Origin of the sequence: Sphingomonas sp. ASV193 (assembly GCF_040203355.1) — a bacterium.
Lineage (GTDB): Bacteria > Pseudomonadota > Alphaproteobacteria > Sphingomonadales > Sphingomonadaceae > Sphingomicrobium.
This window is the reverse complement of record NZ_JBEHBW010000001.1, coordinates 218,201-668,442: the sequence shown is the minus strand read 5'-3', so window position 1 is coordinate 668,442 and position 450,242 is coordinate 218,201. Positions and strand designations below refer to the sequence as shown.

Genomic DNA, 450,242 nt, shown 5'->3' with positions numbered 1-450,242 from the left:
AAACGAAGCGCCGACAGCGTGTAGCGAAGCTCCCAGTTGCGGTCGTCGGTGGTGACGATGGTGCCGGTGCGAAGCCGGGTCTTGAGCTGCTCCTCGGCCTCGCCGGTGACGCTCAGCGCCGCCGCGAACATCGCGGTCTGCACCTCGGCGATCGCCGGGATCGGAATCTCGACCGGAAGCACGTCGTCGAGCACATGATCGTCGCGAAGGTAAGCGTGGGCGAGCACGTAATCGCCGATCGCCTGGCTCGGGCGCAGCCCTCCGCAATGGCCGATCATCAGCCACGCCTCGGGCCGAAGCACCGCGATATGGTCGCAGATCGTCTTGGCGTTCGACGGGCCGACGCCGATGTTGACCAGCGTGATGCCGTCGCCCTCGGGGGTCATCAGGTGATACGCCGGCATCTGGTGCCGCCGCCACACCCCGCCCGCGATCTGCGCCTCGGCATCGTCGAGGTTGCGCTGGTCGTAGACCCCGCCCGGCACCGACAGGCCGGTGAAGCGGCTTGCCTCGTCCTTCAGCGCCTCGACCCCGAACCGCACGAACTCGTCGACGTAGCGGACATAGTTGGTGAACAGCACGTAGCGCTGGAAATGCTGCGAAGGGGTGCCGGTATAGTGGCGCAGCCGCGCGAGGCTGAAGTCGGTGCGCGGCGCGTCGAACAGCGCCAGCGGGCGGACCGGCTCGAGCGCGAGGTCCCACCCGCCGTCCGAGATCTCGTCGCCGATCTCGACCAGCTCGGTCGAGGGAAACCAGCGTCCGACCTCGGCGCTCGCCATCCCGCCCAGCCCGAGATCGGCGCCGTCGAGGACGTAGGGGTAGGGGATCTCGCTCGCCGACGCGCCGACGCTGACCCGCACCGGATAGTCGCGGACGAGATGCTCGAGCTGCTCGGCGAGATAGTGGCGGAACTGCTTCGGCCGGGTGACCGAGGTCGCGTAGATCCCCGGCTGGTTCAGCCGCGCGAACGCCCGCGCCGGGGTCGGCGGGGGGGTGTCGGGATCATATTCGATCCGGAGCTCGGGATAGGCGAAGGCGCCCCCGTCGCGCGCCTTGAGGTCGGGGCGAGTGCCGTCGCGAAGGAACGCCGACAGCGCCTCGCGAAGCCGGTTCGCCGATGCGTCGAAGCGCGCCTCCAGCTCGTCGAGCAGGGCGGGGATCTGGTCCGATGTCGTCATGAGCCGTCCGCTTGGCGGGGAAAGATGACGAGCGCAAGACCCCGGTTGATTTAATAAGCGCGCTTATTATATGGCAACTCGCGATGCGAGAATTGGCCTGGAACATCAGTGAAACCGCGCACGCGCTCCGGCGTTTGTACGGTCGGCGCGCGCAGGAGCATGGCATCACGCGCGCCCAGTGGGGCGTCTTGAAGAACCTCGCTTTGTCGCCGGGCCTCAAGCAGGTCGAACTGGCCGAGCGGCTCGACGTCGAGCCGATCACCTTGTGCCGGATGGTCGACCGGATGGAAGAATCGGGCCTCGTCGCGCGGCAGCGCGACCCGGCGGACCGGCGGGCGTGGCGGCTGGCGCTGACCGACAAGGCGCAGCCGCTGCTCGCCGAATTGCGGGCCATGTCCGAGGGGCTGGCCGAGGCGGCGTTCGACGGGCTGACGGGCGAGGAAGTGACCCAGTTGCAGGCGATGCTCGCGCGGATCCGCGCCAACGTCGCCGGGATTGAAGAAAGCGGACGGAAGAGCGCATGACCAAGATGTCGAAAATCGACGGCGACACCGCGACCGAGGTTCCCCTCGAAGAGGAAAGCGTCGTCGTCGCGCCGAAGCGCCGGATCAACCGAAAGGCGATCATGGCCGCGGTACCGCTGCTGGTGGTCGCGGTCGGCCTCTACATGTGGCTGACCTCGGGCCACACCGTCTCGACCGACAACGCCTACGTCAAGCAGGACATCGTCGGCGTCTCGACCCAGATCAGCGGCCCGGTGGTCAAGGTGTTCGTGCGCGAGAACCAGCTCGTCCACGCCGGCGACCCGCTGTTCCAGATCGACCCCGCGCCGACCCAGGTCAGCCTGCTCAATGCCCAGGCCCAGCTCGCCACGGCCGAGCTCCAGACCCGCCAGCTCAAGACCACCGCCGCGGGCACCGGCGGCGACATCGTCGGCGCGCGCGCCAACCTCGCGATCCAGCAGCAGGCGCTCGCCCGACAGTCGGCGCTCCTGAAGCAGGGGTTCACCACCAAGGCGAGCTACGACGACGCGGTCAACGAGGTCGCCAAGGCGCGCGCCCAGCTCGCCGACGCCCAGGCCGCCGCCGCCAATGCCAGCGCCGCGGTCGCCCCCGACGGGCAGCAGCCGCAGGTCGCGCTCGCCGAGGCGGCGATCGCCAAGGCCCAGCTCGACCTGCGCCACGGGCTCGTCCGCGCCCCGGTCACCGGCTACGTGTCGCAGTCCGAACGGCTGCTTCCCGGCCAGACCGCGATCACCGGGGTCAACCAGCTGTCGATCGTCCGCGACCAGAACGGCTGGGTCGAGGCCAATTTCAAGGAAGGCGACCTCGCCAGGATGGCGGTCGGCCAGCCCGCGATCGTGACCTTCGACGCCTATCCGGGGCTCAAGGTGAAGAGCCATGTCTGCGGCATCGGCTCGGGCACCGGCAGCCAGTTCTCGGTGCTCCCGGCGCAGAACGCCAACGGCAACTGGGTCAAGGTGACCCAGCGCGTGCCGGTCCGCGTGTGCTTCGATTCCGCCCCGGCCCGCAAGATGATCGCGGGGCTGAGCGCCAACGTCGACGTGCGGATCGACGGCAAAGCCGACTGAGGCCGGCGCCGGTGGAACAGTCGCACGTCCTGCCGCCGGGCGAGCGGATGCTCGTCACCGTCGCGGTGATGCTCGCGGTGCTGCTGCAGGTGCTCGACACGACCATCGCCAACGTCGCGCTGCCGCATATGCGCGCCGCGCTCGGCGCGACCCCCGAGAGCATCAACTGGGTGCTGACCAGTTACATCGTCGCCTCGGCGATCGCGATCCCGATCAGCGGCTGGCTGAGCGACCGCGTCGGGCGCAAGCGGCTGCTGATCGTCGCGGTGATCGGCTTCACCTTTTCCAGCTTCCTGTGCGCGATCGCCCAGTCGCTGACCGAGATGGTGCTGTTCCGCGCGCTCCAGGGGATCAGCGGCGCCTTCCTCGTCCCGCTCGCGCAGGCGACCTTGTTCGACATCAACCCCAAGGAAAAGCACGCACAGGCGATGTCGCTGTTCGGCGGCGGGATCATGATCGGGCCGATCCTGGGGCCGGTACTCGGCGGCTGGCTGACCGACAGCTACGACTGGCGCTGGGTGTTCCTCGTCAACGTGCCGGTCGGCGCGATCGCGACGCTGATGCTCATTCGGTACATGCCCGCGGTCGGATCCGCGCGGCGCAAGTTCGACCTGTTCGGCTTCGCGATGCTCGGCCTCGCGCTCGGCTCGCTCCAGCTGCTGCTCGACCGCGGGCAGCAGCTCGACTGGTACGACAGCTGGGAAATCTGGATCGAAACCGGCGTCTGCCTCTCGGCCGCGTGGCTGTTCGTCACCCATACGCTCACTGCGCGCGACCCGCTGTTCGAACGCGGCATGTTCATGGACCGCAACTTCTCGCTCGGGCTGCTGTTCATGTTCGTCACCGGCATCCTGCTGCTCGCCGGGCTCGCGCTGCTGCCGCCGCTGCTCCAGCAGCTCTACGGCTACAGCGTGCTCCAGTCGGGCATCCTCACCAGCCCGCGCGGGGTCGGCACGCTGATCTCGATGCTCGCCGCCGGCCGGCTGGTGGGCAAGGTCGACCAGCGCATCCTCGTCGCCACCGGCATGGCGCTGATGAGCTGGTCGCTGCACATGATGAGCGGCTTCGCGATCGACATGGGCAACCGCCCGATCATCCTGTCGGGGGTCGTCCAGGGGCTCGGCCTCGGCCTGATCTTCGTTCCGATGCAAAGCCTCGCCTTCGCCACGCTCGGCCCGCGGCTGCGCACCCACGCCGCCAGCCTGCTCAACCTGATGCGCAACATCGGCGGCTCGGTCGGGATCAGCGTCGTCACCGCGCTGCTCGCGCGCAATCTCCAGGTCTCGCACGCCGACATGGCCTCGAAGGTCCCCGATGGCGTGCTCCCCTCGGCCAGCTCGGCGGTCGTCGCCCAGCTCGGCATCCCCGGGCAGAGCGTCGTCGCGCTGGTCGATGCCGAGATCAACCGCCAGGCCGCGTTCATCGCCTACATCGACGATTTCTACCTGATGATGTTCGTGACGATGGCGGCCATCCCGCTCGTCCTCCTGCTCCGCAAGCCGGCCCCGCCCAAGCCCGGCGACGCGCCGCAGATGGCGATGGCCGACTAGGACGTCCGCCCGCCCTCGAACCGCGTCAGCTTGTCGATCAGGCTCCGCCGCATCTGGCTCAGCTGCGAATCGCTGTCCGCCGCCAGGATCGCGCGCGCGGCCTCGGGCAGGTGCGCCCCGGCCGGTCCGTCGGTCTGGAACACGTAGCGGTCGAACATCGCCCGCCATGCGCGCCGTTGCTGCGGCGGCAACTGGCGAAGCGCGATCAGCCCCAGCATCATCGCGTCCCACGGCGACCCGCCCGCCGCCGGCGCGTCGTTCCACCAATAGTTGACCAGCATCGCCAGCGACCCGCGCGATTCGACATGGTGATACCAGTGATAGGGGATGTAGATCGCGTCCCCCGGTTCGAGGTCGAAGGTCAGCGCCGAGTCCATCGCCGCCCGGAATCGCGGGAACCGCTCGAAGTCGGGCGCGGTGACGTGCGCCATGCTGACCTGCGCCCCCGCCGGGGTCGGGGCGAACGGCCCCATGTAAAGGTTCGCCACCTGCTCGGGCGCGAACAGCGTGAACCGCCGCCGCCCGGCGACCACGCAGGCGAGGTTCTCGAACGAATCATGGTGCGTCGCGACCTTGGCCGAATTCCCGATCCACGCGCGCGGCGCGACCGCCGGGTCGAGCAGCGGCATCGGGTTCTCGGCCTCGATCCGCGGCATCGCCGCGCGAAGGTCGATCCCCTGCGCCGCGATCGACGGCGGCTCATCGAGCGCCGACACCTCCGCCAGCCGGTCGAGCAGCGCCGCGACCCGGCTCTCGCGCCGCGCGAAGTTCAGCCCGCGCAGCGCGTCGTCGTAATGGAACCGCCCCTCGATCGCCGCCGGCCCCTCGATCACCCCGATCGGCGCCTCGCCCGCCCGCGCGCGCAGATAGTCGCCCAGCGACGCCTCGCCGCGTCGCGCCGCCGCGACCAGCGGCCAGTCGGCGACCAGTCCCTCGAGCAGCACCGGCTCGCCCGCCTCGCGGATCGCGGCGAAGGCTTCGCGGCCCAGCGTCACCGCCGCCGCACCACGCTGCCGCCCTTCATCACGAAGTCGACCTTCTGGGCCGCCGCCGCCGCATCGCGCGCGGGGTCGCCCGGCACCGCGACCAGGTCGGCGAGCAGCCCCGGCGCGATCCGCCCGCGGTCGGTCAGGTGAAGGATCGCCGCATTGCCGCTGGTCGCCGCGCGAAGCACCGCGATCGGCGCCATCCCGCCGCGCTGCATCGCCGCCATCTCGCGCCAGTTCTCGCCGTGGGTGAACACGCCGACGTCGCCGCCCATGCAGATCGGCACCCCGGCCTTCACCGCCAGCCGCAGCGCGCGCCGCCCTTCCTCGACGCTCGCCGGCGCGGGCTCGGCCCCGTTCCACCCCTCGAAATAGCGGGCATAGGCCTCGCTCGCCCCAAGCGTCGGGCAATAGCCGACGTGGCGCTTCGCCATCAGCGCGAACAGCTCGGCGGTCCCGCCATAGCCATGCTCGATCGTGTCTGCCCCCGCCATCACCGCGCGGCGCATCCCCTCGGGCGTCGTCGCGTGGACCGCCACCAGCCGCCCCGCGTCGTGCGCGGCGGCGACCCCGGCGTCGAGCTCGGCCTGGCTCAGCGTCGGTCGGCTCGGCTCACCCTTGCCCCAGTGATAGTCGGCGTAGAATTTCACCAGCCCCGCGCCGCCGCCGACCTGGTCGCGCACCGCGCGCACCGTCTCGTCGACCCCGGCGACTTCCTGCGCGCCCTGCGGCACCGCGACCCCCGGCTCGAACCCCTTCGGCCCATAGGCCCCGCGCGCGACGATCGCGCGGGTCGCGACGATCAGCCGCGGCCCCGCCACGATCCCCTGGTCGATCGCCGCCTTCAGCCCGACGTCGGCGTAGCCCGCCCCCTCGGTGCCGAGGTCGCGCTCGGTGGTGAAACCGGCCTCGAGCGTCCGCCGCGCCGACACCACCGCGCGCGCGGTGCGCAGCGCCAGCGGCTCGTGGAGCACCTGGTCGTCCCACTTCGCCTCGTCGTAGGGGTGGAGGAACAGGTGCGAATGCCCCTCGATCAGCCCGGGCATCAGCGTCTCGCCCGGCAAGTCGATCACGTCCGCCCCCGCCGGCGCACTCAGCCCCGGTCCCGCTGCGACGATCCGCTCGCCGTCGACCAGCACCTGCCAGCCGGGGTGGACCGCGCTCCCGTCGAATACCGCCGCGGGGCGGATCAGCGTCGGGGCGGCGGCAGCCGGGGCGGCAGCGGCGCACCCCAGCAACGCGGCGAGGATCGGGGTGCGAATGGGGGCAGGGCGGCTCATGGCGCAGAGGCTAACCGTCTTGCCTGCACGACGAAAGGCCGCACCCTTTCCCCGCCTTCCGCGTTTCAATTCGCAACGCATCGAAGGAGCTTCCCATGACCGTCGCCACCCGCACCCTCGGCACCAACGGCCCCACCGTCTCGGCGATCGGGCTCGGCTGCATGGGAATGAGCGAATTTTACGGCCACGGCGACGACGCCGAATCGGTCAGGGTCATTCACCAGGCGATCGACGAGGGCGTCTTCTTCCTCGACACCGCCGACATGTACGGCGTCGGCAGGAACGAGGAGCTGGTCGGCAGGGCGATCGCCGACCGCCGCGACAAGGTTTTCCTCGCCACCAAGTTCGGCAACGTCCGCGGCCCCAACGGCGAGTTCCAGGGCGTCAAGGGCGACCCCGCCTACGTCCGCTCGGCGTGCGAGGCCAGCCTGAAGCGGCTCGGGGTCGACACCATCGACCTCTACTACCAGCACCGGGTCGACCCCAAGACCCCGATCGAGGACACGGTCGGCGAAATGGCCCGGCTGAAGGAGGAGGGGAAAGTCCGCTTCCTCGGCCTGTCGGAAGCCGCGCCGCAGACGATCCGCAAGGCGCACGCCGTCCACCCGATCACCGCGCTCCAGACCGAGCTGTCGCTGTGGAGCCGCGATGCCGAGGAAGAGATTTTGCCGACGGTGCGCGAACTCGGCATCGGCTTCGTCGCTTACTCGCCGCTCGGGCGCGGCTTCCTCACCGGCCAGTTCAAGTCGCCCGACGATTTCCCCGACGGCGACTATCGCCAGCACCACCCGCGCTTCTCGGGCGAGAATTTTCAGAAGAACCTCAAGCTGGTCGAGCGGGTCGAACAGCTCGCCGCCGACAAGGGCGTCACCGCCGCCCAGCTCGCGCTCGCCTGGGTGCTCGCGCAAGGGCAGGACATCGTTCCCATCCCCGGCACCAAGCACGCGAAGTATCTCGCCCAGAACATCGGCGCGCTCGACGTCCGGCTGACCGCGGACGAACTGGCCGAACTCGACCGCATCCTCCCCCCCGGCGCCGCCAGCGGCGACCGCTACCAGCCCCAGGCGATGGCGGCGCTGAACCGATAGGGCGCGACGTCCGCTTTTGACCCATTGCGGACCCTAGCTAACGCGCAGCTCTAACGGACGTGAGGGGCGACTTTGAACAACCTCGCCAGCTGCGCTTCACCATCCCAGCCAGAAGGCTTCTCAGCCTCGCGTCCATTCCATATTGGCCGACTTCCCCACCGCGCTCGATAGGCACGCAGCGACGCCAAAACGGTGCCCTTCGCGGCCGCGGAAGCGGAGGGAACATCGTCGAATCCTGGCTCCCAATAGCAACATGGACAGATAGTCATGCCCACCAACCCGCCACGTTCATCGTAGGCAGATTCATAGGCGTAGTCAGGGAAGCCGCAAGCTGGACAAAGGAGCCGTCCGTCGGCGTCGATAATATTGAACTGATGAGCGTCTATCACGAACCGAAACTAACTCAGCGAATGGCAGCTTTCCACCCAAAGCTGACGATCCTCATTTTGCGCTGTCCTATTGCCGGCATCCTGTGAGAGATTGCGCGCGGCTCTTTGCATCCGGTTGGATTCGCGGCCGCCGTTCGGACGCCGCGCCGGCCCCGCCGCGAGAATCTGCCACCACCGCCCTCGCTTAAGGTCACGAAAATGTCCGGGGTGACGCTGGCTTTAGCGACGTTAAGAGGGTCGCCCCGTCGGTAACCATTTCACAAGCTGTCGGGCGCATATCCTTCCCCCCGACTAGCGAGGGAAGGGCAGGGCATGGGCAGCGTCACCGTCTTCGAACGGGCGCGCGAGAGCGTCGCGGACAGCCTCGCCCGGCGCGGACACCATATCGTCTACCGCACCAACAGCGACAACCGCTGCCCCGGCTGCGGCCGCGCCAACTGGTACATCGGCCGGGTGAGCGCCGAGTGCGGCTTCTGCGGCACCGCCGTCCCGCTCGCCGAGGCGCGCACCGATGGCGAGGCCGCGCGAGCGACCGTCACCGCCGCCGACCAGCGCCGCCACAAGCGGCTTCCGACCGGCAAGCGCCACCTCCACCTGCTGGTCGACGGCACCCCCGCCAGCTTCGCCATGCACAACATCTCCGCCGGCGGCGCGATGGGCGGCAGCGAGGCGCACCTCGCCGTCGGCGCGACCGTCGAGGTCCGCTTCGAAGGCGGCATCCTCATCCCCGCCACGGTCCGCTGGGCCGAGGACGGCCTCGTCGGCCTCGAATTCGGCGCCCCGATCAAGCTCGACGCGCGCAGGCAGTAGAGAAGGTTAGGCCGCCGGGCGCTGGCCAATCTCGCGCTCGAACGCGATCACCCTGTCGACGCCTTCCTCGGCGTGGATCTTCAGCTTGGTGAGGAAACCCATCATCGCCTGCGTCGACCGCGCGATCTCGACCTGCAATTCGGCTTCGCTCAACCCCGGCTGGTTCTGGATGATGTTCTTCGCGGTCAGCTTTGTCGCCCCGTCGCCGATCGGCTCGAGCGTATAGGCTTCGAACGACTGGATGCGCTTGCCGACCGGCGGCACGATCCGGGCGAAATAGGCGTAGGCCTCGCCCGGGATCGCGGTTTCGACCTGGAACAGGAAGTTGAGGTTCGGCGCTCGGTCAGACCAGGCGCGGAACTCGTCAGGGCTGCTTCCGATCTGCTTCACCGGATTGCCCCGCGCCTTCATGTGATGACGCTCGTCCGCGAAATCGAGCAGCGGATAGATGGCGGCGGGGTCGCGCTCGATTCGGATCGAGGTCTTGATCTCGATCGGCGCCTCCGGGTCGAGCCCGGGCGGATCGGCGGGTTTCTTCTTGAACAGGCCCAGCATGCTCGCCTCCTTGATGCTCATGATTGCGCTCAGACGGGTTTCCGTTACGTTACCGCTTCGCGCGGTCGCCGATACAAAAAGGGCGGCCCCAGCGGGACCGCCCTTCGTTGTTCGATCGTCGAACCGCTTAGCGCTTCGAGAACTGGAAGCTGCGGCGGGCCTTGGCCTTGCCGTACTTCTTGCGCTCGACCACGCGGCTGTCGCGGGTCAGGAAGCCCTCGCGCTTGACCGCGGTGCGGAGCACCGGCTCGTAGCGGCTGAGCGCCTGCGCGATGCCGTGCTTGACCGCGCCGGCCTGGCCGCTGAGTCCGCCGCCCTTGACGGTGGCGATGACGTCATACTGGCCGCTGCGCTCGGTCACGTCGAACGGCTGGTTGATCACCAGGCGAAGCGTCGGACGCGCGAAATAGACGGTCTGGTCGCGGCCGTTGACCTCGATCTTGCCACTGCCGGGCTTCAGCCAGACGCGGGCGACCGCGTCCTTGCGGCGGCCGGTGGCATAGGCGCGGCCATGCTTGTCGAGCTGCTGCTCGCGAAGCGGGGTCTCGGGCTGGGTCGCGACCGGCGCCGCCGGGGCTTCGTCAGCCGCGGCCGGGGTCTCGGCCGGGGCCGCGGCCTCGGTCTTCGCCGGGGCGGGGGCCGGGGCCTGGTTGGTCAGGTCGCCGAGATCGGCGAGGCTCTTCTTGTCGGCCATGTTATGCGCCCACCTTGTTCTTGCGGTTCATGCCAGCGACGTCGAGCACTTCGGGGCTCTGCCCGCCGTGCGGATGGTCGGTGCCGTTGTAGAGGTGCAGGGCCCGCATCTGGTCGCGGCCCAGCGGCCCGCGCGGGATCATCCGCTCGACCGCCTTTTCGAGCACGCGCTCGGGGAAGCGACCCTCGAGCACCTTGCCCGCGGTCGTTTCCTTGAGCCCGCCGGCATAGCCGGTGTGCTTGTAGTAGATCTTCTGCTTCAGCTTGTTGCCGGTGAAGCGCACCTTGTCGGCATTGATCACGACGACATGGTCGCCGCAATCGACGTGCGGGGTGAAGCTCGGCTTGTGCTTGCCGCGCAGAATGTTGGCGATGATCGTCGCCACGCGCCCGACGACGAGCCCTTCGGCGTCGATCAGGTGCCACTTCTTCTCCACCTCGGCCGGCTTGGCCGACTTGGTGGTCTTCATCAGCGCCTTCATGGCCTGACCCTTTCCAAAAATGCGAGAAGCGCGAAGCCTCAGCCCCGCGCCGTCGCCGGGCTATTCGCGGGAAAGGGGCGAGAAGTCAAGCAAAAGCAGGTGTTTCGCGGCGGGTAAAATATTACCCGACGCTGCTTTCGATCCATTCGCGATAGTCGTCGGGGGCGCGCTCGATCGGCCAGACCGCGAGCGCGGGGAGCGAATAGCTGTGCTGTTCGCGGATCCGCGCCATCAGCGCATCGGCGCGGGCGAGCGTCGTCTTGAACAAAGCGGGGACTTCGTTCGCGCTCTCGACCGCGCCTTCCCACCGATAGAAGCTGCGGCACGGCTGAAGGATGTTGACGCAGGCGGCGAGCCCGTCCTCGACCGCGCCGCGCCCGATCCGCTGTGCCTCGGCGAGGTCGGCGAATACCGCGAACAGGGTGCAGGCGCTCATGCGCGCCGCGCCTCGCCCAGCGAATGCGCGCCCCACACCGTCGCGGCGAGCAGCAACGCCCCGACCGCCTGGTGCGCGACCGCAAGGGGGAGGGCGATCCCGCTCATCACCGTCGCGATGCCGAGCAGGATCTGGGTGCCGAAGGCGATGTGGATCGCGCGCGTCGCCTTGCGGTCGACCGGCTTCACCCGCCGCGCGAACAGGACCAGCGCGATCACCACGCCCCACGCCCACCAGCGATGGACGAAGTGAAGCAGGAAGGGATCGTGGGTCAGCGCCCACAGCGTTCCGTGCGACCAGTCGATCCCGTCGGGCAAGAAGCGGTCGTTCATCAGCGGCCACGTGTTGGCGACATAGCCCGCGCGGAACCCCGCGACCCAGGCGCCGAGCATCAGCTGGACCGCGAGCAGCGCCAGCGTGATCGCCGCGGGGGCGGTCATCCGCGCCTTTTTCGCCGCCGGGTCGCGCGCGAGCGCGCGAAGGTCGAGCGCGGTCCAAAGCAGGGCGGAGAAGAGGAAAAGCGCCATCAGCAGGTGCGCCGACAGGCGATAGGGGCTGACCTCGGTCGCGCTTCCTTCGAGCCCCGAGACGACCATGAACCAGCCGATCGCGCCCTGCAGCCCGCCGAGGATGAACAGTCCGACCAGCCGCGCGGTATAGCCCTGCGGGATCGCGCGCTTCACGAACGCCCAGGCGAGCCCGACGAAGAATACCAGCCCGAGCAGCCGCCCGAGCAGCCGGTGCACCCACTCCCAGAAGAAGATGAACTGGAATTGCCCGAGCGTCATCCCCGCCGGGCCGCTGACCTGCCGATATTGCGGGGTCTGGCGGTAAAGCGCGAACGCGTGGTCCCACTGCGCCGCGGTGATCGGCGGGATCGTGCCCGAGATCGGCTTCCACTCGGTGATGCTCAGCCCGCTTTCGGTCAGCCGGGTGATCCCGCCGACGACGACCATCGCGAAAACCATCGCGACGCACAGCAGCAGCCAGTTCGACAGGGCGCGGGCCCGGGGAGCATCGGCACGCGGATTGGCAACGCGTTCAATCATTGCGCGCGCCTATGGCGGGTCGGACACGGATTGCCAAGAATCGATGCGGCGAGCCGCGATGTGATGTTGTAACTTCGCCTCCGCAGGCCTATGTGGCGGTCGTGCTGGCGATTTCCACATCCCGGATCGACCGCTGGGCCGTTGGCCTGTCGGGGCTATGCCTCGTGCATTGCCTTGGCACCGCGATCCTGTTCGCGCTGGTCGCGACGACCGGCGGGCTGCTAGGCAAGCCGGTCATCCACGAGGTCGGGCTGGCGTTCGCGATGCTGCTCGGGACGATCGCCTTGGGGCGCGGGATCGTCGAGCACGGCTATTCGATGCCGAGCATGGTCGGCGCGTTCGGGCTCGGGGTGATGGCCGGGGCGCTGAGCCTCCCCGAGGGCGGGATGGAGCCGGTCTATACCGTGCTCGGGGTGTCGATCCTGGCGCTCGGACACCGCTTAAACCATCTCGCCGCAGAATAGGCGGAACCCTGCCGCAATCGCCGCCGGCGCGGCTTGTGAGGCGCTGAAAACAGGCTTATCTGCCGCGCATGGGCGTACATCAGCAACACGACGAGCATCACCACGGGCACAAGGGGTCGTCGCTCCACGACGCGGCCGCCGCGCGAATGTCGGAGGAAGGCGAACAGTGGACCGGGATGCGCTCGGCGGTGTTCGACGCGCTGGCCGGGTTCGACAAGCCGGCGAGCGCTTACGATATCGCCGAGAAGGTCAGCGCCCAGCTCGGTCGCCGAGTCGCCGCGAACAGCGTCTACCGGATCCTCGACCTGTTCGTGACGACCAACCTGGCGATGCGCGTAGAGAGCGCCAACGCCTATGTCGCCAACAGCCACCCGGGCTGCCTCCACGACTGCATCTTCCTGATCTGCGACAATTGCGGCAACGCCCGCCATCTCGACGACGACCGGCTTTCGGGCGGGGTGCGCGAGGCCGCCGCCGCGGCGGGGTTCGAGGCGATCCGCCCGGTAATCGAGGTTCGCGGGCGGTGCGAGGACTGCGCCTGAGGCTGGCGCAAACGCCGAACGCGGCGTAGGACGGGCGCCATGAGTGAACGTCCCGCTACCCCGCTGCTCGACACGGTCCATTATCCCTCCGACATCCGCAAGCTCGACAAGAGCCAGCTCAAGCAATTGTGCGACGAGCTTCGTGCCGAGACGATCAGCGCGGTGTCGACCTCGGGCGGGCACCTCGGCTCGGGGCTTGGCGTGGTCGAGCTCACGGTCGCGATCCATTATGTGTTCGATACGCCGAACGACCGGCTGATCTGGGACGTCGGGCACCAATGTTACCCGCACAAAATCGTCACCGGGCGGCGGAGCCGGATCCGCACCATACGGCAGGGCGGGGGGCTGTCGGGGTTCACCAAGCGCGCGGAAAGCGAATATGACCCGTTCGGCGCGGCGCACAGTTCGACCTCGATCTCGGCCGCGCTCGGCTTCGCCATCGCCAACAAGCTCAGGGACCGGCCGGGCCGCGCGATCGCGGTGATCGGCGACGGCTCGATGAGCGCGGGCATGGCCTATGAGGCGATGAACAATGCCGAGGCCGCGGGCAACCGGCTGATCGTCATCCTCAACGACAACGACATGTCGATCGCGCCGCCGGTCGGGGGGCTGCGCAACTCGCTCGCGCGGCTGGTCAGCTCGAACAAATATCTCGCCCCGCGGCAGATCGCGGCGAAGGTCGCCTCGCGCATGCCCGAACCGTTGCAGAAGATCGCGCACCGCGCCGAGGAGCATCTGCGCGGCTGGGTGACCGGCGGGACGCTGTTCGAGGAACTGGGCTTCTATTACGTCGGCCCGGTCGACGGGCATAATATCGACGCGCTGGTCGAGGTGCTCGAAAATGTCCGCGACGCGGGCAAGGGGCCGATGCTGGTCCACGCGGTGACTCAGAAGGGCAAGGGCTATGGCCCGGCCGAAAACAGCGCCGACAAATATCACGGCGTGGTCAAGTTCGACGTCGTCAGCGGCAAGCAGGACAAGGGCCCCGGCGGCGGGCCGCCCGCCTACACCGCCGTCTTCGCCGACGCGCTGAAAGCCGAGATGACGCGCGATCCCGACGTCGTCGCGATCACCGCGGCGATGCCATCGGGCACCGGGCTCGACAAGGTCGAGGCGGCGTTCCCGACCCGCATGTTCGATGTCGGCATCGCCGAGCAGCACGCGGTGACTTTCGCGGCGGGGCTGGCGGCGCAGGGGATGCGGCCGTTCTGCGCGATCTACTCGACCTTCCTCCAGCGCGCCTACGACCAGGTGGTCCACGACGTCGCGATCCAGAATCTGCCGGTGCGCTTCGCGATGGACCGGGCCGGGCTGGTCGGGGCGGACGGCTGCACCCATGCGGGCAGCTTCGATCTCGCCTACCTTTGCACGCTGCCCAACCTGGTGGTGATGGCGGCGGCGGACGAGGTCGAGCTGACCAACATGGTCCACACCATGGCGCTGTACGACGACGGGCCGATCGCGGTGCGCTATCCGCGCGGCAACGGGCGTGGGCTGACCATTCCGGCGACCCCGCAGCGGCTCGAGATCGGCAAGGGGCGGGTCGTGCGCGAAGGCAAGACCGTCGCGATCCTCTCGCTCGGCACCCGGCTCGAGGAAGCCGAAAAGGCGGCCGAACTGCTCGAGGCCAAGGGGCTGTCGACCACCGTCGCCGACCTGCGCTTCGCCAAGCCGCTCGACGAGGCGCTGATCCGCCGGCTGCTGACAACCCACGAGGTCGCGGTGACGATCGAGGAGGCCGCGGTCGGGGGACTTGGCGCGCACGTGTTGACGCTGGCGAGCGACGAAGGGCTAACCGACGCGGGCCTCAAGATCCGCACGATGCGGCTGCCCGACACTTTCCAGGACCAGGATTCGCCGACGAAGCAGTATGACGAGGCGGGGCTCAACGCGCCGCACATCGTCGAGACGGTGCTCAAGGCGCTTCGCCGCAACGACCTCGCCGCCGACGCCGGGGCGATCGCCTGAACTCCGGGCTGGTCGAGCTGCTGCTGATGTTCGGGCTCGCGCTCGCGTTCGGCGTCTGGGAAATCCGGCGGACCAAGTGACGAGGGTGAGGGCCGACCAGCTGCTCGTCGCGCGGGGGCTGGCCGAGAGCCGGTCGCGCGCGCAGGCGCTGATCATGGCGGGCAAGCTGTTCGTCGGCGACCGGCGCGTCGCCAAGGCGGGGGACCTGATCGCCGAGGACGCCGAGCTGTCGCTCAAGGGCAAGGACCATCCGTGGGTCTCGCGCGGGGGGATCAAGCTCGATCACGGGCTGGCGCATTTCGGGTTCGACGTGACCGGCGCGGTGGCGCTCGACGTCGGCAGTTCGACCGGGGGCTTTACCGACGTGCTGCTGACCCGCGGCGCGGCACGGGTCTATGCGATCGACGTCGGCACCAACCAGCTCGCGTGGCGGCTCCGGCAGGACGAGCGCGTCGTCGTCCACGAGCAGACCAATGCCCGCGACCTGACCCGCGAGATCGTCCCCGAGCCGGTCGACGTCGTCGTGTGCGACGCCAGCTTCATTGCGCTCCACAAGGTGCTCGACGCCGCGCTCGACCTCGCGCGGCCGGGGGCGCGGCTGGTGGCGCTGGTCAAGCCGCAGTTCGAGGCGGGGCGCGCCGAGGTCGGCAAGGGCGGGGTGGTGCGCGATCCGGCGATCCACGCGCGCGTGTGCGGCGAGGCGGCGGCATGGGTCGAATCGAAGGGCTGGCGCGTAATAGGCGTCGAACGAAGCCCGATCACGGGCCCCGAAGGCAATGTCGAGTTCCTGCTCGGCGCGCAAAAGGAGGATTGAATGGCGACGATCGCCCCGCGCAGCGACCGCGGCATCTGGAAAAAGGCGCTGGTCACCGTCCCGGCGCTGGTCGTCGCCGGCAGCCTGTTCGCGTTCGTCGCGCGCTCGGGCTTCGACAACCCGTGGTACGCGGCGCTGAAAATGCCCTCGTTCCAACCGCCGGGCTGGGTGTTCGGAGCAGTGTGGACGACGCTCTACACGTTGATGGGGCTGTCGCTGGCGAGCCTGCTCAATGAGCCAAGTTCGAAGCAGCGCACCACCGCGCTGGCGCTGTTCGGCGTGCAAATGCTGCTCAACCTCGCCTGGTCGCCGGTGTTCTTCAGCGGCCATTACATCGACGCCGCCTTCCTCATCATCCTGGCGATGGACGTGCTGGTGACGATGACGATCGTCGCGGCGTATAAGGTTCGCCCACTGGCGGGCGCGCTGCTTCTTCCCTATCTGGCGTGGTTGTGCCTGGCGACCGCGCTCAATCACGAGACGGGGCGCCTCAATCCGGGCGCCGACGCGGCGCCGCTGGGGCTGACGAAGGGATAGGATATGCAGTCGCAGAACAAGCTGTTCGACGATCTGGTCAAGGTAATGAACGGGGTCGCGGGGACCGTCGCCGGCGCGGGCCGCGAGGCCGAGGGCGCGATGCGCGAGCGGATGCAGTCCTGGATCGGCGGGATGGACTTCGTCTCGCGCGACGAGTTCGAGGCGGTCAAGGCGATGGCCGCCGCCGCCCGCGACGAGAACGAGGCGCTGAGGAAGCGGCTCGACGCGCTTGAGGCGGCGCCGAAGCCCAAGGCGATGCCGAAGGCCAACCCGGGAGCCTGACCCTGACCGAGACAGTGCAAGGCGACGAGGAGCGCGACGACGGCGCGCCGATCGACGTGCTCGAACAATATTTCGAGGCGCGCGGCTGGGCCAGCGAGCGCGCCGGCGACGGCGAGATCATTGCCTCGGCGGGCGGGAGCTGGGCGCAGTACGAGCTGCGCGGCGTGTGGCGGCCCGACGACCAGGTGCTGCAGTTCCTCGCCTTTCCCGACATCAAGGTCGCGACCGACAAGCGCGCCGCAATCTACGAATCGCTCGGGCTCATCAACGAGCAGCTGTGGCTCGGTCATTTCGAGCTGTGGTCGAGCAGCGGGCTGGTGGTGTTCCGCCACGCCACGCTGGTCGGCGAGAACGACACGCTCGGCTTCGAGCAGGCCGAGGCGATCGCCGAGGCGGCGATCGAGGAGTGCGAGCGCTTCTACCCGGTGTTCCAGTTCGTGCTGTGGGGCGGCAAGTCGCCGTCCGAGGCGATCTCGGCGGCGCTGATCGACACGGTCGGCGAGGCGTGAGCGCGGCGTTTCCCGCGCCGGCGTGGCTGGTCGGCTGCGGCAACATGGCCGGGGCGATGGTCGCGGGCTGGCGCGCGGCGGGGATCGACCTTGGCGGCGTGACCGCGATCCGCCCGAGCGGGGCGCCGGTCGAGGGGCTTCGCGTGGTCACCGACCTGCCCGACGAGCGCCCGCGCTTCGTGATGCTGGGCATGAAGCCGCAGAAGCTCGACGAGGTCGCGCCCGCGCTGGCGCCGCATATCGGCGAGGACACGATCCTCGTCTCGATGCTTGCCGGGACCGGCGCCGCGAGTCTTGCCGCGCGGTTTCCGGCGGCGCGGAGCATCGTGAGGGTGATGCCCAACCTGCCGGTCGCCAGCCGCAACGGGGTCACCGCCATCTATTCGGACACGACGCGCAGCGGCGACCGCGCGACGGTCGACGCGCTGATGGGCGCGCTGGGGCTGGTCGTGCGCTGCGAGGACGAGGCGATGTTCGCCGCGATCGGCGCGGTCGCGGGGTCGGGTCCGGCCTATGTCGCGCGCTTCGTCGACGCGCTGGCGACGGGCGGGGAAGGGCTTGGGCTCGAACCGCACGTCGCGACCGCGGTGGCGGCGGCGACGCTGATCGGCACCGCCGCGATGGCCGCGACCGGCGAGCCGATGGCCGACATCGCGCGGCGAGTCGCAAGCCCGCGCGGGACGACCGAGCAGGGACTGGCGGTGCTCGACGCGCCGGGCGGGCTCGGCCCGCTGGTCGAGCGGATGCTCGCCGCCGCGATCGCGCGGGGCGAGCAACTGGCCAAGGACGCCGCCGCCGCCGGTTGACCCCCCCGGGCGCAGTCCCTAGGCCGCGCGGGCAAAGGGAGACGACATGGCGCAGACCTTCGACGATCGCGACGGCTGGATCTGGATGGACGGCAAGCTCGTTCCTTGGCGCGAGGCCGAGGTCCATGTGCTGACCCACGCGCTCCATTACGCCAGCAGCGTGTTCGAAGGGCAGCGCGCCTATGGCGGCACGATTTTCCGGCTGACCGACCACAGCACGCGGCTGCGGCGGAGCGCCGAGTTGCTGGGCTTCGACATTCCCTACAGCGTCGCCGAAATCGACGCGGCGTGCCAGGAAGTGCTTCGCGCCAACGACATGACCGACGCCTACATGCGCCCGGTCGCGTGGCGCGGGTCCGAATCGATGGGGGTCAACCCGGGCGGGACCGCGCCGCACCTCGCCATCGCCTGCTGGCACTGGGGCAAATATTTCGACGAGGAAAAGGCGGCCAGGGGCATCCGGCTCGACATCGCGCCGTGGCGGCGGCCCGCGCCCTACACCGCGCCGGTCCAGTCGAAGGCGGCGGGGCTGTACATGATCGCCTCGCTGTCGAAGCAGCATGCCGACGCGCGCGGTTTCGACGACGCGCTGATGTTCGACTGGCGCGGGCAAGTGGCCGAGGCGACCGGCGCGAACGCCTTTTTCGTGCGTGACGGCAAGCTCGTGACGCCGACCCCCGACTGCTTCCTCGACGGGATCACCCGGCGGACGGTGATGGACCTTGCCCGCAAGCGCGGGATCGAAGTCGAGGAACGGACGATCTGGCCCGAGGAGCTCGAAGGCTTCGAGCAGATGTTCCTCACCGGCTCGGCCGCCGAGGTCACGCTGGTGCAGTCGGCGGGGCCGTGGAACTTCGAGGTCGGCGAATTGTCGCGCCAGTTGCAGCGCGATTACGACGACCTGGTCAACGGGCGGCTCATCAACGCCTAGGGCCTAGGCAGGCGCGGCGGGACCGCTATAAGCCGCCGCTCGCGAGAGCTGCTGGGGCGTCGCCAAGCGGTAAGGCACCGGTTTTTGGTACCGGCATTCGCAGGTTCGAATCCTGCCGCCCCAGCCAGTCGCGGCGCGTTCGACGAACCTGCGCAATCATCGGCTCTGGATTCGAAGCCGAAGGCGATCGCTTGAGCGTGACGGTCGCCGGCCGCTCCTTTAGACCGAGACGATGAGCGCTCGAATCAAGCCGTGGCGGTTGACTGCGGGAATCCTGCTTCACTTCGTGATCCCGGCCTATTGCCTGTGGATCGGGGTCGCGCTGCTTCGACTCTGGAGCCGGGGGGCGACCGACGAGGCGCTGGCCGTCACCATCGTGCGCGACAGCCTCTGGTTCCTGGCAGTCTACGGACTGTCGGCGATCGTCGTCACCGCCTTTGTTCGCGCCATCGAGCCGATGCTGGCGATCCGACGCGCGAATCGCGGGCGCACCGCGCCGCCGTCGGCCGCCGAGCAATCGGGCGCACGCCTCGACCAGGCGCTGGCGATGGCACGGCGATGGACCGGCGTTCCGCCGCTGGTCGATCTCGTCGCCCGGCTCGAGGCCGACGAGTGGGACCATCGCGATCCGCGAACGCAAGGGCTCACCGCAGACCTGCTGAAAGTGATCACGGCGTTCGAAAAACCGCTCGTTTCGCCGAAAATCGATGCCGGCCTGGCCGACCTGGCGGCGAGCGCGCTGCGCCGGATCCACGAAACCGCCCAACTGATCGCGCAGGAGCGGCGCGACCTTGATGCCGACGATGCCCGCACGCTCGCGCGATACATCGAGCTTCGTTACCCGACCTCCGATTTGGCTGGAGGTTAGCCGGGCAAAGGCGTAATATTCGCGTCCCGCCCGTTCCAGGCGCGGGGCAGTTGGGGGTATTCAATGCTTACGCCGTTCGTCGTGACGTCCGCGCTGGTCGTGGTCGTGGTGCTGTTTGTGCTGTTCACCATTTCGCGGAGCGTCCGCTACGTCCGCAACAACCGTGTCGCGATTGTCGAGAAACTGTGGAGCGGGAACGGGTCGCTGCCGGGCGGTCTGATCGCGCTCAACGGCGAGGCGGGGTATCAGCCCGACGTGCTGCGCGGCGGGTACCACTTCTTCTTCCCCTTCCAGTACCGGATGCACAGCCAGCCGTTGGTGACCATTCCCCAAGGACAGGTCGGCTACGTCTTCGCGCGCGACGGGCAGGCGCTGGGGCCGACGCAAACGCTGGCGAGCAACGCCAAGGCGGCGGACTTCCTGAACGTTCGCCACTTCCTGACCGAGGGCGGGCAGAAGGGTCCGCAGCGAACCGTCCTTCGCGAGGGCACCTACGCGCTCAACCTCGCGCAGTTCGTCGTCGTGACCCGCGACAGCATCTACGGGTTGATGCTCGGCGCGAACGACGTCGACCTGTTCACCAACATGCAGACGGTCATCGCCGAACGGCGCGGGTTCGAGGCGGTGGTGATCAAGGATACCGACGATGCCGTCGGGATCGTCACGGTCCACGACGGGCCGGCGCTGACCGCCGACCAGATCATCGCGCCCGAGGTCGGCACCGACCAAGCCGAGACGCTTACCTTCCACAACAGCTTCCAGGATCCCGAGAAGTTCATCGCGGCGGGCGGCCGCCGCGGGCGGCAGCTCCAGGTGCTGGTCGAGGGCACCTATTTCATCAACCGCCTGTTCGCGACCGTCGAGCTGGTCCAGAAGACCGTCATCGAGGTCGGGCATGTCGGCGTGGTCATCTCCTATACCGGGGAGCACGGGGCCGACACGACCGGCGAGGAATATCGGCATGGCGAGCTCGTGCCGCGCGGCAACCGCGGCGTGTGGAGCGAGCCGCTGCTTCCGGGCAAATATGCGTTCAACATCTACGCCGGGAAGATCCTGATGGTCCCGACCACCAATTTCATCTTGAAGTGGGACCAGGACACGACCGGCCAGCATCGGCTCGACGAGAATCTCGCCGAAGTTTCGCTGATCACGAAGGACGCGTTCGAACCGACGCTTCCGCTCTCGGTGGTGGTGCACATCGACTATCGCAAGGCGCCGCTGGTCATCCAGCGGTTCGGGGATGTGAAGAAGCTGGTCGAACAGACGCTCGACCCGATGGTGTCGGCCTATTTCAAGAACGTCGCGCAGCGAAAAACGCTGATCGAGCTGCTCCAGGAGCGCAACGACATCCAGGAACAGGCCGGTTCGGAAATGCGCGCCAAATTCGGCGCCTACAACCTCGAACTCCAGGAGGTGCTGATCGGAACGCCGCGCGCGACGCAGGGCAACGACCAGATCGAAAAGGTGCTCCAGCAGCTGCGCGAACGGCAGGTCGCGACCGAGCGGGTCGCGACCTACGAGAAGCAGAAGGTCGCGGCCGAAGGCGAAAAGGCGCTTCGCGAAGCCGAGGCGCGCGCCAAGCAGCAGACGTCGATCACCGAATCCGAATTGTCGATCATCGTCCAAGAAAACGAGGGCAAGGCGAGCCTAAAGCGCGCCGCGCAGGAAGCCGAGCAGACCCGCACGATCGCCAAGGCCGAGGCCGACCGCATCCGCATCACCGGCGAGGGCGAGGCGGCGAAAGTCGTCGCGCTGGCCGGGGCGGACGCGGAGCGGATCACCAAGACCGGCCTCGCGACTGCCGAAACGATCGAGCGGCAGGCCGAGGCCTCGGGCGGTGCGCAGTTCCAGCTGACCCGCCAGATCGTCGAGCGGCTCGCCGAAGCCCTCGAGCGATCGGGCGTGGACATCGTTCCGCGGGTCCAGATCAGCTCGGGAGCGGACCGCGGGGTCGGCGAAGGCGGGCTGGTGCAGGCGCTGCTCGGGATGCTGGTGTCCGAGAAGGGATTTTCGCTGACGGCGAACGACGCCGCCGCCAGGCTGCCCAAGGCCAAGAGCCTTGCCGAGGAAACGACGCCGGCTTGATCCCGTTCGGCGCGTCGGTTCATCGCGGGCTTAGCTTCGGGGGCCTAGCAGCGGTCGGCGAAGGGTTTTTCCGACCCACCCGTTCAAGCCGGCGAGACGTGCCTAGTGGACGCCAGACTGTCGCCCTCCGTGCCCGATGCGGCCAGCGACGATGCGCTCATGCAGCGCGTCGGTCGCGGCGACGCGCTGGCGTTTCGCGCGCTGGTCGATCGTCACGCGGCGCGGCCCTACCGGGTCGCGTGGCGAATGCTGGGCGACTCGGGCGAGGCGGAGGATGTGGCGCAAGAAGCGATGCTGAGGTTGTGGCGCGATGGCGCGCGGTGGGACGGTCGCGGTGCCGGGGTCGGCGCGTGGCTGGCGTGCGTCGCCAGCCGCCTGAGCATCGACCGCCTTCGCCGACGCGGCCGGACCGAGCTCGGCGAGGTTCCCGAGCGCGCCGACGAGGCGCCCAGGGCCGACCGGCTGATCGTGGCGAGCGAGGAGAGCGAGCGGGTCCGCCGCGCGCTGGCGGCGTTGCCCGACCGGCAGCGCGCGGCGGTCGTGCTGACCTATTATGAAGAGCTTTCGAACGCCGCGGCGGCCGAGGCGATGGAGCTCAAGCTCAAGGCGTTCGAATCGATGCTCCACCGCGCCCGCGCGGCGCTGCGCACGATGCTGATCGAGGAGACGGTCGATGGCTGATGCTGGCGTTTCCGGCAGCGAACGGCGGCTCGACGCGCTGCTCGGCTCGGTGGCGCCGCCACCGCTTCCCGCCGGCTTTACCGACCGGGTGATCCGCGCCGCGCTGGCCGAAAGCGTCGCGCCGCCGCCGCGTCGCCGCCCGCGTCCGTGGATGCGAGGCGGGGCGGCGCTTGGCAGCATGCTGCTCGCCGGGCTGGTCAGCATGTCGGCTGCCGCCGCCGGCTATCTCGGCGAGCCGGCAAGCAGCGCGGTCCACACGTTGCCGCTGGTCGGGCCGCTGATCGAGCGGGTAATCCCGGTGCGTCGCCACCACGAACATCATCGTCACCCGGTCGCGGTCGCGAGTGCCGCCAAGCCGGTCGCCGCACCGCCGGAACACGTGCCGGCACCGGCGACGGTCGTGCAGCGGCGCGATGGCATGGGCTTCGCGCCGCCTGTTCCGCTTCCCGAGCGGGTCGTGCGCGACCGGTGGGCTGGCGGTGGATATTGGGCTCGCGACGGCCTTGTGTTTCGACCGAACGCGTGGCGGGTCGAGCGACGGCTGGCGATGGCGCGCCCGTTCGCAAACCATGCGTTCGCCGCGCGCCCGTTCGCTGCCGATCCGCTCTATCGTCCGCGCGTCGTCCCGCGCTTCGCGCCGATCGATTCCAGCGTCCGCGCCGAGATGCGCCGCGAGCGGATGGCGGCGCGCGGGGCGAGTAGCCTTCCTCCCGAGCGGGCGCTTGCCCCGCCGCCGGCGGGCGAGGCCGGTCCGGCTGCCGTCGCCACCAGCGGCGAGCGCAGTGTCGCCCCCGACTTCGCCGCGCGCGCCGAACAGCGCGCCGCGCGCCGTGCCCAGCGGCAGCAGCGGATTGCCCTGCGGCAACAGCGCATGGCCGAGCGCCGGGCGGATAATCTCGCCCATCCGCGCTGGCACGCGGGTGCCCGGTCGGGCTTCCGCCGCTTCTGACGCCTTGCATGGCAAAACGGCCCGCCATCGCTGGCGGGCCGTCCGGCGCTCGGCGAGGCGCGACGCTTACTTGCCGATCGAACGACTGTTGGCATTGAGCTCGCTGTTGAGCGTGCGCACCTGCGCGCGGGTCAGGTGGCCGTGATGACCGTCGGCGCGCGCGTCGGCGACTTCCTGCGCGCGGACCGACCGGTCCTCGAGACGCAGCGAGCGCGCCTGCGCGCGGGTGAGATCGCCTTCGCGGCGCTCTTCGCGGATTCGGCGATCCTGGTGGCGGATCCGCTCGTTGATCTCGGTCCGCGCGGGGTGGGTGCGGTTCCAGTGGCCGGCGCTCGCGGCGCCCGGAATGGCCACCGCGGCCAGCGCGGCGGCGAGGATCGTCTTGCTCGCAATCATGGTCGTGTCTCCTGTCGTCGAGGGGGTTCGACAGCAGGAGAAACGGCTGAGCGTGCCGAACCCTTCGCGCCCGACCCTTCGCACCCGGTCAGGCGGCGGAGCTGTCCTCGCGGACCCGCAACATCGCCAGCGCGGCGAGAACCAGCGTCCCCGCGGCGAACGCCATGGTGTAGATCGGCTGGTCTGGAAACAGCGCCTTCATGATCGAGCCCATCACCGTCGCGACGATCAGCTGCGGAACGACGACGAACACGTTGAACAGCCCCATATAGACCCCGAGCTTTCGCGGCGGCAGGTTCGAGGCGAGGATCGCATAGGGCATAGCGAGCAGCGAGGCCCAGGCGATTCCGACCCCGACTTCGGCGAGCAGCAGTGACTGCGCCGAATGAAGTACGAAGAAGCTCGCATAGCCCGCCGCGCCGCACAGCAGCCCGACGATGTGCGTCTTCACCGCGCCGATCCTGCGCGACAGCGCGGGCAGCAGGAACAGCGCGGCGAGGGCGGCGACGCCGTTGTAAACAGTGAACATCACCCCGACCCAGTTGCCTGCATCCTGGTAGGCACTGCTCTCGGCGTCGGTCGACCCGAAATAATATTGGGCGACCACCGGGGTGGTGTAGGTCCACATGATATAGAGCGCGGACCAGGTGAAGAACTGGACCAGCGCCAGCTTCTTCATGATCGCCGGCATCCCCGAAAAGTCGCCGACGATGTTCGCCAGCAGGCTGTTCTCGCGTCCCGACCGCGCCAGCGAAATCGCGATCATCGAGGCGACGCCGTAGGCGACCAGCAGCCCGGCGAGCAGGTAGACCTCTTTCTGGAGCCCCGCCTCGCGCGTGACAAAGGCGACCAGCGCGCCGGCGGCGATCCACGGCAGGCTCGACAGCGGGGTTCGCGCGGCGAGCAGCCGCATCGTCGGCGCCGCCTCACCGACCCCGTCCTCGTCGGCGAAGCGCGCCATCTCCTCGGGTGAATATTCGCGGGTCGAAAGGATCGTCCACAGCACCGAGGCGAGCAGCGCCAGCCCGCCGAACCAGAAGCTGTAGCGGACCGTCGCCGGGATGCTGCCCGCCGCGGCGTCGTTCGATACGCCCAGATGGTCGAGCAGGTAGGGAAAGATCGACCCGACCACCGCGCCCGCGCCGATGAACGCGGTCTGCACCGTGTAGCCCGGCGTATGTTGGTCGCGCGGCAGCATGTCGCCGACGAACGCGCGGAACGGCTCCATCGAGATGTTGAGGCTGGCGTCGAGCATCCACAGCAGCAGCGCCGCCGCGAGCAGCGCGCTGGGCCCGAGCGAGGGGGCGACCGGCATCAGCAGCATCGCCAGCGTCGCGAGCACCGCGCCGGTCAGGAAATAGGGCCGCCGCCGCCCGAACCGGCCGAGCCAGGTGCGGTCGCTCATGTGGCCGATGATCGGCTGGACGATCAGCCCGCTGAGCGGCGCCGCGACCCACAGCCAGGCAAGGTCGTCGATCTTCGCCCCGAAGGTCTGGAAGATCCGGCTCATGTTCGAATTCTGCAGCGCGAAGCCGATCTGGATGCCGAAGAAACCGAACGAGATGTTGAGCAGCCCCGCAAGGCTTTGCCGCGGCTTGGCGGTGGACGTCATGACCCTCTCCCCCGGGTCTGGAAACGCCCGGCTTTGACGGGAAGGCTGGCAGAGCGGGCGGGCGATGACAACGCCCGTGCATTCGTATGCAAGGGGCGGTTTAGCGTTCGAGCCAGCCGCCGGTGAACCCCGCGCGTTTGAGGCCGCGGCGGATGGTCGGCGAACGGCGCATCACCCGCCACACCGCGTCGCGCCGCCAGTTGGCGATCATCGCCAGGATCGGCCCCTGGTCGATGCCCAGATAATCGGTCGCGACCCAGCCGTGACGCGGGTCGATCGTTCCGGTCTCGAGCTTGAGAGATGGGTCGCGGACGCTGGGGTTGAAGCTGTCGGCGAAGCCGTAGCGGCGATAGACCCCGGGCCGCGCGACGAGCGCGCGCGCGGCGGGGATCACGATCTCGGGCGCGAAGGCGATCGAGCCGAGCGCGGCGGTCGGCGCGATCGTCCCGTCGTCGAGCCCGTCGGGCTGACCGACCGGCCCGCGCGCGGCATAGCCGTGGACTTCGCGGACGACTCCCCGCTGGCGGAGGCTGAAATTGCCCGGGCCGTCGCACGCGGTCAGCCCCCACAAATCCTTCGAATAGCCGTCCCAGCCCATCGGGTTGGCGAGGCAATAGGCGCGGTCGGCGTAGGTCGCGCGGCGGCTGTTCTCGAAATAATCGAACCCCGCCTTGCGCGTCACCGAATCGCGGATGCCGCGAAAGTCGATCCACGTATGGCTGTACTGGTGCCCGAACAGCGGGGCGAAGGCGATGTGGCGGGTCGGCCCTTCGCCGCGCCAGAAGGGCGGCAGCGTCGCCAGCCACGCCAGCCACGCCTCGTCGCCGACCGGGTGGCGAGTCGCGCCGAGCGCCATGATCGCCACCATCATGCCCTCGTTGTAGGCGGTCCAGCCGCGGTCGAGGAAACCCTTGTCGGGCTGCCAGCCCATCGACACGTCGCCGCGCCCGCGCTGGAACCAGCGCCAGTCGGCGCGCTCGACGATGTCGGTCGCGAGGCGGCGGATCTCGGCCTCGTCGGGATGGTCGGCGGCGAACCAGCCCGCGGCGAACAGCATGCCGAGGAATAGCAGGGTCGAATCGACGCTCGACAATTCGGTGTCGCGGTAGCGAAGCCCGGTATCGAGGTGGAGGAAGTGGTAGAAGAAGCCGTTGTGGCCCGCGACTCCGCTCGCCGCCGCGCCGTGCGGCAGCCGGTCGAAAAAGCGCAGCGTGGCGAGCGTCCGGGCGCGCGCCTGCGACCGGCTGATCCACCCGCGCTCGACCCCCAGCGGATAGGCGGTGAGCGCGAAGCCGACCGCGGCGATCGAGCAGAAGCTCGGCGTCGGCCAGCGGTCGGGAACCAGCCCGTTGTCGGGGCGACCGAGCTGCCAGAACCAGTCGAACGTCCGCCGCTCGATGTCGTCGATCAGCGCGGGCGCGGAGAAACGGGCAGGGCGGCCGAGCGCGGGGGTGGCGAGGGCGAGGGCGGGCGTGGCGGCAAGCAGGCTACGGCGGTCGAACTGGGTCATGAACACTCGCTACTGGCGCGCACCATCAGCGACGGCGCGAGCTTGATGAACCGAGGGGGAGGGGGGCGCTCGCCGAACGAGGCGACCAAGGCCTGCACCGCGCGTCGCCCGATATCGGCGACGTGGACCGCGACGGTGGTCAGGCCGAGATATTGCGCCAGCGGCACGTCGTCGAACCCGACCACGGCGACCTTGCCCGGCACATCGATCCCGCGCGCACGCAACTCCTGCATCGCGCCGATCGCCATCATGTCGTTGGCGGCGAAGATGCAGTCGAACGGGACGCCGCGATCGATCATCTCCCCGACCAGCCTCGCGCCCGAGGAATCGTCGAACGCCCCGGTGCATTCGACCGGTGTGATGCCTTGCGCGTGCAGGTGCTCGGCGAACGCCTCGCGCCGCTCGCTGGCATCGAAATTGCCGACCGGGCCGGCGATGTGGAGCGGGCGGCGGCGGCCGGCGGCGACGAGATGGTCGGCGACCGCGCGCGCGCCGGCGGCATTGTCGATGCCGATCGTCGTTCGCTGCGCATTTTCCGGGGTGTTGACCTGCACCGTCGCCATCCCCGCCGGCACCAGCCGGTCGAGCAGCGCCGGGGGCAGTTGCGGCGCCATCAGGATCAGCCCGTCAACCCGCCCGCGCATCGCATTGATCGCCTGTCCGGCGAGCGCCGGGTCGGCGTGCATCGTCGAGAGCAGCAGCAGATAGCCCGCCTCGCCCGCCGCCTCGTCCATCCCGCGAATCAGTTCGGAGAAGAATTCGCCGTGGAGATCGGGGACGACGACCCCGATCGAATGAGTCAGTGCGGTCGACAGGCTGCGCGCGGCGGCGTTGGGGACGTAGTGCAGCGCCTCGACCGCGGCCATGACTCTTTGGCGGGTTTCCGGGTGAACGTTCTCATGTCCGTTGAGCGCGCGCGACACCGAGGCCACCGACACCTTCGCGCGTGCCGCCACATCCCTTATCGTCGCCTGCCGCATCGTTGCCGACTCGCCCGTTTCGAGGTTTGCCTTTTCCCCGACGCTGGCCGATAGGTAAACGGTTACATTCGACAAAAACACGGCAGGAATGAGGATGGTGCAGATGGTCAAACGGGGAATGTCGCGTCGCGCGGTGCTGGCGGCGGGAAGCACCATCGTCGCGTGGCAGGCGTCCCCGCTGCGCGCCATGCTTCGTTCGGCCGATGCCGCCGCCGGGCCCGCGACCCGCGCCTCGATCGACGAGCTGATCGCGCGCATGACGATCGAGGAAAAGGCGGGGCAGCTGACGCTGATGCCCGCGGCGTGGGGCGGCGGGATCGCGACCGCGCTCAATCCGCCGGCGGGGAACAATAATTACCCGGTCCAGATCGCCGACGCGGTCGCGGGAAAGCTGACCGGCGTGTTCAACGGCAACGGCGCGCGAATGGCGCTGCAGATGCAGAAGGCGGTGATGGAAGGGTCGCGGCTCAAGATCCCGCTGATCTTCGCCGCCGACGTGATCCACGGCCACCGCACCATCTTCCCGGTCGGGGTCGGCGAGGCGGCGAGCTTCGAGCCGTCGCTGGCCGAGCGGACCGCGCGCGTGGCGGCGTTCGAGGCGACCGGCGCGGGGATCGACTGGACCTTCGCGCCGATGGTCGACATCGCGCGCGACCAGCGCTGGGGCCGGACGATGGAGGGCGCGGGCGAGGACGTGCTGGTCGGCCGCCTGTTCGCCGCCGCGCGGGTGCGCGGGTTCCAGGGCCGCAACCTCGCCGACGACGACTGCCTGATGGCCTGCGTCAAGCATTTCGCCGCCTATGGCGCGGCCGAGGCGGGGCTCGACTACAACAGCGTCGACATGTCGATCCAGCGGCTCGAGGAAATCTACCTGCGTCCCTACCAGGCGGGGGTCGATGCCGGCGCGGCAAGCGTGATGTCCTCCTTCAACGAGATCAACGGCGTGCCGTCGAACGGCAATCACTGGCTGATGACCGACGTGCTTCGCGACCGCTGGGGATTCAAGGGATTCGTCGTCAGCGACTATACCGGCGACGAAGAGATGATCGCCGCGGGCTTCGCCGCCGACCGGCGCGACGCGGCGCGGCTCGCGATCCTCGCCGGGGTCGACATGTCGATGTCGAGCGGCGTGTACCAGGAGCATCTTCCCGCGCTGGTGCGCGACGGGCAGGTGCCGCTCGCGATCGTCGACCAGTCGGTTCGCCGGGTGCTCGCCGCCAAGGCGCAGGTCGGGCTGTTCGACAATCCGTTCCGGCGGATCGACCTCAACCGCGAAGCGCAGCGTTCACGGCTCCCGGCGAGCCTCGCCCTGTCGCGCGAGGCGGGGCAGAAATCGATCGTCATGCTCAAGAACGAGGGCGGGCTCCTGCCGCTCAAGCCGGGCACGAAGATCGCGCTGATCGGCCCGTTCGCCGCCGAGGGGCGCGACATCAACGGGCCGTGGGTGGTCTATGGCGACAACGGGCAGGCGATCGATGTCGCGCGCGGGCTTCATGACGCGGGCGCGCGCTTCACCGTGACCAAGGGCAGCGACGTCGAGGCGTCGATCCCCGGCGGCATCGCCAAGGCGGTGGCGGCGGCGAAGGCGGCCGACGTCGTCCTGCTCGCGATCGGCGAGAGCGAGGCGATGTCGGGCGAGGCCAAGTCGCGCACCGAGATCGACGTCCCCGCGCCGCAGCAGGCGCTGGCCGAGGCGATCGCCAAGACCGGCAAGCCGGTCGTCGTCCTGCTTCGCAACGGGCGCGCGCTGGCGCTCGAGGGCGCGGTCCGCGATGCGCGGGCGATCCTCGTCACCTGGTTCCTCGGTTCCGAAAGCGGGCATGCGATCGCCGACGTGCTGTTCGGCAAGGTCTCGCCCTCGGGCCGCCTGCCGGTCAGCTTCCCGTTCGCCAGCGGGCAGGAGCCCTATTATTACGCGCACAAGAATACCGGGCGGCCGAACGGACCGGGGCCGCTCGCCGAATATAAGGCGCATTACCAGGGTGTGCCCAACTCGGCGCTGTTCCCGTTCGGGCACGGGCTGACCTATGGCGACATCGTCTATTCGGCGCTTCAGGTCGCGCCGCAGATGAGCGGGCCGATGCGCGTCGGCGCGACGATCACCAATCGCGGAAGCCGCGCGGCGGTCGAGACGGTCCAGCTCTATACCCACCAGAAGGTCGGCAGCCTGACCCGCCCGGTGCGCGAACTGAAAGGTTTCCAGAAAGTCGCGCTCGCGCCCGGCGAATCGAAGACGATCGGCTTCACGCTCACCCCCGACGACCTCAAGTTCGTCGGTGCCGACGGCAAGTGGCGGATCGAGCCGGGGCTGTTCGACCTGTGGATCGCGCCGTCGGCCGAGGCCGAGGGCGTCCACGGCAGCTTCACCTACCGCGCCGCGTAAGGATTTTCGGCATGCCCCGCTCGCTCCGCGTCGCGCTCGCCGCCCTCTCGCTTACCACCGCCACCGCCGCGCTCGCCGCCCCGGTCCCCGGCGGGGTCGAGCTGCGCGCGAGCGGGCAGGCGATTCGCGTCGTCGCACTCGCCGACGATGTCGTCCGGGTCGAACTCGCCGGGCGCGACGGGCGCTTCCCCGAGGCGGCCAGCTGGGCGGTGGTCGATGGTGCGCGCAACGCCCGTGCACCGGTCCGCGCCACCGCCGACGGCTTCACCGCCGGCGCGCTGAGCGTCTCGGTCGACCCGCGCACGCTTGGCGTCACCGTCCGGCGCGGCGGGAAGCTGCTGGTCGCCGACGCGCCCGGCGGCTACGCGCGCACCGGCGACGCCTTCCGCCTCGCCAAGGCGATGCCGCAAGGCCAGCACATCTACGCGCTCGGCGACAAGACCGGCGGGCTCGACCGCGCGGGCAAGAGTTTCACCATGTGGAACACCGACGCCTACGGTTTCAGCTCGAGCGACGACCCGATCTACAAGTCGATCCCCTTCTACATCGCGACCGGGCCGACCGGCACCTACGGGCTGCTGCTCGACAACACGTTCCGGACCAGTTTCGACTTCGGCCACAGCGAACCGGGGCGGATCGCGATCGGCGCCGACGGCGGCCCGGCACGCTACTACATCATCGCCGGCAATAGCGTCGGCGACGTGGTTCGCCGCTACGGCTGGCTGACCGGCATCTCGCCGCTCCAGTCGAAATGGGCGTTCGGCTACCAGCAGTCGCGCTACAGCTACATGAGCGAGGCCGAGGTCCGAACGCTGGTCGACCGCTTCGCCGCCGAACGCTTCCCGCTCGATGTGGTGTGGTTCGACATCGACTACCAGGATCGCAATCGACCGTTTACGGTCAACCGCACCACCTTCCCGACCTTCGAGAAGATGATCGGCGACCTCAAGGCGCGCGGCATCCATAGCGTGCCGATCGTCGACCTCCACGTCGCCGCCGCCGCGAACCAGGGCTATGCGCCCTACGACAGCGGGATGGCGCGCAACGCCTTCGTCCACCGCGCCGACGGGCAGGTCTATGTCGCGCCGGTGTGGCCGGGGCCGTCGGTCTTCCCCGACTTCACCGACGACAAGGTGCGCGCCTGGTGGGGGCCGCTGTTCAAGCCGTTCGTCGACGCGGGTGTCGGCGGGATCTGGAACGACATGAACGAGCCGGCGGTGTTCGACACCCCGACCAAGACGATGCCGCTCGACAATATCCACCGCATCGCCGGGGACGGCTTCGCCCCGCGCACCGCGACCCATGCCGAGATTCACAACGTGTTCGGGATGGAAAACACCCGCGCGACGACCGAGGGGCTGCTCGCCCTCGCACCGAACCTGCGCCCGTTCGTGATGACCCGCGCCAGCTATGCCGGCGGACAGCGCTACGCCGCCACCTGGACCGGCGACAACAGCTCGAGCTGGGATCATCTCAAGCTCGCGGTCGCCCAGACGCTCAACCTGGGGATGAGCGGCTTCGCCTACACCGCCAACGACGTCGGCGGTTTCACCGGCGGACCCTCGCCCGACCTGCTGACCAAATGGTTCGAATATGCGACCTTCATGCCGCTGTTCCGCGACCATAGCGCGAAGGACACGCCGCGCGCCGAGCCGTGGGTCGACGGGCCCGAGCAGCTCGCGATCCGCAAGCGCTTCGTCGAGGAGCGCTACCGGCTGCTGCCCTATTTCTACGCGGTCGCCGAGGAAGCGAGCCGCTCCGGCGACCCGATCATGCGGCCGCTGTTCTATGACAATGCGGCGGCGGCGGACCTGCCGTGCGAGCCGGCGATGAGCTTCACCGTCGGGCGCGACTTGCTGGTGTCGGGCGCGGCCAAGCCCGAGAGTCCGCAGCCCTACCGCGCCTGCCTGCCCGCGGGCGGCTGGTACGATTACTGGACCGGGCGCCCCGTCGCTTCGGGGGCGAACGCGCCGATGATCACCCCGCGGCTCGACCAGCTGCCGGTCTACGTCCGCGCCGGGGCGATCTTGCCGCGGCAGGCGGTGGTCCAGCATGTCGGCGACACGCCCGACGGGCCGCTGATGCTCGACGTCTACGAAGGTCCCGACTGTGCTGGGTCGCTCTACGACGACGATGGCGTGACCCGGAATGGTCCGTCGCGGCGGCAGGCGGTGGCGTGCGCGCGCGGGACCGACGGCGCGCTCGAAGTGCGCTTCGCGGCGGCGAGCGGCGGCTATCGTGCATGGTGGCGGCAGGTAGCGATCACCGCGCACCTCGCCGACGGCAGCATTCGCCGCGCGGTCGTGCCGGCGAGCGACGCCGCGACGACGGTGCGGCTCGCGCGCTGAGGGTGCGAAACTTCAGCGAATCGGCTTCACCGCGCTGAGCTTCGACACGCCGCTGGCATTGAACGCCTCGACCGCGACCCAATAGTTCACGCCGGCGTTGAGCGCGCGGATGTCGAGCGACGGTTGCGCCGCGTCGCCGAGCTGGTCGGCGAACTTCTGGTAGGTGAAGGTCAGCCGGTCGGGCCTGACCCCCCAGCGGACGTTGTAGCCGGTCGCCCCCGGCACCGCGCGCCAGGCGATATGCGCGTCGCGCGCGTCGGCGTCGCGCTGTTGGCGAAGCAGCGCGGGTCGGGCAGGGGCCGCGCCGCCGGCACTGCCGAAGATACGAAGCTCGGCGATCGCGAGGTGCGCGCCGCCGATATGGCCGTGGACGTAGCGGACGAAGCGCGCCTGCACCGGCTGGGGAAGCTGGAAATAGGCGTTGGGCCGGTCGCGGCGCGGGGGCTCGGTGCGCGCGATCTCGCGCCACGCCTGCCCGTCGTCGGACGCCTCGAGCCGGAACTCGGTGTAGATGTCGGGGGCGTCGCCGAACCGGCCCGCCTTGTAGTCGGCGAAATCGACCTGCACCGCGCGGATCGTCTGGCGACTGCCGAGATCGACGGTCAACGTCTTTGAGGGATCGGCGTCGGTGGCGACCCAGAAGCTCTGGTAATTCTCGTCGGTGACGCGCGACGGCGCGAACTCGCCCATCGTCGAGGAGGCGGTCACCGGCTTCCTGTAGCTCAGCAGCATCCAGCCGGTGAACAGGCTGTCGAGGTCGTCGACCTTCTTGTCCGGGATGTAATGGGGGAAATCGCCGAACCGGCTCGACGCCGCCATCTGCCCATCGGGATAAAAGCGCGTCGGGAACATCGCCACCCGCCGCTCGAAGGTCCAGTTATAGCCGATCCAAGGGGTCCCGGTGTTCCACCAGTTGCCGTGATTATCGGCGAAAGTCGACCCGTGGCCCGCGCCGATCACGAACCCGCCGGGCTTGTACGACACCGGGTTCCACGGCGCATATTTGTACTCGCCGAGCGGCTTGTCGGCGACGTAGGTGCCGTTGGCGTAGACGTTAAACTCGGTCCCCGGCGCTCCGTACTGAAGATAGTAGCGACCGCCCACCTTGGTCATCCACGCGCCCTCGACATAGGGCTTGGTCGGCTGGCCGGTGGCGAGCAGCCCGCTGTGGTCCTTGCCGAACCGCTCCCATCCGTGCGTTTCGGGGTGCAGCGTGAAAATCGGCTGCGGCTTGCCGATGTAATTGAAGCGGTTCCTCGGATCGATCTCGATGCCGTAGACCGGGAAGACGTTGCTGCTTCCCCAGTACAGGTACCAGCGGCCGTCATCGTCCTTGAACAGCGCCGGATCCCACGGGCCGGGGGGCACCTGGCCGGGCTTCATCTTGTCCTCGTCGCCCGACCGCACCATGCCGGGCAGGTCGAAGGTGCGGCGCTGGAAATAGTCGAGCTGTCCGGTCTCGGGATGGTCGGAGACATAGATCGGCCCCGGCTGGTCGAGCGCGGGCATCATGTACAGCCGCTCGCCATCGGACCAGGCGGCGGGCGCGACGACCCCGCGCGCGCGCCAGATCGACGGCTTGACGAAGGTCCAGCTCGCAAGGTCGTCGCTCATCCAATAGCCATCGGCGAGCGTCTCGAACAGGTAGAAGCGGCCCTTGTGATTGACCACCGCGGGGTCGGCCCCGGTGCGATAGCTGATGCCGTCGTTTTGCTGTTCCCAATTATAGCGATAGTCGATGTCGATCGGGTTGGCGTAGGTCCGCGTGCCCGGCGTCGGCGCGGCGAGGGCAGGAGCCGACAGCATTGCCGTCGCGAGCGCGCCCAGCATCGCGCCTTGCTTGGTTCGATCGATCGTCGGCATCACAGTCCCCTGACGAAAAAATTGGCGGTCAGTCGTCCCGTTGTCGGATCGCTGCTCAATGGCATGTTCGGCGGGATGAGGCCCGAGTGGAGCATGCTGCCCCGATAGACGATCATCCGGTCCGCGACCGCCTCGATCCGCCCGGTCTCTTCGAAATGCGGGTCCGACCCCTGGATATATCCGCCTTGCGGAGTTTCGCTTTCGGCGATGCGGTTGAAGGTCGCGACGTTGGCCGGCGTCACCTGCTCGATCCCGGTCGACCTCTGGCGGTAGAAAGCGGTGCCGCTCGGCACCGGGATACGCAGATAATGGAGCAGCGCGAACTGGTTGGGATCGGTGGAGTCGAAATGCGGCTTGCGCTGCTGCGCGCGAAGCCGGTCGGGCGCCGTCGTCACCATCGAGAAACTCGCCGACACCAGCTCGAGCCGGTTGAAGCCGAATAGCGGCGCCATGAACGGCGCGGCACGGCGGCAGCATATCATCAGATAGCCGAGCGCATCGTTATCGCCCTGGCCGAACAGACGTCGGACGCCCGGGTAATAAGTGTCGGTGACGGCGGGGAAGGGCGCCATCGCGTCGGCGATCGCGCAGGCCCGGCCGACGTCGCCGGTGAAATTGTCGAAGACGATGACCGGGTTCTGCTCGCGCCCGAAGCGGAGGATTTCGGGCGTCACTTCGCCATGGCCGGCGCCGCGCAGCAGCGCTGGAGGAAGGCGTCGTGGGCGGGCATCAGCCCGACATTGGCCTCGATCACCTTGCCGATATGATCGACGAAGGCGAGCGCGTCGGAATCGGCCACCCATTCGACCGCGGGATGATGCGCCCGGGGCACGATCCCCTGGCCGATCATCACCTGCACCCAGCTGGTCAGCCCGAACATCTCGGTCCCGTTGCGGAAGAACTGCCCGTTGGCGCGGAACAGGTCGATGTAGGCCTGAAGGGATGCCGGAATCTCCATCGTCCGGACATGGTCCCAGAACGGCGAATCGTCGCGTTCGGTCGCGTGGTAGTGGAGAATGATGAAGTCGCGGATCCGCTCATATTCGAACCGCGACTGCTCGTTGTAGGCATCCTGCAGCGGCTGCGCGAAACCGGCGTCGGGAAACAGCGCCATCAGCCGGTTGATGCCCGCCTGGATCAGGTAGATCGCGGTCGATTCGAGCGGTTCGATGAAGCCGCCGGCAAGTCCGATCGCGACGACGTTGCGGTGCCACAGCTTGTCGCGCACGCCGGTGGTGAAGCGGAGCGTGCGCGGATCCGCCAACGGCCTGCCGTCGAGGTTTTCGAGCAGGATCGCGCTCGCCTCGTCGTCGCTGATGAAGCCGCTCGAATAGACGTGGCCGTTGCCGGTGCGATGCTGCAGCGGGATGCGCCATTGCCACCCCGCCTTGCGCGCGGTCGAGCGGGTGTAGGGGGTCGGCGGTCCGACCTTTTCGCACGGCACCGCGACGGCGCGGTCGCACGGCAGCCACTGCGTCCAGTCCTCGAACCCGACGCCGAGCGCCTGCCCGATCAGCAGCGCGCGAAAGCCGGTGCAGTCGAGAAACAGGTCGGCCGCGACCTTCTCGCCGCTTTCGAGCGTGACATGGTCGACGAAGCCGGTTTCGCCATTCTGGGCGACCGATACGACCTTGCCTTCGACCCGCCGCGCACCCTGTCGTTCGGCGCGGCCGCGCAGGTAGCGCGCGTAGAGCCCGGCGTCGAAATGATAGGCGTAGGCGATGTCGGCGAGCGGCGAATTGGGCGGCGCGTCGACCGGCGAGGCCATGAACCGGTCCTGCGGCGCGGCGAGCGTGTTGAGCGAATAGGCGCCGATGTCGCGCGCCTTGCCCGCCGCGCGCGCCTTCAGCCAATATTGGTGGAACGGCATCAGCCCGAGGTCGCGGCCGATCGTGCCGAAACCGTGGATATAGCTGTCGCCGATCCGGCCCCAGTCGTTGAACTGGATGCCGAGCTTGAACGAGCCCTGCGTCTCGCGGACGAACTCGGCCTCGTCGATCCCGAGCAGGCGGTTGAACGCGGACAGGTGCGGAACGGTCGCCTCGCCGACCCCGATCGTCCCGATCTCGTCGGATTCGACCAGGGTGACCGCGATCTTCGACCCGAACGACTTGGTGATCGCGGCCGCGCACATCCACCCGGCGGTCCCCCCGCCGATGATCGCGATCGATCGGATTGGTGCTGCCTGTTCCATGCCTCACTCGTTGCGAGGGTCGGCGGCGCGGTCAAGGCCCGGGCCGGCACCGCGGTCATCGCGGAGCCGGCCTCCCGCGCCGAGGCGAGAGGCCGGCCCTCATGCGAGGATCAGAAACGCGCCCCGGCCGACAATCGGATCGTGAACGGCGAGCCGACGATCGGCCCGGTCTTGTTGTAATGCGCCGATGTCGGGACGTTGTTGACATAATCAACCTGGATCGCGCCCGGGTCGTAGTTGTGGAAGTTGAAGATGTTGATCGCGTCGACCCGCGCATAGGCCGTCACCTTGTTGAGGAAGGTGAAGTTCTTGGTCAGCTGGAGATCGAGGTCCTTGTAGCCGATCAGCTGGTGCGGGCTGACGGCGACATAGGAATAGGTCCCGCCGCCGAAGCGGTTGTAGACCTGGCAGGCGTTATTGAAGTCGCCGCAGCCGAAGTAGGCCGACGCCGGCTGGGTCGTCGCCAGCGTCAGCTTGCCCGCCAGCTGCATGTCCCACGGAAGATCGTAGGTGCCGGTCATGACCAGGCGATGGCGCGGCACCGCGCTCGACCGCACCCACGGATAGTCGTTCGCGTAGGGGAAGTCGAACAGGTACATGTTGCCGCCCGACCCGTAGGCGTAGGCGTTGTTCTGCTTCGCCGCCGAGAAGGTGTACGACACCGTCGCGCTCCACCCCGACACCTTCGAATAGGGCTTCTGCGCGCCCACCCCGAGCTGCCAGTTGCGATCCTTGAACCCATTGTCCCACAGGATCAGCGAGCCGAAGCCGGGGACGCCCGACGCCGACCACTGGTTGCCGTTCTGGTAGAAGGAGCCGTCGGCGTAGCGATTGCCCCAGTGGCCGTAGATGCCGTCATAGCTGGCGATGTACGACAGCGCCGCCTGCGCATTCCACTCACCCAGCCGGGTGCGCGCGCCGATGCTGAACTGGTCGGAATAAGGCGTCCTGATGTTGTTGTTGATCAGGTCGACCTCGTGCGACGAGGCATCGGTCTGCAATTGCGCGAGACCTTCGGGCGTCAGATATTTCGGATCGAACGCATAGCAGTGGAACGCCGGGTTGACGTCGGCCGCGGTCCGGCACGGATGCCCGCCGAAGCCCGGCGAGTTGGCATAGGGGAAATAGACTTCGGGGTTCGAGTTCAGCGCGACCTTGGTCGTTTCGAGCGCCAGCGTGCTGAACAGGTTGCGATTGTAGGCGCGCGCGTAGCCGCCGAAGATCACCAGCGAATTGTCGCCATGGACATCGTAGGAGAAGCCGAGGCGCGGCGAGAAATTGTTGCGCGCCTTGCGGTGGCCGTTGCTGATGTAGTCGCCGATATTGATCCCCGGGATGTTCTGCGACCCCAGCGCCAGCGTCTGGCCGTAGGTCAGCCCGGTGCCGCCCGGATAAGGCGAGTTGATCGCGTTCACCACGTCCTGCGGCGTCACGTAATTGAGATAGGCCGGCACTTCCTCGCGGTCCCAGCGCAGGCCGAGGTTGAGCTGCAGTTTCGGCGTGACGTCCCAATTGTCCTGGACGTAGGCCGAATATTGCTTGTCGCGCGTGGTGACGCTGGTCGCATAGCCCTTCGCGACGTTCGGGAACTGCACGAAGTAGGGCGTCGGCGACAGGCCGCCGGCATCGGTGATGCCGTAGAAATAGGTCGCATAGCGCAGGTCGTCGCTCGCGTTCTGCGTGGTGAGCTTGATCGACCCGAACGACGCGCCGAGCTTGAGCGTGTGGTTGCCGGCAAGATTGATGTTCGAAAAGGTGACGTCGTCGTTGAAGGTCCAGCCCTTCTGCCGGTTGATCACCCCGGCGCCCGCGCCCGGACCGCCGACATTGATGATTGAATAGTTGCGCGTCGGATCCTGAGTCCCGCCGAGCGGATAGGGGAAATATTTATAGTCGAACTGCGGCGCCGGAGTCGTCGGGAGGACCGCCGAGTTGGCGTCCTGGTACGACACCCGGAAGACGTTGACCCAATTGTTCCCGTCGTGCTGCCAGCGACCGTCGCCGCGCTTGACGTTGTTCCTGAACGGGGCCCGCGTCGACGCGGCATTCTGCCCGTTGCCGCCGGTGATGTTCTTCTCGAGCCGGACGTTGCCGGTCACCTCGAAGCGATCGTTCGAGGTCGGCTCGACATCGATCTTGCCGAAGAACAGGTTCTCGCGGAACGGGTTCGTCACCGACCCGAACTGCTGCGCGCTCGTCGGAAGCTGCGCCTTGATCGAATCGGGGACGTTGGGATCGGCCGAGACGACGCTGTAGTTCGCCAGGTCCTTATGTTCCCAGGTGAAGAAGAAATGGGCCATGTTCGTGACGATCGGGCCACCGATCGCGAGGCCATATTCCTTGCTCGGCTCGCGCGCCTTGGCCGTCCCCGAGGCGATTTCGTCGGGACGCTTCGCGCGCAGGTGCTGGTCGGTATAGGTGCCGAACACCTCGCCGTGGAACTGGTTGGTGCCCGACTTGGTCTGGGCGATGACGATTGCGCTCGCCGCGTCGCCATATTCGGCGGTGTAGTTCGAGCTGACGACCTTATATTCGCTGATCGCGAGCTGCGGGAAGGGGTTGCCCGGATCGCCGTTGCCGTCCGAGCCGCCGCTGCCGGTGAAGCCCGAGCCGCTGCCGCCGGTGCCGCCGCCGCTTCCGACCAGGTCCTTCTGGCTGACGCCGTCGATGTAGAGGTTGCCCGCCGAATTGACCTGCGCACCGCCGCGAAGCGACGTCTTGTGGCTCGAATCGACCGAGAACTGCATGCCGGGCACGGTGTCCGCGAACTCGAGGAAGTTGCGGGTCGTCTGCGGCAGCGCGGCGATGTCGTGAAGCGACACGAACTGGTTGACCTGCGAGGTCTTGGTCTCGGCGGTAGGGCGGCGACCGGTGACGGTCGCGGTGACCGGGCCCGAAGCGGTCGCGACGCTTTCGAAGTCGACTTCGGAGACCGAGGCGACCGGCACCACGACGTCCTGCGACTTACCGCCCGCGACGACGCGGTAGTTGCCCGGCTGGAGCCCGGCGATGGTATACTGGCCGTCCGCGCCGGCCTTGGCCCGGCGGACCGAACCGGTCGAGATCTCGGTCGCGACGACCTCGGTCCCGGCCGCGACATGACCGCGCAGGGTCGAGGTGCCCGCCTGCGCGAACGCCGCGTCGGGGGCGACGACCGCAGCGGTCGCCACCGCGATCGCGGTCAGCGAGGGACCGAGTTGAGCCAGCCGCAAGGCGGCCCACCGCTTGCCGGAAAATGTCGTCACATGCCTCTCCCTCGTTTGTACCGGTTGTAACCGGTTACATTCGCAAGCAGGTGTCCCCGCTCAATCGCTTACAGAAGCACGGCTTCGCGCCGCCGAGTCAATTGTCGCGCGTCGCTAACGTGACGGATTCTGCGCGGCTGTGGCGCGCGCGCAACGCCGGGGCAAAGCGCGTAAAATTAGGCTGTCACGCCCGCTCTTGCCCCCGACCTGAAAGCGTTTACACCCTGCCGTCCACTTCACGGCAAGGCAATTGCCGGACCAGCAGGGCAAGGAGACGGTGATGGCGGTAGTGATGACGAGCGGGGAGGGCGAGGCCAACTCGACACCGCTCAACGAACAGGACGGGGGCATCGACGCGCCGCAGCTGCGCTATTTCGTGATGGCGCTGTTCTTCATCTTCGGCGGCATCACCAGCCTCAACGACGTCATCATCCCCAAGCTCAAGGAGCTGTTCACGCTCAGCTTCTTCCAGGCCAGCCTCGTCCAGTTCTGCTTCTTCATCGCCTACGCCATCGTCGGCATCCCCGGCTCGCGGCTGGTCAAGCGGATCGGCTACATGCGCGGCGCGGTGGCGGGTCTCGTCACCATGCTGGTCGGCTGCCTGCTGTTCATCCCGGCCAGCCAGTCGGCGGCCTTCCCGGTGTTCCTGTTCGCCTATTTCATCCTCGCCACCGGGGTGGTGCTGGTGCAGATCGTCGCCAACCCGCTGATCAGCCTGCTCGGCCCGGCGCGCACGACCTCGAGCCGCCTGACGTTCGCGCAGGCGTTCAATTCGCTCGGGACGACGATCTTTCCCTATGTCGGCTCGATCCTCATCCTCGGCGGGCTCGCCAGCGTCACGGCGAAGGACCTGTCGGGCGCGGCGCTCGACGCCTATCGCACCAACGAGACGCAGGCGATCGTCCACGGCTATCTCGGCCTCGCGGTCGCGCTTGCAGTCGTCGCCGGCGTGGTGTGGATGTTCCGCAACAAGCTCAAGGGCGAACAGCACGACCACAGCAGCCTCGCCGACGGCCTCGCGCTGCTCAAGCGGACCCGATTCGGCTGGGGCGCGGCGTGCATCTTCCTCTACGTCGGTGCCGAGGTCGCAATCGGCAGCTTCATCGTCAGCTACTTGAAGCAGCCGCAGGTGCTTAACCTCACCGACCTCGAGGCGGGCAAGCTGATCCCCCTCTACTGGGGCGGGGCGATGGTCGGCCGGTTCATCGGCTCGGGCCTGCTGCGCGTCGCCAGCCCGGGCAAGGTGCTGGCGTTCAACGCGATCGGCGCGATCCTGCTGATTCTCATCAGCGCCAACACAAGCGGCAACGTCGCCGCCTATTCGCTGCTCGCGATCGGGCTGATGAACTCGATCATGTTCCCGACGATCTTCAGCCTCGCGTGCGAGAAGCTGGGGCCGCGCGCGGCCGACGGGTCGGGGATCATCAATGTCGCCATCGCCGGCGGCGCGATCGTACCGGCGGTCTATGGCGCGCTCGCCGACAAGGTCGGGCTCGCCGCCGCGCTGGCGCTGCCGGCGATCTGCTACGCGATCATCGCCGCCTTCGGCATCTACGCCCGCCGCCCGGCGGAGGGGCCGGTGATGGAAGCGCGCGCCTAGGCCGAGCCGCGAACGACGAGGCGCACCGGGAGCAGCACGCTCTCGGGCGCCTTGCCCTCGATCGTCGCGACCAGCGTCTCGACCAGCCGCTCGCCCGCCGCGCGCGTGTCCTGCGCGATGGTGGTCAGCGGCGGCTCGGCGAGCCGCGCCGCGCCGAGGTCGTCGAAGCCGACGATCGCGACGTCGGCGGGAATGCGCTTGCCCGCTTCGTGGAGCGCGTGCATCGCGCCGAGCGCGACGAAGTCGCTGGTCGCGAAAATCCCGTCGAAGGAAAGCCCGCTGGCCAGAAGCGCCGCCGCCGCCGCGCGGCCCGCCGCCTCGGTCGGGGGCGCGTCGACCTGCAGCCGCGGGTCGTGCTCGACCCCCGCTTCGGCGAGCGCGCGCAGGAAGCCGGTCCAGCGTTCGAAGAATTCGGGCGCCGACCGGTCGACCGTTCCGAAAAAGGCGATCGACCGGCAGCCGCGCTCGACCAGGTGCCGCCCGGCGAGATAGCCGCCCTGCTCGTTGTCCGACCCGACCGTGGCCCCGATCTGCCCTTCCTTCGCCGCGCCCCAGCGAACGAAATGGGTGCGCTGCCCGACCAGCTGTTCGAGCCGCGGCAGCGCCTCGAGATAATTGCCGTAGCCGAGCAGCATGATCCCGTCGGCCTTGCGGCTGTCCTCATAATCGACGTGCCAGTCGCCCGACAGCTGCTGGAAGCTGATCAGCAGGTCGTAGCCGCGCGTCGCGCAGGCCCGGGTGATCGGGCCGACCATCGCCAGGTAGAAGGGATTGATCAGCGTGTCGTCGGGGGTCGGGTCTTCGAAGAACAGCAGCGCGATGGTCCGCGACTGGCGGCGGCGAAGCCCCGAGGCATTCTTGTCGACGGTGTAATTGAGCTGGCGCGCGGCGGCGAGCACGCGATTGCGCGTCTCCTCGCTGACCGCCGGATTGCCCGACAGCGCACGGCTGACGGTCGGCTGCGACACGCCCGCCAGCGCGGCGATATCGAACGACGTCGGGCGGCGGTTACTCATCGGCGCGAGATGACAATTCCGTTGCATCGCAGCCACGGTCGTGTGGCAACCGTCACGCTAGGCCGGTTGAATACGTATGTATAGCCGCCCGCTCGACTAGCCAGCCGTTCCGGGGGCGAGATAAGCCTGAGCGCAGACGGACCGTGCGCCAAAATGGAAATGCCCGGCCTCAATTGGAGGGGATCATCTGATGACGAATCATGCTCGTTCGCTGTTCGCGACGACGACCAGCCGCTGCGCGCTCGGCGTCGCGCTGCTCGCGCTCGGCGCGACCTCGGCGGTGGCGCAAAGCGCCGGAACGCCCGGCGATACCGGGGCGCAGGCCAATGCGCCGGCGACCGCCGCCGACACCACCGCGAAGGACGACAACACCGTCGTCGTCACCGGCTTCCGCGCCTCACTGCGCAGCGCGACCAACCGCAAGAAGAAGAACGAGACGGTCGTCGAGTCGGTCACCTCGGAAGATATCGGCAAGCTTCCCGACAACTCGATCGCGGAATCGATCGCGCGCCTCCCGGGTCTCGCCGCGCAGCGTAGCCAGGGTCGCGCCACCATCATCTCGATTCGCGGCTTCGGCCCCGACTTTTCGTCGACCACGCTGAACGGCCGCCAGCAGACCACCACCAACGACAGCCGCGCGGTCGAATTCGACCAGTATCCGTCGGAGATTCTCGCGGGCGTCGACATCTACAAGACCGCCGAAGCCGATCATACCGCCGGCGGCCTTGTGGGCAGCATCGACCTTCGCACGATCCGCCCGCTGGACTACGGCAAGCGCATCATCGCGGTTGGCGTGCGCGGCGTCTATGTCGATCAGAAGCTGCTGCCGCATTCGAAGGACAAGGGTTACCGCGTCTTCGGCACCTACGTCGACCAGTTCGCTGACGGCAATGTCGGCGTCGCGCTGTCGGCTGCCTATACCGACGATCCCTACCAGACGAAGGACTGGAACGCTTGGGGTTATACGAATGGTAACGACCGGCACGACGCAATCAATCCGACCGCTCAGGGTATGTATGGCGTCAAGTCGTGGTTCGAGGCCGATCGCCTGAAGCGTCTCGGTACGACCGCGACGCTGCAGGCCAAGGTCAGCGATACGGTGTCGATGACCTTCGATGGCCTCTACTCGCATTACACCGACAAGACCGACCAGAAGGGCTTTGAAATGCCCTTTGCTTATGGTCAGGGATACGAAAATTACGTCGCTTCCACGGCGCAGAACGGCATTGTCACCGCCGCGACCATTGTCGGCACGCCGCTTATTGAAAACTATGCGACCGACCGGAAGGCTGATCAGTATTCGCTTGGCTGGAATACGCTATGGGACGGGCACAACGGTTGGAAGGGGTTGATTGACCTCAGCTGGTCGCGGACCAATCGTCGTGAGCATAATATCGAGACGACGGCGGGCCTCGCCTACGGGCGCACCCTCACCGGTCCGACCGCGACGGTGGGCTATGTCCTGACCGATCATGGCCCCGAATACACCAGCGATTATAACGGCGCGAACCCGAACCTCGTCCTTACCGACGTCGAGGGCTGGTCGGGTCCAGGCCAGGTCCAAGCCGGCTACGACAAAGTCCGCAGCAGCAAGGACGACCTCAAGGAAGCGCGCGGCGAGATTGAGCGCGAACTCGGCGGTTTCATCTCGTCGATCAAGGTTGGCGTCGACTACACCGATCGGCACAAGACGCTCGGCCAGGTCGAAGGCTTCCTGACCCCGCCGTATCAGAATGTCTGCACGGGCACGCCACAGGTCTGCGTCCAGGTGCGGGGCACCTCGGCCGCTATCCCGTCGAGCATCCTTCAAGGAACCTTCACCCTCGATCGCGGCCTCGGTCCGATCCTGGCGTGGGATCCGCGTGCGGTCGAAAGTCAGGGTATTCTCGACTTCGTCGACAATACGCAGCCGAACAGTGGCTACGACGTTAGCGAAAAGGTCTGGGCGCCGTACGTGATGGCGCCGATCAAGAGCCGCGTCAGCGACGCCGTCGAGCTGACCGGCAACGTTGGCCTCCAGGCTGTCCACTCCGACGTCACGTCGCGTGGCAGCATCTATCTCACCCAGAAGGATAAGTACTGGATGTGGCTGCCCAGCCTCAACCTTAACTTCCGCTGGGACAATGGACTGGTCCTGCGCTTCGCTGCGTCGAAGGAATATATGCGTCCGCGGCTCACCGACCTGTCGAACAACATCGGCTTCGGTTATGACAAGACGCTGCAGATCTATAACGGGGGTGGCGGTAACCCGCACCTGCGGCCGTTCCAGGCGAAGGCACTCGACTTCAATATCGAGAAATACTTCGGCTCGAAGGGCTACATTGCGCTGCAGACCTTTTACAAGCATATCGATACATACATCGCTGACGGTGTGATCACGAACTTCGATTATTCGCCGTTCCCGCCGCCGCCGAACGACCCGGTGCCGACCACGCCGATCGGGCGCTTCGGGACCAAGGTGAATACGCACGGCGGTTATATGTACGGTGCCGAGCTTGCCGGGACCCTGCCGTTCGACGTCTTTTCCTCGTCGCTTGATGGTTTCGGCCTGACCGGCGGCGTCGGCTATACCAAGACCCGCATCCGTGACTTCTACGGCAACTTGTCGGTTATCCCGGGCTACTCGAAGTGGGTCGCCAACCTGACCGCCTTCTACGAGAAGAACGGTCTGAGCGCGCGTGCCAGCATGCGCTATCGGTCGGGCTTCCAGGGCGATTTCGCGCTATTCAGCGGTGGTCTCGATCGCCAGCAGGTTCTCCCCGAGACCATCTACGACGCCCAGATCGGCTATGATTTCCAGCCGGGCTCGGCGCTCAACGGCCTCTCGGTCTATCTCCAGGCGCAGAACCTCACCAACGAACGGCAGGCGACCCTCGCCCGGGTCAACGGACAGGTCGTCGACAACGCATGGCTGAAGTACCAGACCTATGGCCGGCGGTTCCTGATCGGCGCGACCTACAAGTTCCAGGCCGCGCCTCCGCCTCCGCCGCCGCCGCCGCCGCCCCCGCCGCCGCCGCCGCCCCCGGCGACGCAGACCTGCCCCGACGGCACGGTGATCGACGCGACGGCGACCTGTCCGCCGCCCCCGCCGCCGCCGCCGCCTCCGCCCCCGCCGCCGGCCGGCGAGCGCGGCTAACCGCACAGGGAAGGGCCGGCCGGCGTCTTCGGCCGGCCCTTTCCAGGCGTTCGGACCATGGAGCCGGGCTCGCCCCTAGACATCGTGATTGCCGGTGGCGGAACGGCCGGGTGGATGGCCGCCGCGGTCCTCGCCCGCTTCATCGGCAATCGCGCCTCGATCACGCTGGTCGAATCCGAGGAGATCGGGATCGTCGGCGTGGGCGAGGCGACGATCCCGCAGATCCATAACCTGCTGATCGGCCTCGGCATCGACCAGGCCGACTTCCTCCGCCGCACCCACGCCAGCTTCAAGCTCGGGATCGAGTTCGTCGACTGGCTGCGGCGCGGCCAGTCCTACGTCCACAGTTTCGGCACCGTCGGGCGCGGGGTCGGGCTGATCCCGTTCCGTCAGCTCTGGCTCAAGGGCCGCGCGCTCGGCACCGCCGGCGATTACGGCGACTATAGCTACAACGTCGCCGCCGCCCGGCTCGGCCGGATGGGGCGCGAGGACGGCGGCAAGGGCGGCACCCCCAACCTCGCCTACGCCTATCATTTCGACGCCTCGCTGTTCGCGCCGATGCTGCGCGACTATGCCGAGGGCCTTGGCGCGAAGCGCGTCGAAGGCCGCATTTCTTCGGTCGAGTGCTCGGACGAGGGCGACATCGCCGCGCTCCGCCTCGACGGCGATCGCCGCGTCGCGGGCAATTTCTTCATCGACTGCACCGGCTTTCGAAGCCTGTTGCTCGGCGATGCGCTCGGCGTGCCGTTCGTCGACTGGACGAAGTGGCTGCCGTGCGACAGCGCGTTCGCCGTGCCCTGCGCCTCGAATCCGGTGTTCCGGCCCTTCACCCAGTCGATCGCGCGCGACGCGGGCTGGCAGTGGCGGATCCCGCTCCAGACCCGCACCGGCAACGGACACGTCTTTTGTTCGGGCTTCATCGGCGAGGACGCGGCGCGCGAGGCGCTGCTCGCCAACCTCGACGGCGAGGCGCAGGCCGAGCCGCGGCTGATCCGCTTCACCACCGGGCACCGCGCCGAATATTGGTCGCGCAACTGCGTCGCGCTCGGGCTCGCCGCGGGGTTCATGGAGCCGCTCGAATCGACCTCGATCCACCTCGTCCAGTCGGGGCTCGACCGGCTGCTCAAGCTGCTCGGCGGCGATCTCGCCAACCTCGACACTGCGCGCGCGACCTTCAACCGCCTGTCGACCATCGAGTGGGAGCGGGTGCGCGATTTCCTCGTCCTCCACTATGTCGCCAACCGGCGCGAGGGCGAGCCCTTCTGGGACCATTGCCGTGCGATCGACCTGCCGCCGACGCTGGCCGAAAAGATCGCGCTGTTCGAGGAAGCGGGCCTGTTCATCCGCGAGGAGGACGAGCTGTTCCTCGACGACAGCTGGGGGCAGGTGATGATCGGGCAGGGGATCATGCCCCGCGGCTGGTCGCCGCTCGCCGACAATGTCCCCGCCGACGACGTCGGACCCTACCTCGCCAGCCTCGCCAACGCCTATCGCACCAAGGCCGCGACCCTCCCGACCCATCGCCAGTTCGTCGAGGCGATGACCGGCAAAACCATGGAGCATGTCCATTGACCCAGTCGAAGTCGCCCGCGCGCAGCCTGTCCCGTTTTCTCGTCGGCGCCGCGCTCGCCGCCGCGATCGGCGTCTCGCTGGTCGCCAATGCGAAGGCCGCCGCCCCGGCACGCCCCGCAAGACCGAGTGCCGCCCCCTCGCTCGCCCCTTCCTCGCTCGCAACCGTCCGCGCGCGGCTGCCCGAGGACGAGGTGATTTATTTCCTGCTGCCCGACCGGTTCGACAATGCCGACCCCGCCAACGACCGTGGCGGCTACGGCCCCGACCGGCTCGCCAGCGGTTACGACCCGACCGCCAAGGGCTTCTACCACGGCGGCGACCTCAAGGGCGTAATCCGCCGGCTCGACTATATCCAGGGGCTTGGCGCGACCGCGATCTGGCTGACCCCGATCTTCGTCAACAAGCCGGTGCAGGGCCCCAGGGGTGACGAGAGCGCGGGTTACCACGGTTACTGGATCACCGACTTCACCCATGTCGACCCGCACCTCGGCACCGACGCCGATTTCAAGGCGCTGGTCGACGCGGCGCACGCGCGCGGGATGAAGGTCTACATGGACGTGATCGGCAACCACACCGCCGACGTCATCCAATATGCCGAATGCCAGCATGGCGAACGCTGCGACTATCGCAGCCGCGCCGACTATCCTTACCAGCGGCGCGGCGGCATCGGCGGCAAGCCGATCAACCCGGGCTTCGCAGGCGACCAGGTCATGACCGCGAGCAATTTCGCGAAGCTGACCGACCCCGATTACGCCTACACCGTGTTCGTCCCGCCGGCGGAGGCGCACGTCAAGAAGCCCGAGTGGCTTAACGATCCGATCTACTACCACAACCGCGGCAACAGCGCGTTCAAGGGCGAAAGCTCGACGATGGGCGACTTCTCGGGCCTCGACGACCTCGCCACCGAAAACCCGCGCGTCGTGCGCGGCATGATCGACATCTACGGCGCGTGGATCGACCGCTTCGGGATCGACGGGTTCCGGGTCGATACCGAACAGCACGTCAATCCCGAATTCTGGGCGCAATGGGCCCCGGCGATGGTCGCCCGCGCCAGGGCGCGCGGGATCCCCCACTTCACCATCTTCGGCGAGAATGCGACCGACCAGATGGACCCGGGCAAGACCGCGACCCGCAACAAGCTCGACAAGATGCCGAGCATCCTCGACTTCCCGTTCGGGGTCGCGGTGATCGACACCGTCGGCCGCGGCGCCCCGGCGAGCGAACTGGCGCGGCTGTTCTCGATGGACGCGCTCTACCAGGACGGCGAAGCGACCGCGCGCACCAACCCGACCTTCCTCGGCAACCACGACGCGGGCCGCTTCTCGATGTTCGTGACCCAGGGCTTGCCCAAGGCCGACGCCGACGAGCGGCTGGCGCGGGTCGAGCTCGGCTACGCGATGCTGCTGACGCTGCGCGGGGTGCCGACCATCTATTATGGCGACGAGCAGGGATTCGTCTCGGCTGGCGGCGACCAGGCCGCGCGCGAGGACATGTTCGGCTCCAGGACCAAGCTCTACAACGACGAGAAGCTGCTCGGCACCACCGCTACCACGGCGACCGCGCGGTTCGATCCCAACCACCCGCTCTACCGGCTGATCGGCGAACTCGCGCGGATCCGCGTCGCGACCCCCGCGCTCCGCCGCGGGCGGCAGGTCACCCGCTACGCCGAACAGGACAAGCCCGGGCTGTTCGCGGTGTCGCGGTTCGATCCGACCGACGGGCACGAGGTGCTGATGCTGTTCAACACCTCGACCGCGCCCATCACCGCCAATGTCGAGGTCGAGGTCGCCAGCCGCGCCTTCCGCCCGCTCGCCGGCCAGTGCGCGCCGACCGCGCAGGCCCCGGGCAGCGTGCGCGTCGCGCTCGCCCCGCTCGGCTTCGCGGTGTGCGAGGCGGCCAAGTGAACGAAGCGCTGTCGATCGAACGGACTGTGACCGACGCGGCGGCGAGCCCGTGGTGGAAGGGCGCGGTGATCTACCAGATCTACCCGCGCAGCTTCGCCGACTCGAACGGCGATGGGGTCGGCGATCTTCGCGGTATCATCGCCCATCTCGACCATGTCGCCGAGCTTGGCTGCGACGCGATCTGGATCTCGCCCTTCTTCACCTCGCCGATGGCCGACTTCGGCTACGACGTTGCCGACTATCGCGGGGTCGACCCGATCTTCGGCACGCTCGACGACTTCGACGCGCTGGTCGACCGCGCCCATGCGCTCGGGCTGCGCGTGCTGATCGACCAGGTTTATTCGCACAGCAGCGACCAGCATCCCTGGTTCGCCGAAAGCCGCATCTCGCGCGACAACCCGCGCGCCGACTGGTACGTCTGGGCCGACCCCAAGCCCGACGGCTCGCCGCCGAACAACTGGCAGTCGGTGTTCGGCGGCCCGTCGTGGACGTGGGACGCGCGCCGCGAGCAATATTACCACCACAGCTTCCTGAAAGAGCAGCCGCAACTCAACCTGCACAACCCGGCGGTCCAGCAGGCGGTGCTCGACGTCGCGCGCTTCTGGCTCGATCGCGGGGTCGACGGGTTTCGGATCGACGCGCTCAACTTCGCGATGCACGATCCCGCGCTGACCGATAACCCGCCGGTCGCCAACCCGGCCAAGCGGACCCGCCCGTTCGACCTTCAGCACCATGTCCACAACCAGAGTCACCCCGACCTCGCGACCTTCGCCCAGCGGCTCCGCGCGCTGACCGACGAATATGCGGCGGTGTTCACGGTCGCCGAGGTCGGCGGCGAGCAGGCGGCGGCCGAGATGAAGGCCTACACCGCGGGCGACGTCCGGCTGAACAGCGCCTACGGCTTCGACTTCCTCTACGCCGACGCGCTCACCCCCGACGTCGTTCGCCAGGCGATCCGCGACTGGCCGGGCGCGGACGGCGAGGGCTGGCCGAGCTGGGCGCTGTCGAACCACGACGCGCCGCGCTTCGCCTCGCGCTGGTGGGGCGAGGAGCATCGCGATGCCTTCGTCCGCGTCGCGCTGCTTCTGCTGATGGCGATGCGCGGGTCGGCGATCCTCTATCAGGGCGAGGAGCTCGGCCTGCCGCAGGCGCGGGTGCCGTTCGACCGGCTGAGGGATCCCGAGGCGATCGCCAACTGGCCGCAGACGCTCGGCCGCGACGGCGCGCGCACCCCGATGCCGTGGACCGACGATCCCGACGGCGGCTTCGGCAGCGGCAACCCGTGGCTGCCGATCGACCCGGTCCACCTCGACTATAACGTCGCCGGGCAGCGCGCCGACCCCGGCTCGATCCTCCACTGGTGCCGCCGCGCGGTCGCGCTCCGCCACACGCACGAAGCGCTTCGCGGCGGCGCGATCCGCCTGCTCGACGAGACCAGCGACGCGCTGGTCGCGTTCGAACGCGTCGCCGACGGCGAGCGGCTGGTGTGCGTGTTCAACCTGTCGGACCGCGAGGTGCCGTATCCGGCGCCGGGCGGCTCGGCGCTGCTCGCGTGCGGCGGGGCCAATCCCGTGGCCTCGACCTTGCCTCCAGCTTCGGGATATGTGGTGTCATGCTGAAACGACTCTTCCTCGCCTCCGCGCTGCTGCTCGCCAGCCCCGCGCTCGCCGACGCCGCCTCGAGTGCGACCGTCGCCTCGCCCGACGGCTCGATCAAGGTCAGCTTCGCGGTGCAGGGGGAGGGGGTCCCGACCTACCGGGTCGATCGCGGCGGCCGCCCGGTGGTCGCCGACAGCCAGCTTGGCTTCCTGTTCACCGACCAGCCGATGTTCCGCCGCAATTTCGAGCTGGTCGGCGCGCACCCGGGAAGCCACGACGAGACCTGGACCACGCCGTGGGGCGAGGACCGCAGCATCCGCGACCACTACAACTCGCTGGTCGTCGATTTCCGCGAAAAGAACGGGCTTCACCGCAGCTACTCGGTCGAGGTCCGCGCGTTCGATAACGGCATCGGCTTCCGTTACCGGCTCCCGGCGCGCGACGGCGGCAAGCCGTGGAAGATCGCCGAGGAGCTGACCCAGTTCGCGATCGCGCAGGACGGCAAGGCGTGGTGGGCGCCCGCGTTCGAATGGAACCGCGAGGAATATCTCTACCAGCAGACCCCGATCAGCGGCATCGGCACCGGCCAGACCCCGCTGACGATGGTGCTCAACGACGGCACCCACGTTTCGATTCACGAGGCGGCGCTGGTCGACTATTCGGGGATGAACCTCGCGCGTTCGATGGGCACCCAGCTCAAGGCGGTGCTGACCCCCTCGTCGACCGGCCCGAAGGTGGTCCGCACCGGCCCCTTCACCACCCCGTGGCGGACCATCCTGATCACCCCCGACGCCCCCTCGCTCTACGCCGCGCGCAACGTCATGCTCAACCTCAACGAGCCCAACAGGCTCGGCGACGTCAGCTGGGTCAAACCCCGCAAATATGTCGGCATCTGGTGGGCGATGCACCTCGACAAGGCGACGTGGAACAGCGGGCCCAAGCACGGCGCGACCACCGCCAATGCGCTGAAGATGATCGACTTCGCTGCCGCCAACCATATCCCCGGCGTGCTGATCGAAGGCTGGAACCAGGGCTGGGACGGCGACTGGTTCGGCACCGGCTGGGACTTCAGCTTCACCAAGCCCTATCCCGACTTCGATTTCCCGAAGATCGCCGCCTACGCCAAGGCCAAGGGCGTCCACATCATCGGCCACCACGAGACCGCGGGCAACATCGGCAATTACGAGGCGCAGCTGGGCGCCGGGCTCGACTATTATCGCGGGCTCGGGGTCGACGCGGTCAAGACCGGCTATGTCGCCGACGCGGGCGGGATCCAGGCGCGCGAGGGCGACGGCCAGGTCCATTTCGAATGGCACGAAGGCCAGGTGATGGTGAACCACGACCTCAAGGTCGTCACCGAGGCGGCAAAGCGCCACATCGCGGTCGACAGCCACGAGCCGGTCAAAGACACCGGGCTTCGCCGCACCTACCCCAACTGGGTCAGCCGCGAAGGCGAGCGGGGGATGGAGTACAACGCCTGGGGCGTTCCCAAGAACCCGCCCGGCTGGGAAAGCCAGATGTTCTACGGGCGCATGCTCGGCGGCCCGTTCGACTTCACCCCCGGCATCGTCAGCCTCAAGGGCAAGGACGACACCGACATCCTCTCGACGCTCGCCAAGCAGCTCGCGCTCTACGTCGTCATCTATTCGCCGATCGCGATGGCCGCCGACCTGCCCGAGAATTATGAAAAGGAACCCGCCGCCTTCGACTTCATCAAGACGGTGCCGACCGACTGGGATGAAACCCGCGTCCTGTCGGGCGAGGTCGGCCTGTGGGTCGTCGTCGCGCGCAAGGAGCGGAACGCCCCCAACTGGTACGTCGGCGCGGTCACCAACGAGGCGGCGCGCGACGTCACCGTCCCGCTCGACTTCCTGCCCGCGGGCAAGTCCTTCACCGCCACCGTCTACCGCGACGGGCCGAGCGCCGCGTTCGGCGCGAAGGGGCACGACATGGCGGTCGACCGGCGCACCGTGACCCGCGCCGACCGCCTGCCGATTCACCTCGCCCCCGGCGGCGGCTTCGCCATCCGGCTCGCCGCGCGCTGAGGCGCGTTGCGTGACCATTCCGAAGCGCATCGTCATCCTCGGCGGCGGCACCGCGGGCTGGATGGCGGCGTGCCTGATGCAGCAGCGCTGGGGCCCGCGCGGCACCGCGGTGACGCTGATCGAATCGAGCGACATCGGGATCATCGGGGTGGGGGAGGGCTCGACCCCGCAGCTCAAGCATTTCTTCGACCGGCTCGGGCTTGCCGAGACCGAGTGGATGCCGCGCTGCAACGCCACCTACAAGGTCGGCATCGGCTTCGAAGGCTGGTCGCACGCGCCCGGACACGAGCGCTACTTCCATCCCTTCACCAGCGATTTCGATCCGCACACGCTCGGCGACTTCTTTGCCAACGCCTATGCCCGGCGCAACGGCTTCGACGTCCCCGCACACCCCGACAGGTTCCTCGTCCCGGGCCGGCTCGCCGCCGACCGGCGCGGCCCCTTCGCCGACGAGGCGTTCCCGTTCGAGGTGTCGTATGGCTATCATTTCGACGCGGTGCTGCTCGGGCGCTATCTGCGCGAGGTCGCCACCGCGCGCGGAGTCACCCACGTCGACACGCGGATCGCGAGCGTCGATCTCGGCCCCGACGGCGACGTCGCCGCGCTGGTCGCCGACGACGGCACCCGTTTCGAGGCCGATCTGTTCGTCGACGCCAGCGGGTTTCGTGCGCTGGTCGTCGAGCAGGCGCTCGGCGAGCCGCACATCGGCTTCGGCGAAAACCTGTTCAACGACCGCGCGGTGGTCGCGCCGAGCCCGCTCCCGCCCGAAGGACCGGGCAGCGCGACCCGCGCCACTGCGCTGTCGGCGGGCTGGGCGTGGCACATCCCGCTCACCCACCGCGTCGGCAACGGCTATGTCTATTCCTCGCGCTTCATCGCCGACGAGGAGGCCGCCGCCGAGCTTCGCGCGCACGCCGGGCTCGCCCCCGACGCCGAGGTCCGCCACCTCACGATGCGCGTCGGCCGGCTCGAGCGGAGCTGGGTGCGCAACGCGCTCGCGATCGGCCTGTCGCAGGGCTTCGTCGAACCGCTCGAGGCGACCGCGCTGCACATCGTCCTCGCCACGGTCGAGGGCTTCATCGTCGCCGCCGAGAGCCCCGATGAACCGGCGGCGCGCGACGCGTTCAACGCCGCGATCGCCCGCCGATACGACGGCATCCGCGACTATATCGTCGCCCATTACCGCGCGGCGAAGCGCGCCGACACCGACTATTGGCGCGCGGTCACCGCCAACGACACGCTGTCGGACGAGCTGAAGGCGATGTTCACCGCCTGGTTCACCGGCGCCGACATCGCCGAGACGGTCGCGGCGCTCGGCATCGGCGGCTATTATTCGCCGATGAGCTGGCACTGCCTGTTCGGCGGCTACGGCAATTATCCGGGCCGGCTGCAGCCCCCGCCCGCGACCATGCCCCGCGCCGACATGGCGCGGATCGACCGCTTCGGCCGCGCCTGCGCCGGCCACTTCGCCCCGCACCGCGAGGCGCTCGCCCGACTGGAGTGTGCATGAAGCTGTTCGCCCTGCTAATCGCCGCGTTGCTCGCCGCCGCCGCGCCCGCCGCCGCCGACCCGACGCGCGACGTCCCGGTGCCGGGCAGCGGCCAGATCGTCGACCTCGGCGTGCTCACCCCGCGCACCGCGCTGCCGCGCCGCGTCGTCGTCTGGCTGCCGAGCGGCTACGATCCCAAGGGGCCTCCCTACGCGGTGCTCTACATGCACGACGGGCAGAACCTGTTCGACGACAAGACCGCCGGCTACGGCCACGAATGGATGGTCGACGAGACGCTCGACCGGCTGATCCGCGAGAAAAAGGTCCGCCCGACGATCGTCGTGGGCATCTGGAATACTCCCAAGCGGCTGCAGGACTATGTCCCCGCAAAGGCATTCGCCCGGCTCCCCAGGGCCTATATGGACCGGGTGCGCGGCCTCTACGGCGGCGACCCGCTGTCCGACGGCTATCTGAAGTTCATCGTCGACGAGCTTCGCCCCGCGATCGCCCGGCGCTTTAACGTCGCGACCGACCGCGACGACACGTTCGTCATGGGCTCGTCGATGGGCGGGCTGATCTCGCTCTACGCGATCGACGAATATCCGGCGGTGTTCGGCGGCGCGGGGATGCTTTCGACCCATTGGCCCTTGTTCCTTCCGCAGCACGAGGGCGACAAGCTGACCGAGGGCGAGTTCAAGGCGGTGTCGGGCGCGTTCACCGCCTATCTCGCGACCGGGCTCGCCGACCCGCGCCGCCACCGGCTCTATTTCGACCATGGCACCGAGACGCTCGACGCCGAATATGCCCGCTACCAGCAGCTCGTCGACCGGTCGGTCGCCGCGAAGGGCTATATCCAGGGCGATAACTGGCTGACGGTCGATTATCCGGGCGAGGCGCACAACGAGCAGAGCTGGGCGTCGCGGCTCGAAATCCCGCTTCGTTTCCTGCTTCGTCCGAAAGGGGTTCAACCGCTCGGGCTTAAACCCTAAGGCGGCGCTACATGACCAAGCTCGATTCCCGCATCGCCGCGATCACCGACCGGATCATCGAACGCTCGAAGCCGTCGCGCCGCCGCTATCTCGACCTGATGCGCGACCAGGCCGAGGTCGGCATGACCCGCCCGCGGCTGTCGTGCGGCAATTTCGCGCACGGCTTCGCCGCCGCGGGCGAGGACAAGGACGCGATCCGCCATTTGCGCGGCCCGAACCTCGGCATCGTCACCTCGTTCAACGACATGCTCTCGGCGCACCAGCCGTACGAGCGCTACCCCGCGCAGATGAAGCTGTTCGCGCGCGAGGTCGGCGCCACCGCGCAGGTCGCGGGCGGGGTCCCGGCGATGTGCGACGGGGTGACCCAGGGCCAGCCGGGGATGGACCTGTCGCTGTTCAGCCGCGACGTCATCGCGCTGTCGACCGCGATCAGCCTCTCGCACGGCATGTTCGACGGCATCGCGATGCTCGGCATCTGCGATAAGATCGTCCCCGGGCTGCTGATCGGCGCGCTCCGCTTCGGCCATCTTCCGGCGTTGCTGGTCCCCGGCGGCCCGATGCCCTCGGGCCTCGCCAACAAGGAAAAGCAGCGCGTCCGCCAGGCGTTCGCGAAGGGCGAGGCGACCAAGGCCGAGCTGCTCGAGGCCGAGGCGGCGAGCTACCATGGCGCGGGCACCTGCACCTTTTACGGCACCGCCAATTCGAACCAGATGATGATGGAGCTGATGGGACTCCACGTCCCCGGCGCCGCCTTCGCGCTGCCCGGCACCGGGCTTCGCCAGCAGCTGACTCGCGCCGCGGTCCACCGCCTCGCCGCGCTCGCCGTCGACAAGCGCCGCCCGCTGGCCGAGGCGGTCGACGAGCGCGCGATCGTCAATGCCGCCGTCGGCCTGCTCGCGACCGGCGGCTCGACCAATCACGCGATCCACATTCCCGCGATCGCCCGCGCCGCCGGAATTCGCATCGACTGGACCGACATCGACGAACTCAGCGCCGCCGTCCCGCTGATCGCACGGGTCTATCCCAACGGGGTCGGCGACGTGAACGACTTCCACGCCGCGGGCGGCATGGCGTTCGTGACCGATACGCTGCTCGAGGCGGGGCTGCTCCACGGCGATCTCGCCGCTCCCGGCGCCGACGATTTCGCCGCCTTCGCCACCAACCCCCGCCTCGACGGCGATGCGCTGGTGTGGGACGAGACCAAGGCGTCGAAGGACCTCGCGCTGCTTCGCCACGCGCACGACCCTTTCCTTCCCGACGGCGGAATGAAGCTGGTGTCGGGCAACCTTGGCCGCGCGATCTTCAAGCTCAGCGCGGTGGCGAAGGAACGCTGGACGATCGAGGCCCCCGCCGCGGTGTTCGAGGATCAGGACTCGGTGGTCACCGCGTTCAAGGAAGGCCGGCTCGACCGCGACGTCGTCGTCGTGGTCCGCTTCCAGGGCCCGCGCGCCAACGGCATGCCCGAGCTACACAAGCTCACCCCGCCCTTGGGCGTGCTCCAGGACAAGGGCTTCAACGTCGCGCTGGTCACCGACGGGCGGATGAGCGGGGCGAGCGGCAAGGTCCCCGCCGCGATACACTGCTGCCCCGAGGCGCTCAACGACGGCCCGCTGGCGCACGTCGTCGACGGCGACATCGTCCGCCTGTGCGGCCATTCGGGCGAGCTCGACGTCAAGGCCGACCTCGCGACCCGCCCGCGCGCCGCCGTGCCGCCGCCCGCGCTCGGCACCGGGCGCGAGCTGTTCGGCTTCATGCGCGCCACCGCCGACGATGCCGAACATGGCGGCTCGGCCATGCTTCACGCGATGGAGTCCGCGCTATGACCAGTACCACCGGAAGCCAACGCGTCGCCGTCGCCGACATCGGCGGCACCCATGCCCGCTTCGCGCTCGCCACGGTCGAAGGCGGCAAGGTGGTCGAACTCGGTGAGCCGGTCACCCTCAAGACGGCCGATCACGCCAGCCTGCAGACCGCGTGGCAGGAATTCGGCCGCACGATCGGCGAGCCGCTCCCCGATGCCGCCGGGATCGCGTTTGCCGGCCCGGTCGAGGGCGAGGTGCTCAAGCTCACCAACAACCCGTGGGTCATCCGCAAGGCGTTGATGAAGGACCGGCTGGGCGTCGAACGCTTCGTCATCGTCAACGATTTCGCCGCCGTCGCGCACGCCGTTGCGCAGCTCGATTACGACCAGTTCGAACATCTGTGCGGGCCCGACCAGCCGTTCACCACCGACGGGGTGCTGACCGTGCTCGGCCCCGGCACCGGGCTCGGGGTTGGGCAGGTGCTTCGCGAGAAGGGCAGCTACCACGTCATCCCGACCGAGGGCGGCCATGTCGATTTCGCGCCCCTCGACAGCCTCGAGGATCAGATCCTCGATTTCCTCCGCCGCTCGTTCCGCCGCGTGTCGATCGAGCGGGTCGCGTGCGGCCCCGGGCTCGCCAACCTCTACAACGCGATCGCCGCGATCGAGGACCAGCCGGTGCGCCAGGTCGACGACCGCACCATCTGGGACGCCGCGCTGGCCGGTGCCGACCCGCTCGCGGTCGCCGCGCTCGACCGCTTCTTCCTGATCCTCGGCGCGGTCGCGGGCGACCTCGCGCTGGTCCACGGCGCCAACGGCGTGGTCGTCGCGGGCGGGCTCGGCTACCGGCTGCGCGAGCGCTTCCGCCTGTCGGGCTTCGCCGACCGCTTCGCCGCCAAGGGCCGGTTCGAACGCCGGATGGAAGCGATCCCGGTCAAGCTCATCACCCACCCGCAGGCGGGGCTCTACGGCGCCGCCGCCGCCTTCGCGCAGGAGCATGCATGACGATCGAACGCGTGATGACCGCCGCCCCGGTGATCCCGGTGCTGGTGCTCGACGGAAGCCTCGACCCGGTCGCGCTCGCCGAGACGCTGGTCGAGGCGGGGCTGCCGGTGCTCGAGATCACGCTGCGCACCCCGCAAGCGCTCGAGGCGATCCGCGCCATGGCCAAGGTGCCGGGCACGATCGTCGGCGCGGGCACCGTGCTTAACGAGCGCCAGCTTGGGCAAGCGATCGACGCGGGCAGCGCGTTCATCGTCTCTCCCGGCCTGACCGAGCCGCTCGGCCGCGCCGCGATCGCCAGCGGCGTGCCGTTCCTTCCCGGCATCGCCAATTCGGGCGACATCATGCGCGGGCTCGACATGGGGCTCGACCGGTTCAAATTCTTCCCCGCCGAGGCCAATGGCGGGCTCAAGGCACTCGCCGCGCTCGCCGGCCCGTTCGGCGCGATCCGCTTCTGCCCGACGGGCGGCATCACCGAGGACAGCGCGCCCGGCTGGCTCGCGCACAACAGCGTGACCTGCGTCGGCGGAAGCTGGATCGTGAAGGCGGGCGACACCGACCTCGCCGAAGTCGCCGAACGCGCCCGCCGCGCCGCCGCGCTCCGGGGTTGAGCGAATGATCGCGCGCTCGCGGCGCGCGCCGCTATTCTGGCTCGCCACCGCCGCGATCGCGCTCGGCGTGCTGCTCCACCTGCCGATGCTCGCCGAGGCGCACCGGATGGGCAACCGGCTGGTCGGGATGCCGACCGACGCGACGATGTGGCTCGGCATGGCGCTGATCTTTTTGGGCGCCCCGCTCGCCATCTACGGCGCGCTCCCGCCGCGGATCGAGACCGCGAGCCTTCCCGACAAGCATTTCGAGGCGCGCGCCGACACCCCACTCGGTGCCTCGCACTTGGCGGTGATCCTCGTCCTCGTCCTCGGGCTCGTGATCGACGTGATGAAGCCCGCCACGCTCGGCTTCGTGCTGCCGGGGGTGAAGAGCGAATATGGGATTCCCAAGCCGGTCGCCGCGCTGCTCCCGCTCGTCGCGCTGATCGGAACGACCATCGGCTCCTACCTGTGGGGCTGGATGGCCGACCGCTATGGGCGGCGCGTGTCGATCCTGCTCTCGACCGTGCTGTTCATCTCGACCTCGATCTGCGGCGCGATGCCCGACTTCCGATTGAACCTGCTGATGTGCTTCGTGATGGGCATGTCGGCGGGCGGGATGCTGCCGGTGGTCTACACGCTGCTCGCCGAGATCATGCCGCCGCGCCACCGGAGCTGGGTGCTGGTCACCGTCGGCGGGATCGGGCTGGTCGGCGGCTACCTTGCCGCAAGCACCACCGCGCATCTGTTCGAGGACGAGTATGGCTGGCGCGCGCTGTGGCTGCAGGGCTTTCCGACCGGGCTGCTGCTTTTGCTGCTCGCGCGTCTCCTCCCCGAAAGCCCGCGCTTCCTCTACCTGCAACGCCGCGACGCCGAACTCGCCGACATGGAATGCCGCTTCGGGATCGTCGAGCGGCCCGCGCCCACCGACGATCACGGGCTCGTCGGCGCGCGGCGCGAGACCCGGCTGACGGTCGCGCTGGTGCTCGCCGCGCTGGCGTGGAGCTTCGTCAATTTCGGGCTGCTGCTGTGGCTCCCCAACGCGCTCCAGGAACGCGGCTTTTCGAACGCGGTCGCGACCGGGATCATCGCCAAGTCCTCGCTGCTCGCGCTGCCGACGATCGGCATCGGCGCGTGGCTCTATGCCAAATGGAGCAGCAAGGGCGCGCTGGTGGCGATGCTCGGCCTGCTCGTGATCGGCACCGCGGGCGCCGCGCTCCCCGCCGCGACGCTTGCCGCGCCGCTATTGCTCGGCAGCGTCATCGGCCTGCTCGTCCTCGGCACCAACGGCGCGATCGCGATGATGCTGCCCTACACCGCCGAGATCTTCCCGGTCGCCTCGCGCGGGCGCGGCACCGGGCTCGTGTCGGGCGCGAGCAAGGTCGGCGGCGCGGTGGTCCAGCTGTTCGCCATCGCCGGCCTGTCGCCCTCGCTCGGCCCGACCGCGCTGCTGCTAGTCGTCCCGCTCGCGCTGTCGACCGCGCTGGTCTGGGCGCTCGGGGTCGAGACCAGCGGCCGGGCCTTGGAACGCAAGAGCGCCGCGTGAATCCGCTTTACGAGACGATGGCGACCAGCGTGTTCGAGCGGATGAGCCTCGCCGCCGCGCGCCACGGCGCGGTCAACCTCGGGCAGGGCTTCCCAGACTTCGGCTGGCCGCCCGAGATCCTCGACGCTGCTGCGCGCGCGCTCACCGACGGCTCGAACCAATACGCCCCCTCGCGCGGCCTCCCCGCGCTGCGCGAGGCGGTCGCCGCCCATTACGCGCGCCACCACGGACTCGACCTCGACGCCAGCGGCATCTGCGTCACCTCGGGCGCGACCGAGGCGCTCGCCGCCGCGTTGCTCGCCACCCTCTCGCCGGGCGACGAGGCGATCGTCATGACCCCCGCTTACGACGCCTACGCGCCGCTGATCCGCCGCGCCGGCGCCACCGTCCGCGAAGTCGCGCTCCAGCCGCCCCACTGGCGGATCGAGCGCGCCGCGATCGAGGCGGCGATCACCCCGCGCACCCGTGCGATCGTCCTCAACAACCCGCACAACCCGACCGGCCGCCTGTTCGACGCAGACGAGCTGGCGACGGTCGCCGACCTCGCCATCGCGCACGACCTCGTCGTCGTCGCCGACGAGGTGTGGGAGCATCTGCTGATGGACGGCCAGTCGTTCGTGCCGATCGCCACGTTCCCCGGCATGGCGGCGCGCACCATCAAATGCGGCTCGGCGGGCAAGATATTTTCGCTCACCGGGTGGAAGATCGGCTGGATCGCCGCCGCCCCGCCGCTCGCCGACCTCGCCGCGCGCGCGCACCAGTTCCTGACCTTCGCCAGCGCGCCCAACCTGCAGGCCGCGGTCGCCTACGGCCTCGACGAGGGCGATGCGTGGCTCGCCCCGATGCGCAGCCGCTTCGCCCGGGCCCGCGACCGGATGAGCGCGATGCTCACCGAGGCGGGCTTCGCCGTGCTGCCCAGCGCCGCGACCTATCTCCTCGTGGTCGACCTCGCCGCCTCGGGCATCGCGCTCGACGACGAGGCGTTCGCCGCGCTCGCGGTCGAGCGGGCAGGGGTGGCGGTGGTGCCGATGTCGCCGTTCGCGGAAGTCGATCCGCCGCGCCACCTCGTCCGGCTGTGCTTCGCGAAAAGAGACGAGACGATCGACGCCGGGGTCGCCGCGCTCGCCCGGGCAAAGGCACTCGCGGCTAGCGGGTGACCTCGCGCGGGCGCGCCCGGTCGGCGACCCGCTTCTTGAGCAGCCCCGGCCAGCGTGCCTGCCACCCCTCGTACCAGCCCGCGACCGCGTCGGCGGCAAGCGGCTCGGCGACGAGATAGCCCTGCGCCACGTCGCAGCCGTAATCGCTGAGCAATTGCATCTGCTCGACCGTCTCGACCCCCTCGGCGGTGACCGTCAGCCCGAGCCCGTGAGCAAGGTCGATGATCGACCGGCAAATCAGCGCGCTGTCGGCCGCCTCGGGCGCGTCGCGGATGAAGAAGCGGTCGATCTTCAGCTCGGTGAACGGCAGCTGGCGAAGCTGCATCAGCGTCGAATAGCCGACCCCGAAATCGTCGATCGCCAGCCCGATCCCCTTGATCCGCATCCGCGTCAGCGTGTCGATCAGCTTGATCAGCGGCTGGGTCGCGCCCTCGGTCAGTTCGAGCACGAGCCGCCCCGTCGGCACGTCGAGCGCGCGGCACATCCGCTCGACCAGGTCGGGGAAATCGAGGTGGTCGAGGCTCAGCGCGCTGATGTTGAACGCAAGGTCGGTATCGAGCCCCTCGGCCTGCCACGCGATCCACTGGCGAAGGGTGGTGCGAAGCCCCCACTGGGTCAGCTCGTCGATCAGCCCATGTTCCTCGGCCAGCGGCACGAACCGCGACGGGGGGATGGTACCGAGGTCGGGGTCGGTCCAGCGCACCAGCGCCTCGACCCGCTTGAGGCTGCCGTCGGCCAGGCTGACCTTGGGCTGGTAGAGCATGTGCAGCCGCCCGTTGATCAGCGCCCGCTCGAACTTATCGAGCATCGCGACGTCGGCCCGCGCGATCATCCCGCCAGCCTCTCGCGGGTCTGCCCGAACACCCGCTCGAGCTCGTCGAGCCGCGCCGGCTTCTCGATCGGCCCGACCATGGCAAGCCCGAGCTCGCCGCCCAGCCGGACCGCGCTTTCAAGCACCCGCCGGTCGAACCCCGACACGATCATCACCGGTCCGCGAAACCGCTCGGCGGCGAGGAAGCGGAGCAGTTCGACCCCGTCCATTCCTGGCATGCCGAGGTCGAGCGCGACCATTGCCGGCGACAGCGCGGCGAACCGTTCGCGAAACGCCTCGTCGTTGCCGGTGATCACCGGATCGTAGCCCGACATTCGCGCCGCCTCGGCGACATAGGCGGCCAGCGCGGGCTCGTCGTCGATCAGCAGCAGGGTCGGCGTCTGGGCCACGTTCGTCGTCACATTCTCTTCCGTCACTGGCGACGGTGATGGGCAGTCTATCGGTAAAGGTCAAACGCCTGAAACGGCTTTTTAACCTAAAGGCGTTAGCTGTTCCGAATTGACGCGTTTTTCGGCCGTTTCGGCCCAGGGAAAGTCAGGGAGCGATGTTCTCAGCCCTAATCCGCCGCCGCAACGACCGGGCGCTGGTCAACGATGCCGAGGCGTTCGATTCGACCACCTTCACCCTCTCGACCGCGGTCCCGCGGCCGAGCGAGCGGCGCGAGGCGGAGCGGGTCATGCCGCTGCTGCGCGTCGCCAAGGCGACCGAGGAGAGCGGGCGCGAGCAGCTGGTGCGGGTGCGCAACGTGTCGGCGGGCGGGCTGATGGCCGAGGTCGGCCACCCGATGAGCGTCGGCACGCGCGTGTCGCTCGAACTGTCCTCGCAGCGGATTCCCGCCACCGTGGTGTGGGTGCGCGAAGGCACCGCCGGGTTCAAGTTCGACCAGGACCTCGACCTCGGCGAGCTGCTCGCGGGCAGGAAGCCGCGCCACGGCTTCCGCGCGCGCCCGCCGCGGCTCGACGTCGACTGCAAGGCGTCCCTGCGCATCGGCAAGACCTATTACACTGTCGACGTCCATGACATTTCGCTCGGCGGGCTCAAGGTCGAGCCGATCGAGGAATATTGCCTCGGCAAGCAGGTGGTGGTGGTGGTCGAAAGCCTCCGCCCGATCCGCGGCGAGGTGCGCTGGTTCTCCGACCGCAAGGCGGGCATCGTGTTCGACAAGCCGCTCCAGTTCGACGAGCTCGCCGAATGGGTCGGCAAGCGGCTCGAGATGGCGGCGCTGAAGCACCACATCAAGCGCCGCGGCTGACGCCTCTTCCGAAGCGCGCGCCCGCTTCCTATCTTCGTCGAAACGACGGAGATAAGGTGATGGGACACGAAACGGCGGTTCTGGCGGGCGGGTGCTTCTGGTGCACCGAGGCGGTGTTCCTCGACATCGCCGGGGTCGACAAGGTCGAAAGCGGCTATACCGGCGGCCAGACCGTCAACCCGACCTACAAGCAGGTGTGCGGCGGCGACACCGGCCATGCCGAGGCGATCCGCGTCACCTTCGACCCGGCGTTGGTCAGCTACGCCGACCTGCTCGACATCTTCTTCGCCACCCACGACCCGACCCAGCTCAACCGGCAGGGCAACGACATCGGCACCCAGTATCGAAGCGCGATCTTCCCGCAGGACGAGGCCCAGGAGGCCGAGGCGCGCGCGGCGATCGAGCGTGCCAACGCCGACTGGGGCGGCAACATCGTGACGACCATCGAGCCCAAGGCCGAATGGTATCCGGCCGAGGATTATCACCAGGACTATTGGGCGGGCGAGGGCCAGCGCAATCCCTATTGCATGGCGGTGATCCCGCCCAAGCTGGCGAAGCTTCGCAAGAGCTTCTCATCGAAGATTAGAGAGGCTGATCCTCAGCCCCTTTAATCGTCGATCACTCAAGACCGGGGCGCAGCAGCCCGCCTGAGCCGGTCGCGGATCGCCGCGGCCAGCCCGTCGCCCGGCACCGGCGCGACCGCGATCCGCGCCGCGTCGGCCTCGTCGGCGCAGTGGAGCAGGTCGAACAGCCGCGCCGCCGCCTCGACCGGGGTGTTCCCGAGGAACAGCTCCCCGCGCACCGCCCCGTAGCCGATCAGCAGCTCGCCCTCCGCCGCCTCGCGCGCATCGAGCCGGAGCGGCTTCGACGGCGCATAATGGCTCGCCATCATCCCCGGCGCCTCGATCGCGCCGCCCGCGACTTCGGCCGCGTCGACCTCGACCGGCCCGCGCCGCAATAGCCGCAGCGGGCCCCCGGTCGCCGCGACGATCGTCGATTCGATGCCCTCGCTGGTCGCCCCGCCGTCGATCACCAGCTTGATCCTACCGGCGAGGCTCTTGGCGACATGGCGTGCGCGCGTCGGCGAAATGCTCCCGCTCGCATTGGCCGACGGCGCCGCCAGCGGTCGCCCGGTCGCGCGCAGCAGCGCCTGCATCGCCGGGTGCGCGGGGACGCGAAGCGCGATGCTCGGCAGCCCCGCGGTCACGATCCCGGCGATCGCGCTGTCCTCGCGCAGCGGCACCACCAGCGTCAGCGGCCCCGGCCAATGCGCCTCGGCCAGCGCCCGCGCCGCTGCGTCGAATACCCCGATCCGCTCCGCCGCCGCGAGATCGGGGACATGGACGATCAGCGGGTTGAAGCTCGGCCGCCCCTTGGCCGCGTAGATCCGCGCCACCGCCTCGGCGTCGGTCGCGTCGGCGGCGAGCCCGTAGACCGTCTCGGTCGGCACCGCGACCGGCTGACCGGCCAGCACCAGCCGCGCCGCCTCGGCGATCGAGTCCTCGTCGAACGGCAGGATGGCTGGCCCGGTCATGACGCGGCGGCTATAGCGATTGTCCGCCACCAGCCAAGGACCGCCGATGAGTTTCACCGCCCCCGTCGCCGAACAGCGCGCCATCCTTCGCACCGTCGCCGACATCGCCGAGCTGACCGACGACCTCGACCTCGTCGACGCGGTAGTCGAGGCCGCGGGCCGGTTCGCCGAAGGCGAGTTCGCCCCGCTCGACCGCGTCGGCGACACGGTGGGCGCGACGTGGCGGGACGGCGTCGTCACCATGCCCGACGGTTTCAAGGCGGCCTATGACGCCTTCGTCGCGGGCGGCTGGATGGGGCTCGCCGCGCCCGAGGCCTGGGGCGGGCAGGGGCTTCCGCTGGTCCTGTCGGCGGCGCTGATGGACGACCTCAACGCCGCCAACGTCGGCTTCGCTTTGTGCCCGATGCTCTCGATCGGCGCGGTCGAGGCGCTCCACCACCACGGCGCGCCCGAGCTCCAGCGGGCCTACCTGCCGAAGATCGTCAGCGGCGAATGGCCCGCGACGATGAACCTCACCGAGCCGCAGGCGGGCAGCGACGTCGGCGCGCTCACCACCCGCGCCGACCCCGGCCCCGACGGCACGTGGAAGATCAAGGGCACCAAGATCTACATCACTTATGGCGAGCACGACCTTGCCGACCAGATCGTCCACCTCGTCCTCGCCCGCACCCCCGGTGCGCCCGCGGGGACGCGCGGCATCTCGCTGTTCCTCGTTCCCAAGATCCTCCCCGACGGCAGCCGCAACGACGTCGCGTGCGTGTCGATCGAGCATAAGCTCGGCATCCACGCCTCGCCGACCTGCGTGATGAGTTACGGCGAACAAGCCAACGAGAATGGGGGCGGCGCGACCGGCTGGCTGGTCGGGCCGGAGAACGGCGGGATGCGCGCGATGTTCACGATGATGAACAACGCCCGGCTCAACGTCGGCCTGCAGGGTGTCGGCATCGCCGAACGCGCCACCCAGCGCGCGGTCGCCTATGCGCTCGAGCGCCGCCAGTCGGGCAAGCCGATCGCCGAGCATCCCGACGTCCGCCGGATGCTGCTCAGGATGCGAAGCCTCACCACCGCCGCGCGCGCGCTGTGCTACTACGCCTTCGCCCAGCTCGACCGCGGCCGCCGCGGCGACCTCGCCGCCGAGCTTCGCGCCGAAGTGCTCACCCCGCTCGCCAAGGCGTGGGGCACCGACGTCGGCTGCGAAGTCGCCAGCCTCGGCATCCAGGTCCATGGCGGGATGGGCTATATCGAGGAAACCGGCGCCGCCCAGCACCTGCGCGACGCGCGCATCGCCCCGATCTACGAGGGCACCAACGGCATCCAGGCCGCCGACCTCGTCGGGCGCAAGCTCGGGCTCGACGGCGGGCTCGCGTTCGACGGGCTGGTCGCCGACGCCCGCGCCGAGGCGCGGCATTTGAGCCTGGTCGCGCTGATCGATGCGGTCGAAGTCGCCGCCGCCAGCCTGCGCGACGCCGGGCCCGAGGACCGGCAGGCGGGCAGCTTTCCGTTCCTCACCATGACCGCGGTGATGGTCGGCGGCTGGCTGGTCGAACGGCTCGCGCGCGATCCCGACGCGACCCCGCGCACGAAGGCGTCGGCCGATTATTTCCTCTCGTCGATCGTCACCGAGGCGCTCGGGCTCGGCGCGGGGGCGGCGCTCGGCGCGGCCCCGCTCTACGCGGTCCCTGCCGAGGCGCTGGCCTAGGCCCGCTCGGTCAGCTCGTCGATCGCGATCCCCAGCCGCTCCATCCGCGCGCGGATCCCCGGCCATTCCTCGCGCAGGAACAGGTCGCGCTCGCTTTCCATCAGCCGACCGCGCGCGCCCGCCGCGACGAACATCCCGACCCCGCGCCGGACCACCACCAGCCCCTCGTCCTGGAAGCCCTGGTAAGCCTTGGCCACGGTCAGCGGGTTGGCGCCCTGCTCGGCGGCCATCGCCCGGACCGAGGGGAGGGGATCGCCGTCGCCGAACCGCCCCGACAGGATGCCGTCGGCGATCACGTCGCGAAGGCGAACGAACACGGGCTTTTCGTGGCCAGCCCGAATGGCGGTGCGAAGCGTCATGCTGTCGTAATACAGCAGCGCGCCGCCAGATCAAGCCGCAAATTCAGGCGCTTGGCGGGCTCCACGCTCGCGCGACCGTGTCGGGCGAAGGCCGCGGCCGCTCCTCGAGCGGCACCCCCGGGCTGCCGAGGAACAGGAACCCGGCGATGCTCTCGCCCGGCGCGCAGAACGCCGCGCGCACCCGGGTCGACATCGCCGCCCAGCCGGTGATCCATCCCCCGACATAACCGAGCGCGTGCGCCGCCAGCAGCAGGTTCATCGCCGCCGCCCCGACGCTCAGCTCCTGCTCCCACACCGGGATTTTGTGCCCTTGGGTCGGCGCGGCGACCAGCACCACCAGCGCCGGCGCCTGGTGCGCGAACTCGCGCGCCTTGGCGAAGTGCGCGTCGCTGGCGTCGGCGACGCTCTCGGGCAGCGCGCGCTCGAGCAGCGCCGACAGCGCGTCGCGCTGGTCGTCGCCGACCACGACGAACCGCCACGGGGTCAGCTTGCCATGGTCGGGGGTGCGCGCCGCCACCGACAGGATCGTCGCCAGCTCGTCCGCGTCGGGCCCCGGCGCGACCATCTCGCGCGGGCGTCCCGACCGGCGAGTCTGGAGCAGGGCGAGGGCGGAGGAGCGGTCGTTGAGCATGGTGCGCGCCATGTAGGGGGCGCGCGCGAACTTTACACGCCCCGCGTTCGCGCTACTGTCCGCGCCCTATCGAGAGCGCCGCCGCCAGAGCCGCGCCGAATATCCGGGGAGTAATACAGCACATGGTCGACACGCCCACCGCGGACAACCCGCGCGAGCCCGACATCAGCCACGAGAATCCGGCGCAGAAAAAGGAGTGGTTCGGCCATCCCAACCAGCTCGCGCGGCTGTTCACCACCGAGATGTGGGAGCGGTTCGGCTATTACGGCATGCGCGCGCTGCTGACGCTCTACCTCACCAAGCATTTCGTGCTCGGCGACCGCGCCTCGACCGGTCTCTACGGCGGCTATACCGCGCTGGTCTACCTCACCCCGCTGGTCGGCGGGCTGATCGCCGACCAGTATCTCGGCTCGAAACGCAGCGTCCGCTTCGGCGCGATCATGATGGCGATCGGCTATCTCACCCTCGCCTTCGGCGGGCAGCCGTCGAAGCCGGTCGCGGTGATCGACGGGCAGCGCTACGCGGTGCAGGTCGACAATTTCAACGACAGCCCGACCAGCTCGCCCAACGAGGCGCGCTTCGTCGTCATGCCCTCGGGCGAGCGGCTCGCGATCCACGGCAACGACGACGGCAGCATCGATCTCCTCCGCGCCGACAAGTCGGTCGAACGGCACATCGCCAAGGGCGGGATGACCGACGACAGCGAAAAAAGCCCGCTGATGATCACGATCCTGCTGATCGCGCTGTCGACCATCTCGGTCGGCAACGGCTTCTTCAAGCCCAACATCTCGACCATGGTCGGCGCGCTCTACGCCGACGGCGACCGCCGCCGCGACGCGGGGTTCACCATCTTCTACATGGGCATCAACCTGGGCTCGATCCTGGGCCAGTTCTTCTGCCCGATCCTCGCCGACTGGCTCGGCTGGTGGGCAGGTTTCTCGCTCGCCGGGCTCGGCATGCTGGTCAGCTACGCGCTGATCACCTTCGACGGGGGCCGCCTCGCGGGCTACGGCGAGACACCAGAACGCGAAGGCGGCGACAAGGCGCTGGTCATCTACGGCGGCGCGATCCTCGCCATCCCGCTGTTCTACTTCCTGTTCACCAACCTGATGAACGCCCCCGAGCCCCCCGCCGGCTCGGGCTTCGTCGGGTACCTGATGAGCCTGTCGCTGATGGGCAAGCTGCTGTTCGGCACCTTCCTTCTCGGCGTCCCGGCGATCCTCGTCTGGTCCTACGCCAAGGGGTCGAAGCAGGAATTCCAGATGATGGTCGCGGCGATGGTGCTGATCACCTTCAACGTCGTCTTCTGGACGCTGTTCGAACAGGCGGGCAGCTCGCTCACCCTGTTCGCCGACCGCAACACCGACCTTCACGTCATCGGCAACTTCTCGCTGACCGCGCCGCAGACGCAGAATTTCAACCCGCTGGCGATCGTCGTCCTCGCGCCCTTGCTCTCGATCCTGTGGGGCGCGCTGGCGAAGCGGAATCTCGAACCCTCGATCCCGGTCAAGTTCGGGCTTGCGCTGATGGGCGTCGGCGCGGGCTTCCTGTTCCTCGTCTTCGGCAGCCAGTTCGCCGGCCCCGACTTCAAGGTCGCGGTGTGGTGGCTCGCCGGCCTCTACGTGATCCACTCGGTCGCCGAGCTGATGATCTCGCCGGTCGGGCTTTCGATGATCACCAAGCTGTCAATCGCGCGGATCGTCGGCATGATGATGGGCGTCTGGTTCCTGTCGATCTCGGTCGCGCAATATTTCGCCGGCGTGGTCGCGCAGTTCGCCTCGGTCGAGACCGTCGGCGGGCAGGTGACCAACCTCAAGGTCAGCCTTGAAACCTACACCGCGACCTTCACCACCATCGCGTGGGTGGCGATCGGCGCGGGCGTGCTCCTGCTTCTGCTCAGCTGGCCGCTCAAGAAGCTGATGCACGGGGTCAAATGAGCCCGTTTCCCGGCCTCGCGCTCGCCGCCGCGGCGTTCGTGGGAACGCATTTCGCGCTGTCCCACCCGCTCCGCGCGCCGCTCGTGGCGAGGCTCGGCGAGAAAGGCTTCATGGCGGTCTACGCGCTCGTCGCCTTCGCGACTCTCGGCCTGACCAGCCACGCCTACGGCCCGGCCAAGGCCGCGGCCCCCGCGCCGATGTGGGACGCGGGGGGGGCGGGATGGTGGCTCGCGACCGCGCTGATGTGGCTCGCCGCGGTGCTGTTCACAGGGTCGCTCCGCGGCAATCCCGCGCTGCCCGGCATGGCGCCCGACACGTTTCCGCCCCCGCGCGGGGTGTTCCGAATCACCCGCCACCCGATGAACTGGGCGTTCGCGATCTGGGCGTTCGTCCACGCGCTGGTCGTCGCCACCCCGGCGGCGGTGATCGTCAGCCTCGCCATCGCCACCCTCGCGCTGGTCGGCTCGCTGCTCCAGGACCGCAAGAAGGAAGCGCTGCTCGGCGACAAGTGGACCGGCTGGGAAGCGCGGACCAGCCTCGTCCCCTTCGCGCGCGGCTTCGCGCTGCCCGACGGCTTCGCGCTCGTCGTCGGCACGATCCTCTGGCTCGCGATCACCTGGGCGCATGGCGCGCTCGGCTACCAGCGCGCCGGAATCTTCCACTTTTTCGGTTAACCTCGCCGCGCTAAGGCCTTGCCCATGGCAAGGAAATTCTTCGGCACCGACGGGATTCGCGGTCGCACCAACGTCGCCCCGATGACCGCGGAGACCGCGCTTCGCGTCGGGCAGGCGGCGGGCGCCCACTTCCTGCGAGGGGTCCACCGCCACCGCGTGGTGATCGGCAAGGACACCCGCTTGTCGGGCTACATGATGGAATCGGCGATGGTCGCCGGCTTCACCAGCGTCGGCATGGACGTGGTGCTGCTGGGCCCGATGCCGACCCCGGCGGTGGCGATGCTCACCCGCGAAATGCGCGCCGATCTGGGCGTGATGATCAGCGCCAGCCACAACGCGTTCGAAGACAATGGCATCAAGCTGTTCGGCCCCGACGGCTATAAGCTCAGCGACGCCGACGAACTGGCGATCGAGGCGCTGCTCGATTCGACCCCGACGCTGGTCGCCTCGGACAAGATCGGCCGCGCCAAGCGGATCGACGACGCGCGCGGCCGCTACATCCACTTCGTCAAGGACACCTTTCCCCACGACCTCAGGCTCGACGGGCTCAAGGTGGTGATCGATTGCGCCAACGGCGCGGGCTACAGCGTCGCGCCCGAGGCGCTGTGGGAACTCGGCGCCGACATCGTGCCGCTCGGCACCCGTCCCGACGGCACCAACATCAACGCCGGCTGCGGCTCGACCGCGCCCGGCCTGCTCCAGGAAACCGTCGCCGCGTCGGGCGCGCACATCGGACTCGCGCTCGATGGCGATGCCGACCGGCTGATCGTGGTCGACGAGACCGGCGCGATCGTCGACGGCGACCAGCTGATGGCGCTGATCGCGATCGGCCAGGCGAAGTCGGGCATGCTCAGGGGCGGCGGCCTCGTCGCCACGGTGATGAGCAACCTCGGCCTCGAACGCCGCCTCGAAGGCGAAGGCCTCGCGCTCCACCGAAGCGCGGTCGGCGACCGCTACGTGCTCGAGATGATGCGCGACAAGGGCATCAACGTCGGCGGCGAACAGTCGGGCCACATCATCCTTGCCGACCACGCGACCACCGGCGACGGGCTCGTCGCGGGCCTCCAGATCCTCGCCGAGCTGGTCCGCTCGGGCCGCCCCGCCAGCGACCTGCTCCACCAGTTCGACCCCGTCCCGCAGCTCCTCCGGAACGTCCGCTACTCGGGCGGCGCCCCGCTCGACGACCCGGCGGTCAAGGCGGTGATCGCCGACGCCGAGGCCGCGCTTCACGGCAAGGGCCGCCTCGTCATCCGCAAGTCGGGGACCGAGCCGCTGATCCGCGTGATGGCCGAGGGCGACGACGGCGCGCAGGTCGAGGCGGTCGTCGCGCGCATCTGCGACGCGGTCGCGGCGAGCGCCTGATGCTCGAGATGCGGCCCGATTGCGAACGCTGCGGGACCGACCTTCCCGCGCACGCCCACGGCGCCTTCATCTGCTCGTACGAATGCACCTATTGCGCCGAGTGCGCCGACGCGCTCGACGACCGCTGCCCCAATTGCGGCGGCGACCTCGCCGATCGCCCGACCCGATCGAAGGCGCGGCAGATCGCCGACCCCGCCTCGACCGTCCGGCGGCATAAGCCGTGAAGACCCCGCGGATCCTCGTCATCGCCGGGTCGGACAGCGGCGGCGGCGCAGGGCTGCAGGCCGACGTCAAGACGATCACCATGCTCGGCGGCCACGCGACGACCGCGATCACCGCGGTGACCGCGCAGAACACGCTCGGGGTTCAGGCGGTCCACGCTGTCCCGACCGAGATCGTCATGGCGCAGATCGACAGCATCGTTTCCGACCTCGGCGTCGACGCGGTCAAGATCGGCATGGTCGGAAGCGCCTTCGCCGCGCTCCACATCGCCGCCCGGCTCGAAGCGCTCGACGTGCCGATCGTGTTCGACCCGGTGATGGTCGCGACCAGCGGGTCGAGCCTCGCCGACGATCCCACCGTCGCCGCCTTCGGCAAGCTGATGGACGTCGCCACGCTGGTCACCCCCAACCTGCCCGAATTGAAGCGCCTCACCGGCGAGGAAGACGAGGTCGGCGGCGCCCTGAAGCTGGTCGCCGCGCATCGCTGCGCGGTCCTCATCAAGGGCGGGCACGAGGAAGGCGATGCGCTCGCCGACGCGCTGGTCGAGGACGACAATATCACCAGCTGGCAAGGGCAGCGGATCGACACCGCCTCGACCCACGGCACCGGCTGCACGCTGGCCTCCGCGATCGCCTTCTACCTCGGCGCCGGGCTCGGCCTCGCCCCGGCGATCGAGCGCGCGCGGCTGTTCGTCCGCATGGCGCTCCATGCCGCGCCGGGGCTGGGGCAGGGGCACGGTCCGCTCGGCCAGCAGGCGGTGCGGCAGGACAGCGGGCTCGGGCTCCGCCTCAACCAGGTCACCGTCACCGGCAACGACTATGCCAAGATGGTCGCCTTCTACCGCCGTCTCGGGCTCACCCAGATCGTCGACAGCCAGGAAAACCAGTACGCCCGGTTCGAAACCGACGGCGGCACCACCATGTCGATCCAGATCGATCCCGATCTGAAGCCCGACGAGACCACCGCGCTCTATTTCGAGTGCGACGACCTCGACCAGCGGGTCGAGGCGCTCGCCCGTGCCGGCGTGCCGTTCGAACATGGCCCGCGCAACCAGCCATGGATGTGGCGCGAGGCGCGGCTGCGCGATCCCGCGGGCAACACCGTCTTCCTCTACAAGGCGGGCGAGGCGCGCCGCTATCCCCCGTGGCGGCTGGCATCGGAACCGGGGGCATGATCGCCGGGGTCGACGAGGCGGGCAGGGGGCCGCTCGCCGGGCCGGTGGTCGCCGCCGCCGTCATCCTGTGCGGCAAGGAAATCCGCGGCCTCGCCGACAGCAAGCTGCTCAACGCCGCGACCCGCGCCAAGCTCGCCGCGCGCATCGCCGAGCGCTGCCACGTCGGCATCGGCCTTGCCTCGGTCGAAGAGATCGACGCGCTCAACATCTTCCAGGCGACGATGCTGGCGATGGCGCGCGCCGCCGAGGCGCTGTGCGCGGGGATCGGCTGCGACCCGCTCGAGATCCTCGTCGACGGCAACCTCACACCCGCCGGACGCCGCCCCGAATGGCGCTGGCCCGCGCGCGCGATCGTCGGTGGCGACGCGAAGGAACGCTGCATCTCGGCCGCCTCGATCGTCGCCAAGGAGCATCGCGACGCGATCATGCGCGCCGAGGCCGAGCGCCATCCCGCCTACGGGTTCGACCGGCACAAGGGCTACGGCACGCCCGACCATCTCGCCGCGCTCCGCGCCCACGGCCCGACCCCGCTCCACCGCCGAAGCTTCGCCCCGGTGGCCCAGCTCGCGCTTTTCTGACGGCTGAGTCCTCGCCGCCACACCACCACCGATTGAGTCCGCTGCCCCCGCCCGGACTCAACATCTTGTGTCGGGCCACGCGCGGATTCCTTTTGTTCTCGCCCCTCCCTAGGCGCCCGCCCGCGCGCGCCGCTTGACCGCGAGTCCGCGCTGACTCACCACCGCAACCGAAGGGTAGGGGGACGTCAGCGTGAACTATATCGCACCAGTGACCGACAGCGGCCGGACGGCCCGGACGCGCGCCCTCCCGGCGAAGCGCCCGCTCCCGCTCGACACCATCCTCGAGGGCGACTGCATCGCCGAAATGGCGCGGCTCCCCGACAGGTCGGTCGACATGATCTTCGCCGACCCGCCCTACAATCTCCAGCTCGGCGGCGACCTCATCCGGCCCGAGGGCGGCAAGGTCGATGCCTGCGACGACGACTGGGACAAGTTCGACAGCCTCGCCGCCTACGACGACTTCACCCGCGAATGGCTCGAACAGGCGCGCCGCATCCTCAAGGACGACGGCACCATCTGGGTGATCGGCAGCTACCACAACATCTACCGCGTCGGCGCGCTGCTTCAGGACGCCGACTTCTGGATCCTGAACGACATCGTGTGGCGGAAAGCCAACCCGATGCCCAATTTCCGCGGCACCCGCTTCACCAACGCGCACGAGACTCTGCTGTGGTGCGCCAAGGACGAAAAGGCGCGCTACACCTTCAACTATCGCGCGATGAAGGCGCTCAACGACGACCTTCAGATGCGCAGCGACTGGGTGCTGCCGATCTGCGCCGGCGCCGAACGCTGCAAGACGCAAGCGGGCGAAAAGGCCCACCCGACGCAAAAGCCCGAAAGCCTGCTCTACCGGATCCTCCTCGCCTGCACCAAGCCGGGCGACGTCGTGCTCGACCCCTTCTTCGGCACCGGCACCACCGGCGCGGTCGCCCGCCGCCTCGGGCGCAAGTGGATCGGGATCGAACGCGAGCGCGCCTACATCAAGGTCGCCACCCAGCGCATCGAATCGACCCTCCCGCTCGACGAAAGCGCGATGCAGACCGTCCCCGACAAGCGCGGCGCCCCGCGCGTCGCCTTCGGCCTGCTGGTCGAAAGCGGGCTCGTCCCCGCCGGCTCGATCCTGACCGACGCGAAGCGCCGCTGGACCGCGCACGTCCGCGCCGACGGCTCGATCGAAGCATCCGGCATCGACGCGGGCTCGATCCACAAGGTCGGGGCGAAGCTCCAGGGCGCGCCGAGCTGCAACGGCTGGACCTTCTGGCACCTCGAACGGTCGGGCGCGCTCGTCGCGATCGACGCGCTCCGCCAGCAGCATCTCGCCGGCCTGTAAGGGGCGATGCGCACCCTCATCCGCCCGACCGGCTTCGTCGATTCGCCGTTCGGCCACGACGGCCAGGTCGCGCGCCTCGCCGGCGGCCTGTGCTGGTTCGCCTGCGTCGAGCTGATCCACCCCGACGGCCGCCGCGAGCTCGTCCCCGTCGAAGGCCTCGAATCTCGCTTCGACGAGGGCATGGCCGCCGACTGGGCGCGCCTTACCGCCCCGCGCGCCCCGCTCGTGCTCGGCAGCCGCACCGTCCGGCTCGATCAGCCGCAGCTGATGGGCATCCTCAATGTCACCCCCGACAGCTTCAGCGACGGCGGCGCCCACGCCTCGCCGCAGGCCGCCGCCGAGGCCGGCTTCGCGATGGCGCAGCAAGGCGCGGCGATCGTCGACGTCGGCGGCGAGTCGACGCGCCCCAAGGCCAAGCCGGTGTGGGAGCAGGACGAGATCGCCCGCGTCCAGCCGGTGATCGAACAGCTCGCGGCGGGCGGCACCGCGGTCAGCATCGACACCCGCAAGGCGGCCGTCATGGAAGCCGCGCTCGCCGCGGGTGCGACGATGGTCAACGACGTCTCGGCCCTCACGTGGGACGACCGCGCGCTCGCCGTCGCCGCCGCCAGCACCGCCCCCGTCGTCCTGATGCATGCGCAGGGCGACCCGCAGACGATGCAGGACGCGCCAAGCTACAAGGACGTCCTTGTCGAGGTCTTCCACTGGCTCGAAGCGCGCGTCGCCGCCTGCGAGGCGGCAGGGATCGATCGTGCGCGCATCCTCGTCGATCCGGGCATCGGCTTCGGCAAGAGCGTCGCGCACAACCTCGCGCTGCTGAACGGCCTGTCGCTGTTCCACGGCCTCGGCTGCGGAATCGTCCTCGGCGCCAGCCGCAAGCGCTTCATCGGCGCGCTCAGCAACGAAGCCCCGGCCGACCGCCGCCTCCCCGGCAGCCTCGCCGTCGCCGTCAAGGCCGCCGACCAGGGCGTCCAGCTGATCCGCGTCCACGACGTCGCCGACACGCTCCAGGCGCTCAAGCTCTGGCGCGGCCTTCGCGACCAGGCGCTCACCCCGCGGATCTGATCGCTCGCCCGGCTCGCCTCCCCGCGCAGCCCGGACATTTTACGGACTTTGAAGAAAACCGACGAAGGCATATAATCGTCCGGCTCGGCTGCTGTGGAGGTTGTCATGTTGCTCAGGCTATCGGGATTAATGGCGGCAATCGGCTGTTCTTCGGCTCTACTCGCTAATCCTGCCCCGCCACTTCGGCCGATCGATTCGTGGCATCTCGATTACGGCGACACGCAATGCAGCGCGACCCGCCAGTTCCAGGCCGCGTCGGGCCCGGTCACGCTCGGCCTCGCGCCGACGACCAGCGGCGACAGCTACCGGCTGCTGATCAGCGTGCCCCGCCGGGGCCCGGCCTATGCGCAGCGCGCGATGGGAACGATCGACTGGGGGAAGGGTCAGTCGCGCGTCGCGGGCCTCTACTTCGGGGCGAAGGCCGTTCCCGTCGGCGTCTACCAGTATCGCCTCTCGGCCGCCGATATCGAGCAGGCGCGGACGGCGAGCGCGGTCGTGATCGACGCCGACGGCTCGCAATCCTACCAGTTCGCGCTGTCGGACATGGCGCCGCTCCTCGCCGGGCTGGCCGATTGCACCCAGGCGCTCCAGCAGCAGTGGAACCTGCGTGGCGACGCCGCGCTGAACAGGCCCGCGGCCCCGGTCAACGACGTCAATTCGCTCGTCGGCCAGGTCGACGACCGCTGGGACCGTTCGCTCCGCCATCCGCTCAGCTCGGCGCGTTTCCAGCTGCTGGTCGATCCGCGCGGGCGGGTCGACGGGTGCGACGTGTCGATGTCGAGCGGCGACGCGCTCGTCGACGCCGGTGCCTGCGAAGCGCTCCGCGACCACGCCCGCTTCACGCCCGCCACCGATCGTCGCGGGCAGCCGACGCGCAGCGTCTGGACCAGCAACCCGGTGAGCTGGTCGCTCGCGTCCAACACTTTCGACGGTGGATGCACGAAGATGTCGAGCGACGGCCGCGCCATTCTAAACGGTTGCGAGCGCCCGATTATCCGCGGGCTTCAACAAATGCCGCCGCCGCCCCCCGCGTCGCCGCCGCCGCCGCCGTCGTCGAAGAGCTGATTCGGCAAGACACCGGATCGCGTCGCGGCCACTGAATCGACACGGGCGCCCGCCACCGGCCGGTGACGGGCGCCCGCGCGTGACCAGTCCTTCGCGGACCCGCGACCTACATCGACGGCAGCAGCACGTGGTCGATCACGTGGACGACGCCGTTCGACTGGTTGACGTCGGCCATCGTCACCGTCGCCATGCTTCCGCCCATGCCGCGGATCATCACCATCCCGTTGGCGGTGGTGAAGGTCAGCGGCTCGCCCTCGACGGTGGTGATCGTCGTGCTTCCGCCCCCGGCGTTGATCCGCGCCATCAGGTCGGCGGCGCTCAGTCGGCCGGGAATGACGTGATAGGTCAGCACTTTGACCAGCTGCGCCTTGTTTGCGGGCATCATCAGCGAATTGAGCGTCGCCGAGGGCACCATCGCGAAGGCGTCGTTGGTCGGCGCGAACACGGTGAACGGGCCCGGCCCGCTCAACGTATCGACCAGCCCGGCTTCCTTGACCGCCGACACCAGCGTGGTGAGGTTGGGGGCACTCGAGGCGTTCTGGACGATCGTCCGGGTGGGGTACATCGGCGCGCCGCCGACCATCGGGACCGACCCGTCGGCCATCGGCGCCATCGAATTGGTGGCACAGCCCGCCACCGCCAGCGCCATCGCCGCGACCGCCGCGCTCATTCGGATCGAGATAGTGCGTCGCTTCATTGTTGTTTCCTCTCCATGTTCAACGAACAAGAGTTACGAACGGCGTTCGCTCGCGGATGCAGAGGTGCAACGAGAGATCGGAGAGTGCGCTCAACGCGGCCAAAAGTGCGGCGAAAGGAAACGCGTGACGCGGCGGCCAAGGCCGTCCCATGATGGCGCGGCATGCCAATTCGGCGCTGAAGCTGCGAGGAGGAACGGCCGCTTTGGGTGGAAAGCGGACGTCTCATTCTCCGCCATCGAAGCTGTAAACCAAACGATTTGAGTGTCGTCCGTAGCAATACACGGGCTCGCTACCTACGGCGGGTTGAACCAACGCGAATGTCACGCATCTATCGCGGCCCGTGATTACCAGAATGACGCGGTCGCTGACGTTTTCTCCCCATCGCTTTTTCGCATCCGCGACAATAGCGTTGTCGCCTGGATAGATCGGTAGACTGCGTTGAATATCCGCAGCAGTGAGTTGGGCAAAAAGCATAGAAACGAAAAGCATAGCCAGCTCCGGTCAAGGACCTTGATTGGAGAGGCTATCACGATCCTGAAATCGGTGGAACCGGACGTCCGCTTTGGGTCGTTAGCGGACATGCCGCCGAAGTGTCACAACGAGTAACCGCCATCGCCGACCAGCACCGCCCCGGTGATCGTCGCCGCCGCCTCGCCCAGCAGGAACTCGGCCTGCGCCGCGATCTCGTCGGCGCTCGCGTAGCGGCCGAGCGGGGTTGCCCCGGCCATCGCCGCGATCGCCGCGTCGCGCCCGCCCGCCTCCTCGACCAGTCCGGCGAAGAAGGGCATCGAGTCCCACATCGGCGTGTCGACCCCGCCCGGGGCCAGCGCATTGACCCGCACCCCGCGCGCCGCCGCTTCCTTGGCCGCGACCTTGACCAGCTGGATCACCCCTGCCTTGGACGCGCCATAGGCGGCGGTGCCGGCCTCGGCCTTGATCCCGCTGACCGAGGCGAGCGCGACGATCGACCCGCCGTCGCGAACCGCGCCCAGCGCCGCCTTCAGCGACAGGAACATCCCGTCGAGGTTGACCGACAATACCCGCCGCCAGTCGTCGAAGCCGAACGCCGCGATCGTCCCCGCGCCGCTCACCCCCGCGCACAGCACCGCGCCGTCGAGCGCGGGCAGGGGGAGCGCCTGCCAAAAGGCGGGGTCGGCGACGTCGCCGCGGTGCGCCGCGTGCGGCCCGCCGATCGCGGCCCGGTCGACCAGCACCAGCCGATGCCCCGCCGCCGCCAGCCGCGCCGCGCACGCCGCCCCGATCCCGCTCGCCGCGCCGGTGACCAGATAGGTTTTCATGACGCTCCCGATTCGTTCGATGCCGATTTCGCTGTCCTACAGGCGGTTCGCCGTGTCACCTTCCGGCTGCTCGGCGAAGCCCCGCCGAGTCGAGCGCGCGTCGCGCCCCCGACCGGGCGAACCGCCCGCCGCCGCCCTCGCTAAAGGTCACGAAAATGTCCGGCCTGACGCTGGCTTTTGCGACCTTATGCCGCGGTGTCGATGCCCAGTTCGCCGAGCTTGCGGTAGAGCGTCGAGCGCCCGATCCCCAGCCGCCGCGCGACCTCGGTCATCCGCCCGCGATAATGGCCGATGGCGAGGCGGATGAGGTCGGCCTCGATCTCGTCGAGGCTGCGCAGGTGGCCGTCCTTGCGGTACAGCTCGACCTGCGGCGCCCCGCCCATCGCCGCCTGGCTCGGCATCGCGCCGATGTCGGGGGCGACGTCGCTCCGACGCTGGGTGAAGCGCGACTGGATCGCGATGTGAGGAAAATCCTCGGCGCCGAGCGAGCCGGTCGAGCTGCCCAGCGCGGCGCGGAACAGCACCCCGGCGAGCTGGCGGACGTTGCCCGGCCAGCCGTAACGCATCAGCACCGCCAGCGCGTCGTTGCCGATCCCCATCTCGCGCATCGCGCTGGTTTCGGCGAAGCGCGCGAGCAGGTGGCGCGACAGCGCGGGGATGTCGCCGCTGCGGTCGCGGAGCGGCGGGATGGTGACGGTGGTCGCCCCGATCCGTTCGCCCAGCGCGGTGTCGAATTCCTCGGGCAGCGGCCGGCTCGACGTGGCGATGATCCGCACGTCGACCGAGTTCGACCCGTTGCACCCGACCGGGCGAACTTCGCCGGTGGCGAGCACGCGATCGAGCTTGCGCTGCGTTTCGGGCGGCAGCGCGCCGATCTCGTCGAGCACCAGCGTCCCGCCGTCGGCACGGACCAGCAGCCCGACCTTTTCGGCGAACGCGCCCGGGAAAGCCCCCGGCACGTGGCCGAACAACTCGCTCTCGACGATATTCTCGGGCACCGCCTTGCAGTCGATCGCGAGCAGCGGGCCGCGCGCGCGAAGGCTGGCGGCGTGGATCGCCTGTGCGAAGGTTTCCTTGCCGGTCCCCGGCTCGCCGACGATCAGGATCGGCATCCGGTTGCGCGCCGCCTTCGCCGCGACCGCGAGCGCGGCGCGGAAATCGGGTGAGGCGCCGACCAGCTCGTCGAGCGGGAGCGGGTGGACCAGCTTCTCGGCGAGCGGGGTCAGTTCGCCCGCGGCGCGGCGGCGATCGGTCTGCGCCTTGAGCGCGTCGAGCAGCCGTTCGGGGGCGACCGGCTTGGCGAGGTAATCCGACGCGCCCGCGCGCATCGCCTCGACCGCCAGCCCGATCGAGCCGCCGTCGGCGAGCACGATCACGCTGATCCCGGGCGAGGCGCCCTTGAGCGCGGCGATGACCGCGGGGCCGCCGTCAGGGTCCCAGTTCGACAGGATCGCGGCGAGCACTTCGCGCCCGTGCGGGCCCTGGAGCAGCCCGACCGCGCTTTCCGCGCAGGCGGCACCGACCGTGCTCCATCCCGCGCGCGCGGCGATCGCCGACAGGTGCCGCCGCTCGTTGGCGTCGGCATCGACCAGCAGCAGCGATTTCAGCACTTCCTCGCGCACGCGCGGCGGCCTCCCGATCCCCTCACGAAACCGCGAGCCTAGCGCGCAGGAATGAAAAGCAGGTTAAGCCTTCAAGAAAGGGCTTGGGCGGGGGCGGCGCGCTTGATAAGACCCGCCGCAAACAGCCCACCAAGATCGAAGGACAGACTGACAATGGCGGCCAACGAGGCGAACCAGCCGGTGACCGAAATGGACTATCCGGCGCACGAGCGGAACTACACCGGCTTCCTCAAGCTGCTGAAGGTCGGCATCGTCGTCGTCGCGATCGTGACCGTCGTCGTCGTCATGATCATCGCCAACTGAGCCGCGATTGAAGGTCGCGATCCTCAAGGAAGCCGGTGACGAGACCCGCGTCGCCGCCATCCCCGAGACGGTGAAGAAATTCGCCGCGCTCGGAGCCGAGGTCGCTATCGAGCGCGGGGCGGGCGAACAGGCCGGGATCGCCGACACCGATTACGAAGGCGCGGGCGCCGCGACTGGCGCGCGCGCCGAGGCGCTGAAGGACGCCGACGTCATCCTGTGCGTGCAGGGGCCCGAGCCGGCGGCACTGGCCGGCGCGAAGTCGGGTGCGCTGCTGCTCGGCGCGCTCGACCCGCTCCGGCGGCGCGCGGCGATCGACGGCTATGCCGCGGCGACCATCGACGCGCTGGCGATGGAATGGATGCCGCGAAGCACGCGCGCCCAGTCGATGGACATCCTCTCGTCGCAGTCGAACCTCGCCGGTTACAAGGCGGTGGTCGACGCGGCCTCGGCCTACGGCCGCGCCTTTCCGATGATGATGACCGCCGCGGGCACGGTCAGCCCGGCCAAGCTGTTCGTGATGGGGGTCGGGGTCGCCGGGCTGCAGGCGATCGCCACCGCCAAGCGACTGGGCGCGCAGGTTAGCGCGACCGACGTCCGTGCCGCCACCCGCGAGCAGATCCAGTCGCTCGGTGCCAAGCCGATCTTCGTCGAGAATGTCGCCGGCATCGAAGGCGAGGGGACCGGCGGCTACGCCTCGGAAATGAGCCCCGAGTACCAGGCGGCGCAGGCCGAGCTGGTCAGCGGCCACCTCGCCAAGCAAGACCTCGTCATCACCACCGCGCTGATCCCCGGCAAGCCCGCGCCGCGGCTGATCAGCGACGCGCAACTGGCGACGATGAAGCCGGGCAGCGTGATCGTCGACCTCGCCGCCGAGGCGGGGGGCAATGTCGAAGGGACGGTCGCGGGCGAGCGGGTGACGAAGCACGGAGTCACCATTCTCGGGCCGGTGCAGCTCGCGCGCACGCTGGCGGCGGACAGCTCGGCGCTGTTCGCGCGCAACCTCTATAATTTCCTCGCCGCCTTCTGGGACAAGGAGGCGGGGCTGGCGCTTCCCGACGACGACGAGCTCGTCAAGGCGATCCGGCTGACGCGGGACGGGGCCGTCGTTAGTGAGCGGCTAGTCGCCGCTTCCTGACCTGCACACGTCGACCCAGCGGGTCGATACCAGCGCGGCGAGACGATCGACCGGGATTTCGACCGAGCTGTCGCGCGTCCCCGCGGCGGGGAAGACGGTGGCATAGGCCTTCAGGCTGATGTCGCAATAGACCGCGAGCGGCTCGGCGAGCCCGAACGGGCAGACCCCGCCGACAGGGTGACCGGTGCGCGCGAGCGTCTCCTCGGCATCCAGCATCCTCGGACGGGATCCGAATTCGTCCTTGAACTTGCGATTGTCGAGCCGCGCGTCGCCGCGCGTCACGAGGAGGATCACCGTCTCGCCCGCGCGGATCGCCAGAGTCTTGGCGATGCGCCCGGGCTCGACCCCGAGCGTCGCGGCGGCGTCGGCGACGGTCGCGGTGCTGCCATGGCCGTCGAGCTTGCGAAGATCGGGCGCATGATCCGTGAGCCAGGCGCGGACCGACTCGCCGCTCATTGCCCGATCAGCTGCAGCGCGATCTGGCGCGGGGAGGGGCGACGGCGATGTTCGAGGAGGAAGATGCCCTGCCAGGTACCGAGCGCGAGGCGCCCGCCGACGAGCGGGATCGACAGGCTGGTCGCGGTCACCGCGGCGCGCAGGTGCGCGGGCATGTCGTCGGGGCCTTCGAGGTCATGCTCGTAATCGCTGCCTTCAGGAGCGAGGCGCGCGAGCCAGCGCTCGAGATCGCGATGCGCGTCGGGCGAGGCGTTTTCCTGGATCAGCAGCGACGCCGAGGTGTGGCGACAGAAGATTGTCAGCAGCCCGTCCCTCGGCGACTGGCCGTCGAGCCATTGCGCCACGGCGCGGCTGATGTCGTGAAGACCCTGGCGCGGGGCGGTGACGGTGAGGAGGGTGGAGGCGATCTGCACGCGGCTTGGTTAGCCGCTCTTTGACCCGGAGACACTAGGCGCGTTCGAAGCGAGCGCGTTCGATGTGGGCCCGGTTCGAAATGAAATCATGGACGCCAGATACAGATCTGGCGGCCGACGCGCCTCCGCCGACCGCCAGAACTTGCTAACTCGTGCCGGCTCCGAGCCGCCGGCGGGCCAATTGGGTTAACCCTGCGAACCGCCGCCGGTATACCCACCGCCCATGAGCCAGTGCCAGAAGTCCCACTGCTTGGTGGGCTTGATGGTCTTTTTCATGGTCAACACTCCCTGTTCCCGCCCACGCGACTCGCGGGCGAACAGGGCATGTTAACCTTAATCGTTATGGTTTACAAACGATTCATCTATTCTAGGCCGCGCGCCCTTTCCGGAGAGAGGGCAGCCGGCGGATCAGTCCGTCGATACTGGTCGGGCGGCCTACGTGGAATCCCTGGCCGAAGTCGCACGACATGGCAGTGACCGCTTCGAGCGTGGCCGCGTTCTCGATCCCTTCGGCGACGACCTGGCGGCCGAGCGAATGCGCCAGCGCGATGGTCGACTGGACCATGATATAGTCGCTTCGATTGTCGTTCATCGCCTTGATGAAGCTCTGGTCGATCTTGATCTCCGACGCCGGCACCTTCTTCAGATAGTCGAGCGTCGAAAGACCCGTCCCGTAATCGTCGATCGAGATTTTCACGCCGAGCCGGCGCAGCGCCATCAGCGGGGCGAGGTCGGATCCGTCGCCCGCCAGCGCGGCGGTCTCGGTCAATTCGAGCGTCAGGAAACGCGCGTCGACCTGGTGCTCGGCGAGGATCGCCCGCACTTCGTCGGAGAGCGTTTGACGGGCGAGGGTCTTGGCCGAAAGGTTTACCGCCATCCGGATTTCGTGGCCGGCGGCATGACAGCGCGCCAGCGCGGCGACGGCACGATCGATCATGAACAGCGTCAGCCGGTCGATCCGCCCATGCTGTTCGGCCGCCGCCACGAACAGCGAGGGGCTGATCGGTCCCTTTTCCGGGTGGGTCCATCGCGCGAGCGCCTCGGCGCCGTGGATGCGACCGGTCGCCAGCTCGACCTGCGGCTGGTAGGCAACCCAGATCTCGCCATTGTCGATCGCCTGGTCGATCTGAGCGAGGAGCGACAGCCGCCATTCCTCGTCGCGAAACCGTTCCGGATCGTGGAGCTTCCACTTGAGCCCTTCGGCGGCCGCCTCGTCGGCGGCGACCAGCGCGCTGGCGAGCCGGTTGGCGGTCGACCGGCGGCTGCCGATCTCGACCCCGAACGCCAGCGCGAGGTCGTATTTCTGCTTGCCGATGCGGGCCGGGCTGCGGAAAAGCGCGTAGAGCGCCTCGACGTGATGACCGATCGCGGTGCCTTCCTCGGCGAACCAGGCGAAGACGCCTTCATCGCCCTGGTGGACCGCGACCGTCCGATTGCCGACGGCGAGGCGCGACACCACCTGCTTCACGAGCGCCACCTCATCCTTGTCGTTGAGGGTCGCAGCGAGCGCCGGATAGTTGATCAGTCGAGCGACAATCAGCGGGCGATCGCGCTTCGACTTGTCGAGCTTGAGCGCGTTGAGGTTGGGCAGGCCGGTCGACGCATTGATGAGACCTCGAGCCTTGTAGGTGCGGCGGCCGAGGATCGCGATGGTCACGACCAAGATCGCGAGCGCGGGCATGACCTGGACGAAGATCAAATGCTGCTCGAGGACATAGGGCGCGCCCAGCAGAACGCCGACCGAGACGCCGATGTAGGTCGCCCGCCACCGCACGGCGACGGCGTTGAGCGCGAGCGCAACCAGAAGTGCGACGAAAAGAAACGGCGCGATCCAGCCGATGTCGACCGGCGTGCCGCGCTTGAGCGTTTCCGCCGCGAGAGCATGGATGAACATCCCGCCGTGACGCGCGTCGCCGGGAATGAGAAACTGGTCGCCGATCGACGGACTGTTGGTCCCGATCAGGACGGTCCGGCCGGCCAGCTGCGCCGCGGCCTTGCCGTCGAGCACGTCGGCCGCGGAAATATAGGGGATCGAGCGGATGGTCGTTCGATAGTCGATCGGAAACGTGCCGGTAGACCGGCGGCTTTCCTGCCCGGCGAGGATCGATGAAAAGGAGGGGAAGTAGGATTGGCCGATCTGGTTGCCGTGCCACTCGCGCCAGACGATCGACTGGAAATTATAGTAGAATGAGATGTCGCCGGCCTTGGCGACCGCGAGGTAGCGGGCGAGCGGCAGCTTGGCCTCGAGCTGCGTGTCGCGGCCTTCGCGCGAGCGCATCGCGAGATACACGTTGGGCGACCGGCGCAGCACGTCGCCGAGGGCGCGGTCGTCGACCTCATCGGTCGGGAAGTCATATTCGAGGTCGACCGCGATCTTGCGTGCGCCCGCCTTGCTCACCTGATCGATCAGCTGCGCCTGGAGCGCGCGTTTCCACGGCCAGCTGCCGTATGTCTTCTGGCTCCGGTCATCGATCCCGACGACGACGATGTCGCGGCTCGCGGCAACCGGGTGCAGGCGGTTGCGCGCGGTGCGCATGACGTCGTCGCCGATCGTGCCGATGCCGAGCAGGCCGAAGATGAGGCCGAACAGCAGCACGGCCCACAGCGTCGCGCGCTGCGGGTGGAGTTTGGTCCACGTCCTGTCGGCCAGACGTCGCATCGGCCCTCTCTGTTGCCCGACCCTCGCCTATCCTTGGAAAAGGTTTACAAATCGGAAACCTAGCCGCGATTAACGCGGTCGCGGTCCGCCGCCACAGGCCCCTCGACAGCCGCGTGCGTGCTTGCCACAACGGGCGGCGCAAAGGGGGAGGGGAATGGACTTCATCTCGATCCTGTCGATTTTCGTGCTGGCCTGCTTCGTCGGCTATTACGTCGTCTGGTCCGTGACCCCGGCGCTCCACACCCCGCTGATGGCGGTGACCAACGCGATTTCGAGCGTGATCATCGTCGGCGCGCTGATCGCCGCGGCCGCGAGTGGAAGCGCGGCAAGCAAGTGGCTCGGGCTGGTCGCGGTGGCGCTGGCGAGCGTCAACATCTTCGGCGGCTTCGCGGTCACGCACCGGATGCTTGCGATGTACAAGAAAAAGGACCGCTGAGCCGATGAGCGAGGCCCACACCGACATGGTCGTCAGCGTCATGTCGCCCGAACTGGTCGCGGTCGCCTATCTGATCGCCGGGGTCTGCTTCATCCTCGCGCTGCGCGGCCTGTCGAGCCCGGAAAGCAGCCAGCGGGGCAACCGGCTCGGCATGATCGGCATGGGGATCGCGGTCGCAACGACGCTTCTCACCCACCACATCGCAAGCCTGCCCGAAATCGCCGCGGCGATGCTTGTCGGGGGCGGAATCGGTCTCGTTACCGCGCGGCGGATCCAGATGACGGCGATGCCGCAGCTGGTGGCGGCGTTCCACTCGCTGGTCGGGCTGGCGGCGGTGCTGGTCGGGGCGGCGGCGTTCCTCAACCCGGGCGCGTTCGGTATTCTCGGCGACGAGGGCATCCACCTCCAGAGCCGGATCGAGATGGGGCTCGGCGTCGCGATCGGCGCGATCACGTTCAGCGGCTCGGTGATCGCCTTCCTGAAGCTCAACGGCAACATGAGCGGGTCGCCGATCCTGCTGCCGCTGCGCCACGTCATCAACCTCGGCACGCTGGTCGCGATCCTCGGGCTGATCGCCTATTTCACGCAGGACCAGGCGCCGTGGGTGTTCTTCACCGTGATGGCGCTGAGCTTCGCGATCGGCTTCCTGCTGATCATCCCGATCGGCGGGGCGGACATGCCGGTGGTCGTGTCGATGCTCAACAGCTATTCCGGCTGGGCGGCGGCGGCGATGGGGTTCACGCTGCACAACACGGCGATGATCATCACCGGCGCCTTGGTCGGCAGTTCGGGCGCGATCCTCAGCTACATCATGTGCCGGGCGATGAACCGCAGCTTCCTCAGCGTCATCGCCGGGGGGTTCGGCGCGACCGCGAGCGCGGGCGGGGGCGAGGTCATCGACCGGCCCTACAAGCGTGGCTCGGCCGAGGACGCGGCCTTCCTGATGAGCCAGGCCGACAAGGTGATCATCGTCCCCGGCTACGGCATGGCGGTGGCGCAGGCGCAGCACGCGCTGCGCGAGATGGGCGACCTGCTCAAGAAGGAGGGGGTCGAGGTCAAATATGCGATCCACCCGGTCGCGGGGCGGATGCCGGGGCACATGAACGTGCTGCTCGCCGAGGCGAACGTGCCCTACGACGAGGTGTTCGAGCTCGAGGACATCAACAGCGAGTTCGCGCAGGCTGACGTCGCCTTCGTGATCGGCGCGAACGACGTCACCAACCCGGCGGCCAAGACCGACAAGAGCTCGCCGATCTACGGCATGCCGGTGCTCGACGTCGAAAAGGCGCGCACCGTGCTGTTCATCAAACGCAGCATGGGCGGCGTCGGCTATGCCGGGGTCGATAACGAGCTGTTCTACCGCGACAACACGATGATGCTGCTCGCCGACGCCAAGAAGATGGTCGAGGAGATCGTCAAGAGCCTGGGCTGACGTCCGGTCGGTCTTGCCGGGCGGCCACACCTTCGACGATTTTGCGTGCGCGGCATCGTTAAATCCTTGGGTTAATAGCCAAATCCTGCCAACTTCCGCCTTCGCCCGCGATTCCGGGCGATCGGGAGGGAAGACGCGTTGCGCAAGCTGGGGCTGATCGGGGGGACGAGCTGGCACTCGACCGTCACCTATTACGAGCTTCTGAACCAGGCGATCGCGAAGCGGCTCGGCGGGCTTCATAGCGCCCCGCTGGCGATCGAGAGCCTCGATTTCGCCGAGGTCGCGGTGCTGATGGCGGCGGGCCGGTGGGACGATGTCGCCGCGCTGCTGGTCAAGGCGGCCGAACGGCTGAAGGCGAGCGGCGCCGAGGGGCTGCTGATCGCGTCGAACACGCTTCACCGCGCGGTCGGCGCGGTCGCGGCGGCGACCGAGCTTCCGATCGTCGACATTCGCGAGGCCTCGGCGACGCGGGTCGCGAGCGACGGGCGCAAGCGGATCGCGCTGCTCGGCACGCGCGCGACGATGGTCGAGGATTATGCGCGGCGGCCCTACGAGAGCCTCGGGCTAGAGGTCCAGCCGCTGCCCGCCGACGCGGTGGCCGAGGTCGACCGGATCATCTTCGAGGAGCTGGCGCGCGGCCAGGTGCTTCGCGAGAGCCAGCGCAAGCTCAAGACGCTGCTGACCGAACTGGGCAAGCAGCGGGTCGAGGCGGTCGTGCTCGGCTGCACCGAGCTGGCAATGATCGTCGATGTGCGCGCCAACGTGCTGCCGGTCTACGACACCACCGCGATCCACGCCGCCGCGGCGGCCGAATGGATGCTCGGCGAGGCGCCTTCGCGCTCGGTCGCCGCGGCGGCCTAGTTGGTCCCAGCCACGCGGCGCGCGAAGGCGGTCGCGGCGACGCCCCGGAGCAAGCGCAGGCGGAAGCGAAACTCGGCACCGGCATCGAGCGGGTCGACGGTGGCGAGCGCCGCGGCGTCGGCGTCGAGCTGGTCGAGGTCGATGACCTCGCCGAGACCGGGCGTGCGGCGGGCGACGTCGAGCTCGGCGCGAATATCGGGAAGCGCGGCCACCATGCCTTCGGCCCAGTCCGCCGCCTGGTTGCCGCGGCGACGCTCGGCGAGCGTGGCGGCGGGCAGTCGATCGGAAAAGGCCCGGCGCGCGAGGTCGCGCGGGCGCGGACCGACGAGGAACTCGCCAGGCGGGATCGACAGGCACAGCCGGACGAGGCGAAGGTCGAGCAGCGGATCGCGTATGCTGATCCCGAATTCGGCCAGCATCCCCTTGTAATAATTGCCGCCGTCGGACCGGGTCAGCCCGTCGATCCGCGTACCGATCGGGTCGCGGCGGGGGGCATAGCTGGTGTCGAAACCGAGCTCGGCCGCGCGGTGTTCGATCCGGCCCGTCGCCGAGCCGGGCACGGCGGCGTAGCGCGACAGGTCGCGGCGAGTCCGGAAAAGGCGGCTGGCGAGGCGCCACGCGGAAGGGGGAAGCAGTGGAAAGGTCGCTGCCGCGAGCGCCGAGGCAAGGCTTCGCCCCTCGCCGCGAAGCGCACCGATCCCACGCCACGCGGAGACGAGGTTGCCGCGCGCCAGCCATTCGGGAAGCTGCTCGACCGCGCCGAATGTCAGGGTGAAATTGCCGCCGGCGCCGGTTAGCAGCACGTTGTGGCCGCGGCGCTTCGCCTCGCCGGCGATCGCCCGGCCCCAGACCGCGTTGCACGGATTGATCGTCGGTTGCTGCTGGAAATGAAAGTCGGCGGCCATCGTCGTCAGCGGCGACTGGCGGTCGGGGCGCACGATGACATGGTCGATGTTGGGCTCGCCCGCCGCGACCCGGGCGGCGAGGGCGGTCTCGTCGCCGAACCATCCGGGCGGTTCGTTGAGGACCGCGCCGACCCGCGGGCCGGCGGTGAAGGCGGTGACCTGCCCGTCGCCGATCATTCGCGCGGTGGTGGTGGTGACGATCGCGCTGTCGAGCCCCGCGCTCAGGTGGTTGGCGACCTTGCCCGCCGCGCCGCGCAGCTGGGCGCGGACGGCGACCTCGACCGCGTCGCGCAGCGCTTCCGACGCGACGGGTCCGCGCAGCCGGGGGTCGATGTCGACCTGCCAGTCGTAAAAGGCGCGATCGTCGATCGTCCCGTCGCCGACGGTGACGGCATGGCCGGGCTCGACCCGTTCGATCTCGGCGAACTGGGTTGCCCGGCCGCGCGTCGGCAGCTGAGCGTGATAGTGCGACAGCCATTCGAGATCGGGCCGCTGCGTGACCCCGGGCAGGCCGAGCAGGCCAGACGGCATCGAGGCGAAGGCGAGGAAGTCCGGCTTGCGCACGAAGAATAGCGGACGGAAACTGATCGGCCCGCGCGCCAAGGTCAGCGTCGCGTCGCGGCGGTCCCACCACGCCAGCGCATATTCGCCCGCGATCAGGTTGAGGCCGCCCACGCCGCGATCGCGCACCAGCTGGGCCGCCAGCGTCGAATCGCTCATCGTCGACTGCGTGGCGGGGGAGATGTCGAGCGCGCGGCAAAGCTCGTCGCGATTGTCGATCCGCACATCGCCGACGAGCAGGAGCGGGCCGTTGTCGACCGGCCCACGATCGAACCGATCCTCGGGCACCGTCGGATAGAGATTGCGCGACAGCGTCAGCCGATCGATCGACTGGCTGGCGAGCGACGTCCCGTAGCGGGCAAGCCCGCGCATCGCCGTCGCACAAAGGCTATCGCTGGGCGAACCGTCGAGCGACAAGACGCCGGCGATTGCCGTCAACTGCTATTCCCGATTTCAGCGAGCGCCGTCGGCGTCGCCGTCCTAGCTGTGGTGGTTGCCCGTGCTTCCGGCCGAGTCGTTCTTCAGGCCGTTGGCGACTTCGGCCGCACCGGCACGGAGGGTGCGGACAGTCGGGCGGACCCAGGGCTTGCGGCCGCTATTTCCGAGCTGGCCATTTTCCATCTTCGACAATGCGCTACTCCCGAGCAGGTGGCTGTTTGGCCGAAATTTAACGGTTCCTTACTCATAAATCGACAAAAGGCAAAGAGATCCCCATTTATTCGTCGTGACCACGGCCGACCGTCCCGATCATCCCAAGGCAAAAGAGCGCTTCAACGAGGAAGGCGCGACCTTTGCCGTGCGCGGCGCCGACAAGCCCGACCTCGACGCGGGCGTAGCGGCGATCCGTAATGTGTTGAAAACATTGCCCGCACGCCCCGGGGTCTACCGGATGCAGGACGCGCGCGGCGACGTGCTTTACGTCGGCAAGGCCAAGGTGCTCAAAAACCGGGTGACCAGCTACACCCAGGTCACCAAGCTGCCCAAGCGGCTGCAGCGGATGGTGTCGCAGACCCGGTCAATGACCATCGTCACCACCCGCACCGAGGCCGAGGCGCTGCTGCTCGAGGCGCAACTGATCAAGCGCTTTCGCCCCGCCTACAATGTGCTGCTTCGCGACGACAAGAGCTTCCCCTTCATCCTGCTTCGCGAGGACCATGCCTTTCCGCAGGTGCGCAAGCATCGCGGCGCGCGGCGATCGAAGGGCCAATATTACGGGCCTTTCGCAAGTGCCGGGTCAGTGACGAACACGCTTAATGCGCTGCAGAAGCTATTCCTGCTAAGATCCTGCACCGACAGCTTTTTCGCCAACCGCACGCGGCCTTGCCTGCTGTACCAGATCCGCCGCTGCTCGGCACCGTGCGTCGATCGGATCGGCAAGGAGGATTATGCCGAGCTGGTCGCCGACGCGAAGCTGTTCCTTGCCGGCAAGTCGACTGGGGTGCAGGCCAAGCTCGGCCAGCAGATGGCGGCGGCGGCGGAGAAGCAGGATTTCGAGCTGGCGGCGGTCTATCGCGACCGGCTGCGCGCGCTGACCTACATCCAAGGGTCGCAGACCGTCCATGCCGAGGGGCTTGGCGATGCCGACATCTTCGCGCTGGCGTGCACGGCGGGGCAGATCTGCATCCAGGCCTTTTTCATCCGCGGCGGGCAGAATTGGGGGCACCGCAGCTTCTTTCCCGCGCACACCGCCGACGTCCCCGAAGCCGAGGTACTGACCGGCTTCCTGATGCAATTCTACGAGGAGGTGCCCCCGCCGCGCCGCCTGCTGCTCGACCGCGACCTGCCCGAGGCGTCGCTGGTCGCCGAGGCGCTGACCGAGCGCGCGGGGCGCAAGGTCGAGATCGAGCGCCCCCAGCGCGGCGCGCGGCGCAAGCTGATGGAGCAGGCCAAGCGCAACGCCGAGGAAGCGCTCGACCGGCAGATGGCCGAATCGACCACCCAGGGACGATTGCTCAAGGAACTAACCGAGACCTTCGACCTGCCCGAGGTCCCGCAGCGGATCGAGGTTTACGACAACAGCCACATCATGGGGACCAATGCGACCGGGGCGATGATCGTCGCCGGGCCAGAGGGGTTCCGCAAGAACAGCTATCGCAAGTTCAACATCAAGTCGGCGCAGACCGACGACGACTTCGGCATGATGCGCGAGGTGCTGACCCGGCGGTTCGCGCGGCTTGGGAAGGAAGATCCCGACCGCGACCAGGGCGACTGGCCGGGACTGGTGTTGATCGACGGCGGGCGCGGGCAGCTCAACGCCGCGCTCGAGATCCTCGAGGAGCAGGGGATCGAGGACGTGCCGATCGTCGGGGTCGCCAAGGGGCCGCATCATGGCCGCGAGGGCCGGGAAGTGTTCCACCTGCCGGGCGGGCGCGAGCTGACCCTGCCGGTCAATTCGCCGCTGCTGTTCTACCTACAGCGGCTGCGCGACGAGGCGCACCGCTTCGCCATCGGCACCCACCGCGCCAAGCGGGCGAAGAGCCTGACCACCTCGAGCCTCGACGAGGTGCCGGGGATCGGACCGAGCCGCAAGCGTGCGCTGCTGATGCATTTCGGCACCGCGCGCGCGGTCAAGTCGGCGGCGCTCGAGGACCTTGAGCGCGCGCCGGGGATCAGCAGTGCGATGGCGCGCCAGCTCTACGACTATTTCCACCCGCGCGGATGAGGATCGAGACCCCCGGGCTGGTCGTCGCGGTCCGCCCGCACGGCGAACATGGCGCGATCGTCCGGCTGATGACCCCCGCGCACGGGCTCCAGGCGGGCTACGTCCGCGGCGCGCGCGGGCGGCGGCTCCGCCCGGTGCTGCTCCCCGGCAACGCGGTCGCGGCGGTGCTGTCGGCACGGACCGAGGCGCAGCTGGCGCAGGCGAGCGTCGAGCCGGTCCATAGCCGCGCGCCGCTGCTGGCCGAGCCGCTGCCCGCGGCGGCGATCGACTGGGTCTGCGCGCTGACGGCGACGGTGCTTCCCGAAGGCCAGCCCTATCCGCGGTTGTACGACGCGCTCGACGGGCTGCTCGCGGCGATCGAGGCGGCGCCGGCGGCGAGCGGGTGGGGGGCGGCGCTGGTCCGCTACGAGCTGCTGCTGCTGGCCGAGCTCGGCTTTGGGCTCGACCTCAGCGAATGCGCCGCGTCGGGGGCGACCGACGACCTCGTCGCGGTCAGCCCGCGTTCGGGTCGCGCGGTCAGCGCTGCCGAAGCCGCGCCCTATGCGGGCAGGCTGCTGCCGCTGCCCGGCTTCATTGCCGGGGGCGGCCCGGCGGGGTGGGGCGACATCATCGACGGGCTGTCGCTGTCGGGCCATTTCCTGCTTCGCGACCTCGTCACCGATCGCTCGGCGACGGTCGCCGAGGCGCGGGGGCGGCTCGTCGAGCGCTTGCGCCGGGCGGCGGGCGGGGCCTAGGGTCTGCCGATGATCGACGCGATGGCGCTGCTGTTCCCCAACGTCGCGAAGACCGGCGCGGTAACCGTGCGGGTCGCGGTCAGCTACCTGTCCGAACAGAGCGATCCCGGCGGCGGGCGCTGGTTCTGGTCCTACCATGTCCGGGTCGAGAACGACGGCGACGAGCCGCTTCAGCTGGTCGAGCGCGAATGGCGAATCGTCGATGCCGAGGGCCGCGCCTACGACGTGCGTGGCGAAGGCGTGGTCGGCGAAATGCCGCTGATCATGCCGGGGGAGAGCTTCGACTATGTCTCGGGCTGTCCGCTGGCGACTTCGCATGGTTCGATGAGCGGCAGTTACCGGCTGCTCGACAGCGAGGGGCGTGACATTCATGCCGCAATTCCCGCCTTTGATCTGGTCGGGCCGCCGGCAGAGGTTGAAAAATAGCTTCGTTATGGAGAGAAAGGCCGAAGCGTGCGTTTCGAAGGGACGCGGCCGGTGTGGCCGCATTCGCCCGCGTAGCAGGAGCCAGGTCATGGCGAAGCAAGTGCATATCGTGATGTTGGCCGGCGCGATGCTGGCCCTTCCCACCGTGGCCTCGGCGCAAAGCTGGGTCCCGGGCAGTGAAATCGTCGGCCAGCCGGTTACGGTGACCGCCAATGGCATCGCCGACACGGTGACGCTCAACGCCGACGGCACCGCGCGGGTCGTGACCCCGGGCGGCCGTGAAATCCCCGCGAGCTGGACCAATGCCGGCGGACAGCTTTGCGTCCGCACCGGGATGGCGAGCGAGTGCTGGACCCCGCAGGCGCCGCTCCAGGCCGGACAGCCGGTAACGTGGATGAGCAACTGCAATTCGGCGACCACTTGGCTGGCGAGCGCGGTCAACACGCCGCCGCCACCGCCGCCGCCGCCCGAGATCAAGGGCGAGCGCGGCTAAGCCGACCAGCCTTACATTTCATCGAAGAAAGCCGTCGGGACTTCCCGGCGGCTTTTCTTTTGCGACTCGAGGGATGCGACGACAGCCGGGGAGGGCCGGCGAGAGACCATCGCATCACGACAAAGAAAAGGCCGCCGGGAAAATCCCGACGACCTTCGCAGTGATTCGTCCGCTGAAATCAGGCCGGCGAAAGCGGCGTACGGATGTCGTTGTTGTTCTTGAACAGCGTCAACGCGGCGATGACCGCCGCACCCGCGACCCCAAGGAGGGCGACGAGGCCGAGCGGGAAGCCGGGGGCCGGCGCAACCGCAGCGGGCGCCATCGCGACCGGCGCAGGCGCTTCGGCAACCGGGAACAGGCAGGGGCCGGCGGCAACGCCCTGGCCCGAACCGTTCGCTGCCGCGGCGGCCGCTGCCGTACCCGCCGCATCGGCGGCGGCGGCGCTGCACAGCGCATTGCGCGACTGGTCGGACGCCAGCGCGCTAAGCGCGACCATCGGGGCTACCGGGCTGGCCGGGGCCGGCACGGCGGCGAGAACCGGGGTCGCGAGGAGCGACGCTGCCGCCGAAGCGGCAAGAACGCGGTACGAAAACTTGATGACGGCCATTGCTAACGATCCCTTGACGCACGCGGTCCGGCAAACTCAACCGGCGAGTGGGGGTATGCCTTCCCCCGAAGATTTAGACCAATCGAAATACGCTTGGCCCGTTGGTGGGTTCCATAGTGGACGATTGTTTATCCAATATGACGCTCGCAATGTCACGCGGTCAAGTTTAGCAGACGCAAGAATATGCCGCGCCGCATCATTTTCCTGGGCAACAGTGTCTATAATATCGCGCATTTCCGCGCTCCGTTGATTGATTCCTTCCTCGCCGAGGGCGATGAAGTGCATGTCGCTGGCCCCGACGACGCCTGGTCCGCCGCGCTCGCGGCGCGGGGAATTGCCGTCCATCCGGTGCCGATCGATCGTGGCGGAATGTCGCCGTGGGCCGATTCGCGGCTTTTTCTCGACTATCGTCGCCTGTTCGCGAAGGTGCGCCCCGACGCGGTGCTCGCCTTCACCGCCAAGCCGAACATCTACGGCAGCCTCGCCGCGCGGTCGCGGTCGATCCCGGTCATCAACAACATCTCCGGACTCGGCACCGCCTTCCTTTCGCACGGCTGGCTCGAACGGCTGGTCAGCGCGCTGTACCGGGTCGCACTGCGGCGTTCGCACACCGTCTTCTTCCAGAACGACGAGGACCGCGACCTGTTCGTCGAGCGGCGTCTCGTCGAACAGGCGCAGGCGCGGCTGGTCCCCGGCTCGGGCGTCGATCTAGACCGCTTTGCGCCGCGACCGTTCGCGCCGGGACCGGTCCCGACCTTCGTTTGCGTGGCGCGGATGCTTCGCGACAAGGGCATTCGTGAGATTGCCGAAGCGTCGGAGCAGCTCCGAAGCGAGGGATTTGCGGCGCGCTTCCGGCTGGTCGGCCCGATCGACCCCGACAATCGGAGCGCGCTCGCCGCCGACGAGATCGAATCCTGGGTCGCGGCCGGGCTCGTCGAATATGCGGGGCCGATGGACGATGTCAGGGACGCGATCGCCGGGGCCGACGCCGTCCTGCTCCCCTCCTATCGCGAAGGACTGCCGCGCACGCTGATCGAGGCGTCGGCGATGGGGCGCCCGGTGATCGCCACCGACGTGCCCGGTTGCCGGACGATCGTCGAGGACGGGGCGACGGGCCTGCTCTGCGCGCCGCGCTCGGGCGCGGCGCTCGCCGACGCGGTCCGACGCTTCCTTGCGATGAGCGGGGAGGAGCGGGCGGCGATGGGCCGCGCCGGGCGCGCCAAGGTCGAGCGCGAATATGACCAGCGGCTGGTGGTCGCCGCCTACAGGGCCGCGCTCGACTCGGCGGTCGGCACTAAGTCCGTTTGATCATGGCGCTTTTTGGCCCTAGAGGACGGCGCATGTCAGTGCTCGGTGTATTGCGTGGCGCTGGACGCCCTTCGGCTATGCCGTCCGGTTTGCGCGTATATGCAATCGGCGACATCCACGGTCGTTCCGACCTGCTCGACCAGCTGTTGAGCCGGATCCGCGACGACCTGCGCGAAGCGCCTCCGCGTCGGCACGCGCTCGTCTTCCTTGGCGACTATGTCGATCGCGGCCCCGACAGCGCCGGGGTGATCGAGCGTCTCGTCGCCCTGTCGCGCGACCATAAGGGCCAGGCGGTGTTCCTGATGGGCAACCACGAGGAAGTGGTGCAGCGGATCCTCGCCGGCGAGCCGCGCCTGTTCGAGGACTGGATGCGCTTCGGCGGTCGCGAATGCCTCGCAAGCTATGGCATCGCCCCCGAATCGCTGAGCGGGATGGGGCGCGAGACCCGCGCCGCGCTGATCCGCGAGGCCATCCCCGAAGGCCACCGGCGATTCCTCGACGAGCTGATCGATACGGTGCGTATCGGCGATTACCTGTTCGTCCATGCCGGGATCCGGCCGGGCATCGACCTCGGCGATCAGGTGCAGTCGGACCTGCGCTGGATCCGCGCACCGTTCCTTGACGACCAGGACACCGATCATGGCGCGGTCGTCGTCCACGGGCACACGGTGACCGAGGCGGTCGAGTGGCGCGGCAACCGGATCGGGATCGATACCGGCGCCTATGCCAGCGGGCGGCTGACCGCGCTCGTGCTCGAGGGGCGCGAACGTCGGCTGATCGACACGGGGCGCATGGCCGCCAATGTCGGTACGCGCTTGCCCGAATCGGTGCTATCGGCTGCTGTAGCCAATCATTCGCGGGGATATTGACATGCGTATCGGGTCACGTCGGACGGTTTTCGTCCAGAGCCTTCTTCTCGCCGGTGTCGCTGGCACGCTTGCCGCCTGCTCGGAGGGGCGCGGCGGGCCGATCGCCTACGATCCGGCGACCTTCGGCCGGCCCGACGCCCCCAAGCTCGCGACGATCGGCGACGATTACCGGATTGCGCCGCTCGATACGCTGGCGATCAAGGTGTTCAAGATGCCCGAGCTGAGCGGCGACTACCAGGTCGACCTCACCGGCAAGATCTCGATGCCGCTGATCGGCGAAGTCGCCGCCGCCGAGATGACCGCCGACCAGCTCGACGACCAGCTGAAGGCGAAATATGGCGCCAAATATCTCAACAACCCGGACATCAGCGTCGGCATCAAGGCCTCGACCCGGCGCGCGGTGACGGTCGACGGCTCGGTCAAGTCGACCGGGTCGTTCCCGGTCGCCTCGGACCTTACGCTGATGCAGGCGGTCGCGCTTGCCGGCGGCACCACCGAAGACGCCAATCCGCACCGGGTCGCGGTGTTCCGGACGATCGACGGGAAGCGGCAGGCGGCGGCGTTCGACCTTGCCGACATCCGCCACGGGACCGCCAAGGACCCGCCGATCTACCCGGGCGACATCATCGTCGTCGACGGGTCGCGCATCAAGGCGCTGCAGAAGCAGATCCTTTCCAATTTGCCGTTCCTCTCGGTGTTCAAGCCGTTCTGACGCGGCGCGATCGAGGGACCGGCCAAGGAGTTTTCGGTTGAACGACTATAGCAGCAACCTTCCCGCCCCGATGGGATCGAGCGCCGTCCCCGCGCCTTATCCGCCGCCGCAAGCGGCGAGTCCGCACATGGCGCAAGGTTCCGCTCCCGGGGGACTGGATATCGCGGCCCTGCTCAGGATCGTCCGCGAATGGCGCTGGCTGATTCTCGCAGCGACCGTTGCCGGACTTGCGCTGGGCGTCATCGCGTCGCTCCTGACCACGCCGCTGTACCGCGCGTTCGTTACGCTCGAGGTCAATCCGCCGACGGTCGAAGTGCTCGACGACAAGTCGGCGCAGCCCAATTCTAACACCGATTCCTACTCGTTCCTGATGACCCAGATCGGCCTGCTGTCGAGCCACAGCCTCGCCGAGCGGGTCGCACAGGATCTCAACTTGGCGTCCGACCCGTCGATTGCGGGCAAGGGCGGCAATCCCGCCAGCCGCCTGAAGGCGGCCGCCGACACGGTGGCCGGCGGAATCCATGTCGACGTCCCCGAGAACGGACAGCTGATCAAGTTCAGCTATGTCGCCAAGTCGCCCGAGAACGCGGCGCGGATCGCCAACGGGATCGCTGACGGTTTCATCGCCAGCGGACTGCAGCGGCGCTACGAGGCGTCGGACTATGCGCGCTCGTTCCTCGAAAAGCAGATCGGCAAGACCCGCAACGATCTCGAGAATTCAGAGCGCGCGCTGGCGGCCTACGCCCAGCAGGCGGGGATCATCGATGTCGGCAGCAAGGACCTTCTTGGCGGCGGGACCTTGCAGGGCCAGTCTCTGGTCGAACTCAATACCGCGCTCGGCGAAGCGACCGCCAAGCGGATCGCCGCCGAGGGCGCCTATCGCGCCGCGTCGCTCGCGGCGAGCGGCTCGGAAACCGTCACCGGCACCGCCGCGCTTCGCCAGCAGCGCGCGCTGCTCGTCGCCGACTACCAGCAGAAAAGCACGCTGCTGAAGCCCGACCATCCCGATATGGTCAGCCTCAAGTCGCAGATCGATTCGATCGACAAGGCGATCGCTCAGGAGCGCAGCCAGGTCGCCAGCGGCACGACCAACACGCTCGCCGCCGCCTACCGTTCGGCGCTGGCCGCCGAGAACGACCTTCGCGGAAAAGTCGCCGGGTTGAAGGATTCGGTGCTCGACATGCGCGGGCGGACGGTCCGTTACGGCACGCTCCAGCGCGACGTCGACACCAACCGCAGCCTCTACGACGCGCTTCTCCAGCGCTACAAGAATGTCGGGGTCGGCAGCGGTATCGGCAGCTCGGCGGTGACCATCGTCGATCGCGCAGATCCGCCTGGTGCGCCCTACAAGCCCGACTTCATGCGCAACCTCTTGATGGGGCTCGGGGTCGGACTGGCGTCGGGCCTGATCCTCGCTGTCTTGCTCGATATGCTGAGCGACACGATCAAGACCCGGGAGGATGTCCGGACCAAGCTTCATGTCGCTTGCCTTGGGGTCATTCCCAAATCGACCGCGAAGGTACCGATGCTGGAGGAGCTTGGCGACCAGACGTCGCAGGTGTCTGAATCCTACGCCGCCGTGGCGGCCGCGCTGCGCTTTAGCTCGGCCGACGGCGCGCCGAAACTGATCATGGTATCGAGCGCGCGGGCGGGCGAAGGCAAGTCGTCGTCGGCGCTCGCGCTGTCGCACAATTACGCGCGTCGCGGTGAGCGCGTCCTGTTGATCGATGCCGATCTTCGCCGCCCGGCGTTCGCCAACGTGTCCAAGTCGCTCGGCCTGATCAAGCTGCTCACGAGTCACGAGCCGATCCGGGCGCACGTCGCGAAGACGAATTTCGAAAATCTGTGGCTCCTGCCGGGCGGAGCAAGCGCGCCAAACCCGGCCGACCTGCTGTCGACCCCGCGGATGGGTGAGATCCTGGCCGAGGCGAGCCAATATTATGACCGGATCGTGGTCGACGGGCCGCCGTTGCTCGGGCTGGCCGACGCGACGCTTCTCGCGGCGGCGGTGCGCAACGTTATCCTGATCGTCGAATCGGGCAAGACGCGCACCCGCGCGGCGCGCGAAGCGATCGAGCGGCTGACCGTGACCGGGGCCCGGCTGGCGGGGGTGATCGTCACCAAGTCGCTCGCCGACGCCAGCCAGTATGGCTACGGCTACGGCTATTACACCCAGGCAATCGAGGACCGGCCCGACCAGATCCGGTTGGCCCAGTCGGTCGAGCCGGCGGAACCGTCGGCGGCCGAGGAGGTCTAGGCTGCCGCTCGTCGCAAGAAGGTTGGCGACGGTGATCGCGGCGATCGTCGCGGTCGTGCTGATCGCGCGCGAGATGGTGCTGTCGTTGCCAGCCGACGCGCGCCCGGCCGAATGGATCGCCTCGTGGCCCGCCAGCGCGCGGCTGGTCGGCGACCAGGCGATGCGCCGACTCGGCGCGGGCGCGGCCAGCGGGCAGGCGACCTCGCCCGCCACGCGCGAAGCGTTCGCGCGGCTGGCGCGGCTCGATCCGCTCAGTCCGCAGCCGCTGCTGTTCGACGGCGCGCTGACGTTGCAGGCGGGCAAGCCCAAGGACGCCGAACGGCAATTCGCCGCGGCCAAGGCGCTTGACCCGCGATCGGCCGCCGCGCGCTATTTCCTCGCGACCGTCCTGCTTGGCCAAGGGCAGGTCGGACCCGCGCTCGACGAGCTCGCAATGCTCAAGAAGGTGAGCGTCGGCGGCGGGAATTACGACGCGGCGTTCGCCGAATATGCGAAGAGCTCGGGCAATATCCCGGCGATCGAGGCATTCCTCGCCAAGCATCCCGAGCATCGTGCGCCGATGCTTGCGGCGCTCGCCAGCGATCCGGCGAATGCCGGCCTCGTGCTTCGACTGGCAGGGCCAATCGACCCTGCCGCGCCGCCGCCCGATCCCGACTGGCGCTCGACGCTGCTGCTGGGCTTCGTCAACCGCGGGCAGGCCGACGCCGCGCGGCTGGCGTGGCGCCAGATGGTCGGCGCGGCCGCGGCCGGCGACGGGCTGTACAATCCCCGCTTTCTTTCCTCGACCGCGCCGGCGCCGTTCAACTGGACGTTGACCTCGGGCGATGACGGGCTGGTCGAGCCCGACGGCACGGGCAAGCTCAACCTCGTCTATTACGGGCGCCACGATTCGCTGCTCGCGGCGCAGACGACGCTGCTGGCGCCGGGGCGCTATCGGCTGTCGCTCGACGTCGCGGCGACGACCGCGCACAGCGCGATGGCCTGGTCGATCCAGTGCCAGCCGGGGGGGCAACAGCTCGCCCAGCTGTCGCTCGATCGCGAAGGGGCGGGGCCGGTGGCGATCGAGTTCGCGGTCCCGGCGGGCTGCAACGCCCAGCGATTCGACCTGCGCGGCATGGCGGGCATGACCGAATCGACGAGCGAGATGACCATTTCCAACCTGTCGCTGGTGCGGCTGCCATGATCGCGCGCAAGATCGTCGGCTGGATCGCGCCGCTGTTCCTCGCCGCCTGCCTGCTGCTCGGGGGGAGCGTGCAATGGCCTTGGGCGACCGCGGCGCTGCGGCTGGCGGCGGTTGCGATCATCGTCGTCACCCTGCCGGGCGAACGCGAGGCGTCGTTCCGACAGCCGATGCGCCTCGCGCTGGCGTGCGGCGCGATCGCGCTGGTCCAGCTGGTCCCGCTGCCCGGGGGCCTGTGGGCGAGCCTACCCGGCCACGGCTTCTACGCCGATCATTACGCGCTGATGGGGATGGCGGTCCCCGCGCTGCCGCTGTCGCTCGATCCCGACGCCACGGTCGCGGCGATGCTCTCCCTCCTGGTACCGATCGCGGTGTTCACGACGATGAGCCTCAACGACGGGCCGCGGCCCGTCCGGGCGGTCGCCGCGATCCTCGCGGTCGCGCTCTTGGGCGCGGTCTACGGCATCGTCCAGTGGCGCAGCGGCAGCCAGCAGGCCTATCTTTACCCGATCAGCGACTGGTCGACCGCCCCCGGTTTCTTCGCCAATCCCAACCATATGGGGATCCTGCTGATCGCCGCGATCCCGCTGGCGACCGCGCTGGCGAGCGACCGCTGGCGCGCGCACCGGCGACGGTCGCGGCGGCTTCCCCCGCTGGTGGCGATCGCGGCGGTTCTGCTGGTGGCGATCATGGTGATCCCCCTCGAACAGTCGTTCGCGGCGCTGCTGTTGCTGCCGCCGGTGGTGATCGCCAGCGCCCTGATCCCAGAGTGGAAGAACCCGCGTTTCCGGAAAGTCGGCCTCGGCGCGATGGCCGTCCTTCTTCTGCTCGGGGCAACGGCGGGCGTCGTCCTGATCGGGCGCGACTCCCCGGCGGGCGAAACCAGCATCTCGATCCGCTCTGACATCTGGCAGCGCACGATCCGGGCCGCGGCCGATTTTGCCCCGCTCGGCAGCGGGTTCGGTTCGTTCGAACGGACCTTCCCGCGCTACGAAGACCCGGCCAAGGTCGACCTGACCTTCGTTAACCATGCGCACAACGACTATCTCGAAGCCGCGATGGAGGGCGGGATTCCGACGCTCGTCCTCGTGGCGCTGTTCCTGCTGTGGTGGGGGCGGCAGGTGCGGCGGGCGTGGGCAGCGGGGGCGGGCTCGCCGTTCGCGCGCGGCGCGTCGATCGCCGGGACCGCGATCCTGCTTCACTCGATCGTCGACTATCCGCTTCGCACCCCCGCGATCGCCGCCGTGTTCGCGGCCTGCGCGGCGATGGTCGTCGCCCCGCTCAAGATCACCGGCGCGACCAACGAGGGCGACCTACGCTCGACCCGCCACCGGGTGATCCGCTAGCTGCGACGGTGAAGCAGCGCGTCGCCGGTGCGGCGCAGCGCCTCGGCCCAGGCGCCGCGCGCGGTTCCCGGCATCGCGCACCCGGCGAGGTGGATCGGCGCGGTGCCGAAGCGGGTTTCGCCGGGCTCTACCAGCGATCGACGGCCAGTCAGCTGGTCGAGCGCGGCCCCGAGCATCCATCGGTCGATCCGGTCGCCGGCAGACCCCAGGCTGGGCGGGACGGGGGTCGCGAACAGCCGGTTCGAAACCGCGAGGGCGAGCCGGAGTGCCCGGCCTTCGCCAAGTCTGTCGGCCTCCCGCGCGACCGTTTCGAGCCGTGGTCCGAGGTGGTGCGCGAAGGCGGCAAAATCGACCGGCCATTTCAAGCGGAACCACAGGCTGCTCGCGCCATGCGCGGCGAGGTAGGCGAGCAGCGGTGCGTCGGCCAACGTCTCGAACCGGTGACCGGCGACGTCGACCGACTGGCGGGGCGAGCCGAGGCCGACCAATGGCAGCATCGACCGGCTCGGGGTGAGGCGGGTGTGCAGTTCGACGTGCAACCCGCTGCGGCGATGCGCCCAGACCGATTCGATCTTGCGGCGGTGCCACGAGGCCAGCGCGGCACGCGAGTCCGGCTCGACCAGGCGATAGTCGAGATGTTCGAGCAGGTTCGCGGCCTGGTCAAGCGACGCCTCGTCGACCAGGATGTCGATATCCCACCCGGCCTTGGCCATCGGCGCGTCGTAGCAAAGCGCGGCGAGCGTCAGCCCTTTGAGGAACAGCCGGTCGATCGCCGCGCCGGCGAAAGCCCGGTCGAGCCGCTTCATCTCGACCGCGATCAGCAGATTGTCGCGAGCGATGCGCGCGGCGTCGTCGCGCAGCGCCGCGGCCAGCGGGGTTGCGGCCATTCGTTCGAACCCCAGCCTCGCCAGTCCTTCGACCCGGTGACGACGCGCGTAGGCGACGATCCCGGATATATCGACTTCCTCGTCGCGGCCCACCGTTTCGGCGGCATCGGCATCGGCATCGAACGCGGCGCAGCAGGCGGCGACGACCAGCGCGGCCGATCCGCTCTCGCCATCGCGGATTCGCCGCTCGCCACTGTCCCGATCCTTCATTAGGAAGGCCTCATGCCACGCTTTGCGACCCGTGCGAACCGATGACGCCGACGCTCGTCAGCCGGTGGCGCGCGATCCCGCGGGCGCGGCGACGCCTGATCCGCGAGGCGGCGGCCGAGCTGGTGCGCGCGCGACTGTCGCTCCGCCTCCAGTCGTTCAGGACCATCATTGCCGGTGGGATTCGGCCGCTCGGGCAGATGGCGGACGCGGCGGCCAGCGGCGACATTGTCGAGGCGGTGCTTTCCGCGGCCCGGCACCTGCCGTGGACACCGGTCTGCTTCGATCTCGGGCTCGCCGTCCAGCGGATGCTTCGTCGCCGTGGGCACGATGCCGCCCTTCATTACGGGATCGCGATGGCCGAACCGGCGCTCAAGGCGCATGTCTGGATCAGTCTTGGCGGGACCGTGTTGATCGGCGGCGAGGAAGCGGGCGCGATGCGTGAGGTCGCGCGCTATCCGGCCGCCCGATGAGGCGCAGCTATCGCCTGTTCGGGCTTCGCCTTACCAGCGAGATCCCGCTGCCCGACCTGCACGAGGCGGACGGTGATACGCCCGCCGACGTCGAGGTGACGCTGGCTGCCCCGCGTCCGGTCGAGCGGTTCGAAACGGTGGCGACGCCAGGCGGCACGACGCTAGAGATTGCCGGGGTCGGACGGTTCACCGTAACCGACGGACGGCGGATCGCGGTCGCGCCCGACCCTGGTGCCGACGAAGGGGACGTCCGGCTCTACCTGCTCGGCTCGACCATGGGGTTGTTGCTTTACCAGCGCGGGCTGATGCCGCTGCACGCCAATGCGGTGGTGGTCGACGGGCACGCCTTCGCCTTCGCTGGGGCGAGCGGGGCGGGCAAGTCGACTCTCGCGGCGGGCTTCGTCCGGGAAGGCCTCCCGCTGTTATCCGATGATGTCTGCGCGATCGAACGCGATCAGGACGGACGTTGCCACGTGCTCCCTGGCCCGCGGCGCCTCCGTCTGTGGCGCGACGCGGTGGACGCGTTGGGGGAAGAGGCCGACGCGCTGCGGCGGTCGTTTCCGTCGGATCCTGCTTACGAGAAATATGACCTGCCGGTTCCCATCGAACGGGCGGCAACCGGTCCCGCCCCGCTCGAGGCGATCTACGTCCTTGGCGACGGCGACCGGCTCGGTTTCGAGCGATTGTCGGGGGTCGCCGCGACCGAATCCCTGTTCGACCATAGTTATCGCGGGGCCTATGCCAGCATCAGCGGGGCGACCGGCGCGCATTTCCAGGCCTGCGCCGCGATCGCGCGATCGATCCCGATCTTTCGACTGACACGGCCGCGGTCGCACGACATGCTCCAGTCCCAGGTGAGGCAAATCCTCGCGCAGGCGCGTACCCAGATCGCGCCGCTCGCCTCCTAGGCCGGCGCGACCAGCCCGTCGGCGATCATCGTCTCGATGCACGCGGCAACGTCGGCGCGGCAGGACGCGCGATCGACGTCGTAATCCTCGACCATCCGATCGACGAGCTGATCGAGCGTGCTCGGCTCGGCCAGGGCGCGCCAGATCGCGGTAGCACTGCTTGAAAAGCCGAAGCACAGCCCGCGCTGCTCGTCGAGGGCGACGAGTTCATCGCCGATATCGGCTTCCATCAATGATGCAGAGCGTCGATAGGCCGTCATGTGCTTGCTCCACTGATCCTGCGCACCCTTGTGGGATGGCGGCGAACGTTGCAAGGTTGGGCGGCCCCGTCATGAAATTCCCGTCCGCGTGATTCCCTACTGGATTTTGTTCGCCATCGTCGCGCTCGGTGCGCTGACGCAATTTGAACATGGCGTGCCGCGTCCCTCGCTCAACCGGGGGCTGGCGGTGGCGCTCGTCGCGATCGCGGTGATGGTGGGACTGCGCTACCAGGTCGGGGGCGACTGGCGAAGCTATTCGATGATGTTCGATTTCTACGCACAGGGAGGGTCGTGGGCTCATCTTGGTGATCCGGGCTACGCTTACGTGAACTATTTTGCGGCGCTGATCGGTGGCGGCATCTGGCTGGTCAATTTGATCTGCGGGCTGATCTTCGCGCTCGGTCTATTTCTGTTGTTGCGGACCCAGCCCAATCCGTGGCTCGGCCTGCTCGTCGCGATTCCCTATCTCGTGATCGTGGTGGGAATGGGCTACACACGTCAGGCGACGGCGATCGGGCTGGTGATGGGCGGGCTCGCGACCTTCGAGCGAAACCGGATCGGCCGTTTTTGTTTCTGGATCCTGCTGGCGGTGATGTTTCACAAGAGCGCCATCATCATCCTCCCGCTGACGCTGATCGCCGTCAGCTCGAACCGCTTCCTGACCTACGGCCTCGGCCTCATGCTGACCGCGGCGGCCTATTACGCCTTCGTCTCCGCCTCGTCGGACCGAATGGTCGGGAACTATGTTACCGTAAGAATGGATTCGTCGGGGGCAGTCATTCGTGAAAGCCTTGGCGCGATCGCGGCAATCCTGTTCCTGATGTACCGCAAAAACATGCGAATGAATGAGGATCAGAGCCGGGTCTGGCGAAACCTCGCCTACGCCTCGCTCGTCGCGCTGGTCGCCGTCGCCGCGGGCTTTCCCTCGACCGCGGTCGATCGGCTCGCGCTCTACCTGCTCCCGCTGCAGATCGTGGTCGTGACCCGCCTCGCCAGCTTCGTCATGAATGGCGAATCCTCGGCGCGCACAGCGGCGGTGCTGACCATCGCGCTCTACGGCCTCGTCCTGTTCGTCTGGTTGAATTACGGCGACTATTCGGTCTACTGGCAGCCCTACCGCTTCACCCCGTTCGCCTGATCGTCGAGCCAGGATTCGAGCATCAGCACGGCCCAAATCGCCTGGGTCGAGTCGCTTCGCCCGGACAAATGCGCGTTCCAGCGAGCGGTAACACGGGCTTCGTCGACCAGCCCCTGGCCGGCAAGCCGATCGGGACTGAGCAGGTCCGAGGCCCATTGCCGCAACGGTCCGCGCAGCCAGTTCCCGAGCGGAAGGGCAAAGCCGGCCTTTGGCCGCTCGAAAAGGTCGCGCGGCAGGTGCCGGTAAAGCAGTCGGCGCAGGGAGAGCTTGCCCTCGCCACCGGCAATGTTGAAGCGGACGGGAATGCGCGCCGCCACGTCGGCGACCCGATGATCGAGAAACGGGGCGCGGGTCTCGAGCGAGCAGGCCATCGACGCCCGGTCGACCTTGCAGAGGATGTCGTTGGGCAGGTAGGTCGTCGCGTCCATCAGCATGAGCCGGGTCTCGTCCGGCAGATTCCCCAAACGCTCGCGCTCGACGATGGGCGATGCCAGTCCGCCCCCTTCGCTGAGCGGAGGCTCGCCCGACTGCCATTCATCGAGGAAGGCGACGACGACATCGTCGAGCGACCGCGCCTTGCGCATCAAGCCCGCGAGTTTGTGGACCTTCGTGCCGAGATGCGGTTGATCGCTCTGTCCGGGCAGCATTCGGAGCACGCGGTTCCACAGGGTCGGGGGCAGCGACTGCAAGAGCATTCCGGCCGGCTGGCGAAGCGGCGCGGGCACGCGTTGAAGCGCGCGCCAGACCCTGGGCACGATCCGGTAGCGGTTGTAGCCGCCGAACAATTCGTCGCCGGCATCGCCCGACAGCGCCACCGTCACGTTGCGTCGCGCCATGCGGCTGACGAGATAGGTTGGGATCTGAGAGGAATCGGAGAATGGCTCGTCGTAGATCGTCGACAAGCTTGGAATGACGGCCATCGCGTCGTCGGGGGTGATAATCTCGACGCGATGGTCGGTGCCGAGCGCGTGCGCGACGGCCGCGGCATGCGACGATTCGTCGTAGGCCTTTTCGGCAAAGCCGATGGTAAAGGTTTTCACGCCCCCCGGGCGAACGTCGTTGTAGAGCGCGGTGACGAGCGAACTGTCGATCCCCCCCGACAGGAAGGCACCGACCGGCACGTCGGCCATCGCCTGCTGCGCGATCGACTGGCGCAGCACGCGTTCGAGCTCGGCGTCGGCTTCGGCCTGGTCGCGAAACGGATTCTGCACGCCCGCCCTCACGACCTCGGCATAATCCCAATAGGCCGTCATCCGCGCCGCGCCGCGCCACTCGCCGAGCGGGAATGGAGCCTCGAACGTCGGCAGCGTCTCCCCGAGCTTCACCTCGAGATGGTGGGCGGGGGGAATCTTCTGGATTCCGCGCCATATCGACCATGGCGCGCCGATCGCCCCGCGTGACAGCAGGTCGCCGAGCGCGCGGCGGTCGATCGGCAGGTCGAAGTCTGGATGCTGCCGGATCGCCTTCAACTCCGAGGCGAACACGAGGTCGCGCCCAACCCGGCCGACATAGAGCGGCTTTTCGCCGAAGCGGTCGCGGATCAGGTGAAGGCGGCGTTCGCGCCGGTCGTAGAGCGCGATCGCGAACATGCCGACCGACGCCGCGGTCGCGCGATCGATCCCCCAGCGGGCGACCGCCTCGACCAGCGTCTCGCTATCGCTATGCCCGCGCCAGCCGCCCACGCCCTCGCGCTCAAGCGCGGCGCGAAGCTCGAGGTGATTGTAGATCTCGCCATTGTAGCAGAGCATCCAGCGCCCGTCGGCCGAGGCCATCGGCTGCGCCCCGGCAGGCGACAGGTCGACGATCGCGAGCCGGCGATGCACGAAGGCGACGGGAGCATCTGTGTCCTGCCATAGGCCCTCACCGTCGGGACCGCGATGAGCGAGCGACCCCGCCATCCTGGAGGGCAATTCGAGTGACCGACTGCCCGGCCCGACCAATCCCGCAATTCCACACATGGATTTCGCCTTGGCCGAACCGGCCGTTCGAGGAAAGTCGTAACGATCGACCTAACGCGCCAGCTGCTCTATCCGCTCACCCCAGTGCATCCGGTGGGCCAGCCAAGTCGAGCCGAACACCGACAGATGCGTGTCGTCGCGATAGACCGGCTGGCCGTCGACGTCGAACCGGCATTCGCCTTGCCGGTCGCAGAGCCCTTGATCGAGTCGGATCACCGGAATACCGAGACCAACTTCGAAGCCGTCTAGCAAGGGGCGATAAGCCTGGATGGTGGCGGCCTGCGAATTTAGCGACGCGCGGCAGCGCGACCAGGATAGCGTCGGCCGACGCTCCTGTGCCCGTATCCAGCACTCCCCCAGGTCGGCATCGGCGGGGGGGGTCATCCCGATCACGACGACCCGCTTGCGCAACTTGTGAAGTCGGTCGACGAGCCGTTTCTGAGCGGCCAAGGTCGGGCCGACGCCGAGCGGCGCGCGACGTAATTGCTCGCCATTGCCGGCAAGGGCAAAAGCGCTGAACGGCGGAACCGTGCGGAAATATTGGGCCGACAGGACGACGACTTGGATCTCGGGATGCACCTCAAGGTAGCGCATCACGGCGCGGTTGAAGGTTAAGCACTGGCGAGCGAAATCGCGATCCTGCGGCCCGTCGAGGCCGACATAGTCGGTGAACGGCGAGCAATGTCCCGCGCTTGCCTCAATGAACGGACGGCGGGTCACGCTTGCAAGGCCTGGGGCGACGTGCGCCGAATAGCTGTCGCCCCACAACAACATGGTCGGCGTGCCAGGCGTGCGGCAGGTGGCGGTGAAGCGAAATTGCTGGTTGAAGCAGTCGTCAGCACCCAACCCCGCCACCGGCGCTATCGCCCTTGTGGTACTATGATAGGGCCAGAGCGACGACCCGGCGACCCCCAAACCGGCAAGCGCGGCCGTCGCGCAGAACACGGTCGCAGCAAGCCGCCACCCGCCGAGGCTGGACCCGCGCACCGGTTCCTCGACGAGCCGGTAGCTCAGTTCCGCAAGGACCAGCGACGCGATAATCAGCCCGAGCGCCCAGTTCAAAGGCAAATCGCGGGACAAGAATGCGACGCGCGCGAAAGCGAACAGGGGCCAATGGACGAGGTAAAGCGAAAAAGAGATGTCGCCGGCTCGGATCACCGGGGCCAGTACGCCGGCCCGGTCGACCGGTCGCCGGCCCAATATGACGATGGCGGTCAGCAGGCAGGTTAGCAGCGAGCCGAGTGCCGACGGCGGTCCGGGCGTCGGCACCAGCATCGCCGCCACGAGAAGTAAGACGGACGGGATGACAAGTCTGCGCATCCGCTCGGTCCAGGCATGGCCGGCGACGAGCGCTGCCATCGAGCCGATCGCCAGTTCCCAGGCCCGGAACGGGAGCCAGAAAAAGGCCACCGACGGCCTTGTGAACCATAGCCACGCCGCGCCCCCCAGGCTGGCGACGCCGGCAAGGCCAAGAAGGGTCAGCCACCAGCGTCGTGGGCTAAGGATCAGCAGGAGCGGGAAGAGCAGGTAATATTGCTCCTCGATCCCCAGCGACCACATGTGGAGGAGCGGTTCGAACTCCGAATCGGGATGGAAATAGCCGGTCTGCCCCCACAGTACATAGTTGGCCGAGAAGCCGAGCGAGCCCAACAGCGTCTTGAGAAAGATGGCGTATTGGCGCGAGCTGAGCAGGACGATCGCGGCGAGGGTGACGACCAGCAAGGTCACGAAAGTGGCAGGCAGGATGCGGCGGGCGCGCCGGATGTAGAAGCTGGCGAAGGAGAAGCGTCCCGCGTCAGCCTGCCGGGCGATTATCCCGGTAATGAGGAAGCCCGACACGACGAAGAACAGGTCGACGCCGAGATAGCCGGCGCGGGCGATGCCGAGGCCCGAATGATAGAGCAGCACCGCCAGCACCGCTAACCCGCGCAGCGCTTGGATGTCGCCGCGGTAAGTCGACTTGGCGGGGGCAACTGTGTTGTCTTGAACGACGCTACCTAAAGACAATGCATCCCTGCTCATGCGCTGACGCCATAGCACCGCCAGACATTCCGTCTATCTTTACGCCGTGGCAATCGCCACAGGTCCACGCAACGCACTGCGGCTTTGCCAGTACGATCGAGGGCTGGACTGTTTTGAAGAACTTTTGCTGATGCGTTCCATAATCGGCCCGATCCAGCGTGCACTGATCGAACATCCCGGCATAGCCTTGATGAAGGATGCCAACTTATATCCTTGGCAGGCCGAATCGCTTCTTTGGGCAAGGAAACGGAACCTTCTTAGTCCGGCGAAATCACTAGGGTACCTTGCACCAGACAATCCTCGCTTAATCGAAATCAAAAAGCGCTATGCTGCTTTCGACAGGTGGGTGACGAACGAACTGGTTTGGTCGCCGAAAATTTTCAGGGACTACCGCCAAACGGACGCTCGTCGCGCGGCAGCGGCCGTCGGAGTCGCCTGGAAAGCCAATGGCGGAGCGGTTCGTCATAGATTTTGAGGGCGAGCGCACTGACTGTGACCGCGACCAGCAGGTAGACCGGACCCGGCGCGAGCCACAGGCCAAGCAGACCGTAGATCGGGACGTGCAGGATATAAAGCGGGTAGGACAGGTTCCCGCTGACCTCCGCCAGCGGGAAAGGCCTCGCGCGCGCCGCGGCCGACAGGATGAATGGGAAGGTGGCGATGACGGCCAGCTGGAAGAATGGCGAAGGAATCGGCAGGAGCAACTCGACCAGTAGGATCAGCGCGAGTACCGGCCCCGGGCAGTCGATTCGGATCGGATGCCGAAACAGATAAGTCCCGACCGAGAAGCCGAAAAGGACGCGCACCAGGCCGTAATGAAATGCCGGGAGGGCCCAACCCGAATCGAGGGTCCCATTGTGGATGGCGGCGACGACCAACGCGACCGGCGTCAGGATGAGCAGCCCGATCGAGACGATCCGGAATCGTCGCCACAGCCCTACCGCCAGAAGCGCACTGCCGATGAATTCGAAGAGCAGTGACCACTGCGGACTGTTGAGCGGATAGAGCCTCGTTCCGACACGGGGGATCATGAATGCGCCCCAAAGCCACAAGGGTCGTAAGCTAATCGCGCCGATCAGCGTGCCTAATACGATGAGCGGCAGCAAGCGGACGCACCGGGCGAGCATGAACCGACCGATGCCGAACCCAGCGAACAGGCGTTCGCTATAGGCATACATGAGGACGAAGCCGGACAGCATGAAGAAGAAGTCCACTGCTAGGGTCGCGTTGCCCACCGGTCGAAAATGGGTGGTCGCCACGATGATCGCGGCGACTCCGCGGAGGCCATCGAGGGCGACGAAACGCCCGTGTTTCGCCGGACCCGCCTGTTCCGGTTTCCGGCCGTTTGAAGATCGCTCAACAACGGCGAGAGATCCGTCCTGCGTTGGTGGGCCGCGATCCGCTCTCAACCAATCCACGATTTTCACCAAGATGGACGCTCCGACACGGGGACTTACAGGCGCTGCCACGTCTGCGGGCAACGATCGTCGGCGTTGGAGGCCATGCCTACGAACCATGTCGCCGGGGCGATAACGGTTCGCCCACCCGGGTGATGTCGGTCGCCCAGCCAGGCGGCCCACCAGCTGAAGCTGCTGTTCGCAATGATCGCGTGGCGGCAGGCGGCCATCAGGAAAAGATCCTGCCACGCCTCGTCGCCCCGATTCCAGTCGACCACGGTCAGCCGATCCCCCCACGCCGCGAATGCCTGCCGGCACCAGTCGGGATCGTCCGAAAAGACGTAGATGCGTGTTTCCGGGTCGGTCGGAATCCTGCCGAGTGCCTCGTCATACCAGGCCGAGCCGATGACGCCGTGGACGGCGTGCTGGGCCGAGAGATAGTCGCCGCGGCGCACATGAACGGCAATGCTTTCGGCTGACCTTATGTCCCTGAGGAGCGCTTGGTTGCGGTCGGACAGCGGCGCGCGCGGCGCGAGCTCCGCCGCGATCTCGGCGGCCCGGTCGTCGAAATAGCGCCAGCTTTGCCAATAGCCCATCAGGTAGGCCTGATCGTCGGCGTCGATCACCCGCGGATCGAACGATAGGCTGTCCTCGCGCAGCGGCCTCCAGCCGCCGAGCCGGCGGAGCATTGGCTGCGGTCGGCGGGCAGCTATCAGCCGCAGCCGCTCGACCGGACCGGCGGGACGAGCGACGATTCGGAGCCGGTCGAGCTCGTAGAAGCGCTGAACCGCCGCGTCGCCGCCACTGCCAAAGGTCGAGTGATCGAGGAGCAGGCCGGTGCCCCGGCGAAGCGCAAGGGCGCGCCCGGCGGCGTACTGGAACATCTGGTTTCCCAGCCCGCCGATCAACATAGTCGCGATCACTGCCGCGGGCCATCTTCAGGTTTCGCAGGATTACGGAAACGTTGCGTCGACGGTTCAAGCATCGCCTTGGCCTAGCCAGCGGATTTCCTCAGGTCCAATTCTTCCTACATGACGCGAGTCGTTGCTACCCACTGGTCTTGCCTTTAGGAGCCAGCCATTCGCGAGAGAGCCTCGCCTGTAATTGCCTGGGAGGCGGTGACCGATGCAGAAATCCATGTTCCGAGCGGCGTTCGACTGCGCTTATCCATCGATGCTTCGTTTTGGCCTCGACCCGCTCAAAAAGCGGGACGTCAGAAATTTCCCTCGGTTCTGGCGCGAACGGCGACGATTCATCGAGCAGGGGGGCAGGGTCGACGAATCTTGGCCGATACTGGGCGACTACCGGGAGAACAGCGGGTCGCTCGACGCTCATTACTTTAATCAGGATTTGCTCGTCGCGACGATGATCCACGAGGCGGCGCCGGCCAATCATTGCGATGTCGGGTCGCGGATCGACGGGTTCGTCGCGCATGTCGCCACGTTCAGACCTATCGACGTGATCGATATTCGGCCCCCGCCGAATGTCGACCATCCCAACATCCGCTTTCACCAAGCGGACCTGATGAACCCACGGCAATCGCTCGCCGGCTCATTCGATTCCGTCTCGTGCCTGCACGCGCTCGAGCATTTCGGACTTGGCCGGTATATCGACCCGATCGATCCGGCTGGTCATCGAAAGGGTTTCGAGGCGATCCTGGCGCTCGTCGCGCCGGGGGGGACGGGCTTATGTAGGTCTTCCGGTCGGTCGGCGACGAACCGTGTTCAACGCTCATCGGGTTCTCGATCCACTGGACCTTGTCGAATGGAGCGCTGACGACGTGATGCTTTCGCGGTTCGACTTCATCGACGATTCGGGACGCCTGCATCGCGACACTACGCCCGGCGACGCGAAGAATACCGACTATACCTGCGGAATCTATACATTCGATCGTGCCGAAAGAGGGAAAAGCCTCCGTGACTAAGACTGCCTTGATTACCGGGGTGACCGGACAGGACGGCGCCTATCTTTCCCGGCTGCTCCTCGAAAAAGGCTATGTTGTCCACGGCATCAAGCGGCGGTCGTCGTCGTTCAATACGGCCCGGATCGACGACATCTACCAGGATCCGCACCTCGCCTATCGCGATTTCATCCTCCACTATGGCGATCTGACCGACGCGACCAACCTGATCCGCATCGTGCAGGAAGTGCAGCCAGACGAAATCTACAACCTCGGCGCGCAAAGCCATGTCGCGGTGAGTTTCGAAACGCCCGAATATACGGCAAATTCGGACGCGATCGGCACCCTGCGACTGCTCGAAGCGATCCGCATCCTCAAGCTCGAGGAAAAAACCCGTTTCTACCAGGCGTCGACCAGTGAACTATATGGCAAGGTCGTCGAGACTCCGCAGTCGGAGACGACTCCGTTCCACCCGAGGTCGCCTTACGCGGTCGCCAAGCTTTACGCCTACTGGATCGCGGTCAATTACCGCGAAGCCTATGGTCTCCACGCATCGAACGGCATTCTGTTCAATCACGAATCGCCGCTGCGGGGCGAGACGTTCGTGACCCGCAAGATCAGCCGTGCCGCCGCCGCGATTTCGCTCGGGCGGCAGGACTGTCTGTTTCTCGGCAACCTCCACGCGACTCGCGATTGGGGCCATGCCCGCGACTACGTCGAGGGGATGTGGCGGATCCTGCAACAGGACGTCCCCGATGATTATGTCTTGGCGACGGGCGTGACGACGTCGGTCCGTGACTTCGTCGACTGGTGCTTCGCCGACGTTGGAATGGCGATCGCGTGGGAAGGATCGGGTGTCGACGAAATCGGACGATGCCGGAAAACGGGAAAGACCGTCGTCGCGGTCGATCCGCGTTATTTTCGCCCGGCCGAGGTCGATACGCTCCACGGAAACCCGGCCAAGGCGCAGCGCGTGCTCGGCTGGCGACCGACCACCGACGCGCGTGCGCTGGCGCGCGAAATGGTCGAGGCCGACCTCGTGCTGATGCGCGACGCGCCGCTCGGGCTTTCGAACTGATGTTCTCGCTCGAAGGAAGACGGGTCTACGTCGCCGGGCATCGTGGAATGGTCGGGAGCGCGCTCGTCCGGCGATTGGCGCGCGAGAACGTAAAAATCGTGACGGCGACACGGCAGGAACTTGATCTTCGAAATCAAGCCGACGTTAGAGCCTTTTTCAGTGAGCAGCGACCCGACGTTGTAATCCTCGCCGCCGCGAAGGTCGGCGGCATCCTTGCCAACGATAGCTATCCTGCCGACTTCCTGTTCGATAACCTGTTGATCGAAACGAACATCATCGAGGCGGCGCACCGGGGGGATGTTGCCAAGCTGCTGTTCCTCGGGTCGAGCTGCATTTACCCCAAGCTTGCGCCGCAACCGATTGTCGAACAGGCGCTGCTGACCGGCCCGCTCGAGCCGACGAACGAATGGTACGCAATCGCCAAGATTGCGGGCATCAAGCTCGCGGAGGCATACCGGCGGCAGCATGGTCGCGACTTCATTTCGGCTATGCCGACCAATCTTTATGGACCCGGGGACAACTTCGACCTGGCGAGCAGCCATGTGATGCCGGCGCTGATCCGCAAGGCGCACGAAGCAAAGTTACGCGGCGACGAGGATCTTACAATCTGGGGCACTGGACGCCCACGACGCGAATTCCTTCACGTCGACGACTGTGCTGACGCCTGCGTGACACTACTGCTTCGCTATTCGGAGGCGGGGCACGTCAATGTCGGCTTCGGTGACGACGTGCCGATCCTCGAGCTTGCCCGCATGGTCGCGCAGGTCGTTGGGTTCGACGGAAGTATCGTCACCGATCCGTCCCAGCCCGACGGGACGCCGCGCAAGCTCCTCGACAGCGGGCTGTTGCGAAGTCTTGGCTGGGCGCCCCAGATCGGCTTGCGCGAAGGCATCGCGGCGACCTATCGCTGGTTCCTCGAAAACGAGAAGGATCAAGGCCGACGGGAAGCCAACAGGCTTAGTGCGGCCCGCGCCTGAGCGCGCCGCGCAACGCCAGGATCGCTCCGGTCATGCGCCCCGGTAGGAGAGCCAAGACTTGCTCCGAGCGCCCCGTCGCCGTGCCACGCCGGGCCGCCAGTGCGATGAGTCGTCGGGCACCCTCTCGATCGCCCGCGACAAGCCGCTGCCGGATCGCGTTTCGCCGCCACTGATCGCGAAGTGCGCGGATCGCCGCATGCCGGTCGGCGAGACCCGGATCGGCGAGCGCAGTGGCAAAGCGATCGAACACCGGTTGCTCCTGTTTGTCGACGGGACGGCAGCCGAGCTGGTCCATCTCGCCGCCGGTATCTTGTCGATAGTGAGCGGTGACCCGGTCGGATCGCGCAACATCGCCCTTCAGCGCCAGGCTGACCCATAGGTCGACGTCCTCGCCGGGGCAGAAGGCGCCGAAGCCCCCGATCGCTTCGAAAGCTGACCGCCGCACGGCGCAAGCCGAAGTCCACACCGGCTCGCCGACGCGCGCTTCCTGAAAATAGTTGATCTTTCGTGCCGCAACGGGGGAGCGATCCGTGGTGAGCGTCTGGCCGCCGCAAAAGCGTCGGTGGCCTGTCGCGATGAGGTCGGCGTCAGGGAAAGCGTACGCGACCTCGGCGAGAGTGGCGAGGTGATCGCGCGACCATTTGTCGTCGGCGTCGATGAAGGCGATCCAGTCGGCATCAGTTGCCGCCACGCCGCGGTTCCGGGCCGGGCCGGGGCCGGCATTGGGTTGGCGAAGGAGGCGGACCTGTTCGCCGAAGCGACGCTCTACCGCCTCGGGGCCGCCGTCGGTCGAGCCGTCGTCGACGATCACCACGTCGAGCGGGGCAAGCGTCTGCGCGAGGACGCTGTCGATCGCCTCGGCGGCATACTCGGCCTTGTCGAAAAGGGGCATGACGACGGCCACCCGGAACGGCGCGGCGGTCATGACCGGCGGGGAGGGTTCATCTCGGCATAGCTGCCGATCGCCTCGATCCGGCCGTTGGCGAGGCGGACGACCCGGTCGCACCCGCTCAGCGTCGTCAACCGGTGCGCGATCATCACGATGGTCAGGTCGCGACCGAGGCGCTCGACCGAGGCCATTACCGCGCGCTCGGTATCGTCGTCGAGCGCGCTGGTCGCCTCGTCGAGCACCAGCACGGTCGCCCTCTTGTACAGCGCCCGGGCGATACCGATGCGCTGGCGTTGCCCGCCGGACAGGCGCATCCCGCGCTCGCCGACGCGGGTGTCGAGCCCTTCGGCCAGCGCGTGAAGGAAATCGTCGAGGCCGGCGTCGGCGGCCGCACGGCGCACCTCGTCACGGTCGATTTCGGCGGCCGGCTGGCCGAAAGCGATGTTCGCGGCGACGCTGTCGTCGGCGAGGAAGATCGTCTGCGGCACATGCGCGATCTGCGCGCGCCAGTTGACCAGACCGGCAAGATCGAGCGGCTGGCCGTCGATCAACAGGCGGCCTTCGGTCGGCGATAGCAGGCCCATCAGTATGTCGACCAGCGTGCTCTTGCCGCTGCCGGTCTTGCCGACTAGGCCCATCCGCTCACCGCGGGCGATATCGAGATTGATGCTCTGAAGCGCGGGGCGACCAGTCGCATAGGAGAAGCTCAGCTCGTCGAAGCGGATCGAGCGGCGAAACGGCACGGGGTTGACGGCGGCAGCAAGCTGGTTGGCTTGGTCGACCGGTGTGTCTAGCAGCCGAAGGACGTTGTCAACGCTACCGCCGTAGAGCCCGAAGTTCGAAATGCCGACGTAGATCTGCTGGACCATCGGCAACATCCGCTGCGCTCCGAGGGCCATCGCGCCGAGGACCGGGAGCGCCCCAACGAGGCCGTTCGGCTGAAGGCTGAACCATAGCGCGAGCGCGGCGACGAGGACGATCGCGACACCCTCGACGAGCAGTCGGGGACCGATCTGGATCATGTTGCCGACGATGGTCATGCGCCGGAAATTGTCCTCGACCTCGAGAAGGCGACGCTCGAACACCGCCTCTGAACGGTCGAGGATGATGTCACGAATGCCGCCGACCGACTCTTGCAAGATCCGCACGCGTGCTTCGTAGGAGCCGCCGATCGCGCCGGAGATGGCCGCGACCTTTCGACGCGCAGCAAACGAGATGAGCGCGTAAGTCCCGCCGATCGTGACAATCGCGATCAGCGCGGCGCCTGGATTGAGCAGGAAGAGGAAGATTCCCATCGCCGCCGCCATCAGCGCTGACGTCGCGCTGAGCATCAGCGGGTTGAGCACGGTCGAAACGACCATCCGGATCTGGTCCTGGCCCGAGATCAGCGCGCTGCTGTTCTGTTTCAGATACCAGCCGTAGGGCTGGCGAAGCGTTCGGCCGAAAATGGTCAGCGCGAGATCCTGCTCGAGCCCGTAGACGAACTTGAAGCTGGCCCAGTTGAGCGCGAAACGAACGACCGTCGCCGCCACCGCCGCGATCGCCAGCAGCAGCGCGGCGGCCCCGACCGGCCCAAGCCCACTGACCGTTTCGATCACGCCGAGAATATCGCTCGCCATTCCGAGCCGGGTCGCGCGCGACGGGTCGGCGGCGAGCGCGAGCAGCGGCAACACCGCGCCGATCGTCACCAATTCGGCGATCGCGCCGAAAATGGTCAGGACGAACACCACCGCCACCTGGACGCGGCGGATCGGCGTCGCGGCGGCGAGCAGGCGCCGGCATTGCGAAACGATCAACATCATCGTTCGTCACCTACGCGCATTGCCCTGGGCTCTAAAAGCCGATCGTGAAGAGCCGCGAGTTCGAGCGCAAGCCTATCGTAATCGAATTGCTCGGCGCGGGCGCGGCCGTCGCCGGCGAGCGTCACGCGGACCGGAGCGTCGCCGACCAGGCGTTCGAGGCTCGCGGCGATCGTCTCCTCATCGGTGGGGTCGAACATCAGCGCCGCCTCGCCGACGATCTCGCGGAACACCGGCAGGTCGCTGATCGCCATCGGCGCGCCGCTCGCCATCGCTTCGAGGAGGGGAATGCCGAACCCCTCGAACAGCGACGGGAAGATGAAGCCGAGGCAGGTGGCGTAGAGTGCGCGGACCTCGGCGTCGTCGAGGCCGCTTTCGATGACGACCGAGTTGCCGAGCGACAGCCGCTCGATCAGCGCGTCGAGCGTCGCGCGCTCGCCGCTGTCGCGGCCGACGATCCGAAGCGCGAGATCGGGATGACGCGCACGCAATCGCGCGAAGGCGGCGATCAGGCGCGCGTAATTCTTGCGCGCCTCGAGATGGCCGACCGCTAGTAGGAAGGGGCGACGGGCGGCGGCGGGGGCGAGCGGCCATGCCGTGAGGTCGATCCCGTTGTGGATGCGCTCGACCCGCTGGCCGGGTACGCGCCGGCGAAGGGCGTCGGCGACCTGGTCGGACACGGCGAGCGCGACGTCGGCGCGGCGGACAAGCGGTGCGAACACCAGTCGCTCGACCCTGCGCTGGAGCGGGCCGCTGCGGTCGCTGTCGAAATCGTGCACCGTCATCACGGTCGGGCAGCGCGCCCCGAACGCGCCGGGCAGGTTAAACTGTTCGAACAAATCGAGCCGGTCCGTCGCGAGCGCGCCCTGCCAATAGGCGAGCCCGCCGAGGAAGCGCGGCCAGCGCCGGTCGGACGGGAGGGGGGTGGGCCGCGCCTCGACATTCGGCCGTTCGAACCAGCGGGCGACGCGGCAGTCGGCGGGCTCGTAGACGATGAAGCGATCGTCGGGCCGCCGCGCCATCAGCGCCGAATACAGGCCGATGAACCGCTGCCGGGCGCCCGACGGGCGATCGTTGAAGCAGGTGGCGTTGAGCCCGATGCGCCGAGGGGCGCTCACAGCCCGAGCAGCTCGAAATGGCGCGCGATCACGGTCGATTCCTCGAACGGGCGAACCGCTTCGGCGAGCATCTCCTTCGCGATCGGGGTGTCGAGCGCCCTTTCGATCGCGTCGGCGATCGAGGCGGAATCGCCGACCGTGGCGAGATAGCCGTAGCGGCCGTCGCCGAGCAGCTCGCGCGGGCCGGTCGGGCAATCGGTCGCCACCGGCGTGCAACCGGCGAGCATCGCCTCGACCAGCACGTTCGGCATCCCTTCGACGGTCGAGGACAGCACCGAGGCGTCGGCCCTGGCGAAATAGGCGAGCGGGTTCGCGCGGTGGCCGGGGAGGCGGATTCGGCCGCCTAGCCCGAGCGCGGCGACCCTTTCCTCGAGCTCGGCGCGCTGCGGGCCTTCGCCGAGGATGATCAAGCGCACCTCGCGGCCGCGCGTCCGGAGTATCGCGATCGCGTCGATCAGCGTCGCGAATCCCTTCCACGGCTGGAGACTGCCGACCGCGACGAGCACCGGGTGCGTTTTGTCGTTCAACCAGGGATCGTCGACCGGCTCGGCGATGCGCGCGCGCGACGCGGCGTCGTCGACGATGTTGTAGACCGCCTGGTGTTTAGGATCGCGGAACACGCGGCGATATTGCTCGACCATGTCCTTGCTGACACAGGTCAGCGCGTCGGCGCGCCACGCCACCGAGCGGGCGAGATGCTTCAACACCCACCGCTTGGTCAGCGGCTTATTCGAATAGGTATCGAACGGCGTGACCCGCGACGAGCCGCTGATCTTCGCCGTCGAGCGCGTCACCAGCGCGGCGAGCAGGACGAGCGTGTTGAGATGGTCCTCGGCCGAGAAGACGACGTCGGGCCGTTCCTTGCGCAGGTAGCGGGCGATGGGGCCGAACATCCCCACCGCGCGGCGGCGACCGACGACCACTGTCCGCACGCCCTTGAAATCTGGAAGCGCGAGCCCTTCGTCGACGTTGCCGATCATCAGTGTCACGCGGTGCCCGGCACGCGCCAGCGCGCGGGCGAAACGCTGCTGCGCGAGCGAGACGCCGGCGATGTTGAGACGCGGGGTCACGACGAGAATGTCGAGCGGCTTGCTCATGACTGGAGGATGATCCTCAAACGCTGCCGAAGGGCGGCGGGCGAATAGTCGCTCTCCCACCGCGCACGCAAGGCTGGATCGAACGGCGGCGGGGGCGCGGCGGCGACCGCGGCGATCGCGGCGACAAAATCGTCCGCCGTCTCGCAACATGGTTCGCCGAGCGATTCGTAGCCGGTGAACGCCTCGGCGGTGCCGATCACCCGCTTGCCGTGCATCAGCGCCTCGGCGACCTTGGTCTTCATCCCCGACCCGTCGAAGATCGGCGCGACCACCGCGGTCGCCCCGGCGTACCAGCCCGACAGATCGTCGACCGCGCCGACGATGGTCAGCCGCTCGCTGTCGAGCGCGCTGAGGTCGCCGAGCCCGCGCCCGACGACCATCGTGCGAAGCGCGGCGCGCGGCGCGACCTTGTCCGCGAACCACGCGATCCCGGCGCGATTGGCGTAGAAGCCGCCCCCGACGAACAGCAGATAGTCGTGTCCCGCAGGCTTTGCATCGGGCGCGTAACCGTCGGCGATCGCCATCGGCAAAACCGCCTCCGCGGCGCGCCCGTAGAGCCGCTCGAACTTGCCCGAATCGCGGCGGTTGATCGCGACCAGCGTGTCGCTGTGGCGGACCGCGGTGCGCTCGGCGGCGATGTTGGCGGCGAGCACGGCGAGTGCGCGCGCGCCCGGGGCGCGGCGAAGCGCGTCGGTGAAGAAGCGCCGCTCGACATTATGCGCGAAGCTGACGACCCGGGTCGATGGCGACACGCGCTTGATCGCCGCCGCCAGCCGCCCGAGGTTGGTCCCGTCGAGCCAGACCGTATCGACCTCGCGCGCCAGCGCGGCGATCCGCGTCTCGCTGGCGGCATCGATCCCGTCGATTCGCCCGCGCAGCGCGTCGAGGGTCGCGCGCACTCCCGACGGGGGCCGTCGTTCGAGCCGCTCGACCCGAAGCCCGTCGCCGACCAGGTCGCGCAGCGCCGCTTCGTGGAGCGCGCTTAGCTGCTCGCGACCGCCGACTGCGCCCGAAACGGGTGCCACGAACAGCAGGCGACGGGTCATGACGGGTCGCGAAAACGCGCGGCGAGGGCGTCGATCGACTCGTCGTGGGTCATGTCGAGGTGGAGCGGGGTGACCGAGACGAAGCCGTCGGCGATCACTTCGAGGTCGGTGCGGTGCCCGGGGGTCTCGACCGTCCGCCCGAGCCCGAACCAGAAATAGGGGAAACCGCGGGGGTCGGTCCGCTGGTCGACGTTGAGCCGGCCATAGTCGCGGCGACCCTGCCGGCAGACCCGCACCCCCCTGACCGCGTCGGGCGCGAGCGCGGGGAAGTTGACGTTGACCAGCGTGCCTCTGGCCATCGGCCCGGCGATGATCGCGCGGATCACCGGCTCGGCCCAGGTCTCGGCGGCGGCGAACGGGACGCTGTCGCCCATTCCCTGCCGCGCATAGGCCTGGCTGAGCGCGATCGACGGCACCCCGGCGAGCGCCCCCTCCATCGCCGCCGAGATGGTGCCCGAATAGGTCGCGTCCTCGGCGAGATTGGCGCCGCGGTTGATCCCAGACAGGATGAGGTCGGGCGGGCTGTCCTTCATCAGGTGGGCGAGCGCCATCATCACCGAATCGGTCGGCGTTCCGTTGACCGCGAAGCGCCGTTCGCCCAACGGACGTAGCCGGATCGGCCGGGTAAGCGTCAGCGAGTGGCCCGCGCCCGACCGCTCCTCGCTCGGCGCGACCGACCAGATATCGTCCGAAATTCGCGCCGCGACCCGTTCGAGCAGCGCGAAGCCGGGGGCATGGATCCCGTCGTCGTTGGTCAGGAGGATTCGCATTCGCGGCGACATGGCCGAGCCGGGACCCGCGCACAAGCAAATGCGCTTTTGATGCAACAGCTTGGGGCTAATCCGCGATGGCTACAGTCAGTCCTTGTTAAGTGACATAGGTTTAATTATTCCCCCGATTGAGAGTCCGGCTTCCATGGCTAAGTGCTTTGAAAGCCTTGTGATTCTCGCCCCGACGAAGCCGGCTCGCCGGTCCTCGCCGTGGGCGCGCCAGTACGGGGAGGGACGTGATGGCTACCGCGCTTAGCGATCTGCACGGGTCGGGCCGTGACCAATTCGATAAAATATTGCTCGCCGACGATTATCGGCCAAGTGACGATGAAGAATTCATGGGCGATGTTCATCGCGCCTATTTCCTGAAGAAGCTTCGTGACTGGAAGGAATCGATCATCGAGGAAAGCCGGGCGACGATGGCCCAGCTCCAGGTCGATTCGCTCCGCGAGCCCGACCTTGCCGACCGCGCGTCGAGCGAAACCGACTGGTCGATCGAGCTTCGCACCCGCGACCGGCAGCGCAAGCTGATCGCCAAGATCGATGCGGCGATCCGCCGGCTCTATGACGGCGAATATGGCTATTGCGAAGTGACCGGCGACCCGATTTCGCTCGGCCGGCTCGAGGCGCGGCCGATCGCGACGATGACGCTCGAGGCGCAGGAAAAGCATGAGCGGGTCGAGCGGGTCAGCCGCGACGACTGAGTGGGCGAAAGCCTAGCGGACATGAAAAGGGCCGGCATCTCGTGAGAGAGACCGGCCCTTTTTCAAATGCTGGCTGCCTAGTGGCCGACGATCAGGTCCTTCAGCCGCAGTTTTTCCTTCTTGAGCCGGTGGAGTGCGTCTTCGTCGGGGTTTACGCGATGCTCTTCGCTTTCGATGCGGTCGTGAAGAGCGGCGTGCTTTGATGCGAGGGCCTCGACATAGGCTTTGTCCATCGGTCAATTTCCTTTCGTTGGCTGACACGTGACGGTGAGGGGAATAAATCACGATTTGCCGGCGGTGTCGCGGACAATCCGCTCGGTTCGGCGGGCGCCCGGTTCGCCCCGCCGATGACGAAAGACGCGCTGACGGCGAGCCGTGAATCGGCTAGGGCAGGGCGATGAACGACGACGACCCGGCCGAAGTGCTCGCGCTGTTGCGGGCCGAACATCGCCGACTGGACATGGATATCGAGCTGATGCGGCGCGCCGCCGATTGCGACCAGCTCGAGCTGGCGCGGATGAAGAAGCGCAAGCTGCGGCTGAAGGACGAGATCGGGCTGCTTAGCGATCGGATTACTCCCGACATCATCGCCTGAGCCTGTTTCGTCCCGCGGCGGGACAGGGCATAGGGCGAACGAAGCGGGTGGGTGCGTCGGGCGTTCCTTCCCCCGCGATGACGTGGCACGTTGACCATATGATCGACGACTCGGCCGACAGCGCCCGGATCACCCCGCGGCTGATCGACTCGCTTTACACCGAGGCGATGCTGCTCGCCGACGAGGCGCGCGCCTATTTCGACGAGGAAGGTCGCGACGAGCGGCAGACGCTCGAACCGTTCGCGCGGGTCGGCTTCGCCTGCGAATCGCTCAAGGTCACCACCCGGATCATGCACATCGTCGCCTGGCTGCTGACCCAGAAAGCGGTCGAGACGGGCGAGATCAAGACGGCCGGGGGCGGACGGCCCGAACGGCGGCTCGGCAACGCCGCCGACAGCGACCCGGCGGTGGTCGACCAGATGCCGCCGAGCGCAAGGCGGCTGATCGGCGCGAGCGTCGACCTCTACGGGCGGGTCAAGCGGCTCGACGAGGGGCAGCTCGCCGCCGAACCGGCGCAGAGCCCGGCGCGGGCGCTGATGGGGCGGCTAGAGCGCGACCTATTGTGGAAGGGCGGGGCGTAGCGCGCTACGACGGCGTCATGACGTCGTTTTCCTTTCATCCCGGCCCGCGGCTGCTGAGCGGCCCCGGAAGCGCGGCGGCGCTGGCCGAGCAGCTGCCGCCCGTTCCGATTCTCCTCGTCACCGATCGCGACATGGTCCGGATGGGGCTGGTCGACGATAGCCGCGTCGCGCTCGAAGCCGGCGGGCGGGCGGTCACGCTGTTCGACACGGTCGAGGCCGATCCTTCGCGCGCGACGCTGATGGCGGCGGTCGCGGCGGGGCGGGCGGCGGGGGTCGGGCAGGTCGTCGGCTTCGGCGGCGGAAGCCCGATGGATGTCGCCAAGCTCGCCGCCTATTTGATCGGGTCGGGCGACGAGCTCGATTCGATCTGGGGGGTCGGGCTGGCGCGGGGGCGGCGGCTGCCACTCGCGCTGGTGCCGACCACCGCCGGGACCGGAAGCGAGGCGACCCCGGTCGCGATCATCACCTGCGAGGGCGACGAGAAGCGCGGGGTCAATTCGCCCGCGCTGATTGCCGACTGGGCCGCGCTCGACGCCGGCCTCACTTTCGGTAAGCCGCGCGCGCTGACCGCCGCGACCGGGATCGACGCGATGGTTCACGCGGTCGAGGCCTATACATCGGCGCGGCTCAAGAACCCGATGAGCGACCTTTACGCGCGCGAGGCGCTGCGGCTGTTGTCGGCGAATCTCGTTCGCGCGTGCGAGGCGCCCGACGACCTCGATGCGCGCTCGGCGATGCTCCTCGGGTCGCACCTCGCCGGGCTCGCCTTTGCCAACGCCCCGGTCGGTGGGGTCCATGCGCTCGCCTATCCGCTCGGCGGAATTCACCATCTGCCGCACGGGCTTACCAACGCGCTGATGTTGCGCCATGTGCTCCAGCACAATGCCGGGGCGGCGCGCGAGCATTATGCCGAGCTGGCGGAAATCCTCGCGCCCGATTGCGCGGGGCAGGGTAGCCAGGCGCGCTGCGCCCGGTTGATCGAGCGGCTCGGCGAGCTTGCGCGCGAGAGCGGGCTGGCGCTCCGTCTACGCGACCATGGCGTTCCCGCCGACGACATTCCCCGGCTCGCGCGCGAAGCGATGAAGCAGCAGCGGCTGCTGGTGAACAACCCGGCGCCGATCGACGAGGCCGACGCGCGGCGGCTCTACGAGGCGGCGTGGTGAGCGAGCGACCCGCGCCGCGCGGGCGCGACGCCTATCGCTGGTGGCACCGGGTCAGCCTGCGCTGGGGCGACAACGACGCCTACGGCCACGTCAACAACGCGATCCACTACCAGTGGATCGACAGCGCGGTGAATGCGTGGCTGGTCGAACAGGGGCTGCTCGACGTCGCGCTCGGCGACCCGATCGGGCTGGTGGTCGAAACCGGCTGCCGCTACTTCGCCTCGCTCGCCTACCCCGGGCATGTCGAGGTCGGCATCGCGCTCGAGCGGATCGGGTCGAGCAGCATCCGGTACCGGGTCGGAGTCTTTGGCGACGGGTTGGTCGAGCCCGCCGCCGAGGGGCATTTCGTCCACGTGCTGGTCGACCGGGCGAGACGAAGGCCGGTCGAGGTCCCGACGACTGGCGCGCGCGGTTGGCGAGCCTCGCCTAGAGCGCGAGGCGCGCGCGCGCGGCGCGATATTCGTCGATCATCCGCGCGACCAGCTCGCCCGCGGGCTGGACCCGGTCGATCGCGCCGATCCCCTGGCCCGACCCCCAGATGTCGCGCCACGCCTTGGCCCCGGTCGACGACTGGAAATTCATCGCTTCGGGCTCCGCCTCGGGGAGGTTGTCCGGGTCCATCCCCGACGCGACGATGCTGGCGCGCAGATAGTTGCCGTGGATCCCGGTGAACAGGTTCGAATAGACGATGTCGGCGGCACGGCCCTCGACGATGCCCTGCTTGTAGGCGTCTGCCGCGCGCGCTTCGGCGGTGGCGATGAACGGCGAGCCGATATAGCCAAAATCGGCACCCATCGCCTGCGCGGCGAGCACCGCGCCGCCGGTCGCGATCGCCCCCGATAGGGCGAGCGGCCCGTCGAACCAGGCGCGGATTTCCTGCACCAGCGCGAACGGGCTGAGCCGCCCCGCGTGCCCCCCGGCCCCCCACGCGACCGCGATCAGCCCGTCGGCCCCCTTTTCGACCGCCTTGCGCGCGAAGCGGTCGTCGATCACGTCGTGGAGCGTGATCCCGCCCCAGCCGTGGACCGCGGTGTTAAGCTCCTCGCGCGCGCCGAGCGAGGTGATGACGAGCGGCACCTTCCACTTTTCGCAGGTCGCGACGTCGGCCTCGAACCGGTCGTTGCTGCGGTAGACGATCTGGTTGACCGCGAATGGGGCGGCGGGGGTGTCGGGATGATCGCGGTCCCACGCGGCGAGCGCCTCGCTGATTTCGTGGAGCCATTCGTCGAGCTGACTTTGCGGGCGGGCGTTGAGCGCGGGGAAGCTGCCGACGATCCCCGCCTGGCACTGGGCGATGACCAACGCCGGGTTCGACACGATGAACAGGGGGGCGCCGATCACCGGAAGGCGAAGGCGGTCGAAGATCGGCGGCAGGCTCATCGAAACTCCCTCAATCGGTTCGCGACCCTGCTAGCGAAGCCAAGCGGCCGACGCGAGAGGCGTTGCGCTTGGGGGGCAGCACGTTAAGAGGCCGCGCACGTTCCAATCGCCCGGATACCCAGTGAGCAATCTCCTTCCTCGTATTCTCGCCGACCGTCTCCGCTCGAGCCCGCGCCGCTGGCTGGTGACCGGCGCCGCCGGATTTATCGGCTCGAACCTCGTCGAGGCGTTGCTCGAGGCCGGGCAGGAGGTCGTCGGGCTCGACAATTTCGCGACCGGGCACCAGCGCAATCTCGAGGAGGTCGAGGCCGCGACCGGCGCGGAGGGACGCGAGCGGTTCCGCTTCGTCGAGGCCGACATTCGCGACCGCGACGCGTGCCGCGCGGCGGTCGAGGGGGTCGACGTCGTGCTTCACCAGGCCGCGCTGGGATCGGTCCCGCGCTCGATGGCCGACCCGCTGACCAGCCACGAGGCCAATGTCGACGGCTTCCTCAACATGCTCGACGCGGCGCGGCAGGCGGGGGTGGGGCGGTTCGTTTACGCGGCGTCGAGTTCGACCTATGGCGACGACACCAGCCTGCCCAAGGTCGAGGAGGTTATCGGCAATCCGCTAAGCCCCTATGCGGTGACGAAGCTAGTCAACGAGCTTTATGCCGGGGTCTACGCCCGCTCCTACGGGTTCAAGACGATCGGGCTTCGCTATTTCAACGTGTTCGGCCCGCGCCAAGACCCCGACGGGGCCTATGCGCCGGTGATCCCGGCGTTCATTAAGGCGATGCTGACCGACAGCACGGTGACGATCAACGGCGACGGCGAGACCAGCCGCGACTTCTGCTACGTCGCCAACGCGGTGCAGGCCAACGTGCTGGCGGCGCTGGCATCCGACGCGGCGCAGGACCAAGTGTACAATGTCGCGGCGGGGGGGCGGACCAGCCTGAACCAGCTGTTCGCGCTGCTTCGCGACACGCTCCAGCAGCATCAAGTCGCCTATCATCGCGAACCGGTCCACGCCGACTTCCGCTTGGGCGACGTGCGCCATACTCAGGCCGACATCGGCAAGGCCGAGCGGATGCTGGGATTTAGTCCGTCGCACGACATAGAACAGGGCATTGTTGAGGCCATGCCTTGGTACCTCACCCATTTTGCGAGTGTGCTTCGCTTCGGCAGATAATGACGGGTAAGGGCGCGTCGGCCGTTTTCAGCGTTCAACCCTTGGAAGTTCGCGTGAGCGTCGGCTCCCTGAGTTGATAGCTTCAAATTTCTCTACGCTACCGGAGAATGCGCCATTACGAAGAGCGTAGACACGGGCAATCGCGATTCATCGGCCGGAGCGGATATTGCCTCCGACCAAAAAAATACTCGTCATCAAGCTTAGCTGTTGCTGACCAACCAAAATCCTCATTAAATCCGGAAATTGCAAGAAACGTCGGCCCGCCGCCTGCCACCACATTCGCAACTGAGCCTTTGTCTTCAAATGACCCGATCAAGCTCTTTGGGCAAGATCCTTACAGAAATTGGTTCATTCTTATTTGCTTCGAAGACGAGGCGAGTCTTCACAACCTTTCGTTCAAGACGATCTTTTAACGCAAGTGCCGCGGCTATCGGCCAACTCGACCAGTATGCAGCACCGCCGCCCCAGAGTCGCTTCGCCTCCAAGATACCGAGATCACCGTGTATCGCCCAACGCTGGAAATTGACGCAACGCCCACGCAGTTTTTCAGGCATCGAAGCTGATGCCATCGCTCTCCCCCGACAATATCTCATTTTGGGACTGTGCGAGATTGAGTGCGGCGAATTGTAGTTCTTAACAAGAATTGTCTTTCGTAGGACCGCCGCCGGCGCAATTCAGATTGCGTACCATTGCGCCTTCAGGATACAGCAAGTCGACTTCGGGAAACGGCGTTTCGCGCAAAAGGTCGGTACGGATCGCCAGCGTCATGTCGCTCGTTCCTTCGTCGGGACGATCTGCCAAGTCGCGCCAACTGGCTTCAATTTCGTCCTGATAGAATGGATCGAAAAGTGCCGTGCCGCCATCTTCGGTGGCCAAGCCAGTAACTCCGGATAGTCCCGGGCGCCAAGCGGCTATAACGGCTTCCACTGCGTCGCGGGTCAAATAATCGTCGCTGTCACAGAAGAGGACCAAATCGCCCTTTGCAGCTTTAATCATCGCATTGTCGATACGGCTTTTGCCGACATGCTTCCTGGCATCAACAAATGTAATCGGAAAATCGGATCGCAAAGCGAGACTCGTCGCAACATCTTCAACGTTATCTGTCGAACCATCATTACCGATGACCCACTCGAAGTCGCGGGAGGACTGGCTAACCAGCCCCTGCCAGACCCGTTCGAGGAGTTTTGCGCGATTGTGGCAGGACGTGACGATCGAAAGCTTCATTGCGCAACCCGAGTGAGGGATCGATCGGGGTCGAAAAGTTTGAAAGCGGCTGATTGCACGATCGGTCAGTGCCACCGCGATCTCGATATTTCTACATTTTTGAATCACTTCACAGGTGAACGGCGAGCTCTGACAACGGAAAGGAAGTGTGCTATTAGCCGCGAAAATCAGTGCCGGAGATGGCTTGATCGTTGGACTGGCGCAAACGCTGAAATATTCGCAAAACGTTACAGATGCAGAAAATCGACAAGTTTGTCGACCTTAAGATTTGCAATGATCCGCCGCCCTGCCCAATTGTCGGACGACAAGCGCGCGCTTTCGAACGCGCCCAATTCAAACGCAGGTCAATCGGCGGTAAATGACAAAGTGGAAGAGCCTTCCCTCCAAGCGAGCGTTCGCAGCATTTGATGGCATGCGCGGTGTCGCGGCTATTGCAGTCGTTTTTTTCCATATCGGCGCGACAATAGGTATCGCTCAGCTAGCTCCCTTCGGGTATCTCGCAGTCGATCTGTTTTTTATGTTGAGTGGGTTCGTCGTCGGCAACGCTTACGAATGCAAAATCTTGAGCGGGGAGTTGACTTGGCGACGCTTCATGCTGATCCGCATCGCACGCCTTTTTCCGGGTCTGTTCCTCGGGTGCCTAATCGCCTGGGTGATTAACCCCATGGCAAATATTGGCGACGCTCTGAGAGCCTTTGCTCTAATCCCGCAATTTGGGACGAACGTCCTTTTCCCTATCAACCCGGTGCTCTGGTCCTTATTCTTTGAGTTGCTTATCAACGCCATTCACGGCGCAGTCGCAAAGCGCCTTTCAACTCGGATATTGTTGATCTTTCTCGCAGTCGCTGGCGTCGCATATATCGCCGCGGCGTTATACTATCGTGGCCCTGGCTTAGGCTGGGGTAGATCAACGTTTTTAGCTGGTTTCGCTCGAATTTGTTGGGGATATGGAGTGGGCTTGGCAGTTTTTCGGTTCCGAGCCTTCCTTCCCGACTTCCATTCCAAGCCTGCGGTTTGTGTGACTGCCGTGGCTCTTGTGCTTTTCAGCCCCAATTTGGGCCTCACTGCACCTCAAGTTGCTGCTACGTTATTCGTAGTCTTCCCAGCATGCCTAGTCGTTGGATGCCTTTCAAACGCCGAGAAAAACTACCTTTTCGCTCTCTTGGGCGCCGCCTCGTACCCACTTTATGCTGTGCACTATCCACTTATCGTGCTGATCGAACGCCTCGGTCTCATAAAGCAACTATTACCTTGGCTACTCGCCGGATTGGGTATTATCGCTTTTGCCGTTGCTCTGGAGCGCTTTGTCGAACGTCCTATGCGAAACAAGATGCGGATTTTGATGGCGCCCGCAAGGGTCCCGTGAATGCGCAATGGTAAAGTAAGTGGCGTCTGTCTTTGAATCGATGCTTAGGAATTCGGAATCTTCCTGTCTAAGAAATGACGCTGGGTCGATACAACAACTCTTAGCCCGCCTTCGCTCTCCGCAGCAGAAATCCAGCAAGTCATACCGTCCACGCCGGGATATGCGGCTATTCATGCCCGCTTTCCGCCAAAGTGATTAGTAGACCGGGCGGTTGTCCATGTTGCCGGCGGGCGAATAGCGGCAGACGAGATAGTCGTTGCGGGCCGACGAGCGCACCGCGCAGCCGACCCGCGTGGTCGAGCGCCACACCATCTGCGAGTAATGGCCGATCGCTTCCCAGTCACCGCTGATGCTGACGTTAGGAAAGACACCGGGGCGGAAGTCGCGCCGCTCGGCAAGCCAGAGGTTGACCAGCACCGCGGGCGAGAAATAGCCGCGCGCGCCCATCGCGAGATTTTCGCCGATCCCGCGCCGCGCGTGGCGGTCGCTGTGATGGAAGGTCTCGGTCCGCGCCAGCTCGTCGGCCCAGACCGCCGCGCCGTCGGCCAGTGCCGGATCCCAGGCGAGCCCGGCGACCCCGAGGCGGGCGCGCTCTTCATTGTGGATCGACAGCACCGCGCTCTGCAACGAGGCGTCGCGATACCCCAGCCCGCCGCTGTCGGCGGCGACGCTGGTGCCCGCGCAGGCGCTGAGACCGGCGACGAGCAGGAAGGAAGTGAAGCGCATGTCCATCTCCGTCGAACTTATCGGACGGAGGATTATCGGCGCAATCGGTTAACGACGTGCTTCCACCCTGGCGAGATTGGACGCAGCGCGCGCGAACCAGGTGCCGTTGGCCTCGATCGCCTGCGCATAGGCGGCGCGGGCGCGGGCGGTGTCGCCGCGAAGCTCGGCCGCGACCCCGAAATCGTTGAGCCGACGCGCGAACGAATCGTCGCTCTCGCCCGCCGCGCGGACCGGCAGGTCGGCGGCGAGCGCGGTCCGTACCCAGTCGCGGTTGGCGGCGATCCGCGCCGATCGCGGGTCGAGCGCGGCGGCCTCGTCGAGCGCCTTGCCGGCGCTTGCCCATTCGCCGCGGAGCAGGTGCGACCAGCCGATATTGTTGAGCACCACCGCGCGGTCGCCCGCGAGGTCGAGCGCGCGCGCATAAGCGGCGTCGGCATCGTCGAAGCGTTGACCATCGTCGGCGAGGACCCCGAGGAGGTTCCACGTCCGCCAGCCGGCGCGAGGCGAGGCCTGCGCGATCGAGGCGGTGGCGGCGGCGCGCCCCTTGTCACCCGCCAGGTAAGCGGCAACTGCGGCACGCTCGACCATCGGCACGTCGGCCCGGAGCCGCGGCAGCAGTGCGGCGTAGCGCGCCGATGCATCGGCGTTGCGCCCTTCGGCGAAGGCGAGGTCGGCGAGGCACTTCTGGAGCGCGTCGCCGCTGTCGCCGGTCGCGACCAGCCTGCCGATCATGATCCGCGCCTGGTCGAACCGCTTGCCGTCGATCGCCGATTCGATGTCGGCCACGCCCGGAGTCGCCGGGCTCGCCCCGGCCAGCGCGAGCGCGAGCGCCAGCGCGATCATTCGCGGGCCAGGCCGAGCCGCGCCGTATCGCGCCCGAGCAGCACGGTGATCGCCCCGTCGTTCGTCGGCTCGAGCCGCGCCTTGCGGAAGGCGAGCGCGAGCATCACCGCCTTCGTCCGCTGCTGCGCGGGATAGCGGATGACGGTGTGGGCGAGCGTCCCGGGCGCGTCGCCGACCGTCAGTCGCCGCCAGCCGTAGGTGCCGAGGCGCTCGCGCGTCCGCGATGCCAGCCGATCGGCCCGCGCGGCGTTGAGCAGGCGGATGGGAAGCGCGGCGGGGTCGACGCGCCGCGTCTCCGCGACGGCGCGCGCGGGCTTCGCACGCGGCTCGACGCGGATCGCGACCAGCCGCTCGGGGCGCTGCGCGAACGGGCTGCTCGCCCCGGTCACCAGCGCGACCTCGCCGAGCGACATGCGCACCAGCCGCGGGCCGGGTGCGCGGTCCGCCGCGGCAGCGTCGGCGCGCGGCGGGGCGGCGACCATCTCCTGTCGCGCCTCGATCGTCTGCGCGCGCTGCTCGGCGGCCATTAGCGTCCTACTTCGCGGGGCGAGCGCGAGCGCCTGTTCCAGATAGCGGCGCGACAGGTCGATCCGCCCCATCCGCTCATAACTCGCGGCAAGGCCCTGCAACGGGCGCGGGTCGGTCGGATTGTCGCGCGCAGCGACCCGGAACCGCTCGAGCGCGAGGCCGACATTGCCGAGCGCGAGCTCGGCGCTGCCCTCGGCCAGTCGCGATTCGAGCGGCATCGCCACCGACGCCGCGGCGGGCTTGCCGACCGAGCGGATTTCAAGCTTGTGCGGGCCGGCGGTGGCGCAGGCGGTGAGCCCGGCGGCGAGCGCGACGACGACGACCTGTTTCATCCCCCAGCTCCTCAATGGCCGGCCATGGTCCGGACGATCCGGATCACCGCCGGCAGCATCAGCACCCCGATCATCGTCGGCAGCATGCAGGCGACCAGCGGGATCGAGATCAGCACCGGCAGGCGATGCGCCTTTTCCTCGGCCTTCATCCGCCGCTTCTCGCGCATTTCGGCGGCATAGACGCGCAGCGTCTGGCCGATCGAGGTGCCGAGCTTCGACGACTGGATCAGCAGCGTCGCAAAGGCGCGGATCTCGTCGGCGTCGGCGCGGTCGGCCATTCGCCGGAGCGCTTCCTCGCGGCTTCGTCCGGCGCGCAGCTCAAGCACGACGTTCGCAAAATGCTCGGCGATCATCGGGTGGCTGCGCACCATCTCCATGCCGACCCGGTTCATCGCCGACTCGAGCCCGAGCCCGGCCTCGACGCACACCAGCAGCAGGTCGAGCGCGTCGGGAAAGCCGTTGATCAGCTCGAGCTTGCGCCGGTCGGCCTTGGCGCGAACGTACAGCGTCGGCACGTAGAGCCCGAACAGCGCCGCGCCGACCAGCTGGAAATACATCTTGGTCACCGACGGGTTGCTGCCGCCCAGCCAGATCATCAGCAGGATCGCGATCGGCAGGACGATGACCAGCGTCATGCGCAGCAGCACGTAGGCGCGCGGGGCATAGGCCTGGGTGTAGCCCGCGGCGACGAGCAGCTTGCGCACCTTGTCGTCCCTGGTGTCGGCGAGCGACAGGCCCGAACGTTCGATCGCGCGGATCAGCCGAAGCCACGGCCCCTCGCGATCCTCCATCCGCAGCGTCGCCGGATCGCCGCGGACGAGCGGGCTCGGGCGCTGTCCGTCGGCCAGCCGCTCGCGGAACACGCGCTGCGTGTCGAGCGAGGAAACCAGCAGATAGGCGACCACCGCGACCACGATGAACAGCGCGGCCAGGATCGAGTAGCGAAGCCAGGGATTTTGCAGCAGCAGTTCGGTCATCGGGTCACACCTTCAAATCGATCAGTTTTCGGATCCAGAAGAAGCCGATGAAGTAGAGGGTGATGAGCATCGCGAAGCCGGGGATGAACATCCCGTCGTCGGCGACGTCGAGGAAGAATTCGGGGTTGAACACGAACAGCACGACGAACGTCAGCACCGGCAGGATGGTAAGGATCGCGGCGGTCATCCGCCCCTCGCTCGACAGTGCGCGAACCTTCATCATCATCGACGCGCGATCGCGGATCACGCGAGACAGGTTTTCGAGCACCTCGGCGAGATTGCCGCCGGTCTCGCTCTGCACCGACAGCGACACGACGAACATCCGGATGTCCTCCATGTCCCAGCGGTTCGCCATGTCCATCAGCGCGTCGCGCAGGTCGGCGCCGTAGGTGACCTCGTCGACGACGATTCCGAACTGCGAGCCGATCGGGTCGGGCATCTCATTGGTCAGCATGTCCAGCGCCCCGGCGATCGGGTGACCGGCGCGAAGCCCGCGGACGAACACGTCGAGCGCGACCGGGAACTGCTCCTCCATCTTGCGGCGGGTGCGGTTGGCGACGAAGCGGATCGCCATCACCGGCAGCGCGAGCCCGAGCGCGCCCGAAAAGGCGAGGATGATCACCAGCCGGCCGAAGCCGACCGTGCCGCCGAACAGGACGACCAGCGCGACCGTCGCCAGGAACAGCCCGATCGGCGCGAGCAGGATGATGGCGAACAGCCGCTGCGGCGCGATCGGCAGCTGCGCGCGGACGATCAGGCTTTCGAGCTTGAGGCCGAGCGGCTTCAACCGCTCGGGCAGGCGCATACTAAGGTCCGCCGGGGCGTCGCGAAGCAGCCGCAGCGTTTCCTCGCGGCTCTTGCCGCTGCCGATCAGTTGGAGCCGCTGGTTGATGGCGCTGCTGGCGGCCATCGTCCGGCCGACGTAGCGCACCAGCGTTTCGACCAGCAGGATGGTGCCGCCGAACACCAGCACCAGCACGGTGGCGTGGACGAGCGCGGGGGTCATGCGTCGATCCTCACGTCGGGGCGGAACAGCTCGGCATCGATGTCGATCCCGTGCGCGAGCAGCGCGTCGAGGAAGCGCGGGCGGATCCCGGTCGCCTCGAACTTGCCCTGAACCTGGCCGTCGGCGCTGAGGCCGCTCTGCCGGTAGCGGAAAATTTCCTGCATCGAGATGACGTCGCCTTCCATGCCGGTGATTTCCGACAGGCTCATCAGCTTGCGCCGCCCGTCCGACAGGCGGCTGATCTGGACGACGACGTTGAGCGCCGAGGCGACCTGCCCGCGGGCGGAGCGCGGCGGAATGTCGATCCCGCTCATCCCGATCATCTGTTCGAGCCGCGACAGCGAATCGCGCGCGGTGTTGGCGTGGATCGTGGTCATCGATCCTTCGTGGCCGGTGTTCATCGCCTGCAGCATGTCGAACGCCTCGCCGGCGCGGACTTCGCCGAGGATGATCCGGTCGGGCCGCATGCGGAGCGCGTTCTTGACCAGTTCGCGCTGGGTGATCTCGCCGCGCCCCTCGATGTTCGCGGGGCGGGTCTCGAGCCGCGCGACATGCGTCTGCTGGAGCTGGAGTTCGGCCGAATCCTCGATTGTCACGATCCGCTCGCGCGGGTCGATGCTCGCCGACATGGCGTTGAGCAAGGTCGTCTTGCCCGAACCGGTGCCGCCCGAGATGATGACGTTGCGCCGTCCCTTGACGATCGCGCGAAGCACGTCTGCGATCGGCGCGGCGATGCTGCCGATCTCGACCAGCCGCTCCATGCTGATCGGCACGCGAGCGAACTTGCGGATCGACAGCAGCGACCCGTCGAGCGCGAGCGGCGGGACGACCGCGTTGACGCGGCTTCCGTCGGCCAGCCGCGCGTCGACCATCGGCGAGCTCTCGTCGATCCGGCGACCTACGTTCGAGACGATCTTCTGGATGATCCGCAGCAGGTGGCGCTCGTCCTGGAAATGGACCGGGGTGAGCTCGAGGATGCCGTAGCGCTCGACGAACACCTGGTCGGGGCCGTTGACGAGGATGTCGGTGATCGTCGGATCCTTGAGCAGCGGCTCGAGCGGGCCGAGCCCGAGCAGTTCGTCGAGCACGTCCTCGGTCAGCTGGTTGCGCTCGGCATGGTTGAGCGGCTGCTTGAGCGCGGTCAGCTCCTGCGCGACGATGTCGCAGATCTCGCCGTGGATCTGCTCGCGAGTCATCTGGTCGAGCGCGTTGAGGTTGATCACGTCGAGCAGCCGCTGGTGAAGCTGGACCTTCAGCTCGGTCCGCTCGTCACGGTCGGCGAAGGCGCCGGCGTCGCCGACGGTCAGCAGCCGCGGGTCCTGCTCCGGCTGTGCCGGGGCGTCGACCGCGATCGGCGGCTCGGGCGCGGCGGGCGGTTCATCGGGTCGGCGAAACTGCCACATGGTCAACGCTCCAGTCCAAGCAGGGCGGCGACTCCGAGGTCGACCGCGTCGAGGTCGCGGGCAATGCCGCTCTTGCGCTTGATCTCGTCGAGCGGGACCCCGCGATCGATCGCCGCGCGCATCAGCGCGAAGTCGTTGGCGATTTCGAACGCCGGCTCGCGGCCGAGCGCGTCGCGGACCGCGCTAGACTTCGCGCCCTTCAGCAGCCCGCGCTCGTACCGGTTGACGATCACCCGCACCTCGAGGTCGCCGAGCTGCTGTTCGCCGAGCAGGTCGAGCTGGCGGCGCGCGCGATGGAGCGAGGCGACCGACAGCTCGGTGATCAGCAGCACGACGTCCGACCGCGCGAGGAGCGACAGCGACCAGTTGGTCCAGTTGGTCGGAAGATCGACGAACACCGTCCCGAAGTCGCGGCCGGCGAGCTCGACGATTTCAAGCACCTGGTCGCTCGACAGCGATTCGAGCGGCAGCATCGACTTTGGCGCGGCGATCATCTTGAGCCCGCTCGGATGCTGGGTGACGGTCGAGCGGAGCAGCTCGCCGTCGAGCCGCTTGCCCGCCTTGACGAGGTCGCCTAGCGACAGCGCCGGACTGAGCCCGAGCTGGAAGGCGGCGTCGCCGAACTGGACGTCGAAATCGATCAGGCAGGCGCCGCGACCGTGCGCGCGTTCGCGTGCGGCGAAGCGCAGCGCGAGCTGACCCGCGATCGCGGTCGCGCCGACCCCGCCGACCGCCTTGATCACGCTGACCAGCTTGCCGCGGCGAAGGTGGGTGTCGGTCCGGCTGGCGGCGATCTGTTGCGCGATCGGGCGGAGCGCGGTCTCGAGCTCGTGCGCATCGAGCGGCAGCGGGATGACGTCGTGCGCGCCCGCGCGGACCAGAGCGCGGACCAACGCCAGCGGCGGATCGTAGGCGGCGGCGACCAGCGCGACGCCTTTCGCCTTGGCCAGCGCCTCGAACCGCGCGAACGACGCCGGGTCGGCGACATCGACCTCGACCAGCGCAGCCCCGGCCCCCACGAGCCGGCTCGCGTCGATCGCGTCCGACGGGTTGACCGGGACAAGCTCGACCTCGAACCCGCCGATGTCGCGGCCGACCAGCGCGGCCGCCTCGCCACCCGGCTGGCCAAGGAACAGCCGCACGGCCGGCAGCGGACCGCGGTGGGTCCAGCCAATTGGCGCTTCACTGGGGTTCATGACGGACATCGCTTACGCCTCAATTCGACACGGTACCCCTCACGTCCTCCGCGCTCAGCGAGCTGCTGATCGTGGGGTAGGTGAGGGTTTTGAAAAGGAATCCCGACAGCGGCTGCCAGGTGATCCCGGTCAGCGTGACCTGGATTAGCGGAGAGATCTGCATCCCGTTGGGGTCGCCCGCATAACCGAGCCCCGAGCCCTTGTAGCTGACCGTAAGGTTCGCCGCCTTCGCCTCGGGCACCATCGTGCGGACGCGGGCAAGGACGTTGGGAAAGGCGGTGGTGCTGATCGTGCCAAGCGCTGGGCAGGGCGAGGTGGTGCACGCGCAGGCGACCGTGCCGGTCGAATTGGTGCAGTCGATCTGCCCGAGCGCCCCCGCCGGGATCCGGTCCCCCTGCGTGAGCGTCACGCCGCCGATCGTCTTGCCGACATAGTCGGCGCTGGCGAGGCCGCCCGGGATCGGATCGGTGACGACGGCATAGCGCGCGGCCCACTGGGTCGCCTTTTCCATCCGGTTGATGTTGTAGAGCAGCCGCCCGCCATCGATGGCGAGGAACATCAGGATCATGAGCAGCGGGAGGACGAGCGCGAATTCGGCGGCCGACCCGCCGCGCGCGTTCCTGCCGAGGCGCGCGAGGACCGTCATACGCCCGTCACCGCCGCCTGCTCGGAGGCATTCATGAAGTAGCCATTGAAGTTGACGCCGAGACCGTAGGCGGCCGACGATGCGTATGGCACATGCGCGGTGACGCGGACGAGGCGGGCGACCCCGCCGGTGTTGTTGTAGATGCCGCCCAGGCTGCCCGTCGCGGAATCGCACATCATCTCGACGTCAATGGTCATCCCCGTCCCGGTCCAGTTTAGCGCCGGCTGCTTGACGATGGCCTTGGTGTTGTCGACGATCTTCGTGCCGTCAGCCAGCGTGTTGTTGGGCACGGCGGACCAGCTCGCGGTGCAGGTGTTGAAGTTGCTGAAGTCCTGCCGCGCGATGTAGCGCGTGGCGTCGCGCACCGACTGCACCAGCTTGTGCTCGGACAGGAAATAATTGCCGACCTCGATCGAGCCCATGCCGAGGATGACCAGCAGCGGGACGAGCAGCGCCATTTCCGCCGCCGCATTTCCGCCGTCGCGGCGGATCGAGGCGCGCGACGCGGTCACTGGATCAAGTACGGCTTGTCGCGGCGGATGACGGTCGGGTTGACGTCGGCCGACGAGGCGGTGGTCTTGCCGATCTGTTCGACATAGACGTTCTTGTCGGAAAACAGCACGTTGTTGTCGCGCTTGCGGGTCATCGACGGCTGGACGAGGAAGACGTCCATCCACGTCGCCACCGGGACGCCGGTGCTCTTGCCGTGAAGCGTCAGCGCGTAGCAGTTGAGCACGGCGATCGCGATCACCCGGCGGTCGGCCTGCGAGCCCGACTGGCCGACTCCGGCATTGCCGGTCGAGGGCACGCCGAACGCGTAATCGTTGCCGGTATCGGCCTGCTTGATGTTGATGCCCTTGGTCCCGGTCCCGCTCGGATGCGCCAGTTCCCATTTGTAGACGGCGTAGCGGCTGGCGTAGTTGGACGCGGTCGGTGCGACGCTCGGCGACAGGCCGGTGGTCGATTGCCAGGTCGACGAATCCCAGCCGTAATTGACCCGGAAATAGGCGTCGCGATCCCAGCTGCCGTCGCCCGCGATGCCGCAAGCGTTGCTGGTCGGCGACATGTGACAATAGTCGGGCGGATAGCCCATGATCGTCGGGTCCTGCGACGCCGGTAGGGGCCCTGCCGTGTAGGTCGAGCAGGTCGTCTTGTTGCCCTGCGTCGTGCAATTGCTCGCGGGCAGGTCGTAAGGCTTGCTCGCCAGCGACCAGTTCGAATTGGCCGCGCAACCGGTGGCGTTGCCCGGCGAACTGCAGACGAGGTCCTTGCGAGTATTGAGCGCGGGCGAACAGGTGCCGCCGTCCTGCGCCGGGCAGGTGGTGTTGCCGTTCGCGTAGACGTCGAACCGGGTGTTGAGCGCATTGAGCACCGAGGCGTCCATCCCGGTCTGGGTCGTGACCCCGTCGGACGGCTGGCAATCGCCGATCGGCGTATTGTAGCCGAGTTGTTCGGCAAGGTTGTTCGCGCCCGGCCCGTTGTTCGATTGGAGCCAGCCGAAATTGCCCGGCACGGTCGCGCTGCCGGTAACGAGATTGAGCCCGACCCCCGGGACGACGTTGTAGGCGAGATTCTCGTTGCTGTTCCCGACCGGCTCGTTCGGGTTGCAGACCATTACCGGCGGGGTCTTGCAGATCGCCGACCCCATGCTCGCGACGGCGGTCGCCTTAAGATACGCGGGAAAAACTTTCACCACAGGGGTCAGCGTAAACGAGGCACTCTTAGTATTGACCGTTACGACAACCACTTTGGCATTAGAGTCGGACGTAGCAGCGGGTCCGGGCTGATCTTTGCCCGAGCTATAATCCCAGCTTTGATAGAATTTGACGTTCGGATTACCGCTGCACGCGCTTCCCGGCGCGGTGTTGTCGACCGAGATGGCGGGTCCGCCGCTGTTATTGGCGAATAGCGCGTTGTTGCTTAGCAAGCCCGAAGCAGCGGCAACCGCACGGGCGCATGCACCAGGATCCGTTCCGCTCGGCCCCTTCCCATCCAGCTGGCTCGCCGCGGCGAGCGCGGCCTGGTCGGCGGCGTCGAGCAATTCGGTGTGCATTCCCGCCATGCGCGCATAGTCGAACGCGATTCCGCCCACGGCTGTCAGCGCGATGATCGACAGTGCGACCAGCGGCGCGACCGAGCCGGTCGGATCAGGACAGAGGCGGCGTGCTCCCGTCATCGCGCATTCCTATTTTGACCCGCCGCCGCTGCCGCTCGAGCTTGTCTGGGTGCTCATCGCCTGCGGCTCCTTGACCGCGTCCTTGCGGTAGCGTTCGACCGCGCCGACGCCCTTTTCACCATGGTCGCCTGGCAGCGCGGCGCCGGGCGCGGGCGGGCCGGGATCGGGGTTCACCGTCTGCAACGCCTTGTCGAAGGCGAGCGCCTCGCCAAACGCGGGGTCGGTCGAGCCGCTGACCGGGTCGATCGTGTCGCACGCGCCGAGAAGGACCGTGCCGGCGGCGATCACAAGCAGAAGCTTAGAGGACATGGCCGTAATCCTTTTCGGTGCCCCCGGGCGCCGGATACGCGGCTCCGGGGGGCGGGACTGCCATCGCCGACCCCGGCATCGCCGGGGGTGGGGGAGGCGGCGCCACCGGCGCCGGCGATGGCTCCGGAGCCAGCGCACTGGGGCGAACCCCGGTGTCCGTCTGGCCCAGGAAGATGTTGTCCGCCTCGTTCGGCGGCTTCACCCGGTCGGTCGGATATTTCATCGCGTTGGCCGGCACCGGCCGCACCAGGCGCGGCGTCACCGTGATCACCAGCTCGGTTTCCTGGCGCTGGAAATTGTGGCTGCGGAACAGCGTGCCGATGATCGGGATCGACCCCAGCACCGGGAACTGCCGGATCGTGTTCTGGAAGTCGTTGCGGAGCAGCCCGGCGAGCGCGAAGCTTTCCCCGTCGCGAAGCTCGACCACCGTCTTCGCGCGCCGCGTCTGGAGGCCGGGGATGACGAGGTTGCCGATCGACACCGAGGCGCTCGAATCGATCGAGCTGACCTCGGGCTCGACGACGATGTTGATCACCCCGTCGGCAAGCACCGTCGGCGTGAAGGCGAGGCTGACCCCGAACGGCTTCCATTCGACGGTGATCGTCGCGTTGCCGCCGCTGGTGCCCGCGCCCTGCGAGACCGGCACCGGGAATTCGCCGCCGGCGAGGAAGCTGGCGGTCTGGCCCGACAGCGCGACCAGCGTCGGCTGGGCAAGCGTGGTGATCGCGCCCTTCTTTTCGAGCGCGTCGAGCGCGCCTTCGAAGTTCAGCCCGAACGCCCCGAACGTCTTGGTCAGCACGCCGAAACTGTCGACGATCGCGCCGAGCCCGAGCTTTCCGCCGGCGGCCGAGCCCGCGCCGGTCAGCGACGCGCCGCTGCCGATCGCGCCCTGGAAGCTGCCGCTGCCGTTGCTGACGAAGAAGCCCGCGCCGATCTGCTTGAGCGCCTGCCGGTTGACCTCGGAGAAGCGCACCTCGAGCATCACCTGCTGCGACGAGCCGAGCGACAGCATGTTGACGACCTTGCCCGGGGCATAGGTGTTGGCGATCTGCACCGCGCGATCGGCGGCGACCGCGTTGCTGACGATGCCTTCAAGAACGACCGAATCGTTCGCCATGCGCGCCGCGATCGGGGTGCCGGGCATCAGCTCGGACAGCTGACGCTTGAGCCCGACGACGTCGGGACCGACCGCGACGTCGACCACCGCGATCAGCCGCCCGGCGCGATCGTACAGCGTCAGGCTGGTGGTGCCGGCCTTCTTGCCGAGCACGTGAAGCGCGGTGTTCGACAGCGGCAGCACGTCGGCGATCTCGGGATTGGCGATCACCGCCTTGGCGTAGGGCCGGTCGCTGCGCAGCACCTGGCTCTTGTTCACCGGCACCTGCAGTTCGCCAGCGCCGAGGCCTTCGGCGATGCTGACCCCAGTCATCTGCGCGCTGGCGGTGGCGGGCAGCGCGGCGAGCACCAGCCCGGCGAACGCGAGCGCCGCGATCTTGCGTGATTTGCTGGTCATTTGGACCCCACTTGATAGCTGCTGCCCTGCGTCCCGCGGACAATTTCGACGCTGTCGCTCGGCGCGCGCGGCGCCGACGGCCGCGGCGCCGGTCGGCGATTGATCGACGAGACGACTCTGCGAACCGGCGCGGGCGCCGGGTTCTGGTAGGCGCCGACCCGCGCCGGCGCCGGATAACGCGCGCCGCCGTAAAGCGAGTAGCGAAGGTCGTTGAGCGACACCGTCTCGACCACCGGGTTGTCCTGCCCGGTGCCGGGCTTGCGAAGCACGAGGCTGAGCGAGCCGATCTGCGAGGCGAGCGCGAGCTTCTGCGCGTCGATCTGGTCGACCTCGAGCGTCGCCGTCCGGCCGACCACCGGCTTGCCGTCCTCGCCCTTATTGTCCTGGTCGATGGCGATGACCCGGACGTTCTGGAGCAGGACGTCGGTGATCTGCTGGCCAGAACCCTCGGCGCTGCGGGTGATTAATACGTCGACCGAATCGTTGGGCCGGACGAACCCGCCCACCGCCGAGACGTCGCTGACTCTTACCGCGGTAGCGCGCATCCCGTCGGGAAGCAGCGCGGCGATCGACGCATTCTGGCCGGCACCGCTGATCTTGCTGTCGAGGATCGGCTCGTTGGCCTGGATCGGCATCAGCGCAACCCGCTTCTTCCCCTCGGGGAGAAGATCGTTGATCTGGTGAAAACTGCCCGGCGGGATCGCCGCGGCGGGATAGTCGACGAAGCGGATGTTCGCCGGGGTGATGTCGACGCCGTAGGCGAGCGGGACCGCGGCGACCGCGACGCGGGTCGTACCCGACAGTTCGGCTTTTTTCTCGGCTCCGACCAAATAGGTGTTCGCGAGAAAGACTGCGAGCAGCCCAAGGACGACCGCCGCGGCCAGCCCGATAATTGTCTGTCGTCCCATGGTTCGCGCCCCCCAGCGCTAATTCAACCCCGAAAGGTGGGGCCGCCCGACTGGGCGACCCCGACCTAATTCGTCACGAGCAAGCCTGCGTGTTATTCAGGCAACTCGCGGTGTTGTTCATCCGCCCGCCAATCGCACTGCCCAGGTTGAGCGCGGCGATCGCGACGGCGCTGCCGACGATCGCCAGGATCAGCGCATATTCGGCCGCCGAGGCGCCCTTGTCGTTGCCGACCAGTTTGACGAATTTCTTCATTGCCCCATCCTTTCAGAATGTCGCTCTCGCCTTACTTGCAGGCTTGGGTGATCGCGGTCGCGCCGCTGGCGTTCAGGCAGCTGGCGGTGTTGTTCATCCGCCCGCCGATCGCGCTGCCCAGGTTGAGCGCGGCGATGGCGACGGCGCTGCCGACGATCGCAAGGATCAGCGCATATTCGGCCGCCGAGGCGCCCTTGTCGTTCTTGATGATACGAAGATGCTTTTTCATTGCCCCATCCCTCAAAAGGAGATCGCACCAACAGCGGTACGACTGCTCTGCCGTTGAGCGAGGCGAGAATCCGGATTGTTCAGCGAAAAAGCTACCAGCCGACCCCGGAGGTTTCCTGCCCCAAACCCCTCGACTGTTTACAAGCTGTTAAATCCTTAACGTAATGTCAACCAATTCCTATTAATCCGCATCAATATTCCCCGATGGTTTACGACGCTCGATGGCAGGAAAGCTGAGAAAACAGGCGTTCCCGTCGCCCGGGTTGGACTGGCGACGGGCGTCAACTGTTCCGAATTGATACGCTCCCGAGCGTCCGGACGACGGCCTAAGCCGATGATTTGTCGGGCGAATTGAGAAGAGGCGGCGCGAGTCGGCTGCGAATGATCGCCTAGGCGGAGACGCGCGAGCGATAGGTGACGTTAACCCGCTCGGACAGAAGCAGGTAGGGCGTCCAGATCGCCATGCCGATCAGGACTTTCTTGACGTTTCCCGCCAGCAGCCCGGTAAGTGCGGTCGCGACGTTGCCGGGCAGGCCGGGCTGGCGCGACACCATTTCGGCAATGCCGAGCTGCATGGCGAGATCGGCGAGCCAGATCGCCGCGAGAAGGCGCGGGAACAGCGGCACGCGGCGAAGCGCGGCGATGAAGGCGACCGTGTAGAGGCTCGAGAAGATCACGACGTCGAGCGTCATCATCGTCTTGAGCGTCACCAGCCAGTGCGGCGCATCGACCGGAATCGGCGGCATCGCCGCGAAATATTCGGCCGCGCGGACGGGCACGTTGAGTAGCATCCCGACCAGCAGCGAGACGATCATCCCCTGCGGCCCGTACAACGGATGCGCGGTCGCCTCGGCCCGGTCGACCGAGCGCCAACGCCCGACGATCGCCAGCCGGGTCGTCGGCTGGGCGAGACGATGGCCAACGGGAAACCATGACAGGGCGAGCAGCGCCGAGGCCACCGGCGCGAGGACGACCAGGAAATAGGGGACGACGCTGACGAACTCGATCCGCTCATGCGCCGCCGGGCCCATCGTGCACCGCGCGGTGGCGATCAGTCCCGCAACCAGCATCCAGCCCTTGAGGATCGTATCGAACCGCGTCTCAAGCGCGACCGCGACCGCGGCGGAGCGGCGGCTGAGCTTCTGGCTGACGGCGGCGATCATAAGGCGGGCTCATCTGGCTAAGGTCAGCCGCGACATAGCCCGGCGTATCTTACCACCGGGTAAAGCCTGTCGAGATTTAATGGTTCCGAAGTTTGCGCGCGCGCAATCGTTCTGGCTCAGCCCGGCAGTCGAAGCAGTTCGCGAAGCCGGTCGTGGAAGCGATGCAGCCCGTCGCCGGCCAGCGCGGTCTGCTGCTCCAGCCGAACGCCCATCGGGTTCACCGGGCGACCCGCGCGAAGCACCTCGAAATGGAGATGTGGCCCGGTCGAAAGCCCGGTCGAGCCGACGAAGCCGATCGTTGCCCCTCGGCGCACCTGCTCGCCGACGCGCGCGGCGATCCGGCTCATATGCCCGTAGCGCGTCTCGGTCCCGTTGGCGTGGGCGATCACCACCTGGTTGCCATAGCCGCCGTGCCAGCCCGCGCTGACCACCCGACCGTCGAGCGCCGCGGCGATCGGTGAGCCATAGGCGGCGGCGATGTCGACCCCCTTGTGAAACCGGACGGTGCCGAGGATCGGGTGCATCCGCCCGCCGAAGGCCGAGGTGATCCGGCCCGCGATCGGGAGCTTGAGACCGGCGGCGTCCTGCCCCTCGCCGTCGCCGTCGAGCCACTGGCTGTGCCGGCCGTCAGTCCATTTCATCAGCATCACGTCCGAGCGCGCGACCCGGTCAAGCCCGGCGAACAGCAGCTCGCCGCTCTCCTCGTCGACGACGAGGTCGAAGCGGTCGTCGACCGTCAATTGCATGTCGATCCGCCCGGCGAGCAGGCGGACATATTGGCGCGCGAGACCGGTCGGCACCCCGGCGCGGTCGAGCGCGGCGCTGAGGTCGTCGCCGACCTTGCCGGAGAAGCGGACGATCCCTGCCTCGTCGATATTCGGCGCGGTGTTCGCCGATGCGACAAGACGGCTCGGGACGAGCATCGCGGCCGTCGGCTTGGCTTTGGCCGCCGAAGCGCTTGCCGCCGGGACGACCGGCGCGCGCGCCACCATCGCGGCCGCCACCGAGGCGCCTGCGACGATCAGAGTCAGCCCCAGCACGCGCTGACGCACGCGGCGTCCTTCGATCGATTTGCCCCACGTCACGCCGTTTCCCCCGCGTGAAAAATGCCCGCTCTCTTAAATCTGCGTTAATAATCTGCCTCGCCGAGGCGCTCGTCAAGCCGGCATTTGCGCGTGTCCCCGCACGTATCACGCCGTTTGCAGGGACGGTCCCAGCCGCTAGTCTCGCCCAATGGCACAGGCATACATCGTCGAGGCGCTGCGGACCGCGGGCGGTCGCAGGGGCGGGGCGCTTCGCGACTGGCATCCGGCCGACGTAGGGGCGCGGGTCCTGAACGCGCTCGTCGAGCGCAGCGGGATCGACCCGGCAGCGGTCGAGGACGTCATCGTCGGCTGCGTCAGCCAGGTCGGCGAGCAGAGCTTCCACATCGGCCGCAACCTCGTGCTCGCGTCGCGACTTCCCGAGAGTGTCCCGGCGGTCAGCATCGATCGCCAGTGCGGAAGCTCGCAGCAGTCGATCCACTTCGCGGCGCAGGCGGTGATGAGCGGGACGCAGGACGTGGTCATCGCCGCCGGGGTCGAGAGCATGACCCGGGTGCCGATGGGCATGCCGACGATTCTCGCGATGCAGGCGGGGGTTGGGGTCGGCCCGTGGAGCGAGACGATCAAGCGCCGCTTCGGCGTCGACCAGTTCAGCCAGTTCACCGGCGCCGAGATGATCGCCGAGCGCTACGGGTTCACCCGCGAACAGCTCGACCGCTTCGCGCTCGACAGCCACCGCAAGGCGGCGGCGGCGACCGAGGCCGGCGCCTTCGAGCGCGAGATCGTCCCCCTCCTGGTGAACGACGAGGGCGGCGAACATTGGCACAAGAGAGACGAGGGCATCCGCTCAGATGCTTCGCTCGAAGGGCTCGGGGCCCTCAAGACCCTGACTCCCGGCGGAGTGGTCACCGCAGGGAATGCCAGCCAGATCTGCGACGGCTCGGCGGGGGTGCTGGTGGTCAGCGAGCGGGCGCTCAGGACGCACGGGCTTACCCCGCTGGCGCGGATCGACACGCTCGCGGTCACCGCCGGGGACCCGGTGATCATGCTGATGGAGCCGGTGCCCGCGACCGCGCGCGCGCTCGAACGGTCGGGGCGGCGGATCGACGAGATCGACCTGTTTGAGGTCAACGAGGCGTTCGCGCCGGTGCCGCTGGCGTGGCTGAAGGAAACCGGCGCCGATCTTGCCCGGCTCAACGTCAACGGCGGAGCGATTGCGCTCGGCCACCCGCTCGGCGCGACCGGCGCGAAGCTGATGGCGACGCTGGTCCATGCGCTCAACGCCCGCGGCAAGCGCTTCGGGCTGCAGACGATGTGCGAGGGCGGCGGAATCGCGAACGCGACGATCGTCGAGGCGCTCGGCGACCTGTCTTCGGCCGACTGAGCGATGCAGGCTGCACCGCCGGTCGAGGCCGTCGCGCCGATCGTCGTCACTGGCCACGGCCTGCGTGGATCGCGCGGCGACAAGGCGTTCGACGTCACGATCATCGACCGCCGGCGGATCGGCGATTCGGCGAGCGGGCGGCTCGAGGACGTGCTGCGCGGCGTGGCGGGCGAGCAGAGTTTCCGCCGCTCAGACTCGAGATCGAGCAACGCCACCAACCAGTCGATCAGTTTCCGCGGGCTCGGCGGCAACGCCAGCTCGCGCGGCCTGCTTGTGCTCGACGGGGTGCCGCAAACCGACCCGTTCGGCGGCTGGATCAGCTTTCCCGCCTTCGCGACCGACCAGCTGTCGAGCATCCGGGTGACCCGCGGCGGCGGCAGCTCGCTGTGGGGGCCGGGGGCGCTCGCCGGGACGGTCGAACTCGAAAGCGCCGGGCCGGGAGACGCGCCAAGCTTCAGCGCAAGCCTGCTCGGCGGCAGCCGCGCGGCGATCGACGCGCGAAGCCAACTGATCATCGGCAATCGCGACGGTTTCGTGTCGCTCGGGGCCAGCTACCAACGTGGCGACGGCTTCGTCCCGATCGTCGCCGAGGATCGCGGGCCGGTCGACCGCGCGGCGCCCTATCGGCAATGGTCGTTGAGCCTGCGCGGCGCGAAGAAGGTCGGACCCTCGACCGAACTGCAGGGGGCGCTGGCCTGGTTCGACGACCGGCGGGACCGCGGGCTCGCCTATTCGACCAATCGCGGGCGCGGGCGCGACATGTCGGTGCGGCTGGTGGGGAACGGCCCGACCGGCTGGTCGCTGCTCGCCTACGCGCAGAAGCGCCGCTTCGCGAACCAGTCGCCGGCGGTCGATGCCGCGCGCTCGACCAGCACGCTCAGCAACGACCAGTTCGCCATCCCCTCGACCGCGCTCGGCGCGCGCGCGGAAGTCATCCCGCTGCACGGGACCAGCGAGCTTCGGCTCGGCGCCGACGTCCGCCGCTCGATCGGCGAGAGCGACGAGAATTACCAATATGTCGCGGGCGCGCCGACCCGCTTCCGCGACTCGGGCGGGCGGATCCTCACCGCCGGGCTGTTCGCCGACGCGACGCGGGTGGCGGGGCGGCTGACCGCGACGCTGTCGGGACGGGTCGATCGCTGGTCGATCGGGCGCGGACGGCTGTTCCAGCGGCTAATCGGAGGCGCGGTGCTGACCGACCTGGCATATCCCGACCGGCACGGTACCCAGATCAGCGGGCGCGTCGGGCTGGCCTATGCCGTATCGCCGACGCTGACCTTTCGCGGCGCGGTTCATCGAGGGTGGCGTCCGCCGACGCTCAACGAGCTTTACCGGCCGTTCCGGCTCGGCGCGGACATCACCGCCGCCAACCCCGCGCTGAAACCCGAATCGAGCGTCGGCGCGGAAGTCGGGGGCGACTTTGCGCTCGGTCGCGGCTGGCGGACGCGCGCGACGCTTTTCTCCGCGCGGCTCGACGACACCATCGCCAATTTGACCGTCGCCGCCGGGCCCGGCAGCTTTCCCGAAGGCTTCGTTCCCGCCGGGGGAAGTTACCGCCGCCGTGCCAATCTCGATCACCTCGCGACTCGGGGACTCGAACTCGGGGTAAGTGGGCAGATGGGCGCGTTCGACCTCGACGCCGACTATGCGCTGGTCGACGCGCGGGTTCGGCCGCGTGCGGCCTCGCCCTTGGACGGGTTACGCCCGGCGCAGACCCCGATGCACAGCCTTTCGGCGACGATCGGCTGGTCGGCCCCGCGCGGATGGCGCGCGGCGCTGACCGCGCGGGCGACCTCGCGCCAGTATGACGACGATCTCAACCAGCGCGTGCTCCGCGCGGGCCTAACCTTCGACTCGCTCGTGAGCTTACCGGCTAGGCGAGGGTTGACGATTCAAATGCGTGGAGAAAATCTAACGAATGCAACTGTCGAAGTCGCGCGATCGTCTAATAGCATCATCGAACGTTCAACTCCTCGCACCGTCTGGCTCGGTTTCACGCTCAATAATTGATTTTGAATTTGAGGATTGATCGCTAAAAAATAAGGTTTTCGAATTCTTCGGACGGAAGGTAAAATTCAAATAGCGTCGAAAGAAATTTTAAAAGCTAAGAATGTCTTTTAGTATTTGTGTAAATTCGCGTGTGATTATCCGATATTTTGCATCATAGATTTTCGGTATAAGACGGGACATTTTGAAGGTCATCTGTAGGACTTAATACTTCAATGGCTGCAACGACGTGATCTGGAGCGACAGGCGCCTAAATTTTAGTGCCGGAGAGTATTTCATTCAAATTTACAGTTGCGATTGGCATATATCATAATTCTACTGTAGATCTAAGATTCTTCAGAGAATTCTATGGAAAGCATTGGCAAATTTATCTATAGTTTCTGTTAGTTCAATTCGGGCGACGCATGCGCCCAGCCAATGAGCTGCCGGGCAAGCCCGAAGATCATTCCCTGGTTGGTCAACTTACCCAACCAGCGATCGGGAATGGCCGGATAGCCGTACAGCGCCCCGGCCAGTTGTCCGGTGATCGCAGCGACGGTGTCAGCGTCATCGCCCAGGTTGGCGGCAAGCCGAACCGCTTCCTTAAAGGTGCCGGTCCGTCCGACACACCACATCGCTGCCTCGAGCGAGTGAGCGACATAACCCGATGACTTGATCTCGGTCCGCGCCTTGCCCCGCCAACTGCCCGCCATGATCCCGGCGATGGCCCCGGCGTAGAGCGTGTCGGTCCGCGACCGCAGCACCTCATCGCGCGGCTTGCCGGCGATGGCGTCGGTCAGCACATCGGCGAACGCCACACAGGCGTCGACCGCCTCGGCTGCGCCATGGGTCGTTTTGCTCTGGCGGGCCGCCGCGTCGCGGCGCGCCTGTTCGTCATCCCAGTAGCGGATGGCAATCGGGGCAAGTCGCATCAGGCTGCCGTTGCCCGCGCTCATCGGATCGGTCGAGCCGGCAAATGGGTTGTCGGTGGCCTTGAACCGATTGAGTGCACCGCGAACGGTGATGCCGATATCGAAGCAGCGACCGTTGGAGGAATAGGCGCCTTCATCCATCCAGCTGATGAACCGGCTCATCAAATCCCATTCGTCGAGACCATCACAGGCTAGCAGGCTGTCGGCCAGCGCCAGCGCCATGCTGGTGTCGTCGGTCCACTGGCCCGGCTCGAGCCGGAACGGGCCGCCCCCGACCAGTTCGGTCACCCGATCGCGCGTATCGCGCGTCGCAAACTCGAGCGTGGTCCCCAGCGCATCGCCAACTGCCAGCCCCAGCAGTGCGCCGATTGCCCGCTGCCTGATCGCCTTGACGGAGGTTTCGGGCTTCCGCTCCGGCACGACGATGCAGCCGTGAACAAAATCCTCCTGATCGTCGGTCTCAAGCGCGCCGGGGCGAACCTTGCGCACGGCGAGGATCGCTTCGCTCGGGCTCCAGCCAAGCTCGACCAGCAGGCGCGAGGCGATGGTCCCCGCCCGGCCAAGGCCGCCCATGCAGTGGACCAGAACGTTGAACCCCGAGCGCAGCCGGGCCCGCAGCTGCTCGCCCGCCTCGGTCCACGCCGCCTCGAACGCGGCGTCGGGAACTGAGCGATCGCGGATCGGCAGGTGCAACCAGTCGATGCTCCGCGCCTCGACCGCTGCTCCGAGCCCGGCGACTTTTAGCCGCTCGAGTTCGTCCGCCTCGACCAGGGTCACTACCACCGCGGCGTTCCAGTCGACGATGGCGTCGAGATCGAGTTTGAGATCGCGCGCCCAACAGCCAGTCAGGCCGGCAGCCTGATGCTTACCCGGGCATAGGGTCAGGCCGACCTTGCCCATGCCTGGGCCGGCCCGGACTTCGGCGATCTGGAGCGGGTCGGTAATGCTGGTGCGAGGCGTGCCGTTCTTCATTGACGGGTGTGGCACATACTAATGCGCCCTATGCGAATCTTATCTGCTCGCATCGGCCTTTCGACCTCACTCGTCAGACTGATCCTCAGGTATTGAATCCAACAGCGCGTCCATACGCGCATCAAAAGACCGCTGGCGGTTAAGCGCGATCTTTTGCTTGTACTGATAAACCGGGTCCTTGGCCCGGCGCTCCCTTTCCCTCTCGCGATCGAGTCGCTCTTTCTTTTTCCTCTTAGCCGCTCCGCTACGCCGCAAAAACTCGCAGAACGAAATGGTCTCCTCTTGGTCATCCTCGACAGGCTTGATCGATCCGGGAGCGGGCTCGAACCGAAACCCCTTCGGCCGTGCGCGCAGGTCCTTGTCCCACCAGGACGGCCATTTGACGGCTTTCGGAAAGCGCGCCGCAAGAAGCACCAGACGCTGCTCCTCTCGGGACAGGCGGCGTTCGCCCAGGCGTTCGAAGGCCTCGTTCAGGACCCAGCTTTCCAGCATCACGCGCGCTGTCGGGTGGCCAAGCTGGACCTTGGTGCCAAATCCGCAGACGTGCGCTGCGTCCTCGAGGCAATCCACGGCATCAGGATCACGGGGCGGAAAATGGACCATGTAGAGCTTAGAATCGTAATCGATTTTGTCCGCTGCCGCATCCACTCGCCGCTTCTGCTTCAATATGAAGCGCTGAAGGTCCTCCCCCTTCCTCTTCTGCTGTTTCGTGTCACTTCTATTCGCCTCACGCAGGGCGTAGTTAATGACGAATTGACGGCGCGTTACCGGTTTGCCGTTGAATGTCCCGACCTCATCGTCGAGAACCGATGACTGGGCTGGATCCGTTGTCTTCTTCGGACGACCCTTGGGATTGCCGCTAAATCCCGACGGGAAGCGGCTCCAAATCGGCGGGTCTTTGTAACCGACCATCACATCAATCCCAAGATTCAGGGAGCGGGGGCTTCTGGAGCCCGCCCTCAGACAGCCAGCAACGCACCGGCTCGAACGAACCCGGCTTGGAACGCTTTTCGATCTTGTCGAGAAACCAGTCATCGAAGCAGATGGTGGTTACACCCTGCTCGTTCGAGCCGAGCTTGATTAGGCCCAGCGCACTGAGCGCCGGGGCAAGAGGGGTCAGAACTTCGCTTGCGTCCACCGTGGCACTGCGGCGACGAGGGGCTTCCTTCAGCGCAGCAATATTCTCATCGGCAATCAAGATTAAGAGCCACTCGAGAGCTGCGTAAACCCCTTCGGTCATGGCCTTGAATTGTTTGAGGACCATCAGGTCGACGGCCGTAAAATTTCTTCCGTCACTTTGCGGGAAGCGGGGAGCATCGAGCGACGCAAAGCATGACGTTGCGATTGGCCGATCCTTGATCGCCCATCCCGGGATGTCGTCCTCACTGACCCTGACTCGCTTGGCCACTGAACTTCTCCTCGGCCGCCCAACCCAAGCGGCTTCCAAGGCGAATCATTTTGTCACGACTTAGATTTTGGAAGGGGGGCTCAAATATATCCGGAAACCTGTGGGCAGATCCGGGGAACTGCTATCGCTGCTCCGCAAAACTGCGTTCCCTGTTACCGGGAACTGCGTTCCCTGTTCTCGATGACCTTTTTTGTCGAAAGCATCAGCGGTTTTCCCAATTTTCTGGGATTTTATCATAGCGTGGCAGTGGTCTGAAGCCCGATTTACAAACAAATTTCGAGGGGAAGATGCAATATAGCTGGCTATTGCGCTCTCTCGCGACAAGAAGGTCACCAGCCATGGATTTTTTGCTTGGACTGAGACTGCGTTAGTTTTTTTCGCGGTCTCTGCTTTTTTCGAAGATACCGCCCGCAATGTTGCGGGCCTTCTCGGTGAAAGGACAATCATTGGGAAGGAAAGCGTGTGGAATTACAGAAGCGTCAACATCGTGAGCCGCTAACCGACGAGACCATCGCCGGAATACCGATCCCGGAAGAAGGATACGTCGAATTCAGTGACTGCAATGTGCCGGGGTTGCGCCTGCGCGTGAAATCCACTGGAATAAAAACATTCTCCATCCGTTTAAGAGAAGATCGAAGAGCATATTCCGTCGTCGTTGGCGAGTACGACGTAAATGAATTCCCTTTATCCAAAGCGCGGGCGTGCGCGCGTTCAATAGTCGATCGACGGAGAATGTCAGTCAGTTCTGCCAAAACAGGAATTAACAACGAAACCTTCAATTCTCTGCTGCCACGCTACTTGAACGCCAAACAGTCGCTACGCTCAATAGCAGAAATAGAACGATTGTTTTTCCACCATATTTTGCCCGTCTTCGGTCAACGCGTGCCTTGGGAAGTCAGGCGCAGCGAGATTACGGCGCTTTCAGACGGTATCGAATCCGTTAGAGTGTCGCGTGCAGTCATTGCCCAACTCAGCGCCTTCTACAGCTGGTTGCTACCGCGCTTTGACGAGCTAGCCGCTAATCCATGTATCGGGGCGGGAAAGCCTCCCGTCCCGAAGCCGCGAGACCGGGTACTAAGTGACGAGGAACTCGTCTGCCTATGGAGGGCTTCAGAACTTGACCAAGGAACGATAGCGCTTGGCGTCCGCCTGCTTATCCTCACTTTGCAACGACGAGGTGAGGTTTTTGGCGCTCTTCGGTCCGAGCTCAATTTGTCTGAGGCAACATGGACGCTGCCAAGCGAACGGACTAAAAACAAACGGGTTCATGAAGTTCCGCTCGCGAGCACGGCACAGACTTTGTTCGCGCAGCAGCTTGAGATCTCCGTTTCGGAACGCATTTTTCCTTCGCGTGGAAACGGTGAGCGGACAGTGAGTGGATTTTCCAAAGCCTGGCGGAGACTGTGTGAACGCACAGAGGGGTTACTCGGGCGCGCGGTCCCATCCTTCACGATTCATGATCTTCGCCGAACGGGAGCTACACGTCTGCAGCAACTCGGAGTAGCTCTTCCTGTGACTGAGGCTGTTCTCAACCATGTCAGCGGCAGTCGAGAGGGAATCGTCGGAGTTTATCAGCGTTATTCGTATAGCGCCGAAAAAAGAGAGGCGCTGAAACTTTGGGACGAAAAAGTGAGAAGTCTAATCGGCTGACGCTCGTCCCTAACGTGTCCCTAGGGCGTCCCTGCTGGATAGCGCGATCCACGAACTGCATCGAACTCCAGCATCCTGTGCGCAGAAATTTTTGAGTTCGGCGCCATAAGTCGCTGATCGATCCGTCGAAAAAAACGAACCCTTTCAAGGGCCTTTCGCAATCCTTCTCTCGCAAAGCTCGAGGTTCTTGAACGTTGCGTCGGTAGGAATGAAGGAGATGGGATGGTGGACGCACTAGGGCTCGAACCTAGGACCCGCTGATTAAGAGTCAGCTGCTCTACCAACTGAGCTATGCGTCCCCAATTATCTGGGTGCCTTATCGGCAGTGCGCGAACCCGCCGGAGCGGGGGGCGCGGCGCGGCCTCTAACAGCGATCCACCGGGGGCGCAACCGCCTTGCCCGACAAAAAATCAGCCGAGCCGCGAGGGCGACCGCTGCTGGCGCTCGAGACTCATCAGGATGCCGATGCAGATCATCACCGTCATCACCGCCGACCCGCCGAAACTGACGAGGGGGAGGGGGACGCCGACCACCGGCGCGAGCCCCATGACCATCATCAGGTTGATCGACACGTAGAAGAAGATTGTCGCGCTCAGCCCCGCGGCGGTGAGCTGGCCGAAGCGGGTCGGCGAGCGCTGGCCGACGCGCATCCCCCAGCGGATGACCATCGCGAAGGCGAGGATGATGAACACGCCGCCGACCATCCCCCATTCCTCGGCCATCGTCGCGAAGACGAAGTCGGTATGGCCCTCGGGGAGATATTGGAGGTGGCTCTGGCTGCCCTTGAGGAAGCCCTTGCCGAAGATACCGCCCGACCCGATCGCGATCTTCGACTGGCTGATGTGGTAGCCGGCGCCGAGCGGATCGCTCTCGGGATCGAGGAAGATGGTCACCCGCTTCTTCTGGTAACCGTGCATGAAGTGGAGCGCGATCGGCAGCGCCGCCGCGCCGATCGCCCCGGTGCCGAGGAAATACCATAGAGGCAGCCCGGCGAGGAACATCACCGTCACCCCGCACAGCGAGACCATGATGCAGGTGCCGAGGTCGGGCTGGACGAGAATCAACAGCGCGGGAACGCCGAGGAGCAGCAGCGCCGGCCATACCGCGCGCCAGCGCGTCAGCTCGCCAGCGGGAAGCAATTCGTAAAAGCGGGCGAGGGTCAGCACGATCGCGGGCTTCATGAACTCGGACGGCTGAAGCCGAATCGGGCCGATGTCGAGCCAGCGCTGCGCGCCCTTCTTGACCAGCCCGAGCCCCTCGACCCCGATCAGCATGACCACGATCACGCCGTAGACGGGGAAGGTCAGCGACTTGATCGTCGATTCCTTGATCCACGACATGCCGATCGCGATGGCGAGGAACAGCAGGAAGACGATCGCCTGCTTGTTCGCCCACGGGGAGGCATGGCCGCCAGCGGCCGAATAGAGCACCAGCAGGCCGAAGCCGGTGATCGCGCTTATCAGGAAGATCAGCCGCCACGGCAGCCGCGCGAGCGGCTGCGGCAGGATCGCCGAGCTGATCATGCGGTCCGGTCGGGGGCGAGGGGGGGCAGGCCGTTCGCCGAGCGCCACTTGGCAACCTTGGCCGCGGTGCGCTGCTCGAGCGTCCCGCCGAGGCTCTGCTCGAACGCGGCGAGCGCGGCCATCGCCTTTGGCCGGTCGTAGAGGAACAGCATGGTGTCGCGGATCAGCGGCGCGGCGACCGCGGCGCCGAACCCGCCATGCTCGACGATCGCGGCGGCGGCGTAGCGCGGGTTGTCGAACGGCGCGAAACCCATGAACAGGGAATGGTCTCGCTGCTTCCAGATCGCGGCGGTATAGTTGCCGCGCTCGCTGGCGCTGAGGTTGTGGGTCTGGGCGGTGCCGGTCTTGCCCGCCAGCTGGACGTTGGGCAGCGGCAACTTGGCGACCGTCGCGGTCCCTTGAAGCACCACCCCGGCCATCGCCTGGCGGATGAAGGTCAGATGGTCCTGGTCGACCGCCAGCTGTTCCTGCGGCGCGATCGGGGTGCTCGCCAGCAGTCGCGGGATGACCTTCTTGCCGGTCGCCAGCCGGCTTGCCATCACCGCCAGCTGCAGCGGGTTGATCAGCACCATGCCCTGGCCGATCGACATGTTGATCGTGTCGTACTGCTGCCACTGGCGATGGTATTTGCGCATCATCCAGTCGGGGTCGGGGACGGTCCCGAACCGCTGGCTGTCGAACGGCAGGTCGAACTTCTCGCCGAAGCCCATCGATCGGATCAGCGGCGACAGCTTCTCGGCCCCCACCCGGCGGCACATCTCGTAGAAATAAATGTCGCAGCTCTGCTCGATCGCGCGGGTCATGTTCACCGATCCGTGCCGCTTGTCGCAGTGGAACACGTGGTTGCCGAGCGGATAGCTGCCCGAACAGAAGACGTTGGCGTTGCGGTCGATCCCGGCGTTGAGCAGCGCCAGCGCCATCGACGGCTTGATCGTCGAGCCCGACGGGTAGAGGCTCTCCAGCGCCTTGTCGACGAGCGGCAGATGGTCGTCTTCCGACAGCATCTTATATTCGTTGCGGCTGATCCCGTCGGAGAAATTATTGGGATTGAAGCTGGGCATCGACGGCATCGCCAGGATGTCGCCGGTGGTCACGTCCATCACCACCGTCGAACAGCTCTGGTCGCCGATCCGCCGGGCGACATATTCGTGGAGGTCGGCGTCGATCGTCAGCTTGACCGTCTGGCCGCTCTTGTCGGGCTTGGCGGTGAGCTCGCGCACCAGCTTGCCGCGCGCGGTGACCTCGACCCGCTGGCCCCCGGGCTCGCCGCGAAGCTGCTGCTCGAGCGTCTTTTCGAGCCCTTCCTTGCCGATCTTGAAGCCCGGGATGTTGAGCAGCGGGTTCTTGTCCTCGGCCTCATATTCCTTGACGTTGGCGGTGCCGACATAGCCGACCAGCTGCCCGACCGCCTCGCCCGCCGGGTAAAAGCGGGCGAAGCCGCGCGACGGCGCGACGCCCGGCAGTTCGGGCAGCCGGACGGTCAGCGCGGCATATTGTTCGTAGCTGATGTTGTCGGCGACCGAGACCGGGCGGAAACCGTGCGCCGCCGCCAGCTCGCGGGTAATCCGTTCGACCTCGTCGGGCGACAGCTGGAGGATCTGGGTGAGCAGCGCGATCGCCTGCTGCGGCCGCTCGAGCTGCTGCGGGATGAGGTCGACGCGGAAGCTCGAGCGGTTGATCGCGATCGGCTTGTCGTTGCGGTCGACGATCCAGCCGCGGCGCGGCGGCACCGGGATCAGCTGGACCCGGTTGCTTTCGCTCATCAGCGTATATTTCTGGTTCTGCGTGACCGACAGGAAACCCATCCGCCCGATCAGCATCGCCCCGACCGCCGCCTGCGCCCCGCCGACGAACAGCATCCGGCGCGAGAACATGATCGACTGGTGCGCCCCGGTCAGCCGCTTGCCGCCGCCGACACCTGCCAGCTTGGTCCTCATCGCCCAAGCCTCATCCGGTCGAGCCGGGCGACGACCAGCCCGGCGATCGGGAAGCACAGCGCCGAGACGAGCGCCGAGGGCCACACCGCGTCGAAGCGAACCGGCGCGCCGCCCCACGCCGCGACCTGCCACTCGGCCGCCTCGGCCAGCGCGATGAACAGGCAGGCGACCAGCCATTCGACCCAATAGTCGCGCCACATCGTGCGCCGGTCGACGATGTCCATCGCCAGCATGAACAGCGTCCACAGCACGACCGCCAGCCCGAGCGGGCTGCCGCGCACGAGATCGTCGACGAAGCCGAGGACCCCCGCGCTCCACGCCGGCCACGGATCGGCGCGCATCAGCCGCCACGCGAGGAGCATCAGCAGCCCGAAATCGGGCCACCAGCCATGGTCGCTGACGATCGGCAGGGTGGAAAAGAGGATTCCTAACACGACGCTGATCGCGGGCACCCAGCGCCACGCCGGGATCGGGCCGCGGGTCATCTTGCCGCGGGTCATCCTGCCGCTGGGGCGGCCGAGGGCGGCGCGGGCCATGGTCAGGGACCGTCGTTGGCGGCGGCGGCGGCGACCGTTCCCGGCGCGGCCTGCGCGTCGGGCTCGAACGGCGGCTCGACCAGGGCGAAGCTGACCTGGGCGGGGTCGGCGAGCGGGAGGACGATCGCCCCGTCGTCGTCGAGGCGGACGACCTTCCCGATCGGTACCAGCGGCGGGTAAAGGCCGCCGGTCCCCGAGGTGACGATGATGTCGCCGCGCCTGAACGGGTTCTTGCCGACTTCGAGCGGGCGGACGTCGATCGTCCCGTCGCCGCGCCCGGTCGCGATCACCGGCTGCCCGCCGCGGAGGATCTTGGCCGGGACGATGCTCGACCGGTCGCTGACCAGCAGCACCCGGCTCGCGAAATGACCCGCGTCGAGCACCCGCCCGATCAGCCCGCTGGCGGCCCGCACCGGCATTCCTGGGGTGACTCCGTCGCCGCCGCCGACCGACAGGATCGCGAACCGGCGCGGGCTGTCGAACGACGAGCCGACGATCCGCCCGGTGGCGACCACGCGCCGCTCGTGCTCGCGCAGCATCAGCGCCTGCTTGAGCTCGGCATTTTCGAGAAGGATCGCCTTGGCCTCGACCATCCGCTGCATCATCGCCGCGTTGCGCTTCTTCAGCTCACCGTTCTGCCGCGCCGCGTTCCAGTAATTGCCCGCGCCGCTGACCAACCCGGTGACCGTGGTGGCGACGTCGGACAGCGCGTCGGTGACCGGCGCGGTCGCGTCGAGCGCGGCGCCGCGGATCGCCGCGTAGCGCGTCGGCGCGGCGATCGACAGGGCGAGCATAATTGCGCCGACGATCGCTATTCCCAGCGCTGCGAGGAACGAGAAGAACAGGCCATATTGCGCCCGCCTCGACCAGCCGGGGCGGGCTCCCGCTGGCGGCGCCATCGAATCGACCCTTACGCGGTCTGGAGGACGCCGCGGAACTGCTCTTCCTCGAGCGCCCGCCCAGTGCCCAACGCGACACAGGTCAGCGGATCCTCGGCGACCGTCACCGGCAGCCCGGTCTCGTCGCGGAGGACCTCGTCGAGGCCCTGCAGCAGTGCGCCGCCCCCGGTCAGCACGATGCCCTGGTCGCAAATGTCGGCGGCCAGCTCGGGCGCGGTATTCTCGAGCGCGATTCGGACGCCCTCGACGATCGTCCCGACCGGCTCGGACAGCGCCTCGGCGATCTGGCCCTGGTTGATGCTGATTTCCTTGGGAACGCCGTTGACGAGGTCGCGGCCCTTGATGTGGACGGTCGAGCCGATGCCGTCGACCGGCGGCTTGGCGATTCCGACTTCCTTCTTGATCCGCTCGGCGGTGGCTTCGCCGATCAGCAGGTTGTGGTTGCGGCGGACGTAGGAGGAGATCGCTTCGTCCATCTTGTCGCCGCCGACGCGGACCGAGGTAGTGTAGGCGAGGCCGCGAAGCGAAAGCACCGCGACCTCGGTGGTGCCGCCGCCGATGTCGACCACCATGCTGCCGACCGGCTCGGTCACCGGCATGTCGGCGCCGATCGCGGCGGCCATGGGCTCCTCGATCAGGTAGACCGCGCTGGCGCCGGCGTTGGAGGCCGCGTCGCGGATCGCGCGGCGCTCGACGCTGGTCGACCCCGACGGGACGCAGATCACGATCTCGGGGAAGCGGAAGGCGCGCATCTTGCCGCCGTGGACCTTGTGGATGAAGTGCTTGATCATCTGCTCGGCGACGTCGATGTCAGCGATGACCCCGTCGCGAAGCGGGCGGATCGCCTCGATCTGGTCGGGGGTCTTGCCCATCATCAGCTTGGCGTCGTCGCCGACCGCCTTGACCTTTTTCACCCCGTTGATGGTCTCGATCGCGACGACCGACGGTTCGTTGAGGACGATCCCGCGACCGCGGACGTAGACCAGCGTGTTGGCCGTCCCCAGGTCGATCGCCATGTCGTTCGACATCCACTTGAACCAGCGAGTCCAGAACATTCGCGTGCCGCCTTCGATGTTAAGAAACGGAGAGCCCCCGATTATGCCCCCGGTTCACTAAGATTTAAACCCTACCCATTGAAACAAAACTATATTTTCCGAGGAAAACAGTGCTTCGCGGGCCGGGCCGGATTGGGCTACGAGAGTTGACATGTCAATAAGAAGGCTACCCTCCGGATTAATCGACCAGATCGCCGCCGGCGAGGTGGTCGAACGGCCCGCCAGCGCCTTGAAGGAATTGGTCGAAAACGCGCTCGACGCGGGGGCGGGAAGCGTCGCGATTCGGCTGTCGGCGGGGGGGCTCGACCGGATCGAGGTCGCCGACGACGGGTCGGGGATGGACCCCGGCGAAATGGCGCTCGCGCTCGAGCGCCACGCGACCAGCAAGCTGCCCGACGACAGCATCGAGCGGATCGCCAGTTTCGGCTTTCGCGGCGAGGCGCTGCCCTCGATCGGCAGCGTCGCGCGCTTCACCATCGAAAGCCGGGTCCGCGGCAGCGACGGTTGGCGGATCGTGGTCGACCATGGCGAACGGGTCGAGGCGGGGCCGGCGGCGCTTCCCCCCGGCACGCGGGTTACGGTCGAAAACCTGTTCGGCAAGGTGCCTGCGCGGCGCAAGTTCCTGCGCAGCCCGCGTGCCGAATATTCCGCCTGCCTCGACGCGGTGCGGCGGCTGGCGATGGCGCGGCCTGACGTCGCCTTCTCGCTCGACCATGACGGGCGGCGGATCCTGTCGGTCCAGCCGAGCGACGGCCCGACCCGCGTCGCCGCGCTGCTCAGCCACGAGCTCGACCGCCACGGCATCGGCATCGACACGGTCCGCGACGGGCTGGCGCTGACCGGGGTGATCAGCCTGCCGACCTTCAACCGGGGAATGGCCGACCAGCAATATCTGTTCGTCAACCGCCGCCCGGTGAAGGACCGGCTGCTGGTCGGCGCGCTGCGCGCCGCCTACCGCGACCTGCTGGCGCGCGACCGCCATCCCGTCGCCGCCTTGTTCGTCGAGGTCCCCGCCGACGAGGTCGACGTCAACGTCCACCCGGCCAAGACCGAGGTCCGTTTCCGCGACCCCGCCGCGGTGCGCGGGCTGATCGTCGGCGGGCTCCGCGCCGCGCTCGACGAGGCGGGCCACCGCAGCGCCGCGCGCGACCAGTTCGCCGCCCCCGTGGCGTGGCAGGTCGAGCCGGTCGCCGCGCCGGCCCAGCCGGCAGCACCGGCGCTGTTCGCGGCGCCCGCCGCCCGCTGGACCGGGGGAGGGGCCGCGGTCGCCGACCTCGCGCGCGATTTCGCCCCCGCCGCGCGCGCCGAACCCGCCTACGCCCCGGTTCAGGCCTTTCCGCTCGGGGTCGCGCGCGGGCAGGTCGCGGCGACCTATATCGTCGCCGAGGCGGAGGACGGGCTGGTGATCGTCGACCAGCACGCGGCGCACGAGCGGCTGGTGCTCGAACGGATGCGCGCGGCAAGGGCCGGTGCTGAAAATGGCGGCGGCGAGGTCGCGCGGCAGGCGCTGCTGCTGCCCGAGGTGGTCGAGCTCGACGAACCCGAATGCGACCGGCTCGAAGGCGCGGCGCGCGACCTCGCCGCGCTGGGGCTCGAGATCGAGCGGTTCGGCCCGGCGGCGATGCTCGTTCGCGCGACCCCCGCGCCGCTCGGCAAGACCGACGTCGCCGGCTTGCTCGCCGACCTCGCTGCCGAGATCGCCGAACTCGGCGGGCCGCTCGCGCTGCGCGACCGGCTCGACGCGGTGGCGGGGACGATCGCCTGTCACGGCTCGGTTCGCGCCGGGCGAATCCTGTCGGTGGCCGAGATGAACGCGCTGCTGCGCGAGATGGAGGCGACCCCGCGTTCGGGGCAGTGCAACCACGGGCGGCCGACCTGGGTGAAGCTGGCCCACGGCGACATCGAAAAGCTGTTCGGCCGCCGCTGAGGCGGGGGTCAGTCGCCGATCGAGACGCGCGCCGCCTCGACCCCAAGCGAACGCGCGCGGGCACGGGCGCGGCGAAGCAGCGGGTAGTCGTCCGCTTTCTCGGCTTCCAGTTCGGCCGCGAATCGGCCCGAGCGCACCTCGGCGAGGATGTCGCGCATCCGCTGCCGCACCGATTCGTCGACGATTTTCGGCCCACCGAGCACCGCGCCCAGCTCGGCGGTATTGCTGATCGCTTCCCGCATCCCGGCGATCCCCCGTGCCTCGACCAGCTCGGCGAGCAGCTTCAGCTCGCCGACACATTCCATGTAGGCGATTTCGGGGGCGACCCCGCCCTCGACCAGCGTGTCGAACCCGGCGATCAACAGGTCGGGGACCGCGCCCCACACCACCGCCTGCTCGTTGAACAGGTCGGCTTCGCACTCTTCGGCGAAACTGGTCTCGACCATCCCTGCGCGCCCGCAGCCAAGCGCTCGGCCATAGGCGAGCGCCGTGTCGCGCGCGCCGCCGCTGGCGTCCTGCGCGACCGCGAACAGCGCGAGCATACCCTTTCCGTCGAGGTAGAGCGAGCGAAGCGCGGTGCCGGGCCCCTTGGGCGCGACCATGATGACGTCGAGGTCGGCGCGCGGGGCGACGAGCCCGAAGCGGATCGCCAGCCCGTGGGCGAAACCGAGCGTCGCGCCGCGCCGAAGATAGGGTTCGATCGCGCCGTAGGCGGCGCTCATCGCCTCGTCGGGGAGCAGCAGGAACACCGCGTCGGCGCCGTCGACCGCGACCCGGCGCGAGGCGGCGGCAAGTCCGTCGTCGACCGCGCGGGCGAAGCTGGGCGAGCCTTCGCGCAGGCCGACGACCACGTCGATCCCGCTGTCGCGCAGGTTCAGCGCCTGAGCGCGCCCCTGGTTGCCGTAGCCGACGATCGCGACCCGCTTGCCCGCGAGCGGGGCGGGGTCGATGGCGGGATCGAGGATGCGCTCCATCGCGTCGGACTAGCCCGCGGGATCGAGCAGCGCCAGCGCGCGGCCCATCGCGCCGGGCGAATCGAGCGGCGTGTCGAAGCGCGGCCAGTCGGCGGGGGGCTGGTGCGCGAACCAGGTATATTGCCGCTTGGCATAGCGCCGGGTCGCCTGGACCGCCGCGGCGATCGCCGCCTCGCGCGTCCCGCCTTCGCGATCGAGCGCGAGAAGCTCGCGGACCCCGATCGCGCGCATCACCGGCAGGCTGGGGTCGAGGTGGCGCGCCGCGAGCGCCCGCACCTCGTCGAGCGCGCCGGCGGCGATCATCGCCGCGAACCGGGCCTCGATCCGTTCGACCAGCCAGTCGCGCGGCGGAAGCAGGATGATCGGGCGCAGCGCGACACGCTCGGCGATGCCGCCCTCGCGCCTCGCCTGCCACTGGCCGATCGTCCGCCCGGTCGAGCGGACGACTTCGAGCGCACGAGCGATTCGCGCGCTGTCGCCCGGGGCCAGCCGCGCCGCCGAGACGGGATCGAGCCCGACCAGCAGCGCATGGTTCTCGGCGGTCGAGGCGCCGCGCACCTGGTCGCGAATCGCCGGGTCGATCGGGGGCACCGGCGCGATTCCGTCGAGCAGGGTGCGAATGTAGAGCCCGGTGCCGCCGACGAGGATCGGCAAGCGGCCGTCGCGATGGATCGCCTCGATCTCGGCGCGCGCGAGCTCGGCATAGGCGGCGGCGGAGCAGGGGAGGGCGCCGTCACGCGTGCCGAACAGCCGGTGGTCGGCGCGCCGCCGTTCGGACGGTTCGGGGGCGGCCGACAGGATCGGGATGTCGGCGTAAAGCTGACTGGCGTCGGCGTTGACGATCACCCCGCCGGTCCGCTCGGCCAGCGCCGTGCCAAGCGCGCTCTTGCCGCTCGCGGTCGGACCGGCGATGAGCACGAGAGGAGGACGCGAATTGGCCATTGCGACGGTGATAGCAGCCGGACGGCTCGATGACAGGCTGCTCGGCGCGGCGCTTGATGCCGTGCCCGGTGCGCGCTTCGACCGCTGGATCGACGAGGGCGACGCGGCCGATCTCGCCTGCGACGGCGAGCCGGCGGCGATCCGCGCCGCGCTGGCGGCGATCGCCGGGCTCGACGTCGCGATCCTGCCCGATCGGCGCCCGGCCTATCGGCTGTTCGTTGCCGACATGGATTCGACGATGATCGGGCAGGAATGCATCGACGAGCTCGCCGACTATGCCGGGGTCAAGCCGCAGGTCGCCGCGATCACCGAGCGGGCGATGCAGGGCGAGCTCGACTTTCGCGAGGCGCTGGCCGAGCGGGTCGCGCTGCTTCGTGGGCTCGATCGCGGGGTGATCGACCGCTGCCGCGACGAGCGGATCCGCCCCAATCCGGGAGCGGCGACGCTGGTCGCGACGCTGCGCGCACACGGGGTGAAGACCGCGCTGGTGTCGGGCGGGTTCACTGCCTTCGTCGAGCCGATCGCCGAAGAGCTCGGCTTCGATCGCTCGCGCGCCAACGTGCTCGGGATCGACGGCGTCCGGCTGACCGGGACGACGGTCGGCGAGATCGTCGACGGGTCGGCCAAGGAGCGATTCGCCCGCGACCTGGTCGAGGAGACCGGCGCGTCGGCGGCACAGCTGATCGCGGTGGGGGATGGGGCGAACGATTCGAAGATGGTCTCGCTCGCTGGGCTCGGGGTCGCCTACCGTGCCAAGCCGGCGCTCGATGCCGTCGCCGACGCGGCGATCCGCCACCACCCGTTGACCGCGCTGCTGTGGATGATCGGCATCCCGAAAGCCGCGTGGGTCAGGGTGCCTTGACCGGGAAGCAGGGCTGCGGGCGAAGCCGCGCGCAGGCCGCGGCGGCCTCCTGCTTCGAAAACGGACCGGCCTGCAGCCGGATCACCGCGCCGACCGGGATATAGTAAGCGCCGGCCCCGCCGAGTTTGCCCGCGAGATGGCCGTAGAGCGTCTCGGCCGCGTGGCGGCTCGAAAAGGCGCCGAGCTGGATTCGCCATCCGCCACCCGCTGCCGAGGCGACGGGCGTGGGCCGCGGTCTGGCTGTCGCGGGAGGCGGGGGGGGCGGCGCCGGCTTCGCGACTTGTGGTTTTGCCGAGGGGACCGCGACCGGCTTCGGCGGGACCGGGCGCGCCGCGACCGGCTTGGCGGCGGGCTCGGGCCGTCCTTTCGCCACCATCGCCTGCGCCATCGCCACGCCCTGTTTGCGGCGTTCGAGCGGCATCATCGAGTCCATGTCGGCAAGCGTCGCCTTGGCGGGTTCGAGCCCCCTGGCGGCGGCGCGGCTGACGTAGGCGTAGGCGAGCGTCGGGTCGGCCGCGACCCCGTCGCCGTTATAGAGCGCGGTACCGTAGAGCAGCATCGCGCGCGGCTCGCCCGCCTCGGCCGCGAGCTTGAGCCAGCGCATCGCGCCGACCTGGTTGCCGTTCTGGAACAGCAGGATGCCGAGGCTGGTCGCGGCATCGACATGGCCCTTGCGTGCGGCGACCTCGAACCATTTCTGCGCCTCGGCGAGGTTGGGCGACACCCCCTTGCCTAGCCGGTAGGCCTGGCCGAGGTTGAACGCCGCGTCGGCATCGCCGCGCACCGCGAGCGGCTTCCACGCCGTGACCGCGCCCGCATAATCCTGCTTTTGCCAGGCGCTGATCCCCGCCTTGACCGATTGCGCGCCCGCCGGTCCGGCCAGCGCGGCCCCGGCCGCCAGCAGCAACATGCTGAAACGCTTCATCTTCTTTCCCCGCTCATCCCGCTCCGTCGTGGGCCGAGCCTAACCGCTGTCGCCCGCCGCCAACAAGGTCGGAACGACATTAACCAGTTTTTAGGGGCTCGCGGCGCACATCGCAGTCCGAGCAAGCGCTTTTGGCGAGGGGAATGGAATGCGCGTTCTGGCTTTGGCATCGCAGAAGGGCGGGTCGGGTAAGACCACCCTGTCCGGACATCTGGCGGTGCAGGCACAGCTGGCCGGGGCCGGCCCCGTCTGCCTGATCGACATCGATCCGCAAGGTTCGCTGGCCGACTGGTGGAACGAGCGGCAGGACGACATGCCGGCCTTCGCCCAGACCACCGTCGCGCGCCTCGCGAGCGATCTCGAGGTGCTTCGCCAGCAGGGCTTCCGCCTTGCCGTCATCGACACCCCGCCGGCGATCACGATGGCGATCCAGAGCGTCATCGCGGTGGCCGAGCTGATCGTCATCCCGACTCGCCCGAGCCCGCATGACCTTCGCGCGGTCGGCGCCACCGTCGATCTATGCGACCGCGCCGGAAAGCCGCTGATCTTCGTCGTCAACGCGGCGACGCCCAAGGCCAAGATCACCTACGAGGCGGCGGTCGCGCTCTCGCAGCACGGCACCGTCGCCCCCGTCACCATCCACCACCGCACCGACTTCGCCGCCTCGATGATCGACGGCCGCACGGTGATGGAGGTCGATCCGCAGGGCCGCAGCGCCCGCGAGGTGACCGAGCTGTGGGACTATATCTCCGACCGGCTCGAAAAGAATTTCCGCCGTACCGTGTTCGCGGCCCCCGGCCAGGCACCGGGGATCGGCCAGGCGGCCTCGTCGCCGCGCCCGGTCGGCGGCTTCGGCCGCCGCGTGGTCGGCTGAGCGGGAGCGTAACCATGAACACCGAACCCAAAGTCTTCGCCTCGCTCTCCTCGGGTCTGCTGGCGCGCAAGGGCGCCGCGCGCCCGGCGATGCGGCCGCAGGGCTTCGGCGGGCAGACCGGCGCGGGGCTCGACGACCTCGGCTGGAACGACATGGGCTTCGAAGCCCCCCGCCCGGCGATCGCGCCGGTGCGCGATGAGCATCACGACGCGTTCGGCGAGGAAATCCAGCCCGCGCCGCTGCGCAGCCCGCTGGCCGGCCTGACCCCGGTCGCCTCCCCGGTCCACGACCAGCATGCCGAGCTCAAGGAAGTCTTTGGCCGCGACTACAGCGACGACGGCGAGGATTCGCCCGACGAGACCGCCGAGCCGTGGAACCCCGACGCCGATGGCGAGCCCGCCGCTTCACTGACCCCGACGGTGGCACGGGTCGCCCCCGCCGCGCCCGCACCGGTCGCCGCCCCGGTTCGCCGTCACCGACCGCGCGCCGCGCCGGGGAGCAAGGGCAAGGCGGCGTTCACGCTGCGCCTCGACGCCGACCGGCACCTGAAGCTCCGGCTGGCCTGCGCGGTCGGCGGGCGATCGGCCCAGCAGCTGGTCACCGAAGCACTCGACAAGCTCCTCGCCGACATGCCGGAGCTCGATACCATGGCTGAAAAGGCGCCGAAGAAGCGCACGGCCTGACCCTGGGAAGAAAGACGAAGGGAGTGGGGACGATGAGGAAGGTACATGGGGTGGGCGCGGCCCTGACCGCGGTCGGCCTGATCGGTTCGCTCAGCGCGTGCAGCAGCATGGGCTCGAAGCAGGCCTCGACCGGGGCGTTCGGCTCGAAGATCGACACGTCGAACATCGGCCTCGCCACCCGGGCGCAGCTCGCGCTCAAGTCGAACGACGTGCCGGGCGCGATCGCGCTCGCCGAACGGGCGGTGGCGAACAGCCCGCGCGACGCCGGTTTCCGCGCGCTGCTCGGCAATTGCTACCTCGCCGCCGGGCGGTTCACCTCGGCCGACCAGGCCTATAGCGACTCGCTCGCGCTCGTCGGCACCCAGCCGCAGGTCGTGCTCAAGCTCGCGCTGACCCGCATCGCCACCGGGCGCAGCGCCGACGCGGTCGCGCTGCTCCAGGATGCGCAATCCTTTCTCGATCCGTCCGACGTCGGGCTGGCGCTGGCGTTGGCCGGCAACAGCGATGCCGCGGTCCGCCTGCTCGAGGAGGCGGCGCGCGCGCCGGGCGCGGACGGGCGGATTCGCCAGAACCTCGCCTTCGCCGAGGCGCTCGGCGGTCACTGGGACGATGCCCGCGCGATCGCCGCGCAGGACCTCCCCGCCGACCAGGTCGAAGCGCGGGTCCAGCAGTGGCTCGCCTATTCGAAGCCCAGCAACGCGGCGGCCAAGGTCGCCAGCTTCATCGGCGTGACCCCGGCCGCCTCGGACGCCGGACAACCGGTCCGCCTCGCGCTCGATCCGAAGGCCGCCGGCGAAACCCGCCTCGCGGCCGCCACGCCGGTCGCGCCGGCCCCGGTCGCCGCGCCGGTCGTGGCTGCGGCTCCCGCGCCAGCCCCGGTCGAGGTCGCCACCGCCGCCGTCGTCCCGCCTCCCCCGCCGCCGCCCGCACTCCCCGCGCCGGTCGTCGCCGAGGCCGCCGCGCCGATCGAGGCGCCCGCGGTCGTCATTCCGCACGCCAAGCCCGCCCCGGCGCCCAAGCCGGTCCGGCTCGCGCAGGCACGCCCCGGCCTCACCGCCGGCGCCGCCCGCTTCAACCAGAGCGTGCCCGAGCTTCACAAGGCCGCGCTTCGCCTCAACGGCAAGGGCGGGTCGGTGGTTCAGCTCGGTGCCTATTCGTCGCGCGAGCGGGTCGCCGCCGCGTGGAGCAAGGCGAGCGGCCGCTTCAGCCAGCTCAAGGCTTACCAGCCGGTGACCGCCAGCTACGCCTCGCCGGTCGGCATGGTCTATCGCCTCTCGGTTCGCGGCTTCGCCTCGAACGGCGCGGCGAGCAGCCTGTGCGGCGCGATCAAGCGGTCGGGCGGGACCTGCTTCGTCCGGGCGGCGTGGAACGACGCGCCGGTCGCGGTCGTCTCGCGCTAATCTTCGTCAGTCGCGGCGGTCGGCGGTCAGGAGGTCGAGCACGGCCATCCGCACCGCCACCCCCATTTCGACCTGGCGGGTAATCAGCGAGCGCTCCGGATCGTCGGCGAGCGCGCCTTCGATCTCGACCCCGCGATTGATCGGTCCCGGGTGCATGATCACCGCTTGCGGCGCCGCGCTGGCGAACCGCGCGGCGGTCAGCCCGTAATTCTCGAGGAATTCGCCCGGCAGGTCGCCGAGGTCGTCGGCCAGCCGTTCGCGCTGGATCCGCAGCATCATCACCGCGTCGGCGCCCGCGACCGCCGAATCGATATCGGTCGCGTCGGCGTCTTCGGGCAGCAGCGACGGCGGCCCGGCGAGGCGCACCTCGGCCCCCAGCCGCTCAAGCAGCTTGCGGTTCGACCGCGCGACCCGGCTGTGCCGGATGTCGCCGCAGATCGCCACCTTCAGCCCCTCGATCCGCCCGAAATGCCGGCGCAGCGTCGCCGCGTCGAGGAGTGCCTGGGTCGGGTGCTCGCCCGTCCCGTCGCCGGCGTTGATCACCGGGCAGTCCATCAGCGCCGCGACCTCCGACGGCGTCCCGCCGGTGCCGTGGCGGATGACCAACGCGTCGGGGCGCATCGCGTTGAGCGTCCGCGCGGTGTCGTCGAGCGTCTCGCCCTTCTTGATCGAGCTATGTTCGACCTGCATCGTCACCACCTGCGCCCCGAGCCGGTTCGCGGCGATCTCGAAGCTAAGCAGGGTGCGCGTCGAATTCTCGAAAAAGGCATTGATCACCGTCAGCCCGTCGAGCCGGTGGTCATTGCGCCGCCGCTGGCGGTTATAGTCGAACCAGCGCAGCCCTTCGGAAAGGACGCGTTCGATCTGGTCGTCGCTGAGGCTGTCGATCGATGTAAGATGCATCGAAGCGGGGCTCTTAATCGTGCGAAGGCAGGTTGGCCAGCGCGTCGATCGCGCCTTGCAGGATATGCGCGGCAGCGTGGGCGTCGACCTTTTCCGCGCGCTTGGCGCGGCTCATGTCCTGGTCGATCATCGCCCGTTCGACCGCGAGCGTCGACCAGCGCTCGTCCCACAGCAGGATCGGCTTGGCGAGCGGGGCGAGGTTGCGCGCGAAGGCGCGGACCGACTGGGTGCGCGGCGAATCGCTGCCGTCCATGTTGAGCGGCAGGCCGACCACCAGCCCGGCAAGCGACGCGGCGAAAATGCGGAGCTGTTCGAGGTCGGCGGTGAACTTGGTCCGGCGAAGCGTCGCCTGCGCGGTCGCGAATCGCCATTCCGAATCGCAGGTCGCGAGCCCGATCGTCTTCGTCCCGACGTCGAGCCCGCCGAGCCGACCCCCGTCGACTCCGAGCGCCACGAATTCCGCGGGGGTGGTCGCGATCACGTCTTCTGCTCGAACTGCGCCAGCCGCCGGGCGACGTCCTGCCTGAGGTTCGCCCAGAACAGCGCATAGTCGAACACATGGTAGTTGTTGCCCGGCAGGACGTAGGGCCCCATCGCGGCGGTCGAGCCGTCGACCAGCAGCAGCCCGTCCGAGCAGGCCGCGCCGACCAGTCCGCGCTGGAGGCTGGCGTCGGTCATCGAAGCATTGGGGACGAGCGCGCCGAGGTTCGCCTCGGGCGCGCCCTGGCCGCCGGGGACCGGGTCGAGCGGGTTGACGCAGGCCATGTCGGCACGGGCGCGCGGGCCGCCGGTGAAGCCCTTCGAAGCCTGCCAGTCGTTGAGGATCAGCGACGGGTTCGCGGGCGAGCCGAAGCTCTGGTAGGAGACAACGCAGCCCGACTGCTCGGGCCGGGTGCAGGGCAGAACCCCCATCGCGGGCAGGTCGGATTTTACCGACAGCGGCCAGCCGATCAGGTAGGCGGCGACCAGCCTCCCGCGCAGCGCGTCCTTGCGATCGACCATCAGCCGCGAAAGGTGGAGCGAGCCCTGGCTGTGCCCGGCGAGGATGATCGGCTTGCCCGGATTGGCGGCGAGGAAGGCGTCGAACGCCTTGAGCACGTCCTTGTAGGCCAGGTCGAGCGCCGCGTCGGCATCGGGGGTGCGCAGGAGGAACGCGCCGAATGCTGCCTGGCGGTAGCGCGGCGCCCACACCGTCGACACGCCGTTGAACACGCTCGCCTGCGTCTTGGCGACAAGCTTGAGCTGATTCTCGGTCGCCGCGTCGGCGTGGAGCGGCGCGTTCCACCGGTCGGTATGAAGGTAGGTGGTCGGGTGGACGTAGAAGGTCGCGGCGGTCGCGACCTGGTCCTCGGCCTTGAACCCCTGCGGCAGCCACTGGACCAGCCCGTCGGTGATCGCCGGCTGCGCGAGCCACGCATCGGCACTGGCATAATCGGGGCCGGCATCGTCCTTGGGCGGCGGCTGGAAATGGCCGGTCGGGGTCGCGCCCGCGACAAGCGCCTTGCTGCCATATTCGAAGAACAGGAAAGCGCCGACGACCGCGAGCAGGATCAGGATCGTAAGGCAACCGAGGAAGCGACGGACCATCGCCGCCTGCTAGCCGCGCGCCTTGGCCTCGGCAACTCGCTTGAAGGGGCGGGGAGGTGCGGCTATCGCGCCCCCCATGTCCGTTTCCGAAAAAGAGGTGCGCCACGTCGCGAAACTCGCTCGCCTCGCGCTCAGCGAGGCCGAGATCGCGAAGATGGTGCCCGAGCTCAACAACATCCTCGGCTGGGTCGAACAGCTCGGCGAGGTCGACACCGACGGGGTCGAGCCGCTGACCGCGGTAATCGACAACAAGCTGCGGCTTCGCGACGACGTGATCGACGCCGACCCGCTTACCGGCGGGGGCGTGCGCGACAAGGTGCTCGCGAACGCGCCTGACGCACAGCATGGCTTCTTCGCCGTCCCCAAGGTGATCGAATAGTGAGCGGCCTGACCGACAAGACCATTGCCGAGCTTCGCGACGGGGTTCGCGGCGGCGACTTTTCCGCGCGCGAGGTCGCCGAGGCGTTCAATGCAGCAGTCGAGGCCGGCGGCCAGCTCAACGCCTGGACGGTGACGACGCCCGAGCTCGCGCTCGAGGCGGCCGACGCGGCCGACGCCGCGCGCGCCAGGGGCGAGCTCAAGCCGCTGTCGGGCGTCCCGCTCGGCATCAAGGACCTGTTCTGCACCGAGGGGGTCGACAGCACGACCGGTTCGAACATCCTCAAGGGATTCAAGCCGCCCTACGAGAGCACGGTCAGCGGCAAGCTCAAGGCCGACGGCGCGGGGATGCTTGGCAAGCTCAACATGGACGAGTTCGCGATGGGCTCGTCGAACGAGACCAGCGCCTACGGCCCGGTCATCTCGCCGTGGAAGCGCAAAGACGGCGGCAATGCCGCGCTGACCCCGGGCGGAAGTTCGGGCGGGTCGGCGGCGGCGGTCGCGGCGGGGATGGCGCCGGGAGTGACCGGCACCGACACCGGCGGCTCGATCCGCCAGCCCGCCGCTTTCACCGGCATCTGCGGGATCAAGCCGACCTACGGCCGTTGTTCGCGCTGGGGAATCGTCGCCTTCGCCAGCTCGCTCGACCAGGCCGGGCCGATGGCGCGGACCGTCAAGGACTGCGCGATCATGCTCGAAAGCATGGCCGGGTTCGATCCGAAGGACGCGACCAGCCTCGACCTGCCGGTGCCCAACTGGGAAGCCGGATTGTCGAGCGATCTAAAGGGCAAGCGCGTCGGAATTCCCAGGGAATATCGGATCGACGGAGTGCCCGACGAGATCAACGCGATCTGGGACCGCGGGATCGAGTGGCTCAAGGACGCGGGCGCCGAGGTTGTCGACATCTCGCTGCCGCACACCAGATACGCGCTGCCGACTTATTACATCATCGCGCCCGCCGAGGCGTCGTCGAACCTCGCCCGCTACGACGGGGTGCGCTACGGGCTGCGCGACGTGCCCGAGGGCGGCAACCTTGACGCGATGTACGCGACGACCCGCGACGACGGCTTCGGCGCCGAGGTCAAGCGGCGGATCATGATCGGCACCTATGTGCTGTCGGCGGGCTTCTACGACGCTTATTTCACCAAGGCGCAGAAGGTGCGCACGCTGATCAAGCGCGACTTTCGCGAGGCATTCGCCAAGTGCGACCTCATCCTCACCCCGACCGCGCCCTCGGCGGCGTTCGGGCTCGGCGAAAAAATGAGCGACCCGCTGGCGATGTATCTGAACGACGTCTTCGCGGTCCCGGCGAGCCTCGCCGGGCTGCCGGCGATGAGTGTTCCGGGCGGGGTCGACGGACAGGGGCTGCCGCTCGGGCTTCACCTTATCGGCAAGGAACTCGACGAACAGAGCGTGCTGAACGCGGGCCTCGCGATCGAGGAACGCAGCGGCTTCAAAGCACGGGCGGAGAAGTGGTGGTGAGCGACTATCGGATCCACGGCGAGACCGGCGAGTGGGAGGTCGTGATCGGCCTCGAAGTCCATGCGCAGGTCGTTAGCAACGCCAAGCTGTTCTCGGGCGCGGCGACCGCCTTCGGGGCCGAGCCGAACACGCAGGTCAGCCTGGTCGACGCGGCGATGCCGGGGATGCTCCCGGTGCCCAACCGCGAGTGCATCCGCCAGGCGGTGCGCACCGGCATGGCGATCGACGCCAAGATCAACAAATGGTCGCGGTTCGACCGGAAGAATTACTTCTACGCCGACCTTCCGCAGGGCTACCAGATTTCGCAGCTCTACCACCCGCTGGTGGGCGAGGGATCGGTCGAGGTCGAGCCTGAGGGCGGCAGCCCGCGCACCATCGGGGTCGAGCGGATCCACGTCGAGCAGGACGCGGGCAAGCTGATGCACGACCAGCACCCGACGATGAGCTACGTCGACCTCAACCGCTCGGGTGTCGCGCTGATGGAAATCGTCAGCAAGCCCGACATGCGTTCGCCCGCTGAAGCAGGGGCTTATCTCCGCAAGCTCAGGGCGATTCTCCGCTATGTCGGGTCGTGCGACGGCAACATGGAAGAAGGCTCGATGCGCGCCGACGTCAACGTCAGCGTGAGGAAGCCGGGCGATGAATTCGGCACCCGCACCGAAACCAAGAACGTCAACTCGGTCCGCTTCGTGATGAACGTGATCGAGCATGAGGCGCGGCGGCAGGTCGAGCTGATCGAGAGCGGCGGCACGGTCGCGCAGGAAACCCGGCTGTACGACCCCGACCGGAACGTCACCCGCACGCTCCGATCGAAGGAAGACGCGCACGACTATCGCTACTTCCCCGACCCGGACCTGCTGCCGCTCGAACTCGACGACGCTTTCCTCGAGGAATGCCGCAAGTCGATCCCCGAGCTGCCCGACGCCAAGCGCAAGCGCTACGAAATGCTCGGGATCAGCGCCTACAATGCCGGCGTCCTGACCGCCGAGGTGGAGACCGCCGGCTGGTTCGATGCCCTGCTGGCGACCGACGTCGACCCCAAGCAGGCGTCCAACTGGACGGTCGCCGAGCTGTTCGGCGCGCTCAATCGCACCGGCGCGACGATGGCGACCTGCCCGGTCTCGCCCGCTCATGCCGCCGAACTGCTCAAGCTGGTCGCCGATGGCACCATCTCGGGATCGATCGCCAAGACGGTGTTCGAAAAAATGCTCGAGAGCGGCGAGCCGGCGGGCACGATCGTCGAGCGCGAGGGGCTGAAGCAGACCAGCGACACCGGCGCGATCGACGCCGAGATCGACAAGATCCTGTCACAGAATGCCGACAAGGTCGCCGACTACAAGGCGGGCAAGCAGCAGCTGTTCGGCTTCTTCGTCGGCCAGACGATGAAGGCGATGGCGGGCAAGGCCAACCCGGGCGTGGTCAACGAACGGCTGCGCGCGAAACTGGGGTAGGCCTTGCACGAAACTTGGCGGGCGGCCAGCATCGCGCCCGCCGAATCGACGAGTTCGTTACTGGGGGAATCATGAAAAGACTGCTGTTCGCGGCCTCCGCCGCGACGTTCTGCGTGTCTGCGCCGGCGCTGGCACAGGCCGCCGATCCTGCGCCGACCGACCAAATCCCGGCCAAAGAGTCGGTGTCGATGCCGAAGCTCGACTTCGCGCCGTCACCGCAAGCCGAGCAGGATTTCGACAAATATTTCTATTTCCATCGCGACGATACCAGCTTCGAACAGGCCTATGCCGACATCCGCGAGTGCGATGCGCTCGCCAGCGGCAGCAGCATCTATCTGGGCGCGAGCGACGGTGCGGTCGCGGGGGCGATGGCGACCTACGGCGTCCTGGCGGGGGCTGCCGGCGGGATGATCGGCAGCCTTGTCGGCGACGCGATCTTCGGATCGGCCGCCCGGCGGCAGGCGCGGCGGATCAACCTGCGCAATTGCATGGGATTCAAGGGCTACCAGCGCTTCGGCCTCCCGCGCGAATTGTGGACCGCGTTCAATTTCGAGGAAGGCCTCGGCCGCAAGCGCGAACCGGTGCGGCTCAAGGCGCTGGCGACCCAGGCGCTGGTGGCGTCCGGGCCGGCGCCGACGACCAAGGCGCTCGGGCTGTGAGCGCGCTTCGCATGGCGGTTGCCGCCGCGCTCCTTTCGGTTCCGGCGATGGCCGGGGCCAAGCCGATCAGCGACAAGGACGTCATATCCGGCAAGGTCAGGCTCGACCAGACGCTCGGTTACATCCTGATCAGCGGCGACAACCGGCAGTCCGGAGTCTTCCTGCGGGTTCCCGATGCCGAGACTCGAAAGACTTACGAAGCCGACCGTCTCAAGGCATTCGCCAAGGCCCATCAGAAATATGTGCAGGCCATCCAGGCATCGTCGGCGACGCCCGTCGCGGAGGGGACGGACCTCGAGGAACCCAAGCTCGACAGCTTCACCATCGATCCGATCGAATTGCGCGACGCCGAGTCGTTCGGCCCGATGTTCGCCTATTCGAAAGACACGAGGCTGCACTACCTCCAGTCGGTCAAGCCCGGAACCTATATCTGGTACGGCCCGATCATGGTCGCGGGCGGCCCCGGGACCGGCTCGTGCAACTGCATGGGTTCGGTGCGGTTCGAGGTGAAGCCGGGCGTGGTGACCGACCTCGGCACCTCGCTTGTCGACCTACCGCGCTGGCAGGACGACAAGGACGTCGCTCGCCTGCAGCTCGACCAGACCAATGCGAAGCGCGTGGCGGCGGGCAAGGAGCCGCTCAAGGCGCCGTCGAGCGGGGAAGTGCATTACGGCCTGCCCGACAGCCTGGCGGCGTGGCCGTCGGTACGGCCGGCGTTCCAGGCGAGCGGCAAGATGAACAACTATTACGGGGCGACCGTCACGCGGCTGGCCCCCATTCCGGGTGTCCTCGCCTATCATCGCGATGTCGTGGTCGATGCCCGAACCGGGGTAGAAATCGCGAACGAGACCTTGGTAAGCAGGGCCAGGATCAAGAAATAGCGGAGGTGAGCGTGCGGGGAGCGTGGTTCGGGTTTGCAGCGCTTGCTGCCACGATGGTCACGCTCTCCGGATGCGCCACGGTCGGCCAGCGTACCGCCGTGTCGCGTCCGCCCAAGCTGGTGGTCGCGATCGCGGTCGACCAGTTCAGCGCCGACCTGTTCGACGAATATCAGCCGCGCTTCACCGGCGGGCTCGCCCGGCTGGCGCGGCGCGGGACGCTGTTCCACAACGGCTACCAGGCGCACGCCGCGACCGAGACGTGCCCCGGCCACTCGACCATCCTGACCGGCGACCACCCCGCGCACACCGGGATCGTCGCCAATAATTTCTACGACCCCGCGGGCAAGCGCTGGCCGGCGGCGGTCTATTGCGCCGAGGACGAGGACCGCGGCACCGCCGCCAACTATGTCGTCTCCCCGCGCCACCTCAAAGTGCCGGTGCTCGGCGAGCGGATGAAGCGCTTGTGGCCCGAGAGCCGCTCGGTGGCGATCGCCGGCAAGGACCGCGCGGCGGTGATGATGGGCGGACACACCCCCGACATTCGCTGGTATTATCGCGACGGCCGCTTCCAGACCGACCTCGATGCCAAGCCCGACGATGACGTCATGGCGGCGAACGCGAAGCTGAAGGCGCTCGTCGCCAGCCATGCGCCACCGCTGCTCGTCCCGGCCGACTGCCTCGCCCGCGCGAAGGGGGTGGCGACCGCGCCGAAGGGCCCCACGGTCGGGGCCGGCCGGTTCGAGCATGACCCGAGCGAACAACTGTTCCGCGCCTCGCCAGCGCTCGACGAGGCGGTGCTAAACCTCGCCGGCGACGAGATCGACCGCGACCAGCTCGGACGCCATGCCTCGCCCGACCTTCTCGCGATCAGCCTCAGCGCGACCGACTATGTCGGCCATGCCTTCGGCACCGAGGGGCAGGAAATGTGCATCCAGCTCCACCGGCTCGACGCGATCCTCGGCGCCTTCCTCGACGGGCTCGACCGGCGCGGGATCGATTATGCGCTGGTGCTGACCGCCGATCATGGCGGCACCGACATTCCCGAACGACTGAGCGACGGCAAGCGCTACGGCTTCCCGAGCGGCGCGATCGGCGAGGCGATCAAGGCGCAGCTCGGGCTGAAGGCCAACCCGCTGGTCGGCGGGGGCGACGTCTATCTCGACCCCGCGCTCGACCCCGCGACCCGCGACAGGGTCGTCGCGCTCGCGCTCGCCGCCTACCGCGCCGACCCCAACGTCGCCGCCGTCTTTACCAGGGCCGAGCTCGCCGCTTACCCGATCCCGACCGGCGACCCGGTCAACTGGAGGCTCGAGGACCGCGCGCGCGCCTCGTTCGACGCGAAGGTATCGGGCGACCTCACCGTCCTCCTGAAGCGCCACGTCGTGCCGATTCCCAAGCCGGCGGTCGGCTATGTCGCGACCCACGGCAGCGCGTGGGACAACGACCGGCGGGTGCCCATTCTCTTCTATCGCCCGCGCGCCCGCGCGGCCGAGCGGCGTGACGACATCATGACCGTCGACATCATGCCCACGCTCGCGGCGTGGCTCGGGCTTCCGGTCGAAGGCGCGATCGACGGCCATTGCGTCGCGGGCGCGGCTGGCGCAGTCTGCCCCGGCCGCTAGGCGCGCAGGAGCGCGGCTATCCGGCGTGTAGGGGAGGGTGCGATGCGTCGAACCGCCGCGCTGGTGCTGGCCGCGTCGAGCCTCGGCGGATGCGTCGCGACTCGCCAATATGCCGATGTGAACTTCGCCCCGCCGCAGGGTTCTTACCGCCTGCTGGTGATGCGCCCCGACGTAGAGGTCGGGTCAGTGACCGCCGGCGGCCTCACCGAACCGCGCGCCGACTGGACCGAGGCGGCGCGCAGGAACCTCATCGCTGCGCTGAGGGCGCAGCAGGCGGGGCGCGGCGGCGACGTCCTCGTGCTCGACCGACGCGACGGCCTGCCCGGGGTCGGGGCCGACGAGGTCGCCGAGTTCGAACGGCTCAACGGCGCGGTCGGCAACGCGATCGCGATCCACAAGTACATGGGCTATTCGCTTCCGACCAAGCGCGGGAAGGGGCTCGACTGGACGCTCGGCGATACCGCCACCGCGCTCGGGCGCAGGACCGGCTACGACTATGCGCTTTTCCTCTATGCCGAGGATAGTTTCGCGACTCGCGGGCGGGTCGGGCTCCAGATCCTCGGCATCGCCGGCTGCGCGATCGGCTTCTGCGCGCCGACGATCGGCGGCGGCGGCGAGTTCGCCTATGCCAGCCTGGTCGACCTGCGCACCGGCAAGGTCGCCTGGTTCAACATCCTCCAGACCGACGGGCAGGTCGCGGGGGTGAAGCTCGGCGATATCCGCACCCCCGAGGGCGCGGCGCAGATGGTCGAACGGCTGATCGGGCGGATGAAGCCGGGCCGGGCGATGCGCGCCAGATGACCGCGCCGCGGGTCGGTCGCCGCGCGCTGCTGGCGGGAGGCGGGGCGCTCGGCGCGGCGATGCTCACCGGGACCGCGAACGCGCGGGTGCTCCCCGCCCAGATGGTGCCGCTGGTTGGCGCGGGTTACCGCCCGGTCGATGCCGACGAGAAGGGCATGTGGGCGCAGATGGACCGCGTCGAGGAGGAGATCGCCGGGTCGAACCTCCTCGTCGAGGACCGGCAGGTGACCGCCTATCTGAAAGAGCTGATTGGTCGCGTCGGCGGACCGGCGGCGGCCGATTTCCGGATCTACCTCGCCCGCGTCCCCGACTTCAACGCGATGATGTTCCCGACCGGCTTCGCACTGGTCTACTCGGGGCTTCTGCTGAGGATGCGCGACGAGGCGCAGCTGGCCGGCGTGGTCGGGCACGAGGCAGCGCATTTCCTGAGGAAGCACCAGATCCGCGCGTGGCGCGACACGAAGAAGAAGACCGACGTCTACGCAGCCCTGTCGATGCTCGGCGGGATTGCGGGGGGCGCGGCGGGGGCGAACCTCGGCAATCTCCAGCAGCTCGCGCAGCTCGGCGCGGTGATGTCGCTGCTCAAGTACAGCCGCGACATGGAGTCCGAGGCCGACGCGCTCGGCATCCGCAACATCGCCGCCGCCGGCTACGACCCGATGGCGATGCCGCAGACGTGGCGCCAGCTGATCGGCGAGCTCCGCTATTCCAACTATTATCGCGGGCAGCGCTACGAACGCGACGTCTCGCTGTTCGCGACGCACCCGATCCCCGAACAGCGGCTGGCCGACCTGAGCGTTTCGGCCGCCGAAGTGCGCGAGCCGGGAAAGGTCTACAGCGCGCGGCGCGCCGAGTTTCGCGCCGCGATCGCCGGCATCCGGCCGATGCTGCTCGACGACCAGGTCAAGCTCAACGACCCCGGGGGCAGCCAATATATCGTCGAGACGCTGGCGCAGGATGGGTGGGACGGCCCGCTGCGCTTCGCCGAGGCCGAGATCTGGCGGCTGCGCAACCGTGATGGCGACACCCTGCGCGCGGCGCAGGGCTATGCCGCCGCGGTCACCTACGCCGATGCCCCCGCCGACGCGTGGCGCTGGCACGGGCTGATGCTGTCGAAGGCCGGGCGCAAGGCCGAGGCGCGGGTCGCGTTCGAACGCTACCTCGCGCTGGCACCCGCCGCGCCCGACGCGCCGTTCGTTCGCCAGATGATCGCCGACTGAAGGGATGGGGATGCGGTATTATTTAGGGCTGCTCCCGGTGGCGCTCGGCCTCCTCCTCGGCGGCTGCGAGGCGCTCGACGGGGCGGGAAATGTGGTCAACAGCGGCGCCTTCGCGCTCGTCCGCGCGCGGCCGACCGCGGTCGGGAATCGCTCGATGTGGGTGACGCCGCCGCGCGAGTGGAATCGGATCCGCCCGCGGCTGTTCCTCGACATCGGCGAGGTCGAGGACTGGACGCAGAACGGCTTCACCCTCGACGACATGACGTTCGTTACCGGGTTGAAGGACAAGCAGTTCATCGTTCGGCAGGACCGCAGCGAATATCGGCAGGTGCCGCGATTCCGCGCCGACATGACCCCGCCCGAGGTCGTGGCGATGCTCGAAAGCCTCTACCGGGTGACGGGCGGGGCGGCCGAGTTCCGGACGATCGCCCTGGTGCCCCGGCGCTTCCTCGGCGTTAACGGCTGGCAGCTCGATTACGAGCATCTCGACGGGGATGAGCTGTGGCGTCGGGGGCGCGTGGTTGGGGCAACGATCGACGGGCGGCTCTACCTCGTCATGCTCGATGCCGCGCGCGCGCATTATTTCGACGCCGACCTGCCCGATTTCGAGGCGCTCGTCGCCTCGGCCGAGCGGCGCTAGGCGGCGACCGGGTCGGCGGGCGGCGGCGGCTCGGGCTCGCCGGGAAGCGGCGGCGCCTCACCCGGCGGCAATTCGTCGGGGCCCGGCGGGCGGCTCGCCATCACACCGTCCCGGGCGACGGCGCGCCGGGAGCGGGAATGTCGACGTCGCCACCGGGCGCGGGCGCCTCGGCCGGGGGCGGGGTCGGGCTGGCCGGGGGCTCGGGGGTGACTGGCGGTTCGGGGGGCTGGGTCGCCATGGGACGGTCCTTTCGACAAATGCTCTGCCTTTCAAAACATTCGTCGCCCCTGACTGGTTGCTCGCCCCGCCGCTTGCGCCGCCGCCCTTGCCCCGCTGGCCAGCCTTGCTATAGGCGCGCCACTTCATCAGGCGTCCGCGCGGGCGTGGCGGAATTGGTAGACGCGCTGGATTTAGGTTCCAGTATCGCAAGATGTGGGGGTTCGAGTCCCTTCGCCCGCACCAATCCGCCCCGAAGCCAGTCCGGGGGACTGGCGGAGGCAGGATTCGGGCGCAGCCAGTCCGGGGGACTGGCGAGCACTGCGATCGCCGAGGCGACCCGCGTAGACGCATTATTGAGCAGGACGAGAAACGTGAGCATCAAGACGGTCGAGACGGAAAACAAGGGCCTCAAGCGGGCCTATACGGTGACCATCCCCGCCAAGGACATCGACGCGCGGGTCGACGGCGAGATCAAGAAGATGGCGCCGCAGGTCCGCATGCCCGGCTTCCGTCCCGGCAAGGTGCCGCCGAACCTCATCCGCAAGATGCACGGCGAGGCGCTGATGCGCGACGCGCTGCAGAGCGCAGTGCAGGACAGCGTCCAGCAACTGATCAGCGACAAGGCGCTCCGCCCGGCGATGCAGCCCGAGGTCGAGCTCGGCGACGACTATGAGGCGGGCAAGGACGCCGAGATCAAGGTCACGCTCGAAACGCTTCCCGAGGTGCCGAGCCCGAAGATCGACCAGATCAAGCTCGAGCGGCTGACTCTCGAGGCCGACGACGCCGCGGTCGACGAGCAGCTTAAGCAGCTCGCCTCGGGCCAGCAGCGGTTCGAAGCCGCCAAGAAGGGCCACAAGGCCAAGAGCGGCGACCAGGTCGTGATCGACACCGTCGGCAAGGTCGGCGGCAAGGCGTTCGATGGCGGCACGCTCGAGGCGATGCCGGTGACGATCGGCTCGGGCACCCTCATTCCCGGGTTCGAGGAGCAGCTGATCGGCGCGGCCGAGGGCGACGAGGTCACGGTCAACGTCACCTTCCCGAAGGACTACCAGGCCAAGGAATTGAAGGGCAAGGCGGCGACCTTCGACTGTGTGGTCAGGGAAGTGAAGGTCCCGGTTGAGGCGAAGGTCGACGACGACTTCGCCAAGTCGCTCGGCCTGACCGGGCTCGACCAGCTCCGCTCGATGCTCAAGGACCAGCAGCAGCAGGAGCTCAACGGGCTCACCCGGACCCACATGAAGCGCCGCCTGCTCGACCAGCTGGCGAGCGAGCATGACTTCGACGTTCCGCCGTCGATGGTCGATGCCGAGTTCGAGCAGATCATGTCCCAGCTTCGTCACGAGGCGAGCCATGAGGAGGACGCCGAGGCCGCGCTCAAGGAAATCGAGGGCGATTCGGCCGAGTATCGCAAGATCGCCGAGCGCCGCGTTCGCCTCGGGTTGCTGCTGAGCGAGATCGGCACCGCCAACGGGATCGACATCACCCAGCAGGAGATGAACCGGCTGATCGGCCAGGCGGCGGCGCAGTATCGCCCCGAGGACCGCGACCAGTTCATCCGCTTCGTCCAGGAAAACCCGATGGCGGCGGCGCAGCTTCGCGCACCGCTGTTCGAGGACAAGGTGGTCGACTTCCTGTTCGACAAGGCCGACGTGACCGAGCGCAGCGCGACCCGCGCCGAGATCGAGGCCGATCTCGAGAGCGAGGAAGGCCATGTCCACGGCCCCGGCTGCGGCCACGACCATGGCGAGGCCAAGCCGAAGAAGGCGGCCAAGGGCAAGGCCAAGGCCGACGACAAGCCGAAGGCCGCGGAAAAGGCTGCCGACGCCAAGCCGGCCAAGGGCGGGGACAAGCCCGCCAAGGCCAAGCCGGCCCCGAAGGCCGAGGCGACGAGCGAAGCCAAGCCTGCTGCCAAGAAGGCCCCCGCCAAGAAGCCCACGAAAAAATAATCTTTTTCTGCCATCCCGGTGACGACCGGGATGGCGAAACGGGGGGACGGGGTGAAACAGTCGGCGCGCGTGGCAGTGATCCTGCCCTGTTACAACGAGGAAGCCGCGATCGCCGAGACGATCGCCGGCTTCCGCGCCGCGCTGCCCGAGGCGGCGATCTACGTCTACGACAACAACAGCAAGGACCGGACCGGCGAGATTGCCCGCGCCGCCGGGGCGATCGTCCGCGTCGAGCGGATGCAGGGCAAGGGCCATGTCGTCCGCCGGATGTTCGCCGACGTCGATGCCGACATCTACATCATGGCCGACGGCGACCTGACCTACGATCCGAAGGCGGCGCCGGCGATGGTCGCGATGCTTGCCGAAGAGCAGCTCGACATGGTCGTCGGCACGCGCCAGCACGAGGCGGCGGAGGCCTATCGCGGCGGCCACGTGCTCGGCAACAAGCTGTTCACCGGGCTCCTCTCGGGCTTGTTCGGGCGCAGCTTCACCGATATCTTCTCGGGTTACAGGGTGTTCTCGCGGCGCTTCGTGAAGAGTTTCCCGGTGCTCAGCGCGGGGTTCGAAATCGAGACCGAGATCAGCGTCCACGCGCTCGAGCTGCGGATGCCCGTCGGCGAAATGGTCACCGCCTATGGCGCGCGGCCCGAGGGCTCGGCCTCGAAGCTGAGCACCTATCGCGACGGCTGGCGGATCCTCAAAACGATTGGCACCCTCTACCGGGTCGAGCGCCCGGCGCTGTTCTACGGCATGATCGCCTGGCTGCTGCTGCTCGCCGCGGTGGTGCTCGCCTTCCCCTTGCTGGTTACTTATCTTGATACCGGGCTCGTACCGCGGATGCCGACCGCAATCCTGGTCACCGGCATGGTGATCGTCGCGACACTCAGCCTGCTCGCCGGGCTGATCCTCGACACGGTGACCCGCGGTCGCCGCGAAGTCCGGCGGCTCGCCTACCTCGCCCAGCCGGCGCCGGGCGCGGAGTTGTTGCACTAGCGAAGGCGGTCGCGGTAGTCTGGCGCGATGACTCCGTCCCAGCTCGTTTCGAACGCGCAGTGCATTGCGATAAAGGTCGGCTCGTCGCTGCTCACCGGCGACCGGACGGCGTGGATGGGCTCGCTCGCGGCGGACATCGCCGCGCTTCGTGCCGAGGGCAAGACCGTCTTGCTCGTGTCGTCGGGCGCGGTGGCGCTCGGTCGGCAGCGGCTCGGCCTGCGCGGATCGCCCCGGCTCGCCGCCAAGCAGGCCGCGGCGGCGACCGGTCAGCCGCTGCTGATGGCGGCGTGGAACGCGGCGTTCGCGGCGCACGGGCTGACCGCCGCGCAACTGCTGCTGACGATCGGCGATACCGAAGCCCGGCGGCGCTGGCTCAACGCGCGCGCGACGATCGAGACCCTGCTCGGGCTCGGCGTAGTGCCGGTGGTCAACGAGAATGACAGCGTCGCGACCGAGGAGCTGCGCTACGGCGACAACGACCGGTTGTCGGCGCGGGTCGCGCAGCTGGCCGGGGCCGACGTGCTCGTCCTTCTGTCCGACGTCGACGGTTTTTACGAGCGCGACCCGGTCGCCGATCCGTCGGCGGCCCTGATCGACCGGCTCGAGGCGATTGGCACGGACGAGTTGGCGGCGGCGGGCGGCGCGGGAACCGCGGTCGGGACCGGGGGAATGCGGACCAAGCTCGAGGCGGCGAGGATCGCGCAGGGGTTCGGCTGCGCCACGCTGATTGCGTCGGGCGTTCACGACCACCCGCTCGCCCGGCTTCGCGCGGACGGTGCGCGCGCGACGCTCGTCCCGGCGCGCGGGTCGCCGGCTAGCGCCTACAAGCAGTGGATCGCGGGGACGCTCGCCCCGCTCGGCCAGCTCGGGATCGACCGGGGCGCGGCCGACGCGCTGGGGCGGGGGAGCAGCCTGCTGCCGTCGGGGGTGCGCTCGATCGAGGGCGAGTTCGTCCCCGGCGACTGCGTGCGGATCCTGTGCGACGGGCGCGAGCTCGGACGCGGGCTTGCCCGCTACGGCGCGCGCGAGGCGAGCGTCATCGCCGGGCTGCGCGCCACCGACATCGCCGGGCGCCTCGGCTACAGCCGGGGCGACGAACTCATCCATCGCGACGATCTGGTGCTGACATGAGCCTGCAAGACGAGATGCTGGCGATGGGCCGCCGCGCGCGCGAAGCGGCGGCGGCGCTGCGCGACTGTGCCGCCGACGAGCGGAGCGCGGCGATCCGATCGGTCGCCGATGCGATCCGCGCGCACGAAGAGGCGATCCTCGCCGCCAATGCCGAGGACATGGGCGAGGCGACCCAGCATCTCGACCGGTTGCGGCTCGATCCGGAGCGGCTCGCGGGAATTGCCGACGCGGTCGAGGCGATCGCCGGGCTGCCCGACCCGGTCGGCGCCGAGATGGCGCGGTGGAAGCGGCCCAACGGGCTCGACATCGCCCGCGTGCGGACCCCGATCGGGGTGATCGGCATGGTATTCGAAGCGCGGCCCAACGTCGCCGCCGACGCTGCCGCCATCTGCCTGCGGTCGGGCAATGCGGTGATCCTTCGCGCGGGCTCGGACGCGTTTCGCAGCGCGAGGGCGATCCACGCGGCGATCGTCGCCGGGCTCGAGGCGAGCGCAGTGCCCGCGGCGGCGGTCCAGCTGGTGCCGACGACCGACCGGGCGGCGGTCGGGCAGATGCTCGGCGGGCTCGACGGGACGATCGACCTGATGATCCCGCGCGGCGGGCGGGCGCTGGTCGAGCGGGTTCAGGCCGAGGCACGGGTGCCTGTGCTCGGCCACCTCGAAGGGGTCTGCCACACCTATGTCCACGCCGCTGCCGACCCGGCGATGGCGCCGCGGATCGTCCGCAACGCCAAGCTTCGCCGCGTGTCGGTGTGCGGATCGACCGAGACGCTGCTGATCGACCGCGACGCCGCGCCCGCGCTGCTCCCCGGCATCGTCGCGGCGCTCGGCGACTGCGAGCTTCGCGGCGACGAGGCGGCGCGGGCGATCGTGCCGATGGAGTCGGCGAGCGAGGACGACTGGCGCACCGAATATCTCGCCCCGATCCTCGCCGTCCGCACGGTCGGCGGGGTCGACGAGGCGATCGACCATATCGCCCGCTACGGCACCGGCCATACCGAGGCGATCGTCACCGAGGACGCGTTCGTCGCCGCCCGCTTTCTCGACCGGGTCGATAGCGCGATCGTGATGTGGAACGCGTCGACCCAGTTCGCCGACGGGGGTGAGTTCGGCTTCGGTGCGGAGATCGGCATCGCCACGGGGCGGCTCCATGCGCGCGGGCCGGTCGGGCCCGAACAGCTCACCAGTTTCAAATATGTCGTCCGGGGGCAGGGGCAGGTGCGTCCCTGACGCCGACGGGGTTGAACCTTTCCCCGCGCCCGCCGATGTAAGGGCGGCAACACGCAAAGGGACCAAGTTTTCTCATGGATCATCAGGACATCGTTTCCGGCCTCGTGCCGATCGTCATCGAGCAGTCGAACCGGGGCGAACGGTCGTTCGACATTTACTCGCGGCTGCTTCGCGAGCGGATCATCTTCGTCACCGGCGCGGTCGAGGACCACATGGCCTCGCTGATTACGGCCCAGCTGCTGTTCCTCGAGAGCGAGAACCCAAAGAAGGACATCTTCATGTACATCAACTCGCCGGGCGGTGTCGTCACGGCGGGTCTCGCGATCCACGACACGATGCAATACATCCGGCCCAAGGTCGGGACGGTGTGCATCGGCCAGGCCGCGTCGATGGGCAGCTTCCTGCTCGCCGCGGGCGAGCCGGGGATGCGCGTCGCGCTGTCGAACAGCCGGATCATGGTCCACCAGCCGTCGGGCGGGGCGCAGGGCATGGCCGCCGACATCGAGATCCAGGCGCGCGAAATCCTGCGGATGCGCAGCCGCCTCAACGCGCTCTATTCGAAGTACACCGGCCAATCGATCGAGGAGATCGAAAAGGCGATGGACCGCGACAAGTTCCTCGAGGCCGACGAGGCCAAGGCGTTCGGGCTGATCGACGAGGTATTCGACAAGCGCCCCGACGCGGGCGACGATGCCGGCACCGGCGCGGGCGACGTCACGCCCGCCTGAGTCGTCACAAAAGCGTCATTTTTCTTGCGGCCCGACAGGGTCACGACTAGGCCCGCCTCGCTTGAGGCGGGCCTTTTCGACTCCGCCGGTCCGGGGTTCGTTTATCCGCCAGATTGCCGCCTTGCCTTATCGAACGCTCGGCCGGTCGATCGATTCGCCGGTGTCGATCCTCCTGGTCACCAGCCGCGAGTCGAAGCGCTGGGTGATCCCGAAGGGCAATATCGGTGCCGAGACCGACCCGCATCATGCCGCCGCGATCGAGGCGCTCGAAGAGGCCGGGGTGCGCGGCAGCGTCTGCCCGACCCCGCTCGGCACGTACCGCTATCGCAAGCGGCGCGGCAGCGGGGCGTCGCTGATGGCCGATGTCGAAGTGTTCCCGCTGGCTGTCAGCGAGGTGCTCGACGACTGGAAGGAGCGGGCCGAGCGTGAACGCGCCTGGTTTTCGCTCAACGAAGCAGCCGACGCGGTCGAGGAGCACGACCTTCGCAACCTCATCCGCTCGTTCGGCTCGACCGAGTTCAACCGCGCCACCACCCGCACCGGCCTGATCGAGGCGGTCGCGAAGAAATCGAAGGTAGGTCCGATGTTCGCCTGGTTCCAACGCCTGCTGCCCAAGAGCGGCGGCTTTTTCGAGATGTTCGAGGCGCACGCGACCGCGCTGGTCGCCGCCGCCGATGCCACCGGCCGCCTGTTCCAGGGCGGCGACAAGGCCGCCGAGCATATCCGCGAGATCCATGAGCGCGAGCATGACGCCGACGAGGTCATCCGCGCGACGCTGAAAACGGTTCGCGAGACCTTTCTGACCCCGTTCGACCGGAGCGCGATCACCTCGTTGATCGGATCGATGGACGATGCGATCGACGAAATGCAGGCCGCGGCGAGCGCGGTCGACCTCTACAGCCTGCGCGATTTCTCGCCCGAGATGAAGGACATGGCCTCGATCGTCGTAGATTCGGCGCGGCTCGTGGCCGAGGCGATCCCGCTGCTCCGCGACGTCGGCAGGAACGGGTCGCGGCTCCACGAGCTGACCGAGCGGCTGGTGCGGATGGAGGGCCATGCCGACGAAATCCACGCCGCGGGACTGAAGCGCGCGTTCGAGAAGTATCGCAAGGGCGAGGCGATAGAGTTCACTGTCCGCCGCGAGATCTTCAAGCATCTCGAGCGGATCTGCGACGCGTTCGAGGACGTCGCCAACCAGATCGACGCCATCGTCATCGACCACGGCTGAGCGGGCAATGCACCAGCTCGCCCTGCCGTTGCTCGCCAGCCTCGTCGCGCTGGCGTTCGCGTTCGACTTCCTCAACGGTCTCCATGATGCGGCCAACTCGATCGCGACGGTCGTGGCCACGAAATTGCTGAGCCCGGTGCAGGCGGTGCTGTTCGCCGCCTTTTTCAACTTCGCGGCCTATTTCCTGACGCTCGCCTATCCGCAGCTGCACGCCGTCGCCGAGACCATCGGCAAGGGGCTGATCGACAAGGACCTGGTGACTCCAGCGGTCGTGTTCGGCGCGCTGGTCGGCGCGATGACGTGGAACGTGATCACCTGGCTGATGGGAATCCCATCGTCGTCGAGCCATGCGCTGGTCGGCGGGATCGTCGGGGCGGGGGTCGCGCACGCGGGGATCGGCGGGATTCAGTGGAGCGGCCTCAACAAGACCCTCATCGCCATCGTCGCCTCGCCTTTCCTCGGGATGGTGCTGGCGATGATCGTGATGCTGGTTACCAGCTGGTTCGCGGCGAAGGCGAAGGCGCATGCCGCCGACCGCAGCTTCAAGGCGCTGCACCTGGTGTCGTCGGCGGCCTATTCGCTCGGTCACGGCTTGAACGATGCCCAGAAGACGATGGGGATCATCACGGTGCTGCTTTATTCGACCGGCTATCTCCACGGGAAATTCGCGGTCCCCCATTGGGTGGCGATCGGCTGCTACATCGCGATGGGCCTGGGGACGATGGCGGGCGGCTGGCGGATCATCGAGACGATGGGCAGCCGGATCACCAAGCTCAGCCAGCAGCAGGGCTTCGCCGCGTCGACCGGCGGCTCGGTGATGCTGTTCGGGGCGAGCGCGCTCGGCATTCCCGTATCGACCACCCACACGATCACCGGGTCGATCATCGGGGCAGGGGTCGCCCGGCGCGCATCGGCGGTCCGCTGGGGCGTCGCCCGCAACATCGTCATCGCTTGGATCGTCACCATTCCCTGCTCGGCTGCCGTCGCGGCCTTTTTCTACTGGCTGACGCGCTTCTTCTGATCCGCTTGCAACCCTGTGGGGCGCCGCCCATATCGGGACAGTCGCGCCGGGACGGGGTAGCCATTAACGCCTCTAACAGTTTGATTGTGCGAAAAAGCGGTCTAGCATGACCGCGTCGGCCCCCGCGGGGGCAGCAAGGACAAGGAATTTATGACCAAGCTCACCGGCAGCGACAGCAAGAGCACGCTCTACTGCAGCTTCTGCGGCAAATCGCAGCATGAAGTGCGCAAGCTGATCGCCGGGCCGACTGTGTTCATCTGCGACGAATGCGTCGAGCTGTGCAACGACATCATCCGCGAGGAGACCAAGTCGTCGCTGGTCAAGAGCCGCGACGGGGTGCCGACCCCGGCCGAGATCTGCCAGGTGCTCGACGATTACGTCATCGGCCAGGCGCGCGCCAAGCGGGTGCTGTCGGTTGCGGTGCACAACCATTACAAGCGGCTCGCCCACGGCAGCAAGAACGCCAACGAGGTCGAGCTCGCCAAGTCGAACATCCTGCTGATCGGGCCGACCGGCTGCGGCAAGACGCTGCTCGCCCAGACGCTGGCGAGGATCCTCGACGTGCCGTTCACCATGGCCGACGCGACCACGCTGACCGAGGCGGGCTATGTCGGCGAAGACGTCGAGAACATCATCCTGAAGCTGCTGCAGGCATCCGACTACAACGTCGAAAAGGCGCAGCGCGGCATCGTCTACATCGACGAAATCGACAAGATCAGCCGCAAGTCGGACAACCCCTCGATCACGCGCGACGTGTCGGGCGAGGGCGTCCAGCAGGCGCTGCTGAAGCTGATGGAAGGCACCACCGCGAGCGTTCCGCCGCAGGGCGGGCGCAAGCATCCGCAGCAGGAATTCCTGCAGGTCGACACCACCAACATCCTGTTCATCTGCGGCGGCGCCTTCGCCGGGCTCGAACGGATCATCGGCGACCGGCTCGAGGGCAAGTCGATCGGTTTCGGCGCGCACGTCGCCGCGCCCGAGGAGAAGAAGACCGGGCAGGTGCTCAAGAATACCGAGCCCGAGGACCTGATGAAGTTCGGACTGATCCCCGAGTTCATCGGCCGTATGCCGGTGATTGCCACGCTCGAGGACCTCGACGAAACGGCGCTGGTCAAGATCCTGGTCGAGCCGAAGAACGCGCTGGTCAAGCAGTACCAGAAGCTGTTCGACATGGAGGAGGTCGAGCTCCAGTTCAGCGACGACGCGCTCCATTCGATCGCGCGCAAGGCGATCGATCGCAAGACCGGCGCGCGCGGGCTCCGCTCGATCCTCGAGGGCATTTTGCTCGACACCATGTTCGACCTGCCGGCGATGGACGGGGTCGACGAGGTCCATGTCGACAAGGAAGTCGTCACCGGGTCGAAGGAGCCGGTGCGGGTTTACGCGAAAAAGGACAAGGCGGCGGGCGGCGGCGACGCGGCCTAGTCGCGCTTGAGTGAAGGCACGCTTCCGGGCTGGCTTCCCGCGCCGCTGCGCGAGCCCACGAGCTGGTGGAAATCGGCGGGGCTAGGCTGGGCGCTCGCGTTCGGCGGGAGCCTGATCCTGTCCGCGCTGGTCAGCCGGCTCTTTCCCTCGCTCGGCACCCCGCGCTTCCCGGTCAGCGGCGCCTATGCCTTTTTCCTTCTGGTGATCTTCTCGCCGCTGGTCGAGACGCTGATCATGGGCGGGGCGCTGCTGTTGCTCCTGCGGTTCCTGCCCCCGGGCGCGGCAATCGTCGTCAGCGCGGTCGGCTGGGGAATCGCCCATTCGACCGCGGCGCCCGCCTGGGGCCTCATCATCTGGTGGCCGTTCCTGATCCTCTCGACGCTGTTCGTCGCGTGGCGTGAACGCGGGATCGGTGCGGCGATGGGAATCGCCGCGCTGACCCATGCATTACAGAACCTCGTCCCGGGGACCTTCGTCGCGCTCGGGCTGCCGGGCTAGAAGGTCCCGATCGGAACCTGCGCGTTGTAATAGCTCGCCAGCACCTTCTGGTCGCGATCGTAGGGATCGCCGCGGAAGGTGACCCCGTCGGTCGCCGACGGCACCGCGGTGAAATAGGTCATGTAGACCGGGATCGGGGTCGGCAGGTCGACCCGTTCCTCGGGCTTTCCGGTCTTGGGCGTCGGGACGTAGCCGAACAGGAACTTGGCGAGCTGCTTGGCCTGCGACAGGCGCACGCAGCCGTTTGAGATCCACAGGTTCGAATCGGCGAACTTCGCCTTTTCAGGATAGTCGTGGAGGTAGATGCCGAAGTCGTTGGGCAGCATGAACTTCATGTCGCCCATTGAATTGCCCGGGCTCGGCCCGCGCCGCATCCGCACTAGCAGCCGCCGATCGGCGACCGCCTGCCAGTCGACCTTCGCGGGGTCGAGCAGCGGCGCATTCTCCGACCAGTCGGCCATGATCTCGTAGTGGCGGTAGGTGAGGTAGCCCGGCCCTTCCTCGAGCACGTGCTTCGCCATGATCGTCTGGACGAGGTCGGGCGGGACGTTCCAGTAGGGGTTGAGGTTCACGTAGCGGATCATCGCCGCCATCATCGGCGTCGGGGTTTCCTTGGTCCCGACGATGACCTTCATCTTGCCGACCGTCTTGCCGCGATCGACCATCGAGAGCTCGCTGTCGCCCGCGTCGATCATCACATATTTCGGGAAGCGCTCGGGATCGGGCAGCCGCTTGGCGCGCTCGATATTCGCGGCGAGGCGAAGCTCATAGTCGCGCGGCGGCAGGCTGAGCGCGTTGAGCGTCTTGCCTGCGACCAGCCCGTCGACCTTGAGCCCGTGGACCCGCTGGAAATCGCGGACCTTCTTATCGACCGTGGCGTCGAAGCCGTTGCCCGGCGCGAGGCCGAGGCGATAGCGCAATTGGGCGACGCGCGGATCGGTCGAGCCCTTCTTCATCACCGGTCCGGCGGGAATGAACACCGCGGGGAGGCGGCCCCACTGCTGGTGATATTTGATCAGCCCGCGGCGAAGCTGGGTCACCATCGGGTTCATCGGCACGAACAGGTCCATCGGCTGCGCGGCCTGTTGTTCGGGGGTCTCGACCCGGCTCATCCCCAGCATCTCGATCGCCTTGTCGGTCGGCCGAAGCTCGGGATCGACATAGATCATGCTTACGCCCTGCTCGATCTGGGCAGGGACGGGGACGGGCTCGATCGGCTGCGGACGCGCGGCGCCGAGCGTGGCGGGAACGGCGAGCATGGTGGCCGCAAGCAGCATCTTGGTCTTCAATTGTCGCATAAGCCCCACCTATTCCCGCTAAGCTGAACCTCGCCCTAACCTCGTCTGGCGGGGCGTCGAGCCGCCGCCAACAGGCGTTGCGCCGGATTCACCCCGTGGCGCGATGAATTTCCGGCGCATCGGCGCGTTCGTTGCACCGCGGCGAGGGCGCGCCCATATAGTCGGCATGACTCGAACGCTTCCCGTCCTTCCCCTTCGCGACATCGTCGTCTTCCCACACCGCATCGTGCCGCTGTTCGTCGGCCGCGAAAAATCGGTCGCCGCGCTCGAAAAGGCGACCGCCGACAATCGCGAGGTGTTCCTCGTCGCGCAGCTCGATCCGAGTGAGGACGATCCCGACCGCGACCAGCTCTACGACCTCGGGGTGATCGCGACCGCGATGCAGCTGCTCAAGCTGCCCGACGGGACCGTCCGCGTCCTCGTCGAGGGCGCGCAGCGTGCCCGCCTGGTCGAGCTGGTCGACGTCGACAACCATGTCGAGGCGACGGTCGAGCTGGTCGACGAGGAGCCCGCCGACGGGACCGAGGCGCAGGCGCTGATGCGCTCGGTGCTCGACCAGTTCGAGAATTACGCCAAGCTCAACAAGCGGCTCCCCGCCGAGACCTCGATGCAGCTGAGCGAGATCGACGACCCCTCGATCCTCGCCGACGCGGTCGCCTCCAACCTGTCGGTCAAGGTGGCGGACAAGCAGGCGCTGCTCGGCGAACTCAACCCCGCGCGCCGGCTGGAGATGGTGTTCGCTTTCATGGAGGGCGAGCTCGGCGTGCTCCAGGTCGAGAAGAAGATCCGTAGCCGGGTTAAGCGGCAGATGGAGAAGACCCAGCGCGAATATTATCTCAACGAGCAGTTGAAGGCGATCCAGCGCGAGCTCGGCAACGAGGGTGAGGAAGGCGGGGACGAGCTCAACGAACTTGCCGCCCGAATCCGCAAGACCAAGCTCAGCAAGGAGGCGCGCAGCCGCGCCAATGCCGAGCTCAAGAAACTTCGGGCGATGGCACCAATGTCGGCCGAGGCGACGGTCGCGCGCAACTATCTCGACGTGTTGCTCGGTCTGCCGTGGGGTAAGAAGTCGAAGCTGAAGCGCGACATCGCCGAGGCGCAGGCGGTGCTCGACGAGGACCATTACGGCTTGGAGAAGGTCAAGGACCGGATCGTCGAATATCTGGCGGTGCAGGCGCGGACCAATCGGCTCAAGGGGCCGATCCTGTGCCTCGTCGGGCCGCCGGGCGTCGGCAAGACCTCGCTCGGCCGCTCGATCGCGCGCGCGACGGGGCGCGAGTTCGCGCGCCAGTCGCTCGGCGGGGTGCGCGACGAGGCCGAAATCCGCGGCCATCGCCGGACCTACATCGGCTCGCTGCCGGGCAAGATCATGGCCAACCTCAAGAAGGTCGGCACGTCGAACCCGCTGTTCCTGCTCGACGAGATCGACAAGCTCGGCCAGGACTTCCGCGGCGACCCGGCCTCGGCGCTGCTCGAGGTGCTCGACCCCGAGCAGAACAGCAAGTTCCAGGACCATTATCTCGAGATCGACTACGACCTGTCGGACATCATGTTCGTGACCACCGCGAACAGCCTCGACATGCCGCAGCCGCTGCTCGATCGGATGGAGATCATCCGGCTCGAAGGTTACACCGAGGACGAAAAGGTCGAGATCGCCAAGCGCCATCTGATCCCCAAGCAGATGGAGGCGCACGGCCTCAAGGACGGCGAACTGCTGTTCACCGACGAGGGGCTGCGCGACGCGATTCGTCACTACACGCGCGAGGCCGGCGTCCGGACGCTCGAGCGCGAGCTCGCCAAGGTCGCGCGCAAGTCGCTCCGCAGGATTCTCGAAGGCAAGGCCGAGACAATCGAGCTGGTTCCCGGCAACGTCCACGAATTCCTCGGCGTGCGCCGCTATCGCTACGGGGTCGGCGAGGAGGAGGACCAGATCGGCGCGGTGACCGGGCTGGCGTGGACCGAGGTCGGCGGCGAGCTGCTAACGATCGAGGCGGTGACGGTGCCCGGCAAGGGCCAAATCCGCACCACCGGCAAGCTCGGCGAGGTGATGCAGGAATCGATCCAGGCGGCGATGAGCTTCGTGAAGGCGCGTGCGCCCGCCTACGGGGTCAAGCCGTCGATCTTCGCGAAGAAGGACATTCACGTCCACCTGCCCGAGGGCGCGGTGCCCAAGGATGGCCCCTCGGCGGGCATCGGCATGGTCACCGCGATGGTCTCGACGCTGACCGGAATCCCGGTCCGGCGCGACGTCGCAATGACCGGCGAGGTCACGCTTCGCGGGCGCGTGCTGCCCATCGGCGGACTCAAGGAAAAGCTGCTCGCGGCGCTCCGCGGCGGGATCGGGACGGTGTTCATCCCGGCGGAGAATGAAAAGGACCTCGCCGACATCCCGGCCTCGATCCGCGAGAAACTGGCGATCGTCCCGGTCAGCCACGTCGACGAAGTGCTCGGCGCGGCGCTCGCTCGCCCGATCCAGCCGATCGAGTGGTCCGAAGCCGACGAACATGCGGTCGAGCCGCCGCCGTCAACCATTGGTGGCGAAGAGGCGGCAGTTCGTCATTAAGGACTTTGACTTACGCAGAAAGAGGCGTCTTAAGGCGCCTGACTACGGTCGCGAGTCTGTCGCGACGCAAGCGGAGACCTGGCTCATGAACAAGCAGGAACTGATCAGCCAGATCGCGGATCGGGCGGGACTGTCGCGCAACGACTCGAGCCGGGCGGTCGAGACGATGCTCGAACTTATCACCGGCGCCTTGAAGCGCGGCGACGAGGTCCGGCTGGTCGGCTTCGGCAATTTCTCGGTCACCCGGCGCAAGGCGTCGACCGGGCGCAACCCGCGCACCGGTGAGCCGATGCAGATCAAGGCGAGCTCGCAGCCCAAGTTCCGCCCGGGCAAGATCCTGAAGGACGCGGTCCAGTAATCGGGCAAGGAAAGTTTGGCCGGGCAGGCTGGACAGAGTGCGCCGCGCTCGCCTAAGGGCGGCGCTCACCGGGGATGCCCATTCGGGCGCGTAGCTCAGCGGTAGAGCACACCCTTCACACGGGTGGGGTCACAGGTTCAATCCCTGTCGCGCCCACCATCCCCGGGGCCGTCGATCGTCAGTTGAGATAGTTGGGCTGGAAGCTGGCGACCCGCTGGATTTCCGCCCAGTCCATGAAGTGAATCTCGCGGCCCTGGCGGCGGATCAACCCCTGCCGCTCCAGATCCGCGAACACCCGGTTGACGTTGACCGAGGTCTGCCCGGTGATGTCGGCGATCTGCTGCTGGGTAAAAGGATTGACCAGCGGCTCGTGGGTCGCGTCGACCCCTGCGCGCTGCGCCGTCTCGCACAGCAGGTGCGCGACCCGCGCAGTCGAATCGCGGCGTCCGCAATTGACCAGCCATTCGTAGCCGATCGACGTGTGGCGTTCGATCAGCTTCCAGAAGAAGCGGCTGAGCTCGGGATTGGCGGCGACGATCGGGTCGAAATCCTCGGCGCGCCCGACCATCACCTCGCTCTTGACGATCGCCTGCACGCCATAGTCGGCATCGCCCTCGCGCGGGAGGATGCCGTCGCCGGGAAAGCGCAAGGCGACGATCTGGCGGCGACCCGCGCCGTCGGTCTTATATTTCGACAAAAGGCCCGAGCGGACGAACATCACTTCGTCGCGCTTCACGCCGCGCTCGCGAAACGGGCGGCGCGGCTCGACGGTCACGATCTTGTGCGGCATGTCCTCGAGCAGCTTGGTCAGCCGCGGCTCGAGCCCCGCGCGGAGCAGGGTTTCCCCGAGACCTGCGCCATTTTTCATCAACCTGGTTTCACGATTCATCGTCGAAAAATTTCCTACGCGCCGACTCCTTACGGTCGTGTCGGCCGTCGTGTTCTACAGAAACGACATTAATATAGATCAACAGATCGGACATTGATACGGCACGGGCCCGATATTTTCCTCGCTGCAACAATTCGTGGCGAGAGGCAATCGACGAATAGCTATTCATGGCCTGTCATGGCTTGCTTGCCATTCGTCGCGTCCAATCCTAAGGGAGCGCCCGCGTCGGACGGCGCATTGTGGCGATCGTAGCTCAGTTGGTTAGAGCATCGGTTTGTGGTACCGAGGGTCGCGGGTTCAAGTCCCGTCGATCGCCCCATTCTTCCTTCGCGGCAGGGTCGCGAAATCACCTGGCGACAGCATCCATCGAGAGACGCTGCGCCGCGTTCATGGATGAGGATCCGCGATGCTGACCCCCTGGGGTTTTCCCGACTTCGACGCGCACGAAGCGCTTCATTTCGTCACCGACCGGGCGACCGGGCTGCGCGCGATCATCGCCGTCCACTCGACCCATCTCGGGCCCGCCGGCGGCGGCACCCGCTTCTGGCATTACGCCGACGATGCCGACGCGCTGACCGACGCGCTGCGGCTGTCGCGGGGGATGAGCTACAAGAACGCGATGGCGGGCCTGCCGCTAGGCGGCGGCAAGGCAGTGATCCTCGCCAACGCCGATCGCAGCAAGGACGAGGCGCTGGTCGCAGCGTTCGGTCGCGCCGTCGACTCGCTTGGCGGCCAATATGTCACCGCCGAGGATGTCGGGATGAGCGTCGCCGACATGATGACCATCGCCGGCCAGACCCGCTTCGTCGCGGGCCTCCCGGTCGAGGGCGGCGCGGTCGGCGGCGATCCGGGGCCGCACACCTCGCTCGGCGTCTTCCTTGGGATCAAGGCGGCGGTGCGCCGCGCGCTCGGCAAGGACAGCCTCGCCGGGCTTCACCTCGCGATCCAGGGCGCTGGAAGCGTCGCCGGCGGAGTCGCTAGGCTCGCCGCGGCCGAGGGCGCGCGCCTGTCGATCGCCGATGTCGACGCGGCGCGGGTCGAACGGCTCGCGGCCGAAACCGGCGCGACGATCGTCCCGGTCGACGCGCTGCTGTCGACCCCGGCCGACGTGGTCAGCCCGTGCGCGCTCGGCGCGATCCTGACCGAAGAAAGCATCGCCGCGCTCGACACGCCGATCGTCGCCGGCGGCGCCAACAACCAGCTCGCGACTCCCGAGGACGGCACCCGGCTGATGGAACGCGGAATCCTCTACGCCCCCGACTATGTCATCAACGCGGGCGGGATCATCAACGTGTCGACCGAATATGTGAAGGACGGCGGGCCCGAGCTGGTCCGCCAGCGGATCGAGGCGATCCCCGGGCGGCTCGAGCAGATCTGGTCGGAGAGCGCCGCCTCGGGCCGCGACCCGGCGGCGGTCGCCGATTCGATGGCCCAAGCGCTGATCGGTCGCTGATCGAAGCCCGATTGAAGGGGGCGATGCGGTCGGCTAGGCCTTGGTCCGTGCACGGCTACGCCAACCCCGCCCGCTTCCTCAAGATCGCGCGCCCGCTGACCCCCTGGCTGCTCTGGCCGGGGCTGCTGCTGGTGCTCGCCGGAAGCTATGGCGGGCTGTTCGTGACCCCGCCCGACTATCTGCAGGGCGATGCCGCGCGGATCCTCTACATCCACGTCCCGACCGCCTGGCTCGGCATGGCCGGGTGGGGCGGGATCGCGGCGGCCTCGCTGAGCCAGATCGTCTGGCGCCACCCGCTCGCCGCGGTCGCCGGCCGCGCGGTCGCCGCGCCGGGCGCGCTGTTTGCCGGCCTGTGCCTCGCCACCGGGTCGATCTGGGGGCGTCCGACCTGGGGGACGTGGTGGGAGTGGGACGGGCGGCTGACCTCGATGCTGATCCTCTTCTTCCTCTACCTCGCCTATATCGGGCTCGCCGCCGCCGAGCGCGAGCGCGGCGGCGACGGGCGGATGGCGGCGATTTTCGGACTCGTCGGCGCGGTCAACCTGCCGATCATCCATTATTCGGTGCTGTGGTGGCGAACGCTTCACCAGGGCCAGTCGATCAGCCTGAGCGGGGGGTCGGAGATCGCCTCGTCGATGATCTGGCCGCTGCCGATGACGCTCGGCGGGTTCACCCTGCTGTTCGCCGCGGCGGTGCTGATGCGGATGCGCGCCGAGCTGTCGCGGGCGCGGGTCGAGGCGCGGATGCGGCGGGCGGCGGCATGAATCCCTGGCCCTTTGTGATCGCCGCCTACGCGCTGGTGCTCGGCGGGACCGCGCTGCTGCTCGTCCGCTCGGCGCTGGCGATGCGCAAGGCCGAGGCCGACGCCGACGCGGCGCGCGGAGACCGGCGATGAAGCCCAAGCACCAGCGCCTCACCCTCGTCGCGGTCGCGGCGGTCGCGCTGCTCGGCGCGGCGTTGCTGGCGATGTGGGGGCTGAAGGACCGCGCCGCCTATTTCGCGACCCCGAGCGACATCGCCGCGGGCGAGCTCAAGCCCGGCGAGTCGGCGCGGCTCGGCGGGATGGTCGTCGCCGGCTCGCTCCAGCATCTGCCCGACGGGGTCACCATCCGCTTCATCGTTAGCGACCTCAAGAAGACCACCCCGGTGGTGTTCCGCGGCATTGCCCCCTCGCTGTTCCGCGAAGGCAGCGGGGTCGTCGCCGAAGGCAAGCTCGAGGGCGGGGGGCTGTTCGTCGCCGACAACCTGCTCGCCAAGCATGACGAGCGCTACATGCCGCCCCCGATCGCGAAGGCGATGGCCAGGAAGTGATCGCCGAACTCGGTCTTGCCGCGCTGTGGGTCGCCGCCGCGCTGTCGGCGCTGCAACTGGCGATGGCGTGCGGGCTGACCGGGCCCGACGGGCGCGGGCGCACCGCGATGCGCGCGGTCGCGCTGCCGCAGGCGCTGCTGACGCTCGCCGCCTTCGCCGCGCTGATCGCGGTGTTCGTGCGATCGGACATGAGCGTGCTGCTGGTTGCCGAGAACAGCAACAGCGCCAAGCCCTTGCTCTATCGCTTCGCGGGCACGTGGGGGAACCACGAAGGCTCGATGCTGATGTGGGTGACGATCCTGTCGATCGCCGGGCTCGCGGTCGCGCTGTTCGAACGGCGGCTCGACGCGCGCACGCTCAGCTTCACCATCGGCGCGCAGGCCGCGCTCGCGCTCGGCTTCTTCGCCTTTCTGCTGATCGCGTCGAACCCGTTCACCCGGCTCGATCCGGCGCCGGTCGACGGGCAAGGGCTCAATCCGCTGCTCCAGGACCCCGGCCTCGCCTTCCACCCGCCGACGCTCTACCTCGGCTATGTCGGGTTGTCGGTCGCGTTCAGCCTCGGCGTCGGCGCGCTGCTGTCGCGCGAAGTCGGGCCCGCGCTCGCCCGGGCGATGCGGCCGTGGGTGCTGGGCGCGTGGATCTTCCTGACGATCGGGATCACCGCGGGCAGCTACTGGGCCTATTACGAGCTTGGCTGGGGCGGCTGGTGGTTCTGGGACCCGGTCGAGAATGCCTCGCTGATGCCGTGGCTGGCGGCGACCGCGCTGCTCCACAGCCTCAACGTGCTCGCCGCGCGCAATTCGCTCAAGGCGTGGACGCTGATGCTGGCGCTGGTCGCCTTTTCGATGTCGATGGTCGGCACCTTCCTCGTGCGCTCGGGAATCCTCACCTCTGTCCACGCCTTCGCGGTCGATCCGCGGCGCGGAACCTTCATCCTCGGGCTGCTCGCGCTTTACGTCGGCGGGGCGATGGCGCTGTTCGCGGTGCGGATCGCGACGGTCAGCGAGGGCGCGCCGTTCAACCTCAAGAGCCGCGAGGGCGGGCTGGTCGCCAACAACCTGCTGCTCACCGTGATCCTCGGCATCGTCTTCGTCGGCACGCTCTATCCGCTGCTCGCCGAGGCGGCGACCGGCGAGAAGCTGTCGGTCGGACCGCCCTATTTCAATGCGGTCGCGGGACCGGTCGGGCTGATCCTCGTCGCGCTGCTGATGTTCGCGCCGCAGCTTAGCTGGAAGGTCGACCGCGGCGTGATCGGGCCGCGGCTCGCCCCCGGCGTTCTGGTCGCGCTCGTCGCGCTGGTCGCCAGCCTCATCCTTGCCCCGTCAATGACGATCCTCGAACGCGCGGGCCTCGCGCTCGGCGTCGGCCTCGTCCCCGCCTCGGTGCTTCCGCTGGTCGGCCGCTCGGTCAAGCGGATCCCGCTTCCGACATGGGGCATGGCGCTCGCCCACCTCGGGGTCGGGGTGGCGATCATCGGCATGGCGTGCAACGGCGCCTTCACCAGCGAAACGCTGGTCGCGATGAAGCCGGGCGACATCGCCAGCGTCGGGCCGTGGCAGGTCCAGCTGCGCAACATCACCCCGGCGGCGGGCAAGAATTACACCGCGCTGCAGGCAGACCTCGCCGCCTCGCGCGGCGACGGGCGGGTGCTGCTCGACCCCCAGACGCGCTTTTTCAGCAACCCGCAGCAGACCACCAGCGAGACCTCGATCGCGACGCGCTGGGACGGGCAGCTCTACACGGTGATCGGCGACCAGGCCGACGGCGGGCGCTGGCAGTTCCGGCTGTGGTGGAAGCCGTTCGTGACGCTAATCTGGCTTGGCGGCGCGCTCATCGCCGTCGGCGGGGTGCTCGCGCTGCTCGGCCGCGCCTGGGCGGGACGGCGCAAGCGGCTGCGCGGCGAGGACTGGGAGCTGTCGCGGTGAAGGGCGGGCTGCGCTTCATCCCGCTGCTGGTGATCCTCGCCTTCGTGGTCGCGGTCGGCTGGCGGCTGACCCGGCCCGAGGACAAGGAAGTGAGCTCGAAGCTGGTCGGCAAGCCCGCGCCCGCCCTCGCACTGCCGTCGGCGATCCCCGGACGCCCGGGGCTGACCCCCGCGAGCCTGCGTGACGGCAAGCCCCACCTCGTCAACTTCTTCGCCAGCTGGTGCGTCCCGTGCATCGGCGAGGTGCCGCTGCTCGGCCAGTTGCGCAAGGAAGGCGTCGACGTGATCGGCATCGCGGTGCGCGACAAGCCCGACGACCTCGCCGCCTTCCTCCGCCAGAATGGCGACCCCTACGGTCCGATCGGCGCCGATCTCGACAGCGGGGCGCAGCTGGCGTTCGGCTCGTCGGGGGTGCCCGAAAGCTTCATCGTCGACGGCAAAGGCGTGATCCGCCTCCAGCAGATCGGCGCGATCGACGACAGCGACCTCGACCGCGTGCGCGCGGCATGGAAGGCCGCCCAATGAAGCGCGGGCTGCTGCTCCTCGCGCTCGTCTCGGCGCCGCTGCTCGCCGACAGCAAGCTGCCCCCCGCGGCGTGGGCCAACCGCCAGCTTCCGGACGCGCGGCAGGAAGCGGCGGCGCAGTCGCTGATGGAAGAGGTGCGCTGCCTCGTCTGCCAGGGTCAGTCGATCGCCGACAGCAATGCCGAGCTTGCCGGCGACATGCGCTCGATGATTCGTCAGCGGATCGGGGCGGGGCAGCAGCCGGGCGAGGTGCGCGACTGGCTGATCGGTCGCTACGGTCCGTGGATCAGCCTTCGTCCCCCGGTCGAGCCGCTGACCTGGCCGCTGTGGGCGGTTCCGCTCGCGCTGCTGCTGGTCGGCGGATGGATCGCCGCGCGCCGCTTCCGGAGGCGCGCATGAGCTTCGTCCTGCTGGCGCTGATCGTCGCAATCGCGGCGGGGCTGATGTGGCTGCTCAGGCTGCGCGGGCCGATGCTGGTGTTCGGGCTCGCCGCGCTGCTGGTCGGCAGCGCGGGCTATGTCCTGCAGGGCCATCCGGGGCTCGACGGAGCGCCGCGCGAAGGCGTCGCGCCGCCGCCGCCGCTCCCGCTCGCGGGCGCGCGTGCCGCGTTGATGGACCAGTTCAGCTATGGCGCGCACTGGCTGGTGATGGCCGACGCGCTTGAATCCGAGGGCGAGACGCAGGACGCGGTCAACCTCATCGCCGCACAGATAAAGCGTCATCCCGACGACTACGACCTGTGGGTCGGGCTCGGCAACGCGCTGGTCGATCATGGCCACGGTCTCACCCCGGCGGCGCAGCAGGCGTTCGACCGGGCGCAGGCGATCGGCCCCGCCGCGCCCGCCGCGCCCTTTTTCCGCGGGCTGGCGATGGCGCGATCGGGCCAGGTTGACGAGGGCGTCGCGGTGTGGCGCGACCTGCTCGCGCATGCGCCCGCCAACGCCAGCTGGCGTCCGTTCATCGAGAATGCGATCTCGATGGTCAGCGGCGGCGGGCCACTTCCGGCCGCGCCGCCGCCCGCGACGAACCCCGCCCCGACTCAGCCTTAAATAGGCTCGAACGCCAGCCCGAGCGCCTCGGCGACCGCCTCGTGACGGATCTTGCCGTCGCTGACGTTGAGCCCGTTGGCGAGGTGCGGGTCCTCGGCCATCGCCCGGTCGGGGCCGAGATTGGCGAGCTTGAGCGCGAACGGCAGCGTCGCGTTGTTGAGCGCGAAGGTGCTGGTCCGCGCCACCGCGCCGGGCATGTTGGCCACGCAATAATGGATGACCCCGTCGATCTCGTAGACCGGGTCGTCGTGGGTGGTGGCGTGGCTGGTCTCGAAACAGCCGCCCTGGTCGATCGCGATGTCGACCAGCACACTGCCGCGCTTCATCGTCTTGAGCTGGTCCCGGGTGACCAGCTTGGGCGCGGCGGCGCCGGGGACCAGCACCGCGCCGATCACCACCTCGGCCTCGCGGATCGCGTCGGCGATCGCGGTCTTGCTGGCGAAGGCGGTCTTGATCGTCGTGCCGAAATGCATGTCGAGCTCGGCCAGCCGGTCGTTGTTGATGTCGTAGATGGTGACGTCGGCGCGCTGCCCGGTGGCAATCTGCGCGGCGTTGATGCCCGCGACCCCGCCGCCGAGGATGGCGACCTTGGCCGGCGCCACGCCGGGAACGCCGCCGAGCAGCACGCCGCGGCCGCCCTGTTCCTTTTCGAGGTAGTGGGCGCCGACCTGGACGCTCATCCGGCCCGCCACCTCGCTCATCGGCTTCAAGAGCGGCAGCGCCCCCGAGCGACTGGTCACCGTCTCGTAGGCGATGCAGGTCGCGCCGCTCTCGATCAGCCCCTTCGCCTGCTCGGGATCGGGCGCGAGGTGGAGGTAGGTGAAGAGCAGCTGGCCGGGGCGGAGCATCGCGATTTCCTGCCGCTGCGGCTCCTTGACCTTGACGATCATGTCGGCGGTGGCAAACACCTCCGCGGCGCTCGGCAGGATGGTCGCGCCGACCTTTTCATAGGCCTTGTCCGAAAAGTCGATGCCGGTCCCGGCGCTCTTTTCGACGAACACCTCGTGTCCGGCGGCGATCAGCTCGGCCACCGAGGCCGGGGTTAGCCCGACGCGATATTCGTGGTTCTTGATTTCCTTCGGCACACCGACGCGCATTTTTGTCTTGCTCCTGAATGGGATGGCGCGCCTATAGCCCCCGTCCCGGCCATTTGCAGCGACTTTTTGCGCTGCTAGCGTCGCGCCCGAGATGAGGATCGATCGATGAGTGAGGGCGAGTCGGCTGCGCCTGGCGGCCATGCCCATGGGCCGCTGTGGAAACTGTCGGTCGGCGCGGTCGGGATCGTGTTCGGCGACATCGGCACCTCGCCGATCTACGCGTTCCGCGAGACGTTTGCCGGGCACCACCGACTGACCCCCGACGCGTTCCACGTCTACGGCGTCCTGAGCCTGATCTTCTGGTCGATGATGATCATCGTCACGCTCAAATATGTGTCGATCATCATGAAGGCCGACAACAAGGGGGAGGGCGGAAGCTTCGCACTGCTCGCGCTGATCAACCGGTCGAGCGGCAGCGACAAGCGCAAGTGGACCACCGGCATCGTCCTGCTCGGGGTGTTCGCGACCTCGCTGTTCTACGGCGATTCGATGATCACCCCGGCGATCTCGGTGCTGTCGGCGGTCGAGGGGCTGACCACGGTCAACGCCTCGTTCCAGCCGTTCGTCATCCCCGGCGCGATCGTAATCCTGATCGGGCTGTTCATGATCCAGTCGCACGGCACCGCCAAGGTCGGGCTGCTGTTCGGGCCGGTGATGATCGTCTATTTCGTCGTGCTCGCGGTGCTCGGCGCGATCCATATCGCCGACCATCCGGCGACCATCTGGAATACGCTCAACCCGCTTCGCGCCGCGGCCTTTTTCGCGGCGAGCCCGTGGGGGGCGTTCGTCGCGATGGGCTCGGTCGTGCTCGCGGTGACCGGGGCCGAGGCGCTCTATTCGGACATGGGGCATTTCGGGCGCAACCCGATCCGGGTGAGCTGGATGTTCTTCGTCATGCCCGCGCTGGTAATCAACTATATGGGGCAGGGCTCGATGCTGCTTGCCCAGACCCCCGCGCAGGCGTTGGCGACGGTCCAGAACCCCTTCTTCTACCTCGCCAGCGACGCCTTCCGGCTGCCGCTGGTAATCCTCGCCACGCTGGCGACGATCATCGCCAGCCAGGCGGTAATCAGCGGCGCCTTTTCGGTCACCCAGCAGGCGATCCAGCTCGGCTTCATTCCGCGTCTGCACATCACCCATACCAGCGAGACCGCCGCGGGGCAGATCTATATTCCCGCGGTGAACTGGGCGCTGCTGGTGATGGTCCTGCTGCTGGTGCTCAATTTCCAGAGTTCGTCGAACCTCGCCGCCGCCTACGGCATCGCGGTGACCGGGGCGATGGCGATCGACACGTTGCTGATCGCGGTGGTGCTGTTCAGCCTGTGGAAGTGGAACAAGCTGCTGGCGGGCGCACTGGTCGGCGTCTTCGCGACGGTCGATTTCCTCTACTTCGGCGCAAACCTGCTCAAGGTGCCGGTGGGCGGCTGGTTCCCGCTGCTGATCGGGCTGATCGCCTTCACCATGCTGACCACCTGGGCGCGCGGCCGAGCGCTGATGATCGTGCGCATGGCCGAGGCGAGCCTGCCGATCGAACTGTTCATCAAGTCCGCGGCCGCGAGCGCCACCCGGGTCCCGGGCACCGCGGTGTTCCTCACCAGCTCGACCCACGGCGTGCCGCACGCGCTGCTCCACAATCTGAAGCATAACAAGGTGCTCCACGAACGCGTCTTCCTGCTGACCGTGCGCGTCGCCGACGTCCCCTATGTGAAGCCCGAGCGGCGCGCCGAGCAGGAGGATTACGGGCAGGGCTTCTACCGCGTCGTGCTCCACTACGGGTTCATGGAGGACATTCACGTGCCCGAGGCGCTCGCCGCGCTGAAGGAAGTCGGCGAGCCGTGCCGGATGATGGACACGAGTTTCTTCCTCGCCCGCCAGACGCTGATCGCCTCGTCGCGGCCGGGGATGGCGATCTGGCGCGAGAAGCTGTTCGCGTGGATGCTGCGCAACGCCGAAAGCGCGATGCTGTTCTTCAAGCTGCCGACCAACCGGGTGGTGGAACTGGGCAGCCAGGTGGAGATTTAGCCTTTCGCTTCGCGCGCGTAACGCCTACCCGCGCCGCCACTGCGAGGGAGCTGAGTCGCCGATGTCGGATGAACAGGGGAACGAGAGCTCCGGCGAGGCGCCGGGGAATCACGGCCCGCACGGCTCGACCGCGGCGCTGGCGATCGGGGCGAGCGGCGTCGTGTTCGGCGACATCGGCACCAGCCCGCTCTACGCGGTCAAGGAAATCTTCGTCGGACACCACCCGCTCGCGGTCGACCGGCTCCACATCTACGGGGCGATGAGCCTGATCTTCTGGTCGCTGATGATCGTGGTGACGATCAAATATGTGACCTTCATCCTGCGCGCCGACAATAAGGGGGAAGGGGGCAGCCTCGCGCTGCTCGCGCTGATCCAGCGGTCGAGCGGTCAGAAAAAATGGACCAAGGGGCTGACGATGCTCGGCATCGCCGCCACCGCGCTTTTTTTCGGCGACGCGATGATCACCCCGGCGGTGTCGGTGCTGTCGGCGGTCGAGGGGCTCGAGACGGTCGGCAAGGGGTTCGACGAATTCGTCATCCCGATCTCGATCGTCATCCTCGTCGGCCTGTTCGCGATCCAGTCGCGCGGGACCGAGACGGTCGGCCGGCTGTTCGGCCCGGTGATGACCTTCTACTTCGTGGTGATCGCGGTGCTCGGCGTGATCCAGATCTCGGCCAACCCGGCGATCCTGTGGGCGTTGAACCCGATGTGGGCGTTCAAGTTCATCGCGCACGACCTGAAGCTCGCCTTCCTCGCGCTCGGCTCGGTGGTGCTGGCGGTGACCGGGGCCGAGGCGCTCTATGCCGACATGGGGCATTTCGGGCGCCGGCCGATCCGGCTGGCGTGGCTGTTCCTCGTCTTCCCCGCGCTGCTGCTCAACTATTTCGGCCAGTCGGCGCTGATGCTCGCCCACCCGGCGGCGGCCGAGAATCCGTTCTACCTGATGGCAGGGGAGGCGTGGCGCCTGCCGCTGGTGATCCTCGCCACCGTCGCCACCGTCATCGCCAGCCAGGCGGTGATCACCGGGGCCTTCTCGGTCACCCAGCAGGCGATCCAGCTCGGGCTCATCCCGCGGCTTCGGATCGACCACACCAGCGAAAAGGCCGCGGGCCAGATTTACGTCAAGCTGACCAACTATGCGCTGATGGTGCTGGTGATCATCCTCGTCATCGGCTTCCGCTCGTCGAGCAACCTCGCCGCCGCTTACGGGATCGCGGTGACCGGCACGATGTTCATCACCGCGCTGATGCTCGGCGTGCTGGCGGTTCGGGTGTGGAACTGGCCGGTGCCGGCGGTCGCGGGGCTGGTCGGCGGCTTCATGCTGATCGACGGGATCTTCTTCGCGTCGAACCTCACCAAATTCTTCGACGGGGGCTGGTTTCCGCTGCTCATCGGGGCGATCGCCTTCACCTTCCTCACCACTTGGGCAGCGGGTCGCAAGCTGATGATCCAGCGGCTCAACGAGGCGTCGATGCCGATCGGGGTGTTCATCAAGTCCGCCGCCGCCAGCGCGCGTCGAATCCCGCTGACCGCGGTGTTCATGACCAGCGCGCGCGATGGCGTGCCCCCGGCGCTGCTCCACAACCTCAAGCATAACATGGTGCTCCACGAGCGCATTGTCCTGCTCACCGTCCGCATCGCCGACGTGCCGCGCGTGCGCGAGGAGCATCGCTCCGAGGTCCAGCCGCTCGGCGAGGGCTTTTACCGGATCATCCTCAACTATGGCTTCATGGACGAGATCGAGGTCCCAGCCGCGCTCGGCCGGCTCGAGACGTGCGGCGGCCGGTTCGAGCCGATGAAGACCAGCTATTTCCTGTCGCGCCAGACGCTGCTGGTCAGCGACCGGCCCGGCATGGCGATCTGGCGCGAGCACCTGTTCGCGTGGATGCTGCGCAACGCCGAAAGCGCGATGGAATTCTTTAAGCTGCCGACCAACCGGGTGGTCGAACTCGGCAGCCAGGTCGAAATCTGACCGGCGCGCTGATCGTCACCGCCGGGCTCGGCGCGAGCGATTTCGCCCGGCTCGACGCGCAGCGGCGGCGCTACTTCCCGCCCGAGCGCAACCTGCTGTCGGCGCACCTCACCATGTTTCACGCTCTGCCGCCCTCGGCGGAAGACGAGGCGAGGTCGCTGTTCGCGCGCCTCGCGGTCGCGCCTGCTCCGGCGGCGGAAATATCGGGGCTGATCAATCTCGGCCGCGGAGTCGCCTACGCCGTCCGCTCGCCGCGGCTGGAGGACATCCGCCGGCGGATCGCCGAGCATTTCCGCGGCCTGCTGACCGCGCAGGACGCCAACCGATGGCGGCCACACGTCACCGTGCAAAACAAGGTCGATCCGTCACGGTCGCGCGCCCTGCTCGCGGAGCTGTCGGCGTCGTTTCGCCCGCGCTCTCTGAGGATCGAGGGTATTGCGCTTCATCGCTATCTCGGCGGGCCTTGGGAGCCGCTCGGCAGCTGGCCGTTTCGCGGCTAGCTGAGGTCGCCGATCCCGTCGCAGCTGAGGTCGAACGCCGCCATCCCGGCTTCGAGCACCGAGGCGAGCATCGGCATTTCGAGCAGTTCGTCGACCGCGCCGCCGCTCGACACTTCGTCGGTCGCTTCCTCGATCGCTTCGTCCCAGTCGGCGGCCTCGTAGGTTCCCTGCCCGACCCAGCAGAAGGCGAGCACTTCGGCCTGCTGGTCCTCGGCGAGGTCGTCGAGCGAGGTCCTGAGCTCGTCCTCGACGCTGGTGTTGATCGAGTCCTGGAGTGCGGAAAGCGCCTCGCCGTCCTCGCCATCGACCTCGTCGGCGTCTTCGTCGTCGTCGTAATTGCCGGGCACCTGCGCTTCGTATTCGCGGGCGCGGAGGATGATTCGGCAAAGCGTGTCGAGGGGGGTGACCGGGTCCATCGTCTCTCTTCCAGGGCTGTGGACGGTGAACGAGGGCAGGGGAATCCGGTTCCCGGCTTTCAAATTGACGCGCCCGGCGCTCGACCCTATAGGCGCCGTCGTCGGAGCCACGGGGTCCGGCCGCGCCCTGGGGCGGAGTAGCTCAGCTGGTTAGAGCAGCGGAATCATAATCCGCGTGTCGGGGGTTCAAGTCCCTCCTCCGCTACCATCGAAATGCCATGACCGTCCGGGGGACGGTCATGGCATGTCGATCATCCCGCTCGGTCCGTGAGGTCGCCGTTCGGTTTCCCTTCGATCCGCTCACTGGGCAGACGCGAAACGCGGCTCGGCCGATCGAGCCTGCTTCTCGATATATTGTCGTGGAAAAAGCAAAGCGCCCGGACCGTGACGATCCGGGCGCCCTTGCGTGACGATTGCTCGTCAGCCCCCTAACCGGACGGAAGCCGTGCTCCCTGAAACCGGCATCCTCTCCTGATGGATCGAAGCGTTTGATCGCTCCGTGATCCGTGAGCGATGGATGCCGCCGGCGCGGGCCAAGCGCAATATGGAAAGCGCGTCGATACAACAGTTTGAATCAAACTGTGTTTTTCCGGGCACAGGAGGACTCGATTGCCTTCGCCCGAGGCGGCGGCTAGCAGGGCGGCGACCCGCCGACCGGAGGACATGAGCTTGCGCGTTTCCCGCTGTTTCCTGCCCGTGATGAAGGAAAGCCCGGCCGACGCGCAGATCGTCAGCCACAAGCTGATGCTCCGTGCCGGCCTGGTCCGCCAGACCGCGGCGGGGATCTACGCCTGGCTGCCGGTCGGCTGGCGGGTTCTCCAGAAGATCGAGCAGATCGTCCGCGAGGAGCAGGACAAGGCGGGCTCGGTCGAGCTGCTGATGCCGACGCTTCAGTCGGCCGACCTGTGGCGCCAGTCGGGACGCTACGACGCCTACGGTCCCGAGATGCTGCGGATCAAGGACCGGCACGAGCGTGAGATCCTCTACGGCCCGACCAACGAGGAAATGATCACCGCGCTGTTCCGCGACGAGGTGCGCAGCTACCGCGAGCTGCCGCGCACGCTCTACCATATCCAGTGGAAATTCCGCGACGAGGTCCGCCCGCGCTTCGGCGTGATGCGCGGGCGCGAGTTCCTGATGAAGGACGCCTATAGCTTCGACCTCGACGAAGGGGGCGCGCGCAACAGCTATTACACCCAGCTGCTCGCCTATCTGCGCACCTTCCAGCGGCTCGGGATCAAGGCGGTGCCGATGAAGGCCGCCTCGGGCCCGATCGGCGGAGACCTTAGCCACGAGTTCATCGTCCTCGCCCCGACCGGCGAGAGCGAGGTATTCTACGACGCCGCGTTCGAGGAATTCGACTGGAGCCAGGCCGACCTTCGCTACGACGATGCCGATGGGCTCAAAGCGCTGTTCGACCAGGTAAGCTCGACCTATTCGGCCACCGACGAGACCCATGACGAGGCGCGCTGGGCCGGCGTCGCCGCCGACCGCCAGCGCACCGGGCGCGGGATCGAGGTCGGGCACATCTTCTACTTCGGCACCAAGTACAGCGCGTCGATGGGGCTCAAGGTCAGCGGCCCCGACGGGTCGATGGTGACCCCCGAGATGGGCAGCTACGGCATCGGCGTCTCGCGCCTCGTCGGGGCGATCATCGAGGCGAGCCACGACGATGCCGGGATCGTCTGGCCCGAGGCGGTCGCGCCGTGGAAGGTCGGGATGGTGACGATGCGCGGCGACGATCCGGCGACGGTCGCCGCGGCCGACGACCTCTACGCGAAGCTCTCGGCGGCGAACGTCGAGACGCTCTACGACGACCGCGACGAGCGCGGCGGGGTCAAGCTCGGCTCGATGGACCTGATCGGCCTTCCGTGGCAGCTCGTGCTCGGCCCGCGCGGGGTCGCCGCGGGGACCGCCGAGCTCAAGAACCGCCGCACCGGCGAGAAGCAGGAACTGAGCCTCGAAAGCGCGCTGGCGAGGTTCACCGCGTGATCCTTTCGCCCTATGAGCGGATGATCGCCAAGCGCTACCTGCTGCCCAACAAGGGCGAGGGGTTCATTTTCGTCGTCGCCGGCTTCTCGGTCGGCGCGGTCGCGCTCGGGGTCGCGGCGCTGATCATCGTGATGAGCGTGATGAACGGCTTTCGCGCCGAGCTATTCGACAAGATCACCGGGCTCAACGGCCACGCGATCATCCAGGGCTATGACGGGGTGCTGGGCGACTGGCAGCCGATCGAGGCCGCGGCGCTCAAGACCCCTGGAGTGACCAAGGCGACCCCGCTGATCGAGCAACCGCTGATGGCGAGCGGCAACGGCCGGGTCGCGGGCGTGCTGGTGCGCGGGCAGACGATGGACGACATCCTCCACAACCCGACGCTCAGCAATCATGTCGTCCAGGGCGACCTCAAGTCGATCACCCCGGGCAGCGGGCGGGTCGCGATCGGCTCGGCGCTCGCGCAGCAGCTCGGCGCGAGCGTCGGCAGCGACATCACGCTGATCAGCCCCGACGGAAAGTCGACCCCGGTCGGCACCGTCCCGCGGATGGTTACCTATACCGTCGGCGCGATCTTCGAGGTCGGGGTCTACCAATATGACCAGGCCTATGTCGTCATGCCGATGCAGGACGCGCAGTCGTTGCTGATGCTTGGCGACGGGGTCGGCCAGATCGAGATCCAGACGACCAATCCCGACAAGGTCGGCGAGATCCTGGCGCCGCTCCAGCCCGTGGTTCACGACCGCGGCGTGATCATCGACTGGAAGCAGATGAACGCCGCGCTGTTCGAGGCGCTCGAGGTCGAACGGGTAGCGATGTTCGTGGTGCTGTGCATCATCATCCTCGTCGCCGCGTTCAACATCGCCAGCTCGCTGATCATGCTGGTTCGCGCCAAGACCCGCGACATCGCCATCCTGCGCACGATGGGCGCGAGCCGCCGGTCGATGACCAAGGTGTTCATGACCGTCGGCCTGACCATCGGCATGGTCGGGATCGTCAGCGGCGCGATCATCGGCGCGATCTTCCTGTTCTTCCGCCAGGACGTGGTCGACGGCATCCAGCGATTGACCGGGCAGGACCTGTGGGATCCCAAGATCCGCGTGCTCACCACGTTGCCGTCGAAGACCGACCCGGTCGAAGTCGGGGCGATCATCGCGGTGACGCTGGTGCTGACCTTCCTCGCCACCCTCTTCCCGGCGCGTCGCGCGGCAGCGACCGACCCGGTGCAGGTGCTTCGCTATGAGTGAGCCGGTCCTCGCATTGAGCGGCGTGCGCCGCAGCTTCATCCAGGGCGAGGTGACGATCCAGGTGCTTCGCGGCGTCGACCTCACCGTCATGCCGGGCGAGATCGTCGCGCTGCTAGGGCCCTCGGGGTCGGGCAAGTCGACGCTGCTCCAGGCGGTCGGGCTGCTCGAAGGCGGGTTCGACGGCTCGATCCGGATCATTGGCGAGGAGGCGGCGAGCCTTGACGACGACGCGCGCACCCGGCTCCGCCGCGACGCGCTCGGCTTCGTCTACCAGTTCCACCACCTGCTGCCCGAATTCGACGCGATAGAGAACGTCGTTCTGCCGCAACTCGTGAAAGGCACTGACGGCGTTGCGGCGCGCGACCGGGCGCGGGCGCTGCTGACAAAACTCGGGCTCGAGGCGCGGCTCGACCATCGCCCGGCCAAGCTATCGGGCGGCGAGCAGCAGCGCGTCGCGGTGGCGCGCGCTCTCGCCAACCAGCCCCCACTGATCCTCGCCGACGAGCCCACCGGCAACCTCGACGAGGCGACCAGCGAGCGGGTGCTCGGCGAATTCCTCAACCTCGTCCGGGGCGAGGGCAGCGCGGCGCTGGTGGCGACCCACAACGAGCGGCTGGCGGCGAAGATGGACCGGGTCGTCCGGCTTCGCGACGGGCGCCTCGTCTAGGCCAGAAAGCTGTGGAAAAGGCGGTGCCGGCGATTTGCGGCGCGCCGCCCGAGCGCCCATAACCGGGACCATGTCCGCCGCGCCGTTCGTCCCGCTTCGAGTCTTTTCGTCCTTCACCATGCTCGACGGCGCGATCGAGCCCAAGGCGATCGCCAAGCACGCGGCCAAGCTCGGATTCCCGGCGATCGCGGTGACCGACCGCAACGGTCTCTACGCGGCGATGGCGTTCGGCGACGCCTGCTTCGCCGAAGGGGTGCAGCCGATCATCGGCGCGACGCTGGCGGTGGCGCGCCCCGACGACATCGGGCCGCCGGGCGTCATCGACTGGCTCGTGCTGCTTGCGCAGGACGAGGCCGGCTACGACAATCTCACTCGTTTGGTCAGCCGTGCGCACCTTGACCGGCCGCTGAGCGAGGAGCCGCACGTCCCCTTCGCCGCGCTCGACGGCATGACCGGCGGGCTGATCGCGCTGACCGCGGGCGGGGAGGGGGCCGTCGCCCGCCTGTTCGCTGACGGTCAGGACGGCAAGGCGAAGGCCTATGCCACGCGGCTCGCGGCCCAGTTTCCCGACCGGCTCTACGTCGAGCTGAGCCGCCGCGGCGATGCGGTCGAGGAGGCCGCCGAGGCCCGGCTGGTCGACCTCGCCTATGTGATGGACCTCCCGCTGGTCGCGACCAACCCCGCGCAATATGCCGAGCCCTCGTTCCACCCCGCGCACGACGCGATGCTGTGCATCGCCGCCTCGGCCTATGTCGAAAGCAACGACCGCAAGACGAGCTCGGCCGAGGCGTGGCTCAAGCCCGCTTCGGCGATGGAGACGCTGTTCGCCGACCTGCCCGAGGCGCTCGCCAATACCGCCGTCATCGCCCGCCGCTGCGCGGTGGCCGCGCCTGCGCGCAGGCCGATCCTGCCGCGGCTCAGCGACGACGAGGACGAGATGCTCGTGCGCGAGGCCGGGGAGGGGCTCGACGCGCGGCTCGCCGGCGTCGCCGAGGAAGCGCGCGGCCCCTATCGCGAGCGGCTCGCCTACGAGCTCGACGTCATCCAGCGGATGGGCTTTTCGGGTTACTTCCTGATCGTCGCGGACTTCATCCAGTGGGCGAAGAACAACGACATCCCGGTCGGCCCGGGGCGCGGGTCGGGCGCGGGCAGCATGGTCGCGTGGGCGCTTCGGATCACCGACCTCGATCCGCTCGCGCTCGGGCTGCTGTTCGAACGCTTCCTCAACCCCGAGCGCGTGTCGATGCCCGACTTCGACATCGACTTCTGCGAAACCCACCGCGACAAGGTGATCGCCTACGTCCAGGGCAAGTACGGCCGCAACCGGGTCGCCCAGATCATCACCTTCGGGCGGCTGAAGGCGCGCGCCGTGCTCAAGGACACCGGGCGCGTGCTCCAGATGAGCTACGGCCAGGTCGACCGGCTCGCCAAGCTGGTCCCCAACCACCCGACCGACCCGTGGACGCTCGAGCGCGCGCTCAACGGGGTCAGCGAACTCGCCGCCGAGGTGCGCGGCGATGCCGACGTCAAGCGGCTGTTCGACCTCGCGATGAAGCTCGAAGGCTTGCCGCGCCACAGCTCGACCCACGCCGCCGGGGTGGTGATCGGCGACCGCCCGCTCGACCAGCTCGTCCCGCTCTACCGCGACCCGCGCTCGGACATGCCGGTGACCCAGTTCGACATGAAATATGTCGAGGCGGCGGGACTGGTGAAGTTCGACTTCCTCGGCCTCAAGACGCTGTCGGTGCTGAAGGAGGGCCAGCGCCTCCTCGCGCTGCGCGGGATCGAGGTCGATTATGCCGCGCTGCCGTGGGACGACCCGGCGGTGTACGAATTGCTCCAGCGCGGCGACACGGTCGGCGTGTTCCAGCTCGAATCCGAAGGCATGCGGCGGACGCTGGCGCAGGTCCGCCCGACCGCGTTCGGCGACATCATCGCGCTCGTCGCGCTCTATCGCCCGGGTCCGATGGACAACATCCCGCTGTTCGGCGACCGCAAGAACGGGCGGCAGGCGATCGCCTATCCGCACCCGCTACTCGAGGAGATCCTCGCCGAGACCTACGGGGTCATCGTCTACCAGGAACAGGTGATGCAGGCCGCGCAGGTGCTTGCCGGCTACAGCCTCGGCGATGCCGACCTGCTGCGCCGCGCGATGGGCAAGAAGATCAAGAGCGAGATGGACGCGCAGCGCGCGCGCTTCGTTTCGGGCGCGGCGGCGAACGACATCGGGCCAGCCAAGGCCAACGAGCTATTCGACTTGATCGACAAGTTTGCCGGCTACGGCTTCAACAAGAGCCACGCCGCCGCCTACGCGCTGGTCGCCTATCACACCGCCTGGCTGAAGGCGCATCACCCGGCCGAGTTCTTCGCCGCGTCGATGAGCTACGATATCCACCAGACCGACAAGCTGGCGATGTTCGTCGAGGACATGCGCCGCAGCGGGGTCGGCTGCCTGCCGCCCGACATCAACGCCGCCGAGGCCGCTTTCTCGGTCGAGGAGGGGCAGGACGGGCTCAGCGTCCGCTACGCGCTCGGCGCGCTCAAGGGGGTCGGCGAGAAAGCGATGGAGTCGCTGGTCGAGGAGCGGGCGGCCAACGGCCCGTTCACCTCGCTCGACGATTTCGCCGCGCGGATCGACCCGCGGCTGCTCAACCGCCGCCAGCTCGAAAGCCTCGCGGCCGCCGGGGCGTTCGACTCGCTCCACCCCGATCGCGCCGCGGTGTTCGCCGGGGCCGAGACGATCCTCGCCCATGCCGCCTCCGCCCACGACCAGCGGACCAGCGGGCAGCACGGGCTGTTCGGCGGGCCGAGCGAGGCGAGCCACGCCGCGATCCGGCTGCCCGCCGCGACCTGGTCGCTCGCCGAGCGGATGGCCGCCGAGCGCGAGGCGTTCGGCTTCTTCTTCTCGGCGCACCCGGTCGATGCGCAGCGCCACCTGCTCGCCGCGCACCGGGTGAAGAGCTTCGCCGAACTCGCCGCCGCGCCGGTGACGATGGAGGGCCGCTCGGGCGCGACGCTCGCCGCGCTGGTCGAGGGCGCGCGCTGGCGCGTGTCGCAGAAGGGGCGGCGCTTCCTGACGGCGACCCTGTCCGACGCCAGCGGACAATATGAGGCGACCGCGTTCGACGACGAGCCCGCCGCCGATCTCGAAGCCGCGGCAAAAAGCGGCGATTGCGGGCTGATGACCGTCGAGCTCGACCGCCGGCCCGGCGACGACATCCCGCGCGTCACGGTCAAGAGCTTTCAGCGGCTCGACAGCCTCGCGCGTCGCACCCGGCTCCAGCTCGAGCTGACGATCGACGATCCTTCGCGCGTCGCGGCCGTCGCCGACGAGCTTTCGAAATCGCGCGGCGGGAACGGGGTGGTGCGGGCGAGCGTCGGCTTGCCGGACGGGCGAGTTGCTGGCGTTACGCTCGGCCGCGATTACCTGCTCGATGCCGAACTCGCCGCCCGGCTCGTTCGCCTGCTTGGCGAGGGCGCGGTGCGACTGAGCGCGCAGGAGCCGCCGCGACTGGCGCTGGTCGGCTAGGGCTTGGAGCGTCACGCGCGCGAGGACCGGCGAATCGCCTATCTCCTGGCGGGGGTCGCGGGCCTCGTCGACGCGACCGGCTACCTCGAAAGTCACGGGCTGTTCGTTTCATTCATGACCGGCAATTCGACCAAGCTCGCGGTCCTGCTCGGGAGTGCCCCCACCGTCGCCCTGTTCGCCGCCTTGCTGATCAGCTGCTTCCTCTTTGGCGTGATCGTCGCGACCCTGGTCGAGCGGGTCGCGCGTCGAGCCGGGACCGCCCTGTTGCTCGTCGCGACCCTGTTGATCGCTGCGGGCGCGGCGCATGTCGCCGGGGCGTCCGGTGTCGCGGCGGCGCTGGCGGCGGTAGCGATGGGCGCGATCAACCTGACGTTCCGACGCGGCGGCGAAGCCTCGATCGCGATCGGCTATGTGACCGGCACGCTGGTTCGCTTCGGCCAGCGGCTCGCCGACGCCATCGCCGGCGCCCGGCCGTGGCGCGATTGCCTTCCCTATCTCGGCATGTGGTGCGCACTGATGGCAGGCGCGCTGCTCGGCGCTGCGCTCGCGCGGACCGACTGGACGGTGAACTATGCGCTGGCGGCGGCGGTGATCACCATCGTGGCGCTCGTGCTTCGCCGACGCGACCCGACCGGTCAGGGGACCGAGCCGGCCTGATTACGGTCGGGCGTCGTTTGGTCGGTCGGCGGCGCAGCGGTCGGCGAAGGCTCGGCTTCCGGAACCGAGGCGGGCGTTGCCGATGTCTCCGGCTCGCGCGGCTCGACCGCGTCGTCGACGCTTCCGGTCGCCGGCGGCGGCGGCGGACGATCGGTTTCGTAATCGGCCCCTGGCGTTGCCACCGGCTTGACGCTGATTTTCGGTTTCGCCGCGGGTTTCGGCGGCGCCGCGCCCCGATAGACGCAGGCGTCGAGCCCCTGGGCCGCGACGGCGGGAATGCGCGCGGCGATGATGTTGCCGTAGCGGCGGGTGAAGCCGGTCGGGGCGACCGCCTCGCGCGCCTTGGGTAACGGGAACACCGCCGCCAGCCGCGCCGCCTCGACCGCGGTCATCGCGCTCGCGTCATGGCCGAAATAGCGCAGCGACCCGGCGTTGGCGCCGTAGGTGCCGAGCCCGGTCTCGTCGATGTTGAGATAGACTTCCATGATCCGCCGCTTGGTCCACAGATGCTCGATCAGGAAGGTGAACCACGCTTCTACGCCCTTTCGCGCATAGCCGCCGCCCTGCCACAAAAAAGCGTTCTTCGCGGTCTGCTGGCTGATCGTCGATCCGCCACGGATCCGCCCGCCCGAGGCGTTGCGCTTCATCGCGTCCTCGATCGCGTCGACGTCGAAGCCGTGATGGCTGCAGAACTTGCTGTCCTCGGCGGCGATCGCGGCGCGGACCATGTCGCGGTCCATCACGTCGAGGCTCATCCACTGGCGGGTCGCGCCGCGCCCGGCGGCGATGTCGCCCAGCATCGTCGCGGTGATCGGCGGATTGACGAAGCGATAGGCCAGCACCCACAGGACCGAGAACAGCAGCAGCCCGAAGAGGAGCTTCACGAGGAAGCGGAACGGTCGGAAGCCGCGGGACGAGCCCGGGCGGCGCGGACGCTGGAAGCGGGGAACGGCGGAGGCGGGACGCTTGGCCATCGCGGCTTGCTAGCGAGGCACCGCCAAAAAGAAAGCCCCGCCTTCAAAGGGCGAAGCGGCGAGAAAGCCCAAAAACGCGAAAGCCCCGAGAACCGAAGTTCCCGGGGCTCCATGGTTTCGAACCGAAGTTCGCTACCACCCGATTGTTAGAGCATCTTTCGCGGCGACTCGCAAGGGCCAAATGCGCTCGCGCAAAAGAATTTGCGGCCCCGAATCGGGGACAAGGCGCGCGCGATTCGCGACCAGTCGAGCCGACGGAGCGCCCGGTTCATGCTGCGCCAAGCCCCGAAGCCTATGCTGGGGCGTTGATTTGAAACGATTTTGCATAACGACAAGGAGGTCATGCATGACCCGCAAACAAGTTCTTATCGCCGGCGTCGCCGGTATCGCGATGATCTCGCCGGCGATCGCCGGGCCGGGTCATGGTCGCGGCAACGGCGGCGACGGCGGCCCGCAGCAGCAGCGGCAGGCGCCTCAGCCGCAGCAGGCGCGGCCGCAGATGCAGCAGCGCGCCGAGCGCCCGCAGATTCAGATGCAGCGTCCGCAGATGCAGATGCGGCAGGAACGCCCGCAGATGCAGGCGCAGCGCTTCGAGCGCCCGCAGTTTCAGCAGCGGGCCGAACGTCCGCAGTTCCAGCAGCGGCAGGCGCAGCGTATGGAGCGCCCGCAGTTCCAGCAGCGGCAGGCGCAGCGTTTCGAGCGCCCGCAGTTCCAGCAGCGGCAGGCGCAGCGTTTCGAACGTCCGCAGTTCCAGCAGCGTCAGGCTCAGCGCATGGAGCGTCCGCAGTTCGAGCAGCGTCAGGCTCAGCGCATGGAGCGTCCGCAGTTCCAGCAGGGTCAGGCGCAGCGCATGGAACGTCCGCAGTTCCAGCAGCGATTCGAGCGTCAGGCGCTGGCTCGCCCGCAGCAGGTCGATCGTCGCGGCGGGTTCGACCGCCAGGCGATGATCGCCCAGCGCCAGCAGCAGATGATCGCCGCGCGCCAGCAGCCCCAGCCCTCGTTCGACCGCGGCCAGGCGTTTCAGCGCCGCGAGGCGATGCGCTCGGCGATGCTCGCCTCGCGCCCGCTCGACCAGGCCCAGCCGCGGATGGCGTTCGTCCCGCAGGGCGACCAGCGCCAGCAGATCGCCAATTTCGCCGCGCGTACCCGGCCGGGCGTCGACCTGTTCGCCTCGCGCCAGATGCGGCCGATGGCGGTCGACTATGGCAACCAGCAGATCGTCCGGATCGGCCAGCGGTTCGCGCCGCAGGCGATCCAGAACTATGCGCCGGTGCCGGTCTACTATCAGGCGCAATATGCCGACACGCCGAGCTATTATTACCGCTACGACGATAATCTCGGCTATCTCTACCGCATCAATCGCTACGACAATGCGGTGAGCGGGCTGATCCCGCTGTTCGGCGGCTATGGCATCGGTGACCCGTGGCCGGTCAATTACGCCAGCAGCTACGTGCCGCTCGGCTACCGTGACTATTATTACGACACGCCCGACTATTATTACCGCTACGACGGGTCGGGCATCTACCAGATCGACGCCCGCACCCAGTTGATCACCGCGCTCGTCGCGCTGCTCAGCGGCAACGGGCTCGGCCTCGGCGTCGGCTCGCTGATGCCCGCCAGTTACGGCGTCTACAACGTTCCGATGGCCTATCGGTCGAGCTATTACGACACGCCCGACCGCTGGTATCGCTACGGCGACGGCTACATCTACCAGGTCGACCCGGGCACGCGGCGGATTGCGGCGCGCTACCCGATCTACGGCGACCAGTATGACGTCGGCAGCCCGTGGCCCGCGGCCTACCCGGCCTACAACGTGCCGCTCGCCTACCAGTCGGTCTATGCCGACACGCCGCAGTGGCAGTATCGCTACGCCAACGGCGCGATCTACCAGGTCGACCCGCAGACGCAGGTCATCCAGGCGCTGGTCGCGCTGCTGAGCGGGCAGCGGTTCAATGTCGGCCAGCCGATGCCGGTCGCCTACAGCACCTACAATGTGCCGTTGGCGTATCGCGATCGCTATTACGACACGTCGAACGACTATTATCGCTACGCGGACGGCTACATCTACCAGGTCGACCCCGGCACCGGCCTGATCCAGCAGGCGATCCCGGCTTACGCCTGACGCCGGCCTGTAGGTGAAACGAGGGAGCGGTCGCGCGAGCGGCCGCTCCCTTGCCGCGTCGGGGCTTACCGCATATCTGCCGGGCCATGACGTCGACCAACGATATCCGCCGCGGCTTCCTCGACTATTTCAAGGCCAACGGCCACCAGGTCGTGCCCTCGGCCCCGCTCGTCCCGCACAACGACCCGACGCTGATGTTCGTCAACGCGGGGATGGTGCCGTTCAAGAATGTGTTCACCGGGCTCGAAACGCGGCCCTACACCACCGCGACCAGCTCGCAGAAGTGCGTCCGCGCGGGCGGCAAGCACAACGACCTCGACAACGTCGGCTATACCGCGCGTCACCACACTTTTTTCGAAATGCTCGGCAATTTCTCGTTCGGCGACTATTTCAAGGAACGCGCGATCGAACTGGCGTGGGGCCTGCTGACCAAGGAATGGGGACTCTCGCCCGACCGGCTGATCGCGACCGTCTATCACACCGACGACGAGGCATTCGACCTGTGGAAGCGGATCGCCGGGCTGCCCGACAGTCGGATCATCCGCATCCCGACCAAGGATAATTTCTGGGCGATGGGCCCCGACGGGCCGAGCGGGCCCTGTTCGGAGATCTTCTTCGACCATGGCGACCATATCCCCGGCGGCCCGCCGGGCAGTCCCGACGAGGACGGCGACCGCTTCGTCGAGATATGGAACCTCGTGTTCATGCAGCACCTGCAGGAAAACGACGTCATCGTCAGCGACCTGCCCAAGCCGCAGATCGACACCGGCATGGGGCTCGAGCGCGTCGCGGCGGTGCTCCAGGGCGTCACCGACAATTACGACACCGACACGTTCAAGGCGCTGATCGCGGCGAGCGAGGAGCTGACCCATACGAAGGCCGAGGGCGAGCGGATGGCGAGCCACCGGGTGATCGCCGACCACCTGCGCGCCTCGGGCTTCCTGATCGCCGACGGGGTGCTTCCGTCGAACGAGGGGCGCGGCTACGTGCTTCGGCGGATCATGCGCCGAGCGATGCGCCACGCGCATTTGCTCGGCGCCAAGGACCCGCTGATGTGGCGGCTGGTGCCGCAGCTGGTCGCCGAGATGGGGCAGGCGTTCACCGAGCTCCAGCGCGCCCAGCCGCTGATCGAGGCGACGCTGCTGCAGGAGGAGACCCGCTTCCGCCAGACGCTCGCCAACGGGCTTCGGCTGCTCGACGAGGCGACCGGCAGGATGGCCGCCGGCGGCACGCTCCCCGGCGAGACCGCGTTCCGGCTCTATGACACCTACGGCTTCCCCTACGACCTGACCGAGGACGCGCTTCGCCCCAAGGGCATCGCGGTCGACCGCGCCGGCTTCGACACGGCGATGGCCGAGCAGAAGGCACGCGCCCGCGCGGCGTGGAAGGGCAGCGGCGAAAAGGCCTCGGACGAGCTGTGGTACGACCTCGCAGAGGAAGTCGGCGCGACCGAGTTCACCGGCTACGTCGGGCATGACGGCGAGGGCGTGGTGCAGGCGATCGTCAAGGACGGCGCGCGCGTCGAAACGGCGGGAGAAGGCGAGACGGTCACCCTCGTGCTCAACCAGACGCCCTTTTACGGCGAGAGCGGCGGACAGGTCGGCGACGCCGGAAAACTGAGCTCGCTCAAGGGCTTCGAAGGCGTCGTCGAGGACACGTCGAAGCCGCTCGGCAAGCTCCACGCGCTCCGCACCCGCGTCGCCAGCGGCAGCGTCGCGGTCGGCGACACGCTCGCCCAGTCGGTCGATGCCGAGCGCCGCGCCGCGACCCGCGCCAACCACAGCGCCACCCATTTGCTCCACGCCGCGCTCCGCGACGTGCTCGGCGGCCATGTGACCCAGAAGGGCAGCCTCGTCGCGCCCGACCGGCTGCGCTTCGACTTTTCGCACCCCAAGGCGCTCAGCCTCGACGAAATCGCCCGCGTCGAGGCCGAGGTGAATGCCGAGATTCGCGCCAACGAGCCGGTCTCGACCCGGCTGATGACCCCCGACGACGCGGTCGCGGCGGGCGCGCTCGCGCTGTTCGGTGAGAAATATGGCGACGAGGTGCGCGTCCTGTCGATGGGCCGCGAGGGCGCCGACCGGCGCTATTCGGTCGAGCTGTGCGGCGGCACCCACGTCGATGCCACCGGCGACATCGCGCTGTTCAAGATCGTCGCCGAAAGCGCGGTAAGCTCGGGCGTCCGCCGGATCGAGGCGCTGACCGGGGCAGGCGCGCTCGCCTGGCTCAACGGCCGCGACCAGAAGCTGCGCGAGGCCGCGGCGAGCCTCAAGGCCTCGCCCGACGAGGTCCCCGCGCGGATCGCCGCGCTGGCCGACGCCAACCGCAAGCTCGAACGCGAGCTTGCCGAGGCGAAAAAGGCGCTGGCGATGGGCGGGGGCAGCATGGCCGACGCGACCGGGCCGGAGGATGTCGGCGGCACCGCCTTCCTCGGGCGGGTGGTCGAAGGCCTCGATCCCAAGGAACTTCGCTCGACCGTCGACGCGATGAAGAGCGAGGTCGGCTCGGGCGTAGCCGCGCTGGTCGCGATCAACGACGGCCGCGCCTCGGTCGCGGTCGGGGTCTCCGCCGACAAGGCGGGCAAGCCCTCGGCAGTCGACCTCGTCAAGGCGGCGGTCGCCGCGCTCGGCGGGCAGGGAGGCGGCGGACGCCCCGACATGGCGCAGGGCGGCGGTCCCGACGGGGCGAAGGCCGACGCGGCGCTGCAAGCGGTGCGCGACGCGCTCGCCACGGGCGGGGCGTGATCGACCCGCCATCGTCCGCGCCGCTGACGCTCGACGGCGCCTGCCACTGCGGCGCGGTCCGTTTCACCGCCTTCCTGCCCGAAGGCCTCGCCTCGGCGCGGCGGTGCAACTGCTCGATTTGCCGAATGCGCGGGGCGGTCGCGGTGACCTCGCGGATCGGGAACTTCAAGGTAACCGAGGGCGCCGACCAGCTCGCCACCTATCGCTTCAACAGCGGGGTCGCCGAGCATCATTTCTGCCGGGCCTGCGGCATCTACACCCACCACAAGCGCCGCTCGAACCCCGACGAATATGGGGTCAACGTCGCCTGCCTCGAGGGCCTGTCGCCGTTCGATTTTCCCGACATCGTCGTCAACGAAGGCCGAGTCCACCCCAATGACGCCGGGGCGAACTATCGCCCGATCGCCGGGTGGCTGCGCTACACGCCTGCCGAATGACCTTCCGCGCCACCGTCCTCACCCTCTATCCCGAGATGTTCCCGGGGCCTCTCGGCGTGTCGCTGGCGGGCCGGGCGCTGGGCGAGGGTACGTGGTCGCTGGAGGCGCGCAACATTCGCGATCATGCGATCGACAAGCACCGCACGGTCGACGACACGCCGGCCGGGGGCGGCGCGGGCATGGTGCTTCGCTGCGACGTGCTCGCGGCGGCGATCGACGCGGTGGCCGATGGACGCCCTATCCTTGCGATGACTCCCCGCGGCGCGCCGCTGACCCAGGCGCGGGTGCGCGAGCTGGCGAGCGGCGAGGGGGCGATCATCCTGTGCGGCCGGTTCGAGGGGTTCGACGAGCGGATCTTCGAGGCGCGCCCCATCGAGCCGGTCTCGATCGGCGACTATGTGCTGTCGGGCGGCGAGCTCGGCGCGCTGGTCCTGCTCGACGCTTGCGTTCGGCTGCTCCCCGGGGTAATGGGCGCGGCCTCCAGCGGTGAGGAGGAGAGCTTCGAAACGGGGCTTCTCGAATATCCGCACTACACCCGACCCGTGGAATGGGAAGGACGCACGATCCCCGAAGTGCTGCGATCGGGGGATCATGCGAAGATTGCCGCATGGCGCCACGCCAGGGCAATCGAGGATACACGGTCACGGCGACCGGACCTGATTGCACGCCATGGGGGCGGGCAGGGGTCGTCGCCCTCTGGCGCGCGGCGTGACGATTAGGAAACGAGAAGAGCAATGAACCTGATCCAGACCCTCGAGGCCGAAGCCGTCGAGGCCCTCACCGCCGATCGCGCGATCCCCGAGTTCCGCCCGGGCGACACGCTTCGCGTCGGCGTCAAGGTGGTCGAAGGCGAGCGCAGCCGCGTCCAGATGTACGAAGGCGTGTGCATCGCCCGCGCCAACAAGGGCGTGAATTCGAACTTCACCGTCCGCAAGATTTCGTTCGGCGAGGGCGTCGAGCGCGTCTTCCCGCTCTATTCGCCCAACGTCGATTCGATCGAGGTGGTGCGCAAGGGCGCCGTTCGCCGCGCCAAGCTCTATTATCTGCGCGGTCGCCGCGGCAAGTCGGCGCGCATCGCCGAGCGTCGCGACCCGAAGCGCGAGGAAGCCGCCAAGAAGGGCGAATAAGCTTTCGACGAACGGGGCTTCACAGCCCTTTCGTCACCGCTAGAGATAGGGGCGTCCGGGGGCTTTTCCGGGCGCCCTTTTCCTTGCCCGGAGTTTGCCGATGACTCTTACCCGCACTTCGCTCGCGCTTGGCGCCCTGCTGTCGGCCACCTCGGCGCTCGCCGGCCTGCCCGTCCCGCCCGGCGTGAGCGAGCAGCCGCTGACGCTCGACCGGGTGTTCGCCTCGCCCTCGCTGACCGGCCAGGCCCCGCGCGGGGTCAAGCTGTCCCCCAACGGCCGGATCCTGACCGAGCTTCGCAATCGCGCCGACGACCGCGAACGCTACGACCTGTGGGCGGTCGATACCTCGACCGGACAGGCGCGGATGCTGGTCGACAGCCAGAAGGTCGGCACCGGCGCCGCGCTCAGCGAGGCCGAGAAGATGCAGCTCGAGCGCAAGCGTCTGGGCGGGCTCAAGGGCATCCTCGACTATGGCTGGACACCCGATTCAAAGGCGATCCTCGTCCCGCTCGACGGCGACCTCTACCTCGCTTCGCTCGACGGCAAGGTCACCCGGCTGACCAACAGCAAGGACGGCGAGCTCAACCCCGCGATCAGCGAAAAGGGCAATTACGTCAGCTTCGTCAGCGGGCAGAAGCTGTGGGTCGGCAAGGTCGGCGCAAAACCCAAGGCGATCACGCCGGGCGGCGGGACGATCCACTATGGCGAGGCCGAATTCGTCGCGCAGGAAGAACTCGACCGCTTCACCGGCTATTGGTGGAACCCCGACGACACGCGGATCGCGGTCGAATGGTACGACGAATCGAACGTCAAGGTCGTCACCCGTACCTCGATCGGAGCCGAGGAGACGACCACCTTCGAACAGCGCTACCCGGCGGCGGGGACGCCCAACATCGTCCCCCATCTCGAGATCATCAGCCCCGACGGTGGCCGCAAGGTGGCCGCCGACCTCGGGCCCGACAAGGACATCTACCTCGCGCGGGTCGACTGGGCGAAGGACGGCAAGACCCTCTACGCCCAGATCCTCAACCGCGTGCAGGACCGGCTCGACATGCGTGCGATCGACCCGGTAACCGGCAAGAGCCGCGTGCTCTTTTCCGAACGTGCCGCCCCCGGCCACTGGATCAACCTCGCCGATTACAAATGGCTCGACGACGGCAGCCTGATCTGGGTGTCCGAACGCACCGGGCTCGCGCAGCTCTATCGCTTCGACCGCGGGCAGTGGACCAAGCTCACCAGTCTCGCCGGCCCGGTCGCGGGAATCGCCGGGGTCAACCAGGCGACGGGCAGCGTCTATTTCGAAAGCAATGCCGAGGATCCGCTCGCGCAGCAGGTCTATCGCACCAGCTATCGCACCGCGTCGCCGCCGGTCCGCCTGACCGACCCGGCGTTCGTCAATGGCGCGTCGATGGACAAGAAGGGGACGCGGCTCATCGTCGGGCGAAGCTCGGCGACCCAGCCGGCGCAATCCTACCTCGCTGACGGCGACGGCAAGCGGATCGCGTGGATCGCCGAGAACCGGCTCGACGCCAGCCACCCCTACGCCCCCTATCTCGCCGCGCACCAGCTCGCGCGCAACGGCTCGATCAAGGGGCCGGGCGGCGACACGCTCTATTACAAGCTCATCACCCCACCGAACATGAAGCCGGGCCAGCGCTACCCGGTGTTCTTCGAACATTACGGCGGTCCGCACAGCCAGACGGTGACCAAGGGGTTCGAAAACCCGCTGACCGAATATCTGGTCCAGCAGGGCTACGTCTATTTCGAGATCGACAATCGCGGTTCGGCCAATCGCGGGGTGGCGTTCGAAAAGCCGATCTACCACGCGATGGGCTCGGTCGAGGTCGCCGACCAGAAGGCGGGGGCGGACTTCGTCAAGACGCTGCCGTTCGTCGATCCCAGCCGGGTCGCGATCTACGGCTGGTCGTATGGCGGTTACATGACTCTCAAGATGCTCGAGACCAATCCCGGCACCTATGCGGCGGGTATCGCCGGGGCGCCGGTCACGCGCTGGGAACTGTACGACACTGCCTACACCGAGCGCTACATGGGCGACCCGCGCCAGGTGCCGCAGGCCTATGCCGCGTCCGACGCGGTCGAACAGTCGCTCGGCATCCGCGACCCGCTGTTCGTCATCCACGGGCTCAGCGACGACAACGTCGTCTTCCCCAATTCGAGCGCGCTGTTCGCCAAGATGCAGGGGGCGGCGGTGCCGTTCGAAATGGCGGTCTACCCGGGCTACACCCACCGCGTCGCCGGCCCGAAGGTCAGCGTCTCGGTCTGGCAGGGCATCCTGAACTTCCTCAAGCGCAACGGCGTCGGCCCCGGCCCGCGTTGACTTTGGGCGGAGCAGCCGTCACGGCGTGCTGCAACGCACAAGAAGGATGAAACGCCATGTCGGGCTATCGGGTCGCGGTCGTCGGGGCGACCGGCAATGTCGGTCGTGAACTGCTGAATATCCTCGCCGAACGGCACTTTCCACTCGCCGAAGTCGCCGCGGTCGCCAGCCCGCGCTCGACCGGCGACATCATCGACTTCGGCGACAGCGGCGAGGAACTGAAGGTCAAGAACCTCGAGCATTTCGACTTTTCGGGCTGGGACATGGCGCTGTTCAGCGCCGGCGGCGACATCAGCAAGAAATATGCGCCGATCGCGGCGGCGGCGGGCTGCACGGTGATCGACAACAGCTCGGCCTACCGCATGGACCCCGACGTTCCGCTGATCGTGCCCGAAGCGAACCCGGAAGCGATCGACGGCTACCGCGCCCGCAACATCATCGCCAATCCCAACTGCTCGACCGCGCAGATGGTGGTGGCGCTAAAGCCGCTGCACGACGCGGCGACGATCAAGCGGGTGGTCGTCTCGACCTACCAGTCGGTGTCGGGCGCGGGCAAGGCGGGGATGGACGAGCTGTTCGAGCAGTCGCGCAACATCTTCGTCGGCGATTCGAACGAGCCCAAGAAGTTCACCAAGCAGATCGCCTTCAACGTCATCCCGCACATCGACGTCTTCCTCGACGACGGCTCGACCAAGGAAGAATGGAAGATGGTGGTCGAGACCAAGAAGATCCTCGACCCGAAGATCAAGGTCACCGCGACCTGCGTCCGCGTGCCGGTGTTCGTTGGCCACAGCGAATCGATCAACATCGAGTTCGAGAACGAGCTCAGCGCCGCCGACGCGCAGGCGATCCTTCGCGAGGCCCCGGGCGTGATGCTGGTCGATAAGCGCGAGGATGGCGGCTACGTCACCCCGGTCGAATGCGTCGGCGACTATGCCACCTTCGTCAGCCGGGTGCGCGAGGACCCGACCGTCGACAACGGCCTGTCGCTGTGGTGCGTCAGCGACAATCTGCGCAAGGGCGCGGCGCTGAACGCCGTGCAGATCGCCGAACTGCTCGGCCGGCGGCACCTGCAAAAGGCGGACTAAGCCTCGCGAGGGCCGGAGGCCGGCGGGAACCCGGCGTCGGCGACGCGCTTTGTGTCGACACGGAACCCGCGTCGACGCGGGCAGCGAGAGGAGCGAACCATGCGAATCCAGGCCGCACTGGCGATCATGCTGCTGGCGGGCGCCTGCCAGAACGCCGGCCCGTCGGGCGCTTCGCCGGTGACCGATGCCGAGGCGCGGCAGGTCGCCGAGCAGGCCGAGGCGAGCTTCACCGGAGGCAACGTCGATGCGATCATGAGCCATTATGCCGACGGCGCGACGATGATCGACGGGTCCGACCCGACCCCGACCACCGACCGCAAGGTCCAGACCGGCTGGGCGAAGACCTTCGCGTCGATGAAGCCCGCCGACTACCGGGTCACCAATCGCCAGATCAACATCGTCGGCCCCGACGCGTTCGTCTCGTCGGGGATCGAGAGCTTCACCGTCCAGGCGGGTAATGCGCGGCCGCGGGTCAGCGCGCGCTTCACCGACGTCTTCCACCGCGGCAACGACAAGCAGTGGAAGATCGTCGCAGAGCATGTGTCGATGCCGCCGACCCCGACGGGCGCGCCGCAATGACGTCAATGACCGGCGGCTGCGCCTGCGGCCGGGTCAGGTTCGAGGCCGAGGTCGACAGCGACGAGGCCTATCTCTGCCATTGCCGCATGTGCCAGCGCGCCAGCGGCAGCGTCAGCCTCGCGATGATCGGCATCGCCCGCGACGCCGTGAGGTGGGGGCGGGAGCCCGACTGGTATGCCTCCTCGCCGATCGCCCGCCGGCCGTTCTGCGCGAGCTGCGGCACCAGCCTCGGCTTCGCGTTCAACGACAGCGACCAGATGGACCTCACGGTCGCCGCGTTCGACGAGCCGGCGCGCTTTCGGCCGATCGCCAATTACTGCAGCGACAGCATCAACCGTGCCTTCCTCGACGCGTCGCGCTTGCCCGAAAAACCGGTTGGCGAGATTGACAGCGTCACCAGCCGCTGGGCGTCGGCGGGATTGCCGACGCCATGAGCGAGGCGCTTCCGCCCGTTCAGCGCTGGACCGCGTCGGACGGGGTCGAGCTCGCCTATCGCGAGGTCGGCAGCGGTCGCCCGGTGGTGCTCGTCCACGGGCTTTTCTCCGACTCGGTGGTCAACTGGATCAAGTTCGGCACCGCTCAGGCGCTCGCCGCGCGAAATTTCCGCGTCGTCATGCCCGACCTCCGCGCGCACGGCGCCTCGTCGGCCCCGCATTCGGCCAGCGACTATCCCCCCGGCCGCCTTTCCGCCGACCTTAGAGAGCTGATCGCGCAGCTCCATCTGGTCGAGGGTACCTACGACCTCGGCGGCTTCTCGCTCGGCGCGCGGACGGTGGTTCAGTCAGTCGGCGAAGGGCTACGGCCGCGTCGCGCCATTCTCGGCGGGGCGGGGCTGGAAGGGTTGCTCGGCTGGATCCGGCGCAAGGACTTCTTCGTCGACACGATCCGCGATTTCGACACGATCGAGCGTGGCGACGAGCGCTGGTTCACGGTCCAGTTCATGAAGACGATGAAGATCGACCGGATCGCGGCAAGTCACCTGCTCGCGGCGTTCGAAAATGCGCGGCCCGAATGGCTCGACGCCTTCACCATGCCGACCGCGGTGATCTGCGGGACCGAGGATCATGACAATGGGTCGGCGGAAAGGCTGGCCGGGGCGCTTGTGCGCGCGCGCTACATCGCCATCCCCGGTACGCACATGTCGAGCGTGACCCGGCCGGAATTCGGCCGGGCCATCGCCGACTATCTGGACGAGCCGCTTTAGTAGGCGACCGCGCCCGCCTTGGTCTGTTCGTCGATCGTGTCGTCGACGATGTTCTTGGCCTTTGTCCCGGCGTCCTTCAGCGAACGCCCGGCGTCGGCCAGCTTGTCGGTCGGAGTCGCCGTCTCGAGCCCGAGCTTGTCGCCCAGCACGCGCGCGCGGCTTCCCGCCTCGGCGAGGCCGTCCTTCACGCGGGTCGAAATCTGCTCGCCGATCTCGCCGGCACTCTTGCCGCTCTTACGGAAGAAATAGGCGCCCGCGGCGATCGCCGCGACGGCGGTGATCGCGCCGGTGGCGATCCCCGCGCTGACGTAGGGGCGTGTCCGAACGGTGCGGACGGTGCGCGCCGGCAGGCTCGCGTTCGCCTTTTTCGGCGCGGACTTGCGGGTACGGGTGGTAGCCATCGAAAAACTCCTCACGCTGATGGTTGGATGTGAGGAGTGAACGAACGGCGGGGCGCCACGCTCCCCGCCGTCGTCGCAAAATTACGGCTTTTTGCCGAGTGAGCGGTTTTGCGCCTTACAGCTGGCCCAGCATCGTGTCGGCGCCCGACACCGCATATTCGCCCGGCTGCTCGACGTTGATCGACGCGACCTTGCCGTCGTCGACGATCATCGAATAGCGCTGGCTGCGCTGGCCCATGCCGAACTTCGACGCGTCCATGCCCAGCCCGAGCGCCTCGGCGAAATCGCCGTTGCCGTCGGCCAGCATGGTGATGTCCTCGCTGCCCTGGTCCTTGTTCCAAGCGCCGAGCACGAAGGCGTCGTTGACGCTGGTCGCGACGATTTCGTCGACGCCCTTGCCCTTCAGCTCGGAGGCCTTTTCGACATAGCTCGGCAGGTGCCTGGCCGAACAGGTCGGGGTATAGGCCCCCGGCACCGCGAACAGCGCCACCTTCTTGCCCTTGAAATAGTCGCCGGTGCGAACCGGGATCGGGCCTTCGGGGGTCGCGAGGGTTACCGGCACATCGGGGATCGTGTCGCCGACCTTGATCGTCATCGTTCATGCTCCTTGTAAGGGGTGAGCCGCAGATAGGCGCGGTCGGTGACGCTTCCAAGGCTTGCGCCGCGACGCCAACGCGGCTCATGCGTTGGGAATGGCGATGGACGACCCGCGCTACCTTACCGGCCAGCTGCTGCTCGCCATGCCCGGCATGGGCGACCCGCGCTTCGACCACGCGGTGATCGCGATCTGCGCGCACGACGAAAAGGGCGCGCTCGGCATCGGCATCGGCCACCAGCGGCAGGGGATTTCGCTTCGCGGATTGGTCAAGCAGCTCGGGCTCGAGCCGGGCGACGTGCCCGATTCGCCGGTGTTCCACGGCGGCCCGGTCGAACCCGGGCGCGGCTTCGTGATCCACAGCGACGACTGGGCGGGGCAGGACTCGATCGTCGTGCCGGGAATCGGTACGCTGACCGGCACGGTCGACGTCTTGAAGGCGATCGCGGCGGGAAAGGGACCGACCCGCTTTCTTGTCGCGCTCGGCTACGCCGGCTGGGGGGCAGGGCAGCTCGACGAGGAAATGACCCGCCACGGCTGGTTCGCCGCGCCCGCCGACCAGGCGATCCTGTTCGGCGAGCCCGCCGACGGCCGCTGGAACGCCAGTTTCAAGGCGATCGGGATCGATCCGCGCCTCCTTGTCGGGCAGACCGGCGCCGCCTAAGTTCGTCTCTCGCCTGAATTTGTAATTGCGGGGCCGCTCGGCTACGGGCGCGCCAACCCATTTTAGACCGGAGATAATTCGCCGTGGCCACCACCGCCGATACCCTGACCCGCGCCAATGCCGACGACTATGTCGTCAAGGACATCTCGCTCGCCGATTTCGGCCGCAAGGAAATCAATATCGCCGAGACCGAGATGCCCGGCCTGATGGCGCTGCGCGAGGAATATGGCGCGTCACAGCCGCTCAAGGGCGCGCGGATCACCGGCTCGCTGCACATGACGATCCAGACCGCGGTGCTGATCGAGACGCTGACCGCGCTCGGCGCCGACGTCCGCTGGGCGACCTGCAACATCTTTTCCACCCAGGACCATGCCGCCGCCGCGATCGCCGCGACCGGCACCCCGGTGTTCGCGGTGAAGGGCGAGAGCCTCGCCGATTACTGGGATTATGTCGGCCGCATCTTCGACTGGGAAAAGGACGGGGACGGCACCACCGCCAACCTGATCCTCGACGACGGCGGCGACGCGACCATGTTCGCGCTGTGGGGCGCGCGGATCGAGGCGGGCGAAACCATGCCCGAGGCCGCCAATGCCGAGGAAATCGAGTTCCAGCGCGCGCTCAAGGCGTTCGTCAAGGCCAAGCCCGGTTATCTCACCAGGAGCGTCGCCAACATCAAGGGCGTCAGCGAGGAAACCACTACCGGCGTCCACCGGCTCTACCAGATCGCCAAGGACGGGAAGCTCCCGTTCCCGGCGATCAACGTCAACGACAGCGTCACCAAGTCGAAGTTCGACAATCTCTACGGCTGCAAGGAATCGCTGGTCGACGCGATCCGCCGCGCGACCGACGTGATGCTCGCCGGCAAGATCGCCTGCGTCGCGGGCTTCGGCGATGTCGGCAAGGGCAGCGCCGCCTCGCTCCGCCAGGGCGGCGCGCGCGTGATGGTCACCGAAATCGACCCGATCTGCGCGCTCCAGGCGGCGATGGAAGGCTATGAGGTCGTGACGATGGAAGAGGCGGTCAAACGCTGCGACATCTTCGTCACCGCGACCGGCAACGAGGACGTCATCACCGCCGAGCACATGAAGGCGATGAAGCCGATGAGCATCGTCTGCAACATCGGCCACTTCGACAGCGAGATCCAGATCGCCGCGCTCGACAATTACAAGTGGACCGAGATCAAGGAAGGCACCGACCTCGTCGAATTCCCCGACGGCAAGCAGATCCTGATCCTCGCCAAGGGCCGCCTCGTGAACCTCGGCTGCGCCACCGGCCACCCGAGCTTCGTGATGAGCTCGAGCTTCACCAACCAGACGCTTGCGCAGATCGAGCTGTGGACCAAGTCGGACCAATATAAGAACGAGGTCTACGTCCTTCCCAAGCACCTCGACGAAAAGGTCGCGGCGCTCCACCTCGAAAAGCTCGGCGTCCACCTGACCAAGCTGTCGAAGAAGCAGGCCGACTATATCGGCGTGCCGACCGAAGGCCCGTTCAAGCCCGACCACTACCGCTACTGATCAGGCGTCGGCGAGCGGTCCCAGCGCATCGCGGAGTGGCCCCAGCCACTTCGCGTAGGGCCGCCACGCGCCGATCCCCGACCGGTTGATCGGCCGGCGCACCTGCTCGGCGCTCGGCGTCCGCACCGACCGATCGGAGCGGCGCGGGTCGAGTAGGCCATCGGCCCAATCGAGGCCCAGCTCCTCGAGCACGCGCCGGACCACGGGTTCGGGGCTGTCGACGAGCGCCTCGTAACGCACGCGCGTCATGAAGCGGGGCGAGGTGGCCGCGACATGGTCGGTGAACCGCGCATAGTCGCGATAATTCATCGCCTGGTGGACGAGGTCGAACGAGGCCGGGTGGGTCGAGGCGAAATGGTGGGTGTAGTTGGAAAAACAGCAGTCCATCGCGCCGCGGCGAATCTCGATGAAGCGGGCCTGCGGCAGGATCGCCCGGATGAACAACAGGTCGGGCCAGTTGGTCGGCATCTTGTCGATGAAAAAGGGCTTGTCGGTTCGCCGGTGCGCGCCCGCGCGGCGCAGATATTCCTCGCCCAGCGCGCTGCGCTCGCCCGCGTTCATCGCCTCGACCAGCCGCGGCGAATCGATCGGCCCGCGGGTCATCCTCATCTCCAGCGCCGAGCGAAGCAGCGCGAGCGTGTAGGGCAGCTCGCCGACCGCCTCGATCGCCGGATGGCGTCCCAATATCTGTTCGAGCAGGGTCGAGCCCGAACGCGGCTGGCTGACGAGGAAGATCGGCGTTGGACCCTCGCGCTCGACCGCCGGCGCCAGCCGCTCGGAATCGGCGAGCGCGATCAGCCGGTCGATGTCGCGGGTCAGCGTCGCGGGATCGTAGGCCAGCTCCTCGGCGCGCAGGCGATTGCCGGTCGAATAATGGCCGAACGCGGTCTCATGCTCGCCGCGGTCGTGATAGGCGCGGCCGAGCGCCATGTGCAGCGGGACGATGTTGCGAATATCGATCGCGCGTTCGAGCGCCGCTTTCATCGCCGCGACATCCTCGTCGGTCAGCACCCGCGCCTTGATGTCGGCGAGCGCCCACCACGCTTCGCCCCGCTCGGGGTCGCGCGCAAGGACGTCGCGATAGGCGGCGACCGCCCCCTCGGTATCCCCGGCGAAGCGGAGGCTGTGCCCGTAGGGTATCCGGAACCGGCTTTCCCCGGGGTCGGCCGCGACCGCCGCGCGATGGAGCGCCGCGGCCTCGTCGGCATTCCCCAGCCGCTCGACGATGGTCGCGCGAGTCGCCACCAGCCGGGGATCGTCGAACCGCTCGGCAAGCGCGGCGAAGGCCTCGTCGGCCTCGACCAGCCGTTCCTGCTGGCGCAGATTGTCGGCGAGCGCGAACAGCGTGTCGAAATCGCCGACGCCGAGCGCGATCGCCCGCCGAAGGAAGCGCTCGGACTGGAGCAGCGCGCCCGACTGGATCGCGATCCGCCCGAGTAGCGCCAGCCCGCGCGGCTCGTCGCGGTGCTTGCGAAGATGGTCGATCGCCAGCCGCGAGGCACCATCGACGTCGCCGCGCGCGAGGAGCCGCTCGGCATCCTGCAGGGTGGGGAAGGCGGAAACCTCTCCCGCGCGCTCAGACATAGCCGAGGATCGCGCGGAGCGACGGCGAGGCATAGTCGACCAGCTTGCGGTGCCGCTCGGGAAGGGTCGAGGGAACGCGCTGGATCGAGCCCGACAGGTTCTCGCGCGCCGTCCCGCTCTGCCGCCGGTCCGCACCGACCCGCACCCGCTCGCGCCAATTGCCCGGCACGTCGATCCCGCACGCCCCGAACAGGCCTCCGAAATAGGCCTCCGCCGCGTCGGATTCGAGGTCCTTCACCGCCGCGACCAGCTCCTCGTAGCGCACCAGGTGGACCGAGGGGGAGCCGAGCCAGGCGACGACGTTGAGGTCGTACATGTCGGCCATGCTCGGCGACTTGGTGTGGATGCCGAAGATCATCAGCGTCAGCAGCTCGTCGATCCCCAGCCGTCCTTCCTTGACGAAGTCGACATTCCCCTCGAACTCGTCGGACAGGAAGAAGCGGGCGCGCGCGAGCACCCAGTCGTAAGGGTCGCGGCACAGCAGGACGTGGCGGACCCCGGCAAGCTCGATCGCCGAGGAATCGGAAAAGAACAGGTGCCCGTGGCTGAACAGCCGCCGCGCCGGGTCGAGCGCGGCGAGGTGCTGCTGGAGATTGCCCCACTGGATGAACTGCGCGCGATATTGCTGGTCGAGCGGGACGAACATCCTGAGGATGTTCATCAACAGGTGGGTCCCGCTCTTGGGGATGCTGTTGAGGAACAGCGACTGGCGAAGCGGCGACGGCGCGAACCGCCGCGTCTCCTCGTCGAGCGTGTCGGCTTTCAGCGTGATCGTCGGCATGGATGACGGGCTAGCGCGGGACGCGTTGCGGGGGAAGGGCGGCGCACGCGCACCGCCCTTCCGTTTACCGTCAGAACTTCTTCGACACGTTCAGGAAGAACTGCCGCCCGAGGAAGTCGTATTGCGACGTCCCGACCACCGGCCCGATCAGCGTCGGCAGCCCGCCACCACCGATCGTGCTGACCCGCGGCGGCTTGGTGTCGAAGATGTTGCGCACGCCGAAGGTCAGCTCGGTCTGCGCGTTGGCCGGCCCGAAATCCTTGGTGATCGAGGCGTTGTGATAGACCGTCGTCGGCACCTTCAGCCGGACGCAATAATCGCCCCAGATGATCGAGCTTTGGCAGAGCGAACCGCCATGGCGGTCCTTGAACCGCTGCTCGTTCGACGCCGACCCGTAGATCTCCGCGCCCCAGAAGACCGACCAGCCGCCGCGTGGCTTCCACGTCGCGTTGAGGTTGGCGACGAACTTGGGATCGCCGATCGTGCCGTTGAAGTCGTCGACCGGGCTGGTCGGAAGCACCTGCTTCTTGTCCTTGAGCTGGCGGGTGGCGTTGCCGAGCAGCGTCAGCGAACCCCAGCGGCCGAGGTTCTGCGCGACGCGCAGGGTGAAATCCACCCCGGTGTTCGTCTGCGACGAAATGTTGATATATTTGTCGTAGATGTTGGTGATCGCCCGCTGGTCGGTGATCTCGGGCCCGCCGCGCGTAAACAGGCTGCACAATGGATCGGTCGGGAAATTGGGCGAATCGTAGCAGCCGAACACGATGTTGGCGGCGCCGAGCTGCGAGATCTCGCCCTTCACCTTGATGTTGAAATAATCGACCGCCAGGCTGACCGAGGTGCGCGGCAGCGCGGCGATGCGCGGGGTGAGGATGACGCTCGCGGTCCACGCCTTCGAGGTTTCCGGCCGCAGATTGCCGATGCCGCCCGACGAATGGGTCGTCGCGGTGATCGATCCGCCGCCATAATTGCCGGGGATGCCCGCCGCGGCGCAGTTGTCGGCGATCCGCTGGTCGATATTCCCCTGGCTGAGGTTGAAGGCGTAGTTGACGCACGGGTCGATCGCGCGCGCGCCGATGAACCCGGTCTCGTCGGCCTTGAACTCCTCAAACAGCGCGGGGGCGCGGAACGAGGTGCCGTAAGTGCCGCGGAACTGGAGGGTGTTGTTGACCGCCCAGTTGGCGCCCAGCTTGTAGGTCCAGTTGCCCTTGGTGGTCTCGCTGAATCCGTCGGAGCGGCGGGTCGCCTTGACGTTGGTCCAGCGCGCGTCGGCGTTGATCGACAGGTTCTTGAAGAAAGGCCGGTCCCTGAAGATCGGGATGCCGATTTCGCCGAACGCCTCGGTCGTCACTTCCTTGCCCGCGGTGATCCCGCCCGAGCTCGCGCCCCAGGCGTTGCCCGCCAGCGTGATCGCGCCGGGCGTGTCGACGATCGAATCGCGGCGCGCGTCGACCCCGATCGCCATCGCCACCGGGCCGGCGGGAAGGTCGAACAGGTTGCCGTTGATCGACGCTTCGGCCGACAGCTGGTTGTAGATCGTCTTGCCGGTCTCGGTATCGAACAGGTAGGCGATCTGCGCGGGGGTGAGCTTGCCCATCAGGAAGTTGGGATCGACCCACGGCAGGTCCTGGCACTGCTTGCCCGACACCGGCAGCGTCTGGCCGACGCACGAAGCGGTCTGGAAGCTCGACGCGTCGATCGCATCCTTCAGGATCTGTTCCTGCCGGTAGATGCCCTTGTTGTGGCTGTACTGGACGTGGGCGTCGAACTTCCACCCGCGCATGAACCCGCCAAGGTCGCCGCGGAAGCCGCCGAGCGTGCGGGTGTAATCGACCCGCTGGCTGGCATCGACGCCATGGTCGGTAACCGCGGTCGGGCTGAGGAAGTTGAGTCCGGTCCAGCCCGGCGCCCAATAGCTGCCGTTACCGCCGTAATAGCTTCCCGAGCTGGTGAAGCCGAAGGTCCAGAACTGGCGGTAGCCGTGCTGCGCGGTCTTGCGGCGGTTACCGAGGAACTCGCCATAGGCCTCGATGTCGTCGGTCAGATGATAGGCGGCGTCGGCGTAGAGCGTGTAGCGCTCGGTCCGCGGGATGATCGTCTGGCGTCCGGCGAACGGATTGAAGTCGTTCTGCACCGCGTGCGAGGCGGGGCTGTAGCCAGTCGGGAACCAGCCCGACGGCGCCTGGAAGCAGCTATAGTCGCCGCAACCCGCGATCGGCGGCAGGTTCAGAGTCTCGCCCGGATACTGGTACTGGATGAGGTTGACCGGGCCGACGAAGGTGCCGTCGCCGAGCCGCAGGTTCCCGCGCCCGCCGAGGTAGTTATACTCGTAGTCGTAGGTCCACACCTGTCCGACCGGCAGGTCCTCGCAATGATATTTGCCGGTGCGCGGGTCGATCAGGTCGGCGCGGGCATTGCTTCCCTGGCGGAAGACATAGGCCTCGGGACAGTTGAGATATTTGCGCTGCCCGCGGTTGAGCTCGTTCTGGCGGAAATAGTCGAGCGCGACCATCACGTGGCCGCGGTCGTTCGCCTTGCCCCACAGCACGCTGCCGCGGAACTGCTCGCCGCCCTTCTTGCCGGTGAGGTTGCCGGCGGCATCGACTGCAGGCCGTTGAAATCGGTCTTGGTGACGAGGTTGACCACCCCCGCGACCGCGTCCGAACCGTAGATCGACGAGGCGCCGGTCTTGAGGATGTCGACGTTCTTGACGATCGACTGGGGCAGGACGTTGAGGTCGAACGACGACACGCCGCCGCGCGTCCCCGCCGGACCCGCGCGCCGCCCGTTGAGCAGCACGAGGGTGCGGTTGGGGCCGAGGCCGCGAAGATCGATCGTCTGCGACCCCGGACCGCCGTCGGTGACGAGGTTCGACGACAGCGCCGTAGTAATCTGGGTCGAGCCCGCCGCGATCGGCGAGGACTGGAGCGTGTCGCCGAGGCTGATCTTGCCCGACTTCTCGGCCAGCGCCGGGTCGATCCGCTGGACCGGGTCGGGGCTGGTGAACTCGGGCTGGCGGAGCCGCGTGCCGGTGACGACGATCGCGTCCTTGTCGACCGGGTCGACCTTCGGCACCGCCTTGACGATTTTGGTCGGCGGCGGGGCGGCGGGATCGACGGGCTGGCTCTCCTGCGTCGCGACCGGGGCCTGCGCGTCCTGCGCGAGCGCCGGGGTCGCGAGCAACATCGAGCCGATCGACGCGCCGGCGAACAGGCCGGACCTGGCGATGGCGCGGAAGGAAGTGGCGGTCATTGTGAGTCCCCTTGTCGACGCACTGCCCATCCGTGCGATCGTATGACCCTCAAGTTTTCGCGCCGGGCGATCCCAGTCAAGGCGAAGTCGCGCCGAGATGAGGCAAGACGAGGGGGCGTCGAACGATTGTCGGACACTGTCGCCTTGCTGCAACAATCATGTTGCCGAAACGATCGAAACGCCGGCGACCGCCGACTTGTCCCTGCTTGCCGGGCGCGCCTATGGAAGGACGATGGTGGACGGGGGCACGCGCGGATGATCGGACAGCCCGGGCTGGCGGCGGCGATCGTCGTCGTGGCCGCGCTGTGGGCGGCGATCGCGGCGGGCTTGTCGATCCTCGCCGTCCGCCGACTTCGCCGCGCCGGCCTGGTGATCGACGCGGCGCGCGACTTCAGGCGGCTGCTCGCGTCGGCACCGGCCCGCCCGGTCGTGTTGCTTCCCGACGGCAGCATCGAATGCGACCGCCAGCTCGCACGCGACCTCGGGCTCGATTCGGTCCCGACCCAGCTCTCCGGACTGGGCGAGGGCGACCATGCGCTCGACCCCGCCGATCTCGCGGCGATGGAGGCGGCGCTGGCGGGCGCCGCGCTCGGTGGCAAGACGGTTCGCTTCCAGCTCGGCATCAAGGGCAGCGAGCGGGCGATGGAGGTCCGCGCCGCGCCCGCCGCGCCCCCCGCCGCACCGGGGACGATGCTGCTGTGGCTGCTCGACGTCTCGACCGCCGAGACCGAGCGCGCGGCGCTGTCGCGGCGGCTCGACCAGACCGAGAGCGCGCTCGACGCGCTTACCCACCTGATCGAGGCGGCGCCCTTCCCGATGTGGTATCGCGGCCCCGACCTCAGCCTCGGACTGGTCAACTCGGCGTTCGTCACCGCGGTCCAGGCGCGCGACGCGGCCGAGGTGATCGCGCGCGGCAACGAGCTGCTCGACGCCGGCGGCGGCGACAGCGCGAAAGCGGGGGCGATCAAGGCGCTCGAGCAGGGGCGGCCCTATTCGCGAACCCAGCCGGCGACGCTCGGCGAGGAACGGCGTATGCTCCGGCTGGTCGACGTGCCGCTGCCGACCGGGGCGGTGGCGGGCTTCGCGATCGACATCCAGGCGCTCGAGGACGCGCGCCACGAGCTAAGCCGCCACGTCCAGTCGCAGCGCGAGCTTGCCGACCGGATGACCGCGGGCGCGGTCCAGTTCAATCCCGACCGCCAGCTCGACTTCTACAACCAGCCGTTCGCGGTGATGGCGCGGCTGGAGCCCGAGTGGCTCGACGAGCAGCCCGAGTTCGACCGGTTGATCGACCGGATGCGCGAGCAGGGCCGCCTGCCCGAAGTGCGCGACTTCCCGGCGTGGAAGCAGGACCGGCGAGGCTGGTTCATGAGCCCCGAGGAAATGATCGAGGAGGACTGGATCCTCGCCAACGGCGACCACTGGCGGGTGGTCGCCCAGCCGCTTCCCGACGGGGGGCTGCGGCTGATCCTCGAAGACCGGACCGAGCAGGTCCGGCTCGCCTCGGCGCGCGACACGCTGCTTCGGGTCCGCGCGGCGACCTTCGACAATCTGTTCGAGGCGGTCAGCGTGTTCGCCTCGGACGGGCGGCTCTATTTGTGGAACCGCCGCTTCAGCGAGGTGTGGAACCTCGACGAAAGCTGGCTCGGCGAGCATCCGCGGGTCGACGAGCTGGTCCCGGTGATGGCGCGCCAGCTGGTCAACCCGACCGCCGCGGCGCAGGTCCGCGAGCTGGTCCGCTCGACCACCACCGGGCGCCAGTCGGGGACCGGGCGGGTGATCATGACCGACGGTCGCCAGCTCGACTTCGCCGCGGTCCCGCTCCCCGACGGCAACGCGCTGTTCACCATGGTCGATGTGACCGATAGCAGCCGGATCGAAGCCGCCCTGCGCGAACGCACCGCCGCGCTGGAGGAGGCCGACCGGGTCAAGACCGGGTTCGTCGCCAACATGAGCTACGAGTTGCGCACGCCGCTGACGTCGATCGGCGGGTTCGCCGAGATGCTTGCCAACGGCTATGCCGGGCCGCTCGCGCCCGCGGCGAGCGATTATGTCGGCGCGATCCTCGAGGCGGTGTCGCGATTGTCGAAGATGATCGACGACGTGCTCGACCTCACCCAGGGCGGCGACCGGGCGGTGACGCTCGAGCGCGAGCGGATCGACATGGGCGGGCTGGTGCGGACGACGGTCGACACGCTTCGTCCGCGCGCCGAGGAGAAGCGCCAGTCGCTCAAGGTCGACATCGACCCGTCGGCGGGAACGGTGATCGGCGACGTCCGCCGGCTGCGCGAATCGATCGAGCATCCGCTGCGCAACGCGATCGCCTTCACCGATGCGCGCGGCAAGATCGCGATCAGCGCAAGCGGGGACGAGGCGGCGGTGACCATCGTCATCGCCGACAACGGGCGCGGGATCGCCGCCGAGGACCAGGAGCGCGTGTTCGAGCGTTTTCACCGGGTCGGCGATTCGACCGGGGGGCGCGGGGCCGACGCGGCGCTCGGGCTCGGGCTGCCGCTCACCCGCCAGTTCGTCGAGGCGCATGGCGGCAGCGTCAGGCTCGAGTCCGAACAGGGCAAGGGGACGCGGCTGACGCTCGTCATCCCGCGCGCGCCACAGTGATGCGCCAACCATGATCCTGGCCGACGAGGCGGCGACGCGGGCACTCGGCGCGCGCCTTGCCGCGCGGCTCCGGCCCGGCGACATCGTGACGCTGTCGGGAGCGCTCGGCGCGGGCAAGACCACGCTGGCGCGCGGGCTGATCGCCGCGCTGGGCCACGAGGGGGAGGTGCCGAGCCCGAGTTTCGCGCTGGTCCAGCCCTACGACGCGCTCAACCTGCCGCTGTGGCACGCCGACCTCTACCGGCTCGACGATCCCGCCGAGCTCGACGAGTTGGGGCTCGAGACGGTGCTCGCCGACGGCGCGCTTCTCGTCGAATGGCCCGAGCATGGCGGGGCGAATGCCTTCCCCGGCGCGCTTCGGCTCGCCTTTCACGAGGCGCCGGGCGGCGCGCGGCGCTTGACAGCGCAAGTGCCCGCGGCATGGGAGGACCGATGGCCGCCGCAATGACCCCCCCCGAGGCCGCGCCCGAATTCCTCGCCGCCAACGGCTGGGACGGAGCGAGGATCGAACCGCTGGCGGGGGACGCCAGCTTCCGCCGCTATTTCCGGGTTGTTCGCGGCGAGGCGCGCGCGGTGCTGATGGATGCGCCGCCGCCGCATGAGGACCCGCGCCCGTTCGTCGCGGTCGCGACCTGGCTCGACGAGGCGGGGCTGGTCGCGCCGAAGATTCTCGGCGCGGACCTCGATCGCGGGCTGCTGCTGCTCAACGACCTCGGCGACGTGCGGATGCGCGAATATGTCGACGAGCGGCCGGGCAGTGAAACCGAGCTGTACGAGATCGCGACCGACGTGCTGGTCCACCTCCATCGCCAGCCGCCGATGCCCGGCCTGCCGCCGCACGGGCTTGCCGAATGGTTGGCCGAGCTCGACCTGTTCTTAGACTGGTATTTGCCCGCGGTCGGGCTGCCGATCGCCGGTCACGACGAGTGGCGCAAGGCGTGGACCGAAGTGCTCGCGCCGGTCGCGAACGACGGGCTCGGCCCGGTGGTGGTGCTTCGCGACTATCATGCCGAAAATGTCATGCTGCTCGACGGCGCCGAGGGGATCGCGCGCTTCGGGCTGCTCGACTTCCAGGACGCGTTGGCTGGCCATCCGGCCTACGACCTCGTCTCGGTGCTCGAGGATGCGCGGCGCGACGTCACCCCGGCAATCGAGCGGGCGATGATCGACCGCTACCTTGCCGCGACCGGCAGCGGCCAAGCGTTCGAGCGCGCCTATTGGGCGCTCGCCGCGCAGCGCAACACGCGGATCCTCGGCGTTTTCTGCCGCTTGTGGAAGCGCGACGGCAAGCCGCGTTACAAGGCGTTCCAGCCGCGGATGTGGGGGCTGCTCGAACGAGACCTGGCGCATCCCTCGCTGGCGCCGGTCCGCGCCTGGTTCGACGCGCACGTCCCCGACGACCGGCGCACCGCCATCTGGCAGGGCGAGCTCGCGTGACCGGCGTCGTCCGCGCGCTCTCGATCCGGCCCGAGGTCGCCGCCGCGGTGCCGCGGACCGCGATGGTGATGGCCGCTGGGCTCGGCAAGCGGATGCGGCCGCTTACCGCGACCCGCCCCAAGCCGTTGGTCGAGCTGTCGGGCAAGGCGCTGATCGACCATGTGCTCGACCGGCTGCGCGCCGCGGGGGTCGAGCGGATCGTCGTCAACGTCCACTATCTCCCCGACGCGCTGATTGCGCACCTCAAGAGCCACGCGGGCGACTTCGACGTCGCGATCAGCGACGAGCGCGACCTGCTGCTCGAGACCGGGGGCGGGATGGTCAAGGCGCTCCCGCTGCTCGATGCCGACCCGTTCCTCGTCGTCAACAGCGACAATTACTGGGTCGATGGGCCAAGCGACGCGCTCAAGCTCCTCGCTGCGCACTGGGACGAGGCGAAGATGGACGCGCTGCTGCTGCTCGTCCCGCAGGCACGCGCGGGCGGGCATCGCGGTCAGGGCGACTTCCACATGACCGCGACCGGGCGGCTCAAGCGCCGCGCGCCGGGCAAGGTCGCGCCGTTCGTCTATACCGGCATCCAGATGGTTTCGAAGCGGCTGCTGCGCGACGCGCCCAAGGGGCCGTTCTCGACCAACCTGTTCTGGGACCGGGCGATCGCCGAGGGGCGCTGTTTCGGCGCGGTCCACCAGGGCCAGTGGTTCGACGTCGGCACCCCGGCGTCGATCAAGCTGGTCGAGGCCGCGCTCGCCGATGGCTGAGGCGTCTCGCCCCGCCGTCTTCACCATCCCCGCGCACCGCAGCTTCGCCGACGCGCTTGTCGCCGGGCTGATCCGCCGCCACGGCCGCGCCCCCGACGCGCTGGCGGGCGGGCGAATTCTGCTTCCCAACAACCGCGCGGTGCGGACGGTGACCGAGGCGTTCGTCCGCGCCAGCGGGGGCGGGCTGCTGCTTCCCCGGCTGATCGCGATCGGCGATCCCGAAATCGACGACCGAATCGGCGGGGCGCTCGACGCCGCCGACCTTAGCGATCCGCTGCCACCCGCGATCGACCCGCTCGATCGTCAGCTGCTTCTTGCCGGGTTGCTGCGCCGGCCGGGCGAGAGCGCGGCGGAGACGATGCGGCTCGCCGCCGACCTCGCGCGCGCGCTCGACGCGCTGCTGGTCGAGGAAGTGCCAGCCGCGCGGCTGAGGGAATTGCGGCCGCACGCCCCCGACCTCGCCGGTCACTGGCAAAGGGCGCTCGACCGGTTCGAGGCGGTGCTCGAGCGCTGGCCGCGGCTGCTCGCCGAGCGCGGGCGGATCGACCTCGCCGGGCGGCGCTCGCGATTGCTTCACGGGCTCGCCGCGCGCTGGCGCGACCGTCCACCGCCGGGCTTCACGATTGCCGCCGGGATCACCACCGCGGCTCCCGCGGTCGCCGCCCTGCTCGCCGCCGTCGCGCGGATCGAGGGCGGGGCGGTGGTGCTCCCCGGGCTCGCCCTCGCCGACAGCCTGCCCGAAGACGAGTGGGAAGCGCTCGGCCCCGACGCCGACGGCCGCGGCGAGGAGCGGCACCCGCAATATCATCTCAAGCAGCTGCTCGACCGGATGGGAATCGCCCGCGCCGAGGTCGAGCGCTGGCCGGCGGGTGGCCGCGCAGCTTCGCCCGCGGTTCGCTCGCGCGCGGTCGCCCATGCGCTTACCGCCGCCGAATTTTCCGACAAGTGGGCCTCGCTTCCCGCGCGCGAGCGGCGGCTGACCGGGGTCCGCTGCGTCGAGTTGGCCGATGCCGCCGCCGAGGCGCAGGCGATCGCGATCGCGCTTCGCGAGGCGCTCGAGCGGCCCGGCGAAACCGCCGCGCTGGTCACGCCCGACCGGGGGCTAGCGGCACGGGTCGCGGCGCACCTGCAACGCTGGGGCATCGCCGCCGACGACAGCGCCGGCCAGCCGCTTGGCGAGACCGCGCCGGGCACCCTGCTGCTTTCGCTGGTCGCCGCCGCCGACGAGCAGCTCGCCCCGGTCCCGCTGCTCGCGTTGCTCAAGCATCCGCTGGTCGGCGGGGAGGGGGAGGCGCGGCTGGCGTGGCTCGACGACGTCCGCGCGCTCGATCTCGCGCTGCGCGGCCCACGCCCGCGCGCGGGGCTGGCCGGGCTCGACGCGGTAGCGGTCGAGGAGAAGCGCGCGGCCGAGCCATGGTCTCGGCTTCGGCCCGCCGCCGCCCGGCTGCTCGCCGATTTCGCCGGGGCGACGACGCTCGCCGGGCTCGCCGCGGCGCTCCGAGAGGCGGCGCAGCGGCTGGCGGGCGATGCCGCGTGGCGTGGGCCGGCGGGGCGCGCGGCGGCCGAACTGCTCGAACGGCTCGAAACGAGCGAGGCCGCCGCCTTCGCGCTCGGCGAGGGCGAGGCGCTGCCGCTGCTCCGCGACCTGCTCGCAGGGGTGCCGGTGCGGCGGCCCTATGGCGGGCATCCGCGGATCTTCATCTGGGGCTTGCTCGAGGCGCGGCTGCAGCACGCCGACCTGATGATCCTCGGCGGAATGAACGAGGGGGTCTGGCCGTCGCTGCCGAGCCCGGACCCGTGGCTCGCCCCGTCGCTTCGCCGCCTGCTCGGGCTTCCCGGGCTCGACACGCGCACCGGGCTCGCCGCGCACGATTTCGCCGGGGCGCTCGGCGCGCCGCGCGTGCTTCTGACCCGCGCCCGGCGCGACAGCGCGCCGACGGTCGCGTCGCGGCTGTGGCGGCGGCTGCAGGCGATGACCGGCGGCGTCGCGCGCGACGTGCGGCTCGAACGGCTCGCGGCGACGATCGATCGCAACGGCATCGGCCGCCCCGCCGACCGCCCGGCCCCAAGCCCCCCGGTCGCGGCGCGCCCGCGAAGAATCAAGGTCACCGCGCTCGACCGGCTCAAGGCCGATCCGTACGCCTTCTATGCCGAGGCGATCCTTCGGCTCCGCCCGCTCGAGCCGGTCGATGCCGAGCAGAGCGCGGCGTGGAAGGGAAGCGCGGTCCACGAAGCGTTCGAGGCGTGGTTCGAGGAGGACCGCTGCGACCCGGCCAAGCTTCGCGCGCGTGCCGAAGCACTGCTCGCGTCGGACAATCTCCACCCGATGCTCCGCGCGCTGTGGTCGCCGCGGCTGCTCGAGGCGATCGACTGGGTCGCAGCGACGATGACCGCGGACCTCGCCGAGGGACGGCGGCCGCTGCTCGCCGAGGTCGAGGGGCAGTCCGAGATCGACGGGGTGACGCTGCTCGGGCGGGTCGACCGGATCGACCGGTTGCCCGACGGGCGGCTCGCGATCGTCGACTACAAGACCGGCAAGCCGCCCGCGCCCAAGGCGGTGCGCGAGGGCTATGCGCTCCAGCTCGGGCTGCTCGCACTGATCGCCGAGCGGACCGGGTTTGGCGGGACCAGGGGCCCGACCGGGCGGCACGAATATTGGTCGCTGGCCAAGGATCGCGGCACATTCGGCAAGCGGGTCGATGCCGACAAGGAACTGGGAGCCGAGGCGTTCGTCGCCCATGCCGCGCGGCAGTTCGCGGCGGTGGCCACCAATTACCTGACCGGCGACGCGCCGTTCGTTGCCAAGCTCAACCCGGCCTACGCGCCCTACGGCGACTATGACCAGCTGATGCGGCTGGAGGAATGGTACGGGCGCGACGAGGCGCCGATCCGCGGCGAAACGGGCGAGGCCTAGCCTCCTAGTCGGTCGGCGGGGTGGTACGCGGCGAGGGCTTGGGCCGGGGCTTTTTCTTGACCGTCGAGGCGTAGAGCAGCGCGGCGACCAGCGCGGCCGAGCCGACTCCGACCGCGACCCCCGCCTTGACCAGCTTGGTCCTCCGTTCGTCCTCGCGCTCGGTCATGTCTCTCTCCTCTTGCGCGTTGGATTAGGAGCGAAGCGCGCGCTTGGGAAGCCGCGAGCGGCTTGCTATCGCTCGGGCGATGTCGCGTCGTCGCTCCCCCCTCAACCGTCTCCGCGGCGACCAGCGCGCGGCGAGCGAGCCGATGATCCACGCCGCGCTGTCGGCCTCGGCGGGGACCGGCAAGACGCAGGTGCTGATCGCGCGGGTGCTTCGCCTGCTGCTCGCCGGGGCGGCGCCCGAATCGATCCTGTGCCTGACCTTCACCAAGGCCGGGGCGGCGGAAATGGCCAATCGGCTGGGCGACCGGCTGGCGCGCTGGGTGCGGATGGGGGATGCCGAGCTCGGCCACGACCTGCAGGCGATCGGCGAGGAATCGAACCCGCGCACCCGCCAGCGCGCCCGCCGCCTGTTCGCGCGGGTGATCGAGGCGCCGGGGGGCCTCAGGATCCAGACCATCCATAGTTTCGCGCAGACTTTGCTCGCCGCCTTTCCGGCCGAGGCGGGAATCGCCCCCGGCTTCGAGCCGATCGAGGGGCGCGCCGAAAAGGAGCTGGCGCGGCGAACGCTGGCCACCCTCGCCGAGCAAGCCGACCCGGGGCTGCTGCGCGACATCGAATCGCTCAGCCTTCGCCTTGGCGAAGAGGGCGCCGAAAGCTATTTGCTCGCGGCGGGGCACGCAGGCGACGCTTTCGCCGAGATGGGCGATCCCAGCCGGTTCGAGCCGATGCTCCGCGCAGTGCTCGAGGTCCCCGACGGCGATCTCGACGACTATCTGGCCGCCGCGTGCCACGACGATTCGTTCGACTGCGCGCTGCTGCGGCGAATGGCCGAGGCCAACCGGGCGATCGGCGGCAAGGAAGGCACGAAGTTCGCCGACCAGATCGAGGCGTGGCTGCTGCTCTCCCCCGCCGACCGCGCCCGGACGCTCGACGGGCTGATCGGGGTCGTGCTGACCGGCGAGGGGACGCCGCGCGCGCGCAATGCCCGGACCAAGGGATGCGACGATTATCCCGACCTGTGCGAGCGGCTTCACGCGCTGGTCGGCGGGCTGGTCGCGCTTCGCCGCAAGGCCGCGTTCGCCGCCGCCGCCGCCGCCGGGCTTCGCGCCGGGTCGGCGTTCGCGGCGGCGTGGACCGAGGCCAAGCGCGCTGCCGCGGTGGCCGATTTCGACGACCTCATCCGCTGGGCGCGTGGTCTGCTCGCGCAGCCGGGGATCGGCGAGTGGATCCGGTTCAAGCTCGACCAGCGCACCGACCATGTGCTGGTCGACGAGGCGCAGGATACCAATCGCGACCAATGGGAGATCGTCGACGCGCTGGTCGGCGAGTTTTTCGCCGGCGGTCCCGACCCCGAACCGCGCCACCGAACCCTGTTCATGGTCGGCGACTTCAAGCAGGCGATCTACAGTTTCCAGGGGACCGACCCGCGCGAGTTCGAGACCTATCGAAATCGCATCAAGGCGCGCGCCGACGCGCTCGAGGCGGCGGCACTTGCAGCCGAGCGGACGACGATCCCGTTCCAGTCGCTGTCGATCAGCGCCAGCTTTCGCTCGGCGCAGGCGGTGCTCGACGTGGTCGACGCGACGATCGGCGAAATCGGCTACGAGGCGATGGGGCTGCCCGAGCCGCCCGCGCCGCACCGTGCGGGTCGCGACCGGCCGGGCTCGGTCGAGCTGTGGCCGCCATTTCTTGCCGACGACGAGGGAGAAGGGGCGGACGGCGAGGAAGGCTGGATCGCCGAACCTGTCCGGCGCTACGCCACGGCGATCGCGCGGCAGGTGCGCGACTGGCTCGCCGATCCGCCGCTGATGCCGTCGACCGGTGCGCCGCTCGCGCCCGGCGACATCATGATCCTCCTTCGAAGCCGGAGCGAGCTTGCCGCGCTGATCGTCGCCCGCCTGTTCGCCGAAGGTGTGCCGGTGGCGGGGATCGACCGGCTTCACCTGTCGAAGCCGCTCGCGGTGCGCGACCTGATGGCCGCGGTCGGGTTCGCGGTGCAGCCCAACGACGACCTCAACCTCGCTTCGCTTCTCGTCTCGCCTCTGGTCGGGTGGAGCCAGGAGGCGCTGTTCGACCTCGCCCACGATCGCGGGGCGAAGAACCTGTGGGCGCGGCTTGGCGAGCGGCGCGACGACACCCACGCGATGCTGTCGGGGCTGCTGGCGATGGCCGACTATGTCACCCCCGCGCGCTTCCTCGAGACGATCCTGTCGGGGCCGATCGAGGGACGGCGCAAGCTGCTCGCGCGGCTCGGCGAGGCGGCGCGTGACCCGATCGAGGAGCTGGTGTCGAGCGCGCTGGCATTCGAGCGCGAGGAAACCGCCTCGCTCGACCGCTTCCTTGCCTGGTTCGCGGGGGGCGAGGTCGAGGTCAAGCGCGACGCGAGCGCCGCCGGGGGCGCGGTGCGAGTGATGACGGTCCACGGCGCCAAGGGGCTCGAAGCGCCGCTGGTGCTGCTTGCCGACGCGACCTTCGATCCCGCCAGGAGCGGCGGCGTCTCCTCGACGATCGATTTTCCCGTCGCCGGGCGCGAGGCGCCGCTGGTTCGCCCGCGCAAGGAGGAGCGGGTCGAGCCGTTCGCGACGCTGATCGATGCAGCGGCGCGGCGCGATCTCGAGGAGCATTGGCGGCTGCTCTACGTCGCGATGACCCGCGCGGCCGACCGGCTGGTCGTCGCCGGGCTCCATCCGTCGCGCGGCCAGATCAGCACGAACAGCTGGCACAGCCGGATCGCCGCCGGGCTGGCATCGCTCGGCGCCGAGGATCTTGGCGGCATTCTCCGCTGGGCGGGAGAAGGGCCGGCCGGCGGCAAGACGCGCCGTCCGCGCCGCCGCCTCGCCGACCCGCCGCGCCCCGAATGGCTCGACCGCGCGGCCCCCGCCGAGGCGGTGCCGCCGCGTCCGCTCAGCCCGTCGGCGCTCGCCACCGATCGCGACGCCGCGCCGCCGCCGTCGCCCGCACTGCGCGACGCGGCGCGGCGCGGGACGCTGCTCCACGCGCTGTTCGAACGCCTGCCCGACGCCGATCCGGGCTCGCGCCACGACCTCGCGCTCGGCTGGCTGGCGCGCGCAGGCGTCGACGATCCGGAAACGCGCGCCGAGATCGCGGAAGCGGCCTGCGCGGTCATCGCCGACCCGCGCTACGCGGCCCTGTTCGCACCGGGGGCGCTCGCCGAGGCGCCGATCGTCGCGACTTTGCCCGACGGTCGGGTGATCGCGGGGACGGTCGACCGGCTGCGGGTCGAGCCCGACCGAGTCACGCTGGTCGATTACAAGACCGGCCGGTCGGTCCCGGGCGGACCCGACGACGTGCCCGCCTCGCACCGCCAGCAGATGGTCGCCTATCGCGAGGCGCTGGCGGCGATCTTCCCGGGGCGGAGGATCGAGGCGGCGCTGCTCTACACCCACGGGCCGCGGCTCGTGTCGGTCGACGGTTGAGCGGCGGCGCGGCCCGCCCCATATAGCGGGTCAACCGAACCGAAAGGACCTTGCGATGGGCGCGAACACCAAGACCGTCACCGACGACAGCTTCCAGGCCGACGTACTGCAGAGCGACAAGCCCGTGCTGCTCGATTTCTGGGCCGAATGGTGCGGCCCGTGCCGGATGATCGCGCCCGCGCTCGAGGAAATCGCCGGCGAGCTGGGCGACAAGGTGACGATCGCCAAGATCAACATCGACGAGAACCCGAACACCCCTTCGCAGTTCGGAGTGCGCGGGATTCCGACCATGCTGCTGTTCAAGGACGGCCAGGCGGTCGCGCAAAAGGTCGGCGCGGCGCCGCGTGGCCAGATCCAGCAGTGGCTCGAGGCGCAGCTCTAGTCGGTCCCGGAGCCCCCGTTTCGATTGACGAGGCGGGGGCCGCCCCCTACATCGCCGCCGACTTTCGCCCGCGCGCGCGGGAACCCTCGTTCCTGCCCCGCGCGCGGCCAACACAGGACCATCCATGCTGCAATCGATCGCCAATTCCATCTTCGGTTCGGCCAACGACCGCTACGTCAAGTCGCTCGGCAAGACCGTCCAGGCGATCGCGTCGTACGAGCCGACCATCTCGGCGCTGACCGACGAGGAATTGCGCGGCCAGACCGAGCTGTTCCGCCGGCGGCTGGCGGAAGGCACCAAGCTCGACGATCTGCTGCCGGAGGCTTTCGCCACGGTGCGCGAGGCGGCCAAGCGGACGCTCGGCCAGCGTCATTACGATGTGCAGATGATCGGCGGCATCGCGCTTCACCGCGGCGAAATCGCCGAGATGAAGACCGGCGAGGGCAAGACACTGGTCGCGACGCTGGCGGTCTATCTCAACGCGCTCGAGGGCAAGGGCGTCCACGTCGTCACGGTCAACGACTATCTCGCCAAGCGCGACGCGGAATGGATGGCGCAGGTCTATCGTTTCCTTGGGCTCACCGTCGGGGTGATCGTGCCCAACCTCACCGACGAGGAACGCCGCGCCGCCTACAACAGCGACATCACCTACGCGACCAACAACGAGCTCGGCTTCGACTATCTGCGCGACAATATGAAATACAGTCGCGACCAGATGGTGCAGCGGCCGTTCAATTTCGCGATCGTCGACGAGGTCGATTCGATCCTGATCGACGAGGCGCGCACCCCGCTCATCATCTCGGGCCCGACCGACGATAAGAGCGAGCTCTACATGGGCGTCGACGCGATCGTGAAGCAGCTGGTCGACGAGGATTACGAGCTCGACGAGAAGCAGAAGTCGATCGTGCTGACCGAGGACGGCACCGAAAAGGCCGAACGCCTGCTCGAAGGCGCGGGGCTGATCGAGGGGCAGAACCTCTACGACATCGCCAACACCCAGACGGTCCATCACCTGAACCAGGCCCTCAAGGCCAACAAGATGTTCAAGCGGGACATCGATTACATCGTCAAGGACGGCAAGGTCATCATCATCGACGAGTTCACCGGCCGGATGATGGACGGGCGGCGCTGGTCGGACGGGCTCCACCAGGCGGTCGAGGCCAAGGAGGGCGTCGATATCGAGCCCGAGAACCAGACGCTCGCCTCGATCACCTTCCAGAATTATTTCCGCCTTTATCCGAAGCTTTCGGGCATGACCGGCACCGCCGCGACCGAGGCGCCCGAATTCTTCGACATCTACCGGATGAACGTGGTGTCTATCCCGACCAACGTCGGGGTTCAGCGAATCGACGACGACGACGAGTTCTACAAGAACATCACCGACAAGTTCGCCGCGATCGCCAAGGAGATCAAGAAGCGGCAGGACATGGGCCAGCCGGTGCTTGTCGGCACGGTCAGCATCGAGAAATCGGAGATGCTGAGCGAATATCTCCAGCAGGAGGGCATTCGCCACGAGGTGTTGAACGCCCGCTTCCACGAAAAGGAAGCGCATATCGTGGCGCAGGCGGGCCGGCTCGGCGCGGTTACCATTGCCACCAACATGGCCGGGCGAGGCACCGACATCAAACTCGGCGGCAACCTCGAATTCCTTGTCGAGGACCAGCTCGGCGACATGCCCGAAGGGCCCGAGCGCGAGCGCGGGATCGAGCGTATCAAGGAGCAGATCGAGGCCGAAAAGCAGCAGGTGCTCGCCGCCGGCGGCCTGTTCGTGCTCGGCACCGAGCGCCACGAGAGCCGCCGCATCGACAACCAGCTGCGCGGCCGATCGGGTCGCCAGGGCGACCCCGGCCTGTCGCGCTTCTACCTCAGCCTCGACGACGACCTGCTGCGCATCTTCGGGCCGCAGACGATGTTCGCACGGCTGATGAACAAGAGCCTCGAGGACGGCGAGGCGATCGTAAGCCCATGGATCTCGAAGGCGATCGAGACCGCGCAGAAAAAGGTCGAGGCGCGCAACTACGATGTCCGCAAGCAGGTCGTCGAGTTCGACGACGTGATGAACGACCAGCGCAAGGTTATCTACGAGCAGCGCGCCGACATCATGGACGCCGACCATGTCAGCGACGTCATCGAGGATTTCCGTGCCGAGACGATCCGCTCGCTGGTCGAGGTTTCGTGCCCGCCGGGCACCTATCCCGAGCAGTGGGACGTCGAGCGGCTGAAGACTGACGTGTCCGAAGTGCTTGGCATCGAGCCGCCGGTGGCCGACTGGCTCGAGGAAGAAGCGGTCGAGCCCGAGCTGATTACCGAGCGGCTCCAGGGGCTCGCGGACGCCGAGGTGGCCGCGAAGCTGGCGACCCTGGACCCGCAAAACTGGGCCGATTTCGAAAAGCAGATCCTTATCCAGACGCTCGACCATCACTGGAAGGAGCATCTGTCGACGCTCGATGCGCTGCGGCAGGTGATCTACCTGCGCAGCTACGCGCAGAAGAAGCCGATCGACGAGTATAAGCAGGAGGCCTTCCTGCTGTTCGAGCGGCTGCTGGTGGCGATCCGCGAGGATGTGACGCGGATGCTGATGCACGCGCAGGTGCAGGCGCCGCCGCCGGTCATGCCCCCGGTTGGGCTCCCCGACTTCATCACCCAGCACATCGATCCGCTGACCGGGCTCGACGACAGCGCCGACCAGGACGCGGCATCGCGCGCCGGGGCGATGGCAGCATTGCCCGCCGCCGCCGCCGCGATCCCGGAAACGATGCCCGACGGCTCGCCCGTGCCCGCGCCCGAAAGCCGCAACGCTCCGTGCCCGTGCGGATCAGGCCTCAAGTATAAGTTCTGCCACGGGCAGGGCGCCTAGAGCGCGGCCGAGGTCGCCTCGGTATCGGCGCGGGGCTGGCGCTGGCGGTACCATGAGCGGATCGCGTCCTGCGCGGGCCGTTCGAAGCGCAGGTAGACCAGCCGCCCGACCAGCATGGTGATCGCGAGGTAGGCAATCAGCAGGAAGGGCGAGTTCGCCGGCACCGGCAGGCCGAACGCCGCGACGACGATCGCGGCGATCAGCTGCAGCGGGAAATGGCTAAGGTAGGTCGAGTAGGTGAGGTTACCGGCATATTCGATCGGCTTCTGCCAGCGATCGAGCAGCCGCCATTCCTGCGCCGCGAGAAACAGCAAGGGCGGAAGCAGGAGGAGCAGGAATAGCGGCGCGGTGTCGCGGCTGAACATGTCGCGGCTCCAGCCAAACCCGCCGATCACCGCCAGCGCCAGCGCGGCGACCCAGCGCGCGCCGACTTCCCCGCGCGCCCGGCGATGCGCTTCGGCGACCATTCCGCCGAGGAAGAAATAGGCGGCGCAGGCAATTGCCGGCGACACCGCCCCGGCAAGCTGGATCGCGATGCAGATCCCCGCGATCGCCGCCGCGACCCAGAATCGGTAGAGTCCGAGCGTCCGCATCGCCATGAAGAAGACCGCGTAAACGAACACTTCCGCCGATACCGACCAGAAGGGACCGTTGAAGGTGAACGGTACCGGCGGCCCCCATTGGTTGGCCATGCCGAGCTGGAGCAGGAACTGGCCGAGGCTGTTGTTCTGGTACACGAACGGCCCGCCCGTGAGCAGGCCATAGACCGGTTGGAGCGCGGCGACGATCAGCAGGGTGGCGAGGTGGAGCGGGTAGAGGCGCGAGAAGCGCAGGACGAAGAACTTGCCCCCGCCGATCGCGCCCTCGGTGATCGTCGCGCCATATTTCCAGAAGAAGATGAACCCGCTGATCGCCCAGAAGAATTGCACGCCGTAGAGCCCGAGTTCGTAGAAGGGCGCGAGCAGCGCGTAGAGCGGCTGCGCGCTGCGGACGTAGGGCTGCGAGCCGCCCATGTGGTAGAAATGCTGGTAATGCCAGACGAGCACCGCGAAGGCGCAGACGAAGCGCAACAGTTCCAGCCCGAGCAGCTTGCTCTCGCCCGTGTTCGCCGCCGACCGCATTCGCCCTCCCAAGGCGCTGGAAAGTCGGCGTGAGCCCGACTAAGCGCGTGGGCAATTCATAGTTTCCAAGGATTAACAAAGTGATGATCGACCGCAGCGCGCTCCGCCGTGCCTATCGCCCCGACGAAGCCGCGGTCGCCGAGGAACGGATCGGCCAGGCGCGGTTGGGCGCCACCGAGCAGCGCGAGGCAGGCAAGATCGCGCGGACGCTGGTGAAAGCGGTGCGCGGGCACAAGGCGGCCGGGCTCGATGCCTTCATGCAGGCCTACGACCTCGGCAGCGACGAGGGCATCGCGCTGATGTGCCTCGCCGAGGCGCTGCTTCGAATCCCCGACGCGGGGACCGCCGACGACCTTATCGCCGACAAGCTCGCCGGTCCCGACTGGGCCGAGAAGCTGGGCGGCTCGCGCTCGACCTTCGTCAACGCCGCGACCATTTCGCTGTTGCTGACCGGCAAGGTGCTCGACGAGGCCAACGACCGTTCGGCGACATGGCGCGCCGCACTCGGGCGCGCGGTCGGGCGGCTCGGCGAGCCGGTGATCCGCACCGCGGTCGGGCAGGCGATGAAAATCCTTGGTCGGCAGTTCGTGTTCGGCCGGACGATCGACGAAGCGCTGAAGCGCGCGCGGCCCGAGCAGGCGAAGGGGTGGAGCCACAGCTTCGATATGCTCGGCGAAGCGGCCAAGACCCACGCCGACGCCGCGCGCTACGCTAGCGCCTACGCCGACGCGCTCGACACGATCGCGCGCGCCGCGAAGGGGCAGGGGTTCCGCAAGGCGCCGGGGATCTCGGTCAAGCTCAGCGCGCTCCACCCGCGCTACGAATGGAGCCATGCCGATGAGGCGAAGGCGGCGATCGTGCCGGTGATCCGCGACCTGGCGCTCAAGGCCGCCGCGGCCGACATCCACCTGACCGTTGATGCCGAGGAGGCCGACCGGCTCGAACTGTCGCTCGACATCATCGAGGCGATCGTCGCCGACGATGCGATCTTCGCTAGCGGCTGGGAAGGCTTCGGGCTCGCGCTCCAGGCTTACCAGAAGCGCGCCGCGCCGCTGGTCGACTGGGTGGCCGATCTCGCCCGCGCGCACGGACGTCGCCTGATGGTTCGGTTGGTCAAGGGCGCTTATTGGGACAGCGAGATCAAGATGGCGCAGGTCGCCGGCCTTACCGACTATCCGGTGTGGACCCGCAAGGTCGCGACCGACGTCAGCTATCTTGCCTGCGCGAAGAAGATGCTGGCCGCAAGCGACTGTATCTATTCGGCTTTCGCCACGCATAATGCCAATAGTATCGGCGCGATCAAGGCGCTCGCCGGGGCGACGCCGTTCGAATTCCAGCGGCTCCACGGGATGGGCGAGGGGCTTTACGAGGAACTGGCCAAGCTTGAGGGCGCGCTCGGCGACCCGGTGACCCCGGTGCGTATCTACGCGCCGGTGGGAAGCCACAAGGAACTGCTCGCCTACCTCGTCCGCCGGCTGCTCGAGAACGGGGCCAATTCGAGCTTCGTCAACCGCATTGCCGACGACGAGGTGCCGATCGACGCGCTGGTCCGCGACCCGGTCGCCGAGCTCGCCGCGCTCGAACCCAGGCGCAATCCGGCGATCCCCTTGCCCGACGCGATCTTCACCGGGCGCCGCAACAGCGCCGGGGTCGACCTCAGCGACCCGCTGGTGCGCGAGCCGCTGATGGACCGGCTTGCCGCGCTGGAGGCGCGGCGCTGGACCGCCGCGCCAACGATTGGGCAGGGCGCTGAAGCGGTCGCGATCGTCTCGCCCTACGACAGCCGTCGCTCGGTCGGCGAAGCGCGCTGGTCGAGCGACGCCGACGTCGGCGCCGCGGTCGCCGCCGCCAATACTGCCCAGCCCGCGTGGGACGCGCTCGGCGGGACCGAGCGCGCCCGCCTGCTCGACCGGGCCGCCGACCTGTTCGAGGAGCATCGCGAGCAATTCTTCTCGCTGTGCATCCGCGAGGCCGGGAAGACCCCGCTCGACGCGGTGCTCGAGGTGCGCGAGGCGGTGGACTTCCTGCGTTTCTACGCGTCCGAGGCGCGTCGCCAGTTCGCCGCCGCGACCCCGCTTCCCGGCCCGACCGGCGAGCTCAACGAGCTAAGGCTTCACGGTCGCGGCACCTTCGCGTGCATCTCCCCGTGGAATTTCCCGCTCGCGATTTTCGTCGGACCGGTGGCCTCCGCGCTAGCCGCGGGCAACGCCGCGCTCGCCAAGCCCGCCGAGCAGACTCCGCTGATTGGCGCGCTCGCGATCGAGCTGCTCCACCAGGCTGGAATCCCGCGCGAGGTGGTCCAGCTCGTTCCCGGCGACGGCAGAGTCGGCGCGGCGCTGACCGCGCATCCGGGGATCGCCGGGGTCGCCTTCACCGGCTCGACCGACACCGCGCGGGCGATCAACCGCGGGCTCGCCGACCGCGCCGGGCCGATCGTCCCGCTGATCGCCGAGACCGGCGGGCAGAATGCGATGATCGTCGATTCCTCGGCGCTTCCCGAACAGGTCACCCGCGACGTCGTCGCCAGCGCTTTCCAGAGCGCGGGGCAACGCTGTTCGGCGCTGCGCGTCCTGTTCATCCAGGACGACGTCGCCGATTCGATGCTGGCCATGATCGAGGGGGCGATGGCGGCGCTGGTGATCGGCCCCCCGACCGAGCTCACCACCGACGTCGGGCCGGTGATCGACGCCGAAGCCAAGGCCGCGCTCGACGCGCACCTTGCCGAACTGGAGGGCAAGGGTCGCTTCCTCGCTCGCCTGCCGCTGCCCGACAGCGCCGCCCACGGCCATTTCGTCACCCCCGCGCTGGTCGAGATCGACTCGCTCGCCGATCTCGACCGCGAGCATTTCGGCCCGATCCTTCACGTCATCCGCTGGAAATCGGGGACGCTCGACGCGGTGCTCGACCAGATCAACGCGACCGGCTTCGGCCTCACGCTGGGTTTGCAGAGCCGGATCGACACGACCCGCCGCTACGTCGAGGCGCGGGCGCGGGTCGGCAACCTCTACGTCAACCGCAACCAGATCGGCGCGGTGGTCGAAAGCCAGCCGTTCGGCGGCGAAGGGCTCAGCGGGACCGGGCCGAAGGCGGGCGGGCCGCACTATGTCGCGCGCTTCGCGACCGAGCGGGTGACCTGCATCGACACCACCGCCGCCGGGGGCAATGCCAGCCTGATGGCGGCGATCGACGGGTGAGCGCCTAGCCGAACAGCCAGCGGCCAAGGAGCCGGTTGAACGGGAAGGTGAAGAAGCCGGCCACCAGCAGCGCGCCGAAAACCATTCCGCGCACCGCCGAGCGATGCCGTGCGACGTCGTGTCGCCGTGCGCTCCAGACGATGATCGGCACCTGGATCAGGGTCCACGCCGACAGGAGATGAATGAAGCTCAGGCCGCCCCGGTTGATGCCGCGGATCGAAAAGCTGAGCAGCGCCGTCATGAACATCGCCACTGCCCACACGCGACCGAGCGCGCGATGCCGCCTGTCGCCGCGCCGGCGGAGCAGCATTACCGGCGTCAGCGCCAGCGCGATCCCGATCGTCGCCAGGTGCGCCCAGACCATGGGCGGGACCAATGCCCATCGATCATGCCCGCGCGCGATCGCGATGATGACCGCGGCAAGCAGCAGCACGGCCGCCGTCGCCAGCAATTTCTCGAACCCGTCGGCGGCGATTAACGGTAAGTGCGTCCGCTTGTTCGCTGCGATGCTGGCCATGCTCCCCTCCCGTCGGCAGGGTGAGGCAGGTCATCGCGTCGTTCAACCGCTTTTGCCGGAGTGGCTTGACCGCCCTTTTGCGGAGGCGTAGCGGCGCGCTCGAACCGGCCGTGTTGCGACGCAGCATCGAGTCTCATGCCCAAGGAATCGTCCGCAACCCATGCCCCGCGATCGAAGTCGAACCAGCGTCCTTCGGGGATCGCCGCGCCGGGTCTGATGTGACGACTCGCCGTTGGCGGCCTCCGGGCCGCTGCATCGGAAAGGCGAGTGAATGAGCGTCCCCGACGGACTGCCGCAACGCACGACCCCGCTAGCCGTCGACGGCCGCGCGGGCCGCGACGCATGGTGGGCCGACCTCCTCGCCTTCCTCGTCCTCGCCACGATCGCGGTGCTGGTGTTCCGCGGCGGCGAGCAGATGGCACGACCACTGTCGCAGCTGGCGGCAAGCCCGGTGGCGCTCGATCCCGCCAACCTGCCCGGTTACGCGCTTCGCACGACGCTCAGGATGCTCGCGGCGATGGTCGCCTCGCTGCTGTTCACCTTCGTCGTCGCGACCCTGGCGGCCAAGTCGCGTCGCGCCGAAATGCTGATCGTCCCCGCGCTCGACATCCTCCAGTCGGTCCCGGTGCTCGGCTTCCTGACCTTTACCGTCACTCTGTTCATGGGGATGTTTCCGGGTAGCCAGCTTGGCGTCGAATGCGCGGCGATCTTCGCCATCTTCACCGCGCAGGCGTGGAACATGGCGTTCAGCGTGTTCCAGTCGATCCGCACCATCCCTTCCGACCTCGACGAGGTCGCGCGCCAGTTTCGCTTCTCGGCCTGGCGCCGTTTCGTCCGGCTCGAACTGCCCTTCGCGGTCCCCGGTCTCGTCTGGAACATGATGATGTCGATGTCGGGAAGCTGGTTCTTCGTGGTCGCGTCGGAGGCGATCACCGTCGGGAAGACGACCGTCGCGCTGCCCGGCATCGGCAGCTATCTCGCGCTCGCGATCGGGCAGGAGGACTTCCGCGCAGTCGCGATAGCGGTGGCGGCGATGGCGATCGTCATCCTGCTGTATGACCAATTGCTGTTCCGGCCGATCGTCGCCTGGGCCGATCGCTTCCGGTTCGAACAGACCGCGTCGGGGGAAGCACCCAAAAGCTGGGTCTACGACCTCATTCGCCGGTCGCGGTTCAGCCGCCTGTCGACCCGCTCGCTGCCTGCCGTGCCGCGCTTGCGGTTACCACTTCCGTCAGGGCGACGCCGGCCGCGCCTTACATTGCCGGCCATGCCCGAGTGGCTGTGGCGGCTGCTGGTCGCGCTCACCTGCGGCGCGGCGAGTGTCGAGCTGCTGCTCTACCTGTCGAGCCGGCTCAGCTTTGCAGATCTGCTGGTCGCGCTTGGCGACGGATCGCTGACCCTGCTTCGCGTTGTCGTGCTGATCGCGCTCGCCAGCCTGGTGTGGGTGCCGGTCGGAGTGTGGATCGGCCTTCGCCCCGGCTGGGCGTCGCGGGTGCAGGCGCTGGCCCAGTTTCTCGCCGCCTTTCCCGCCAACGTGCTGTTCCCGGTCGCCGTGATCGCGATCGTCCACTGGCATTTGTCGCCCGACATCTGGCTGTCGCCGCTGATGGTGCTCGGCACGCAATGGTACATATTGTTCAACGTCATCGCCGGGGCGAGCGTGATCCCGACCGACATGAAGGAAGTCGCGCGGATCTACGGGCTGCGCGGCTGGCAGCGATGGCGCCAGCTACTGCTTCCGGCGATCTTTCCCTATTATGTGACCGGCGCGCTCACCGCTTCGGGAGGCTCATGGAACGCAAGCATCGTCGCGGAGGCGGTCAGCTGGGGCCGCTCGACCCTCACCGCGCACGGGCTCGGCGCTTATATCGCCGCCGCCACCACCGCTGGCGATTTTCCCCGCGTCGCGCTCGGCATCGCCGTGATGAGCGCGTTCGTGGTGCTGTTCAACCGAACCCTGTGGCGTCCGCTCTACCGCTTCGCCGAGCGGCGGCTGCGGCTTGACTGATCGTGATGGAGCCGACCCGATGAATTCAGCAGCTACCCCTGACACGCTGGTCGAGGTTCGCGATGTCCGCCACGTATATGGCCGGTCGGGCGGGACCGGGCAGGTCGTGCTCGACGATGTCGACCTGACGCTTCGCGACAACGAGATCGTTGGGCTGCTCGGTCGCTCGGGGTCGGGCAAATCGACGCTGCTGCGTTCGATCGCCGGGCTCCTGAAGCCGACCTCGGGCTCGGTCGCCTTTCCCGCGAGCGGCGACGAGCGGCCGAGCGTGGCGATGGTGTTTCAAAGCTTCGCGCTGTTCCCGTGGCTGACCGTGCTCCAGAACGTCGAGGTCGGGCTCGAGGCGCAGGGGGTGGCCGCCGATGAGCGACGCCGCCGCGCGCTCGCGGCGATCGACCTTATCGGCTTGGACGGGTTCGAAAGCGCCTATCCCAAGGAATTGTCGGGCGGGATGCGGCAGCGGGTCGGGCTGGCGCGCGCGCTGGTCGTCGATCCCCAGCTGCTGCTCATGGACGAGCCCTTTTCGGCACTCGACGTACTGACCGCAGAGACGTTGCGCACCGACCTGCTCGACCTGTGGTGCGAGGGGCGGATGCCGATCCGGTCGATCCTGATGGTCACCCACAACATCGAGGAGGCGGTGCTGATGTGCGACCGCATCCTCGTCTTCTCATCGAACCCCGGCCGGGTAGTCGGTGAGGTCAAGGTCGACCTGCCCCAACCACGCGACCGTCAGGACCCGGCGTTCCGCGCTCTGGTCGAGGATATCTACGTCCGCATGACCGCGCGCACCGCCGCAAGCCAGCCGCGCGAGGGGCTGTTCCCCGGCACCGGCATCGCGATGGTACTTCCCCGCGTTTCGACCAACACCATGGCCGGGCTGATCGAATCGCTCGCCGAGCCGCGCTATGCGGGTCGCGCCGACCTGCCGCAGCTCGCCGCCGAGCTTCATTACGAAGCCGACGACCTGTTCCCGATTGCCGAGGTGCTGCAGCTTCTGCGCTTCGCCGAACTTGCGGGGGGCGACATCCGGCTGACCGCCGACGGCAAGCGCTACGCCGGGATGGACGTCGACCAGCGCAAGCAGCTGTTTGCCCGGCATTTGCTCGCCTACGTCCCGCTGGCGGGGCATATCCGCCGCGTGCTCGACGAGCGGCCGACGCGAAGCGCCCCCGCGCGCCGTTTCCGCGACGAGCTCGAGGACCATATGTCCGAGCCATATGCTGCCGCGACGCTGCGATCGGTGATCCAGTGGGGCCGTTATGCCGAGGCATTCGCCTATGACGAGGCGGCGGACATGTTCAGCCTCGATGACCCGGCCTAGCGGGTCGCGGCCCGGTGGCTGGAAAATCTGGCTCCCCGAGTTGGATTCGAACCAACGACCAAGTGATTAACAGTCACCTACTCTACCGCTGAGCTATCGGGGAGCGGTCCGATGCGGACGGATGCGCCTATGACCGAGCGAAACCGGATTCGCAACCCCTTCAGGTCGCGAAAGGCTCCATCGCGATCCGTTCATCGAGCGCATGCTCGGGATCGAACAGCAGCGTCAGCTCGGACGAGCGGTCGAGCGTCACCTCCACGCGGGCAACATCGCGCACTTCGAACTGGTCGGCGACCGCGGCGACCATGCGGAACGCCGGCTCGATCACCCGGAAAGTGACCGTCACGTCGTCGGGCAGGATCGCGCCCGACCAGCGGCGCGGGCGGAACGGGCTGATCGCGGTCAGCGCGAGGCTCGGCGAGTTGAGCGGCAGGATCGGCCCGTTGGCGCTGAGGTTATAGGCGGTCGAGCCCGCCGGGGTCGCGACCAGCACGCCGTCGGCGGCCAGTTCGGCGAGCACCACCCGCCCGTTGACGCTGATTTCGATCTTCGCGGTCTGACGGGTCTCGCGAAGCAGCGACACCTCGTTGATCGCGGCGTGGGTAAGCGTCTCGCCCGCGACCGTCGTCGCGGTCATCGTCAGCGGCCGGACGCGGATCGGCTTGGCCGCCGCCAGCCGCTCGGCCAGCCCGTCGGCGCGCCAAGGGTTCATCAGGAATCCGACCGTCCCGCGGTTGATCCCGAATACCGGGCGCGGATGGCCGTTTTCGAGCATCCCGTGGAGCGTTTCGAGGAGGAAGCCGTCGCCGCCGAGCGCGACCAGCTGGCTCGCCTCCTCGACCGACGCCCAGCGATAAAGCTTGCGCAGCCGAGTCTCGGCCGACCGCGCCGCGTCCGATCCCGACGACACCAGCCCGAACCCGCGCGCAGCGAGGTCGACCGGGTCGTCAGCAGGGGCTTTGTCCCGGTTCACCGACCCAGACATAGGGGCTTCGCTCGGTCCGCGCCACTGTCCCGCGATGGGGCAGGCACGAGCGCTGCCTTTTGCCAACGGCGCGGCAGCGGCAGACTTTGCCCCATGTCCTGGTGGCGTCCTTTTGCGTTCGGTCTCCGGGGTTCGGATCGGCCCGCGAATATTCCCCCGCGGCGTCGGGATCGAGCCCTGGAGACCGCGATTCGGCAGGGGCGGATCTCGGTCCGCTTCCAGCCGCAGATCAGCCCGGCGAGCGGCCGGGTGCAAGGGGTCGAGGCGCTCGCCCGGTGGGGCAGCGGCGACGCCGAGGCGTTGTTCGCGCGGGCCACGGGGGCGGGGCTCGCCGAACGACTGTCGCGCGACATCCAGCGGAAGGCGATTCGCCACGCTGCCGGATGGCGCGGGCCCCTTGCCGGTTTGCGACTGTCGATCAACGTCCTGCCGCAGGATCTGGCGCGCGGCGGCTATGTCGAATGGTTGCTGCGCGAATGTCGCATGGCGGGGCTCAACCCCCAGCGTCTGACGATCGAGATCGTCGAGAGCGCGCTGCTCGCCGACCGCGAGGCGATCGGGCTTCGCCTGCGCGCGCTGCGCGCGCTCGGGGTCCGCGTCGCGGTCGACGATTTCGGGACGGGCTACGCCAACCTCGCCTATCTCACGTCGCTTCCGCTCGACGCGATCAAGATCGACCGCGCGCTGGTCACCGACCTTGTCGACGGGCGCCGCGAGCGGATCGTGGTCAAGGCGATGATCGACCTCGCGCGCGACCTCGGCCTCAACATCGTCGCGGAGGGGGTCGAGACGCCGGCGCAACTCGCCTTGCTCGGCGGATGGGGGGTCGACAGCTATCAGGGCTTCCTCGGCGCCGAAGCGCTCGACGAGCCGGACCTGGCCGAGTTCGTCGCCGCGCGCAACGCCGCGCTCGCCGCCTAGGCGGGTTCGGGCACCTTCGTCTCCCCGGCGGCGACGACCCGCATCAGCCCGCGCGACAGCTGGAGCGCCCCGTTGAGCCGGGTCTCGCCGGTCGGCCAGTCGCGGCTTACCACCAGTTTGCTGTCGGGCCGCAGCTTCGCCGCCCCCTTCAGCCGCTGGATATAGTCGAACAGCCCGGGAAGGTCGGGGAAGCCGCTGTCGGCGAAGGTCACCACCGCGCCCTTCGCGCCGACGTCGAGCCGTGCAATGCAGGCCTTGCGGCAATTGATCTTGGTCTCGACGATGGCGAGCAGGTTCTTGCTTTCCTGCGGAAGCTTGCCGAAGCGGTCGATCAGCTCGGCACCGAACGCCTCGACCTCCTGCCGGTCCTCGAGCTCGGCCAGCCGGCGGTAGAGACCCATCCTGAGATCGAGATCGGGAACATAAGTTTCCGGGATAAGGATCGGCGCCTCGACGTTGATTTGCGGGGAAAATTCCTCGACGCGATCGGCCTTTCCGCTCTTCATCTCGAGGATCGCGTCCTCGAGCATCGACTGGTAGAGCTCGAACCCGACCTCCTTGATATGTCCCGATTGTTCGTCGCCGAGCAGGTTACCCGCGCCGCGCTGGTCGAGGTCGTGGCTGGCGAGCTGGAACCCCGCGCCGAGGCTGTCGAGGTTGGCCAGTACGGTCAGCCTTTTGTCGGCGGTCTCGGTCATCGCCCGGTCGGGGGTCGTGGTGAGATAGGCATAGGCCCGCGTTTTCGAGCGCCCGACGCGTCCGCGAAGCTGGTAGAGCTGGGCCAGGCCGAACCGGTCGGCGCGGTGAACGATCAGCGTGTTCGCGCTGGGAATGTCGAGCCCGCTCTCGACGATCGTGGTCGACAGCAGCACGTCATACTTCTTGTCGTAAAAGGCGCTCATCCGCTCCTCGACCTCGCCCGGGCTCATCTGGCCGTGGGCGGTGATCGCCTTCACCTCGGGCACTTCCTCGCGGAGGAACTGCTCGAGGTCGGGCAGGTCGGCGATCCGCGGGGCGACCATGAAGCTCTGCCCGCCGCGATAATGTTCGCGCAGCAGCGCCTCGCGCACCACCACTGGGTCCCACGGCGCAACATAGGTCCGCACCGCCAGACGGTCGACCGGCGGGGTCTGGATCACGCTCAATTCGCGAAGCCCGCTCATCGCCATCTGCAGCGTCCGCGGGATCGGGGTGGCGGTCAGGGTGAGCACGTGCACGTCCTCGCGTAGCGCCTTGAGCCGTTCCTTGTGCGTGACTCCGAAATGCTGCTCCTCGTCGACAATGACGAGCCCCAGCTTCTTGAACTTGATCGATTTCCCAAGCAGCGCGTGGGTGCCGACGACGATATCGACTGTGCCCTTTTCAAGCCCCTCCTTGGTTGCCTTGGCCTCGGCGGTCCCGACCAGCCGCGACAGCCGCCCGATCTCGATCGGGAAGCCCTTGAAGCGTTGGCAAAAGTTGGTGAAATGCTGGCGGGCGAGGAGGGTGGTCGGCGCGATCACCGCGACCTGCATGCCGGCCATCGCCGCGACGAAGGCGGCGCGAAGCGCGACCTCGGTCTTTCCGAAGCCGACGTCGCCGCACACCAGCCGGTCCATCGGCTTGCCGCTTTCGAGGTCGTCGAGCACCTCGCCGATGGCGCGGTCCTGGTCCTCGGTCTCCTCGTAGGGAAAGCGGTCGACGAACTGCGGAAAGGCGCTGTCGACCGCGGCGACCCGGCCCGGGCGCGTCGCGCGCACCGCGGCGGTCTTGATCAGCTCACCCGCGATTTCGCGGATCCGCTCCTTCATCCGGCTCTTGCGCCGCTGCCATGCCTCGCCGCCGAGCCGGTCGAGGCTCGCCCGCTCGCTATCCGAGCCGTAGCGCGACAGGACGTCGATATTCTCGACCGGGACGTAAAGCTTGTCGCCACCGGCATATTCGAGCGCGACGCAGTCGTGCGGCGCCTTGCCGACCGCGACCGACGTGAGCCCGACGTAGCGGCCTATGCCGTGGTCGGCGTGGACGACGAGGTCGCCGGGGGTAAGCGCGGCGAGTTCGGCGAGAAAGGCGTCGGCCGACTTGCGTCGCTTCTTGCGCCGCACCAGCCGGTCGCCGAGCATGTCCTGCTCGGTCAGCACGGCGACGTCGGGCGCCGTGAAGCCATGGTCGAGCGGTAGGACGAGCAGCGCCGCCTCCTGCCGCGCGCCAAGCGCTCCCTGCCAGCTGCCGGCCTCGGCAAGGCTGGTCAGGCCATGGTCGGCAAGCAGGCCGTGAAGCCGCTCGCGCGCCCCGGCGCTATAGCTGGCGAGAACGATTTTTCGTTCGGCTTTCCGTAGCTTGGCGACGTGCTTGACGACCGCTTCGTAGACGTTCTCGTTCGCCGCCCGCTCGGGCGCGAAGTCACGCGGGCCGTCGACCGCGAAGTCGATGACGCTTTCGCTCGCCGGTTCGGGGAAAGTCGTCGCGAGGTGGATCGGGCGCGCCGCCTCCGCCTCTCGCCATTCCTTCGAGGACAGGTAGAGCGCGCTCGAGGGCAGGGGGCGGTAGCTGCCCGGTTCGGCGACCATCGCCGCCTGCCGGTTGGCGTAATAATCGTCGATCGACTCGCGCCGCGCCGCCAACGCCTTGTCGGCATTGGCATCGCGGACGATGACGTCATGATCGCCCAGATGGTCGAACACCGTCGACAGCCGCTCCTCGAACAGCGGCAGCCAATGTTCCATCCCGGCCAGCCGGCGTCCGTCGCTGACCGCCTGATAGAGCGGATCGCCGGTCGCGGTCGCGCCGAACGTCTCGCGATAGCGGGTGCGGAAGCGCTTGACGCTGTCCTCGTCGAGCAGCGCCTCGCTCGCCGGCATCAGGGTGAAGGCGTCGGCCTTGCCGCTCGACCGCTGGTCGGCGGCGTCGAAGCGGCGCATCGTCTCGATCTCGTCGCCGAAGAAGTCGAGCCGCATCGGCTGCGCCTCGCCCGCGGGGAACAGGTCGACGATCGACCCGCGCACCGCGAATTCGCCCGCGTCGTGCACCGCGTCGGTCCGCTGGTAGCCGTTGGCGAGCAGCAGCGAGACCAGCGCGTCGCGCTCGATCCGCTCGCCCTCGGCAAGACGCCGCGTGAGCTGGCGGATTCGGAACGGGGTGAGCAACCGCTGCGCCGCGGCGTTGGCGGTCGCAATCAGCAGCTGCGGACGCTTGCGCGGGGCCTGCAGCGCGTGGAGCGTCGCCAGCCGCTCGGCCATGGTGCGGAGCGCCGGACTGGCGCGGTCGTAGGGCAAGCAGTCCCAGGCCGGCAGCGTCAGCACCTCGACCTCGGGCGCGAACACCGGCACGGTTTCCGCCAGCGCACGCATCGCCGCCTCGTCGGCCGCGATCACCACCGCTCGGCCGCCGTTGCCGGTGCCGTGCGCCGCGCGCGCGAGATCCGCCGCAAGCCATGGCAGGAAACCCGCCGGGACACGCGACAGGGTAAGCGGCGACGTCGCCTTTAGAATCCGTTGCAAGTCGCTCACTTCGCTACCTTTATATAATCCAGCGCGCGCATCGCGCCGATTAGCGGTGTGTAGATCGCGGGCGCTTCCTGCGCGCCGATCGCCCAGGCCATGATGTCGACGTCGGTCTCGGCGAGCAGCGCCGCGAACAGCGCGCGCCGGTCGGCGTCCCAGCTCGCGTGATGCGCGTCGAAGAAGCCGCCGATCATCATGTCGGCCTCGCGCGTGCCGCGGTGCCAAGCCCGGTACTTCAACGCTCGCAGCAGTTCGTCCACCTGGGCGGTCTCCAATGGCCATGAGCCCGCCGGCGAAAATCCGCCGCAGGTGCCACGCGCGCCCATGTAGGCAGCGGCCCCGCATCTGGCTAGGGTCGACCGCGATGCGCCCCGACCTGCTCAACCCGATGTTCGCCGAAGTCGAGGCGCTGAAGGGGGTCGGGCCGCAGGTCGCCAAAGGGCTCGCCCGGCTCGGCCTGGCCCGCGCGATCGATCTTGCCTATCACCTCCCGGTCGGAACGATCGACCGTATCCGAGCGGTCGAGGCCAGCCCCGCGCTCATCGGGCGGACCGTCATCCTTGACGTCACGCCGTTCGAGATGCGGTCTGGGCAGGGACGCGCGCCGCTTCGGATCTATGCGAGCGACGCCGCGCAAAACACGGTGACGCTGACCTTTTTCAACAATCCCGCCTGGGCGAAGAAGCAGCTCCCGCTCGGCGAGACGCGGACCGTGGTCGGCCGTCTCGACGCCTACGGGCAGGAGTTGCAGATCGTCCATCCCGACGTTCTCGCCCCCGACCAGGCCGCCGCGGTCGCGATCCGCGAGCCGGTTTATGGCCTCACCGAGGGCATCGCCAACAAAAGGATGCGCGAGCTCGCGCTCGCCGCGCTCGATCGCGCCCCCGACCTCGCCGAGTGGATCGAGCCGTCGCTGCTCGCCCAGCGCCACTGGCCCGCGTGGCGCGCGGCGCTGGCCGAGGCGCATGCCGACCCCGCCGCGACCGCCGCGCGGCAGCGGCTCGCCTATGACGAGATCTTCGCCAACCAGCTCGCCCTGACGCTGCTTCGCCAGTCGGCGCGGCGCAAGAAGACCAACCCGCTTCGCGGCGACGGCCGGCTGATCGCGAAGCTGCAGCTGCCCTATACGCTGACCGGGGCGCAGCGCCGGGTGGTCGAGGAAATCCGCGGCGACATGGGGCAGGACAAGCCGATGCTGCGCCTGCTGCAAGGGGACGTCGGCTCGGGCAAGACGCTCGTCGCGCTGCTGGCGATGCTCGAAGCGGTCGAGGCGGGGGCACAGGCGGCGCTGCTCGCCCCGACCGAGATCCTTGCCCGCCAGCACCTCGTGACGTTGCAGCGGCAGTGTGAGCCGATCGGGGTGCGGGTCGCCATCCTCACCGGGCGCGAAAAGGGGCGTGCGCGCGAATCGGTGCTGATGGGGCTCGCCGACGGGTCGATCGACATTCTCGTCGGCACCCACGCCATATTCCAGCACCATGTCGGCTACCGCCGGCTCGGGTTGATCGTGATCGACGAACAGCATCGCTTCGGCGTGTCGCAGCGCCTGCTGCTCGCCGAAAAGGCCGAGCAACCGCCGCACCTCTTGGCGATGACCGCGACTCCGATCCCGCGGACTCTGACGCTGACCCAATATGGCGAGATGGACGTCAGCCGGATCGACGAGATGCCGCCCGGGCGCACCCCGGTCGAGACGCTGGTGGTAAGTGAGGAAAAGCTCGCCGACGTCGTCAACGGACTCGCGCGGCACCTCGCCGCGGGCGGGCAGGCCTATTGGGTCTGTCCGCTGGTCGAGGAGAGCGAGGCGACCGATGCCGCCGCGGCCGAGCAGCGCGCCGCGACGTTCCGCCAGCGGTTCGGGCTGGAGCGCGTCGGGCTGGTCCATGGCCGGATGAAGGGGCCCGACAAGGATGACGTCATGGCGTCGTTCGCGCGCGGCGACCTCGGCGTGCTGGTGGCGACGACGGTGATCGAGGTCGGGGTCGACGTGCCCAACGCGACGCTGATCGTGATCGAGGGGGCCGAGCGGTTCGGGCTCGCCCAGCTTCACCAGCTGCGCGGGCGCGTCGGGCGGGGCGGGGGGCTTAGCCGCTGCGTGCTGCTGCGCGGGCCGGTGCTGAGCGAGACCGGGCGGGCGCGGCTCGCGCTGATGCGCGAGACCACCGACGGCTTCCGCATCGCCGAGGAGGATCTCCGGCTGCGCGGTCCCGGCGAAATCCTCGGCACCCGCCAGTCGGGCGAGCAGCAGTTCCGCGTCGCGACCCCCGAGGACGTCGCCGAGCTTGCCGCGCCCGCGCAGCAGGACGCGCGACTGTTGCTCGACCGCGACGGCGGGCTCGCCAGCGCGCGGGGGCAGGCGGCGAGGACCGCGCTGTACCTGTTCGAACGCGACCAGGCGGTGGCGCTGTTGCGTTCAGGGTGAACGGGTGCGAGGCAAGGCGATGCCCAGCCTGATCCTCCCCATGCTCGCGGTCCTGTTCGCCGGGGCGCTGATCGCCGTCCAGGCCCCGACCAACGCGCTGGTCGCCAAGGCCGGCGGTTCGCCGCTGATCGCCGCGCTGGTGAGCTTCGGGGTCGGCGCGGCGGCGCTTTTGGCGGTATGGGTGGTGCGCGGGCCGCGGGTGTCGCCCGCCGCGTTCCGCGACCTGCCCTGGTATGCGTGGCTCGGCGGGCTTTACGGCGCGGCGTTCGTCGGCATCGCCGCCTGGGCCGCGCCCCGGCTCGGGCTCGCCTCGCTGATTACCATCGGCATCGCCGGGCAGATCGCGATGGCGCTCTACCTCGACTCGATCGGGGCGTTCGGCCTGCCGAAGGAACCGCTGTCGGCGACCCGGCTGATCGGCTCGCTGATCGTGTTCGGCGGGGTCTATCTCGTTCGCCGCGGCTAGGCCGCGACGACCAGCCCATGCTTCTTCGCGCCGAAGCTGACCCGCGCGCCGGGCCGGGCGATCGCGTGCGGGTCGCCGACCTTTTCGCCGTCGAGGCGGACCGCGCCCTGATCGATCCCGCGCCGCGCTTCCTTGTTCGACGCGGCGAAGCCAAGCGCGACCAGCGCGGCGACGATGCCGATGCCCTCGTCACCGGCCGCCACGGTGGGCAGGTCGCCCCCGGCCGCGCCTTCGGCGAACGCCTTGCGCGCGGTTTCCTCGGCGGTCCGCGCCGCCTCCTCTCCGTGCAGCATCGCGGTCGCGGCATTGGCCAGCGCGACTTTCGCCTCGTTGATCGCCTGGCCTTCCAATTCCTCAAGTTTCGCAATCGTTTGCAGGTCGAGGTCGGTAAACAATCGCAGGAACTTGCCGACGTCGGCGTCGGCGGTGTTCCGCCAGAACTGCCAGTAGTCGTAGGGGCTCAGCTGGTCGGCATTGAGCCAGATCGCGCCGCGCGCGGTCTTGCCCATCTTCCCCCCGTCGGCGGTAGTGATCAGCGGGGTCGTCAGCCCGAACAGCTCGGCCCCGTCCATCCGCCGCGCGAGTTCGATCCCGTTGACGATATTGCCCCACTGGTCCGACCCGCCGAGCTGGAGCCGGCAGCCCTCGCGCCGCGCGAGCTCGCGGAAGTCGTAGGCCTGGAGGATCATATAGTTGAATTCGAGGAAGGTGAGCGGCTGCTCGCGCTCGAGCCGAAGCCGGACGCTATCGAAGGTCATCATCCGGTTGATGGTGAAATGCGGGCCGACCGTCCGCAGCAGCTCGATGTAATGAAGCGGCTCGAGCCAGTCGGCATTATTAACGAGGATTGCCCCGCTCGGGCGTCCCTGTGCATCTTTGGCACCGAAGTCGAGGAAGCGCTCGAACACCTTGCGGATCGAGGCGATGTTCGCGTCGATGTCGGCGTCGGTCAGCATCTTGCGCGATTCGTCCTTGCCCGACGGGTCGCCGACCTTTGTCGTGCCGCCGCCCATCAGGACGATCGGGCGATGCCCCGCCTGCTGCATCCGCCGAAGCATCATGATCTGGACGAGGCTCCCGACGTGGAGGCTCGGCGCGGTGGCGTCGAAGCCGATGTAGCCGGTCACCGGCCCCCGCGCGGCCAGCGCGTCGAGCGCGGCGCCGTCGGTCGCCTGGTGGATGTAGCCGCGCTCGTCGAGCAGGCGGAGGAGGGAGGATTCGAAGGCCATGCGCTCCCCTAACCGCTCGCCCCGCGCTTGTCGAAGCCATGCATCTTCGCCAATCCTGCGCGACGATGATCGCCCAAGACCTCGTCCCGCACCCCGCCGCCGGGCCCGCCGCGCCGCCGTTCCGGCTGTGGGTCAACGTCAATCGTTCGGCCGCGTTCGGGCGCGAGGCGACGCTCGACCTGACCTATTGTATCGGCGCGCCGCTTGCCCGCTTCCTCGTCGCCGACAGCGATGCGCCCTCGCGCGGCGACGAATTGTGGCGCACGACCTGTTTCGAGGCGTTCGTCCAGCTCGAAGGCGAGAGCGGCTATCGCGAATATAATTTCGCTCCGTCGGGCGACTGGGCGGCGTACGACTTCACCGCGCCGCGCGAGGGAATGCGCGAACCCGAGCTCGCCGCCGCCCCCTATGTCCGGCGCGAGGACAACCTGACCTGGTGGACGCTCGGGGCGACGATCGCGGTCCCCGCCGATCGCGCCCTCCGGCTCGGCCTTACCGCGGTGATCGAGGAAACCGACGGCACGAAGAGCTATTGGGCGCTCGCCCACGGCGGCGCGTCGCCCGATTTCCACGATCCCGCTTGCTTCCGCGTGGCGCTGCCGGAATAGCGGGCGCATGAAATTCGGCATCGAACGGCTGCTCGCCGACCCCGCGCTCCGCGCCCCGCTCGAAGGCAAGCGCGTCGCGCTGGTCGCCCACCCGGCCTCGGTCACGCGCGACCTGACCCACAGCCTCGACGCGCTCGCCGCTTGCGACGGCATCCGCCTCGCCGCCGCCTTCGGCCCGCAGCACGGGATCAAGGGCGACAAGCAGGACAACATGGTCGAGAGCGCCGACTTCACCGACCCGGTCCACGACATCCCGGTGTTCAGCCTCTACGGCGAGGTGCGCCGCCCGACCGGGCAGATGATGTCGACCTTCGACGTGGTGCTGGTCGACCTGCAGGACCTTGGTTGCCGCATCTACACCTTCATCACCACGCTGCTCTACATGCTTGAGGCCGCCGCCGAGCACGGCAAGAGCGTGTGGGTGCTCGATCGGCCCAATCCCGCCGGTCGCCCGGTCGAGGGTACGACGCTGCTGCCAGGCTGGGAGAGCTTTGTCGGCGCGGGACCGATCCCGATGCGCCACGGGCTGACGCTGGGCGAGCTTGGCCACTGGTTCGTCGACCATTTCAAGCTCGACGTCGACTATCGGGTGATCGCGATGGAGGGCTACGATCCCGACGCCGCGCCGGGCTTCGGCTGGCCCGCCGACCGGGTGTGGGTCAATCCGTCGCCCAACGCGCCCAATCTCAACATGGCGCGCTGCTATGCCGGGACGGTGATGCTCGAAGGCGCGACGCTGAGCGAGGGCAGGGGGACGACCCGCCCGCTCGAGCTGTTCGGTGCCCCCGACGTCGACGGACGCGCGGTGATCGCGGCGATGCGCGACATCGCGCCGCACTGGCTCGCCGGCTGCACGCTGCGCGATACCTGGTTCGAACCGACCTTCCACAAGCATGTCGGCCAGCTCTGCTCAGGGGTAATGATCCACGCCGAGGGCGATGCCTATGACCATCGGGCGTTCCGCCCGTGGCGGGTGCAGGCGCTCGCCTTCAAGGCGATCCGCGCGCTTCATCCCGGCTACGAGCTGTGGCGCGATTTTCCTTATGAATATGCGTTCGGCAAGCTGCCGATCGACGTTATCAACGGCGGTTCCGGTTTGCGCGAGTGGGTCGATGATCACGCGGCGACGCCCGCCGACCTCGACGCCCTCGCCGGACCAGACGAGTCGGCGTGGGTCGAGGCTCGTCGCCCGTTCCTGCTCTACTGAACCTGCTTGGCCCGGTCGGGCGCGCTTTCGGGCATCTTCGCCATCGCGATCAGCCCGACCCCCGCGACGCCGGTCAGGTACCAGGCGATGGTCATCGGTTCGCCGGTCACCTTCAGCAGCCACGTCACCACCAGCTGGGTCGTCCCACCGAGCAGCGCCACTGGCAGCGCATAGACCAGCGCGAAGGCACGGCTGCGGATCTCGCGCGGAAGCGCCTCGCCTATCGCGGCATAGACTGCCGAATATTGAAAGCCGATCAGCATCTGCAGCAGCAGGTTGGCACCGACGAAGGCCACGATCGTCCGCTCGGCGATCAGCCACCAGAAGATCGGGACGATCGCTACGGTAAACGCCAATTGCGGCCAGATCATCAGGGGGCGGCGCCCGTGACGATCGGCAAGTGCGCCGCCCCAGAGCGCGAAGACGACGGCGATGCCATTGCCCGCAAACTCGCCCGCCATGGATGTCGCCGCTGAGACGTGGAGCGTGTTCTGGCCAAATGTGGCCATGTACTGGAAGATGTAGTTGGCGATCGTCCCGGTGCCGATGATCACAAAGCCCAGCACCATCACTCGCCAGTGCTTGCCCGACCGCGAAAAAGCCTCGTCGGCATTCTCGGGCTGGTCGATCGTCTCGGGTAGCCCGCTGCGGACGACCAGCGCTAGCGGCACGATCAGCAATCCGCCTGCCAGCGCGATCCGCCAGCCAATGGTCGCCAGCTGCGCGTCGCTCAACTTCAGGCTCAGCATCAGGCCGACGAGCGCACCGACCGTCGCCGCGATCGACTGGCTCGCCGATTGCCAGCTCATCACATAGGCGCGCCGCGGTCCCGCCGCCGCTTCCATCAGGTACACCGTGGCGCTGCCGACCTCGCCGCCGAGCGCGAAGCCCTGGATCAGCCGCGCGACCACCGCCAGCACCGGCGCCGCCACCCCGATCGCGGCATAGCCGGGGGTGAAGACGAGGATGGCGATGCCGATCCCCATCAGCAGCATCGACAACAGCATCGCCGGCTTGCGCCCGCGCCGGTCGGCGTAGGTGCCGAGGACCAGCGCCCCGAACGGTCGCGACGCGAAACCCGCGCCGAAGGTCGCGAGGCTCGCCATCAGGCTGACGAACGGGTCCTTCGACGGGAAGAAGGTCTGGCCGATCTGGATTGCGAAAAAGGCGAAGGTGATGAAGTCGTAGAATTCGAGCGCGTTGCCGAGCGTCGCCGCGACCACTGCCCGACGCGGGATCGGCGCGCGGGCGGCAGGCAGTGGCATGTCCGGCGCTTCGACGAGATCGACCATGGCCCGCTCCGCCTGCTCAGTTTGTGCGCGACCCTCCGCCCAAGCGGGCAGGAATGCAAGTCGGCGCGCGGGGCGGGCTCACCAGTGAGACGAGCACGAAGCTGATGTACATCAGCAGGTACCAGGCACCGAGCTTGCCAATCGGAACCAAGTGCCAGCCGCCCGCCTGCGCGGGGTAGCGCCAGGCATTGGCGAAGGTCCCGATATTCTCGGCCAGCCAGATGAACAGCGATACCAGCAGCCAGCCGAGCAGCAGCGGCATCGCGCGATAACGATCGAGCGTGCGAAACATCACGCGCGTGCGCCAGTAGAGAAGGCTGATCAGCGCGAACAGCAGCACGCGAACGTCAGGCAGCCAGTGATGAGTGAAGAAATTGGCATAGATCGCCGCCGCGAGAAGCACCGACCAGCGCCGCCGCGGATAGCCCACGAAGCGGAAGTCGAATCCGCGCCATACCCGCGCGATGTAGCTGCCAACACTCGCATACATGAAGCCGCTGAACAGCGGAACGCCGCCGATTCTCAGCAGCGACGGTTCGGGGTAGGTCCAGCTGCCGTGCGCGGTCTTGAACAATTCCATCGCCGTTCCGACCAGGTGGAAGATGAGGATTACCGACGCCTCGCGCCACGTTTCGAGCCGCGTCGCGAGCAGTGTCCCCTGGACCGCCAGCGCCCACAGCGTCAGCGCGTCGTAACGGGCGATCGGCGCGCCCGCCGGCCACCAGAAGTGCGTCAACAACAGCGCGCCGAGCATCAGCGCGCCGAACAGGCACGCCCACCCCTGCTTGAACACGAACAGGGCAAACTCGAACAGCAGGTGCGGCGCGCCGGCGCGGACGTGGCGCTGCTCGAGCGCCTCGCGAATTGTGCGAAAGCGACTGTGACCTGCGCTCAAGCGCGCTTCGCGAGCGCGCGCATCGCCTCGTCCAGCCCCGCGAGCGTCAGCGGGTACATGCGTTCGTTCATCAGCTGCTGGAGGATCCGGGTCGAGGCAGAATAGCCCCAATAGGCCTCGGCGGTCGGGTTGATCCACGCCGCGGAGGGGTAGGCGTCGGTCAGCCGCGTGAGCCACACCGCGCCGGCCTCCGCATTATAATGTTCGATCGATCCGCCGGCGTGGGTCACTTCGTAGGGGCTCATCGCCGCGTCGCCGACGATCACCAGTCGATGGTCGCGGCCATATTTATGAATGACGTCGAACGTCGGGGTCCGCTCGGCGTGGCGCAGCCGGTTGTCGCGCCAAACGCCCTCGTAGATGCAGTTGTGGAAGTAGAAATGCTCGAGGTGACGAAATTCGGCGCGCGCCGCCGAGAACAGCTCCTCGGCGACCTTGACGTGCGCGTCCATCGACCCGCCGACGTCGAGGAACAGCAAAAGCTTGACCGCATTGTGCCGCTCGGGCCGCATCCGGACGTCGAGCCAGCCCTGCCGCGCGGTCCCCTCGATCGTCCCGTCGAGGTCGAGCTCGTCGGCCGCGCCCTCGCGCGCGAAGCGGCGGAGGCGGCGAAGCGCGACCTTGATGTTGCGGGTGCCGAGCTCGCGGCCGTCGTCGAGATCACGGAACTCGCGCTTCTCCCACACCTTGATCGCGCGCCCGTGCCGCCCCGGCCCGCCGATCCGCACGCCTTCGGGATTGTAACCGCCATGGCCGAACGGCGAGGTGCCCCCGGTGCCGATCCACTTGTTGCCGCCCTGGTGGCGCCCCTGCTGTTCGGCGAGACGCTCCCTGAGCGCCGCCATGATCTCGTCCCACGAGCCGAGCGAGGCGACCTCGGCCATTTGCTCGGGGGTCAGATAGGCCTCGGCGACCAGCTTCAGCCACTCCTCGGGAAGCGCGACCCGCTCGTCCTCGCCGCTCGCGCCGGGGCCGATGAGCCCCTTGAACACCTCGGCGAACAGCTGGTCGAAGCGGTCGATCTGCGCCTCGTCGTGAACGAAAACCGATCGCGCCAGATAGTAGAATTGCTCGGGATCCTCCTCGATCACTCGCGCCTCGAGCGCCTCGAGCAGCAACAGATGCTCCTTGATCGAGGCGGGCAGCCCGCCCTTCCTCAGCGCGTCGACGAACGAGATGAACATGGGCCCGAGATAGGCGCGGGGGCCGCGCGGAGTCGAGCGCGGGCGTGGTTAACCCCGTTTTAAAACCTCTCTGCCAATCCGTGGCGACATTCGAGTGGGGAACAACCGGCCATGGCCACGCAGGGCATCGAGGAAATTACCGAGAACGCGATCCGCACGGTCGCGCGCGATTGCGGGTCGCTGTCGATCGAGTGCAGCGACGTCGCCGGCTACGTCCAGGGCGTCGCCGCGCGGATCGGCGCCAATCTCAAGGTGCTCGACGGACTCGAGGAGGTAACCACCCGGCTCCTTACCGACCAGGCGCGGGTCAGCGATTCGACCGACGAAGCGCGGCTCCTGTCCGAGCAGGCGCGGGTGAAGCTCGAGGCGGGGCGCGAGGCGATCGAGAGCACCATCGAGGGGTTCAAGGGCCTGACCGATCTCGTCGTCCAGCTCGGCGAGCGGATGGCCGGCTTCGCCACCGCGATGAACCAGGTCCAGTCGGTCAGCTCGACGATCGAGGCGATCGCGCGCAAGACCAACATGCTCGCGCTCAACGCGACGATCGAGGCGGCGCGCGCGGGCGATGCCGGGCGCAGCTTCGCGGTCGTCGCCGCCGAAGTGAAGAAGCTGGCGCACGATACGCGGACTGCCACCAGCCAGATCGCCGAGACGATCGGCGACCTGACCCGCGAGGCGGGGGCGGTGACCGCCGAGATCCGGACCGGGGTCGACCAGAGCCGCGCCGCGCAGGCGGGCATCGGCCAGATCAGCGACACCGTCCGCGAAGTCAGCGAAATCGTCGGGATGGTCGACCGCCAGACCGAGGGCATCGCCCATTCGACCGGACTGATCCAGACCAGCGTCGATCGCGTCAAGGCCGGGCTCAGCGCCTTCGCCGAGGACGCGCGCGAGAATGGCGGCGAACTGGTCGATGTCGAACGGCGGCTGTCGCAGCTCGAGATGATGAGCAACACCATGCTCAACACGCTCGCCAACTCGGGCGCCGAGATCGACGACACCCACATGATCAACAAGGGGCTCGAGGTCATGGCCGCGATCCGCACGGCGGTCGAAGGCGCTATCGACCGCGGCGAGATCGGCCTCGACGAGGTGTTCGACCGCAATTACGTCAAGCGGCCGGGAAGCAACCCCGAGCAGTTCGACACCGCCTTTTGCGATACCGCCGACCGGCTGGTCCAGCCGATCATCGATTCGGTGCTCGCCGCCGACAACCGGATCATCGGCACGACCATCGGCGACGTGAACGGCCATCTGCCGACCCATTTGTCGACTCGGTCGCGGCCGCAGGGAACCGACCCGGTGTGGAACGACGCGCATTGCCGCAATCGCCGGATCCTGATCGACGACCAGACCCGCTTCGCGCTGGCCAGCGATACGCCCACGCTGATGACCTACATGATGAGCCGCGGCGACGAGCATATCGCGGTCAAGAACGTCTACATCCCGCTGCGCTTCAAGGGCCGCCGCTGGGGCAATCTCGAACTCGCCTACCGCGACGACTGATCGCTCAGCGTATCGCGTCGAACGCCTGGTCGAGGTCGGCGAGAAGGTCCTCGGCGTCCTCGAGGCCGATGTTGAGCCGCACCAGCCGCGGGCCCTCTGACGCGCTCGGCCGGTCGAGGTCGGGATAGGTCAGCGCGAGGCTGACCGTGCCGCCCCAGCTGTAGCCGATCTTGAACAGGCGAAGCGAATCGACGAACCGCGAGGCCGCGCCAGAAGTCTCGCTAGCCAGCACGATCGAGAAAATCCCCGCCGAGCCGGTGAAGTCGCGCTTCCAGACATCGTGGCCGGGACAGCCGGGCAGCGCCGGGTGAAGCACGCGCGCGACCTCGGGCCGGGCCTTCAGCCACTCGGCGATCCGCAGGGCGCTCGTCCCGACATGCTTCAGCCGCAACGGAAAGGTCGCCAGCCCGCGAAGCACCAGCGCGCAATCGTCGGGCGAGGCGCCGAGCCCCATCACGTGGCGCGCCTCGGCCAGCCGGGCGGCAATCGCCGGGTCGCGCGCCGAGGCCGAGCCCATCAGCACGTCGCCGTGGCCCGCCTGATACTTGGTCAGCGCCTGTACGCAGACGTCCGCGCCATGCCCGAACCCGTCGAGAAGCACCCCGGCGGCGTAGGTATTGTCGAGCGCGACCAGCGCGCCGCGGGCATGCGCCGCGCGCGCGATCGCCGGAAGGTCGGGCACTTCCATCGAGATCGATCCCGGGCTTTCGATCCACACCAGCGACGTATTCTCGCGGATTTGCGCCGCGATGCCCTCGCCGACAAGCGGATCGTAGCTCTCGATCTCAATCCCCAGCCGCGCCAGGAACCGCCCCGCGCGGCCGTTCGGGCCATAAGCGTTGCGCGGCAGCAAGACATGGTCACCCGCCTTGCACAGCGCGAGATACGTCAACGCGATCGCGTTCAGCCCGCTCGGCACGAGTTCGACCGAATGCGCGCCTTCCGACTGCGCGATCCGCGCGGCGAGTTCGCGGTAGGTCGGGGTGCCGTGGAGCCCGTAGCGATATTGCGAATCGCTTGGCCGGTCCTCGCCGACGTCGGCCATGTCGGCGAACAGCACCGTCGAGGCGCGGTAGACCGGGGTCGCCAGCCCCTCGAACGCGCGGCTCGCCCGCACCAGCGGGTGGAGCAGCCGGGTCGCGAGACCTTCGTCGCGCGGCGCCTCGTCGCTCATCCCTTCCTCGCTCATCCCTTCCCCGCTCATGCCTTTCTCCGGGCCATGAACGCCAGTCGCTCGAACAGCATCACGTCGGCCTCGTTCTTGAGCAGCGCGCCGTGGAGCGGCGGGATGGCCTTGGTCGGGTCGCTGTTCGCCAGCACGTCGAGCGGCATGTCCTCGTGGAGCAGCAGCTTCAGCCAGTCGAGCAACTCGCTGGTTGACGGCTTCTTCTTCAGCCCCGGCGTGTCGCGCAACTGGTAGAACATCTCGAGCGCGCGGTTGACGAGGATCTTCTGAATACCCGGAAAATGGACCTCGACGATGTCCTGCATCGTGTCGCGGTCGGGGAAGCGGATGTAATGGAAGAAACAGCGGCGCAGGAAGGCGTCGGGCAGTTCCTTTTCGTTGTTCGAGGTGATCACGACGACCGGGCGCTCGGCCGCCTTCACGGTCTCGCCGGTTTCGTAGACGTGGAACTCCATCCGGTCGAGTTCCTGCAGAAGGTCGTTGGGAAACTCGATGTCGGCCTTGTCGATCTCGTCGATCAGCAGGACGGGGAGGGTCGGCGAGGTGAACGCCTCCCACAGCTTGCCCTTGCGGATGTAATTGGAGATGTCGTGCACCCGCGGGTCGCCGAGTTGCCCGTCGCGAAGCCGCGCGACCGCGTCATATTCGTACAGCCCCTGGTGGGCGCGGGTGGTCGACTTGATGTTCCACGCGATCAGCGGCGCACCGAGCGCGCGCGCAATCTCCTCGGCGAGGACGGTCTTGCCCGTTCCCGGCTCACCCTTGACGAGCAGCGGGCGGCGAAGCGTGACGGCGGCGTTGACCGCGACCTTGAGGTCGTCGGTGGCGATATAGGTCGAGGTCCCGGAAAAACGCATGGCGCGCCCGGGCTAGGTAGCCCCGACGGCCGGGTCAATCCTCGCCGCGTGCCTGCGCGCGCGCCTCGAGCAGGTCGAACAGCGCGCGATGCTGGAGCAGAAGCTGCTCGACCCCGAAGGCGAGCGCGCGTTCGGCGGCGAGCCCGCGGACCCCGGCATCGAGGGCGGCGGCGAGGTCGAGCCGGTCGGGCAGCATCGCGGCGGGGATCTCCATCCCCGCGCGGCCGGCGACCCGGTTGAGCAGCGCGCGGGCCGAGGGCCAGTCGCCGATCAGCGCGGCGCAGGCGCCGAGCGCGACCCCGCTGCGTTCGGAGCGGGCGAGTGTCTCGATCGCGTGGCGCTGCGCGACCATCGCCGATTCGGTCTCGGCGGCGCCGGGGGTCGACGGCAGCGGGCCGGCGGCGGCGGTCAGGCGGACGAGGAACAGCCTTTCGCGCTCGAACATCGCGCCGGCGTCGCCGAGCCAGTCGCGCGCGGCGCCGGCGGGGGCATAGTCGTGCGCCAGCTGGATCAGCCCAGGGTGACGGCCGTGAAGCTGGCAGAGCAGGTGGACCGCATCGGCGAGGTCGCGCGCGAGGGTCGGGCCCTGGCGGCTCTCAAGCGACTGGCGCCAGTCGTGTGCCGACGCGCCCTCGACCGCGACCCGCGCCAGCTGCACGTCGACGGCGCGCGCCGATTGCCCCTCGATTGCGTTGGCCATTCCCATTCCCTTGCTTCCTTCAACCCGCACGCCTTATCTGGCGGAGGGCCTAACCCAGCGACGTAAAGACGAGGTTTCCGCGCCCGAAACCTTTTGGTCAGGGAGGTTAAGAAGCGGCCCGAATCGGGACAAAATTGCGTCGACGCGCGCCTCGCGGAGGCTTTAGTCGTCGCGACGGCGACCGCTATAGTCGATACGGATCAGTACCCAGCTGCCGACCATGAACTGGCCGTTCTTCTTCGGCGGCTTGACCTTGAACTGCCACGCCGCCTGCCGGACCGCGCGGGCGAGCCGCGAGCCCGGCGTTTCGCCGATTTCCTGACAATCGTCGACGCGAAAGCCGGGGTAGGTCTTGCACGCCACCTCGCCGAAGCCGTCGGCGGCGTTGGCGGGCAGGTAGCCGCCGAGCTCGGCATCGGTCGGGCGGCGCAGCCAGTCGGCGGCGTAGAGCGTCTCGCCGTTGGGACCGGTGCCGACTGCGTCGCTGTCGCCAGGCCCGCCGCCGGGCTTGTTCGAGCCAAGATTCGAAATGTCCGCCGCCGCCATGTCCGACGCGCTCATCTTGAGCAGCGTCGTCGGCGGGCTCTTGGGGGCCGCGACCTTGCTCGGGGAGGCGACCGGCGGGGGAGGGACGACCGGGGGCGTGACCCGCCGCTGGGCCTTTTGCGGCGCCGCCTTGTCCGCCGCCGGCTGCTCGTCGCGCCCGAGGTCGAGCGTGGTGATCGTTCCGTTCGGCTTGCCGACGCTGGCCATCGGCACCACGGTGCGGAGCCCGATAAGGAGCAGCAGGACCGCGAGGTTGACAAGGATCGCCAGCGCCATCCCCGACAGCCGTCGCCGCGTCGGGGTCGCTTCATAGGCGTGGACTGGGCGGTAGACGGAAGCCACGGGCCTCGGGATTTGCGGGTTGCGTCTCGAGGCGGCGGTTAAGGCGAGCGTGGGTGAACGGGATGTGAAGCGACCGGCGAGGCCGCCGCGTCAACTTCCGCGACCGGCCATCTCGCCGATCACGATCAGGCCGCGTCGCGGTGATCGACCAGCATATGGTCGTTGTCGGGCACGGTCGCGGCGTCCGCCGGGCGCGAACCGCGCTCGTCGGGCATCGCCCTGCGAAGCACCAGCACGAGCAGCGACAGTAGGAGGTAGGCGCCGACCGCGGCGGCGATGTTCCACACCAGCGCCACGCCGAACGCGGCGCGCAGCCAATTGGGGTTAATCCCCAGATCGTCGCCGATGGCCTGGCAGGTGCCGAGGATCGTCTCGGGGTGCGAATGCACGCGCGGGCGGTCGATCGGGGTGGAAGAAACGGGCGGGGTCACGCTCAGCATCGGTTGGGTTCCTTCGGCCGGGACTGGCCTTGCCCAAATCAAAGCAAGGGCCATGCCAACCGGCGCATATCTCGCGGTTTCAACTGGTTACCGCAGCGCCGCATTTCAAGTTGAAACTGACCAACTGGCGTCGGGTGCCGATGAGTGGCGAAATTTTCGGCGAACGCGCGCGCCTTGCCGACAGTCGCGCTTGTCGGCGGGCGAACGGCGTGGGACAGCGAGGGCCGTTCGTCCCGCCCGGAGTTTCACCGTCATGCCGACCCGCCCGTTGCTCGCCGCCCTGTTCGTCACCACCGCCACCGCCGCGATCGGCGCGTCGGCCCCGAGTGCGCCGGTACATCAATATGGCGGGCTGACGCTCGCGCCCGCCGGCGATCGGATCGCGACGATCGAGGGCGGCGGTCGCGGCGGCGGCCACGGAGCGATCCGGCTTCGCGCGGTAAGCGATGGGCGCTCGCTCGGGACGATCGACCCTTGTCCGGCGTGCAGTTACGCCGACCTGGCCTTCGCGCCCGACGGGCGGCTCGCCTTCGTCGCGCGCAGCGGCAAGACCTCGACGCTGATGATCGCGCCCGCCGGCGGCGGGGCGGCGCGCGCGCTCGGCTCGGTCGAAGGACTCGTACAGGCGCCGACTTTTTCGCCCGACGGCTCGCGGATCGCGGTGCTGGTGACGATCGGCGCGACCAAGGAGGCCGGGGCGACCCAAGCCGGCGCGCGGCAGGTCGGCGAGATCGGCAACAGCTTCGACGAGCAGCGGATCGCGATCGCCTCCTCGACCAGGGCCGGCGCTCTTACCCCCATCTCGCCCGCCGACACGTTCATCTACGAGATGGACTGGACCCACGACGGCCGCTCGCTCCTGGTCAGCGACGCGCCGGGCGACGGCGATGCCAACTGGTGGACCGCGACGCTCGACCTGGTCGACGCGAGCAGCGGGGCGATGCATCGCCTCGCCGCGCCGCCGCACCAGATCCGCTACCCCAAGGTCAGCGCCGACGGGCGAAGCGCGCTCTACATCGGCGGGCTGATGAGCGATTATGGTGCGTCGGGCGGCGACGTCTGGTCGGTGCCGCTGGCGGGCGGGGCCCCACGCAACCTCACGCCGGGGATGCGTGCGACCGCGCTGACGCTCGACATGAGCCGCGCCGGCCCGGTGGTGACCACGCTGGCCGGCGACCGGATGCAGCTCGGGCTGCTCGGCGCAGCACCCTATTATTCTGCGCCGGTGTCGCTCGGCGCGGCGCAGCTGTCGGCCGACGGGCGGACGATGGCGGCGGTGGTGCAGGACTTCGAACATGCGCCGAAGATCCTCGCCGGACCGGTCGCCGCGCCGCGTGCGATCACCCACGACAACGAACTGCTCCCCGCACCGGCCAAGGCGCAGAGCCTCACTTGGACCAGCGGCGGCTACACCGTCCAGGGCTGGCTGCTGTCGTCTCCGACCATGGCGGCCGGGACCAGGTCGCCGCTGCTCGTGTCGGTCCACGGTGGCCCGTCGGCGGCAAGCACGCCGCGCTATTCGAACGGGGAGGGGAGCCTCGCCCCGTGGCTGGCGGCGGGATACCGGGTGCTGATGCCCAACCCGCGCGGCTCGTTCGGACAGGGCGAGGCGTTCACCCGCGCCAACATCCGCGACTTCGGCGGGGGCGACCTCGACGACATCCTCGCCGGGATCGACGCGGCCAAGAAGGTCGCCGCGGTCGACGAGAATCGGCTGGGGCTGATGGGGTGCAGCTATGGCGGGTTCATGGCAATGTACGCCAACACCCGCACCAACCGGTTCAAGGCGATCGTCGCCGGCGCGGGCCTCTCGAACTGGATCAGCTATTACGGCACCAACGGGATCAACCAGTGGATGATACCGTTCTTCGGCAAGTCGGCCTACGACGACCACAAAGCCTATGAGGACGTCTCGGCGGTCTACCGGGTCGATAAGGCGCGCACCCCGACTTTCATCTATGTCGGCGAGCGCGACATCGAGGTGCCCCCGACCCAGTCGATCGAATGGTATAATGCGCTCAAGGCCAAGGGCGTGCCGGTCAGCCTAGTGATCTATCCCGACGCCGGTCACTGCGTCGGCGACCCGGTGCAGCACCTCGACGTCATGCGCCGCGCCAAGGCCTGGTTCGACCGCTACCTCAAATGAGACGGGAGAGGGGGGCGCGTCGACGAATGGCACTTTTCGCTGCGCGCGGCGACGATGATGGATACCATCCACTGTCGAGGAAGGCGTGAACCTGTGTCCGTCGACGTTAATCGGCATCCGGGCGTAATGATTCACGAGTAAGCGACGCTGCCGAGTTGCCTCGAGGCCGCCTAATGCGGTGAGTCTTTTCGTGAAGGTTGGCTAAGGAGATCATTGATGGACATTAGCCGTATCGGCGTCGCTACGGCCATGGCCGTAGCGTTGATCGCCGCGTCAAGCGCACCGGTCGCGCCCGGGAATCGCATGGCCTATTGTCGCGGCGAGGTCAGTTCGATGTACGGCACCAAGCCACTCTATGTGAAAACCGGCAGGTTGCTGCGCGCCCGCGATGGAACGACATCCGTCAGCGGTACCGCCGACAAGGGCAGCGAGGGCATCAAGAAGTTCAAATGTCGCTACGACAAGCGAGGCCGCTTCATCGACGTCTTGGCGATGACTCCGGACGGCGAATAGCGAGTCGTCGTCCGGCGGAGCGTTGCACGACGCGACCTCGCCGGCCGCGTTACTGGTCTAGGAAGCTGCGCATCTTTCGGCTTCGGCTCGGGTGCTTGAGTTTCCTCAAAGCCTTCGCCTCGATCTGGCGGATACGTTCGCGGGTCACGCTGAACTGCTGGCCGACTTCCTCGAGCGTGTGATCGGTGTTCATGCCGATGCCGAAGCGCATGCGTAGCACGCGCTCCTCGCGGGGGGTCAGCGAGGCGAGCACCCGCGTCACCGTCTCCTTAAGGTTCGCCTGGATCGCGGCATCGACCGGGATGACCGCGTTCTTGTCCTCGATGAAATCGCCCAAGTGGCTGTCTTCCTCGTCGCCGATCGGCGTTTCGAGGCTGATCGGCTCCTTGGCGATCTTCATCACCTTGCGAACCTTTTCGAGCGGCATCGACAGCCGCTCGGCGAGCTCCTCGGGGGTCGGCTCGCGGCCGGTTTCGTGGAGGAACTGGCGGCTGGTGCGGACCAGCTTGTTGATGGTCTCGATCATGTGCACCGGAATACGGATGGTGCGCGCCTGGTCGGCGATCGAGCGGGTGATCGCCTGGCGGATCCACCAGGTTGCATAGGTCGAGAATTTGTAACCGCGGCGATACTCGAACTTGTCGACCGCCTTCATCAGGCCGATGTTCCCTTCCTGGATCAGGTCGAGGAACTGCAGCCCGCGGTTGGTGTATTTCTTCGCGATCGAGATGACGAGGCGCAGGTTCGCCTCGACCATCTCCTTCTTGGCGATCCGCGCCTCCCGCTCGCCCTTCTGGACCTGGTTGACGATCCGCCGGAACTCGGGGAGCGCCATGCCTGTCGACTGGGCGATCTCGGCGATCTCGGCACGAATCCGCTCGACCGGCCCGGCCTCGGCCTCGGCGAAGGCCGCCCACTTCTTGTCGGTCCCCTTGACGCTTTCGAGCCAGCTGTCGTCGAGCTCGTTGCCCATGTAGCTGTCGAGGAACGCCTTTCGCGGCACCCGGTGACGTTCGGCGAGGCGGAGCATCTGCCCGCCCAGCGCGGTTAGGCGCCGGTTGAACGAGTAAAGCTGGTCGACGAGATATTCGATCTTCGCGGCGTGGAACTGGACGCTCTCGACCTCGGCGGTCAGCTGTTCGGACAGCTTGGCGTATTTCTTCTCATCGGCGGCCGGGAATTCGGCCCCGGTGCCCATCGCCGCGAGACGCGCCTGTTGGAGCTTGCTGAACTTCTTGAAGATGCCGGTGATGGCCTCGAACTTCTCGAGCGCCATCGGCTTCAAGGTTTCTTCCATCTGCGCGAGGCTGAGCGTGTTGTCCTCGTCGTCGTCCTCGGCCTGCGGCTGGGTGCGACGATCGACCATGTCCTCGTCGTCGTCGTTCTTGCCCGCTTCGGGCTCGTCGGCGACGTCGTCTTCTTCCTTGATCGACGGACCGCCCGCGGCCTTTTCGCTGATCTCGCCGTCGTCGGCGCCTTCCTCGGCCTCGGTCAGCTGCTCGGCGGTCGGGCCCTTGCTCAGCATCGCCTCGAGATCGAGGATCTCGCGAAGCTGCATCCGCCCTTCGTTGAGCGCATTCGACCAGTCGATGATCGCGTTGAAGGTGATCGGGCTTTCGCACAGCCCCCAGATCATCGTGTCGCGACCCGCCTCGATCCGCTTGGCGATGGCGATCTCGCCCTCGCGGCTGAGCAGTTCGACCGCGCCCATTTCGCGCAGGTACATGCGGACCGGGTCGTCGGTGCGGTCGACCGCTTCCTTCTTGGTCGCGACGGCGGGGCGCGACACTCCGTCGTCGAGCGGGTCGACCTCGTCCTCGCTCTCCTGCTCGGGCTCCTCGTCCTCGTCCGAATCGTCCTTTTCGACGACCTGCACGCCCATCTCGTTGATCGCGGCCATGATGTCCTCGATCTGGTCGGGACTCATCTGGTCGGACGGGAGCGCGGCATTCAGCTCGTCGAGGGTGATCGTCCCCTTCTTCTTGGCGCGCGCGATCAGCTTCTTGATCGACGCGTCGTTGAGGTCGATCAGCGGCGCGTCGCCGGCGTCGATGTCGGTATCGGATGTGTCGTTTTTCGCCATGTCGCCAGATTCTACTTTGCGGTTCGCTTACTCATTGCCGGCCAAGGACGCCAGCCTGTCCTTCAGGGTTTCATATTCGGCGTGAAGCCGGACCTGTTCGTCGAAGGCGCTGTCGTCGCCGGCACCCAGCCGCTCGGTCGCGCTACTGAGGGCCAGCCCAAGTGCGTCGGCAGCGAGCAGCGTGTCGACCGCGAGCGCGAGATCGCGCCGGGCCGTCACCGCGTCCGCGTCGGGCCTGGTGAACGAAAAGCCGATCCCGCCGCCGCGCTTCACGTCGCGCCACGCCGAGGCCGTTCCTTCTCCCGCCAATATGGGAAGAAGCGTTTCGCGATCAAGCGGTTGGCCGTTCATCGCGAGATCGACCATCAGGTCGCGGACCCGCGCGGCCGGGGCGTCGGCGAGCGGCAGGGCGGCGAGCGCCTCGACATGATCGCCGATCGCCGACGGGTAGAGCGCATGGCCTAGCACCAGCGCGCGGGCGGTCGGCCGGTCGATGCCGCCGTCGGCGATCGCGCGCGCCGCCTCGCCCGGTGGTGTCTCGGGGACGAATCGCGTAGAGATCGAACGCCGACCGTCGCGCTGCGGCGAGCCGGCGAAGGGTCGGGGCCCGGCGCCGCGCCGGGCATTCGGACGAACCAGCAGGTCGAACCGGCGAAGGAATTCGTCGCGGTATAGTTGGCGCACATTGGGATCGGCGATCGCGCCGGCGTGGGCGAGCAACCGCGCCTTGAGCCCAGCGCGCGCCTCGGGGGTCGCCAGCGGCTGCGCGGCGGTCTCGTGCCGCCACAGCCGGTCGACGAGCGGCTCGGGCACATCGATCAGCGTGTCGAGCGCGGCGCGGCCCCCGGACCGGACGAGATCGTCGGGGTCCTGCCCCTCGGGCAGGGTGACGAAGCTTAGCGTCCGGTCGGGGCCGAGATGGGGCAGGGCGCGCCCGATCGCGCGGATCGCTGCCTTCTGCCCCGCCGAGTCGCCGTCGAAACAGAGGATCGGCGCTGGATCGAGCCGCCACAGCCGCTGGAGCTGGTCCTCGGTCAGCGCGGTCCCATTGGGCGCGACCGCCTCGCCGATCCCGGCGCGGTCGAGGGCGATCACGTCCATATAGCCTTCGACCACGACCACCCGCCCGGCCTTGCGGCTGGCGGGGCCGGCAAGGTCGATGTTGTAGAGCGTGCGCCCCTTGTCGAACAGGACGGTTTCGGGGCTGTTGAGATATTTGGGCTCGCCCGCGCCCAATATCCGCCCGCCGAAGCCGATCACCCGCCCGCGCTGGTCGCGGATCGGGATCATCAGCCGGCCGCGAAAGCGATCGTAGGTCGCCTTCCCCTCGTCGGGCCGGACCAGCAGCCCGGTGTCGACCAGCCGCTCCTCGCCCAGCGCGGCGAGCGCGGCCTTCAGCTTGCCGCGGCTGTCGGGTGCGAAGCCGATCCCGAACCGCTCGACCTGCCGGGCGTCGATCCCGCGCTTCGCCAGGTAGGCGCGCGCTTCGCCGCCCTCGATCCCAGCCAGCTGCTCGGCGAACCAGCGCTGCGCCGACGCCATGACGTCATGCAGCCCGGCGGCGCGGTCGGCACGCTCGCGGTCGCGCGGGTCGCCCGCGGGCACCTCGATCCCGGCCTTGGCGGCAAGTTCCTTTACCGCGTCGATGAACGGCAGCCCGCGCGCATCGGTCAGGAAGCGGATCGCATCGCCGTGCGCGCCGCAGCCGAAGCAGTGGTAGAAACCCTTGTCGTCGTTGACGGTGAATGACGGGGTCTTCTCGTTATGGAACGGGCAGCAGGCCTTAAACTCGCGGCCCGCCTTGGTCAGCTTGACCGACGGAGAGATGACCGCGCTGAGCAGGGTCCGCGCGCGCAGTTCGTCGAGCCACTGGGGGGAAAGCGTCACCCGCCCGAAAGCGCGGCCTTGACGAGGCCGCTCGCCTTGGCGGGCTCGATCGCGGTGGCGTGGCGCGCTTTCACTTCGGCCATCACCCGGCCCATGTCCTTCATGCTCGACGCGCCCAGCCCGGCGACGATCGCGGCGATGGCGGCGCGGGCTTCCTCGTCGCCCATCTGCGCCGGCAGGAAGCGCTCGATCACCCCGATCTCGGCCTCCTCCTTCGCGGCGAGTTCGGCGCGCCCGCCGGTACGGTAGAGCTCGACCGATTCGCGGCGCTGCTTGATCATTTTCTGAAGCACCTCGGTCACCAGCGTGTCGTCGTCGGGCGCCTTGGCGGCGGTGCGAAGCTCGATGTCGCGGTTCTTGATCGCGGCCTGGATCAGCCGGATCGTCTGGGTCGAATCCTTGTCGCCGCCCTTCATCGCGCTCACCAGCGCGGCCTTGATGTCGTCGCGAATCATTTCGTCCTCGTGCGGAAACGTCCAGTCCTAGTCGGCGTTTGGCCGGTTGCACAGGCGTTGACGAGGGCGGGTCTAGCGCGTAGCGGCCATCGCTTAGCGACATCGCCGGACAATCGAAACAGGAGCCGCCCCTTGGCCGAACCCATGCCCACGCCCGCGCCCCCGTCAGGAGCGACCGGCGTGATCGTTTTCGCGGACGGGCGAACGGTGTGGGGACGCGGTTTCGGTGCAGAGGGGAGCGCGGCCGGCGAGCTGTGCTTCAACACCGCGATGACCGGCTACCAGGAAGTGATGACCGATCCTTCCTACGCCCGGCAGATCATCGCCTTCACCTTTCCCCATATCGGCAACGTCGGCGCCAATGAGGACGATGTCGAGGCGGGCGAGGCCCACGCGCTCGGCGCGATCGTGCGCGAGGCGGTGACCTCGCCGAGCAATTTTCGCGCGCAGCAGGACTGGCCGTCATGGATGGCGGCAACCGGGCGGATCGGAATCGCCGGGGTCGATACCCGCGCGCTGACCCGGCTGGTGCGGCGCGAGGGGCCGCCGACCGTCGCTCTCGCCCACTCGGCAAATGGCGAGTTCGACCTCGACTCGCTCCGCCGCGCCGCCGCCGAATGGCCGGGGCTCGAGGGCATGGACCTCGCCAAGGAGGTCTCGTCGCAGCAGCTGTTCGCATGGAGCGACGGCAAATGGGAACTTGGCGGTGGCTACCGGCTCGACCATGCCAACCCGTCGGCGCCGCACGTCGTGGCGATCGACTATGGGGCCAAGCGCAACATCTTCCGCAACCTCGTCGAGGCGGGCGCGCGGGTCACCGTGGTCCCGGCCTCGGCGACCTTTGACGAGATCATGGCGCTGGCGCCCGACGGATTCTTCCTGTCGAACGGGCCGGGCGACCCGGCGGCGACCGGCGAATATGCCGTGCCGCTGATCCGCAGGCTTCTCGATACCGGCAAGCCCTTGTTCGGCATCTGCCTCGGTCACCAGCTCCTCGCGCTCGCGGTCGGGGGAAAGACCGCCAAGATGTTCCAGGGCCACCGCGGCGCCAACCACCCGGTCAAGCGGTTGGCTGACGGCGCGGTCGAGATCACCAGCATGAACCACGGCTTCGCCGTCGAACGACAGGGCCTTCCCGCCAACGTGCGCGAAACCCACGTCAGCCTGTTCGACGATAGCAACTGTGGGATCGAACTCACGGATAAACCGGCCTTTTCGGTCCAATATCACCCCGAGGCGAGTCCGGGGCCGATGGACAGCTTCTACCTGTTCGAGAAATTCGTCGGGATGATCCGTTGAGGTCGACGGCGGCCAGCCTCATTGCGCTCTCGATGGTGGCGCTTGGCGTGTCGGCGTGCGCCGCGCAATCGTCGGTGCCGGTCCACGCCGCGAGCGCGCTCGACTCGGTTGGCGCGGGTTGCGGGCTTCCCGCCGGCGCGCTGTTGCAGGACCAGCGGGCGAGCCGGATGCTGATCGTCGACCAGCCCGACGTCGGTCGCGCCCAATTGACCTGCGTCGATCGGTGGTCGCGGGCCAACGGGCTTCGCGCGGTCACCGCGAATATCCAGTTCGCCGACGGAACCGCCTCGTCGACGCGGCTTGCCGCGCTGGCCGCGGCGGCGCCGATGATGTTCGTCCTGCGCCGGATGGAGCCGACCGAGCTCCCGGCGATCGAGATGGACAGCCGGATGCACCGGCTGGTGGCGGTGACGATAACCGGCGCGCCATCGCTCATCGCGCCGCTCAAGAGCCGGCTTAGCGGGGAGGGGTGGACCGTGGTCAGGGCGCCCGACCCGAACATCGCGCTGATCAGTCCGCAGGGGCACAGCCTCGACCAGGTCACCGCGCTCAGTTTCCGAGTGTCGAACGGCGAGTTCGGCGACGTGAAGATGAGCGTGACGATGAAACCCGAAGGGAAACGGGACGAATAATGCCCAAACGCACCGACATTTCGTCCATCCTGATCATCGGCGCAGGGCCGATCGTCATCGGGCAGGCCGCCGAGTTCGACTATTCGGGCAGCCAGGCGGTCAAGGCACTCGAGGAAGAGGGCTACCGGGTCATCGTCGTCAATTCGAACCCGGCGACGATCATGACCGATCCCGAGCTCGCCGACGCGACCTACATCGAGCCGATCACCGCCGAGCTGGTCGAGCGCATCATCGAGGCCGAAAAGCCCGACGCGCTGCTCCCGACGATGGGCGGGCAGACCGCGCTCAACACCGCTCTCGCGCTCGAAAAAGCGGGGGTGCTGGCAAGGCACGGGGTCAGGTTGATCGGCGCCAATGCCGAGGCGATCGAAAAGGCCGAGAACCGCGAGCTGTTCCGCGACGCGATGGACCGCATCGGACTCGAAAGCCCGCGCTCGGCGATCGTCCATAGCTGGGAGGAGGCCGCCGAGGCGCTCGACACGGTCGGGCTTCCGGCGGTGATCCGCCCCTCCTTCACGCTCGGCGGCACCGGCGGCGGGATCGCCTACAACCGCGCCGAATATGAAGCGATCGTTCGCTCGGGGCTCGACGCCTCGCCGACCAGCGAGGTGCTGATCGACGAAAGCCTCGTCGGGTGGAAGGAATATGAGATGGAGGTGGTGCGCGACCGCGCCGACAACGCCATCATCATCTGCTCGATCGAGAATGTCGACCCGATGGGGGTGCATACCGGCGACTCGATCACCGTCGCCCCGGCGCTGACGTTGACCGACAAGGAATATCAGCGGATGCGCTCGGCAAGCATCGCCGTGCTCCGAGAAATCGGTGTCGAAACAGGGGGTTCGAACGTCCAGTTCGCGATCAATCCGAAGGACGGGCGGATGATCGTGATCGAAATGAACCCACGCGTCAGCCGCTCCTCGGCACTCGCGTCGAAGGCGACCGGCTTTCCGATCGCCAAGGTCGCGGCGAAGCTGGCGGTCGGCTACACGCTCGACGAGATCGCCAACGACATCACCGGCGGCGCGACCCCGGCCAGCTTCGAGCCGACGATCGACTATGTGGTCACCAAGATCCCGCGCTTCGCGTTCGAGAAGTTCAAGGGCGCCGAAGCGCTGCTGTCGACCGCGATGAAGTCGGTCGGCGAGGTGATGGCGATCGGCCGCTCCTTCCCCGAGAGCCTGCAAAAGGCGCTCCGCGGGCTCGAAACGGGCCTGTGCGGGCTCGACCGGGTGCGCGAGCTCGAAGGTGCCGACCCGAGCGTGATCGAGAATGCGCTCGGCCGCGCGACCCCCGACCGGCTGCTGGTCGCGGCCGAAGCGCTCCGGCAAGGCTTCACGGTCCAGCGAATCCACGAATTGGCCGGCTTCGATCCGTGGTTCCTTGAGCGGCTGGCCGAGATCGTCGCCGCCGAGGAGCAGGTTCGCGCCGAAGGCATTCCGCAGGATGCCGACGGAATGCGGCGGCTCAAGGCGATGGGCTTTTCCGACGCTCGGCTGGGGCAGCTTGCGCTGCGCAGCGCGCGGGTCGATCGCGGGATGAGCGAGGTCGCGGCGCGCGGCGGCGGGGTGGTCCACGACGCGCTCCGCGCGATGACCGGCGGCGTGACCGCCGACGAGGTGCGCGCGGCGCGGCTCAAGCTCGGCGTGCGCCCGGTCTACAAGCGGATCGACAGCTGCGCGGCCGAGTTCGACGCGGCGACGCCCTACCTCTACTCGACCTACGAGGCGCCGATCTTCGGCGAGCCCGAGGACGAGGCGGCAATTTCGGACGCGAAGAAGGTCGTCATCCTCGGCGGTGGCCCGAACCGGATCGGGCAGGGGATCGAGTTCGACTATTGCTGCTGCCACGCCGCCTTCGCGCTCAAGGAGGCAGGCTATGAGACGATCATGGTCAACTGCAACCCCGAGACCGTCTCGACCGACCCCGACACCTCGGACCGGCTCTATTTCGAGCCGCTGACCGGCGAGGACGTGCTCGAAATCGTCACCCGCGAGCAGGAAAAGGGTACGCTCGCCGGGGTGATCGTCCAGCTCGGCGGTCAGACCCCGCTGAAGCTGGCGCACGAGCTGCAGGCGGCGGGGATCCCCATCCTCGGCACCTCGCCCGACAGTATCGACCTCGCCGAGGACCGCGAGCGGTTCGCCAAGCTGGTCGACCGGCTTGGACTCAAGCAGCCCGCCAACGGCATCGCGCGCAGCCGCGAGGAAGCGCTGAGCGTCGCGCAGAAGATCGGCTACCCTGTGCTGCTGCGGCCGAGCTACGTGCTCGGCGGGCGGGCGATGGAAGTGGTCGACGGCCCCGCCCAGCTCGAAAATTACATTGCCACCGCGGTCCAGGTGTCGGGTAGCTCGCCGGTGCTGATCGACCGTTACCTGCGCGATGCGGTCGAGGTCGACGTCGACGCCATCTCGGACGGCGAGACGGTCGCGGTCGCGGGCATTCTCCAGCACATCGAGGAAGCGGGGGTCCATTCGGGCGACAGCGCCTGTTCGATCCCGCCCTATTCGCTGACCGCCGCGGTAATCGCCGAAATCGAGCGCCAGGCCGAGGCCCTTGCGCTTGCGCTCAAGGTCAAGGGGCTGATGAACGTCCAGTTCGCGGTCAAGGACGGCGACGTCTATCTGATCGAGGTCAACCCGCGCGCCAGCCGCACGGTGCCCTTCGTCGCCAAGGCGATTGGGCGCCCGATCGCCAAGATCGCCGCGCGGGTGATGGCGGGCGAGAAGCTGGCGCCGTTCCTGCCGATCGAGCGCGACATCGGCCACATCGCGGTCAAGGAGAGCGTGTTCCCCTTCGCGCGTTTCCCCGGCACCGATCCGGTCCTCTCACCCGAAATGAAGAGCACCGGCGAAGTCATGGGAATCGATAGCGATTTCGATATCGCATTCCTGAAGTCTCAGCTTGGCGGCGGTGTCAAGCTGCCCGACGGCGGAACGGTGTTCGTCTCGGTCAAGGACAGCGACAAGCCGCAGATCCTCGAGGCGGCGAAAGCGATGGCAGCGCTCGGCTTCCGGCTCCTCGCGACCGGCGGCACCGCCGGCTTCCTCGAAGACGAGGGCGTGCCCGTCGAGCGGGTCAACAAGGTCGCGCAGGGTCGGCCGCACATCGTCGACCGGGTGGTCGACGGCGAGGTGCAGCTGGTGTTCAACACCACCGAGGGCTGGCAGTCGCTGAAGGACAGCGAGACCATCCGCCAGGCGGCGCTGAAGGCCAAGGTCCCGATCTTCACCACGGCGGCCGCCAGCCTCGCGGTGGCGCGCGCGATCGGGGCGGCGCGCGGCACCAAGCTTGCAGTCCGCTCGCTCCAATCCTATTATTCCGACCTCTAAACGGTTTTTCATCACAGTCCGGAGCGGTCCGCGCCCGTCGAGGCGCCCGTGACGACTGTTGCTAAAAGGGGTTACGATCATGGCGAGCGACAAGGTGCCGATGCTGGCCGAGGGCCACCGGCTGCTCGAGGAAGAAGTGAAGCGGCTGAAGGCTGAACGGCCCGAGATCATCGACGCGATCGAGGAAGCGCGCGCGCACGGCGATCTGTCGGAAAACGCCGAATATCATGCCGCCAAGGAGCGGCAGGGCCAGATCGAGGCGATGATCGCCGATGCCGAGGACAAGCTGGCGCGCGCGCTGGTCATCGACCCGACCGAACTCAGCGGCGACAAGGTCGTGTTCGGCGCGACGGTCACGCTCAAGGACGAAGAGGGCAAGCAGGTTCGCTACCAGCTGGTCGGGCAGCAGGAGGCCAATGCGACCAAGGGGCGGATCAGCTATAATTCGCCGCTCGGCCGGGCGCTGATCGGCAAGGAAGTCGGCGAGGACGTTGAGGTCACCACCCCGGCGGGCGAGCGCTATTACGAAGTGGCTAAGCTCGAATTCATCTAGGCCGATGACCCGCCGCGCCGGCCTCGCAACGATCGTCATTGCCGCGCTCACCTCGCTGGTGTCGCTGGCGATCATGGCGAGCGGCAACGATATCGAGGCCGCGATCCATGGCGGCTTCGTCGCCGCGCGGGTCGGCGGCTACGAGGTCGCAGGCGCGCTGCCGCTATGGCTGACCCCGTTCAGCGCGACGCTGATCCACGGCGGCTTCATGCATCTCGCGGTCAACATGCTGATGCTGCTGTTCGTCGGGATCCAGGTCGAGCGCGTGCTCGGCGCGACCGGGGTGATCGTCATCTATCTCGTCGGCGCGCTGACCGCGGTGATCGCCCAATGGGGCTGGAACCCGGCGGCGACCGACCCGATGGTCGGCGCGAGCGGGGCGATCAGCGGGCTGTTCGGCGCCTACGCCCTCATCTTCGGCGCCCCCAAGCGGGTAACCGGCAAGCCCGCGACCGACCGCGCGATCCACGTCGTGTGGCTGTTCGCGGCGTGGGTGGTCATACAGTGGATGTCGGCGCGGCTGATGGACCAGGACGGGGTCACGCTGGCGACCCCGGCGCATATCGGCGGTTTCCTTGCGGGGATCCTGCTCGAACGGCCGATGCTGCTCTGGCGTTACCGCAACGCCTGACGATCAGTTCGTCGGCGCGTCGGGTTCGAGCAGCCGGTGGAGGTGGACGACGACATATTTCATCTCGGCATCGTCGACCGTGCGCTGCGCCGCGCCGCGCCAGGCCTCTTCGGCCTCGGCATAGTTCTGGTACATGCCGACGAAGTCGATCGCGCCGAGGTCGACGAAATCGAGCCCGCGCGGATCCTTGACGCGCCCGCCGAAGACGAGGTGAAGCTTGCTCATGCGCCGCGCCGCTACAGGAAGCGCCGGGACCGGTCCAGCCCCGTCGGCGGTCAGCCGTCCTTCTTGAGCGTCCCGATCGCGGCCTGGCCCGAATTCTTCGCCGCGGTGCCAAGCCCGTCGATCAGCGACTTGACCAGCTTGGCGCCGGCATCGCGGGTGATGTCGAGATCGGCGAGCGTGTCGGAGCCGGCCTTTTTCGCGGCGGCGAAAGCTTCCTTGCCAGCGCCGGTCAGACGGTCGGCGGCCGATCCAAGCAGCGCCTGTTCGGCCTTGGTGCGCTTGAGCAACGCGCCCGCGAGCGCACCGACCGCGAGACCGCCGGCAAGCGCGATCAGCGGGGTAGTGGCGAGCTGTTCGCCGAGCCTCACCTGCGCCTCGGCGGCCTTTTCGCGCGCGGTGTCGTAGGCGTCGAGCGCGCGGTCGCGGGCGCTGTCGTAAGCGCCGGTGATCGCGCCTTTCGCCTCGTCGCTGGCCTTGGCGGCGGTCGGACGCTTGGTGGCGGCAGTCATGCTTTCTTCTCCGTTTTCGGCCGGCGGCGGGCCGGCGCCTTGGGCTTGTCCTTCTTCGACGCGATCGCTTCGTAAAGGTTCCGAACCCCGTCCTTCACCGGATCGCGGGCGAGGAACAGCGTCAGTGCGGCGAGAGCCCCGCCGACCGCGGCGGGCCGCGCCTTTACCGCGTCGACCGCATCTTCGGCGAGATCGGCGGTCTTCGACTTGGCCCTGTCCCATGCGTCGGCGGCAAGCGTCCGCGGGGCGAGCCGCTCCTTCAATTCGGACAGCGTGTCGAGCAATGCGGCCCGGCTGCGCTCGACCTCGGCGCGCGCCTCGCGAACTTTCATCGGTTCGGCGGTCACGCGCCGCGGCTCCACGCGCGGTTAGCAAAGAAGGCGAACAGGCCGGCGATCGCGAAGATGATCAACGTCGCAGCCAAACCCCCGGGCAACCATCCTAACAGTTCCCCGAACCACAGCACGAGGGTCATTGCCAGCGCAATCATGCCGCCAATTGCGAACACTGCCGCGACCGCGCCGAAAACGAGAGGCCGTTTCAGGCGATCGACCTGAGTCTCGGCGCGCGCCCGGACGAGATTAGCCTCCGCCCGGGCATAGGCCTTACCGTCGTCGATCAACCGCCCGAACATCTCGCCGATCGGCGGCTCGTCCCGCTCTTCCGCCCCCATGACCGGCTTAGTCGCGATCGTCGCGGCCGCTGTCGAGCCCGGTCTTGACCAGCCGCGCCAGCGCGAAACCGACGATCGCGGCGCCGGCCAGCGCCACGCCCGGCGAACGCTTCACGAACGCGCGGGTGTCCTCGATCAGCTCGTCGGCGTCCTTCTTGGCGAGCTTGGCCGAGACGTCGTCGAGGGTCGAGGCGGCCTTGCGGGCGTAATCGCCATATTCCTTGCCGATCCGTTCATCGAGCCCGCTCGCGGTGTCGCCGATCAGCTTGCCGACGTTGCCGATCGCCTCGCTGCCGCGCTCGAGACCCTGTCCGACGAGGCCGCGCGCCTTGTCGGCGGCCTGGGTCGACAGCTTGTCGGTGCCGGTGCGGACCTTGTCGGCCAGCTTGGTGCGGGTCGCAGTCGGTTCGGTCACGATCAATTCCTCCTCGCGCTCGGTGGCGGCGGCGCCGGCGATGACCTTGTCGGTCGCGTCCGGCAGGTTGGTGTCGGCCATAGATCGTCTCCTTATTGCCCCGTTTCAACCCACGGGGGGCGATCCCCGTTCCCGCCTGGCGCGCCAGAAGTTGCACGGTTCGGCGCAACGCGGCTAGGGGCGGCGAAACGCCATTCCAAGGAGCCGCCCATGACCGCGATCGTCGACATCCATGCCCGCCAGATCCTCGACAGCCGCGGCAATCCGACGGTCGAGGTCGACGTCACCCTCGAGGACGGCTCGCTTGGCCGCGCCGCGGTCCCGTCGGGCGCCTCGACCGGCGCGCACGAAGCGGTCGAAAAGCGCGACGGCGACAAGAGCCGCTGGGGCGGCAAGGGCGTCGGCAAGGCGATCGAGGCGGTCAACGGTGAAATCGCCGACGCGGTGGTCGGCTACGAGGCGGAGGACCAGGCCGAGATCGACGCGGTGATGATCGACCTCGACGGCAGCGACAACAAGGGCCGGCTCGGCGCCAACGCCATCCTCGGCGTGTCGCTGGCGGTGGCCAAGGCGGCCGCCGACGCGCGCGGGCTGCCGCTCTACCGCTACGTCGGGGGAACCGGCGCGACGATCCTGCCAGTGCCGATGATGAACATCGTCAACGGCGGCGCGCACGCCGACAACCCGATCGACTTCCAGGAATTCATGGTGATGCCGGTCGGCGCCGACAGCTTCGGCGAGGCGCTGCGCTGCGGGACGGAAATCTTCCACGCGCTCAAGAGCGCGCTCCACGCCAAGGGGCTCGCGACCGCGGTCGGCGACGAGGGCGGCTTCGCCCCGAACATCGCCTCGGCGCGCGCCGCGCTCGACTTCATCGGCGAGGCGGTCGGCAAGGCGGGCTACTCGCTCGGCGACGACGTGCTGCTCGCGCTAGACTGCGCCGCGACCGAGTTCTTCAAGGAAGGCAAGTACGAGCTCGCCGGCGAGGGGTTGAGTCTCTCGCCCGAGGAGATGGCCGATTATCTCGCCAAGCTCGCCGCCGACTACCCGATCGCCTCGATCGAGGACGGGATGGGCGAGGACGACATGGCCGGGTGGAAGGCGCTGACCGACAAGGCGGGCGACCGGATCCAGCTGGTCGGCGACGACCTGTTCGTCACCAACGTCGCGCGGCTGGGGCAGGGGATCGCCGACGGCATCGCCAACTCGATCCTCGTCAAGGTCAACCAGATCGGGACGCTCAGTGAGACGATCGACGCGGTCCGCCTCGCCCAGTCGTCGGGCTATACCGCGGTGATGAGCCACCGATCGGGCGAGACCGAGGATTCGACCATCGCCGACCTCGCGGTCGCGCTGTCGTGCGGGCAGATCAAGACTGGCAGCCTCGCGCGTTCGGATCGCACCGCCAAGTACAACCAGCTGCTGCGGATCGAGGAGGAACTGGGCGGGGCGGCGCGCTATCCGGGCGTAGCGGCGTTGCGCGCTTACCGGCCGCGATAAAAATGTTTTGAATCGAAGGCGATAAAGCGCTTGCCGAAGCGCCAATGTTGTGATTCTGTGGCGAGGCGATGGGGAAAACCGCGAACAAGTCGATTCAGCTGATGCGCCGGGCGATGTGGCCGGTGCTGGCGCTGGTCATCGTCGGCAATTTCGCGACCTATGCGGTGGCCGGGCCGAACGGACTGCTCGCTTGGGGCGGCTATTCGCGCCAGCTCCACGCGCGCAAGGCCGAGCTGGCGCAGCTCCAGGCGCAAAAGGCCGAGCTCAAGCACCGCTCGGCGCTGCTCGATCCGCGCAAGGCCGATCCCGACCTCGCCGACGAGCTGGTTCGCCGCGACCTCGGCCTCGTGCGCAGCGACGAAGTCACCGTCCCGCTCAACTGATCGCCCGCCCGGGGCATCCGGCGGAACCGGCCTGCCCTTACGGCATTGCCCTTTGCGTCGGCCTTTCCTAAGGCGCGCGCGAGACAATGAACGGAGAGGACATGGCGAAAACCGCCTCGAAGGCCGCGGCTCCCGCCGCTGCCGCCCAAGCCCCGACCCACGCCCCCAATCGCGCCCCCAATCGCGAGCGCCCGGCCGAGCCGACGCGGTTCGACGCGTCGAAGGAGCAGCTGCTCGATTTCTACAAGCAGATGCTGCTGATCCGCCGGTTCGAGGAGCGCGCGGGCCAGCTTTACGGGCTCGGGCTGATCGGCGGTTTCTGCCACCTCTACATCGGCCAGGAAGCCGTCGCGGTCGGGCTCCAGTCGGCGATGCAGGTCGGGCGCGATTCGGTCATCACCGGCTACCGCGACCATGGCCACATGCTTGCCTACGGCATCGATCCGAAGATCATCATGGCCGAGCTGACCGGCCGCGCCGCGGGCATTTCGAAGGGCAAAGGCGGCTCGATGCACATGTTCTCGGTCGAACATGGTTTCTATGGCGGCCACGGCATCGTCGGTGCGCAGGTCTCGCTGGGCACCGGGCTGGCGTTCAAGCATAAATATTCGAATGATGGCGGCACGTGCCTCGCCTATTTCGGCGACGGAGCGGCCAACCAGGGCCAGGTTTACGAAAGCTTCAATATGGCGAAGCTGTGGGACCTGCCGGTGATCTACGCGATCGAGAACAACCGCTACGCGATGGGCACCAGCGTCGAGCGGTCTGCCTCCGAACCCGATTTCTACAAGCGCGGCGAGAGCTTCCGCATCCCCGGCATCCAGGTCGACGGGATGGACGTGCTCGCGGTGCGCGGCGCGGCCGAGGAAGCAATGAAGTGGACCCAGGCGGGCAAGGGGCCGATCATTCTCGAGTTGCTGACCTATCGCTATCGCGGTCATTCGATGAGCGACCCGGCCAAATATCGTACCCGCGAAGAAGTCCAGGGCTATCGCGAGCACAACGACCCGGTCGACCATGCCGCGAACGAACTCGCGAAATTGGGCGTCGGCGAAGATGAGCTGAAGGCGATCGACAAGCAGATCAAGGAGATCGTGGTCGAGGCGGCGAAATTCGCTGAAGAGGCGCCCGAGCCCGATACGCGCGAATTGCACACCGACGTGCTGGTGGAGGCCTACTGATGGGCGTGGAGCTGAAGATGCCGGCGCTGTCCCCGACCATGGAGGAGGGGACGCTCGCCAAGTGGCTGGTCAAGGAAGGCGACGAAGTGTCGTCGGGCGACATCCTCGCCGAGATCGAGACCGACAAGGCGACGATGGAGTTCGAGGCGGTCGACGAGGGAACGATCAGCAAGATCCTCGTCCCCGAGGGCACCGACGGGGTCAAGGTCGGTACCGTCATCGCGCTGATGGGCGGGGATGGCGCGGAGGCGTCGCCCGCGTCCGTGACGACGGCCGAGGAACCGTCGGTCCAGCAGGAGGCCGCCGAAAGCGGCGCGCCGACCCCGCACCTCGTCGAGACCGGCGCGCGGCAGATGTACGAGGCGGCCAATCGCGATGCGGTGGTCGCCGATCCCGAGATCCCCGCCGGGACCGAGATGAAACCGACCAGCGTTCGCGAAGCGCTACGCGACGCGATGGCCGAAGAAATGCGCAAGGACGAGCGCGTGTTCGTGATGGGCGAGGAGGTCGCTCAGTACCAGGGCGCTTACAAGGTGACCCAAGGGCTGCTCGACGAGTTCGGCCCGGCGCGCGTGGTCGACACCCCGATCACCGAATATGGCTTCGCCGGCATCGGCAGCGGCGCGGCGATGGGCGGGCTTCGTCCGGTGATCGAGTTCATGACCTTCAACTTCGCGATGCAGGCGATCGACCACATCATCAATTCTGCGGCCAAGACCAATTACATGTCGGGCGGCCAGATGCGCTGCCCGATCGTGTTCCGCGGCCCCAACGGCGCGGCCTCGCGGGTCGGCGCGCAGCACAGCCAGAACTATGGCCCGTGGTACGCCAGCGTGCCGGGCCTGATCGTCATCGCCCCGTACGACAGCGCCGACGCCAAGGGGCTGCTCAAGGCCGCGATCCGCAGCGAAGACCCGGTCGTGTTCCTCGAAAACGAGCTGCTCTACGGCCACTCGTTCGACGTTCCGCAGGTCGACGACTGGGTGCTCCCGATTGGCAAGGCGCGGACGATGCGCGCGGGCAAGGACGTCACCATCGTCAGCTATTCGATCGGCGTCGGCGTGAGCCTCGAAGCTGCCGAAAAGCTGGCGGGCGAGGGGATCGAGGCCGAGGTGATCGACCTTCGCACGCTCCGTCCGCTCGACAAGCAGGCGGTGCTGACCTCGCTCGCCAAGACCAACCGGCTGGTGGTGGTCGAGGAAGGCTGGCCGACCTGCTCGATCGCCAGCGAGATCATGGCGATCGCGATGGAGGAAGGGTTCGACGACCTCGACGCCCCGGTCGCGCGGGTGACCAACGTCGACGTGCCGATGCCCTACGCCGCGAACCTCGAAAAGCTCGCGCTGGTCAATGCCGACGCGGTGGTCAAGGCGGCCAAGGCGGTCTGCTACCGCTGATGCCCCCCGGCAGTCCGCGGGTGAGCGACCGCGATCTCGTCAGGCTCTACTGGCCTTTCGAGCTGCGCCCGGCGTTCGACGCGCTGTTCGCGATCGACGACGCGCTCGCCGCGATCGTCGCGAGCTCGACCCAGCCCGCGCTCGGCGCGGTGCGACTGGCGTGGTGGCGCGAGGCGCTTGAACGGCTCGACCGCGCGGATCCTCCAGCCGAACCGCGGCTGCGCGCGGCAGCGACCGAGCTGCTCCCGCGCGGGGTGAGCGGGGACGCGCTGGCCGGGCTAGAGGACGGCTGGGCGGCGCTGCTCGACGAGCATCCCGACTTCACCCGGATTGCGCGGCGCGGGCAGCGGCTGTTTGTAATCGGGGCGCGCCTGCTCGGCAGCGACGCCGATGTCGCCGCGCCGGGCCGGCTGTTCGCCGCGGTTCAGGCGGCGCGGCTCGGCCAGGTTGCGCTTCGGCAGGCGACCTTGCCGAGCGCGCCCCCGGCGCCGAAGCGGGCAAGGCCGCTGACCGCGCTGGCGGCACTTGCGGCACGCGACATTCGGCGCGGCGGTCCGCCGTACGAACCCGAGGCGACTCCTGGGCGGGCGTGGACGCTGCTTCGCCATCGCTGGACCGGTCGGCTCTAAACCGGATTGATTCGCCTCGGCTTCGGTCCTAGCCTCGGCGTTGCCGGATCGATGTCGCTTGGGGGCCTTGTCGCCATGAAGCAGTTCGTCGCTGGCGGTCTCGCCTCACTTTGTCTCGCCACCGGCGGATTCATGCTGTGGAACGGCCGCGCGGCGACAACCGCGCTGCCGCCCGCGCCGGTCGCCCGCGCGCCCGCCGAACAGCAGGACGCGCCGATCCATCTCGCGGCGATCGGGACCGCCCCGTCGGCCGATCCCAAGTCGAAGGAGCAGAAACGCTTCGACCGCGCCGACAAGAACAAGGACGGGATGGTGACCCTGCCCGAACTGGTCGACCCGCGGCGAAAGGCGTTCGCGAAGCTCGATCTCGACCATGACGGCAAGCTGAGCTTCGAGGAATGGGCGGTGCGGACGATCACCAAGTTCAAGACCGCCGACGCCGACGGGAACGGCCAGCTCAACCGCGCCGAATATGCCACTACCGCGCCCAAGCACCGCGCCAAGAAGCCAAGCTGCGCGTGCCAGCCCGCCCCAATCGTCCCCGACGCGCAGGAATGAGGCAACCCATGGCCCGCTGAGGCATTCAGCAGGGCAATGCCGGGGACCGAACCGATCATCATCAGGGCGCCGGGCGGGCTCAGCGCGGCGGTCAACCCGATAGGCGCCGAGCTGTGGTGGCTGCGCGACCCGCAGGGACGCAACCTGCAGTGGGACGGCGACCCCGCCTTTTGGACCGGGCGCGCGCCGATCCTCTTCCCCATCGTCGGGAGGCTGAACGACGACCGTCTGCGCTGGCGCGGCGAGACCTATCGGATGGAAAAGCACGGCTTCGCCCGGCGGCGGCGATTCGCCGTCGAGGCGGCGTCGGACGCCGCGGTTACGCTGGTGCTGGCCGCCGATGCCGAGAGCCGCGCCCAATATCCGTTCGATTTCGCGCTTCGCCTGATCTTCGCTGTCGAAGGCGCGTCGCTGTCGGTCACCGCGCGCGTCGACAATCCGGGCGACGAGCCCTTGCCCTTTTCGTTCGGCTTCCACCCCGCGCTTCGATGGCCCCTGCCGTTCGGGCAGCCGCGCTCCGACCACCGTATTCTCTTCGCGCGCGACGAGCCCGAGGCGGTGCACCGCATCGGACGCGACGGACTGCTCGCACGCACCGAGCCCACCCCGATCGACGGGCGCGAGCTCATTCTTCGCGATGCCTTGTTTGAAGACGACGCATTGCTGTTCCTCGGACTTGAAAGCCGCTCGGTCACCTACGGCGCCGACCAAGGGCCGCGGCTGAGGGTCGATTTCCCCGGTTTTCCCGATCTCGGCGTCTGGACCAAGCCGGGGGCCGGCTATGTCTGCATCGAGCCGTGGCACGGCTATGCAGATCCGCACGGGTTCGAAGGCGAGTTCGACGAGAAGCCCGGGATCATGCGGCTCGACCCGGGCGCGACCTGGCGGGCGACGATGACCATCACGCTGGAGGACGAAAGCCGATGACCGAAGGATCGCGAAAGGTGGCGCTGGTGACCGGCGCCGAATCCGGAATCGGAGCGGCGTCCGCGGCGGCGCTCGCGGCGGCGGGCCACGACCTCGCGGTGCTCTATTTCCGCGACGGCGACGCGGCAGCGAAGACGGTCGCCGCGGTCGAGCAGGCGGGAGGCAGAGCGGTGGCGATCCAATGCGACGTCTCTGCCGAGGCGAGCGTCGAGGCGGCGTTCGACCAGGCCATTGCCGCGCTCGGCGTGCCCTCGGTGCTGGTCAATTCGGCCGGGATCAACCAGTCGGGGGTCGCGGTCGAGAAAATGGGGTTCGACCAGTGGAAAAGGATGTTCGGCGCCGACCTCGACGGGGCGTTCCTCACCTCCCGGCGGCTGGTGCGCGAGCTCGCCAAGACCCCGATGGCGGGTCGGATCATCAACGTCAGCTCGATCCACGGTTTCGCGATGCGCGCGGGCGCCGCGGATTATTGCGCCGCCAAGGGTGCGCTCGACAATCTGACCCAAGTGCTGTCGCTCGAGGTCGCGGCACGCGGGATCACCGTCAATGCCATTGCCCCGGGGATGATTCTAACTCCGATGAACGAGAAAGCGGTCGACGACGTGGCCTATCGGCAAAGCCTTGAACACAATATCCCGGCGCAGCGCGCGGGCACCGCCACCGAAGTCGCCAGTCTGGTCGCCTATCTCGCCAGCGACCAGGCCGCCTACATCACGGGCGCGATCCTGACGATCGACGGCGGGCTTTCGCTCCAACTGGGGCAGGGCGCGTGAGCGACGTCGTCGACTTCGCCGTCGAAGCGGTCGAGCCGGTCACGGTGTCGGCGAGCGGCGAACTGGCCGAGCGCGACCTGATGAGCCCCTATGTCTGGGCGATCGGCGACGGTAAGTTCGGGATGCTGGTCCGCGGAGTGCCGCGCGACCCGGCCTATTCTTCCGATACCGGGCAGGTCTGGTACGGAGTGAGCGAGGACGGCGTCCATTTCACGATGGATACGGAGCCCGCGATCGCGCCCGGACCTGACCCGAGCGACGGCGGCGGGGTCGAGGATCCGACGCTGGTGATCGAGGATGGACAGTGGATCGTCTACTACACCGGGGTCGACGTCGCCCGCAGTGGCGGCCAGATGTTCTACGCCACCGGCACGGGGCCACACGACCTGGTCAAGCGCGGGATCGCGCTCGCCTCGTCCAAGACCGAGGGTAATACCAAGGAGGCGACCGTTGCTCGCACTCCCGCCGGGCGGTGGCGTCTGTTCTACGAATATGCGCGCGACGAGGCCTCGCTGGTCGGGCTGGCGCTCGGCGACGGGGTGGCTGGACCTTGGCATGAGCAGCCGCAGCCGTTCGCCCCGCGCGAGGGCGCATGGGACGGGTGGCACCTGTCGACCGGGCCGATGCTCGGCGACGATCCCTCGATGCCGGTGATGCTCTACAATGGTGCGACCCGCGACGCGCGCTGGCGGATCGGCTGGGTCGCGTTCAACGCCGATTGCACCGAGGTGGTCGATCGTTGCGTCATGCCGCTGATCACGCCGCCGCCGCAGCCCGAACGGGCGCTGCCCGACATCGCCTTCGCCGCCTCGGCGGTGTCCGCGGGCGGGCGCGACAACTGGCTCTACTATTCGGTCGGCGACAAGGAGCTGCAGCGCGCGCTGGTGCGGCGCTTCGCCGGCTAGGCGGCGGCTTCGAGCCGCTCGCTCGCGTCGAGCCACGTGGCTTCGGCGTCGGCGAGGTCGGCGGCAAGCTTCGAGCGGCGGCGCGACAGGTCGGCGACCGCGTTGCCCGTGGCTTCGGCGAGCTGGCGGTCGAGCGCCTCGCATTCGGCGGCGAGCCGGGCGCTGGCCCTTTCGGCCTCGGCCGCGGCCTTTCGCAGCGCCTTCTGCTCGTCCTTGGACACCGCCTGTTTCAGAGTCTGCGCCTCGGACTTCTTCGCCGGCTTCGCCTCGGGCTTGGCGCCGCGGCCGAGGATGAAGGCGATATAGTCCTCGATGCTGCCGGTGTAATCGACCGCACGCCCGCCATCGACCAGCACGAGGCGGTCGGCGGTCAGCTCGACCATGTGCCGGTCGTGGCTGATCAGGATGACCGCGCCGTCATAATCGTTGAGCGCCTGCACCAGCGCCTCGCGCGCGTCGACGTCGAGGTGGTTGGTCGGCTCGTCGAGGATCAGCAGGTGCGGCGCGTCGCGGGTAATCAGCGCGAGCGCAAGCCGCGCGCGCTCACCGCCCGACAGCTTGCCGACCAGCGTGGTCGCCTTGTCGCCCGAAAAGCCGAACCGGCCGAGCTGGGCGCGCACCGCCGCCGGAGTAGCGCCGCTCATCTGCCGGCTCATGTGCTGGAGCGGGGTGTCGTCGCCGTCGAGCTCCTCGACCTGGTACTGGGTGAAGTACCCGACCTTCATCTTGCCGCTGGCGTGGAGCGATCCATCCATCGCCGGCAGCTGCGCGGCGAGGAGGCGGGCGAGCGTGGTCTTGCCGTTGCCGTTGCGGCCGAGCAGCGCGATCCGGTCGTCGGGGTCGATCCTGAGGTTGAGGCGCGACAGGATCGGGGTGTCGCCATAGCCGACCGCGGCCATGTCGAGCGTAATCAGCGGAGGGCGAAGCTCGCTCGGGCTGGGAAAGGCGAAGCTGAGGCTGGGATCGTCGACCAGCGCGGCGATCGGCTGCATCTTGGCGAGCATCTTTGCGCGGCTCTGCGCCTGCTTGGCGGTCGAGGCGCGCGCCGAGTTGCGCGCGACATAATCCTGAAGCCGGGCGCGCTGCGCCTCCTGGCTGGCGCGGGCGGCGGCGAGCTGCGCGGCGCGTTCGGCGCGCTGCTTCTCGAACCCGTCGTAATTGCCCGAATAGACCGCGATCTTGCCGCGTTCGAGGTGAAGAATCGTGTCGACGACGTTGTTGAGCAGGTCCCGTTCGTGGCTGATGATCAGCAGCGTGCCGGCATAGCTCTTGAGAAAATTCTCGAGCCACAGCGTCGCTTCGAGGTCGAGGTGGTTCGACGGCTCGTCGAGCAGCAGCACGTCGGGCGCCGAGAAGAGCAGCGCGGCGAGCGCGACGCGCATCTTCCACCCGCCCGAGAAGCTGTCGAGCGGCTGCGCCTGCATCTCCTCGTCGAAGCCGAGCCCGATCAGGATCCGCGCCGCGCGCGCGTCGGCGGTGTAGGCGTCGATCGCCAGCAGCCGGTCGTAAACGTGGCCGAGCCGGTCGTGGTCTTCGCAGGTTTCGGCCTCGGCGAGCAGCGCGGCGCGCTCGGTATCGGCGGCGAGCACCGCTTCGAACGGCGTCTGGGTCCCGCTCGGCGCGTCCTGCGCGATATAGCCGAGCCGGGTCTTCTTGGGCATCTCGATCTCGCCCTCGTCGGCCTCGAGCTGGCCGATGATGACCTTCATCAGCGTCGACTTGCCCGCGCCGTTGCGCCCGATCAGCCCGACCTTCGCGCCGGGCACGATGGTGGCCGAGGCGCGGTCGAGGATGGTCCGCCCGCCGAGGCGGACCGTGATGGCGTTGACGGTGAGCATGGGCGGGCCCCTAGCAGGCAATCGCCGCGCTGGCGAGGCGTCAGGCGGGCTCGAGCGCCTGGCTCGCCAGCCACTCGCCGAACGCGGCGCGGGCGCGGTCGGTGTAGGCGCGCTTGCGATCCCCCTTCTTCACCTTGGGCCCATTGAGCGGCGGCATCAGCCCGAAATTGACGTTCATCGGCTGGTAGCTGTCGGCGTCGGCGCCGCCGGTAATGTGCTCGAGCAGTGCGCCGAGCGCGGTTTCGGGCGGGGGCGGGGGGAGTGGACGGCTCCGCGCCTCGGCGATCGCGAAGCGCGCCGCGAGCAGCCCGATCGCGGCGCTTTCGACATAGCCTTCGCAACCGGTGATCTGCCCGGCGAAACGGATGTGCGGCATCGCCTTCAATCGCAGCTCGCGGTCGAGCAGGATCGGCGACTTGATGAAGCTGTTGCGGTGGATCCCGCCGAGCCGCGCGAATTCGGCCTTTTCGAGACCGGGGATGGTGCGGAAGATGCGCACCTGTTCGGCATGTTTGAGCTTGGTCTGGAAACCGACCATGTTCCACAGCGTGCCGAGCGCATTGTCCTGTCGAAGCTGGACGCAGGCATAGGGCCAGCGTCCGTTTGGATGTTCGGGCGTCGCGCTGTGCGGATTGTCGAGGCCGACGCCCCTCATCGGGCCATAGCGGAGCGTTTCGACCCCGCGCTCGGCCATCACCTCGACCGGCATGCAACCCTCGAAATAGGGGGTGTCCTTTTCCCACTCCTTGAACTCGGTCTTCTCGCCGGCATTGAGCGCCGCGACGAAGGCTTCGTACTGCTCCCGGGTCAGCGGGCAGTTGATGTAGTCCTTGCCGCCCTTGTCCCAGCGCGCCGCCATCCAGCAGACGCCCATGTCGATGCTGTCGCGGTGAACGATCGGGGCGATCGCGTCGAAGAAGGCGAGCGCGTCGGCCCCGGTCGCGCGGGCGATCGCGTCGGCGAGGCCGGGCGCGGTAAGCGGGCCGGTAGCGACGATCGTCGATCCGCTCGGCGGGAGGTCGTCGATCCGTTCGCGAACGAGCGTGACCTTCGGGTGGGCGGCCAGCCGGGCAGTTACCTCCGCCGCGAAGGCGTCGCGGTCGACCGCGAGCGCCGAGCCGGCGGGGACGCGATGCGCGTCGGCGCAGGCCATGACGAGCGAGCCCATGCGGCGCATTTCCTGGTGGATCAGCCCGACCGCGTTGCTGGTCGCGTCGTCCGAGCGAAAACTGTTCGAGCAGACCATTTCGGCCAGCCGGTCGGTTTCGTGCGCCGGGGTGCTGTCGCCCCCATCCGGCAAATTGGCTCCGCGCATCTCGCTCAGGCGAACGGAAAGCCCCGCCTCGGCGACTTGCCACGCGGCTTCCGACCCGGCGAGCCCGCCGCCGATAATGTGGAGATCATGATCCATTCGCGCGCCGCTACCAACGGCCCGCGTGCAAGTCCACGAAGACGGAGCGGACCTTCCCGTAAAGCCGCGTTAACATTATCCGTATAATTCGCATGCTGCCGAATCTGATGAAGGTCACATCCGCGTGATCCACGACGACAAATTGCTACACGACGAGGCGGGCCGGCTGGCCGCGCTGGACCGCTATCGCCTGCGCTCCCTAGACGACGGGGGCGGCTTCCAGAAGATCACCGACCTGATCGCCGACCTGTTCGGGGCCTCGGTGTGCACGGTCTCGCTGGTCGACGAGGACGCCCAGAACATCGTCGCCGCCACGGGTGTTTCGACGGGGGCTGGGCCACGGTCCGAGGCCGTGTGCGACCGGACCATCCGCGGGCGCGACGTGTTCGTCGTCCCCGACCTGACCGCCGACGACCGGTTCCGCGACTCGTCCTTCGTCACCGACGATCGCCACTTTCGAAGCTACGCAGGCGCGCCGCTGACCACGCCCGACGGTTATAACGTCGGCGCGCTGTGCGTGATCGACCGCCAGCCGCGCAGCTTTTCGGCCGAGGAAAGCTACTTGCTCAAGCGCTTCGCCGCGCTGGTGGTCGAACAGATGGAACTTCGAACGATCGCCCACGCCGATTTCCTGACCGGGGCGGCGACCCGGCGCGCCTTCAGCGACCGGGCGGGCGCGGTCCTGCGGCGGTCGCGCGGCGGGGGCAGTCCCGCGGCGCTGGTCGTCCTCGATGCCGATCATTTCAAGGCGATCAACGACCGCTTCGGCCACGGCTGCGGCGACAAGGTGCTCCGCGCGATCGTCGCGGCGCTGACGGAGCAACTGCGCCACGGCGACGTCGTCGGGCGAATCGGCGGCGAGGAGTTCGCCGTGCTTCTCCCCGATTGCGATCGCGACGATGCGCGACGCTGCGCCGAGCGATTCCGCACCGCGATCGCGTCGATGCAGGTCGAGGGACTCCCGCTCGTCACCGTCAGCCTCGGGGTCGCGAGCAGCGACGAGGCCGACGATGTCGACGGGTGGCTCGCCGCCGCCGATGAGGCGCTCTACGCCGCCAAGCGTGGCGGGCGGAACCGAACGGTAATGGCCGGGGAGCTCCCCGAGGCCGCCTAGTCGTCGACCGGCTTGCCGAGTTCGTCCTCGCCGACCGTCGCGCCGGTGTCGGGGGCGAGCTTGCCGTCGTTCTCGACCTCGATTTCCTCTTCCTCGCTCTCGTCGATCCGCGCGACCGAGACGACCCGCTCGTTATTGGCGACGTTGAAGACGGTGACGCCCTGCGTGTTGCGCCCTGCGATGCGGATGTCGCCGACCGTGGTGCGGATCATCTTGCCCTGGTCGGTGACCAGCATCAGCGACTGGCCCGGGCGGACCGGGAAGCTGGCGACGACACCGCCGTTGCGCGCCGAGGTAACGATGTTGATGATCCCCTGACCGCCGCGATTGGTGCGGCGATATTCATAGGTCGAGCTGCGTTTCCCGTAGCCGTTCTCGGTGATCGTGAGCAGGAACTGCTCCTTTTCGGCGATCTCGGCGTAACGCTCGGGGGTGAGGCCGTCAGCCCCCGCGCGGTCGCGCCACCTAGGGCTCTTGAGATAGGCCTCGCGCTCCTCGGCGGTGGTGCCCGCGCGGCGCAGGATCGACATCGAGATGACCTGGTCGTCGTCGGCGAGGCGCACCCCGCGCACGCCCATCGAGGCGCGGCTCTGGAATTCGCGGACGTCGGTCGACTTGAACCGGATCGCCTTGCCGCCGCGCGTGGCGAGCAGGACGTCGTCCTCTTCGGTCAGCAGGCTGACCCCGATCAGCCGGTCGAGGCCGTCCTCCTCGCCATCCTCGGCGGTGCCGAACTTCATCGCGATCTTGCCGTTCGACGGGATGTTGGTGAAGGCGTCCATCGAATTGCGGCGCACCGTGCCGCGCGCGGTGGCGAACATGATGTGGAGGTTCGCCCACTCGGCCTCGTCCTGCGGCAGCGGCAGGACGGTGGTGACCGTCTCGCCGGCGCTGAGCGGCAGCAGGTTGATCATCGGCCGGCCCTTGGTGTTCGGCCCGCCTTCGGGCAGGCGCCAAACCTTCATCCGGTAGACGCGGCCGACGTTGGTGAAGAACAGTACCGGGTTGTGGGTCGAGGTGACGAACAGCTCGGTGACGATGTCCTCGTCCTTGGTCGACATGCCCGAGCGGCCCTTGCCGCCGCGCTTCTGTTCTCGGAACAGCGCGAGCGGGGTGCGCTTGATATAGCCGGTCATGGTCACGGTAACGACCATGTCTTCCTGCTCGATCAGATCCTCGTCCTCGATCCCGTCGGCGGCGGGAGCGATGTCGGTCTTGCGCGGGGTGGCGAACTCGCCTTCCACCTCGTCGAACTCGGCGCGCATCACCTCGTAGAGGCGCGCACGGTTGCCGAGGATTTCGAGCAGCTCGGCGATATTGGTCGCCAGCCCCTCGAGCTCGCTGCCGATCTCGTCGCGGCCGAGCGCGGTGAGGCGGTGGAGGCGAAGGTCGAGGATGCCCTTCACCTGCGCTTCGCTGAGCTTGTAGGTCTCCGCCCCGGCCTGCGGCTCGACCGCTTCGACCAGCTGGATGTAGGGGCGAACCTCGGCGCCGGGCCATTCGCGGGCGAGCAGCTTCTCGCGCGCCTCGGCCGGGCTCGCCGAGCCGCGGATCAGCTTGACCACCTCGTCGAGATTCGTGACCGCGACGACCAGGCCCAGCAACAGGTGTGCCCGCTCGCGCGCCTTCGCCAGCTCATACTTCGAGCGGCGGGTAATGACCTCTTCGCGGAATTTGACGAAGCTTTCGATGATGTCGCGCAGAGTCAGCGTCTCGGGCCGGCCGCCGCGGATTGCGAGCATGTTGGCCGGGAAGCTCGACTGCGCCGGGGTGTGGCGCCACAGCTGGTTCAGGACGACCTCGGGGGTCGCGTCGCGCTTCAGGTCGATGACGATCCGCACGCCCTCGCGGTTCGATTCATCGCGAATGTCGCTGACGCCCTCGATCCGCTTGTCCTTGGCGGCCTCGGCGATCTTTTCGACCAGCCCCGACTTGCCGACCTGGTAGGGGATTTCGGTGAGCACGATCGAACGCCGGTCGCCACGGCCTTCCTCGACCGTGTAGCGGCTGCGCTGGAGGATCGAGCCGCGCCCGGTGGTATAGGCCGAGCGGATCCCGCTGGTGCCGAGGATGGTGGCGCCGGTGGGAAAGTCGGGCCCCTTGACGTGCTCCATCAGCGCTTCGTTGCTGACCGCGGCGTCGTCCATGTAGGCGCGGCAGGCGGAGAGCACTTCGCCGAGGTTGTGCGGCGGGATGTTGGTCGCCATGCCGACCGCGATCCCGCCCGCGCCGTTGACGAGGATGTTGGGGAAGCGCGCGGGGAGGACCTGCGGCTCGCTCTCCGACGCGTCGTAGTTGGGCTGGAAGTTGACCGTGTCCTTGTCGAGGTCGCCGAGCAGGAAACCGGTGACCTTGGCGAGCCGTGCCTCGGTATAGCGCATCGCGGCGGGCGGATCGGGGTCCATCGAGCCGAAATTCCCCTGGCCGTCGATTAGCGGCACGCGCATCGACCAGTCCTGGGTCATCCGCGCGAGCGCGTCGTAGATCGCGCTGTCGCCGTGCGGGTGATATTTACCGATGACGTCGCCGACGATGCGTGCCGACTTGCGATAGGGCTTGTTGAAGGTGAAGCCGTTCTCGCTTGCCGAGAAGAGGATGCGGCGGTGGACCGGCTTGAGCCCGTCGCGCACGTCGGGCAGCGCGCGGCTGACGATGACGCTCATCGCATAGTCGAGATAGCTGGTCTTCATCTCCTCGACGATGGAGATGGGGGCGATGTCGCCGCTTGCGGCTGTGTCGGCGGGAGGCTCGGTCGCCACGAAGATTCCTGATGCTGTTGCTACGAAAACCGGGACTCGGCGAGCGCCCCCCGGCGTGGTTCGAGCCTAGCGCAGCGAGCGCGGCGGCGCCACCCCTCGCGCCCGGGCGCGGGCGCGGAAAAAGCGCGCTATCCGGGCGGTAGCACGAGGGAAGGAACCACGCGGTTAAACGGCGGTTCAGGGCATCGACGCCAGGGCCGCTGGCACATCGGCAGGGGGAGGCTTAAGGCCCTGCCACTTCCATTCCCAACGGTTCGCCGAGGCGGGCCGACGACAGGAGACGACAAGCATGCGAACCCTCACTTCCGCGACGTTCGGCGCCGCGCTTGCGCTGATTGCCGGGGCGACGGGCGCGTCGGCGGCGCCGGCACCCGCCGCGACCGCGCAGCCGATGGCCTGCAACGGGGCGCTCTCGGCTGGCGCCCGCCCGGCCCTAGCCGATTTCCAGGCCGCGATCGCGACCAAGGACGCGGCCAAGATCGCCACCGCCGACGCCGCCGCGCAGGCGAAGGCCAAGGCGCCGGCCGACATCTGCACGCTCGGCCAGCTCGAGCTGCAGGCGGCGGGCCAGGCCAACGATTTTACCGCCGCTTCGGCCGCGGTCACGCGCGCGCTAGGAAGCGGCGCGGCGAACGGCACCCTGTTCGCGCCCGTCGTCGCGAACATCGGCGCCAACCAGTATAATTCGAAAAACTACGCCGGCGCCTATGCCTCGTTCATGCAGGCCAGCCAGCTCAACCCGAACGACCCCGAGCCACTGGTCTTCGCTGCCGGGGCAAAGGCGAAAATGAACGACTCCGCCGCGGCAATCGCCCTCTACCAACGCGCCTTCGCGCTTCGAGCCAAGGGCGCGACGCTCAAGCAGGAGTGGCTGGCGCAGGCCGTGGCCGATGCCTACCGCGCCAAGTCGCCCGCGGTGGTCCCGCTTACGGTCGACTGGGTGTCGGCCTATCCGACCCCGTCGAACTGGCACGACACGCTCCAGATCTATGCGGGCGCGGCGGGGCTCGACGCGACCGCGCTGATCGACGTCTACCGGCTCGAGCGGGCGACCAAGGGCCTTACCGCGGAGGGCGACTATGCCAATTTCGCCAACCTCCTGCTCGGCAAGGGCTATGCGAACGAGGCCAAGGCGGTGCTCGCCGAGGGTGTTGCTGCGAACCTGGTGAAGCCGACCTCGCCGGTCGTGGTCGAGGCGCGTCAGCGCGCGCCGGGTGAAATCGCCGGGCTGGCGGCGTCGGCGGCGGCGGCGCGGACAGCGGCGAGCGGTCAGGTTGCGCTCAATGTCGGCGAGCGGCTTTACGGGACCGGCGATTATGCCAAGGCGGCCGAACTGTTCCGGATCGCCGCGACCAAGCCGGGCGCGGACAGCGCGACCGCGAACCTGAAGCTCGGCGAGGCGCTGGCCATGTCGGGCGACACTGCCGGGGCGAAGGCGGCGTTCCAGGCGGTCACCGGGCCGAAGGCCGACCTCGCGAAGTTCTGGCTGATCTGGCTCGGCCAGCGCGGCTGAATCTTCTCGCACTAGCGCGATGAACAAGCGGGGCGTCGGCGATGAGCCGGCGCCCTTCTTGATTCCGAGGACACCTATGTTCCATTAAAGGACGGTTAACCGCTTCGCCCTGTCGCCGCCGCGCGTGCGTGGCTCATGTTCCGGCAAGCTTCGTTGGGGGAAGATGTTTGCCGTGCGTTTCGACGACCGCCTGAAAACCGTTCTCGACAGCCCGGTCGCCGATCCGCGCGACCGGGCCGTTCGCTGGCGACAGCTCGTCGACCTGTTGTCGCGGGCGAGGGGAGACAGCGACCCTGAATTGCTCAAACGCGCCATCGATGCGGCGCGCGACGACCGACGCCATGTTCCCGATCCGGTCCGCGCCGCGACCGCGCGCTCGATCGCCGGGCGGCCGCTCGACCCCCAGCTGATCGGACTGTTCGCGTCGGACCGGCTCGAGGTGGCCGCGCCATTGCTCGCGGGGGCGACGCTCGACCGCGCCGCCCGCGCCGAGGTCGATGCCAATGCGAGCGACGAGGTTCGCCGGTTCGTCTTCGCGCTCGACGGCCCGGCGGGGCGCGCGCCCGATGAGGACGCGCTCGAGCTTGTCGAGCCGCTTAAGGACGATGTTTCCGAAACGACGCATCTCGAGGCGACTGGTCCAATCGCGGAGCCGTCGGTGCAAGCCGATCCGCCGAACCCGCAGGGGGCCGAGAGCAGCCGCCGAGCCGTTAATGCGACGCCGGACCTGGAACCCCCGATGCCGGCGGTCGCATCACCCCGCCACGTCGAGCTGGCGATGTTCCGCTGGGAAAGCGACGCGCTTGGCTCGGTCAGCTGGGTCGAGGGCGCGCCCCGCGCGGCGTTGATCGGTCGGGCGATTACCGGCCATCCAGCGGAGGCATTGCTCGACGAGCGATGCCGCGAACTGGTCGCCCGCCGGGCGCCGTTCGCCGAGATGCCGCTGGCCGCGGGCGAACCGTTCGAAGGCGATTGGCGGGTCAGCGGCGCCCCGGCCTTTGCACCCGGCGACGGGCGGTTTATCGGCTATCGCGGGATTGCGCGGCGGATCGATGCGCCGCCGCCGGGGACGGCGCCCGACGCGCGCGGGGGAAGCGAGACGGTCGAGTCGCTACGCGAGACGATTCACGAAATTCGCACGCCGCTGAACGCGATCATGGGGTTCGCCGAGATCATCGACGGCCAGTTGATGGGGCCAGCCCATCGCCGCTATCGTGAGCGCGCCTCGGCGATCCTCGGCGATGCGCGCGAATTGATGCGCGCGGTCGAGGATCTCGACGTCGCCGCTCGCCTGAAATCGGGGCGGCTAGACGCCGGGGCGGGAAGCGATCTTGGCGCGCTGGTCCCCGCCGTGGTCGGCGCGCTGGCGAGCGGCGCGGCGCGGCGCGGCGTGTCTGTCCGCCACCAGGCCGTTAACATCGCGATCCGTTGCCCGCTCTCACCCGAACTTGCCGAGCGGATGCTTACCCGTTTTCTCGGCGCAATGGTCGATGCCGCGATCGACGAGATGCTGTCGCTGACGCTCGCCACCGCGTCGAACCATGCCGAATTGACCGTCACGCGGCCCGCCGGCCTGCGCGAGCTGAGCGAGGACGAGCTGCTTGATCCGGGCGTTCACGCCGCCGCGGGCAATGAGCCGGTCGGGCCGGGATTCTCGCTTAGGCTGGTCAGGGGTCTCGCCAAGATGGTCGGCGGCGACCTGGCCGTCGGGGCCGATCGGTTGGCACTTCGCCTGCCGACGCGCGGCTGAACTGGCGGAGAGAGTGGGATTCGAACCCACGGTGAGCTCGCGCCCACGGCGGTTTTCAAGACCGCTGCCTTAAACCACTCGGCCATCTCTCCTTAATCGCGCCGCGGTTACGCCAGCCGGGTCGATCCGTGCAAGCGGCAGGACGGAAAGTCGTGGCGTTTGTCGGGCGCCTTCCCTAGCCTCGGGAAAGTGGAGGTCGGGATGAAGTGGAGCCGTGTGCTCGGGTATGTGTGCGTCGCCGTCGGGGCCCAGGCTTCTGCGCAATCCTATCCGTCGGCCTATCAATCGACCTATGCGGGCGCTTCCTCGACCGGGTTCGATGGCTACAAGGCGCGCCTGACGCAGCTTGCGCGGTCCGCAGGGGTCGGCGAGGCGACGATCGCCGCGGTGATCCCGGGGCTCGCCTTGAACAGCCGGGTCGTCCAGCTCGATCGCGGCCAGCCGGGGCAGGTCGGCAATCCCAACGCGACTCCGCCCTTCGCGCCCTATCGCCGCGCGCACGTAAGCCAGGACCTGATCGATCGCGGGCGCGCGCTCTATTCGGCGATCTATCCGCAGATGCAGGCGATCTCGGCCGATACCGGGGTCGATCCCGGGGTAATGCTCGCGATCTTCGGGCACGAGACCAGCTATGGCCGGATTACCGGCAGCTTCGACCTGCCGCAGGCGCTGGCGACGCTGGCCTATGACGGCCGGCGGCGCGGCTTCTTCGAGGCCGAGTTCGTCGCCGCGCTCAAGCTGATCGACCGCGGCGTGCCCCGCTACCAGCTCAAGGGCAGCTGGGCGGGCGCCACCGGCTATCCTCAGTTCATGCCCTCGACCATCCTCAGGATCGCGCGCGACGGCGATGGCGACGGACGCGCCAACGTGTGGACCAGCCGCTCGGACGGGCTCGCTTCGATCGGCGCCTATCTCGCCAATGCCGGGTGGAAACGGGGCGTGCACTGGGGAATTGCAGTGTCGGTGCCCGACCGGCTCAACCGCTATGCGATCAAGTCGCGGGTGGTCGCGCCGCGCTGCCCGCAGGTCTATGCGCGCCACAGCCGCTGGCTGACGCTGCGCGAATGGCGCGCGCTCGGTATCGCCCCGCTCTACGGCACTAAGGGAATCCGCGAGGACGAACAGCTCAGCCTGCTCGAGCCCGATGGGCCGGGGGCGACCGCGTACCTGCTGAGCCACAATTACCGGGTCATCCTCGACTACAACTGCTCGAATTTTTACGCGCTGTCAGTCGGATTGCTGGCCGACCTGATCGAGCGGCGCTAGGACGGGCGTTCACCACGATCGGAGTTTCGCTGTTCCCATGACCCGCCTGACGTTGCTTGCCGCCACTGCCGTCCTCGCCCTCACCGCTGTCGCCGCGGCGGCCCCGCCGCCGTTCGAGACGCCGGCGAACGTCGCCTTCCTGATCGACCTCTCGTCGGGCGCGGTGCTCTACGCCAAGAACGCCGACCTCAGGATGCCGCCGGCGTCGATGGCCAAGATGATGACCACCGACGTCGCCTTCGAGCTGATCGACAGCGGCCAGCTTCCGCTGAACAAGATGTGCACGGTGCGTCCCGAGACGTGGCAGAAGTGGCACGGGCCCGCTGCGGGCTCGACCATGTTCCTTTCGCCGAACGAGCAGGTCAGCGTCGAGAACTTGCTCCACGGGATCATTACCCTGTCGGGCAACGACGCGGCGGTGGTGCTGTCCGAATGCATCGCCGGGACCGAGCCTGCCTTCGTCAACCAGATGAACGATTATGCCGCCAAGCTGGGGCTGAAGAATTCGCACTTCGGCACTGCCAACGGCTGGCCCGACGGGGGCGTGACCTATGTCACCGCGCGCGATCTCGCGACGCTGGCCCGAGCCGAGATCGAGCATCATCCCAAGCTCTACAAGCAGTTCTATGGGCAGACGAGCTTCACCTGGGGCAAGACGATGGGCGCGGGCGCGGACATCAAGCAGGACAACCGCAACCCGATCCTCGGCAAGGTCCCGGGCGCGGACGGGCTCAAGACCGGGCATACCGAGGAGGCCGGCTATGGCTTCACCGGCTCGGCCGAGCAGAACGGGCGGCGCCTGATCGAAGTGCTCGCGGGGATGTCGAGCTGGGACATGCGGGTCCAAGAATCGGTCAAGCTGATGCAGTGGGGGTTCAATGCCTGGTCGACCAAGCCGCTGTTCAAGGCGGGGGCGACGGTCGGTTCGGCGCAGGTCCAGATGGGGGGCAGCAGCAGCGTTCCCTTGGTCGCACCGCGCGACCTTGCGCTCACCATTCCCGCCGGCCTGACCTCGAAGCCGACGGCGATGAAGATCCGTTACCAGGGCCCCGTCGCCGCGCCGATCGCCAAGGGCCAGCATATCGCCGACCTGATCGTCACCTCGCCCGACACCGGCGAACAGGTGATGCCGCTGGTGGCGGGCGAGGACGTCGGCAAGGCCGGCTTCTTCGGGCGCGTCTGGGCGGGGCTCAAGTCGCTGTTCGGCATGGCCTGATGCGCCGCGGCCGCTTGATCAGCCTCGAGGGCGGGGAGGGGGTCGGCAAGTCGACCCAGCTCGCCGCGCTTGCCGAGGCGTTGCGCGGTCGCGGGATTTCGGTCGTCGTCACCCGCGAGCCCGGCGGCAGCCAGGGCGCGGAGGCGATCCGCAAGCTGCTCCTCGAAGGCGATGACACCCGCTGGAATCCGCGCGCCGAGGCGTTGCTGTTCGCCGCCGCGCGATCCGACCATATCGAGACGACGATCAAACCCGCGCTCGGGCGTGGCGAATGGGTGCTGTCCGACCGCTTCCTCGATTCGAGCCTCGCGTACCAGGGCGAGGCGGGCGGGCTCGGGATCGACGCGGTGCGCGACCTGCACCGGTTCGGGAGCCTCGACTTCCTGCCCGACCGGACGCTCGTGCTCCAGCTCGCCGAGGACGAGGCGGGCGCGCGGGCGCGGGTCCGCGACGGTCATGCCGGCGACCGCATCGGGTCGCGGCCGCCAAGCTATCACGCCGCGGTCGACGCGGGGTTCCGGGTGCTGGCGGCGCGCGAGCCCGACCGGGTCAGGTTGGTCGATGCCAGCGGGTCGCCGGCGACGGTTACCGCGCGCCTGCTGTATGCGTTGGGCGATCTGATCGGATGATCGTCGGTCACGACAGGGCGATCGACTCGTGGCTCGCCGCGTGGGCGTCGCGGCGGATGCACCATGCGTGGCTGGTCGCCGGGCCGCGCGGGGTCGGCAAGGCGAGCTTCGCCCGGGCCGCGGCGCTCCGTGTGCTGGCCGAGGCGGCGGGCCCGAGGCCGATCATGCCGGGGATCGAGGTAGAGGCCGACCACCCGACCGCGCGACTTGTCGCGGCGGGGAGCCATCCCGACTATCGCCAGCTTGAGCGGCTCGAACGCGATCGCGGCGGGCTGGCGCGCAATATCAGCGTCGACCAGGTGCGCGGGCTCGGCGAGATGCTCAGCGTGACCCCGTCGATGTCGCCGTGGCGCGCGATCCTGATCGATTCGATCGACGATCTCGAGGCGTCGGCGGCGAACGCGCTGCTCAAAATGCTCGAGGAGCCGCCGGCCAACACATTGTTCCTGCTCGTGAGCCATGCGCCCGGCCGATTGCTGCCTACGATCCGCTCGCGATGTCGCCGGCTCGACCTCGACCCGCTTGCGGACAACGCCATGACGTCATTGCTAAACCGCTGGTTTCCCGACGAAAAGCCAGACCGGGTAAGCGCGCTCGTCACGCTTTCGGGCGGAAGTCCGGGGCGCGCGCTGGAAGCGGCGAACCTCGATCTCGGCCCGCTCGAGGCGGCGGCGCGAGCGATCATGAGCGATGGCGACCCGACCAACTCGCGCCGATCGAAGCTCGCGTCGGAGCTCGGGGCGAAAGCCGCCGCCGACCGTTATGCCGCCTTCCTGGCGATGGTCCCCGCGCTGCTCGCGCGGGAAGCGCGGCAGACGGGCGGGCGGCGGCGTCAGCGCGCGCTTGACGCCTATGCCAAGGCGCGCGAGACGGCGGCTATCGCGCCGCGGCTGTCGCTCGACCCGGCATTTACCGTGTTCCAGCTCGGCGGACTGCTCGCCTCGCTGTCGCCGAACGGGTAAGGGGAGGCGGCCCTCGCCGCGCGCTAGTGTCAGGCCCGCTTTGGACACGCGACGCGCTTCCATCGCGAACGATCAGGCTCTAGGGCGAAGCCGATGCCCGACCCCTATTATATCTCGACCGCGATCAGCTACCCCAACGGCGAACCGCACATCGGCCATGCCTACGAAGCGATCGCCGCCGACGTGATGGCGCGTTTCCGCCGCGCGCAGGGTCGCGAAGTCTTCTTCCTGACCGGCACCGACGAACATGGGCTGAAAATGGCGCAGGCGGCGCGCGCCCGGGGGCTCGAGCCGAAGCAGCTTGCCGATGAAATGTCAGGCAAGTTCAAGGCGATGTGCGACCGGCTTGATGTGTCGTACGACCGTTTCATTCGCACCACCGATCCCGATCATTACGCCGCCTCGGCCGCCATCTGGCGGGCGATGGAGGCGAGGGGCGACCTCTACCTCGACCGCTACGAGGGCTGGTACTCGGTGCGCGACGAGGCCTATTACGACGAGGACGAGCTGGTCGTCGGCGAGGACGGGGCGAAACGCTCGCCGCAAGGAACACCGGTCGAATGGACGGTCGAGGAAAGCTGGTTCTTCCGCCTGTCGGCGTACCAGCAGCCGCTGCTCGACCATTATGCCGCCAACCCTGGCTTCATCCAGCCCGAGAGCCGTCGGAACGAGGTGCTCCGCTTCGTCGAAGGCGGGCTGAAGGATCTCAGCGTCTCGCGCACCAGCTTCGACTGGGGCATCCCGGTGCCGGGCAGCGACAATCACGTGATGTACGTCTGGCTCGACGCGCTGACCAATTACCTTACCGGGGTGGGATATCCCGGCGGCGGGGCGCTGTACGAGAAATATTGGCCGGCGGACTGTCACCTGATCGGCAAGGACGTGGTGCGATTCCACGCGGTCTACTGGCCGGCCTTCCTGATGTCTGCGGACCTTGCCTTGCCCAAGATGGTCTACGGTCATGGCCACCTGCTCGCGCGCGGCGGCGAGAAAATGTCGAAGAGCCTCGGCAATACCGTCGCACCGCTGGCGATGGCCGAACGCTACGGGGTCGACGCGCTCCGCTATTATTTGCTCCGCGAAGTGACCTTCGGGCAGGACGGCGGGGTCGGCGAGGAGTCGCTCGTGACGCGGTGCAACGCCGAGCTGGCGAACAGCTTCGGCAATCTCGCGCAGCGAAGCCTGTCGATGGTTCTCAAGAATCTGGACGGCATTCTTCCGCCGCCGGGTGAAGCCGATGCCGACCGGGCGCTCCTTGCGGAGGTCGACCGCGGCTGTGCCGGGCTGGCCGAGGAATTCGATCGTTTCGCCTTCGCGGCCGGGATCGACGTGTGGATGCGCGCCGTGTTCGCGGCGAACGCCTATGTCGACGAGCAGGCGCCGTGGGCGCTGAAGAAGACCGACCCGGCGCGGATGGCGGCGGTGCTCGGCACGCTCGTCGAGGCGGTGCGTCGGCTGGCGAAGGCGATCCAGCCTGTCGTGCCGGCATCGGCCGAGCGCCTGCTGGGGTTCATCGCCGAGGGCGACGGCGACCAGGCGATTGCGCAACCGACCCCGATCTTCCCGCGGCTCGAGATCGCGGTCGAGGACGCTGCCTGATGTTGATCGACAGCCACTGCCACCTCAATTACGAGGGGCTGGCCGAACGCCGCGACGAGGTGCTGTCGGCCGCACGGGCGCGCGGGATCGGCGGATTCCTCAACATCTCGACCCGGCAAAAGGAATGGCATGACGTCATTTCGGTCGCCGAGATCGAACCCGACGTGTGGGCCACCGTGGGCGTGCATCCGCACGAGGCCGATGCGCACCCCGATCTCGGCGCCGCGGCGCTGGTCGAGGCGGCGGCGCATCCGCGCGTCATCGCGATCGGCGAGTGCGGACTCGACTATTATTACGACAAGTCGGACCGGGCCGCGCAGCGCGAGCGATTCCAGGCGCATATCGATGCCGCGCGCGACACCGGGCTGCCGCTGGTCGTCCACACCCGCGATGCCGAGGACGATACCGCCGAGATGATCGTCCGCGAAGTGGGGAAGGGCGGGGTGAGGGGGGTGCTCCACTGCTTCACCGGCTCGCAGGCGCTCGCCGACGTCGCCCTCGAACAGGGTTTCTACATCTCGCTGTCGGGGATCGTGACCTTCAAGAATGCCGCCGACCTTCAGGCGACCGCGAAGACCGTTCCCGCCGACCGGCTGCTGGTCGAAACCGATTCGCCGTTTCTCGCGCCCGTGCCGCATCGGGGCAAGAAGTGCGAACCGGCGTTCGTCGCCGACACTGCCGCGTTCGTCGCCGCCCTGCGCGGGATCGCTCTTGAAGAGTTGGCGCGAAGCACGACGGACAACTTCTTCACCTTGTTCGATAAAGCGAGCGCGTGAAGTTTCGAATCCTCGGCTGCGGGACCTCGTCCGGCGTGCCGCGGATCGGTCCCGACTGGGGCGCGTGCGACCCTGGCGAGACACGAAATCGGCGACTCCGCGCGTCGATGCTGGCCGAAAGCCACGGCGAGACCCTGCTGATCGATTGCGGGCCCGACCTGCGCGAACAGATGATCGCCGCCCGGCGCGACCGGGTCGACCGGGTGATCGTCACCCATGACCATGCCGATCATTGCCACGGGATCGACGATCTGCGGCAGGTCGCCCATGCGCTCGGGCATCCGGTGCCGCTGATGGCGCGGCAGGAGACGATCGACGGGCTGACCACCCGGTTCGGCTACGCCTTTTCGGGGACGCCGCCGGTCTATCCCGCGGTGCTTGAAGCGATCGTCGTTCCGGAGCAGTTTGCGCTCGGCGAGGCGACGCTGCGGTTCGTCGACCAGCCGCATGGGGGGATAACGTCGCTCGGCATCCGGTTCGACGAGGACGGACGCTCGGCGGTCTATGCTATCGATTTCCACGACTTAACCGAGGAAATGGCAACGCTCTACCAAGGCACGGATATCTGGATCTGCGACTGCCTGCGTCGTCGACCGCACCCGACCCATGCGCACCTAGACGCAGTGATCGGTTGGGCGCGCGAACTCAGCGTCGGTTCACTGGTCCTGACCCATCTCGACAACAGCATGGATTATGCGACGCTGTGCGCCGAATTCCCCGACTGGGCGGTGCCGGCGCACGACGGGCTGGAGATCGGCTGGTGACCAACGACGTGATGCTCGGAAGTCTCTATCTGCTGATGGCAGCGATGCTCGTGCTCGGTTCGCTGATGAGCCGGCGCGAGCCGTTCGCCCGCTTGCTCAAGATGGCGCTCGCGTGGATCGTCATCTTCGGCGCGGGGTTCGTGCTCTTTTCGTTCCGCGACAATCTCGCCTACGTCGGCGCGCGGTTGAAGGCCGAGGCGACTGGAGCGCCGATCGTCACGTCCGCCGGGCACGAAGTGCGGGTCCCGATGTCGATCGACGGCCATTTCTGGGTCAACGGACTGGTCAACGGTCATCCGGTCAAGTTCCTCATCGACAGCGGCGCGACGATGACGACGATCGACCGGTCGGTCGCGAACGAGGCCGGGGTCGCCGTGTCGCGCCAGCGCGACCAGCTGGTGAAGACCGGCAACGGCGTGATCCGCGTCGCGACCGGCCAGGCCGATACGCTTCGCATCGCGTCGATCGAGCGTGCCGATGTCGGGCTGCATGTCGCTGACGGCGACGACATGAATGTGCTCGGGATGAATTTCCTGTCGTCGCTCGACAGCTGGACGGTCGAGGGGCGATGGCTGGTCATGCGCAGCTGACACATAGCCAATATTTACATAATACATATTATCAGATTGGCGGGTGAGGAGGTTTATGGCGGATTTCGAAGCTTCTCCGAGCGATGACGAGCGCAACGCGAGATCGCTCGCCCGGCTTGTCGCGATCATGCGGCGGCTGCGCGATCCGGTCACCGGCTGCGAATGGGACAGCGTGCAAAACTTCGCCACCATCGCGCCCTACACGATCGAAGAAGCCTATGAGGTCGCCGACGCGATCCAGCGCGGCGATCTCGACGACCTGCGCGATGAACTCGGCGATCTCCAGCTCCAGGTCGTATTCCACGCGGTCATGGCCGAGGAAGCCGGTCATTTCACGCTCGCCGACACGTTCGACGCCATCTCGAACAAGCTTGAGCGGCGCCACCCGCACATCTTCGGCGAAGCCAAGGACGGCGGGCATCATCTCTGGGAGCAGATCAAGGCCGAGGAGCGCGCCAAGAACCCCGACCGCAGCGCGCTCGCCGGGGTCGCGCTGGCGCTGCCCGCGCTCGAACGCGCCGCCAAGCTGCAGAAGCGCGCGGCCCGGACGGGCTTCGACTGGCCGACGATCGACGGACCGCGCGACAAGATCCGCGAGGAACTCGACGAGATTGCCGCTGCGCCGCCCGAGGAGCTGGAGGAAGAAGTCGGCGACCTGCTGTTCGCCGTGGTCAACTTCGCACGGTTTCTCAAGGTCGATCCCGAAGAGGCGCTGCGCAGGGCGAATGCGAAGTTCGAGCGGCGCTTTCGCGCGATCGAGGAGGAACCCGGTTTCGTCGATCTCGTCCTCGATGCCAAGGAAGCCTTGTGGCAGCGCGTCAAGCGAAGCGAGCGTCAGAGCGCCTCGTAGCGCGCCCAATTCTCGGGGCTGAGCCGCACCGCGAGATCGATATTCGCGCCGTCGACCTGCTGGCGAAGGACCTGCCCGCGGGCATGCAGCCAGGCGAGCTTGCCCCCCTCCTCCGCCGCGATGGTCAGTTGGCGAACCTCGGCGCCCGCCTGGAGCCGCGTTCCGACCGTTTCGCGCAAGGCGTCGAGACCCCAGCCCTCGAGCGCGGAGATGGCGATGACGTCGTCGCGGCGCGCCGCTTCGGCCTCGACTGCCGCGCGGTCGGCGGCTTCGAGCCGGTCGATCTTGTTCCAGACCTCGAGGCGCGGCGGGCTGCCAGGCTCGTCGAGACCGAGGCTGGTCAGAACCGCCGCCACGTCGGCCGCCTGCGCGTCGCTGTCGGGGTGCGACAGGTCGCGGACGTGGAGGATGAGATCGGCCGACTGCACTTCTTCCAGCGTCGCGCGGAAGGCGGCGATCAGCTCGGTCGGCAAGGCCGAGACGAAGCCGACCGTGTCGCTGAGGATCGCCTTGTCGAACCCGGGGATCTTCACTTCGCGCATCGTCGGATCGAGCGTCGCGAAGAGCAGGTTCTCGGCCATCACCGACGCGCGCGTCAGGCGGTTGAACAGCGTCGACTTGCCGGCATTCGTATAGCCGACGAGCGCGATCACCGGCCATGGGGCTTTCTGGCGCCGCCCGCGGTGAAGCCCGCGAGTGCGCGTCACCTGGTCGAGTTCGCGGCGGATCCGCGCCATCCGGTCGCGGATCATCCGACGGTCGGCCTCGATCTGGGTTTCGCCCGGGCCGCCGAGGAAGCCGAATCCGCCGCGCTGCCGTTCGAGGTGGGTCCACGACCGCACCAGCCGCCCCGCTTGGTAGTCGAGGTGCGCGAGTTCGACCTGCAGCCGGCCCTCGGCGGTCGCCGCTCGTTCGCCGAAAATCTCGAGGATCAGCCCGGTCCGGTCGATCACCTTGCACTTGGTGACGTCCTCGAGCGACTTCTGCTGGACCGGGGTCAGGGCCGCGTCGACGACCACCAGCCCCGCCTTCGCGCCCTCGGCAAGCTCGCCGATCTCCTCCGCCTGCCCCTTGCCGAACAAGGTCGCCGGGCGGATCTGGCGGACTCGAAAGGCGCGGCGCGCGACGACGTCGAGCCCGATCGCCTCGGCCAGCCCTGCAGCCTCGTCGAGACGGGCATCGGCCGAGCGTAGGCTAGCGTCGCCGTCGAGCGCTGGAAGCACGACCAGCGCCCGTTCGCCGCGCGCAATCCCGTCCTCTTCCTGGCGATTGAACAGGCTCAGCCGCCGACCTCCGTGGTACCGCCATCCTGGGCGGCGTCATCGGCCTGCCCGAGGTCGAGCGGTTGGCCCGGCTGCATGGTCGACACCGCATGCTTGTAAACCAGTTGCCCCTGCGGCCCGCGGGTCAGCAGCAGCACGAACTGGTCGTGCGCGGCGACGGTACCCTGGAGCATCACGCCGTTGACGAGAAAGATCGTCATCGGCTCGGCCTGCGCCTCGGCAGCGGCGAGGAAACGGTCCTGGAGCGACGGCCGGACCTTGGGCGCCGGCCCCTCGGGCGGAGGCGGCGGCAGCGCGGGCGGCATGATCGTCGAGATGCTATGCTTGAAGATCAGCTGCGAGGTCCCCTCGCGCCTAAGGAGCAGGGAAAAGGTATCGAACCAGGTGATGACCCCCTGGAGCTTCACGCCCTTGACCAGGAAGACCGTCACCGGCACCTTGGCCTTGCGGCATTCGTTCAGGAAATGATCCTGCAAAGACGGCGCTTTATCAGCCATTGTTGTAACTATTCCTCATCGTCTTTCTTGTCGCCGAGCCCGAGCGCCTTGAGCTTGCGGTGAAGCGCCGAGCGCTCCATGCCGATGAACGAGGCGGTCCGCGAAATGTTGCCCGAGAAGCGGCGGATCTGGATCTGCAGATATTCGCGCTCGAAGCTCTCGCGCGCCTCGCGCAGCGGCGATCCCATTATCGACATCGACGTGCTCGACACCCCGACCGTCCCTGGATTGTCGAGCACCTCTCCCGGCAGCAGGTCGGTCTCGATGCACTCGACACGGTCGCCGGGCGCGAGGATCAGCGTGCGCTCGATGATGTTGCGAAGCTGGCGGACATTGCCCGGCCAGTCGTGCGCCTGGAGCGCGGCCATCGCGTCCTTCGATAGCGACGGGGTCGGCATCCGGCGGTCGGCGGCGTAGCGCGCGAGGAACTGGTTGACGAGTTCCGGAATGTCCTCTCGGCGTTCGCGAAGCGCGGGAATTCGAACCGGCACGACGTTGATTCGATAGAATAAATCCTCGCGGAAGCGCCCGGCGGCGATTTCCTCCTGAAGGTTGCGCGAGGTCGACGACAGCACACGAACGTCGACCTTGATCGGCCGCTGCCCGCCGACCCGCGAATAGCTCTGGTCGGTCAATACCCGGAGGATCTTCCCCTGCGTCGTCAGCGGCATGTCGGCGATCTCGTCGAGGAACAATGTGCCGCCATGCGCCTGCTCGAGCAGGCCCGAACGGGTCTGGCCCCCCTCCTCCGAGCCGAACAGCGCTTCTTCGACGCGGTCGGGCTCCATCATCGCGGCGGCAAGGACGATGAACGGCGCCCCCGCGCGCGGGCTCCAGTTATGGATCATCCGCGCGGCGATTTCCTTGCCGACGCCCGCCGGCCCGGTAATCAGCACCCGGCTCCCGGTCGGCGCGACCCGCTTTAGGGTGGCGCGAACGGTGTTGATCGCGACCGAATTGCCCGAAAGCATGTCGTCGCCGCCGATCTGCTGCTTGAGCTCGGCATTCTCGCGCCGCAGTCGGTCAGTCTCGGTGGCACGCGCCACCAGGTGCAGCAGCTTGTCGGCCTTGAACGGCTTTTCGATGAAATCCATCGCCCCTTCGCGGATCGCGGCGACCGCGGTGTCGAGGTTGCCGTGGCCCGAGATCATGATCACCGGCAGCGTCGGATCGCGCTGCTTGACCTGTTCGAGCATCTGCAGCCCGTCGAGCCGCGACCCCTGAAGCCAGACGTCGAGCAGGACGAGGCTCGGCCGCCGGTCCTCGATCGCGTCGAGCGCGGTGGTGCTGTCGGCGGCGGTCCGCACCGCATAGCCCTCGTCCTCGAGCACGCCCGAGACCAGCTCGCGGATGTCGGCCTCGTCGTCGACCACCAGCACTTCCAACGCCATCAGTCCTGCTCCTCGTCGTCGAACCTGTCGCCATCTGCCGGGCCGTTCTCGCCGAGCCGGGCAAGCCCGTCGGCATCGAACGCGATCCGCACATGGGTGCCGCCGTGGCGGCGGTCGAGGAAGGCGATCTCGCCCAGATGCTCCTCGACGATCTTCTTGACGATCGCGAGCCCGAGCCCGGTCCCACGTACCCGCGTCGTCATATAGGGCTCGGTCAGCCGCTCGCGATCCTCGGGCAGACCGACCCCGGTGTCGAGCACGTCGATCACGATCTGCCCGTCGGCCTGGCGAATCTGGACGTCGACCCGGTCGCCGTCGAGCGAATGGTCGCCGCGGTTGCGCCGCGCCTCGATCGCCTCGACCGCGTTCTTGACCACGTTGGTCAGCGCCTGGCTGAGCTGGCGGCGGTCGCCGACCATCATGATCGGCCCCTGCGCGGGCTCGATCGAGAAGGAGATGCCCGGATGCGCGACCTCGTGGAGGAACAGCGCGGCGCGGGCGATCTCATGGAGATTTTCCTCGCGGAAGACCGGCTTCGGCATCCGCGCGAAGTTGGAGAATTCGTCGACCATCCGGCGCAGGTCGCCGACCTGGCGGACGATCGTCTCGGTCAGCCGCGCGAACGTCTCGGGGTCGGCCTGGATTTCGCTCCCGTAGCGCCGCTGCAGCCGCTCGGCGGCGAGCTGGATCGGGGTCAGCGGATTCTTGATCTCGTGCGCGATCCGCCGCGCGATGTCGGACCAGGCGGCGCGACGCTGGTCGGTCAGCTGGTCGGTGATGTCGTCGAAGGTCATCACCCCGCCGTCGGCGTAGCGCATCCGCTTGACCGCCAGCGTCCGCTGCCCGCCCTCGGCCGCCACCGCGACGGTCGCCTCGCGCGCGTCGCCCGCCCAGAATTCGCTGAATTCGGGCGAAATGTCGGCGAGCCCCCTGCCCTCCAGCTCCTCGGTTTCGCGATTGAGCAGCAATTCGGCCGAACGGTTGACGAGCAGCACGTTGCCGGCGGTGTCGAGCGCGATCACCCCGGCGGTGACCGAGGACAGGACGGCCTCCATGAACGCCCGCCGGGTCTCGAGCTGGGCATTGGCGGCGATCAGCGCGCCGGTCTGTTCCTGCAGCCGCCCGGTCATCCGGTTGAATGCGGTGCCGAGCATCGCGATCTCGTCGGCCGGCGGCGACACGCTAACACGAGCGGTAAGGTCGCCTTCTTCGATGCGCCCCGCGGCGTTGACCAGTTCGCCGACCGGTCGAAGCAGGCGGTCGGCGAGCTGGAGCGCGATGAAGATCGCCACCCCGACGATCAGAATCGAGCCGATCAGGAGCCAGAGGTTGAATTTCAGCTGGTTCGATTGCGACCGCTTGATGAGTCCCTGATAGTCGGCGAGCACCGCGTTGCCGCGCTGAATCTGCTGCTGGAACTCGGGGTCGAGCCGGCGACTGGCGTAAAGATAGGTATTCGGCCCGAAATCGAGCCGGGTCAGGGCGCCGACTCGGTCGCTCGAGGTGATCGGCACGCTCTTGGCATCGGCGATTGCCGCGACTTTGTCTGGGGTGATCGACCGATCGAGCGGGCGATCGTAAGGATTGACGATCGCGAGGGTCCGAATCTGCCCGGTGCCGTCGACCGTCACGATCGCGGCCTCGCTGAGGTTGCGGTAAAGGACTTGGCGGCCGAACACCTCGACGAACTTGGGATCGTCGATCGTCCAGATTTTCAGCGCCTTGGAGAGGTCGCCGCTCATCGTGACGGTCTCGTTCGACACGCGCTCGACCTCGCGGTCGTAGGCGCTGCGTGCGAGCACGACAGTGTTCTCGAGCATCGTGCGTGCGCGGTCGGAGAACCAGAATTGCAATCCCGCCTGGAACAACAGCGACGAAAAGATCGCGACGAGCACGGTCGGGACTGCCGCGATCACCGAAAACAGCGCGACGAGCCGGGTGTGAAGCCGCCCCGTCCCCAGATTGCCGCGCTCCGCCCGACCCAGCGCGATCCGGCGCGACAGCAGGACCATCAGGACGATTGCGGGGACGAGGTTTGCGATCAGCAGCGCCGCGATCATCACCGGCGACAGCAGCGTTCCAGGGGCTGCATCTCGGCGCAGAACGATCACGCTGAACGCGACGATCGCGCCGAGGAGGATCGCGCAGCCCCAGGTGACCGCGCGGAAGCTCTTCTCGTCGGCGCTCGCGCGCTCGATCCAGTCGCTCAACCCGAGCCGGGGGCTGGTCGCGAGGTCAGAATCGGTTGTGCGAGCATCCATTCGCACCGCCCCTAGCACGGTCGCGTTGCATAAAAAACACAGTGTGTGCGGGTCGATGCGTCAGGCCGCGTCGCGGACGAGCCAGGGCGCGTAAAATTCGCGCAGCATCGTCTTCACTGTCGCGGAATCGTCGACGAAATTGACCCGGTTGCGGAACTCGGCCGACCCGGGCAGCCCCTTGGTATACCAGCCGATATGCTTGCGCGCGAGATTGACCCCGGTGCGCTCGCCATAGAGCGAGAGCATCTCGTCATACTGCTCGAGGATCACCGCGAGCTGCTCGTCGAGCGAGGGATCGGCCCGCCCGCCGGTCCCGCCGAGGTCGGCCATCACCTGCCCCAGCAGCCACGGCTTGCCGTACGCCCCACGCCCGATCATCACGCCGTCCGCGCCCGACTGGTCGAGCGCGGTGCGCGCATCCTCGCGGCTGCAGATGTCGCCGTTGACGATGACCGGGAGCGAAACCGCCTCCTTGACCCGGCGGACGAACGCCCAGTCGGCCTCGCCCTTGTACATCTGGTTGCGGGTACGGCCGTGGACAGTGATCAACTTCGCGCCGAGATCCTCGGCGATCCGCGCGAGCTCGGGTGCGTTGAGGCTGTCGTGGCACCAGCCCATGCGCATCTTGACCGTCACCGGCACCTTCACCGCCTTGACCGTCGCGTCGATCAGGCTGGCGGCGAGCGGGAGGTCGCGCATCAGCGCCGAGCCCGCGTCGCCGTTGACGACCTTGCGCACCGGGCAGCCCATGTTGATGTCGATGATCGCCGCGCCGCGCTGCTCGTTGAGCTTCGCCGCTTCGGCCATTTCGAGCGGAGTGCAGCCGGCGAGCTGGAGCGAGACAGGCTCTTCGCTCGGGTCCCACGCCGCCTTCTGCAGCGACTGGCGGGTCTCGCGGATCATCGCCTGGCTGGCGATCATCTCGCTGACCGTCAGCCCCGCGCCGTAGCGCTTGACGATCTTGCGGAACGGCAGGTCGGTGACGCCGGTCATCGGCGCCAGGATGACAGGCGCGTCGAGGTTCAGCGGGCCAACCGAGATGGGCTTCAGTATCGTCATGGAAGCGCGCGCCTTTACAGGAGCCGCCTTTCGCGGGCAAGGCGCGCGCCATGACCATTACCGCCCTCATCGTCGCCGCCGGAAGCGGGTCGCGGATGGGCGGCGACACGCCCAAGCAATTTCGCCCGATCGGAGGCACGGCGCTGCTGGCGCGCGCGGTCGACGCCATGACGTCACATCCGGCGATCGATGCGGTCCACGTCGTCGTCGGTCCCGACCAACGCGCCCTCGCCGAGGCGGCGCTGGCGGGCCGCGACGTCGGATCGATCGTGACCGGCGGGGCGACGCGCGCCGACAGCGTCCGTGCCGGGCTCGCGGCGATCGGCGAAGACGGCATCGTCCTGGTCCACGACGCCGCCCGCCCCTTTTGCCCGCCCGCAGTGATCGACCGGCTGATCGCCGCGCTCAAGGACGCCGACGGCGCGGTGCCGGTGCTCGCGGTCGCCGACACGCTGGCCACCGGCCGCGGCAAGCTTGACGCAATGGTCGCGCGCGACGGGCTGCTGCGGGTCCAGACCCCGCAGGCGTTCCATGTCGAGGACCTGCGCTACGCGCTTGGGCAGTCGGGCAAGGCGTCGGCGACCGACGAAAGCAGCGTGATGGTCGCGGCAGGGCTGAAGGTCGCGACGGTCGAGGGAGACGCCATGCTCGAAAAGATCACCACCGCCGACGATTTCGCCCGCGCCGAAGCGCTCGCCGCGGGACGTCTCGTCGTCCGCACCGGCATGGGATTCGATGTCCACGCGTTCGAAGGCGACGGTCCGATCATGATGGGCGGGATCGAGATCGCCCACGAACGCGGCCTCGCCGGGCACAGCGATGCCGACGTCGTGCTCCACGCGATCACCGACGCACTGCTCGGCGCGGCGGGCGAAGGCGACATCGGCCAGCATTTCCCGCCGTCGGACCCGCAATGGAAGGGCGCCTCGAGCGACCGCTTCCTCGCCCACGCCGCCGCGCTGGTGCGCGGGCGGGGCGGGCTGATCGACCATGTCGACTGCACCGTCATTTGCGAAGCGCCGAAGGTCGGCCCACACCGCGAGGCGATGCGCGCCCGGGTGGCCGAAATCCTCGTCATCCCCCTCCCCGCCGTCAGCATCAAGGCGACGACCACCGAGCGGCTCGGCTTCACCGGCCGCGGCGAAGGAATCGCGGCGCAGGCGATCGCCACCGTCCGGTTGCCCGGCTGATGGACCTGTTGCCCGCCCTCCTCGTCGACAAGGCGCGCGAGGTGATCGAGGCCAACCGCGCGGCGGTGCGGACAATCGTCGTCGCCGAAAGCTGCACGGGGGGGCTGGTCAGCGCGGCGTTGACCGAAATCGCCGGCGCTTCCGACGTCTTCCTCGCGGGCTTCGTCACTTATTCGAACGCGATGAAGACGTCGCGGCTCGGCGTTTCCGAGGACGTTCTCTCGACCTTCGGCGCGGTCAGCGTCGCGACCGCCTGGGCGATGGCAAGAGGCGCGCTGGCGGCGTCGGCGGCCGACGTCGCCGTGTCGATTACCGGGATCGCGGGTCCGGGCGGCGGCTCGGCGGAAAAGCCGGTCGGAACGGTCGTGTTCGCCCGCGCGCTGGCGGGTGACGGGCCGAACGACATCACGGCGGACAGCCGGCTGTTCGACGCGGGCGAGGGCCGCTCGGGGATCCGGCTTCAGGCGGCGCTTTGCGCGCTCGAGCTGCTGGTGCCGTAAAGCGCCGCGGCGCGCTGTTCGAACGCGCCGGTCATCTTGCGCAGCGCCCGGTCGAACATCTGCCCGGCGAGCGTTTCGAACAGCCGGCTCTTGAATGCGAAATCGACCGAGAAGAACAGGTCGGTGCCCCCCTCCGCGCCCGGCTCGAACCGCCACTCATTCTTGAGATATTTGAGCGGCCCTTCGACATAATCGACGGTGATCGTGCTCGGTCGCTGCTTGGTGACCTTGCTGGTGAAGCGCTCCTTGAACGCCCCGAAACCGACGATCAGGTCAGCGACCATCTCGGTTTCGCTATTCGACCGCACGCGCACCGCGCTGACCCACGGCAGGAACTTGTCGTAGTTGGCGACATCGGCGACCAGCTCGAACAGCTGTTCGGGGGTGTAAGGCAGGTGCTTCGTCTCGCTGTGGCGAGGCACGGCTCAGCCCGCCCGCGCCAGCTGCTTCGCGCGCGCGGCGCGCATCTTCTCGAAATCGTCGCCCGCGTGATAGCTCGACCGCGTCAGCGGCGAGGCGGCGACGAGCAGGAAGCCCTTGGCCCGCGCGATCGAGGCATAGGCGTTGAACGCTTGCGGAGTGACGAACTCCTCGATCTTCGCGTGCCGCGGGGTCGGCTGGAGATATTGGCCCATCGTCAGGAAATCGATCCCCGCCGAGCGCATGTCGTCCATCACCTGGTGGACCTCGAGCCGCTGTTCGCCGAGCCCGACCATCACCCCCGACTTGGTGAAGATCGACGGGTCGAGCTTCTTGACCTGCTCGAGCAGCCGCAGCGAGGCGTAGTAGCGCGCGCCGGGACGGATCGTCGGGTAGAGCCTCGGCACCGTTTCTAGGTTGTGGTTGTAGACGTCGGGCCTGGCCGCGACGATCGCCTCGACCGCCGCCTCATGCTTGTTGCGGAAGTCGGGGGTCAGGATTTCGATCGTCGTCGACGGGGTGGTCCGGCGAAGCGCCTCGATCACCTTGACGAACTGGCTCGCCCCGCCGTCGGGCAGGTCGTCGCGGTCGACCGAGGTCACCACGATGTGCGTGAGCCCGAGCGCGGCGGCGGCGTCGGCGGTGTGCTGCGGCTCCATCGCGTCGACCGCGCGCGGCATCCCCGTCTTGACGTTGCAGAAGGCACAGGCGCGGGTACAGGTGTCGCCCAGGATCATCACCGTGGCGTGCTTCTTCGTCCAGCACTCGCCGATGTTGGGGCACGCCGCCTCCTCGCAGACCGTCGCGAGATTGAGCTCGCGCATCAGCTTTCGCGTATCGGCATAGCCCTGGCTCGTCGGCGCCTTGACGCGGATCCAGTCGGGTTTGCGCTGTTTCGGAGGGATCGGTAGGGGGGCGTTCATGCCCGGGCAGATAGCGACTGGTGGCCATGCTTGCCACCCCCCGCGCTCGCTCCTTCCCGTGCCGAACGATCGAGGAGAGAGGGATGCAAGGCTTCGGCGACCTGCTGGCGGGATACCGCCGCTTCCGCGACAAGCGCGTGTCGGGCGATGAACGCCATTGGGCGGAACTCGCCGAAGGTCAGTCGCCGCGGGCGATGATCGTCGCCTGTTCGGACAGCCGGGTCGACCCGGCGACGATCTTCGACACCGACCCGGGCGAAATCTTCGTCGTTCGCAACGTCGCCAACCTCGTGCCGCCATACGCCGACGACGGCGGGGTCCACGGCGTGTCGGCAGCGCTCGAATTCGCCGTCACCCAGCTTCGCGTTCCCGAGGTGATGGTGATGGGACACGAGCGCTGCGGGGGCATCCAGGCCGCGCTGACCGGCGTGTTCGCCGACGCCAAGCCGGGCGAAGGCGGTTTCGTCGCGCGCTGGATGGCGCAGGTCGACCAGCTCGCCGCCGATGTCGCCGCGAAGGACGGCGTCGGGCTCGACGCCGCGCGGACGCTCGAAGAAGCGGGGATCCGCCAGAGTCTCGCCAACCTGCGCACCTTTCCGTTCGTCGCCGAACGCGAGGCGCGTGGCGAGCTGGTACTCGTCGGCTGTCACTTTTCAATCGGCGAGGGGAAACTTTACGTCCTGGACGAAGCGAGGGGCGAATTCAGCCCCGCCTGACCCGTGAAAAAAGGGCGCGGTCTCCATCCGGAAACCGCGCCCTTATATTGTTCTGACCGGACGACTAGCAGCGGGTGTTGTAGTCGTAGATCGGGTTGCCGTACTGATCGACATAATAGCAGTAGCCGCGCGTATCGCGGTAATATTGGCGGTTCTTGATGACCGCGCCGGCAACGCCGCCGAGGATCGCGCCCGCGACGGCGCCCTGGCCGACACTGACGCCCGGGATCACCGCACCGGCGACCGCACCGGCCGCCGCGCCGAGCGCCGCGCCGCCGACGACGTTCTGGGTCGTCCCGTTCGGCTGGTTGTAACCATAGCCGTTGCCGTAATAGCCGTTGTTGTAGCCGTACGGATCGCTCGCGCAGCCCGACAGGCCCACGCCGGTCGCCACGGCCGCCGTCAAAAGAAGTTTCTTCATCACCATTCCTCCGATACTCGACCCCGCCCCATCGGCTAACACAAAGACCGAGCCGACGATTCGTTCCGCCTCCGGTTGAGTCGGGCGGTGAAACGGAGTTTTTTGCGGATGACGGACCAAAACGCCCACGCCGGCGAGCTTAACATCGCGTTGCTGATCGACGCCGACAACGCGAGCCCCGACCATCTCGACGAGGTGCTGTTGGTGCTTAGCGAACTCGGCACGATCAACATCCGCCGCGCGTACGGAAATTGGTCCAAGGCCGCGCTTAAGGGCTGGGGCCAGCTCACCGGCCAGCATTCGATCGTCCCGGTCCAGCAGTTCGACGTGGTCAAGGGCAAGAGCGCGACCGACATGAAGATGACGATCGAGGCGATGGACCTGCTCTATCGTGGCCACGTCGACGGGTTCGGGATCATGTCTAGCGACAGCGACTTCCTCCCCCTCGCCCAGCGGATTCGTGAAGACGGGCTCCCGGTCTATGGCTTCGGGACCGCCAAGACGCCGCTCAGCTTCCAGCAAAGCTGCACCCGCTTTTTCGACGTCGCCGCCCTCGCGGCCGACGAGGCCGAGGCGCTCGATCAGCCGGCCATCGGGGCCGGCCAGCGAGCGATCGACAAGGAACTGCTTCAGGTGCTCGGCTCGGCCTACAAGGCCTCGAAACGCGACGACGATGGCTATACCCCGCTGTCCGAGCTCGGCCAGCGCGCCAAGGCGGTGTCCAGCTTCGCGGTCCGCAACTACGGCTTCAACCGGCTCAGCGACCTGATCAAGGCAGTCCCCAATTTCGACACGCGGACCGGGCCCGACGGCCGGCTGCTGGTCAAGCGGCTGCGGTAGCCGAGATGGTCAGCGACGAACTGCTGCGGCGCTGGGCCGACCTCACGCATCGCCTGTCTCCGCTGCGCGAACGGCTCGCGCCGATCCACCGGCGCCTGCCGCTTGAGGCAATTCGCGAGCGCGCCGCGATCCTGGTCGGCGCGATTTTGCTCGGTCTGGTCGGGTTGCTGTTCGCCAAGCTCGCCGACGGCGCCCAGTCCCTGTTCCGCAACGTCGTGCGAAGCAGCGAATGGCTCCCTTTCCTCGTCACCCCGGCGATGTTCGTCGCGGTGGTGTGGGTCACGCGCCGTTTCTTTCCCGCTGCGCAGGGCTCGGGGATCCCGCAGGTCATCGCCACCATCGACAGCAGCCGTGGCGGGATCCGCAAGTCGCTCGTCTCGCTGCGAGTCGGCCTCGCCAAGATCGGCCTGACCCTGCTCGTCCTCCTCGGCGGCGGCGCCGCGGGGCGCGAGGGACCGACGGTGCAGGTCTCGGCGGCGATCATGGCGAGCGTCCACGAGCGCTTCCGGGTGCGCCTGTCATCGAGCATCCTGATCGCCGGGGGCGCCGCCGGCATCGCCGCGGCATTCAACACTCCGCTCGCCGGGATCGCCTTCGCGATCGAGGAGCTGGCGTCGTCCTACGCGCAGAAGGTCACGATCATGATCATGGGCGCGGTGATGATTGCGGGCATGGTCAGCCTCGGGCTCGCCGGCGACTACGTCTATTTCGGGCGGACGAGCGAGACTTTGGGCCTGCTCCAGACCATCACGATTGCCCCGGTGGTGGGGATCGTCGGCGGGATTGCCGGGGGGCTGTTCGCACGGCTGCTGCTCGCCCATTCGGCGGGCAAGGCGCGGTGGGCGCAATTGCTCAAGGCGCGGCCGCTGGTCACAGCGCTGTCGTGCGGGCTGTTTGTCGCCGCGCTCGGTTACCTCACTGACGGGCTAAGCTTCGGCACCGGTTATCACGGCACTCGCGCGCTGCTGGCGGGCGAGACGGTGTCGCCGCTGTTCGGGCCGGGCAAGCTGCTTGCCGCGCTGGCGACCACCTTCAGCGGCGCGCCGGGCGGGATCTTCGCGCCGTCGCTGTCGGTCGGCGCCGGGCTCGGCCAGCTCGTCGCGATGCTGTTCCCGTCGGCCAGCATGGCTGCCGTCGTCCTGCTCGGGATGACCGCCTATTTCACCGGCGTAGTCCGCGCGCCGTTCACCGCGGTGATCATCCTGTCCGAGGCGACAGGCAATCACGGCGCGATTCTGTCGATGTTCGCCGCCGCGCTAATCGCCGATGCGTGCAGCGCCTGGGTCTGTCCGACCCGACTCTATCACGGCCTTGCCCGTGCGTTCTTGCGCAAGTCCGACCGCCCCGGCGAGCAGCCCGGCCCGGAACCCGCCCCCGCCCTGCCCGTTGGAAATGCCGATCATTCACCAACGGAGATGTACGATGTTCGGCAAGGACGAGACCCCGGAGACCCGGCTTAAGCAGCAGTTCTGGAAAGAGCTCCACGACGACCGCACGGTCATGCTCGGGCTCGAAGGGGTCGAGGACGACCGCACCCGCCCGATGACAGCGCAGGTCGACGTTCCCGAGGGCGCGTCGAAGGAAGACGGCGGGACAATTTACTTCTTCGCCTCGCGCAGTGAGGGGATCGGCGCCGACCTCGACGAAGGCGCCAAGGCGGTCGCAACCTTCGTCAGCAAGGGCCACGGGCTGTTCGCGTCGATCCATGGGACGCTCGCCGACGCGACCGACCCGGCGCTCGTCGAGAAGCTGTGGAACCCGTTCGTCGCCAGTTGGTACAAGGACGGCAAGACCGATCCCGAACTGATCCTTATCCGCTTCGACGCGCGCGAAGCGCAGATCTGGGAAGCGGCGACCGGTGCGACGCTCAAGGCCGCCGCGCTCAAGTGGCTGTTCGACAAGGACCCGGGCAAGGACCAGCAGCGCGAGCATGTCGCCGAGGTCCAGCTCTAAGGATCGCTTCATCCGCTGAATTTTGTTACCATCGCGCGGTTCCGACTCGTCCACCCGGCTTGTGGAGGCGCGCGATGGAAAACCCGATTACCGATGCTGGCGGCTGGAGCGACCGCTACGCCAGCCAGGTGCTTAGCCTGCTTCGTATCGTCACCGCCCTGCTCTTCCTCGAGCATGGCACGAGCAAGATGTTCGCCTTCCCCCTTTCCGCCGCGAGCGACCCGCCCATCTGGAGCCTATTCTGGGTCGCGGGCGCCATGGAGCTCGTCGGCGGCCTCTTGCTCCTCGTCGGGCTCTTCTCGCGCCCGGTCGCGCTGCTACTTTCTGGTGAAATGGCGATCGGCTATTGGCTGATCCACGCCGCCAAAGGGCCTTTCCCGATCCTCAACGGCGGCGAATCGGCGGTCCTGTTCTGCTTCGTCTTCCTCTACATCGCATTCGAGGGGCCGGGCGAATGGAGCGTCGATTGCGCGATGGGGCGCCGCCGGGACCTGTCGGGCCCCAACGGCTATTACGAAAGCGGCCACGTCCGCGCCGACTGACGCGGCTTAACGCGCCAGCTTCTTGTAGCTGACCCGGGTCGGGCGGTCGGCGGCGTCGCCGAGGCGGCGGCGCTTGTCTTCTTCATAGGCCTCGAAATTGCCCTCGAACCATTCGACATGGCTGTCGCCCTCGAACGCGAGGATGTGGGTCGCCAGCCGGTCAAGGAAGAAGCGGTCGTGGCTGATCACCACCGCGCAGCCCGCGAAGTTCTCGATCGCTTCCTCGAGCGCGCCCAGGGTTTCGACGTCGAGGTCGTTGGTCGGCTCGTCGAGCAGCAGGACGTTGCCGCCCTCCTTCAGCATCTTGGCCATGTGGACGCGATTGCGTTCGCCGCCCGACAGCTTTCCTACGTTCTTCTGCTGGTCCGAACCCTTGAAGTTGAACGCCCCGACATAGGCGCGAGTCGACATCTCGTTCTTGTTGACGGTCATGTAATCGTGACCGCCCGAGATTTCCTCCCAGACGTTATGCTTGGGGTCGAGCTGGTCGCGGCTCTGGTCGACGTAGCCGAGGCGGACGGTCTCGCCGATCTCGACCTTGCCGCTGTCGGGCTGCTCCTTGCCGGTCAGCAGCTTGAACAACGTCGACTTGCCCGCGCCGTTGGGTCCGATCACCCCGACAATCCCGCCCGGCGGAAGGGTAAAGCTCAAATCCTCGAACAGCAGCTTTTCGCCATAGGCCTTCGACAGTCCCTCGACCTCGATCACCTTGCCGCCCAAGCGTTCGGGGACCTGGATGACGATCTGCGCCTTGCCCGGCTTGCGGTCGTTTTGCGCTTCCTGAAGCTGTTCGAACTTGCGGATACGCGCCTTCGACTTGGTCTGGCGCGCGGCCGGGGTCTGGCGGATCCACTCGAGCTCGCGGGTGAGCGCCTTCTGGCGACCGCTTTCCTCGCGGTCCTCCTGCTCCATCCGCTTCGCCTTCTTCTCGAGATAGGTCGAATAATTGCCTTCGTAGGGGAAATATTTCCCGCGATCGAGCTCGAGGATCCAGCCGACGACATTGTCGAGGAAGTAGCGGTCGTGGGTGATCATCAGCACCGCGCCGGCATATTCCTTGAGGTGATGCTCGAGCCATTCGACGCTCTCGGCGTCGAGGTGGTTGGTCGGCTCGTCGAGCAGCAGGATACTCGGCTTCTGGATCAGCAGCCGGGTCAGCGCGACGCGACGCTTTTCGCCGCCCGAAAGATTCTCGACCGAGGCGTCCGACGGCGGGCAGCGCAGCGCCTCCATCGCGATCTCCAATTGGTTGTCGAGCGTCCAGCCGTCGACCGCGTCGATCTTCTCCTGGAGGACGCCCATCTCCTCCATCAGCGCGTCGAAATCGGTGTCGTCCTTGGGATCGCCCATCTCGGCCGAGATGGCGTTGAAGCGGTCGACCATGTCGGCCACCTCGCGCGCGCCGTCCTTGACGTTCTCGAGTACGTTCTTGGTCGGGTCGAGCTCGGGCTCCTGCGCAAGGTAACCGACGGTGATGTTCTCGCCGGGCCACGCCTCGCCGGTGAAGTCGGTGTCGATCCCGGCCATGATCTTCATCAGCGTCGACTTGCCCGCGCCGTTCGGCCCGACGATGCCGATCTTCGCGCCCTGGTAGAATTGCAGGTTGATGTTGCTGAGCACCGGCTTCTGCGCACCGGGAAAGGTCTTGGTCATGTCCTTCATGACGAAGGCGTATTGGGCGGCCATCGGGTCGCTTTCCTTATCGAGACGGGTGGGATTTGCCCGCGCAGATAGGCGCTGGAGCGGGCAAAATCCAGTGCGCCGTCACGTGAGAACGGCTCAAAGCGAACGACCCAGCGGAGTCAGTCGCGGCCGGTCATCGCCTCGGCCCCCGCGAAGCGATAGTCGCGATATTGTTCGCGAAGCGCGCGCTTGCTGACCTTGCCGGTTCCGGTATGAGGCAGCGCGTCGACGAACTCGATTGCCTCGGGCAGCGACATCCGCGCCATCCGGCCGTCGAGATGGGCGAGGACGTCTTTTGCGCTCACCGCGCTCCCCGCCTCGCACACGCACAGCAGCAGCGGCCGCTCGTCCCACTTGGGGTGCGCGATGCCAATCGCCGCCGCCTGAGCGATCCCGGGGCAGCCGACCGCGGCATTTTCGAGCTCGACCGAGCTGATCCACTCGCCACCCGACTTGATCACGTCCTTCGCGCGGTCGGTGATCTGCATCGTCCCGTCGGGATGGAGCGCGGCGATGTCGCCGGTGTCGAACCAGCCGTCGGAGTCGACGCAATCCTCCGCCGCGCGGAAATAGCGCCTCAGCACCCACGTCCCCCGGACATGAAGCGCGCCCGAGCTCTTGCCGTCGCGCGGCAGCACCGCGCCATCCTCGTCGACCGTGCGCAGCTCGACCCCGAACGGCACCCTGCCCTGCCGCGCGGTGAATTCGATCCGCTCATGCTCGCTCATGGCGGCCCAGCCGAGCGGGCGCGCGCCGACCGTCCCGATCGGCGAGGTCTCGGTCATCCCCCAGGCGTGCATCACCTCGATTCCCCGCTCGAGGAACCATTGAATCATCGCCCGGGGCGCGGCGGTGCCGCCGATGGTGACGTGGCGGAGCGTCTCGAGGTCATGCCCACTCTGCTCGAGATGCTGGATCATCGTCAGCCAGATCGTCGGCACACCCGCCGAATGGGTCACCCCCTCGTCGTTGAGCAGGCCGCACATTTTTTCAGGGCGATAGTCGGCGCTCAGCACCAGCTTGCACCCGGTGAGCGGCGCCGCCCACGGCACGCCCCAGGCATTGGCGTGGAACATCGGCACGATCGGCAGAACCACCGAGCGTTTCGACAGGTTGAATATGTCGGGGCCGACCTCGGTCAGGGCGTGGAGCAGGGTCGAGCGATGTTCGAACAGCACGCCCTTGGGGCGGCCGGTGGTGCCACTGGTGTAGCACAGGCCGCACGGGTCGGTCTCGTCGCCCTCGACCCAGGCGAACTCCCCGTCCCACGGCGCCAGCCACTGCTCGAAGCCCTGGTCGCCGCGCCAGTCGGCGGGCGGATCGAAGCAGACATAATGTTCGATCCCCGGCCACTTCGGCTTCATTCGCTCGACCAGCGGCGCGAAGGCGGCGTCGTAGAGGAGCACCCGGTCCCCGGCATGGTTGACGATATAGTCGAGTTGCTCGTCGAACAGCCGCGGGTTGATCGTGTGGAGCACCCCGCCCATCCCGATCGCCCCGTACCAGGCAGTCAGGTGGCGGCCATGGTTCATCGCCAGCGTCGCCACCCGGTCGCCCTTGGCGAGCCCGAGTGCGGTCAGCGCCTGCGCCATCCGCCGCGCATCGTGCGCGATGGCGCGCCAGCTGGTACGCGTGACGCTACCGTCGGCCCAGGCGCTGACCACCTCGCCGTCGCCATGTTCGCGCGCCGCGTGGTCGACCAGCGACATCACGCGCAGCGGCCAATACTGCATCGCCCCCAGCGACAAAGTTCATGGTCCTCAATGAAGGGAACCGAGCGCCGAACGTGGTAAACGAGCAGGTCGGGAAAGCAACAATTTCCCGCTCAAATGCGCCTTAAAACGGCATTTTGAAGCCCGGCGGCAACGGCAGGCCGGACGACATTTTCTCCATCTCCGCGCCCGCGGCGACATCCGCCTTGGCCTTGGCGTCGTTGATCGCGGCGGCCACCAGATCCTCGACCATGCCCTTCTCCTCGGGCTTGAGCAGGCTCTCGTCGATCTCGACCCCGAGGATCCGGCCCTTGGCGGTGGCGCGGACCTTCACGAGCCCGCCGCCCGACGCGCCTTCGACCTCGACCTTGTCGAGATTGTCCTGCGCCTTCTGCAGCTCGGCTTGCGCGTTCTGCGCCATCTTCAGGATCGAATCGAGGTCGGGCATTTCGGGCATGTCAGGCTTCCTTGGTGTGAATGGAATCGAGCGAGCCGTCGGGAAACGCGTCAAGCAGCGCCTTGACCGTCGGTTCCTGCAGCACGTCGGCGCGGACCTTTTCCTCGGCGAGCTTTTCCTGCTGGAGGAGCGAGGGCTGGTCGCCCTCGTCGCTCAGCCGGACCTCCCATCCCGCGCCGGTCACCTCCTTCAGCTCGGCGGCGAGCTGGCGGGCGAAATCGCTGCCGACTGGCTGCAGCGGCCGAAGCACCAGCTCCCCCTGCGCGAATCGCACCAGCGCAAGCTGGTCGTGAAGCTGGATCGCGCGCATCTTCTTCCCGCCGGCGTCGAGTGCGGCGATCAGCGCGGGAAAATCGGCCGGAGTCGGCCTGGCGCTCACGACGGGCGCGCTCGAAGCGCCCGCCGGGGCCGGGGCCAAAGGCGCGGAGACCGCGACCGGCTGTCCCGACTGGAGCCGCTGGAGGATCGCCGACGGATCGGGCAGCTCGGCGGCGTGGATCAGGCGAAGCAGCGCCATCGTCGCCGCCTCGTGCGGATCGGGGGCGATCGAGACGTCGCTGAGCCCCTTGAGCAGCAACTGCCACAGCCGGTGGATCGCACCCCAGCCGAGGCTGGCGGCAAAATCGGCGGCCGCCTCGCGCTCCTCGGAGCTCTGCAGCAGGTCGGCCTTGGCCCCGGCCTTGGCGCGGGTCACCGCGTGGAGCGATTCCATCAATCCGCGAAGCAGCGCGGTCGGGTCAATGCCGAGCGCATGCGCCTCGTCGAGCTGGTCGAGGGTCGCCGCCGCCTCCCCCGCCAGGATCGTTTCGAGCAGCCGCCGAATCCGCCCGCGATCGGCGAGCCCGAGCATCGTCCGGACATCGTCGGCCGCGACCCGGCCGCCATGCTCGTTCGCGCCATGCGCGATCGCCTGGTCGAGGATGCTCAGCCCGTCGCGCGCCGAACCTTCCGCCGCGCGGGCGATGACCTGGAGCGCCTCTTCGTCGACCGCGATCCCTTCCTTGTCTGCGATCCCGGCGAAATGCGCCGCGAGCCGGTCGGCCGGGATCCGGCGAAGGTCGAACCGCTGGCAACGCGACAGCACCGTGACCGGCACCTTGTTCACCTCGGTGGTGGCGAACAGGAACTTCACATGTTCAGGCGGTTCCTCAAGAGTCTTCAGTAACGCGTTGAATGCGTTCTTCGACAACATGTGCACTTCGTCGATGATGTAGATCTTGTAGCGCGCGCTGACCGCGGCGTAGCGGACCGCGTCGATGATCTCGCGCACGTCGTCGACCCCGGTATGGCTCGCCGCGTCCATCTCGATCACATCGATATGCCGCCCCTCGGCGATTGCGCGGCACGGTTCGCACACCCCGCACGGGTCGATCGTCGGACCCCCGGTCCCATCGGGGCCAATGCAGTTGAGCGCCTTGGCCACCAGCCGCGCGGTCGAGGTCTTGCCGACCCCGCGCACCCCGGTGAGGAGAAATGCGTGCGCCAGCCGGCCCTGCGCGATCGCATTGCCGAGCGTGGTCACCATCGCCTCCTGCCCGATCAGCTCGGAAAAGGTTTGCGGGCGATATTTACGGGCAAGCACGCGATAGGGCGACGCCTTCGCCGCCGGCGGGGCAGCCGCGGGCAGGTCGAGGCCGAGGCCGGGTTCGTCGGTGGGGAGGTCAGAATCGGACATTTGCCGACAATGTAGGGGTCCGGGTGGAGGCCGTCACGGAGTAAATCCGTGACGTCAGTCGGGCCTTGCCCTCTGGCCGGGCATTCGCTGTCTCTACGGGCTGCTGCCGCTGCCCTCGGCAGCTTATGGCCTGTCACGGAGTGAATCCGTAACGTCGATCAGGTCCGCTTCGCGACCTGTCGGCCGGTCTCGACGGCTCTACACACAGCTAGTCGCTGCTTTGCAGCGTCGTCGCTATGCTCGGCGTCTCGGGAGGTGGAAGCCGGTGACCCGGGACGAAATCGTTGTGGCTGCTTCCTTCCGGATCTGACCAGGTTGGCGACAGCCCCGCCCACCGACTTCCGCGGCGGCATATGGCCGCGCGGGCCTTGGCTTGCAAGCCTCTTACCGGTCGAGGTTGTAGGCACCCGGCGGGATGGTGACGTCGAGCGGATCGCCGGCGGGAACCGCGAGCTGGCAGGCGAGCCGCGAAGTGCGGGTGACGTGCGCGGCAAAGTCGAGCAGGTCGTCCTCCTCCTCGCTTGGCGGCGCGAAGCGACCGACATCCGCCGCGTCCAGGATGACATGGCAGGTCGAGCAGGCCATCGCCCCCTCGCACGCGCCTTCGAGCTTCTGCCCGTTCGCCTGCGCGAGGTCGAGCAGGTTGATCCCCTCCGCCGCCTCGACCTCGCGGTCGATCCGCCCGGCGGAATCGAGGAAGCGGACCAGCGTCACGCCGCCCACTCCTGCTGCTCGCGCGCGACGCGGTCGATGTGGCGACAGGCCGACTGCAGCTCGGCCTCGCCGGTGAACCGCCCGAAACCGAGCCGGATCGCGCTTCGTGCCTCGCGGTCGGCGAGCCCGATCGCGCGGAGTACGTGGCTCGGTCGCCCGCTCCCCGACGCGCAGGCCGAACCCAGCGAAAAGGCGATGTTGCGAAGGTCGGCGACGAGGCGCGCGGCGTCGAGACCGTCGCGGCGCAGGTTGAGATTGCCACGGTAGCGCGCCTCGACGCTGCCGTTCACCGTCCAGCCTTCGCCGAGCGTCGTTCGCGCCACCTGCCACAGCCGCTCGACATGGGCGTGGTCGGCGCCCGCGCGCTCGGTCGCGATCCGCGCTGCCTCTCCGAAGCCGACGCACAGCATCGGCGACTGGGTGCCCGAACGAAGCCCATGCTCCTGCCCGCCGCCGTGGAGCAATGGTCGCGGCTCGTGCCCGCGGCGGATCCACAGCCCGCCGATTCCCTTCGGACCGTGGACCTTGTGCGCCGACAGCGCGACCAGGTCGGCGCCGTCGGGAAGCGCCACCCGCCCGAACCCCTGCACCGCGTCGCACAGCATCACCGCGCCCGCCCGGTGCGCCAGTTCGGCGAGCGTATCGACCGGCTGGATCACCCCGATCTCGTTATTGACCAGCATCGCTGCGACGATCGCGGTGCGTGGGTCGATCGCCAGTGTCGCCTCGTCGAGGTCGACCAGCCCGTCGCGATCGACCGGCAATCGGACGACCTGGTAGCCGCGCCCCTCGAGCCATTCGCAGGTGTCGAGCACCGCCGCATGCTCGGTGGCGATGGTCACTATCTTGCGCCGCTCGGACCGCTCGAGCGTTCCCCGGATCGCCCAGTTGAGCGCCTCGGTCGCGCCGCTGGTGAAGGCGAAGCGTCCCTCGTCGAGGCCGACCGCGGTCAGGATTCGGTCGCGCGCAAGCTCGACCGCCGCTGCCGCTTCACGTCCCCATGTGGAAGGGCTGTGCGGGTTGGCGAACTTCTCCTCGATCCACGGCCGCATCGCCAGCGCCACCGCGGGGTCGACCGGCGTAGTCGCTTGGTAGTCGAGGTAGATCATGCCGCCTTGCTGGTCCGCGCCCGCTCGGCGATGGCCGCGAACGCCTCGACGAAAGCGTCGACCTCGGCCTCGCTCGTGTCGGGGCCGAAGCTGGTGCGCAGATATCCGGCGACCATCTCGTCGGGCAACACCATCGCCTGCAGCACGTGGCTCGGCTTGGCCTTGCCCGACGAACAGGCGCTTCCCGCCGACACGGCGATCCCGGCAAGGTCGAGCTGGACCATCATTGCCGCGCTCGTCGATCCCGGCAGCGCAAGCGCGCCGATGGACGGCACGCGCGGCGCTTCCTTGGCAATGATTGTCCCGCCCGCCGCCTCGACGCCGCGCTCCAGCCGGTCGCGGAGCGTCGCCATGCGCGTCATGTCGTAAGGCCTCGCCGCGAGCGCCGCGGCGAAGCTCAGCGCGCCGGGGACGTCCTGGGTCCCGCGCCGATAGCCCTTCTCTTGCCCGCCGCCGCATGCGCGGAGCGTGGCAAGGTCCCTGACCAGCAGCGCCCCGACTCCCGGCGGCCCGCCGAGCTTGTGCGCGCAGATGGCGATGAAGTCGGCCTCGGGCAGCGGCAGCTTCGACGCGCCCTGCGCGCAGTCGGCGAGCAACAGCGACCCGGCTTCGCGGACCATCGCCGCGATCGCCTCCATCGGCTGGATCACCCCGGTTTCGTTGTTGACCTGCTGGATCGCGACCAGCGCGGGGCCCGGCTTCAACGCCCCGGCCAGCGCTTCGCGGTCGATGAGCCCGTCGGCATCGACCGGAAGCACCACCGAGTCCGCCCCCATCGCATAGCCGACGATCGCATGTTCGGTCGCGCCGTGGATTCGCCGGGGCGGGGTCGCGCAGCGCGCGGCGATCTCGACGCTCTCGCTCGCCCCCGAGGTGAAGATGACGTCATGGCGCCAGCCGAGCGTCTTGCCGATGCTCGTACGGGCCTCCTCGAGCAGCGCGCGCGCGGCGCGGCCCTCGGCGTGCGGGGAATTGGGGTTCGCCCAGCCCGCGAGCCCGCGAGCGAAGGCTTCGACTGCGGGTTCGATGACCGGGGTGGTGGCGGCATGATCGAGGTAGATTCGGCGTGTCAAAGCGGCGGATTCCCGGTGATTGCCAGATGAACGCCGCCCCCTATATAGGCTCTGACCGCGCGGCGCACCTGTCGCGTTTCCACCGTTCGTCGAAGCCGAGGCCCTTTCGTCCATGCCCGAAGTGATTTTTCCCGGACCCGAAGGCCGCCTCGAGGGCCGCTTCACCCCCGGCCCCCGCCCGCGCGCGCCGGTCGCGCTGATCCTTCACGCCCACCCGCAGGCCGGTGGCACGATGAACAACAAGATCGTCCAGCTGCTGCACAAGGATTTCGTCCGCCGCGGCTTCGCGACGCTGCGCTTCAACTTCCGCGGCGTCGGCAAGAGCCAGGGCGTGTTCGACAACGGGATTGGCGAATTGAGCGACGCGGCGAGCGCGCTCGACTGGGTCCAGCAGATCCACCCCGAGGCCGAGGTCACGTGGGTCGCGGGGGTCAGCTTCGGCGCGTGGATCGGGATGCAGCTGCTGATGCGCCGTCCCGAGGTTCGCGGGTTCATCTCGATCGCGCCGCCCGCGAACATGTACGACTTCGCCTTCCTCGCCCCCTGCCCCGCCAGCGGGATCATCATCCAGGGCGAGGCCGACGAGGTGGTCGCCCCCGGCGCGGTCCAGAAGCTCGTCGACAAGCTGCGGACCCAGCGCCACATCACCATCGCCCACGACGTGATCCCGGGCGCGAACCATTTCTTCGCGAACGAGCTCGACCTGCTGATGAAGTCGGTCGACGACTATCTCGATTATCGCCTCGACCCGAGCTGCCCGATCCGCTGACCCCGCCGAGCCGCCGAGCGGTACGGAAGCGGAGCGAAGCGAGCGCCGTACCGCGAAGAGTCGGCGAAGCCCGGCCGACCGGCGGCCCCGCCGACCGGATCGACGGCGCGGCTTCGCCGCGACGCCACCGCGTTAATGACTCCTTAAACCGTCCAGATCAGCACGTTCATCACGAATACCAGCGCGCATCCGATCATCAGCAGCCCGCGCTGCCGCGTCGTCGGCGCCCGCGCCTGCCCGATCCCGAAAATCAGCAGCAGGATCGCCGCAATCATCGTCACGCCGAGCGCGACCGGACCGAAACCTTGCAAAAAATTGCTCCATTTTAGCAAAACGGTAAGGACGTCGCGGCGATATAGCCGCCATGCCCCACCGCGACCAGCAGGCCCGGCTCGAGGAAGCCTTTGACCGGATCGAGGAAACCATCCTGCCGTGCATCGCGATGATGCTCGACACGCTGCTCGACGCCTCGGAAAATCTGGCCTCGCTCGACCCCAAGGCGCTAGCCGCCGAGTTGCAGACGCTCGCCGCCGAGCTCGAGGAACTGACCCGTACAGTCGAACGGTCAAGCCCGGCGCATCTCGAGCCCGGCCAGTTCCGGGTCGCGAGCGTCAGCTAGCCGACCGTCCGCGCGAACAGCGCCGCATCGACGTTCCCGCCCGACAGGACGACGACGCTGTCGTCGCCATCGACCCGGCCCGCGAGCAACACCGCGAGCGCCACCGCGCCGCCGGGTTCGACGGTCAGACCATGCTCGCGCCACGCCCAGCGAATCGCCGCGGCCACCTCCCCCTCGCTGACGGTCACGCCGCTTGCCCCGCGATCGCGAAGAATGTCGAAGGTGAGGTCGGCGACCCGCATCGTCATCAGCGCGTCGCAGCGGGTCGGCGGGGGGTCGGCGCGAACCGGGACGATCCTCCCGGCCGCCAGCGACTCGCCCATGTCGCCCCACCCCTCGGGCTCGGCGACGACGATCTCGGCCTCGGGGCAGGCAAGCGCGATTCCCGTCGCCAGCCCGCCGCCGCCGCACGGGACCACGATCCGCGCCGGCGCGCGGCCGAGCTGCGCGACGATCTCGAGCCCGACCGTCCCCTGCCCCGCGACGATCGCCGGGTCGTCGAAGCTCGGCACCACGACCGCGCCGCGCTCGTCGGCGAGCGCCGCCGCGATCGCCTCGCGGCTCTCGGTCATTCGGTCGTAAAGGACGATCTCCGCGCCCGCCGCTCGCGTGCCGTCGATCTTCAGCGCCGGGGCGTCGGCGGGCATCACGATCGTCGCCGCGATCCCCATCCGCCGCGCCGCGATCGCCACCCCTTGCGCATGGTTGCCCGACGAAAAGGCGACGACCCCGCGCGCCGCCTCGGCCGCGGTCAATTGCCGCAACCGGTTGCTCGCCCCGCGCAGCTTGAACGACCCGCCGGTCTGCGCGCATTCGGCCTTGAGCCACAGGCGTCGCCCCTCGATGTCCGCCTCGACCAGTGGCGTCGCCAGCACATCGGCCCTTATTCTTGTCGCGGCCTCGACGACGTCGCTTCGGCCGAGCTTAACGGGAGCGTCCAAGCCCTTGTCCTTCCACGCTTTTCGACCAGCCGTTGCTGCGCGCGGCCAAGCCGAAAATAGGCTGCGCAAAAAACTTTACATGGGGGGCCACCCCCCATATATCGCGCCTCCGCTGCCCCAAGGGACTTCCAACCGCAAGGCAGCTTTTTTGTCGCGAACCCCACGGAGGTCCCTTGAGTTGTACAAGCATCATAGCGCGCTGGGGCTAGTTACCGCCCCGACCGGCCGTTCGGCCGCCGAGATCGCCCATTACCGTCCGGTCCAGCCGGTGACCCTGCTTCGTCCCCATGCGGCGACGCGGGCCGCCCGCTTCTTCGCCGAGCGATTCCCGGGCAAGTCGCTCTATGCGGTGAAGGCCAATCCTTCGCCCGACCTGTTGCAGGTGCTGTGGAACGCGGGCGTGTCGCATTACGACGTCGCCTCGATCGGCGAGGTGCGGCTGGTGGCCGAGGTGCTGCCCGACGCGACCTTGTGCTTCATGCACCCGGTGAAGGCCGAGGAAGCGATCGCCGAGGCCTATTTCACCTATGGCGTGCGCACCTTCAGCCTCGACACGATCGAGGAGCTTGAAAAGATCGTCCGCGCGACCAGCGGCGGCGACGGCACGGCGGCTAGCGACCTCAACCTGCTCGTCCGGCTGCGCGTCTCGTCGGCACATTCGAAGCTCAGCCTTGCCGCCAAGTTCGGCGCCGAGCCCGCCGAGCTCAAGCAGCTCTTGATGGCGACCCGCCAGGCCGCCGACGCGATGGGCATCTGCTACCATGTCGGCAGCCAGGCGATGAGCCCGGCGGCTTATTCGGACGCAATGGAGCGGGTGCGCGAGGCGATCGTCGACGCGGCGGTCACGGTCGACATCGTCGATGTCGGCGGCGGTTTCCCGAGTTGGTATCCCGGCATGGAGCCGCCCGCGCTCGAGCAATATTTCGAGGTGATCCACGCCGCCTTCGAGGCGCTGCCGATCAGCTATTCGGCCGAGCTGTGGTGCGAACCGGGGCGCGCGCTGTGCGCCGAATATGCGAGCGTGCTGGTCCGCGTCGAAAAGCGCCGCGGCAGCGAGCTGTACATCAACGATGGCGCCTATGGCGCGCTGTTCGATGCCGCGCACATCGGCTGGCGCTACCCGGTCCGGCTCGTCCGCGACGGCGGCAGCGAGGTGAAGCCCGCGGCGTTCAGCTTCTACGGCCCGACCTGCGACGATCTCGACCACATGGCCGGTCCGTTCAAGCTTCCCGCCGATGTCGGCCCCGGCGATTACATCGAGGTCGGGATGCTCGGTGCCTATGGCTGCGCGATGCGCACCGGGTTCAACGGCTTCGGCATCGAGGACCGGGTGATCGTCGACGACGAACCGATGGCCAGCCTCTACGCCGACGAGGAACGCGAGCAGCGCTCGAACGTCGTCAAGCTGTAGCGTAACCCGCCCACCGATCCTTCCGGCAGCGCCCGCGCGATGCGGGCGCGCCCTCTTCGCATTGGAGTGACCATGACCACCGACACGCTCAACAAGGTCCAGGACGAGACCAAGATCAACGACACGCGCAAGGCCGAGCTGCTGTCGAAGGTGATCGAGCATATCGACATCACCAGCTTCGACGCGCGCCCGATCGTCGAGGCGATGGGCAAGATGAGCTTCACCAGCCGCGACACTGCGCGCGCGGCGGACCTCTACAACCAGATGCTGGCCGACCCCGACTGTTCGGTCATCCTGGTGATCGCCGGCTCGACCTCGGCGGGCGGTTGCATGGACCTCTACACCGAGCTGGTGAAGAACAACATGGTCGACGCGATCGTCGCCACCGGCGCGACCATCGTCGATATGGATTTCTTCGAAGCGCTTGGCCACAAACATTATCAAGCGCTTGAAATCCCTGACGACGATACGCTGCGCTCGCTCTACATCGACCGCATCTACGACACCTACATCGACGAAGTCGCGCTGCAGGACTGCGACCACACGATCGGGCAGATCGCCGACAGTCTCGAGCCGCGCCCCTATTCGAGCCGCGCCTTCATCCGCGAGATGGGCAAGTGGCTCGCCGACGGCAACGCCAAGAAGACCAACAGCCTCGTCCAGACCGCATATGAGCATGACGTGCCAATCTTCTGCCCGGCGTTCGTCGACAGCTCGGCGGGCTTCGGGCTGGTCAAGCACCAGGTCGACGCGATGAAGGCGGGCAAGCCCTATCTCGTGCTCGACGCCATCGCCGACTTCCGCGAGCTCACTGACATAAAGATCAAGGCGGGAACCACCGGCCTGCTGATGATCGGCGGCGGCGTGCCGAAGAACTTTACACAGGACACCGTCGTCTGCGCCGAGATCCTCGGCCACGACGATGTCGAGGTACATAAATATGCCGTGCAGATCACCGTCGCCGACGTGCGCGACGGCGCCTGCTCCTCCTCGACGCTCCAGGAAGCGGCGAGCTGGGGCAAGGTCTCGACCGCGCTCGAGCAGATGGTGTTCGCCGAGGCGACCTCGGTCCTGCCGCTGATCGCCAGCGACGCTTACCATCGCGGGCACTGGAAGCAGCGCGCGAAGCGCGCTTTCGCGAAGCTGTTCGCGTAGATTGCAATCGCGCCGCATTAAGGCATGGTGACCCCCGCGAGCCCGCCTGGCTCGCGGGGGTTTTTCGTCGAAGGGGGAAGACGGATGCACGGCCACGAAATCGATCCGCTGCTAAGCCCGGTGGTGGTGCTGGTAGCGTGGACGCTGGTGATGCTCGCGTGGCTGGCGATCAGGCGCGCGCCCCTGCTCAAGGGTCGTGACATCCCCGCCGGATCGCGTGGCAGCGACATGCCGCCGGGCCCGCACAACTGGCCGGCGCACAACTACGAGCATCTGGTCGAGCAGCCGACGCTGTTCTACGCGATCGTGTTCGCGCTGATCCTGATGGGGCAGAGCCTGCCGATCAACAACTGGCTGGCGTGGGGCTATGTGATCCTGCGCATCCTCCACTCGATCGTACAGTCGACGGTCAACACGATCCGGCTGCGCTTCCCGCTGTTCGCGCTCTCGACGCTATGCCTGGTCGGGCTGACGCTCCATGCGCTCTTCTGGGTCGCCGACACCATCCTGTGAGGCGCGCGACGCGATGAGCCCGAACGTCGGGCGCGAGCTCGCGCCGGTCGCCGCGCTGTTCGCGGCCGTCTATCTCGCCCTCTACCTCGCGCACCTCCACCCCGGCATGGGCGCGTGGCGCGACGGAAGCGGGCTCGTCGTCGGCCGCGACTTCCTGAATTTCTGGATGGCGGGTCGCGCGGCTTGGCAGTCCGACCCGGCGCGCTTTTACGATCTCGCCACCTACCAGCAGGCGACCGCCGCGATCGTCGGACCCGACTATCCGGGGCAGGTGTGGTCTTACCCGCCGAGCATCATGCTGTTCGCCGCGCCGTTCGGGCGCCTGCCCTATGATGTGGCGCTCGGCCTGTTCAGCCTTGCCGGGCCGCTGGTTCTCGGCCTCCTGCTTCGCGCCTGGCAAGTTGAGCGCCGGACGCTCGTCGCCGCGCTGCTCAGTCCCGCGGCGGTGTTCGCGCTGATCAGCGGCCAGTTCGCCTTTCTCGCCGCCGCGATCATCCTGGCGGCACTACGCCTCCGCCGCGGGCGCCCGTGGCTAAGCGGTCTCCTGCTCGGCCTCCTGACGGTGAAGCCCCAGCTCGGCCTGCTGTTTCCGGTGCTGCTGCTCGCCGAGCGAAACTGGCGCGCGATCGCGGCGGCGGCGTTGGCGACCGCCGCACTGGTCGCCCTTTCCTCCGCGATCTGGGGATGGTCGGCGTGGACCGCCTACGTCACTGCCGGCCTGCCGACGCAGAGCCGGGTGCTGAGCGATCCCGAGCTTCTGGGAGCGCCCTTCATGCCGACGACGTTCATGAACCTGCGCACGCTCGGCGCGTCGGTCACGGCGGCCTATGCGGTGCAGGCGGTCGTCGCGGTGCTGATGGCGCTGCTCGTCGGCTGGCGTTTCGCGCGCCGCCCCGATCCCGTCGACCCGGCCGCCAATGCCCTCTTCCTCGCCGCGAGCGTCGCCACCACCGCCTACCTATTGATCTACGACACGCTTGCGCTGGCGGTGGCGATGCTCCTGCTGCCGATTGGGCGACCGTCCGACCGGATGCTGGTCCTGCTCGCCTGGCTGCTCCCGCTCGCCCAGCTCGCGTTCGGCACCTTTGGTCTGCCCGGCCCGGCGCTTATCCCGCTCGGGATCGCGCTTTATCTCGCGAAAGCGGCGGCAAGCTCGACATGGGTCGACCAGCGAAACTGGCCGACCGGGACGACCCACGCCAGCCGGTAGCCCCCCGCCACCAGTTTCGCGGCATCGCGCGCGAAGGTCGCGGGGTTGCAGCTGACGTAGGCGATGCGCGGCACCCCCGACCCTGCCAACTCTCGCACCTGCGCCTCGGCCCCAGCGCGCGGCGGGTCGAGCACGACGGCGTCGTACGCGCCCAGTTCCGAAGCATCGAGGGGGCGCCGGTAGAGGTCGCGATGCTCGACCGCCAGTCCCGGTGCGGCGCGCTTCAGCGCCAGCACCGCGTCGCGCGAGGCCTCGGCCGCGGCGACCTTCCCGCCAAGCGCGAACGCGAAGGTGCCGATCCCGGCGAACAGGTCGGCGGTGCGGGGCGCGGTGCCGACGGCTTCGCGGACCGCGGCGACGAGCGCCGCCTCGCCTTCTTCGGTGGCCTGGAGGAATGCGCCGACGGGCAGCGGCACCGCCTTGCCCGAAAGGGTGGCCGTGGCAGGACGCGGCTCGTAGCGGACTTCGGCGCCGTAGCCCTCGTCGAGCGCGATCCGAGCGAGCCGATGGCGCTCGCCGAACGCGGTCAGCGCCTCGACCGCCGCCAGCCCTTCGGCGGCGAACCCGCGCAGCAGCAGGTCGACGCCCTGGTCGGCAAGGGTGAGCTGGACCTCGCCGGCCTTTCCCTTCATCGCGGCGAGCAATGCGCGAAGCGGCGACAAGAGCGCGAACAATTCGGGCCGAAGCACGGGACATTCGGCAAGGTCGACCAGAGTCGCGCTCCCGCGCTCGTTGAACCCGAGGAGAATCCGTCCGCCGGCCCGGACCGCGCGAAGCGTCGCGCGGCGGCGGCTTCGCGGCGGCGACAGCAAAGCCGGGCGAGTGTCGGTCTCGATCCCCTGCTGGGCGAGTGCTCCGCGCACCCGCTCCTCGCAGTAGGTCGCATAGGCCCGGTCGCTGACGTGCTGGAGCTGGCAGCCCCCGCAGGCCGGGAAATGACGGCACGGCGGCACGACATGATCGGGACCTTCGACCAGTTCTCCGTCGTCGCCGATGACGTCACCCGGTACGCCGAACGCGACGTGCCGTCCCGACGACGTCACGCCGTCGCCCCGCGCGGCGATGCGGACGACCGGGTCGCTCACAGGATCGACGGCAGCGCGGCCACCAGGTCGTCGGCGATCATCGCCGGGCCCGCCGCCTCGGCCGCGCGGCCGTGCAGCCAGACCCCGGCGCAGGCGGCGTCGAACGCCTCCATTCCCCGCGCGCGGCAGGCGGCGATCACTCCGGCGAGCACGTCACCGGTCCCCGCGCTCGCCAGCCACGCCGGTGCGGGCGACGCGAACCCCAGCCGACCGTCGGGTGCGGCGACCAGCGTATCGGGTCCCTTGTAAACGACGACCGCGCCCGAGGCCTCGGCTGCCGCCAGTGCCACCTCGGCCTTCGAACCCGCCAATTCGCCGAACAGCTTGGCGAACTCGCCCGCGTGGGGGGTGAGAATCGCGTCCTGCCCCTTCAGTCGCTCGGGCTCGCCGACCAGCCCGATCGCGTCGGCGTCGATCAACTTCGGCGCCTTGCTGGTCAGCGCAAGCGTCAGCACTTGCGGGAGATCGCCGAGCCCCGGCCCGACCAGCAGGCAGCCGATCCGCTCGTCGGCCATGTCGGCGGTCCCAACCTGGACCACTGCGTGGGGCAAGCCTTCGATCGGCTTCGAGGTCGAAACGCGGACATAGCCCGCCCCCGCCTTCGCCGACGCGGTCGCCGACAGCGCGATCGCGCCGGGCATCGTCCCGGCGAGCGCATGGACCAGCCCGCGGCTATACTTGTGGCCCGCCGGATCGATCGGCGGAAGGTCGGGCGCGCCGATCTCGAACCAGTCGCCGGCCGCATCGACGCCGATGTCGGCAAGCACCACCCGCCCCATGTGCGCCATCGCCGGCATCAGGCGGTGCGCGGGCTTGAGCGCGCCGAAAGTGACGGTCAGGTCGTAGTCCCCGACCGGCGACAGCAGCGTCCCGTCGTCGCTTGCAACCCCGCTGGGAAGATCGCACGCGACGGCGAGATCGGCGGCCGAGACGAGCGACAAAAGCTTCGTCGATACAGCCTCTTCAAGCGGACGACTAAGTCCTGTTCCGAACAGGCAATCGATCACCAGCGGAGCGTTTTCGGCGCGGTCGAAGGCCTCGCCAAGCTCGACGACCCGAACCGGCCAGCCCGCCTCGCGCAGCACGCGCGACGCGACGTTGCCGTCGCCGCCGTTGTTGCCGGGCCCGACGAGAACCAGCGTGTCCATTGGCCAGGTGAAGCGCATCACCGCCTCGGCAAGCGCGGCCCCGGCGCGTTCCATCAGCGTCTCGACGGTAGCGCCGCGCTCGATGACGGATTGTTCGGCGGCGCGCATCGCGGCGGCGGTGAGGATCGGGCGGCTCATCGGCGCGCCCTAGCGCAGGAAGGACGCCAAATGCCACCATCTCGGCGGGCAAGCCTCGGCCGCCGCATCGCGCGCGGCCTCGTCGTTAAACAGCGCGAAGCAGGTCGCCCCGCTGCCCGACATGCGCACGAACCCCGCCCCGCCTTGCCCCGCAAGCCAGTCGATCACCTCGCCGATCGCCGGGACGAGACCGCGGGCGGGCGCCTCGAGGTCGTTCCGCCCGCCTCGCCAGTCGTCGAGCGGACCTCGATCGACCCCGTCCCACGCCGCGAACACCGGTCCGGTCGACAGCGCGACGTTCGGGTTGACCAGCAGCACCGGCGCTCCCGCGACCCCCGCGTCGACCAGCGACAGCCGCTCGCCCACCCCTTCGCCGCGCGACGTCAGGCTGAGCAGGCAGGCGGGAACGTCGGCCCCGAGATCGGGCGCGACCGCGCTGGCGTGCGCAGGGTCGATATTCCACAGCCGCGTGAGCAGGCGCAGCGTCGCCGCGGCGTCGGCCGATCCGCCCCCGATCCCGCTGGCGACGGGGAGCTTCTTGTCGAGGAACAGCGCGGCGTTCGTCGGAACCCCCGCCGCTTCGGCCAGTGCGCGTGCCGCGCGAAGCACCAGATTGTCGGCATCGTCGGCGAGCATGCCCGCGAAAGGCCCGTCGATCGCCAGCGAGAGGCCGTCCGCCGGCTCCCCCGCGACCGTGTCGCCATCGACGGTGAAAGCGAAGATGGTCTCGAGATCGTGGCGGCCGTCGGCGCGCCGCCGCCGAACGTGGAGCGCGAGGTTGAGCTTGGCCGGCGCTGGCTCCGACAGACGCATCAGGGGGCGGCGGTCGCCGGGGTCAGCCCGAGGTCGATCTTTTGCCCGATCCGCACTTTCTGTTCGGCATCGGCGGTGATCTCGGCCGCGCGCCAGGCGAAACGCGCCTCCATCCGGCGCCCGCGCGTGTAGAGCACGTCGCCGAGATGTTCCTGGATGTCCCCCTGAGCTGGGTCGGCCGCCGCCGCCGCCGACAGGATCCCGATCGCCTCGTCGAGCTTGCCGCGTTTGAACAGCGCCCAGCCGAGCGAGTCGGCGATCGACGCGTCGTCGGGACGAAGCGCAGCGGCCTTGCGGATCATCGCCTCGGCCGAATCGAGGTTCTCGTTATGCTCGAGTTCGCCATAGCCGAGGAAGTTGAGCAGCAGCGGCTCGTCTGGCTTCGCCGCCAGGCCGGCGAGCAGTTCGGCCTTCGTCTCGGGCCAGCGCTTGAGATCGGATAGCTGGTCGGCGCGGAGCAGCCGGTAGGTCCAGCGATTGTCGGCCCCCGCCGCATCGGCCAGCGCCGCGGCACGGCCATAGGCATCGGCGGAGGCGGCATGGTCCCCCGCCGTGTCGTAGGCCGCGCCGAGCCGCGCATAATCGTCGGGCGACACCGCCCGCCCCGCTTCGCGGATGCCGCGCTGCGCCAGAGCCACCGCGTCGGCGTTGCGCCCCATCGCGCCGAGGATCTTGACCCCGGCTTCGCGCGCGTCGGGCGCGAACGGGTCGTCGTTGGAGACGGTCGCGAGCTGCTGAAGCGCATCGGCTCGGCGGTCGGCCGAATCGAGCAGCAGCGCGAGCAGCACCGCCGTCGCGCCGCTTTGCGGGCGGGCATGTTGCGCGACCCGGGTCAGCGCGATCGGCAAGGACTTGTCGCTCGACTGGTTCAAAGCGATCGCCAGCCCGGTGAGCAGCGCGCCATAGGCATCGGCGGCGGTCCGCACCGTGGCCCCGGGCGGGATCGCCGTGCCGTTGGCGAAGCGCGCGAGCGTTGCCGGCCCGGCCTTCAGCAGCACCGTCGCGCCGGCGGGATCGTTCGCGCGGCGCAGCCCGTCGGCGAAGGCCAGCCGCATCTCGCTGTTGCGCCCGGTATCGCGCGCCAGTGCCTGCGCGATCAGCGGCTTGGCCGAGGCCGTGTCGCCCGCGGCGAGGTAGAGATAGGCGCGCTGTTCGGGGAGGAAGGGAGCGACCATCGACTGCACCACCGAGCTCGCGGTCAGATAGCGCTGCCCGTCGTGCTTCGCCTCGGTCTCCGCCCACGCCCGAAGCAGCGGGGCGATGAAGCCGCCGTCGCGATCGGGCGTGCCCTCGTTGACCAGCGCCAGCGCATCGGCGGTCCGCCCGCGGCGGAGCGAGTCGGCGACCAGCAGCAGCCGCGCGTCGAGGTTGAGGCTGGCGACCGGCATCGCCCGTGCCGTCGTTACCGCGAGGTCGAACGCGCCGGCGCTGATCGCCGAGGTCACCGCCCGGTCGGCGATGTCGGGATTGCGCGGGTCGAGCGTCGCGAGCTGCGCGTAGAGCTGCGCGGCCTGGCGATCGTCGCCGATCGCGTCGGCGGTGCGCGCGCGGACATAGGCGTCGAGGCGCGGATCGGGCATCGCCGCGCGGAGGTTGACCGCGGCCTGCGCCGGGACCGGGGCGATGGCGGCGAGCGTCGCAGCGGTCGCGAGCCACAGGCTACATGTTCGGGTAATTGGGTCCTCCGCCGCCTTCGGGCACTACCCAGTTGATGTTCTGGGTCGGGTCCTTGATGTCGCACGTCTTGCAGTGGACGCAATTCTGCGCGTTGATCTGAAGCCGAGGTGAACCGGTCTCCTCGACGATCTCGTAGACCCCGGCTGGGCAGTAACGCTGTTCCGGCGAATCATAGAGCTTCAGGTTGACGTCGATCGGCACCGACGCGTCCTTGAGCGTGAGGTGCACCGGCTGGTCCTCCTCATGGTTGGTGTTCGACAGGAACACCGAGGACAGCCGGTCGAAGGTCAGTTTCCCGTCGGGCTTGGGATAGACGATCGGATGGACCTCGTCCTTACGCCGGAGCGTCGCATTGTCGGGATGTTTGTGGCGAAGCGTCCACGGGGTCGTCAGCCCGAGGTGGTTGAGCCACAGGTCGATCCCGGCGACCAGCGTGCCGATCGTCCCGCCGAACCTGGCGACCGCCGGCTGCGCATTGCGGACCACCTTGAGCTCCTTGCCCACCCAGCTCGAGCGGACCGCGGGCTCATAGTCGGCGAGCAGATCGTTGCCGCGCTGCGCCTGGAGTGCGGCGAAGGCGCTTTCGGCCGCCAGCATCCCCGATTTCATCGCGGTGTGGGTGCCCTTGATCCGGGGCACGTTGACGAAGCCCGCGCTGCACCCGACCAGCGCGCCGCCGGGGAAGGCGAGCGTCGGGATCGCCTGCCACCCGCCCTCGTTGATCGCCCGCGCGCCATAGCTGATCCGCTTGCCGCCCTCGATCTCGGCGCGGATTGCGGGGTGGGTTTTCCATCGCTGGAATTCCTCGAACGGCGACAGGTAGGGGTTGTCGTAGTCGAGCGCCGTGACGAAGCCGAGCGCGACCTGGCCGTTGGCCTGGTGGTAGAGGAACCCGCCGCCCCACGCGTCGGTCAGCGGCCAGCCCTGCGTGTGGATCACTCGGCCGGCTTTATGCTTTTCAGCAGGAACGTCCCACAATTCCTTGATTCCAAGCCCGAAAACCTGCGGTCCGCTTTCCTTGCGCAGGTCGAATAGCCGGGTCAGTTCCTTGGTGAGATGGCCGCGCGCCCCTTCGGCGAAAAGGACATATTTGGCGTGCAGCTCCATCCCCGGCTGGTAATCGGGCCGGTGGGTGCCGTCGCGCGCGACCCCCATGTCGCCGGTCGCCACCCCGCGCACGCTGCCGTCGTCGGCGAATAGGATCTCGGCCGCCGCGAAGCCGGGGAAAATCTCGACTCCCAGTTCCTCGGCCTGCCCCGCCAGCCAGCGGCACAGGTTGCCAAGACTGGCGGTGTACGTCCCCTTGTTGTTCATGAACGGCGGGGTAAGCAGGTGCGGAAGCCCGGTCTTGCCGGTTGCCGACAGCACCCAGTGATGGTTTTCGCTCACCGGCACGGTCAGCGGGCTGCCCTTGTCGCGCCAGTCGGGGATCAGTTCGTCGAGCGCCTTCGGGTCGATCACCGCGCCCGACAGGATATGCGCCCCGACCTCGCTCCCTTTTTCGAGGATGCAGACCGACACCTCGCGCCCCGCCTCGGCGGCGAGTTGTTTCAGGCGGATCGCCGCGCTCAGCCCCGCCGGCCCAGCGCCGACGATGACGACATCATATTCCATCGATTCGCGGTCGCTCATCCGGTCCTCTCGTCGCACGACGCTCTCTATTGGGCGCGATCCACCCGTGCCCGTTTCTTGACCCGACCGTCAACCTTGGTCGATGGTGAAGCGGGATGGGGAACAACACGCTGACAATCGACGAGGCCGAGGCCGCCAGCCTGCTCGACTGGTGGCTTGAGGCGGGCGTCGACGTGGCGGTCGCCGAGCAGCCGCGCGACTGGACGCGCGCCAGGGTCGCGGCGCCGGTCGCGCCCGCCGAGCTCCCTCCTCCGCCGTCCTCAGGCAAGCTCGACACGCTCGCCGCTTTTCACGCGTGGCTGGCCGCCGCCGACCGGCTTCCGCTCGCGCGTCCCAATGCGCGCCGGGTCCTTCCGCAGGGGCGCGAGGCGGCCTCGCTGATGGTGCTCGCCGACCTGCCCGGTCCCGAGGAAGCCGCGCGCAGCCAGCCGATCGCGGGCGAGGCGTGGGTGCTCGCCCAGCGGATGCTCGCGGCGATCGGGGTCCGGCCCGACGAGGCCTACATCGCCTCGCTCGCCTGCTTTCACGTCCCCGGCGTCCGCCCGAGCGGCGAGGAGCTCGACCGCTGCGCCCAGATCGCGCGCGACCATGTCCGGCTCGCGCGGCCCGGCCGCCTGCTGCTGTTCGGCGACGCCGCCGCCAAGGCGCTGACCGGCCAGCCGCTCGCCCGAGCGCGCGGCAAGGTCCACCGGATCGAATCGATCCGGACCGTCGCCACTTTTCACCCGCGCTGGCTGCTCCAGCGTCCGTCGGACAAGGCGCTCGCCTGGGCCGACCTGTTGCTGTTGATGAGCGAGGAAGGCTGATGCGCCACCTGTTGCCGTTGCTGTTGATCGGATGCGCGACCCCCGCGCTTGCCCAGCAGGTCGATCCCGACCCGCTCGCCCCGACCGACCAGCCCGCCGACCAGCCGCTCGAAACGACTCCGGTCGCGCCGCCAACCGCGACCCAGCCGACCCCGACCGTCGTCGCGCCGAGGGATTGGGCGGGCGAGTTCGCCGCGATCCGCGGAGGCAATTGGGCCGCCGCGCAGCTCGGGCTGGCGACGCTCCCTGACGGGCCGCTCAAGCCGGTCGCGACCGCCGAATATCTGGTCGCGAAAAACTCCCCCAGGGCCGAGCTGCCGACGATCGAGGCGCTGCTCGCGGTCGCCCCCGACCTGCCGCAGGCGCCGCAGCTCCAGCGGCTGGCGATGGCGCGCGGCGCGCTTACCCCGCCGCCGATCCAGACCGGCTACCGGCTGATCTTTCTCGGTTCCTCCCCGCGCCGCCAGCCCGCCCGCTCGGTCACCGGCGACCCAGCCGCCGACACGCTCCGCGCCCAGCTCGACCCATACACGCAGGCCAACGACGCCGCCGGGGCCGAGGCGCTGCTGCTCGCGCAGGGCCCCTCCCTCACCGCCGAGGCGCAGGCCGAGATGGGCCAGCGCGTGGCCTGGGCCTATTACACGATCAACCAGGACGCCGCCGCCAAGCGCGTCGCCGACCAGTGGCGCGGCGCCGCGACCGGCGACTGGGGTGGGCGCGCGGCTTGGATCTCGGGGCTCGCCGCGTGGCGGCAGAATGACTGCACCGGCGCGCAGGCCGCGTTCCGCGATACCGCGCGGCTAACCACCGACCGCGAGCTCGGCGCCGCCGCTTATTATTGGGGCGCACGCGCCGCCCAGGCATGCCGCAACCCCGCCGCGGTCGAGCCCCTGCTCAAGGCGGCGGCTCGCTATCCCGACAGCTTCTACGGCCTCGTCGCGCGCGAGACGCTCGGCATGCCGACCCGGCTGTCGCCGATGGCGATCGACACCGCCGGGATCGAATCGCGCCCCAACGTCATCCGCGCCCGGGCGCTCGCGGCGATCGGCGAGCGCGGGTTGGCCGACGAGATGATCCGTTACGAGGCGCGGGTCGGCAACCCGGCCAACCACGGCCAGCTGGTCGCGCTCGCCGCGCAGCTCGGGCTGCCGGGCACCCAATATTGGCTTGCGCACAACGGCCCCACCGGGGCGCGGGTCGACGCGGCGGCGCGCTTCCCGACGATCGGCTGGCGGCCCGCGGGCGGCTGGCGGATCGATCCCGCGCTGGCGCTCGCGCACAGCCGGCAGGAAAGCGATTTTCGCGCCGGGGTCGTCTCCCCCGCGGGCGCGGTCGGGCTGATGCAGGTCCGCCCCGGCACCGCGGGCGACATCGCCCGCGCGCGCGGCGGCTATGTAGGCGCCTCGATGCTGACCGACCCGGCCACCAACCTCGAATATGGCCAAAGCTATATCGAGCAGATCCGCGCCAAGGGGGCGACGCAGGGCCAGCTGCTCAAGGTGATCGCCGCCTACAACGCCGGGCCGCTGCCGGTCGCGCGTTGGTCCTACATCTACGACAAGGGCGATCCGCTGCTGTGGATTGAGAGCGTGCCCTATTGGGAGACGCGCTATTACGTCCCCTCGGTGCTGCGCAACATGTTCGTCTACCAGGGCCTGACCGGCGAACGGCAGCCCGAGCTCAAGGCGCTGGCTCAGCACCAGTGGCCGGCGTTCCCGAGCCGGGCCGGCAGCGCGCCCGCGCCCCGCGCGACCGCCTATGGCAGCAGCGCGCTCGTCCCGGTCGGCTCGACCCAATAGCATCTTGTTCTCGTTTCGTTCGCATGGCATCGTGCTGCCATGCCGATCGAGTCGACCAAGGCGCGCGGGGCGACCCGCAACGCGACGCCGACCCGCTTCAACCTCAACGAGCGGCTGATCGACGGCGACTGGCTTGACGAGGTCGCGCTTCACGACGGCGAGTTGCCGACCCGCCGGACGACGGTGACGATCGAAAAACCGAAGTCGATCCTGACCCGCAACGCCTCGCCCGACATCGGCTTCGACCGCTCGGTCAATCCCTATCGCGGCTGCGAGCATGGCTGCATCTACTGCTTCGCGCGGCCGACCCACGCCTATCACGACCTGTCACCGGGAATCGATTTCGAAAGCCGGCTGTTCGTCAAGCCCGACGCGGCCAAGCTGCTCCATGCCGCGCTCTCGCGCCCGGGGTACGAACCCGCGCCGATCGCGCTCGGCACCAACACCGACCCCTATCAGCCGATCGAGGAGAAGTGGCGGGTGACCCGCTCGATCCTCGAGCTGCTGCTGGAGACCAGGCATCCGTTCACCATCACCACCAAGTCGGACCGCGTGCTCCGCGACCTCGACATCATCGCCCCGGCGGCCAAGCTCGGGCTCGCCTCGGTCGCGATCTCGGTGACCTCGCTCGACCCGAAGATCCACGCTACGCTCGAGCCGCGCGCCCCGGCCGCGCGCAAGCGGCTCGCGGCAATCCGCACGCTGACCGACGCCGGGGTCCCCGCCTTTGTGTCGATGGCGCCGTTCATCCCGATGATCACCGACCACGAGCTCGAGGCGATCATCGAGGCGGCGGCCAAGGCGGGCGCGCGCGGCGGCTTCTTCCTTCCAGTCCGCCTGCCGCACGAGGTCGCGCCGCTGTTCCGCGCCTGGCTCGACACCCACTATCCCGACCGCGCCGCCAAGGTGATGGCGACGATCCGCTCGCTTCGCGGCGGCAGGGACAACGATCCCAATTTCTTCAGCCGTATGCGCGGGCAGGGTCCGTGGGCGAAGCTGCTGAGTGACCGATTCGAAAAGGCGTCGGCGCGGCACGGGCTCGCGCGCGCCAAGTTCGCGCTTCGCAGCGACCTTTTCGAACCCCCCGCCGGTGACCAGCTCCGGCTGCTGTAGGCGCTTCCTCGACGAACGGCGGTGACAGCCCGGCGCGCGCTGGCTAGCGTCGGACGATGGTTCGTCACGCCCTTCTCGCCGCCCTGCTCGGCGCCGCCGCCCTCCCCTTCCCCGCGCTCGCGCAGACCGCGCCACCGCCGCCAATCTCGGTCGATCGGGCGGTCGCCGCGCTTCGCGACGAGGCTAATGACCGCGACGATTATGCGTGGGACATCGTCGAGGGACTGACCACCGAGGTCGGTGCGCGGCTCGCCGGGAGCGCCGCCGAGGCGCGGGCACGCGACTGGGCGGTGGCGAAGCTTCGCGCGCTCGGGTTCAGCAACGTCCATGTCGAACCCTTCCCGCTCAAGACGTGGAGCCGCGGCTACGAGGCGGCCGAGATCCTCGCTCCCTTCCCGCAAAAGCTGGCGATCGCGGCGCTCGGCAACAGCGCCTCGACCGGGATGGCCGGGGTCACCGGGCAGGTCATCGCGTTCGATTCGGTCGACGCGCTCCGCCTCGCCCCCGACAGCGCGGTACGCGGGAAGATCGTGTTCATCGATCATCACATGATCCCGACGCAGGACGGGTCGGGCTACGGCCAGTTCGGCGCGCCGCGTCGGCAGGGCCCGACGATCGCCTCGCAGAAGGGCGCGATTGGGATCGTCGTCCGTTCGATCGGCACCGATCATCACCGCAACCCCCACACCGGCGTCCAGAGCTTCGCCGACGGCGCGACCCCGATCCCGGCGGGAGCGCTCAGCGTTCCCGACGCCGAGCAGCTCGTCCGGGTGCTCAAGCGCGGGCGCCCCGTGACGCTTCACCTGACGCTCGTCAGCCAGGCGGGCGAAGGTACCAGCGGAAACGTCGTCGCCGACCTCCCCGGCCGCGACCCGTCGCTGCCGCCGGTGCTGGTCGGCGGCCACCTCGACAGCTGGGACCTCGGCACCGGCGCGATCGACGACGGCGCGGGGGTCGCCATCGCCACCGCCGCGGCGAAGCGGATCATGGACGCGGGCCGCCCGCTGCGCACCATCCGCGTCGTCTGGTTCGGGTCGGAAGAGCCCGGCCTGTTCGGCGGGCTCGCCTACCAGGCCGCGCACAAGGAGCCCTATTATGCGATGGCCGAGAGCGATTTCGGCGCCGACCGCATCTGGAAGGTCAATTTCGCGCTCGGCGCGGCGCGCAAGGACGAGGCGCGGCGGATCGGGGCAGCCCTCGCCCCGCTCGGCATCGTCACCGGCGTGTTCGACAAGGCCGACGGATCGGACATCGGCCCGATGATCGAGGCCGGCGCGCCGGGAATCGGGCTGAGCCAGGACGGGACCCGCTACTTCGACCTTCACCACACCCCCGACGACACGCTCGACAAGATCGACAAGGACCAGCTGCGCCAGAATGTCGCCGCCTACACGGCGATGCTCGCGGTCCTGACCGGCCCTATCGTTCATCCTGGCGCAACCAAGGAAGGCAAGCGGCGTTAACTGGCGAAACGACTTCAAGAGGGCTTCGCCATGGGCAAGATTTTTCCGCTGTTCGCCGCCGCCGTCCCGCTGCTGTTCTCGGTCGCCGCCTGCCAGGTGTCGAAGGACAATGGCAACGGCACCGTCAGCATGACCTACAACCAGGACGTGGCGAAGAACGCCGCCGACGATGCCGCCAGCACCGCCAAGGCGGTCGCCAACGACATCGGCTCTGACGTCAAGGCGGCGGGCGAGAAGATCGACAACAAGATCGACAATACCCACGTCAAGCTCGACGTGACGACGAACAACACGGCCGAAAAGAAGTAGGCGCGAAACTAAAGTTGGACCCCCCGCGCCGGCTGCGCTAACCCCCGCCCCCGTCGGGGAGTGGCGCAGCCTGGTAGCGCATCTGCTTTGGGAGCAGAGGGTCGCAGGTTCGAATCCTGTCTCCCCGACCAAACAGGCCGGGGGCCTGCTGGGGCGGGGAGACCGCCGACCGGAACAGTTTTCGATGATTTAAGTGGCCGGCGTCAGCAGCTTGGTGGGCCCGGCAGGACTCGAACCCGCAACCAAGCCGTTATGAGCGGCCAGCTCTAACCAATTGAGCTACAGGCCCCACCGTGCCCGCGCGATAGTCGCGCACGCGGCGGGCTGGCAAGCCGTCAGCCGCCGATCGACCATGCTAGCACGAAACGCCCGTCCGACCGGATCGCCTCGACTTCCGAGCGATCGACCAGTGCGCAGGCGCCCGACGCGACTCCGCCCGCGGCGCCGTCGACCGGCAGCAGCTGGATATCGCGCGCGTCGTCGGGGAGCGCGGGAGCCTCGCCGACGCACCATGCCAGCCCGAATTTCGGTCCGTCCAGGAGGATGCGCGTCTCCTCGCCAAACGAACCGTCCCGCGGATCGCGGTGGGGAACGGCATCGACCACGTCGCGCGATTGCGCGAGATGAAGCTCGCGCGGACGCCCATAATCGAACAGGCGATAGGTGAGATCGACCGCCTGCTGGACCTCGAGCACGGTCAGCCCCGGCCCGAGAGCGTGGACCGTCTCGGCCGGGTTATAGATGAAGTCGCCCGCCTTGGGTCGCTTCCAGTCGATCAGGTCGACGATCGTCCCGTCCTTGGCGGCCTCGATCAACTCGTCGGCGGCGACCGGGCGCACCGTCCCGATCCCGAGTTCGGCATCGACGTGCGAGTCGAGCACCAGCCAGCATTCGTCCTTGCCGCGCGGATAGCCCCGCGCACGCGCGGTCTCGTCGTCGGGATGGACCTGGATCGACAGCCGCTCGCTGGTGAACAGATATTTCGCCATCACGTCGAGCTCGCGCCCGGCGGGCGGGACGAACCAGATCTCGCCGATTTTTTCCTTGCTCTCGACACCGAAGCGGGCGGGCAGCCCGGTTCGACCCCAGGGCTTTTCGACGATCTTGGTTTCGAGCGTGATCAACGACTTACCTCATGGCTTTCAGCAGCGATGCGATCGGCAGGAAGGCAAAACCGACCGAGCTGTCGGAAATGCCGTAGGGCATGAACAGCTGGTCGCCGACCTTCATCGCACCACAGGTGTAAACGACGTTGGGGACGTATCCGTTGCGATCGTCATTCTCGGCAGTGAGGATCGGGCGATCGACCCGGGCGATGACCTTCGACGGGTCGTCCTTGTCGAGAAGCGCCGCGCCGATGGCATATTGCCGCATCGCGCCGACACCGTGAGTCAGAAGCAGCCATCCCTCGTCGAGCTCGATCGGCGGCCCGCAATTGCCGATCTGGATCAGCTCCCATGCATATTCGGGGACCATGATCTTCTCGCCGCCGTTCCACGCGCCGAGCTCGTCCGAGCGGAGCAGGAACAGGTTCATCCCGTCCTGCCGCCCGATCATCGCGTAAGAACCGCCGACCTTGCGCGGGAAGAGCGCCATGCCCTTGTTGACCGCCGCGTCGCCGGTCATCGGCACGAGGTCGATCGTCCTGAAATCGCGCGTCCGCATAAGTTCGGACCGGATGCTCCGCCCCGAATAGGCGGTGTAGGTGCCGATATATTCGCGGCTGCCGTCGTCGTGGGTGAAGTCGGTGAGGCGCAGGTCCTCAAGCCCGTTGGCCTGCGTGGGGGTCACCGGGAACATCACCATGCCGCTGACGCTGCTGTCGCGGTTGCGCCGGACGGTGACCGGCCCGTCTTCGCCGTCGGCAAGCGCCTCGACGATCTCGGCGGAGGTCGCGAACGGCGGCTCGGGGGCAAGCTCAAGCCCGCCATGTTTCGACACGATCCCTTCGCGAAAGGCGATCGAGCTGATGTGCCCCTCGCCCACCGCGCGAAGCGACATCAGGATCCGCACATGTTCGTCGTCGATTCCGCTCTGGTCGGGATGCGGCACGATGCTCGGGTTCATCAGCGCGGCGGCGGCGTAGCTGTACTCGTGACAGAAATAGGCCCCGATCAGCTGGCGCGTGCTGTCGGGAAGGCCGCTGAAATCCTTGCCGAGCAGCTTGCCGATTTGCTCGGCGCGCCGTTCGAAGATCTTGCGCGTCTGCCAGTGCCGCCGGTTGAAGTCGCGGCTCACCTTGCGGAGCGTTCGCGCAACTTCCTTTTCGTCGAAGGCCAGCACCTTCTCGACGAGATCGCGCGCGCGCGTCGGCTCGGCATTATTGCCCTGCCACGCGAGGTGGAACGGGCGAAGCACCACGCGCGAGGGATCGGCGGTCAGGCGCAAGGGATGAATGGCGGTCGGCTGCATGAGGGAGTCGAGCGCTCCTGCGGTTAGTCGAATCAGACCGCCGCTTCTGGTGCCTCGACCGCAGAGTGTAAACCGCCCGACACGGCATTTTCGCCGTTTTCCGCGCGCGCCATCGCCTCCGCCGCCTGGTGGAGCGCGAGGATCGACTCGGCGCCCTGGTTGCGGTTGACGCCGTCTTCGGTCAGCCCGTCGAAACATCCGCCGGTGGCGAGCGTGGCGAGCGGCAGCCCGTGGTCGTTGTCCCCAAAGAACCAGGCATAGGCCTCGTCCGCGCGGTCGCGCCAGACTTTCGCGCCGGTGATGCGGTGCGCGACCAGTGCCGCGTCGATGCTCGCCGCCGCTTCCAGCGGCTGCTGGTCGAACTGGCGCGGCTCGCGATACTCGTTGAAGAAGCTGCGCGACCCGACCGCACGGAAAATCCCTCGCCGGTGCTGGCGTTCGCTCAGCCATTCGAGCGTTTCGAGCCCGCGCCCGATCCATTCGTCGCGGCCGAGCGCCATGCCCGCCTTCAGCAGCGCCTCGGGCATCCGCGCGTTGTCGTAAGACAGTCGCGCCTCGAACCAGTCCCAGCCATCGCGCCGGTGCGCGGACAGGATCGTGCAGAGCGTGTCGCCCGCCTGTTCGAGCAGCTTGAGCGCGACCAGATGTGCCCTGTCATATGACAGCCAGTCGAACGCCCCGATCGCCGCGAAACATTGCGAACGCGGCGAGCGCAGCGGCGGTCCGGCATCGAGCGCGTCGGACAGAACCGCCCGTGCCCAGCCGCGGAATTCTTCGTCGGGGCTTTCGACGATGGCGACCATCAGCGTCCATAGCGTCCGGCCGTTGCTGTCGTCCGACCCCCGATCCTCGCACCACGTCCGGTCGTAGGCCATGAAATTGCGGAAGGCGCGCTCGGCGGGGTGCCACGCATGACCGATGAACGCCGCGTAGCGACGCGCCATCGCCAGTACCTCGGGCTCGCCGGTTCGCCGATAGCGCTTCAGCGCCACCATCATCGCGCGGCAATTGTCGTCGATGCAGTAGCCGTGGTTGCGATCGGCGATTCCAAAGCGGCTGTGCTGGAGCATCCCGACCCCGTCGCTCATCGCCTCGACAGCGGCGAACGAAAGCTCCGTCGGCAAGGCGACACGCGGCGCTTCCGCGACCTGCGCCGGCGCGGCGCGCTCCGACAGCGGAGCAAGCGTCCGCTCCATGCCGCGCGGCCACAGCATTTTGCGACCGGCGCGATAGGCGCGCTTCGCCATCGCGCGGCGCGCGTCGTGATCGCTCAGCAGCGCGTCGATCGCGCTCGCCAACGCCTCGGGGTTGGCGGGCTCGACTAGCGAGCCGACCCTGCCCGCCAGCAATTCGCTCGCGTGGACATAGGGGGTCGACACGACCGGCTTCCCCACCGCCACCGCATAGGCGAGCGTGCCCGACGTGACCTGGTTCATGTTGAGATAGGGGGTGACGTAAACGTCGCTGGCCTGGAGGCGGTCGAGCAGTTCGTCCTGCTCGACGAAGGCGTCGATGAACTCGACATGGTCGGCGACCCCCAATTCCTTCGTCCGGTCGATCAGCGACTGGCGGTAGGTTTCGCCCTCGTGCCGGACGAGGTTGGGATGGGTCGCGCCGACGACGACGTAGAGCATGTCGGGGTGACGTTCGACCAGCGCCGGAAGCGCCTCGATCATGTGCTGGACGCCCTTGTCGTGGCTCAGCAGGCCGAAGGTCATGACGACCTTGCGGCCTTCCCAGCCAAAACGGGGCTTGAGCGTCGCCGGATCGACCAGCTTGCGGTCGGGAACGCCGTGCGGAATGACCGAGATGCGGTTAGGCGGCACGCCGTGCCAGCGGGTCAGAATGTCGGCGCCGGTCTTCGCCATCACCACCAGATGGGTCGAGCGACGGATGATCGTCGCCAGCACCTCGCGCTCGGCGGGGGCCGGCCGCTCGAGGACGGTGTGGAGGACGGTGATGACCGGAAGGTCGCTCTCGTCGAGCAGGTCGAGGATGTAACGGCCTGCCTCTCCGCCGAAAATGCCATATTCGTGCTGAAGCAAGATCGCCTCGGCCCCCTCCTCGGCCATCCGCTTCGCCGCGGCGCGATAGGCCGGGCGGTCGTCCGCGCCGATCAGCCGGATCGCCTCGGGATATTCGACCCCGGTGCCGTCATCCATCGCGTAATGGTCGACGACAAGGTCGGGATAGCGGCCCGCGAGTGCATCGGAGACGTGGCTGGTGAAGGTGGCGAGCCCGCACTTGCGAGGAAGCGCGTTGCCGATGAGCGCGAGCCGGCCGACCGGCGCGCGCGAGGGTTCCTCGCCCTCGGGTCGACCGTCCAGCTCGAAAGTTTCGCTCGTCATATCCAACATGTTCGCCTCGCGCCACCCGGCGATCCCTACTGAGCGCCGATCATCCAACGTCCGTACCGCCCGAGAGTTGCGTAATTTGCTGCGCTGCACAATAGTTTATTTCGCAGGTGCGATATCTTCACCGCCGAAGCTCCGGCTGGCGCCACTGCCCAAACCCGGCTAGACGCCCCGAATTCCTCATCAACCGGAGACCGATGCCGTGGCCGAGCCTACCGTCCTGCCGTTCGATTGGGCCGACCCGTTCGACCTCGATCATCAGCTGACCGACGAGGAGCGGATGGTCCGCGACACTGCCGAGGCCTATGCGCAGGACAATCTGCAACCGCGCGTGACCGAGGCCTATCTCAACGAAAACTTCGACCGCGAGATCATGCGCGAGATGGGCCAGCTCGGCCTGCTCGGGGCAACGGTGTCACCCGATTATGGCGGTGCCGGGCTCGGCTATGTCAGCTACGGGCTGATCGCCCGCGCGGTCGAGCGGGTCGACAGCGGCTATCGCTCGGCCTGCTCGGTCCAGTCGAGCCTCGTGATGCACCCGATCAACGCCTACGGCTCGGAAGAGCAGAAGCGCAAATACCTCCCCGGCCTCGCTTCGGGCGAGCTGGTCGGCTGCTTCGGCCTGACCGAGCCCGACGCCGGCTCGGACCCAGGCGGCATGCGGACCCGCGCCGAAAAGATCGATGGCGGCTATCGCCTTCGCGGTGCGAAGATGTGGATCACCAATTCGCCGATCGCCGACGTGTTCGTCGTCTGGGCCAAGTCCGAGGCGCATGGCGGCGCGATCCGCGGCTTCATCCTCGAAAAGGGGATGCCGGGGCTAAGCGCGCCGAAGATCAAGGAGAAGCTCTCCCTGCGCGCCTCGATCACCGGCGAGATCGTAATGGACGGGGTCGAAGTTGGCGAAGACGCCGTCTTCCCTGAGATCAGCGGCCTTAAGGGTCCGTTCGGCTGCCTCAACCGCGCCCGCTACGGAATCGGCTGGGGTACGATGGGCGCGGCCGAGGCCTGCTACGCCGCCGCCCGCCAGTACACGCTCGACCGCCACCAGTTCGGCCGTCCGCTCGCGTCGAACCAGCTGGTCCAGCTCAAGCTCGCCAACATGGTCACCGAGATCACGCTGGGCCTACAGGCCGCGCTCCGCGTCGGCCGCCGGCTTGAGGCGGGCGAGCTGGTCCCCGAGACGATCAGCCTGATCAAGCGCAACAATTGCGGCAAGGCGCTCGATATCGCCCGGATCGCGCGCGATATGCACGGCGGCAACGGCATCTCGGCCGAGTTTCAGGTGATGCGCCACGCCGCCAACCTCGAGACGGTCAACACCTACGAGGGCACGCACGACGTCCATGCGCTGATCCTCGGGCGCGCGATCACCGGCATCGCCGCCTTCTAGGGGCCGGGCGCCGATAGACGTCGATCGGCGCGTCCCGGTAGGACGAGGTCTGCAGTTTCGTAAAGCCGAGCCGCCCGGCCAGCCGGTGCGAGGGCGTATTGGCGGGGTCGATGATCGCCCAGATCGTCTGCCGCACCTCGGCATCGGCCCAGTCGAGCAGCGCCCGGCACGCCTCCTCGGCATAGCCCTTGCCATGCTCTTCGGGGTCGAGGATCCAGCCCATTTCGGGCTCGCCGCCAAAGTCGGGCTCCATCGCCCGCGGCGCGACGAACAGGCCGACATTGCCGATCACGCGGCGATCCTCGCGCCGCTCGACGATCAGGCCGCCGAAGCCGACGACGCGCCACATCCCGACCGAACTGACGATCCGCCGCCACTTGTCCTCGCGGTCCATCGCCGGGCCGAGATGGCCGCGCGCGAATACCGCGCGCATGATCGCGGCGTGGGCGTCGAAGTCCGGCGCCTCGAATTCACGAAGACGGAGCCGCGCGGTCTCGATGACCGGCGGCTCGCGGAAAAGGGTGCGGGGGGTGGGCGCGCCGGACGACGCGCCCACGCGCTTACTTCTTGGCGAGGCTCAGGCCGCCGAAGCGCTTGTTAAAGCGCGCGACCTGGCCGCCTTCCGACACCTGGCGCGTGCCGCCGGTCCACGCCGGATGCACCTTGGGGTCGATGTCGAGCGCGAGCGTGTCGCCTTCCTTGCCCATCGTCGAGCGGGTCTTGAACGACGTGCCGTCGGTCATGGTGACGGTGATGAAGTGATAGTCGGGGTGAGTCCCGGATTTCATGGCAAGGTTCCTCGTTGGGGCTGGTTTCCGACCAGCCGGGGAAAGTCGAGCCGCGACCTAGTCGAAACGCCCGCGCTTGACAAGGCGGTCTGCTGCGACGCAACACCGCCGCCGAAGCGACCGGGGTTCCGGCGGTGTAATGCCGCCGGCCAAGGGGGAAGCCGGCGGAAATCCGGCACTGTGCCCGCAACTGTGAACCGTCCGTCCGGGGCGGCGAGTCAGATACCCGCCCCGGCCCGTCGTCCTTCTGCCGGCCGGGTCCAGCCGTTCAGATTTGGAAGGCCCCGCCTTTCATCCGTGACGACCGTCATGGAGTGAAGGGACCCGACCATGTTCATTGCCGACAATCCGACCGACCCGAGTCTCGCGCCCGACATCGTCGTCACCGCCTCGCGCGATCCCGTCGAGAAGGACGAAGCGCCCGCCAGCGTCACCGTCCTCGACCAGCGCCACCTCGACCGGCTGCACGCCCCCTTCCTCACCGACCTGCTGCGCGAAGTGCCGAGCCTCGCGGTCGCGGTCAGCGGGCCGTCGGGATCGCTCAGCGAAGTGCGCATCCGCGGCGCCGAAGCCGACCAGACTCTGCTGTTCGTCGACGGCATCAAGGCCAACGACCCCGCCTCGGGCAATGCGCCGCGGTTCGAACTGGTCAACGCCGATCTGCTCAGCCGGGTCGAGGTGGTCCGTGGCCCGCAATCGGCGCTGTGGGGATCGGAAGCGATCGGCGGGGTGATCGCGGTCGACGGCCCGACCGGTGGCGCCACCGTCGGCATGGCCGAGATCGGCAGCTTCGGCGAGCGGCGCGGCGCGGCACGCGTCGGCATCGGCAACGCCAGCACCGGCCTGTCGCTCGGCATCGCCGGGCAGCGCGCGACCGGGATCGACAGCTTCAACGGGCTCGGCGACAAGGACGGCTATTCGAACCTGTCGCTGCGCGCGTCGGGCCGGTGGCGCGCCAGCGACACGCTCGCCGTCGCCGCCTCCGCCTTCCGGCTCGCCGGGGTAAGCCAGTTCGACGGCTACGACCCGGTCACTTTTCTCCACGCGGATACCAAGGACGAGTCGCGCGACCGGCTAACTGCGGGGCGCGTCGCCGCGACCGTCGGCGACGAGACGCGGCTCTACGCCACCGCGTCGGCCTCGCTCCTCGCCTCGCGCAACGCCTATTATCTGGCCGATGTGTTCCAGTCCGAGGCGCGCGCGAAACGGCGGATGCTCGGCCTCCAGGCCGGGGCCACGTTCGGCGAGCAGCACTTCATCCTCGCCGCCGACGACGAGCATGAAAGCTTCGACGCCTTCATCCATTACGTCCGCGATCACCGCGCGCTGACCGCCGAGTGGCGCGGGAAGCTCGGCCCGCTGGTCACCGACGCCGCGCTGCGACTCGACATGTTCAACCGGGCGAAGGACGCGACCAGCGTGCGCGCCGCCGCCCAGTTGCCGCTGACCACGACGCTCCGCCTTGCCGCGACCTATGGCGAGGGGATCGCCCAGCCGACCTTCTACGACCTGTTCGGCTATCCCGGCTATTCGGCGGGCAATCCGTCGCTGAAGCCCGAGCGATCGCGCGGCGGCGAGGTGTCGCTGCGCTGGGCGCAAGGGCCGTGGACCGCCACGCTGACCGGCTGGAAACAGAATCTCACCGATGAGATCGTCCCCGACTATGGCGGCGCGATCCCTTCGACGATGAACGGCGGCGGGATCAGCCACCGGCGCGGGGTCGAATTCGAAGGCGGCTGGTCGCGCTCCGACCGGCTCCGCGTCAGCGCCAGTGCCGCGTGGCTCCACGCCGACCAGCCCGCCGACGGGGGCGGATCGCGGATCGAGTATCGCCGCCCGGCATGGAGCGGCCATGTCGCCGCCGACGGACGCGCCGGTCGCTGGTCGTACGGAGCGCTGGTCGCCTACACCGGCCCGCGCCGCGATTTCGATTTCGACGCCTACCAGGAAGTCCGGCTCGGCGGCTACTGGCTCGCCGGCGGGCGGCTGGCCTATCGCCTGACCCGGCAGGTCGAGCTCGGCGTCCGCGTCGCCAACGCGTTCGACGCGCGCTACGAGGACGTCGTCGGCTATCGCACCGAGGGGAGGAGCATCCATGTCGGGCTTCGCGTCGGCCTTCCTGACTAGCGCGGTGGCGGCGGCGAAGGTCGCGTCGCTCGACCTTTGCGCCGACGAATATCTGCTGCTCCTCGCGCGGCCCGCCGAGATCGCGAGCGTCAGCCGCGTCGGCCGCGACCGCGAGGACAGCTTTCTGTGGCGCCGCGCGGCGCGGTTCGCGACAAACGACGGAACGGTCGAGGGGCTGATCGGCACGCGACCCATGATCGCGCTGCGGACGGGCGGACGCGGGCGCGCGTCGGAAGCAATCGCCGTGCGGCTCGGGATCCGGACCGTGACCCTCGCCTATCCCGCGACGATCGCCGAGGTCGCCGCCAACATGCGCCAGGTCGCGACGCTGCTCGGCAACCCGCATCGCGCCGACTGGTGGACCGCCCGGCTCGATCGGTTGTCCGTGAACCCGCCCGCGACGCGCGACACTATTTTCCTCAGCGGCGGCGGGCAAAGCGTCGCAGTGCCCTCGCTCGGCGCCGACTGGATGCGGCTCGCCGGCTTCGCCCAGAGGCCGTTGCCGCAAGCGCGCGCGAGCCTCGAGCAGCTCGCGACCCGCCCATCCGCCGTGCTCCTGACCTCGACCTACCGCGCCGGGCAAGCGTCGCTCGGGCAGCGCTGGGCCGACCATCCGCTCGTTCGGAACCTGCCGAGCCGGCGCGTGACCACCGACGGACGCCCGTGGACCTGCGCCGGCCCGATGATGCTGTTCGAGGTCGAACGGCTGCGAGCGCGGCGATGAAGGTCGCCATCCCGCTCGGCCTGCTCCTGCTCGCCGCCGCGCATTTGCTGCTGCCCTGGTCGATCCTCGCCGAGGCCCGAGCGATCGACCCGTCGCTCGCGACCACGCTGCTGGTCGAGCTTCGCCTGCCGCGCACGCTGCTCGCGGTCGGCTATGGCGCAGCGCTTGGAGTCAGCGGGGCGGCGATCCAGGCCGCCTTCGCCAACCCCCTCGCCTCGCCCGACATCAGCGGCGCCTCGAGCGGCGCGGCGCTCGGCGCGGTGGTGGCGATGTACTGGCTCGGGCTGGCATCGCCGCTCGGGCTGGCCCTCGCGGGAATGGCGGGCGCGGGACTGGCGCTCTTCGCACTCGTGCTGCTCGCCGGACGCCGCGCCGAGACCGCGACGCTGCTCCTCGCCGGTCTCGCAATCACGCTCGCGGCGGGGGCGGCGACCAGCCTCGCGCTCGCGCTCGCCCCCTCCCCCTTCGCCTTTTACGACGCGTTCGACTGGCTGATGGGGGGCTTCGTCGATCGCAGCCTCGGCCAGGCCGCCGCCGCGCTCTTCCCCGCCGGGATCGCGGCGCTGCTCCTGCTCCGCCTCGGCCCGTCGCTCGACCTGCTCGCGCTCGGCGAGGATGTCATTGCCGCGAGCGGTCGATCGCCGCGCGACCTGGTGCGCTCGACGCTGATTTTCTCGGCGGTGGCGGTCGGCGCCTGCGTGTCGGTATGCGGCGCGATCGGGTTCGTCGGCCTCGCCGCGCCGGTCCTGGCGCGCGCGATGGTGCGCGGCCACCCGGGCCGGGCGATGCTCCCCGCCGCCGCGATCGGCGCCGCGTTGATGACCGCCGCCGACCTCGTCGTCCGCGCCGTCCCGCTCCAGCGCACGCTTCCCGTCGGCGTCGTCACCGCGCTGCTCGGCGCGCCCTTCTTCCTGGCGCTGGTCATCAACCTTCGGCGGCGGACCATCGCATGAAGCGCCTCCGCCTTCATGACGTCGCCATCCCGAACCGGCTGTCGTCCGTCACGCTCGAAGTCGAAGCGGGGCGCAAACTCGCCCTGATCGGCCCTAACGGTGGCGGCAAGACCAGCCTGCTCCGGGCGATCGCCGGGGTCGACGAAGCCACCGGGCGAGTCTCGATCGACGGCATCGACCTTGGCGAAGCCGGCCCTCGCCGCGCCCAGCTCGTGGGCTTCATGCCCGCCTCGCGCGACCTCGCCTGGCCGATCCCGGTCCGCGACATGATCGCGCTCGGAAATCCGCGGCTCGCCCCGGGAGAGGTCGCGGAATGGATCGCCCGGGTCGAGCTCGACACGCTCGCAGATCGCCCGGTGAACCTCTTGTCGACCGGCGAGCGCGCCCGGGTGCTGATGGCGCGCGTTCTTGCCGGCAAACCGCCGCTGCTTCTGCTCGACGAGCCGCTGTCGAACCTCGACCCCTATTGGGTGCTGCGCTTTCTCGAGGCGATCGACCAGGCCGCCGCCGACGGGGCGATCGTGCTCGCCGCGCTCCACGACCTGTCGGTCGCCGACCGGTTCGACCGGGCGCTGCTGATCGATGGCGGAGCGGTCGTCGCCGACGATTCGCCCGCGAAGCTTCTATCGGATCAGCGGTTCGCCGATGCCTTCCGGGTCGAGCGCAATGGCGCAGGCTGGAAGATCAGGGTCTGAACGTCAGGCCGGCGGGTCGGCGATCATCGCGGTGAAGTTGGCCTCGGCGGCGAGCTTGCCGTCGACCGAGGCGCGCCCGGCGAACTTGCACACGCTGGCGCGCTTCTGGACGAATTCGACGTCGAGCTGCAGCAGGCATCCCGGCTCGACCGGCTGGCGAAACTTGGCCCCCTCGATCGCCATGAAATAGACCAGCTTGCCGCTGTCGGCGAGCCCGAGGCTTTCGACCGCGAGCACCCCCGCAGCCTGTGCCAGCGCCTCGACGATCAGCACGCCGGGCATGATCGGGCGTCCGGGGAAATGCCCTTGGAAGAACTGCTCGTTCATGCTCACCGCCTTGATCGCGGTGATCGATCGGTCGATCTCGATCCGCTCGACCCGATCGACGAGCAGCAGCGGATAGCGATGCGGCAGCGCCGCCATCACCCGCCTGACGTCGAGCGGACCGGTCACGGCGCCGCCCGGCTCGCTCACCGCCCGGTGGGCCGGCTGGCGCTGGCGGCGGGCAGCGGAGTGACGCTGACCGACGGGAGCTGGCGGTTGAGTTCGGCGAGCACCGCGTCGGTGATCTCGAGCGAGGCCGAATTGGAGACGGTGGCGTTCTTGGCCATCACCAGATTGGCCCCGCGCTGGGTCATCACCGCATTGATGATCGGGTTGACCTTGGCGGCGATCTGGCTCTGCACGTTCGCGTTCGTCGACTGGAGCGCCTCGTTCTTCGACGCGATCTCCTGCTCGGCCGCCTGACGCTTGGTTTCGAACGCAGTCGCGCGGGCCTTCAGCGCGGCGTCGGGTTCCTTGCCGTTGAGCGCCTTGATGGCCGCGTCGATCGAATCATATTCGGTCTTTAACGAGGCCTGAAGCGAAGCCGCGCGCGCGTCGATTGCCGCCTTCTGGCTCCGCAGTTGGGCGTCGGCCGTCCGGCAGGCGGTGCAGGTCGTCAGCAGACGGTCCGCATCGACAATCGCCACCACCGCCGCGGGAACATTCTGGGCGGCGGCCACCTGCGGGAGTACCGCGGCGAGGCCGAGAGACAGGATCAGCGTTTTCATCAGAAGGACGTTCCTACGTTGAAGGTGAACAGCTTGGTCTGGTCGCCCGGCTGCTTGATCAGAGCCTTGGCGAGGTCAAGACGGAGCGGACCGAACGGCGACACCCAGTTCACCCCGATGCCGACCGACAGGCGCGGACTGGGCGAATTGCCGACAAACGATTCTTTGATGCCGCCTGCGGTGTAGGTGTAGGCACCCGGATGCGTCGCCGCATAATCCGCGCAGTTGGTACTGCCACCCGGCTTGACGGTGAAAGCGGTTCCGGTCGGATTGGTCGTCGTATTGGGAGAACATACGCCAATGTAATTGATCAGGTCGGGCTGGCGAACGCCCCAGATCGACCCGATGTCGACATAGGCGCTCGGGCGCAGGCCGAGCGACTTGAGCCCGCTGCTGGTCGGGAACTCGACCTCGAGCCGGCCCTGGTAATAATAGTGGCCGCCAAGCGCGTCGCCGCCATCGGTCTTCGGATCGTAGGGCAACAGCGCGCCTGTCGAATCATAAGTCTGGCGAATGACCCGCGGCCCGATCCCGCGAATGTCGAAGCCGCGAAGCTGGTCTCCGCCGAAGAAACGGTCGGTCAGGCGAATGGGGTCGAGCCGGCGGGTGGCGTCGAACGGATCGATCGGGCCCTTCTGCAATGCCTTGATCGCGCCGCCCTCGGCATGGATCGACAGGACGAAGCTCTTGGGCAGCGGCACGAACTGCGTCCCGCTGATCCGCGTGCGCAAGTAGCGCACGTCGCCGCCGAGCCCGGCGAAGTCCTGGGTCACGCCCAAGGCGCGTCCGCGGGTGGGGTGAATGCTGTCGGTGTTGTCGAACGAATAGCTGACCCCGACCGCCGAGGTAAGCCGACCGCCAAGCTCGTCACAGAGGTAAGCACCGGCCTTGAGCGGATCGCAGACGCCGTTGGTGTAGAAGGTCGCCTTGTCGAGGGTAATGTTGTCCTTCACCAGCGAGTAGCTAAGCCCGAGGAGCGAATATTCCGTCAGCGGGAAGCCGCTCTTGAGTGCCCCGCCGAGCGAAACCTGCTTGTACGTCGTATTTCGCTGGTTGTTGAGATAGTTATACGAGCTGTAATCGCGCCGGTAGATCTGCCCGCCGAGCGCGATGTTCCGGTCGAGGAAATGCGGCTCGGTGAACGCCAGTGCGACCGACTTCGAGTAGGCCGACCAGTCGACCGAGGCCGAGGCGACCTGCCCCTTGCCCATGAAGTTGCTCTGCGAGATCTGGCCCGAGAATACGACCTTTTCGAGGCTCGAATAGCCCGCCGACAGCGACAGCTGGCCGGTCGACTTTTCCTCGACGTTGACACCGAGCACGACCCGGTCGGGTGCCGATCCCTGGGTCTGCTTGATCTCCAGCTTGTCCTGGAAGAAACCGAGCCCCTGAAGCCGGTCCTGGCTGCGCTTGATCTTGATCGCGTTGAACGCGTCGCCCTCGTTGACCCGGAACTCGCGGCGGATGACCTTGTCGCGGGTCTGCGTGTTGCCGGTGATATCGATCCGCTCGACATAGACGCGCGGGGTGTCTCGAAGCTTGAACACCACGCCCATCGTGTGGGTGTCGGCGTCGCGATTGTAGCTGGGGTCGACCTGCGCGAAGGCATAGCCTTTGTTTCCCGCCGCCGAATTGAGCGCGTCGACCGTATCCTCGACCCGCTTGGCGTTGAACCATTCGCCCTTGTGAATGTCGGCGATCTTCATCACCTGAGCGTCGGTGAAGTCGCGAAGGTCGCTCTCGGCGGTCACGTCGCCGAACTTGTAGCGCTTGCCCTCCTCGACCACGTAGGTAATCACGAAGTCCTTGCGGTCAGGGGTTAGCTCGGCAAGCGCCGAGACCACCCGGAAATCGGCATAGCCCTGCGTCAGGTAGAAAGCGCGCAGCTTCTGCTGGTCGGCCGCCAGCCGGTCGGGATCGTAGCTGTCGTTGCTCTTGAGGAAGCCGAGCGGCCCCCCGGCCTGCTTGGTATACATCTGCTTGCGCAGCGTCGAATCGGAGAATTTGTCGTTGCCGATAATGTTGATCGCGCGGATCTTCGACTTGTCGCCCTCGTGGATCTCGAACACCAGGTCGACGCGGTTCTGGTCGAGCTGGACGATCTTGGGATCGACCGTCGCGGCGTAGCGCCCCTCGCGCTTGTAGAGCTCGATGATCCGCTCGACGTCGCTGCGCACCTTCGACCGCGTAAAGATCTCGCGCGGTGCCAGGTGGATTTCCGGCATGATCTTGTCGTCCTTGAGCTTCTTGTTGCCCTCGAGGACGATGCGGTTGATGACCGGGCTTTCCTTGACCGTGATGACCAGGTTGCCGGTGTCGGCGCCGGTGATGACGACGTCGGAAAACAGCTCGGTCGCGTAGAGCGCCTTCAGCGCCTGGTCGAGCGATTCAGCGGTGTAGGTCTGCCCGACGCCGAGGTTCGCATAGGCGCGGATCGTCTCGGGCTCGAGCCGCTGCGAGCCGCGCACCGCGATCGAGTGGATGACCCCGCTGGTCGGTGCCGGCGCGGCCGCTGGGGCCTGCGCCCCGCCCGGCGCGAACGCCGACTGGGCATAGGCAGGCATCGCCGCCCCGCCGAGCATCGTGGACACGAGGAACGCGCATTTCACGCGCTTCGAAAGCCTGTCGCTGGTGGAAATCACTCGTCCCCGCCCTAATTGTTCTGGCGCCCTTTTTGGACACCCGGTTGATCCGCCCTGCCCTGCCCCAACCGCACTAACCAATCAAGCGTCCAAGCCGGTCAAACAGGCCGAAGGACGACAGATCGTTGACGGTCAGCACCAGCATTAGCGCCAGTAGCAGCGCCAGCCCGCCGCGGAAGGCCCAGTCCATCGCGCGTGGATCGACCGGTTTCCGCCGGACCGCCTCGATCGCGTAAAATGCGAGGTGTCCGCCGTCGAGCATCGGGACTGGCAGGAGGTTGATGAAGCCCAGATTAATCGAGAAGAAGGCGAGCAGCTGGATGAACTCGAACGGCCCCAGCGCCGCCTGCTGCCCGGCGACCTGCGCCATCTTGAGCGGCCCGCCGAGCTCCTTCACCGATCGTTGCCCGGCGATCACCTGGCCGAGCCCGTCGACCATCGCACGCGTCATCTTCAAGGTGAAGCCGACCGAGGTCGGGATGAGGTCGATCGCCGGCACCCGCTCGGACACCCGCTTGGGCTGGAGGATGCCGAGCCGCCCGACGCGATAGCGCTGGCCATATTCGTCGACCTCGGTTGCCGCGCCGAGCGTGACCGGCACGTGAATCGCCCGCCCGTCGCGCACCGCGTCGACCGTGACCGTCTGGCCGGGACGAAGCACGACGTAGCGGAAGATGTCCTCGAACGTCGTGATCCCCTCGCCGCCGATCGCGGTGATCCGGTCGCCGACCGCCAGCCCGCTCGACGCCGCCGCGCTGCCGGGCATCATCTGCGCGACGACCGGCGGTGTCCGCGGCACGCCGATCGCGGCGAAAAAGGCGGCGAAGATCAGAATCGCGATGAGAAAATTGGTCATCGGTCCGGCCAGCACCACCAGGAACCGCTGCCACACCGGGCGCGCGTGGAACGATCGCGGATCGGCCGCCGCCCCGGCCCCCGGCTGGCTCGCCGCATTCTCGTCGCCGACGAATTTCACATAGCCGCCGAGCGGCAGCAGCCCGACCTTCCACCGCGTCCCGCGCCGGTCGGTCCAGCCGACGATCTCGCGCCCGAAGCCGATCGAGAAGCTCTCGGCGCCGATCCCGAACGCCCGGGCCATCGCGTAATGGCCGAGCTCGTGGAAGAAGACGAGCGGGCCGATCGCCAGCATGAAGGCGATCACGATCAGCCACAGCGGGGGTTGGGCAAGCATCAGGTCGCGCAGTCTTTCATCGCCAGATCAGCGACTTGCCTCGCCTCGCGGTCGATGTCGAGCACCTCATCGACGGAGCGGGGCGCGGCCGGGGCCATCCGCCCAAGCACCCGCTCGACCGTCGCGGCGATATCGAGGAAGCCGATCCTGCCTGCCAGGAAGGCCGCGACCGCGACTTCGTTCGCCGCGTTGAGCACCACCGGCGCCGACGTCGCTTCCCCGAGCACCGCGCGCGCCAGCCGAAGCGCCGGGAACCGCTGGGTGTCGGGCGCTTCGAAGGTCAGTGACCCGATCCGCGCGAGGTCGAGCCGCTCGGCCGGGGTCGCCATCCGCTCGGGCCACGCCAGCGTGTGCGCGATCGGGATTCGCATGTCGGGGCTGCCGAGCTGGGCGAGCGTCGACCCGTCGACATATTCGACCATCGAATGGATCACCGACTGGGGATGGACGAGAATGTCGATCCGCTCGGCGGGGAGCGCGAACAGGTGGTAGGCCTCGATCAGCTCGAGCCCCTTGTTCATCATCGTCGCGCTGTCGACGCTGATCTTCGCGCCCATCGACCAATTGGGATGGGCGACCGCCTGCGCCGGGGTCATCGCCGCCATCTCGTCGCGGCTCTTCGTGCGGAACGGGCCGCCGCTCGCGGTCAGCACCAACCTTGCGACATGGTCGACGGATGAGCCGGCAAGGCACTGGAATATCGCGTTATGTTCGCTGTCGACCGGCAGGATCGTCGCCCCCGACGCCTTCGCCGCCCCGGTCATCAGCGCACCGGCGGTGACCAGCGCTTCCTTGTTCGCCAGCGCGACCGTTGTCCCCGCCTCGAGCGCGGCCATCACCGGCTCGAGACCCGCGCAGCCGACGATCGCCGCCATTACCCAGTCGGCGTCGGCCCGCGCCGCCTCGACCAGCGCCGACTTGCCCGCCGCCGCCTCGCACCCGCTCCCCGCGAGCGCGTCGCGAAGCGCAGGCAGCCCGGCCTCGTCGCCGATCACCGCGAGCCTGGCGCGGGTGCGCCTGGCGGCAGCGGCGAGCTTCTCGACATTGGTCGCCGCGGTCAGCGCGACCACCTCGTAATCGCCCGGCGAGCGCTCGATCAGGTCGAGCGTCGAGCCGCCGACCGAGCCGGTCGCGCCGAGGATCGACACGCGCTTGGTCACAGCAGCCCCGCCAGCGTCGCCGCCGCGGTCAGGCTCGCGACCACCACCAGCCCGTCGAGCCGGTCGAGCGCCCCGCCGTGGCCGGGCAGCAGATTGCCGCTGTCCTTGACCCCTGCGCGCCGCTTCAGCCCACTTTCGAACAGATCGCCCAGCTGCGCCGCGACCGCGAACGGCGCGGCGAGCCAGTAGGCATTGGCGGGGAGCATCACCGTGCGCGCCCACACCGCCGCCAGCAGCGTCGCGATCACCACCCCGCCGACCAATCCCGCCCAGGTCTTATTCGGGCTGACCGACGGCGCGAGCTTGGGCCCGCCGATCGTCCGTCCCGCGAAATAGGCGCCGATGTCGGTCGACCAGGTGACCACGAACACCCAGACGAGCAGCTCGAGCCCCATCGGGGCGCCGTCGATCGCATAGCGGTCGCGGATCCACAGCAGCGACAGCGCGGGGACGAGCGCGTAGACGAAACCCGCGACCTGCCAGCCGATTCCCCAGCGCGCGACCATCCGCCGCCATTCGAACAGCATCGCCACCGCCGCCAGCGCGACGAGGCTGGCGAAGACGTAGCCGCCTAGCACCGCGGCGATCAGCGCCGCCGCGATCATGAGCACGCCGAGCACGCTGCGCTTGGCGAGTTCGCTCATCGCCCGCCGAACCGCCGCTGGCGCCCGGCATAGGCGGCCAGCGCGTCGTTGAACGCCGCCTCGTCGAAATCTGGCCAGAGAATGTCGAGGAATACCAGCTCGGCATAGGCCGCCTGCCAAAGCAGGAAATTGCTCAACCGAAGCTCGCCCGAGGTACGGATCAGCAGGTCGAGATCCGGCAGCCCGGCGGTCTGGAGCCCCGCCGCCATCGCCTGCTCGTCGATCCCCTCGGGGTCGATCTCGCCCGCCTTCGCCAGCACCGCGAGCCGCTTCGCCGCCGCGGTAAGCTCGGCGCGCGAGCCATAGTTGAGCGCGATGTTGAGCGTCAGCCGCGTGTTCGCCGCGGTGCGCTCGACCGCCTTTTGAAGCCGCTGGCCGAGCTCGCTGCCGAACGCCTCGGGATGGCCGATCAGCTGGAGCCGGACTTTTTCCTTCTCCAGCGTCTTGAGCTCGCGCTCGAGGTAGAAGCGCATCAGCCCGGTCAGGTCGGCGATCTCGTCGTCACTGCGCCGCCAGTTTTCCGAGGAAAAGGCGTAGATGGTCAACACCTCGACCCCGGCATCGGCGGCGGCGCGCATCGCCTTTCGCACTGCTTCCGCCCCGGCCCGGTGGCCGGCGACGCGCGGCAGCCCGCGCTTGGTCGCCCAGCGCCCGTTGCCGTCCATGATGATCGCGACGTGGCGGGGCACCGGGTGCCCCGAACCGTCGCGATCGACATGGCCCGCGGATCGCCCGTCGACTTCGCTCGGGACGAACGGAGTCGGTGTCGACGTCACTTGCCGAGGATTTCCTGTTCCTTGGTCTGGAACGCGGCGTCGATGTCCTTGATGATGTCGTCGGTCATCTTCTGCACTTCGGTGTCGAGCCGCTTGTGCTCGTCCTCGCTGATTTCCTTTTTCTTCTCGTCGGTCTTGAGCGCGTCCATCCCGTCGCGCCGGACGTTGCGGACCGCGACCTTCGCCTTTTCGGCATATTGGCCGGCCAGCTTGGCGAGTTCCTTGCGCCGTTCCTCGGTGAGGTCGGGGATCGGCAGGCGGATCATCTGCCCGTCGACGATCGGGTTGATCCCGAGCCCGGCGTTGCGGATCGCCTTTTCGACCGCGGTCAGGTTCGACCGGTCCCACACCTGGACCGAAATCAGCCGCGGCTCGGGCACCGACACGGTCGCGACCTGGTTGAGCGGCATGTTCGCGCCATAGACCTCGACCTGTACCGGATCGAGCAGCGCGGTCGACGCGCGGCCGGTGCGAAGCCCGCCGAGGTCGTTCTTGAGGTTGTCGAGCGCACCGGTCATCCGGCGCTGGATATCGCTCTTGTCGTAGGCGGGCATCGCTCTCTTACTCCTTGGTTTCGACGATCGTCGCGGTGCCGTCCCCGGCAAGGACCCGGGCAAGGTTGCCGGCCTCGCGGATGTTGAACACCACGATCGGGATATCATTGTCGCGGCACAGCGCGACCGCGGACGCGTCCATCACCTTGAGGTCGTCGGCCAGTACCTTGTCGAAGCCGATCGTCTCGTAGCGCTTGGCGTCGGCCTTCTTCTTCGGGTCGCCGTCATAGACCCCGTCGACGCTGGTCCCCTTGAACAGCGCGTCGCACTTCATCTCGGCGGCGCGGAGCGCGGCGCCGGTGTCGGTGGTGAAATAGGGGCTTCCCACCCCGGCGGCGAAGATCACCACCCGGCCCTTGGCGAGATGGCGCTCGGCGCGGCGGCGGATCACCGGCTCGCACACCTGGTCCATCTTGATCGCCGACATGACTCGGGTCTCGACCCCCTGCTGCTCGAGCGCGTTCTGCATCGCCAGCGCGTTCATCACCGTTGCCAGCATGCCCATGTAATCGGCCTGCGCGCGGTCCATGCCCTTGGCCGCCCCCGCCATGCCGCGGAAGATGTTGCCCCCGCCGATGACCAGGCACAGCTCGAGCCCGGTCTCCTTCGCCGCCTTCACCTCGGCGGCCATGTTGGCGACCGTGTCGGGATCGATTCCGAACTGGCCCGGCCCCATCAGCGCCTCGCCCGACAGCTTCAGCAGGATGCGGTTGAAGCGCGGAAAGGTCATGCAATCTCCGGTCAAAGGAAACGGGGCGGAAAGGCGCTTTAAGACGCCCCCGCCCCGCTGCCAACCGCTGAAACGCGGTCGATCAATTTGTGTTACGCGACCGGCTGCGGCACGCCCGAGGCGGCGGCGACTTCGGCGGCGAAGTCGCTCTCGGCCTTCTCGATGCCTTCGCCCAGCTGGAAGCGCTGGTAGGCCTTCAACGTGATCGGCGAGCCCGCCTCGTTGCCCGCCTGCGCGACGACGTCGGCGACCGGGGTCTTGTTGTCCATCACGAACAGCTGGCTGAGCAGCGCATTTTCCTTGCGGAACTTGGCCATCGTGCCCTCGACCATCTTTTCGACGATGTTGGCCGGCTTGCCGCTTTCGGCCGCCTTTTCCATCGCGATCGCCTTTTCGCGCGCCATCAGGTCGGTGTCGAGATCGTCGCCGTTGAGCGCGAGCGGGTTGGCCGCGGCGATGTGCATCGCGATCTGCTTGCCAAGCGCCTGGAGCGTCTCGGCCGGCGCCGCGCTCTCGAGCGCGACGAGCACGCCGATCTTGCCCATGTTCGGAGCGGCGGCATTGTGGACGTAGCTGACGACCGCGCCCTCACCGACCTCGAGCACCGCGGTGCGGCGAAGCGACTGGTTCTCGCCGATGGTGGCGATATTGTCGGTCAGCTTCTCCTCGACCGACCCGCCGCCCGGATAGGCCGCCGTCTTGAGCGCCTCGACGTCGCCGCCGGCCCCGAGCGCCAGCTTGCTGACCTCGCGGACGAACTCCTGGAACTGCTCGTTCTTGGCGACGAAGTCGGTTTCCGAGTTGACCTCGACCACCGCGCCCTTGGTGCCGTCGACCGCGACCCCGACGAGCCCCTCGGCGGCGGTGCGCCCGGCCTTCTTGGCGGCGGCGGCGAGGCCCTTGGCGCGAAGCCAGTCGACCGACGCTTCCATGTCGCCGCCGTTTTCGGCCAGCGCCTTCTTGCAGTCCATCATGCCGGCGCCGGTGCGCTCGCGCAGTTCCTTCACCGTAGCGGCGGTGATCTCAGCCATGTCTAATCCTTCCACAGGCAAATATGGGCGACGCGTCGCCGGGTTGCCCCCGCGACGCGTCCCCGAAAGTCAAACGCGAAGCGGGTCAGGCCTCGAGCGCAGCCTCGACCGGCGGCTCGGCCATCGCGCCGATGTCCTCGCCGCGCGACTGGCGCTCGCCGGTCTTGCCGGCGTTGGCGGCATTGGCGATCACCTCGCAATAGAGGCGGATGGCGCGGCTTGCGTCGTCGTTGCCCGGCACCGGGAAAGCGATCCCCGTCGGGTTCGAGTTCGAATCGAGGATCGCGACGACCGGGATGCCCAGCACGTTGGCTTCCTTGATCGCCAGCTCTTCCTTGTTGGTGTCGACGACGAACATCACGTCGGGCAGCCCGCCCATGTCGCGGATGCCGCCGAGCGACTTCTCGAGCTTGTCGCGCTCGCGGGTCTGCTGGAGCACTTCTTTCTTGGTCAGGCCCGCGGTGTCGCCGCTCAGCTGCTCCTCGAGCGTCTTGAGGCGCTTGATCGAGTTGCTGACCGTCTTCCAGTTGGTGAGCATGCCGCCCAGCCAGCGATGGTTGACGAAATGCTGGCCGCTGGCACGCGCCGCGTCGGCGATCGCGTCCTGCGCCTGGCGCTTGGTGCCGACGAACAGCACCTTGCCGCCGCGCGCGGCGGTCTGCTGGACGAAGTCGAGCGCGCGGGCGAACAGCGGCACGCTCTGCGACAGGTCGATGATGTGGACGCCGTTGCGGTCGCCGAAAATGTACGGCTTCATCCGCGGGTTCCAGCGGTGGGTCTGGTGGCCGAAGTGGGCGCCAGCTTCGAGCAATTGCTGCATCGTGACGACATTGGTCGCCATAGGGATAGTCTCCTTCCGGTTAGGCCTCGATGGAGCCAGTCACCTGCCTTGCGGCGGGCACCGGTATGGCGGCTCCATCTGCGGGATGAGCGGCCCCCTAAAGCAACTCTCCAATCTTTTCAAGCGCTTCGGAAATGAGAACATTCGAAGAACGAATTTGCTTGACCAGACAAGAACATTGAGGGAACATGGCGCCAGAACAGACCGGAATTGGCCGAAAACGGAACGAATTGCGCGTTGCGGGGTTGGCTGGAACGAAAAGGGAAACGCCGATGATTCTCGCACCATTCGCCACCGCCGCCGTTCTCGCCACCCTGTGGCTCGTCGTGAAGCTCGCGCTCGACTGGGCCGCCGAGGACGGTTCGAAGATCGTCGCCGCGCTCAAGGGCAGGTCGTGGGCGGCGCAGCCCGAACCGACCTATCGCGCGGTTACCGTGCGCTACCAGCCTCGGGCAGGGTCGGTTCGCCGTCCGCTGCGCGCCGCGGCGGCGTGGCGCGACGCCGCCTGACCGCGGCATAGCTCGCCAGGCTCCACGGGATGGTGGCGAGATAGCCTAGGGTCACCACCAGCAACGCCTGGAACGGCGCGACGACCAGGCTCGCGCCGAGCAGCACGACCAGCAGCAGCGCGATCATCCGCCACTGCTGGCGAATCCGGATCGACGACCAGCTGAAGGTCGGGATCGCCGAGATCATCAGCACCGCGACGAACAGCGTCCACGGCAGCACGATCCGCCAATCCTCGAACAGCGCGTTGTCGGTCACCAGCCACAGCAGGATCGGGACGAAGGCCAGCCCCGCTCCCGCCGGCGCCGGCACCCCGGTGTTGAACCCGGCCGACTTGTGCGGCTGGTAGTCGGCGTCGATCCGCGAATTGTAGCGCGCCAGCCGAAGCGCGCAGCAGACCGCGAGCGCGAGCGAGGCGATCCAGCCGAAGCGCGGCGCGGCATGGAGCGACCAGAGGAACAGGATCAGGGCCGGCGCGGTACCGAACGCGATATTGTCGCTGAGCGAATCGAGCTCCTCGCCGAACTTGCTCTGCGCCCGGAGCGCGCGCGCGATCCGTCCGTCCATCCCGTCGAGCACGCCCGCGCCGACGACCGCGAGCAGCGCCTTGTCCCAGTGATGGTCGATCCCGAACCGGATCCCGGTCAGCCCGAGGCACAGCGCCATCGCCGTCACCGCGTTCGGGACGAACGCGCGAAACGGAAAGGCGCGGACCGGCGGTTCGCTCACTGGCTGGTGCCGTTGCGCACGACCGTCGCGCCGATCTCGCCGAGGATCGTTTCGCCCGCGATCGTCCGCTGGCCGAGCAGCACGGTCGGCGCGGTGCCCTCGGGCAAATAGACGTCGACCCGGCTGCCGAAGCGGATCAGGCCGACCCGTTCGCCCGCGCGGACCCGGTCGCCTTCGCGGACGAAGGCCAGGATCCGCCGCGCCACCAGCCCGGCGATCTGGGTGAACCCGATCAGCGTCCCGTCGTCGCCCTCGACGAGGAAATGCTGCCGCTCATTGTCCTCGCTCGCCTTGTCGAGGTCGGCGTTGACGAACTTGCCCGGCACATAGGCCATCTTGCGGATCGTTCCCGCGATCGGCGCTCGGTTGATGTGGACGTCGAACACGCTCATGAAAATCGACACGCGGGTGAAGGTGCCGGCAAGGCTCGCCGACAACTCGGGCGGTGGCGGCACCTGGACGATCATCGTCACCAGCCCGTCGGCGGGGGCGATGATCAGCTTGGGATCGCTCGGCGTGGTCCGCACCGGGTCGCGAAAGAAGGCGGCGACCCAGATCGTCAGCCCGGTCAGCAGCCACGCCAGCGACGGGCTCAGCCAATAGGCGCAAAAGGCGATGAAGCCGGCGACGACGACGAACTTGCGCCCCTCGGGATGGACCTGCGGGAAACGCCACTTGACCGCGGTCAGCTGGCTGTCGGGATTTTGGATCTGGGACATGAGCGTTCCTCTAGGGGCAAGGGCAGGAGCCTGCAATCCGGCCCGCCGTTTCGCCCGGTTGCCTTGCCCGCGCACGCGTCTTAAGGCCCGCGCCAACCCCTTCCAGTCAGGAACGAACATGGCCAAGATCAAGGTGAAGAACCCGGTCGTCGAGATCGACGGCGACGAGATGACCCGCATCATCTGGCAGTGGATCCGCGAAAAACTGATCCTGCCCTATCTCGACGTCGACCTGCTCTACTACGACCTCGGGATCGAAAAGCGCGACGAGACCGACGACCAGATCACCATCGATGCCGCCAACGCGATCCTCGAACATGGCGTGGGGGTGAAGTGCGCGACGATCACCCCCGACGAGGCGCGGGTCGAGGAATTCGGGCTGAAGAAGATGTGGAAGTCGCCCAACGGGACGATCCGCAACATCCTCGGCGGCGTGGTCTTCCGCGAGCCGATCGTAATCGACAACATTCCCCGTCTGATCCCCGGCTGGACCGACCCGATCGTGGTCGGCCGCCATGCGTTCGGCGACCAGTACAAGGCGACCGACTTCAAGGTGCCGGGCAAGGGCAAGCTCAGCATCAAGTGGGTCGGCGAGAATGGCGAGGAGATCGAGCACGAGGTGTTCGACTTCCCCTCATCGGGGGTCGCGATGGGGATGTACAACCTCGACGAATCGATCCGCGACTTCGCCCGCGCCAGCCTCAACTACGGGCTGCAGCGCAAGTGGCCGGTCTACCTGTCGACCAAGAACACCATCCTCAAGGCCTATGACGGCCGGTTCAAGGACATCTTCCAGGAGGTCTACGACGCCGAGTTCAAGGCCGACTTCGAAAAGGCGGGGATCGAGTATCAGCACCGGCTGATCGACGACATGGTCGCCTCGGCGCTTAAATGGTCGGGCAAGTTCGTGTGGGCGTGCAAGAATTACGACGGCGACGTCCAGTCGGACCAGGTCGCGCAGGGGTTCGGCTCGCTGGGGCTGATGACCAGCGTGCTGATGACCCCCGACGGCAAGACGGTCGAGGCCGAGGCGGCGCACGGCACGGTGACCCGCCACTACCGCCAGCACCAGCAGGGCAAGGCGACCTCGACCAACCCGATCGCGTCGATCTTCGCGTGGACCGGGGGGCTGAAGTTCCGCGGGCGGATCGACGAGACTCCCGAGGTTGTCCGCTTCGCCGAGACGCTCGAGCGGGTGTGCGTCGAGACGGTCGAGGAAGGCAAGATGACCAAGGACCTCGCGATCCTGGTCGGGCCCGACCAGCCGTGGATGACCACCGAGCAGTTCTTCGAGGCGATCGTCGAGAACCTCGAGAAGGCGATGGCCCCGGCCTAACGTCGCAAAAGCCAGCGTCTGACCGGACCTTTTCGTGACCTTAAGCGAGGGAGCGCCGGTCAGGCGGTGGCCGAAGATCCTGGCGAATCCAATCGCGCGGCCCTGCCGGCGGACGTCATGACGTCACTCTGGCAGGACCGTCGCGAATAGGACAGGCCTTTTCGGTCAGGCCTTCCTGAGCGCGCCCGGCTTGTGCGCGGCGACGGCGCCGCTCTTCCCGCTCTTGACCAGATATTCGGGATTGTCGGCCGAGGCCGCCACCTTGTGCCCCTTGATCGAGGTCGGCCGGGTGAGCTTCTTCACCACCTTGCCGGTCGAGTGACCGCCGCTGCTGTCCCAGGCGACCTTGTCGCCAGCCTTGAGTGTCTTCGTCATCGCCGCCCAACGCGCCGCGCGGCGCATGGGTCCGGTGACAGCGCGGCGCCACCGTGCTTCAAGGGGCCATGGCCGGCCCCTCCCCTTCGCTCGGAAGCGGATTTTCCGACGCGCTGACCATCCTCGGCGCGGCGGGGATCGTCATTCCCGCCTTCGCCCGGCTGAAGATCAACCCGGTCATCGGCTTCCTCATCGTCGGGGTGATCGCCGGGCCGTTCGCGCTCGGCGGGGTCGCCGAGACGCACCGCTGGCTCGAGCCGTTCGTGATCAGCGACCCGCACGGGATCGAGCCGTTCGCCGAGCTCGGCATCATCCTGCTGCTGTTCACCATCGGGCTCGAATTGAGCTTCCGCCGGCTGGTGGCGATGCGGCGGCAGGTGTTCGGGATCGGCGCGACCGAGCTGGTCGGCGGGGCGGCGCTGATCGCGCTGTTCCTCGCGGCGACCGGCACCCCCTTCCCCGCCGCGGGCTGGCTGGCGGTGGCGCTGGCGATGAGCTCGACCGCGCTGGTTCTTCCGATCGCGGGCCAGACGAGCGCGGGGCTGGACGGCGCGGTCGGGCGTGGCGCGCTGGCGATGCTGCTGTTCGAGGATCTGGCGCTGGTCCCGCTGCTGCTGCTGCTCGGCGCGGGGGGCGACTGGGGGCAGACCGCGCTTTATGGCGCGGTCGCGATCCTCGCCGTCCTGCTGGTCGGGCGCTATGCCCTGCCCAGCCTGTTCGCGCAGGCGGCGCGGGCGAAGAAGCCCGAGCTGTTCCTCGCCATTTCGCTGCTGACCGTGATCCTCGCCGCCGGGGCGACCGGCAAGGCCGGGCTGTCGCCGATCCTCGGCGCGCTGCTCGCCGGGCTGCTGATCGCCGAGACCGACTATGCCCACGAGGTCGAGATGGTGGTCGAGCCGTTCAAGGGGCTCGCGCTCGGGGTCTTCCTGATCACCGTGGGGATGCGGATCGACCCGCGCGCGCTGGCGAGCGACTGGCCGCGGCTGCTCGGCGCGCTGGCGGTGGTGATCGCGCTCAAGGCGATCGTCACCGGGCTGCTGTTATTCGCGACCAAGGCGCGGCGCGGGGTGGCGGCGGAGACCGGGCTGCTGATGGCCAGCCCCGGCGAGACGACGCTGATCCTGCTCGGCGCGGCGGGGACCGCCAAGGTCCTGGGGGCCGACGCGGTCGCCTTCTGGTCGGCGGTGAGCGCGCTGGGGATGATGGTGACCCCGCTGCTGGCGAGCGCGGGGCGGTGGACCGCGGGCCGGGTCGACCGGGGCGCGGCCGAATTGCCAGCGCCCGGCGAGATCGACGGGGCGACGCTCGTGTTCGGCTTCGGCCGGGTCGGGCGGATGGTGGCGACGATGCTGGAGCGGCACGGGCGCGCGGCGATCGGGATCGACAGCGACATCGACGGGGTCAAGGCGGCGCGCGCCGACGGCTACGCGGTGCGGTTCGGCGACGTCGCGCGCAAGGAGCTGGTCGAAAAGCTCGACCTGGCCCGCGCGGCGGCGGCGGTGCTGACGATGGACGACCCGGTGCTGACCACGCGGCTGACCGAGCGGCTTCGCGCGCGTCACCCGACGTTGCCGATCATCGCCCGCGCGCGCGACGCCGCCCACGCCGCCGCGCTCTATCGCGCAGGGGTGACCGACGCGGTGCCCGAGGCGCTCGAGGCGTCGCTCCAGCTTTCCGAGGCGGTGCTGGTCGACATCGGGGTGGCGATGGGGCCGGTGATCGCGAGCATCCACGAGCGGCGCAGCGAGCTTCGCGCGCAGATCATGGACGAGGGCGCGCTCGACGTCGCGCCGCGGCTAGGGCGGCGGCGGGTGCGCGACATGGGAACATCGACGCCGCCCGGCGCTTGAGCGTCACATATGAGCGACGACATCCTCGACTGCCTGGTGATCGGCGGCGGCCCGGCGGGGCTGACCGCGGCAATCTACCTGTCGCGCTATCACCTCGACATCCTCGTGGTCGACAGCGGCGAGAGCCGCGCCGCGACGATCCCGTGCAGCCACAACCATGCCGGCTATCCGGACGGGATCAACGGCGAGGAACTGCTCGAGAAGATGCGCGAGCAGGCGCGCAAATACGGCACGCGGATCGAGCGCGGACGGGTCAGCCGGCTCGAGGTGCGGGGCGAGCATGACTTCGAGGCCGAATGGGGCGCGGGGCCGGTGCGCGCGCGGACCGTGCTGCTGGCGACCGGGGTGACCAACCGCCGCCCGCCGATGGACGAGGCGGCGCACGACGACGCGTTGGCGCGCGGGCTGGTCCGCTACTGCCCGATCTGCGACGGTTACGAGGTGACCGACAAGCCGGTCGGGATCATCGGCAATGCGGCGCGCGGGCCGGGCGAGGCGATGTTCCTTCGCGGCTATACGCCCGACGTGACGCTGATCGAGCCCGACGGACCGCTCGCGCTCAGCAACGACGACCGGGCGAGGCTGGAGGCGGCGAAGGTGCGGCTGGTCGACGGGCCGATCGTGGCGATCGAGCCGGGCGCGGACGAGATCGTCGTGCGGGTCGAGGGCGGCGAAACGCTGGCCTTCGCGAGCGTCTACCCGGCGCTCGGCAGCGACATTCACAACCAGCTGGCGAAGATGGTCGGGGCCAAGCTCAGCGACGATGCCTGCGTGCTGGTCGACGGGCACCAGCGATGCAGCGTGACGGGGCTCTACGCGGCGGGGGACGTGGTCAAGGGGCTCGACCAGATCAGCCACGCGATGGGCGAAGGCGGGGTCGCCTCGACCACGATCCGCAACGACCTGGCGGCGGTTCGGCCGCTGCTTCGCGAAGAAGAGTGCGCCTAGGCGAGGTAGACGGGATCGAGCACGATCCGGGCGTCGACGAGGTCGGCAATGCCGGGCCTGAACGGGATCAGCGCGCGCTTGCCGCTGGCCAGTTCGACTTCGAGCAGGTCGCCGGCGCCGAAATTCTCGACCGCGACGACCGAGCCGACGGTGGCGTCGGCGGCGTCGAAGCAGGTCAGGCCGATCAGGTCGGCGTGGTAATATTCGCCGTCCTTGAGCGGGGGAAGGTCGGCGCGATCGACCTCGATGAGCGTGCCGCGAAGCGCCTCGGCGGCCTCGCGCGTCGCGACCCCGTCGATCCGGGCGATCGGGCCGTTCGAGCCGTCGCGGATGGCGAGCGCGCGGGGCTCGCCGCCGACGAACAGCGTGGCGTGGCGGGCGAGGCTGTCGAGGCTGTCGGCGAACAGCTTCAGGCGAACCTCGCCCCTGACGCCGTGCGCGCCGGCGACCGCGGCGAGCGCAATGCGCTTGTCGGGAGCCGGCGCGGTCACGGGCTTACTCGGCCTTTTCGCCCTCGGCCTCGGCGACCGGGGCCTCGTCGGCGCTCGCGGCCTCTTCGGCGGCCGGCGCATCGGGGGCGGCTTCGCCCTCGGCCGGGGCCTGGCTGCTCTCGCCGGTCACCGCGGCGGCATCGTCGCCGGCGTCGCTGTCGGGGGTCGCCTCGTTAACGTCGGCGGTACTCGGGGCGGCGGGCGCTTCCTCGGCCGGGGCTTCTTCGGGAGCCGGGGCGGCGGCGGCGGCAGCGGCCTCCGCGGCTTCGGCGGCCTTGGCGGCGCGGGTCTCGGCGCGATCCTTTTCGTTCTTGCCCTGCTCGCCCTTCTTCGGGTTGTTGCGGGCGGCGCGCTCGCGGATGCCGGCGGCATCGAGGAAGCGGGCGACGCGGTCCGACGGCTGGGCGCCGACGCTCAGCCAGTGGGCGGCGCGCTCGCCGTCGAGCTTGACGCGGTCGGGCGAATCCTTGGCGAGGAGCGGGTTGTAGGTGCCGATCTTCTCGATGAAGCGGCCGTCACGCGCGTTGCGCGAGTCGGCGACGACGATGCGGTAATAGGGGCGCTTCTTGCTGCCACCCCGGGCGAGACGAATTGCAACTGCCATGTGTTAGGTCCTTTCAGTAACTATCTATTTTTTCGAGAATTTGTCGAAACCGGGCGGAAGGTTGAAGGGCGAGGCACCGCCGGGCAGGCCGGGGAGCTGGCCGCCCCCGAGACCCCCGCCACCAAGGCCGCCAAGCGCCTTTTCCATCCCGCCGCCCGAGAACATCGCGGCGAGCTTGCCGAAGCCGCCGAGCTTCTTCAGCCGCTTCATCGCGTTGGCCATTTCGAGGTGCATCTTGAGCAGCTTGTTGACCTCCTGCACCGAGGTGCCGCTGCCCTTGGCGATGCGGATCTTGCGCTTGGCGTTGATGATGTCGGGGCGCGCGCGTTCCTTGGCGGTCATCGAGCTCATCATCGCCTCGAGCCGGACCAGCGCCTTGTCGTCGACCGCGCCGGGCTTGGCGAGGCCCTTCATCCCCGGAAGCATCCCGGCGAGCGCGCCGAGGCCGCCCATCCGCTTCATCTGCTGGATCTGCATGGCGAGGTCGTCGAGGTCGAACTTGCCCTTCGCCATCTTGGCGGCGAGCTTCTCGGCCTCCTCGACCTGGACGGTCTCGGCAGCGCGCTCGACGAGGCTGACGACGTCGCCCATGCCGAGGATCCGCCCCGCGACGCGCGACGGGTGGAATGCCTCGAGCGCGTCGAGCCCCTCGCCGGTGCCGGCGAACTTGATCGGCTTGCCGGTGACCGCGCGCATCGAGAGCGCCGCGCCACCGCGCGCATCGCCGTCCATCCGGGTGAGGACGACGCCCGACAGCTCGACCTCGCCGGCGAAGCCCTTGGCGACGTTGACCGCGTCCTGCCCGGTAAGGCTGTCGACGACGAGCAGCGTCTCGACCGGCTTCGCGGCGGTGGCGACCGCCTTCATCTCGGCCATCAGCGCGTCGTCGACGTGGAGGCGGCCGGCGGTGTCGAGCAGGAGGACGTCGTAGCCCTGGAGGCGGGCGGATTGCAGGGCTCGCCCTGCAATCTCGACCGGGGGCTGGCCGGCGACGATCGGCAGCGTATCGACTCCCGCCTGGCGGCCGAGCACGGCGAGCTGCTCCTGCGCCGCCGGGCGGGCGACGTCGAGCGAGGCCATGAGGACCTTCTTGCGCTCGCGCTCCTTGAGCCGCTTGGCGAGCTTGGCGGTGGTGGTGGTCTTGCCCGAGCCCTGCAGGCCGACCATCATCACGACCGCAGGCGGATTGACGTCGAGGTGGAGCGCGGCCCCCTGCCCGTCCGTGCCTTCGCCGCCGAGCATCTCGACCAGCGCGTCGTGGACGATCTTGACCACCATCTGGCCGGGCGTGACCGAGCGAATGACGTCCTGCCCGACCGCCTGCTCGGTCGCCTTGTCGACGAAGTCACGCGCAACGGGGAGCGCGACGTCGGCCTCGAGCAGCGCGACGCGCACCTCGCGCATCGCCGCCCGCACGTCGGCCTCCGACAGGGCGCCGCGGCCGCGGAGCTTGTCGAAGACGCCGCCGAGGCGATCGCTAAGGCTGTCGAACATCCAGAATCCTCACCAAACCCACGGACGACAACGCAAACGACGCCGGCGGGTGAGGCTTCACCGGCCAGCGTGCCCCGAGAGGCGTCAGCGATGTCTGTCCGTTAAGACAGCCGCGCCCCTACGCGAGAGGGGCGGCGAGGTCAAGTTTTTGGGGGATCGAACACCGAGCTGCAACGCAGCGCCTTGCGCAATATGTCGGGCGGCAGACCCGGCTGGGGCACTGGCTTGATACCGAGTTGCTCGCCCAAGCCGAGTTCACCGCCGATGTCTATCTCCTCGACCTGGACTAGCGGACCGAGCCGGGCGATCGCGGCGCGGAGGAGGCGTCGGTCGGCGAGGCTCACCGCGCCCGGCTCGGCGAACCCGCTGATGCGGTCGATGAAGTCGCGCTGGCTCTTCGACACCTGGTCGAGCACCGCGACGCCGTCGTAGAACATCGCGTAATTCTGGCGGATGTCGGCGGGGAGATGGCGGAACGTCTCGGCGTCGCGGCTGTCCCAGGCACTTCGCGAGATACCGATGTTGACCGGTGTTCGCGGGTACAGCGCGGGCATGGGGGACCCCGTTCGCGCCCGGTCGAGCCACGCGCTCATGTCGGCGAGCCGGCGATGGTCGCAATCGAACTGCCTGGCGCGGAACAGGTAGGCGTAAAGGTCCATGCCGATTTCATGGTCGATCGTCTGGCGGAAGGCGGCGACGTCCTGCCGCTCCTGCCACGCCTGTGCCGCCTGCTGCGCGCCGAGCGCGAGGAGGACGCCGAGGACGATCACGCCGACCTCGCCCGCGAAGGCGCGCCAGCCGTGGAGCGGTTGCGGTGGTTTCATGGCCAGCCCCCTGCCTTCGGTCCCCCTGCCCCGCAGCTAAGCCCGGGCGGGCGGCAAATGCAATCAGGGCTTGGGCTTGGCTCCGCCCCCGCCCCCGCGGGGACCGCCGCCACCCGGACGCGGGCCGCGCGGGCCCGGGGTGCCGGGGCCGCGGCGGCCGGGGGTGCGGCGGTTGTCGCGGCGGTCGCCGGGGTCGCGGCGTTCGCGTTCGGGGACCCGGTCGAGCGGGCGGCTGGTCTGCACCGTGCCCTTGGGGCCGACGACATAGCCGTCCTTCAGCAGCTGGGCGAAGGCCGAGCGGACCGACTCGCGGATCGAGTCCTGGAGCGGCCTGGGCAGGTCGGCGAAGGCGGTGTTGGGGTGGAGCGACTGGAGGTCGCGGAGCATGACGTTGGGGACTCCGCCCGCGGCCGCCTTCGCCGCGGCGATCGCGTCGACCAGGGCGGAAAAGAGGATGCCCTGCATGACTTCGCTGGCGGCTCGCTGCACTCGTCGTCTCCTTCGCGCGGTGGACTCGCGCGTGCCCGCTCCCTAAGTCGCGCGGCGTGACGCGGCAATTCCATAAGATGCACGGGCTGGGGAATGATTTCGTCATCCTCGACGCGCGCAGCGACCCGGTGGCGATCGACGCGGCGCTGGCGGCGGCGCTGTGCGACCGGCGGACGGGGATTGGCTGCGACCAGCTGATCCGGCTGTCGCCGAGCGCGGTGGCCGAGGTGCGGATGGACATCTGGAACCCCGACGGGTCGGTCGCCGAGGCGTGCGGTAACGCCAGCCGCTGCGTGGTCGCGCTGACCGGTGCGGCGAGCATCGAGACCGACGGCGGGGTCATCGCGGGGGCGGCCGACGGCGAGGAGGTCGAGGTCGAGCTGGTCGAGCCGCGGTTCGAGTGGGACTCGATCCCGCTCGCCGACCCGGTCGATACGCGGCCGGTGCCGTGCGGCTGGGGGGCGCTGGAAGGCGGCGACGCGGTCAACGTCGGCAACCCGCATATCGTGTTTTTCGTCGAAGCCTTGGACGCTATCCCGTTGGAAACATTGGGGCCGGTGGTCGAGCACGATCCGATCTTCCCCGAGCGGGTCAACGTCAACGTCGCCGAAGTGGTCGCGGGCGGGCTGCGGCTGCGGACGTGGGAGCGCGGGGCCGGGGCGACGCTGGCGTGCGGGACAGGGGCGTGCGCGAGCGCGATCGCGGCGATCCGGCGCGGGCTGGTCGGCTCGCCGGTGAAGGTGACGATGCCGGGCGGCGCGCTGACGATCGGCTGGGCGCCGGGGGAAAAGGTGCGGATGCGTGGAAGCGCGACGCACGTGTTCACGGGCAGTATCGACTTGGAAGCGCTTTGAGCGTCGAGACGCTTTCGATGGCGTCTTCCGACGCAAGCGTCGAGACGCTTTCGATGGCGTCTTCCGACGCACGCGTCGAGACGCTGACCTTGGGCTGCCGGCTCAACTTCGCCGAGAGCGAGGCGATGCGGACGCTGGCACCGGCGGGGTCGCTGGTCGTCAACAGCTGCGCGGTGACGAACGAAGCGGTGCGGCAGACCCGGCAAGCGATCCGGCGGGCGTGGCGCGAGGCGCCCGGGCGGCCGATCATCGTCACCGGCTGCGCGGCGGAACTCGACCCCGGGGCGTTCGCGGCGATGCCCGAGGTGGCGCGAGTGATCGGCAATGCCGACAAATATCGCCGCGATGCTTTTTCGAGCGAAAACAAGGTGGTGCGCGGTGACGTCATGGCGGCAGGCGTGCCGCCGGTGGCGGCCGGTTTCCTGTCGCGGGTGCGCTCGTTCGTCGCGGTCCAAACCGGGTGCGACCATCGCTGCACCTTCTGTTCGATCTGGCAGGCGCGCGGGGCCTCGCGCTCGCTGGCCTACGAGGCGGTGCGCGACGCGGTCGCGCGCGAGCTCGACGCGGGCGCGCGCGAGATCGTGCTGACCGGGGTCGACGTGACCGATTACGCGGGCGGGCTCGGGACGCTTTGCCAGCGGCTGCTGCGCGACCTGCCTGCCCTCGCCCGGCTGCGGCTGTCCTCGCTCGACAGCGTCGAGCTCGACGGCGCGCTGCTCGAGCTGGTCGACGGCGAGCCGCGACTGATGCCGCATCTCCACCTCTCGCTCCAGGCCGGGGACGATTTGGTGCTCAAGCGGATGCGGCGGCGTCATTCGCGTGCGCAGGCGGTGGCGACGGTCGAGCGGCTGAAGCGGCGGCGTGACGTCACCATCGGTGCCGACCTGATCGCCGGATTCCCGACCGAGAGCGAGGAAGCAGCGGCGAACACGCGCGCGCTGATCGACGATTGCGACATCGTGGCGGCGCACGTCTTTCCCTATTCGGCGCGGCCGGGGACCGCGGCGGCGCGGATGCCGCAGGTCGAGGCCGCGACGGTCAAGGCGCGCGCGGCGGCGCTTCGCGCGGCGGCGGCGGGGCGGCGGGCAAGCTGGCTGGCGGGGCTGGTCGGCACATCGCAGACGGTGCTGGTGGAGAATGGCGAACGCGGGCATAGCGACGGCTTCGCGCCGGTGCGGATCGCCGGAGCCAGGCGCGGCGACTGCGGTCCGACGCGGATCGAAGCGGTCGACGGTGACCAGTTAATCGGGGTTTTCGAATGAGTTGGCTCGATCGCCTGACAGGCGGTTTCAGGAAGACGGCGGAAAAGGTCGGCGACAACCTGCAGGGGATCGTCTCCACCCAAGCGCTCGATACGGCGACGCTCGACGATATCGAGGAGGCGCTGATCGCGTCCGACCTCGGCCCCGGGGCGTCGCGGCGGATCCGCGAGGCGATCGCGGCGCGGCGGTTCGAGCAGCTCGACGAGCGCGGGCTGAGGACGATCCTGGCCGAGGAGATCGAGAAGATCCTTTCGCCGGTGGCCAAGCCGCTCGACGTGTGGGGCTTTCCGCGACCGCACGTGATCCTGGTGATCGGGGTCAACGGCAGCGGCAAGACGACGACGATCGGCAAGCTCGGCCATTGGCTCAAGGAGCAGGATTATGGCGTGCTGCTGGCGGCCGGCGACACCTTTCGCGCGGCGGCGATCGAGCAGTTGAAGATCTGGGGCGACCGGATCGGCGCGCCCGTCATCTCGGGCAAGGAAGGCGGCGACGCGGCGGGAATCGTGTTCGACGGGGTAAAGCAGGCGACCGCGACCGGGATCGACGCGCTGATCGTCGACACCGCCGGGCGGCTGCAGAACAAGGCGCACCTGATGGACGAGCTGTCGAAGGTTCGCCGGGTGCTCGGGCGGCTCAATCCCGAGGCGCCGCACGACGTGATCTTGGTACTCGACGCAACGACCGGGCAGAACGCGTTGAACCAGATCGAGATTTTCGCGCGCGATGCCGGGGTGACCGGGCTCGTCATGACCAAGCTCGACGGCACCGCGCGCGGCGGGGTGCTGGTCGCGGCGGCGGAGAAGTTCGGGCTGCCGATCCACGCGATCGGGGTCGGCGAAGGGGTCGACGATTTGCGCCCGTTCGATCCGCGCGCGGTGGCGCGGGCGATCGCGGGGCTCCAATGACAAAGGACGATGGCGTGAGCGTTGACAGGAAAGCACAGGGCGGGCCGCTGGCGATGGCGGTCGATTTCGGGCCGCTGCTGGTGTTCTTCCTCGCCTACAAGTTCGGCGGCGGCGGGATCGCGGCGATGATGACCGCGACGCTGGCGTTCATGGGCGCGATCGTGATCGCGATCGGGGTCGGCCACTTCGTGCTCGGCCGGGTGTCGCCGATGAGCTGGCTGTCGGCGATCCTGATCCTCGTGTTCGGCGGGCTGACGGTCTATTTCCACGACCCGCGCTTCATCCAGATCAAGCCGACGATCATCTATCTCGCGCTGGCCGCGCTGGTGCTGGTCGCCTGGGCACGCAAGAGGGCGATGCTCAAGTGGCTGTTCGGGCCGATCTTCCCCGGGCTCGACGAGACCGGCTGGCTCAAGCTCAGCCGCAACTGGGGGCTGTTCTTCCTCGTGCTGGCGGTGGCCAACGAGGTGGCGCGGCAGGCGCTGAGCTTCGATGCGTGGCTGACGCTCAAGGTGTGGGGGGTGAGCATCGCCTCGCTGCTGTTCGCGGCGGCGAACATCCCGATGCTGGTCCGCCACGGGCTCGACGTCGACGAAAAGGCGGCGGCGGTCGAGAAGGCGCCGCTCGAATGAGCGAGGCGCCGATCCTGTCGATCCGCGGGCTGCGCAAGGCCTATGGCGGCGGGACCGAGGCGCTGAAGGGCGTCGACCTCGACATCCGCAAGGGCGAGATCTTCGCGCTGCTCGGCCCCAACGGCGCGGGCAAGACGACGCTGATCAGCATCGTGTGCGGGATCGTCACCGCGAGCGGGGGCGAGGTGCTGGTCGAAGGGAAGAACTGGGAGCGCGACTATCGCCACGCGCGCACCCACATCGGGCTGGTGCCGCAGGAGCTGACCACCGACGCGTTCGAGAGCGTGTGGAGCACGGTCAGCTTCTCGCGCGGGCTGTTCGGAAAGGCCCGCGACGACGGGAAGATCGAGGAAATCCTCAGGCGGCTGACGCTGTGGGACAAGCGCAAGTCGATCATGATGGCGCTGTCGGGCGGCATGAAGCGGCGGGTGATGATCGCCAAGGCGCTGAGCCACGAGCCGACCATCCTGTTCCTCGACGAGCCGAGCGCGGGGGTCGACGTCGAGCTTCGCCGCGACATGTGGGCGCTGGTGCGCAAGCTGCGCGACGACGGGGTGACGATCATCCTGACCACCCACTACATCGAGGAGGCCGAGGAAATGGCCGACCGGGTGGGGGTGATCTCGAAGGGCGAGCTCATCGCGGTCGACGAGAAAAAGGCGCTGATCGCGCGGATGGGGAAGAAGACGCTCAAGATCGCGCTCGCCGAGCCGATGGCGGCGGTGCCCCCTGCCCTTGCGCCATGGGCGCCGGGGCTCGAAGATGACGGGCGGACCTTGTGCTACCGGTTCGACGCCAATGCCGAGGAGACCGGGATCGACGGGCTGATGAAGGCGCTGTCGGACGCGCACATCGGCTTCAAGGATTTGTCGACCCACCAGTCGAGCCTCGAGGACATCTTCGTCGAGCTGGTCCATGGCGAGGGAGCGCGGGCATGAACGGGCACGGCATCGCCGCCATCTACCGGTTCGAGATGGCGCGTGCGCTCAGGACATTGTGGCAGAGCCTGATCACCCCGGTGATCACCACCGCGCTCTATTTCGTGGTGTTCGGCGCGGCGCTGGGGAGCAAGGTCGCGGCGATCGACGGGGTCAGTTTCGGGGCGTTCATCGTCCCCGGGCTGACGCTATTGAGCGTGTTCATGCAGTCGATCTTCAACGCCAGCTTCGGCATTTATTTTCCGAAGTTTACCGGCACTATCTACGAAATGCTGTCAGCACCGATCTCGGCGTTCGAGCTGGTCGTCGCCTATGTCGGGGCGGCGGCGACCAAGTCGGTGGTGCTGGCGCTGGTGACGCTGGCGACCGCGACGCTGTTCGTGCCGGTGCACCTTGCCCACCCGCTGCTGATGCTCGCCTTCCTGGTCGCGATCTGCGTCGGTTTCTGCCTGTTCGGCTTTGCGATCGGGATATGGTCGAAGAATTTCGAGCAGCTCCAGATCATCCCGATGTTGGTGATCACCCCGCTGACCTTCCTGGGCGGGGCCTTCTACTCGGTCAACTCGATCCCCGAGCCGTGGCGGACGGTGACCAAGTTCAACCCGGTGGTCCACCTCGTCAGCGGGTTCCGCTGGACCTTCACCGGGCAGGCCGACGTGCCGGTGTGGTCGAGCATGGCGATGATGGCGGGGCTGATCCTCGTCTGCCTCGCGATCATCGGCTGGATGTTCCGCACCGGCTACCGCCTCAAGCAGTAGCCGGCGCGGACATCGCTCAGCTCTGCTGGTCGGCGCGCGACGCGCCGTTGCCGTCGAGGTTCTGGGCGACGAAGTCCCAGTTGACGACCTTTTCGAGCACGCTCTTGAGGTAGCGCGGACGCTCGTTGCGATAGTCGATGTAATAGGCGTGTTCCCACACGTCGAGCGTGAGCAGCGGGGTCATGCCGTTGGCAACCGGGGTGTCGGCGTCGTGGAGCGAGGTCACCTCGAGCTTGCCATTGTTGAGGACCAGCCAGCCCCAGCCCGAGCCGAAGTGGTTGGTGCTCTCGGTCGCCAGCTTCTCGAGCAGCGCGTCGTGGCCGCCGAAGTCGCTGTCGATCATCTCCTTGAGCTTGCCCGACGGGCTGGTCGATCCTTCGGGGGCGAGGCATTGCCAGAAGAAGCTGTGGTTCCAGATCTGGGCGCTGTTGTTGAACAGCCCCTTGTCGCCCTTGTCCTTCGCGGCCTTGATCACCTCGAGCAGCGAGGCGCCCTCGAGGCCCTTGTCGCCGAGCATCCCGTTGGCCTTGTCGATATAGGCCTTGTGATGCTTGCCGTGGTGATAGTCGAAGGTCTCGGCGCTCATGACGTCGCCGAGCGCGTCCTTGGCGAAGGGGAGATCGGGGAGCGTGAAGGGCATGGGGATTCCTCTCGGTTGAAACGTCGCGTGAACGGCCAACGCCACTAGCGCCGCCATGTTGCATCGAAAAGGCTCAGTCGGACGCGTTTTCGGTCAGCTTGTGGCGTTTCATCGCGTGGCGAAGCTGGTCGTAGCTGAGCCCGAGCGCGGTGGCGGTGGCGCGCTGGTTGAAACGATTGCGCGACAATGCGTCCTCGAGCAGCGCCTTTTCATAAGCGGCGACCGCGGCGCGGAAGTCGTCGGTCGAGGATGGGGCAACCGGGGCGGCGGCGGGCGCGGCGACCGGGGCGGCGGCGGGCTCGGGTTCGGGCGCGATGACCGAGGGGGTTGAGGACAGCGGCGACCACGGCGACTTGAACGGGTCGAACTGGATCTTCTCGACCGGGCGCTCGGGGTCCTGGTGGCGGTATACCGCGCGCTCGACCACGTTGCGCAGCTCGCGCACGTTGCCGGGCCAGGCATAGGCTTCGAGCCGCGCCATCGCTTCGGGCGCGAAGCCGGGCCAGTTGGGCCAGTCGAGCTCGACCGCCATGCGCCGGGCGAAATGTTCGGCGAGGATTGCGATGTCGCCCTCGCGGTGGCGCAGCGGGGGCAGCGTGACGACCTCGAAGCTCAGCCGGTCGAGCAGGTCGGCGCGGAAGCGACCCTGTTCGACGAGGCGGGGCAGATGCTCGTTGGTCGCGGCGACGATGCGGACGTCGACCTTGACCGGCTTGGACGCACCGATGCGGGTGATCTCGCCATATTCGACCGCGCGCAGCAGCCGGTCCTGCGCGGGCGAGGACAGCGTCGCCAGCTCGTCGAGGAACAAAGTGCCGCCGTCGGCTTCCTCGAACCGGCCGTGGCGGGTCTTCGAGGCGCCGGTGAAGCTGCCCGCCTCGTGGCCGAACAGCTCGGCCTCGATCAGGTTTTCAGGGAGCGCGGCGCAATTCATCGTCACTAGGGGGCCGGCCCAGCGACCCGACAAATGGTGGAGCCGCTCGGCGATCAGTTCCTTGCCGGTACCGCGCTCGCCGATGACGAGGACGGGGCGGTTCATCGGCGCGGCGCGGCTGGTCCGCTCGACCGCGTCGAGAAATTCGAGGCTCTGCCCGACGAACTGGTTGGCCCGTTCCATCGCCCAAGATTTGGTGGCAAATCCCACCTTGTGGCAAGATATTTCGGACCGCCGTTGGTCGAAAATTGGCCCTTTTCCCGGAAGACTATGCTTATCGACCGAATGGCATGACGATTGCAAAAGAATGGCCGTACAGGGCCTGACTTGAATACCGGAGTGATTTGATGGGCATTTTTTCCCGAACCCGCGATATCGTCGCCGCCAACATGGCCGAGTTGCTCGACCGGGCGGAAGATCCGGCGCGGATGATCCGGATGATCATTCTCGAGATGGAGGAGACGCTGGTCGAGGTGCGGGCCTCGGCGGCGCGCTCGATCGCCGACGGCAAGGAAATGCGCCGCGCGCTGGTACGGCTCGAGGACATCCAGGCAGGGTGGACCGAAAAGGCCGAGCTGGCGCTGTCGAAGGACCGCGAGGACCTTGCCAAGGCGGCGCTGGTCGAGCGGCAGAAGGCGGCCGACATGGCCGAGGGGCTGCGCGGCGAAATCGCCCAGATCGAGGAGACGCTGAAGAGCTACGAGGCGGACATCGCCAAGCTTCAGGGCAAGCTTCGCGAAGCGCGGGCACGGCAGAACGCGATCGCCAACCGGATCGAGAGCGCGGTGACTCGGGCGCGGGCGCGCGAGATCACCCATGGCGTGCGGACCGAGGAGGCGTTCTCGCGCTTCTCGCTGCTCGAGCGGCGCGCGGACCTGGCCGAGGGCCATGCCGACGCGCTCGGGCTGAGCGGGCCGAAGAGCCTCGAGGAAGAAATTGCCGAGCTGCGCGCGAGCGACAGCGTCGACGCCGAGCTGGCGGCGATGAAGGCCCGGCTGCAAGCGAAGGGGGAATAAGTGAATCCGGACGATATGATGGGTTACGCGATGGGTGCGTTGGCCATAATCACCTTGTTCCTCGGCCTGCCGTGGCTGGTCTTTCATTATGTGACCAAGTGGAAGACGGCAGCGAAGCTAACCGGTGGCGACGAGAAGCTGCTGGATGAACTGTATGACGCGGCGCGGCGTCTCGACGACCGGCTGTGTTCGATCGAGCGGATCATGACCGCGGAAAACCCCGACTGGCGCGCGTCCTGCCCGCCGCCGAGCGTCACCGGGCGTGTCGGGCTGCTCGACCATCTCGACGAGGCGCGCGACCTCAATCGCGATTTCCAGGAACTGACCCGTCGCAGCAGGGAGCGCAGCCGATGAGCACGCAGCCGCCAAGCCGGACGAAATTCTACCGCAACAAGCGTGACGGCAAGGTCATGGGCGTTTGCGCCGGGATTGCCGATTACACCGGTCTCGACGTCTCCCTGGTTCGGATCATGTTCCTCGCCGGCCTCTTTATGAGCGGCGGCAGCGTGCTTCCGCTCTACTTCATCGCCGGGTGGGTCGCGCCCGACCAGCCGCGCGAGTTCGCGATGGAAGGCCCCGACGAGCGCCGCTTCTGGCAGCAGGTGCGTGCCTCGCCGCAGCAGACCTCGCGCGACATCCGCTCGCGGCTGCGCGACATCGACCGCCGGCTGGCCGACGTCGAGCATTATGTGACGACCGAGAACCGCAGCCTCGCCAACGAGATCGACGGGCTGCGTTAGGGGGAGAAAAGCGATGAACCCGGGCGATTTCATGGCGCTGTGCGTCACCATCCTGCTGCCGACGATCGTCATCCTCTACGGGATGCGGCGCTGGTTCAGCCTTCGCGAGAAGCGGCTCGACATTGAGGCGATGCAGGTCGCCGAGAAGGCGGCGCAATATGTCTCGCACTCGAAAGACGTCGAGGCGCGGCTGGCGGTGCTCGAACGGATCGTCACCGACGGGGGCTACGAGACCGCGGCGAAGATCGACGCGCTTCGCCAGCCCAAGCGGCTAGACGCCTGATGGACGGGATGGTGATCGTGCTGCTCGCGCTGATCGTGATCGGCTTGCCGGTCGGGCTCGGCATCTGGGGCGACGTCTACAAACGGCGGCTGAAGCACCGCGAGATCGAGATGCAGCTAATGGCGTCGACCACCGCCGAGAAGGCCGCGCAATATGCCGCGTCGAATGCCGAGCTCGAGGCGCGGGTGCGGGTGCTCGAGCAGATCGTTACCGACGGCGGCTACGAAACGGCGGCAAAGATCGACGCACTGCGGCCGAAACGGCTGTCGGGTAGCGAATTGAACGGGTAAGGTGAGGCCATGGGACCCGACACGATCTGGATACTCATCCCGCTCGCCGCGATCGGAATCGCGCCGTTCAAGATGTGGATCAAGATGAAGGAGCGCCAGCTGATGGCGCAGTCCGAGATGACCGCCGAGAAGAGCGCGCAATATGCCAGCCACGTCGAGCGGCTCGAGACCCGCGTGCGGGTGCTCGAGCAGATCGTCACCGACAAGGGTTACGACACCGCCGCGCAGATCGAGGCGCTGCGCGAGCCGCGCCTGTCGCAACCGAAGGACCGAGTTGAATCATGAACCCGTTCGAGTTCGTCATCGCCATCGTCGCCATCACCACCATCGGCGGGATCATCCGCACGAAGCAGATGGCCAAGTATGGGCTTCGCCCGCGTGACGGCGGCCGCTGGGGCGGCGGGCCGCTGGGCGGCTTCCCGCCGTTCGGGATGATGGGGCGGCGATTCCGCGACGATCCCGACGATTACGAGCGCGCCGACGACAGCGCCGAGGCGCGCGCGCTGCGCGACGAGGTCAAGCAGCTCAAGGAGCGGATCCAGACGCTCGAGCGGATCACGGTCGAAAAGGAAAACAGCCTGGCGCGCGAGATCGACAGCCTGCGCGACCGTTGAAGCGCAGGCGGGGCTGCCCTAGGCGAGGGCGATGACCGCCCTGCCCGCCCTCGCCGAGATCGCCGACGACTATGAATTCCTCGATTCGGAAGAGCGCTACCGGCTGCTGATCGAGCTCGGGCGGCGGCTCGAGCCGATGCCCGATGCGCTCAAGACCGACGCGACCCGGGTGCGCGGCTGTTCGGCGAGCGTGTGGGTCTATCCGACCCCGACCGACGACGGGCGGCTCCATTTCCTCGCCGACAGCAATGCGGCGATCACCAAGGGGGTGGTCGCGCTGGTGCTGAGCGCGGTCCAGGACCGCCCCGCCGCCGAGGTCGCCGAGACCGACATCGCCGCCGCGCTGGCGCCGTTCGACCTGTCGCGCGAGCTGTCGTCGAACCGGACGCAGGGCATCCCCAACATGATCGCGCTGGTGCGCGAGACGGCGGCGCGGCTGGCCGGGGCATGAGCGACGCGTCCGACCATCCAGCGGCGATGGCGGGGACGTTCGACCCGGCGCGCTTCTTCGCACTCGCGCGGTTGGTCGGGCACGGCAAGGCGCTGGGGTTCGATTTCCTCCGCGCCGAGGAGGACTGGCTCGAGCTCGCGCTGCCGTGGCGCGAGGAACTGGTCGGTATCCCGGACGAGGGGTTCTTCGCGTCGGGCGCGATCGTCAGCCTGATGGACACCGGCTGCGGGGCGGCGGCGTGGATGAAGCTGGGGCGGTTCGTGCCGCTGGCGACGATCGACCTTCGGCTCGACTATTTCCGCCCCGCGCCGAAGGGCGAGACGCTGATCGCCCGCTGCCGGTGCGAGCGGGTGACGCGGCAGGTCGCCTTCGCGTCGGGAATCGCGCACACCGGCGATCCCGACCGGCCGGTCGCGCGGGCGAGCGGGACGTTCATCCTCAGTCCCTAGGCAAGTCAGGCCTTGAACGACTTTCGTTCCTCGGCCTTGCGCAGCACCTCGTAGGCGGCCTGCACCTGCTGGAAGCGGGTGGCGGCGTCCTCGTCGTCCTTGTTCGTATCGGGGTGATACTGCTTGGCGAGCGCGCGGTAGGCGGCGCGGACGGTGGCGAAGTCGGCGTCGGTGTCGAGGCCGAGCGCGTCGAGCGCGCGCATCTCGTCGCGGCTGCGGCTGCCGTCGCCCGGGCCTGCCCACTGGTAATGCGCCGACTTGCGGAAGGCCGAGGCGCCGGCTTCCTCGTCGGCGGCGCGGCGGGCGGCTTCCTCGGCGGTGAGGCCCGCGAAATAGTTCCAGTTCCGGTTGTACTCGGCGGCATGGGGCTCGCAGAACATCCAGCGTTCGGGGCTGTTCGGGGCCTTGGGCGCGGGGCGGTCGCCGACCTCGTCGCAGCCCTCGCGGTCGCACAGGCGAACCCGCGCGGCGGCGCGGCCCTTGGCGCCGTAGGGGCGCCAGCGGGGAAAACCCCAGTCGTCAGATCGCTGCTGCCTGGCCATGTGCGCTCAACCTAGGGGCGGGCCGCTTGCTCCGCCAGTGTCCAAAAAATGCCAGGGGACCTGTAAGCCGGGTTCTGTCCAGCGCGCGAGGCGCCTGTGCGACCATTCCTCTAGGCGGTGCGTTGCCGCGCCGCTCAAGCGACCAACCCGGGTGACGGGCCGGAACAGGCCCATGCGCCACCCCTATTCGGTCTTGCACCCGGTGGGGTTTGCCGTGCCGCCGCCGTTGCCGGAAGCGCGGTGCGCTCTTGCCGCACCCTTTCGCCCTGGCCGGCCCGAAGACCGGTGGACTGCTTTCTGTGGCACTTTCCCTGACCCGAACCGAAGCGCGGGCCGCCGGGGGTTACCCGGCACCGTCGTTCCGTGGTGCCCGGACTTTCCTCGGCAGGAGCGAACTCCCGACGCGGCCGCCCGGTCCCCTGGCGGGGGTGGCCTATACCCGATGGCGCTTTCGAAAGTCCATCAGCCGAGCGGCTGTGATGACTAGGAAACCGAAAAATGCCACCGCGATAATCGCGTGCCGGCCGAATGTATCCTCGGCCGCGAAGGACACCGAAATGGTCATGCAAACGAGGAGGAGACCGTGTTCCCAACTCTTCATCTCGGACTTCCTTCAGAGTTCATTGCGGACGCGGCAGTAGCAGCGCGAGTAGTTTCGCCCGACACTCGCCGTCAATAATACCGTCGATCAGGTCCGGCCGAAACCGCCGTTGAAACGCGATGGTGGCCTTGAGCGGGTCGGTGACTTCGTAGCCGAAGCGTTCGAGCGCCAGCAGAAACCCCGCGTCGGTCCATAGCGGGTCCATCAGGTCGCGGCTGGGGCTGGGGAGCGCGAGGCGGCGCTTGGCGAGGTCCCACCAGGGGAACAGCTCGCCGGGGTCGTCTTTCCGCGCCGGGGCGACGTCGCTGTGGCCGACGACGTTGCCGCGGCTGATGCCGTGGCGGTCCTTGATCGAGGCGACCAGCGGGATCAGCGCCGACATCTGTTCGGCGGGGAACGGGCGATAGCCGAACTCGTGGCCGGGATTGACGATCTCGATCCCGACGCTGGCCGAATTGACGTCGGTGATCCCGCGCCAGTAGCTGCGCCCCGCGTGCCACGCGCGATGCTCCTCGTCGACGAGGCGGATCACCTCGCCGTCCTCGCACACGCAATAATGCGCCGACACCTTTGCCTCCGAGCTGGTCAGCCGGTCGAGCGCGCCGGCGGCGTCGGGCATGCCGGTGTAGTGGAGCACGATCATCGAGACCGGCAGCTTGCGCTCGTCGAAATTGGGCGAGGGCCGGTCGGTAAAGTGCATGACGCGCAACAGGCGTCAGCAGCGGCGCGAGGTCAAGGGGCGTTCAGCCCCGCGCGGCGCGGCGCTCGACGAAATCGCTGCCCGCGAGGCGGTAGAGGCCGCGCCAGTCGCGGTCGGCGCGGAAGCGCTCGGTCTGGCCGATGACAGTCTCCCCCGCCCCCATCATGAACAGCCCGTCGGGGGCGAGCGCCGAGGCGATGCGGTCGAACGCGAGCCGCTTCTTGTCGGCGTTGAGGTAGAGCAGCACGTTGCGGCACAGCACGATGTCGAACTGGCCCTCGCCCGGCTGGGGCACCGCCTCGAGGATGTTGTGGACCTGGAAGCGGACCGCGCGGCGCAGCGTCTCGTGCGCGAACCAGCCGTCGGGCTTCTCGTCGAACCAGCGGATCATCTGGGTGACGCCGAGCCCGCGCTGGACCTCGAACTGGGTATAGCTGCCTTCGCGCGCGCGGCGGACGACGTTCTCGCTGACGTCGGTGCCGAGGATGTCGATCGTCCAGCCGCGCCACTTGATCGGATCGTCGGCGAACATCATCGCCAGCGAATAGGCCTCCTGCCCGGTCGAGCAGCCCGCCGACCAGATGCGCAGCCGCTTCCGGTCGCCGCGAAGCTCCGCGAGGCGCGGGAGGACCTGCGTTTGAAGCTGGTCGAACGGCGAGCGGTCGCGGAAGAAATAGGTCTCGTTGTTGAGCAGCGCCTCGACCACCTGCTGCGACAGGCCGGGCTCCTTGCCCATGACGAGGATGGTGATCAGCTCGTCGAGCGTGGCGATACCGCGCGCGCGCAGGATCTGCGCCAGCGCGGTCTCGATCCGCCAGCGGCGGCTCATTGTCAGTTGCTGTCCGGTGCGGGCCTCGAGCAGCCCGGCGAGAATCCGGCTCGAGCTGTCGCTTACTTGCACGGGGCGGCTTCCGCGACGCGCACGCCGACCAGCGCGCCGATCTGGTCGGGAGGCAGGATCGCGCTGACCAGCCCCGCCTCGGCGACCGCGCGGGGCATTCCCCACACCGCCGAGCTCTGTTCGTCCTGCGCGATCACCGCGCCGCCGCACGCGACCAGCTTCGCCGCGCCTTCGGTGCCGTCGCGGCCCATGCCGGTCAGCACGACGCCGAGCGCGCCGCTGCCGAGCACCGCGCCCGCGCTGGCGAACATCGGGTCGACCGAGGGCAGGCAGCCCGAGGCGACCTTGTGGCGTTCGAGCCGCGCGACGAGCCGGTCGCGGTAGAGTTCGACCGCGAGATGGGCGTCGCCCGGCGCGATGTGGATTCGTTCGGGAACCAGCGGCATGCCGTCCTCGGCGATCACCGCCGGGCGGTTGGCGGCGATCGCCAGCTGGCGCGCGAACACCCCCATGAACGGGGCGGGTAGGTGTTGGGTGACGAGGATCGGGACCCCGATCGACGCCGGCAGCGCGGCGAGCAGCTGGCCGAGCGCGTGGATGCCCCCGGTCGAGGCGCCGATCGCGAGCAGTTCGAGCTGGTCCTCGCTCATCGCGCGAAGCGGCGGCAGGTCGCCGCGGATCGCCGAGACGGGAAGCGCGGCCGCGACCGGGAGCGGGGCGCCGCGATCGGCATGGCCGAGCGCGTGGAGCCGTTCGAGCAGCACCTCGGAAAAGCGGCCGTTGAAGCGGCCGGTGCCGGGCTTGGGCAGCGTGTCGGTCGCGCCGAGCCGCAGCGCGGTGACGGTTTCCTCGGCGCCTTCCTCGGCAAGCGAGGAGACGATCAGCACCTTGGCGCCGCGCGCCGCCTTGAGGATCGCGGGGATCGAGACGAGCCCGCCCGCGCCGGGCATTTCGAGGTCGAGCAGGACGACGTCGACGGTGACCTGGCCGAGCGCCTCGATCGCCGCCTCGGCAGTCGCGGCGATGGCGGCGATTTCGAAGCTGTCGTCGGCCGAGATCATGCGCGACAGCACCGCCCGCGCGACCATCGAATCGTCGACGATCATCAGCCGGATCGGGCGCCTGACGGCTCCGCGGCCGGGCGACGTGGCGAGCGCGCGCGCCATCGGCGGGGCTTAAGCGACGCCGACGAGCTGGAGCTTGATGTGCAGCGTTTCGCGGTCGAACGGCTTCATGACATATTCGTCGGCTCCCGCCTCGAGCGCGGCGCGGATGTGCGCCATGTCGTTCTCCGTGGTGCAGAAGACGACCTTGGGCTGGTCGCTGTGGCCGCGCTGGCGAAGCAGCTTCAGGAACTCCATCCCGCTCATCACCGGCATGTTCCAGTCGAGCAGGACGACGTCGGGCATCGCCGCCTCGCAGCGGTCGAGCGCTTCCTTGCCGTCGCCGGCCTCGTCGACCTGGAATTCGAGCGTCTCGAGAATGTGGCGGGCGACCTTGCGGATCACCTTGCTGTCGTCGACGATGAGGCAGGTCTTCATGAAACGCATCCTGTTCAGGACCGGCCGATGGGGCCGGGCCGGTTCGATTTGACGATCGGTTCTACCAAGCAGTGGTAACCAGAGACTTAAGCCGCCGCCGCGGCGCGATCGGGGCCCGCGACGAGCGCGGCGACGTCGACCAGCAGCAGCGGCCCCTCGTCGGTTTCGACCATGCCGCGCGACACGCGCTGCCAGCCGGCGCCCATCGCGGCGCGGACCGGGGCGGGATCGCCGAGCGCGTCGACCACGTCCTCGACCGCGTCGACCAGCAGCGCGTAATGATGGCCGTCGACCTCGACCACCGCGCCTTCGAGCAGCCCGTCGCGGGCGTTGGGGGCGGGTTCGAGTTCGAGGCTGAGGCGGCAGTCGACCACGGTCAGCACCCGGCTTCGAAGCGCGCTCAGCCCGGCGATGTGCGCGGGCGCGCGGGGAACGTCGATCAGCGCTTCGAGCTCGACCACGCCCTCGACCTCGGCGGCGGGGAGCGCGACCCGGCTGCCGGCGATGGTGACGATCAGCAGCAACTGGTTCACGCCCGTCCTCCCGCGCTCTTGAGCGCCATCAGCAGGCCCGCGCGATCGTAGCGGTAAAGCCGGTCCTTGCCGTCGGCCTGGTCGGGATCGGCGGCGAGGTGGATCAGCCGCCCCTGCCCGCCCGCCGTCGGCGCTTCCGCACCGTCGGTGACGATGCCGATGTCGGCGGGACCGTCGTGAGCCTCGTCGACCACCCTGTAGCCCGCCGCCTCGATGATCGGGCGCAGCATGTTCTGGATCCACGGGTCGCCCGACGGCAGGCGGCAGACCGGCTGGACGGTGGCCGCCGGCTTCGCGCCGCCGAACGTCGCGAACAGCCAGTGGACGTCGAGCAGTTCGGCCGGCTCGCCGCCGATCAGCGTCACCCCCTCGATCGCGCCCGGGGCGGACGCGGGGATGATCTCGTGGCGAAGCGCCATCAGGTCGATCACCTCGCCGAAGGCATAGGCGATCTCGCCATGGCCGTCGCTGAGGCGGAACACGCGCAGCCGGCCCTCGTCGGGAACCTGGTCGATCCCGGCGAGCGGCAGGATCGTCTCGCCGAGCTGGATGCGGAGGCGGCCGGCGCCGTGCGTGATCGCGGCGGCGGGGACTTCCTCGATCCGTTCGACCAGCGCCAGCCGGACCGCACGGCGCGCGCCGTCGCAGCCCTTGAACAGCAGCACCGACACCTCGTCGCGGACGATCGGGGCTTCGCTGTCGTCGTGGCCGCGGGTGCGCGCCTGTTCCTCGAGCCGGATGCCGCCGACCTCGGCCAGCCCTGCCGGGTCGAACAGCAGGATCGGGCTGCCGTCGTCGGCGAGCGTGGTACCGGCGTAGAGCCCGGTCGCCATCACCGCCGGGGCGGCGGGCTTGACCACCAGCTCCTCATGGTCGTGGATCCGGTCGACGCCGAGCGCGAACACGTCACCGCCCGCGGGCTTGAGCACGATCAGCGTCCGTTCGGCATCGGTAAGGTCGCTGTCGAGGCCGAGCACGTCGGCGAGCGCGATCTCGGGCAGGCGGCGGCCGCGAATGGTGGCGATGCCGCTGCCGCCGACCGTCTCGAGCGTGACGCTCGAGCCGTTGGCGCGGACGATCTCCTCGATCGCCGAGCGCGGGATCGCGAAATGCTGGCGACCGATCGAGACGGTCAGCGCGGGGATGATGGTGAGGGTGAGCGGGACCCGAAGAGTCATGCGCGTGCCCTTGCCGACGGTCGAATCGACCTCGACCACCCCGCCGATCCGCTCGATGTTCGAGCGGACCACGTCCATCCCGACCCCGCGGCCCGAAATGGCGGTGACCGCCTCGGCGGTCGAGAGGCCGGCCTCGAAGATCAACGCGAGTTGGTCGCGGTGCGACAGCGCCTTCGCCTCCTCGCGGGTCAGCAGCTGGTTGGCGACCGCCTTGTCGACCAGCCGGGCGGGGTCGATCCCCTTCCCGTCGTCGACGATGTCGATCAATATCTGGTTGCCCGACTGGCGCGCCGAGACGGCGAGCACGCCGATCTCGCGCTTGCCCGCCTTCAGCCGGTCGGCGGGCCGTTCGATGCCATGGTCGACCGCGTTGCGGATGATGTGGGTCAGCGGATCGCGGATCATCTCGATCATCTCGCGATCGAGCTCGACGTCGCCGCCCTCTATGTCGACAAGCACCTGCTTGCCGAGTTCGCCCGACAGGTCGCGGACCATTCGCGGCAGCGCGACGAACAGATTCTCGATCCGCTGCATGCGGGTGCGGGTGATCGCGTCGCGCATTTCGGCGATGATCCCCGAGAGCCGCTCGAACGCGCCGTCGACGATCACGTCATGGTCGGATTCGCGCAGCCGGCGGGCGAGTTCGTTTCGTGCCAGCACCATGTCGCTGACCCCGCTCATCACCCGGTCGAGCAGCTCGACCGACAGGCGGATGGTGCGCGGCGCGGCGCCGTTTTTGGCGCTCGCCTCGGCAGGCGCGGCGGCGGGGCCGGTCGCGCTCGGCGCCCCGGCACCGGGCGCGAGCGCGCCGATCAGGTCGCTGTCGTCGCCCTCGGGGATGCCGTTGCCCTCGTCGATCGCGGCAATCATCTCGCCGATCCGGTCGATGATGTGGAGCACCGCGCTGACCAGCGCGCTGTCGGGCGCGCGGCGGCCGGCGCGGCAGTCGGCGAGCGCGTCCTCGGCGGCGTGGCTGAGCGCTTCGAGCCGGGGAAAGTCGAAAAAGCCGCAGTTGCCCTTCACCGTGTGGACGAAGCGGAAGATGTTATCGAGCCGCGCGCGGTCGCCCGGCGAGGCTTCCCAGGCGACGATCTCGCCGCCCAGCGCTTCGAGCATCTCCCGGCATTCGGCCACGAAATCGGCAATCAGATCGTCCACCAGCGAGGCCCCGTGCGCGGTTGCTTGTGGGCCGTCTATGCCGCGAAGATGTTAACGCGCCGTTAGCTGTGTCGCGCCGCTCGCTGTATGGGGTGGCTCAGGCGGGGAGCGTGACCCCGATCAGCAGCACTTCGTCGGCCGGATCGCTCAGCCGGATCGTGCCCCCGCCCTGCGCGGCGAGGCTGTGCGCGAGCCAGGCACCGGCGGCGCGCGGTTCGACCTCGCCCCCCGACGAGCCGGTCAGGATCGTTTCGCGCAGCTTGGGGTCGAGCAGGATCCGCGGCCCCTCGGCGCGGATCACCATTTCGAGGCTGTCGCCGCGTTCGACCCCGACGTCGAGCCGCCCGCCGCGGACCAGCGCGTCGCCCGCGATCATCGCGAGGTTGAGCAGCAGCTTGGTCGCGCCCTTCGACAGCCGGTCGCCGGCGACCATCCAGCCGAGCTCGATCCGCTTTTCGGGGCCGTAGAGCCCCTGCAGCGCCGAATGCGCCTCGCGCGTGTCGATCTCGTCGCCGAAGCCGCCGCCCGCGCCGAATGCGATGCGAAAGAATTTGAGCTTGTTCGCGCTGGCCCGCGCACTGTCGTTGAGCAGCTCGAGGCAGCGCTCGCGCATCTCGGGGTCCTGTTCGTCGGCGAGCAGCTCGATCCCGTTGTTGAGCGCGCCGACCGGCGACAGCAGATCGTGGCACAGGCGGCTGCACATCAGCCCGGCGAGGTCGATCGCGTTCATGATTGGCGGCATGGCGGCAAAACGAGGGGCGCGCAAGGCCGGGACGGGCTTGAACAGGAGCGAACCGGTCCCATATCGACCGGCGCATGGGGGAGGTTCAGACGATCGAGGTGCGCCTGGCGCCGGCCCACGCGGGCTGGCGGCTCGACCGCGCGCTGGCCGACGCGGTGCCGACCCTGTCGCGCGAACGGCTGAAGGTGCTGACCAAGGCCGGGGCGCTCGAAAGCGAGCGCGGCGCGGTGCGCGACCCGGCGATCAAGGTGCGCGGCGACGAGCGCTTCACCCTCGCGCTGCCCGCGCCCGAGCCGGCGCACAACGAGGCGCAGGACATTCCGCTGGTCGTGGTCCACGAGGACGACCATTTGCTGGTGGTCGACAAGCCCGCGGGGCTGGTCGTCCACCCCGCGGCGGGCAACCGCGACGGGACGCTGGTCAACGCGCTGCTCCACCATTGCGCGGGATCGCTGAGCGGGATCGGCGGGGTCGCGCGGCCGGGGATCGTCCACCGCATCGACAAGGACACATCGGGGCTGCTGCTGGTCGCCAAGACCGACCGCGCGCACGAGGGGCTGGCCAAGCAGTTCGCCGACCACAGCATCGAGCGGCGCTACCTCGCGATCGTCGCGGGGACGCCGACGATGGCGAGCGGGACGGTCGACGCGCCGCTGGCGCGCTCGCCCCACGACCGCAAGAAGGTGGCGATCGTCGAGGCGGCGCGCGGCAAGCGGGCGGTGACCCACTGGCGCACGCTTGAGCGGCTGCGCGAGGCAGCGCTGGTCGAATGCCGGCTCGAAACCGGGCGGACCCACCAGGTGCGGGTGCACATGGCCTCGATCGGCCACCCTTTGCTCGGCGACCCGGTCTACGGGCGCATCCGCAAGGGGCACCGAGACGTATTGAAGGAACTCGGGTTCGAGCGGCAGGCGCTCCACGCGGCGCGGCTGGGGTTCACCCACCCGATCACGAAGGACCGTCTGTCGTTCGACAGCGCCCTTCCGCCGGATATGCAGGAACTGTTCAAGCGGCTTGGTGTATAGGATTTCAAACGCTAGGGGTCGCACAGGCGGACCCCGGCAAGGGAGTGAAGCGATGGCGAATGCGAAAGGGGCAGTGTCGATCCCCGCCTCGGGCGGCGAAGCGGGGCTGAACCGCTACCTGTCCGAGATCAAGAAATTCCCGATCCTCGCGCCCGAGGAGGAGTTCATGCTCGCCAAGCGCTGGCGCGAGCAGGGCGACACCGACGCCGCCGCTCAGCTGGTCAATTCGCACCTGCGGCTCGTCGCGAAGATCGCGATGGGCTATCGCGGATACGGCCTGCCGGTCAGCGACCTGATCAGCGAGGGCAACGTCGGGCTGATGCAGGGCGTCAAGAAGTTCGAGCCCGACCGGGGCTTCCGCCTCGCCACCTATGCGATGTGGTGGATCCGCGCCTCGATCCAGGAATTCATCCTGCGCGCCTGGTCGCTGGTGAAGATGGGCACCACCGCCAACCAGAAGAAGCTGTTCTTCAACCTCCGGCGGATGAAGAACCAGATCCAGGCGTTCGACGAGGGCGACCTCAAGCCCGCCGACGTGACCAAAATCGCCACCGACCTCGGCGTCAGCGAGGAAGAGGTGGTGTCGATGAATCGCCGCATGGGCATGGGCGGCGACACCTCGCTCAATGCGCCGCTTCGGAGCAGCGAGGACGGCGAGGGCCAATGGCAGGACTTCCTCGTGTCCGAAGCGCCGTTGCAGGACGAGATCGTCGCCGACGAGGAGGAGCGGCAGGTCCGCCATGACCTGCTGACCCGCGCGATGGACAGCCTCAACGACCGCGAGAAGCATATCCTGACCGAGCGGCGGCTGATCGACGAGCCCAAGACGCTCGAGGACCTTTCGCAGGTCTACGGGGTCAGTCGCGAGCGGATCCGGCAGATCGAGGTGCGCGCGTTCGAGAAGCTGCAGGCGGCGCTGCTCAAGTCGGCGAGCGAGCAGCGGCTGCTTCCCGCCGCCTGAGCCGCGTTCGCTAGGCCAGCCCGTCGACCAGCGCGATCGGGTGCCAGTCGCCCAGGCCGTGACGGTCGGCGAAATCGTCGGGCCATGGCTCGCCGGCGTGAATTCCCGAGCGGACGAACAGCGCGTCGATCCCCTGCCCCGCCGCGCCGAGCATGTCGGTGACGAGCGAATCGCCGACCGCAAGCACCGTGTCGCGAGGCGGATCGCCGGCAAGCCCGAGCGCGTGGTGATAGATGGCATCGTGGGGCTTGCCGTACCAGGCGACGCGGCCGCCGAGCGCCTCGTAGACGTCGGCGAGGGCCCCGGCGCAGGGTTCGGCGACGCCGCCGTGGATCACCACCCGGTCGGGGTTGAGGCAGTGAAAGCGGACGCCCTGCCGCGCCCATGCCTCGAGCTGCCCGGTATAATCGGCGACCGACGGGCGGGCGTCGTCGAGCCCGGTGACGGCAAGGTCGGTGAAGCCTTTATCGGCGAAGGCCAGCCCGCGCGTCTCCAGATCGGCGCGGTCGCGGCGGGTGCCGAGCAGCCCCGGCGGGGCGGAAAGCGCGAGCAGCGCGGCGAGTCCCGCCTCGCCGCTGGTCGAGATGCCGTCCCAGCAATCGTCGGCGAGGCCGAGCCGGGCGAGCTGTGCCGCGACCACCTCGGCGGGACGCGGCGCGTTGGTGACGAGGACGATCCGCCGCCCCTCGCCGCGCCACCGCGCGAGCCGCGCGGCGGCACCGGGATAGAGGGCGTGACCGTCGTGGATCACGCCCCAGATGTCGCACAGGATGGTCGTGTAGCGGGGGTCGAGCGCGTCGAGATCGGTCATCGCCCCCGCGCCTAGCCGCTCCCCCTGCCCCCCTCAAGCTTGACGCCCGCGCGCGCAGCGGCTTGGCTTTCCGACGAGAAGAGGAGCGTCAGGTGGGCAACAGGATTACCCGGTACATATTGATCGCGCTGGTGCTGGGGCTTGTCGCCGGGCTGGCGATCAACTGGCAGGTCGACGACGGGACGCCTGCCGCGGCGGCGACGCTCAAGGCGATCGCCGACAATCTGGGCATCGTCACCGCGCTGTTCCTGCGGCTGATCAAGATGATCATCGCCCCGCTGGTGTTCGCCACGCTGGTGGCGGGGATCGCGCACATGGGCGACATCGCCGCGCTGGGGCGGGTCGGAGTGAAAAGCCTCGCCTGGTTCATCGGCGCGAGCGTCATCTCGCTTTTGCTCGGGCTGGTGCTGGTCAACCTGATCGAGCCGGGTGTCGGGGTCGGGCTGGCGCTGCCCGCCGCGGGGACGGCAAGCGGGGTTGATTCGTCGGCGTTCAACCTCAAGGACTTCATCACCCACCTCGTCCCGGCGTCGATCGTCGATTCGATGGCCAAGAACGAGATTCTGCCGATCGTCATCTTCTCGCTGTTCTTCGGCGTGGCGATCACCGCGCTGGGCGAGGCGGCGCGGCCGATCCAGCGCGCGGTCGAGGCGCTGGTCAAGGTCATGCTCCAGGTCACCGATTATGTCATGCGTGCCGCGCCGTTCGCGGTGTTCGCGGCGGTGACCGCGGCGATCGCCGAGCGCGGGCCCGAGATCCTGCTGACCTACGGCAAGTTCGTCGGCGCCTTTTTCCTCGGGCTGGTGATCCTGTGGAGCCTGTTGTTCGCGGCTGCTTTCCTGCTCACCGGGCGGCGGGCGTTCGACCTGTTCCGCTATATTCGCGACCCCGCGGTGCTCGCCTTCTCGACCGCGTCGAGCGAGGCGGCCTTCCCGCGCACGCTCGAAGCGCTCGAGCGGTTCGGGGTGCCGCCGCGGATCGCGAGCTTCGTCCTGCCGCTCGGCTATTCGTTCAACCTCGACGGGTCGATGATGTACATGACCTTCGCGTCGATCTTCATCGCGCAGGCCTATGGCATCGACCTTACCCTGACGCAGGAAATCACGATGCTGCTGGTGCTGATGATCACCAGCAAGGGCATGGCGGGCGTGCCGCGCGCGAGCCTGGTGGTGATCGCCGCGACGCTCAACCAGTTCCACATTCCCGAGGCGGGGCTGCTGCTGGTGCTGGCGGTCGACCACTTCCTCGACATGGGGCGAAGCGCGACCAACGTCATCGGCAACGCGGTCGCGTCGGTCGCCGTGGCGAAGTGGGAAACCGGGCTCGGCGAGGAACGCAGTCCCGACATCGACCCGGTGCCCGCGCCTAGCCACACCCCGCCGCCGCCGATCGACGCCTGACCGTCAGGCCGGGCGCGTGACATTGTTTAGAACGGAAGACGGGCGCCGCGACCCATCGGTCACGGCGCCCGCCTCGTTTCCAGGGGAAAGACTTACTCGGCGTCGTCGTCGGGCGACGGGCCGACCATCAGCGCCTCGCCGACTTCTTCGGTGCGGCCGCGGATGGCGTTTTCGATCCGGGTCGCCATCTCGGGATTTTCGCGGAGGAAAGTCTTCGCATTTTCGCGGCCCTGCCCGATGCGGGTCGAGTCGTAGCTGAACCACGCCCCCGACTTGTCGATCAGCCCGGCCTTGACCCCGAGATCGAGCACCTCGCCCATCTTGCTGACGCCCTCGCCATACATGATGTCGAATTCGACCTGCTTGAACGGCGGCGCGACCTTGTTCTTGACGACCTTCACCCGGGTGGTGTTGCCGACGATATCGTCGCGGTCCTTGATCTGCCCGGTGCGGCGGATGTCGAGCCGGACCGAGGCGTAGAACTTCAGCGCGTTACCGCCGGTGGTGGTTTCCGGATTGCCGTACATCACCCCGATCTTCATCCGCACCTGGTTGATGAAGATGACCGTGCACTTCGAACGGTTGATCGAGCCGGTCAGCTTGCGCAGCGCCTGGCTCATCAGCCGCGCCTGGAGGCCGACGTGGCTGTCGCCCATCTCGCCCTCGATCTCGGCGCGCGGCACCAGCGCGGCGACCGAATCGACCACCAGCACGTCGATCGCGTTCGAGCGGACCAGCGTGTCGACGATCTCGAGCGCCTGCTCGCCGGTGTCGGGCTGCGACACGATCAGCTCGTCGATGTCGACCCCGAGCTTCTTGGCGTAGACCGGGTCGAGCGCGTGCTCGGCATCGACGAAGGCGGCGGTGCCGCCGTCCTTCTGCGCCTCGGCGATCGCATGGAGCGCGAGCGTCGTCTTGCCCGAGCTTTCGGGCCCGTAGATCTCGATCACCCGGCCGCGCGGAAGCCCGCCGACGCCGAGCGCGATGTCGAGCCCGAGGCTGCCGGTCGAAATCGTCTCGATCTCGATCTTCTCGCGGCTGCCAAGCTTCATCGCCGAGCCCTTGCCGAACGCGCGGTCGATCTGCGCGAGCGCGGCTTCCAATGCTTTCTGACGATCCGAGTTCACGCTGTCCCCACCCGCTTTTACAACCTTGAGCTGCGCTGCCATGTCATCGGTCCTTTCGTCAATCGCGGGCCGAGTTCCCGTGGATGATGACGACGATGTACATGGTTCGTTCCACAAGAACAAGAGTGGAACGAAATATTGTCAGGCGGCGCCCGTGCCTTCGAGCGCGGCCTCGATCGCGGGGGACACGCGGTCGACCGTGTAGGGCTTGTCGATCAGCGGCACGGCGGCGAATTCGGCCGGGGGCGGCTCGACATGGCCGCCGCTGGCGAGCACGAACGGGATGTCCTTGTCGCGCAACGCCGAGGCGACCGGCCACACGCTGCGGCCCTTGAGGTTGACGTCGAGGATGGCGACGTCGAACCCGCCCGCGGCGACCGCGCCGAGCCCCTCGTCGACCGTCTCGCACACGCCCGCGACCTTGTGCCCGAGCGAATCGAGGAAATCCTCGAGCATCATTGCGATGAGCGGCTCGTCCTCGACGATCAGGATGGTACGACTGGTCACCCGGCGAGGCATAGCAGCGCCGTTCACCAAGAAAAGCCTAATTTGCGGGCGCGCCCTCGGTCAGCGCCTTGCGCACCGCCTCGGCGAGTTCCTGGACCGCGAACGGCTTGGGCAGGAAGGCGACCTTCTCGAGGTCGATCGACTTGCGCAACTGTTCCTCGGCATAGCCCGACATGAACAGGATCGGCAGGTCGGGCCAGGTCTTGCGCGCCTCGCGAACCATCGTCGGGCCGTCCATCAACGGCATCACCACGTCGCTGATCAAGAGGTTGATCGGCGTGTCGCTGCTTTCCAGCACCTCGAGCGCTTCCTCGCCGTTGGTCGCGGTCAGCACCTTGTAGCCGTGGCGGACGAGCGCGCGCTCGGCGACGGTGCGGACCATCGGCTCGTCCTCGACCAGCAGGATGGTGCCGGTACCCCACAATTCCTTGTCGTCGGCGGGTTCCTTGCGGCGGCCAGCGGCGGCGGCCTCCTGCTCGTCGACGCGGTGGACCGGCAGGTAGATGGTGAAGCGGGTCCCCTGCCCCACCTGGCTGTCGGCGAAGATGAAACCGCCCGACTGCTTGACGATGCCGTAGACGGTCGACAGCCCGAGCCCGGTGCCCTTGCCGACCTCCTTGGTGGTGAAGAAGGGTTCGAACACCTTGCCAAGCACGTTGGCGGGGATGCCGGAGCCGGTGTCGCTGATCGACAGCGCCGAGTAATCGTCGACGGGCAGGATGTCCGAACCAAGGTCGGCGACCTGGTCGGCGCGGACCGCATAGGTATGGATGGTGAGCACCCCGCCGCCCTTGCCCGCCATCGCGTCGCGCGCGTTGACCGCAAGATTGACGATGACCTGTTCGAGCTGCCCCGGGTCGGCGCGGACCGCCCCGACGCCGCGGCCGTGCTTGACCACCAGCTGCACCGTCTCGCCGAGCAACCGCTTCAGGAGGTGCGACACCTCGCTGACCACGTCGGGCAGCTGGAGCAGCTGCGGGCGGAGCGTCTGCTGGCGCGAAAAGGCAAGCAGCTGGCGGGTCAGCCCGGCGGCGCGGTTCGAGTTCGACTTGATCTGCTGGATATCGTCATAGTCGCTGTCGCCTGGGGTATGGCGCATCAGCATCAGGTCGCAGTGGCCGATGATCGCGGTCAGGATGTTGTTGAAGTCGTGCGCGACGCCCCCGGCGAGCTGGCCGACCGCCTGCATCTTGGTCGCCTGGGCGACCTGCCGCTTGAGCTTGGCTTCCTCGCTATTGTCCTTGAGCAGCAGGAGCACGACCGCCTCGCCGAGTCCGCGCAGCCCCGCCACGGTCATCGCCACCGGCTCGCCCGGCTGGTGGTTGAGGCGGACCGGCAAGTCGCCCGACATCGCCGGGCCGCGCGCGTTGCGGCGCACCGCGTCGGCGACCGCGGCCTTGTCGTCCTTGACCACCAGGTCGCCCGGATAGGAGGGCATCGCCTCGCCCGCGATCCCCCCGGCGGCGCGGAACGACTTGTTCATCGTCAGGAAGCGCCCGTCGCGGTCGATCAGCGCCAGCCCGATCGGAAGGACGTCGAGCAGCGCCTGCACGTTGCCCGATTCGCCGCCGCCCGATGGCGCGCCCTGGTCGAACATCAGCAGGGTCGCGATCCCGCTCTCGTCGGCGACGTCGACCGGCACCCGGATCGCGCGCAGCGGGCGCGCGCCCTCGCCCTCGGCGAGTAGCTGGACCAGCCCGTCCTCGCCCATCGACAAGAGGTCGGACAGATAGATCGGCGCCTCGCCCGGGCTCGCCGCGGGCGCGGCGCGGGCGGCGAACGACTCGTTCGCGGCGATCAGCCGGCCGGTGCCGTCGACCAGCGCGGCGAGTACGCCGGCCGCCGCCAGCCGCTCGCCGGTCAGCCCGGCGATCCGTTTCGCGGCGACCGCCTCGAGATCGGGCGCGGGGGTCGCGAACCGCCACAACAGGTGATCGCCGGCGGCGCCAACCCGTGCGACCGAGACCGACTCGGCGCTGTTGCCCGTCCCGCTCGACGCGCGGCCGTCGCGCAGGGCTCTCGCGCGAAGTTCGCTCGCGGCGGCCGGATCGAGCGGGCGGTCGGCGCGCGCGCGATAGGCGGCGTTGGCGGCCACCATCCGCCCCTCGACGTCGGTGACCATCGCCGCCTCGCCGGCAAGGTCGAGCGCATTGGCGACCAGCGCGACGTCGGGCACTGGGCGAAGCTCGACCAGCGGGACGCGCCGCGCGCGCCGTTCGATGACGAAGGCGGCGACCAGCATCGCCACGAAGCCGGTGAAGAACAGCCCGGCGAACAGCGGTTCGCCGAACAGGCTGAACAGGACCGCCCCGCTCGCCGCCGCCGCCGCGATCAGCAGCGGCACCAGCCATTTCAGGCCGCCGTCAAGCGGCTCCGCGTCGAGCGAGGCGAGGTCCTGGTGAAGCACCCCTTACCAGATACGCACCCGGTCGGCGGGCGCAAGGTAGAGCTTCTGCCCCCGCTGCGGCGAAAAGGCCGAATACCAGGGGTCCATGTTGCGGACGATGTCGGCGCGAAACTCGCTCGGGCTGTGCGGATCGGTCAGCAGCCGCTGCATCAGGTTCGCCTCGCGATAGTTGCGCCGCCACACCTGCGCCCAGCCGAGGTAGAAGCGCTGGTCGCCGGTCGTCCCGTCGATCACCGGCGGTGTCGCCCCATTCAGCGAGGCGATGTAGGCATCGTGCGCGACGGTCAGGCCGGCGAGGTCGGCGACGTTCTCGCCCATCGTCAGCTTGCCCTGGACGTGCTTGCCGGGAAGCGGCTCGTAGGCGTCATATTGCGCGCCGAGCTTGTCGAGCCGCGCCTGGAAGGCGGCGGTGTCGGCGTCGGTCCACCATTTCGCGAGCCGCCCGGTCTTGTCGTACTTGGCGCCCTGGTCGTCGAAGTGATGGCTCATCTCGTGCCCGATCACCGCGCCGATCCCGCCATAGTTGACCGCCGGGTCGGCGTTCGGATCGAAGAACGGCGGCTGGAGGATCGCGGCCGGGAAGACGATCTCGACCATGCCGGGGTTGGCGTAGGCGTTGATGGTCATCGGGGTCATGCCCCATTCCCAGCGCTGCATCGGCATGCCGAGGTGACCGACGTTGTAGTTATGCGCCCATTCGTTGGCGCGCATCTCGTTGCCGAGCGCGTCGCCCTTGACGATCTGCAGCGCCGAATAGTCGCGCCAGCGGTCGGGATAGCCGATCTTGGGGGTGAAGGCGGCGAGCTTGGCGTGCGCCTCGACCTTGGTCTGCGGGCTCATCCAGTCGAGCTTGTCGATCCGCCGGTTCATCGCCGCGATGATGTTCTTGACCAGCTGGTCCGCCGCCGCCTTGGTTTCGGGCGGGAAATAGCGCTGGACGTAGATCTTGCTGACGTCGTCGGACAGCGCCCCGGTGGTGAAGTCGACCGCGCGCTTCCAGCGGACCTGCTGTTCGGGGGTGCCCGACAGGACGGTGCCGTAGAAGTGGAAATTCTCCTGGTCGAACGCGCTCGGCAGAACGTCGGCATAGGCGTCGAGCGAGCGGACCATCAGCTGGTCCTTGAGCACGCCGAGCGGCGCCGCGCCGACGATCCGCGCGATCGCGGCGACCGCGGTCGGCTGCGACACGATCAGGCTGGTCGCGGGCGTGCCGATGCCTCGGAAATAGCTGGCGAAGTCGAAGCCCTTCGCACTCCGCGTCAGGTCGGCGAGCGCCATTTTGTTGTAGGTCTTGTCGGTGTCGCGGTTCTGGATGCGGGTCCACGACACTTTCGCGATCTGGGTTTCGAGCGCGAGGATCGCGCGCGCCCGCGCCGCCCCGTCGGGCTGCCCGGCCAGCGCCATCATCTTCGCGATATGGTCGACATAGGCATTGCGCGCCTCGACCATCTTCGGATCGTTCGAAAGATAATAGTCGCGGTCGGGGAGCCCGAGCCCGGCCTGACCGAGCGAGAGCGAATATTGTTCGGGCTCCTTGTCGTCCTGCCCGACGCCCGCGCCGAACGGAACGCCGACGCCCATCCGGGTCGCGCGGGCGTAGAGGTCGGCGAGCCCGGCCTTCGAGTTCAGCCCGCCGATGCTGTCGAGCCAGGGCTTCATCGGCGCCAGCCCCTTGGCCTCGATCGTCGCGGTGTCGAGGAACGTCGTGTAGGCGGTCCCGATCTTGCTGTTGGGGTCCTTCGCGGCCTCGTCGAGGATATCGTGAGTGCGCTGCTTCGACAGGTCGTCGAGCACGTTGAACGCGCCATAGTTCGACTTGTCGGCGGGGATCGGGGTGTTCTTCGCCCAGGTGCCGTTGGCGTAATTGTAGAAGTCGTTGCCGGGCAGGATCGAGCGATCCATCCCCGCCGCGTCGAACCCGTAATCGCCGATCTGCGCGTGCGGCTGCGGCGCAGCGACTACGGGGGCGACCACGGGGGCGACCGGCGGTGCTGCCTCGGCCATCGCCGGCATCGGCGGGGCCTGGGTCGCGCACGCGCTGAGCGCGGTCGTCGCCGCGAGCAGGCTCATCCACTTGGTCATTTCATTCTCCCTGAATCGACGGTCATATGTTCGAAAAATCGCCGGAGCGTGGCGTGCGCGTCGCCCTCGCGCCAGCGCCAGCCGACGAACGGCGGCCCCACGCCGACGAAGGGCTCAGCCGGCGCGCGCGGCGCGGCGCGCGTGGCGGCGTTCGCGCAGCTTGCTGCCGACCCACCAGCGCCAGCCGATCGAGGCGAACAGGTAACCGAGCAGCGCCGACACCGCGGCGAGCGTCAGGATCCCGACCGCGATCGGCTTGCTGGCATGGTGGATCCAGAACATGAACCGCGCCAGCTCGCCCGACACGTTGGTCGCGTCGTTGAGGTCGACCACCGCTTCCTGTCGAAGCTCCCATCGCCCGATGCGATAGGCGAGGTAATACATCGGCGGGATGGTCAGCGGGTTGACCACCAGCGTGAACAGCGCCGCGAACATGATGTTGGCGCGAGCCGGGATCGCGAGCAGCGCGGCGATGACCACGTGCATGAACGGGATGATGATCCCGACGCCGAGTCCGAGGGCGACCCCGCGCGGGACCGAGCGATGGTTGAGCCGCCACAGGTCGGGCCGCGACAATTGCTTGGCGAACGGGCGGAGCAGCCGATACTTGCCGATCGTCTCCTGCGTCGGGATGTGCGACTGGACCCAGCCGAACAGCGAGAAGCGCCGCCCCTCAGCCATGCTGGCGAAGCAGCCTTCCCTGCTCGCGCTTCCAGTCGCGTTCCTTGACCGCCTCGCGCTTGTCGTGCGCCTTCTTGCCCTTGGCGAGCGCGAGCTCGACCTTCGCCTTGCCCGCGCCGTTGAAATAGAGCGACAGCGGGATCAGCGTCAGCCCCTGCCGGGTGATCGCGCCGTGGAGCTTGGCGATCTCGCGCTTCCGAAGCAGCAGCCGGCGGCGGCGGCGCGGCTCGTGGTTCATCCAGCTGCCCTTGGCATATTGCGGGATGTTCGAATTGACGAGGAACACTTCCTCGTCCTCGACCATCGCGTAGCTTTCGGCGATCGACCCCTCGCCGGTGCGCAGCGACTTGACCTCGGTACCCTGCAGTTCGATCCCCGCCTCGAACTTTTCCTCGACGAAATATTCATAATAGGCGCGCCGGTTGTCGGCGACGACCTTGACCTTGTCGAACTCGCGGATCGGCAGCTTGGCCATCGGCTTAGATCAGCCCCGCGTGGGCCAGCGCTTCGTCGACCGCCTTTTTCGAGGCCGCCGACGGCTCGGTCAGCGGCAGGCGAAGCTCGGCCGACATCCCGCGCAGCCGGCCGAGCGCATATTTGGCCGGCCCCGGCGAGGCGTCGGTGAACAGCGCGACGTGGAGCGGATAGAGCCGGTCCTGGAGCGCGAGCGCCTCGTCGTGCCGCCCCTCGCGATTCGCGCGCTGGAAGTCGGCGCACAGCCGCGGCGCGACATTGGCGCTGACCGAGATGCACCCCACCCCGCCCATCGCGTTGAAGGCGAGCGCGGTCTCGTCGTTGCCGCTGAGCTGGCAGAAGTCCTCGCCGCACGCCAGCCGCTGCGCGGTGACCCGGCCGAGGTTGCCGGTGGCGTCCTTGATCCCGACCACGCCGCGCAGCCTGGCCACCTCGGCGAGCGTTTCGACGCTGATGTCGGTGACCGTCCGGCCGGGAACGTTGTAGACGACGATCGGCAGGCTCGACGCGGCGACGATCGCCTCGAAATGGGCGAGCAGCCCGGCCTGGCTGGGGCGGTTGTAATAGGGCAGCACGATCAGCCCGGCGTCGGCGCCCGCGGCTTCGGCGGCCTTCATATGCTCGATCACCGTCGCGGTGTTGTTCGACCCGCAGCCGGCGATGACCGGCACGCGGCCCGCGGCGACTTCGACGGCGATCGCGAACAGCCGGTGCTGCTCCTCGTTGGTCAGCGTCGCGACCTCGCCGGTGGTGCCGCACGGGACGATCCCGTCCGAGCCCTCGGCGATCTGCCAGTCGACGAAGGCTCGGAACGCCTCTTCGTCGACACGGCCTGCCGCAAAGGGCGTCACGAGGGCCGGAATTGAGCCAGAGAACATGCTTTGCTAATCCTTCCGACGGGGCACGTGGCAGGGGGTCAAGGCGCTCCCCCGACGCGTCCGTTTCATTCAGCGCCTGATAAGGACGGCCCGGGCATCATGTCCAGCATGGCGAGAGTAGCGTTTTGGTCGGCATGGCTGGCAGCGGCGGGCAGCGCGGTGGCGCAGACCGGGTCTTACGGGCAGCCGAGCGTCGGCGGGCAGCTCCAGCCGGTCGCCCAGCAACCTTACGGCTATGCGCCGGGCAGCTATGCCTCGACCGGCTATTCGTCGGCCCCGACCGCCTCGGTCTCCGCGGCGATCGGCCAGTGGCGCTCGCTCCGGCAAAGCGGCGGCTATTCCTTCGCCAGCTACGCCGGCTTCCTCAACGCCAACCCCGGCTGGCCCGGCGAAAGGTCGATGCGCGCCGCCGCCGAAAAGGCGATGCGGCCGGGGGAGAACGCGGCGCTGGTGCTCGCCTTTTTCGCCAAGACCCGGCCCCAGACCGGCAATGGCTGGGCGCGGCTGGCCGAGGCCTATGCCGCCAGCGGGCGCGCCGACGACGCGTGGACCGCGACTCGCTGGGCGTGGGGCAAGGCCGACCTCCCGGCCTATGACGAGGCCTCGATCCAGGGGCGGTTCGCGCAGCGGCTGACCGCCGCCGACTATGACGCGCGGGTCGATTCGCTGCTGTTCGCGAAGAAGCCGGCCGAGGCCTATCGCCTGCTGCCGTGGACCGCGCCCGACGAGCGCGCCAAGTTCCAGGCGCGGATCGCGCTCCAGGGCGGCGGCGGCGACGCCGAGGCGCAATATGCGCTGGTCCAGGCGATGGCGCCGGCCGATGCCGGGCTGCTGGTCGACCGGGCGCGCTATTTCCGCGCGCGCGGCGCCGATGCCAGCGCCGAGGCGCTGTTCGCCCAGCCGCGGCGGCTCTCGCTCCCGCCGCGCGACCTCGAACGCTTCGTCGACCTCCAGCTGTCGCTCGCGCGCGGGGCGGCGGGACGCGGAAACTGGGCCAGCGCCTATAATATCGCCCGCCAGATCGACGACCTCGTGCCGGCGGGCGACAAGCTCAGCGACCAGAGCTACGCGGTGCGCGACGACGTTACCGGGCTGGCGTGGCTAGCGGGCCAGGCCGCCTACAGCGCGCTCGGGCGGCCGATGGACGCGGTCGCGATGTTCGAGCGCTATGCGACCGCGGGCCAGTCGCTCCAGGTCGCGAGCAAGGGCCATTACTGGGCCGGGCGCGCCGCCAGCCGCGCCGGACGCTCCGACCTCGCGGTCCAATATTACGACGCCGCCGCGCGCACTCCCGAGCTGTTCTACGGCCAGCTCGCGCTCGAAAAGCTCGGTCGACCGATCCCCGCGCCGGGGACCAGCCCGTCGATCGCGGTGACCGACGCGCAGCGCCGCGCGTTCGAGGACAAGCGGCTCGTCGCGGCGCTCCGCTCGCTCCGCCAGTACGGCAGCCGGTCGGAACAGGCGCTGTTCGTCCGCGCGCTCGCCGACAACCTCGACAACGACGCCGACCGGATGCTGGCGGCGCAGATGGGGGTGGCGATCGGCCGCCCCGACCTCGCGGTGTGGACCGAGCGCGAGGCGCGCAACTCGGGCGACCGCTTCTACTATGCCGCGGCCTACCCGAGCCACCAGTTCGCCGCCTCGACCGGGCGGACCTGGTCGCTGGCGCACGGCATCACCCGGCAGGAATCGAGTTTCGACAAGGGGATCGTCAGCCACGCCGGGGCGATGGGGATGATGCAGCTGATGCCCGGCACCGCGCGTCAATATGCGGGCAAGATGGGCATGGCCTACGACGGCGGGCGGCTGACCAGCGACCCGACCTACAACGTCGCGCTCGGCACCTATTACTTCGAGCATCTGGTCGACGTATGGAACGGCAGCATCCCGCTCGCGGTCGCCGCCTACAACGCCGGGTCGGGCAACGTGTCGAAGTGGATCCGCAACAACGGCGACCCGCGCACCGGGCAGATCGACATGGTCACCTGGATCGAGCGGATCCCGTTCGACGAGACCCGCGGCTACGTCCAGCGCGTGCTCGAGAACACCGTCGTCTACGACCAGCTCAACCCGGGCGGGACCGGCGGGCGACGGTTGACCACTTATCTCGGCAGCCGTGGCTGAGCCGGGCGGCAAGCCCGCCGAACGGTTCATCACCCCGCAGGGAATGGCGAAGCTCCGCGCCGAATACGACCAGCTGTTCGGGACCGAGCGGCCCAAGCTGGTCGACACCATCGCCTGGGCGGCGGGCAACGGCGACCGCAGCGAGAATGGCGACTATATCTACGGGCGCAAGCGGCTGCGCGAGATCGACCGGCGGCTCGGCTATCTGTCGAAGGCGATGAAGGCGGCCAAGGTGGTCGATCCCGCACGGCAGGAACAGCGCGACGCGGTCCGCTTCGGCGCGACGGTCGAGCTCGCCGACGAGGAGGATGTGCGGCGCACGCTCACGCTGGTCGGAGAGGACGAGGCCGACGCCACCGCGGGCCGGGTCAGCTGGCGCGCCCCGATCGCACGCGCGCTGGTCGGGGCGAAGGTCGGCGACGAGCGGCTGGTGCGGCTGCCCGCCGGCGAGAAAAGCTACGAGGTGATCGCGATCCGCTACCCCGAGGGGTAAGGCTCAGCCGCGGCGGCGGCTGTCGAGGTCGACGACTTCGGCCGAGTGGACGTCGGCGGGCGGATCGGCCGGGATCGACTTGGCCATCGCCGCGGCGACCGCGCCGAGCGCGGCGGTCTGCGCGCTGCGCGGGTCGGCAGCGTCGATCATCGTCCACGGCGCCCAGCGGGTGTCGGTGGCATCGAGCAGCTCGGCGGCGATCGGGCCCATCTCCGCGCGCGCGCCGATCCGCGCGACCTGCTCGGCGGTGAACAGGTGGCGCGCCCACGGGTCCTCGGCGCGCTCGCGGATCCGCTCGGCCTGCACCTCGGGCGAGACGTGGAAGAACAGCTTGACCAGCGCGGTGCCATGCTCGCGCTGCTGGTTCTCGAACTCGTTGATCTCGTCGATCGCCCGGTGCCAGCCGCGGTCGCCGAGCGCCCCGGCGCGGCGCGCGGTCGCGGCGCGGCTGTACCAGCTGCGAAAGAAGATGGTCGTCTCGCCTCCCGCCGGAAGCGCCTCCCAGAAGGGCGCGAACCAGTGGCGCTCGTCGTCGCGCTCGGTCACGTCGCGCATCGCCAGCACCTTCGTATGGCATGGGTCGAGCGCGGCGACGAGCCGCGACAGCGCGGCCGTCTTGCCCGCGCCGACCCAGCCTTCGAGGACGACGAGGGTCCGCTTGTGGTGGACGACCTGCGCGGTGCTTAGCGACGCGATCCGGCCCTGCACCGCGTCGAGCGCTGCAGCAAAGTCCCCGGAGAACGGCGCCCCCCGTTCGTGCGGCGCGAAATCGATCGGCACGCGCCGGTGGATAATCGGATGTTAACCGATCCGCAATTGACCAAGCGTCCGAAGAGTCCCGTTCTGGATCGTTTCAGGCCGCCCCCGCCACCGCTGGGCGCGCGTCGGCGTCGGGCGTGTCCAGTGAGGGTCGGGGCCTCAGGCGGGCTTGGGCGCGCCGTCGCCGACGATTCGGATCGACAGTTCCTTGAGCTGCTTCGGCGTCACCTCGGCCGGGGCGTTCATCAGCAGGTCCTCGGCCTTCTGGTTCATCGGGAAGACGATCACCTCGCGGATGTTGGGCTCGTCGGCCAGCAGCATGACGATCCGGTCGATGCCCGGCGCCGACCCGCCGTGCGGCGGCGCGCCATATTTGAACGCGCCGATCATGCCGGGAAAGTTGGTATCGACCTCGTCCTTCGAATAGCCGGCGATTTCGAACGCCTTGTACATGATGTCGGGACGATGGTTGCGGATCGCGCCCGAGCTCAGTTCGACCCCGTTGCAGACGATGTCGTACTGCCATGCGAGGATGTCGAGCGGGTCCTTCCGCTCGAGCGCCTCCATCCCCCCCTGCGGCATCGAGAAGGGGTTGTGGCTGAAGTCGATCTTCTTGTTGTCCTCGTCATATTCGAACATCGGGAAGTCGACGATCCAGCAGAATTTGAACGCGCCTTCCTCGATCAGCCCGAGCTGCTCGCCGACGCGGGTGCGCGCGAGCCCGGCGAGCTTGGCCGCCTGCGCCTCGGGGCCGGCGGCGAAGAAGATTCCGTCGTCGGGACCGGTGCCGAGCTGCCCGGCGAGCCAGTCCATCCCCTCGGTGCCGTGGTTCTTGGCGATCGGGCCGCCCCACTCGCCGCCCTTGCGGGTGGCGTAGCCGAGCCCGGCGAACCCTTCGCCGCGCGCCCAGTCGTTCATTTCGTCGAAGAATTTCCGGCTCTTCTCGGCGGTGTTCGGCGCGGGAACCGCGCGCACGACATGGCCTTTCTCGACCATTCCCGCGAACAGGCCGAAGCCCGAGCCCTTGAAATGCTCGCCGACGTCGTGGACGACCAGCGGGTTCCTGAGGTCGGGCTTGTCGCTGCCGTACTTCAGCATCGCCTCGCGATAGGGAATGCGCGGATAGGCGCCCTCGGTCACGCTGCGACCGTTGGCGAATTCCTTGAACACACCCGACAGCACCGGCTCGATCGCCGCGAACACGTCGTCCTGGGTGACGAAGCTCATCTCGAAATCGAGCTGGTAGAATTCACCCGGCGAGCGGTCGGCGCGCGCGTCCTCGTCGCGGAAGCAGGGGGCAATCTGGAAATAGCGGTCGAAGCCCGCCACCATCAGCAGCTGCTTGAACATCTGCGGGGCCTGCGGGAGCGCGTAGAACTTGCCCGGGTGGACCCGGCTGGGGACGAGATAGTCGCGCGCGCCTTCGGGGCTCGACGCGGTCAGGATCGGGGTCTGGAACTCGGTGAAGCCCTGGTCGATCATCCGCCGCCGGATCGAGGCGATCACCTTCGAGCGGAGCAGGATGTTGGCGTGAAGCCGCTCGCGGCGAAGGTCGAGGTAGCGGTACTTGAGCCGGATTTCCTCAGGGTAGTCCTGCTCGCCCGCGACCGGCATCGGCAGCTCGTCGGCCTTCGACTGGATCTCGACCGAGCGGGCGAACAGCTCGATATCGCCGGTCGGCAGCTTGGCGTTGGTGGTGCCCGGCGCGCGCGCCTTCACCTCGCCGTCGATCGTGACCACGCTCTCGACGCGCAGCCCCTCGAGCACCGCGAGCGCCGGGCTGTCGCTGTCGCACACCACCTGGGTCAGCCCGTAATGGTCGCGCAAATCGACGAACAGCACCCCGCCATGGTCGCGCTTGCGATGGATCCAGCCCGACAGGCGGACGGTCTGGCCGACGTCGGCGGCGCGAAGCTGGTCGCAGGTGTGGGAGCGGTAGGCGTGCATGGTCATACTCGTCGAAAAGGGGTCGCTGCGGTGCGGAAAAAAGCGCGGCGTCGCTTCACCGAACCACTCTTGCTTTGTCAAGGCGGACGCGCCCCGCTAAGGCCCGCGGGACATGAAGATTCACAAGCTGATCACCAAGTCCGACGACCTCGCCGCCCTCGTCTCCCGCCTTGCCCAGGCCGATTTCGTCGCGGTCGACACCGAGTTCATGCGGGAAAACACCTATTGGCCCGAGCTGTGCCTGCTCCAGATCGCGTCGACCGAGGAGGCCGCGGCGATCGACCCCAAGGCCGAGGGGCTCGACATGGGCCCGCTGCTCGCGCTGCTGGTCGACAATCACGACGTGCTCAAGGTCTTCCACGCCGGCGGGCAGGACCTCGAGATCATCCATAACCTGACCGGCAAGGTGCCGGTGCCGCTGTTCGATACCCAGATCGCGGCGATGGCGCTCGGGTTCGGCGAGCAGATCGGCTATTCGAACCTCGTCGAATCAATGCTCGGGCACAGCCTCGACAAGGGCGCGCGTTTCACCGACTGGTCGCGCCGTCCGCTCGACAAGCGCCAGCTCGATTATGCGATCGCCGACGTCACCCATTTGTCGGTGATCTTCCCCAAGCTCGTCCAGCGGCTCAAGAAGACCGGGCGCGGGGCGTGGCTTAACGAGGAGATGGAGCGGCTGGCCGACCCTTCGAGCTTCGCGTTCGAGCCCGAGGACGCGTGGAAGCGGCTCAAGCTGCCCAGCCGCAACCCGGCGGTGCTCGGGCGGCTGCGCGCGATCGCGGCGTGGCGCGAGACCGAGGCGCGCGGCAAGAACCTGCCGCGCGGCCGGATCATCAAGGACGACACGCTGGGCGAGCTCGCCAGCCACCCGCCAAAGACGCAGGACGACCTCGGCAAGGTGCGCGGCCTGTCGAGCGGGTGGCGGACCAACGACATCGGCGCGCGGCTGATGGCGGCAGTCGCGGGCGCCAAGCCGCTCGACCCCGACGAGCTGCCCAACCGCGACGCCAAGCGGCCCGGGCTGACCAAGGACGCCGCGCTGGTCAGCGACCTGCTCAAGCTGCTGCTGAAGATCCGCGCCAAGGACGTCGGGGTCGCGGCCAAGCTGATCTCGCGGTCGGACGATCTCGAGGCGCTCGCCGCCGGGGTTCGCGGCGACCTGCCGATCCTGAGCGGCTGGCGGTTCGAACAGTTCGGGCGCGACGCGCTCGACCTCGTCGAGGGCCGATTGGGCTTCGCCACCGAAAACGGCAAGCTCAAGATGAGCCGACTGGAAACCGGACCCGTTCAGGAACCCGACACGCCGGCGAGCGCTTGATCCTTCCGACCCTTGGAAGGAGCCGATCGATGCGCCCGCTTTCCCTGCTTCCCCTCGCCGCGCTCGCCGCCTGCGCCGCCGCGCCCGCGCAGAGCCCGACGGTCGGAGTGATCCCCGGCTACAAGTGCGATGCCGCCGCCGGCCAGTCGTACGTCGGCCAGACCGCGACCGCCGACAATGCCGCCGCGCTGATGGCGGCGACTCACAGCGCCTCGCTGCGCTGGGCGCCGCCGGGGGTGATGCTCAGCATGATCTTCATCGAGAGCCGGGTGACCGTGCGGCTCGATCACGCCAACAAGATCCTCGCGGTCAACTGCGGCTAGGCGAACACCACCTCGGCCTCGCGGCCGAGCGCCTTCGCCAGCTGCGCCAGCCGCCGCTCGACCGCCTCGGCATAGAGCGCCGAATCGCGCTGGCGCATGGTCAATTTGACCTTCCGATTGGTGAGCGCGACGCTGGTCCGCCGAAGCGTTCCCTCGGTCCCCGCCGACAGCCGCTGCGCGAGCCGGATCGCGCGTCCCCACGCCTGCGCCCGCGCGTCCTCGCCGTCGCGCAGCAGCGCGAGCACCCGCGGATCGAAGCTGCTGTCGTCGCCGAACGCCGCCCATAAGGCGCGGCCGAGCAGCGCCCGGCCATGCGCGTCGATCGCCACCCAGTTGCCGTGAAGCGCGAGGTCGACCGCGCGTTCGGCTCGGAAATCGGGATGCGCGTTCCAGCCGATGTCGCCGAGCAGGCAGGCGGTGAGGCGGATCCGCTTGGCCTCCATCTCCTCGTTGGGAAACAGCGGGTCGATCCATTCGTCGAGCAGCGCGCCATGATCGCCGAACCGCCCGAGCCGCTCGCCGACCTCGAGCGCGGCGGCGAGCAACGGGTCTTCGGCACGCTGCGTTCCCGGCAGGTCGCGGTAGAGCAGCCCCTCGCGAAGCCCGAACGCCGACACCACCACCCGCTTCGGCTCGAGCGTGTCGCGCATCGCGCCGAGGATCTTGAGCGCTCCCGGCAGGGTCGCGATGCGCGAGCCCGACAGCCCGCTCTTCTGGGCCATGAGGTCGGTGTCGCCCGTCGCCACCAGCGCCGAAAGAACCTTGATCCTATCTGGCGTCAGCCGGTGCTGGTGGACGATCGGCAACGGGTGCGCCTGGTCCCGGAGGTCGAGCTGGGCGAGCGCGCGGAACGAGCCGCCGACGAGGTAGAGCGACTGTCCCGCCGCCGCCTCGGCCAGCCGGGTGCCCTTGATACCCTTGCGGATCGCGGCGACGAGGTCGGCCCTGTCGAGCCGGGCGATGCGCAGCACGCCGAGCGGGAGCGACACCCCCGCCCCCGCCTCGCCGCGCGCCAGCCCGGTGATCTCGAGCGAGCCGCCGCCGAGATCGGCCGCGAGCCCCGCCGCGCGCGGGATCGCCGAGATGACCCCGAGCCCCGAATATTCGGCCTCTTCCTCGCCGCTCAGCAGCCGCGGCTTGAGCCCGAGCTCGCGCGCGCGGCGCAGGAAGTCCTCGCCATTGTCGGCATCGCGCACCGCGGCGGTGGCGACGGTATGGACCCGCTTCAGCCCCATGTCGCGCGCGAGCTGGCGAAAGCGCGCCAGCGCCGAGATCGCGCGCGCGGCGGCTTCCTCGTCGATCCGGTTGTCGATCGCCAGCGAGCGGCCGAGCGAGGCGACCACCTTTTCGTTGAAGATGGTCGAGGGCACCCGCGCGGTCCCGGCATAGGCGACGAAGCGCACCGAGTTCGAGCCGATGTCGATGATCCCGACCGGACCGAAGCGCGATTCGCCCGCCATCTCAGGCGCCGCCGCGCTGGGTCAGGCGAAGCTTGGGCACCGCCTTGCCCGCCAGCGAATGGCCGCGGCCCGACAGCGACGGGTTGGTGATGAAATATTGGTGGAGGTTGAAGTGGCGCTTGCCCGGCACCGACCGGACATAGCTGCCGTCGCTTTCGAGCGACCAGCTCTGCTCGTTGTCGATCAGGTTGGCGATCATCACCTGGTCGAGCACCTGCGCGTGGACCGTCGGGTTTTCGAGCGGCAGCAGATATTCGACCCGCCGGTCGAAATTGCGCGGCATCCAGTCGGCCGAGGAGATGTAAACCCGCGCGGCGCGGTTGGGCAGCCGATGGCCGTTGGCGAACACGAAGATCCGGCTATGTTCGAGGAAGCGGCCGACGATCGACTTGACCCGGATGTTCGACGACAGGCCGGCGATCCCCGGCCTCAGGCAGCAGACCCCGCGGACGATGAGGTCGATCGACACCCCCGCCTCGCTCGCCTCGTAGAGCTTGGCGATCACCAGCCGGTCGGTCAGCGAGTTCATCTTCGCCCACACCGCCGCCGGCCGCCCCTCGCGCGCCGAAGCGATTTCGGCGTCGATCAGCGACAGCATCCGCTCGCGCAGCCCGCGCGGGCTGAGCGTCAGCAACTCGAGCCCCTTGGGCTGGACGTAGCCGGTGGTGAGGTTGAACAGCTTGGCCGCGTCGCGCGCCGCGCGGCGCGAGGCGGTGAAGAAGCTGAGGTCGGTGTAAATTCGCGCGGTCACCGGGTGATAGTTTCCCGTACCGAAGTGGCAGTAGGTGCGCAGCGCCCCGCCCTCGCGGCGAATGACCATCGACACCTTGGCGTGGGTCTTCCAGTCGACGAAGCCGTAGATCACCTGCACCCCGGCGCGCTCGAGCCGCCCGGCCCACAGCAGATTCTGCTCCTCGTCGAAGCGCGCCTTGATCTCGACCACCGCGGTGACCGTCTTGCCCGCCTCGGCCGCCGCAACCAGCGCATCGACGATCGCCGACTGCTTGCCCGCGCGGTAGAGCGTCTGCTTGATCGCCACCACGTCGGGATCGGCTGCCGCCTGCCGCAGGAAGCCCACCACCGCCTCGAAGCTTTCGTAGGGGTGATGAATGATGAAGTCCTTCGCCCGGATCGCGGCGAAGATGTCGCCGTCATGCTCGGCGATCCGCTCGGGCAGGCGCGGGGTGAACGGGGTGAACTTGAGGTCGGGCCGGTCGACCTCGACCAGCATCGACAGGTCGGCGATCCCGATCAGCCCGCTGCTCTCGTTGACTAGCGCGTCCTTCGCCGACAGGCCGGTGCGCACCATCTCCTCGAGCTCGGGCGGGGTGTCGGCGGAAAATTCGAGCCGGATCACCCGCCCGCGGCGCCGCCGCTGGATCGCCGAGCGGAAGTAGCGGATCAGGTCCTCGGCCTCGTCGTCGAGCTCGATGTCGCTGTCGCGAAGGATCCGGAACGCGCCGCTGCCGCGCGCCTCGAACCCGGGAAACAGCTGGTCGATGTGCGCGCGGATCGCTTGCTCGATGGCGATGAAGCGATGCCCCTCCCCGCCTTTCAGCTCCACGAAGCGCGGAAGCGTCGAGGGGATCATCAGCAGCTCGGTCACCGGCTCCTTGCGCCGCCCGCGCTTCAGCAGGAAGACCAGGCTGAACGCCTTGTTAGGGATGAACGGGAACGGGTGGGTCGGGTCGATCGCCTGCGGCGTGAGCACCGGCAGGATCTGTTCGCGAAAATGGCCGCGCAGCCACTCGGCCTCGTCCTTGCCGAGCGCATCGGGGGCGACGACCTCGATGTCGTTCTCGGCCAGCGCCTCACGGAGCACCAGCCACTCGGCCTGCTGCGCGACGACCAGCGCGTCGGCCTCGGCGGCGATCGGCCCGAGCTGCTGGCTGGCGGTCAGCCCGTCAATCGACAGCTCCTCGACCCCGCGCAGCTGCTGGCCCTTGAGCCCGGCGACGCGGGTCATGAAGAATTCGTCGAGATTGTCGCCGCTGATCGACAGGAAGCGCAGCCGTTCGAGCAGCGGGTGCGCGGGGTTGGCGGCTTCCTCGAGCACGCGGGTGTTGAAGGCGAGCCAGCTCAGCTCGCGGTTGAACGCCTTGTCGGCGCCCAGCGGCGGCGCCTCGGTCACGCCGCCCCGCGCAGGTCGATCAGCCCGCCCTCGCCGAGCGCGCGGCGCACCGTCGGCAGCGTCAGTCGCGCCCGTTCGGCGATGGCGAAGCGGTCGATTGCCTCGACCACCCGCTCGGCGTTGAAATAGCTGCGCTCGACCCGCTCGGCGACGAAGCGCAGCGCCTCGTCGGGGATGTGCAGCCCGCGATCGGCGAACAGAAGCCGGATCACGCTTCGGAACAGCGCGTCGTCGGGCTGCTCGATCCGAGCCACCGGGGTCACCGCCAGCCGGGTGCGAAGGTCGGGCAGCGCCGGGGTCCACGCCGGGGGCACCTCGTCGACCACCATGACCAGCGGGCGGCCGCTGTCCTGCGCCGAATTCCACGCGTGAAACAGCGCCTCCTCGTCGTGCCGGTCGGCCTGTTCGACCAGCCGCCCCCCGACCCGCTCGCAGAAAGCGCGCGCCAGCAGAGAGCGTCCCGAACGGCGCGGCCCGGTCAGCAGGCTCGCCTTGACCGGCCACAGGCTCCAGTTGCGGAAATGATCGAACGCGGCGCGGTTGGCGTCGGACAGGATGAAGCGGCTGTCGTCCTGGGCCTGGGGCCAGTCGAGCGGAAGCGCGATCTGGTCCTTGCCCGCGGTCATGGCGAGGGGGTCGCGGGCTGGCCGGCGGGCGGGGTCGGCGCGCCGGGCTGGGGGCGCGGCGCGGCGCGGGCGACCGAGCGCGACGCCTCGATCGCGCCGCCGAGGTAGGTCGCGCGATAGCCGAGCGCGATCAGCGCGTCGCGAATCGCCTCGGGCGCCGCCGTCGCGCTGATCGTCAGCGTGCTCGTCCCGCCAAGCGCGACGCTGTTCTCGCTGACGCCGGTAACCCCGGCGATCCCGCGGATCTGCGCCACCGCCGCCTCGAGCGTCGCCGCGTCCTGGGTCAGCAGCAGCATCCGGATCGACTGGGCCTTGGGCGTGTCGGCGACCTCGGGCGTATCGTCGACCGGGGGCGGCGGCGCCTGGATCACCAGCGACGAATCGCCCTTCACGATCCCCGCCGCGAGCGCCTGGGCGAACAGCTGGTCCATCCGCTCGACGCCCTCGTTCATCATCCGCGGCAGGTCGGCGCTGTCCTTGGCGGTCAGCGTGAAGCTGCCGAGGGGGCGGCGGTCGGGGCCGAAGCTGCCGATGAAAACCGCGCGCGCAGGGCCGCCCGGATAGAGGCGATGGAGCTGCACCTCGGCGATCAGCACGTTCGCGCCGCCGTAGAGGTCCATCACGTTGCGCCACCATCCGCGCCCCGGGCGGCGGGTGATCGCGGCGTTGACCAGCAGCGGGTCGACCCCGTTGCCCGACACGCGGATGTAGTCGATCGGGCTTTGCGAGGTGCGGAACTGCGCCCAGGCGCGCTGCCACAGGTTGCGGGTCTCGACCGAGGTGTCGGTTCCGCCGCTAGTGACGATCGGGATCAGCAGCATCGGCGCCGATCGCTGCGCCTGCCCCGGCGCGCCGAGGATCTGCCCAGCCTTGGCGCGGTCGAACAGGATGCCGAGGTCGGCGATATAGCGATTCGGCCCGATCTGCTCGTTCTGGACGATGACCGAGCTGACGATGTCGTCGAGATCGGTGTCGCTGAGATTGGGTGCGGCCGATTCGGGCTGGTTGTTCATCTTGGCCCACAGCTTGCGGAAGCCCATCCGCTGCGCGAGCTTCCACCCGTTGTAGCGCGCCTCGGTCGCGTCCTTGCCGCCGACGTCGACGTGGAGCCCGCCGACCTCGAGCGTCTGCGAGCTGTCGATCGGCATGATGCCGCGGTCGCCGCCTTCCATCTGCGCATAGAGGTAGGCGCCGCCGCCGAGGGCAGCGAACAGCGGGATCGCGAACAGGGCGGCGCGGCGGCGGGACAGCATTGCCAACGGCTTTTGGCGACAACGGCGTGGAAATCCAAGCAGGATATAGCTACTCGGCGCTCACATGAGCGACGATACGAGCAATACGCCCCTCACCTACGCCGATGCGGGCGTGTCGATCGACGCGGGCAACGCGCTGGTCCGGGCGATCGCCCCGCTCGCCAAGGCGACCGCGCGGCCGGGCGCGAACGCCGAGCTGGGCGGGTTCGGGGGCTTCTTCGACCTCAAGGCCGCGGGCTATGACGATCCGCTGCTGGTCGCCGCGAACGACGGCGTCGGGACCAAGCTCAAGCTGGCGATCGACAGCGGCCGTCACGACGGGGTCGGCATCGACCTCGTCGCGATGTGCGTCAACGACCTCGTCGTGCAGGGCGCCGAGCCTTTGTTCTTCCTCGACTATTATGCGACCGGAAAGCTCGACCAGGCGGTCGCCACCCGCGTCGTCGCCGGGATCGCCGAGGGGTGCCGGATCGCGGGCTGCGCGCTGATCGGGGGCGAGACCGCCGAGATGCCGGGAATGTATGAGGGCGGCGACTACGACCTCGCCGGTTTCTGCGTCGGGGCGGTCGACCGCGCCAGGGCACTTACCGGGTCGAAGGTCGCGCCGGGCGACCTGCTGCTCGGGCTGGCGAGCTCGGGGGTCCATTCGAACGGCTTCTCGCTGGTGCGCCGGCTTATCGCGCGCAACGACTGGACGCTCGAGCAACCGTGGGAGGGCGGGACGCTCGGCGAGGCGCTGCTCGAGCCGACGCGGATTTACGTGAAATCGCTGCTCCCGCTGGTCCGCGAGGGGCGGATCGCCGCGCTTGCGCACATCACCGGCGGCGGACTGCTCGAGAATATCCCGCGCGTCCTGCCCGACGGCTGCCACGCCGTGGTCGACGCCGCGGCGTGGCCGCTGCCGCCGCTGTTCGCCTTCCTCCAGGCCGGCGGATCGATCGAACCGGGCGAAATGGCGCGCACCTTCAACACCGGGATCGGCATGGTCGCCGTGGTCCGCGCGGGCGACGCCGACGCGGTCACCGCCGCGCTCGAGGCGGCGGGCGAGACCGTTTACCGCATCGGCCGGATCGAGGTGGGCGAGAAGGGCTGCACCGTCGCCGGTCCGGCGGGAAGCTGGGGCGCGGCCGACGTCTGGTCCGCCAGCCACCATGGATAGGGCGCGCGTCGCGGTCCTCATTTCGGGCCGCGGGTCGAACATGGCCGCGCTGCTCTACGCCGCCAAGGCCGACGACTGCCCGTTCGCGATCTGCGCGGTGCTGTCGGACAAGCCCCAGGCGGCGGGGCTCGCGCTCGCCGCGGCCGAGGGCGTGCCGACCGCCGCGATCGACGCCAAGGCGCTGAAGGCTGGACTCTGGCCCGCCCTCGAGGCCGCGATCGCCGAGGCGAACCCCGACTATATCGCGCTGGCGGGCTTCATGCGGATCATCCCCGCCGGCTTCGTCGAGCGCTGGGCCGGGCGGCTGGTCAACATCCACCCCTCGCTGCTGCCCAAATACAAGGGGCTGCACACCCACCAGTCGGCAATCGACGCAGGCGACGACGTGACGGGCGCGACCGTCCACCTCGTCACGCCCGAGGTCGATTCGGGCGCGATCCTCGGGCAGGTCGAAGTCGCGATCCTGCCCGGCGACGACGCCGAGGCGCTCGACGCGCGCGTGCTGATCGCCGAACACCAGCTCTATCCGCGCGTACTTGCCGAATTCGTCCGGCGGGCGGAGCGTAAACAATGACCGATTCGCCGCGATCGCGCCGCCTGCGCTGGCTGACCTTCGCCGAGATCGTCGCGGTCGCCGGGCTGGTCATTTCCGCGCTCGCTTTGTGGAAAAGCTGGGGCGACGAGCCGGCACGCACCACCACCGTGGTCGAACAGCGCGGCGCGATCCCGCTCGCGCTTCGCGGGTCGGTCGCCGACGAGGGGCGGACGCTGACGATCTCGCCGGTCGAGGCAAGCCATTCGCTCGATTCGCTGACGCTGACCGCCGCCGGCAAGCCGCCGATCCAGGTCGGCAGCGACGGCAAGGTTGCTGCCTCCTCGCTCGAAGCGCTGGTCGGCGAGCCGAAGGGCGACGTGCGCAGCGGGCGGCTGTCGTTCACCATCGCCGCGCGCTATGTCGAAGCGGGCAAAGACCGCACCGGCGGCGGGCGATATCATGTCGGCTGGCAATGGGTGAAGGGCGGGCTGTTCGGCGGTCACTCGCTGCGCGTGACCGGGTTTGGAAGAGGATAAGGCCATGACCGATCACCGCGTCGTCACGATCGTCCCCGCCGCCGACCTCGACGCGAGCGAGGCGTTCTACCGCCGCCTCGGCTTCGCGCTCGAAAGCGACTGGGGCCATTACCGGATCCTCGCCGACGGGCGCGGCTGGCATCTCCACCTTCGTCACCAGCCCGGCTGGCCCGCCCGGGTCGAGGACAACCCGCTCGGCCTCTACCTCTATGTCGACGATGTCGATGCCGTCGCCGACCGTGTGCGCGAACTGATCATCGAGCCCAACACGCCCGCCGCGAAGCCTTGGGGTTGCTACGAGTTCGCGGTCAGCGATCCGAATGGAGTGCTCGTGCGGATCGGACGGATCATCAACGAATAAGGCCGTCGGGTCGCCCCGACGGCCTTAATTCTGCCTGAGGTTACAGCGCCTTAGCCAACGATCTCGTCGTCGTTGAAGAAGTGGCGGATCTCGATCGCCGCATTCTCGTCGCTGTCGCTGCCGTGGACGCTGTTCTCGCCGATCGAGAGCGCATGGGTCTTGCGGATCGTGCCCTCGGCGGCGTCGGCCGGGTTGGTCGCTCCCATCACGTCGCGATTGCGCGTCACGGCGTCCTCGCCTTCGAGCACCTGGACCACCACCGGTTCGCTGATCATGAAGTCGACCAGCTCACCGAAGAAGGGACGCTCCTTGTGCACCGCGTAGAAGCCCTCGGCCTGCTCGCGGCTCATGTGGATGCGCTTCGAGGCGACAACGCGCAGGCCGGCGTCCTCGAGCATCTTGGTGACCGCGCCGGTGAGGTTGCGGCGGGTGGCGTCGGGCTTGATGATCGAAAAGGTGCGGGTGACCGCCATGAAACGTCTCCAAATGTGAATTGACGGGAGGGGATTTGGCGGGCTCTCTAGGCAAGGGCGGGTTGGCGATCAAGCGGGGGGCGTCGATGGAAGACGGGGGCGAAGCACGGGCCGCGGCGCGGAAGCGCCGCAACGCCCTCGCGCGGATCGTCCGCAGCCGCGACTTCACCCGCGACCTCGTTGTCACTACGCTGGGCGTGCTGATCGCGCTTGGCATCGGCGCGCTGGTCGACGAGATTCGCTGGCGGATGCGGCAGGCCGCGTCGGAACGGATGATGGACGAGGAACTGGCGTGGGTGCGCGGCGCCTTTGCCTACCACCTGCTGTCCTACCCATGCGTCGCCAACCGATCGGAGGCGCTGTTCGAACTCATTGATGACGCGCGGAAGACGAAGAAGCTTCCCGACATTCGCGGCATCGGCTCCACCCGCGACTTCGGCACCTACGGCGACAGCTGGAACTTCGCCCAGTCGAGCGATGTCATGCTGCACATGACGCCAAAGGTGGCGATGGACTATTCCTCGATCTGGGTCGATGTGCGCTACTGGGCCGACCACAGTTCCCGGGCGCGCCTATCGTGGCAGGCCGTGAACGAGTTGGGCGATCGCCCCGGCCCCGTGTCCGACGACTTGCTAGACGACGCCACGCGCGATCTGATCGCCGCGGTTCGGGCGTCGGAAACGGTCGTGGGAATGGGGCTGAAAAACGACGAGAAGTTCGCGAAGCGGGGCATCAAACGACTTTCCCCCGATGGCGACCCGTTCGACCTCAAGAAGCTGCGCGCTGACGTCAGCGAGCAATATATCTGCAAGCCGCTGATGGTCGACGGCAAGCCGTACAAGCTACGCGAGTCGACTGCCAAGCCACTGCCGCTGCCGAAGGATCTGCAGGGCTAGCCCTTCTCCACCCAGCGCCCGTCCTCGTGCGCCCAGTAGTGTCGCTCGGCGTCGCGGCCCGACAGCAGCTTCCACGCCAGCCGCGCCTCGGCCACCCCGTCGGCATCGAACAGGAAAAAGGCACGGTCGTAGCTCAGCGCCGATTCGCGCCACTCGCCGTCGGCGATCAGCAGGTTGCGGGCGCCGTTGGGCGCGTCGCTTCCGCCGGTGATCAACACCGGCTGGCGCGAGTCGTCGGCGCCGCCAGCCACCCCGTGCGGGACGAAGCTCGCCGCGCCCTGGTCCCACAGCTGGCGGTCGAGCCGCGCGCGCTCGCCCTCGTCGGCATGAACCACCACCAGCCGCTGGCCCTCGCCGAGCAGCCGCCCGGCGATTGACGCGATCACCGCGTCGGCGCTCGCGGCGCCGCCGAACTGGTAGAAATCGACCCTCACCCGGCCACCGGGTCGCGGCTCGCGCCCTTGCCCGCGCGGCGGCAACGCTCGGAGCAGTAGCGGACCTGGTCCCAGTCGCGCTCCCACTTCTTGCGCCACGCGAACGGCAGCCCGCACGCGGCGCAAATCTTGGACGGAAGGTCCGCCTTGCGTCGCATCCGGGCCATCGCGCCTCAGCCCTCGGCGACGTCCTCGACGAACCGGTCGAGGAGGCGCACGCCATAGCCGGTCGCGCCCTTCGCCCAGGTCGGGCAATCCTTGTCCGACCAGGCCATGCCGGCGATGTCGAGATGCGCCCATTTCACGCCGTCGCCGACGAAGCGCTTGATGAACTGGGCGGCGGTGATCGACCCGCCCTCGCGCGGGCCGACGTTCTTCATGTCGGCGATCGGCGAATCGATCAGCCGGTCGTAGGCATCGCCGAGCGGCTGGCGCCACAGCTTGTCGCCGGTCGCGTCGCCCGCGCCGATCAGCTGCAGCGCGAGGTCGTCGTCGTTCGAGAAAATGCCGGCATATTCGTGGCCGAGCGCGATCACCATCGCCCCGGTGAGGGTGGCGAGGTCGACGATCACCCTCGGCTTATATTCGCGCTGGACCCAGGTGATCGCGTCGGCGAGCACCAGCCGCCCCTCGGCGTCGGTATTGATCACCTCGACCGTCTGGCCGTCCATCGTCGTCACCACGTCGCCCGGGCGCTGGGCATTGCCGTCGGGCATATTCTCCACCAGCCCGCAGATGCCGACGACATTGGCCTTCGCCTTGCGTCCGGCGATTGCCTTCATCGCGCCCGCGACCGCGCCCGCGCCGCCCATGTCCCACTTCATCGATTCCATGCCCGCGGCGGGCTTGATCGAGATCCCGCCGGTGTCGAAGGTGACGCCCTTGCCGACCAGCGCGATCGGCGGCGTGCCGTCGGCCCCGCCGTTCCATTCGAGCACCAGCAGCTGCGGCTCGCGCACCGAGCCCTGCGCGACGCCGAGCAGCGCGCCCATGCCGAGCGCGGTCATTTCCGCCTGCCCGAGCACGCGGACCTTGAGACCGGTGCCTTCGACGCTTTCGCGCACCCGCTTGGCGAAGCTTTCCGGGTAGATGATGTTGGGCGGCTCGGCCACCAGCTCGCGGGTCAATTCGACCCCGGCGACGAGCGGCGCGTAGCGTTCCTCGTAAAGCTTGGCGGCCCCGGCGGGCGCGCCGACGATGGTCACGGTCGCCAGGCTGGGCTTCTGCTTGTCCTTGAGCTTGGTGCGATAGCGGTCGTGCCGCCACGCGCGCAGCGCCGCGGCGAGCGCGACCCGCGCCGAATCCTCGGCGTCGAACCCGCTGTCCGACAGCTCGATCGCCGCCTCGCTTTCGCCCGAGGTCAGCAGCTTGGCGACGACCGCGCCGCCCAGCTTCTCCGCCGCCTCGCCGGTCGCCTTGTCGCCGATGCCGATCGCCAGCACCCGCTTGCCCGCCGGGTAAAGGTCGGCGGTCGCCCCGCTCTCGCCCTCGAAGCGCTGGGCACGGAGCGCAGCCGCCGCGTCGGCGCCAAGATCGGCGATCGCGCCGCTGGCCGCGCCGCCGCGAACCGGGATGACCCGCACGCCACGGTCGGGGAGACTGTCGGAAAAACGAATCTGCATGGAGGACCTCGAAAAATTGTCGGCCTGTCCCTTAGGACCCCGCGCGAAAAACACAAAGCCTAGGCGGTTGCCGAGGCCCGGTCCCGGTGCGATAGGCAGGGCTCTATCGGTGACGACGAGCGGCGGGACGGGCGTGGGGAATTGGGGTCGATGCTGGACGGCGCTGCCGCTGCTGCTGGCGAGCCCCGCGTTCGCGCAGGCCGCTTCAGACCGATTGCCCGCTTCCCAATCGGCCGCCCCCACCTCCCCCGCTACCGTCGCCGACCCGCAGCGCGACATCGACTTCGCCGCCGACCAGGTCGCCTATGACGACAAGACCGAGGTCGTCACCGCGACCGGGCAGGTGCGGATGGCGAGCGACGGCAACTATCTCGCCGCCGACAAGGTCGACTGGGATCGGCGCACCGGGCTGGTGACCGCCGACGGCAATGTCGTGATCGTCACGCCCGAGGGCAACAAGCTGGTCAGCGACCATGTCGTGCTGACCGATTCGCTGCGCGACGGGACGATCGACAACCTCTTGCTGGTGCTCGACACCGGCGGACGCATCGCCGCGCGCGAGGGGCGCCGCGCGGCGGGCAAGATGACGCTGACCGACGCGGTCTACACCGGCTGCCCGATGGTCAGCGAGACGGGCTGCCCCCGCAACCCGAGCTGGTCGATCACCGCCGCCAAGGTGATCCGCGACGAGGCCACCGGCCGGCTGCGCTTCGAAGGCTCGCGCTTCCACATCTTCGGCCTGTCGCTGCCGGTGCTCCCGGTCTTCGCGATCGCGGGCAACCGCGACCGCGGCGTCAGCGGGCTGCTGACCCCCGACCTTCGCTATTCGCACGCCAAGGGGCTCGAGATCGCCCTGCCCTATTATTTCCGGTTCGGCCCCAACCGCGACCTGACGCTGACCCCGCGGCTGTTCACCGACACCTATCCCGCGATCGAGGCCCGCTATCGCGAGCTCAATTCGCTCGGCGCGTTCCAGGTCGGCGGCTTCGCCACCTATTCGACCATTTCCGACCTCGACACGAGCGGCAATGTCATTTCCACCCGCAAGGGCTTTCGCGGCTACGGCGAGTTTAACGGCCGCTACCAGCTCGATCCCGACTGGAGCGTCACCGCCTCGCTCCGCGGCGCCACCGACAAGACGCTGACGACGCTCTACGACCTCACCAACGACGACCGGCTGCGAAGCACGGTCAACCTCGAACGGATCACCCCGAACAGCTACATCTCGCTCGCCGGCTGGTATTTCCAGGGGCTCCGGGTCGACGACGTCCAGAGCCAGGTGCCGATCGCGCTGCCGATGTTCGACGCGCGCTTCCGGCTCCCCGGCCCGGCGCTCGGTGGGATCATCCAGCTGCAGGCGAACACGCTCGCGATCACCCGCACCGGGGGGCAGGACACGCAGCGCGCCTTCGCGGGCTTCCAGTGGGACGTGCGGCGGCTCCTGCCGTGGGGCCAGCAGCTGACGCTGACCGCCTATGGCCGCGCCGACGTCTATCACACCGACGATTCGGCGGCGACGAGCGTGCCGATCTACGCCGGCACCGACGGCTGGCACTCGCGGCTGATCGGGGCGCTGGCGGCGGACCTGCAATGGCCGTTCATCGGCGAGGCGCTTGGCGGCATCCAGCGGATCACCCCGCGGATCCAGATCGTCGCCTCCCCGCCGACCCCCAACCTCGCCATCCCCAACGAGGACGCGCGCGCGGTCGACCTCGAGGATTCGAACCTGTTCGCCCTCAACCGCTTCCCCGGCTACGACCGGTGGGAAGACGGGGCGCGGGTGACCTACGGGGTCGAATGGAACCTCGACCGGCCCAACTGGTCGGCCGACGCGGTGATCGGCCAGAGCTACCGGCTGAACAACGCCGCCTCGCTGTTTCCCGACGGCACCGGGCTGACCGACCGGCTGAGCGACGTCGTTGGCCGGTTCCGCGTGCGCTACGGCTCGCTGATCGACATCACCAACCGCTTCCGGCTCGACAAGGACAACCTCGCCATTCGCCGCAGCGAGATCGACCTCACCGTGGGCGGCTCGCAAACTTACGTCCAGGCCGGCTACCTGCTGCTCAACCGCAAGATCGATCCGAGCATCGAGGACCTGCGCGACAAGCAGGAGCTTCGGCTCGCGGGGCGGCTGCACGTCGCGCGCTACTGGTCGATCTTCGGGGCGACGGTGATCGACCTCACCACGCGCGCCGAGGACCCGCTCAGCCTCGCCAACGGATTCCAGGCGGTTCGCAACCGGCTCGGCATCGAGTATGAGGACGACTGTCTCGATATTGGCCTGTCGTGGAAGCAGGACTATGAGACGGTCGGCGCGCTCCGCAAGGGGAGCACCTTCTCGCTTCGCTTCTCGCTGAAGAACTTCGGTCGCTAAGCTGCGGTTCAGCGACGGCGTGTAGAGCGAAAGTCGCATTTCCGGGTGGATTTTCAAGGATTAAGCTGTGTCGACCAAGAAGATGGACAAGGGTTTCAGGCCGGCGACGGCGAAGTTGCTCGGCTTTGCCGCGATCGCGGCGATCGGCGCCGGTGCCTGGTCGCAGACCGCGCCCAACGGCCCGCCGTCGAACAGCGCCGCCGGCCTCGCGCTGCCCGAGGCGCCCAAGCTGTTCGGCACCCCGCTGCCGTCGGTGGTCAAGGCCTCGGTGCTGGTGAACGGCGAGGTCATCACCCAGAGCGACATCGACCAGCGGGTCGCGCTCCAGCAGATGGCCAACGGCCAGACGCTGTCGCCCGACCAGCTCGAACAGCTTCGCCAGCAGGTGCTCAGCAACCTCGTCGACGAATCGCTCGAGATCCAGGCCGCCAAGCACGAAGACATCACGATCAAGAAGGAAAGCATCGATCGCGCGGTCCAGCGGGTCGCCGACAACGTCAAGCGGACCCCCGACCAGCTCGCGGACATGCTGACCCAGGCGGGCTCGTCGATCGCCACGCTGCGCCGCCAGATCGAGGGTGAGCTCGCGTGGCGCCAGCTCCAGGACGCCAAGATCGAGAGCGGGATCAGCGTCGGCGACGACGAGGTCAAGGCGGTGATCGACAAGCTCGAGGCCTCGAAGGGCACCGAGGAATTCCACGTCAGCGAGATCTTCCTGTCGGCCAACAGCGCCAACCGCGACCAGGTCCGCGCCAACGCCGACAAGATTCTCCAGGCGCTCCAACAGGGGGCGTCGTTCCCCTCGCTCGCGCGGCAATATTCGGAAGCCTCGACCCAGGCGGTCGGCGGCGATCTCGGCTGGGTGCGTCCCGAACAGCTCCCCGCCCCGCTCGAGGCCGCGCTTCACGAGATGAAGGACGGAGCGGTGTCGCGCCCGATCGAGGTCACCGGCGGCTATTCGATCCTCGCGGTCCAGCAGACCCGCCGGATCCTCGTCGACGACCCGCGCGACGCGGTGCTCAACCTCAAGCAGGTGTCGATCGCTTTCCCCGCCGGCACCTCGGAAAAGGAAGCCAACCAGCGGGTCGAGGCGTTCGCCGCGGCGTCGCGCCAGGTCGGGGGCTGCGGCGGCGCCGACAAGCTCGCCAGCGACTTTCACGGCAGCGTCGTCCAGTCGGACCAGGTGCAGATGCGCGACCTTCCCCCCGCGCTTCAGCAGATCATGCTCCCGCTCCAGATCGGGCAGGCGACCCAGCCGTTCGGCGACCTGAAAGACGGCGTGCGCGTCCTGCTGCTGTGCGGTCGCGACCAGGTCGCGAGCAAGCTGCCGACCTACGACGAGGTCTACGCCCAGCTCAACGAGCAGCGGGTCAACACCCGGTCGCGCCGCTACCTGCGCGACCTGCGGCGTGACGCGATCATCGACTATCGCTAGGCGCCGCGCGTGATCGCGGCCGCCCGTTCGATCGCAATCCGGCCGCTCGCCGTCTCGCTCGGCGATCCCGCCGGGATCGGGCCAGAGGTGGTCGCGAAGTGCTGGGACCACCGCCATCGCTTCGGCCTCCCGCCGTTCGTCGCGATCGGCGACCCGCGCAGCCTCGCGGCGGTGTGGGACGGGCCGATCGCCGC

At 68.3% G+C, this 450,242-nt stretch carries 418 protein-coding genes, 10 tRNA genes, 2 other RNA genes, 3 pseudogenes and 1 riboswitch (2 of these 434 running past the window's edge); of the genes and pseudogenes, 237 read left to right on the top strand and 196 right to left on the bottom strand.

Annotation, left to right across the window (positions count from 1 at the left end; all coding sequences use genetic code 11):
• Nucleotides 1–1,178, bottom strand: partial view of an AMP nucleosidase gene (locus ABDK56_RS03365; protein WP_349806695.1) — the 5' portion only. Its footprint begins 274 nt before the window's first position; the window shows 1,178 of its 1,452 coding nt (coding positions 1–1,178); it begins with the start codon at nucleotides 1,176–1,178; its stop codon lies off the left edge, out of view.
• 83 nt (nucleotides 1,179–1,261) lie between these two features.
• On the opposite strand from ABDK56_RS03365, the gene ABDK56_RS03360 reads away from it, so the two are divergent.
• Genes ABDK56_RS03360 through ABDK56_RS03350 form a run of 3 tightly spaced genes read left to right on the top strand, consistent with a single transcriptional unit; the run spans nucleotide 1,262 to nucleotide 4,319 of the window.
• Nucleotides 1,262–1,702, top strand: coding sequence for a MarR family winged helix-turn-helix transcriptional regulator (locus ABDK56_RS03360; protein WP_349806694.1), 441 nt, complete (start codon nucleotides 1,262–1,264; stop codon nucleotides 1,700–1,702).
• On the top strand, nucleotides 1,699–2,769 hold the full coding sequence (locus ABDK56_RS03355) for an HlyD family secretion protein (RefSeq protein ID WP_349806693.1): 1,071 nt from the start codon (nucleotides 1,699–1,701) through the stop codon (nucleotides 2,767–2,769). Before ABDK56_RS03360 ends, ABDK56_RS03355 begins: the two co-directional genes overlap by 4 nt.
• Before the next feature lie 11 nt (nucleotides 2,770–2,780).
• Entirely contained in the window at nucleotides 2,781–4,319 is a 1,539-nt protein-coding gene (locus ABDK56_RS03350; protein ID WP_349806692.1) for a DHA2 family efflux MFS transporter permease subunit, read from the top strand.
• On the opposite strand, the gene ABDK56_RS03345 is transcribed toward ABDK56_RS03350, so the two are convergent.
• The gene (locus ABDK56_RS03345; protein ID WP_349806691.1) at nucleotides 4,316–5,314 is read right to left on the bottom strand and encodes a cupin-like domain-containing protein; all 999 of its coding nucleotides are present in this window, start codon (nucleotides 5,312–5,314) and stop codon (nucleotides 4,316–4,318) included. The two genes, ABDK56_RS03350 and ABDK56_RS03345, sit on opposite strands and share 4 nt — an antisense overlap.
• Nucleotides 5,311–6,585, bottom strand: coding sequence for a metal-dependent hydrolase family protein (locus ABDK56_RS03340; protein ID WP_349806690.1), 1,275 nt, complete (start codon nucleotides 6,583–6,585; stop codon nucleotides 5,311–5,313). The genes ABDK56_RS03345 and ABDK56_RS03340 overlap by 4 nt, the downstream gene beginning before the upstream one ends.
• Before the next feature lie 95 nt (nucleotides 6,586–6,680).
• Between ABDK56_RS03340 and ABDK56_RS03335 the strand changes: the two genes are divergently transcribed.
• On the top strand, nucleotides 6,681–7,673 hold the full coding sequence (locus ABDK56_RS03335) for an aldo/keto reductase (RefSeq protein WP_349806688.1): 993 nt from the start codon (nucleotides 6,681–6,683) through the stop codon (nucleotides 7,671–7,673).
• Nucleotides 7,674–8,374: 701 nt separating this feature from the next.
• Nucleotides 8,375–8,872 (top strand): PilZ domain-containing protein, encoded by a 498-nt coding sequence (locus ABDK56_RS03330; RefSeq protein ID WP_349806687.1) that lies wholly within the window; start codon nucleotides 8,375–8,377, stop codon nucleotides 8,870–8,872.
• Nucleotides 8,873–8,878: 6 nt separating this feature from the next.
• On the opposite strand, the gene ABDK56_RS03325 is transcribed toward ABDK56_RS03330, so the two are convergent.
• The 5 genes from ABDK56_RS03325 to ABDK56_RS03305 form a co-directional block, all read right to left on the bottom strand.
• Nucleotides 8,879–9,427 carry a hypothetical protein gene (locus ABDK56_RS03325; RefSeq protein WP_349806685.1) on the bottom strand — a complete coding sequence of 183 codons (549 nt, stop codon included), beginning with the start codon at nucleotides 9,425–9,427 and terminating at the stop codon, nucleotides 8,879–8,881.
• 127 nt (nucleotides 9,428–9,554) lie between these two features.
• A complete protein-coding gene (gene rpsI / locus ABDK56_RS03320) occupies nucleotides 9,555–10,121 on the bottom strand; it encodes a 30S ribosomal protein S9 (protein WP_349806684.1) in 567 nt (188 codons plus the stop codon).
• Nucleotide 10,122: 1 nt separating this feature from the next.
• Nucleotides 10,123–10,602, bottom strand: a complete 480-nt coding sequence (gene rplM, locus ABDK56_RS03315) for a 50S ribosomal protein L13 (protein WP_349806683.1) — start codon at nucleotides 10,600–10,602, stop codon at nucleotides 10,123–10,125.
• A 121-nt stretch (nucleotides 10,603–10,723) separates the two neighbouring features.
• Complete coding sequence (gene cutA / locus ABDK56_RS03310; RefSeq protein ID WP_349806682.1) at nucleotides 10,724–11,038, bottom strand: divalent-cation tolerance protein CutA; 315 nt, start codon at nucleotides 11,036–11,038, stop codon at nucleotides 10,724–10,726.
• Nucleotides 11,035–12,087, bottom strand: a complete 1,053-nt coding sequence (locus ABDK56_RS03305; protein WP_349806681.1) for a COX15/CtaA family protein — start codon at nucleotides 12,085–12,087, stop codon at nucleotides 11,035–11,037. The genes cutA and ABDK56_RS03305 overlap by 4 nt, the downstream gene beginning before the upstream one ends.
• A 92-nt stretch (nucleotides 12,088–12,179) precedes the next feature.
• Here ABDK56_RS03305 and ABDK56_RS03300 point away from each other — a divergent pair, with 92 nt between their 5' ends.
• The 14 genes from ABDK56_RS03300 to ABDK56_RS03235 all read left to right on the top strand — a co-directional run bounded on the left by ABDK56_RS03300 (nucleotide 12,180) and on the right by ABDK56_RS03235 (nucleotide 23,523).
• On the top strand, nucleotides 12,180–12,551 hold the full coding sequence (locus ABDK56_RS03300) for a MerC domain-containing protein (protein WP_349806680.1): 372 nt from the start codon (nucleotides 12,180–12,182) through the stop codon (nucleotides 12,549–12,551).
• 68 nt (nucleotides 12,552–12,619) lie between these two features.
• Entirely contained in the window at nucleotides 12,620–13,093 is a 474-nt protein-coding gene (locus ABDK56_RS03295) for a Fur family transcriptional regulator (RefSeq protein ID WP_349806679.1), read from the top strand.
• Between the two features lie 39 nt (nucleotides 13,094–13,132).
• The gene (gene dxs / locus ABDK56_RS03290; RefSeq protein WP_349806678.1) at nucleotides 13,133–15,061 is read left to right on the top strand and encodes a 1-deoxy-D-xylulose-5-phosphate synthase; all 1,929 of its coding nucleotides are present in this window, start codon (nucleotides 13,133–13,135) and stop codon (nucleotides 15,059–15,061) included.
• A 76-nt stretch (nucleotides 15,062–15,137) separates the two neighbouring features.
• Complete coding sequence (locus ABDK56_RS03285) at nucleotides 15,138–15,875, top strand: TlyA family RNA methyltransferase (protein ID WP_349806676.1); 738 nt, start codon at nucleotides 15,138–15,140, stop codon at nucleotides 15,873–15,875.
• A complete protein-coding gene (locus tag ABDK56_RS03280) occupies nucleotides 15,876–16,412 on the top strand; it encodes a TspO/MBR family protein (RefSeq protein WP_349806675.1) in 537 nt (178 codons plus the stop codon).
• Nucleotides 16,413–16,415: 3 nt separating this feature from the next.
• Nucleotides 16,416–16,694 (top strand): accessory factor UbiK family protein, encoded by a 279-nt coding sequence (locus ABDK56_RS03275; RefSeq protein ID WP_349806674.1) that lies wholly within the window; start codon nucleotides 16,416–16,418, stop codon nucleotides 16,692–16,694.
• A gap of 2 nt (nucleotides 16,695–16,696) precedes the next feature.
• A complete protein-coding gene (locus tag ABDK56_RS03270) occupies nucleotides 16,697–17,203 on the top strand; it encodes a type III secretion system chaperone family protein (RefSeq protein WP_502959260.1) in 507 nt (168 codons plus the stop codon).
• Nucleotides 17,200–18,009 (top strand): pyrroline-5-carboxylate reductase family protein, encoded by an 810-nt coding sequence (locus ABDK56_RS03265; protein ID WP_349806671.1) that lies wholly within the window; start codon nucleotides 17,200–17,202, stop codon nucleotides 18,007–18,009. The genes ABDK56_RS03270 and ABDK56_RS03265 overlap by 4 nt, the downstream gene beginning before the upstream one ends.
• A gap of 46 nt (nucleotides 18,010–18,055) precedes the next feature.
• Nucleotides 18,056–18,940, top strand: a complete 885-nt coding sequence (locus tag ABDK56_RS03260) for a branched-chain amino acid aminotransferase (protein WP_349806670.1) — start codon at nucleotides 18,056–18,058, stop codon at nucleotides 18,938–18,940.
• 52 nt (nucleotides 18,941–18,992) lie between these two features.
• Nucleotides 18,993–19,067: transfer RNA gene (locus ABDK56_RS03255), tRNA-Gln, on the top strand.
• A gap of 105 nt (nucleotides 19,068–19,172) precedes the next feature.
• Nucleotides 19,173–19,808, top strand: coding sequence for a hypothetical protein (locus ABDK56_RS03250; RefSeq protein WP_349806668.1), 636 nt, complete (start codon nucleotides 19,173–19,175; stop codon nucleotides 19,806–19,808).
• A 63-nt stretch (nucleotides 19,809–19,871) separates the two neighbouring features.
• Nucleotides 19,872–21,893: an SPFH domain-containing protein gene (locus ABDK56_RS03245; protein WP_349806666.1), complete on the top strand. Its 2,022-nt coding sequence runs from the start codon at nucleotides 19,872–19,874 to the stop codon at nucleotides 21,891–21,893.
• A gap of 159 nt (nucleotides 21,894–22,052) precedes the next feature.
• Nucleotides 22,053–22,574 (top strand): sigma-70 family RNA polymerase sigma factor, encoded by a 522-nt coding sequence (locus ABDK56_RS03240; protein WP_349806664.1) that lies wholly within the window; start codon nucleotides 22,053–22,055, stop codon nucleotides 22,572–22,574.
• Nucleotides 22,567–23,523: a hypothetical protein gene (locus ABDK56_RS03235; protein ID WP_349806663.1), complete on the top strand. Its 957-nt coding sequence runs from the start codon at nucleotides 22,567–22,569 to the stop codon at nucleotides 23,521–23,523. Before ABDK56_RS03240 ends, ABDK56_RS03235 begins: the two co-directional genes overlap by 8 nt.
• A gap of 66 nt (nucleotides 23,524–23,589) precedes the next feature.
• Here ABDK56_RS03235 and ABDK56_RS03230 read toward each other — a convergent pair whose 3' ends face one another.
• The 4 genes from ABDK56_RS03230 to ABDK56_RS03215 form a co-directional block, all read right to left on the bottom strand.
• On the bottom strand, nucleotides 23,590–23,919 hold the full coding sequence (locus tag ABDK56_RS03230; RefSeq protein WP_349806662.1) for a hypothetical protein: 330 nt from the start codon (nucleotides 23,917–23,919) through the stop codon (nucleotides 23,590–23,592).
• A gap of 88 nt (nucleotides 23,920–24,007) precedes the next feature.
• Complete coding sequence (locus ABDK56_RS03225; protein WP_349806660.1) at nucleotides 24,008–25,531, bottom strand: MFS transporter; 1,524 nt, start codon at nucleotides 25,529–25,531, stop codon at nucleotides 24,008–24,010.
• A 100-nt stretch (nucleotides 25,532–25,631) separates the two neighbouring features.
• Complete coding sequence (locus ABDK56_RS03220; RefSeq protein WP_349806658.1) at nucleotides 25,632–27,041, bottom strand: glucoamylase family protein; 1,410 nt, start codon at nucleotides 27,039–27,041, stop codon at nucleotides 25,632–25,634.
• A complete protein-coding gene (locus ABDK56_RS03215; RefSeq protein ID WP_349806657.1) occupies nucleotides 27,038–28,021 on the bottom strand; it encodes a LacI family DNA-binding transcriptional regulator in 984 nt (327 codons plus the stop codon). The genes ABDK56_RS03220 and ABDK56_RS03215 overlap by 4 nt, the downstream gene beginning before the upstream one ends.
• A 103-nt stretch (nucleotides 28,022–28,124) precedes the next feature.
• On the opposite strand from ABDK56_RS03215, the gene bglX reads away from it, so the two are divergent.
• Nucleotides 28,125–30,404 (top strand): beta-glucosidase BglX, encoded by a 2,280-nt coding sequence (gene bglX, locus ABDK56_RS03210; RefSeq protein WP_349806821.1) that lies wholly within the window; start codon nucleotides 28,125–28,127, stop codon nucleotides 30,402–30,404.
• Nucleotides 30,405–30,415: 11 nt separating this feature from the next.
• A complete protein-coding gene (locus ABDK56_RS03205) occupies nucleotides 30,416–32,752 on the top strand; it encodes a glycoside hydrolase family 31 protein (protein WP_349806656.1) in 2,337 nt (778 codons plus the stop codon).
• A gap of 12 nt (nucleotides 32,753–32,764) precedes the next feature.
• Here ABDK56_RS03205 and ABDK56_RS03200 read toward each other — a convergent pair whose 3' ends face one another.
• The 4 genes from ABDK56_RS03200 to ABDK56_RS03185 form a co-directional block, all read right to left on the bottom strand.
• The gene (locus ABDK56_RS03200) at nucleotides 32,765–34,615 is read right to left on the bottom strand and encodes a discoidin domain-containing protein (protein WP_349806655.1); all 1,851 of its coding nucleotides are present in this window, start codon (nucleotides 34,613–34,615) and stop codon (nucleotides 32,765–32,767) included.
• Nucleotides 34,615–35,289, bottom strand: coding sequence for a DUF6445 family protein (locus ABDK56_RS03195; protein ID WP_349806654.1), 675 nt, complete (start codon nucleotides 35,287–35,289; stop codon nucleotides 34,615–34,617). The genes ABDK56_RS03200 and ABDK56_RS03195 overlap by 1 nt, the downstream gene beginning before the upstream one ends.
• Nucleotides 35,286–36,809 carry a tryptophan halogenase family protein gene (locus ABDK56_RS03190; protein WP_349806653.1) on the bottom strand — a complete coding sequence of 508 codons (1,524 nt, stop codon included), beginning with the start codon at nucleotides 36,807–36,809 and terminating at the stop codon, nucleotides 35,286–35,288. The genes ABDK56_RS03195 and ABDK56_RS03190 overlap by 4 nt, the downstream gene beginning before the upstream one ends.
• Before the next feature lie 110 nt (nucleotides 36,810–36,919).
• Nucleotides 36,920–40,054: a TonB-dependent receptor gene (locus ABDK56_RS03185; RefSeq protein ID WP_349806651.1), complete on the bottom strand. Its 3,135-nt coding sequence runs from the start codon at nucleotides 40,052–40,054 to the stop codon at nucleotides 36,920–36,922.
• Nucleotides 40,055–40,346: 292 nt separating this feature from the next.
• Here ABDK56_RS03185 and ABDK56_RS03180 point away from each other — a divergent pair, with 292 nt between their 5' ends.
• Nucleotides 40,347–41,654 (top strand): sugar MFS transporter, encoded by a 1,308-nt coding sequence (locus ABDK56_RS03180; protein WP_349806820.1) that lies wholly within the window; start codon nucleotides 40,347–40,349, stop codon nucleotides 41,652–41,654.
• On the opposite strand, the gene ABDK56_RS03175 is transcribed toward ABDK56_RS03180, so the two are convergent.
• Entirely contained in the window at nucleotides 41,651–42,670 is a 1,020-nt protein-coding gene (locus ABDK56_RS03175) for a LacI family DNA-binding transcriptional regulator (RefSeq protein ID WP_349806650.1), read from the bottom strand. The two genes, ABDK56_RS03180 and ABDK56_RS03175, sit on opposite strands and share 4 nt — an antisense overlap.
• Before the next feature lie 190 nt (nucleotides 42,671–42,860).
• Between ABDK56_RS03175 and ABDK56_RS03170 the strand changes: the two genes are divergently transcribed.
• From ABDK56_RS03170 to ABDK56_RS03115, 12 genes are all read left to right on the top strand, one after another.
• Nucleotides 42,861–45,806, top strand: coding sequence for a TonB-dependent receptor (locus ABDK56_RS03170; protein ID WP_349806648.1), 2,946 nt, complete (start codon nucleotides 42,861–42,863; stop codon nucleotides 45,804–45,806).
• Between the two features lie 57 nt (nucleotides 45,807–45,863).
• On the top strand, nucleotides 45,864–47,378 hold the full coding sequence (locus ABDK56_RS03165) for a tryptophan halogenase family protein (RefSeq protein WP_349806647.1): 1,515 nt from the start codon (nucleotides 45,864–45,866) through the stop codon (nucleotides 47,376–47,378).
• 77 nt (nucleotides 47,379–47,455) lie between these two features.
• Complete coding sequence (locus tag ABDK56_RS03160; protein WP_349806819.1) at nucleotides 47,456–49,282, top strand: alpha-amylase family glycosyl hydrolase; 1,827 nt, start codon at nucleotides 47,456–47,458, stop codon at nucleotides 49,280–49,282.
• A complete protein-coding gene (locus ABDK56_RS03155; RefSeq protein WP_349806645.1) occupies nucleotides 49,279–50,901 on the top strand; it encodes an alpha-amylase family glycosyl hydrolase in 1,623 nt (540 codons plus the stop codon). Before ABDK56_RS03160 ends, ABDK56_RS03155 begins: the two co-directional genes overlap by 4 nt.
• Nucleotides 50,895–52,925 carry a glycoside hydrolase family 97 protein gene (locus ABDK56_RS03150; protein ID WP_349806643.1) on the top strand — a complete coding sequence of 677 codons (2,031 nt, stop codon included), beginning with the start codon at nucleotides 50,895–50,897 and terminating at the stop codon, nucleotides 52,923–52,925. The genes ABDK56_RS03155 and ABDK56_RS03150 overlap by 7 nt, the downstream gene beginning before the upstream one ends.
• A gap of 10 nt (nucleotides 52,926–52,935) precedes the next feature.
• Nucleotides 52,936–54,435, top strand: coding sequence for a tryptophan halogenase family protein (locus ABDK56_RS03145; protein ID WP_349806641.1), 1,500 nt, complete (start codon nucleotides 52,936–52,938; stop codon nucleotides 54,433–54,435).
• Nucleotides 54,432–55,403 (top strand): alpha/beta hydrolase, encoded by a 972-nt coding sequence (locus ABDK56_RS03140; protein WP_349806640.1) that lies wholly within the window; start codon nucleotides 54,432–54,434, stop codon nucleotides 55,401–55,403. The genes ABDK56_RS03145 and ABDK56_RS03140 overlap by 4 nt, the downstream gene beginning before the upstream one ends.
• Nucleotides 55,404–55,414: 11 nt before the next feature.
• The gene (edd, locus tag ABDK56_RS03135; protein ID WP_349806639.1) at nucleotides 55,415–57,226 is read left to right on the top strand and encodes a phosphogluconate dehydratase; all 1,812 of its coding nucleotides are present in this window, start codon (nucleotides 55,415–55,417) and stop codon (nucleotides 57,224–57,226) included.
• Nucleotides 57,223–58,209, top strand: a complete 987-nt coding sequence (gene glk, locus ABDK56_RS03130) for a glucokinase (protein ID WP_349806638.1) — start codon at nucleotides 57,223–57,225, stop codon at nucleotides 58,207–58,209. Before edd ends, glk begins: the two co-directional genes overlap by 4 nt.
• Nucleotides 58,206–58,817, top strand: coding sequence for a bifunctional 4-hydroxy-2-oxoglutarate aldolase/2-dehydro-3-deoxy-phosphogluconate aldolase (eda, locus tag ABDK56_RS03125; RefSeq protein WP_349806637.1), 612 nt, complete (start codon nucleotides 58,206–58,208; stop codon nucleotides 58,815–58,817). The genes glk and eda overlap by 4 nt, the downstream gene beginning before the upstream one ends.
• A 4-nt stretch (nucleotides 58,818–58,821) precedes the next feature.
• The gene (locus ABDK56_RS03120; RefSeq protein WP_349806636.1) at nucleotides 58,822–60,342 is read left to right on the top strand and encodes an MFS transporter; all 1,521 of its coding nucleotides are present in this window, start codon (nucleotides 58,822–58,824) and stop codon (nucleotides 60,340–60,342) included.
• Entirely contained in the window at nucleotides 60,339–61,499 is a 1,161-nt protein-coding gene (locus ABDK56_RS03115) for an aminotransferase (RefSeq protein ID WP_349806634.1), read from the top strand. The genes ABDK56_RS03120 and ABDK56_RS03115 overlap by 4 nt, the downstream gene beginning before the upstream one ends.
• Here ABDK56_RS03115 and ABDK56_RS03110 read toward each other — a convergent pair.
• Together ABDK56_RS03110 and ABDK56_RS03105 are read right to left on the bottom strand one after the other, a co-directional pair.
• Nucleotides 61,489–62,331, bottom strand: coding sequence for an EAL domain-containing protein (locus ABDK56_RS03110; protein ID WP_349806633.1), 843 nt, complete (start codon nucleotides 62,329–62,331; stop codon nucleotides 61,489–61,491). The genes ABDK56_RS03115 and ABDK56_RS03110 overlap by 11 nt on opposite strands.
• Complete coding sequence (locus ABDK56_RS03105; RefSeq protein ID WP_349806632.1) at nucleotides 62,328–62,732, bottom strand: response regulator; 405 nt, start codon at nucleotides 62,730–62,732, stop codon at nucleotides 62,328–62,330. The genes ABDK56_RS03110 and ABDK56_RS03105 overlap by 4 nt, the downstream gene beginning before the upstream one ends.
• Before the next feature lie 143 nt (nucleotides 62,733–62,875).
• Between ABDK56_RS03105 and ABDK56_RS03100 the strand changes: the two genes are divergently transcribed.
• Together ABDK56_RS03100 and msrA are read left to right on the top strand one after the other, a co-directional pair.
• Nucleotides 62,876–63,583, top strand: a complete 708-nt coding sequence (locus ABDK56_RS03100; RefSeq protein ID WP_349806630.1) for a PilZ domain-containing protein — start codon at nucleotides 62,876–62,878, stop codon at nucleotides 63,581–63,583.
• A gap of 59 nt (nucleotides 63,584–63,642) precedes the next feature.
• Nucleotides 63,643–64,194 (top strand): peptide-methionine (S)-S-oxide reductase MsrA, encoded by a 552-nt coding sequence (gene msrA / locus ABDK56_RS03095; protein ID WP_349806629.1) that lies wholly within the window; start codon nucleotides 63,643–63,645, stop codon nucleotides 64,192–64,194.
• A gap of 11 nt (nucleotides 64,195–64,205) precedes the next feature.
• On the opposite strand, the gene ABDK56_RS03090 is transcribed toward msrA, so the two are convergent.
• Nucleotides 64,206–65,117: an L-threonylcarbamoyladenylate synthase gene (locus ABDK56_RS03090; RefSeq protein WP_349806628.1), complete on the bottom strand. Its 912-nt coding sequence runs from the start codon at nucleotides 65,115–65,117 to the stop codon at nucleotides 64,206–64,208.
• 46 nt (nucleotides 65,118–65,163) lie between these two features.
• Here ABDK56_RS03090 and ABDK56_RS03085 point away from each other — a divergent pair, with 46 nt between their 5' ends.
• Nucleotides 65,164–66,816 carry an acyl-CoA dehydrogenase family protein gene (locus ABDK56_RS03085; RefSeq protein WP_349806627.1) on the top strand — a complete coding sequence of 551 codons (1,653 nt, stop codon included), beginning with the start codon at nucleotides 65,164–65,166 and terminating at the stop codon, nucleotides 66,814–66,816.
• Here the strand turns inward: ABDK56_RS03085 and ABDK56_RS03080 are convergent.
• A complete protein-coding gene (locus ABDK56_RS03080) occupies nucleotides 66,813–67,175 on the bottom strand; it encodes a GntR family transcriptional regulator (protein ID WP_349806626.1) in 363 nt (120 codons plus the stop codon). The genes ABDK56_RS03085 and ABDK56_RS03080 overlap by 4 nt on opposite strands.
• A 43-nt stretch (nucleotides 67,176–67,218) precedes the next feature.
• Nucleotides 67,219–67,806, bottom strand: coding sequence for a nitroreductase family protein (locus tag ABDK56_RS03075; RefSeq protein WP_349806625.1), 588 nt, complete (start codon nucleotides 67,804–67,806; stop codon nucleotides 67,219–67,221).
• Nucleotides 67,807–67,928: 122 nt separating this feature from the next.
• Here ABDK56_RS03075 and ABDK56_RS03070 point away from each other — a divergent pair, with 122 nt between their 5' ends.
• From ABDK56_RS03070 to ABDK56_RS03030, 9 genes are all read left to right on the top strand, one after another.
• Entirely contained in the window at nucleotides 67,929–69,743 is a 1,815-nt protein-coding gene (locus ABDK56_RS03070) for a peptide MFS transporter (protein ID WP_349806624.1), read from the top strand.
• Entirely contained in the window at nucleotides 69,740–70,417 is a 678-nt protein-coding gene (locus ABDK56_RS03065) for an NnrU family protein (RefSeq protein WP_349806623.1), read from the top strand. Before ABDK56_RS03070 ends, ABDK56_RS03065 begins: the two co-directional genes overlap by 4 nt.
• Nucleotides 70,418–70,441: 24 nt before the next feature.
• Nucleotides 70,442–71,779, top strand: a complete 1,338-nt coding sequence (gene glmM, locus ABDK56_RS03060) for a phosphoglucosamine mutase (protein ID WP_349806622.1) — start codon at nucleotides 70,442–70,444, stop codon at nucleotides 71,777–71,779.
• Entirely contained in the window at nucleotides 71,779–72,003 is a 225-nt protein-coding gene (locus tag ABDK56_RS03055) for a DUF1272 domain-containing protein (protein WP_349806621.1), read from the top strand. The genes glmM and ABDK56_RS03055 overlap by 1 nt, the downstream gene beginning before the upstream one ends.
• Nucleotides 72,000–73,175 carry a bifunctional hydroxymethylpyrimidine kinase/phosphomethylpyrimidine kinase gene (gene thiD / locus ABDK56_RS03050; RefSeq protein WP_349806620.1) on the top strand — a complete coding sequence of 392 codons (1,176 nt, stop codon included), beginning with the start codon at nucleotides 72,000–72,002 and terminating at the stop codon, nucleotides 73,173–73,175. Before ABDK56_RS03055 ends, thiD begins: the two co-directional genes overlap by 4 nt.
• Nucleotides 73,172–73,753: a ribonuclease HII gene (gene rnhB / locus ABDK56_RS03045; protein WP_349806619.1), complete on the top strand. Its 582-nt coding sequence runs from the start codon at nucleotides 73,172–73,174 to the stop codon at nucleotides 73,751–73,753. The genes thiD and rnhB overlap by 4 nt, the downstream gene beginning before the upstream one ends.
• Before the next feature lie 190 nt (nucleotides 73,754–73,943).
• Entirely contained in the window at nucleotides 73,944–75,083 is a 1,140-nt protein-coding gene (locus ABDK56_RS03040; RefSeq protein ID WP_502959251.1) for a site-specific DNA-methyltransferase, read from the top strand.
• Between the two features lie 6 nt (nucleotides 75,084–75,089).
• Nucleotides 75,090–76,148: a dihydropteroate synthase gene (gene folP, locus ABDK56_RS03035; RefSeq protein WP_349806617.1), complete on the top strand. Its 1,059-nt coding sequence runs from the start codon at nucleotides 75,090–75,092 to the stop codon at nucleotides 76,146–76,148.
• 105 nt (nucleotides 76,149–76,253) lie between these two features.
• Nucleotides 76,254–77,213, top strand: a complete 960-nt coding sequence (locus ABDK56_RS03030) for an energy transducer TonB (RefSeq protein WP_349806616.1) — start codon at nucleotides 76,254–76,256, stop codon at nucleotides 77,211–77,213.
• A gap of 106 nt (nucleotides 77,214–77,319) precedes the next feature.
• Here ABDK56_RS03030 and ABDK56_RS03025 read toward each other — a convergent pair whose 3' ends face one another.
• The 3 genes from ABDK56_RS03025 to ABDK56_RS03015 form a co-directional block, all read right to left on the bottom strand.
• Nucleotides 77,320–77,910: a fasciclin domain-containing protein gene (locus ABDK56_RS03025; protein ID WP_349806614.1), complete on the bottom strand. Its 591-nt coding sequence runs from the start codon at nucleotides 77,908–77,910 to the stop codon at nucleotides 77,320–77,322.
• 594 nt (nucleotides 77,911–78,504) lie between these two features.
• A complete protein-coding gene (locus ABDK56_RS03020; RefSeq protein ID WP_349806612.1) occupies nucleotides 78,505–79,209 on the bottom strand; it encodes an SDR family NAD(P)-dependent oxidoreductase in 705 nt (234 codons plus the stop codon).
• Nucleotides 79,210–79,394: 185 nt separating this feature from the next.
• The gene (locus ABDK56_RS03015) at nucleotides 79,395–80,831 is read right to left on the bottom strand and encodes a sigma-54-dependent transcriptional regulator (protein WP_349806608.1); all 1,437 of its coding nucleotides are present in this window, start codon (nucleotides 80,829–80,831) and stop codon (nucleotides 79,395–79,397) included.
• A gap of 153 nt (nucleotides 80,832–80,984) precedes the next feature.
• Here ABDK56_RS03015 and ABDK56_RS03010 point away from each other — a divergent pair, with 153 nt between their 5' ends.
• Together ABDK56_RS03010 and ABDK56_RS03005 are read left to right on the top strand one after the other, a co-directional pair.
• Complete coding sequence (locus tag ABDK56_RS03010) at nucleotides 80,985–81,134, top strand: aa3-type cytochrome c oxidase subunit IV (RefSeq protein WP_349806606.1); 150 nt, start codon at nucleotides 80,985–80,987, stop codon at nucleotides 81,132–81,134.
• Between the two features lie 7 nt (nucleotides 81,135–81,141).
• Entirely contained in the window at nucleotides 81,142–82,269 is a 1,128-nt protein-coding gene (locus ABDK56_RS03005) for an NAD(P) transhydrogenase subunit alpha (RefSeq protein WP_349806605.1), read from the top strand.
• Here ABDK56_RS03005 and ABDK56_RS03000 read toward each other — a convergent pair.
• The 3 genes from ABDK56_RS03000 to ABDK56_RS02990 all read right to left on the bottom strand — a co-directional run bounded on the left by ABDK56_RS03000 (nucleotide 82,252) and on the right by ABDK56_RS02990 (nucleotide 85,797).
• A complete protein-coding gene (locus ABDK56_RS03000; protein WP_349806603.1) occupies nucleotides 82,252–82,725 on the bottom strand; it encodes a YbaK/EbsC family protein in 474 nt (157 codons plus the stop codon). The two genes, ABDK56_RS03005 and ABDK56_RS03000, sit on opposite strands and share 18 nt — an antisense overlap.
• The gene (locus ABDK56_RS02995) at nucleotides 82,722–83,138 is read right to left on the bottom strand and encodes a secondary thiamine-phosphate synthase enzyme YjbQ (protein ID WP_349806601.1); all 417 of its coding nucleotides are present in this window, start codon (nucleotides 83,136–83,138) and stop codon (nucleotides 82,722–82,724) included. The genes ABDK56_RS03000 and ABDK56_RS02995 overlap by 4 nt, the downstream gene beginning before the upstream one ends.
• Before the next feature lie 367 nt (nucleotides 83,139–83,505).
• Nucleotides 83,506–85,797: an EAL domain-containing protein gene (locus ABDK56_RS02990; RefSeq protein WP_349806599.1), complete on the bottom strand. Its 2,292-nt coding sequence runs from the start codon at nucleotides 85,795–85,797 to the stop codon at nucleotides 83,506–83,508.
• Between the two features lie 154 nt (nucleotides 85,798–85,951).
• On the opposite strand from ABDK56_RS02990, the gene ABDK56_RS02985 reads away from it, so the two are divergent.
• The 3 genes from ABDK56_RS02985 (at nucleotide 85,952) to ABDK56_RS02975 (ending at nucleotide 88,526) form a co-directional block, all read left to right on the top strand.
• Nucleotides 85,952–86,233, top strand: a complete 282-nt coding sequence (locus ABDK56_RS02985; protein WP_349806597.1) for a proton-translocating transhydrogenase family protein — start codon at nucleotides 85,952–85,954, stop codon at nucleotides 86,231–86,233.
• 4 nt (nucleotides 86,234–86,237) lie between these two features.
• On the top strand, nucleotides 86,238–87,665 hold the full coding sequence (locus tag ABDK56_RS02980) for an NAD(P)(+) transhydrogenase (Re/Si-specific) subunit beta (protein WP_349806596.1): 1,428 nt from the start codon (nucleotides 86,238–86,240) through the stop codon (nucleotides 87,663–87,665).
• 138 nt (nucleotides 87,666–87,803) lie between these two features.
• Nucleotides 87,804–88,526, top strand: a complete 723-nt coding sequence (locus ABDK56_RS02975) for an aspartate/glutamate racemase family protein (RefSeq protein ID WP_349806594.1) — start codon at nucleotides 87,804–87,806, stop codon at nucleotides 88,524–88,526.
• Here ABDK56_RS02975 and ABDK56_RS02970 read toward each other — a convergent pair.
• A complete protein-coding gene (locus ABDK56_RS02970; RefSeq protein ID WP_349806592.1) occupies nucleotides 88,523–90,364 on the bottom strand; it encodes an asparagine synthase-related protein in 1,842 nt (613 codons plus the stop codon). The two genes, ABDK56_RS02975 and ABDK56_RS02970, sit on opposite strands and share 4 nt — an antisense overlap.
• Before the next feature lie 352 nt (nucleotides 90,365–90,716).
• On the opposite strand from ABDK56_RS02970, the gene uvrC reads away from it, so the two are divergent.
• From uvrC to ABDK56_RS02950, 4 genes are all read left to right on the top strand, one after another.
• Nucleotides 90,717–92,654 carry an excinuclease ABC subunit UvrC gene (gene uvrC / locus ABDK56_RS02965; protein WP_349806590.1) on the top strand — a complete coding sequence of 646 codons (1,938 nt, stop codon included), beginning with the start codon at nucleotides 90,717–90,719 and terminating at the stop codon, nucleotides 92,652–92,654.
• Nucleotides 92,651–93,388: a DNA repair protein RecO gene (recO, locus tag ABDK56_RS02960; RefSeq protein ID WP_349806589.1), complete on the top strand. Its 738-nt coding sequence runs from the start codon at nucleotides 92,651–92,653 to the stop codon at nucleotides 93,386–93,388. Before uvrC ends, recO begins: the two co-directional genes overlap by 4 nt.
• Nucleotides 93,389–93,409: 21 nt before the next feature.
• Entirely contained in the window at nucleotides 93,410–93,814 is a 405-nt protein-coding gene (gene apaG / locus ABDK56_RS02955) for a Co2+/Mg2+ efflux facilitator ApaG/CorD (protein ID WP_502959259.1), read from the top strand.
• A gap of 88 nt (nucleotides 93,815–93,902) precedes the next feature.
• Complete coding sequence (locus ABDK56_RS02950; protein WP_349806585.1) at nucleotides 93,903–94,307, top strand: hypothetical protein; 405 nt, start codon at nucleotides 93,903–93,905, stop codon at nucleotides 94,305–94,307.
• Nucleotides 94,308–94,485: 178 nt separating this feature from the next.
• Here the strand turns inward: ABDK56_RS02950 and ABDK56_RS02945 are convergent, their stop codons facing one another.
• Nucleotides 94,486–94,914 carry a hypothetical protein gene (locus ABDK56_RS02945; RefSeq protein WP_349806583.1) on the bottom strand — a complete coding sequence of 143 codons (429 nt, stop codon included), beginning with the start codon at nucleotides 94,912–94,914 and terminating at the stop codon, nucleotides 94,486–94,488.
• 183 nt (nucleotides 94,915–95,097) lie between these two features.
• Here ABDK56_RS02945 and ABDK56_RS02940 point away from each other — a divergent pair, with 183 nt between their 5' ends.
• The 6 genes from ABDK56_RS02940 to ABDK56_RS02915 all read left to right on the top strand — a co-directional run bounded on the left by ABDK56_RS02940 (nucleotide 95,098) and on the right by ABDK56_RS02915 (nucleotide 102,586).
• Complete coding sequence (locus tag ABDK56_RS02940; RefSeq protein ID WP_349806581.1) at nucleotides 95,098–96,222, top strand: glycosyltransferase family 4 protein; 1,125 nt, start codon at nucleotides 95,098–95,100, stop codon at nucleotides 96,220–96,222.
• Between the two features lie 89 nt (nucleotides 96,223–96,311).
• Nucleotides 96,312–97,091, top strand: coding sequence for a metallophosphoesterase family protein (locus ABDK56_RS02935; RefSeq protein ID WP_349806579.1), 780 nt, complete (start codon nucleotides 96,312–96,314; stop codon nucleotides 97,089–97,091).
• Nucleotide 97,092: 1 nt separating this feature from the next.
• A complete protein-coding gene (locus ABDK56_RS02930; RefSeq protein WP_349806577.1) occupies nucleotides 97,093–97,803 on the top strand; it encodes a polysaccharide biosynthesis/export family protein in 711 nt (236 codons plus the stop codon).
• Nucleotides 97,804–97,840: 37 nt separating this feature from the next.
• Nucleotides 97,841–100,060, top strand: a complete 2,220-nt coding sequence (locus ABDK56_RS02925) for a GumC family protein (RefSeq protein ID WP_349806575.1) — start codon at nucleotides 97,841–97,843, stop codon at nucleotides 100,058–100,060.
• Between the two features lie 31 nt (nucleotides 100,061–100,091).
• Nucleotides 100,092–101,243, top strand: a complete 1,152-nt coding sequence (locus ABDK56_RS02920; RefSeq protein WP_349806573.1) for a tetratricopeptide repeat protein — start codon at nucleotides 100,092–100,094, stop codon at nucleotides 101,241–101,243.
• Complete coding sequence (locus tag ABDK56_RS02915) at nucleotides 101,240–102,586, top strand: O-antigen ligase family protein (protein WP_349806571.1); 1,347 nt, start codon at nucleotides 101,240–101,242, stop codon at nucleotides 102,584–102,586. Before ABDK56_RS02920 ends, ABDK56_RS02915 begins: the two co-directional genes overlap by 4 nt.
• On the opposite strand, the gene ABDK56_RS02910 is transcribed toward ABDK56_RS02915, so the two are convergent.
• Nucleotides 102,583–103,683, bottom strand: a complete 1,101-nt coding sequence (locus ABDK56_RS02910) for a nucleotidyltransferase family protein (protein ID WP_349806569.1) — start codon at nucleotides 103,681–103,683, stop codon at nucleotides 102,583–102,585. The two genes, ABDK56_RS02915 and ABDK56_RS02910, sit on opposite strands and share 4 nt — an antisense overlap.
• A gap of 41 nt (nucleotides 103,684–103,724) precedes the next feature.
• On the opposite strand from ABDK56_RS02910, the gene ABDK56_RS02905 reads away from it, so the two are divergent.
• Together ABDK56_RS02905 and ABDK56_RS02900 are read left to right on the top strand one after the other, a co-directional pair.
• Nucleotides 103,725–104,153, top strand: coding sequence for a lasso peptide biosynthesis B2 protein (locus tag ABDK56_RS02905; RefSeq protein WP_349806568.1), 429 nt, complete (start codon nucleotides 103,725–103,727; stop codon nucleotides 104,151–104,153).
• Nucleotides 104,150–105,061, top strand: a complete 912-nt coding sequence (locus tag ABDK56_RS02900) for a hypothetical protein (RefSeq protein WP_349806566.1) — start codon at nucleotides 104,150–104,152, stop codon at nucleotides 105,059–105,061. Before ABDK56_RS02905 ends, ABDK56_RS02900 begins: the two co-directional genes overlap by 4 nt.
• On the opposite strand, the gene ABDK56_RS02895 is transcribed toward ABDK56_RS02900, so the two are convergent.
• Entirely contained in the window at nucleotides 105,058–105,375 is a 318-nt protein-coding gene (locus tag ABDK56_RS02895) for a PqqD family protein (protein WP_349806565.1), read from the bottom strand. The genes ABDK56_RS02900 and ABDK56_RS02895 overlap by 4 nt on opposite strands.
• Before the next feature lie 34 nt (nucleotides 105,376–105,409).
• Between ABDK56_RS02895 and ABDK56_RS02890 the strand changes: the two genes are divergently transcribed.
• Entirely contained in the window at nucleotides 105,410–106,459 is a 1,050-nt protein-coding gene (locus tag ABDK56_RS02890) for an EpsG family protein (protein WP_349806564.1), read from the top strand.
• Here ABDK56_RS02890 and asnB read toward each other — a convergent pair.
• The 4 genes from asnB to ABDK56_RS02870 all read right to left on the bottom strand — a co-directional run bounded on the left by asnB (nucleotide 106,435) and on the right by ABDK56_RS02870 (nucleotide 112,744).
• On the bottom strand, nucleotides 106,435–108,417 hold the full coding sequence (gene asnB / locus ABDK56_RS02885; protein ID WP_349806563.1) for an asparagine synthase (glutamine-hydrolyzing): 1,983 nt from the start codon (nucleotides 108,415–108,417) through the stop codon (nucleotides 106,435–106,437). The genes ABDK56_RS02890 and asnB overlap by 25 nt on opposite strands.
• 51 nt (nucleotides 108,418–108,468) lie before the next feature.
• On the bottom strand, nucleotides 108,469–110,439 hold the full coding sequence (locus ABDK56_RS02880; RefSeq protein ID WP_349806562.1) for an acyltransferase family protein: 1,971 nt from the start codon (nucleotides 110,437–110,439) through the stop codon (nucleotides 108,469–108,471).
• Between the two features lie 380 nt (nucleotides 110,440–110,819).
• Nucleotides 110,820–111,866 carry an acyltransferase family protein gene (locus ABDK56_RS02875; RefSeq protein ID WP_349806817.1) on the bottom strand — a complete coding sequence of 349 codons (1,047 nt, stop codon included), beginning with the start codon at nucleotides 111,864–111,866 and terminating at the stop codon, nucleotides 110,820–110,822.
• 26 nt (nucleotides 111,867–111,892) lie between these two features.
• Nucleotides 111,893–112,744, bottom strand: coding sequence for an alpha-1,2-fucosyltransferase (locus ABDK56_RS02870; RefSeq protein ID WP_349806561.1), 852 nt, complete (start codon nucleotides 112,742–112,744; stop codon nucleotides 111,893–111,895).
• Nucleotides 112,745–112,961: 217 nt separating this feature from the next.
• Here ABDK56_RS02870 and ABDK56_RS02865 point away from each other — a divergent pair, with 217 nt between their 5' ends.
• The 3 genes from ABDK56_RS02865 (at nucleotide 112,962) to fcl (ending at nucleotide 115,791) form a co-directional block, all read left to right on the top strand.
• Nucleotides 112,962–113,612 carry a class I SAM-dependent methyltransferase gene (locus ABDK56_RS02865; protein ID WP_349806560.1) on the top strand — a complete coding sequence of 217 codons (651 nt, stop codon included), beginning with the start codon at nucleotides 112,962–112,964 and terminating at the stop codon, nucleotides 113,610–113,612.
• A 140-nt stretch (nucleotides 113,613–113,752) separates the two neighbouring features.
• Nucleotides 113,753–114,814, top strand: a complete 1,062-nt coding sequence (gmd, locus tag ABDK56_RS02860; RefSeq protein ID WP_349806559.1) for a GDP-mannose 4,6-dehydratase — start codon at nucleotides 113,753–113,755, stop codon at nucleotides 114,812–114,814.
• On the top strand, nucleotides 114,814–115,791 hold the full coding sequence (fcl, locus tag ABDK56_RS02855; protein WP_349806558.1) for a GDP-L-fucose synthase: 978 nt from the start codon (nucleotides 114,814–114,816) through the stop codon (nucleotides 115,789–115,791). The genes gmd and fcl overlap by 1 nt, the downstream gene beginning before the upstream one ends.
• Here the strand turns inward: fcl and ABDK56_RS02850 are convergent.
• Genes ABDK56_RS02850 through surE form a run of 6 tightly spaced genes read right to left on the bottom strand, consistent with a single transcriptional unit; the run spans nucleotide 115,772 to nucleotide 122,510 of the window.
• Nucleotides 115,772–116,716: a glycosyltransferase family 2 protein gene (locus ABDK56_RS02850; protein ID WP_349806557.1), complete on the bottom strand. Its 945-nt coding sequence runs from the start codon at nucleotides 116,714–116,716 to the stop codon at nucleotides 115,772–115,774. The two genes, fcl and ABDK56_RS02850, sit on opposite strands and share 20 nt — an antisense overlap.
• Nucleotides 116,713–118,482 carry an ABC transporter ATP-binding protein gene (locus tag ABDK56_RS02845; RefSeq protein ID WP_349806556.1) on the bottom strand — a complete coding sequence of 590 codons (1,770 nt, stop codon included), beginning with the start codon at nucleotides 118,480–118,482 and terminating at the stop codon, nucleotides 116,713–116,715. The genes ABDK56_RS02850 and ABDK56_RS02845 overlap by 4 nt, the downstream gene beginning before the upstream one ends.
• Nucleotides 118,479–119,597 (bottom strand): glycosyltransferase family 4 protein, encoded by a 1,119-nt coding sequence (locus ABDK56_RS02840; protein WP_349806554.1) that lies wholly within the window; start codon nucleotides 119,595–119,597, stop codon nucleotides 118,479–118,481. Before ABDK56_RS02840 ends, ABDK56_RS02845 begins: the two co-directional genes overlap by 4 nt.
• Nucleotides 119,594–120,694 (bottom strand): glycosyltransferase, encoded by a 1,101-nt coding sequence (locus ABDK56_RS02835; RefSeq protein ID WP_349806552.1) that lies wholly within the window; start codon nucleotides 120,692–120,694, stop codon nucleotides 119,594–119,596. Before ABDK56_RS02835 ends, ABDK56_RS02840 begins: the two co-directional genes overlap by 4 nt.
• On the bottom strand, nucleotides 120,691–121,740 hold the full coding sequence (locus ABDK56_RS02830) for a glycosyltransferase (protein WP_349806550.1): 1,050 nt from the start codon (nucleotides 121,738–121,740) through the stop codon (nucleotides 120,691–120,693). The genes ABDK56_RS02835 and ABDK56_RS02830 overlap by 4 nt, the downstream gene beginning before the upstream one ends.
• Entirely contained in the window at nucleotides 121,737–122,510 is a 774-nt protein-coding gene (gene surE, locus ABDK56_RS02825) for a 5'/3'-nucleotidase SurE (RefSeq protein ID WP_349806548.1), read from the bottom strand. The genes ABDK56_RS02830 and surE overlap by 4 nt, the downstream gene beginning before the upstream one ends.
• A 239-nt stretch (nucleotides 122,511–122,749) precedes the next feature.
• Here surE and dksA point away from each other — a divergent pair, with 239 nt between their 5' ends.
• A complete protein-coding gene (gene dksA / locus ABDK56_RS02820) occupies nucleotides 122,750–123,214 on the top strand; it encodes an RNA polymerase-binding protein DksA (RefSeq protein ID WP_502959250.1) in 465 nt (154 codons plus the stop codon).
• 77 nt (nucleotides 123,215–123,291) lie between these two features.
• Here dksA and ABDK56_RS02815 read toward each other — a convergent pair whose 3' ends face one another.
• Nucleotides 123,292–123,447: a YdcH family protein gene (locus ABDK56_RS02815; protein WP_349806546.1), complete on the bottom strand. Its 156-nt coding sequence runs from the start codon at nucleotides 123,445–123,447 to the stop codon at nucleotides 123,292–123,294.
• Nucleotides 123,448–123,611: 164 nt separating this feature from the next.
• Between ABDK56_RS02815 and ABDK56_RS02810 the strand changes: the two genes are divergently transcribed.
• The 4 genes and pseudogenes from ABDK56_RS02810 to ABDK56_RS02795 form a co-directional block, all read left to right on the top strand.
• Nucleotides 123,612–123,809: a YdcH family protein gene (locus tag ABDK56_RS02810; protein WP_349806544.1), complete on the top strand. Its 198-nt coding sequence runs from the start codon at nucleotides 123,612–123,614 to the stop codon at nucleotides 123,807–123,809.
• Between the two features lie 98 nt (nucleotides 123,810–123,907).
• Complete coding sequence (locus tag ABDK56_RS02805; protein ID WP_349806542.1) at nucleotides 123,908–124,390, top strand: DUF1465 family protein; 483 nt, start codon at nucleotides 123,908–123,910, stop codon at nucleotides 124,388–124,390.
• A 17-nt stretch (nucleotides 124,391–124,407) separates the two neighbouring features.
• Complete coding sequence (locus ABDK56_RS02800) at nucleotides 124,408–125,553, top strand: iron-containing alcohol dehydrogenase (protein WP_349806540.1); 1,146 nt, start codon at nucleotides 124,408–124,410, stop codon at nucleotides 125,551–125,553.
• Nucleotides 125,547–125,888: pseudogene (locus tag ABDK56_RS02795) on the top strand (acyl-CoA thioesterase); the annotation flags it as partial. The gene ABDK56_RS02800 and the pseudogene ABDK56_RS02795, both read left to right, overlap by 7 nt.
• A 91-nt stretch (nucleotides 125,889–125,979) precedes the next feature.
• Here ABDK56_RS02795 and ABDK56_RS02790 read toward each other — a convergent pair.
• Entirely contained in the window at nucleotides 125,980–126,933 is a 954-nt protein-coding gene (locus ABDK56_RS02790) for an NAD(P)H-dependent flavin oxidoreductase (RefSeq protein ID WP_349806538.1), read from the bottom strand.
• A gap of 121 nt (nucleotides 126,934–127,054) precedes the next feature.
• On the opposite strand from ABDK56_RS02790, the gene ABDK56_RS02785 reads away from it, so the two are divergent.
• Nucleotides 127,055–128,104 (top strand): SDR family oxidoreductase, encoded by a 1,050-nt coding sequence (locus tag ABDK56_RS02785; protein WP_349806537.1) that lies wholly within the window; start codon nucleotides 127,055–127,057, stop codon nucleotides 128,102–128,104.
• A 299-nt stretch (nucleotides 128,105–128,403) separates the two neighbouring features.
• Here ABDK56_RS02785 and ABDK56_RS02780 read toward each other — a convergent pair whose 3' ends face one another.
• Together ABDK56_RS02780 and ABDK56_RS02775 are read right to left on the bottom strand one after the other, a co-directional pair.
• Nucleotides 128,404–128,658 (bottom strand): hypothetical protein, encoded by a 255-nt coding sequence (locus ABDK56_RS02780; RefSeq protein WP_349806536.1) that lies wholly within the window; start codon nucleotides 128,656–128,658, stop codon nucleotides 128,404–128,406.
• A gap of 79 nt (nucleotides 128,659–128,737) precedes the next feature.
• Entirely contained in the window at nucleotides 128,738–129,328 is a 591-nt protein-coding gene (locus ABDK56_RS02775) for a glycosyltransferase family 2 protein (RefSeq protein ID WP_349806535.1), read from the bottom strand.
• A 358-nt stretch (nucleotides 129,329–129,686) separates the two neighbouring features.
• Between ABDK56_RS02775 and ABDK56_RS02770 the strand changes: the two genes are divergently transcribed.
• Nucleotides 129,687–130,694, top strand: coding sequence for an acyltransferase family protein (locus tag ABDK56_RS02770; RefSeq protein ID WP_349806534.1), 1,008 nt, complete (start codon nucleotides 129,687–129,689; stop codon nucleotides 130,692–130,694).
• Between the two features lie 195 nt (nucleotides 130,695–130,889).
• On the opposite strand, the gene ABDK56_RS02765 is transcribed toward ABDK56_RS02770, so the two are convergent.
• The 17 genes from ABDK56_RS02765 to ABDK56_RS02685 form a co-directional block, all read right to left on the bottom strand.
• Nucleotides 130,890–131,420 (bottom strand): CAP domain-containing protein, encoded by a 531-nt coding sequence (locus ABDK56_RS02765; protein ID WP_349806533.1) that lies wholly within the window; start codon nucleotides 131,418–131,420, stop codon nucleotides 130,890–130,892.
• 48 nt (nucleotides 131,421–131,468) lie between these two features.
• Nucleotides 131,469–132,263 carry a tetratricopeptide repeat protein gene (locus ABDK56_RS02760; RefSeq protein ID WP_349806532.1) on the bottom strand — a complete coding sequence of 265 codons (795 nt, stop codon included), beginning with the start codon at nucleotides 132,261–132,263 and terminating at the stop codon, nucleotides 131,469–131,471.
• Nucleotides 132,260–133,123 carry a LytR C-terminal domain-containing protein gene (locus tag ABDK56_RS02755; protein ID WP_349806531.1) on the bottom strand — a complete coding sequence of 288 codons (864 nt, stop codon included), beginning with the start codon at nucleotides 133,121–133,123 and terminating at the stop codon, nucleotides 132,260–132,262. Before ABDK56_RS02755 ends, ABDK56_RS02760 begins: the two co-directional genes overlap by 4 nt.
• An 11-nt stretch (nucleotides 133,124–133,134) precedes the next feature.
• Complete coding sequence (locus ABDK56_RS02750; RefSeq protein WP_349806529.1) at nucleotides 133,135–134,100, bottom strand: type II secretion system F family protein; 966 nt, start codon at nucleotides 134,098–134,100, stop codon at nucleotides 133,135–133,137.
• 4 nt (nucleotides 134,101–134,104) lie between these two features.
• Entirely contained in the window at nucleotides 134,105–135,106 is a 1,002-nt protein-coding gene (locus ABDK56_RS02745; protein WP_349806527.1) for a type II secretion system F family protein, read from the bottom strand.
• The gene (locus ABDK56_RS02740; protein ID WP_502959258.1) at nucleotides 135,103–136,509 is read right to left on the bottom strand and encodes a TadA family conjugal transfer-associated ATPase; all 1,407 of its coding nucleotides are present in this window, start codon (nucleotides 136,507–136,509) and stop codon (nucleotides 135,103–135,105) included. The genes ABDK56_RS02745 and ABDK56_RS02740 overlap by 4 nt, the downstream gene beginning before the upstream one ends.
• Before the next feature lie 2 nt (nucleotides 136,510–136,511).
• Nucleotides 136,512–137,714 carry a CpaE/TadZ family protein gene (locus tag ABDK56_RS02735; RefSeq protein WP_349806525.1) on the bottom strand — a complete coding sequence of 401 codons (1,203 nt, stop codon included), beginning with the start codon at nucleotides 137,712–137,714 and terminating at the stop codon, nucleotides 136,512–136,514.
• Between the two features lie 10 nt (nucleotides 137,715–137,724).
• Nucleotides 137,725–138,351, bottom strand: a complete 627-nt coding sequence (locus ABDK56_RS02730) for a TadE/TadG family type IV pilus assembly protein (RefSeq protein ID WP_349806524.1) — start codon at nucleotides 138,349–138,351, stop codon at nucleotides 137,725–137,727.
• Entirely contained in the window at nucleotides 138,348–138,863 is a 516-nt protein-coding gene (locus tag ABDK56_RS02725) for a TadE/TadG family type IV pilus assembly protein (RefSeq protein ID WP_349806523.1), read from the bottom strand. The genes ABDK56_RS02730 and ABDK56_RS02725 overlap by 4 nt, the downstream gene beginning before the upstream one ends.
• Nucleotides 138,860–140,527 carry a pilus assembly protein TadG-related protein gene (locus ABDK56_RS02720; protein ID WP_349806522.1) on the bottom strand — a complete coding sequence of 556 codons (1,668 nt, stop codon included), beginning with the start codon at nucleotides 140,525–140,527 and terminating at the stop codon, nucleotides 138,860–138,862. The genes ABDK56_RS02725 and ABDK56_RS02720 overlap by 4 nt, the downstream gene beginning before the upstream one ends.
• A 9-nt stretch (nucleotides 140,528–140,536) precedes the next feature.
• Nucleotides 140,537–140,836 (bottom strand): hypothetical protein, encoded by a 300-nt coding sequence (locus ABDK56_RS02715; RefSeq protein ID WP_349806521.1) that lies wholly within the window; start codon nucleotides 140,834–140,836, stop codon nucleotides 140,537–140,539.
• Entirely contained in the window at nucleotides 140,826–142,349 is a 1,524-nt protein-coding gene (locus ABDK56_RS02710; protein ID WP_349806520.1) for a type II and III secretion system protein family protein, read from the bottom strand. Before ABDK56_RS02710 ends, ABDK56_RS02715 begins: the two co-directional genes overlap by 11 nt.
• Nucleotides 142,346–143,257 carry a Flp pilus assembly protein CpaB gene (gene cpaB / locus ABDK56_RS02705; protein ID WP_349806518.1) on the bottom strand — a complete coding sequence of 304 codons (912 nt, stop codon included), beginning with the start codon at nucleotides 143,255–143,257 and terminating at the stop codon, nucleotides 142,346–142,348. The genes ABDK56_RS02710 and cpaB overlap by 4 nt, the downstream gene beginning before the upstream one ends.
• Before the next feature lie 73 nt (nucleotides 143,258–143,330).
• Complete coding sequence (locus tag ABDK56_RS02700) at nucleotides 143,331–143,510, bottom strand: Flp family type IVb pilin (protein WP_349806517.1); 180 nt, start codon at nucleotides 143,508–143,510, stop codon at nucleotides 143,331–143,333.
• Nucleotides 143,511–143,541: 31 nt separating this feature from the next.
• Complete coding sequence (locus tag ABDK56_RS02695; protein ID WP_349806516.1) at nucleotides 143,542–143,739, bottom strand: Flp family type IVb pilin; 198 nt, start codon at nucleotides 143,737–143,739, stop codon at nucleotides 143,542–143,544.
• Nucleotides 143,740–144,127: 388 nt separating this feature from the next.
• A complete protein-coding gene (locus tag ABDK56_RS02690; RefSeq protein ID WP_349806515.1) occupies nucleotides 144,128–144,901 on the bottom strand; it encodes a DUF2569 family protein in 774 nt (257 codons plus the stop codon).
• Nucleotides 144,902–145,017: 116 nt separating this feature from the next.
• Nucleotides 145,018–145,953 (bottom strand): M23 family metallopeptidase, encoded by a 936-nt coding sequence (locus tag ABDK56_RS02685; protein WP_349806514.1) that lies wholly within the window; start codon nucleotides 145,951–145,953, stop codon nucleotides 145,018–145,020.
• A 181-nt stretch (nucleotides 145,954–146,134) separates the two neighbouring features.
• Here ABDK56_RS02685 and ABDK56_RS02680 point away from each other — a divergent pair, with 181 nt between their 5' ends.
• Together ABDK56_RS02680 and ABDK56_RS02675 are read left to right on the top strand one after the other, a co-directional pair.
• Entirely contained in the window at nucleotides 146,135–147,328 is a 1,194-nt protein-coding gene (locus tag ABDK56_RS02680; RefSeq protein ID WP_349806513.1) for an acetyl-CoA C-acetyltransferase, read from the top strand.
• A 3-nt stretch (nucleotides 147,329–147,331) separates the two neighbouring features.
• Nucleotides 147,332–149,338: a TonB-dependent receptor gene (locus tag ABDK56_RS02675; RefSeq protein ID WP_349806512.1), complete on the top strand. Its 2,007-nt coding sequence runs from the start codon at nucleotides 147,332–147,334 to the stop codon at nucleotides 149,336–149,338.
• Nucleotides 149,339–149,718: 380 nt separating this feature from the next.
• Here the strand turns inward: ABDK56_RS02675 and ABDK56_RS02670 are convergent, their stop codons facing one another.
• From ABDK56_RS02670 to ABDK56_RS02660, 3 genes are all read right to left on the bottom strand, one after another.
• Nucleotides 149,719–151,218: an ADP-ribosylglycohydrolase family protein gene (locus tag ABDK56_RS02670; RefSeq protein WP_349806511.1), complete on the bottom strand. Its 1,500-nt coding sequence runs from the start codon at nucleotides 151,216–151,218 to the stop codon at nucleotides 149,719–149,721.
• A 66-nt stretch (nucleotides 151,219–151,284) separates the two neighbouring features.
• Entirely contained in the window at nucleotides 151,285–152,130 is an 846-nt protein-coding gene (locus ABDK56_RS02665) for a DUF5681 domain-containing protein (RefSeq protein WP_349806510.1), read from the bottom strand.
• 4 nt (nucleotides 152,131–152,134) lie between these two features.
• Nucleotides 152,135–152,626 (bottom strand): hypothetical protein, encoded by a 492-nt coding sequence (locus tag ABDK56_RS02660; protein WP_349806509.1) that lies wholly within the window; start codon nucleotides 152,624–152,626, stop codon nucleotides 152,135–152,137.
• Between the two features lie 462 nt (nucleotides 152,627–153,088).
• Here ABDK56_RS02660 and ABDK56_RS02655 point away from each other — a divergent pair, with 462 nt between their 5' ends.
• Complete coding sequence (locus ABDK56_RS02655; protein ID WP_349806507.1) at nucleotides 153,089–154,276, top strand: tyrosine-type recombinase/integrase; 1,188 nt, start codon at nucleotides 153,089–153,091, stop codon at nucleotides 154,274–154,276.
• A 223-nt stretch (nucleotides 154,277–154,499) separates the two neighbouring features.
• Here ABDK56_RS02655 and ABDK56_RS02650 read toward each other — a convergent pair.
• The 6 genes from ABDK56_RS02650 to ABDK56_RS02625 all read right to left on the bottom strand — a co-directional run bounded on the left by ABDK56_RS02650 (nucleotide 154,500) and on the right by ABDK56_RS02625 (nucleotide 160,226).
• Nucleotides 154,500–154,575: transfer RNA gene (locus ABDK56_RS02650), tRNA-Lys, on the bottom strand.
• Between the two features lie 111 nt (nucleotides 154,576–154,686).
• Nucleotides 154,687–155,799, bottom strand: a complete 1,113-nt coding sequence (gene rodA, locus ABDK56_RS02645) for a rod shape-determining protein RodA (protein ID WP_349806506.1) — start codon at nucleotides 155,797–155,799, stop codon at nucleotides 154,687–154,689.
• Nucleotides 155,796–157,736 (bottom strand): penicillin-binding protein 2, encoded by a 1,941-nt coding sequence (gene mrdA / locus ABDK56_RS02640; protein ID WP_349806505.1) that lies wholly within the window; start codon nucleotides 157,734–157,736, stop codon nucleotides 155,796–155,798. The genes rodA and mrdA overlap by 4 nt, the downstream gene beginning before the upstream one ends.
• Entirely contained in the window at nucleotides 157,733–158,272 is a 540-nt protein-coding gene (gene mreD, locus ABDK56_RS02635) for a rod shape-determining protein MreD (protein WP_349806503.1), read from the bottom strand. The genes mrdA and mreD overlap by 4 nt, the downstream gene beginning before the upstream one ends.
• Nucleotides 158,273–158,274: 2 nt before the next feature.
• Nucleotides 158,275–159,171, bottom strand: a complete 897-nt coding sequence (locus tag ABDK56_RS02630; protein ID WP_349806502.1) for a rod shape-determining protein MreC — start codon at nucleotides 159,169–159,171, stop codon at nucleotides 158,275–158,277.
• Between the two features lie 11 nt (nucleotides 159,172–159,182).
• A complete protein-coding gene (locus ABDK56_RS02625) occupies nucleotides 159,183–160,226 on the bottom strand; it encodes a rod shape-determining protein (protein ID WP_349806501.1) in 1,044 nt (347 codons plus the stop codon).
• A 151-nt stretch (nucleotides 160,227–160,377) separates the two neighbouring features.
• On the opposite strand from ABDK56_RS02625, the gene mutL reads away from it, so the two are divergent.
• Nucleotides 160,378–162,153 carry a DNA mismatch repair endonuclease MutL gene (mutL, locus tag ABDK56_RS02620; RefSeq protein WP_349806500.1) on the top strand — a complete coding sequence of 592 codons (1,776 nt, stop codon included), beginning with the start codon at nucleotides 160,378–160,380 and terminating at the stop codon, nucleotides 162,151–162,153.
• 8 nt (nucleotides 162,154–162,161) lie between these two features.
• Here the strand turns inward: mutL and ilvC are convergent, their stop codons facing one another.
• Nucleotides 162,162–163,127, bottom strand: coding sequence for a ketol-acid reductoisomerase (gene ilvC, locus ABDK56_RS02615; protein ID WP_349806499.1), 966 nt, complete (start codon nucleotides 163,125–163,127; stop codon nucleotides 162,162–162,164).
• A gap of 9 nt (nucleotides 163,128–163,136) precedes the next feature.
• Nucleotides 163,137–164,069: a tRNA (adenosine(37)-N6)-dimethylallyltransferase MiaA gene (gene miaA / locus ABDK56_RS02610; RefSeq protein WP_349806498.1), complete on the bottom strand. Its 933-nt coding sequence runs from the start codon at nucleotides 164,067–164,069 to the stop codon at nucleotides 163,137–163,139.
• Between miaA and serB the strand changes: the two genes are divergently transcribed.
• Nucleotides 164,062–164,931 (top strand): phosphoserine phosphatase SerB, encoded by an 870-nt coding sequence (serB, locus tag ABDK56_RS02605; RefSeq protein WP_349806497.1) that lies wholly within the window; start codon nucleotides 164,062–164,064, stop codon nucleotides 164,929–164,931. The genes miaA and serB overlap by 8 nt on opposite strands.
• Here the strand turns inward: serB and ABDK56_RS02600 are convergent.
• Nucleotides 164,918–165,856 (bottom strand): SPOR domain-containing protein, encoded by a 939-nt coding sequence (locus tag ABDK56_RS02600; RefSeq protein WP_349806496.1) that lies wholly within the window; start codon nucleotides 165,854–165,856, stop codon nucleotides 164,918–164,920. The genes serB and ABDK56_RS02600 overlap by 14 nt on opposite strands.
• Nucleotides 165,857–166,004: 148 nt before the next feature.
• Between ABDK56_RS02600 and ABDK56_RS02595 the strand changes: the two genes are divergently transcribed.
• Genes ABDK56_RS02595 through ABDK56_RS02585 form a run of 3 tightly spaced genes read left to right on the top strand, consistent with a single transcriptional unit; the run spans nucleotide 166,005 to nucleotide 168,813 of the window.
• Nucleotides 166,005–166,730 (top strand): AAA family ATPase, encoded by a 726-nt coding sequence (locus ABDK56_RS02595; protein WP_349806495.1) that lies wholly within the window; start codon nucleotides 166,005–166,007, stop codon nucleotides 166,728–166,730.
• Nucleotides 166,731–166,744: 14 nt separating this feature from the next.
• Entirely contained in the window at nucleotides 166,745–167,413 is a 669-nt protein-coding gene (locus ABDK56_RS02590; RefSeq protein WP_349806494.1) for a hypothetical protein, read from the top strand.
• A 32-nt stretch (nucleotides 167,414–167,445) separates the two neighbouring features.
• Nucleotides 167,446–168,813, top strand: a complete 1,368-nt coding sequence (locus ABDK56_RS02585; protein WP_349806493.1) for an SPOR domain-containing protein — start codon at nucleotides 167,446–167,448, stop codon at nucleotides 168,811–168,813.
• A 6-nt stretch (nucleotides 168,814–168,819) separates the two neighbouring features.
• Here ABDK56_RS02585 and ABDK56_RS02580 read toward each other — a convergent pair whose 3' ends face one another.
• Genes ABDK56_RS02580 through ABDK56_RS02570 form a run of 3 tightly spaced genes read right to left on the bottom strand, consistent with a single transcriptional unit; the run spans nucleotide 168,820 to nucleotide 171,303 of the window.
• Complete coding sequence (locus ABDK56_RS02580) at nucleotides 168,820–169,716, bottom strand: aspartate carbamoyltransferase catalytic subunit (protein WP_349806492.1); 897 nt, start codon at nucleotides 169,714–169,716, stop codon at nucleotides 168,820–168,822.
• Between the two features lie 13 nt (nucleotides 169,717–169,729).
• Nucleotides 169,730–170,197, bottom strand: a complete 468-nt coding sequence (gene ruvX / locus ABDK56_RS02575; protein WP_349806491.1) for a Holliday junction resolvase RuvX — start codon at nucleotides 170,195–170,197, stop codon at nucleotides 169,730–169,732.
• Nucleotides 170,194–171,303, bottom strand: coding sequence for a DUF3089 domain-containing protein (locus ABDK56_RS02570; protein ID WP_349806490.1), 1,110 nt, complete (start codon nucleotides 171,301–171,303; stop codon nucleotides 170,194–170,196). Before ABDK56_RS02570 ends, ruvX begins: the two co-directional genes overlap by 4 nt.
• A gap of 76 nt (nucleotides 171,304–171,379) precedes the next feature.
• Between ABDK56_RS02570 and gatC the strand changes: the two genes are divergently transcribed.
• The 9 genes from gatC to ABDK56_RS02525 all read left to right on the top strand — a co-directional run bounded on the left by gatC (nucleotide 171,380) and on the right by ABDK56_RS02525 (nucleotide 180,437).
• Nucleotides 171,380–171,682 (top strand): Asp-tRNA(Asn)/Glu-tRNA(Gln) amidotransferase subunit GatC, encoded by a 303-nt coding sequence (gatC, locus tag ABDK56_RS02565; RefSeq protein ID WP_349806489.1) that lies wholly within the window; start codon nucleotides 171,380–171,382, stop codon nucleotides 171,680–171,682.
• Nucleotides 171,682–173,163, top strand: coding sequence for an Asp-tRNA(Asn)/Glu-tRNA(Gln) amidotransferase subunit GatA (gene gatA, locus ABDK56_RS02560; RefSeq protein WP_349806488.1), 1,482 nt, complete (start codon nucleotides 171,682–171,684; stop codon nucleotides 173,161–173,163). Before gatC ends, gatA begins: the two co-directional genes overlap by 1 nt.
• Nucleotides 173,160–174,614: an Asp-tRNA(Asn)/Glu-tRNA(Gln) amidotransferase subunit GatB gene (gatB, locus tag ABDK56_RS02555; protein WP_349806487.1), complete on the top strand. Its 1,455-nt coding sequence runs from the start codon at nucleotides 173,160–173,162 to the stop codon at nucleotides 174,612–174,614. Before gatA ends, gatB begins: the two co-directional genes overlap by 4 nt.
• Nucleotides 174,615–174,685: 71 nt before the next feature.
• Nucleotides 174,686–175,273 carry a hypothetical protein gene (locus ABDK56_RS02550; RefSeq protein WP_349806486.1) on the top strand — a complete coding sequence of 196 codons (588 nt, stop codon included), beginning with the start codon at nucleotides 174,686–174,688 and terminating at the stop codon, nucleotides 175,271–175,273.
• Entirely contained in the window at nucleotides 175,270–176,154 is an 885-nt protein-coding gene (locus ABDK56_RS02545; protein ID WP_349806485.1) for a hypothetical protein, read from the top strand. Before ABDK56_RS02550 ends, ABDK56_RS02545 begins: the two co-directional genes overlap by 4 nt.
• Before the next feature lie 53 nt (nucleotides 176,155–176,207).
• Nucleotides 176,208–177,776: an alkaline phosphatase family protein gene (locus tag ABDK56_RS02540; protein WP_349806484.1), complete on the top strand. Its 1,569-nt coding sequence runs from the start codon at nucleotides 176,208–176,210 to the stop codon at nucleotides 177,774–177,776.
• Between the two features lie 42 nt (nucleotides 177,777–177,818).
• Nucleotides 177,819–178,577: a hypothetical protein gene (locus tag ABDK56_RS02535; protein ID WP_349806483.1), complete on the top strand. Its 759-nt coding sequence runs from the start codon at nucleotides 177,819–177,821 to the stop codon at nucleotides 178,575–178,577.
• The gene (locus ABDK56_RS02530) at nucleotides 178,574–179,797 is read left to right on the top strand and encodes a M48 family metallopeptidase (protein ID WP_349806482.1); all 1,224 of its coding nucleotides are present in this window, start codon (nucleotides 178,574–178,576) and stop codon (nucleotides 179,795–179,797) included. Before ABDK56_RS02535 ends, ABDK56_RS02530 begins: the two co-directional genes overlap by 4 nt.
• Before the next feature lie 10 nt (nucleotides 179,798–179,807).
• Nucleotides 179,808–180,437 carry a hypothetical protein gene (locus ABDK56_RS02525; protein WP_349806481.1) on the top strand — a complete coding sequence of 210 codons (630 nt, stop codon included), beginning with the start codon at nucleotides 179,808–179,810 and terminating at the stop codon, nucleotides 180,435–180,437.
• A 100-nt stretch (nucleotides 180,438–180,537) separates the two neighbouring features.
• Here ABDK56_RS02525 and ABDK56_RS02520 read toward each other — a convergent pair whose 3' ends face one another.
• Nucleotides 180,538–180,675 (bottom strand): hypothetical protein, encoded by a 138-nt coding sequence (locus ABDK56_RS02520; RefSeq protein ID WP_349806480.1) that lies wholly within the window; start codon nucleotides 180,673–180,675, stop codon nucleotides 180,538–180,540.
• A gap of 139 nt (nucleotides 180,676–180,814) precedes the next feature.
• Between ABDK56_RS02520 and ABDK56_RS02515 the strand changes: the two genes are divergently transcribed.
• The 10 genes from ABDK56_RS02515 to ABDK56_RS02470 all read left to right on the top strand — a co-directional run bounded on the left by ABDK56_RS02515 (nucleotide 180,815) and on the right by ABDK56_RS02470 (nucleotide 190,855).
• Nucleotides 180,815–180,899, top strand: a tRNA-Leu gene (locus tag ABDK56_RS02515).
• Nucleotides 180,900–181,033: 134 nt separating this feature from the next.
• Complete coding sequence (gene tig / locus ABDK56_RS02510; RefSeq protein WP_349806815.1) at nucleotides 181,034–182,602, top strand: trigger factor; 1,569 nt, start codon at nucleotides 181,034–181,036, stop codon at nucleotides 182,600–182,602.
• Between the two features lie 30 nt (nucleotides 182,603–182,632).
• Nucleotides 182,633–183,595, top strand: a complete 963-nt coding sequence (locus ABDK56_RS02505; RefSeq protein WP_349806479.1) for a glycosyltransferase family 2 protein — start codon at nucleotides 182,633–182,635, stop codon at nucleotides 183,593–183,595.
• A 27-nt stretch (nucleotides 183,596–183,622) separates the two neighbouring features.
• Nucleotides 183,623–184,726 carry a glutamate 5-kinase gene (gene proB / locus ABDK56_RS02500; RefSeq protein WP_349806478.1) on the top strand — a complete coding sequence of 368 codons (1,104 nt, stop codon included), beginning with the start codon at nucleotides 183,623–183,625 and terminating at the stop codon, nucleotides 184,724–184,726.
• Nucleotides 184,723–185,955 (top strand): glutamate-5-semialdehyde dehydrogenase, encoded by a 1,233-nt coding sequence (locus ABDK56_RS02495; protein ID WP_349806477.1) that lies wholly within the window; start codon nucleotides 184,723–184,725, stop codon nucleotides 185,953–185,955. Before proB ends, ABDK56_RS02495 begins: the two co-directional genes overlap by 4 nt.
• 74 nt (nucleotides 185,956–186,029) lie before the next feature.
• Nucleotides 186,030–186,683 (top strand): ATP-dependent Clp protease proteolytic subunit, encoded by a 654-nt coding sequence (locus tag ABDK56_RS02490; RefSeq protein ID WP_349806476.1) that lies wholly within the window; start codon nucleotides 186,030–186,032, stop codon nucleotides 186,681–186,683.
• A gap of 121 nt (nucleotides 186,684–186,804) precedes the next feature.
• Nucleotides 186,805–187,911: a DUF47 family protein gene (locus ABDK56_RS02485; RefSeq protein WP_349806475.1), complete on the top strand. Its 1,107-nt coding sequence runs from the start codon at nucleotides 186,805–186,807 to the stop codon at nucleotides 187,909–187,911.
• Between the two features lie 7 nt (nucleotides 187,912–187,918).
• Nucleotides 187,919–188,932 carry an inorganic phosphate transporter gene (locus tag ABDK56_RS02480; protein WP_349806474.1) on the top strand — a complete coding sequence of 338 codons (1,014 nt, stop codon included), beginning with the start codon at nucleotides 187,919–187,921 and terminating at the stop codon, nucleotides 188,930–188,932.
• A 150-nt stretch (nucleotides 188,933–189,082) separates the two neighbouring features.
• Complete coding sequence (gene clpX / locus ABDK56_RS02475) at nucleotides 189,083–190,357, top strand: ATP-dependent Clp protease ATP-binding subunit ClpX (RefSeq protein ID WP_349806473.1); 1,275 nt, start codon at nucleotides 189,083–189,085, stop codon at nucleotides 190,355–190,357.
• 6 nt (nucleotides 190,358–190,363) lie between these two features.
• Entirely contained in the window at nucleotides 190,364–190,855 is a 492-nt protein-coding gene (locus ABDK56_RS02470; protein WP_349806472.1) for a type II CAAX prenyl endopeptidase Rce1 family protein, read from the top strand.
• Here ABDK56_RS02470 and ABDK56_RS02465 read toward each other — a convergent pair.
• A complete protein-coding gene (locus ABDK56_RS02465) occupies nucleotides 190,852–192,153 on the bottom strand; it encodes a L,D-transpeptidase family protein (RefSeq protein ID WP_349806471.1) in 1,302 nt (433 codons plus the stop codon). The genes ABDK56_RS02470 and ABDK56_RS02465 overlap by 4 nt on opposite strands.
• Before the next feature lie 166 nt (nucleotides 192,154–192,319).
• Here ABDK56_RS02465 and lon point away from each other — a divergent pair, with 166 nt between their 5' ends.
• The 3 genes from lon to ABDK56_RS02450 all read left to right on the top strand — a co-directional run bounded on the left by lon (nucleotide 192,320) and on the right by ABDK56_RS02450 (nucleotide 195,233).
• Nucleotides 192,320–194,716, top strand: a complete 2,397-nt coding sequence (gene lon / locus ABDK56_RS02460; protein ID WP_349806470.1) for an endopeptidase La — start codon at nucleotides 192,320–192,322, stop codon at nucleotides 194,714–194,716.
• Between the two features lie 85 nt (nucleotides 194,717–194,801).
• On the top strand, nucleotides 194,802–195,074 hold the full coding sequence (locus ABDK56_RS02455; RefSeq protein WP_502959249.1) for an HU family DNA-binding protein: 273 nt from the start codon (nucleotides 194,802–194,804) through the stop codon (nucleotides 195,072–195,074).
• Nucleotides 195,075–195,158: 84 nt separating this feature from the next.
• Nucleotides 195,159–195,233 (top strand) — tRNA-Val (locus ABDK56_RS02450).
• 19 nt (nucleotides 195,234–195,252) lie between these two features.
• On the opposite strand, the gene ABDK56_RS02445 is transcribed toward ABDK56_RS02450, so the two are convergent.
• On the bottom strand, nucleotides 195,253–195,963 hold the full coding sequence (locus ABDK56_RS02445; RefSeq protein ID WP_349806468.1) for a Crp/Fnr family transcriptional regulator: 711 nt from the start codon (nucleotides 195,961–195,963) through the stop codon (nucleotides 195,253–195,255).
• Between the two features lie 242 nt (nucleotides 195,964–196,205).
• Between ABDK56_RS02445 and ABDK56_RS02440 the strand changes: the two genes are divergently transcribed.
• From ABDK56_RS02440 to ABDK56_RS02400, 9 genes are all read left to right on the top strand, one after another.
• A tRNA-His gene (locus ABDK56_RS02440) sits at nucleotides 196,206–196,282 on the top strand.
• Nucleotides 196,283–196,369: 87 nt separating this feature from the next.
• Complete coding sequence (locus tag ABDK56_RS02435) at nucleotides 196,370–197,416, top strand: Glu/Leu/Phe/Val family dehydrogenase (RefSeq protein ID WP_349806467.1); 1,047 nt, start codon at nucleotides 196,370–196,372, stop codon at nucleotides 197,414–197,416.
• A gap of 47 nt (nucleotides 197,417–197,463) precedes the next feature.
• Nucleotides 197,464–198,180, top strand: coding sequence for a heme ABC transporter permease CcmC (ccmC, locus tag ABDK56_RS02430; RefSeq protein WP_349806466.1), 717 nt, complete (start codon nucleotides 197,464–197,466; stop codon nucleotides 198,178–198,180).
• Nucleotides 198,177–198,311 (top strand): hypothetical protein, encoded by a 135-nt coding sequence (locus tag ABDK56_RS02425; protein WP_349806465.1) that lies wholly within the window; start codon nucleotides 198,177–198,179, stop codon nucleotides 198,309–198,311. The genes ccmC and ABDK56_RS02425 overlap by 4 nt, the downstream gene beginning before the upstream one ends.
• Nucleotides 198,308–198,727, top strand: coding sequence for a cytochrome c maturation protein CcmE (gene ccmE, locus ABDK56_RS02420; RefSeq protein WP_349806464.1), 420 nt, complete (start codon nucleotides 198,308–198,310; stop codon nucleotides 198,725–198,727). Before ABDK56_RS02425 ends, ccmE begins: the two co-directional genes overlap by 4 nt.
• On the top strand, nucleotides 198,724–200,652 hold the full coding sequence (locus ABDK56_RS02415) for a heme lyase CcmF/NrfE family subunit (protein WP_349806463.1): 1,929 nt from the start codon (nucleotides 198,724–198,726) through the stop codon (nucleotides 200,650–200,652). Before ccmE ends, ABDK56_RS02415 begins: the two co-directional genes overlap by 4 nt.
• Nucleotides 200,649–201,176, top strand: a complete 528-nt coding sequence (locus ABDK56_RS02410; protein WP_349806462.1) for a redoxin family protein — start codon at nucleotides 200,649–200,651, stop codon at nucleotides 201,174–201,176. The genes ABDK56_RS02415 and ABDK56_RS02410 overlap by 4 nt, the downstream gene beginning before the upstream one ends.
• Nucleotides 201,173–201,574: a cytochrome c-type biogenesis protein gene (locus ABDK56_RS02405; protein WP_349806461.1), complete on the top strand. Its 402-nt coding sequence runs from the start codon at nucleotides 201,173–201,175 to the stop codon at nucleotides 201,572–201,574. The genes ABDK56_RS02410 and ABDK56_RS02405 overlap by 4 nt, the downstream gene beginning before the upstream one ends.
• Nucleotides 201,571–202,224, top strand: a complete 654-nt coding sequence (locus ABDK56_RS02400) for a tetratricopeptide repeat protein (RefSeq protein WP_349806460.1) — start codon at nucleotides 201,571–201,573, stop codon at nucleotides 202,222–202,224. The genes ABDK56_RS02405 and ABDK56_RS02400 overlap by 4 nt, the downstream gene beginning before the upstream one ends.
• On the opposite strand, the gene ald is transcribed toward ABDK56_RS02400, so the two are convergent.
• On the bottom strand, nucleotides 202,221–203,321 hold the full coding sequence (ald, locus tag ABDK56_RS02395) for an alanine dehydrogenase (RefSeq protein ID WP_349806459.1): 1,101 nt from the start codon (nucleotides 203,319–203,321) through the stop codon (nucleotides 202,221–202,223). The two genes, ABDK56_RS02400 and ald, sit on opposite strands and share 4 nt — an antisense overlap.
• A 105-nt stretch (nucleotides 203,322–203,426) precedes the next feature.
• On the opposite strand from ald, the gene ABDK56_RS02390 reads away from it, so the two are divergent.
• The 3 genes from ABDK56_RS02390 (at nucleotide 203,427) to ABDK56_RS02380 (ending at nucleotide 207,815) form a co-directional block, all read left to right on the top strand.
• A complete protein-coding gene (locus tag ABDK56_RS02390; RefSeq protein WP_349806458.1) occupies nucleotides 203,427–205,343 on the top strand; it encodes a potassium transporter Kup in 1,917 nt (638 codons plus the stop codon).
• Between the two features lie 61 nt (nucleotides 205,344–205,404).
• Nucleotides 205,405–207,315 carry a potassium transporter Kup gene (locus tag ABDK56_RS02385; protein ID WP_349806457.1) on the top strand — a complete coding sequence of 637 codons (1,911 nt, stop codon included), beginning with the start codon at nucleotides 205,405–205,407 and terminating at the stop codon, nucleotides 207,313–207,315.
• The gene (locus ABDK56_RS02380; protein ID WP_349806814.1) at nucleotides 207,312–207,815 is read left to right on the top strand and encodes a 2'-5' RNA ligase family protein; all 504 of its coding nucleotides are present in this window, start codon (nucleotides 207,312–207,314) and stop codon (nucleotides 207,813–207,815) included. The genes ABDK56_RS02385 and ABDK56_RS02380 overlap by 4 nt, the downstream gene beginning before the upstream one ends.
• On the opposite strand, the gene ABDK56_RS02375 is transcribed toward ABDK56_RS02380, so the two are convergent.
• Nucleotides 207,812–208,231 (bottom strand): DUF3775 domain-containing protein, encoded by a 420-nt coding sequence (locus tag ABDK56_RS02375; protein ID WP_349806456.1) that lies wholly within the window; start codon nucleotides 208,229–208,231, stop codon nucleotides 207,812–207,814. The genes ABDK56_RS02380 and ABDK56_RS02375 overlap by 4 nt on opposite strands.
• Before the next feature lie 131 nt (nucleotides 208,232–208,362).
• Between ABDK56_RS02375 and ABDK56_RS02370 the strand changes: the two genes are divergently transcribed.
• From ABDK56_RS02370 to ABDK56_RS02345, 6 genes are all read left to right on the top strand, one after another.
• Nucleotides 208,363–208,439: transfer RNA gene (locus tag ABDK56_RS02370), tRNA-Met, on the top strand.
• Between the two features lie 461 nt (nucleotides 208,440–208,900).
• Nucleotides 208,901–210,223: a proline--tRNA ligase gene (gene proS / locus ABDK56_RS02365; RefSeq protein ID WP_349806455.1), complete on the top strand. Its 1,323-nt coding sequence runs from the start codon at nucleotides 208,901–208,903 to the stop codon at nucleotides 210,221–210,223.
• Nucleotides 210,220–211,470: a lipoprotein-releasing ABC transporter permease subunit gene (locus ABDK56_RS02360; protein ID WP_349806454.1), complete on the top strand. Its 1,251-nt coding sequence runs from the start codon at nucleotides 210,220–210,222 to the stop codon at nucleotides 211,468–211,470. The genes proS and ABDK56_RS02360 overlap by 4 nt, the downstream gene beginning before the upstream one ends.
• Nucleotides 211,463–212,137, top strand: a complete 675-nt coding sequence (locus ABDK56_RS02355) for an ABC transporter ATP-binding protein (RefSeq protein WP_349806453.1) — start codon at nucleotides 211,463–211,465, stop codon at nucleotides 212,135–212,137. The genes ABDK56_RS02360 and ABDK56_RS02355 overlap by 8 nt, the downstream gene beginning before the upstream one ends.
• A 70-nt stretch (nucleotides 212,138–212,207) precedes the next feature.
• Nucleotides 212,208–215,666, top strand: a complete 3,459-nt coding sequence (gene dnaE, locus ABDK56_RS02350) for a DNA polymerase III subunit alpha (RefSeq protein ID WP_349806452.1) — start codon at nucleotides 212,208–212,210, stop codon at nucleotides 215,664–215,666.
• A 3-nt stretch (nucleotides 215,667–215,669) separates the two neighbouring features.
• Entirely contained in the window at nucleotides 215,670–216,323 is a 654-nt protein-coding gene (locus tag ABDK56_RS02345; RefSeq protein ID WP_349806451.1) for a YoaK family protein, read from the top strand.
• Between the two features lie 239 nt (nucleotides 216,324–216,562).
• On the opposite strand, the pseudogene mtgA reads toward ABDK56_RS02345, so the two are convergent.
• Nucleotides 216,563–217,297, bottom strand: a pseudogene (mtgA, locus tag ABDK56_RS02340) (monofunctional biosynthetic peptidoglycan transglycosylase); the annotation flags it as partial.
• A 340-nt stretch (nucleotides 217,298–217,637) separates the two neighbouring features.
• A complete protein-coding gene (locus ABDK56_RS02335; protein ID WP_349806450.1) occupies nucleotides 217,638–218,591 on the bottom strand; it encodes a hypothetical protein in 954 nt (317 codons plus the stop codon).
• Between ABDK56_RS02335 and ABDK56_RS02330 the strand changes: the two genes are divergently transcribed.
• From ABDK56_RS02330 to ABDK56_RS02285, 10 genes are all read left to right on the top strand, one after another.
• On the top strand, nucleotides 218,487–219,419 hold the full coding sequence (locus tag ABDK56_RS02330) for a hypothetical protein (protein WP_349806449.1): 933 nt from the start codon (nucleotides 218,487–218,489) through the stop codon (nucleotides 219,417–219,419). The genes ABDK56_RS02335 and ABDK56_RS02330 overlap by 105 nt on opposite strands.
• 86 nt (nucleotides 219,420–219,505) lie before the next feature.
• A complete protein-coding gene (gene alaS, locus ABDK56_RS02325) occupies nucleotides 219,506–222,163 on the top strand; it encodes an alanine--tRNA ligase (RefSeq protein ID WP_349806448.1) in 2,658 nt (885 codons plus the stop codon).
• Nucleotides 222,160–222,600, top strand: coding sequence for a GFA family protein (locus ABDK56_RS02320; protein ID WP_349806447.1), 441 nt, complete (start codon nucleotides 222,160–222,162; stop codon nucleotides 222,598–222,600). The genes alaS and ABDK56_RS02320 overlap by 4 nt, the downstream gene beginning before the upstream one ends.
• Entirely contained in the window at nucleotides 222,597–223,319 is a 723-nt protein-coding gene (gene trmD / locus ABDK56_RS02315; protein ID WP_349806446.1) for a tRNA (guanosine(37)-N1)-methyltransferase TrmD, read from the top strand. The genes ABDK56_RS02320 and trmD overlap by 4 nt, the downstream gene beginning before the upstream one ends.
• Before the next feature lie 15 nt (nucleotides 223,320–223,334).
• Nucleotides 223,335–223,727, top strand: a complete 393-nt coding sequence (gene rplS / locus ABDK56_RS02310) for a 50S ribosomal protein L19 (protein WP_349806445.1) — start codon at nucleotides 223,335–223,337, stop codon at nucleotides 223,725–223,727.
• Between the two features lie 100 nt (nucleotides 223,728–223,827).
• A complete protein-coding gene (locus tag ABDK56_RS02305) occupies nucleotides 223,828–226,065 on the top strand; it encodes a S9 family peptidase (RefSeq protein WP_349806444.1) in 2,238 nt (745 codons plus the stop codon).
• 56 nt (nucleotides 226,066–226,121) lie between these two features.
• The gene (locus ABDK56_RS02300; RefSeq protein ID WP_349806443.1) at nucleotides 226,122–227,153 is read left to right on the top strand and encodes an aspartate-semialdehyde dehydrogenase; all 1,032 of its coding nucleotides are present in this window, start codon (nucleotides 226,122–226,124) and stop codon (nucleotides 227,151–227,153) included.
• 99 nt (nucleotides 227,154–227,252) lie between these two features.
• Nucleotides 227,253–227,732, top strand: coding sequence for a YybH family protein (locus ABDK56_RS02295; RefSeq protein WP_349806442.1), 480 nt, complete (start codon nucleotides 227,253–227,255; stop codon nucleotides 227,730–227,732).
• Nucleotides 227,729–228,166 (top strand): GFA family protein, encoded by a 438-nt coding sequence (locus ABDK56_RS02290; RefSeq protein WP_349806441.1) that lies wholly within the window; start codon nucleotides 227,729–227,731, stop codon nucleotides 228,164–228,166. Before ABDK56_RS02295 ends, ABDK56_RS02290 begins: the two co-directional genes overlap by 4 nt.
• Nucleotides 228,163–228,936 carry an alpha/beta fold hydrolase gene (locus ABDK56_RS02285; RefSeq protein ID WP_349806440.1) on the top strand — a complete coding sequence of 258 codons (774 nt, stop codon included), beginning with the start codon at nucleotides 228,163–228,165 and terminating at the stop codon, nucleotides 228,934–228,936. The genes ABDK56_RS02290 and ABDK56_RS02285 overlap by 4 nt, the downstream gene beginning before the upstream one ends.
• Here ABDK56_RS02285 and ABDK56_RS02280 read toward each other — a convergent pair.
• Both ABDK56_RS02280 and ABDK56_RS02275 read right to left on the bottom strand, forming a co-directional pair.
• A complete protein-coding gene (locus ABDK56_RS02280) occupies nucleotides 228,933–229,337 on the bottom strand; it encodes a hypothetical protein (protein WP_349806439.1) in 405 nt (134 codons plus the stop codon). The two genes, ABDK56_RS02285 and ABDK56_RS02280, sit on opposite strands and share 4 nt — an antisense overlap.
• A 115-nt stretch (nucleotides 229,338–229,452) precedes the next feature.
• Nucleotides 229,453–229,932 (bottom strand): peroxiredoxin, encoded by a 480-nt coding sequence (locus ABDK56_RS02275; protein ID WP_349806438.1) that lies wholly within the window; start codon nucleotides 229,930–229,932, stop codon nucleotides 229,453–229,455.
• Between the two features lie 103 nt (nucleotides 229,933–230,035).
• Between ABDK56_RS02275 and ABDK56_RS02270 the strand changes: the two genes are divergently transcribed.
• Both ABDK56_RS02270 and ahcY read left to right on the top strand, forming a co-directional pair.
• Nucleotides 230,036–230,596 carry a YqgE/AlgH family protein gene (locus ABDK56_RS02270; RefSeq protein WP_349806813.1) on the top strand — a complete coding sequence of 187 codons (561 nt, stop codon included), beginning with the start codon at nucleotides 230,036–230,038 and terminating at the stop codon, nucleotides 230,594–230,596.
• Between the two features lie 104 nt (nucleotides 230,597–230,700).
• On the top strand, nucleotides 230,701–232,113 hold the full coding sequence (gene ahcY / locus ABDK56_RS02265) for an adenosylhomocysteinase (RefSeq protein ID WP_349806812.1): 1,413 nt from the start codon (nucleotides 230,701–230,703) through the stop codon (nucleotides 232,111–232,113).
• On the opposite strand, the gene ABDK56_RS02260 is transcribed toward ahcY, so the two are convergent.
• From ABDK56_RS02260 to ABDK56_RS02245, 4 genes are all read right to left on the bottom strand, one after another.
• Nucleotides 232,114–233,697, bottom strand: a complete 1,584-nt coding sequence (locus tag ABDK56_RS02260) for a tetratricopeptide repeat-containing sulfotransferase family protein (RefSeq protein WP_349806437.1) — start codon at nucleotides 233,695–233,697, stop codon at nucleotides 232,114–232,116. It lies immediately after the preceding gene.
• A complete protein-coding gene (locus ABDK56_RS02255; RefSeq protein ID WP_349806436.1) occupies nucleotides 233,690–234,478 on the bottom strand; it encodes a hypothetical protein in 789 nt (262 codons plus the stop codon). The genes ABDK56_RS02260 and ABDK56_RS02255 overlap by 8 nt, the downstream gene beginning before the upstream one ends.
• Nucleotides 234,479–234,548: 70 nt before the next feature.
• A complete protein-coding gene (locus tag ABDK56_RS02250; protein ID WP_349806435.1) occupies nucleotides 234,549–237,026 on the bottom strand; it encodes a TonB-dependent receptor in 2,478 nt (825 codons plus the stop codon).
• Nucleotides 236,990–237,730, bottom strand: coding sequence for a TonB-dependent receptor plug domain-containing protein (locus tag ABDK56_RS02245; protein WP_349806434.1), 741 nt, complete (start codon nucleotides 237,728–237,730; stop codon nucleotides 236,990–236,992). Before ABDK56_RS02245 ends, ABDK56_RS02250 begins: the two co-directional genes overlap by 37 nt.
• Before the next feature lie 255 nt (nucleotides 237,731–237,985).
• Between ABDK56_RS02245 and ABDK56_RS02240 the strand changes: the two genes are divergently transcribed.
• From ABDK56_RS02240 to addB, 5 genes are all read left to right on the top strand, one after another.
• Nucleotides 237,986–240,349 carry a sensor histidine kinase gene (locus ABDK56_RS02240; protein WP_349806433.1) on the top strand — a complete coding sequence of 788 codons (2,364 nt, stop codon included), beginning with the start codon at nucleotides 237,986–237,988 and terminating at the stop codon, nucleotides 240,347–240,349.
• 10 nt (nucleotides 240,350–240,359) lie between these two features.
• Nucleotides 240,360–240,797: a tRNA (adenosine(37)-N6)-threonylcarbamoyltransferase complex ATPase subunit type 1 TsaE gene (gene tsaE, locus ABDK56_RS02235; RefSeq protein ID WP_349806432.1), complete on the top strand. Its 438-nt coding sequence runs from the start codon at nucleotides 240,360–240,362 to the stop codon at nucleotides 240,795–240,797.
• Entirely contained in the window at nucleotides 240,794–241,786 is a 993-nt protein-coding gene (locus ABDK56_RS02230) for an aminoglycoside phosphotransferase family protein (RefSeq protein ID WP_349806431.1), read from the top strand. The genes tsaE and ABDK56_RS02230 overlap by 4 nt, the downstream gene beginning before the upstream one ends.
• A 62-nt stretch (nucleotides 241,787–241,848) precedes the next feature.
• Nucleotides 241,849–242,544, top strand: coding sequence for a nucleotidyltransferase family protein (locus tag ABDK56_RS02225; protein ID WP_349806811.1), 696 nt, complete (start codon nucleotides 241,849–241,851; stop codon nucleotides 242,542–242,544).
• A complete protein-coding gene (gene addB / locus ABDK56_RS02220; protein WP_349806430.1) occupies nucleotides 242,537–245,458 on the top strand; it encodes a double-strand break repair protein AddB in 2,922 nt (973 codons plus the stop codon). Before ABDK56_RS02225 ends, addB begins: the two co-directional genes overlap by 8 nt.
• Before the next feature lie 4 nt (nucleotides 245,459–245,462).
• Here addB and ABDK56_RS02215 read toward each other — a convergent pair whose 3' ends face one another.
• Nucleotides 245,463–245,624, bottom strand: a complete 162-nt coding sequence (locus tag ABDK56_RS02215; RefSeq protein WP_349806429.1) for a hypothetical protein — start codon at nucleotides 245,622–245,624, stop codon at nucleotides 245,463–245,465.
• Nucleotides 245,625–245,703: 79 nt separating this feature from the next.
• Between ABDK56_RS02215 and addA the strand changes: the two genes are divergently transcribed.
• The 3 genes from addA to secA all read left to right on the top strand — a co-directional run bounded on the left by addA (nucleotide 245,704) and on the right by secA (nucleotide 252,299).
• Complete coding sequence (gene addA / locus ABDK56_RS02210) at nucleotides 245,704–249,060, top strand: double-strand break repair helicase AddA (protein ID WP_349806428.1); 3,357 nt, start codon at nucleotides 245,704–245,706, stop codon at nucleotides 249,058–249,060.
• A gap of 55 nt (nucleotides 249,061–249,115) precedes the next feature.
• The gene (gene trxA / locus ABDK56_RS02205) at nucleotides 249,116–249,442 is read left to right on the top strand and encodes a thioredoxin TrxA (protein ID WP_349806427.1); all 327 of its coding nucleotides are present in this window, start codon (nucleotides 249,116–249,118) and stop codon (nucleotides 249,440–249,442) included.
• Between the two features lie 124 nt (nucleotides 249,443–249,566).
• Nucleotides 249,567–252,299 (top strand): preprotein translocase subunit SecA, encoded by a 2,733-nt coding sequence (secA, locus tag ABDK56_RS02200; protein WP_349806426.1) that lies wholly within the window; start codon nucleotides 249,567–249,569, stop codon nucleotides 252,297–252,299.
• Here the strand turns inward: secA and ABDK56_RS02195 are convergent.
• Complete coding sequence (locus tag ABDK56_RS02195) at nucleotides 252,296–253,420, bottom strand: acyltransferase family protein (protein WP_349806425.1); 1,125 nt, start codon at nucleotides 253,418–253,420, stop codon at nucleotides 252,296–252,298. The genes secA and ABDK56_RS02195 overlap by 4 nt on opposite strands.
• 83 nt (nucleotides 253,421–253,503) lie before the next feature.
• On the opposite strand from ABDK56_RS02195, the gene putA reads away from it, so the two are divergent.
• Entirely contained in the window at nucleotides 253,504–256,614 is a 3,111-nt protein-coding gene (gene putA / locus ABDK56_RS02190; protein ID WP_349806424.1) for a bifunctional proline dehydrogenase/L-glutamate gamma-semialdehyde dehydrogenase PutA, read from the top strand.
• A 4-nt stretch (nucleotides 256,615–256,618) separates the two neighbouring features.
• Here the strand turns inward: putA and ABDK56_RS02185 are convergent, their stop codons facing one another.
• Nucleotides 256,619–257,131, bottom strand: coding sequence for a DUF2306 domain-containing protein (locus tag ABDK56_RS02185; protein WP_349806423.1), 513 nt, complete (start codon nucleotides 257,129–257,131; stop codon nucleotides 256,619–256,621).
• 271 nt (nucleotides 257,132–257,402) lie between these two features.
• On the opposite strand from ABDK56_RS02185, the gene ABDK56_RS02180 reads away from it, so the two are divergent.
• Together ABDK56_RS02180 and ABDK56_RS02175 are read left to right on the top strand one after the other, a co-directional pair.
• The gene (locus tag ABDK56_RS02180) at nucleotides 257,403–259,139 is read left to right on the top strand and encodes an ABC transporter permease (RefSeq protein ID WP_349806422.1); all 1,737 of its coding nucleotides are present in this window, start codon (nucleotides 257,403–257,405) and stop codon (nucleotides 259,137–259,139) included.
• A 19-nt stretch (nucleotides 259,140–259,158) separates the two neighbouring features.
• Nucleotides 259,159–260,463 (top strand): ABC transporter ATP-binding protein, encoded by a 1,305-nt coding sequence (locus tag ABDK56_RS02175; RefSeq protein ID WP_349806421.1) that lies wholly within the window; start codon nucleotides 259,159–259,161, stop codon nucleotides 260,461–260,463.
• A 28-nt stretch (nucleotides 260,464–260,491) separates the two neighbouring features.
• On the opposite strand, the gene ABDK56_RS02170 is transcribed toward ABDK56_RS02175, so the two are convergent.
• Together ABDK56_RS02170 and ABDK56_RS02165 are read right to left on the bottom strand one after the other, a co-directional pair.
• A tRNA-Asn gene (locus tag ABDK56_RS02170) sits at nucleotides 260,492–260,566 on the bottom strand.
• A gap of 57 nt (nucleotides 260,567–260,623) precedes the next feature.
• Nucleotides 260,624–261,436 carry an NAD kinase gene (locus tag ABDK56_RS02165; protein ID WP_349806420.1) on the bottom strand — a complete coding sequence of 271 codons (813 nt, stop codon included), beginning with the start codon at nucleotides 261,434–261,436 and terminating at the stop codon, nucleotides 260,624–260,626.
• Between the two features lie 105 nt (nucleotides 261,437–261,541).
• Here ABDK56_RS02165 and ABDK56_RS02160 point away from each other — a divergent pair, with 105 nt between their 5' ends.
• Complete coding sequence (locus ABDK56_RS02160) at nucleotides 261,542–262,369, top strand: EAL domain-containing protein (protein ID WP_349806419.1); 828 nt, start codon at nucleotides 261,542–261,544, stop codon at nucleotides 262,367–262,369.
• Here ABDK56_RS02160 and mfd read toward each other — a convergent pair.
• Together mfd and ABDK56_RS02150 are read right to left on the bottom strand one after the other, a co-directional pair.
• Complete coding sequence (gene mfd / locus ABDK56_RS02155) at nucleotides 262,366–265,857, bottom strand: transcription-repair coupling factor (protein WP_349806418.1); 3,492 nt, start codon at nucleotides 265,855–265,857, stop codon at nucleotides 262,366–262,368. The genes ABDK56_RS02160 and mfd overlap by 4 nt on opposite strands.
• Nucleotides 265,854–266,126, bottom strand: coding sequence for an FAD assembly factor SdhE (locus ABDK56_RS02150; RefSeq protein WP_349806417.1), 273 nt, complete (start codon nucleotides 266,124–266,126; stop codon nucleotides 265,854–265,856). The genes mfd and ABDK56_RS02150 overlap by 4 nt, the downstream gene beginning before the upstream one ends.
• A gap of 89 nt (nucleotides 266,127–266,215) precedes the next feature.
• Here ABDK56_RS02150 and recG point away from each other — a divergent pair, with 89 nt between their 5' ends.
• Nucleotides 266,216–268,273 carry an ATP-dependent DNA helicase RecG gene (gene recG, locus ABDK56_RS02145; RefSeq protein ID WP_349806416.1) on the top strand — a complete coding sequence of 686 codons (2,058 nt, stop codon included), beginning with the start codon at nucleotides 266,216–266,218 and terminating at the stop codon, nucleotides 268,271–268,273.
• A 19-nt stretch (nucleotides 268,274–268,292) separates the two neighbouring features.
• Nucleotides 268,293–268,739, top strand: coding sequence for a DMT family transporter (locus tag ABDK56_RS02140; RefSeq protein WP_349806415.1), 447 nt, complete (start codon nucleotides 268,293–268,295; stop codon nucleotides 268,737–268,739).
• Here ABDK56_RS02140 and tyrS read toward each other — a convergent pair.
• Complete coding sequence (gene tyrS / locus ABDK56_RS02135; protein ID WP_349806414.1) at nucleotides 268,736–269,968, bottom strand: tyrosine--tRNA ligase; 1,233 nt, start codon at nucleotides 269,966–269,968, stop codon at nucleotides 268,736–268,738. The genes ABDK56_RS02140 and tyrS overlap by 4 nt on opposite strands.
• A gap of 65 nt (nucleotides 269,969–270,033) precedes the next feature.
• Between tyrS and ABDK56_RS02130 the strand changes: the two genes are divergently transcribed.
• Both ABDK56_RS02130 and ABDK56_RS02125 read left to right on the top strand, forming a co-directional pair.
• Complete coding sequence (locus ABDK56_RS02130; protein ID WP_349806413.1) at nucleotides 270,034–270,576, top strand: DOMON-like domain-containing protein; 543 nt, start codon at nucleotides 270,034–270,036, stop codon at nucleotides 270,574–270,576.
• Nucleotides 270,577–270,583: 7 nt separating this feature from the next.
• A complete protein-coding gene (locus ABDK56_RS02125) occupies nucleotides 270,584–271,783 on the top strand; it encodes an exo-beta-N-acetylmuramidase NamZ family protein (protein WP_349806412.1) in 1,200 nt (399 codons plus the stop codon).
• Here the strand turns inward: ABDK56_RS02125 and ABDK56_RS02120 are convergent.
• Genes ABDK56_RS02120 through ABDK56_RS02110 form a run of 3 tightly spaced genes read right to left on the bottom strand, consistent with a single transcriptional unit; the run spans nucleotide 271,777 to nucleotide 275,154 of the window.
• Nucleotides 271,777–273,048 carry an MFS transporter gene (locus tag ABDK56_RS02120; RefSeq protein WP_349806411.1) on the bottom strand — a complete coding sequence of 424 codons (1,272 nt, stop codon included), beginning with the start codon at nucleotides 273,046–273,048 and terminating at the stop codon, nucleotides 271,777–271,779. The two genes, ABDK56_RS02125 and ABDK56_RS02120, sit on opposite strands and share 7 nt — an antisense overlap.
• Nucleotides 273,049–273,091: 43 nt before the next feature.
• The gene (locus ABDK56_RS02115) at nucleotides 273,092–273,970 is read right to left on the bottom strand and encodes a DUF817 domain-containing protein (RefSeq protein ID WP_502959248.1); all 879 of its coding nucleotides are present in this window, start codon (nucleotides 273,968–273,970) and stop codon (nucleotides 273,092–273,094) included.
• Nucleotides 273,967–275,154, bottom strand: a complete 1,188-nt coding sequence (locus ABDK56_RS02110; RefSeq protein WP_349806410.1) for a vWA domain-containing protein — start codon at nucleotides 275,152–275,154, stop codon at nucleotides 273,967–273,969. The genes ABDK56_RS02115 and ABDK56_RS02110 overlap by 4 nt, the downstream gene beginning before the upstream one ends.
• A gap of 111 nt (nucleotides 275,155–275,265) precedes the next feature.
• On the opposite strand from ABDK56_RS02110, the gene ABDK56_RS02105 reads away from it, so the two are divergent.
• Complete coding sequence (locus ABDK56_RS02105; RefSeq protein ID WP_349806409.1) at nucleotides 275,266–276,660, top strand: methyl-accepting chemotaxis protein; 1,395 nt, start codon at nucleotides 275,266–275,268, stop codon at nucleotides 276,658–276,660.
• Between the two features lie 4 nt (nucleotides 276,661–276,664).
• Here the strand turns inward: ABDK56_RS02105 and ABDK56_RS02100 are convergent, their stop codons facing one another.
• From ABDK56_RS02100 to ABDK56_RS02080, 5 genes are all read right to left on the bottom strand, one after another.
• Nucleotides 276,665–277,864 carry a cystathionine beta-lyase gene (locus ABDK56_RS02100; protein ID WP_349806408.1) on the bottom strand — a complete coding sequence of 400 codons (1,200 nt, stop codon included), beginning with the start codon at nucleotides 277,862–277,864 and terminating at the stop codon, nucleotides 276,665–276,667.
• Nucleotides 277,861–278,703, bottom strand: a complete 843-nt coding sequence (locus tag ABDK56_RS02095) for an AAA family ATPase (protein WP_349806407.1) — start codon at nucleotides 278,701–278,703, stop codon at nucleotides 277,861–277,863. The genes ABDK56_RS02100 and ABDK56_RS02095 overlap by 4 nt, the downstream gene beginning before the upstream one ends.
• 34 nt (nucleotides 278,704–278,737) lie before the next feature.
• Nucleotides 278,738–279,403 (bottom strand): DUF6975 family protein, encoded by a 666-nt coding sequence (locus ABDK56_RS02090; protein ID WP_349806406.1) that lies wholly within the window; start codon nucleotides 279,401–279,403, stop codon nucleotides 278,738–278,740.
• A 162-nt stretch (nucleotides 279,404–279,565) separates the two neighbouring features.
• Entirely contained in the window at nucleotides 279,566–280,291 is a 726-nt protein-coding gene (locus ABDK56_RS02085; RefSeq protein WP_349806405.1) for an energy transducer TonB, read from the bottom strand.
• Nucleotides 280,292–280,416: 125 nt separating this feature from the next.
• Nucleotides 280,417–280,731, bottom strand: coding sequence for a PspC domain-containing protein (locus ABDK56_RS02080; protein ID WP_349806404.1), 315 nt, complete (start codon nucleotides 280,729–280,731; stop codon nucleotides 280,417–280,419).
• A 253-nt stretch (nucleotides 280,732–280,984) separates the two neighbouring features.
• Between ABDK56_RS02080 and ABDK56_RS02075 the strand changes: the two genes are divergently transcribed.
• On the top strand, nucleotides 280,985–282,877 hold the full coding sequence (locus ABDK56_RS02075; protein ID WP_349806403.1) for a S9 family peptidase: 1,893 nt from the start codon (nucleotides 280,985–280,987) through the stop codon (nucleotides 282,875–282,877).
• 216 nt (nucleotides 282,878–283,093) lie between these two features.
• Nucleotides 283,094–283,390, top strand: a complete 297-nt coding sequence (locus ABDK56_RS02070; RefSeq protein WP_349806402.1) for a hypothetical protein — start codon at nucleotides 283,094–283,096, stop codon at nucleotides 283,388–283,390.
• A gap of 49 nt (nucleotides 283,391–283,439) precedes the next feature.
• Here the strand turns inward: ABDK56_RS02070 and rpoD are convergent, their stop codons facing one another.
• Genes rpoD through ABDK56_RS02055 form a run of 3 tightly spaced genes read right to left on the bottom strand, consistent with a single transcriptional unit; the run spans nucleotide 283,440 to nucleotide 287,815 of the window.
• Nucleotides 283,440–285,473 carry an RNA polymerase sigma factor RpoD gene (gene rpoD, locus ABDK56_RS02065; protein ID WP_349806401.1) on the bottom strand — a complete coding sequence of 678 codons (2,034 nt, stop codon included), beginning with the start codon at nucleotides 285,471–285,473 and terminating at the stop codon, nucleotides 283,440–283,442.
• 27 nt (nucleotides 285,474–285,500) lie between these two features.
• Entirely contained in the window at nucleotides 285,501–287,360 is a 1,860-nt protein-coding gene (dnaG, locus tag ABDK56_RS02060) for a DNA primase (protein WP_349806400.1), read from the bottom strand.
• Nucleotides 287,357–287,815, bottom strand: a complete 459-nt coding sequence (locus ABDK56_RS02055) for a GatB/YqeY domain-containing protein (protein ID WP_349806399.1) — start codon at nucleotides 287,813–287,815, stop codon at nucleotides 287,357–287,359. The genes dnaG and ABDK56_RS02055 overlap by 4 nt, the downstream gene beginning before the upstream one ends.
• A gap of 144 nt (nucleotides 287,816–287,959) precedes the next feature.
• Between ABDK56_RS02055 and carA the strand changes: the two genes are divergently transcribed.
• The 5 genes from carA (at nucleotide 287,960) to ABDK56_RS02030 (ending at nucleotide 294,262) form a co-directional block, all read left to right on the top strand.
• A complete protein-coding gene (carA, locus tag ABDK56_RS02050; RefSeq protein WP_349806809.1) occupies nucleotides 287,960–289,114 on the top strand; it encodes a glutamine-hydrolyzing carbamoyl-phosphate synthase small subunit in 1,155 nt (384 codons plus the stop codon).
• Nucleotides 289,111–289,746, top strand: a complete 636-nt coding sequence (locus ABDK56_RS02045; RefSeq protein WP_349806398.1) for a hypothetical protein — start codon at nucleotides 289,111–289,113, stop codon at nucleotides 289,744–289,746. The genes carA and ABDK56_RS02045 overlap by 4 nt, the downstream gene beginning before the upstream one ends.
• Nucleotides 289,746–293,078 (top strand): carbamoyl-phosphate synthase large subunit, encoded by a 3,333-nt coding sequence (gene carB / locus ABDK56_RS02040; protein WP_349806397.1) that lies wholly within the window; start codon nucleotides 289,746–289,748, stop codon nucleotides 293,076–293,078. Before ABDK56_RS02045 ends, carB begins: the two co-directional genes overlap by 1 nt.
• Before the next feature lie 79 nt (nucleotides 293,079–293,157).
• Entirely contained in the window at nucleotides 293,158–293,631 is a 474-nt protein-coding gene (greA, locus tag ABDK56_RS02035) for a transcription elongation factor GreA (protein ID WP_502959247.1), read from the top strand.
• A gap of 4 nt (nucleotides 293,632–293,635) precedes the next feature.
• Nucleotides 293,636–294,262 carry a rhomboid family intramembrane serine protease gene (locus ABDK56_RS02030; RefSeq protein ID WP_349806396.1) on the top strand — a complete coding sequence of 209 codons (627 nt, stop codon included), beginning with the start codon at nucleotides 293,636–293,638 and terminating at the stop codon, nucleotides 294,260–294,262.
• Nucleotides 294,263–294,265: 3 nt separating this feature from the next.
• On the opposite strand, the gene ABDK56_RS02025 is transcribed toward ABDK56_RS02030, so the two are convergent.
• From ABDK56_RS02025 to ABDK56_RS02005, 5 genes are read right to left on the bottom strand one after another with little or no spacing between them, the layout of a single operon-like run.
• Nucleotides 294,266–294,487, bottom strand: a complete 222-nt coding sequence (locus ABDK56_RS02025) for a DUF4170 domain-containing protein (RefSeq protein ID WP_349806395.1) — start codon at nucleotides 294,485–294,487, stop codon at nucleotides 294,266–294,268.
• Nucleotides 294,488–294,537: 50 nt separating this feature from the next.
• Nucleotides 294,538–294,996 carry a hypothetical protein gene (locus ABDK56_RS02020; protein WP_349806394.1) on the bottom strand — a complete coding sequence of 153 codons (459 nt, stop codon included), beginning with the start codon at nucleotides 294,994–294,996 and terminating at the stop codon, nucleotides 294,538–294,540.
• Entirely contained in the window at nucleotides 294,993–295,343 is a 351-nt protein-coding gene (locus ABDK56_RS02015; protein WP_349806393.1) for a DUF3618 domain-containing protein, read from the bottom strand. Before ABDK56_RS02015 ends, ABDK56_RS02020 begins: the two co-directional genes overlap by 4 nt.
• A complete protein-coding gene (locus tag ABDK56_RS02010; protein WP_349806392.1) occupies nucleotides 295,340–295,669 on the bottom strand; it encodes a phage holin family protein in 330 nt (109 codons plus the stop codon). Before ABDK56_RS02010 ends, ABDK56_RS02015 begins: the two co-directional genes overlap by 4 nt.
• Nucleotides 295,670–295,676: 7 nt before the next feature.
• On the bottom strand, nucleotides 295,677–296,165 hold the full coding sequence (locus ABDK56_RS02005) for a hypothetical protein (RefSeq protein WP_349806391.1): 489 nt from the start codon (nucleotides 296,163–296,165) through the stop codon (nucleotides 295,677–295,679).
• Nucleotides 296,166–296,294: 129 nt separating this feature from the next.
• Here ABDK56_RS02005 and eno point away from each other — a divergent pair, with 129 nt between their 5' ends.
• The 9 genes from eno (at nucleotide 296,295) to ABDK56_RS01960 (ending at nucleotide 304,337) form a co-directional block, all read left to right on the top strand.
• Nucleotides 296,295–297,584, top strand: coding sequence for a phosphopyruvate hydratase (eno, locus tag ABDK56_RS02000; RefSeq protein WP_349806390.1), 1,290 nt, complete (start codon nucleotides 296,295–296,297; stop codon nucleotides 297,582–297,584).
• A gap of 68 nt (nucleotides 297,585–297,652) precedes the next feature.
• Nucleotides 297,653–297,967: an FtsB family cell division protein gene (locus ABDK56_RS01995; RefSeq protein ID WP_349806389.1), complete on the top strand. Its 315-nt coding sequence runs from the start codon at nucleotides 297,653–297,655 to the stop codon at nucleotides 297,965–297,967.
• Nucleotides 297,968–298,068: 101 nt separating this feature from the next.
• Nucleotides 298,069–299,148 carry a pyruvate dehydrogenase (acetyl-transferring) E1 component subunit alpha gene (gene pdhA, locus ABDK56_RS01990; RefSeq protein ID WP_349806388.1) on the top strand — a complete coding sequence of 360 codons (1,080 nt, stop codon included), beginning with the start codon at nucleotides 298,069–298,071 and terminating at the stop codon, nucleotides 299,146–299,148.
• Nucleotides 299,148–300,545: a pyruvate dehydrogenase complex E1 component subunit beta gene (locus ABDK56_RS01985; protein ID WP_349806387.1), complete on the top strand. Its 1,398-nt coding sequence runs from the start codon at nucleotides 299,148–299,150 to the stop codon at nucleotides 300,543–300,545. The genes pdhA and ABDK56_RS01985 overlap by 1 nt, the downstream gene beginning before the upstream one ends.
• Before the next feature lie 20 nt (nucleotides 300,546–300,565).
• Nucleotides 300,566–301,174: a hypothetical protein gene (locus ABDK56_RS01980; protein ID WP_349806386.1), complete on the top strand. Its 609-nt coding sequence runs from the start codon at nucleotides 300,566–300,568 to the stop codon at nucleotides 301,172–301,174.
• 75 nt (nucleotides 301,175–301,249) lie between these two features.
• Complete coding sequence (locus ABDK56_RS01975; protein WP_349806385.1) at nucleotides 301,250–301,732, top strand: EF-hand domain-containing protein; 483 nt, start codon at nucleotides 301,250–301,252, stop codon at nucleotides 301,730–301,732.
• Nucleotides 301,733–301,768: 36 nt separating this feature from the next.
• Nucleotides 301,769–302,659, top strand: a complete 891-nt coding sequence (locus tag ABDK56_RS01970; protein ID WP_349806384.1) for an aldose 1-epimerase family protein — start codon at nucleotides 301,769–301,771, stop codon at nucleotides 302,657–302,659.
• Entirely contained in the window at nucleotides 302,656–303,432 is a 777-nt protein-coding gene (locus ABDK56_RS01965; RefSeq protein ID WP_349806383.1) for an SDR family NAD(P)-dependent oxidoreductase, read from the top strand. Before ABDK56_RS01970 ends, ABDK56_RS01965 begins: the two co-directional genes overlap by 4 nt.
• Nucleotides 303,429–304,337, top strand: coding sequence for a glycoside hydrolase family protein (locus tag ABDK56_RS01960; protein WP_349806382.1), 909 nt, complete (start codon nucleotides 303,429–303,431; stop codon nucleotides 304,335–304,337). Before ABDK56_RS01965 ends, ABDK56_RS01960 begins: the two co-directional genes overlap by 4 nt.
• Here ABDK56_RS01960 and ABDK56_RS01955 read toward each other — a convergent pair.
• Nucleotides 304,334–306,175: an ABC-F family ATP-binding cassette domain-containing protein gene (locus ABDK56_RS01955; RefSeq protein ID WP_349806381.1), complete on the bottom strand. Its 1,842-nt coding sequence runs from the start codon at nucleotides 306,173–306,175 to the stop codon at nucleotides 304,334–304,336. The two genes, ABDK56_RS01960 and ABDK56_RS01955, sit on opposite strands and share 4 nt — an antisense overlap.
• A 40-nt stretch (nucleotides 306,176–306,215) precedes the next feature.
• Nucleotides 306,216–307,586, bottom strand: a complete 1,371-nt coding sequence (gene trmFO / locus ABDK56_RS01950; protein ID WP_349806380.1) for a methylenetetrahydrofolate--tRNA-(uracil(54)-C(5))-methyltransferase (FADH(2)-oxidizing) TrmFO — start codon at nucleotides 307,584–307,586, stop codon at nucleotides 306,216–306,218.
• Between the two features lie 124 nt (nucleotides 307,587–307,710).
• Here trmFO and ABDK56_RS01945 point away from each other — a divergent pair, with 124 nt between their 5' ends.
• The gene (locus tag ABDK56_RS01945) at nucleotides 307,711–308,700 is read left to right on the top strand and encodes a sensor domain-containing diguanylate cyclase (protein ID WP_349806379.1); all 990 of its coding nucleotides are present in this window, start codon (nucleotides 307,711–307,713) and stop codon (nucleotides 308,698–308,700) included.
• On the opposite strand, the gene gyrA is transcribed toward ABDK56_RS01945, so the two are convergent.
• Nucleotides 308,697–311,459, bottom strand: a complete 2,763-nt coding sequence (gene gyrA / locus ABDK56_RS01940) for a DNA gyrase subunit A (protein WP_349806378.1) — start codon at nucleotides 311,457–311,459, stop codon at nucleotides 308,697–308,699. The two genes, ABDK56_RS01945 and gyrA, sit on opposite strands and share 4 nt — an antisense overlap.
• 289 nt (nucleotides 311,460–311,748) lie before the next feature.
• On the opposite strand from gyrA, the gene ABDK56_RS01935 reads away from it, so the two are divergent.
• Entirely contained in the window at nucleotides 311,749–312,972 is a 1,224-nt protein-coding gene (locus ABDK56_RS01935; RefSeq protein ID WP_349806377.1) for a hypothetical protein, read from the top strand.
• A 172-nt stretch (nucleotides 312,973–313,144) separates the two neighbouring features.
• Nucleotides 313,145–314,722, top strand: a complete 1,578-nt coding sequence (locus tag ABDK56_RS01930) for a sensor histidine kinase (RefSeq protein ID WP_349806376.1) — start codon at nucleotides 313,145–313,147, stop codon at nucleotides 314,720–314,722.
• A 2-nt stretch (nucleotides 314,723–314,724) separates the two neighbouring features.
• On the opposite strand, the gene ABDK56_RS01925 is transcribed toward ABDK56_RS01930, so the two are convergent.
• A tRNA-Ser gene (locus ABDK56_RS01925) sits at nucleotides 314,725–314,814 on the bottom strand.
• Nucleotides 314,815–314,923: 109 nt separating this feature from the next.
• On the opposite strand from ABDK56_RS01925, the gene ABDK56_RS01920 reads away from it, so the two are divergent.
• The 9 genes from ABDK56_RS01920 to mazG all read left to right on the top strand — a co-directional run bounded on the left by ABDK56_RS01920 (nucleotide 314,924) and on the right by mazG (nucleotide 323,374).
• Entirely contained in the window at nucleotides 314,924–315,988 is a 1,065-nt protein-coding gene (locus ABDK56_RS01920; RefSeq protein WP_349806375.1) for a lytic murein transglycosylase, read from the top strand.
• Between the two features lie 37 nt (nucleotides 315,989–316,025).
• Nucleotides 316,026–317,204, top strand: a complete 1,179-nt coding sequence (locus ABDK56_RS01915) for a D-alanyl-D-alanine carboxypeptidase family protein (protein ID WP_349806374.1) — start codon at nucleotides 316,026–316,028, stop codon at nucleotides 317,202–317,204.
• A complete protein-coding gene (gene tmk / locus ABDK56_RS01910; RefSeq protein ID WP_349806373.1) occupies nucleotides 317,204–317,833 on the top strand; it encodes a dTMP kinase in 630 nt (209 codons plus the stop codon). Before ABDK56_RS01915 ends, tmk begins: the two co-directional genes overlap by 1 nt.
• Nucleotides 317,830–318,795 (top strand): DNA polymerase III subunit delta', encoded by a 966-nt coding sequence (locus ABDK56_RS01905; protein WP_349806372.1) that lies wholly within the window; start codon nucleotides 317,830–317,832, stop codon nucleotides 318,793–318,795. Before tmk ends, ABDK56_RS01905 begins: the two co-directional genes overlap by 4 nt.
• Nucleotides 318,796–318,888: 93 nt before the next feature.
• Nucleotides 318,889–320,394: a methionine--tRNA ligase gene (gene metG, locus ABDK56_RS01900; RefSeq protein ID WP_349806371.1), complete on the top strand. Its 1,506-nt coding sequence runs from the start codon at nucleotides 318,889–318,891 to the stop codon at nucleotides 320,392–320,394.
• Complete coding sequence (locus ABDK56_RS01895; protein WP_349806370.1) at nucleotides 320,394–321,170, top strand: TatD family hydrolase; 777 nt, start codon at nucleotides 320,394–320,396, stop codon at nucleotides 321,168–321,170. The genes metG and ABDK56_RS01895 overlap by 1 nt, the downstream gene beginning before the upstream one ends.
• Nucleotides 321,167–321,934, top strand: coding sequence for an MBL fold metallo-hydrolase (locus tag ABDK56_RS01890; RefSeq protein ID WP_349806369.1), 768 nt, complete (start codon nucleotides 321,167–321,169; stop codon nucleotides 321,932–321,934). Before ABDK56_RS01895 ends, ABDK56_RS01890 begins: the two co-directional genes overlap by 4 nt.
• A complete protein-coding gene (locus tag ABDK56_RS01885; RefSeq protein ID WP_349806368.1) occupies nucleotides 321,931–322,524 on the top strand; it encodes a retropepsin-like aspartic protease family protein in 594 nt (197 codons plus the stop codon). The genes ABDK56_RS01890 and ABDK56_RS01885 overlap by 4 nt, the downstream gene beginning before the upstream one ends.
• 55 nt (nucleotides 322,525–322,579) lie before the next feature.
• Nucleotides 322,580–323,374, top strand: coding sequence for a nucleoside triphosphate pyrophosphohydrolase (gene mazG / locus ABDK56_RS01880; RefSeq protein WP_349806367.1), 795 nt, complete (start codon nucleotides 322,580–322,582; stop codon nucleotides 323,372–323,374).
• Here mazG and hflX read toward each other — a convergent pair.
• From hflX to dusB, 5 genes are read right to left on the bottom strand one after another with little or no spacing between them, the layout of a single operon-like run.
• Nucleotides 323,359–324,657, bottom strand: coding sequence for a GTPase HflX (hflX, locus tag ABDK56_RS01875; protein ID WP_349806807.1), 1,299 nt, complete (start codon nucleotides 324,655–324,657; stop codon nucleotides 323,359–323,361). The two genes, mazG and hflX, sit on opposite strands and share 16 nt — an antisense overlap.
• Complete coding sequence (gene hfq / locus ABDK56_RS01870) at nucleotides 324,654–325,154, bottom strand: RNA chaperone Hfq (protein ID WP_349806366.1); 501 nt, start codon at nucleotides 325,152–325,154, stop codon at nucleotides 324,654–324,656. Before hfq ends, hflX begins: the two co-directional genes overlap by 4 nt.
• Before the next feature lie 8 nt (nucleotides 325,155–325,162).
• Nucleotides 325,163–326,545 carry a nitrogen assimilation response regulator NtrX gene (gene ntrX, locus ABDK56_RS01865; protein WP_349806365.1) on the bottom strand — a complete coding sequence of 461 codons (1,383 nt, stop codon included), beginning with the start codon at nucleotides 326,543–326,545 and terminating at the stop codon, nucleotides 325,163–325,165.
• On the bottom strand, nucleotides 326,545–328,806 hold the full coding sequence (locus ABDK56_RS01860; RefSeq protein ID WP_349806364.1) for a sensor histidine kinase: 2,262 nt from the start codon (nucleotides 328,804–328,806) through the stop codon (nucleotides 326,545–326,547). The genes ntrX and ABDK56_RS01860 overlap by 1 nt, the downstream gene beginning before the upstream one ends.
• 60 nt (nucleotides 328,807–328,866) lie before the next feature.
• Nucleotides 328,867–329,865: a tRNA dihydrouridine synthase DusB gene (gene dusB / locus ABDK56_RS01855; RefSeq protein ID WP_349806363.1), complete on the bottom strand. Its 999-nt coding sequence runs from the start codon at nucleotides 329,863–329,865 to the stop codon at nucleotides 328,867–328,869.
• Nucleotides 329,866–329,915: 50 nt separating this feature from the next.
• On the opposite strand from dusB, the gene ABDK56_RS01850 reads away from it, so the two are divergent.
• Both ABDK56_RS01850 and ABDK56_RS01845 read left to right on the top strand, forming a co-directional pair.
• Complete coding sequence (locus tag ABDK56_RS01850; RefSeq protein ID WP_349806362.1) at nucleotides 329,916–331,055, top strand: bifunctional 2-C-methyl-D-erythritol 4-phosphate cytidylyltransferase/2-C-methyl-D-erythritol 2,4-cyclodiphosphate synthase; 1,140 nt, start codon at nucleotides 329,916–329,918, stop codon at nucleotides 331,053–331,055.
• A complete protein-coding gene (locus ABDK56_RS01845; protein ID WP_502959246.1) occupies nucleotides 331,055–331,555 on the top strand; it encodes a CinA family protein in 501 nt (166 codons plus the stop codon). The genes ABDK56_RS01850 and ABDK56_RS01845 overlap by 1 nt, the downstream gene beginning before the upstream one ends.
• Here the strand turns inward: ABDK56_RS01845 and ABDK56_RS01840 are convergent.
• Both ABDK56_RS01840 and lipA read right to left on the bottom strand, forming a co-directional pair.
• Nucleotides 331,516–331,977, bottom strand: coding sequence for a type II toxin-antitoxin system RatA family toxin (locus ABDK56_RS01840; RefSeq protein WP_349806361.1), 462 nt, complete (start codon nucleotides 331,975–331,977; stop codon nucleotides 331,516–331,518). The two genes, ABDK56_RS01845 and ABDK56_RS01840, sit on opposite strands and share 40 nt — an antisense overlap.
• Nucleotides 331,978–331,980: 3 nt before the next feature.
• Complete coding sequence (gene lipA / locus ABDK56_RS01835) at nucleotides 331,981–332,898, bottom strand: lipoyl synthase (protein WP_349806360.1); 918 nt, start codon at nucleotides 332,896–332,898, stop codon at nucleotides 331,981–331,983.
• Nucleotides 332,899–332,981: 83 nt separating this feature from the next.
• Here lipA and ABDK56_RS01830 point away from each other — a divergent pair, with 83 nt between their 5' ends.
• Nucleotides 332,982–333,614, top strand: a complete 633-nt coding sequence (locus ABDK56_RS01830) for a carbonic anhydrase (protein WP_349806359.1) — start codon at nucleotides 332,982–332,984, stop codon at nucleotides 333,612–333,614.
• A gap of 64 nt (nucleotides 333,615–333,678) precedes the next feature.
• Here ABDK56_RS01830 and ABDK56_RS01825 read toward each other — a convergent pair whose 3' ends face one another.
• Nucleotides 333,679–334,035, bottom strand: a complete 357-nt coding sequence (locus ABDK56_RS01825) for a YMGG-like glycine zipper-containing protein (RefSeq protein WP_349806358.1) — start codon at nucleotides 334,033–334,035, stop codon at nucleotides 333,679–333,681.
• Between the two features lie 108 nt (nucleotides 334,036–334,143).
• On the opposite strand from ABDK56_RS01825, the gene ABDK56_RS01820 reads away from it, so the two are divergent.
• The 4 genes from ABDK56_RS01820 (at nucleotide 334,144) to ABDK56_RS01805 (ending at nucleotide 337,370) form a co-directional block, all read left to right on the top strand.
• Nucleotides 334,144–334,875, top strand: a complete 732-nt coding sequence (locus ABDK56_RS01820) for an NYN domain-containing protein (RefSeq protein ID WP_349806357.1) — start codon at nucleotides 334,144–334,146, stop codon at nucleotides 334,873–334,875.
• Between the two features lie 5 nt (nucleotides 334,876–334,880).
• Nucleotides 334,881–336,335, top strand: coding sequence for a chloride channel protein (locus ABDK56_RS01815; protein WP_349806356.1), 1,455 nt, complete (start codon nucleotides 334,881–334,883; stop codon nucleotides 336,333–336,335).
• Nucleotides 336,298–336,828 carry a pyridoxamine 5'-phosphate oxidase family protein gene (locus tag ABDK56_RS01810; protein ID WP_349806355.1) on the top strand — a complete coding sequence of 177 codons (531 nt, stop codon included), beginning with the start codon at nucleotides 336,298–336,300 and terminating at the stop codon, nucleotides 336,826–336,828. Before ABDK56_RS01815 ends, ABDK56_RS01810 begins: the two co-directional genes overlap by 38 nt.
• Before the next feature lie 74 nt (nucleotides 336,829–336,902).
• Complete coding sequence (locus ABDK56_RS01805; protein WP_349806354.1) at nucleotides 336,903–337,370, top strand: DoxX family protein; 468 nt, start codon at nucleotides 336,903–336,905, stop codon at nucleotides 337,368–337,370.
• A gap of 6 nt (nucleotides 337,371–337,376) precedes the next feature.
• Here the strand turns inward: ABDK56_RS01805 and ettA are convergent, their stop codons facing one another.
• The 8 genes from ettA to ABDK56_RS01765 all read right to left on the bottom strand — a co-directional run bounded on the left by ettA (nucleotide 337,377) and on the right by ABDK56_RS01765 (nucleotide 345,793).
• The gene (gene ettA, locus ABDK56_RS01800; RefSeq protein WP_349806353.1) at nucleotides 337,377–339,056 is read right to left on the bottom strand and encodes an energy-dependent translational throttle protein EttA; all 1,680 of its coding nucleotides are present in this window, start codon (nucleotides 339,054–339,056) and stop codon (nucleotides 337,377–337,379) included.
• A gap of 116 nt (nucleotides 339,057–339,172) precedes the next feature.
• Entirely contained in the window at nucleotides 339,173–340,786 is a 1,614-nt protein-coding gene (locus tag ABDK56_RS01795; RefSeq protein ID WP_349806352.1) for a long-chain fatty acid--CoA ligase, read from the bottom strand.
• A gap of 103 nt (nucleotides 340,787–340,889) precedes the next feature.
• Entirely contained in the window at nucleotides 340,890–341,213 is a 324-nt protein-coding gene (locus tag ABDK56_RS01790) for a YbaB/EbfC family nucleoid-associated protein (protein ID WP_349806805.1), read from the bottom strand.
• A 10-nt stretch (nucleotides 341,214–341,223) separates the two neighbouring features.
• A complete protein-coding gene (locus tag ABDK56_RS01785; protein ID WP_349806351.1) occupies nucleotides 341,224–342,897 on the bottom strand; it encodes a DNA polymerase III subunit gamma/tau in 1,674 nt (557 codons plus the stop codon).
• Nucleotides 342,898–343,148: 251 nt separating this feature from the next.
• Nucleotides 343,149–343,243, bottom strand: an RNA gene (gene ffs, locus ABDK56_RS01780) — signal recognition particle sRNA small type.
• Nucleotides 343,244–343,281: 38 nt separating this feature from the next.
• The gene (locus ABDK56_RS01775; RefSeq protein ID WP_349806350.1) at nucleotides 343,282–343,611 is read right to left on the bottom strand and encodes a 2Fe-2S iron-sulfur cluster-binding protein; all 330 of its coding nucleotides are present in this window, start codon (nucleotides 343,609–343,611) and stop codon (nucleotides 343,282–343,284) included.
• Nucleotides 343,608–344,720: a cysteine desulfurase family protein gene (locus ABDK56_RS01770; RefSeq protein WP_349806349.1), complete on the bottom strand. Its 1,113-nt coding sequence runs from the start codon at nucleotides 344,718–344,720 to the stop codon at nucleotides 343,608–343,610. Before ABDK56_RS01770 ends, ABDK56_RS01775 begins: the two co-directional genes overlap by 4 nt.
• Nucleotides 344,717–345,793, bottom strand: a complete 1,077-nt coding sequence (locus tag ABDK56_RS01765) for a cysteine desulfurase family protein (RefSeq protein ID WP_349806348.1) — start codon at nucleotides 345,791–345,793, stop codon at nucleotides 344,717–344,719. Before ABDK56_RS01765 ends, ABDK56_RS01770 begins: the two co-directional genes overlap by 4 nt.
• A gap of 112 nt (nucleotides 345,794–345,905) precedes the next feature.
• Here ABDK56_RS01765 and ABDK56_RS01760 point away from each other — a divergent pair, with 112 nt between their 5' ends.
• On the top strand, nucleotides 345,906–346,562 hold the full coding sequence (locus tag ABDK56_RS01760) for an alpha/beta hydrolase (RefSeq protein ID WP_349806347.1): 657 nt from the start codon (nucleotides 345,906–345,908) through the stop codon (nucleotides 346,560–346,562).
• 143 nt (nucleotides 346,563–346,705) lie between these two features.
• On the opposite strand, the gene ABDK56_RS01755 is transcribed toward ABDK56_RS01760, so the two are convergent.
• A complete protein-coding gene (locus ABDK56_RS01755; RefSeq protein WP_349806346.1) occupies nucleotides 346,706–346,873 on the bottom strand; it encodes a hypothetical protein in 168 nt (55 codons plus the stop codon).
• A 53-nt stretch (nucleotides 346,874–346,926) separates the two neighbouring features.
• Here ABDK56_RS01755 and ABDK56_RS01750 point away from each other — a divergent pair, with 53 nt between their 5' ends.
• On the top strand, nucleotides 346,927–347,181 hold the full coding sequence (locus ABDK56_RS01750; protein ID WP_349806345.1) for a hypothetical protein: 255 nt from the start codon (nucleotides 346,927–346,929) through the stop codon (nucleotides 347,179–347,181).
• On the opposite strand, the gene ABDK56_RS01745 is transcribed toward ABDK56_RS01750, so the two are convergent.
• The gene (locus ABDK56_RS01745) at nucleotides 347,178–348,122 is read right to left on the bottom strand and encodes a threonine ammonia-lyase (RefSeq protein ID WP_349806344.1); all 945 of its coding nucleotides are present in this window, start codon (nucleotides 348,120–348,122) and stop codon (nucleotides 347,178–347,180) included. The two genes, ABDK56_RS01750 and ABDK56_RS01745, sit on opposite strands and share 4 nt — an antisense overlap.
• 178 nt (nucleotides 348,123–348,300) lie before the next feature.
• Between ABDK56_RS01745 and ABDK56_RS01740 the strand changes: the two genes are divergently transcribed.
• From ABDK56_RS01740 to ABDK56_RS01725, 4 genes are all read left to right on the top strand, one after another.
• Nucleotides 348,301–349,533 carry a type III PLP-dependent enzyme gene (locus ABDK56_RS01740; protein ID WP_349806343.1) on the top strand — a complete coding sequence of 411 codons (1,233 nt, stop codon included), beginning with the start codon at nucleotides 348,301–348,303 and terminating at the stop codon, nucleotides 349,531–349,533.
• Nucleotides 349,534–349,605: 72 nt separating this feature from the next.
• Nucleotides 349,606–350,688 (top strand): 1,9-bis(guanidino)-5-aza-nonane synthase, encoded by a 1,083-nt coding sequence (locus ABDK56_RS01735; RefSeq protein WP_349806342.1) that lies wholly within the window; start codon nucleotides 349,606–349,608, stop codon nucleotides 350,686–350,688.
• Between the two features lie 84 nt (nucleotides 350,689–350,772).
• Nucleotides 350,773–351,201, top strand: a complete 429-nt coding sequence (locus tag ABDK56_RS01730; protein WP_349806341.1) for an MAPEG family protein — start codon at nucleotides 350,773–350,775, stop codon at nucleotides 351,199–351,201.
• 13 nt (nucleotides 351,202–351,214) lie between these two features.
• Nucleotides 351,215–352,411, top strand: a complete 1,197-nt coding sequence (locus tag ABDK56_RS01725) for a glycosyltransferase family 87 protein (protein WP_349806340.1) — start codon at nucleotides 351,215–351,217, stop codon at nucleotides 352,409–352,411.
• Here the strand turns inward: ABDK56_RS01725 and ABDK56_RS01720 are convergent.
• From ABDK56_RS01720 to ABDK56_RS01700, 5 genes are all read right to left on the bottom strand, one after another.
• The gene (locus tag ABDK56_RS01720; RefSeq protein ID WP_349806339.1) at nucleotides 352,330–353,496 is read right to left on the bottom strand and encodes a class I SAM-dependent RNA methyltransferase; all 1,167 of its coding nucleotides are present in this window, start codon (nucleotides 353,494–353,496) and stop codon (nucleotides 352,330–352,332) included. The genes ABDK56_RS01725 and ABDK56_RS01720 overlap by 82 nt on opposite strands.
• Nucleotides 353,493–354,782, bottom strand: a complete 1,290-nt coding sequence (locus ABDK56_RS01715) for an NAD(P)H-hydrate dehydratase (RefSeq protein WP_349806338.1) — start codon at nucleotides 354,780–354,782, stop codon at nucleotides 353,493–353,495. Before ABDK56_RS01715 ends, ABDK56_RS01720 begins: the two co-directional genes overlap by 4 nt.
• 9 nt (nucleotides 354,783–354,791) lie before the next feature.
• Complete coding sequence (locus tag ABDK56_RS01710) at nucleotides 354,792–355,595, bottom strand: 4-(cytidine 5'-diphospho)-2-C-methyl-D-erythritol kinase (protein WP_349806337.1); 804 nt, start codon at nucleotides 355,593–355,595, stop codon at nucleotides 354,792–354,794.
• Nucleotides 355,595–357,175: a UDP-N-acetylglucosamine--peptide N-acetylglucosaminyltransferase SPINDLY family protein gene (locus ABDK56_RS01705; RefSeq protein WP_349806336.1), complete on the bottom strand. Its 1,581-nt coding sequence runs from the start codon at nucleotides 357,173–357,175 to the stop codon at nucleotides 355,595–355,597. The genes ABDK56_RS01710 and ABDK56_RS01705 overlap by 1 nt, the downstream gene beginning before the upstream one ends.
• 79 nt (nucleotides 357,176–357,254) lie before the next feature.
• Nucleotides 357,255–358,904 (bottom strand): electron transfer flavoprotein-ubiquinone oxidoreductase, encoded by a 1,650-nt coding sequence (locus tag ABDK56_RS01700; RefSeq protein WP_349806335.1) that lies wholly within the window; start codon nucleotides 358,902–358,904, stop codon nucleotides 357,255–357,257.
• A 95-nt stretch (nucleotides 358,905–358,999) separates the two neighbouring features.
• Between ABDK56_RS01700 and ABDK56_RS01695 the strand changes: the two genes are divergently transcribed.
• The 6 genes from ABDK56_RS01695 to ABDK56_RS01670 all read left to right on the top strand — a co-directional run bounded on the left by ABDK56_RS01695 (nucleotide 359,000) and on the right by ABDK56_RS01670 (nucleotide 364,525).
• Complete coding sequence (locus ABDK56_RS01695) at nucleotides 359,000–359,710, top strand: uracil-DNA glycosylase family protein (protein WP_349806334.1); 711 nt, start codon at nucleotides 359,000–359,002, stop codon at nucleotides 359,708–359,710.
• On the top strand, nucleotides 359,710–361,509 hold the full coding sequence (locus tag ABDK56_RS01690; RefSeq protein ID WP_349806333.1) for a lytic transglycosylase domain-containing protein: 1,800 nt from the start codon (nucleotides 359,710–359,712) through the stop codon (nucleotides 361,507–361,509). Before ABDK56_RS01695 ends, ABDK56_RS01690 begins: the two co-directional genes overlap by 1 nt.
• Nucleotides 361,510–361,548: 39 nt before the next feature.
• A complete protein-coding gene (locus ABDK56_RS01685) occupies nucleotides 361,549–362,622 on the top strand; it encodes a PA0069 family radical SAM protein (protein WP_349806332.1) in 1,074 nt (357 codons plus the stop codon).
• A 56-nt stretch (nucleotides 362,623–362,678) separates the two neighbouring features.
• Nucleotides 362,679–364,085 carry a M28 family peptidase gene (locus ABDK56_RS01680; protein WP_349806331.1) on the top strand — a complete coding sequence of 469 codons (1,407 nt, stop codon included), beginning with the start codon at nucleotides 362,679–362,681 and terminating at the stop codon, nucleotides 364,083–364,085.
• A 30-nt stretch (nucleotides 364,086–364,115) separates the two neighbouring features.
• Nucleotides 364,116–364,394: a hypothetical protein gene (locus ABDK56_RS01675; RefSeq protein ID WP_349806330.1), complete on the top strand. Its 279-nt coding sequence runs from the start codon at nucleotides 364,116–364,118 to the stop codon at nucleotides 364,392–364,394.
• A gap of 54 nt (nucleotides 364,395–364,448) precedes the next feature.
• Nucleotides 364,449–364,525, top strand: a tRNA-Pro gene (locus ABDK56_RS01670).
• An 81-nt stretch (nucleotides 364,526–364,606) separates the two neighbouring features.
• Here the strand turns inward: ABDK56_RS01670 and ABDK56_RS01665 are convergent.
• From ABDK56_RS01665 to ABDK56_RS01650, 4 genes are all read right to left on the bottom strand, one after another.
• Nucleotides 364,607–364,683 (bottom strand) — tRNA-Ile (locus ABDK56_RS01665).
• Nucleotides 364,684–364,729: 46 nt separating this feature from the next.
• Entirely contained in the window at nucleotides 364,730–365,518 is a 789-nt protein-coding gene (locus ABDK56_RS01660; RefSeq protein WP_349806329.1) for a class I mannose-6-phosphate isomerase, read from the bottom strand.
• 4 nt (nucleotides 365,519–365,522) lie between these two features.
• Nucleotides 365,523–366,806 carry a glycoside hydrolase family 130 protein gene (locus tag ABDK56_RS01655; RefSeq protein WP_349806328.1) on the bottom strand — a complete coding sequence of 428 codons (1,284 nt, stop codon included), beginning with the start codon at nucleotides 366,804–366,806 and terminating at the stop codon, nucleotides 365,523–365,525.
• A gap of 32 nt (nucleotides 366,807–366,838) precedes the next feature.
• A complete protein-coding gene (locus ABDK56_RS01650; RefSeq protein ID WP_349806327.1) occupies nucleotides 366,839–369,154 on the bottom strand; it encodes a glycosyltransferase family 4 protein in 2,316 nt (771 codons plus the stop codon).
• Between the two features lie 208 nt (nucleotides 369,155–369,362).
• Here ABDK56_RS01650 and ABDK56_RS01645 point away from each other — a divergent pair, with 208 nt between their 5' ends.
• A complete protein-coding gene (locus tag ABDK56_RS01645; protein ID WP_349806326.1) occupies nucleotides 369,363–370,553 on the top strand; it encodes an acyl-CoA dehydrogenase in 1,191 nt (396 codons plus the stop codon).
• Here ABDK56_RS01645 and ABDK56_RS01640 read toward each other — a convergent pair.
• Entirely contained in the window at nucleotides 370,531–371,109 is a 579-nt protein-coding gene (locus ABDK56_RS01640) for a GNAT family N-acetyltransferase (protein WP_349806325.1), read from the bottom strand. The two genes, ABDK56_RS01645 and ABDK56_RS01640, sit on opposite strands and share 23 nt — an antisense overlap.
• 4 nt (nucleotides 371,110–371,113) lie before the next feature.
• The gene (gene rpmE, locus ABDK56_RS01635; protein ID WP_349806324.1) at nucleotides 371,114–371,341 is read right to left on the bottom strand and encodes a 50S ribosomal protein L31; all 228 of its coding nucleotides are present in this window, start codon (nucleotides 371,339–371,341) and stop codon (nucleotides 371,114–371,116) included.
• 106 nt (nucleotides 371,342–371,447) lie between these two features.
• Nucleotides 371,448–371,589, top strand: a riboswitch (cobalamin riboswitch).
• Between the two features lie 82 nt (nucleotides 371,590–371,671).
• On the opposite strand from rpmE, the gene ABDK56_RS01630 reads away from it, so the two are divergent.
• The 4 genes from ABDK56_RS01630 to ABDK56_RS01615 are packed head-to-tail and all read left to right on the top strand — an operon-like array spanning nucleotide 371,672 to nucleotide 375,840.
• Entirely contained in the window at nucleotides 371,672–373,468 is a 1,797-nt protein-coding gene (locus tag ABDK56_RS01630) for a TonB-dependent receptor plug domain-containing protein (RefSeq protein WP_349806323.1), read from the top strand.
• Nucleotides 373,437–374,192, top strand: a complete 756-nt coding sequence (locus ABDK56_RS01625) for an ABC transporter substrate-binding protein (protein WP_349806322.1) — start codon at nucleotides 373,437–373,439, stop codon at nucleotides 374,190–374,192. The genes ABDK56_RS01630 and ABDK56_RS01625 overlap by 32 nt, the downstream gene beginning before the upstream one ends.
• Nucleotides 374,189–375,145: a FecCD family ABC transporter permease gene (locus ABDK56_RS01620; RefSeq protein WP_349806321.1), complete on the top strand. Its 957-nt coding sequence runs from the start codon at nucleotides 374,189–374,191 to the stop codon at nucleotides 375,143–375,145. The genes ABDK56_RS01625 and ABDK56_RS01620 overlap by 4 nt, the downstream gene beginning before the upstream one ends.
• Entirely contained in the window at nucleotides 375,142–375,840 is a 699-nt protein-coding gene (locus ABDK56_RS01615; protein WP_349806320.1) for an ABC transporter ATP-binding protein, read from the top strand. Before ABDK56_RS01620 ends, ABDK56_RS01615 begins: the two co-directional genes overlap by 4 nt.
• Before the next feature lie 3 nt (nucleotides 375,841–375,843).
• Here ABDK56_RS01615 and fabZ read toward each other — a convergent pair whose 3' ends face one another.
• The 11 genes from fabZ to rpsB form a co-directional block, all read right to left on the bottom strand.
• The gene (fabZ, locus tag ABDK56_RS01610) at nucleotides 375,844–376,293 is read right to left on the bottom strand and encodes a 3-hydroxyacyl-ACP dehydratase FabZ (protein WP_349806319.1); all 450 of its coding nucleotides are present in this window, start codon (nucleotides 376,291–376,293) and stop codon (nucleotides 375,844–375,846) included.
• A 17-nt stretch (nucleotides 376,294–376,310) separates the two neighbouring features.
• A complete protein-coding gene (locus ABDK56_RS01605; RefSeq protein ID WP_349806318.1) occupies nucleotides 376,311–376,892 on the bottom strand; it encodes an OmpH/Skp family outer membrane protein in 582 nt (193 codons plus the stop codon).
• Nucleotides 376,892–379,474, bottom strand: a complete 2,583-nt coding sequence (gene bamA / locus ABDK56_RS01600) for an outer membrane protein assembly factor BamA (RefSeq protein WP_349806804.1) — start codon at nucleotides 379,472–379,474, stop codon at nucleotides 376,892–376,894. The genes ABDK56_RS01605 and bamA overlap by 1 nt, the downstream gene beginning before the upstream one ends.
• Nucleotides 379,475–379,607: 133 nt before the next feature.
• Nucleotides 379,608–380,726, bottom strand: coding sequence for a M50 family metallopeptidase (locus tag ABDK56_RS01595; RefSeq protein WP_349806317.1), 1,119 nt, complete (start codon nucleotides 380,724–380,726; stop codon nucleotides 379,608–379,610).
• Entirely contained in the window at nucleotides 380,726–381,886 is a 1,161-nt protein-coding gene (locus ABDK56_RS01590; RefSeq protein WP_349806316.1) for a 1-deoxy-D-xylulose-5-phosphate reductoisomerase, read from the bottom strand. The genes ABDK56_RS01595 and ABDK56_RS01590 overlap by 1 nt, the downstream gene beginning before the upstream one ends.
• Nucleotides 381,883–382,530, bottom strand: a complete 648-nt coding sequence (locus ABDK56_RS01585; protein ID WP_349806315.1) for a phosphatidate cytidylyltransferase — start codon at nucleotides 382,528–382,530, stop codon at nucleotides 381,883–381,885. The genes ABDK56_RS01590 and ABDK56_RS01585 overlap by 4 nt, the downstream gene beginning before the upstream one ends.
• Nucleotides 382,527–383,306: a polyprenyl diphosphate synthase gene (gene uppS / locus ABDK56_RS01580; protein WP_502959245.1), complete on the bottom strand. Its 780-nt coding sequence runs from the start codon at nucleotides 383,304–383,306 to the stop codon at nucleotides 382,527–382,529. The genes ABDK56_RS01585 and uppS overlap by 4 nt, the downstream gene beginning before the upstream one ends.
• Complete coding sequence (frr, locus tag ABDK56_RS01575; protein WP_349806314.1) at nucleotides 383,303–383,860, bottom strand: ribosome recycling factor; 558 nt, start codon at nucleotides 383,858–383,860, stop codon at nucleotides 383,303–383,305. Before frr ends, uppS begins: the two co-directional genes overlap by 4 nt.
• Nucleotides 383,861–383,867: 7 nt before the next feature.
• Entirely contained in the window at nucleotides 383,868–384,590 is a 723-nt protein-coding gene (pyrH, locus tag ABDK56_RS01570) for a UMP kinase (RefSeq protein WP_349806313.1), read from the bottom strand.
• Between the two features lie 92 nt (nucleotides 384,591–384,682).
• Nucleotides 384,683–385,621 carry a translation elongation factor Ts gene (gene tsf / locus ABDK56_RS01565; protein ID WP_349806312.1) on the bottom strand — a complete coding sequence of 313 codons (939 nt, stop codon included), beginning with the start codon at nucleotides 385,619–385,621 and terminating at the stop codon, nucleotides 384,683–384,685.
• 85 nt (nucleotides 385,622–385,706) lie between these two features.
• Nucleotides 385,707–386,462 (bottom strand): 30S ribosomal protein S2, encoded by a 756-nt coding sequence (rpsB, locus tag ABDK56_RS01560; protein ID WP_349806311.1) that lies wholly within the window; start codon nucleotides 386,460–386,462, stop codon nucleotides 385,707–385,709.
• A gap of 272 nt (nucleotides 386,463–386,734) precedes the next feature.
• Here rpsB and ABDK56_RS01555 point away from each other — a divergent pair, with 272 nt between their 5' ends.
• A complete protein-coding gene (locus tag ABDK56_RS01555) occupies nucleotides 386,735–386,971 on the top strand; it encodes a hypothetical protein (protein WP_349806310.1) in 237 nt (78 codons plus the stop codon).
• Here ABDK56_RS01555 and ABDK56_RS01550 read toward each other — a convergent pair.
• Together ABDK56_RS01550 and ABDK56_RS01545 are read right to left on the bottom strand one after the other, a co-directional pair.
• Entirely contained in the window at nucleotides 386,892–387,698 is an 807-nt protein-coding gene (locus ABDK56_RS01550; protein WP_349806309.1) for a CDP-alcohol phosphatidyltransferase family protein, read from the bottom strand. The two genes, ABDK56_RS01555 and ABDK56_RS01550, sit on opposite strands and share 80 nt — an antisense overlap.
• Nucleotides 387,695–388,417, bottom strand: a complete 723-nt coding sequence (locus ABDK56_RS01545) for a phosphatidylserine decarboxylase (RefSeq protein WP_349806308.1) — start codon at nucleotides 388,415–388,417, stop codon at nucleotides 387,695–387,697. The genes ABDK56_RS01550 and ABDK56_RS01545 overlap by 4 nt, the downstream gene beginning before the upstream one ends.
• A 118-nt stretch (nucleotides 388,418–388,535) precedes the next feature.
• On the opposite strand from ABDK56_RS01545, the gene ABDK56_RS01540 reads away from it, so the two are divergent.
• Nucleotides 388,536–389,753 carry an NADP-dependent isocitrate dehydrogenase gene (locus ABDK56_RS01540; protein WP_349806307.1) on the top strand — a complete coding sequence of 406 codons (1,218 nt, stop codon included), beginning with the start codon at nucleotides 388,536–388,538 and terminating at the stop codon, nucleotides 389,751–389,753.
• A 165-nt stretch (nucleotides 389,754–389,918) separates the two neighbouring features.
• Here the strand turns inward: ABDK56_RS01540 and ABDK56_RS01535 are convergent, their stop codons facing one another.
• On the bottom strand, nucleotides 389,919–390,128 hold the full coding sequence (locus ABDK56_RS01535; protein ID WP_349806306.1) for a hypervirulence associated TUDOR domain-containing protein: 210 nt from the start codon (nucleotides 390,126–390,128) through the stop codon (nucleotides 389,919–389,921).
• A 68-nt stretch (nucleotides 390,129–390,196) separates the two neighbouring features.
• Between ABDK56_RS01535 and ABDK56_RS01530 the strand changes: the two genes are divergently transcribed.
• Both ABDK56_RS01530 and ABDK56_RS01525 read left to right on the top strand, forming a co-directional pair.
• Nucleotides 390,197–391,978 (top strand): cation:proton antiporter domain-containing protein, encoded by a 1,782-nt coding sequence (locus ABDK56_RS01530; protein WP_349806305.1) that lies wholly within the window; start codon nucleotides 390,197–390,199, stop codon nucleotides 391,976–391,978.
• A 9-nt stretch (nucleotides 391,979–391,987) separates the two neighbouring features.
• A complete protein-coding gene (locus ABDK56_RS01525) occupies nucleotides 391,988–392,926 on the top strand; it encodes an NAD(P)/FAD-dependent oxidoreductase (RefSeq protein ID WP_349806304.1) in 939 nt (312 codons plus the stop codon).
• On the opposite strand, the gene rimM is transcribed toward ABDK56_RS01525, so the two are convergent.
• From rimM to ABDK56_RS01500, 5 genes and pseudogenes are all read right to left on the bottom strand, one after another.
• A complete protein-coding gene (rimM, locus tag ABDK56_RS01520) occupies nucleotides 392,923–393,417 on the bottom strand; it encodes a ribosome maturation factor RimM (RefSeq protein WP_349806303.1) in 495 nt (164 codons plus the stop codon). The two genes, ABDK56_RS01525 and rimM, sit on opposite strands and share 4 nt — an antisense overlap.
• A gap of 184 nt (nucleotides 393,418–393,601) precedes the next feature.
• Nucleotides 393,602–394,021, bottom strand: a pseudogene (rpsP, locus tag ABDK56_RS01515) (30S ribosomal protein S16); the annotation flags it as partial.
• Between the two features lie 24 nt (nucleotides 394,022–394,045).
• Nucleotides 394,046–395,515 (bottom strand): signal recognition particle protein, encoded by a 1,470-nt coding sequence (ffh, locus tag ABDK56_RS01510; RefSeq protein ID WP_349806301.1) that lies wholly within the window; start codon nucleotides 395,513–395,515, stop codon nucleotides 394,046–394,048.
• Nucleotides 395,516–395,655: 140 nt separating this feature from the next.
• Complete coding sequence (locus ABDK56_RS01505) at nucleotides 395,656–396,339, bottom strand: hypothetical protein (RefSeq protein ID WP_349806300.1); 684 nt, start codon at nucleotides 396,337–396,339, stop codon at nucleotides 395,656–395,658.
• A 63-nt stretch (nucleotides 396,340–396,402) separates the two neighbouring features.
• Nucleotides 396,403–396,828: a hypothetical protein gene (locus tag ABDK56_RS01500; RefSeq protein ID WP_349806299.1), complete on the bottom strand. Its 426-nt coding sequence runs from the start codon at nucleotides 396,826–396,828 to the stop codon at nucleotides 396,403–396,405.
• Nucleotides 396,829–396,884: 56 nt separating this feature from the next.
• Here ABDK56_RS01500 and dapF point away from each other — a divergent pair, with 56 nt between their 5' ends.
• The 6 genes from dapF to ABDK56_RS01470 are packed head-to-tail and all read left to right on the top strand — an operon-like array spanning nucleotide 396,885 to nucleotide 402,180.
• Nucleotides 396,885–397,682, top strand: a complete 798-nt coding sequence (gene dapF / locus ABDK56_RS01495; RefSeq protein WP_349806298.1) for a diaminopimelate epimerase — start codon at nucleotides 396,885–396,887, stop codon at nucleotides 397,680–397,682.
• Between the two features lie 53 nt (nucleotides 397,683–397,735).
• A complete protein-coding gene (locus ABDK56_RS01490; RefSeq protein WP_349806297.1) occupies nucleotides 397,736–398,944 on the top strand; it encodes a MiaB/RimO family radical SAM methylthiotransferase in 1,209 nt (402 codons plus the stop codon).
• On the top strand, nucleotides 398,941–399,852 hold the full coding sequence (ftsY, locus tag ABDK56_RS01485) for a signal recognition particle-docking protein FtsY (protein WP_349806296.1): 912 nt from the start codon (nucleotides 398,941–398,943) through the stop codon (nucleotides 399,850–399,852). Before ABDK56_RS01490 ends, ftsY begins: the two co-directional genes overlap by 4 nt.
• Nucleotides 399,849–400,484 carry an inner membrane-spanning protein YciB gene (locus ABDK56_RS01480; RefSeq protein WP_502959244.1) on the top strand — a complete coding sequence of 212 codons (636 nt, stop codon included), beginning with the start codon at nucleotides 399,849–399,851 and terminating at the stop codon, nucleotides 400,482–400,484. Before ftsY ends, ABDK56_RS01480 begins: the two co-directional genes overlap by 4 nt.
• Nucleotides 400,481–401,422: an ABC transporter ATP-binding protein gene (locus ABDK56_RS01475; RefSeq protein ID WP_349806295.1), complete on the top strand. Its 942-nt coding sequence runs from the start codon at nucleotides 400,481–400,483 to the stop codon at nucleotides 401,420–401,422. The genes ABDK56_RS01480 and ABDK56_RS01475 overlap by 4 nt, the downstream gene beginning before the upstream one ends.
• Complete coding sequence (locus tag ABDK56_RS01470) at nucleotides 401,419–402,180, top strand: ABC transporter permease (protein ID WP_349806294.1); 762 nt, start codon at nucleotides 401,419–401,421, stop codon at nucleotides 402,178–402,180. The genes ABDK56_RS01475 and ABDK56_RS01470 overlap by 4 nt, the downstream gene beginning before the upstream one ends.
• Nucleotides 402,181–402,196: 16 nt before the next feature.
• Here ABDK56_RS01470 and ABDK56_RS01465 read toward each other — a convergent pair whose 3' ends face one another.
• Together ABDK56_RS01465 and pspF are read right to left on the bottom strand one after the other, a co-directional pair.
• The gene (locus ABDK56_RS01465) at nucleotides 402,197–402,820 is read right to left on the bottom strand and encodes a superoxide dismutase (RefSeq protein ID WP_349806293.1); all 624 of its coding nucleotides are present in this window, start codon (nucleotides 402,818–402,820) and stop codon (nucleotides 402,197–402,199) included.
• 73 nt (nucleotides 402,821–402,893) lie between these two features.
• On the bottom strand, nucleotides 402,894–403,937 hold the full coding sequence (pspF, locus tag ABDK56_RS01460) for a phage shock protein operon transcriptional activator (RefSeq protein WP_349806292.1): 1,044 nt from the start codon (nucleotides 403,935–403,937) through the stop codon (nucleotides 402,894–402,896).
• Between the two features lie 164 nt (nucleotides 403,938–404,101).
• Here pspF and pspA point away from each other — a divergent pair, with 164 nt between their 5' ends.
• The 9 genes from pspA to ABDK56_RS01415 are packed head-to-tail and all read left to right on the top strand — an operon-like array spanning nucleotide 404,102 to nucleotide 407,597.
• The gene (pspA, locus tag ABDK56_RS01455; protein ID WP_349806291.1) at nucleotides 404,102–404,770 is read left to right on the top strand and encodes a phage shock protein PspA; all 669 of its coding nucleotides are present in this window, start codon (nucleotides 404,102–404,104) and stop codon (nucleotides 404,768–404,770) included.
• A 15-nt stretch (nucleotides 404,771–404,785) separates the two neighbouring features.
• Complete coding sequence (pspB, locus tag ABDK56_RS01450; protein ID WP_349806801.1) at nucleotides 404,786–405,124, top strand: envelope stress response membrane protein PspB; 339 nt, start codon at nucleotides 404,786–404,788, stop codon at nucleotides 405,122–405,124.
• A complete protein-coding gene (pspC, locus tag ABDK56_RS01445; RefSeq protein WP_349806290.1) occupies nucleotides 405,121–405,510 on the top strand; it encodes an envelope stress response membrane protein PspC in 390 nt (129 codons plus the stop codon). The genes pspB and pspC overlap by 4 nt, the downstream gene beginning before the upstream one ends.
• Nucleotides 405,511–405,523: 13 nt before the next feature.
• Nucleotides 405,524–405,793, top strand: a complete 270-nt coding sequence (locus ABDK56_RS01440; protein WP_349806289.1) for a hypothetical protein — start codon at nucleotides 405,524–405,526, stop codon at nucleotides 405,791–405,793.
• A complete protein-coding gene (locus ABDK56_RS01435; protein ID WP_349806288.1) occupies nucleotides 405,793–406,083 on the top strand; it encodes a hypothetical protein in 291 nt (96 codons plus the stop codon). Before ABDK56_RS01440 ends, ABDK56_RS01435 begins: the two co-directional genes overlap by 1 nt.
• A 9-nt stretch (nucleotides 406,084–406,092) precedes the next feature.
• Nucleotides 406,093–406,368 (top strand): hypothetical protein, encoded by a 276-nt coding sequence (locus ABDK56_RS01430; protein WP_349806287.1) that lies wholly within the window; start codon nucleotides 406,093–406,095, stop codon nucleotides 406,366–406,368.
• The gene (locus ABDK56_RS01425) at nucleotides 406,365–406,697 is read left to right on the top strand and encodes a hypothetical protein (protein WP_349806286.1); all 333 of its coding nucleotides are present in this window, start codon (nucleotides 406,365–406,367) and stop codon (nucleotides 406,695–406,697) included. Before ABDK56_RS01430 ends, ABDK56_RS01425 begins: the two co-directional genes overlap by 4 nt.
• Before the next feature lie 31 nt (nucleotides 406,698–406,728).
• Complete coding sequence (locus ABDK56_RS01420) at nucleotides 406,729–407,148, top strand: SufE family protein (protein ID WP_502959243.1); 420 nt, start codon at nucleotides 406,729–406,731, stop codon at nucleotides 407,146–407,148.
• Nucleotides 407,145–407,597, top strand: coding sequence for a PaaI family thioesterase (locus tag ABDK56_RS01415; protein ID WP_349806285.1), 453 nt, complete (start codon nucleotides 407,145–407,147; stop codon nucleotides 407,595–407,597). The genes ABDK56_RS01420 and ABDK56_RS01415 overlap by 4 nt, the downstream gene beginning before the upstream one ends.
• A gap of 5 nt (nucleotides 407,598–407,602) precedes the next feature.
• On the opposite strand, the gene ABDK56_RS01410 is transcribed toward ABDK56_RS01415, so the two are convergent.
• The 9 genes from ABDK56_RS01410 to ABDK56_RS01370 form a co-directional block, all read right to left on the bottom strand.
• A complete protein-coding gene (locus ABDK56_RS01410; RefSeq protein WP_349806284.1) occupies nucleotides 407,603–408,139 on the bottom strand; it encodes a J domain-containing protein in 537 nt (178 codons plus the stop codon).
• A 47-nt stretch (nucleotides 408,140–408,186) separates the two neighbouring features.
• Nucleotides 408,187–408,562: RNase P RNA component class A (rnpB, locus tag ABDK56_RS01405), an RNA gene on the bottom strand.
• A 197-nt stretch (nucleotides 408,563–408,759) separates the two neighbouring features.
• Nucleotides 408,760–409,440 carry an N-acetylmuramoyl-L-alanine amidase gene (locus ABDK56_RS01400; RefSeq protein ID WP_349806283.1) on the bottom strand — a complete coding sequence of 227 codons (681 nt, stop codon included), beginning with the start codon at nucleotides 409,438–409,440 and terminating at the stop codon, nucleotides 408,760–408,762.
• Between the two features lie 43 nt (nucleotides 409,441–409,483).
• Nucleotides 409,484–410,341: a CheR family methyltransferase gene (locus ABDK56_RS01395; protein ID WP_349806282.1), complete on the bottom strand. Its 858-nt coding sequence runs from the start codon at nucleotides 410,339–410,341 to the stop codon at nucleotides 409,484–409,486.
• On the bottom strand, nucleotides 410,332–411,447 hold the full coding sequence (gene cheB / locus ABDK56_RS01390; RefSeq protein ID WP_349806281.1) for a chemotaxis-specific protein-glutamate methyltransferase CheB: 1,116 nt from the start codon (nucleotides 411,445–411,447) through the stop codon (nucleotides 410,332–410,334). The genes ABDK56_RS01395 and cheB overlap by 10 nt, the downstream gene beginning before the upstream one ends.
• Before the next feature lie 9 nt (nucleotides 411,448–411,456).
• Nucleotides 411,457–411,822 carry a response regulator gene (locus ABDK56_RS01385; protein ID WP_349806280.1) on the bottom strand — a complete coding sequence of 122 codons (366 nt, stop codon included), beginning with the start codon at nucleotides 411,820–411,822 and terminating at the stop codon, nucleotides 411,457–411,459.
• 86 nt (nucleotides 411,823–411,908) lie between these two features.
• Nucleotides 411,909–412,355, bottom strand: a complete 447-nt coding sequence (locus ABDK56_RS01380; RefSeq protein WP_349806279.1) for a chemotaxis protein CheW — start codon at nucleotides 412,353–412,355, stop codon at nucleotides 411,909–411,911.
• Nucleotides 412,352–414,691: a chemotaxis protein CheA gene (locus ABDK56_RS01375; RefSeq protein ID WP_349806278.1), complete on the bottom strand. Its 2,340-nt coding sequence runs from the start codon at nucleotides 414,689–414,691 to the stop codon at nucleotides 412,352–412,354. Before ABDK56_RS01375 ends, ABDK56_RS01380 begins: the two co-directional genes overlap by 4 nt.
• A 97-nt stretch (nucleotides 414,692–414,788) precedes the next feature.
• Nucleotides 414,789–415,421, bottom strand: coding sequence for a histidine phosphotransferase family protein (locus tag ABDK56_RS01370; protein ID WP_349806277.1), 633 nt, complete (start codon nucleotides 415,419–415,421; stop codon nucleotides 414,789–414,791).
• A gap of 86 nt (nucleotides 415,422–415,507) precedes the next feature.
• Between ABDK56_RS01370 and ABDK56_RS01365 the strand changes: the two genes are divergently transcribed.
• Nucleotides 415,508–416,458, top strand: coding sequence for an RluA family pseudouridine synthase (locus tag ABDK56_RS01365; RefSeq protein ID WP_349806276.1), 951 nt, complete (start codon nucleotides 415,508–415,510; stop codon nucleotides 416,456–416,458).
• 52 nt (nucleotides 416,459–416,510) lie between these two features.
• Nucleotides 416,511–417,419, top strand: a complete 909-nt coding sequence (rpoH, locus tag ABDK56_RS01360) for an RNA polymerase sigma factor RpoH (RefSeq protein WP_349806275.1) — start codon at nucleotides 416,511–416,513, stop codon at nucleotides 417,417–417,419.
• Between the two features lie 10 nt (nucleotides 417,420–417,429).
• Here the strand turns inward: rpoH and ABDK56_RS01355 are convergent, their stop codons facing one another.
• Nucleotides 417,430–418,230: a TIGR01459 family HAD-type hydrolase gene (locus tag ABDK56_RS01355; RefSeq protein ID WP_349806274.1), complete on the bottom strand. Its 801-nt coding sequence runs from the start codon at nucleotides 418,228–418,230 to the stop codon at nucleotides 417,430–417,432.
• Between the two features lie 92 nt (nucleotides 418,231–418,322).
• Between ABDK56_RS01355 and ABDK56_RS01350 the strand changes: the two genes are divergently transcribed.
• Entirely contained in the window at nucleotides 418,323–419,630 is a 1,308-nt protein-coding gene (locus ABDK56_RS01350) for a dicarboxylate/amino acid:cation symporter (protein ID WP_349806273.1), read from the top strand.
• A gap of 92 nt (nucleotides 419,631–419,722) precedes the next feature.
• On the opposite strand, the gene recA is transcribed toward ABDK56_RS01350, so the two are convergent.
• From recA to dapA, 7 genes are all read right to left on the bottom strand, one after another.
• Nucleotides 419,723–420,799: a recombinase RecA gene (recA, locus tag ABDK56_RS01345; RefSeq protein ID WP_349806272.1), complete on the bottom strand. Its 1,077-nt coding sequence runs from the start codon at nucleotides 420,797–420,799 to the stop codon at nucleotides 419,723–419,725.
• 99 nt (nucleotides 420,800–420,898) lie between these two features.
• Nucleotides 420,899–421,264, bottom strand: coding sequence for a response regulator (locus ABDK56_RS01340; RefSeq protein ID WP_349806271.1), 366 nt, complete (start codon nucleotides 421,262–421,264; stop codon nucleotides 420,899–420,901).
• A 37-nt stretch (nucleotides 421,265–421,301) separates the two neighbouring features.
• Complete coding sequence (locus ABDK56_RS01335; RefSeq protein ID WP_502959242.1) at nucleotides 421,302–423,671, bottom strand: hybrid sensor histidine kinase/response regulator; 2,370 nt, start codon at nucleotides 423,669–423,671, stop codon at nucleotides 421,302–421,304.
• A gap of 3 nt (nucleotides 423,672–423,674) precedes the next feature.
• On the bottom strand, nucleotides 423,675–425,753 hold the full coding sequence (locus ABDK56_RS01330) for a M13 family metallopeptidase (protein ID WP_349806270.1): 2,079 nt from the start codon (nucleotides 425,751–425,753) through the stop codon (nucleotides 423,675–423,677).
• Between the two features lie 114 nt (nucleotides 425,754–425,867).
• On the bottom strand, nucleotides 425,868–426,434 hold the full coding sequence (locus ABDK56_RS01325) for a DUF2062 domain-containing protein (RefSeq protein ID WP_349806269.1): 567 nt from the start codon (nucleotides 426,432–426,434) through the stop codon (nucleotides 425,868–425,870).
• The gene (gene smpB, locus ABDK56_RS01320) at nucleotides 426,427–426,909 is read right to left on the bottom strand and encodes an SsrA-binding protein SmpB (protein ID WP_349806268.1); all 483 of its coding nucleotides are present in this window, start codon (nucleotides 426,907–426,909) and stop codon (nucleotides 426,427–426,429) included. The genes ABDK56_RS01325 and smpB overlap by 8 nt, the downstream gene beginning before the upstream one ends.
• A 4-nt stretch (nucleotides 426,910–426,913) precedes the next feature.
• Nucleotides 426,914–427,786 carry a 4-hydroxy-tetrahydrodipicolinate synthase gene (gene dapA / locus ABDK56_RS01315; protein ID WP_349806267.1) on the bottom strand — a complete coding sequence of 291 codons (873 nt, stop codon included), beginning with the start codon at nucleotides 427,784–427,786 and terminating at the stop codon, nucleotides 426,914–426,916.
• Between the two features lie 108 nt (nucleotides 427,787–427,894).
• Here dapA and ABDK56_RS01310 point away from each other — a divergent pair, with 108 nt between their 5' ends.
• Nucleotides 427,895–429,910, top strand: coding sequence for a lytic transglycosylase domain-containing protein (locus tag ABDK56_RS01310; RefSeq protein ID WP_349806266.1), 2,016 nt, complete (start codon nucleotides 427,895–427,897; stop codon nucleotides 429,908–429,910).
• On the top strand, nucleotides 429,903–430,403 hold the full coding sequence (gene greB / locus ABDK56_RS01305; RefSeq protein ID WP_349806265.1) for a transcription elongation factor GreB: 501 nt from the start codon (nucleotides 429,903–429,905) through the stop codon (nucleotides 430,401–430,403). Before ABDK56_RS01310 ends, greB begins: the two co-directional genes overlap by 8 nt.
• A 3-nt stretch (nucleotides 430,404–430,406) precedes the next feature.
• On the opposite strand, the gene ABDK56_RS01300 is transcribed toward greB, so the two are convergent.
• Nucleotides 430,407–431,183 carry a polyphosphate kinase 2 family protein gene (locus tag ABDK56_RS01300; protein WP_349806264.1) on the bottom strand — a complete coding sequence of 259 codons (777 nt, stop codon included), beginning with the start codon at nucleotides 431,181–431,183 and terminating at the stop codon, nucleotides 430,407–430,409.
• Nucleotides 431,184–431,321: 138 nt separating this feature from the next.
• Nucleotides 431,322–433,109, bottom strand: a complete 1,788-nt coding sequence (gene aspS / locus ABDK56_RS01295) for an aspartate--tRNA ligase (RefSeq protein ID WP_349806263.1) — start codon at nucleotides 433,107–433,109, stop codon at nucleotides 431,322–431,324.
• A gap of 112 nt (nucleotides 433,110–433,221) precedes the next feature.
• On the opposite strand from aspS, the gene rnd reads away from it, so the two are divergent.
• Both rnd and ABDK56_RS01285 read left to right on the top strand, forming a co-directional pair.
• Complete coding sequence (rnd, locus tag ABDK56_RS01290) at nucleotides 433,222–434,427, top strand: ribonuclease D (protein WP_349806262.1); 1,206 nt, start codon at nucleotides 433,222–433,224, stop codon at nucleotides 434,425–434,427.
• Between the two features lie 29 nt (nucleotides 434,428–434,456).
• Entirely contained in the window at nucleotides 434,457–434,750 is a 294-nt protein-coding gene (locus ABDK56_RS01285) for an I78 family peptidase inhibitor (RefSeq protein ID WP_349806261.1), read from the top strand.
• Here ABDK56_RS01285 and ABDK56_RS01280 read toward each other — a convergent pair.
• From ABDK56_RS01280 to ABDK56_RS01265, 4 genes are read right to left on the bottom strand one after another with little or no spacing between them, the layout of a single operon-like run.
• Nucleotides 434,747–436,210 carry a Ppx/GppA phosphatase family protein gene (locus ABDK56_RS01280; RefSeq protein WP_349806260.1) on the bottom strand — a complete coding sequence of 488 codons (1,464 nt, stop codon included), beginning with the start codon at nucleotides 436,208–436,210 and terminating at the stop codon, nucleotides 434,747–434,749. The genes ABDK56_RS01285 and ABDK56_RS01280 overlap by 4 nt on opposite strands.
• Before the next feature lies 1 nt (nucleotide 436,211).
• On the bottom strand, nucleotides 436,212–438,341 hold the full coding sequence (locus tag ABDK56_RS01275; RefSeq protein ID WP_349806259.1) for an RNA degradosome polyphosphate kinase: 2,130 nt from the start codon (nucleotides 438,339–438,341) through the stop codon (nucleotides 436,212–436,214).
• A complete protein-coding gene (locus tag ABDK56_RS01270; protein ID WP_349806258.1) occupies nucleotides 438,338–438,967 on the bottom strand; it encodes an HdaA/DnaA family protein in 630 nt (209 codons plus the stop codon). Before ABDK56_RS01270 ends, ABDK56_RS01275 begins: the two co-directional genes overlap by 4 nt.
• Nucleotides 438,964–440,220: a heavy-metal-associated domain-containing protein gene (locus ABDK56_RS01265; protein WP_349806257.1), complete on the bottom strand. Its 1,257-nt coding sequence runs from the start codon at nucleotides 440,218–440,220 to the stop codon at nucleotides 438,964–438,966. Before ABDK56_RS01265 ends, ABDK56_RS01270 begins: the two co-directional genes overlap by 4 nt.
• 64 nt (nucleotides 440,221–440,284) lie before the next feature.
• On the opposite strand from ABDK56_RS01265, the gene purM reads away from it, so the two are divergent.
• The 4 genes from purM to ABDK56_RS01245 are packed head-to-tail and all read left to right on the top strand — an operon-like array spanning nucleotide 440,285 to nucleotide 442,811.
• Nucleotides 440,285–441,379 (top strand): phosphoribosylformylglycinamidine cyclo-ligase, encoded by a 1,095-nt coding sequence (gene purM, locus ABDK56_RS01260; RefSeq protein ID WP_349806256.1) that lies wholly within the window; start codon nucleotides 440,285–440,287, stop codon nucleotides 441,377–441,379.
• Nucleotides 441,372–441,953, top strand: a complete 582-nt coding sequence (gene purN / locus ABDK56_RS01255; protein ID WP_349806255.1) for a phosphoribosylglycinamide formyltransferase — start codon at nucleotides 441,372–441,374, stop codon at nucleotides 441,951–441,953. The genes purM and purN overlap by 8 nt, the downstream gene beginning before the upstream one ends.
• Nucleotides 441,950–442,450: a hypothetical protein gene (locus ABDK56_RS01250; protein ID WP_349806254.1), complete on the top strand. Its 501-nt coding sequence runs from the start codon at nucleotides 441,950–441,952 to the stop codon at nucleotides 442,448–442,450. The genes purN and ABDK56_RS01250 overlap by 4 nt, the downstream gene beginning before the upstream one ends.
• 4 nt (nucleotides 442,451–442,454) lie before the next feature.
• Nucleotides 442,455–442,811 (top strand): VOC family protein, encoded by a 357-nt coding sequence (locus ABDK56_RS01245; RefSeq protein ID WP_349806253.1) that lies wholly within the window; start codon nucleotides 442,455–442,457, stop codon nucleotides 442,809–442,811.
• 50 nt (nucleotides 442,812–442,861) lie between these two features.
• Here the strand turns inward: ABDK56_RS01245 and ndk are convergent, their stop codons facing one another.
• On the bottom strand, nucleotides 442,862–443,284 hold the full coding sequence (ndk, locus tag ABDK56_RS01240; protein ID WP_349806252.1) for a nucleoside-diphosphate kinase: 423 nt from the start codon (nucleotides 443,282–443,284) through the stop codon (nucleotides 442,862–442,864).
• 62 nt (nucleotides 443,285–443,346) lie between these two features.
• Here ndk and ABDK56_RS01235 point away from each other — a divergent pair, with 62 nt between their 5' ends.
• On the top strand, nucleotides 443,347–444,180 hold the full coding sequence (locus ABDK56_RS01235) for a hypothetical protein (RefSeq protein WP_349806251.1): 834 nt from the start codon (nucleotides 443,347–443,349) through the stop codon (nucleotides 444,178–444,180).
• Here the strand turns inward: ABDK56_RS01235 and ABDK56_RS01230 are convergent.
• The 3 genes from ABDK56_RS01230 to ABDK56_RS01220 are packed head-to-tail and all read right to left on the bottom strand — an operon-like array spanning nucleotide 444,177 to nucleotide 446,236.
• Nucleotides 444,177–444,614, bottom strand: a complete 438-nt coding sequence (locus tag ABDK56_RS01230; RefSeq protein ID WP_349806250.1) for a DNA polymerase III subunit chi — start codon at nucleotides 444,612–444,614, stop codon at nucleotides 444,177–444,179. The two genes, ABDK56_RS01235 and ABDK56_RS01230, sit on opposite strands and share 4 nt — an antisense overlap.
• Nucleotides 444,611–444,781, bottom strand: a complete 171-nt coding sequence (locus ABDK56_RS01225; RefSeq protein ID WP_349806249.1) for a DUF2256 domain-containing protein — start codon at nucleotides 444,779–444,781, stop codon at nucleotides 444,611–444,613. Before ABDK56_RS01225 ends, ABDK56_RS01230 begins: the two co-directional genes overlap by 4 nt.
• 6 nt (nucleotides 444,782–444,787) lie before the next feature.
• A complete protein-coding gene (locus ABDK56_RS01220) occupies nucleotides 444,788–446,236 on the bottom strand; it encodes a leucyl aminopeptidase (protein ID WP_349806248.1) in 1,449 nt (482 codons plus the stop codon).
• A gap of 109 nt (nucleotides 446,237–446,345) precedes the next feature.
• Between ABDK56_RS01220 and ABDK56_RS01215 the strand changes: the two genes are divergently transcribed.
• The 3 genes from ABDK56_RS01215 to pdxA all read left to right on the top strand — a co-directional run.
• On the top strand, nucleotides 446,346–448,613 hold the full coding sequence (locus tag ABDK56_RS01215; protein WP_349806247.1) for an LPS-assembly protein LptD: 2,268 nt from the start codon (nucleotides 446,346–446,348) through the stop codon (nucleotides 448,611–448,613).
• A 67-nt stretch (nucleotides 448,614–448,680) separates the two neighbouring features.
• Nucleotides 448,681–450,048, top strand: coding sequence for a peptidylprolyl isomerase (locus ABDK56_RS01210; RefSeq protein WP_349806246.1), 1,368 nt, complete (start codon nucleotides 448,681–448,683; stop codon nucleotides 450,046–450,048).
• Between the two features lie 9 nt (nucleotides 450,049–450,057).
• Nucleotides 450,058–450,242: the start of a 4-hydroxythreonine-4-phosphate dehydrogenase PdxA gene (pdxA, locus tag ABDK56_RS01205; RefSeq protein ID WP_349806245.1), read on the top strand. The gene runs 835 nt beyond the window's last position; the window shows 185 of its 1,020 coding nt (coding positions 1–185); its start codon is at nucleotides 450,058–450,060; its stop codon lies off the right edge, out of view.

Coding starts and splice junctions, on each gene's coding strand:
- ABDK56_RS03150 (WP_349806643.1), top strand. CDS start 50,895: ATGCTGAAACGACTCTTCCTCGCCTCCGCGCTGCTGCTCGCCAGCCCC.
- ABDK56_RS02710 (WP_349806520.1), bottom strand. CDS start 142,349: ATGACCAGCAAATCACGCAAGATCGCGGCGCTCGCGTTCGCCGGGCTG.
- ABDK56_RS02330 (WP_349806449.1), top strand. CDS start 218,487: ATGGCGGTCGACTATGGCAACCAGCAGATCGTCCGGATCGGCCAGCGG.
- ABDK56_RS03020 (WP_349806612.1), bottom strand. CDS start 79,209: ATGAAAACCTATCTGGTCACCGGCGCGGCGAGCGGGATCGGGGCGGCG.
- ABDK56_RS01790 (WP_349806805.1), bottom strand. CDS start 341,213: ATGCCCGACCTCGATTCGATCCTGAAGATGGCGCAGAACGCGCAAGCC.
- ABDK56_RS03120 (WP_349806636.1), top strand. CDS start 58,822: ATGATCGCGCGCTCGCGGCGCGCGCCGCTATTCTGGCTCGCCACCGCC.
- ABDK56_RS01620 (WP_349806321.1), top strand. CDS start 374,189: ATGAAGGTCGCCATCCCGCTCGGCCTGCTCCTGCTCGCCGCCGCGCAT.
- ABDK56_RS01430 (WP_349806287.1), top strand. CDS start 406,093: ATGGGACCCGACACGATCTGGATACTCATCCCGCTCGCCGCGATCGGA.
- ABDK56_RS02020 (WP_349806394.1), bottom strand. CDS start 294,996: ATGACTGCCGCCACCAAGCGTCCGACCGCCGCCAAGGCCAGCGACGAG.
- ABDK56_RS02540 (WP_349806484.1), top strand. CDS start 176,208: ATGGTCACGCTCTCCGGATGCGCCACGGTCGGCCAGCGTACCGCCGTG.
- dxs (WP_349806678.1), top strand. CDS start 13,133: ATGAGTGAACGTCCCGCTACCCCGCTGCTCGACACGGTCCATTATCCC.
- ABDK56_RS02835 (WP_349806552.1), bottom strand. CDS start 120,694: ATGAGCAAGCCGCTCGACATTCTCGTCGTGACCCCGCGTCTCAACATC.
- ABDK56_RS02005 (WP_349806391.1), bottom strand. CDS start 296,165: ATGGCCGACACCAACCTGCCGGACGCGACCGACAAGGTCATCGCCGGC.
- ABDK56_RS02695 (WP_349806516.1), bottom strand. CDS start 143,739: ATGAAAAAGCATCTTCGTATCATCAAGAACGACAAGGGCGCCTCGGCG.
- ABDK56_RS01750 (WP_349806345.1), top strand. CDS start 346,927: ATGCCCCACCGCGACCAGCAGGCCCGGCTCGAGGAAGCCTTTGACCGG.
- ABDK56_RS03215 (WP_349806657.1), bottom strand. CDS start 28,021: ATGCGGCAGGCGACGATAAGGGATGTGGCGGCACGCGCGAAGGTGTCG.
- ABDK56_RS02760 (WP_349806532.1), bottom strand. CDS start 132,263: ATGATCGCGCTGGCGCTCGCGCTCGCGCTGGCCGGGGCGAGCCCGGCG.
- rpmE (WP_349806324.1), bottom strand. CDS start 371,341: ATGAAATCCGGGACTCACCCCGACTATCACTTCATCACCGTCACCATG.
- ABDK56_RS03170 (WP_349806648.1), top strand. CDS start 42,861: ATGACGAATCATGCTCGTTCGCTGTTCGCGACGACGACCAGCCGCTGC.
- ABDK56_RS01330 (WP_349806270.1), bottom strand. CDS start 425,753: ATGACCAAGTGGATGAGCCTGCTCGCGGCGACGACCGCGCTCAGCGCG.
- ABDK56_RS02105 (WP_349806409.1), top strand. CDS start 275,266: ATGGCCACGCAGGGCATCGAGGAAATTACCGAGAACGCGATCCGCACG.
- ABDK56_RS02850 (WP_349806557.1), bottom strand. CDS start 116,716: ATGACCGCCGCGCCGTTCCGGGTGGCCGTCGTCATGCCCCTTTTCGAC.
- ABDK56_RS02185 (WP_349806423.1), bottom strand. CDS start 257,131: ATGGCCAGCATCGCAGCGAACAAGCGGACGCACTTACCGTTAATCGCC.
- proB (WP_349806478.1), top strand. CDS start 183,623: ATGACTCCGTCCCAGCTCGTTTCGAACGCGCAGTGCATTGCGATAAAG.
- ABDK56_RS01710 (WP_349806337.1), bottom strand. CDS start 355,595: ATGCGTCTGTCGGAGCCAGCGCCGGCCAAGCTCAACCTCGCGCTCCAC.
- ABDK56_RS01265 (WP_349806257.1), bottom strand. CDS start 440,220: ATGCTGTCCCGCCGCCGCGCCGCCCTGTTCGCGATCCCGCTGTTCGCT.
- ffh (WP_349806301.1), bottom strand. CDS start 395,515: ATGTTCGACAGCCTTAGCGATCGCCTCGGCGGCGTCTTCGACAAGCTC.
- ABDK56_RS01535 (WP_349806306.1), bottom strand. CDS start 390,128: ATGACGAAGACACTCAAGGCTGGCGACAAGGTCGCCTGGGACAGCAGC.
- tsaE (WP_349806432.1), top strand. CDS start 240,360: ATGATCCTGGCCGACGAGGCGGCGACGCGGGCACTCGGCGCGCGCCTT.
- ABDK56_RS02070 (WP_349806402.1), top strand. CDS start 283,094: ATGGACATTAGCCGTATCGGCGTCGCTACGGCCATGGCCGTAGCGTTG.
- ABDK56_RS01860 (WP_349806364.1), bottom strand. CDS start 328,806: ATGGATGCTCGCACAACCGATTCTGACCTCGCGACCAGCCCCCGGCTC.
- ABDK56_RS02270 (WP_349806813.1), top strand. CDS start 230,036: ATGGACGACCCGCGCTACCTTACCGGCCAGCTGCTGCTCGCCATGCCC.
- ABDK56_RS03010 (WP_349806606.1), top strand. CDS start 80,985: ATGGCGGCCAACGAGGCGAACCAGCCGGTGACCGAAATGGACTATCCG.
- ABDK56_RS01310 (WP_349806266.1), top strand. CDS start 427,895: ATGGCGAGAGTAGCGTTTTGGTCGGCATGGCTGGCAGCGGCGGGCAGC.
- ABDK56_RS03165 (WP_349806647.1), top strand. CDS start 45,864: ATGGAGCCGGGCTCGCCCCTAGACATCGTGATTGCCGGTGGCGGAACG.
- ABDK56_RS02215 (WP_349806429.1), bottom strand. CDS start 245,624: ATGACCGAGCGCGAGGACGAACGGAGGACCAAGCTGGTCAAGGCGGGG.
- ABDK56_RS03220 (WP_349806658.1), bottom strand. CDS start 27,041: ATGACCCAGTTCGACCGCCGTAGCCTGCTTGCCGCCACGCCCGCCCTC.
- ABDK56_RS01505 (WP_349806300.1), bottom strand. CDS start 396,339: ATGAAACCACCGCAACCGCTCCACGGCTGGCGCGCCTTCGCGGGCGAG.
- ABDK56_RS01595 (WP_349806317.1), bottom strand. CDS start 380,726: ATGCTTGCCCAACCCCCGCTGTGGCTGATCGTGATCGCCTTCATGCTG.
- cutA (WP_349806682.1), bottom strand. CDS start 11,038: ATGAGCGCCTGCACCCTGTTCGCGGTATTCGCCGACCTCGCCGAGGCA.
- ABDK56_RS01585 (WP_349806315.1), bottom strand. CDS start 382,530: ATGAGCGAACTCGCCAAGCGCAGCGTGCTCGGCGTGCTCATGATCGCG.
- ABDK56_RS02945 (WP_349806583.1), bottom strand. CDS start 94,914: ATGGCCGTCATCAAGTTTTCGTACCGCGTTCTTGCCGCTTCGGCGGCA.
- ABDK56_RS02830 (WP_349806550.1), bottom strand. CDS start 121,740: ATGACCCGTCGCCTGCTGTTCGTGGCACCCGTTTCGGGCGCAGTCGGC.
- ABDK56_RS02880 (WP_349806562.1), bottom strand. CDS start 110,439: ATGAGCAGGGATGCATTGTCTTTAGGTAGCGTCGTTCAAGACAACACA.
- ABDK56_RS01325 (WP_349806269.1), bottom strand. CDS start 426,434: ATGGCTGAGGGGCGGCGCTTCTCGCTGTTCGGCTGGGTCCAGTCGCAC.
- ABDK56_RS01630 (WP_349806323.1), top strand. CDS start 371,672: ATGTTCATTGCCGACAATCCGACCGACCCGAGTCTCGCGCCCGACATC.
- recO (WP_349806589.1), top strand. CDS start 92,651: ATGAGGATCGAGACCCCCGGGCTGGTCGTCGCGGTCCGCCCGCACGGC.
- addB (WP_349806430.1), top strand. CDS start 242,537: ATGGCTGAGGCGTCTCGCCCCGCCGTCTTCACCATCCCCGCGCACCGC.
- ABDK56_RS02810 (WP_349806544.1), top strand. CDS start 123,612: ATGAACGACGACGACCCGGCCGAAGTGCTCGCGCTGTTGCGGGCCGAA.
- ABDK56_RS02110 (WP_349806410.1), bottom strand. CDS start 275,154: ATGTTCATCTCGTTCGTCGACGCGCTGAGGAAGGGCGGGCTGCCCGCC.
- ABDK56_RS02385 (WP_349806457.1), top strand. CDS start 205,405: ATGTCGGATGAACAGGGGAACGAGAGCTCCGGCGAGGCGCCGGGGAAT.
- ABDK56_RS01705 (WP_349806336.1), bottom strand. CDS start 357,175: ATGCCCGATCCGCGCCTCGACGCCTATGTCCGCGCGCGCACCGCCGAC.
- rpsI (WP_349806684.1), bottom strand. CDS start 10,121: ATGGCCGACAAGAAGAGCCTCGCCGATCTCGGCGACCTGACCAACCAG.
- miaA (WP_349806498.1), bottom strand. CDS start 164,069: ATGGCCAATTCGCGTCCTCCTCTCGTGCTCATCGCCGGTCCGACCGCG.
- ABDK56_RS02550 (WP_349806486.1), top strand. CDS start 174,686: ATGAAAAGACTGCTGTTCGCGGCCTCCGCCGCGACGTTCTGCGTGTCT.
- ABDK56_RS01530 (WP_349806305.1), top strand. CDS start 390,197: ATGGCCGGCCCCTCCCCTTCGCTCGGAAGCGGATTTTCCGACGCGCTG.
- rnhB (WP_349806619.1), top strand. CDS start 73,172: ATGATCGCCGGGGTCGACGAGGCGGGCAGGGGGCCGCTCGCCGGGCCG.
- putA (WP_349806424.1), top strand. CDS start 253,504: ATGATCGACCGCAGCGCGCTCCGCCGTGCCTATCGCCCCGACGAAGCC.
- ABDK56_RS02180 (WP_349806422.1), top strand. CDS start 257,403: ATGAGCGTCCCCGACGGACTGCCGCAACGCACGACCCCGCTAGCCGTC.
- ABDK56_RS01845 (WP_502959246.1), top strand. CDS start 331,055: ATGGACCTGTTGCCCGCCCTCCTCGTCGACAAGGCGCGCGAGGTGATC.
- ABDK56_RS03340 (WP_349806690.1), bottom strand. CDS start 6,585: ATGAGCCGCCCTGCCCCCATTCGCACCCCGATCCTCGCCGCGTTGCTG.
- ABDK56_RS02480 (WP_349806474.1), top strand. CDS start 187,919: ATGCACCAGCTCGCCCTGCCGTTGCTCGCCAGCCTCGTCGCGCTGGCG.
- ABDK56_RS03090 (WP_349806628.1), bottom strand. CDS start 65,117: ATGACCGGGCCAGCCATCCTGCCGTTCGACGAGGACTCGATCGCCGAG.
- ABDK56_RS03070 (WP_349806624.1), top strand. CDS start 67,929: ATGGTCGACACGCCCACCGCGGACAACCCGCGCGAGCCCGACATCAGC.
- aspS (WP_349806263.1), bottom strand. CDS start 433,109: ATGCACGCCTACCGCTCCCACACCTGCGACCAGCTTCGCGCCGCCGAC.
- ABDK56_RS02355 (WP_349806453.1), top strand. CDS start 211,463: ATGAGTGAGCCGGTCCTCGCATTGAGCGGCGTGCGCCGCAGCTTCATC.
- smpB (WP_349806268.1), bottom strand. CDS start 426,909: ATGGCCAAGCTGCCGATCCGCGAGTTCGACAAGGTCAAGGTCGTCGCC.
- ABDK56_RS03180 (WP_349806820.1), top strand. CDS start 40,347: ATGACGAGCGGGGAGGGCGAGGCCAACTCGACACCGCTCAACGAACAG.
- mutL (WP_349806500.1), top strand. CDS start 160,378: ATGTCAATAAGAAGGCTACCCTCCGGATTAATCGACCAGATCGCCGCC.
- ABDK56_RS02240 (WP_349806433.1), top strand. CDS start 237,986: ATGATCGGACAGCCCGGGCTGGCGGCGGCGATCGTCGTCGTGGCCGCG.
- ABDK56_RS01850 (WP_349806362.1), top strand. CDS start 329,916: ATGACCATTACCGCCCTCATCGTCGCCGCCGGAAGCGGGTCGCGGATG.
- ABDK56_RS01915 (WP_349806374.1), top strand. CDS start 316,026: ATGACCCGCCTGACGTTGCTTGCCGCCACTGCCGTCCTCGCCCTCACC.
- ABDK56_RS02790 (WP_349806538.1), bottom strand. CDS start 126,933: ATGAGCCTGCCGCCGATCTTCGACCGCCTTCGCCTTCCGGTGATCGGC.
- ABDK56_RS01655 (WP_349806328.1), bottom strand. CDS start 366,806: ATGCAGCCGACCGCCATTCATCCCTTGCGCCTGACCGCCGATCCCTCG.
- ABDK56_RS02030 (WP_349806396.1), top strand. CDS start 293,636: ATGACCCGCCGCGCCGGCCTCGCAACGATCGTCATTGCCGCGCTCACC.
- ABDK56_RS01415 (WP_349806285.1), top strand. CDS start 407,145: ATGAGCGACGCGTCCGACCATCCAGCGGCGATGGCGGGGACGTTCGAC.
- ABDK56_RS02405 (WP_349806461.1), top strand. CDS start 201,173: ATGAAGCGCGGGCTGCTGCTCCTCGCGCTCGTCTCGGCGCCGCTGCTC.
- ABDK56_RS01935 (WP_349806377.1), top strand. CDS start 311,749: ATGCGAACCCTCACTTCCGCGACGTTCGGCGCCGCGCTTGCGCTGATT.
- ABDK56_RS03330 (WP_349806687.1), top strand. CDS start 8,375: ATGGGCAGCGTCACCGTCTTCGAACGGGCGCGCGAGAGCGTCGCGGAC.
- ABDK56_RS02535 (WP_349806483.1), top strand. CDS start 177,819: ATGCGTCGAACCGCCGCGCTGGTGCTGGCCGCGTCGAGCCTCGGCGGA.
- ABDK56_RS03360 (WP_349806694.1), top strand. CDS start 1,262: ATGCGAGAATTGGCCTGGAACATCAGTGAAACCGCGCACGCGCTCCGG.
- ABDK56_RS03355 (WP_349806693.1), top strand. CDS start 1,699: ATGACCAAGATGTCGAAAATCGACGGCGACACCGCGACCGAGGTTCCC.
- dnaE (WP_349806452.1), top strand. CDS start 212,208: ATGTCCGCCGCGCCGTTCGTCCCGCTTCGAGTCTTTTCGTCCTTCACC.
- ABDK56_RS01810 (WP_349806355.1), top strand. CDS start 336,298: ATGTTCGGCAAGGACGAGACCCCGGAGACCCGGCTTAAGCAGCAGTTC.
- ABDK56_RS01920 (WP_349806375.1), top strand. CDS start 314,924: ATGAAGTGGAGCCGTGTGCTCGGGTATGTGTGCGTCGCCGTCGGGGCC.
- ABDK56_RS01820 (WP_349806357.1), top strand. CDS start 334,144: ATGACGGACCAAAACGCCCACGCCGGCGAGCTTAACATCGCGTTGCTG.
- ABDK56_RS01895 (WP_349806370.1), top strand. CDS start 320,394: ATGTTGATCGACAGCCACTGCCACCTCAATTACGAGGGGCTGGCCGAA.
- ABDK56_RS01400 (WP_349806283.1), bottom strand. CDS start 409,440: ATGCACTTTACCGACCGGCCCTCGCCCAATTTCGACGAGCGCAAGCTG.
- ABDK56_RS03190 (WP_349806653.1), bottom strand. CDS start 36,809: ATGGAACAGGCAGCACCAATCCGATCGATCGCGATCATCGGCGGGGGG.
- tsf (WP_349806312.1), bottom strand. CDS start 385,621: ATGGCTGAGATCACCGCCGCTACGGTGAAGGAACTGCGCGAGCGCACC.
- edd (WP_349806639.1), top strand. CDS start 55,415: ATGACCAAGCTCGATTCCCGCATCGCCGCGATCACCGACCGGATCATC.
- ABDK56_RS02010 (WP_349806392.1), bottom strand. CDS start 295,669: ATGGGGGCGGAAGAGCGGGACGAGCCGCCGATCGGCGAGATGTTCGGG.
- ABDK56_RS02845 (WP_349806556.1), bottom strand. CDS start 118,482: ATGATGTTGATCGTTTCGCAATGCCGGCGCCTGCTCGCCGCCGCGACG.
- tyrS (WP_349806414.1), bottom strand. CDS start 269,968: ATGGCCTTCGAATCCTCCCTCCTCCGCCTGCTCGACGAGCGCGGCTAC.
- metG (WP_349806371.1), top strand. CDS start 318,889: ATGCCCGACCCCTATTATATCTCGACCGCGATCAGCTACCCCAACGGC.
- ABDK56_RS01555 (WP_349806310.1), top strand. CDS start 386,735: ATGATTCTCGCACCATTCGCCACCGCCGCCGTTCTCGCCACCCTGTGG.
- ABDK56_RS02715 (WP_349806521.1), bottom strand. CDS start 140,836: ATGTCCTCTAAGCTTCTGCTTGTGATCGCCGCCGGCACGGTCCTTCTC.
- ABDK56_RS01540 (WP_349806307.1), top strand. CDS start 388,536: ATGGCCAAGATCAAGGTGAAGAACCCGGTCGTCGAGATCGACGGCGAC.
- ABDK56_RS01650 (WP_349806327.1), bottom strand. CDS start 369,154: ATGACGAGCGAAACTTTCGAGCTGGACGGTCGACCCGAGGGCGAGGAA.
- bamA (WP_349806804.1), bottom strand. CDS start 379,474: ATGCTCGGCGGGGCGGCGATGCCTGCCTATGCCCAGTCGGCGTTCGCG.
- ABDK56_RS02700 (WP_349806517.1), bottom strand. CDS start 143,510: ATGAAGAAATTCGTCAAACTGGTCGGCAACGACAAGGGCGCCTCGGCG.
- ABDK56_RS03305 (WP_349806681.1), bottom strand. CDS start 12,087: ATGATTGAACGCGTTGCCAATCCGCGTGCCGATGCTCCCCGGGCCCGC.
- ettA (WP_349806353.1), bottom strand. CDS start 339,056: ATGGCCGCCCAATACGCCTTCGTCATGAAGGACATGACCAAGACCTTT.
- ABDK56_RS02120 (WP_349806411.1), bottom strand. CDS start 273,048: ATGCCACTGCCTGCCGCCCGCGCGCCGATCCCGCGTCGGGCAGTGGTC.
- ABDK56_RS02230 (WP_349806431.1), top strand. CDS start 240,794: ATGACCCCCCCCGAGGCCGCGCCCGAATTCCTCGCCGCCAACGGCTGG.
- ABDK56_RS02770 (WP_349806534.1), top strand. CDS start 129,687: ATGACAAAGTGGAAGAGCCTTCCCTCCAAGCGAGCGTTCGCAGCATTT.
- ABDK56_RS01615 (WP_349806320.1), top strand. CDS start 375,142: ATGAAGCGCCTCCGCCTTCATGACGTCGCCATCCCGAACCGGCTGTCG.
- ABDK56_RS03325 (WP_349806685.1), bottom strand. CDS start 9,427: ATGCTGGGCCTGTTCAAGAAGAAACCCGCCGATCCGCCCGGGCTCGAC.
- ABDK56_RS02275 (WP_349806438.1), bottom strand. CDS start 229,932: ATGACGATCAAGGTCGGCGACACGATCCCCGATGTGCCGGTAACCCTC.
- pspC (WP_349806290.1), top strand. CDS start 405,121: ATGAGCACGCAGCCGCCAAGCCGGACGAAATTCTACCGCAACAAGCGT.
- ABDK56_RS03225 (WP_349806660.1), bottom strand. CDS start 25,531: ATGACGTCCACCGCCAAGCCGCGGCAAAGCCTTGCGGGGCTGCTCAAC.
- surE (WP_349806548.1), bottom strand. CDS start 122,510: ATGCGAATCCTCCTGACCAACGACGACGGGATCCATGCCCCCGGCTTC.
- ABDK56_RS02900 (WP_349806566.1), top strand. CDS start 104,150: ATGAGGCGCAGCTATCGCCTGTTCGGGCTTCGCCTTACCAGCGAGATC.
- ABDK56_RS02075 (WP_349806403.1), top strand. CDS start 280,985: ATGCCGACCCGCCCGTTGCTCGCCGCCCTGTTCGTCACCACCGCCACC.
- ABDK56_RS01815 (WP_349806356.1), top strand. CDS start 334,881: ATGGTCAGCGACGAACTGCTGCGGCGCTGGGCCGACCTCACGCATCGC.
- ABDK56_RS01475 (WP_349806295.1), top strand. CDS start 400,481: ATGAGCGAGGCGCCGATCCTGTCGATCCGCGGGCTGCGCAAGGCCTAT.
- folP (WP_349806617.1), top strand. CDS start 75,090: ATGCGCACCCTCATCCGCCCGACCGGCTTCGTCGATTCGCCGTTCGGC.
- ABDK56_RS02435 (WP_349806467.1), top strand. CDS start 196,370: ATGCTGACCCCCTGGGGTTTTCCCGACTTCGACGCGCACGAAGCGCTT.
- ABDK56_RS02305 (WP_349806444.1), top strand. CDS start 223,828: ATGACTCTTACCCGCACTTCGCTCGCGCTTGGCGCCCTGCTGTCGGCC.
- ABDK56_RS02915 (WP_349806571.1), top strand. CDS start 101,240: ATGATCGCGCGCAAGATCGTCGGCTGGATCGCGCCGCTGTTCCTCGCC.
- mrdA (WP_349806505.1), bottom strand. CDS start 157,736: ATGAGGACCAAGCTGGCAGGTGTCGGCGGCGGCAAGCGGCTGACCGGG.
- ABDK56_RS02865 (WP_349806560.1), top strand. CDS start 112,962: ATGCAGAAATCCATGTTCCGAGCGGCGTTCGACTGCGCTTATCCATCG.
- ABDK56_RS03205 (WP_349806656.1), top strand. CDS start 30,416: ATGCCCCGCTCGCTCCGCGTCGCGCTCGCCGCCCTCTCGCTTACCACC.
- gatC (WP_349806489.1), top strand. CDS start 171,380: ATGTCCGTTTCCGAAAAAGAGGTGCGCCACGTCGCGAAACTCGCTCGC.
- ABDK56_RS01410 (WP_349806284.1), bottom strand. CDS start 408,139: ATGGCCAGGCAGCAGCGATCTGACGACTGGGGTTTTCCCCGCTGGCGC.
- ABDK56_RS02285 (WP_349806440.1), top strand. CDS start 228,163: ATGAGCGAGGCGCTTCCGCCCGTTCAGCGCTGGACCGCGTCGGACGGG.
- rpoH (WP_349806275.1), top strand. CDS start 416,511: ATGGCGAATGCGAAAGGGGCAGTGTCGATCCCCGCCTCGGGCGGCGAA.
- ABDK56_RS02680 (WP_349806513.1), top strand. CDS start 146,135: ATGGCACAGGCATACATCGTCGAGGCGCTGCGGACCGCGGGCGGTCGC.
- trxA (WP_349806427.1), top strand. CDS start 249,116: ATGGGCGCGAACACCAAGACCGTCACCGACGACAGCTTCCAGGCCGAC.
- ABDK56_RS03240 (WP_349806664.1), top strand. CDS start 22,053: ATGCAGCGCGTCGGTCGCGGCGACGCGCTGGCGTTTCGCGCGCTGGTC.
- mreD (WP_349806503.1), bottom strand. CDS start 158,272: ATGGCCCGCGCCGCCCTCGGCCGCCCCAGCGGCAGGATGACCCGCGGC.
- ABDK56_RS01735 (WP_349806342.1), top strand. CDS start 349,606: ATGACCACCGACACGCTCAACAAGGTCCAGGACGAGACCAAGATCAAC.
- ndk (WP_349806252.1), bottom strand. CDS start 443,284: ATGGCGGTCACCCGCACCTTTTCGATCATCAAGCCCGACGCCACCCGC.
- ABDK56_RS01985 (WP_349806387.1), top strand. CDS start 299,148: ATGGGCGTGGAGCTGAAGATGCCGGCGCTGTCCCCGACCATGGAGGAG.
- ABDK56_RS03085 (WP_349806627.1), top strand. CDS start 65,164: ATGAGTTTCACCGCCCCCGTCGCCGAACAGCGCGCCATCCTTCGCACC.
- secA (WP_349806426.1), top strand. CDS start 249,567: ATGCTGCAATCGATCGCCAATTCCATCTTCGGTTCGGCCAACGACCGC.
- trmD (WP_349806446.1), top strand. CDS start 222,597: ATGACCTTCCGCGCCACCGTCCTCACCCTCTATCCCGAGATGTTCCCG.
- ABDK56_RS01690 (WP_349806333.1), top strand. CDS start 359,710: ATGCGCCACCTGTTGCCGTTGCTGTTGATCGGATGCGCGACCCCCGCG.
- ABDK56_RS01805 (WP_349806354.1), top strand. CDS start 336,903: ATGGAAAACCCGATTACCGATGCTGGCGGCTGGAGCGACCGCTACGCC.
- ABDK56_RS02720 (WP_349806522.1), bottom strand. CDS start 140,527: ATGACGGGAGCACGCCGCCTCTGTCCTGATCCGACCGGCTCGGTCGCG.
- ABDK56_RS01245 (WP_349806253.1), top strand. CDS start 442,455: ATGACCGATCACCGCGTCGTCACGATCGTCCCCGCCGCCGACCTCGAC.
- ABDK56_RS01385 (WP_349806280.1), bottom strand. CDS start 411,822: ATGAAGACCTGCCTCATCGTCGACGACAGCAAGGTGATCCGCAAGGTC.
- ABDK56_RS01770 (WP_349806349.1), bottom strand. CDS start 344,720: ATGATCTACCTCGACTACCAAGCGACTACGCCGGTCGACCCCGCGGTG.
- ABDK56_RS01365 (WP_349806276.1), top strand. CDS start 415,508: ATGGGGGAGGTTCAGACGATCGAGGTGCGCCTGGCGCCGGCCCACGCG.
- pspA (WP_349806291.1), top strand. CDS start 404,102: ATGGGCATTTTTTCCCGAACCCGCGATATCGTCGCCGCCAACATGGCC.
- msrA (WP_349806629.1), top strand. CDS start 63,643: ATGGGACACGAAACGGCGGTTCTGGCGGGCGGGTGCTTCTGGTGCACC.
- ftsY (WP_349806296.1), top strand. CDS start 398,941: ATGAGTTGGCTCGATCGCCTGACAGGCGGTTTCAGGAAGACGGCGGAA.
- ABDK56_RS01785 (WP_349806351.1), bottom strand. CDS start 342,897: ATGTCCGATTCTGACCTCCCCACCGACGAACCCGGCCTCGGCCTCGAC.
- ABDK56_RS02905 (WP_349806568.1), top strand. CDS start 103,725: ATGACGCCGACGCTCGTCAGCCGGTGGCGCGCGATCCCGCGGGCGCGG.
- ABDK56_RS02800 (WP_349806540.1), top strand. CDS start 124,408: ATGACGTCGTTTTCCTTTCATCCCGGCCCGCGGCTGCTGAGCGGCCCC.
- ABDK56_RS02950 (WP_349806585.1), top strand. CDS start 93,903: ATGGCGAAGCAAGTGCATATCGTGATGTTGGCCGGCGCGATGCTGGCC.
- ABDK56_RS02100 (WP_349806408.1), bottom strand. CDS start 277,864: ATGAGCGGGGAAGGGATGAGCGAGGAAGGGATGAGCGACGAGGCGCCG.
- ABDK56_RS01270 (WP_349806258.1), bottom strand. CDS start 438,967: ATGACCGCGGGCAAGGACCAGATCGCGCTTCCGCTCGACTGGCCCCAG.
- ABDK56_RS01225 (WP_349806249.1), bottom strand. CDS start 444,781: ATGGCCCGGATGCGACGCAAGGCGGACCTTCCGTCCAAGATTTGCGCC.
- ABDK56_RS03245 (WP_349806666.1), top strand. CDS start 19,872: ATGCTTACGCCGTTCGTCGTGACGTCCGCGCTGGTCGTGGTCGTGGTG.
- ABDK56_RS02765 (WP_349806533.1), bottom strand. CDS start 131,420: ATGCGCTTCACTTCCTTCCTGCTCGTCGCCGGTCTCAGCGCCTGCGCG.
- rnd (WP_349806262.1), top strand. CDS start 433,222: ATGAAGATTCACAAGCTGATCACCAAGTCCGACGACCTCGCCGCCCTC.
- ABDK56_RS02735 (WP_349806525.1), bottom strand. CDS start 137,714: ATGTCCGTCATGAACCCCAGTGAAGCGCCAATTGGCTGGACCCACCGC.
- ABDK56_RS02260 (WP_349806437.1), bottom strand. CDS start 233,697: ATGTCTGAGCGCGCGGGAGAGGTTTCCGCCTTCCCCACCCTGCAGGAT.
- ilvC (WP_349806499.1), bottom strand. CDS start 163,127: ATGGAGCGCATCCTCGATCCCGCCATCGACCCCGCCCCGCTCGCGGGC.
- glk (WP_349806638.1), top strand. CDS start 57,223: ATGACCAGTACCACCGGAAGCCAACGCGTCGCCGTCGCCGACATCGGC.
- ABDK56_RS02665 (WP_349806510.1), bottom strand. CDS start 152,130: ATGGTCGGTTACAAAGACCCGCCGATTTGGAGCCGCTTCCCGTCGGGA.
- ABDK56_RS03275 (WP_349806674.1), top strand. CDS start 16,416: ATGCAGTCGCAGAACAAGCTGTTCGACGATCTGGTCAAGGTAATGAAC.
- ABDK56_RS02930 (WP_349806577.1), top strand. CDS start 97,093: ATGCGTATCGGGTCACGTCGGACGGTTTTCGTCCAGAGCCTTCTTCTC.
- ABDK56_RS01435 (WP_349806288.1), top strand. CDS start 405,793: ATGGACGGGATGGTGATCGTGCTGCTCGCGCTGATCGTGATCGGCTTG.
- purM (WP_349806256.1), top strand. CDS start 440,285: ATGAGCGACGATACGAGCAATACGCCCCTCACCTACGCCGATGCGGGC.
- ABDK56_RS01490 (WP_349806297.1), top strand. CDS start 397,736: ATGGCGTCTTCCGACGCACGCGTCGAGACGCTGACCTTGGGCTGCCGG.
- ABDK56_RS02670 (WP_349806511.1), bottom strand. CDS start 151,218: ATGAAGAACGGCACGCCTCGCACCAGCATTACCGACCCGCTCCAGATC.
- hfq (WP_349806366.1), bottom strand. CDS start 325,154: ATGGCTGATAAAGCGCCGTCTTTGCAGGATCATTTCCTGAACGAATGC.
- trmFO (WP_349806380.1), bottom strand. CDS start 307,586: ATGGATCATGATCTCCACATTATCGGCGGCGGGCTCGCCGGGTCGGAA.
- bglX (WP_349806821.1), top strand. CDS start 28,125: ATGGTCAAACGGGGAATGTCGCGTCGCGCGGTGCTGGCGGCGGGAAGC.
- ABDK56_RS02630 (WP_349806502.1), bottom strand. CDS start 159,171: ATGGCGCCGCCAGCGGGAGCCCGCCCCGGCTGGTCGAGGCGGGCGCAA.
- lipA (WP_349806360.1), bottom strand. CDS start 332,898: ATGAACGCCCCCCTACCGATCCCTCCGAAACAGCGCAAACCCGACTGG.
- ABDK56_RS01675 (WP_349806330.1), top strand. CDS start 364,116: ATGGGCAAGATTTTTCCGCTGTTCGCCGCCGCCGTCCCGCTGCTGTTC.
- ABDK56_RS01700 (WP_349806335.1), bottom strand. CDS start 358,904: ATGAGCGACCGCGAATCGATGGAATATGATGTCGTCATCGTCGGCGCT.
- frr (WP_349806314.1), bottom strand. CDS start 383,860: ATGCCCGCCTACGACAAGAGCGATATCCAGCGCCGGATGACCGGTGCG.
- ABDK56_RS02300 (WP_349806443.1), top strand. CDS start 226,122: ATGTCGGGCTATCGGGTCGCGGTCGTCGGGGCGACCGGCAATGTCGGT.
- ABDK56_RS01975 (WP_349806385.1), top strand. CDS start 301,250: ATGAAGCAGTTCGTCGCTGGCGGTCTCGCCTCACTTTGTCTCGCCACC.
- ABDK56_RS01605 (WP_349806318.1), bottom strand. CDS start 376,892: ATGAAAACGCTGATCCTGTCTCTCGGCCTCGCCGCGGTACTCCCGCAG.
- ABDK56_RS02580 (WP_349806492.1), bottom strand. CDS start 169,716: ATGCATCTTACATCGATCGACAGCCTCAGCGACGACCAGATCGAACGC.
- ABDK56_RS02600 (WP_349806496.1), bottom strand. CDS start 165,856: ATGAAGCGTTTCAGCATGTTGCTGCTGGCGGCCGGGGCCGCGCTGGCC.
- ABDK56_RS02595 (WP_349806495.1), top strand. CDS start 166,005: ATGCGCGTTCTGGCTTTGGCATCGCAGAAGGGCGGGTCGGGTAAGACC.
- ABDK56_RS01795 (WP_349806352.1), bottom strand. CDS start 340,786: ATGCAGTATTGGCCGCTGCGCGTGATGTCGCTGGTCGACCACGCGGCG.
- ABDK56_RS03025 (WP_349806614.1), bottom strand. CDS start 77,910: ATGAAGCGACGCACTATCTCGATCCGAATGAGCGCGGCGGTCGCGGCG.
- ABDK56_RS02400 (WP_349806460.1), top strand. CDS start 201,571: ATGAGCTTCGTCCTGCTGGCGCTGATCGTCGCAATCGCGGCGGGGCTG.
- ABDK56_RS02025 (WP_349806395.1), bottom strand. CDS start 294,487: ATGAGCAAGCTTCACCTCGTCTTCGGCGGGCGCGTCAAGGATCCGCGC.
- ABDK56_RS02730 (WP_349806524.1), bottom strand. CDS start 138,351: ATGACGGTCCTCGCGCGCCTCGGCAGGAACGCGCGCGGCGGGTCGGCC.
- ABDK56_RS02805 (WP_349806542.1), top strand. CDS start 123,908: ATGATCGACGACTCGGCCGACAGCGCCCGGATCACCCCGCGGCTGATC.
- ABDK56_RS01440 (WP_349806289.1), top strand. CDS start 405,524: ATGAACCCGGGCGATTTCATGGCGCTGTGCGTCACCATCCTGCTGCCG.
- ABDK56_RS03335 (WP_349806688.1), top strand. CDS start 6,681: ATGACCGTCGCCACCCGCACCCTCGGCACCAACGGCCCCACCGTCTCG.
- ABDK56_RS02690 (WP_349806515.1), bottom strand. CDS start 144,901: ATGATCGCCGCCGTCAGCCAGAAGCTCAGCCGCCGCTCCGCCGCGGTC.
- dusB (WP_349806363.1), bottom strand. CDS start 329,865: ATGACGATACTGAAGCCCATCTCGGTTGGCCCGCTGAACCTCGACGCG.
- ABDK56_RS01525 (WP_349806304.1), top strand. CDS start 391,988: ATGAGCGACGACATCCTCGACTGCCTGGTGATCGGCGGCGGCCCGGCG.
- rodA (WP_349806506.1), bottom strand. CDS start 155,799: ATGATCAGCTCGGCGATCCTGCCGCAGCCGCTCGCGCGGCTGCCGTGG.
- alaS (WP_349806448.1), top strand. CDS start 219,506: ATGACGTCGACCAACGATATCCGCCGCGGCTTCCTCGACTATTTCAAG.
- ABDK56_RS01285 (WP_349806261.1), top strand. CDS start 434,457: ATGCGCCCGCTTTCCCTGCTTCCCCTCGCCGCGCTCGCCGCCTGCGCC.
- clpX (WP_349806473.1), top strand. CDS start 189,083: ATGACCAAGCTCACCGGCAGCGACAGCAAGAGCACGCTCTACTGCAGC.
- ABDK56_RS02625 (WP_349806501.1), bottom strand. CDS start 160,226: ATGTTCTGGACTCGCTGGTTCAAGTGGATGTCGAACGACATGGCGATC.
- ABDK56_RS03200 (WP_349806655.1), bottom strand. CDS start 34,615: ATGCCGACGATCGATCGAACCAAGCAAGGCGCGATGCTGGGCGCGCTC.
- carB (WP_349806397.1), top strand. CDS start 289,746: ATGCCCAAACGCACCGACATTTCGTCCATCCTGATCATCGGCGCAGGG.
- ABDK56_RS02425 (WP_349806465.1), top strand. CDS start 198,177: ATGAATCCCTGGCCCTTTGTGATCGCCGCCTACGCGCTGGTGCTCGGC.
- tmk (WP_349806373.1), top strand. CDS start 317,204: ATGCGCCGCGGCCGCTTGATCAGCCTCGAGGGCGGGGAGGGGGTCGGC.
- ABDK56_RS01280 (WP_349806260.1), bottom strand. CDS start 436,210: ATGGCGGGCGAATCGCGCTTCGGTCCGGTCGGGATCATCGACATCGGC.
- ABDK56_RS02160 (WP_349806419.1), top strand. CDS start 261,542: ATGTCCTGGTGGCGTCCTTTTGCGTTCGGTCTCCGGGGTTCGGATCGG.
- ABDK56_RS02255 (WP_349806436.1), bottom strand. CDS start 234,478: ATGCCGACGATCACGCTGAAAGCCGACACGCTCGACGAGGAGACGCGG.
- ABDK56_RS03075 (WP_349806625.1), bottom strand. CDS start 67,806: ATGCTCAACGACCGCTCCTCCGCCCTCGCCCTGCTCCAGACTCGCCGG.
- ABDK56_RS03030 (WP_349806616.1), top strand. CDS start 76,254: ATGTTGCTCAGGCTATCGGGATTAATGGCGGCAATCGGCTGTTCTTCG.
- cpaB (WP_349806518.1), bottom strand. CDS start 143,257: ATGGGACGACAGACAATTATCGGGCTGGCCGCGGCGGTCGTCCTTGGG.
- glmM (WP_349806622.1), top strand. CDS start 70,442: ATGGCAAGGAAATTCTTCGGCACCGACGGGATTCGCGGTCGCACCAAC.
- ABDK56_RS03295 (WP_349806679.1), top strand. CDS start 12,620: ATGGGCGTACATCAGCAACACGACGAGCATCACCACGGGCACAAGGGG.
- ABDK56_RS02970 (WP_349806592.1), bottom strand. CDS start 90,364: ATGCGCGGGCTTGCCCGCTACGGGACGTCGCTCGCCAGCCAGTCGATC.
- ABDK56_RS02755 (WP_349806531.1), bottom strand. CDS start 133,123: ATGAAACAGGTCGTCGTCGTCGCGCTCGCCGCCGGGCTCACCGCCTGC.
- carA (WP_349806809.1), top strand. CDS start 287,960: ATGCCCACGCCCGCGCCCCCGTCAGGAGCGACCGGCGTGATCGTTTTC.
- ABDK56_RS03140 (WP_349806640.1), top strand. CDS start 54,432: ATGAAGCTGTTCGCCCTGCTAATCGCCGCGTTGCTCGCCGCCGCCGCG.
- ABDK56_RS02985 (WP_349806597.1), top strand. CDS start 85,952: ATGGACTTCATCTCGATCCTGTCGATTTTCGTGCTGGCCTGCTTCGTC.
- ABDK56_RS02295 (WP_349806442.1), top strand. CDS start 227,253: ATGCGAATCCAGGCCGCACTGGCGATCATGCTGCTGGCGGGCGCCTGC.
- ABDK56_RS02505 (WP_349806479.1), top strand. CDS start 182,633: ATGGCGAAACGGGGGGACGGGGTGAAACAGTCGGCGCGCGTGGCAGTG.
- greA (WP_502959247.1), top strand. CDS start 293,158: ATGGCGAGCGACAAGGTGCCGATGCTGGCCGAGGGCCACCGGCTGCTC.
- ABDK56_RS02130 (WP_349806413.1), top strand. CDS start 270,034: ATGATCGCCCAAGACCTCGTCCCGCACCCCGCCGCCGGGCCCGCCGCG.
- apaG (WP_502959259.1), top strand. CDS start 93,410: ATGGCGCTGCTGTTCCCCAACGTCGCGAAGACCGGCGCGGTAACCGTG.
- ABDK56_RS01480 (WP_502959244.1), top strand. CDS start 399,849: ATGACAAAGGACGATGGCGTGAGCGTTGACAGGAAAGCACAGGGCGGG.
- ABDK56_RS03110 (WP_349806633.1), bottom strand. CDS start 62,331: ATGATCGCGCGGGCCGACGTCGCGATGCTCGATAAGTTCGAGCGGGCG.
- ABDK56_RS01970 (WP_349806384.1), top strand. CDS start 301,769: ATGCCGGGGACCGAACCGATCATCATCAGGGCGCCGGGCGGGCTCAGC.
- ABDK56_RS01355 (WP_349806274.1), bottom strand. CDS start 418,230: ATGACCGATCTCGACGCGCTCGACCCCCGCTACACGACCATCCTGTGC.
- ABDK56_RS02980 (WP_349806596.1), top strand. CDS start 86,238: ATGAGCGAGGCCCACACCGACATGGTCGTCAGCGTCATGTCGCCCGAA.
- rpoD (WP_349806401.1), bottom strand. CDS start 285,473: ATGGCGAAAAACGACACATCCGATACCGACATCGACGCCGGCGACGCG.
- ABDK56_RS02815 (WP_349806546.1), bottom strand. CDS start 123,447: ATGGACAAAGCCTATGTCGAGGCCCTCGCATCAAAGCACGCCGCTCTT.
- ABDK56_RS02375 (WP_349806456.1), bottom strand. CDS start 208,231: ATGGACCCGGTCACCCCCCTCGACACGCTTTGCCGAATCATCCTCCGC.
- ABDK56_RS01965 (WP_349806383.1), top strand. CDS start 302,656: ATGACCGAAGGATCGCGAAAGGTGGCGCTGGTGACCGGCGCCGAATCC.
- ABDK56_RS01760 (WP_349806347.1), top strand. CDS start 345,906: ATGCCCGAAGTGATTTTTCCCGGACCCGAAGGCCGCCTCGAGGGCCGC.
- ABDK56_RS01955 (WP_349806381.1), bottom strand. CDS start 306,175: ATGCTCACCGTCAACGCCATCACGGTCCGCCTCGGCGGGCGGACCATC.
- rplM (WP_349806683.1), bottom strand. CDS start 10,602: ATGAAGGCGCTGATGAAGACCACCAAGTCGGCCAAGCCGGCCGAGGTG.
- ABDK56_RS02530 (WP_349806482.1), top strand. CDS start 178,574: ATGACCGCGCCGCGGGTCGGTCGCCGCGCGCTGCTGGCGGGAGGCGGG.
- ABDK56_RS02280 (WP_349806439.1), bottom strand. CDS start 229,337: ATGGCTACCACCCGTACCCGCAAGTCCGCGCCGAAAAAGGCGAACGCG.
- rpsB (WP_349806311.1), bottom strand. CDS start 386,462: ATGGCGACCAATGTCGTCACGATGCAGCAATTGCTCGAAGCTGGCGCC.
- purN (WP_349806255.1), top strand. CDS start 441,372: ATGGATAGGGCGCGCGTCGCGGTCCTCATTTCGGGCCGCGGGTCGAAC.
- ABDK56_RS02390 (WP_349806458.1), top strand. CDS start 203,427: ATGAGTGAGGGCGAGTCGGCTGCGCCTGGCGGCCATGCCCATGGGCCG.
- ABDK56_RS03250 (WP_349806668.1), top strand. CDS start 19,173: ATGAGCGCTCGAATCAAGCCGTGGCGGTTGACTGCGGGAATCCTGCTT.
- fcl (WP_349806558.1), top strand. CDS start 114,814: ATGTTCTCGCTCGAAGGAAGACGGGTCTACGTCGCCGGGCATCGTGGA.
- ABDK56_RS02590 (WP_349806494.1), top strand. CDS start 166,745: ATGAACACCGAACCCAAAGTCTTCGCCTCGCTCTCCTCGGGTCTGCTG.
- dksA (WP_502959250.1), top strand. CDS start 122,750: ATGGCTACCGCGCTTAGCGATCTGCACGGGTCGGGCCGTGACCAATTC.
- ABDK56_RS02780 (WP_349806536.1), bottom strand. CDS start 128,658: ATGCCTGAAAAACTGCGTGGGCGTTGCGTCAATTTCCAGCGTTGGGCG.
- ABDK56_RS01545 (WP_349806308.1), bottom strand. CDS start 388,417: ATGTCCCAGATCCAAAATCCCGACAGCCAGCTGACCGCGGTCAAGTGG.
- eda (WP_349806637.1), top strand. CDS start 58,206: ATGACGATCGAACGCGTGATGACCGCCGCCCCGGTGATCCCGGTGCTG.
- mazG (WP_349806367.1), top strand. CDS start 322,580: ATGGCGGATTTCGAAGCTTCTCCGAGCGATGACGAGCGCAACGCGAGA.
- lon (WP_349806470.1), top strand. CDS start 192,320: ATGACTCGAACGCTTCCCGTCCTTCCCCTTCGCGACATCGTCGTCTTC.
- ABDK56_RS02095 (WP_349806407.1), bottom strand. CDS start 278,703: ATGCGTTTTTCCGGGACCTCGACCTATATCGCCACCGACGACCTCAAG.
- ABDK56_RS03260 (WP_349806670.1), top strand. CDS start 18,056: ATGGCGCAGACCTTCGACGATCGCGACGGCTGGATCTGGATGGACGGC.
- pdhA (WP_349806388.1), top strand. CDS start 298,069: ATGGCGAAAACCGCCTCGAAGGCCGCGGCTCCCGCCGCTGCCGCCCAA.
- ABDK56_RS03055 (WP_349806621.1), top strand. CDS start 71,779: ATGCTCGAGATGCGGCCCGATTGCGAACGCTGCGGGACCGACCTTCCC.
- recG (WP_349806416.1), top strand. CDS start 266,216: ATGCGCCCCGACCTGCTCAACCCGATGTTCGCCGAAGTCGAGGCGCTG.
- ABDK56_RS03235 (WP_349806663.1), top strand. CDS start 22,567: ATGGCTGATGCTGGCGTTTCCGGCAGCGAACGGCGGCTCGACGCGCTG.
- ABDK56_RS01830 (WP_349806359.1), top strand. CDS start 332,982: ATGCAAGGCTTCGGCGACCTGCTGGCGGGATACCGCCGCTTCCGCGAC.
- ABDK56_RS02990 (WP_349806599.1), bottom strand. CDS start 85,797: ATGCGACGTCTGGCCGACAGGACGTGGACCAAACTCCACCCGCAGCGC.
- ABDK56_RS02125 (WP_349806412.1), top strand. CDS start 270,584: ATGAAATTCGGCATCGAACGGCTGCTCGCCGACCCCGCGCTCCGCGCC.
- ABDK56_RS02775 (WP_349806535.1), bottom strand. CDS start 129,328: ATGAAGCTTTCGATCGTCACGTCCTGCCACAATCGCGCAAAACTCCTC.
- ABDK56_RS02520 (WP_349806480.1), bottom strand. CDS start 180,675: ATGGCGACCCAGCCCCCCGAACCGCCAGTCACCCCCGAGCCCCCGGCC.
- eno (WP_349806390.1), top strand. CDS start 296,295: ATGACCGCGATCGTCGACATCCATGCCCGCCAGATCCTCGACAGCCGC.
- ABDK56_RS02175 (WP_349806421.1), top strand. CDS start 259,159: ATGAATTCAGCAGCTACCCCTGACACGCTGGTCGAGGTTCGCGATGTC.
- ABDK56_RS01220 (WP_349806248.1), bottom strand. CDS start 446,236: ATGCAGATTCGTTTTTCCGACAGTCTCCCCGACCGTGGCGTGCGGGTC.
- ABDK56_RS01825 (WP_349806358.1), bottom strand. CDS start 334,035: ATGAAGAAACTTCTTTTGACGGCGGCCGTGGCGACCGGCGTGGGCCTG.
- ABDK56_RS02940 (WP_349806581.1), top strand. CDS start 95,098: ATGCCGCGCCGCATCATTTTCCTGGGCAACAGTGTCTATAATATCGCG.
- ABDK56_RS02910 (WP_349806569.1), bottom strand. CDS start 103,683: ATGAAGGATCGGGACAGTGGCGAGCGGCGAATCCGCGATGGCGAGAGC.
- ABDK56_RS01425 (WP_349806286.1), top strand. CDS start 406,365: ATGAACCCGTTCGAGTTCGTCATCGCCATCGTCGCCATCACCACCATC.
- recA (WP_349806272.1), bottom strand. CDS start 420,799: ATGGCAGCGCAGCTCAAGGTTGTAAAAGCGGGTGGGGACAGCGTGAAC.
- ABDK56_RS03175 (WP_349806650.1), bottom strand. CDS start 42,670: ATGAGTAACCGCCGCCCGACGTCGTTCGATATCGCCGCGCTGGCGGGC.
- ABDK56_RS02225 (WP_349806811.1), top strand. CDS start 241,849: ATGGTGATGGCCGCTGGGCTCGGCAAGCGGATGCGGCCGCTTACCGCG.
- ABDK56_RS01465 (WP_349806293.1), bottom strand. CDS start 402,820: ATGCCCTTCACGCTCCCCGATCTCCCCTTCGCCAAGGACGCGCTCGGC.
- ABDK56_RS01725 (WP_349806340.1), top strand. CDS start 351,215: ATGAGCCCGAACGTCGGGCGCGAGCTCGCGCCGGTCGCCGCGCTGTTC.
- ABDK56_RS01370 (WP_349806277.1), bottom strand. CDS start 415,421: ATGAACGCGATCGACCTCGCCGGGCTGATGTGCAGCCGCCTGTGCCAC.
- ABDK56_RS03065 (WP_349806623.1), top strand. CDS start 69,740: ATGAGCCCGTTTCCCGGCCTCGCGCTCGCCGCCGCGGCGTTCGTGGGA.
- ntrX (WP_349806365.1), bottom strand. CDS start 326,545: ATGGCGTTGGAAGTGCTGGTGGTCGACGACGAGGCCGACATCCGCGAG.
- ABDK56_RS02055 (WP_349806399.1), bottom strand. CDS start 287,815: ATGATTCGCGACGACATCAAGGCCGCGCTGGTGAGCGCGATGAAGGGC.
- ccmE (WP_349806464.1), top strand. CDS start 198,308: ATGAAGCCCAAGCACCAGCGCCTCACCCTCGTCGCGGTCGCGGCGGTC.
- ABDK56_RS01905 (WP_349806372.1), top strand. CDS start 317,830: ATGATCGTCGGTCACGACAGGGCGATCGACTCGTGGCTCGCCGCGTGG.
- ABDK56_RS01250 (WP_349806254.1), top strand. CDS start 441,950: ATGACCGATTCGCCGCGATCGCGCCGCCTGCGCTGGCTGACCTTCGCC.
- ABDK56_RS02490 (WP_349806476.1), top strand. CDS start 186,030: ATGGATCATCAGGACATCGTTTCCGGCCTCGTGCCGATCGTCATCGAG.
- ABDK56_RS02455 (WP_502959249.1), top strand. CDS start 194,802: ATGAACAAGCAGGAACTGATCAGCCAGATCGCGGATCGGGCGGGACTG.
- pspB (WP_349806801.1), top strand. CDS start 404,786: ATGATGGGTTACGCGATGGGTGCGTTGGCCATAATCACCTTGTTCCTC.
- rplS (WP_349806445.1), top strand. CDS start 223,335: ATGAACCTGATCCAGACCCTCGAGGCCGAAGCCGTCGAGGCCCTCACC.
- asnB (WP_349806563.1), bottom strand. CDS start 108,417: ATGTGTGGAATTGCGGGATTGGTCGGGCCGGGCAGTCGGTCACTCGAA.
- ABDK56_RS02245 (WP_349806434.1), bottom strand. CDS start 237,730: ATGACCGCCACTTCCTTCCGCGCCATCGCCAGGTCCGGCCTGTTCGCC.
- ABDK56_RS01715 (WP_349806338.1), bottom strand. CDS start 354,782: ATGAGCCGCCCGATCCTCACCGCCGCCGCGATGCGCGCCGCCGAACAA.
- ABDK56_RS02570 (WP_349806490.1), bottom strand. CDS start 171,303: ATGGTCCGTCGCTTCCTCGGTTGCCTTACGATCCTGATCCTGCTCGCG.
- ABDK56_RS01995 (WP_349806389.1), top strand. CDS start 297,653: ATGGGGAAAACCGCGAACAAGTCGATTCAGCTGATGCGCCGGGCGATG.
- ABDK56_RS03280 (WP_349806675.1), top strand. CDS start 15,876: ATGGCGACGATCGCCCCGCGCAGCGACCGCGGCATCTGGAAAAAGGCG.
- pyrH (WP_349806313.1), bottom strand. CDS start 384,590: ATGACCTTTCCGCGCTTCAACCGCATCCTGCTGAAGCTGTCGGGCGAG.
- pspF (WP_349806292.1), bottom strand. CDS start 403,937: ATGGAACGGGCCAACCAGTTCGTCGGGCAGAGCCTCGAATTTCTCGAC.
- ABDK56_RS02675 (WP_349806512.1), top strand. CDS start 147,332: ATGCAGGCTGCACCGCCGGTCGAGGCCGTCGCGCCGATCGTCGTCACT.
- ABDK56_RS02195 (WP_349806425.1), bottom strand. CDS start 253,420: ATGCGGTCGGCGGCGAACACGGGCGAGAGCAAGCTGCTCGGGCTGGAA.
- dapA (WP_349806267.1), bottom strand. CDS start 427,786: ATGTTCTCTGGCTCAATTCCGGCCCTCGTGACGCCCTTTGCGGCAGGC.
- ald (WP_349806459.1), bottom strand. CDS start 203,321: ATGCGCGTCGGTGTGCCGAAGGAAATCAAGAACCACGAATATCGCGTC.
- ABDK56_RS03080 (WP_349806626.1), bottom strand. CDS start 67,175: ATGACGCTTCGCACCGCCATTCGGGCTGGCCACGAAAAGCCCGTGTTC.
- ABDK56_RS01680 (WP_349806331.1), top strand. CDS start 362,679: ATGGTTCGTCACGCCCTTCTCGCCGCCCTGCTCGGCGCCGCCGCCCTC.
- ABDK56_RS03230 (WP_349806662.1), bottom strand. CDS start 23,919: ATGATTGCGAGCAAGACGATCCTCGCCGCCGCGCTGGCCGCGGTGGCC.
- ABDK56_RS02140 (WP_349806415.1), top strand. CDS start 268,293: ATGCCCAGCCTGATCCTCCCCATGCTCGCGGTCCTGTTCGCCGGGGCG.
- ABDK56_RS03100 (WP_349806630.1), top strand. CDS start 62,876: ATGTTCTCAGCCCTAATCCGCCGCCGCAACGACCGGGCGCTGGTCAAC.
- ABDK56_RS01685 (WP_349806332.1), top strand. CDS start 361,549: ATGCCGATCGAGTCGACCAAGGCGCGCGGGGCGACCCGCAACGCGACG.
- ABDK56_RS01625 (WP_349806322.1), top strand. CDS start 373,437: ATGTCGGGCTTCGCGTCGGCCTTCCTGACTAGCGCGGTGGCGGCGGCG.
- ABDK56_RS02495 (WP_349806477.1), top strand. CDS start 184,723: ATGAGCCTGCAAGACGAGATGCTGGCGATGGGCCGCCGCGCGCGCGAA.
- ABDK56_RS02080 (WP_349806404.1), bottom strand. CDS start 280,731: ATGCTGAGCGTGACCCCGCCCGTTTCTTCCACCCCGATCGACCGCCCG.
- ABDK56_RS02465 (WP_349806471.1), bottom strand. CDS start 192,153: ATGCGACAATTGAAGACCAAGATGCTGCTTGCGGCCACCATGCTCGCC.
- addA (WP_349806428.1), top strand. CDS start 245,704: ATGTCGCGTCGTCGCTCCCCCCTCAACCGTCTCCGCGGCGACCAGCGC.
- ABDK56_RS01470 (WP_349806294.1), top strand. CDS start 401,419: ATGAACGGGCACGGCATCGCCGCCATCTACCGGTTCGAGATGGCGCGT.
- ABDK56_RS01695 (WP_349806334.1), top strand. CDS start 359,000: ATGGGGAACAACACGCTGACAATCGACGAGGCCGAGGCCGCCAGCCTG.
- ABDK56_RS02290 (WP_349806441.1), top strand. CDS start 227,729: ATGACGTCAATGACCGGCGGCTGCGCCTGCGGCCGGGTCAGGTTCGAG.
- ABDK56_RS02445 (WP_349806468.1), bottom strand. CDS start 195,963: ATGAATCGTGAAACCAGGTTGATGAAAAATGGCGCAGGTCTCGGGGAA.
- ABDK56_RS02750 (WP_349806529.1), bottom strand. CDS start 134,100: ATGACCGAACTGCTGCTGCAAAATCCCTGGCTTCGCTACTCGATCCTG.
- ABDK56_RS02585 (WP_349806493.1), top strand. CDS start 167,446: ATGAGGAAGGTACATGGGGTGGGCGCGGCCCTGACCGCGGTCGGCCTG.
- ABDK56_RS02740 (WP_502959258.1), bottom strand. CDS start 136,509: ATGTGGCAGTTTCGCCGACCCGATGAACCGCCCGCCGCGCCCGAGCCG.
- ABDK56_RS01730 (WP_349806341.1), top strand. CDS start 350,773: ATGCACGGCCACGAAATCGATCCGCTGCTAAGCCCGGTGGTGGTGCTG.
- ABDK56_RS02745 (WP_349806527.1), bottom strand. CDS start 135,106: ATGACCCCCGCGCTCGTCCACGCCACCGTGCTGGTGCTGGTGTTCGGC.
- ABDK56_RS02525 (WP_349806481.1), top strand. CDS start 179,808: ATGCGGTATTATTTAGGGCTGCTCCCGGTGGCGCTCGGCCTCCTCCTC.
- cheB (WP_349806281.1), bottom strand. CDS start 411,447: ATGGCGCGCGCGCTCGCCACGTCGCCCGGCCGCGGAGCCGTCAGGCGC.
- ABDK56_RS01420 (WP_502959243.1), top strand. CDS start 406,729: ATGACCGCCCTGCCCGCCCTCGCCGAGATCGCCGACGACTATGAATTC.
- ABDK56_RS02090 (WP_349806406.1), bottom strand. CDS start 279,403: ATGGCCAACGCAATCGAGGGGCAATCGGCGCGCGCCGTCGACGTGCAG.
- ABDK56_RS03000 (WP_349806603.1), bottom strand. CDS start 82,725: ATGAGCGGCGAGTCGGTCCGCGCCTGGCTCACGGATCATGCGCCCGAT.